The following is a 374,163-nucleotide window of genomic DNA, read 5'->3' as shown; positions in this document are numbered from 1 at the left end:
TTTATTTGGTTGGTTTCAACTTAGTGAAACCCGCACTCTGGCATATGTTCATTTCGTTAGAAATGATTACCTTACATTGTTCAGTTTTCAAAGATCTGATGTCGTTCAAGTTGTTTATCAACTTGTGACAGCTTAATTATTATAGCGCTTTCAACTTTCATTGTCAAGCACTTTTTTGTTCTTTTTTATTTTTAAAACTGATCGGCAGTTTTAAAAATAAACCGTTAAAAGTTACAACTATATATAAATGCATATATAGCCGCTGTTCAACAACGCTTTGTTGTTATGTCCTTTCAGCGGGAACGTTATATATCTTACCTTTTTTAGAGACTCACGTCAAGCCCTTTTTTAAAATATTTTGCAGTCTTTTACATCGTTATTTTTATCCTCTCACAGTGGATATAAAATAAAAGCCGAAGAAGATATTTCCTCTCCGGCTTTGTTTATTATATATAGCTGCTCCCTTTATAATATATAACTATTTAAAGTAGCCAACTATTACTGTGTATCTTCTACTGACATTATCCCGCTATAAATTCACACCCTGTTTTAATTGGGAAGTTATCATAAGTTACCCAGTCACTGGAGCTGCCTACATACAGCGCAGCATCGATGCCCACTTCATACATGGCAAGCATAGTAAGGCAGGCAGTGATACCGGAACCGCAATACGCAACAATAGGTTTCTTTGTGGTGAATAAATCCTTGAACATTTCTTTTAATTCTTCTACCAGTTTAACTCCATCTGCTGTATAGCAATTTTCCCAGAAGTAGTTAACGGCTCCCGGAATATGACCGGTCATGCCGTCAAATGTATCTATTACGCTTCCTTCGTAACGAGCACCGGCACGCGCATCAATAATAACATGATCACCCGCTTCACTGGCAGCCAATACTTCTGCACGACCCATAAACATATGAGGCTGTAAACGGTAATCCAAGAAACTTGCTTTTTCAGGTAATACAGTCGGCTCTGTTGTAATTGGATGACCTTCTTTTACCCAACGTTCAATGCCACCGTTTAACACTTGAATATTTTCCAGTCCAATATAGCGGAGCATCCACCAAAGACGGCCGGCCAAAAAAATCCAGCTGTCGCAAATAACGATGTGACTTTCTTTTGTAATGCCGAAGCTTTCCAGCTTTTTAGCAAAAACAGCCATATCCGGTAATGGATGACGACCACCGTGTTCAGCTACCGGGCCGGATAAGTCACCATCTAAGCTCATAACAAAAGCGCCTTCAATATGGCCTTTTGCATACGCTTCCGGGCCACGCACATCTAAAATAACTGTATTTTGCTGTTTCGCTGCCAATTCGTCCGGTGTAATAAAATGCTTCATAATTGTCCCTCCCTATATATTATTAATACTATAATATTATTCATATCTATAATGCTATTGTAACAGCATGTTTATACTATCTTCAATTATTTCTTTATGTTATAATTAAATCAAACAAATGTTTTATGTTATTGAAAGAAATAAAGCGCTTTTATAGGAGGTTTATATGTTTTTCTTTTTTTTGATGGATTGCATCCTCAAGGAGATGTAATTATTTATCAATCAAGTAGTTCTAACATTACTACAAACGTGCTTTTTAAAGATGATACATTTTGGATGCCTCAAAAAGATATTGCCCAATTATTTGGTGTTGATAGATCAGTGATAACAAAACACCTGAAAAATATATTCGATAGCCAAGAACTAGAAGAAAATTCAGTATGTGCAAAATTTGCACATACTGCCGAAGATGGAAAAACTTATCAAGTTTTATTCTACAACCTTGATGCCATTATTGCTGTTGGTTATCGAGTTAATAGCAAGGAAGCTACCCAATTCCGTATATGGGCTACAAATATGTTAAAAGAATATATTGTCAAAGGATTCGCACTTAACGATGAGCTATTAAAAAATAGCCGCCCATTCGGCAAAGACTATTTTGACGAACTATTAGAACGTATCAGGGAAATTCGAGCTTCTGAAAGACGCTTTTATCAAAAAATTACTGATATCTTTGCGCAATGTAGCTTTGACTATAATAAAGATAGTCAGGAGGCTCAACTATTTTATGCTTCCGTCCAAAACAAGCTTCACTGGGCCATTACCAAACATACAGCTACTGAAATTATTTATAATCGTGCTGACCACCAAAAGCCGCATATGGGACTAACTAGTTGGAGAAATGCCCCAAACGGAAAAATCCTCCAAAGCGATGTTATTACTGCAAAAAATTGTCAATAATAACGAATGGTCATATACAAATAAAAAACCCGGCAACCTTTCGGTTACCGGGAATCATTCACTTCATATAAAACTATAAAGTCTTATTCTGCTGTAAATGGTAACAATGCAATTGCACGAGCGCGTTTGATTGCTAATGTCAATTTACGCTGATGTTTTGCACAAGTACCGGAAATACGGCGTGGAAGAATTTTGCCGCGTTCAGTCGTGAAACGACGAAGTTTAGCAATATCTTTATAGTCGATTTGATCTACATGATCAACGCAGAAGTTACATACTTTTCTTCTAGGCTTTCTGCCTCTATCTCTTCTCATTGTGAATCCTCCTTTTCGAATTAGTAGGAGTCCTAAACATTAGAACGGAATGTTTTCTTCATTTCCGCCACCAAAGTTGTCAAAATTAGAAGACTCTCCGCCGAAGCTTTCAACGTTTTGAGTATCTAATGCTTGGCCAACGAAGTTGGCTACTACTTCAGTAACATATCGTTTTTGCCCGTCTGCAGTTTCGTACGAACGAGTATTTATACGACCTTCTACAAAGCAACGGCTACCTTTACGAAGGCTGCCTGCCGCTTCCCCGAGTTTACCCCAGGCTACACAGTTAACAAAAGCGGTTTGTTCTTTTGTTTCATTGGTACTTCTGTCAATATAAGTATTTGTTGCAGCTACAGTGAAAGACGCTACCGGTCTGCCTGTAGATGTATAACGAACTTCAGGGTCACGAACTAAATTACCTAAGATTTGTACTGAATTCATAGTTAAACCTCCTGGGTTTACTTGCCGTGTTTAACAATTAGGTGTTTAAGGACTTCATCGTTGATTTTCAATACACGATCGATTTCTTTGATTTCAGCAGGAGCTGCTTCAAAGTTGATCAATACGTAGAAACCGTCAGTGAATTTTTTCACTGCGTAAGCAAGACGACGCTTGCCCCAACGATCTACCTTTTCTACTGTGCCGCCTACACGTGCAATTAAAGCCTCAATTTTTTCAATTACAGCGTTAGTTGCTTCTTCTTCGGCTGGTTTCACAATCACCATGACTTCGTATTTGTTCATACAAAATCACCTCCTCTTTTGGACATATGCCCCTATCTTCCATAGGGGTAGGAAGCGCTTACCATCAATAAGCTTTACTATTATATCTTATAGTCAGGCAGATTGCAAGCAATTTTACTTCAAAAACATGTAAATTTTTGCGCATTGCATAGTCATTTCCCCGATTTTTTACCCCATTCCCTTATATTCTGCTTCCCTGGCGGTATATTACATATTCGCCCTCTTATATTATATATACTTTTTGTTTACATTTCTCTTCTATACTTCTATATAATCTCCATATCTATGTGACCTTCATATGGTCTATTCCATTTCCTTATATTTACTTTTCTAAAATTCTATAGAAAATTGTCTGTACATCATCATGAGGACGTTGTATACTTGAATAAATATTATATGAGAGAGTCTTTCAAGATAATCTTTCAAGTTAGACGTTTAATATAAAGTCTAATCTAACGTCTAATCTAACGTATTTGTAATACAAGCCCTATTAAATAGATAATATTGCACTTGTTATTTACAGGAGGATTAATTATGAGCAAAATCAGAATTGGTATCGTAGGCTACGGCAACCTTGGCCGCGGTGTGGAAGCGTCCGTTCAATTACAACCGGACATGGAACTTGTTGGTGTATTTTCCCGTCGTTCCGGCTTACAAACAGTAAGTGGTGTACCTAGTCACACAATGGATGAATTGGAAAGCTTCAAAGGTAAAATCGACGTTATGGTTCTTTGCGGCGGTTCCGCGACAGACCTTATCGAACAAACACCAATGGTGGCTAAACATTTTACAGTAATCGACAGCTTCGATACACATGCGCGCATTCCTGAACATTTTGACAATGTAAATAAAGCTGCTAAAGAAGGTGGCAATGCAGCATTGATCTCCTGCGGTTGGGATCCAGGTATGTTCTCCTTACAACGTGTATTCGCTGAAAGCATTTTACCACAAGGCAAATCCTACACATTCTGGGGTCGCGGCGTAAGCCAAGGTCACTCCGATGCAATTCGCCGTATCGATGGCGTACTTGACGCTCGTCAATACACTGTACCTCGCGAAGAATACTTAAACGAAATTCGCCAAGGCGGTACTCCTGAAGTAACTGCACAAAGCGGTCATATTCGCGAATGCTATGTTGTTGCCGCAGAAGGCGCTGACAAAGCTAAGATTGAAAACGAAATCAAAACTATGGAAAACTACTTCGTAGGTTATGAAACAATCGTAAACTTCATTTCCCAGGAAGAATTGGATAAAAACCACAAAGGCATTCCTCATGGCGGCTTCGTACTTCGCAGCGGCGAAAGCACTACCGGTACTCGCCACGTAGTGGAATACTCCTTGAAATTGGACAGCAACCCTGAATTTACCGGTTCTGTATTAACTGCCTATGCACGCGGCATTTTCCGTTTAGGCCAACATGGTGGCACCGGTGCATTCACAGTGTTCGACATTCCTCCGGCTTGGATTTCTTCCCACAGCGCTGAAGAATTGAGAGCTCATTCTCTATAAGAAGCTTATTTCTATAAGAGTCTTACTAATACCATATAATATATTAAAAGCTATGCCTTACAACGAGGCATAGCTTTTTTATTACAATTAACAATTAACTATTAAAAACTGTAACCACTTATCTTTATCCTTACTAATCACTGTCACTATATTTGTCTATCCTTATTAATTACCGTAACTATACGTATCTATCGTTAATAATCACTGCAACTATCCATTTCTTTCTTTTTGGGTACTATAGCACTTTAAAGTGCATTCTTCCTTAAAAACATCATTTAGCCTATAATGAACTCATCAGCTGATAAGAATAATTTTCAATACAACAATTCATTAATAGAATTACAAATAGAGTCACGCGATTCATCAATGTGAACATCGTTATGAGACTAAATACATATAAAGACTATGATACAATATAAGGAGATAAACTATGTTACATGAAATTAATTGGCCACACGAATATTTACCGGGTACAACCGACAATTTTGCTTCCAATGAAGTGATTATCCAAGGTGTTACAGCTGCAGAAGCTTTTGAAAATTTAATCGATACAGCCATTTGGCCTACCTATTATAAAAATGTGGCCGATGTAGAATTTGATAACACTAAAGGCACGAAGCTCGCTGAAAATACCCGTTTTCGTTTCAAAACATTCGGCTTTCCTATCGAAGCTGAAATTACCGAATTTGAAGCTCCATCCGGAGATCAACCGGGCCGCTTAGCTTGGCATGGTTGGGCTGAAGGTGACGAAGAACATCGCCTCGATGTTATCCACGCTTGGCTTATTGAAGATTTATCTGAAAACCGCGTGCGCATTCTCACACAGGAATCTCAAATCGGCAAACCGGCCGTTGCGTTACACGAAGATCCAACTGACCCGATGAATATCGGCCATCAGGATTGGCTCCGCGGCTTAGCGGCTACGTTATTAAAAGCCAAAGCCGGCAAATAAGAATTTATTATTTAGGAAGGGATTATTAATGGCTACAAAAAATTCTATGTTCCAATGCCCTGTTGAAGCGGCTCTCAGCCTGCTGGGCGGTAAATATAAATGCATTATCTTGTGGCATTTATTGGAACGCACTCATCGCTACAGTGAATTGCAACGCGTCATTCCTCAGGCTACGCCTAAAATGTTAACTCAACAATTGCGAGAATTAGAAGAAACAGGTGTGATTCAGCGAAAAGTGTATCCTGTAGTCCCTCCTAAAACAGAATATAGTTTGACTGAATTCGGCCTAACATTGGCTCCCATTATTGAAGCTATGTGCGATTGGGGAAAAACCTATATGTGGGACCGCATTTTACCAAAAGAAACGTCCTGTAATTAATACAGGAAAAAAGTAAGTAAACGATCCCCCAGCATCAATAAAAAACTATTAAAAACTTATTTCAATAATAACTCCTAAAATCCAAAGAGCAGCTTGAAGATATATTTTCTTCAAGCTGTTTTTTTTATTATTTTTAAATTAACAATTAACTATTTCATATTGTTGTAAAATACGCTTGCTTTTTATTTAAACAGTGTTTAAAATGAAGTTGTAAGTTAAACACTGTTTAAATTTTATTATTAATCTGTATAAGTACGTTGCAATACATAGGAGAATATATTATGGCCGAATCAACTAAGGATAAAATCATCAATACAACCTATCGTTTAATGCTTGATAACGACGATATTAGCAGTATAACAGTGCGCATGATTGCTGCCGAAGCCGACGTCAATGTGGCACTCGTCAATTACCATTTTAAAAACAAGGATAATCTGTTCAATGAAGTAATCAATCAGATCCTCATGCGCGCTAAAGAGTTTTTTACACTCTTAGATGACGAAAGCAAACCGACCAGACAGCGCCTATTCGACTTTTTAATTCAATACCAACAACATTTGGCAAAGCATAAAAAATTTATTTACTATCTCTTTTCATCTAAACAGACTTACCCGACGCAGATGTCCTATATTAAATTCTTACGGGCTCAAGGCGTTGTCAAAATAATGAGGCATATTATGCTGCTCATAAAAGAACAACAACCGAACGCATCGGAGGAAACGATACGCCATATGACTCGATTTACGTTCAGTCATCTAATTTCCATGTTAGTCTTTCCAACGATTTACAGCGCCTCTATCAATGAAGCCGTTAAGACAATGAACGATATCTTCATTTCACCGGAGGAAACCAAAGCATCACTACAATTCTTTTTTGATACCTATTTCCCGGAACACTAAGTAGAATCATATACCTTAAAAGGAGTCTTTTATGAAAAAGAAATACATTCCCATCGGCCTGCTCCTGATTCTTTTAATCGGCATCGCCATCTACTATTTCTATCCAAAAACGACCACCGGTAAAGTAAATACAGTCGGCACCATTGAAGTACATCAATACGATATTACACCGCGCAGCAGCGGTTATATTGAAGGACTGGACGTCGATTTAGGCAGCCGCATCACTGCCGGTGAAACACTGTTCACCTTATCGGAGCCGACCACCAACACAGCACTTGATGCCGCCAAAGCATCCCTGGCTCAAGGGGCCGCCAACTTAGCGGATTTACAGGCCGGTGCGCGCGAAGACCAAATCAAAGCCTACAAAGCCTTGGTTGACTCCGCTACTGTTTCCCGTGACCAGGCGCAAAAGGAACTGAGTCGCTACAATGCTCTATATGCGGAAGACGCTGTATCAGCTCAATTACGCGATCAAAAACAACAAGCCTATGATGTAGCGCAACAGAACCTTGCTAAAGCCACAGCCGATTATCAGGAATTACTGCAAGGCACACGCATTCAGCAAATTGCCGCCGCCCAGGCACAGGTAGATGCGTTGAATGCTAATGTGGCATCCGCCCAAAGCAAGGTGGAAGATTTAATTATGAAAAGCCCTGTTAACGGCCTCGTTTTAACAAAAAACTACAATAAAGGCGAATATGTTAAAGCCGGCGCTCCTGTGTTGACCATCGCGGATATGCAGGATGCATGGGTTCATATTTATGTATCCACCGAACAACTGGCACTTATTAAAGTAGGCGACAAAGCGCAAATTAAAGTAGACGGTTTGCCTGACCAAATCTTTGAGGGCTACATTGAACGCATTAGCCCTGAAGCGGAGTATACACCGCGTCAAAGCATCACCAAAACGGAACGCCATAACTTAGTATACAAAGTTCGCATCAAAGTAAATAACGGTCAAGAAATTCTGAAACCGGGTATGCCTGTGGATGTGGTGATTCTATGATTACCATTCAAAATCTCCACAAACATTACGGCCAGGTGCAAGCTCTGAACGGCATTAACCTGACCATTCCGGACGGCGAAATGTTCGGCCTGGTCGGTGCCGACGGTGCCGGCAAATCATCGCTCCTACGCATACTATGCGGCCTCATCACCCCTAGTGAAGGGGCTGTCTCCATTAACGGTGCCTCACCACTCGATATAAAACATACCATCGGCTACGTATCACAACTCTTTGCTTTATATCCCAATCTGAGTGTGTACGAAAACCTCGAGCTATACGGCCGTTTATACGGTCTCACCAATGAAGAGCTGTACAATAAATGTGATACGCTCGCCGAATATGTAGGACTTGGCAATTTTAAAGAGCGCATGGCCAATGATTTATCCGGCGGTATGAAACAGAAGCTCGCCTTAGCCGTAGCTCTCTTAAATACACCGAAGTTACTTATCTTGGACGAACCTTCAACCGGTGTTGACCCCTTATCACGCCGCGAGCTATGGACTTTAATAAAAAAAATCAACCAAAACGGCACCACGGTGGTAGTCGCCACTCCATTCATGGATGAAGCCGACTATTGTACGCAAATCGCCTTTTTTGAAGCCGGTCAAATATTAGCCCTCGGCACGCCGCAGGAATTACGAGATCAAACGGAGGTGAGTTCAAATCAAACATTGGACGAGGTATATATTCGCCTCGTTAATAAAAATAACGAACTTACCGCCAATTATACGGTACAGCATGAATTCGAGCGACTCGCCCATAAACCGGTCGTTATTCAAACGCAGGATTTGGTGCGCCGATTCGGCAATTTTACAGCTGTGAACAATCTAGATTTGACCATCAAAGAAGGAGAAATCTTCGGACTTCTCGGCTCCAACGGCTGCGGTAAATCGACTACGATCCGCATGCTCTGCGGCACCTTAGCACCTACAACCGGACTAATCGAAGTGCTCGATACGGATGTGACAAACCATGTGGCACTCATCAAGTCCAAGTTGGGCTATATGTCCCAAAAATTTAGTCTCTATGCCGATTTAACCGTCATGGAGAATCTCGAATTTTACGGTCGGGTTTATGGATTAAAACCGGCCGAGTTAGCCGAACGCATCAATACTGTCATCGATGAACTAGAGTTACACGACATTAAAAATCGCCTGGTTCGTGAATTGCCGACGGGCTGGCGCCAACGCGCTTCGTTAGGCGCCGCCATTTTACATAAACCGGCCATCGTGTACCTGGATGAACCGACCAGCGGTGTAGATCCGTTGACGCGCCGCCAATTTTGGGCCGTCATCAACAAATTATCCGACCGGGGAACCACAATTTTAGTAACCACCCACTTCATGGACGAAGCCGAACAATGCGACCGCATCCTATTTATGGACAAGGGCCAAAAAATTGTCGAAGGCCGTCCTAATGTATTAAAAGAAACTACACCGGGTGCCCATAATCTGGAAGATGCGTTTATTTATTATATGAAACAAGCTAGGAGTGCTGAATATGCAGAGAATTTGGGCCATACTAATTAAAGAATTTAATCAAATGAAACGGGATAAAGCCGTCCTGCTCATGTTGATTCTGATGCCGCTCATGCAGCTTATTATATTCGGCTACGCCATCAACACTGACGTAAAACACGTACCCACGGTCATTTACGACCAGTCACAAAGCGAGGAGAGTCGGGAACTTATCAACGCATTTGTCGGCACATCTTACTATGATGTGGTGGAGTATGTACACAGCAATCAGGACATGCTGGACAGTATTTATTCCGGTAAAGCTGTAGCGGCACTGGCTTTTCCGCCTACATTTAGCGAAGATATTAAGCATGGACGTACGGCGGAAATGCAGCTCATTGTCGATGCCAGTGACAATATGACCGCCAACAGCGCCATCAGTACGGCACAATTGCTGGGCCAACAACGTTCTTTGAAAATTACATCGGAGCGCATGCTCGCCACCGGTTTGGCCGTTCCGTCCGGCAATGCCATTGACGTAAAAATCAGTCCTTGGTTCAATCCGGACTTTCTTACGGCCTACAACATCGTGCCGGGCATCATCAGTATGATGATTACTATGACCTTGGTGAGTATTACCGCCATGGCCATTGTGCGTGAGCAGGAAGTGGGCACCTTGGAGCAGCTCATGGTAACGCCGCTGAAAAATTACGAAATCATCATAGGTAAAGTTATTCCCTATGTAATTATCGGTTACGTGCAAGCCGGTGTAACACTCATTGCCGGTGTGTTTCTCTTTGATGTACCATTTCAGGGAAGCTTCTTTGTACTCTTCATCACTACAACAATCTTCCTCATCGCCTCGTTGCTCCTCGGCATACTCATTTCCACGGTAGCAAAAACACAATTGCAAGCCATGCAAATGTCTATCATGATTTACATGCCAAGCATTTTACTGTCAGGCTTCATGTTCCCTCGCGTGGCCATGGATGCTATTTTCCAATACATCGGTGCCCTCGTGCCTATGACATTCTACCTCACCATTATCCGCGGTATTATGCTGAAAGGGATCGGTTTCGAGTACCTGTGGCCTCAAGTGCTGGCCCTGTGTACCTTCATAGTCATCGTAGGACTCATCAGCATGTGGTCCTTTACAAATAAACGTAAAAACGGATAGTTACGAATAACCATGTTATCACTTGAGCCACAATTGAGCTTAAAGACTGCCGGCTACGTTTGATCCAATTTGCACGTAGTCTAAAAATAGATAATTTCGTGTAATATTGCCTTTTATTCGATGCTTCTTATACAGGGTCTGTATTTCTATGTTATAATATATTGTTGAAATCAATAGATATTACAGTATAGACGCCAAATCGTCTATATCTTGCATAAAAAACTGATTAATTCATGCAGCTAATTTTGTATCCATTATATTATTGAGATTCTGTTTATAATCCAAGTATATTATTGTGATGAAGTTAACTGTGTAATCCATGTCTGTTACTATGAGGAGAATCGAATGAGTACAAATCTTGAAGTGGGCATTGTAGGCCTTCCAAATGTTGGTAAAAGTACCTTGTTTAATGCTATTACAAAAGCCGGCGCTGAAGCGGCTAACTATCCGTTCTGTACAATTGAACCGAATGTGGGCGTTGTAGATGTTCCTGATGACCGCATTTATAAATTGGCTGAAATGTTCGGCTCTAAGAAAGTAATTCCTGCAGCTATGCGCTTCGTAGACATTGCCGGTCTCGTTGCCGGTGCGTCCAAAGGCGAAGGCTTGGGTAACAAATTCCTCAGCCATATCCGCCAGGTTGACGCTATTGCACAGGTTGTACGTTGCTTCGATGACCCTAACATCACTCACGTATCCGGTTCCATCGATCCGATTCGCGACATTGAAATCATCAATACAGAATTATGTCTGGCTGACCTTGATTCCGTTGAAAAACGCAAGCAGCGCATTGAAAAAATCGCCAAAAGCGGCGACAAAGATGCACGCATCGAACTTCCTATTTTAGAAAAAGTTAGCGAAGGTCTTGGCGATGCCATCCCTGTTCGTGCACAAGGTCTGGAAGAAGAAGAATTGGAAGTACTCAAGGAATTAACCTTGCTTACAGCTAAAAAATCCTTATATGTAGCTAATATTTCCGAAGATGAAATCAGCGACTATTCCGGTAACGACTATGTAAAACGCGTTCAGGAGTATGCAGCTAAAGAAGGTTCCGGCGTTGTTGTTGTATCCGCCCGCATCGAATCTGAAATTGCTGAATTATCCGAAGAAGAAGCTACTTCCTTCTTGGAAGAATTAGGTCTTACTGAAAGCGGCTTGGATAAATTGATCAAAGCCAGCTATGCACTATTGGGCCTTATCAACTTCTTCACAGCCGGTGAAATGGAAGCTCGCGCTTGGACAATCGTAGAAGGTACAAAAGCACCTCAAGCAGCCGGTAAAATTCACTCCGACATTGAAAAAGGCTTCATTCGTGCTGAAATCGTAGCTTATGATGACCTCGTAGCTTGCGGCAGCCAAAATGCGGCGAAAGAAAAAGGCCTCGTACGTCTGGAAGGTAAAGAATACATCATGAAAGACGGCGACGTTACATACTTCCGCTTCAATGTGTAAACTTTGCAATAAATAATACAAAAGGATGTCATACCTGCATGGTTATGACATCCTTTTACTATTTAACTATTATTTAACTATCATGTAAATATATGTTAATCCTTTTCAACAATTATGTGCTATTTCTTTTTAACTGTTATGTGTTATTTCTTTTTAACAGTTCTTATCGTTTGCTCTTACCTACAGGCACGTAGATGGTACCGGAGGACATAGGCCCTACAGTGCCCTGTTGGAAGATAATGTACAATTCGTGATCTTCTGTTGCATAGAAGTCGGAAGGAACTTTATCTACCGTACGGTTTTCAGGGAAGAACTGGTCGGAAATTTCCTGGTTATCGTTAATCGCCGCATTTAATACGTCCTTGGACACGCCGCCGAAGTCACCTAAAGACAACAGACGACCGCTGGAGCTGTTAAATGTAAATGCTTTTACTGTATTTAAGCCGTTAGCCGCCTGATCGCCGATAGTGTAAGATTTTAACAATACACTGAAGATACCATCGCCATTAGCCACTACATCGTAGGTAATGTACAAGTTCTGCTTCATATCCGCTTTCAGATTATTCTTTTCCAAATTCTTCTGCAAGGTCTGTACGTACTTGGTGATTTTTTCGTTCATCATCTTAGTTACTACAGGGCTCACATGTTTCACTTCCGGATAGGTAATGTGTAAACGGTCACCGGTAATGGCGATTGGCGAAACAGCCACGGCCAAACGTTGGTAGTACGCATTGGCATCCGGCACCTGAATGAGTTCCGCATCACGAGTTAACGCATCTGTTTCGTTCCACATTTCCTTGTTACTGCTTGGCGAAATGTCCTGGGAAATGCGTTTTGTCATAATACCGGTTGTGTTGTTCTGCGCTTCAGTCGGTGTCTGAACGGCTACAATATCGCCGGATTCATTCGTCACCGCTACGGACGGTTCGGAATCTACAGGCACTACGGTCACATCGGCCGCACTGACTGCGGAAAAACCGCCAAGCACTGCGCCGCCCACAAGCACAGCCATTATATATTGCTGTAATTTACGTTTCATAACATACTCCTCCTTTAATAGGAACACATATATAGTCACATTCCTGTGCTACCATATATAGTTATTTTACTTTATAACTACATAGTCTCCTGTCTGTATATTCCCACTTGTTGTGAGAATAACATACAGAATCAGCCTATATATTGAACTATATCTATAAAATCAGTATATCATATTCCGATGAATTGTTCATGACATAAAATTATATAGGACAAAACTTAAATAAGGGCTGTAACAATTAATATATTTATATTTCTCTATGTTATAATAAAATCAGCAAACATGATTATACATCATCTAATTTTATTTTTTATACAGGAGAAAGCATTATGAATCAAATAGAATTTCTTAACGAATACAGTGTAGACCGACGTCACACAAATTCTTCCAAATGGGACGGCATGGGGAAACGTCTCGGCTTCGATGCTCCGGACTTGCTCTCTTTATGGATCGCAGACATGGACTTCAAAGTACCTCGTGAAGTCACTGACGCCTTAATTGAACGCGTTAACCACGGTGCATACGGTTATACTTTAGTTCCGGAAGATTATTTCGACGCCATCAACGGCTGGTTGCAGCGCCATCACGGCTACACGGTGGATGAGCGACACGTGCGCTTCTGCGGCGGCGTAGTTACAGGATTCTATAATACTGTAAACGCCTATACCAAACCCGGTGACAGCGTATTAGTCTTCACCCCTGTATATCCGCCATTCCAATCGGCACCGCAAGATACGAGCCGAAAACTCATCACCAGTCCTCTGATTCGCGATGAAGAAGGCCATTACACCATTGATTTTAAAGATATGGAAGCAAAGATAACAGACAACGACGTTAAGCTCATGATTTTCTGCAATCCTCACAACCCGGCAGGCCGCGTATGGACCGAAGAAGAATTGGACACCGTATTCAGCATTTGCGAGGCTCATGATGTAATTATCGTAAGCGATGAAATCCATCAAGATTTTATTTTCGAGCCATACAAATTTACTTCTGCCTTGACTGTAAAAGATGGCCACTATAAGAATCGCCTCATTGCCTTATTCAGTGCATCAAAGACGTTCAGCCTGCCATCCTTGCCGATCAGCCATGTGGTTATTCCTGACCAAACATTGCGCCGTCAATATGATGAGTACACAAAAGCCGTTGATCATACGCCATTGAACGTGCTCAGCTTGGAATCCACCAAGGCGGCCTTTGCTCATGGGGACGAATGGTTTGATGCTTTAAAAGCGGTTATTCTCGACAACTACAACTATTTCAAAGAAGAACTTTTAAAAGTGGCTCCTGAATTGGTAATTACACCGCTGGAAGGTACGTACCTGGCATGGGTTGATTTCTCCGCCTATATGGAACCGGAGAAAACTAATGACTTCCTGCTCCACACCTGCAAACTGGCTACCAACCCGGGCTCCTGGTTCTCCAAAGACTGCGCATCCTTTGCACGCTTTAACTTAGGTACTTCCCCTGACAACATTAAAGAAGCGGTGGCACGACTCAGTAAAGGTCTGGAAAGCCTAAAGGTTTAATAAAACGATATAAGTAGAAGGTCTAATTAAAGGCAAGATTAAATGGATATAAACTAAACCGAATAAACGCCTTTATAATCTTTATACCAATACAAACTAAAAAAGACCCGAATGATTGGTCTCCTCGTGAGTAGGAGCCTTTCATTCAGGTCTTTTTTTACGTATTATAAATCACCTAAATAGTGTTTAGCTTCGCAATAGTTAACCATGCCTTCTACAACGTTTTTAGCTGCATGCATAGCCAATACTACAGTGGCAGGTTTATGAACGATGTCACCGCCGGCGAATACGCCTTTGCGGCTGGTCATGCCATAAGGCATATCACGGGTAATTACATAACCGTTATCATCAACATCAATGCCATTTTCAGCGCCCACAATGGACGTATTAGGTTTCTGACCGATGGCTATAATGATTTTATCGGCCGGTAAAATTTCATATGTACCGGTACCTGTGATAGAACCGTCTTCATGACCGTCCTGTACTTCACAACGAAGGCCTGTTACGATTTGACCGTCACTTTCCACGCCTACAGGAGCACGGAAGAAGTTAAAACGAACGCCTTCTTCTTTAGCTTCCGCATATTCGGAAGGGTTAGCACTCATATTAGCTTCGCCGCGGCGATATGCCACGTTAACACTCTTAGCGCCCAGACGCACGCAAGTACGAGCCGCATCCATGGCCACGTTGCCGGCGCCGATAACGATTACACGGTCACCAGGTTTTACAGCGATCATTTCTTCGCCAATACGGCCATTTTCATGGAGCTGTACAGCAGTCAACAAAGCCATAGCCTGAAGCACGCCCGGTTTATCGTCGTTTTCCATTGGCAATGGAATTGGCACATGTGTACCAATGGCGATGAAGATAGCGTCAAAACCTTCCGCCATAAGTGTATCAATATTGCGTTCAGGACCGATTTCCACATTACATTCGAACTTAACGCCCAATGCTTTCAAGCGGTCGATTTCACGACGCACAACATCTTTACCCAAACGGAATGCAGGAATACCGTAGAGCAGAATACCGCCCGGTTCTTCCTGTTTTTCAAAAATTGTTACATCATAGCCGAGACGGGCCATGTCGCCTGCTACGGTAAGGCCGGCAGGACCGGAACCGATAACGGCAATTTTACCTTGATCTTTAATAATAGGTTTTAACTTACGAAGTCCATAATGACTTTCGAAGTCTGCAGCAAAGCGTTCCAATTTACCGATGTTGATCGGTTTTTTAGCGCGATTTAAAATGCAGTGACCTTCGCATTGTTTTTCACGAGGGCAAACACGGCCGCAAATAGCCGGTAAATTACTGCGTTCGCCGATAATATCGTTAGCTTCCCCGAAGTTACCGCGCGCGATGGCGTGAATAAAGCGAGGAATTTCATTCTGAATCGGACAACCTGTGCGGCATAAAGGCTTGGCGCAATTCAAACAGCGCTTTGCTTCTGCCAAAGCTTCTTCCAATGTATAGTCTTTATCAAATTCTACATATTTTACTGCATCTTCACTCATTATACTGCCTCCTCTAAACCGCGATGTTACCACCCGGTAACCATCTCTCTTTTATACCCTTATTAAATCCCCAAATTGTACCTTTTTTGAAATTTTCCGCATATTACATGCTAATCTATATTATACAAAACAATCTATATTTTAGCACCTGCAAAATTTTAATCACCAAAAGGGGCACATATTATTCATTCTACACGGGCATTATCGTTATATTATCTATCTGATTTTCTCATGTTAACTATATCATACAGTAAAGATAAATTATTTACGTTGGTCTCTATACTAAATCTATAGGCTTTTATAGGTCCTACTTACTCATTCCTTTTTGCTTTGCTTCTTGGAACTCATTTTGTATGCGCGTTAACATGTCCGGATTGTTCAATATGTCGATACAAGTACCTGCCAGGACAACGGTCGCATCAAGCATCGCCTCATGAGCCCGTGCCGTTTTGCCCGCTTCCACATATTCTGTGGAATGAGCGGCAATACCCTGATCCACAAAAGCTGTGCGGATACATGTGCCCGGAACCATGTACATAACATTGCCGAAGTCGGTTGAACCCGTCTTTTTACGAGGTTCCGTAATCTGTGGCATCCCCAGCTGAACAGCCTGCTCCATCACTAAATCATTCAACGTAAAGTTAGGAATTTTAGCCTTAAACGGATAGTCACGCTGCACTTCAAAGGTCGTATCAGTCATCAAGGCGGCCCCTTTTAAAATGTTCATAAAACGTTCTACTACTTCGTTTAAATAATCTGTGTCATAAGAACGCAACGTGTATTCACCAACAGCCTTATTAGGTACCACATTAGGCGCTCCGCCCGCATCACGCACCGTGTAGTGCATACGCGTATCATCCTTCACGTGTTCGCGGAGAAACTCAATGCCGTTAAAGCTGAGTAATACCGCATCAAAAGCACTGCGTCCTTCATCAGGATTCATGGCCGCATGAGACGATGTGCCGTGGAATGTAACTACGAAGTTTTCCAACGCCATACAGCGTTCGTCCACACAGGTGGAGTCCGCCCCGTGCATCATCAAGGCAATATCGATGTCTTGGAAACAGCCGTTGTCCGCCATTACAATTTTTCCGCCCAACGTTTCTTCCGCCGGCGTTCCATAAATGACGATTTTATAATTATGATGGCCTCCAAACTGACGAATCGCTTCAGCCGCTCCTAAAATAGCCGGGCCCTGCATATGATGTGCGCAACCGTGACCCAGACGCTCCAAAGCATCATATTCAGCCAACAGACCAAATGACGGGCCGGAGCCGTCCCCATTTACATATGTAGCACGAAAGGCCGTAGCCATTCCACCTACGCCGGATTCCACTTCATAACTGGCCTGTTCAAGATACGCCTTCAACAACTCGGACGATTTAAACTCTTCACCGGACAATTCCTTCAAATCGAAAATTTCATCACTTAACGCTATTAACTGATGGCCGGGACCTTCTTTTAAAAAATCCTTTACCGCTTTAATATCCTGTGCGTTCATATGCTCTCTCCTTTATAATTACTTTTTTTATAGATATTCTACTTTATAGCTATTTTCTTTGCTTTATAACTAAACGGTTTTACTTTATAGTCAATCTATTTTAAACAGACGACTTTATACTTAATGAATTTTAAATAGACAATTGTTATATAAAAAGTCCTCCTTATATTATATCGCAACAGGTGTATTTCCTGAACGAAATAACAAGGAGGACGTTTATATTTAATAACCGATTAATAGCTTACTATCTGATAATTATCTGATTACTATCTGATTAATATCCGATTAATATCCGATTAAGATAGCCCCAACCATAAATACACAGCCTGCTAAAGTCCAGAGGATAAATAGCGGCATCATGAATTTCAACCAGTTTGTATACGGAATGCGCGATACAACGAGGAAGCCCATCAAGGAGGAGGACGTAGGCAATACGGAGTTGGAGAAGCCGTCGCCCAATTGGAAGGCCAATACGGCTGTCTGACGAGTCATACCGATGATGTCGGCAAGTGGCGTCATGAGCGGCATTGTTACTACAGCCTGACCGGAACCGGATACTATGACACAGTTAATGAGGGACTGAATGAGGAACATGCCCACAGCCTGTAAATAACTTGGCATGCCGTCTACTGCATTAGACAATGTGTAAACGATAGTATCGATGATTTTTGCATCCGAAAGAACCACTTCGATACCACGAGCAAAACCAATGATCAAGGCACCAACGCAGATATTGGCACAACCGCGACCAAAGATTTTAGCAATTTTATTTACATCATAGCCTGCAATAAGACCTACCACAACGCCCAGCGTCAGGAAGAGACCAGACATTTCTTCGTAATACCAATCCCATTTTACAAGACCGTAAATCAAAACGCCCATGCCTAAAACGATGGCTAAGAGGCTCAAAATCATGCGCGTATCCATAGGAACTTCTTCTTTTTCAAGTTCAAATTCCGGCGGATTTTCTTCTCCGTAAACGATGCTCTTCCTAGGATCGTCCATAACGCGTTTCGCATACCACATAATGTATAAAGACGTAATAATAATAAGTACAATTAAGATGAAAATACGGTAACCGCTGCCGGAGAATAAAGGAAGCTGCGCAATAGACTGGGCCACCCCAACGCTAAACGGATTGAGTACGCCGGCGGTAAAGCCGATGGCCGCGCCCATAGCAATCATAGCTGTGCCCGTTACGCGGTCGAGCCCTAATGACTCAGCCAATACAATACCAATAGGTACGAAAATCATAACTTCCGTGGACATGCCCATGGTGGTACCGAAAATAGAGAATAACGTTACAAAGGCAGGAATAACCATGAAGCGACGTTTGGTAAATACTTTGGACAAACGCTGCGCCAAAGCAGAGAAAACTTTTGTATCAATAATAATTTCGAAGGCGCCGCCAATGATTAGAATGAATGTAACAATAGGGGCTGATTTTACAATGCCCTTATAAATAATCGCCGGTACTTCCCATAAACTGATTGGATTGGATTTTATAAATGCAAACGATCCGGCTTTTACTAACGTACGGCCTGTTTCCGCGTCCTTGAAGCGTTCAAATGAACCGGCCGGTACAAAATGAGTGGCAATAACCGCCAGAATAATAAGCCCCACCAACAAAACGAAGGTATGAGGAGCTTTTATGTTTTTAAACATACAGGATCTCCTTTCTCAAGCAAAACAAATACATAAAAAATCCCCTCAAGATTGTGCACCCTGTCCGGTTACCATAATTCACAGTCCCACCGGCCAAGGCAAGAATGAAAGCCTTATGCACTCCGGTGCGAATATGTGATGCAGTAATCAGGAAGTGACAATCAAAGGGGATTTAACATCTATCGATGAGCCCGCCAAAGGCGGAGCCTCACTTACACTGTTAACGGATTAACAACTTAAATTGTTCCCAAATCTAAATTGCTCTCTCTAGTTCCATTAAAATTCGTAGTAATCGTCTCTGCCAATATGCATGAAGTACACTTCACACACGTCAAAACCTTCCGCTTTCACCGCATCAGCGATGCACTTAGCCATTTGCCCTTCCATTTCTACACCGCGATCGAACTGCAGCACTTCCACCAATGGGTACATGTTATGAACTTCGCCATTTCGGAAATATTGAGTTTCAGGACATTCCAGTGTGAAATAATCCAATGGCGTATTGGATAAATCAGACAATGTTTTTGGCAAGTGAATACTTAATTTTTTTACAACATCAGGTTTTACACCTTTAAAAATCAATTGTGGCATAACTGCGCCTCCTAATACGATACATAATCAGTTAACAGCTATAGATCTAACAGTTTAATATTACACCATTCTTACATAAAAATAAATAATTTTCTATAAAAATACCAAATTAATATAAAAAACCGACTTCGTGGCTGCGATATTTCACAGCCCACTGAAGCCGGTCTATTTGGTGCGCCTAGGCGGAATCGAACCACCGACACGCAGTTTAGGAAACTGCTGCTCTATCCTACTGAGCTATAGGCGCATATGTAACTTGTATTTACAAATAAAGTAAATGAAAGAATAGTTATATTATAAACGGTTCACTCATTTACTGCAATATTACGGCTTTCAAAGCCTATTTTTACGCTTAAAAAGTCTTAACTGTGGATATATGTTCGATGAATTTTAACAGTCTATCCAATGTGGATAGATTTTGAAAAATTTTATGTGCGTAAGTGTATTTTTGCCTTTATATGGGGTTTATTAACACTAAAACGTGTATTTATCCACAGAATTATCCACTAAAATTACGACTTATACACTTTTACAATGGCTTTACACACAATAAATTCACAGTCTATCCACAAGTTATCCACTGACTTTTGTGGATAACTTTTACTATAATATCAAACATAAGCATCAATTTTACATATTTTCACCAAAATTTTTTCTTTTGTTCACAAACTAAAGACACTCACTTTGAAATCAATCTGTAATTAATATATAAAAACCCCTTACTTCACAAATAGAAGTAAGGGGTTTGTAAATTCTTTACAGTGTCTTATTCGTACAATGTCTTATTCAGGGAAGATTAACTGACCGTCTAATTCTACCGGACGGCTCCAGTCAACTTGTACGTCTGTGCGTTCCCACATCAATGTTAACGCCAGTTTTAAATTCTCCAATGATGCAAGTGGAGAAATTGTTACTTTCTCATACACATTCAAATCCGTTGCTTTTTCGATTTCCTGATCTGTATTCAAATAGGTCAGTACTTTTTCTTGCCATGCTTCATCAGGTAACACGACGGTTACGTCTTTTGTCTCCTTATTATATGCAATGTATCCTTTTTCATCCACTCCGTAATGGATTGCATAGTATGCTATATCAGTCATCCTAATAGCTCCCTTTCTTTTGTTTAGTCTTTGCATAGTAATTTGTGAGCACCTAACAAATTACATTAACAAGTTTCTTCTTCTTATTATTTAACCATATAAGGCCGCAACTAATCAATATGTATTTTATATGGCCTTATATAACCTTACATCTGCTTATTCAGCTTTATAGTACACCGCATACATAACCGGCAGCACGATAAGTGTCAATATGGTGGCTACCAGTAAACCACCGCTAAAGGCGATGGCCATAGGTGACCAGAAGGCGCTGCGCATGAGTGGTACCATACCTAAAATAGCCGCCAATGCGGTGAGCATAATCGGACGGAAACGAAGTATGGTTGAACTTACTATAGCGTCATGGATACTTTGCCCTTCCCGGCGATGCAATTCTATCTGATCAATTAAAATTATAGAGTTTCGGATGATCATTCCACTAAGTGAAATGACGCCCAGTACCACCATAAAGCCCATCGGTGTATTTGTAAGAATCATGGTAAAAACTACGCCGATAAGTCCTAGAGGCGCTGTTAAAATCGCCATAATCATGAGAGCGATTTTCTTAAGCTGGAACATGAGGATAACCATGATGAGGCAGATCATAATCGGAATAGGGCCCTTTAGATTATCCAAGGCCGTATTGCTGTCTTCAGCGGATCCACCCATTTCAATGGTGTAGCCTGCCGGCATTTGTGCTCGAATCGTGTCGAGTTTTTCATTCAATTCATTAGCCAACGTATTTTCCATAACGCCGGGCATTACATTCGCATGAACTGTAATAGTAGGCTGCATATTACGACGCCAAATAATACCGTCTTCATCACCCATGGATATAGTGGCGATTTGGCTGAGCGGTACATAAGCGCCGGATCCTGTTTGAATTGGAATGTTCTGAAGCACGCTCATATTGTGATCTTCATTGCCGCCCAATTTAAACTTCATCGGCACGGTCTGATTGCCTACATAGTATTCACCGACGGATACGCCGGAAATTTTACTTTGTAAATCCAGCGACACAGCGTAACTGTCTATGCCCATCATGCGCGCCTTGGCAGGATCAATATGGACCTGAATATTCGGCGTACTGTCCGGCCAGTCTTCCGACACATCGGTCATATCCGAATAGGTTTTAAAGAGATCTTTTACCTGACCGGAAATATCTTTTACCGTCTTCATATCCGGCCCGGACACGCGGAACATAATCGGATACTTAGCCGGCGGACCGGTCTGAATAAAGCTCATATTAATAAGCGCTGACGGAAACTCATCCTTCAGTTTCTGATTTAATTCTTTATACAAGCTGTTGCGGTCTTCCAAGGAATTCGCCACAATAACATACTGCATATAATTGTTCCGTTCCACTTCCGGATCCAAGGTCAGAACGAAGCGTGGCGCCCCTTCACCTACATAAGCGGAATAGTGTTCAATGCGCTTATCGCCGCTCAGGAGATTATCTAAAGCCTCCGCCTGTTCCTTCGTATATTCTAAGGATGAACTCTGCGGAAATTGTACGGACAGCATAATTTCCGGACGGGTGGAGTTCGGGAAAAATTCCAATTTAATAAGAGGCATTAAAAGGAGCGAGGCTACGAAAAGCACCAATGTAGTTCCTAATACAATTCGACGATGCCCCAAGGCCCAATGAAGGCCTTTTTCGAAGCGCTGTAAGAACGCCTTTTGAATCCGTACAGCCCGGCTTTCTTCGTGATTTTCCTTAATTCGTATTAATCGGCTTCCCAATACAGGACTCACCAATACGGACGCAAACCAGGATAGCAGCAATGCCAGAGCTACTACGATAAATAAGCTGTGCGTAAATTCCGCTACAGAGCCTTTTGACAGGAAGATTGGCAAGAAGCCTGAGCAGGTGATCAAAGTACCGCTAAGCATTGGGAATGCTGTTGCTTTATAGGCAAACGTGGCCGCCGAATGCGTATCCAGTCCTTCTTCCATTTTAAGCGTCATCATTTCTACAACGATGATGGCATCGTCAACGAGAAGGCCCAGCGATATGATTAAAGCCCCCAAACTTACTTTATGAAGCTCTAAGCCGTCCGCATACATACCCACGAAAGTACTGGCTACCACGACAGGAATTGTCAAAGCTACTACGATACCGCTGCGCACGCCTAGCGAAATGAAGCTTACAATGAGCACAATGACGATGGCTTCGAATAAGGATCTGGTAAACTCGCCGATTGATTCATCAACTACTTGCGGCTGATTGGAAACCTGGCTTACTTCGAGACCTAATGGAAGCTGCCCTTTATAGGCGGCCAGCTTTTCACTTAGGGCCTTACCGAACTCAATATTATTGGCACCCGGATCCATAGATACGGCAATGCCGATGGCCGGTTTGCCGTTGAAGTAGAACAGCGGACTTTGCGGTGATTCATAATCAAGCCGCACGGTGGCAATATCACCGAGACGCAGGCTTTGGCCGTTTACTTGAAGCGGCATATCGCGAATAGCATCTACATTATCGAAAAGGCCGTTTACGCGAAGATACACGTTATTGGTATCCGTATCAATCATACCGGCCGGCACCATAGCGCTCTGCTGTTTTAACGCATTTAAAATTGTATTCGCACTAATCTGGTAAGCCGCCAGCTTATCCTTGTTGATTTCCACATATACAGTCTGCTCCTGCACACCTTTTAAATCAATGCGCTTCACATTTGGTACAGATAGGAGTACACGCTTAATTTCTTCCGCGTAGGCACGTTTCTCTTCATAGGAGTAATCATCCCCTGTGAGGGCGTAAATCGTGCCGTATACGTCATCAAAACGATCGTTAATGATAGGTCCTTGAACACCGGAAGGGAGATTTGACCATTCATCATCCACCATGTGCCGTACTTCCGTCCAAGCGGCCCGCACATCATCAGCAGGTACCGTTTCTTTTAAATTGATAAAAATGACAGATTTACCGCCGTCAGTAAAGCTTCTTGTATAATCAAGCCCAGGTAAATCGCGTATTTTTTCTTCCAGTTTATCCGTCACCTGTTCCGACATTTGCTGCGGTGATGCGCCGGGCCAAGCGGCCGCTACGACCATAGTACGGATGGTAAAGTTCGGATCTTCCATGCGCCCGATTTTTAGGAAGGAGAATGTTCCTATGGCAAAAAGCATAGCCATGAAGAAGTATATGATGGACTTGTGACGCAAAGCCCAGTCTGCTAAATTAAATCGACTCATATGCGTACCTTAGCCCCTTCTTCCAGCTTGTCCGTACCGGCCGTCACGATGCGGTCTCCATTAGCCAAACCGGATACCACTACGACGCTGTTGGCGCCTAAGGTGCCCAATTTTACAGCTACTTTCTTCACAACGCCGTCACGTACAACATATACATAGCCTTCACCGGTTTTACCGCCGCTGCGGTCGCCCACCAAAGCGGTCAATGGTATGGTAATCCCTTTATTATCAAGGGCACTGAAATCTACAGCTGTAGTCATGCCAAGCTGCAAATTAGCCGGTTTTGAAAGTAAAGAAATTTTAACTGTATACGTTCGAGCCGTCGCATCCGGAACCGGTGAAATTTCACGCACTACGCCTTGTACCGGCTCATTAGGCAAAGCCCAGAACGACACATGAGCAGGTGAGCCCACTTTAACAGAAGCCAGCATCTGTTCCGGCAAGGCGATAACTGCTTCCGGTTCATCGCCTACAGCAATAGAGCCTACCGTTTGACCGGCGGCCACTACTTGGCCTACTTCTACGGATTCAGCCGTAATAATTCCATCAGCCGGTGCTACCAGTTGCGTATAATTCTGCTGATTCATGCTGGTTTGTACGCCTGCCTGGGCCTGTGCCAGCTGTGCTGCCGCTACTTTGAAGGTATTTTCCATTTGATCCAATTGTAATTGGCTGATAGCCTGCTGTGCAAATAAAGTGCGATAACGTTCCACATTTGTTGCCGCCAGGTCATACTGGGATTGAGCCGCTGCCAATGCGCCCTGAGCGTTCTGGAGCTGACTGCTCGTATCGCCCTGATCCAATACCGCCAATACCTGGCCGGCTGCTACCCGGTCGCCTACATGGAAATTCTTTTGAATAACCCGGCCGCCGATTTGGAACGACAAAGCCGTTTCATAGCGATTTTTAATCGTCCCTGCAAAGGTATTTTCATTCGCCACCGTATCTTTGCCGATAACCATCGTTTTAACAAGCGGTGCCTGACCTTCCGTTATATTATCACTGCCACAGCCGCTAAAACCCAGACTAAGCCCTGCAATAGCCCCGATAACTGCAAACATACTCAATGTTTTAATCGCCCATTTTTGCTTACTGCCTCGCCAATGAATCATATGATAACCTCCCATATGCGTTCTTTGCACTCATTTCAATCTGTAAAACCAAGTAATCATATCCACTTAATAATTTGTTGGATACTTTGATTAATCAATTATTGATATTTGATATTAAATTTTATAATTTTATACTTTGTTACTATATATACTTTCCCATATTTAATTTTATTCTACTCATCTGAAAAGTATATGTCAAAATTCGGCAAAAAAAATCCTTACATCCTGATTCCACATAAGAATACAGATGTAAGGATTTATAGTAATCTCTAGTATTTAGTTTTTAGACGAGCCTGACTCTTCAGTTTCTTCTTCTGCCGGTGGTTCGTAAATAACCATGAGCTTATCGATACGCACATTATCCATATCTACTACCTCAAAGGTATATTCGTCCCAAACGACGCGGTCAAGTTCTTTCGGAATACGTCCGAACAGATACATAAAGAAGCCCGCCACAGTTTTATACAGATCTTCGTCTTCGCCCGGTAATTCTTTATTGATGTTAAAATACTCTTTAAATTCATCGATGCTGATGAGACCGTCAACAAGCCAGGTTGTTTCGTTGCGCTGAATGATGCGGTTTTCTTCTTCCTTCAATTCATCCTCGCTGGCCGGCATCAAACCTACCAGTTTTTCCATGATGTCATGAAGAGTTACGAGACCGCTGAAACCGCCGTATTCATCAAGTACTACAGTTTCATGGACACCTTCCGTACGGAATACTTCCAACAGTTTCATAAGACTGATGGATTCCGGTACCATAACCGGTTCCTTAACATTCTTTTCCACCAAGGCTTTAATAGATTCTTTTTCGTTCTGCTTTATATAGTCTACAAATACGTCGGCTACGATAACCAGACCTTTCAGTTCATCCAACGAATCAAGGCCAACCGGCAGACGATAATGGGTGGACTCACATAAAATCTCACGCACTTCTTCTTCAGAACTGTTTAAATCAATCCATTTTAGCTGCGTACGCGGTGTCATAACATCGCCGGCACTCAAATCAGCCAGACGGAATACATTATCTACGAGACGAGGTTCATCTTTTTCAAAAGCCCCCAACTCAACACCTTGTGTGAGCATTTTATTGATTTCCAATTCCGTTACAGGCGATTCTTCTTTATCTTTTACGCCCATTAATTTTAATAAACCGGCCGTGGAAATACTCAACAGAGCTACCAGCGGTTTGGCAATCAATGAAAAGTAATGCATTGGTACCGCCATAATGATGGCAATTCGCTCCGGCGAGTTGTACGCCAGGCGCTTCGGCACCAGTTCCCCGATAACTAACGACAAATATGTCGTCAATGAAACGATAATAATAGGGCTGAAGGAATCGGCATAGCCGGCCAGACTTGGAATGTATTCCTTAATTGCCTTAGCTAACGGCTCCGACAAGGCCGCACCGGAATATAAACCGGTTACGATACCGATTAAGGTAATCCCGATTTGAATGGTCGAGAACATCTGGTTAGGATCTTCCGACAACTGTATAGCGCGCTGAGCGCCGATACTGCCTTTTTCAGCACTATCTTCTAATAAGCCTTTACGAGAATTCACAACTGCCAACTCGGTCATAGAAAAGATACCGTTGGCTACAATTAATAATAAAATTATGAGTATCTCAAGACCTACATCACCGTCCACTTATCTATCACTCTCCTCTTACTAAGTGGAATTTAAGTTTTCACTTATTGTTACATATCATCTGTTTTCTTTTATGTACTGCTGTACATATCGTTATACATACGTTTCTACTTTTTTATAGTATTTCCGTACATCTTTCTCTAAGTACTTTTTGTACTTATTTTTCATACCTGCCTTATGCCTGTACTTGCTCTATAGTATATCATATTCACATTAAAATAAAAAATGACCCGCTACACACTTCGCATATACTGCGTTAGTATATACGCCTCTGTGAGGGGTCATTTTGAATACTTGTTTTATCAATCTATATGAACAGCGAGCGACTCTGATTTTACGCTTTATGTAAACTAATCTATATAAACAGTGAGCTACGCTGTAACTAAGCTCCATATAACTCTATATTAACAGTGAGCCACGCTGGTATTAAGCTCAAAACTCATCTATATAAACAGTGAATACACTGATTTTAACGGGAGCGGACGGTTTATCTGTAATAGCTAAACCGTCCATTTTCTTTAAAATACGCCGTTCACTTACTGATTGTTAATCTTATGCCAAGATGTTTTTAATATCAGCCACGATCAATTCAGGAGACAAGTGATAACGGGCAATTAATTCATCCATTGGTACACGGTCATTTACTTCTTTAGTCATACCGATATTTAACACTTTCATATCGCTAGGACCGTAGTAACGGGATACTTTTTCACCGAAACCGCCATCAAGTACGCCGTCTTCCAAGGTTACTACTAATTTATGATTTTTACGCAATGCTTCCAAAGTATCTACATCTATTTCAGAGGACAAGCGAGGATTAATCAAGGTTGCATCAATACCTAATTCAGCTTTTAATGCCGCTTTAGTTTCACGGCCTAATTCATAGAAGGCACCAAGACCTAAAATAGCCACAGTATCGCCTTTTTCAATTACCTGATTATCTAATTTACCGTTAAATGCCACGCCGGTTTCATAAGTCTGTACTTTACCGCCAGGCACGCGAATCATTACAGGACCGTCTGTCTGTTCCAAGGACCAGTCAAGCATAGCCAATAATTCTTGTTTCGTTACCGGAGATAATACAGTTAAATTAGGAATTGTATTCATCATCGCCATATCGAAGGCGCTGGAATGTGTAGCATCCATAGATGAAATACCGCTGCCCAATGGGAAGGATAAAATCGTTACCGCATTATTATTTAATGCCATATCCTGAGTCAATTGGTCATACGTACGTTGTAAGAATGTAGCAGCATCAAGGATAACCGGTTTACCGCCATTTTTAGCAATACCGGCAGCCATAGCCACCATATGTTCTTCCGCAATACCTACGTCAACGAACTGTTTACCCGCCTGTTTACGACGTTCAGGATTGAAGCCGCCAATACTTGGTACGCCTGCAGTTAAACCTACAATTGTAGGATCCTGTTTCATTTTTTCAAGTAAATGAGTGGCAATGATTTCATCATAGTGTTCTTCACTCATGTAAGCGTCCACATCAAAATGACGACCCATGATGTAGTGGTAAGTTTCAGGATCAGCTTCCGCTTCAGCAAGACCTTTACCTTTTACTGTCACCATATGAATCACAACAGGAGTTTGGCTGTCTTTCACTTTATTAAATGCTTCAATCAAAGATTCCACATTGTTACCGTCTTCAACGAAGATATAATCAAGGCCCATAGCTTTGAAATAGTTATTGGCAGATTGACCTTTGGAATCGCGAAGCTCTTTTAAATGTTTGTAAATACCGCCTTCATTTGGCGCAATGGACATATCATTATCATTGAAGAGTACAATGAAGTTACTGCCCAAAGTAGCTGCTACGTTGAGGCCTTCCATAGCTTCACCACCGGATAAGGAACCGTCACCTAAGATGGCGATTACATTGCCGGATTCACCTTTTAAATCACGACCTTTAGCAAGACCGGATGCCAAGCTTACAGCCGTAGATGTATGACCTACTGTAAAGAAGTCATGTTCGCTTTCACCAGGGTTTGTATAGCCTGTGTATTTACTGAATAAAGCAGGATCAATAAAACCTTCCTTACGGCCGGTTAAGATTTTATGTACATACGATTGATGGGACACATCAAATACAAATTTATCAACCGGGGAGTTAAATACATAATGTAAAGCCAAGGTTGCTTCAACCATGCCAAGATTTGGCGCCATGTGACCGCCGGTTTCATTTACACGGTTAATTAAAACCTCTCTAATTTCAGAAGCTAATGTGTTGAGCTCTTCTACGCTCATACCTTTAATATCTTTTGGGGAGTTAACGTTGTTTAATAAATTCATTGTCATTTCCTTTCATCTATCACTATTTAAGCTTGAAACTTCTCAGAACTTCATAGGTAATCTACTGTAAAAAGTTACGAAGCATATTGCTTATAAATACTAATTTTTAATACATGCAGATACATACATGTATTTGGTTATTTGTCATCAACTAAATTCACTACATTGATTTCATATCAGCTAAACTCATTGCGCTGATTTCCAATCACCAAAACTGTTTATGTTGAATTTTCCAACCAACGAAACTGATTATAGACCTTGGAGCCCACTTCAAGTCAAGCAAAAATATTTAAAATTTTAGATTTATTTTAAAAAAACTTATAAAACCCCATTTTTACGCAACAAAAAAGCGACTCCCCTGTATGTGATTCATACAATGGAGTCGCTTATATATTATGTTTACATGAGAATCTTATTTAGTATATGTTCCCATACACCCTATTAATAGGATTCGTAGTCACGTTCCAAATTAACTTCTTCCAATGGAATTGTTTTGGTTTTATTTTTAAATTTGTAACCGAAGTAAATTAAAAGGAACGCAGGAATACCGATATAGGCTACGCTTACGCCGTACCAGTCAATCTGATCACCCATAAAGGCTGTGTAGTTCTGGCCCGCCATAATGATAATACATAAAACAGCAGCCAAGATTGGACCGAATGGGAATAATAAAGCGCGGTACGGAATCGTTTTAATATCTTTTCCTTGTGCAACAAAGGCGCGACGGAAACGATAGTGTGCAATCGCAATACCTAACCAGGCAATAAATCCGCTCATACCGCTAATGTTGATTAGCCAAGTATAGGCTGTACCTTCACCGATCAAAGACGTAGCAAAGGCGAATACACCAAACGCTGCTGTAGCGAACAAAGCAGGTACAGGTACGCCGCGGCTGTTACAGCTGGTGAAAATCTTAGGTGCCAAGCCGTCTTTTGCCATTGCGTAAAGCATACGGGTGGACGCATATAAACCGGAGTTACCGGCGGATAATACGGCCGTTAAAATGATGGCATTGATAAAGCTGGCCGCAAAGGCAAAACCAAAACGGTCAAGTACCAATGTAAATGGGCTGATAGCTACGTTTTCTACACTGGAATTCAATAAGTTCGGATCATTATAAGGGATTAAAAAGCCGATAACAACAAAGGAGCCAATGTAGAATACTAAAATACGCCAGAAAATCGAGTGAATCGCTTTTGGAATATTTGTTTCCGGTTCTTCCGATTCACCGGCAGCAACGCCGATCAATTCGGTCCCCTGGAAGGAGAAACCCGCTACCATGAAGATAGCTAAGATAGAACTAAATCCGCCTACAAACGGAGCTTCACCGACAGTCCAGTTAGTGAATCCCGGAGAATCGCCGCCTACGCCGATAATAAGCATAGAGCCAACAAATAAGAACACAAACACGGTAATAACCTTCATACTGGCAAAGATGTATTCACTTTCACCGAAGGAACGTGTCGATAAATAGTTCATCAAAAACAATGCTACTAAGAACAAGGCTGACCATACAATGGCCGGTATATCCGGAAACCAGTACTTCATAATCAAAGAACCGGCTACCAACTCAGCCGCTAACGTAATGGCCCAGTTAAACCAATAGTTCCAACCAAGGGCAAAACCGAAGGCCGGATCCACATAACGGGACGCGTAAGTTCCAAAAGAGCCCGGTACAGGCAAATACGTTGCCATTTCACCAAGACTGGTCATCAAAAAATAAACCATGATACCGATTACGCCATAAGCAACCAAAGCACCGCCAGGGCCGGCAGTACTAATTACTTCGCCGCCGGCTACAAATAAGCCGGTGCCAATGGAACCCCCCAGGGCAATCATATTCATATGACGCGATTTCAGGCTTCGGCGTAATTTGTTTTTAGCAGATAGTCCTTGCACGTAAACATCATCCCTTTCTCAATTTACAAATCAAGGTTTCGAACCAAGTTTGCATTATCTTCAATAAATTTACGACGAGGTTCTACCTTGTCGCCCATGAGTACACTAAATATTTTATCCGCCTCAATAGAGTCTTCCAAACTTACCTGCAAAATAGTTCTGTTCTCAGGATTCATTGTAGTTTCCCAAAGTTGTTCAGGATTCATTTCCCCTAAGCCTTTGTAACGTTGGATCGTAATATTTTCACGACCTACTTCGTCAAGCTTAGCCCCCATTTCAGCGTCACTGTAAACGTACCAATGACTCTTGCCCTTCTTAATCTGATACAAAGGCGGTTGTGCAATGTAAACGCGTCCTTCTTCGATTAAAGGCTTCATATAACGATAGAAGAAAGTCAGTAAGAGCGTACGAATATGAGCTCCGTCCACGTCCGCATCTGTCATGATAATAATCTTGTGGTAACGGCTCTTGTTAAGATCGAATTCTTCACCGATACCTGTACCGAATGCAGTGATCATGGAGCGAATTTCGTTATTCGCCAAAATCTTATCTAAACGTGCTTTCTCTACATTTAAAATCTTACCGCGCAATGGCAAAATAGCTTGGTAACGGCGATCACGGCCTTGTTTGGCACTACCGCCGGCGGAGTCCCCTTCGACTAAATAAATTTCGGTCATAAGCGGATCTTTTTCAGAACAGTCTGCCAATTTACCCGGTAAGGAACTGATTTCAAGAGCATTTTTACGACGAGTCAATTCACGAGCCTTGCGTGCCGCTTCACGTGCACGGTTGGCCGTTGTAGCCTTGTCGATGATACGTTTAGCTTCAGAAGGATGTTCTTCCAAGAAGACCTTCAATCCTTCTGATACTACCGTATCAGTAATTCCCTTCACCTCACTATTGCCAAGCTTTGCTTTCGTTTGGCCTTCAAACTGAGGATTTAACACCTTAACGCTTATAATAGCAGTTAACCCTTCGCGCACGTCTTCACCGGACAAGTTGGCTTCACTTTCTTTAATCAGCCCGGCTTTACGACCATAGTCGTTCAAAGTACGTGTTAAGGCACTGCGGAAGCCGCTCAAGTGAGTACCGCCGTCAATCGTATTAATATTGTTTACGAAAGACAGAATATTTTCACTGTAGCCGTCATTATACTGTAAGGCCACATCCACCACTACATCGTCACGAGTATTTTCCATGTCGATAATGGTAGGATGTACCGCATCTTTTGTTTCGTTTAAGAACTGTACGAAGGATGTAATGCCCCCTTCATACATAAAGCTTTCTTCTTTTTGTTCTTCGCCGCGCTTATCGGTTAAGGTAATGCGAAGTCCTTTATTCAAGAACGCCAATTCCTGTAAACGAGTGCGCAATACGTTGAAATCAAAAATCGTTGTTTCGAAAATTTCCGCATCCGGCTTAAAGGTAACTGTTGTACCGGTGTCAGTTGCTTTACCGATCACAGTTAACGGATTCTTCAAATGACCGCGTTCAAAGGAAATTTCATAAAGTTTGCCACCTTGGCGAACCTGTACGATAGTCCATTCGCTCAAAGCGTTAACTACGGAAATACCTACACCGTGAAGACCGCCGGACACTTTATATCCGCCGCCACCGAACTTCCCTCCTGCGTGAAGTTTAGTCAATACCAATTCAACAGCCGGAATACCTGTTTCATGCATACCTACAGGAATACCGCGGCCATTGTCGACTACAGTAACGCTGTTGTCTTCATTGATACTTACTTCAATATGTGTACAGTAGCCTGCTAAGGCTTCGTCCACACTATTATCTACAACTTCATATACTAAATGGTGCAGCCCTTTGGCAGAGGTACTGCCGATATACATGCCCGGACGGGTACGAACTGCTTCGAGACCTTCCAGTACTTGTATATCCTGCGCTCCATAATGTTGTTCTGCCATACTTGCTCCTCCCTAAAAAATCTATAAAAAATACAGTTTATTATACAATGTTTTTATTTTTTTGTGTATAAGGACACGGGAATTAAATTGGACGATTTTGCCAATCGTTTTCCCACCCCGGTAATCGACATGCTGAGACCGTAAATCGTGTCTTTAGTTACCAAGTAACTTTCAATGGGCTCATCAGGAAATACATGGATTACCTTAGCATTGTTCCACTGCTTATTGCGACGGCGTTTCCCTTTGATCAAAGGAATTGTCTGAACTACCGCAATAATTTCATCCATGGAAATACTATATGTATCAGATAAATGAACAAACATAGACTATATCACTTTCCGTAAAAACAATAACAAATCATAAATTACAACAATAAAACTACAAAATCAAGCATTAAAAAGCGATTCTTCATATTGAAAAAATTTCAATCTTCAAAATACGGCAAAACTTTTAAAATTCCATGAATTTCTAAATGCCGTAACTGTACTATTATACATCATTTTTCCCTGTATTATTAGCATTTTATTACGACTTATGGGAATAATTAAAAAATTTTGACCTTTTTTATTTATAAATATATAAAAATACTTCTATTTTTATACTATTTTATCAAAGTTTTCATGATTTTTATATAGTTTTCTTTGTATTTATGTTCTTTTAGGCTGATAAGTATGATTCTTGTCATCCTTTTTTCTATATTTATTCGTTAAATTCACTACAAATTCCGGCGACAGCTGCTCAGCAGTCTTACATGTGATGAGCATGGTAGCCATATATAAGTCATAATTGTCTGTTGAACCGGCACGGATCTGGCTCAAAAAGTAGTAAATCATATTGCGCTTCGCTTCATTGAACTGCTCCATCGTGCAGCGTGGATAAACGTTGAGCATCTCATCATATTTCCAATAGGGATACTGAAAGAGTACATCTTGAATCGAACTCACCAATATACGTTCCTTCTGATGAGTACAGGAAATACAAAGTGACTCCCCCGCTTCAATGAGCAGCCCGCAGGACGGACATGGGTGATACCCCTTCGCCGTCAGCACGTAGCGCTTCTTATACTGTTTAATCTGTGCCTCCCGAAAGGCTTTACGCATACTTTCACTGCTGATCTGCGCACAGTTTGCATCAATCTCCGCAATATCTTCGTCGGTTAAATGAATTTTTGCAAAATCAATGCGCTCCCGATTACGAAAATCCTCCCACACACCGACGAGCTTTTCTTCCACGCGGTAAATGGTGCTGCGCTTGTTCATTTCAAGCTTAATATCCGTAATTACAGGCTCGCTATAATCTGCACTGTAAAATTCGTTAATTTTTTTAATCAGCTGCGGCTTGCTCATCTGCAATTGCTGGAGCCACGCCGATGTATTGGCGCCGATAACAATGACTGGCGGCTTAATGGCGATAAGATTGCAATACTGACTGATTCGTTTACCTACAACCTCGGACCAGTAGTAGTACAATTTCATAACAGGAATTTTCGGATAAAAAACGTAACCGTCATAGGAGCGGGATTTCATAATGAAATCCATAGTTTGATTAAAATCTTCCAGCTTATGATTTCGCATCAGCGTCACGCTCCCCACAACGAATTACCATTACATCGGACAAGGTTTTAACATCTTCCAGGTCCGTAGTCGTTATAAATGTCTGAATTTTACGATGAATAAAATGCAGTAAATTTTGACGGCGTTCCCCATCCAGTTCGCTAAGCACATCATCCAACAGTAAAATCGGATACTCGCCCACTTCCGATTTAATGTACTCCAACTCGCTGAGCTTCAACGATAAAATCGCCGTCCGCTGCTGTCCTTGAGAACCAAATCGCTTCAAGTCCATAGTGCCCGATAAAAATCGCAAATCATCGCGATGCGGTCCGATTGACGTAGTCATGCGGCGACGATCTTCCGGCAACGCCTTTTGAAGGGCTTCATAAAAATCGGCAGCCTCCACGATACGCTTATCCGGACTATAAGACTGTTCATACTTTATGGTCAAATTTTCTTTTCCATTTGTAAGACGACGGTTCATCAAATCCAGAAGCAAATTAATCTTACGCAAACTGTCCAGCCTCTTTTTCACAAGAAATGACGCAGTCTGCGCCAGCTGGCGATCCCATTCTTCAAAGGAAACATTCGGGCGTCCATAAGAATCTTTCAATAACTTATTCCGTTGCTGCAAAATCTTATTATACATATGCAGCTGTTGGTAGTACGTAGCACTGGTTTGAGAGATTTCCACATCAATAAAGCGACGTCGCAAGGACGGAGAGCCTTTAATAAGCTGCAAATCTTCAGGACTGAAGATAACCGTATTCAAGGTACCCATCAATTCCTTCTGAGAAATGCGATTGCTGTTAAGGCGGATTTCTTTTTTCTCCCGTCCGCTCAACTTCAACGTCACCTTCTGGGTCGTATCTTTCTTTTCAAATTCAATGACAATACCGGCCGCCTCTTTACCGAACTGAATGAGATCACTGCTCTCATTGGTTCGGTAACTTCGGCCAATCGTACTCACATAGAGGGATTCCAAAATATTACTCTTCCCCACGCCATTAGGGCCATAGAGCACAATAATAGCGGGGGAAAAGTTCCATTCCGAATGATCGTAGTTGCGAAAGTTAATCAGTTCTAAGGAGTGAATATTCACTCTTCGGCCTCCTCTGCCACAACTTGCCAGCTGCCTACGCCTTCGATGCTGACTACATCGCCGGGATAGATTTTTTTACGCTTTTGCGTACATTCTTCCCCATTTACGAGCACTACATAGTCGTCGAGGATAAATTTAATCTGGCCGCCTGTTTCAATGATACTTTCCAATTTTAATAATTGATCCAATTTATTATAAGGGGTATGTATAAATACCGGTGTTGCTTGCATAATAAGCCTCCTTATTTGCGAATCGGTGTTACTACATAAGTATAATTACTGTTATTGTCCTGACGAATAACAACCGGTCCATTTTGCTTTAAGTACAAGTGAATCAGATCACCTGTGCTGTGACGTAAAATATCACTAATATATTTACTGTTAAAAGAAATTGTAAACGGTGTACCTTTAAATTCGCACAATACTTCCTCTTTGGCTGCGCCAATATCGGAGTTTTGAGCTGTTAATGTTACTTCTGTTTCATTCCAATCATAGCGAATTACATTGTATTCCGCATCTTTAGCCAACAAAGACACACGGTCTACGGCACCGGCAAAATCACGACGATTTAATACGGCGCTGGAGTCGAATGTAGAAGGAATTACTTTATTGTAATCCGGGAAGTTAGCTTCGATTAGACGGGAAATCAAGTATACAGTGTCAAAGATAAAAGCTACTTGGGAACGGTTCCAAATAATGCGTACCATAGTCGGATTGTCCACCGGTAATAAACGGGACACTTCAGCCAATGTTTTGGTAGGAATGATCATACGCATTTGATTAGGTACTGCTTCCTCTAAGGCTACTTTTTTAATGGCCATGCGATATGTATTGGTAGCTACCATAGTTAATTCTTTGTCGGAACTTTCCAATAAAGCGCCGGTATACATAAACGCGTTTTGGTCTGTTGAAGCGGCATAGTTTGTTAAATCAATCATTTCTTTCAGTTTTTCACCATCAATATCGATATGATACTGGTCATGAATTTGATCAACTAACATAAAATCGTCTAAATCCATCGTTACTAAGTTGAATTGAGATGATTCTGTGCTGATTAACAATTGGTTGCTCTGTTCGTTGGTTTCTAAAGTAATAATTTCGCTTGGTGTTTTACGGATCCAGTCTTGGAAGTAACGCATACCCAATACGATAGTACCTTCTTCAATAATAGTAGCATCTACAGTAATCTTAATACCAATCTGGTAATCGTTGGCCTGCATTTCAACTTTGTTGTCTTTAGTTGTTATATAAATAGAGCCCGGTAAATTTGAACTGGTTTTGTTTTGGCTAACTTTTGAGAGGGCATTGATAGCTTTTAATAAATTATCTTTCGAAAATTGGATTTTCATCGGTTCAAGTGCTCCTTTATTAATAATATTTTTTTAAATTGAAGTTCAATTAAATAATAATAATAGTAATAAGCCCTGTGCACAAGTGGAAAAGTGTGAAAAACTCAGTCAGAGACTGAATGTACACATGTTAATAATGATGTGAACGGAAAATTTCACTTATTCACATATACACAGTTTGGCTAATATGCTGTGAATAACGTTGATTTTGGTCACACTATACACACAGTGTGTACACACCCTATCCACATACTTATACACAGGTGGAAAACCATTGATTCTATAGAATAATCACCTCGAAATGCTTTAACTGCAAGGTGTTTTCCCTATGGTAATCTACACATATTCATGATGTATTAGTATCTATTTTAGATTAAATAAACTATTATTAATACATATTAAGTGTTTTCACGAATCTTATTCGTTATTTCTTCAATTAATCGTCTGGTTTCTTCGTCTTTTGTTATATCTTTAGCAATCTTAGTATACGCATGCAATGCAGTCGTATGATCTTTCTTGCCAAAGGATAATGAAATTTGAGGATAACTTTCATCCAATAATTCGCGACATAAGTACATAGCGATTTGACGAGGGTGTGCATATTGTTTGTTGCGTTTCTGCCCTACGAGCAAATCTTTCTTAATGTGGAAGAATGAGGCGATGAAATCCTGAATATAGGTAATGGATAAGGCCGGTTTTTCTGTGGCCGGTAAAATATTATCTAATACTTTAAGCGCATATTCCACTGTAATATTGTGGCTCTGATTCTGAATTTCCGCTACCGTAATGAGCTGATTGAAAGCCCCTTCCAATTTACGAATACTGCCGCGGCTGAATGTTTGAGACAATAAGCGAATAACGCCGTTGTCTACGTGTAAGTCAGGGTTCTTTTCACGTTCATTGTCCAAGTTGGACAAGAGAATGGCTTCCAGTACTTCCGGACTTGGCGGATCGATAGTTACGACCAGGCCGGCGGCGAAACGTGTTTTTAAACGCACTTCTGTATGCTGCAAATCTTCCGGCAACACATCACTGGTTAAAATGATCTGCTTATTCATTTGAATTAAATCATTAAATGTATGGAAGAAGTCCTGACGAGTACCGTCTTTTGTTTCGAAGGCCTGTACGTCGTCCAGTAGGAGTACGTCAATATTATGGAAAATATCTTTTGGCACATCGCGGTTTTTATTTAAGGAATCTAAATAGTATTCAATATACTTCTGCGCCGGTACACACATAATGCGGGCAGCCGGGTTATTTTTTAAAATCTGATGGCCAATAGCGTGCATCAAATGTGTCTTACCCATACCGCTTTGTCCGTAAATGTAGAACGGATTGTGTTCGCCCGGTGATTTAGCTACTTCCTGAGCCAGTGCTTTCGGAAGCACATTGGTGCCCGTCGTAATGAAATTATCAAATGTATATTTAGGATCCAAAATGGACGCTGCCAATATGGTCTCTTCCTGTTTCGTATACGTCTTCTTAGGCGCAGTTACGGACGAATCATTATACTTAGGTGCCGGTGTATCCTGCGCTTGAACTTGAGGACGGGTTTGGTTTTGAGGTTGTGCATCATTGGTAAATAAGCTGTCCTGCGGAATCCCCTGAACGCGGTCGCGTCGTCTGTTTGCACGGTTGTTGTCGATTACAACCGGCTCTTCATAAACAGGTTTAATAGGGCGCATCGAATGTCTGGCCGATTTTGGTGCATCATAGCCCAGTTTTTGTCGTGCTTCTTCAAAGGAGCCCACATAGCCGGTATCTGTCGGAAAATCATCGTCCAACATAGGAGATACTTGAGAGGCGTTTGTATAAGGCGGTTCCATTGGAGGCACTGTAGGAGATACGGCGGACACATCTTCGTAGCCGTCAGTTACCGGTGATACTGCAGGTGCTTGCTCATAGGCAGCGGGAGCTGTAGGGGCCGCTTCTTGTGGCTCAATCGGTTGCGCTGCTTGCACGGTTTGAGCAGTTTGAACAGGCGGTGCCGTTTGTACCGGTTCGTCTGCCGGGGAGCTCGACTCCTGAACGCTTTTTATAGTAAACGTAAGGGTGTGGTCGCTTTCCGGTTTTACCTGTTTCCAAATTCTATTTAAGGATTTATTTAAGTTAGTACTTATGGAAGAATCAGCTTGAATGATTTCACGAATATAATTTTGCATGGTCATGAGGACCAGATTATTTTTAGATTCATCAAGTTCCACCGGCAGCAGCCAATAAATGGTGGTCTTCCAGAGCGTCGGATCCATACGCGTACGGCTATCTTCGCGGACTTGGCTCCAAAACTCATTGAGATTAATGCTGGGCATAGACATTCCTTTCCAAGAGTTAGATATATGTGAATATCTTTAATTATAAATTATAAAAAACTGTGTATAACTTTTTAAAATCTACAAAAAAAGACAAAGAAAAAGGTTATTACAAGCGTTAAACACGGGCTTCTTACACATCTTGACCGTACTGTGGATAACAAGTGCATAAGTTGTGTATATCTTGTTTATAACCTATTAATATACTCACATATATGTAAATTCTTACTCATATAGTTTCTTTTCTTTTCCCTTATATTCTAACAGAAAAGCCCGGCCTTGTCATGGCGTATTACATATGCACACCTTCTTGACTGTGCATAAATCGGAGCTCTTTGTGCTATTTTGTATATGAAGAGTTAGATTTAACAAATTTTATACTATATAGAGCATGAAAAAAATACATGTGAATATGAGATTTTATAATTGCTTTTTCAAAATGAATGACAATGGCCTTTGACCGGGTTGTGGTAAATTATAATATAATAGTATATATAAGGAGAATAGGCGGGAAAAAGTGGCGGAAAGTATTGACAGAACAGGCCTTTATACTTATACTTATACTGTTATGGTATAAGTAATTACTAGACCAATCTCAAGGAGGTGTTTTATACATGAAACGTACTTACCAACCAAATACGCTTTGGAGAAAACGTACTCATGGTTTCCGTGAACGTATGAAGACTATTGGCGGTCGTCTTGTATTGAAAAGACGTCGTGCTAAAGGCAGAAAGAAATTATCTGCATAATATAATAGCTTTTAGGCAGGAGAAAAAACTTGGCGCTGCTGCCAAGTTTTTCTATTCATAATGGCATAGGATGTAAGAATGAACGAAGTAACATATGGCTTAGATAAAGCACGAAGAATTCGTAAAAATAATGAATATCGTCTTGTCTATAGACATGGTACCTATGAAGTAGGTCGTTTGTGCGTAGTCTATCGTATGCCCGTAGCGAAGCAGTCCACCCGGATCGGTTTCGTAACAGGTAAAAAGGTAGGCGGCGCCGTGGAGCGCAATCGTGCGCGGCGACTGATGAAGGAAGTATATCGCCTGAATCAGCATAAACTGAAAGAAGGGTATGCCATTGTCGTAGTGGGTCGGGCTAAACTGAGCAAAGCAACCTATGAAGAGGCCTGTAAAGAGCTGATGTATCTTTTTAGAAAGTGCAAATTGCTGAAGAGCACTAAGGCGTAAGCGCTTATAAAGAGGTAGTTCTATGAGGTATATAACATATGCAATCAATCTGATATTGATTGGCCTGGTCCAATTGTATCGATATTGTATTTCGCCATTAAAACTGCAATCCTGTCGTTTTTATCCCACCTGTTCGACGTATACTTTAGATGCATTACGCAAATATGGTCCTTTTAAAGGCAGCTATTTAGGAATTAAACGGATTTTAAAATGTCACCCTTGGCATAAGGGAGGCTACGATCCATTACCTTAATAGCACAGTTTTGGAAATGCCGAAGTGTCTGTATGGATGAAATATAGACCATACCATAACGAGATATGGACATGTAAAGGATAGGATACGTCACATTAGACTCAATATAGGAGAAGACAATTGGGAATCTTTGACGCATTAGTTGAATTTATGCAATCCCTGGTTATGTACAGTTTCGACTTTACAAAAGCTATCGGGATTCCAAGCTACGGCATTGCGATTATTTTGCTTACGATTGTAATTAAAGCAATCTTATCGCCTCTTACAGTAAAACAAATTAAATCTATGCGCGGTATGCAAGCCTTACAGCCGAAGATTAAAGAACTTCAAAACAAGTACAAGAATGATCCTAAGAAATTACAGGAAGAAATGGGTCGTCTTTACAAAGAGCTTGGTATCAATCCGTTATCCGGTTGTTTACCATTGATTGTACAGATGCCGTTCCTTATTGCAATTTTCTATGCCCTTCGCGATTTCCCATATGAAGCAGGTTACGAAAACTTCTTATGGTTGCCAAGCCTCAGTGTGCCGGATCATCTGTATATTTTACCAATACTCAGTGCCTTGTCTACTTATATTATGAGTAAACAAAGTGGCAGTTCCGCAACCGGTGCTGCTGCAGGGCAACAACGAATCATGCAGATTTTCATGCCGTTGTTTATTGGTTATATCAGTTTGAACTTCGCTAGTGGTTTGGTTATATACTGGGTTGTGTCCAATATATTCCAAATGATTCAGCAATTCTTTATCTATCGTAACGATAATAAGGAGAATTAATTATGGATTTTATTGAGATTTCAGCAAAAACGGTTGAAGATGCAATTGCTAAAGGAAAAGCTCAACTGGCCAGTGAAGGTAAAGTAGTTGTAGACACGAAAGTGTTGGAAGAGCCGGCAGGCGGATTCCTCGGTTTCGGTCGCCGCGATGCATTAATCCGTATTTATTTTGAAGAAGCTGCTGAATCCGAATCTGAAACTGTAGTTGAATCTGCAGTGAAAGAAGATGTGATTCCGGCTGCTAAATCTGAAGAGCCTGTTGTTTCCTCTGAAGTAGCTGATGAAGTGGAAACAGCTCCAAAGAAAGATGCTAAACCAAGCCTTTCCAAGGAAGAGCAAATTCAGATTGCCGATAAAGGAAAACAATTTTTGAATGATATGTTTGCCAAAATGGGCTTAACCGTTCAAATTGAAAAAATGATGACCGCTGATAAGATCACCTATCAGATTCACGGTGAAGAACTGGGAATTTTGATCGGTAAACATGGTCAAACCTTAGATGCTATCCAGTACTTAACAAACTTGGTAGCTAACAAAGAATCAGCCGGTCGTTGCTACATCGTAGTGGATGTGGAAAACTATCGAGCTCGTCGGGAAGAGACGCTCGTAAACTTAGCCAAGCGATTGGCTTCCAAGGTTAAACGCAACCGTCAAAAAATTGCGTTGGAACCTATGAGCGCTTTTGAGCGTAAAGTGATTCACTTAACCCTACAAAATGATCCTCACATTGTAACAGACAGTGAAGGGGAAGAACCATATCGTCATATCGTAATTGCGTATAAGCGATAAAGTTAAAACCCGATCTTTGATCGGGTTTTATTTTTAAATAGTATGTTTATATAGGAGTTATACTATGTACACAGAAGATACCATTGCCGCGATTGCAACGCCTCCCGGAACCGGAGGGGTGGGTATTATTCGCGTAAGCGGCCAAAAAAGCTTTGATATAGTGAATTCTATATATAAAGACAGTCAAACCGATTTACTTGTAAATCGTCAAAATAGAACCATTCAATATGGTAAGATATACAATCCTCACGAAAACGACCAGGTATTGGATGAAGTGCTCCTTTTGTTGATGAAGGGACCTCATTCGTTCACGGCGGAGGATGTAGTGGAAATACAGTGCCACGGCGGTATTGTAGTAGTACGTGAAATTTTGAAATTACTGCTTCGACAGGGTGCCCGCTTGGCGGAACCCGGTGAGTTTACGAAACGTGCCTTCTTAAATGGCCGTATCGATTTGACTCAGGCGGAAGCTATTATAGATATTATAGAGGCAAAATCTGAAAAATCCTTATCTGTAGCGGTGAATCAGTTAGATGGGACATTGGCAAGACTGATCCGCAATTTGCGGGAAGAGCTATTGAACTTGGTGGCACAACTGGAAGTAACAATCGACTATCCGGAAGAAGACATCGAAGAATTGACCTTGGAAGAAACAGGTCAGAAATTGAAACCTATTTATGAACAGATGCAACAGCTATTGGCGACAGCCAATCGGGGCCGTCTGCTTCGTGACGGTATTTTAACGGCCATTGTAGGCTCGCCGAATGCGGGCAAATCCAGCCTGATGAATGCGTTGCTCCGCGAAAATCGCGCCATTGTAACGGATATTCCGGGCACAACGCGAGACAGTATTGAAGAGTCCATCACTATTGAAGGGATTCCTGTGCGTCTTGTAGATACGGCAGGGATTCGCGATACAGAAGACGTAGTAGAAAAACTCGGCGTAGACCGGGCGAAAGAATACCTGGAAACGGCACAGATTATTGTGTGTGTTGTGGATGCGTCCAAGGGCCTTACAGAAGAGGAACGAGAGATTTTAGTGGAAGCATCCGGCGACCATACAATCGTATTCCTAAATAAGTCCGATAAGGGTTCCGTTATTACCATCGCTGACATTGCACAGTTAGGCGAGTTTTCCATGATTGCTCCTATCAGTGCGGCACAGGGCGAAGGGATGGATATTTTGGCGCAAGTGGTGAAAGACCTTGTCTTTGGCGGTACTGTAAGTCAGAGCAATGAGGCACTTCTCAGCAATGTGCGTCATATTACCTTGATGGAAGAGGCGAAAGCACAGTTGGAGCAGGCATTGTCCAATATTGAAATGGGCATGGCCGTAGACTTCGTTGTGACAGACATTCGCAGCGCTTGGGAACGCTTGGGTGACATCAACGGGGACAGCTTGCGAGAATCCTTGGTGGATGAACTGTTTTCCCGTTTCTGTTTAGGTAAATAATCTGTTTTTCTTTTTGGAAACATAAACTGATACGAATGATATAATTAGGATAGGTTGAGGTAATAGCTAAGTTCTAATTGTTAGGGAATTTTATGTAAGATTCCATATGAGAGTAAAGTAGGAGAAACTATGTATACAGTGGACACATATGATGTGATTGTCATCGGTGGCGGTCATGCCGGTTGTGAAGCCGCTCTGGCGGCAGCACGCATGGGTCATCGTACATTGATGGCCACACTTAATTTAGATAATATTGCATTAATGCCTTGTAATCCGGCCGTAGGCGGTCCGGGCAAAAGCCATTTAGTGTATGAACTGGATGCGCTGGGCGGTCAAATGGCGATTAATGCGGATGCTACAGCGATTCAGATGCGCATGCTTAACACAGGGAAAGGTCCTGCCGTTCATTCTTTGCGCGCTCAGTCCGACAAGGTGGCATATCAGCGCCTGATGAAGGAAACCCTTGAAAATACGGATAATCTGAATGTGAAGCAGATTATGGTAAACGAAGTCCTCATCGAAGATGGCGAAGTTAAAGGGATTTTAGGCGAATTAGGTGAAGTGTACGAAGCGAAAGCTATCATTTTATGTACCGGTACCTATTTGAAAGGTAAAATTATTACCGGCGAATTAACGTATACCGGCGGCCCTAACGGTCAGCGTACGGCGGAACTTTTATCTGATTCCTTGCGTAAACACGGCATTGAATTGATGCGTTTTAAAACCGGTACACCGGCTCGCGTCGATAAGAGAACATTAACATTGGACCACATGACGGAACAGCCCGGCGACTCCATGTACCGTGCTTTCTCCTTCATGTCCGATTGGACCGACCGCAATGAACAAATTTGCTGGTTAACGTATACAAATGACGAAACGCATGAAATTATTCGCTCCAATTTGGACCGTGCGCCTATGTACACCGGCATTATCGAAGGTACAGGCCCTCGTTATTGCCCATCCATTGAAGATAAGGTAGTACGTTTCAGCGATAAGAGCCGTCATCAGCTCTTCGTGGAACCGGAAGGAAATCATACGAATGAAATGTATGTACAGGGCATGAGTACCAGCCTTCCAATCGATGTGCAGTACAAATTCCTCCGCACCATTCCTGGCTTGGAAAATGTAGAAATTATGCGTCCGGCCTATGCAATCGAATATGACTGCTTAGATCCGTTACAGCTTTCTCCGGCCTTACAGGTTATGTCTGTAAAAGGCTTATACTCCGCCGGTCAGGCTAACGGTACATCCGGCTATGAAGAAGCGGCTGCACAGGGCCTTATTGCAGGTATTAACGCGGCCTTGTATTTAGAAGGTAAAGAGCCATTTATTTTATCCCGTTCCGAAGCGTATATCGGTGTACTTATCGATGACTTGGTAACGAAGGGGACCCATGAACCATACCGCATGATGACCAGCCGCAGCGAATATCGTCTGCTTCTTCGTCAGGATAATGCGGACATGCGCTTGACCCAAAAGGGCTATGATATCGGCTTAGTAACAGAAGAACGTTACCAACGTTTCTTGAATAAAAAAGCACGCATTGAAGAAGGTTTGGCCGGCTTGAATGAAAAGTCTATCAATCCGTCTGCAGAAGTGCAGGAATTATTGGAAAAAATGGGAACGGCCCCTATTAAGACCGGTATTAAGGCGTATGACCTGGTAAAACGTAATGAATTATCCTATGGCGACGTGGCGGAAGCCTTTGGCTTACAACGTTTCAGTCCTGATGTGGAAGAAGAAATCGACATTATGATTACCTACGAAGGATATATTAAGAAACAGATGGAACAAGTGGCTAAAGTTCGTAAATTGGAAGAAAAAATCATCCCTATGGATTGGGATTATGATTCCATGAAGGGGATTTCCTTAGAAGCTAAACAGAAATTGAATAAGATTAAACCTCATTCAATTGGCCAGGCCAGCCGCATTTCCGGTGTTTCTCCGGCAGATATTTCCGTATTGTTGATTCAATTGGAACAATATCGCCGTGACCAGGAATAATCAAGATAATTAACAAGAATCTTGAAAAACGATGTAATTTGTGATAAGAAAGGAGTTATCAACGATGACAAGTGAAGCATTGAATCAAGAGCTTAACTTCACCGATAATTTACAGGTACAGCTGAAGGCGGCCGGATTTGAAGCGACAGAGCGGCAGCTGGAGCAGTTTACTGATTATTACGAATTACTCATTGAAACGAATAAACACTTGAATTTGACGGCTATTACAGATCCTCACGAAGTGGCGGTTAAGCATATGGTAGACTCGCTCACAGCACTGAGTCCGGTATTTACAGAAGGCGCGTCACTTCTCGATTTGGGAACAGGCGCCGGATTTCCGGGCATACCATTGGCAATTTGGCGTCCCGACTTGAAAATCACGTTGTTTGATTCATTACAGAAGCGACTGACTTTTCTGCAGGGCGTTATTGAAACATTGGGCTTGAAAAATGTAGCAACATTGCATGGACGAGCTGAAGATATGGCTCATACAGAAGCTCATAGAGAAGCCTATGATATCGTAACCAGTCGTGCGGTGGCACGCTTGCCGATTCTGTTGGAATGGTCTTTGCCATATGTAAAAGTGGGCGGTTACTTGGTGGCATTAAAAGGTGCAATTTACGACGAAGAAGTGAAGAGCTCCGACTTTGCCCTACAAACTTTAGGTGGCAAAATCGAAGATATAAAAATGGCAACCTTACCTACGTTAGATGATAAGCGAGCCATTATTTACGTAAAGAAAGTAAAACCTTGCACTAAGAAATATCCTCGCAAACCGAAGGACATTAAAACAAAGCCCCTAGAGAAATAATTGGCGTTTGTTCTAGATATAATCTATACCTAAATATATAATTTCCATATATGCCGGTCTCCCTCTGAGACCGGCTTTTTTATTGACATAAAAGGCTATACAGAGTATGCTTATTTTATTGAAATTCGATTGAATTAGTTTATTAATAGAGCTATAATCGACAAATCATTAGAATTAGATGGAACCAAAGAATTTTACATACTATCGTCGATTTTAAATAATATCATAATTGACCTTATCAAGAGCGACTGAGGGATTTGGCCCTGTGACGTCCGGCAACCGGCCTTGCGCGGTGCTACATCCAACAGGTAACTGACAGATAAGGAGAGGTCCTCTGTCTTGTAGAAGATGGAGGTTTTTTCGTATAAGTTGTTATATTGTATAAGTTGTTATGTTGTGTAAGTTGTTATGTTATAAAAGTTATTAAGTTGTATAAGTTATTATGAAAAGGAGGTCTTAACATGGCAGTGTATAATGGGCGTTTACCACGAATCAACGCAGCAGAGGTTCGACGTTATGCAGGGTTGAAACATGCTGATGACTTCCCTGATTCTTATGTTAACGATGCCTGTTTGGAAGTACAGTTGGCAGCGGTGCCACAGGGAACTTATGAGGCATATCCGTATGATCCGGAGACGGGGATTGTAAGCAGCAATCCGCCATTACAGATTGAAGGCAGTGTGATTCGCAAACATCTGGAAAAATCGGAACGTGTCTATGTGATGGCCGTCACCATTGGAGAAGGTGTGGAAATTCGCAGCGAAGAGCTCTTTAAAGAAGGCAATTATACCTTAGGACTACTCCTTGATGCGGCAGCCACAACGGCAGTAGAGCAAGTAGCAGATCAAGTGAATGAATTGATAAAAAAAGAGGCGGCCAAGGCGGGATATACTACAACATGGCGTTTTAGCCCTGGTTATGGTAATTGGGATTTAACCGTTCAAAAAGAATTGGCTCACATTATTGGTACTCAAACTATCGGTTTGTCTGTAACTGATGCGTTTTTATTATTTCCAAGAAAGTCCGTTACCGCCATTATCGGTTGCATGCCTAAGGGAGAAACGATTCAGACAAAACGAGGATGCTCCTCCTGTAGCCAGCGAGATTGCATGTCCAGAAATGTGTAGCTTTGGGAAAGATGAGAGGGATTATATGTATATATTTGATGGTGCCATGGGCACAATGTTACAACAATCAGGGTTGAAAGAGGGGGACTGCCCTGAATTATTTAATGTGGATCATCCGGAGATTATAAAAGGAATCCACAGTGCGTACTTGAAAAACGGCAGTCAAATTATTACGACTAATACATTTGGCGGCTGTGGTTTGAAGTTAGCTGACTATGGTTTGGAACACCGGGTGGCTGAAATCAATAAGGCAGCGGTAAAGGCAGCTAAACAGGCCATTGCAGAAGTTAAGCCTGATGCACGCGTAGCAGGCTCTATGGGGCCTACGGGACTTTTTATAGAGCCGTTGGGAAATGTATCCTTTGATGAAATATACGATACATATAAAGAGCAGGCCTTAGCTTTGATTGAAGCCGGTGTGGACTTTGTTCTTATTGAAACGATTATAGATATCCAGGAGATGAGAGCCGCTTTGCTGGCAGCACTGGATGCACGAAACGAATTGGGAAAAACGGCAGATGATGTTAAGGTTATTTGTCAGTTTTCTTTCAGTGACGATGGACGTACCATTACAGGTACGCCACCGGAAGCGGCAGCTATTTTAATGGAAGCTATGGGCGCTGATGTAGTTGGTATTAACTGCTCCTTAGGGCCGGAGCAGCTTATTCCCTTAGTAAAGAGATTGGCATCGGTGACAACCTTGCCGATTAGTGCTCAACCTAATGCGGGCATGCCTGTTTTAGTGGGAATGGAAACTGTATTCCCTTTGACTCCGGAAGAAATGGGAACCTATGTAGGGGACTTAGTTGATGCGGGTGCCTCTTATATTGGGGCGTGCTGCGGCAGTACACCGGCTCATATTCGTGAAATTGCTAAAGCGTTAGAAATTCATACGCCGAAGGAACGCGTATTTCCGGAACCTTTCACAGCACTTACCAGTCGCAGCGGCATTGTCCGTTTGGGGCACAAAGAGCGACCTGCTATAATTGGTGAACGTATTAATCCTACAGGCCGAAAAGTGTTGGCTAAAGAGATTCGCGAAGGTAACTTCACCATGGTAAAACGGGATGCGTTGGCACAGGTAAATGCGGGAGCACATATTTTAGATGTAAACATGGGCCTACCGGACATTGATGGTCCGGCCATGATGAAACGAGCTGTCATGGAATTAACCATGCTGGTAGATGTACCCTTATCAATTGATACATTAGAGGCGGATGTAATGGAGGCAGGACTAAAAGCCTATCCGGGCCGACCTTTGATCAACTCGGTAAATGCGGAACCGGAACAACTTGAAAAAGTGTTGCCGTTGGCTAAGCGATATGGGGCGGCATTACTTTGTCTGCCATTGGGAAAAGGAGATCTGCCTGTTACAGCGGAAGATCGCGTTGCTTTAGTAAAAGAAATCGTTTTGGCTGCGTATCGTGAAGGACTTCGCAGTGAAGATTTACTATTAGACCCGTTAGTACTTACTTTAGCCAGTGGCGAAAATAGTGCAAAAGAAACCTTACGGACTTTGGCACTTTATAAAGAAACGTTTGGTTTTCCTACCGTAATGGGGTTGTCCAATGTATCATTCGGCTTACCTCAACGGCCGTATTTAAACAGCCAATTTTTAACAATGGCCTTATCCCACGGATTGACTACACCAATATTGAATCCGTTAAATAACCCGGTGAAGAAAGCATTCGTTGCGGCCTGCTCACTACTTGGCCATGATCCCGGGGCAGCTGATTTTATAGCACAATACGGTAATGAAGAAGAGACCGTTATTACAACGAATAAAGCGAAAGAAGCAGCCGTTCAATTTAACAGTGATGATCCGCTTGAGAATATTCAACATGCTGTAGAACAAGGGGAAAAAGAGCGTGTTGTAGAATTGGTCGAAAAGGCATTAAATGACGGTATCGATCCTTTGAAAATTACGAAACAGGCTTTGTCGGAAGCCATGAATGTAGTAGGTGATAAATTCGGCAGTGGGAAGGCGTTCTTGCCACAAGTAATGCTGGCGGCGGAAGCGATGCAACAGGCGTTCCAGACGATTAAAAGAATGTTGCCTGAAAATAACGATATAGTTAAAGATACTGTTATTGTGGCTACGGTGAAAGGTGATATTCACGACTTGGGGAAAAATATAGTCGCTGCGCTGTTGGAAAATAATGGATACCGCGTTATTGATTTGGGGAAAGATGTGGCACCGGAAACAATAGTGGAAGTGGCGGAACGTGAAAAAGCTTCCGTCGTTGGTATATGTTCCTTAATGACTACAACTATGCCGATGATTGATGTAACTATCAAGGCTATTCGTGAAGCAGGTCTGTCTTCTAAAATCATGGTAGGCGGTGCTGTGCTGACTCAGGAGTACGCTGATAAAGCCGGAGCTGATTGCTATGCAAAGGACGGTATAACGGCAGTTAATATCGTAAAGCGACTCTTGGGTGATGACTAAGAGAAGTTTAAGAGAAAACTAAGAGAAAACTAGAGAATACTAAAAAAACTAAAAAATTAATAAAAGAATAATAAAAGAATACCAAGAGATAATTAGAGAGAGTAAAGAAACTTTAAGAGAATATTTGAGGTTTTATTTGGGGGGAGTTTATTTGGAACAATTACGAGAGAAGCATAAGCAAGGGAAATTTACTATAACTGTGGAATTGGATCCGCCTAAAAGTGCTTCGGCGGAGAAAACATTCCAAGAGGCTCGCTTATTGGCCGGTAAGGTAGATGCTATAAATATTGCGGACTGCCCAATGGCAAAAATGCGTATGAGCCCTATTGCATTGGCACATTTGATAAAGAGCCACGAAGGAATCGATACGATATTTCACTTAACTTGTCGTGACAGAAATGTGATCGGATTACAATCTGAATTGTTAGGAGCAGCAGCTCTAGGTGTCGATAATATACTTACACTGACTGGCGATAAACCTTCCACTGGAGATCATCCGGATGCGAAACCTATATTTGAAGTTGACTCTATGGGATTGTTAAAAATCGCTAACGACTTAAATAATGGTGAAGATTTAACCGGCAATCCATTAGATGTTAAAACTAACTTCTATATTGGTACTACAGGAAATCCGGGTGCAGATGATTTAGCACTGGAGAAAGAAAAGATTATCCGTAAGATTGAAGCCGGAGCTCATTTCATACAAACCCAACCTATATATGATTTGGAGAAGGCAAAACGATTCATTGATGTAGTTGCACCTTTGGGACTTCCTGTTATGCTGGGACTTATCCCTTTAAAAAGCTACAAAATGGCGAACTACTTACATACAAAAGTTCCGGGGATTTCGTTGACTGATGAAATACTGAAACGAATGGAAGTAGGAGGTAAAGAAGCCGGGCTGGAAATAGCCGTGGAAACATTACGAGAAATTAAAAAGATAGCCCATGGCGTACACATCATGCCACTGAATGACATACAGACTGTCCTTTATTTAATAGATCATGTGTAGGTATTAAATAGTAGCTGATGAAATAATAGAAACTCCCAACTTAAGTTACATTAAACTTTTATATAACTTAAGTTGGGAGTTTTTTGTTTCACGTGAAACAATTATAATAGAAGTATAGAGTTTATAAGCTTTGAGTTTTATTAAACAATTCAAAGTTTATAAGACAATCGTTAAAAAATAAACTTAACTATGAGGAATATTTGATAGAAATATAAAGACACATTGCCCACTTACAGTTTGAGAGTGATGTAATACTAGAGTGGTCTAAAATTGATGAAGATGATGTGTTAGACGATATAATGTTTGAGAGTAGTCCAATACTAGTGTGCTCTAAAACACCATATCTTGACTGCATCATTGCCTCCCAGTTTGAGAGTAGTTCAATACTAGTGTAGTTTAAAATGCGTAAAATTGGGCAAGCGTTAACCGGTAGTTTGAGAGTGTGTAATACTTGTGTAGTCTAAAACTGCCATAATATCGGAGGGGAGTCAAGAGAGGTTGAGAATAATGCAATACAAGTGTGGACTAAAAATGTATAGGGATTGAATATGTATAATCATCTCGTTTGAGCGTAGTAATATATTGTGGTCTAAGCTACTTTAATACATTATTGCCCACTTACAGTTTGAGAGTTAGTGTAATAAAGAAACGGTGAATATAAGTAAGAACTCTTGGGGGTCACTACATTTGAGGATAGTGTAATAACATAATGATGGAATAATTTGCATGATTACAAAAATGCTGAGCAGTTGTTTGAGAGTAGTTTAATGTTATTATTTTGTTTCACGTGAAACAATTTTTATGACGATTCTGACTCAGATGGTCTAATGTTTCACATGAAACATTTTTACGATAAGTTTAAATTAAAATTTAGCCTTCAAATTTATTGTTTCACGTGAAACAAAATGTGTAAAAAAACTAAGTTAAGAATATTAAGGTAATAAATGTTAATTCAATAATGCCTTACAAAAGATGGAAAGAAGTGTTTCACGTGAAACATTTCTTTTTTACTCAAATGGATAATAAGGGATTTATTGAATGAAAATTTACTTTATTATTATGAGTTTGATGGAAATTCCCGTTTTTTACGGTGTGAGTATGATATAATATTTTATGTATTTATTGTTCAGAATGAGGTGAGCTTGTGGGAAAAGTAATAGCCATTACCAATCAAAAGGGCGGAGTAGGGAAAACAACAACATCGGTAAATCTTAGTGCTTGTATTGCATCAACCGGCAAAAAAGTGTTGCTGATTGATATGGATCCACAAGGTAACGCAACCAGTGGTTTCGGCATTGATAAGGATAGTTTAGAGGCAAGTATTTATGATGTGCTAATTAATAATATGGCTATTAGTGACATAACTACTTCCACAGCTATAAAGAAGTTAAAAGTGGCACCGGCAGCTATTGATTTGGCAGGTGCAGAAGTTGAGCTGGTAAATTTAGAAAAAAGGGAATTTATACTTAGAAAGGCGTTAAAGGAAGTTAGGAAAGAGTATGATTTTATTTTTATCGACTGTCCTCCATCTTTAGGCCTATTAACACTAAATGCCATGATAGCAGCAGATAGTGTATTGATTCCGATTCAAAGTGAATTCTATGCGCTAGAAGGGGTTAGCCAATTAATTAAAACGATTGATTTAATTAAAGGCGCGTTAAATAAAAACTTGGAAATAGAAGGTGTACTATTAACGATGTTTGATGGTCGTACAAATCTTTCTATTCAAGTGGCCGATGAGGTGAAGAAGTACTTTACGACTAAAGTATATAAAACGATGATCCCTCGCAATGTAAGATTAAGTGAAGCTCCAAGTTTTGGTGAGCCAATTATTATTTACGATCCAAAATCTAAAGGGGCGGACGTATATATGAAGTTAGCTAAGGAGGTCATTAAGAGTGCCGCAAAATAGAAGAAAATCAGGTTTGGGTATTGGTCTTAAGGCCTTGATTCGAAAATCAGAAGGTGTAGCGGAAGAGTTAGAACCGAATGCTATGTCTGAAGAAGAGGAGCTTAGCAAAGAAAACACCGGCTCTAAAAAGACGCAATCGAACAGAACAGCTAAATCCGGAGCAGGTGATACAAAATCAACTCGTAGCGGAGCACGCACTAAAAGTGGCAAGCAGGTCGCAAAGAAGACTGATGATGAAGCAATAGAAAATCGTGTAGAAGATGCTGAAGAAACTGCAGATGCACAAGGTTCAGATAAAGAGTTTAATAATAGTGCTGAAAATCAAGAAGCAAAAAGCACACAGACAGAGATGACAGCTTTATATGGAGAGCCTCGTTTGGAAGGATCTGTTCTAATTGAGGTGTCTAAAGTTATACCAAATCCAAATCAGCCTCGTAAGAATTTTGCAGAAGATGATATGGATAGCTTGGTAGAGTCAATTCGTCGTATTGGCGTGCTCCAGCCTATTATTGTTTGCAAACAGGGTGATACCTATCAGCTGGTTGCCGGTGAACGTCGTTTACGAGCATCTCAAAAAGTCGGCCTGGAATTGATTCCTGCATTAATCAAAGATTACAGCAGTGAAGAAGTGACTGAAATTGCGTTGGTGGAAAATTTACAACGTCAAAATTTAGACCCTATTGAAGAAGCTTTTGCTTATCAGCGACTTATGGATACGTTCAAGCAAACACAGGATACGATTGCCGGACGTTTAGGCCGCAGCCGTTCTTATATCGCTAACATTGTACGTTTACTTAATTTACCGGAATTTGTACGCAATGATCTTTCCGCCGGAGAAATTACTGTAGGTCAGGCAAGACCGTTATTGGCATTGTCCGATGAAAGTGCTCAGCGCGAAGTGTGGACACTTATTAAGGAAAAAGAATTAAATGCCCGTCAAATTGAAGCGTTAGTAAAACGAGTAAAAGAAGGCAAGGGCCTTGAAAATAAAAAGCCTGCCGGTTCGATTCACGAAACTGCAGAACTTAGAGCCATGGTGGATCGTTTGAAGTTAAGTATTGGCGTGAAAGCGGCAATTAAGTTAAAACCGGGTAAACAGGTACAAGGACGTATTGAGTTACCGTTTAAAAACGAAGATGAGTTAAACTACTTGATTCAATACATGGAAGCACAGCAATCGACTGAATTAACAGATGAATCTGCTCCAATGAATGAAGTATCGGTAGCAGGTCATGCGGCTTCAACAGGAAGTGTTGCAGGCGAAGCAGGCAGACAAGCCGAGGGTCATGATGACTTTATTGAAGAATTAGAACATAGACCTTTTAAAGTATAAAAGATATAAGAAAGTATAAAAGATATAAGTGTGTAATTTGCTATAGGTGGCAAGTAGTAAGGCAGGTAATAAATGACAAATATAGCACAAACACCTTCAGCTAATAGAATTCATATCGGATTTTTTGGACGCTGTAATGCAGGGAAGTCTACGTTAATTAATATGTTAACGGGGCAGCCGCTCGCATTGGTGTCCGAAGTGGCAGGTACGACAACTGACCCTGTAAGTAAGGCGATGGAAGTATTGCCATTAGGTCCGGTTATGTTAATTGATACAGCCGGTGTAGATGATACGTCGGAACTTGGAGCATTACGCATTGAAAAGACAAAGGCATTGCTCCCTAAAATTAACTTGGCACTGTATGTGCTGAAAACTGATGCGGAACCAAGTAAAGAAGATGTGGCATGGTTAAATCAGTTAAAATCACTAAATGTTCAAACGCTGCTTATTTTGAATGAAGTAGGAGCAGTAAGTGGAGAAGCCTATGTAGCTAAGTATGAAGATGTATTAAAACAATTCTCCTTTACTTACATTAGTGCAAACTTATTGACCAATGAAAAGCAATCCGCCATTTTAGAAGCTTTAGGAAAAATGAAGCCAAAAGATGGGGAGGCGGAACAAACATTACTTAGCGGATTGGTGGAACCGAATGACTTAATGGTTCTCGTATGTCCAATTGACTCGGCAGCACCAAAAGGACGCTTAATTTTGCCACAGGTGCAAATGATTCGCGAAGTATTAGATGGTCGTGGCATGAGCTTGGTAGTGCAAACCGAAGAGGTGGCACCACTGCTGGCAACATTAAATAAAAAGCCGAAATTGGTCATTACAGACTCTCAGGCATTTAAAGAGGTGGCAGAACAAGTGCCACAGGATATTCCATTAACATCGTTTTCGATTTTAATGGCCCGCTTTAAAGGAGATTTAAAAATTCTCTCGGAAGGTGTAAAAGTGATTAAAAACCTGAAACCGGGTTCCAAAGTATTAATTAGTGAAGGTTGTACTCATCATCGTCAATGTGATGACATTGGCAGTGTAAAAATTCCTCGCTGGTTAAAACAGGCAGGCTATACTGATTTAGATTTACAGTGGACTAGCGGTGGTGCATTCCCGGATGATGTAAGTTCATATGATCTTATTATTCATTGCGGAGCATGCATGCTTACCCGTCGCGAAGTGCTGCGTCGTTTGGAAGTATCTTCGGAGCAGGGTGTGCCTATAGTTAACTATGGTGTACTCATTGCTTCATTACATGGTATTTTAGAACGAGCTCTTATGCCGTTCCACGATGAGTTGGTATAAAACAGAATAAAAATTCACATAAAAAAATACACTCAGAGTCTTTGACTCTGAGTGATTTATTTTTCTCTGGGGGTATAAGTAAACAGAATAGCTTTATTAATCAAAAATAGATATTAAATATGAAATTCATAGACGTTTTAACAGATATTTTTCGAATTACAGTAGAATAAATTACCGGGTTGTAATATAATAAAAGATACGGCGGTTAGTTATTTTTTCAGTAATTTACCACTGTTTCAAAAGCAATTTATAGGGTATAATATATAAATTGTGTTTTATCTTTTTGCAAATTATACAATAAAAACGCAAAAGTGTGCAAAAATTTCATCGAATTTGATGAAATTTCCTATATATTATCAACATTCAAACTCATTTAGAACATAAAGTTGATAAATAAGATTTAAAATTAACATTTAACAAATATATATGATTATGTATATCCCCTCGATTATTACTTCAATTATTTGGGTGAATTTTAAGGGGATAGAATAAGGTGTACAATTGTTATTAACTGTATAAAAGAAATATTATTACACGTAATGTAAAATATTATAAAACAGGACATACATAATCATCATTACTGATTTAATAATTGAGAATACTAAGTGCTCCACATCATTGGGTAAGACAATGTTTGTGCAGGACTTTACTATAGAAAGGCTAATATATGTTTGAGAACTTTCAAACCTGGATCGTACTAGGTGAAGGTTTAGTTATTATTGTTTTGTTTTTGTACTGCGTATTGTTACAAAGCAAAATCAGTTCCCTTCACAAAAAGTACAATTATTTCATGCGCGGTGAAAACGGCATCAGCTTAGAACGCAAATTATCTGTAGAAGTTAAAGAATTGCGCGAAGCGGCCGAATCAATTGAAACCCTGTTCCAACAGCAACAGGCGATTACAAACACACAACAGAGTACATTCCAAAAAATTGGTTTTGTAAAATATAATGCATTTGAAAATATTGGCAATGATTTGTCATTTTCTGTTACTTTGCTGGATGGTAACAACAACGGTATTTGTATTTCCAGCGTGTATGGACGAAGCGAGTCCAGAATTTTCAGCAAACCTATTGTAAAAGGTAAGAGCTTAGCCAGTCTGTCTCAGGAAGAGATGGAAAGCCTGCAGGAAGCTTTAGGATCTAAGACTAATGAAGAAGCCTTGGTTACCGGCTCTGTAGCTAAATAGGTTACATGTTAATAGGAAAAGGAAATACCAAATTAGTATTTTCCTGACCAAACTGATGCTGCACAGGACCAATCTGATGCTGTACAGGAGTAATATGATGGTGCGCCAAATCAAGTTGGCGCTGCTATCGATAAAATTTTCTGTAAAATTCAGCAAAATTTCAGATAATCTTTATAATAGGGAGCTATAATTGTAATTTATTAAGGTGGGCAATAAATTTATAACTTGCCTGCATGGCTTTTTGCGGCCTTTTTTAGGGTCCTTAGAGTGTTACATCAAACAGTTTGTTTATATTTTAAATAAGTATTTAAACAGATATGCAATTTAGAAAAAGGGGGAGACAGAATGAAGGTGCCTGGCTTTTTAGAGAATCTCATAGAGTGCCGGGATAATTCGTATACGCTTCGTTTTAATAAAACACAGATGCGTATATTTGTCGCTGTACTTCTTGCTCTAATAATCGGTGCCATAATATTGGGCATATGGGGAATTGCTCGCCAAGCTGAACTGATGGAGTTGCGCCAGAAAACGCAGTTACAGACGGAACAGCTGAAATTATTACAGCAGAAGACAGAAATTTTAGATAAGAAAATTCAAACATTAGATCAATTGGATCAGGAAATTCGTCAGATGGTTAAGGGCTCCGAGTCGGGCGCTGTTCCACAGGGCGGCGGCGAAGCAACAACGCCAACTAAAGCAGATAGTGAGGACCCTGGGGCGGCACCGCAGTCCATTACGGTAACTGAGTTGTCTGCGAAGCTCTCCCATTTAGACCGTATGGCTCAACAGCGCATGGCGTCATTTTACATGTTGCGCAACGTTTTAAAAGATGGAGCCGGTCAAAATATCAGAGATTTACAGTCTATTGCATTTAACACGAATAATCCTGCCGGTGCAAGTACGACGATGCCGTCTATTTGGCCGGTAAAAGGTGTAATTACATCTACCTTTGGCGGCCGTATTGACCCGGTTTATGGGGTTAGCGGTAACCATGAAGGCCTGGATATTGCCAACGATTATGGAACTCCGATTGTGGCTACGGCTGCAGGTACGGTCACTTTTGCGGGCCCTACGAGCGGCGGTTATGGTAACCTGGTTGAAATCGACCACGGCAACGGCTTTGTAACTCGTTACGGTCATACGTCGGTTATTTTAGTAAGCGCCGGTACGGTGGTAAAACAGGGCGATACGATTGCCTTGATGGGCAGCACCGGTAAGAGTACGGGCAGTCACTTGCATTACGAAGTAAACATTAACGGCAGTCCGGTAGATCCGATGTTGTTCTTGCCTATTCAATAAAATAAGGCGATTCAAAAAACCTAATACATAATTTTTGATTAGTAAAAGTCATGTCTGATTGAAGCAGCATAGCGGCATAATACGCCGTCTATGTATGAAACGCTTCCTTCGGTCATGACTTTTATTGATTTATGATGAATTTATATAGATGATGTACAATGTTGTATATTTTCTAATGTATAAATGTGATAAAATAATAGTATACGCAGTGAAATAGAATAAGTATTGCAACATTTCGGGAAAAAGAGGAAATTTTCCCCGAGGTGGCGAATATGTAAGGGAAATGCTTAGTTGAGAAACTGCAAGGCACAAAGGAAATAGAATAGTTAGAGTATGGAGGGTAGGTGTTGCCTGTGACCGGATTAGCCATAGTGCTGCTGGTTATTATTATTCTAATCGGAATTGTTCTTTTTAGACCCATCAGGTATTCATTCGAAGTTGTAGCACGGAAGCCTTATAAGGCCGAAATCTATATTGAATGGTGGGGCAAGATGTTTTTAGTTCATTTTAAATATGAACAAGGAACACCATTTTTCCAGGAAGTTTATATTTTACGCAAAGCCAAGCTGGGTAAAGTCCGTAACTATGAGGACTGGCTTGCACGGCGCGTAGAAGAAGAAACGACAGACGCTGATGAAGCTGAAACGGCAGATTTCAAACAATCTGAAGAAGAGGTAAAACAAACCGAATCGGCCAAACAAACGGCAGCTGATAATAGACCTGCCGATGTGGCGGATGAACCGTTAGGCAAACTTCGCTTCAACGCTGACGGCACCATGTATGAAGAGGATGCCAAACGAGTGGAAGCGTGGAAGGCGGCGCAAGCGGCCAAGAAGGAAAAAGAAGCTGCTGAAGCAGCAGGTACATCAGATGCGACTACCGATGACGGTAAAGAGGCGGATAAGGATTCCAAGAAGGATAAAACCTCCGATCCTCATAAATGGTGGTGGGTTAAGCATGTTACGAATGGTGCATTGTATGAAAAACTGTTGCTTTTGATGAAGCGCAGTTACAATCATTCAAAGCCTCGTGAAGCCAATATTGAAGGAATATACGGCAATGGAGATCCTTATAAAATGGGGATTACCGCTGCTGCTTTATACTCCATTTGGCCTGAACAGATGGCAAATGTACAATTAAAGTATACGGAACGTGCTTTTGAAGGCAGCGTATTTTTGAAAGGCCGTATATTACCGGGCGTTATGGCTTGGTACGGCACTTTATTCGTTTTCTCAAAACCAATGCGTGACTTAATCGTAGATGTAATTAAGTTTGTATTGCGTGAAAGGAAAAAGAAAAAAGCCCTTCAAAAAGAAGAAAGTAAACAAAAAGAACAGTTGGCATAAATAATAATCAGTCATGACGAAACAGTGTAAAGTACACAGACTGTGAGGAGGATATGTATGGAAAATAAAATCACCTTTATTAAAGATAACTTAGAACCAATTTTTGAGAAATTCAAAGAAATGATTAAAGTAGAAACTGTTGTAGGCGAAGCTGTTCAAATCGGCGATGCTACATTGGTTCCTTTCGTTGACGTAACTATCGGTTTCGGTAGCGGCGGAGCTGCGAAAGCTGAATGTGGTGGCACCGGTGGCGGCGCTAAAATGGAACCAACAGCTGTACTTGTTATTAAAGGTGAACGCGTTGAGCTTTTCAATATTAAAGGCTCCGCAAAATACAGTGGTTTCGACCGCTTGATCGGTATGGTTCCGGAAATTATTTCCAAACTTAAAAAAGACAAATACATTTACATCAATGAAAATGATGCTAAATAATTAGAACCCATTTAAACATAGTAAGCATATTGAGCAGTAAACGTTTTAAAGAGGCAAAACAAGCATAACCACAGGTCTTTTCACCGCATTTCATGAAAGACTCACCATGAATCGATAAGATAGTGGGCATAGCGAAAGAGTTTTAACATTTGCTTCTTATGATAGTTATCAGTTACGTTTGAATGATGATTATCAATTATTTTACTAATATGAAAAAACGCCGCATTTAAAAATAATCGGCCCTATCTTGTAGTTTATCAGAATTTCTGTTACTATAAGAAAATAGAGCATATGTTGTGCTCTTAATTGTAAGGAGGTCTTTGTGACATGAATTTTAAGAAAAAAATTGCAACATTAGCAGTATTAGGTACTATTGGTTTGAGCGCAGTTGCCGGTGCAGCAACAATTGGTGTTGTTAATATGAGTCAGGTTATGCAGGCTTATCCTGGATTCGGTGCTCTTCAGATGCAAGCTCAGAAAGTTGATGCTGAATACGGTCCTAAACTTCAGAAAACCGCTAATGAAATCAATGCATTAAAAGATGATGCGGCTAAACAAGATGCTTACACTAAGAAATACGAACCTGTATTGAAAAAATACGACGAAGAAATGAACAAAATCTACGCTCCTGTAGATCAGATCATTAAAGACAATCTTGAAAAAGTGCGTGCAGAAAAGAACATTCAGATCATCGTTGCTGATCCTCGTGTAGTTGTAAGTGCAGAACCTAACACTACTATCGAAGACGTAACTCCTGATTTGGTAAATGCAGTACGCGCTGCGAAATAATTAGCAAGCATTGAGCATATGTGATAAGCACCATCTTGGATGAGACTTACACATACTGTATTGCGATTATTCATTGCAAATCATAAAGAGGCGACCTAGGTCGCCTCTTTTTTTTATAAATTACTGTGAACCTCCGTACTCTAATTCACTTTATATTACTATAACCTCTTTTGCCTATAAATCTATTTTTTTACTTTTAAGTTTTGATACTTTAATTTAACGTAAAAAAATATATTCTATAAATTAAGAGGAATCGTATTTTCATAAAGGAAAAAGATTGCACTCTGTGGAATGTATATAAGAGTGATTACTCAATATATTATTGAGACCGTATAAGGATACGATTCTTTGAGGAGGGGTATTATGATTCATACTACATCACAGGAGTTTTTAGAGAGCTTGAAAGAACTGGTTAATATTGACAGCTACAGTAAAGATCCGCAAGGGGTAGCGGCGGTAGCATCTGTGATGAAGAAGAAGTTTGAAGAATTAGGGTGGCATATTACGGAGCATCATCCATCTGAGGAAGCAGGTCCTTTGTTGGTGATTACCAATAAGGTGACTGCAGAAGAACAAGACGTTTCCGGTGCCACACAGGGAGCTCCTATTTACGATGTATTGCTGTTGGGTCATATGGACACAGTATTTAAAACAGGTACAGTGGCGGAACGGCCGTTCTCCATAGATGAAACACATGCATATGGGCCGGGCGTGGCAGATATGAAAGATGGCTTGCTGGCGGCTTATTATGTTTGTAAGAGCTTGCAGAAAAATAAAGAGTTGGATAACTTGTCCATCTGTGTTTGCTTCAACCCTGATGAAGAAATCAGCTCCCGTTATTCCCGTCCTTACATTGAAGCATTGGGCAAACAGTCCGGATACTGCATCGTTCTTGAATCGGCACGTATTAACGGCAACTTTGTAAACGAACGTAAAGGCATTGGCAAATATATGATTGAGTTTTTCGGGAAAGCGGCACACGCCGGTGTAAGCCCTGAAAAAGGTGCCAATGCGATTAATCAATTCCTTCATACCGGTCAGGAAATTAATTCCTGGGCAAAACCTGAGCTTGGTACAACAATCAATATCGGTACCATTCAAGGGGGGAGCACGCCAAATACAGTACCTGATTACGTGAAAATTGTAATCGACGTACGTTTGAAACAGCTTTCCGAAGGCGAACGCATTCATGCATTGATGACAGATTTACCTAATCACATGACAGTATCCGGTGTAACGGCTAAAGTAACCGGTAATATTGCGCGGCCTCCAATGGTTAAAACTGAAAAGACAATGGCATTCTGTGCTGCCGTTGATGAAATTTGTAAAAAATTAGGTATTAAGGCCGACTGGGAATCTACCGGTGGCGGATCGGACGGCAACTTTGTGGCCGCTCTTGATGTGCCAACGATAGATGGTTTCGGACCGGTTGGCGGCAATGGTCACAGCGTTGATGAATGCTTGGAAATTAAACCAATTATGGAACGCTTGAATTTACTGTATGAAACTGTAAAATGGTGTGGCAAACGCTAATATAATCTTTTGCGTTTAACTCTCCGAGATTTGTTGAACAAGCTTCTTATAAATGGCTATAAAGAAAGGCACTGCTTTTATGAAAGCAGTGCCTTTTTGATTGTATTTTGCTAAAGCGTGCACAGTTGGCTACATCTTTTAGCTGTATATTTACATGCATGTGTTTTATGATTAACGATTTTTACCTAAGTCTTTTACTTAAGGTTTTGTAACTAAATTTACAATGAATTCGCTGTCTTCTAATAATTCAGCTTGGATGTAGTTGTCACCATTGAATTCGAGCACGGTGCCGGGGGTTAGAATGTGATCTTCTGATTGGTTCAACTGTACATGTACTTTGCCTTTTACCACTGTGAAAATTACATTGGCTTCCGGGTGATTGTGGTTTTCTACTTTTTCACCGGCTTTGCCGCCTTTTTTTACAACTATATAATTAGGACCTTTGAATAATAAACCTAATTCGTTTTTTTCTGTACCGACCATGATGAACAACTCCTCTCGAGTGTTAATTATAAAAGGTGAAGTGAATAAATTTAAAGAAAATAAAAGCTGTAATAGTACTGCAATAGCAGTGAAATAATATTGAAATAATATTGAAATAATACTGCAATAACAGTGCTATTGAATATGTTAAAAATAAATGCCGACAGGGTAATGAGATATAGTTCTAAGGGAAAGGGTAATAACTGTAAATCATAACTTGCACCTGCCGGCATATGTATCTTTGTGTGCCGGCGTTGAGCCGGTTTATGAGCCTATAGTCTTATGTTGATTAATTTTATAAGCTCCTGTTGCTCTATTTATTTTTTCACGATTTTGTAAAGAGGGAATGCCCCATCTTTTGGTTCTACTACGAATTCATAATCGCTGTCCGCAGCGTTTACGAATGCTTTAAACCAAGCCTGGTAAGCGGTTGCCATGAAGCGTTGATCCACACCGGATTTTACCCAGTTAGGCTGCTGATTTTTATGATTCCCTTCCCAAATGAACGCATCTTCCGATTCGGAGATAATATCGTCTCCGCCGTCGCAAGGCATGCCGTTCAAATAATAATCCTGCATAGCCTGGTAAATGTCCTGAGGACCGCCAACTTGAGTGAGCTGTTCTTTGGCGAGTGTGCCACAAGCTGCCCCTTGTGTAGTGAAGGCGGTTAGAATTGCTTCTTCCGCATCGGAACCGCCGCAATCAAGAAGGTCCTTAATGAAGGTACCTTCGCGTACGCTGGCTGTGTCGATTTGACTTTGAAGCCAGCCGTGAATATTGCTGTGGTCGATGATGGTATCGAGCGGTTGATCTGCCGGAATCGGTGCTCCGTAAATATCAACGGCCGTGCTGTGAAGCTCCGTAGCCAAATCGTCCAAGCGTTTTTCACTTTCGTCTAAAATTAACTGTTCTCTCTCAATAACAAGACGGATTTTTTTATATAACCAAAAATGGATATGACCTAAAAATGCTGACATGTAAGACTCCTTTTTATAGTGTAATTAAATATTAAGCGCTTTTACGAGTTGTTTCCAAACGTTCAACCAATTCATCCACGTCGAAACCGTGAATGGATGCAGCCTGCCAAAGTGGTTCAGCTGTTGCGGAAGGACAACCGAGGCAGCCCATACCGATGGATTGTAATACAGGAATTGTGTTTGGATACACTTCGATGATTTCGCGAATGATGGAGTCTGCAGTGATTGGTTCACCGGATTGAAGGCCGGATGCTTCCGCTAATGTAGCACTGCCCGGTAATTTAACAGCCGGTTCAATGGAAGTTGCGGTGGCACTGCTGATAATAGGTGCAGTTGGCTCTGCACCTGCCAAGTCGCCAAGCACAGCTTCTTTGAATACATCGAGGCCGATGCGGTCGATGAAGGCGCCGATACGTTCGATGTGAGCATTTTCTTTGTAATAGTTAACCATGCGTTCTACAAGGCCTAATACTTCAGCTTCAGTTTTTACTTCGGCGATTAAGTCTGCAAAACGAGGATGTGCGCCGGCGCTGCCGCCTGCGTATACTTGCCAGCCGTCAGCTGTACCTATAACACCGATATCTTTGGTGATAGATTCAGTACAGGAGTTAGGGCAACCGGAAATACCGAACTTCATTTTAGATGGCATTTCTTTGGAAATGTACAATTTTTCCAATTGCATGCCCAGCTTTACGCTGTCCTGTTTAGCACGTTTACAGAATGTTGTGCCAGGGCAGATTTTTACGCTGCGCACGCGGTTGGATGTGGAGTAAGCCGGTTCCATGCCGAGCATTGCCCATGCCTGATCTACATCTTCCGCCTTTAAATTAGTAATCATGATGCGTTGTGCACCGGTGATTTTTAACGTTGCTTTGAATGTGTTAGCCACGTCGATAAACTTTTGAAGTAAAGCGGGCTGTACGAAGCCGCCCGGAATACGAGGAGTAATTGCGTAACGGCGTTGACCGTTGCGAATGCGTTGTAAGTTACCTGCTACTTGAGCCATATATATCGTCCTTTCCCTTGACGCTCCCGTCTTTACGGGAGTTTATAAACTACGTATAATGAATTATATAATCAATATTAATCTAATGTTATGAGCCTTGTTGTAGAGGGCCAATCAGTTTGGAAATAAAACCAACTGATTTGTTGACTATGATTACATTATAGGCGAAGTACATCGTATTGTATGTAGCAGAGGCTACATTTTTAAAAAATTAGATATACTTTCTCCTGAATTTTATAATAATTATCATTAAATAGCAAATAAGGGTATAGGAAATGACACCATTATATACAACTATTTTAAAGGGGCGATTTGTTGATCGTCCCAATCGTTTTGTAGTAAACATAGAAATTCTTGATCATGATGACAGCACAAATCAGGCCGTTAATTCGGAGACCAATACGGTGGCGGCACATTTACCAAATCCGGGGCGCATGTGGGAGCTGCTGTTTTCGGGCGTGATTATGTATGTGGCACCTCATGAAAAAGCAGGGGCAAAGACGAAATTCCGCGTTATCGGCATTGAGCGCGATGGTGTGCCGATTATGTTGGACACGAACTATAGTAATGATGTGGCGGCTCATCTGATTGAGGCAAAACAAATCGCAGGTTGGGAAGAGTGGCATGTGGTGCGCCGTGAATATACGGTGGGCCATAGCCGTTTTGATCTTCTGCTAGGAAATGAGCAAGGGGATAAATTTCTATTGGAAGTAAAATCCTGCACCTTGTTCAGTCATAAGGGGGCCATGTTCCCCGATGCCATTACGGAGCGGGGGCGTAAGCATTTGCTCCATCTGCGCGACCTTCAAGCGGAGGGATATAGGACCGGCATTTTATTCCTTGTACAATGGGACAGAGCTCATTGGTTCCTGCCGGACTATCATACGGATTTAGCTTTCGCAGAGACATTTAAGGAGGTGGCGCCGGTACTCGACTGGAAAGCGGTAGCGGTAAAATGGACCGATAGATTCACTATGCCTGAAGTGATACGCCAATGTACATATAATGGCGATGTGGTGGCTCAGGAGGGCCAGGATCGCGGCGATTACTTTGTCGTGCTGCAATTGCCGGAAGACATGGATCTGGAAATAGGCAGCAAGGGTATGATGCATTTTAAAGCGGGCTATTATACATACGTAGGCTCGGCGAAGGCTAATTTGGCGAAGCGCCTAGAACGGCACAAGAGAAAACGTAAAAAGCTTCATTGGCATTTAGATTATTTCCGCTCTCATTGTGAAGTGGTGGCGGCCCTGCCAATTCGCAGCAGTTCCGATTTGGAATGTGAATTGAGCCGCGCCATGAAAGGCATTGCACAGTGGAGTGTAGCCGGATTCGGCAGTAGCGACTGCGACTGTGACAGCCATTTATATGGTACCGATTATAACCCGATTCACAATGAACAGTTCATGCAGGTGGTGGAAGACTTCCGCATGAATCGATTGGACGGGCTGATGCTGGAAAAGGAGATATAAAATGGACATTGTAAAATCACTGATCTTTTTCCTCGTAGCCGGCCTCTGTGAAATTGGCGGCGGTTATTTAGTGTGGCTTGCCCTGAAAGAGAATAAAGGCATATGGTACTTTATTTGCGGTGCCATCATTCTGATTTTATACGGTATTATTCCAACACTGCAGACAGCTAACTTCGGACGTGTTTATGCGGCCTATGGCGGTATTTTCATTGTTCTCTCCATTCTGTGGGGCTGGCAGGTAGATAAAGTGGTGCCCGATATGGCGGATATTGTGGGCGGTCTTATTGCCCTGATAGGGGTTCTCGTCATAATGTATTATCCGCGTTAACATATAGCGTTGAACGCTACAATTGAGGAATGATAGGAACGAATAGAAAATAGGCAATAGGCAATTAAATAATAGAACTAAAAAATGGTTCTATCTTTGCCCAACAAAAAACGTTATAATTAAAACCTGTTTGTACTCATTTTGAAGAGATTTTCACAGGGGCACGAATGTGTACAATTCCCTGAAAACTGCGGTCTCTTTGGGCTTTTGAGTAGCCAGAAAGTCTGAAAAATGGTATAATATACGTTGCGAATAAAATAAATTATAATAGCAAAATTAGGATTAGTTATTTTTAAATGAGGTGAGACTGTGGAGGAAACGACCTGGAGTCATGGGAAAATAGAGCCCATCCAGATTGATAAAGAAATGAAGAGCTCCTATATCGATTATGCCATGAGCGTAATCGTTATGCGTGCCTTGCCGGATGTAAGAGACGGTCTGAAACCTGTACATCGTCGTATTTTATATGCGATGCAGGAAACAGGTATGACCCCTAACAAACCATATAAGAAATCTGCCCGTATCGTCGGGGATGTACTTGGTAAATACCATCCGCACGGTGATAGCTCCGTATATGGCGCAACCGTTCGTTTGGCGCAGGATTTCAATACCCGTTACCTGTTGGTTGATGGTCATGGTAACTTCGGCTCCATCGACGGCGACTCCGCTGCGGCGATGCGTTATACAGAAGTTCGTATGACTCGCATCACTACGGAAATGTTAGCCGATATCGACAAGGATACGGTAGATTTCATGCCGAACTACGACGAATCTTTACAGGAACCGACAGTGCTTCCTGCCAAGATTCCAAACTTGTTGATTAACGGTTCGTCCGGTATTGCCGTAGGGATGGCTACAAACATTCCACCGCACAACTTGAACGAAGTAGCGGATGGCTTGATTATGTTAATCGATAATCCGGATGTAACAGTGGATCAGTTGATGACTGCTGTAAAAGGTCCGGACTTCCCGACAGGTGCGTTGATCTTGGGCCGCGAAGGCATTAAGAAAGCGTACAGCACCGGTCGCGGCAGTATTAAAATGCGTGCCCGCGCTACAATCGAAGAAATGAACAAGGGCAAACATCGCATTGTTGTGACGGAAATCCCTTATCAGGTAAATAAGGCGCGCGTTATTGAAACGATTGCCGAATTGAGCCGCGATAAAGTGATTGACGGCATTACTGCCTTGCGCGATGAATCTGACCGCCGCGGTATGCGTATCGTTGTTGAATTACGCGCCGACGTGCAGCCGGATATTGTGCTCAACAAATTATACAAACACACACAACTTCAAGAGTCTTTCGGCGTAATTATGCTGGCTTTGGTGGATGGTCATCCAAAAGTATTGACTCTAAAAGAAGTGTTGACTCACTACTTAAACCATCGTTTGGGCGTTATTGTTCGCCGCACACAGTTCGAACTGGCCAAAGCGGAAGCTCGTGCGCACATTTTAGAAGGTTTATTAATTGCTCTTGATCATATCGACGAAGTTATCGCTACAATTCGCGCGTCTGAAACTGATGAAATTGCGAAGAACAGCTTGATGAGCAAGTTCGGCCTCACTGAAAAACAGGCCGTGGCGATTCTCGATATGCGTTTACGTCGTTTGACCGGTTTGGAACGCGAAAAAATCGAAGAAGAATACAAGCAGTTAGAATTGTTAATTGCTGATTTGAAAGCGATTCTTGCCAGCGAAGACCGTCAACGCGGTATCATCAAAGATGAATTGACCGACATGAAACATAAATACGGTGACGAACGTCGCAGTGAAATTACGATTGATACATCCGAGCTTGATGTGGAAGATTTAATTGCTGACGAAGAAATGGTAATTACCTTAACTCGTCAGGGTTATATTAAACGCATGAACGCCAATGTATATCGCAACCAGCACAAAGGCGGCGTAGGCGTTGTAGGTATGAAGACGAAGGAAGATGACTATGTAGTTCAAATCCTTCACGTTCGTACGCACAACACCTTGTTGTTCTTCACAACGGCGGGCCGTGCATATCGCCTGAAAGGTTACGAAGTACCAGAAGCATCGAGCCGCAATTCACGCGGTACGGCAATTATTAACGTATTGCCTCTCAATGTAGGTGAAGCGGTAACGACTATGATTGACCTGGAAACAGTAAATCATGACTTGAACCTCTTCCTCGTAACGAAACATGGCGTGGTGAAACGTACGTCCATTGAAGAATACCGCAATATTCGTCGCAGCGGTCTCAATGCGATTTCCCTCGGTGAAGAAGACCGACTCATTTCTGTATGTATTACAGAAGGTGGTCAGGATGTACTCATCGGCACTCGCAAAGGTATGGCAATCCGCTTCAGCGAAGAAGACGCGCGCTTGATGAAACGCTCCGCACAAGGCGTTCGCGGCATTAAACTTAATGCCGGCGACGAAGTTGTTGGTGCAGGCATCATCAACGGCACCGGCGAAGTATGCCAGGTATTCACAATCAGTGAAGAAGGCTTTGGAAAACGAAACAGCGAAGATGCGTACACACTTCAAAAACGCGGCGGCAAAGGAACGAAAAACTTCCGTATTACCGACAAAACAGGTGATGTAGTGGCCGTGGAAATTGTGACTGACGACGATGAAGTAATGCTGATTTCTGAACAGGGCAAGATTATTCGCTTCGACATGAGCGACATTGCCATTAAGAAAGGCAAAGCTATCTCCGGCGTTAAGACGCAGAACCTGGATCCGGGCGATAAAGTGGCATCCGTAGCTATCATTGCCAAATCCGAGTTGGAAGATGAAACAGTTTAAGTGAAACTGATGGTTTTAAAATACCACTTATAAAATTGATGCGGAACAGTAAGTCCGACTCTAACGGCGAAAATCATATGACCCGTTTTTGTAAGTCATCTATAAAAATTTTACAGAAGAATGCTCTAAATAGGGCATTCTTCTTTTGTATTTTGTACAATTTTATGGTAAAATACATATATATAAAAAATTCGATATATAGATATAGCACTTATAACAAGAGTCGTTTCTATAATCGAGTTCAATATATATGATGATTAATCAATTTAAAATTTAAACATAGTGTAGTATAATTAAAGAGTTCGCCCGTTATGGGCTAACTTTTACTAATATAGTTTCAGGGGGCGATTCAGATTTTAGATTTTAGACGTTTTGAATTAAAAGATAAACCATTAATCGATGCTTACTTTGCTGAGCATCACTATGAAGCATCCGACTGTTGTTTTACCACTTTATTTATGTGGCAGGATTCCTATGGTATTGAATGGGCCGAAGAAGACGGCGTACTTTTCATTAAGGGCGGCGGTAAACGCGATCCGTTCATGTTACCTCCGTTTGCAGGTAAAGATGCGAAATTCGTGGATGGTCTTGAAATGGCTAAGGAATGGTTCAAAGCCAATAATTTACCATTCAGCTTAAAAGGTATTAACCCAATTATGGTGGAACGGATGAAGACACTTTGTCCTGATTGCTATGAATTCACAGCAGACCGCGATAATTTCGAATATATTTATTTAACACAGGATATGATTACGTTGGCAGGCAAGAAATTGCGCCAGAAGAAAAATCATTTGAATCAGTTCCGCATGCAGTACACGAACTACGAGTACATGCCGCTGACTGATGATATTTTCGCTGACTGTATTGCTACGGCGGAATCCTGGGTGGAAACGCATCACGAAGAAGGTATCGAAGATGAGTTGGAAGCTATCAAATTGCTTTTCGCTCATTGGGACGAATTAGGCCTTGTAGGCGGCGCTATCAAATTGTTTGGCCGCATTGAAGCATTTACAATTGGTCAAATGTTGAACGACCGCATGGCGTTGATTCACATTGAAAAGGCAAATCCTACAATTCGTGGTTTATATCAGGCGATCAACAATGAGTTCTTACGTCATGAATTTGCTGATGTAGAATTCGTTAACCGCGAAGAAGATATGGGCTTACCTGGCTTGCGTAAAGCAAAAGAATCATATAATCCACATCATTTTGCGGAAAAATATGATGCCGTGTGCGTAAAAGAAAAAGCAGAAGCAGGTGTTTGCTAATTTATTGCTTAACTATAGGCTAAGGGCAAACCGTGCATATAATTCGGCTAATAGATGACTGTTACGTTGAAATGTTAGCTGACGCATATACTAAAGGGAGTCCGGTTGGACTCCCTTTTTTACAAAGACTCATTGAGTCTAACGAGTGAAATTACATTGAGTTAATAGAATACACATAGAAAGGTGGAGAGTTATGGAATTTAGAATTGCCACAGAGAAAGATACAGCGGCGGTTAAAGGCTTATGGGACTACTGTTTTGAAACAGAGGACACACCGTTTTTCAAATATTATTTTGAAAAAGCGTATGAACCGGAACATACATTGGTGGGCTATGAAGGAGACTTATTGGCCGGCATGGTGCACTTGCGTCAGTACAATCTGAATATTCGCGGTGCCGTGCGTCCTGTGAGTTACATGGTAGGCGTTGCTACTGATCCGGTAGCCCGTCGTGGCGGTATTGGCGGCCGTTTGTTGAAAAGTTCTCTGGAAGAATTGAAAGAGCGCAAGCAGGGAATTACCATTCTTATGCCTTCCAAAGCGGCGTTCTACCAACAGTACGGCTGGGATCTCTATGCTCATCAATGGGTACAGACTTTGCCATTGGAAGAGTTGCGTGCGTTAACTGACAAGACGATGGAATTCGGCCTCATTAAGGAGGCAAGCGAATGGCCGTTGTTGGCACCGGTGTACGAACAGTACACGAAGAATTTGACCGGTTATGCCGTGCGCGGTGAAAAAGAGTGGACCCGCTTGTTGGAAAGCCTTTTTGCAGAAGGCGTACGCGTTGCTTATGTGCGCGGCCCGGTGACCGATGAAGACGGCACTGCAGCACCTCATGGTGCACAGGGCAAGGCATTACCTCCGATTGAAGGCTATGCTATGTATCGATTAGGTGCTGAAGAAATACCTGTGACCGAATTTGTGTATACGACCCGTCGCGCACAGCGCGGTCTGTTAAACTTCTTCTATAACCATCGCTCTCAGGGTAGCTCCATTCGCTGGAACGAAGGCATGAGCGATGAATCCTATATCTTCCATCCGGACGGAAAATCCGGCCATACGACCATGCCTTACATGATGAGCCGCATTGTGGATGTGCCGTTGGCCATTTCCCAGGTTCCTGCCTCTACTGACGGAGCGAAAGAATTCCTCAGCAAGGGCTTGGCTGCGTTTGCTGTACGCGTTACGGACCCATTGGTAGATTGGAATGACGATGTGTTCGTATTGACTATTACAAAGGACTACAAAGTGCAGGCAAGCCGCGTGGAAGACACTACTGCATTGACCAGTCCGATTCCGACCATCAGCGTAGGGGCGTTGAGCCTCATCCTCATGGGCCGCATGACCGCCAGCGAACTCGTTTTCGAAGGCAAATTGGACATTCCGGCAGGCTGCGAAATCTTCGTGGAAGCCTTGGATAAACTTTATCCGAAACAAAAAACATTCATCAATGAATGGTGGTAATATAAAATAAAAACAAGACACTTTGCGTTAATTATTTGCAAAGTGTCTTGTTTCATATTACTATGGTATTAAATTGAGGTGTTTATCAGGTTGTATATAGTAAGAGCTTTAGATATTTCGTCCGGATTAGTTAGGGATATAAAAGGCTATATATGAATCTGAAGTCAACAAAGGAGTGATGACAATGAGTCGAAACGTATTGATTACAGGCGCAACATCAGGGAATGGCCGTGCAACGGCAGAAGCATTTGCCAAGAATGGGGATAATTTATTGCTTTGTGCCCGTCGCCAACAAGTATTGGACGAATTGAAGAAAGAGCTCGAAGCGGCTCATGGCGTAAAAGTTACTGTATTCACTTTGGACGTATCCGATCGCGCAGCAGTAACGTCCGTACTCCCTAAAGTAGTGGAAGAAGCAGGCGGCATCGATATTCTTGTAAATAACGCCGGGCTTGCGCAAGGTCTTGATTCTTTCGAAGAAAGCTCGCTCGACGACATTGAAACGATGATTCACACTAACGTATTGGGCCTTTTATACGTAACTCGTACGATTTTACCTTACATGAAAGAAAAAAATGCAGGCCACATTATTAACTTGGGTTCCACAGCAGGCATTTATGCGTACGCAAAAGGCGCCGTATACTGCGCTACTAAAGCGGCTGTTAAAACATTGAGCGACGGTATCCGCATCGATACAATCGAAACTGACATTAAGACAACAACGATTCAGCCCGGTATCGTAGAAACACCTTTTAGCGAAGTGCGTTTCCATGGCGATAAAGACAAAGCAGCCAATGTATATGCCGGCGTAGAAGCTTTGCAGGCGGAAGACATTGCTGATATTATTCTATTCGCAGCCAACCAGCCACGTCGCGTTCAGATCTCCGACATCGTTATCATGGCGAACCAACAGGCAACAGGCTTTATGGTTGCTAAAAAACAAAAATAAGAAGATCCTATAAATACTCTTTGTGGTGATTAAAAGCCCTCCGAAAGGCAGATGTAATATCTACTTTCCGGAGGGCTTATTTTATGGTAAATACAATTCAGTTTATGGAATAACCTTATTTCATATAGCGTTGTTCAAAGAGCAAATAAAGATTTAGCAAAGGCACATCTAAATAAGATAAGGCAGTCTGTCTCACTTCTTCTGAAATGCCGTAGTATGCGCCGGCGATAGCGCCTGTAATGGCTGCCAAGGTATCGCTGTCACCGCCGATGGAGATAACATTGCGAATGGCATCTTCAAAGTCCCTAGACTCCAGGAAGGCTACAATGGCCTGAGGCACTGTACGTAAACAGCCTCCTTCAAATTCATAAGTAGGACGAATTTCATCAATGGTAAAGTCTAGATCGTAATAATTTTCAGAAATATACTGACGAATCTCCTCTTTGCTTGCACCGGTACGGGCCATATAAATGGCAGCGGCCGTAGCGAGTGCGCCGTCGATACCTTCCGGATGATTGTGAGTAACATCGGTTACAGCTCTGGCCAGATCTAATACTTCGGGCAAAGACCGGCCTACATAGGCACAGGCACTAACGCGCATGGCCGAGCCGTTGCCAAAACTGTTGTAAGGGGCCGGATCAGCACTGAACAGCCATTCGCGGAACATGCTGCCGTAATCCATTTCAACATAACAGCGGCCCATAATCTGCAAATTGGCCACCACGGTATCACGAATGTCATCTAAATCAGGACCGGCCTTCATCAACGCATCGCCGATAGCAATGGTTAACACTGTATCATCGGTAAACCAGCATTTTTCAGAAAAAAACGTAAACTCTTTGGTCTTAATATTATCCCATTCAAAACGAGATCCTACAATGTCACCAATAATCGCTCCCAGCATACTAACTCCTCCTTAGAATGTCGAAATTGAATTTATAAATATGGCATTTCCGATCATGGAGTCTAAACAAAAAAACGAAGTTCAGACTGTCCCTAAATCCCGCCACTACGGCGTTTATAAAAATTTGTTTTGTCTGAGTTTTTTTATAATCGGCTTATTTTATATAACGTTCTTTAAAGAGGGAGTAAATACTGATTAACGGCCGATCCAAGTGAGACAGGCCCGCTTCTTGAATATCTTCCGGTATACCATAGTAGGCTTCTGCAATGGCTCCGGTAATGGCGCCTAAGGTGTCGCTGTCGCCGCCGATGGAGATGGCGTTGCGAATGGCATCCTCAAAGTCGGTGGACTCAAGAAAAGCGACTACTGCTTGCGGCACAGTTTCTGCACAACTACTTTTGAATGAATAGGTAGGACGAATTTCATCAAGGGTGAAATCTAACGCGTAATAGTTTTCAGAAACGTATTGGCGAATTTCGTCTTTGCTTGCACCGGTGCGAGCCATGTAAGTAGCCCCTGCTGTAGCCAAAGCACCGGCGATGCCGTCCGGGTGATTGTGTGTCACATCGGTTACTGTGGTGGCCAGAGCCAACACTTCTTCCAGGGAATTGCCAACATAGGCACAGGCACTGACGCGCATGGCGGAACCGTTGCCGAAACTATTGTAAGGTTTCGGGGACTTGCTTCGCAGCCACTTGCGGAACAGACCACCATAACCGGCTCGGCTATAGGCGCGACCAAAAACTTGCATACTGCTCACGGCTGTATCATGAAGGAGATCTAAATCAGTACCGGCCTTTAATAATGCATCTGCAAGAGCAACGGTCATAACTGTGTCGTCAGTAAAACGACTTTGTTTTCCAAAAAACTTAAAGCGTTTGGACTTAATATTAGCCCATTCAAAACGAGATCCTACAATGTCACCAATAATCGCACCTAGCATAAAAATTCCTCCTTACAATGTTAAAATAAAACTTCTAACTATAAAAACACTCCCGTTGAGGTGTGAGTGAATCTTAGGAATTTATTATAGCCCAAATAAAAATGGGTAAGCTGAGACTGCCGATAAACCGCGCTATTATCGTATGTTTCAGAAATTTGTGTTGTCTGAATATTTTAAAAGCGACTATAACAACATCAGATTTTGTACAGAAAAAAAGAAAATCCATACAGACAAAATTGAAATTCTATACATATAAAATGGAGAAAGGTCGACTTTTCATACGCCTAAAAAAGTCGTTAGGTTTTTATTATACCATACAATTGAATTGAAAAAAGGGTGTGTTAGATCCGGGAAATTTGTTACCAAGCAGAGCTTATATAGTTACATATGCTCCTTATATTTTTACATAGGTCTTACCAATTTATTACATGTTATTGATTTTGGGCTGATATAATAAATTACACTGTGCAGGAGGTGCATAAATAATATGAAAAAACAATGGAAATGCTTGCTTGCCCTTGGTCTGACCCTTACAGCTTTGGGAAGCACCGGCTTTGTTGCCAATGCGGCTGATACTACAGCCTACATCGTAAATGCTGACAAATATCAGCTGCCTTATAAGGGAAATGAAACAGCTTTTAACCACAAAATCAACCCTGGTTACGGCTCCGCTTTGGCCCTGAAATCTATCAATAAGGACGGCACAATTGAATTCTATGCCATCACTGACCGCGGCCCTAACGGCGACATCCCTACGTATGTTAAAAACGGTAAAAAAATGTCCGGTAAATTCTTCCCAACACCTAACTTCACACCAAGTATCGGTGTTATCAAAGTTGATCCGGCTAAACATCGTGCGGACATCATTGAATCCATTCCATTAAAAGTTGATGGCAAAGCTATCAGCGGTAAACCGGTTCCATCCGGTCTTACAGGTTCCACTAACGAAGTTGCATTAGACTTCAAAATGAACGACTTAGGCACTGACAAAAACGGTCTTGATACAGAAGGTATTGCTCTCGACAAAGACGGCAACTTCTGGATCAGTGACGAATACGGTCCATTCGTTGCAAAAGTGGACAAAAAAGGCAATATCATCGAAAAATACGGTCCTGGTATGGGCTTGCCTACAATCTTGGCTGATCGTGTTCCAAATCGCGGCAGTGAAGGTGTTACAGTTGATGAAAACGGCCATGTATTCGCCCTCATCCAAAGTCCTCTTGATGTAGACGGCAAAACAGCTAAAACAGCTAAATACACTCGTATCGTTGAATTAGACCCTGTAACAAAACAAACAACTATGTATGCGTACCCTGTTGATACAGGTTATAAGAATACAGGCGCTGCTAAATTAGGTGATATTACATCTATCGGCAATGGCCAGTTCCTTATGATCGAACAAGGCAAACAGAATGGCGCTATGCAGAACTTGATTTACAAAGTAGATCTTAACGGCGCTACTCCAATTGCCAACGACGGCGATCTTGAAAAAGGCCTGTTAGACGGCAAATTCCAACCGGCTAAAAAAGAACTCGTACTCGACTTACGTGCTCAAGGCTGGAACATTGAAAAAGCAGAAGGTTTAGTTCTTATGCCTGACCGCAGAACTATCGTTGTTGTAAACGACAATGACTTCGGCATGGACATCAATATTGATGACAAAGCTGTTGCAGATCCTGAAGTATCTGACTACACCTATGACAGCGACAAAAAAGCGATGATTTATGACAAAGACAAAACAGCTCATAATGTAAACATCAGCTTGAAGAAGAACGCTCCGGCTGAACAAGAAAGCCAAATCTGGTTCTTCACATTACCAAACGCTTTATAAGATGTTGGTAATTTAAACCCGGCTATATCTACCCCCACCTGAATAACCAAAAGTGCAACAACTTCGCGTTGTTGCACTTTTTTTGTGGTGTAAGTGTTCTTGTTTTAGTAGATTTTTGTTTTAGTAGGCTTTGACTTATTGAACAAAACGTATTGTTAAAAACTTTAAAAATTCTCTTGACAAGGTATAAGTGTGTGTGCGAAAATAACAACAATCCAATACGAGATGCGATGAACAGGTATAAAGAGCTATTTAGTTGCTTACAGAGAGTTGCCGGTCGGTGCGAGGTAATAGAACAGATAGTATCGAAACTCCCCTGCGAGCTTTGTGGCTGAACCGCAGTAAGCCATGACGGTAGTTCCGTTATAACTACAAGAGAACCAACTAGGGTGGTACCGTGTTATAGTTTATGATGCCCCTGGAACACAGCAATGTGATTCCAGGGGCTTTTTTGATAGACAACGTATTTGAGATGAAATTCAGAATAAGAACGTGCAGCAATGTACATGAGTTGTATTATGCTTCAACGTATAGCAAAGCTAAATCGTTGCACTAACTTGTTAACATGTAGTTAATAATCAAGAGACTAAGCGAATTCTGAAATCGTCGTCAATCAAAATGACAATCATAGCTGTTAATATGAGCCGAAACATATTAAATCATAACGCCCCTGGACGCGTAAGAACATTGCGCATCCGGGAGGCGTTTTTTTATTACCCTTTAGGAAAATTGACTATTGGACTTTGAGAAAAAAGAGAGAGAGACACGGTTTGGAGAGACGGTGAAACTTAAGAGGGATTTGAGAGAGAAGAGAGCGGCGCAGTTTAGAGAGAGGCTGCGCACCTCGAAATGGTTTGAGAGAGACGAGCAAGCTGTAGTTTGGAGAGGCTGCAGGCTTGTAACTGATTTGAGAAAAAGGGGCGATTTATATGAGAGAGAATACGAATAGAGTGACAGATGCGAACCGAGTCTACTTCTTTGACACTACATTACGTGACGGCGAGCAAAGTCCGGGCGTAAGTTTACAAACACCGGAAAAGGTGGAGATTGCACAGAATTTGGTTCGCCTAGGTGTCGATGTAATTGAAGCCGGTTTTCCGGCCGCCTCGCCGGGGGATTTTGAAGCGGTAAATACGATCGCTAAAGAAGTGAAAGGCGCTACGATTTGTGCCTTGGCCCGCGCCAATAAGGGCGATATTGAAAAGGCCGCACAAGCTTTGGAACCGGCGAATGACAATCGCCTTCATATGTTTATCGCCACTAGTGATATTCACTTGGAGTACAAGTTGAAGAAGACGCGCGAAGAAGTAATTCAGATTATTAAAGACTGTTTTGCTTTTGCAGCCGGCAAATTTCATGAAATCGAGTTTTCCGCCGAAGATGCGTCTCGTACAGATTTAGATTATCTTTGCGAAGTATTCTCCGTAGCCATCGAAGGAGGCGCCACGATTTTAAATGTGCCTGACACGGTTGGCTATATGACGCCTGATGAATTCGGTACGAAAATCCGTTACATCAAGGAGCATGTGCGTGGTATCGAGAAGGCGGTGATCAGTGTTCACTGTCATGATGATTTGGGCTTGGCCAATGCGAACACTTTGGCAGCGATTCAAAATGGTGCCCGCCAGGTAGAATGTACGGTGAACGGCTTGGGCGAACGGGCCGGTAATGTAGGTATTGAAGAAGTGGTGATGGCACTTCACACACGGCGTGATGTTTACGGATTGACCACCGGTATTGATACAAAGCAGTTTACCCGAGTGAGCAAATTAATCAGTCGTCTTACAGGTATGGCGGTGCCTCCGAACAAGGCGATTGTAGGTGCCAATGCATTTGCCCATGAATCGGGTATTCATCAGCACGGCATGTTAAACAATCCTACCACCTATGAAATTATGACACCTGAAAGTGTGGGTGCTGAAAAAACCAACATCGTGTTGGGGAAACATTCAGGCCGTCATGCATTTGAGAGTCATTTAGAAACTATGGGTTTTACCTTTAACGAAGCAAAGATAAATGATCTATTCGCTAAGTTCAAAGCGCTGGCTGATCGAAAGAAAGAAATTTTCGACGAAGATATTTTGGCCTTAGTGATTGATACGATTGACCATAAAAAAGCAGTGGAATTGGTTCATCATCATTACCACTCCAATGAACGCGGTTATGCCTATGCCGATGTTCGTTTAGCAACACCGCAGGGCGTTCGTGAAGATGCGGCCGTCGGCGATGGTGCGGTTGATGCATCCTTGAAAGCCTGTGAACGTGTTATCGGTTTACCGATTACGCTTAAAGATTATGAAGTTCGAGCTGTTACGGAAGGGCAAGATGCGTTGGGCGCTGTTCGTGTGACCATTGAATATAAAGGTAAGAAATACAATGGTCGCGGCGTAAGTACTGACGTTATTTTATCCAGTGTCATGGCGTATATTAACGCAGTAAACTACATTTACCTGAAAGAAGAATTGGATATGGAACGAATCGAAGGGTAAGTTGAGTTACAGCAAAAGAGATACATTAGAGAGATGATTTCCGAGGGGGATTTTATATGGGAATGACAATTACGGAGAAGAATATGGCCCGCCACGCCGGGGTTTCGGAAGTGAAGGCCGGGCAAATTATAGAATGTCAGTTAGACGCGATTTTGATGAATGATATTACATTCCCGCCGGCTCTCAAGGAGTTTAGAAAAATCGGGAAGCCTGTGTTTGACCGGGATCGCATTTACTTAGTGCCGGATCATTTCACACCGAACAAAGATATTAAATCGGCGGAGCAGGCGAAGGTAATGCGCGACTTTGTTAGACAGGAAGGCATTACTCATTATTTTGAAGTGGGCCGTATGGGTATTGAGCATGTACTGCTTCCTGAACAAGGCTTGGTTGCACCGGGAGATATGATTATCGGTGCCGACTCCCACACTTGTACATATGGTGCGGTAGGGGCTTTCGCTACCGGCGTCGGTTCCACAGATGCAGGCGTAGCTATGGCCGTGGGTAAAACCTGGTTCAAAGTGCCGGAAACAATCAAGGTAATATTGACCGGTAAGCCGAATCGATGGGTAACCGGCAAGGACGTTGTGTTGGAATTGATCGGCCGCATCGGTGTTGATGGAGCGCGTTACAAAGCCTTGGAATTCGCCGGTGACGGCGTGGCTCACATGACGATGGCGGATCGTTTGACTATTTGTAATATGGCCATCGAAGCAGGCGGCAAATGCGGTGTATTCCCTTATGATGAAGTTACCGAAGCATATGTAAAAGGTCGTGTAAAACGTGAATTTTCACCGATTGCAGCGGATGATGATGCGGTGTACAGCGAAACGATTATCATTGATTTAAGCACATTACAGCCGGTGGTGGCATTTCCACATTTACCGTCCAACACGCATTATGTAGGGGATATTGCAAAAGATATTACTATCGACCAGGTTATCATCGGTTCCTGTACAAATGGGCGCTATGAAGACTTGGCGGCAGCGGCGGAAATTTTTAAAGGCCGAAAAGTGGCCGACTTTGTACGTTGCATCGTAATTCCGGGGAGCCAAACAGTGTATGATGAAGCTGTTAAAAATGGCTTGGTAGATATCTTTATTGCTGCAGGTTGTGCCGTAAGCACACCTACATGCGGACCTTGCTTGGGCGGTTACATGGGAATTATGGCGGCCGGCGAGCGCACAGTTTCCACTACGAATCGTAACTTCCGCGGACGTATGGGTCACGTAGACAGCGAAGTGTACTTGGCCAGTCCTTATGTGGCGGCGGCCAGTGCCGTAACAGGACGTATTGCGGGACCTGATGAAATTGAGTAGGTCAATTTAAAGAGTAAAAAGAGTAATAAGAGTAATAAGAGTTTAATTGAAAGATTAAATGCGTACATTATTTGGAGAGAAATTTGAGAGAATAGACCGTTTGAGAGGGAGAAACCTATGGATTTTCAAGGAAAGATTTGGCGCTACGGCGATAATGTAGATACAGATGTAATAATACCGGCCCGCTACTTGGCCATTGCAGACATGAACGAACTGGCTACTCATGCCATGGAAGATATCGATCCTACTTTTGCAGGAAAGGTACAGGCCGGAGATATTATGGTGGCAGGAAAAAACTTCGGTTGCGGCTCCTCTCGTGAGCATGCGCCGGCGGTGATTAAGGCCAATGGCGTGCCATGTATCATTGCACATAGCTTTGCCCGTATTTTCTTTAGAAATGCTATTAACATCGGCTTGCCGGTCATAGAAATTGGCGATGCCGTAGATCGCATAAAACCCGATCATGAGATTGGTGTTGAGTTGGGCGTCGGCCGGGTACATAACTTGACAACCGGTGAAGTTTATGAAGGCACGGCGTTGCCACCATTTATTCAAAGTATTGCGAAGGCCGGGGGGCTCGTGAACTTTGCAAAAGAACGAGAGTAACTTATAACAGATCTGTAAGGTTGAACATTGAGGAGAGAGAACATTGAGTATATATAAGACGGTGGTGGCCATCGACGGAGACGGTATTGGCAGCGAGATTGTCAGTGCGGCGCGACAGGTGATGGACAAGGCCTTAGAGAAAGAAGATATAAAGATCAACTGGGTGGAAAAGAAAGCCGGTGGGGCCGCTATTGATGAATTTGGCGAGCCGTTACCGGCAGATACGATTGAAGCTTGTAAAGAAGCGGATGCCGTACTACTTGGTGCTGTAGGCGGCCCTAAATGGGATAACGTGGCACCGCATTTAAGACCGGAGCAGGCGATTCTTGGTCTTCGAAAAGCGTTGGGCCTGTTCTGTAATTTACGGCCTGTAAAAATATTCCCTGCTTTGCGAGAATACTCGCCGTTGAAGCCGGAACTGGTTGAACATGTAGACTTCGTAATTGTTCGTGAATTAACCGGCGGCATTTATTTCGGCGAGCGTGAGGAAGCGTCCGGCGAAGGCAAAGATGAAATGGCCTGGGATAAGGAAACGTATCATCGCTACGAAGTGGAACGCATTATGGATGTAGCTGTTAAGACAGCGCAGAAACGCCGCGGCAAGGTGACCAGCGTTGACAAGGCGAATGTATTGGCTTCATCCCGTTTGTGGCGCCGCATTGCACAGGAAACGGCGGCTAACAATCCGGATATCCAAATGGATTATTTATATGTAGATAATACGGCTATGCAGTTGGTGACGAATCCCGGTCAGTTTGACGTAATCGTAACCACCAACTTATTCGGTGATATTTTAAGCGACGAAGGAGCAGTTGTGTCAGGTTCCTTAGGTGTACTGCCGTCAGCTTCTATGGGTGAAGGCACGGCACTTTACGAACCGATTCACGGCTCGGCGCCTGACATTGCTGGTCGCGGCATAGCCAATCCGTTGGGGACAATCTTGTCGGCGGCACTTTTGTGCCGTTACTCATTAGATGCACCGAAAGCGGCGGATGCGATTGAACAGGCTGTGGAAAAAGCCTTGGCCGAAGGCTATCGCACCGGCGATATTTATAAAGAGGGGATGATAAAAGTTAACACCGCAGGCATGACCAACGTTGTGTTGAGCTACGTGTAAGAGGATTTTATTTTTATTTTTGTTTTTTATTTTTGTTTTTTATTTTAGTTCAATTTTATTTTGTTATCTGATTTTGAAAATCTAATTCATAAGTTATAATTTACTATTCACAAGTTAAAATTCATAAGTCATAATAAGTCAAAGGTTATAATTTATAAAACATAAGTCATAAGTCAAAAAATAATTCAAAAAATAATTCAAAAAATAATTCAAAAATCGTAACATAATACAAGGGGAAATCCCGGGTGCTGTGAATTCAGAAGCATGGCGTCCGGGATTTCTTTTTTTATATGAACAAATCGTGACCGGGGGAATTCAAAAGTGAGTAAAATGTACGTAAAAGTTAAGTAAATATGCACATGATTTTGCGTTGGAAATTAACGGATAAGCAGGGATTCAGGCCTTGCAAATAGAAGATTATATAGATAAGAACATTGCAGATATTTGTCATAATAATATGCGCTTTAATCATATAAGGGATAGAGATTTTTATCGTCTTTTTCGGTATAATAAAAAGTATAAAATGAAGAACTTTTTCATGAAGAAAGAATATAGAAAAAAATCAATATCCAATGGAGTGAATAGGATATATAAAATGTAAAAATACGATATACATACAAGGAGCGGTATAGTAATTGGTGCTGCTATGAACTTGTATGTATTGCTATAAGATAGGAATAGGGGGGAGTCTTATGAAATGTCATAACTGCGGCAGTAAGGATGAAAATGAACGGTTTTGCACACAATGTGGTCAGGTGCTCCGTGAAGAATCTGATATACCGGTATCATTAAACGCACAGGATCCGGATGCTGCATGGAGTATAAATAACTCAGCCAATCAACAGAGACTCTCTGAAACGGAGGACCCGTTACATTTAGTAAGTCAAGGTAATGCAGGAAATTCCGCTAACTCAGTTAATTCAGGAAATCCATCGAATCCGGTAGATTCGGTGAACTTGCAAGACCAATCCGGTTTCGATACAAACAATCTGCCACCGGATTATGTATATAATCGTAACGATAAGGTGTGGATTGTTATTTTATCTATTTTTGTAGTTGCCGTTATGGTTTTAGCCGTTGCAGGCGAACTTTTAGATATATAAGGGGGGACGACCTATGTTTTGTATACATTGTGGGCAGAAAATGCCTGACTATGGGCAGTTTTGTCCGCGTTGCGGTCGCCCTGCCATAAAGCCGGATGAAGAGAATAGGTCTACTGAAACGACAGAATTAACAAATACTGATCAGCAGACTATCAGTAATCAAGCACATGAATCGGGGACACAGGCTCAGCAGGCTTCAGAACAAGTTAACAATCAGGCGGGGGCATATAATCAGCCACGGTCATATAATCAACCAAATGCGTATGGCAATGGAGCATCGTATCATCAAGGACAGGGAGCGTATGGACCGCAGTCAACACAGCAGGTATATCCTCAACAGGGCTATCCTCAGCAAGGATATAATCAACAGGGGTATCCGCAACGTCCAAACGCTCAAACGCCATACTCTCAGTATCCAAATCCGCAACAGTCATATCCTCAGTACCCAAATCAGCAACAGCCATACGCTCAACCCACAAATTTTCAACAGGCATATTCTCAATACACGAATCCTCAACCGCCATACCCACAGCAACAGCCGCCCGTATTTGAATGGCAAATGGGGCCATGGGTCGGATCTAAGGATATCTGGTCTGTGTTTAAAGACTGCATGACAGTACAGTACAAAGACTTTTCAGGGAGAGCCACACGGGCGGAATTTTTCCGATTTATTCTTGTCATAGCCTCTGTGGAAATGGTGATTATGCTCTTGGTTGTATTTTTAGAGTGGACCGCTTTGGAAAATATTGCCTATTATGTGCCGTTCTTTGTGTTCTTGGTACCTACATATGCTGTTACTGTACGTCGTTTACACGACTCAGGCTTAAGTGCCTGGTGGGTGCTTCTAGATGTTCCTACCGAGATTTTTAATCTTCTGTTAGGACTTGAAGAGCCTGGCCGAATATTGGAACCATTTGTAGATATAGCATCGTTCATGTCCGTAGTTCTTTTTATACTGTGCATGCGCAGAAGCCAAATTTTTACAAATAAGTACGGTCCGTTGCCGGATTTTACAAAATATGTGAAACCGTGAGGTCTAAGGAATTAAATTGTTCGCAAAATAAATAATCAAGATAAAATCAACTGACAAAAGGGAGGTTATGCAGGATAAATAATACATGGATTACGGTTTTAGTATTTTGAGAGGAGTTTTTGTATGAAGTGTGAAAAATGTGGCCATGAGCAGCCACAGGGAAAATTTTGTAAAAAATGTGGCGGTAAACTGGTAGAATCCGTTGCACCGGTTGCAGATCTGCAATCAACTGCTACAACAGCTGTGCCATCTTCGGCTGCTGCAGCATCTAACGCCACTCCGGTGCCACCTGTAGCACCTGCCCCACAACAAGCGATGGGTACTCAGGGCAAGATTTATCAGCGTCGTGACGGCTGGCAGATTTTTTTAGGCATCGTTTTAATCATTATTTTAAGTGGTACATCTTGGTTCCTCACATTCCGCAACATGATGGAAATGGGATCCACTCATGGCATGATGTCGGAATATGGACTTGATTTAGATGAATCGAAATCCAAAGATAAGAAAGATGTGGTAAAAGAAGAACCTAAAGAGCAAACTAAGACACAGGCTCAGACAACACAGGCTCCGGATCCACGCAAAGTTGATGCGGAAAATGCACAAAAGGCGTTCAATCAATATCATCAATACATTACAGCTCGCAATTATAATGCTGCCTACGCCTTATTTACAGATAACTTGAAAAATCAGTCCGGAGAATTGAATGCTTGGGCTCAAGGCTTTGCCACTACTAAAGAAAGCGCCGTTGCCAATATGACAGTTGTTTCTCAAACAGACAATCAAGTCGTACTTAACTATCGTTTGGACGCTACCGATTTTGAAGGCAGCGGTACAGTAAAACGCAGTTTCCGCGGTACAGCGACTATGGTTAAGGTTAATAACCAGTGGTTTATTGATTCCATGCAGGCCAGCCAGATGTAAGGGCAAGTTTGTGTGAGTTTTGGAAATGCCGTTAGTAGGAGGCAATGATAGTTTCATGATACAGAAAAAATGGTGGCGCCGTGTGATTCCTATGGTATTAGGGATTTCTTTGGTAGCCGCGTTAGCAGGTTGCGGACAGAGTGCATCTGACGCACCGAAGGAAGAAATTTGGCAGAAAAAAGATATAACTGCTGAAGAAAAAGTGGATGCTCTAATGAACTCTATGAGTGATGCGGATAAGGTGGGGCAGCTGATTCTATTCGGCATGAATGGCACAAAGGTAAACGACAATGTGGCCTACATGTTGAGCGAATATAAAATGGGCGGCATTATCTTGTTTGACCGCAACATGGAAAACAAGGAGCAGGTCAGCACACTGATAAAAGACTTGCAGAGCACGGCTCGTAAGAGCGAAAAAGTACCTCTCTTTGTGGCAGTGGACCAGGAAGGCGGTCTCGTTGAACGCATGAGCGATCACCTGATTAATGTACCGTCTGCTGAAAAATTGGGCCAAGGCGATGTAAACGAAGCCGCTAAATTGGCATTGGCCAGTGGCAAGGAATTGAAAGAGCTTGGTTTTAACGTGAACTTTGCACCGGTAGCGGATATCGGCTTGGGCGATCATCGTTCCTATGGCATAACAGCTGCTGAAGTAACGCCGTTTGTGAAAGCCGTAGGTCAGTCCTATCACGATGCAGGTTTAATTTATTCGTTGAAACACTTCCCGGGCATCGGCCGTACAGTGACCGATTTGCATAAAGAAGGCAATATGATTACTGCCAGTCGTGAAGAGCTTGATGCAACGGACTTGAAGCCATATGAAGAGTTGATTCCGACCGTGGATAACAATGATTACATGGTCATGGTATCTCATGCTACTTATAGCGGTTTAGATCCTGACATGCCGGCCAGCTTGTCGAAGGTCATCATGCAAGACTTGCTTCGCAAACAGTTGGGCTACAAAGGCGTAATTATTACGGACGATATGGAAATGGGCGCTGTAGCTAATCATTACAGTTTTGGCGAAATGAGCGTTAAGAGTATTCAGGCAGGCGCAGACATTGTGCTCATCGGTCAGGAATATGACCATGCCATCGAAGGGTACAACGCGATTTTAAAAGCTGTTCGCAGTGGTGAAATTTCCAAAGAGCGTCTTGACGATGCAGTACGCCACGTGCTCACGATGAAACTTAAGAATAATCTAACCTGGTAATAGAGGAGTGATATACATGTTTTGTAAAAAATGTGGGGAACAATTAAAAGAGGGCGCTAAGTTCTGTGCTGTTTGCGGCACTCCGGTGCAACAGACTAACGGTGCAAACTTTGCGCAACAAAACGGCAGTGTCAATACTGGGACACCTTCACAGGCCGCTTATGCCGCACAGCCGGCACAACAGGTAACACCCAATCAGCCTGTACAACAGGCACAACCGGTACAACAGCAACCTGTACAGCGCGTGCAGCAACAACCGGTTCAGCAGCCACAGCGGGTGCAACAACCTGTGGATCAGGGTACACAAGCACAGGGTGCTGCAGTGCAGCAACCGCATTATGTGACGTATCCGCCAAACTGGGTAGGCTCATTGGCAATGCTCCCTAATTTTAAAATGTGCATGACTAAGAAATATGCGAAATTCAGTGGCCGAGCTACACGGGCGGAATATTTCCGTTATGTGATTGCATCCAGTGTTATCGGTTTGCTTATTAACAATATTATTAGTTTAGTAACGTCTGACTTCGTGGTTAGTTATATTGGTATGATGGTAGTGAGCTTGATTTTCTTATTGCCGGGACTTGGTGTTACCGTTCGCCGTCTTCATGACAGCGGCCGATCCGGTTTCTGGGTATTGGGAATGTTTATACCTCTTTTAAATATTGTGGTATTTATATTTACCTTATTATCAAGCGTACCGGGACCAAATCAATATGGGCCATTACCTGATTATACATATTACGAAGGATAATATAATTTACAGCCGGTAAAGAGATAACGGCACTATTAGAATTCTACGTCGAGGCCATGCACTATGGCCTCTTCGTAACAGATATGTGAAAGGAGTGACGCGATGTTTTGTCCGTCATGTGGAAATGAAGTTAGAGAGGGTGCAGCGTTTTGTCCTTCCTGTGGTGCTAATTTGACGGCGCAATCTGAGCAGTCAGGCGCTAATCAAGCTGTTAACCCAAACTATAATCAACCTATGTATCAGCCTGAACAGTATGGAGCACCTCAGGATGCGGGTTTCCAACCGCCGGCACCTATGGGGGTTCAACCGCAAGGGGCGCAAATCATACGCTACCCATATGCACCGGAAGGATATCCGGTTGATGTTAATGGGCGATATATCCAACCACCGGGATTTGAATATAACAATTATCCGCCGGGATGGGTAAGTGCCCCGGAAATGGTGGAAAACTTTAAGTGGTGCTTCTTAGATAATTTTGCAAACTTTGAAGGCCGTGCGAGTCGTAAAGAGTATTGGTATTTTGCGTTGGCTACGTTTGTAATTACCTTAGTAACAGGAATTTTAACGTTTGGCATAGCACTCTATATTGCGCCACTCGTATTCTTTATCCCGAATCTTGCCCTTACTGCGCGCCGACTTCATGATACCGGTCGCAGCGCATTGTGGTTATTGGCAGGGTTAACAGGGATTGGCAGTATTGTTTTACTTGTCTTTATGTGTATGGAAAGCGATCCGGGCCAAAATGAGTTCGGTCCGTTGCCGGACTTCCGATATTATGTACCTCGCGCACAGCGGCGTATATAATTAGGCAAACTAAATCGCACGGCGGTAAGCTTGCCAATGGGAAGCAATATACCGGACACAATGTACCGGGAGCCATATAAAGGCATTATGCAGGGAAATAGTTGGAGGAATCGTATGTTTTGTGCAAAATGTGGAACTGAAGTAAGAGACGGCGCTGTTTTTTGCCCGGGTTGCGGTAATCGACTCGATCAGGAGGGCGCTTTGACTCGTGGGGGTTCTCAAGTTCAGTCCAATGAATATAATCAACAGCAGCCAAATGGCTATCAGCAGAATAATAACTACCCACAGAATAATAGCTATTCACAAAATAATAGCTATCCACAGAATGCTAATTTTCAACAACAGGGGGTGCAACCATATGAGCAGCAACCTTATGGACAACAGCCCTATGGACAGCCGGGTATAGGCTATAATACCTCTGATCCTAATTGGGTGAGTGCCCCTCCATTTATTGAAAATGTTAAGATGATATTTACGAAAAAATATGTGGACTTTAATGGCCGTGCCACCCGTAAAGAGTATTGGACATACGTACTGGCATATGTAGTGATGGCCTTTTTAATCGGCTTTATTGGAGGCGTATTGTTTGGCGATGACGGAGATATTTTAATCGACATCTTTTTAATTGCTTCGTTCTTGCCAAACTTGGCCTTAACCGCTCGCCGTTTGCATGATAGCGGACGCTCCGGCCTCTGGGTTATCGGGACGTTCATTCCGGTTTTAAATATTGTGGTATTCATATTTACATTGTTGGGAAGTAATCCCGGTCCAAATCAGTACGGACCGTTGCCGGTATTTGATGCGGCTCGAAACATTCACATATATAAATAAGAATCGGACTATTAAATGGGGTTATGTGTTTTAACATAGAGTATAGTCAAGATTCGAGACCTTATAAAATGAAGTAAATTCGTAAAGGTGGGGGGAAGTTATGTTTTGTCCTCAATGTGGAAAAGATGTAATAGACGGAGCGGTCTTTTGCCCTAAGTGCGGTTATCGACTGGATCAACTGGACGCTTACGAAGAAGCGAAGGCGCAAGATTCAATGGCTGATCAGGACAATCAGGGAGCGGCCAATGGATACCAAGAACAACCGGTTGATGACTATTCGTTTCAACAGTCGCCAACCGGCTATTCGGAGCAACAACCGACTAACGGCTATCCGTCGCAGCAGCCGACAGATGGTTACCTGCCGCAGCAACCAATGCCCGGCTATGGACAGCCCAATGATTATCAGCAACAGGGGACGGATTCGTATGGAATGCCCTATGGGCAACAGGGCGCGGGTTATAATACATCGGACCCTAACTGGGTAAGTGCACCGCCATTTGTAGATAATTTCATACGAATGTACACTCAGAAATATGTGGAATTCAATGGCCGTGCTACGCGTAAGGAATACTGGACGTATGCCATAGCATACTTTATCCTCATGATATTCTTTGCCTTCCTCAGTGAGTTCTTGTTTGATGATGCGGAAATATTGGTAAATGTGTTTGCAGTGGCTTCCTTCTTGCCAAACATGGGGTTGACGGCTCGTCGCCTGCATGACAGCGGCCGCCCCGGACTTTGGGCTGTGGGAGTTTACATTCCATTTGTAAATATTGCCGTATTCATATTTATGTTCCTCGAAAGTAATCCGGGGCCTAACCAATATGGTCCGCTACCAGTATTTGACGCTGCTACTAATACGCATATATATCGCTAATTTTGGTATATACTATGCGTATAAAAAGCGTGTAACTGTTTGGAAAATATATTATAATTAAATTATCAGCAATCATTTTATTTAAAGTAGTAAAGAATGTAGGAGGAGAGTTATGTTTTGTCCGCAATGTGGTAAAGAAGTAAAAGAAGGCGCAGCGTTTTGTTCAAATTGTGGTAATAAGATGGAACAGGGAGGGGCCGCTGCCAATACTGCACCGCAGGCTCCGGCACCAAATTATCAACAGCCACAACAACCGGTAGCGCAAGATTTCAATCAGGCGCCTGTACAAGGTGGTTATAACCAACCACAGGCCGGTGCGTATAACGGCTATCAGCAGAATGGATATGTACCGGAAGGTAATCCATTTGATCCGAACTGGATTGGGGAGCCGCCATTTATGGATTCCATTAAAATGTGTATGACTCAGAAATATGTAGAGTTTAAAGGCCGTGCCACAGCTAAGGAATACTGGTATTTTGTAGCACTGAACTTTGTGGCTGTGTTCCTTTCCTATTTTATTGGTGAAATCATTGGTGATGAAATTGGTGCCAGCGTTTTAAGCTGGATTGTAATTTTAGGTCTTGCATTGCCGGGGTTAGGCGTATCCGTGCGTCGACTTCATGATGCGGGACATTCCGGTTGGTGGGTATTAATTGCGGGCAATATGATCGGTATGATTGTTCTTGGCGTTTTAAAAACTCAGCCTGGTCCAAACCAATATGGTCCTGTGCCTGTATATGATCCAAATACAAAACAACATTTCTTTAAATTTTAAGATTTGGACGTAAAACGTACAGACTCATTAGCGTGATTATATTGACGGCCACTGTCTTTCGGGATGGTGGCCGTTATTTTATTTATATTTTACAAACTGCGTATTGACTTCTACTTTTTATTGTGTGTATAATTGAACAAAACATAAAGTTATCGTCAGCGAACAGGAAGAGTACTTACAAGGAGTTCAGCTACAGCGAGTTGGGAATGGTGTGAGCCCGACGCCGGAAACTGTAAGGAATGGCCCTGGGAGATGTGGCCCGAACAGAGAGTAGGAACCACCGGTCGTCTCTGACCGTTATCAAAAGAGCGCGTATCGCCTTCGATAGGAGTACAGGATAGATTGCCGATTTGGCAGGTCTGACTTGGAACTTTTGAGCAAGGGCCGTACGTAGTGAGCCGGGTCTTTTTAAAAGGCCAATTGGGGTGGCACCGCGGAGTAACCTTCGTCCCTAGTACAGTGAAATTGTATTAGAGATTGAAAGGTTTTTTTTATACCCTTTTTTAGGAAGAAGGAGAGATTATGGAACGAGTTACGGATGTTTCGAAATTAGTTTATACCCATATGCAGGGCGGCCAATTCCGCTGGGTAACAGTAAGTACCCTCATGTTGGCACTGGGCACGATTTTACACTTGGTAAGCCCTAGTGTAGCGGGGATTACGCCAAACTGGATGATTGCTACCTACTGCGTAGCCATTCACCTGACTCGTCCAAGTTATAAACAGGCTCTTGGTATCGGCTTGGTAGCAGCACTTATCAATGTAATGACGTCCAAGTCCGCATTCCCTTATGCGAACCTGTTGAGTGAACCGGCCGGTGCATTAACTTGTGCCTTCGTAGTACATATGTTAAGCCGCATTAAAGTGGGAAAATTCATCATTCCTCCGGTAGTATCCGGTTTCTTGAGTACCCTCGTTTCCGGCGGCATTTTCATCACCATCTTGTTTGAACTGTTAGCCTTGCCAATCGATGTGTACATGAAAGGGATGTGGCCGTTAGTGCTCGTTGTGGCACTTTGTAACGCAGTGGTAACACCGCTCCTCTACATTCCGGCACAGCGTTTGTTTGCAAGACGCGGTTACTTGCCAAGTGCAGACGAAGTCATTACCAGCGATCACAGCCAGTACGAATTGGTTCCTGCTGTGAATGGCAAAATCAGCATTGAACATTTTACCTATCATTATGGTCGTCAGGAAAAAGCGGCTATCAAGGATGTAAACTTAGTTGTAAATGACGGCGACTTCCTCGTTATTACCGGCCCTGCCGGCTGTGGTAAATCCACTCTCTGCATGGCTATGATCGGTGCGGTACCTAAATTCTACGGCGGCCGCATGGAAGGTATGGTTTTCGTAAATGGCAAAGCCACTACACAGCTTGAGATTGCTGAATTGGCTACGGAAATCGGCGTTGTGTTGGCAGACTATGATACACAGCTCGTAACAATGACCGTAGGCGAAGAAGTGGCGTTCGCTATGGAAAATCGCGGTTATACACCGGAAGAAATTAAAGAGCGCAGCGCCGCTGTATTTAAACAGGTTGGCTTGGAAGGCATGGAAAACCGTAAGATTACAAGCTTGTCAGGCGGACAACGTCAACGTTTGGCTATCGCCTCCGTATTGGCTACGAACCCTTCCATCTTAGTGTTGGACGAACCTACCAGCTCCCTTGATCCGGAAGGTACAGACGAACTGTATCGTTTAGTTGGCCGTTTGAATAAAGAATACGGTATCACCGTAGTTGTTATCGATCACGATTTACACGCTGTATTGCCATATGCAAACCGCATGGCGCTCATGGTGGACGGTGAAATTCGCTGCGATGATACACCGGAAACGACACTTCGTTACATGTATGATAACAATATTTACGTAGATGCGTTGCCATCGATTTTCGTAACTTATATGCGCCTCGAAAAAGGGGGCTACCGATTTGCACAGCCATGGTTGAGTGTAAACGCGGCAAAAGACGGCTTGTTAGATTCGGTTAAGAGCATGTGAACGCTCGGGAGGAATAAATGTTAGAAGTTAGAGGCTTACGATTCGGCTATGTGGCCGGTCGCGATATAATTGACGATGTAGACTTTAACATCGGTAAGGGCGAGTTCATCGCTTTGGGCGGTCGTAACGGCTCCGGTAAAACGACGGTAACACGTTTGTTGATGGGCTTGGAAAAACCGCGTGGCGGCACTATCGTGTATGACGGCCGCGACATTACTAAATTGGAACCGGCAGAACGAGGCCGTTTCATCGGCTATGTATTTCAACAGCCGGACCGCCAAATGTTCCGCCCTACTGTAGGCGAAGAAGTGGCGTTCGGTCCTGAACAGCTGGGGTATACGAAAGCGGAAGTAGCGGACATTACGGCTAAGGCTTTGGAGTCGACAGGTATCAGTCATTTGAAAGATGCTTATCCGCCAACTCTACGCCGTGGTGAAAAGCAGCGCGTAGCCATCGCCTCCGCGTTGGCAATGAACTCCAAGATCCTTATTCTTGACGAACCGACCAGCGGTCAGGACGGTAAAGAAACAAGAGAACTGTTGGAACTTTTGGAAACCTTGCGAGCTACCGGTTTGACGATTATCTTGGTTACTCATGACATGGAAATTATGGCCGGTCATTGCACCCGCGCCATTATTATCGGATATGGTACCAAAGCATTTGACGGCACACCGGAAGAACTATTTACGAAACGAAACGATTTATTTGACTTAGGTTTAACTAAACCGCCTTGTGTGGAATTATCTGAAGCGGTACCGGGCATCGGCTACTGCAAATCTATGAAAGAATTTGAACGGCGTATGTTGGCATTAGGCCGGGCCGAGTAGGAGGTAAAGATGAAACAATTAGTACCATTTACTAAAATATTGATGACCATTGCCTTCTCCGTTTGGGCGATTTTGCTGACCACGTCCCTTGACCTGCTTATGCTGTTAGCGTTAGAACTCTTAATCTTATTGGCGACCGGCTTATTGGTAAAACAGTATAAAGCAGTTGTGACTTTAACTATCTTTGCAGTATTCCTTGCCTTGGTTCAATACTTGGGCGGCGGCACTTTGGAATCTGCGTATGTAACAGGCCTTCGCATGCTTTGCATGACCATGGTATTCATCATGCTCTTGGCTACTACAAAATTGCAGGACTTAACGGCAGCTCTTGTAACACAGTGTAAAATTCCTTACGAATACGCATTTATGTTTACAGCGGCTCTTCGCTTCGTACCGGACTTCATCGCGGAAAGCAAAGCCGTACAGGAAGCACAGGCATGCCGTGGCTTAGCCTTGAACAGCAACTTCTTCAAACGCTGCAAATCCTATGGCTCAATCGTACAGCCTTTATTGTTAAAATCCCTTGGCCGTTCGGAAACCATGGCCTTGTCTTTGGAACTTCGCGGCTTCGGCAATGAAGATCACAGCTTCGTAGCTAAAGTTGGTATGAAAGGCTTGGATTATGTAGTAGTCCTCATCTTAGTGGCCATCACCGTGGCACTCATTATGTACGGACGCGGCATGATGTAATAAATGTTGTTGAATTACAATAACATTAAATCAAATGCAGTTCATCATGAACAGGCAAGTTAACTAATTATTAGCTAGTTTACTTTGTAGTTAGTAAAATCAATAATTAGCAAAATTAGTAATTCGTAGCTGGTAGTTAGTAGAGCTACCGGTTAGTAAAACGACCTCTCTTGTAAGACATCGCAACTTACAGAGTGGTCGTTTTTCTTTGCCTCTATCTGATGACACTGTGGTATTATATAAATGTATAGACATGTCTACACATTTATATACATTGCTAGACATTGCAACACATGTCTACACATTTGTATATATTGCTGGACATTGCAACGCATGCATCACAATATATTCAACGTAGATTGTATCTATATGTTGAAACTGAATTATATGTACACAGTTAAACGAAATTATATATAAAGGAGTAAATCATGAAAGCAGTTGTATTATCCAGTGGCGGTGTTGACTCCACCACTTGTCTGGCTTTAGCCATTGATAAATTAGGGAAGGAAAATGTGGTGGCCGTGTCGATTTTCTACGGTCAGAAGCATGATAAGGAATTAGCATGTGCCCGTAACATTGCGGCATACTACGAAGTGCCTCATTACGAATTGAACTTGGCTAATATTTTAAAATACTCAAATTCATCATTGATGGAAGGTTCTACAGAGAAAATTGTTCATAAAAGCTACGCGGAACAGATTGATGAGCAACCGGGGCAAATTGTAAGCACTTATGTGCCATTTAGAAACGGCCTCATGATGTCCTCTGTGGCCGCCTTGGGAATGAGCCTGTTCCCTGATGAAGAGGTGGAAATTTATTTGGGCGCTCATGCGGATGATGCGGCAGGTAATGCCTATGCCGATTGCAGTGAAGCGTTCATTGAAGCGATGGGCAAAGCTATCTCTTTGGGTACTTACGAAAAAGTAAATGTGGTGGCTCCGTTTGCAGCGATGAACAAAGCGCAGCTTGTTGGCGTAGGTTTGAAATTGAACGTGCCTTATGAGTTAACTTGGAGTTGCTATGAAGGTGGTGATACACCTTGCGGCACCTGCGGTACGTGTATTGACAGAATCAAAGCCTTCGAATTGAACGGTACAGTGGATCCTTTGATGAAAAAATAGACTTGATGTTAAAGGTTTGTGCGTACTTATGAGGGAGTATGGAAAGTATAGGAAGTATAGGAAATATAGGTAGCATAGGGAGGTCAGGATGAACATTTTATTTATTGGCGACAGTTTAACGCGCGGTTATGATGTGCCATACGGATTGGGATGGGTAGAACTGACTGCTAAAGACTTGGAGGCACATAAGAAGCCGGGGACTACTTTGGCGGTTACCAATGCCGGCGTGGATGGAGCCAGTTTGCAGGCGATTTATAATAATCTGGAGCGCTGTTATAGCGGATCATTTGAGGGCACAATATATGGCCAAAGTCGCTCATGCGGTATTGGTGAACTTACGAAAGAGCTTTCGTTTGATATTGTCTTTATCATGGGTGGCACGAATGATATTTTACAGGGCCGTGATGCGGAGTATTGTTTAAAAACGTTATTGAAGAGCATCCAGTATATTCGCGCCCGCGGTGCACAGATTATTATGGGGATTCCCCCTCATATTGACTGGGATCCGGATGGCGATAATGCGATTATTCAGGCGTATCGTGACAAGCTGCTGGAATATTGCCGCGCTCATCACATGCTGTTTATAGACTTTTATAAGACATTGAGAGCGGCGGATGACCGAAAGGAAATCATTTATGACGGCGATGTGCACCCGAATGAATTGGGGTATCGCTATATGTATGAGATCGCTGCGGAGGTTATTAGGCCTTTAGTCTGAGACCGTGAGTATTAGACCATGGTAGTAGACCGTGAATATTAGACTTTTAGTTTGAGCCGGAGATGATTAGCTCTTTAATTGAATAATCTTCTTAAGCGAAACTATTAGACAGAGCGAAGCTTAATTGGGGCGAATATTTTATATCATATTAATTTTTGATTTTAAAAATTAATAAACAGAATGAATTATGATTGTCCATATCACAATAAAAAGGGCGTATTTGATTCGTTGGATGTTTAATTTTGGTAAAATTATGGTAAGAATTTCTTAAAAACGCCATGAAAATCAAATAAATTTCAAAATATAAAAGGCTATAAACAGGCTCTATGACTGGGTTTATAGCCTTTTTTAGATTTTTAGAAAAATAAATCGAAAAAAATAGATTTTACATATTGAAATTATTAGATTTACATGTTATAATGTGTACATAACAAGAGAACAGTAATTACTCTCCCTAGTGATTACGACTTAATATAATTCTTTATCCCGGAATTATAGGAAGTGATTCTACTTGTTAAAACCTCTAAATACCTATACCTAATCGTGAGTACAAACATGTACGAACACCTTGCCTCAGCCTCCTCCCTAAGGGCTGGGGCACTTTTCTTTGTAAATATAAGCTGTCAATCTTATGATTGGCAGCTTTTTTTGTTGAGCGGGTGGTCATCCATTAATTATCATGAATAAATAGTGAAGTATATGAGAATAAAAATTCAATTGAATGCGATTGTATAAAATGATGATTCCATTAGAGAAAATACAAAGGTATTTCTACAGAACTCATCAAACTCTCACTTAACGTTCACACTGAACTCATAAAATATGCGTATATTATAGGTATTCCCTCAGAAAAACAGTTGTTTGTAACACGAGGGTATAGATAAGAAATTGACGTATACATGTAAGTAGATTAAATGGAATACGCTAATAAAATGTGTTCCAAGAATGTAAAATCTGTATAATTATGAAACTCAGGGAGGATTTAATTATGGAACGTAAGTATGTATTGATGGTGCCTGTGGCGGCCGTAACTTTATGGGCTAACTCTATCGGATTTGTTGTAAACGCTGCATCTGTAATGCCTTATGACAGCCAATCCAATATTCAATGGAATGCACAAAATGATAACAAGGACGCTAAAGATGCTAATAAAGCACCACAAGCTCCAAATATGAACAAGGATCAGAAGGGTGCAAATGACAAGAACGTAAAAGCACCTGCCAATAACAAAGAGCAGAAAGCTATTGATAAACAGAAAAATAAACCGGCTGTAAGTCAGGATGACAAAGAAAAACGCCGCGTAGCATTGGCTAACGATTATGAAAATCGCAAAAAAGTAGAAAAACCGGAAGTAAAGAAAGACGCTCCAAAGCCACCAAAGAAAGATATTAAGGACAAAGAACCTGCTCCACAAAAAGATAGCAATTTAACATTGGTTATTAACGCTTAATAATTAAGTGCTTAGTAATTAAGTGCTTAGTAATTAACACTGAGTAATCAACACATAGTAACTAACTGTTCCTAAAAAATCAGAAGCCGGCCCTATTATGGGGTCGGCTTTTTATCTTCTTTTATCCTCTTATGATACATAAATGTATTTTTTCATACATGTAACTGATTGAAAAATTTTGATAAGGGTATTGAAATATATTGGTAAAATCGGGAAATTACGCATATTGATGCTTTTAAAAATTAATTAAATGTGTTAAACTTGTAAAAAAGAAGTTGACATGGCTAATTCATAGTGTTATAGTAGGTTTATGATTTGAATAGAGCTTAAACGATGAAAAGAAGAGTACATATATGAAGTATGTGCAGAGAGCCCGGACGGTGAGAGCGGGTCGTAGGACATATATGGAAGTGCATCTTGGAGTTAGGAAGGCAAAGCAAAGATAACAGATTAATGCTTCAGAGGAAGTATTGGTCAGCGTTATCGATGGGGAGTCTTTTTCGGGAGTCGCCCGTTACAGCGAATCTGTATACAGTCTTTGGAATAATTAAAGGCCTGTACAGTATGAGATATTTGATGAACGCTTCGGCGCATGCGTCAAATAAAACAAGGTGGAACCGCGATATATCGCCCTTGGTCACGATGTGATCAAGGGCTTTTTTTATTGCAACATCGAGGCACATCGCATACATCTTCGGATTTATAGATTTGCTAATTTTACATGACATATACGGCTGACTACTGCAGGGTTGCCCATGTATGAATTAACAAATGTATGGATTCGTAGATATGTGATATCATTTGTTCAAATCGTATGGCGAGATAACATCGAGCCGTGTAAGTGGAAGTAAAAGTAAACAAAATATAATAATTTCAGAAATACGAAATGTAATTGATGAAAGGAAGAGAGAGACAATGAGTATGAAACCTGTAAATGATACTTTGCAATTAATCGGTAATACACCTGTTTATCAAATTAAAGATACTAACGTATATGTAAAATTGGAAAAATACAATGCCGGCGGCAGCGTTAAAGACCGTGCCGTATACGGTATGTTGCGTGATGCACAGGAAAAAGGCCTGATTAAAAAGGACACAATTTTAGTAGAAGCTACCAGCGGCAACACCGGTATCGCCCTTGCTATGCTTGGTGCAGTTCTCGGTATCAAAGTTGTTATCTTAATGCCTGAAAGTATGAGTAAAGAACGCCGCGAATTAGTAAAAGCGTATGGTGCTCAATTAGTATTAACACCAAAAGAAACCGGTATGAAGGGTGCTCTTGCTAAGGCACAGGAAATTCTTGATAACAATCCAAGTGCTGTAACATTAGGCCAATTCGTGAACCCTGCAAATCCTGCAATTCACTACGAAACAACCGGTGCTGAAATTTTCGAACAAGTTCCTAATGTAGGCATCGTAGTAGCCGGTATCGGCACAGGTGGTACTTTCACAGGGGTTGCCCGTAAGTTGAAAGAACTTAAAAAAGATGTAAAAGCAGTCGCAGTTGAACCGGCAGGTTCTCCTATGATTTCTGAAGGTAAAGGTGGCGCACATAAGATTCAAGGTATCGGCGCCGGCTTTATTCCTGACAACTTCGACCGCAGCTTGATGGACGAAGTTCGCACAGTAACTGACAGCGATGCTATTGACCAAGTACAAACATTTATGCGCGAAACCGGTATCAGCATCGGTATTTCCGCAGGCGCAGCTATTAAAGCCGCAAAAGACTTGGCAGCTCAGAATCCTGGCGTTGCAGTTGTGGCTATCGCTCCGGACGGAGTTGAAAAATACTTATCTATGCTTGAATTCGGCGATGTAGAATACGTAAAAGCATAAGCTATCAAGGTGCTTACGTTTCAGTGGAATGCCGATGGAATTAAGGTTAGGACGATATAAACGGGAGGCCCTATGAAGAAGTTATGGAGATCTATTCGGTACAATATTAAACGAGTGATGGACTCAGATCCGGCAGCCACTTCGGTGCTCATGGTTCTGTGGACCTATCCGCACATTAAAGCGTTGTTTTGGCACTTTTTCGCCCATCGTTTATATAAACACGGGTTTAAACTGCTGGCGCGCCGTGTGGCACTCCATGGACGGAATTCTACCGGTATAGAAATCCATCCGGGCGCCCAAATTGGAGCCGGTTTATTCATCGATCACGGTATGGGTGTGGTTATAGGTGAAACGGCGATTGTAGGCGACAATGTAACCTTGTTCCACGGCGTTACGCTGGGCGGCATGAGCTCCCGACGGGTGAAACGCCATCCGACCGTAGGCAATGATGTACTTATCGGCGCCGGCACAAAGGTGCTGGGCGATATAACCATTGGCGACGGCAGCCGCATCGGCTGTAACTTAGTTATTAAACGCGATGTACCGGCTAACGTAGTAATTTACGAAACAGAACCGGAAAATATCGTCGTGCGCAAACCGAAACGTGCCATCCACATCGTGGAAAGCAGTAAGCGCAAACCTCGGCATAAAGTGGCTTTTTTACCTAAAGACATGACAGATGAAATGGCTTGGTTTATTTAGAAGAAGACAAAAACTTTTTTATCGTAGACGTGGATGTGACAATCAAATGTCTGAAATAAACCGGTTCGATTCATTTGCCAGTCAAGGCAAAATAAAAGCCAAGGCCGACAATGGACTAATCCTTAAGCATTAAAACAAAACCAAAAGAGAGAAAAGATACACTTCCCCCTGAAAACAGGGACTTATATTGAGAGAGACACTGATTATCATAAATTTGTCAAAAGGAATCGGATAAAATACCTATAGTAAGTAGGGGTATATAACACTTTTGCAATAGAAACTGCTATTTCTGTGCGTACTGGATAAGCGCACGGGGATAGCAGTTTTAATTTTAGGGGTATACCCCCGTATTGAGCCTTCCGGCCTATCGTGCTATGATAATTGTGAACTGGTTGTACTTCGAAAAAATTAAATATGTTGTTATGTGAAAGCAAAGAAATCAAATATGTTGTTATGTAACAACATAGAACGGAAATGTGCTGTTGTGTAACAGTAAACCGGTTTTACTGATAACCTAAGTTGTGTTTTAGATACACATTGTTGTGTGAGAAAGGATTGATACAACGATGAAAATAAATCAAATGAAATTGGCGAAACTTGCCTTAGCTGTGACTTTGATGACCGGCAGCGGCTATGTGGTAAACGCGCAAATGATGAACGGCATGATGAATCAAAGTATGATGAGTCAGGATGTAATGGATCAAGACTCCATGAACAGCATGATGAATACTATGATGGGTCAGAGCAGCTCGAACCAAAACTACGGCAATGGCATGATGAACGGTTCAATGATGAATGGCATGATGAACCAAAATTCCATGCATAATACGATGATGAACAATATGATGTCCGGTCAGGGCATGATGGGCATGCACGATGAAGCAATGACACTTCATCAGTCTACTCAGGCACCACGTCCTTTGGCGATTCCTCCATTGGTTAAAGGTACCCCTGACGGAAATGGCCGTATGGTATACAACGTGACTGCGCAGACCGGTGAAAGCGATATTAAAGACGGTCAAAAAACGGCTACATATGGTTACAACGGCAATGTGTTGGGCCCTGCGTTACTTATGAAACGCGGTGAAAAAGTAACCATTAATTTAACTAACAATTTACCGGAAGCAACAACATTCCACTGGCATGGTTTGGTCGTTCGTTCCGATGTGGACGGTGGTCCTCATTATCCAATCGCTGCTAACGGCGGCACCGGTAAAATTGAATTCACTGTAAATCAACCGGCAGGCACAGCTTGGTTCCATCCACATGCTATGGGCTCTACAGCAAGCCAGGTATATAAAGGATTGGCAGGGCTGATTGTCATCGATGACAATGAAATCGGTAAATTGAACTTGCCTCATGAATACGGTGTAGATGATATTCCGGTAGCCATTCAAGACCGTTTATTTACAAAAGACAACCAATGGGATTATAAATCCGCTTACTCCGATGACGGCGTTTATGGTGATACATTAGTAGTGAACGGCACAATTAATCCATACTTTGAAGTGCCTAAGAAATTAGTTCGTGTTCGCTTGTTGGACGGTTCGAATGCACGTAACATGACACTTCGTTTAAGCGATGGTTCTACTATGTATCAAATCGCCAGTGACGGCGGATTATTGGAAGCACCGGTAGCAACGCAAGAAATCACCTTAGTACCGGGCGAACGCGCTGAAGTATTGATTGATTTCTCCCGTTATGCAAATGCCGACAAACTTCCAAGCTTGGTAACACAGAACGGAACTATCAATGTATTGGAATTCAGAAAAGCGGCATCCTGGAATACAGATAGTGCGGCAAGTGTTAATAACACAATTCCTACATGGAACTTTGAAACAAAGAAACATGACGAAGAACTTCAAAAAGCGGCTACAACTGATAAAATTGCGCAGCATATCGTTATGTCCGGCATGGCAAAAGATGTAACCATTAACGGTAAAAAATTCTCCATGGACCGCATTGATTTGACTGCAAAATTAGGGAGCACTGAAGTTTGGGAAATCTCCAACTCTGACGGCATGATGGGTATGATCCATCCATTCCATATTCACGGCGTACAATTTGAAGTAGTGTCCCGTAACGGCGTGCCTACAACACCTGACGAAAGAGGCTTGAAAGATACAATCTCTGTAGCACCTGGTGAAAACGTTCGCATTAGAATCCACTTCACACAGCCTGGTATCTTCATGGTTCACTGCCATATCCTTGAACACGAAGAAAACGGCATGATGTTGCAGTTGCAAGTAAAATAAACTCTTATTCGGACGTGATAAAGCCTTTGGCTTGTAGTTAACTATTTCTATTCTTCGCTGAAATGGCGGAGGATTAGGGATCCGATAGCAAAAAATATATAAAATAAAACCTCTATTGATGGCGAGATCCGATGGAATCGTTGTTCAATAGAGGTTTTTATTTTCCGGTCTATAGCCGTTTATTCCTGTTTATCATAGTTTATTAGTTTAATTTACCATATTCGGACAAAATTTTTATACAGTATTGACAATATTCGAATGAAAATGATATACTTATTCAGTAGTTATGACTACTGGAGGATTACTCAAGAGGCTGAAGAGGACGGTTTGCTAAATCGTTAGGGCGGGTTACCGTCGCTAGGGTTCGAATCCCTAATCCTCCGCCATTTTTTTTGCCCTAAATTCGATAAAAATTATATGTAATTCAAAAACTCCTGTAAAGCGATGTATCATCGTCTTACAGGAGCTTTTTTACGTTTTCAAAGGAAGGATTCTAACTTAGTTTTACATTACATTTTTTCAAATTTTTCTTTTGGCACGCCACAAGTTGGGCATTCCCAATCATCAGGTAAATCAGCGAAAGCTACGCCTTCAGCTGCTTCATCATACACATAACCACAAACGGAGCAAACATATTTGTCTTTCATAGTTCATTCCTCCTTAGGAATCACAACACGCCTCTTGGCTAATATATGTCTTGTCGTTTTACAATTCGCCCATCAATTCTTTGGCAATCACGTATCCTTGGGTATAGTTATGGCCTAAGTTTAAGCCAAATACGTCCAATGGATAGTCGGTACTGCCATAGAAATGACCTGCTAAATTGCCTGCGGCATAAAGACCTTCAATTGGTTTGTCTTCTGCGTCCACGACTTGGAGTCGTTCATTAACAACCATGCCGGAGCAGGAGACTGTGAAACGAATATGGCGATGGATGCCATAGAACGGTGGTTTCAGAACCGGGCAGAGGTTTTCAGGCTCTACGCCGAATTCCACATCGCGACCGGCTTCCGCCATTTCATTGTATCGTTTTACTGTAGCTACAAATGTAGGTACGTCTGTAATTTTCAGCTTAGCAGCCAATTCTTCCAATGTGTCCGCTTTAAATGTAGCGATGAGGCCCGGTACAACGCCGGTGTGTTCCACTTCAGTTTCTTCCGGCATCCAATGCTTAATGGATTCGAAATCTTCGAAACCGAGGCCCAATCGTTTGGCTTGATCAATATATGTACTGTCGAAAACCTGACAATAGTGACCTTGGTCTTCCTTGCTTGTTAAGTAGCAGTTCATTAAATCCATGCCCAGTGCTTCATCGCAGAAGCGTTTGCCGTTCATTTTTACGCGTAAATATGGAGAGTCCATCATAGAGGCAGGGCCTGCGTCCATATCATGGGCCATTTTCGTATGGCCTACATGTTCCATGCGGCCGCCCACCCAGGCAATCATTTTATGACCGTCGCCGTCATAACCGAAACGCTTACGGCCTAAATTATCCATATCAGGTAAATAATAATGCATCATTTCATCATTATTGGCATAGTCGCCGGTGGCGAGAACAACGCCCTTAGTGCCGTTTAACTGGATGTATCCGTCCGGAGACTTGGCGATAACGCCGGTAACTCGGCCGGTTTCGTCCTGCACAAGCTGTTGGCCCGGAGTACCGTAGTAAATGTCGATGCCCCGTTCTTCCGCCATCTTACAAAGTGCTTTCATACCTTGACCTGTATTGTATGGTTTTGGGCCGAAAACACAAGTGGTAAACTCAATTTTGAAGCCATGTTTTTTTAGAAGGGCTGTATGAACCGGTGTGCCCATATCTTTAACCTGAGCACCTGCCAGCTTGGCCTGTTCAATAACCCAACTTACCGCTTCGCCGGAGTGGTTCGCCCACATTTCAATGAGGCCTCGCTTAGCGCGATGGTCTGCCGATGCTTCCAGTAAAGTAACCAAACGAGCTACGTCGTAAGGATCGCTCTTGTCCAGTAACACGCCCGCACCGAAATTGCCGCCGGCCATGGCGGATTTCAGTTTCTGAACAATGGCAACTTTGGCACCTAATTCTGCAGCTTTCAGCGCACATGGTACCCCCGGCGAACCGGCGCCAACAACGACAATGTCATAGGTTTTGACATCTTTGATGTCCGTAATCGGTTCCGGCTTCCTAAAGAAAGCTAATTGTTCGTTCATAGTCATTACCTCTTTTCAGTGTGAAAATCATGCAATATTAAAAACAAACATTAATCAGTCTATTATGTTTACTTCTATTGTACGCCTGAAATCAACAAATATCAAATTGAAAAATACATTTATGTAAAAAATATGAAGCATAAAGATGTGGAAGCAAAAAAATAGTGAACAATTTCAGTAAACTTTGAAAAATATTAATCAATAATTATTTTGAATATTGAAAATAGTGGTGCAACAATCTTGCGTTCAAGTCTATATAAAATATAATTCTGTGGTATAATTTAGCCATTAACAGAAGTTATTGAGAGAGAACGAATCATTGAAGAGACATTGGGAGTGATAGTATGCCCGGAACAGGTACGCTGATTAACATGGCGCTCATTGTGGTAGGCGGGATTATCGGCCTCACGGCACGGCGCTTTTTGAAAGAACGATTGTTGGAAACACTTATGGCCGCCATGAGTGTTTGTATTTTATTTATCGGCTTTGGCGGCGCCATGAAAGAATCGCTGGTTATTGAAAATGGCCACTTGACTATGACGAATATTATGATGGTGGTTGTTACCTTTGTGGTGGGAACCATCATTGGCGAAATGCTCGACTTGGATGGCAAATTGGAAACATTTGGCAACTGGCTGAAGGTAAAGAGTAAAAATGACGGCGAAGGCGGTTTTATCAGCGGCTTTTTAACAGCGTCTTTTACGGTCTGCATCGGAGCCATGGCCATTATCGGGTCCATTCAGGATGCGTCGGGCGATCCATCCATTTTGATTGCGAAGTCCATGATGGACTGTATTATTGTCATGATTATGACCAGCACTATGGGGAAAGGTTGCATCTATTCGGCGGTTCCTGTAGGGTTTTTACAAGGGGCGGTTACGGCTTTGGCTGTGTTCATTGCACCATGGCTTACGGCGCAGGCCTTAAGTAATATCGCACTTACGGGCTCGCTCATGATATTCCTTGTAGGGGTTAACCTTTTATGGGACAAACACATCCGCATTGCCAACATGCTGCCAACCTTAATCGTGGCGGCTTTATGGGCTTGGCTGTAGATGTAATCTAGATAAATTAAAGCTGTAGATGTAATCCCGATAAATTAAAAAGGAGACTTATGTTACATAAGTCTCCTTTTCTATTTGTGCAGCTTAATGCCAATAGGACAATACAATTAATACCAACAGGACAATACTATTAATACCAACTAATACTAACAGGACAATATAATTAGTACCAACGAGTTAATGGTAATTCATTATTAATGCCTTTAGTTGCCAGAATTTGATGCAAGTCCATCATGCCGTTGTAGAAGGCGGCGGCGCAGCCGTTCAGGTACAAGTCCCACATGCGAATGAATCGCTCGTCGAATTGTTTACGAATGGTTGGAAGTTGGGCGTGGAAGTTTTTGGCCCATTCCAACAGGGTCAAATTGTAGTGAAGGCGAAGATTTTCCACGTCCAGTACATGGAAGTTATCTTCCGTCATGTCAGAAATCATTTCGCGAAGGCTTGGCACCATGCCGCCCGGGAAGATGTATTTGCTCATCCATGCGTCGCCCGGCTTTTCATTCATGCCGCTGATGAAATGAAGTAAGAAGAGCCCGCCTTTTACGAGGACGGAATCAACGGCATCATTGAAGAGCTGGTAATTTTGACGGCCTACGTGTTCCACCATGCCCACGCTCACAACGCGGTCAAAGGTGAGTCCCGATTTTGGTAAGTCGCGGTAATCCATGAGTCGCACTTCCAGATAATCTTCCAAGTGATTTTCCTTAATCCGTTCCTGGAATTTTTCATACTGTTCGTGGCTCAAAGTAATGCCGGTGCCTTTAATTTTATATTTCTTGGCCGCTTCGATGAGCAGGAAGCCCCAGCCGCAACCGATGTCTAAGAGGCGCATGCCTTCTTTTAAATATAACTTATCTAAAATATGGTCAATTTTATGCATTTGCGCTTCGTATAATGTGTCGTCTGGATTTTTAAAATACGCACAGGAATATTGCATCGTTTCATCCAGCCAAAGAGAATAGAAATCATTGCCAATGTCGTAATGGCTCTGCACTTCTTCGGCCTGATGTTTCTTTGTGAGCGGATTGTGCATCAATTTATTGAGCACATCACCGGTTGTTGTAAATTGATCCATTTGCCCCAGAAAATGGTTCAGCGCATAGTATAAGTCGCCCTCAATATCGAGGGTGCCGTCCATGTAAGCTTCGCCGAGAGCGATGGAGGTACTGCTTATTAATTTACTTACAGGAATTGGTTCCTTCATAGTTACGGTAAATAAGGGAGCACCTTCACCGATTATAAATTCATTGTCTTTAAATTTTACTTTAAAGGGATTGGCGTTAAACCGTTGGAGAAAATTAATCATAGCTTTTTCTTCTAGTTTTTCACCTATAATATCAAGCATAATCGGGCATCCTCCTTATTAAAATTTTATATGTCTGACTAATATATACTAAAACTGTGCACTTAAAATGTCAATTGATTTTAAATTGCAATTATAAATAGTACATATATAAAAAAACGATAAACAGGTAGCACGTGTAAGTGCATTTTGTGTATCACTATAATTTTATGACTGCTTCATTAAAGGCAGGTTAAATTTTATTAACCATGGGAGCACGAGGATATTTTGAGGGGGATGCCTTGAAAATGATATAATAGATGCATGTAAGAATCAGGTCGAGTTAACGTATATAGTAGATAATATATTATTAACGAATTGATAATTGTATCAGTGAGTGCGTTATTAAGTGAGTCAGTATAGGAGTTAAGATGGGAATTTCATTGTATCTGGGAAGGGCCGGTACAGGTAAAACGGAAGCGTGTTTCGAGTACATCAAGGACACGATGAAGCGCTTTCCGGGTGAGCCGATTATTATGCTTGTACTGGATCCGGCTACGTATGTAACGGAGCGCCGGCTGGCGGAATTTATGGATGAAGGCGGCTTCACAACGGTTCGTGTAGTGGGCTTCAGTCGACTGGCCTATCAGGTGTTTCAATCGCTGGGCAAGGTGCGCAGCACCGGCTTGTCGGACATCGGTAAAAAATTATTGCTTCGCCTTGTTATGAAGCGTCAGGGCGGTTCGCTGGAGTTATTGGGACAAGTGGCGAAACAGCCTCATTTTGCGGATATTGTGCAGCAACTGTTGACAGAATGTCATAATTTTAAGGTCAATGGGGACAGTCTGCGCCAAGGCGCGCAACAGGTGGAATCCATCGTGTTGCAGCGCAAGTTGAATGAGTTGGCACATTTAATGGACTCCTATGAGGCTTTAGCCGGTGAAGTGGGCGTGGACGGTCAGGATCAACTGAGTGAACTCATCGAAGATTTACCGCTTAGCCCCCTATTAAAAAATAGCCATGTCATCATTGACGGTTTCCATTGGTTTACGCCATTACAGATGGAGTTGGTGCATACCCTCATTTCACTGGCGAAGGACAGTATCGTAACACTTACCCTTCCTCCTGAGCTAGCGCAAGTGAATGTGGAGCCTTCGAAGTTGCGCCTCTTTGGCCGTACACATGAGGTGTTTACCGAGTTATTTACACACTATGGTAAAAACATGGAGATTCGTAAATTTACGGAGACCCGCCGTTTCAAAAATCCGGCTGTGAAAGAACTGGCTACGCGCTATTTCGATACACCTGCTAAAGGAAATACAGTGTCGGATACATTGCCGTTCACATTGGCATACAATCGGGAGCGCGAAGCGGATGCGGTGTGCCGTAAAATTTTACAAGAAATGGAAACGCAGGGACGCCGTTGGCGGCATATGGCGATTATGTTGCGCGAATCGGAAACTTACGGAGACGTATTGGAGAAGGCGTTAAAACGCTACAATATTCCGTATTTTTCGGATCGAACCCGTCCAATCGTGAGTCATCCGCTAGGTGATTTTTTGTTGGGTCTTTTGGAAGTGGTTCATCGCCAATTCAATCATGATGCGATTTTCAGACTTTTGAAAACAGACTTCTGGAACTTAACGCGCACCCAGGTAGACGAACTGGAAAACTATTGCCTGGAATTCGGCATTCGTGACCTCATGTGGCTCAAAGATAAATGGGAGTATATGCGTTATAACCGCTTTGTTGCGGAAGAAACTCGCGATGAAAGTGAAAACACTGATGGGGAAGAAACAATGCAGAGTGGCGCCGATCAAGCTGTGGATGTGACATCGGTTCAGAATCGCGATGAACAAGCAGGGGAAGCTTCTTTTGCACAGAATCGCATTCCGCTGCCCGGTGAAGAAGATCGCTGTGCGCGCGTAAATGAAAGTCGTACCCTAATTATGGAGCAGTTGCTGCCGTTGTGGAAATTTGCTAAAACGGCTCATAAAGGCAGTGAATGGTGTGAGTTTCTATATAAAACGATGCTTTCTGTAGGTGTGCCGCAACGCTTGCATGAATGGACTGAAGCGGCTCGTGAAGCGGGTGAAACAGAAGAAGCATCCGCTCATGAACAAATGTATAAGCAAGTTATCGGCCTGTTTGACGAGATTATGAAGCTGGAACTGGACGATGATTTAACGATCGCCGAATTGGAACTTTTGCTGGAAGAAGGCATTGAGAATGTGACGTATTCCCTGGTGCCACCAAGTTTGGATCACGTCATTGTTACGACGATTGAACGTGGCTATACGCGGGAGCATCCGGTCGTATTCCTTATGGGGCTTAATGACGGTGTATTTCCTCAACATATGGGCGATGAAGGATTGTTAAATGACGGCGAGCGTGTAGCGTTGAAGGAAGCGGGAGTTACTCTGGCGGAAGGCGCATTGGTGCGCGCATTTAACGAAAACTTCCTCTTGTATTTGGCTTGTACCCGTTGTACGGAGCAGCTCTATATTTCCTGCGCTAAATCGTCGGAAGGCGATACGGATGACGGTGGCGCATTGGAAATGGCTTTGCCGCTCAAGCGGTGGCAGCAGCTTGGTTATGTAGGACCCGCGGAAGATGTGCCACTTACCATACCAGAGGATCAGCTTGCGGATTATTTGTGGCGCCCTGAACAGAGTTTACATCTTTTAGCGGGGCAAATGAGCAGTTTGGCTCACGGGGATGAATTATCGCCTATTTGGCGAAGCGTTTACGAATGGACCCGCGTAAATGAATATAAAGATAGCTTGCGTTTAGCTACGCGAGGGGCGTTGGACTCCAATGAAGTGCCGCCGGTGCAGCGAGATATTGTACAGGCATTACTCTTCAGAAATGATGCTCTCAGCGGCTCGGTGACGCGAATTGAACGATATCAGAAGTGTCCGTTCGCATTTTATGCGCAATACGGTCTTAAGTTGGATGACCGTCCGGTAAAACAGTTCGGCGCACCGGAAATCGGTACGTTTTTACATGAAAGCTTGCGCTTGCTGGGACAGCAACTTTTGCGTGAGCAGAAGCAATGGCGCGATATTGAGGGTGTAAATACGGACGAGTTGTGTAAAGCAGTAATTGACGAAATCGCGGAAGAAGTGCATTTAGGTGAAGACGAGAATGTGTATGAAATCGTGTTGCGCCAGCGTTTGGAAGATACGCTGCGACGCACGGTGGCACGCCTAAGCGACTGGTCGCGAAAGAGTGTTTTTGATACGAAGTATTTGGAACAGAATTTCGGCAGCGGCCGACAGAGTTGGCCTCCGGTTATGATCCCCTTAGGAGGAGCCAACCACATTCGACTGCAGGGGCAATTGGACCGCGTAGATGAATGGAACGACGGTTCACGTACCTATGGACTCGTAGTAGACTACAAAACCGGCAATATTAAGGTGACAGCGTCTGAAATCTATTACGGTTTAAAATTGCAGTTAGTCACGTATTTACTGGCCCTTGAAAAAGCACAGCGCGCAGCGGGTTTGGTGCCGGCCGCGTTGGTATATAGCTTTGTGCAAAATCCGCGCATTAGTATATCCTCTATGGTGACAGAGATTACGGCCCCTCAAATTGTTGAGAAAAAGGGCGAAATTAGGAATACGGGCTATTTCACAGATAATGTGGATGTGCTCATCAAGATTGATGAATCCTTGGAAGAAGCAAAAACCTCGAAGGCTACCTATGTGCCGCTTCGTATTACCAGCAAGGGCGGGATTCACAGCGGCGACAAGGATTTAGTGAAATCGGCGGAACAGTTTAATGTACTCACGAGCTATGCGGAGCAGGTGATGGGCCGTGCCGGCGAACATATGCTGGAAGGACATTTCCCTATCAGCCCGTATAATTACGGCGATGAAATTCCTTGCGGCTTCTGCCAGTTTAAGGCCTTGTGCCGCTTCGAAAATAGCCGCAACGCGTACCGCTATATAGATAAATTGAGTGAAGATGAAGCACTGGATAAGATGGAGAAAGGAGGTGAGGTGTATGAAGTGGACAACAGAACAGCAGATGGCAATTGATGCGCCTCGCCCGGGAAGTCGCGATTCGCAGACTCTATTGGTGGCGGCTGCAGCCGGATCCGGCAAGACTGCCGTATTGGTAGAGCGCATTATACAGCGCTTACAGGATACGGAGCGTCCCTTATCCATTCAGGAACTGTTGGTCGTAACCTTTACGAAGGCGGCCGCTGCAGAAATGCGGGCTCGCATTGGAGCGAAACTGTCTTCCGTTTTCAGTGAGACGAATAATCCCTATTTGGAAGAACAGATCAGTTTGCTGCCGTCCGCTCACATTTCTACACTTCACTCCTTTTGCCAGTGGGTAATCAGTCATTATTTCTACCGTCTGGATATTGATCCTACGTTCCGCATCGGCAATGAATCGGAGCTCCTTCTGATAAAATCGGAAGTGTTGGACGAGCTCCTGATTCAGGCGTATAGTGATAACTCATATAATATTTATAAGCTGGCGGACATGTTCGGAAGCACGCGTTCCGATGACGGCATTAAGGAGCAGATTCTCAATCTGCATACGTTCGTTATGGCACAGGACGATCCAATGGGTTGGCTGGAAAGGGCGGAAGCACTTTATACGGACAGTAAAAATTTGCCAATTCAAGAGACCTTGTGGGGTGCATACTTCTGGGAGCGTCAGCAGGAATTGATTCAAGAAATTGAAGGACGCTACGAGGAAATGAGGCAACTCATTGCCTTGCCGGAAGGGCCATTTGCCTGGGACGAACATGTAAGCTCCGTAGAGTACATCATGGATGCGCTCAAATCGGCTGAAACCTGGGACGAAATGGTAACCGCCGCAGCAATGGTAGGCGGTCATAAATTCAAGGCTTTCCGCACGGACAAGTATAAAACGGGCTTGCAAACCGGCGCTATCAATGCGGGCGTTGTTTCGAAAACATCCACTTTAGGTAAATTGAATCAAGATCAGCTGAAGGGCATGAGTCAGGGGCCGTTCGGCGTGACGGAAGAACAGTTCCGCGCGCAAATTGAGCAGCAACTGCCATATATACATGGACTTGTGTCGTTGACGAAAGCCTTTATTGACCATTTCCAGGCCCGTAAAAAAGAAGAGGGCATGGTGGACTTTTCTGATTTGGAACATCTTTGCCTGGCTTTGCTTCGCGATAAGCAGGACGATGGCTCCTGGGCACCATCCGAGGTGGCGTTGGAACTGCGGAAACAGTTTAAGGAAGTCATGGTCGATGAATATCAGGATACGAGCGGTGTGCAGGAAGCGATTGTAAACGCCGTGTCGCGTAAAGATAACCGTTTCTATGTAGGTGACGTAAAGCAGAGTATTTACCGCTTCCGTATGGCCAATCCGGGGTTGTTTTTGGAGAAATATAATGACTTCGGCAAAGAACTGGACGATGTGGAACGGCGCATCGATTTGGCGAAAAACTTCCGTTCTGAAGCGAACATTTTGACATTTACGAACTTCCTGTTCCGACAGATTATGACCAAGTCCGGGGCGGAGCTGGATTATGGCGACGAAGAAGCGTTAAACCCGGGGCGCTATGTAGAAGACGCGCCGGAAGACTGGGTCGGCGGCCCTGTGGAAATGCATCTTATTGATGTGAAGACGGAGGAGAGCCCTGCACCGAGCTATGGCGGTTCTGAAGAGGATGATCGTGATGAATTGGACAATCAGGACAAGGAAATTGCCTTTATTGTAGAAAAAATTCAGGAATTGATGGCTCAAAAGAAGAAGGTGCAGGAGCCGGACGGATCATTCCGCGAAATTATGTGGCGCGATATTGTTATTTTGCTACGCTCTACGGCCGGTAAGGGCAGCCGTATTGTCGAAGCGTTGCGCGCCGTTAATATTCCGGCCTATGCGGAAGAAAAGACAGGCTACTTCAGTGCCATTGAAATTAAATTGCTCATTTCACTGCTTCAAATCATTGATAATCCGGAGCAGGATTTGCCGATGGCTGTGGTATTGGCATCTTCCTTTGTGGGCATGGATGCGAATGAACTGGGACGTTTGCGCCTGTGCGGCGACGGCTCTCTTTGGTCGGCATTGCCTGTGTATGCGGAAACATATGACAATAACTTGTTGCGTCAGTTTATTGCCCGTTTGGAAAACTGGCGCACCTACTCTCGACGTCACAGTGTAAGTGATTTGCTTTGGACGATTTACGAAGAAATGAATTATTTGGAATACGTCAGCGCCATGCCGAACGGATTGGTGCGCCGTGCCAATGTAATGGCTCTTTACACTCGCGCTAAACAGTACGAGTCGGGCAGTTTCCGCGGTCTGTTCCGTTTCCTTCGCTTCTTGGAAAGTTTGCAGGAAGCGGGTAAGGATTTGGGACCGGGCACAACGGTGAGCGAAGCGGACAATGTGGTGCGAGTTATGACCATTCACAAGAGTAAGGGGCTCGAGTTCCCGGTTGTATTCCTGGCATCAGTGAACAAAGGCTTCAATACGCAGGACTTAAAAAAGGCCATGATTTTAGACAGTACCAGCGGTATCGGCCTGAAAGGATATTTTGAAGAATACCGTCTCTTGTACGGCTCGTTCTCCTGGCTTTACGCGAAAGCGCAGGCGGAACATGCCATGAAGTCCGAAGAAGAGCGTATTTTATACGTAGCCCTGACACGTGCACGCGATAAACTGTACATTACGGGATATATTCGAGGCTTGGAATCGGAGTGCAAATCCTGGGTAGCACCGGGGCTCGTAGTGAGTACGCCAAGCTTCCCGGCCACCTTGATACAGTCGGGGAAATCATACTTATCCTGGCTCTTAATGGCTTTGGGACGACATATTAGCGGCAATATTTTGCGCGTTAATAGCGGTGTGGAAGAGCCGGGCCTTATGGACTTGCCGGATAAGAAATGTAATGTGACGATTGAAATTCACGACGGAAATGACTATCGCGGTCGTTTATTTACGAAGGACCATGAAAATAAAATGCTCGACGTAGTGCGCGAATTGGCACCGATTAAGGCGGATCCGTTGCCGCAGAACATTGCAGAACGATTCGATTTTACCTATCCCCATGAAGGAGCCACTACCAAGGCGGCTAAAATATCTGTGAGTGAGTTAAAACGGCGCTTTGCTGAATTGGAGGATATTGCGGAGCCGATCAGCACTACGGCAGCTGAAGTTTCTGAACGTTCTTCTGCAGAACCGGAGCCAACCGTTACGGCACATCCATCTTCTAATGTGGGCAATGACGCTGATGCGGTTGTGACCGGAGGAATTGAAAGTGCTGAAGATCTGGGTATTTTCGGTATGGAACCTACTGCATTGACGGAAACGCCTGTCAGTCAGAGCGGCGCTCAATGGGGTACGTTGATGCATGAGGCGATGCAATGGTTGCCACTTGTGCCATATACAAAAGAAAGTCTCAGCCAGGCATTGGATGAGTTAACCTTGAATGGATATTTTACGGAGGCCGAACGAAATGTGTTGGGCCTTGGCAGTTTATACCGTTTCTTTATTTCCGATTTGGGCAAACGCCTGCTGGCATCGCCGCGGATTGAACGGGAATGGCCGTTCAGCTTGCTCTTCGATGCAAAAAAGGTGTACCCGGATGTAACGGGCGAAGACAGCCTTTTCTTACAAGGTATAATTGATACGGTGTTCCTGGAAGATGAGGAATGGGTGTTGGTGGATTATAAGACGGACCGCGTTACCTCCGGTGACGAGCTGCGTCGCCGGTATAGCTTGCAACTCAAACTGTACAAAGAGGCGTTGGAACGTTTGACTAATCGCCGTGTGAAGGAAGTTTATATCTACTCCTTCGCGCTCCATGATGCGGTATCGATGAACCTGTAAAATGACAAAAACATATAAGCATACACGTATATTTGCATCAAGGCATGAATGTATAAACACATAAAAGCATGAAAGTCTAAAAGAATGAAAGTATAAATGCTTAAAAGCAAAAAATATAGAAGCCTAAAAGCTTTATAGTTATATAGGCAAATGAAAAAGGAGCTCCGGGAGAGCTCCTTTTATTTATACTATTGAATACGTAGTTACCGGGTAGGTCGCGGTAACTCATGCAACGGTATAGGCGTTGTGTGCATGTTCACGTAAACGCAAGTACCGATTGTTTGTTGGCACTGAATTGTACCAATTCGTTGCCGTTACCGAAAGAAACCAAGTATCGGCCAGTACTGAATTGCACTAATTATTTGTTAGCACCGAACCATTTGTCGTAAATTTTCTGGTATGTGCCGTCAGCTTTTAACTCTTGTAAAGCTTTGTTAGCTTTTTCGCGAAGTTCGTTGTCCCCTTTGCGGAATGCCCATACAACTGGTTCGCCTTTAGTAGGTTCGCCGGTAAGTTTAAGGTCTTTGTCAGCGCCTTGTTTTAAGTAGTACATAGCAACAGCGTTGTCGAGGATCATAGCGTCAACTGTATTAGCTTGAAGTTCGTTGAATGCTTGAGAGTTGCTGTCCACTTCTTTTAACTGTACGCCAGGGATTTTACGAGCCATTTCGGAAGGAATAGTACCGATCTGAGTTACGATACGTTTGCCTTCAAGGTCTTTCCAGTCGTTGATGTTAGTGTTGTCTTTACGAACTACGATAGCGAAGCCGCCTTCAGTGAAGTAAGGGTCACTGAAATCAACTGCTTTGGCACGTTCCGGAGTGGAGTTGATGCCGGCAGCGATCATGTCGATATCGTTACTTTGAAGAGCAGGAATCAAAGCGTCAAAGCCCATGCTCTTGAATTCCATTTTGTAGCCCATTTTTTTAGCTAAAGCGTCAGCCAAGTCGATATCGAAACCAACGTATTTGTCGCCTTCAGCGAATTCAAATGGAGGGAAGGTTGTTTCAGAACCTACACGAAGAACTTTTTCTTTTTGAGCAGTGTCACTGCCACAGCCGGCCAAAAGACCTACGGCTAATAAAGCGGCGGTTACGCCGAGAACCACTTTCTTGGATGCGAATTTCTTAAGACTGTTAAACATATATGCCTCCTTAATCACAACAGACGGGCAACGGATTGTATGTCACAATCTTCGACTACTGACTGCCGTTTTACCACTATGACTTTGTGCTGCCACGCCACAACCGGCGACTAAGACTTTTCGAATCATAAGCGATGTGCCCTTAAAACGTCAACTCACAACGTACTTGTGTCTTTTCTTAAATGCATACGCACATTATACCGTGTTTCTGTATAAATATCAATACATAAATAATGAAAATTATGCATAATTTTAGTAATAAAAACACATGCTTGAATTGTAGCACAACTTTGAATATGGCTTTAAATATAGTAAAAGCTATAAGTGACAAGGTGGGTGTGGTGAATTTTAATTCTCGCGGATACAACATAGATGTATGTATAAACTTGCGTAAGCAAGAAATATTGAGTATAATTTTCCATGATGAAAGGATTTTGCAATATATATAGTTATAGTCAGATAGAAATAAAGGAGTTTACTATGAAATACTGGGAAGCGGCACAGTCGCATATGGATAAAAACAAGGAACATGCTTTTGCCATCAACTTTGAATTGGCGGCGCATCCGGAAGTATCCGGGAAGGAAGTAAAATCGTCAGCGTTCATTCGCCAAACATTGGAGGAGGCGGGCATTACTGTAGAAGCGGAACTTTGCGGCGTAGCCAATGCATTTAAAGGGACTGTGGTAAAAGGTGAAGGCGCAAATCGTCCTCGCCTTGCGATTCTGGCAGAATACGACGCACTCCCGGATATCGGTCATGCGTGCGGTCACTGTGCAAGCGGTTCCATCAGTGTCTTGTCGGCACTTACGCTGAAATCCCTTCACGAGTCATTATTGGCTGAAGGTAAGGGCGGATTGCCGATGGACGTGGATATTATCGGTACACCGGACGAAGAAGCGACCGGCGGCAAAGTTGACCTGGTAAATGCGGGCGCCTTCAACGGCTATGATTTTGCTATTATGGTTCACATGGATGGTGTGGAATCCCGTCCTAACTCCGCATTCCTCGCGTTGGACTGCTACCGCGTATCTTTCAAAGGAGTACCGGCTCATGCGGCAGGCGAACCTTGGAACGGCGTTAATGCATTGAACAGCATGAACTTGGCGTTCCAGGCCATCGACATGATGCGTCAGCAGACTCGTCCGGAAACGCGTATCGGTTACTATGTAATTAACGGCGGTAACGCATCCAATGTAATTCCTGAATATACGGAATTTGAAATCTGCGTGCGCCATACAGAACGAGATTACTTGAATACCTTGGTGGAAAAAGTGCGCAATTGCGTAAAAGGTGCGGCCATTGCAACCGGTACTACCTACGAAATGAATATGTATGGCAACAGCTTTGACGACATGAAGTGGAATGAAGCAGGGACGGCACTTATCAGCGAAGTGTATGACGAATTGGGATTACCTCATAAAGACGGAAAACCGACCGACTTGGGTAGCTCCGACATCGGCAATGTAAGTAAGGTGTGTCCTGCATTCCATCCGACCTTGCGTCTTAAAGGAGACGACAAAGTGGCGCACACGATTGGATTTGCGAAGGCTATGAGCGAACCGACCATTAAAACCTCCATTACTGAAGGGGCGTCCATTATCGTGAAAACATTGTTGCATCTAATGGAAGATCCGGCTAAGTTGGAAGCCATTAAAAAGGAATTTAACCAGGCTTAGAAAAATATGGCCAGCATAGAAAAGCATAACCAAGTTTAGAGCAGTACAACCAAGCTTAGAAAAGTATAACCAAATTTAGAAAAGTATAAGCAAGCTTAGAAAAGTATAAGCAAGATTAGACAAGTATAGCTGGCTTAATAAGACTGGCGTAATAAAAAATACATCCCCTACAAGTGAAGGCATCGTTGAACGACCTTCTTTGCAGAGGATGTATTTTTATTTTGTCTTAGTTTTATAAGTTTTTATTCTGCATAGAGCACTTAATACAAACTATTTCACCATGTTATGTAGTGAATTTTATTTGTGCATTTTTTGTGCCATGCTGTCTAAATCTTTCGCGGATACACCGGATGGATCATGGAAATCGTTGGACGGCTGATCCGGATGTTTCGCGCCTTCGTGCCACCAAACGATGCCGTCAGTGTTAGGCAAGGTGCTGCGATGGAACACAGGTTCCAATACGCCTGCTTTTTTCTGTTTAAAGTAATCGTTCATGGCAATGATTGCCTGTTTACCTAAGAGAATAATAGAGGTTACGTTGGTAAGAACCATGAAGGCCATAAATAAGTCGGCCAGATTCCATACGAGATCCAAGGAAGCGATGGAGCCGAAGTATACCATGAATACAACAAGTACGCGGAAAATGTTGAGGTAAAGTGGATTTTTAGTTAAATGAGCGATGTTGATTTCACCATAGTAGTAGTTGCCCACGATGGAAGAGAAGGCGAACATGAAGATGAAAATGGCCATTACGCTAGGAGCCCAGCTGCCTAATTGGAAGGACAAGTCGTGTTGTACCAATTCGATACCCGTCATACCTGCTGTTTCATAGTTACCGGAAACCAATACGATAAATGCGGACGCACTACATACGAGGAAGGTGTCCACGAAAACGCCGAAGCTCTGAATGAGACCTTGTTTTACAGGATGGCTTACATCAGCGGTAGCAGCCGCATTCGGTACAGAACCTTCACCGGCTTCGTTGGAGAAGAGACCGCGCTTGATACCGTTCATCATTGCGGCGCCGAAGAAACCGCCTGTAGCGGCATCAAAGCTGAATGCTTCTGTAAAGATACGGTAGAAAATGCCAGGTAATGCATCAATGTGAATGAGGGTGATAATAACCGCTGTTAAGATGTAAATGCCGGCCATGATTGGCACAAGCCATTCACTTACTTTGGCAATACGGGCTACACCGCCGAAGATAACGACAGCAGTTAAGAGCGCGACGATAATACCGATCCATTGATTACTTAAGCTAAATACCTGCATGGACATGGCCAACGTGTTAGCCTGTACGGAGTTGTAAATTAAGCCGTATGTTACGCTGATAAGCACGGCAAAGAGGAACGCGAATACAGGGCTTTTTAAACCGGCTTTAATGTAGTAAGCAGGACCGCCGTGGAAGCCGCCTTTTTTAGAAGGCTCCTTGTAAATCTGAGCCAATGTACTTTCGATGAAGCCTGTAGCAGCACCGAGGAAGGCGATGAACCACATCCAGAAGACTGCACCGGGACCGCCGAGTACGACCGCAATGGCGATACCGGCAATGTTGCCTACGCCTACGCGGGATGCGGAACTTACACAGAATGCCTGGAAGGAGGAAATGCGATTCCCTTCCGTTTTCTTGCCCACACCTTCACCGAGGAGACGTACCATTTCCTTAAGCTCACGAATTTGGATGAACTTCGTGCTGAAGGAGAACCAAATACCGGCACCAATTAATAGAATAATGATGATGTAGTCCCAAAGGAAACCGGTAAATGAGCTAATGTAACTGTTAAGTAATTCCATAAAAATCCTTTCTTTACAAAAAAACAAGAAACTAATCGCAAATATATGATTTTTAAATAAAATTGGGTTAAAAAAACACAAAATCTATTATACTACATAAAAACTAAATTCGTATATCCTATAGAAAAACTTTTTGTACACATATTGTGAATATTCATAGTTTATTAGTAGAATAAGAGCAAGATTGGAACGAATTATAGATGGGCGGGATCGAATTAAAGATAGACTGAGGTTGAACTAGAAATAGACCGGAATGTATTAATGGGCGATTATGTCCCTTACATGTCCTTACGGTATGCCGATGGTCCTTGCTTGTCATTTCACAATATTTAGTATATAATATTAGAGCTAGCCGTAATGCAGGACTGGATTATGGCAGTCTTGTGGGGCTCGTGCAATGAGAGCCTGTGAATCGTGTCAGGATCGAGAGATAGCAGCACTAAGCGGTTACTTTCATGTGCCACGAGGGAACCTATGAGGCTGTCATAATCGAGTGCTGCTGCGGCAGAAGAAAAGCAGCGGTTACCGCTGCTTTTTTGCATATTAGCTTATTTTCGAAAATAAGAATTATTTCATACAAGGCGGAACAGGCCTTGTCAGTTAAAATACAGAGCACATGTTGCTTAGGGAGGAGGGCCTTATGAGCTATTTAGCTTTATACAGAAAATGGCGTCCGCAAACATTTACCGATGTAGTAGGGCAGAAGCAGGTCAGCGAGACCTTGATGCGGGCTATCCGGGAAGATAAAGTGGCTCATGCCTACTTATTCTCAGGACCGCGCGGTACAGGGAAAACCAGTGTGGCCAAGATTTTTGCTCGCGCCATTAATTGTGAAAAAGGGCCGACCGACCATCCTTGCAACGAATGTGCCAGCTGTAAACAGATTTTAAACGGGCAGTCCATGGACGTGGTGGAAATCGATGCGGCGTCCAACCGCGGTATTGATGAAATTCGCGCGCTCCGTGAAAGTGTTAAATTCATGCCCGCCGAAGGTCGCAAGAAGATCTTCATCATCGACGAAGCGCACATGCTCACGAATGAAGCGTGGAATGCGCTGTTGAAAACCATTGAAGAACCACCGGACCATGTGCTGTTTATCTTCGCTACAACGGAAATCGACAAATTGCCGGTCACTATTTTATCCCGTTGTCAGCGCTATACCTTCCGACGTATTACAGCGGAAGACATTAGCGAGCACTTGATGAAAGTGGCCAACGCATCGAATATTTCCTTGGATCCGCAGGCGGCGCAACTTATCGCCATTCATGCGGACGGAGGCCTTCGCGATGCGCTCAGTATTTTAGACCAGTGTTCCGGTATGACATCGGATACCATAACGGCTGCTACGGTTGAGGATATGATCGGTCTGGTCAGCAAGGAATGGATTATTCAGTTCTTCACGTACCTTAGAACCGGTGACGGCGCACAGTTATTGTTGGCGGCTAAAACGGCGCTCATGGAAGGGCGCGACAGCCGTCAGATTTTAGAGGCGCTCATCGAGCATTTGCGTGCATTGGTAATTCAGAAAGTTATGCCTGAAGCGGAAGAACTGAGCTTATATAAACCGTTCAAAGAAGCTTTTCAGGCGCAAGCTGATTCGTGCAGCGTGGACGAACTGAATTACTATGTAAAAGAGTTGCAGCAGGTTTTAAATGATGCAAAACGGGTGGATAATCCGCGCATTGTAATAGAAATGGGCCTTCTCGGCATTTGTGCTCGCGTTAAAGTGGAACCGGAAGACATTGTGGAACGGGTAGATGCTATTGAGCGACGCCTGAACAGTGACGGCGATTCATTGGCAATACGCGTAACTGAACTTGAACAGGGCTTGGCAGATGGACGTTTCAGTACCGGCTCTGTAAGTCCTGATATGGCAGGCGCATACGGGGCTCCGAGTGTGGCCCCTTCCGGTCAAGGGGCTATGGATCCCGGGGTAGCTGGAGCCAGTCAAGTTCCTCCCGGCGTAATGCCTCCTGTAAACGGTGCTGTACCCGGTGTCAAGCCTATGACTGCACCTTCAGGTATTTCCGTGCAGACCGGTGCAAGTCCTGCAGGATTAGCCGGCTCAGTAGGTATGAGACCACCCGCAGGGGGACGGCCTTCGACAGGCAATATAAAGCCGCCACAGCAAAGCGGTACATCGGCTAATACCGGTGCAACCGGTGGGGGCAAAGGAAACGGCGGTAAACGAAAGATCCTTTCTATGCCTGGCAATATGTCGGTCATGTTAGGCGAGCGTCTGGTAAATCCTAAACAATATAAATCCATACAAAAAGCAATGTTGGAATATTTAGACAAAAAAAACTTCAACATGACGAAGAGCTTTTATCAGATGGCGGGCCTCGTGTATATTGATGAAAAACATGCTGTATTCGTATTTAAAGTTAGAAACTTGCTGAGCATAGCAGGCACGGAAGACCGTCTGTTTGAAGTGGAACAGGCCATGGCTTATGCATTAGGCTATGAAGTGTCGATTCAAATCGTCAGCCTCAATAGTCCGACGGAACAGGCTTACCGAAATGCGGCCAAACTTGTTGATGACGGTTCCGGTCAAAGCCAATCAGGAAATGCTAATCAGGCGAAACCGGTGCATCAAGAACAGGGTGCATCGCAAGAATCCCGTCAGGGGGCTGGTAGCAGTCAAGGTCATAGGACACAGCCGGTACAACCGGTTCGTCAGGCACCAACTCAGGCCGGACCACAGGGGTCGGCACATATGGGCCCTCAAGGTGCTGCTCAGCCTATGTCCGGAAACGGAGCCGCCGGCAGTGAGCTGCTAACTCCTCATGAAATCGCCAAACAGGCGGCCTTGGCCAGTCTGGCTAAGCGTCAGGGTTTAAATGGTGGTGCCCAGCCGGGACAGGCTCAAAATGGGGCGCAGATGCGAGGCGCAGCTCCATCACAAGGTGCTCCACAAGCTCAAAGAGCTCCGCAGGCACCTGTGCCGACGCCTCAGGCGGCTGTTGCTAATAAAGGGCCGGCCGGTAATGGTGCCGGCAGTGGCGGTCCACAGCCGGTGAGCACTGTATCATCGGGCGACACGAATAAACCTTACGGTGATGTGCCGGAAGCGGAAAGTGCGCAGATAATTGATGACTTTGGCAGCTCCCTCATTGAACAAGGTATTGATCCGAGTACGGCATCGAGTGCGATACCTATGGCGGACGATGAATTTCAAGACGGCGAAATGATGGATGTGGCACCGTTCAGTTTGGATGATGTGTATGGCGATATAGAAACCGTCAGTGCCGCACCTTCTGTAGCACCATCTCCTACAGCAGCACCTGTTGCATCATTTGCTATATCGCCTGCTGTATCGCCTCAAGGATCACATGAAGCAGATGCTGCGGACGATGAAGGCCTTTCGATTGAAGAACTGCAGGAATTACCTCGCTGGACCCCGGACACGAGTACGGAAGAAGAACGTAATAATCCTCTTTTGCTAGGCGCCTTAACAACGGCTGCAGCGGAAGGTAATGATATTTACGTGGAAATCGTTCCTGATGATGAAGAAAGTGCTTCGGACGGCGAATAATTTTAAGGCCCTTTCTATTTGATGCGGACAAATCAGGTGGATTTAGGGTATAATAGATACGAAATAAATGAGTCCCCCCTAATGTCGGGACATGTAATATTAAGGAGGATAACAATGTTTAATAAAGGTATGGGCAACATGCAAGGCATGCTTAAGAAAGTTCAGAAAATGCAGGCAGATATGCAGAAAATGCAGGAAGAATTAAAACAACGCACTGTAGAAGCTTCTGCAGGCGGCGGTTCTGTTACTGTTGTTATGAACGGTGAAAAGGTTGTAGAATCTATCACTATTGATCCTGCAGCTGTAGACCCTGAAGATGTAGAAATGTTAGAAGATATTATTGTTTCCGCTGTAAATGAAGCAGGCCGTAAAGTGGACGACATGATGGCTCAGGAAATGGGTAAAGTTACAGGCGGTATGAACATTCCGGGATTATTCTAAGATGACAAACGCGTTAGAAAAGCTGGTAGAGTCCTTACGACGTTTACCGGGCATTGGAGCCAAATCGGCGCGCCGACTGGCTTATCATTTAGTGGAGTTGCCGGCTGAAGAGGTGGACGAGTTGGTGGATACGATTAAATCCGCCAAGGAAGCGACGAAGCGTTGTTCCATCTGCTTCAACTTGTCAGCCCAGGACCCTTGTCAATTTTGTGCTAACGACAATCGCGATCACAGCACGATTTGCGTGGTGGAAACATCGCGCGACGTAATGGCGATTGAACGAAGCGGCGACTACAAGGGTGTATATCATGTATTGGAAGGCGCCTTATCCCCTATTGAAGGGATTGGTGCGGAAGATATACGCATCAAGGAGTTAATTGCAAGACTCCGCGATACAACCGTGCAGGAAGTGATTTTGGCCACGGACCCTGATGTGGAAGGGGAAGCGACCGCTTTATACATTGCACGATTATTGCAACCTACGGGAATTAAAGTGACGCGTATCGCACGCGGCGTGCCTGTAGGCGGCGATATTGAATACGCCGATGAACTGACACTCGGAGGAGCTGTAGTGAATCGTCGAGAAATGTGAGGATTTGTATGAATTTCGATTTTTTAATACAAGTGGCCGTAGGATTAGTAGCAGTATACTTTATTTTTAAAGTAGCGTATTTTACAATTAAACGCGTAGCTATTCATTTGATTACCGGCTATGCGGCCTATTATATTGCGGTTAATTATTTTCATATTCCCCTCGATATGGGCGTAGGAATGTGGGCGTTAAGTGCTTTATTCGGCCCTCTTCCTGTTATTGCCATGTCTTTATGGCATCATGGTATGTAAATATGGATATTTAGTTGGTAGCTGCTTCGGCGGCTACCAATTTTAGCATGTATAAAAGCGTAGGAGGTATAAAAGGTGGTACAGGAAACAGCAACACAACATCCTACGGGGTATCAACAATTGAATAAACCGCAGCAACAGGTAGTAACGAACTTGGAATCCAATATTCTGCTGCTCGCATCGGCCGGCACCGGCAAGACGAACACCTTGGCTCATCGCATTGCGCATATTTTGAAAACCGGCGCGGCCCGGTCTGAAGATATTCTCTGCCTGACCTTTACCAATAAGGCTTGCCGGGAAATGAAAGAACGCATTATGAGCATGGCCGGATCGGATGCAAAGAATGTAGAAATACGGACATTTCACAGCTTCTGTTATAAGATTTTGCAACAGGAGAGCAAGGCGAACGAAGAGCTTTATGTGGACATGGCTATCTATGATGAGGTGGATTGCCAGGAACTCCTGGAGCCTCTCCGTCCGCGTGCGATGAAAATAGCCACTTTTGCGGCGCTTATCGCTTTTGTAAAAGAGCAGCGTTCGTTGTGGCATTATTACACGGATGATGCGGTAGGGGACTACAAGAAAACGATTGAGCGCATCAGCAGAGAACGGCAGGGCGATTTGCGGCGATTCTTCGGAGACGGCAGCTATGTGTTACGGGAAGATTATGAGCGATTTTTACTGAGCGGACAGGATACTGTGGCGTCGTATGATATGAGCCTTCATCAGCTGCACGGCGTGGATTTTACTGATTTGATTACGGATGTGCATCGCCTGTTCCAAGACCCGGTAGTGCGGGAACGCTGGCGCAGTCGCTACAGCTTTATCAATGTTGATGAAATGCAGGACACCAGCGATTTGGAAGCGGAGGTCATGAAAATGCTTTGGCCCGGCAATCGCGTGTTGTTGTGCGGCGATTATTTCCAAACCATTTACGAATGGCGCGGTTCCAATCCGGAGGCGTTTTTACAGGTTTATAAAGAGGAATTTAATCCGGAAGTGATTGTATTTTACGAAAACTACCGGGCGAATAAATACTTGTTTGAAGCGTCATTTTCCGTTCTGAAAAATATGTTCCCTCAGCTCATTGGGGAATACTATGAGCAGGAACCGTATGCAGCCAGCAATGATGCGGGTCATCCGATTGTCCTCCATCAGGCAGCTATGCCTTGGAAAGAAGGGGCCTACATCTTTGATACGATTCGCAGTTTGCCGAAAGATGCGTCTATTGGCGTACTCGTGCGTGGCAATCGACAGGCGCAGGACTTTAGTCGTCTTTTTGAAAATCTGAACATGAAATTGCCTGTGGAAGAACGGCGTGATTTCATGATTATTGATGAGTTTAAATTCTTCCGACGCCAGGAAATTAAAGACGTAATGGCGTTCTTCAAATTGTTGCTCAATCCGAATGACGCACTCAGCGTGAAACGCATTGTAAAGCGCTATGTGCCGGGGATTGGTGAGCGTCGTCTGGAAGAACTGGACAGCGAACCTGTACGGACCTTGGGGCTTCGTCTTACAGACTTTATGGATATGCAGATTTTCGAACGGGAACCGTACGATATTTTGCTGAAAGGGCTGGAAGCGGGCCAGGTCATCGTATATGACGTGGAAAGTACAGGGACGGACACGACGCGGGATGAAATCATTCAGATTGCGGCGTATCGCATTAACCCGGACGGCTCAGAAGGGGAAGTATTTGAACGTTTCATCCGTCCAACCAAATCGGTAGGTGCTTCGGCGGACGTGCATCATTTTACAGATGAATACTTGGCGGAACATGGCGAACCGGCCGAAGTGGTGTTGAACGACTTTTTAAAATTTACAGAAGGGGCCATTATCGTTGGGCATAATGTAAACTATGACGTAAATATCTTCACCAGTGAACTGCATCGCCATAATTTAGGGCGTCCGGCCTTCAGAGCCGTATATGACACGCTGGATATGTTCCGACGCTTTTATCCGCGCCTATTAAATCATAAATTGGAATATTTGAGCAATTACTTCCCGATTGAGCATAAGCCTTCGCACAACGCGCTGGATGATATTCGGGCTACGGCGGCTTTATTGCTGTATGTGGTCAAAGAAAAGATTGAACCTGCCGTGGATCAGCGGCGTGCTTTAATCGGCCGTTATAAAAATGCCTTTGCAGGAATTGCGTCTCAAATGACGACTTTGCGGCGGAAGAGTTTGACCGATAAACCGACCGAATTGCTCGCTTATATTATGAAAGATATGGGCGTTGTGGACTATTATAATAGTCACAAAGAAGCTTCTCGTGTAGAAAATATTCGCGACCTGTATCGCATTTTGCTTGAGTTGGAAGCCACTAATAGCGACTTGGGCGGTCGAGACTGTTTGCAGCGCATTTTAGAAGAGGCGGCGCTTACGGTGGGCGAACCGGACCGGCGCATTAAAAATAGCAAGCGCATCCCGATTATTACGGTTCACCAGGCAAAGGGCAGTGAGTTTGACTATGTCTTCCTGGCAGGGCTTACGCAGGGAAATTTCCCGAACGGATACGCGGAGCGGGAAGGGCGTTTGGATGAAGAAAAACGACTGTTCTATGTGGCGATTACGAGAGCCAAGAAACAGTTGTACATTTCTTACAGCGTCGTCAGTGATCGGAATCAACAGAATCGGCCAAGTATATTTTTGAGTTATTTGCCGGACACGATTATCAAAGACTAATCGCATAGTAATTATCCATAGTATATTAAGCAAAGAGTAGCATATAAGCGTTTGATACTATAAGAAGTCTTTATTTGATAGTATCTTGAAACGTTAGCTGTTATTGATAGTAAAGTTTTTAGGTCTTGGTTGTTTTTATTTTATAAGCGGCGCAGTGCCGCTGAATGCTCAGCATTTAGTTAGATTTTTAAAAGGAGGTGGTCACATGGCTCGCAAGACATATCGCGCAGATGATCTCTGCTTTTTATTAACCGCAACTGATGTGGAAATGGGCATATCGACGGTGGGACAGTGGCTCGATGGAAAGCATATGGCGCGCGGTGCTATGAAGAAGTTGTTTGAGGAAAAACTGGTGCTGCTGAATGGCCGTAAAACAACGCCGAAGGAGGAAGTCTCCGTCGGTGATGAACTGCGACTGCAAATGCCGAAAGAGCGACTGGATTATGAACCGATTGAAATGGAACTGACCGTTTTATATGAAGACGAGGACTTATTAGTTCTTCATAAACCGGTGGGAATCACGGTGAACTCCCAAGGACAGGTGTCGCTGGCAAATGGCGTGGCACAGTATTTCAAAGATAATGGTATTCGTCGAAAAGTGCGTTTTTTAAACCGCCTGGACCGTGATACATCGGGCTGTGTGGTTATTGCTAAAAGTGCGGTGGCACAGGGATTTTATCAGGAGCAAATGGAAAATCACACTTTCGAAAAATGGTACACCACCAAGGTGGAAGGCGTGTTGGAAGGAAGTCAGATTATCGATTTGCCAATGCGGCGCAGTGAGGATGGCATCCATCAGGAAGTTCATCCGGACGGTAAAATGACGAAAACAGCGTTTAAGGCGCTGGGCATATATCGTTTGGAAGAAGACATGGTCGACGAAACATCGAGTCAGGCCGATGGTTCCTTAGTGGTACCGAAACATCGCCAGGTGGATGGATTCTCTTATACGGAAATGCGTTTAACGGAACATCCGGTGAATCCGGAGGAATTGAATTCTTTGACGGACGAAGAAAAATCGCAGCTCATAACGCATGTGGACATTCGCCTCTATACCGGTAAAACCCATCAAATCCGCGTAGCTATGGCGCATTTAGGCCATCCTCTTGTAGGTGATTCACTTTATGGTAATGCCATTCAGGGGCGCACCTATTCATTAGTGGCAAAACGCATTGTGTTCGTGTCCCTCCGAACCGGTGAGCTTGTTACTGTGGAAATTCAATAGGAATAAACCCTCCTCTATGGATGCGTGCTTCCCGGCGGCCCAGGCTGTCGGAAAAGCTCGTTTACTCATAGAAGAGGGTTTTATTTATTAGAAGATAGTTTTGTTTATTAGGCTAAATATATGGCGCTAGTTGGAAGTTCCCCATTTAAGCTTCATAAGTGCAGGATACCATTTATTTATATCTTGAATAGCATTGGCGATGATTTCGAAGAGTTTGTCCGGGTCGAACGTGTCCGGATGGGTGTTGTACACAAAGTTCAACACTACCGCATGCTCTTCCATATCCATTTCAAACTTGCTGAAGAAACAATTGTAGTTCATTTCGTTTAGCAGTTCGTAAATCTTGAAGAGTTTGTTCGTGTTATTTACATCGTATTTTACAATGTTGACGAAAACTACATGAATAACGTCTTCGTCGCGGCTGAATCGCATGTAAATAGTATGATGAATGTCGTTATAAGTGAGGGGTACCAGAAGCTCCTGATAGAATAGCTGGTCCGGATTTTCAGACATTTCAGAAGTTAAATCAAGAGTCAGCAAATAGTCGCGCATGATTTGGCAGTTGGTCATAATCGGACCTCACTTTCTTCTCATTCATTTTCAGTCACAATATAAGTATATTTTTATTGTATCATAGAATTGCATTTTTGATGTGCATTTTTCAGCCGGCTTTGGCGTTCTTTTGTTGAATTATGTGCCAATTCCTGTTAGTATGTAAGAAATATAATTTTATAAAGAGGGAGTGAAAGTATGAATGCATTAAATTTTTCACGGCGTCAGACCTTACTCTTGGCGACATTATGGCTATCATTTTTGCTTAGCTTTGTCGTAAGATTGTCCTGGTCTACATTGATGCCAATCGTAAATGAAGCTATGAATTTCACGCCGGTGCAAGGCACCAGCTACGTAACCGCCTTTTATATCGGGTATGCCATTATGGTGTTGCCCGGCGGCATTATTGCGGACCGAATCGGCTATCGTAAAACGATTCTGTTCAGCTTATTGGCCATGGCGATTATTACGGGACTTATGAGCACGATCACGAGCTATACCATGGGGTGGGTATTGCGTCTCATCTTGGGGCTGGTTTCAGGACCGATACAGTCATCCTGTATGAGTGCTATCGGCGATCATTTCAGTAATACGCAGCGCGGCACGGCAGTTGGTATTTTTATGTCCTGTACATCTTTTGGTATCTTCACCATTAACCTGTACGCACCGACAGTGGCCACTCATTACGGATGGCGCATGGCCTTCCTGGTAACGGCTGTTTTACCGTTAATCGTGCTGGCCATGTCTTATTTTACTCTGGTAAAAGCACAAAAATCGGATGACGAAGTGGGCAAGCTCATCAGTGAACATCCGGCCGGACGTACGGTACAAAGTGCAGACCGGGAAGCTACGGTTAAACGCAGAGAAGATATTGTAGGAACGTCAGAATCTACCTTGTGGAATAATTTGTCTTATTTATTGACGAATCGCAATATTATGCTTCTCGCTATTACGGGCTTCTTCGCCACTGGTACTACTTGGGGTGTAACGAACTGGACGAATTTGTACATGGTAAAAAGCTTGGGTGTAACATCCATCTTTGCCGGTTCCGTTATGACTGTGTACGGCTTGGCTGCATTGCTCGTAAAACCGACTATCGGTATTTTGTCAGATATTTTGCCGATTAAAAAGAATCATCTTGCATCGATTTGTCTGTTCTGCTTCGGTCCGGCACTAATTTCCTTCGCCATGACCATGCAGCCGAATATGCTCTACGTGACGGGCGCTATCTTGGGGGTAGGCGCATTCATGTACAGCCCGCTTACAAATGCGTTGGTTGTACAATCTGCACCGAGTCATCTTCGCGGCACCACAGCAGGCTTCGTTAATCTGTTTAACCAGATGGGTTCCATTACGGCACCAATCATCTTGGGGGGCATTTTAACACATACAGGGCATTATCAGACGGCGCTGTATGCTATCTCTGTATTCCCGATTATCGGATCCATCATCCTCTTATTCGTAAGAGTGAAGAAATAAAATAGTCGAAAGAAGTAAAAGCTACAGTAAAATAAAATTTCAAAAGCAGTAGAAAATTATAAACAGTAGTAAAACATAATATTAAAAGAATACTGGAGCGCTAAAGTTCTGTAATATTCTAATTAAACAAACGCCGCTATGACCGGATGAGCCAAGCTCCCGATTATAGCGGCTTTTTTGTTTGCAGTTGATTGGTTCTATATATGTTGCCTTTTTAGAGGGAATCGTTTTATTATTAATGTAGATATATTTTTCATAATAGGGAGCAGCGCAATGCGCTGAAGAATACACATGGACACATTAGAAGAACTAACCACATTAATAAAAACATTCTGCGAAGCTCGCGACTGGGATCAGTTTCATACACCGAAGGACTTGGCTATTGGCCTGTCTACAGAATCGAATGAACTTTTGGACCTATTTCGGTTTAAGACGGCAGAGCAAATGAAAGAAATGCTGGCAGATGTACATAAACGGGACGAAATCGGGAGCGAACTGGCAGATGTATTTTTCTTTTTACTTCGCTTTGCCCAAATGAACGGCTTTGATTTAAAAGACTGCTTAGAACGGAAAATGGCGTATAATGATAAACGCTATGCGGTGGAAAAGATAAAAGGGAAGAACTTGAAATATACGGAACTAGAGGATAATTGAAGGTAATTAGATGAAAATTAAAAAATGACCTCTTGCTATTAGACTTAAATGTCCGGTAGCAGGAGGTCGTTTTTTATATTTAGTTATCTTAAGACATCAACAAATTATAGTCCTTCAATAATTCACCGGCCCATTTAGCATCGATGATTGGTTTATCTAAATCCTCTTCCGGAACCAGCGACAAGGCGCTCTTCAGGTCGTTGTATAATTTCTCCGCAATTGGAATAGCGAAGTCTTCTTCCGGAGTTCCTGTAGCAAAGTAGAGGGAAGGGCCCTGCTCCGGATGATTGATAAAGAAAATTTCTTTAAAGTTTTGGTCCGGATAGCGTTCTTGATGGAGGATGGCGTATACGATTTTGGCTAATTCGATAATGCGATCGTCCAGGTCTGCATCGAAGATAGCCGCTTTTTCGCGCAAGTCTTCCTGGGAGGTTACGAAGCGAACCTGGTACCCTTTCGTTTTCATGTAATCACCGATAACTTCCGGGCCTTCAAAGAAGTCTTCGTACGCTTTTTCCACGTCTTTTTCGTCCACAATATATTGAACCATGGCATGATGATCCATGTCATGATATAAAATTGGATAATTCACCGTGCCGTCCGCATGGCAATGAGGACAGGTAAATTGAAATAAACGTCCCGCTAACAAATCTTCTTTGCCTTTAGGATCGAGGTTTGCGTTCAAGCTTTGCCATATGGAAACTTCAAAATCCTGATGGCAGGATGGACAATTGACGTTTGCTGCTTCACGAATTGACATAACACATCTCCTTATTAACACGTAGTATATAATTTAACTTCATTATAACATGACTAAGTTGAAATATATTGACCAAAGATGTGCAATTTTTATCAAAAAATATTCATATGATAAGCGATTTACTCAGAGGATATCTTTACAGGGAGATGTTGTTAAGGCCGATTTTATTATACGAAGATTTCGTAAAAAAGAGCGATGACCGCACGAATCAGTGCAGCCATCGCTCTTGTTGGATATGAGGTTGTTATTTATGGTATAGGATGTATGGTTAGTACCATACTAGGAGATGTTGTTAAGGCTTAGAAAGTTTTTGTCTGGTTGTCGTTGATTAAACGTTCTTCAGCCGCTTTTTTGTTTTCATCTTGAGGCACTGGAGTTGTTGCATCAGTGTTTTCGATGATTGCGTCAGTCTGTTTTAATTCAGCATTGCTCTGCTGTTTAGCGTTCTGCCAAGTGTTAGCAATTTTAGCGTCTTCTACTTTTTTAGCCTGTTGTTGTGCAGGTGTTAGTACAGTATCAGGTTTTTCTTTTAAGCGTTGGTTGCGGTCAACAAGGTTGGCAACTACGTTTTTCAAAGCAGCGTCCATGCTGTTTGGCTGAATTACACGAGATGTTCTACCTTCTAAGTTCTGAACACTTACAGGATCATTACTGTTGTTTGGATATACATCATGTTGGTATAGATATAAAGTGTTATTTGTGAAATTCAATTTGTAGTAGTTGATTTCAGTAAGACCTGTGTTAGGGTTTACTGCAGATGTTTCAACGTCAGCTACGTCAGTATTTACGTCGTATTTAACGGAATCTAATAATACACGGCCTGTTTGATCAGCATCGGAATAGTACCAGTACCATTGGTCAGTAGGTAGGTCCTTAGCGGATGCAACAGCGGTTAAAGAAGATACAGCAACACCTAAAACTAATAATTTTTTGAAATTCATAATAGCAACTCCCTTTTATTAATCTATAATTTTCAAATCGAATTATTTGAATCTATGTCTACATAATACCATATCTCAGGTAGGAATTACAAGTATTAAATAAAATTTAGTTGTTCGTAATTTAATTAAAGACTCTGTATATTGATGCGATTAATCAAAAAAAGTGCTGTCTATATGGGATTCTTAAAGAATCTATACTGACAACACTTTTCAAAATGTTAAAATATTTTTTTATTTGTACTGTTGTAACTGTTCGTATTGTTTCAAAAGTACGTTATTGCCTTTGGATAGTTCCATGAGGAAGTGTTCTAAAATGGCTTTTAATGTTTGCTCCGAGTAAGTTTGTAATTCACCGCGCATGTATGTTTCTACGGAGGTTACGGTTTTGCTGTCCTCTTTGGCGAGGAGTGGGCGATGACCGTGGAATAATTGCGGATGCGATGTTTCCAGAGCCAGTTCCCACTGTAGATAGATGACCATAATGGCTTCTACGTATTTCACTTTTTGTGGTGAAATTGGTGGTAATAATGGCTGGATTGTTTTGAAATATTCCGGATCGGTGTAGGCCATCATGTAGGCGTACTTTTGGGCCACAATGTTGAGTCGTGCATTTTTAGCGTGTACTAAATCAAGTGAATAATATTGTAATACATCTTCCGGATACATGGACCAGTAGGCTGTACGAGACGCATAGAAGTTGCCTTTTTGCGATTGGCAACCGGCAGGTGCACCAATATTTTGTGTACTGGAAAAGCATTCCCATTCCTGAGTGATGATGTTTTGAATTAATGTATTCATAAAAAGCTCCTTTGACGATATGTAGCCGATAGTCTCAATGTAAGACTGTTTCTATAAGATGGCTTAAAGTGTCTTTATTGTGCGTATACTGTGCTTTTAAGATATGTGGCAGCGTATAGAATTTCTATTCAGTCCAACTGTCCTCCCGGCGCAGCGATTCGTCGCTGATATGGGTGACAACTTCCTGGGCCTGATAGGTTAAGAAGTCTACATCGGAACGGCTGAGGCCAAGTTTGTGTAATTCCTTGATAACGTCGGCGCAAATCGCTTCAATGAGTGGCTGGCGTTCTGCGGTGAGCGGAGCTTGCACAAGCTTCAATAAAAGGTTGGCCGTTGTTTCGTGTAAAATCGGTAACTCCATAGCACTGCGATAAGCCCATTTATAGAATGGCATATATCGTCGATTGAGGTGATGGACGAGTTGCAGATAATAGTTGACGAACTCGCTGCATGCCAGTGTGGCCGCTACATAGTCTAGGCGATTTAACGTACGACTGAAGTTGTATTGCCCCGATTGTGCCATTTTGTTCAGGCAGAAGGTAATCTTTTTCAAACGTAAATCTTCCGGGAAGTAATTGAGTAGTCGTTCGCGAATGGCGGTGAACTGTCCCGGTGTGTCGGCGAAGACAATTCCGTTCGTAGCGCAGCGCAGACAGTCTGACGGCACTTTACGGAACTCACGCAATGTTTTTGGCCCGTCCGGGAAGAAGCTGTAGAACGAATAAAACTCGTCAATACTCTTTACTTCTAAGTCGCCGCTCAAGTCGCGTTTACATTGCGCTACCAGTGCAGCAATTGTGGAGCTTTGTGATTCAAGTACTGATTTCGGCAAGATAAGTTGGCAACGTTTTTTAAAGTCGTGATCTTGCGATTGCAGGTCATCGTAGCCTAAACATTCAGAGCCGGTGCCGGCCAACACAAGACAAATGTGAGGCAATAAGCTCCGGTAAGAGGTATTAATAATAGAGCAAACACCTAAGGCCATCTCTTCTGCTAAGCGAAGACCTTCACCTTTGGGCGTGGCAATAACCGGCGCCTTGTCCGGTTCAGTGGCTGCAACAGGTGTTGTAGGCGCATCGTTATGAATGGAAGACCACATGGCGGACGCGTTATATTCTTCGCGCTTTCCCGGCGTATGCTGTTGCATGACAGCTTGAGTGGTACCCACGTCATTACCATTTAAAGTTTTCGTAATATCCGCCAAGGCCACCAGGTTCTGCATGATGGCGTCATAGGCGATGCTGGTTTCACCGTAGTGTTTTTTTATAATAGCCAGGGCTTCTGTATACCAATGAAGTGCCTGGTTATATTTTTTTTGACGCAGTGCATAGTCCGCTTTTGTGTTGAGGACGGCCGCGTAGAGCGGGTGATCTGTACCTACTTCTTTGAGTAAGATGGCTTCCGCTTTTTCTAAAAATGGCAAACCGGATTCAGGATTTTGCGGTGCCGTATGTTTTTTTATTTCACAAAGGTTTTGATAGCTGATAGCGAGGGGCACCTTCAGAGACGGATCAGTCTCCAACAAAGCGATGGTTTCTTCCTGCATAGTGTGTGCCTTTGTATATTCTTTTACATCTTGGTAGAGGAGGGAAAAGTTATTCAGAAGGCCCACGTAGGCGTAGGATTTGTCGCCTTCGTTTTTGAAAATAGTCTGTGCCTGTTGAAAACACTGTTCCGCCTCGTAGAATGATTTATGCTCTCTGTAAATATTCCCCAAATTTACAAGCATGGTGGCATAGGCGATAGGCTGTTTCGGCATATGCGCATCATAAAGAGCCAGTGCCTCTTTGAGTACGGCAATGGCTTTTTCGAACTGCCCCGTATTGCGGTAACAACCGCCCAGTTCATTTTGAATCTCGATCGTTTTTTTGTAGTCTCGTATTTCTTTGGACAAGCGGATGGCCTCCTCCAGGAGAGGAATCATGGCCAGCTCATTCCCTTCGCGCCACAGCCGGTGCGCCTCTTTCACGAGCGATTCAACTGTTGTCATAATATTACCTCGTAATGTACCTTCCCTTACAATGTACACTCTCTCATCTATTTATAATTAAGTCCATTATATCTGCCTCCTATATATAAAACTATACTATTTAATTCATACGTTTGTATCTGCACATAAGAGTGTTGAATTAGAACACATAATTGAAATGCGAAAAAAGCATAGGAGGTATATAGATGATTTCCGATGTACTTATGTCTTAAAAGTGCCTCTATAGGATTTGATTCCATTAACTGCATTTTCCATGTTGTAGCTAAAATAGATGTATAGGTAACAAATGACACGGCCATAGCCGTCTGTGATAGGGGATGTCGAATCAAGGAAAAAAGATAGCAGACAAATCACAGGATTCTATTATTTCTATTAAGGAGGTTTGTTACATGATTGAAAGAGGATTTAGTAAACCCACAGAACGTATTGAAAAGTTACGTCAGGTAATTATCGATGCAATGCCACAAGTGGAATCAGAACGTGCCGTATTGGTAACCGAATCATTTAAAGAAACTGAAGGACTTCCTGTCATCCTTCGCCGTGCGAAAGCCGTAGAAAAAATCTTTAATGAGTTGCCTATTACAATTCGCGACAACGAATTAATCGTTGGTTCTATTACAATCAACCCTCGTTCCACTGAAATCTGTCCTGAATTTTCTTACGATTGGGTAGAAAAAGAATTCAAAACCATGCATAACCGTATGGCGGACCCATTTGAAATTTCTGAAAAAGTGCAAGGCGAATTGCATGAAGCGTTCAAATACTGGGAAGGCAAAACAACAAGTGCATTAGCTGACTCCTACATGAGCCCTGAAACTAAAGCTTGTATCGCTAACGGTATCTTCACAGTTGGTAACTATTTCTACGGTGGCGTAGGTCACGTAAACGTTGACTACGGCAAAATCCTTAAAAAAGGTTTCCGCGGTGTAATCGAAGAAACAATTGCTGCTAAAGCTGCTCTTGATGAAAACGATCCTGAATCCATCCGCAAACATCAATTCTACAATGCAGTTATTATTTCCTATAATGCAGCTATCCGCTTTGCTCATCGCTATGCTGAAAAAGCTCGTCAAATGGCAGCTTCCGAATACGATTCCAAACGTAAAGCTGAATTATTAAAAATCGCTGAAAACTGTGAACGCGTTCCTGAATACGGCGCTCGCAACTTCTACGAAGCTTGTCAGTCCTTCTGGTTCGTTCAAATCATGGTTCAGATCGAATCCAATGGTCACTCCATTTCTCCGGGCCGCTTCGACCAATACATGTACCCATACTTGAAAAACGATCCAATCGATCGCGCAGCAGCTCAAGAATTAGTTGACTGTATCTGGGTAAAATTAAACGACGTTAACAAAACTCGTGACGAAATTTCCGCTCAGGCGTTCGCCGGCTACTCCGTATTCCAAAACCTTTGTGTAGGCGGTCAAGATGAAGAAGGTCAAGACGCAACAAACGAAGTTTCCTACATGTGTATGGAAGCCGTTGCTCATGTTCGCTTACCGGCTCCTTCCTTCTCCGTACGTGTTCATCAGAACTCCCCTATGGAATTCTTATATCGCGCTTGCGAAGTATCCCGCTTAGGCTACGGTGTTCCTGCGTTCTACAATGACGAAGTTATCATCCTTGCATTAGTAGCTCGTGGCGTAGCGTTAAAAGATGCTCGCGACTACAGCATCATCGGTTGCGTTGAGCCACAAGCAGGCCATCGTACAGAAGGCTGGCATGACGCTGCATTCTTCAACATCGCAAAAGTTCTTGAAATCACTCTTAACAACGGTCGTTGTAAAGGCGAACAGTTGGGACCAAAAACTGGCGAGTTAGAAGAATTAGACACTATGGAAAAAATCTTCGATGCTTACCAGAAACAAATGGAATACTTCGTATCCCACTTGGCTAAAGCTGACAATGCAGTTGACTTTGCTCATATGGAACGTTGTCCATTACCATTCATGTCCGCTATGGTTGATGATTGTATTAAACGCGGTAAATCCTGTCAGGAAGGCGGCGCGATTTACAACTTCACAGGCCCTCAGGCATTCGGCGTAGCTGACTCCGGCGACTCCTTATATGCAATTAAGAAAAACGTATTCGACGACAAGAAGATCACATTACGCGAATTACGTGAAGCATTAGAAGCTAACTTCGGTTACAGTGATCAGGCTCAACCTGAATGCTGCAAATCCAAGATTCCTAATGCTCAGTTGACAGAAGCAGAAGTATACGAAGCTGTTAAGAAAATCCTCAGCAGCACCGGCTCCATCGATCTTGCTACATTACAAAATAAATTGGAATCCGGCTCTTCCTGCAGCAGTGCAGCTCCTTCCGGCGATGTAAGCAAATACGCTACAATCCGTAAGATTTTACAAAATACTGAAAGCTTCGGTAATGACTGTGAAGAAGTTGACGAATTCGCAAGACGTTGCGGTAAGATCTACTGTAACGAAGTTGACAAATACGTTAACCCACGTGGCGGTCAATTCCAGGCAGGTATCTACCCTGTATCCGCTAACGTATTGTTCGGTAAAGACGTAGCAGCATTACCTGATGGTCGTCTTGCTTACGAACCACTTGCTGACGGCGTATCTCCTCGTCAGGGCGTGGATACAAATGGTCCTACAGCAGCATCCAACTCCGTTGCTAAACTTGACCATGCGCAAGCATCCAACGGTACTTTATACAACCAGAAATTTACACCGGCAGCTGTTGGTGGCGAACAAGGTCTCAAGAACTTCGTTTCCATTATCCGCAGCTTCTTCGATCACAAAGGTAGCCATGTTCAGTTCAACGTAGTTGACAAACAACGCTTGATCGACGCTCAGGAAAAACCTGAAGATAACCAGGACTTAATCGTTCGTGTAGCCGGCTACAGTGCTCACTTCGTAACATTGGCTAAAGAAGTACAGGACGATATCATCAACCGTACAGAACATAATATGTAATATATTATTAAAAACAGCGTTTGCTGATTAGCTCGATTATATGGCGTGTGGCCGGCCACCGCGTCGGCCATACAGCCGTAATCGATATAGCGTAAGTACGACTGGAGTTAATTAGACGCTTTCTTGAGAAGGCGGGATGAGGATACGTTATGAATTCTGTTGATTATAGTGCTAAGGGTACCGTGTTTGATATCCAGCGATATTCCATTCACGACGGCCCGGGAATTCGTACCATCGTATTTTTAAAAGGCTGTCCTTTACGCTGTAAATGGTGCTCAAACCCTGAGTCTCAATCATATGCTCCCGACCTTATGTATCGTAAGGTCATGTGTATAGGATGTAAACGTTGTATTGCTGTTTGTAAGCAGCACGCCATTGCGGAAACAAATCCGCATTGGGTTGATCGGGAAAAATGTAATCTTTGTGGTGAATGTGCCTTAGTATGTCCTTCCAGTGCGCTTCAGATGAAAGGCGAGGAAATGACAGTACAGGATGTAATCAGAGAAGTTCGCAAAGATGAAACACAGTACTATCGATCCGGTGGCGGCATCACCTTGTCAGGCGGGGAAACCTTAACACAACCGGTATTTGCCCGGGAAATTTTTAAGGCCTGTCATGCACAGGGATGGCATACAGCCATAGAGACTGAAGGCTATGTTGGGGAAGATATTATCCGCGATGTAGTACCACATATTGATTTAGTCTTATTAGATATAAAAAGCTTGAATCCGGAACAACACAAAAAATTTACCGGCGTAGACAATGCTATCATTTTAAAGGCAGCCCGTCTCATTCAAACACTGACAGATGTAATTGTACGTGTTCCGGTGGTGCCGGGATTCAATGCCACAGAAGAAGATATTGATAAGATTGCTACATTCGTGAAAAACGAAATGCCCCGCGTGAAGGAAATACATTTACTGGGTTACCATAATTATGGTCAAGGTAAATATGAGCTGTTAGGGCGTAAATACGAATTGGAAGGCACACCAAAAAATTCGGAAGAAACTATGAACAAGTTTAAATCCATTGTTGAAAGCAAAGGACTTACTTGTGTCATAGGTGGTTAAGATAAACAGGTAGGAGGTTAGTATGGATAAAGAATTACTGGAGAAAGTCATGGGACAAGTATCTCAGGAATTAGGCTTAACAAAAGAACAACCAAAACGTACATGCCAGGGTATCGGCGTAACTGAGTTCGTAGGTACATCTGTAGGCGATACAATCGGTCTTGTTATTGCCAGCGTAGATTCCAGTCTTTCCGAGACTATGAATTTAGGCAAATTCAAATCAATCGGTATCATCGGCGGCCGTATCGGCGCAGGCCCTCAAATCATGGCAGTTGATGATGCAGTAAAAGCAACAAACACAGAAATTATTTCTGTAGAATTACCACGCGACACTAAAGGCGGAGCCGGTCATGGTTCCTTGATCTACATCGGTGCTGATGACGTTTCCGACGCTCGTCGCGCTGTAGAAATCGCACTTGAAACATTACCTAAATACTTCGGTGATGTATATGCCAACGAAGCAGGTCATCTGGAATTCCAATACACAGCCAGAGCCAGCTACTGCTTGAACAAAACGTTCAACACTCCATTGGGCAAATCATTCGGTTTAGTTTGCGCCGGCCCTGCAGCTATCGGTACAGTATTAGCCGATACAGCAGTTAAAGCAGCCAATGTTGATGTAGTATCTTACTCTTCACCATCCCAAGGCACAAGCTTCTCCAACGAAGTAATTTTAACATTCTCCGGCGATTCCGGTGCGGTACGCCAGGCTGTACGCGCCGCTCGTGAAGTAGGCTTAAAATTACTCGGAACATTAGGTGATACACCTAAGAACGACAGCCCATCCTACATTTAATAGTAAGCGGGCAAAATACAAAATTAATTTTAGTAAATTAGGCAAAGGTCCACATAGATAGTAAGGAGGCCAACTATGAATTCTGATGCATTAGGAATGGTAGAAACTAGAGGTTTAGTAGGCGCTATTGAAGCAGCCGACGCAATGTCCAAAGCGGCTAACGTTCGCTTGGTAGGTTACGAAAAAATCGGTTCCGGTTTAGTAACTGTTATGGTTCGCGGTGACGTAGGTGCTGTTAAAGCAGCCGTTGACGCAGGTGCAGCAGCAGCCGGTCATGTGGGTGAAGTTGTTTCCATCCATGTAATTCCAAGACCACATGCTGATACAGAAAACATTATCCCTGGCTTTGATAAATAAGCAGATACAGGCAGTGTAAACTAACCTCACGCAATGTATCTCCACTTCGGTGGAGGTACATTTTGCGTACCTGTTAACGAAGCCGTTTACGTAAGCATTTAACATATTGATTGTGGGCTATACAAAGCACTATATCTTTAGATTAAATGAGTGAGGGTATATATGAATGTACAAAAAGGTGTATTTTCAACAGTCAATGATGTAGTGCATTCCGCGAAAGCGGCGGCAGCTTTGTACGGTCGGCTCAGTTTGCGCAATCGCGAAGAAATAATTAAGGCGCTTCGCCAAGGATTGCGACCTTTTATTGATGAGCTGGCTATGCGTTCTTTTATTGAAACAGGCATGGGCAAAGTTGCCGATAAAAAGTTGAAAATACAATTAGCAATTAATGAAACTCCGGGCACAGAAATATTGGAAAGTCGTGTTAAGCATGGTGACGGCGGGCTCACATTGTTTGAATACTTACCTTACGGTGTGGCATGTGCGATTCAGCCAAGTACGAATCCTTGCGAAACGATGATCAACAATACGATCGGCCTCTTAGCGGCAGGCAATACAGTTATCAATTGCCCGCATCCACGCGCTATGGAAGTTTCAAAACACTTAACACATCTGATGAACCAGATCATTGTACAAACCTGCGGGATTGACAATATGGTGGTGACTATGGATTCGTGCATGCTTTCCTATATTCGTGAAATCATGACACATCCGGACGTAGACTTAATCGTATCGACCGGCGGATCCGAAAGTGCCCGTTGTGCAATCTCCAGTGGCAAGAAAACAATTTCCGCCGGACCGGGCAACCCGACGTTTATCGTTGATGAAACTGCAGATATCGAACGGGCCGTTCACTGCATCGTGAAAGGGGCCACCTTCGATAATAACATCACCTGCGTATCGGAAAAGAATATTGTACTGGTTGACGAAGTGGCACCACAGTTCGTGGAGGCTCTCGAAAAACACGATGTGTACTATATTAACAGCATTGAGGAAATGCTGAAGATTTCAAAGCTGTTGTTGACGGAAGATATGGCGCCGAACAAACTGTACGGCGGTCGTTGTGCCGATGACATTCTGCGCGACGCCGGGATTCCTACAGATAAGCACTATGAATTAATCGCCGTAGATACGGTGAAAATTCATCCGATGGTAACGCACGAGCTCTTGATGCCACTCATTACCATTGTACGAGTAGCGGATTTCGAAGAAGCCTTGGATGTGGCAGTATGCGTCGAACGCCAATACCACCATACGGCCGGGATTCACTCAAATCGCGTGGACCGTATGAGACGGGCAGCTTCCTTGTTGAAAACCGCTGTGTTTATTAAAAACGGCTGCTCCCTTGACGGCATCGGCATTTGCGGTGTTGGTGGCACAGGCTTCACTATCGCCAATATTACCGGTGAAGGGGTAGTTACAGCGGAAGATTTTTCGAAGAAACGACGTTGTGTATTGGTGGACTCACCGTCTATGGACTGAGGGAGTAGACAAAAATACATCTGACAGCTGTTATTTCATGCATAAACCCTATGAATTAGTGTATAATTAAATCATTAGTATATACACGAAATGTTGAGATGATATAGGCATACATAGGTAATGGCTAGGAGGTTTCGCAGATGGGTGAGCAAAGAAGGGATGTAAGTAAGGCTGCAGTAATGGCGAATAATGGCATGGATATTTTGTCCGTCATGAGTTTGGATGAGCTCAATGAGATTCAAAATACCATAGCCAATGTAACAGGCTTGGCGTTTGTAACAGTAGATTATAAAGGCGACGTAGTTTCTGAAACTACCGGCTTTACAGGCTTCTGCCGCACAGTCAGGGAGGACTTAAGCGGTAATCTGTTGTGTCGCCTGTCTGACGCATCGGGGGCAATTCTGGCGGCGGCCAATGAAACGGTCAGCATTTACCAGTGCCCTTGCGGCCTTATTGATCTGGCGATTCCTATCATCATAGAAGGGAAATATTTAGGCGGCTTTATTGGCGGGCAAATCATGTGTATTGATCCACCGGAAGATCTGGTGCGTTTCAGTAAAAACATGGTGGGCGGCGCTATGCAGTCTAAATGGGATATAAATAATACGGACGTGCCGTTGGACGATGTACGGCGCTATACGTACGATGAAATTGTGTGCATTGCCAATTTGGTTGAGCTCATCGTCACCAAAATTCTGTCCCAGCGAATTGTAGGTCTGGAAGAGCAGGAAAAAGGGAGAGAGCACATTCAAGAGCTGGAAAAACAGCTGCGCGGTTTAAAGCTGGAGAATCGTCTGGTCAAAGATAAATACTATGATCTGAAGCGAACTATGGGCGTGTTGTTTGACCGTCAAATTTTCAACATTATGGCCAACATGGCGATTGTAGAAGGGGCGGTTAAAACCAATAACACCGTACTTACCTATCTGGATATGATGGGAAATAATCCCGGCGGCGGCAAAAATACGGTGGATGACGAACTTCGCCGTATGGAGCTGTTTATTAAACTGAATAAAATTTCCTACGGAGACCGCTTGCAATACGAGTGTATCAGTGATCCGGCCACATTAAATCACAGCATGCCGTTCATGCTGGTTATGCCGTTTATCTGTGCCGCCGTACACTACTTCTTCAATGTGGAAGTAGGTACGCTGGAATTGGTGGTTACGACCGCTATTGAGCAAGATAAAACGGTGCTGCGTGTTAAAGGAAATAATTTACGTTTATCTTCATCGGAGTATGAATACATTCACGCAACACCGGCAGACAGCATTAATGAAGATATGCGTGAAAATGACTGGGTAAATGAAACTGAACGCCAACGTGTTGTATATGCACTGATTGCATTGAAGCGGACTTTGGCGGCGCGCTTCGGCGAAGCGGGCACAATGGAAGTGAAACGAGTTTCGGAAAACGGCCTGGATCTGCAAATCAGTTATCCTGTTCGTTATGGCGAGGTGCGTTAATATGACTAAAATAGTGATTGCTGATAATGACAGTCTGATGCGCCAAGCCATGAGGGCACTGGTTGAATCTGTAGACGGATTTGAAGTGGCGTATGAAGCAACTAATGGGCAGGAAGTAATCGATTTATGTATGCAGGATGACATTGCCATATTATTTACAGACATTCGTATGCCTGTGAAAAATGGGGTTATGGCGATTGAAGAGCTGCGAAAATCAAAGCCAAATATGGAGATTTATATCATTACCGGCTGCGATTCGTTTGAAATGGCAAAGTTTGCTGTGGAAAACGGTGTTAAAAATTATATTGTAAAACCTGTGATACCACAGGAAATATATGATATATTGACGACCTATAAAGAAAAAGCACAGACCACTCCGGCGGTGGCAATGCCGATTTGGCAGGATGATGCCTTACAGGCAGCCGTAAGCGATCAGGATTTTGAACGGGTCTACTTTTTACTGGATAAGGTAGTAGCTTCACTTTTCGAGTTGGGAACTATCGAGTACCGTAAGAAGGCCGGGGAAGCCTTAATTGACAGCTTACTCAAACATGTTTTCCCGAAATCGGAAGGGATTGATATACCGGTGCTTACAGAATTCCCTGTAAGCCTGGCTGTTGTAGGCGATGAACGGCGCTGTAAAATTTGGCTGTTTAACTGCGTGGACTACATTTTTAAAACCATGAGTGTGCGCAACTCCTACATTTTAGATCACGTGTTCGCCTTTATAGAGGAACACATTGAAGAAGATATATCACTGAGCACTATTGTGAAAGAATGTAATCTCAGCCAAGGCTATTTAAGCCGCATTATTAAAAGTAATTTTAATATGACCCTGATGAACTACATTCACTTAAAAAAATTAAATCTCGCTAAACAGTATCTGTGTGACAATCAGGTCAACGGCAGCGAAGTGGGATACAAATTAGGATATAGCAACTTTAGTTATTTTTGTAAGGTGTTCAAGAAGTACGAAAATATCACTATTTCCGAATTCCGGAGTCGCGCCAACGTATAAACGTACCGGGCGTATAAGCAAGATGTGCGGACGACGTAATGTGCTGTAAACATAACGTACGATGCAAAGGTAAGGGTATAGAAGTAATATGGGGCCGCTCAATCGGGGCTTGGAAACGGCGATGGACACCGCATTAAGAACTAATACGGGAGTCTGAATATGACATACGAAACACTTATTGAAGAAGTATACAGCAGAGTGTTAGAAAAATTAAATGAAATAGAAAATTACAGAATTCCGGTAGGTGTATCTAATCGTCATGTGCATGTATCCGAGGAAGATTTTATTACTTTATTCGGACCGGATGCAGTATTGCATAAAAAAGCGGACTTGAAGCAACCGGGGCAGTTTGCAGCCGAAGAAGTTGTGACAATTCGCGGTCCAAAGGGCGATTTTGAACGAGTGCGTATTTTAGGGCCTTTACGTCCTCAAACGCAAGTGGAAATTTCCCTGTCCGACTCTTTCCGCCTAGGGGTTAAAGGCATTGTTAAAGAGTCCGGAAAATTGACTGATACACCGGGTCTGGAGTTAATCGGGCCGAAAGGCAAGGTGCAATTATCAGAAGGAACCATTGTGGCATTACGACACATTCACATGTCGCCGGATGATGCGCGACGCATGAATGTGAAAGATGGGGACTTCGTAAATGTACAGATTTTTGGGTTGCGCAAATTGATGCTATCCAATGTATTGATTCGAGTATCTCCCAAATATCAACTGGAAATGCATTTGGACATGGATGAGGCCAATGCAGGGGGCATTAAAAACGGGGATACCGCAATATTAAGCAAATAAATGGGGAGGTAGCATATGCAAGCCGATTTAATTCAAGATATAGTAAAACAAGTTCTGGCTGACATGCAGCTCGAAAAAAGCGTAGCTGTAGAACCGGCCAACACATATGGCGTATTCGATTGCATGGATGAGGCCATCGAAGCCGCTGAAAAAGGGCAAAAACAATTGATGCAGTTCTCTTTACAGGAACGCGACGCTTTTGTTAACGCCATCCGCGCAGCTGTTTTGAAACAGGATGTATTGGAAATGATTTCCTATGATGCGGTTGAAGAAACCGGCATCGGCCGTGTGGCTGACAAACTGATCAAAAACAGAGTGGCTGCGGAAAAAACACCGGGCAAAGAAGATTTAGCCACATTGGCTATGACCGGTAAAGACGGATTGACCTTGGAAGAGTTGGGACCTTTCGGTGTTATCGGTTCCATCACACCGACAACCAATCCGACTGAAACATTAATCAACAACTCCATCTCTATGATTGTTGGTGGCAATGCAGTTGTATTCAGTCCGCATCCTCGCGCGAAACGCGTATCGGCCACATTGGTAAAAATTATGAACCAGGCCCTTGAGGAAGCAGGCGCACCGGCTAACTTGATTACCATGGTAAGAGAGCCTAGCCTGGACAGCACAAATGCTATGATGGCGCATCCAAAAGTTCGCTTGTTAGTAGCTACCGGTGGTCCCGGCATTGTTAAAACCGTTCTTTCTTCCGGTAAAAAAGCAATCGGTGCCGGTGCAGGTAACCCACCTGTAGTTGTAGATGAAACAGCAGACATTGAAAAAGCGGCTAAGGATATTATTTCCGGTGCAAGCTTTGACAATAATGTGCCATGTATCGCTGAAAAAGAAGTATTCGCCGTGGAAGCAATTTGCGATCAGCTCGTATACTTCATGAAGAAAAATGGCGCTTATGAATTGATGGACGATGCTAAAATCGACGAATTAGTAAAAGCTGTTACTAAAGAGTCCGGTAAACCGGATCCTCAATGCGTAGGTAAATCCGCTCAATTTTTATTACAGAAAATCGGTATTACTGTAGATGATTCTGTAAAATTGATCATCTGCCGCGTAGGCCGTCATCACCATCTGGTAGACGAAGAAATGATGATGCCGATTTTACCAATCGTGAGTGTACCTGATGTGGATACAGCGATTGAATATGCATATGTTGCGGAACATGGCAACCGCCACACCGCGATTATGCACTCCAAAAATGTTGACAAATTATCTAAGATGGCACGCTTATTGGAAACTACCATTTTCGTAAAGAACGCTCCTTCCTATGCCGGTATCGGTGTACAAGGTGAAGGTCATACGACGTTTACAATCGCCGGTCCTACCGGTGAAGGTATTACGTCAGCAAAATCGTTCTGTCGTCGCCGTCGCTGCGTATTAAGCGAAGCCTTCAGCATTCGATAAGATGTAAACACTTAGCAAATGTGGTGGAACAGGCAGTGAGGAGGACATGCGTATGGGAGCGTCCCTGGGAATTATAGAAGTTCGAGGGCTGGCCAGTGCAATTACTGTAGCCGATACAATGGTGAAAGCTGCAGATGTAAAGGTATTTGATATAGAAAAAGCAAAGGGATCCGGATGGATGACGGTGAAGGTAACCGGTCGTGTTGGCGCCGTGGAGGCCGCAATTGCGGCAGGTCGCATGGTGGCAATGCAGGCGGATGCGTTCGTTACTTCAAAAGTAATTCCCCGCCCAAACGAAAACATTGAGGCGCTTTTTCTAAAAACAAAACCGAAAGCAGAACCTGTTGTGAAAGCGGAAGCAACACCGGAAACAAAGGCGGAGCCGACTGTGAAAGAGGCACAGGCGGACACCGCTGCAGTGTCCGAGACGGTTGAGGTATTAGAGGATACTCAGCCGGTAGCGGATACTGCGGAAGCATCCGGAGAAGCAGATGTGGATACAGTAGTTGTAGAGGTCGAAGCAACTGGAGTTGCAGAAGAAGCTGAAGCGGTTCCTGCTACAGCGACATCGGATACAGCGGTGGCAGTCACTGAAGTCGAAACAGTAAAAGAGGCTGTTAAAGCGGCGGATGATGCGGTTGAATCAACAGCGTTATCAGCAGCTGATAGCGACACGGTGGCGTCACTGGTTGAGATGGCGCAAGCAGCGGTGGACGCTAAGCCGCGTACGGCCACGAAACGTACACGGCGGACAACGCGGACTCGCAAGAAACCCGCTACGGCAACAGAAGACTCGACTTCGAATTAATTGAATAGCAGATGCGGTTCACGACTGTGGACCGCATGACATGCAAACGATTACCTGTATATGCTACCTTAACTTGTAAACGGCATATACTCATTAGCAGTAACTTAACTTGTATAGTAATACTTAACTTGTGCATCACACTTAACTTGCGAAGTAAAATTTAAAACTTAAATTGAGCAGCAAAACAAAATCCTGTGAAGTAAAATTTTAACTTGTATATGCCAACCTTAACTTGTAAACGGCATATAATATTAGCAGTAAATTAACTTGTGTAGTAAAAGATGTTCGTATATGTTTGTGATTATGATTTGATGTATTGAAATGATACGTCCGTTTTAGGAGGCTTTATTATGAGTGAAGTAGGTAGAGAAGTAGCGCAGATTATCGAGCGTTTTCAAGGGAAACACGTACATCACAAAGCTAAAGAGCAAAACTGTATAAAGTCTTCCGCCAATGATGTGCTGCGTGCGCTGTTGCCGGAAATTTTCCGCAGAGCGTTGGAGCGAGCCGAGGCAATAGAGGTGCCTATGGTTATTGCTGTAGCCAATCGGGATGGGCGTATTATATTTCAATACGAAATGGATGATGCCTTATTAATAGCATCCGAGGTGGCACCGTCCAAGGCCTATACAGCAGTGGCTATGCGTTGTAAGACGGGGGACTTAACAGCGCGGATTCAACCGGGCCAACCATTATTTCAATTGGAGTCCATGGTAAAACGCCCTATCGTTACATTGGGTGGCGGATTTCCGATTTATTATAATGATGAACTGATTGGAGGGTTAGGGATAAGCGGCGGTACAGGTTCTGAAGATGTGGAAGTAGGAACCTATGCGCTGCAAGAGTTAGTGCACCTTCAGCTGAAATAAGGGGGATACAGCGAGGTGGAATATGGATCCAGTGAAGGTATATTTAGGTGAATTTATAGGGACAGCGATCTTATTATTTATGGGTAATAGTACGAATGCATCGGTATTATTAAATAAAACCATTGCTAAAGCATTTAGTCCTAATTGGTGCGTAATTGTATTCGGTTGGTGTTTTGCCGTAACGTTCGGCGTATATGCAGGCTGGTTCTTTGGTGCTCCCGCACATTTGAATCCGGCGCTTACCATTGCGTTGGCCAGCGGCGGCGCATTCCCATGGGAGTTAGTACCTGGCACTATCGTTGCACAGTGCTTGGGCGGTTTCCTGGGCGCTACAATGACTATTATTCATTATTATCCACATTTTAAAGTAACAGGCCCTGATGAAGGGAACTGTGTTGGTATTTTTGCTACAGGTCCGGCTATTGAACACAAGTTCTTTAACGTGTTATCTGAAATTGTAGCAACATTTATGTTTTTATTCTGTGTACTTCTTTTAGGCGATATGGTACAAGGGCTTAAACCATTGATGTTCGGTTTATTAATCGCCGGTATCGGGTTCTCCTTCGGTAGTACAACCGGTTACGCCATGAACCCGGCTCGTGATTTCCCGACTCGTTTGGCATATGCAATCTTGCCGGTACCTAATAAAGGTACAGCGAATTGGAAATACGCATGGGTACCTGTTGTTGGCCCGATCATCGGTGCCACCATTGCAATGCATGTGTGGCTTGTATTGCAATAAGACGGAACGCATAAAAGATACATAGCAAACACAATCATTCTATTACATAGAAAAGCAATAATGTAGTAAGAGCAAAATAAAAAGGGTAACTATAGCGTGTATAGTTACCCTAACTCTTAGGAGTTCAGATACATCCTTTCCCTAAAAGGATTGTGGACTTTTTAATAATATGTGTATGAAGCGGCTATAGTCTGACTATAGCCGCTTTATATTTGGATACTATTGAATTATAGAACAAAACAAAGTTATAGGACAAAATGTGTTGGTAAAAGAGGCGATAAACCTAGATGGTTACCAGGCTTACCGCCTCTTTAAAATTTTGCCTGAAGCTTAAAGGATGCACTATTTTAAAGGATCACTATTTAATAGGTGAATCCTCGGGAGTGCATGAGCTTTTCGATAATATTCCCGTAGGTACTGAGGTTGTTTTTGATTACCTTCACATGTTCCGGTGAGGAGTTGAATACCAGGAAACTGACGCTCAAGGCTGCGACGATGCGGCCGTTTAGGCGCAAAGGTCGCGCAATACAACGGGCATGCTTCGTAATTTCTTCTCGTTCGTAGGTAAAGTTGTTGATGCCGTCGCGATGAATGTCTTTGTATAGCTCATCGATATTGGTAATTGTATTTTCCGTTAAAGGAATGAAGGTTTTACCAAGAACCGACTCAAGCTCCGTTTTGTTGTGATCGAAAAAAATAGCCTTACCCAATGCTGTGGCGTAAGCCGGTAATTTTTTCCCGATAGAGGAAAAAAATTGGATCGGCTGCGTACCGGTCACTTTTTGCAAGTACATGACGCGATTGCCGGACAGTACGCCCAAGTGGCATGTTTCATTGCATGCGTCCACAATATGAAGCATCTGCTCTTTTATAAGCTCTAAAACTGTGCTGGTTTCGTTGTATGTGTTGCCTAAGATGAAGAGCTGGCGGTTGATATTATAAATAAGACTGTCTTCGTCACAGGACAAATAATCGCGATTTGTAAGGGTTTTTAAAATCGGGGTCAACGTGCTGCGCGGATAGCCCAGTTTTTCTGCAATCTGCGACAACGTTAAGCCCTTTGGAGCGCTGGCGATAGACTCCAATATATCTAATACTCTGACGGTCGGCATATGATCGTACTTCGTTTTCAATACTGCCATGGAAACACCTGATTTCTTATATACGTAATAAAATGATAAAAAATAAAGAAAAAATTAGGGTTGCTTTGATTACAATATAAACTTTGTGTTTCGTAATGTCAACATATACCTATAAAAACTTGAAAAGTTAACAGATTGAATAGCGATGTAATGCGGTATGTTAGCAATAAAATAAGATTACGTATATACGTAAATTATTGAACATATACAGGTTAAATGCTATTATCAAGATACGGATATTCGTTATACAGGTGTATTTAAGTAATGCAAATTACTAGAGTAGGAGCAAAAAATGAAAGCGATTCATGTAGGTTCGAGAGACAATGTGGCAACCGCGATTGAAGCTTTAAAAGTAGGCGACGAAGCTTTAGGCACTACAATTCGTGAAGCTATTCCGGCAGGTCACAAATTTGCAACAGAAGACATTCCGAAAGGAAAACCTGTTATCAAATATGATGCACATATCGGCGTAGCAACAGAAGATATTAAAGCCGGCAGCTGGGTTCATGTGCATAATATTGAAGGCGAACGTGGTCGCGGTGACACAGACAGCGCAGTGCGTGACATCGACCAGGACGTTCATCGCGATAACAAAGTAGCTACCAGTGATACACAGTTTAAGTTAAAAGGTTACCGTCGTTCCAACGGCACCTTCGGTTTCAGAAACCACGTAATTATCATTCCAAGTGTACACTGTGCTAACAAAGTCGTTGAACGCATTGCACAGACAGTACTTCGTGATGAAGAATTATACCGTGATGACACTAAACCGGTATATGTTACTCATCAGCATGGCTGTAGTGAATTGAGCTACGACGCAGAACAAACTGAACGTGTATTGGTAGGTACAGGTGCCAACCCTAACGTATACGGCGTGTTGGTTGTAGGTCTTGGCTGTGAAGTAGTTCAAGCCGATCACGTAGCTGAATCTATTAAAGCATTATCTCCTTATAAAGATGTTGAATACTTCAAGATTCAAGATCAAGGCGGTACTGCAAACAGCGTTAAAAAAGGCGTTGAAATTGTAAAACGCATGTTGAAAGATGCATTGAAGGAAACTAAGAGCGAAGGTACATTAGCCGATGTAGTACTTGGTACTGAATGTGGCGGTAGCGACAGCTTCTCCGGCCTTACAGGCAATCCTTCCTTAGGCGTTGTATCGGACATCGTAGTACAACAGAACGGGGCGGTTATTTTAGCAGAAACAACCGAACTTATCGGTGCGGAACACATCTTAGCAGAACGTGGTCAAACACCGGTAGTTAAACAACAAATCTTGGATACGATCAAAGGGTTTGAACAGACAGTTATCGACTCCAATGCGGATATTCGCGGTTCTAACCCAAGCCCTGGTAACATTGAAGGCGGTTTGAGCAGTATCGAAGAAAAATCCCTAGGTTGTATTTACAAAGCCGGCAACACACCTGTAGTAGCAGTTAAAGAATACGCAGAACAGATTACCGACAAAGGTATGACACTGATGAACACACCTGGCAACGATATTGAACAATTGAGCGGCATGGTAGCCGGCGGTTGTAATATCGCAGTATTTACAACAGGTCGCGGTACTCCTACAGGCAGCCCGATTACACCGACTATCAAAGTAGCCACTAATACACCATTGGCTCAGAAAATGGCCGGCGACATCGATATCAATGCAGGCACAATCATTGATGGCGGCAAAACTAAATACGATATTGGTATAGAAATTCTAGAATTAATCGTCAAAGTTAGTGAAGGGGAACTGACTAAGGCGGAAATGAACGAACAAAACGATTTTTCCATTTGGCGATTAGCTACGACAGTTTAACTGTCAGGTATGAGGGGACACCCGTAATTTCTGATACTATCACAGCAATGCCAACGGTTTGACCGTTGGCATTTGTGATACATAGGCTATATGAATAAAATTTATATAACTTAACAGAAGGATTTATAGGGATACATTCAGATTGAGGGACGTCTCCGGATTAATAGTATAGGTACTATTTATAGGGGTAAGGAGAATAATATGGCAACTGAAAACAAAGCGGCGCAAGAGCAAGAAAAAAATGCATTTAGAAGAGGCGTCGACCAAGTAATTGATTTACTTTCTTCCGTGTTTTTACCATTCATCGCGTTGATGGTATCTGCGGGGATATTAAAAGGGATATTCATTTTATTAACGATTAACAATGTTGTACCTGCTGATTCCAGCACGTATCACATTTTGAACGCTATGAGTGATGCGTTCTTCTACTTCATTCCGGTATTCTTAGCCTACACGGCAGCTAAACGATTTGGCGTGGAACCATTTACGTCTATTCTTATTGCGTGCATCATTTTACATCCGGACATTTCCAGTATCATGCAGTCGGGCGCACCGTTAGACTTCTTCGGAGTTCCGGTAACACCTGTTGTGTACTCCGCATCGGTAATTCCAATCTTATTAACCATTTACTGCATGAAATTCATTCAACAGGCATGCTACAAAATCATTCCTGAAACATTCAAAGGCTTATTTACACCACCAATTTGCGTACTCATTATTGTTCCACTTACATTATTAGTGTTTGGCCCATTGGGTAAAATCGTAGGCGGCTGGTTGGCCGATGGCTACGAATTTATCTATGGCCTCAGTCCTTTATTGGCCGGTGCCTTTATCGGTGCATTCCAACCATTTATGGTTATCTTCGGCCTACATTGGGGCTTATTCCCAATCGCTTTGAACAACGTAGCTGTTTATGGCTATGACACTATTATGGCGTTATTCGGCGGCGCCATCTTCGGTCAAGGCGGTGCAGCTTTAGCAGTAGCTTTCAAAACTAACAACAAACGTTTCCGCTCTGAAGCGATTTCCGCTTCTTTGACTACATTGCTCGGAATTACAGAACCTGCCATGTTTGGCGTTAACTTGCGTCTAAGAACACCGATGTTCTGTGCGTGTGTAGCGGGCGGTATCGGCAGTGCTATTGCAGGTCATTTCGGATCCAGAGCTATTTCCTTCGCTCTTCCTGCATTGACTACATTGCCTGTATTCATGACGCATGCATTCATTCCATTCGTACTTTCCTTGGCTGTAGCCTTCGTATTAGCCTTCGTATTCACCTTGTTCGTAAAATTCGAAGACGTAACTGATGAAGATTTGGATGCTGCTGCGGCAGAAGGTGCGAAGGAATAATTGACAGACTTATAGCTGTTTCACATAGCTGTGCCGCAGGGGGCGGTGCTGTCAAAACCATGTAAGGGTTTTATTTATAAAAGCTTCTAGAAAGCTTCAATGGGCTTCAATTTTTTAACATATATTTTTAGTTGTTCGTGTTTGTTTTTTAGGTATTTTTTCAAGGTATTAGGTATTTATTGTTTTAACAGGGAACTGTTGGAAGCGAGGAATTGTTATGAAAAAGATCGATTCACATGCACACATTTTTGAAAGAATTGCAAGTTTTGGTAAAGCTGGCGAATTCCGTCCTATCGGTAATGGCGTATGCCGTTGGGCCAATGGTGATGAAATGGCTATCATCCCTGAAGGTTATGGCGACAAAGAATTCATGGCTGAAACTTTGTTGAAACTTATGGAAGAAAATGATATTGAAAAAGCAATCTTGTTACAAGGCAGCTTGTACGGCTTCCAAAACGAATATGCTACTGAAGTGGCTGCAAAATATCCTGACAAATTCAAAGCGGCTGTTACATTAGATCCACATTGTAAAGAAGTAGACAGCATTTTAGATCGTTTTATCAATGAATTCAAAGCTAAAATTTTCAAATTTGAAATCAGTATCGGCGGCGGTATGATGGGTTACCACAATGATTTCTTCGTTGACAGCCCAATGTTGACTAAGATTTACGACCGCATCTCCCAAGAAGAAAACGTTACTTTAGTTCTTGATATCGGCAGCCCTCATATGGCCAGCTGCCAACCTGAAGCTGTATATCGCATTGCTAAAAAATATCCAAATCTTAACATCGTTATTTGCCACTTGTTGGCTCCATCCACTAAAGATGGCGAAGCATTACGTTGTGCATTGCCTTACTTGGCACATGACAATGTATGGGTAGACTTATCTGCCTTACCTTGGAACGTGGCTCCTGAAGAATATCCTTACCCAACTGCCTTAGAATATATTGCTATGGCTAAGGAAATCTTGGGTACTGACAAAAACTTGTGGGGTACTGACGCACCTGCAGTACTTACCAAGTTCAAATTCCCTGATTTATATAACTTCATTATTGAATCAGGTATCTTCGACGAAAAAGAATTAGAAGATGTATTCTATAACAATGCTTGCAAAGCATACTATTTAAAATAAGACTTGAATAGAGTTTTAAAAACAAAATAATGTAAGACTATGATGCCCAATGATGAACGATGTAAGAATCACATTTACTTCAGTTGAGAATCATTGGGCATTGTCTTTCATGTGATATTTTCACGAGAACAGATGCACAGGACTGTGCAGTAAAAGAAGAGACAGACTATGTAGTAAAAGTAGAAAACGAGGACACAACTATGTTTAAAGGCGTATATTCACCGGTCATTACAATTATGACAGAAAGCGGAGCTATCGATTACCCGAACTTTGGAAAACACATTGATTATTTAGCTGATTCAGGTTTGAATGGTTTATTATTCTTAGGAAGCATTGGCGAATTCTATGCGTTGACTTTGGAAGAAAGAAAAGAACTGATTCGTTTTGCTGTAAAAAGAGTTAACAAGCGTTGTACTGTCATTGTGGGCATTGGTGGTAATAATTTTGAAGAAGTAAAAGAATTGGCAGCTTACTGTGAAAATGAAGGGGTGGATGCACTTAACATCGTGTCTCCGTTCTACTTCGGCATTACTGAAGTGGCTGCAGAATCGTACTTCGGCCGTGTGGCAGACAGCACTAAATTACCAATCATGCTTTATAATTTCCCTGATCGTGTAGGTCGTGACTTAAGTCCGGAGTTAGTAAAAACCTTGGCTGAAAAACACAGCAACATTGTGGCGATTAAAGACACTGTAGATACATTGAGCCATACACGTAAAATGATCAACACGGTAAAACCAGCTGTACCTTCGTTTAACGTATTGTCCGGTTATGATGAATACTATGTAGGTAACCGTATTTCCGGCGGCGACGGCGTATTGTGTGGTTTGACCAATATCGTTCCTGAATGGTTCGTAGCCCTTCACAGTGCTTACGAATCCGGCGATTTTGAAGCCGTGAAAACATATGGCGAAAAGATTTCTAAACTTATGGCTGTATACGATACAACTGACCTCTTCATCGTGGCTATCAAAACAGCCGTAAAAGCTAAAGGCTTGGATATTTCCACATTTACGAGAATTCCTGGTACACCTGTTACAGCTGAACAGGAAGTTGTAATCAAACAAATGTTGAAAGACATGGGTGTAACCAAATAAGCAGCGTGATGAGTGCAACTCCCATAAACGTAGGGTTATGAATGTAGCTAGCATAAAAATAGGACTATGAATATAGTGCCTATAAAAGTGGGGGCATGAATACAACCTCTATAACAGTAGAGACATGAATACAAGTCACTAAAAATAGGTGTATCCTATTTTTAGTGGCTTGTTATGTTGAGTAGCTCTTTTTTATTCGGTATCTATTTGAATATGGGCGTTATAGGTATCGCTTATGCCATGTGCCTTGAATGGGGCGTTCGCGGCATTATCTTCTGGTGGCGATTTAAACAGGGCAAGTGGCGACAATTTAAAGTAATCTAATTTTAGTTTAAAGTAATCTGATTCTAATTTAAAACGGTTTAATCTTAATGAATTTCAAGATGCATGTTAACCGGTAGGGCTGTCTTGTTGTCTGCTTCGTACAAGGTTATAATATAAAGGTAATGTGAAAAAACACATCAAATACATTGATAATTTGTTATCTTTATTTATAATATTAACAATCGTACTATACGTTGGTTATGCTATTTTGAAAGGAGCTTCTCATGAGTCAGGCAGCCTCTCTCGGATGGTTTAAGCGATCCGTGAATGCTACTATGGATCTTTTATCTTCTTTGTTTTTGCCAATTATTGCCCTGCTGGTTTCTACTGGTATTCTAAAAGGTATATTTATTCTTCTTACCGTTAATCAGCTGGTGGATGCAAACTCCAGTACATATACTATTTTGCATGCCATGAGCGATGGCTTCTTCTACTTTTTACCTGTCTTCTTGGCGTATACGGCGGCGAAGCGCTTCGGTGTAGATCCGTTCACGGCCATATTACTGGCCTGCGTTATTCTGTATCCGGACTTAACGAATCTGTTAAAAAATGGAGAAAACGCCGATTTCTTCGGTCTTCCTGTATTGCCTGTTATGTATCCGGCGTCAGTGATTCCAATTTTATTGGCTGTATATGGCATGAAATTCGTTGAAATATTGTGTAAACGAATTATCCCGGCATCCGTACAAGGTTTGTTCACGCCGCCTGTGTGCATCGCCATCATGGCTCCGGTAACACTTATGCTTTTGGGGCCTTTAGGGAAATTGGTGGGTGACTGGCTCGGTATAGCTTATGAAGTAATGTATAATGTAAGTCCTCTAATTGCAGGCATTGTTATTGGTGTTGTGCAGCCATTTATTGGTATTCTTGGCTTACAATGGGGCTTCTTCCCGATTGCCATCAACAACGTGGCCGTGTACGGTTTCGATACATTAATGCCACTATTCGGCAGCGCCATGTTTGCTCAGGCCGGTGCCAGTTTAGCCGTGGCGGTGCGCAGTAAAAATAAATTGTTCCGTTCCGAAGCCTTATCGGCATCCATTACGGCATTGCTGGGCGTTACAGAACCGGCCGTATTCGGGGTCACACTTCGTTTGAAACGACCTATGGTTTGTGCCTGTATTGCCGGTGGCATCGGTGGTGCCGTAGCGGGCTTCTTCAAAGTTAGTGCCGCAGCATTCGCCATCCCGGCCGTAACAACCTTGCCCGTCTTTGTAGGGCCGTCCTTCGTGTGGTACCTTACCGCTTTGGGTTTAGCCTTTACAATCAGCTTTATACTCACATTGGTGACCGGCTTTGAAGATGTGAAAGATGAACCTGTGGGGGAGTAAATAAGTAATGTTAAGTTGTATAGAATAATATAGCGAGAAAGTAGCTATAAATCAGTCGCAAATCAAATAATAGAACTATTAAAAGGTACTGCTCTTTAGAGCAGTACCTTTTTGATTGAGTGTAAAAAAATATTTTAAAAAGTAGGTGGAGTTATAGCAAAAATAACTTTAACAATATTATTGCTGTTATTAACCCATTTGTGTACAGTGCTGGCGGGGATATGTACGCTGTCTCCAGTGTTTAAACTGATTGTTTCAGAACCCAATGTGAGATCTACGGTTCCTTCTAATACATAAGCAATTTCTTCGCCTACATGACTCATAGCTTTATCAATAGATTGAGAAATAGGGTAGATTTCCATGAGTGCTAACTCTATTTCTGTGTTCTTTTGAGGTGAAAGAATTGTATATTCAACCTGTTTCGCGGGAAGGAACGTTACTTTTTTATGTTCATTTTTTCTAATTACATGGCTTGTAGGCACTATATTGTCTTGTGCAAAAAAAGCAAATAAAGGGACCTCTAATGCACTGGCTACTTTTCTCAATGTCTCAACGGACGGATTTGCTTTGCCGCGCTCAAGTTGGCTGAGCATGGAGGACGTAATATTTGCTTTATCCGCGACCTCTTTTAGTGTTAAATTTTGTTTTTGACGGATTGATTGAATGCGTAAACCGAGATTATAATTATCCACAATAAGACCTTTCACAAGAAAAACTAGACTTTATTATCTTAATAATTCATTATAACATAGAAAAGCACCTATTGAATGTTATCAATAGGTGCTTCTTAAATTGACTCTAATACATTGTGATGAGTTGAAATATTAGAGTTTAAAATTTAAACAAGTATGTGAAGTTTATTTTATTCTTGAGATAGTCTTAAATAAACATACTTAATAGGTAAATACCAGTTAAAGAAATTAACGAAGCTAATAGACAAGCCGAGCTAAATCCTTTAAACATATTTTGTAACGATACACCTAAGAACTCCTTAACTAGCCAGAAAAGAGAGTCGTTAACATGTGTTAATCCGATAGCACCGGAGCCGATAGCTAATACTACGATTTCCGGCTGGAGGCCCGGATAATAAGCGAGTAGTGGAGATACCATGCCGGCTGCCCCAATCATGGCAACTGTTGCAGAACCGATAGCGCCATGGAGTACAAATGCTACGAACCAGGCTAAGAGGATAGGGCTCATATTTAATGAACTTAACCATAGACTGAGACTGGCACCTAAATGGCTGTCAATCAACATTTGGTTGAATGCACCGCCTGCACCGATAATTAATAGAATACCTGCAATTGGTTTGAAGCATTCATCGGTAATGGCCAAGAGGTTATCCATCGTTTTCCCTTTAGATAATCCTAATGCATAGTATGCGAATAATACAGAGATAAATAAGGCAGTTAAAGGATTACCGATTAATTCAACAGCAGGAACAAGGGATGATCCTTTGTCTAAAGTCATTAATAAGATGGTTCTTGCTACCATGATAAGCAATGGCAAAATAATCGTAAAGAGAGTGATACCAAATCCAGGTGCATTTTCAGGCAAAGTAGTAGCATCTTTTAATGGATTTGCTTGATCATCTAAATTTTTAGAAGTATTAGACTCAGATTCACCTTTTAAGTGTTTAGTAATCCATTTTGACCATACTGGACCAGCTAAAATTGCGGTTGGAGTACTAATTAATAAAGAATACAAAATAACTTTACCAACATCAGCACCCAAAGAGATTGTAATTGCAAAAGCTGCAGGATGAGGTGGTACCATACAGTGAACGATCATTAGTGCTACAGCCAGAGGAATGCCAAGATAAAAAAGTGGTAATTTAGCTTTTTTTGCTACGAAGAAAACGATCGGAAACAGTAGTACAAAGCCAACTTCAACGAAAACTGAGATACCGGCTAATACGCCTACAATAGTCATAACTAAAGCAGCACGTTTTTCGCCCATCTTTTTCAGCATCGTGGTGGCTAAAACTTCAGCACCGCCGGAATACTCAAGAAGTTTACCCAAGATTGTACCTAAACCGATAACACAGGCGAGGAAACCTAGTATATCGGCTACGCCGGCTTGAATTGAAGCGGCGATTTTAGGTAAAGGCATTCCCGTTATAAAGCCTAAATAAAAACAAGTAGTAAGTAAAGCAATAAAAGCGTGTAGTTTAGCTTTTAGAATTAATAGTATTAAAAGAATGATTGATGATAGCAGTGCTGTTAATGCAAATGTACTTCCATCCATAATAGTCCTCCATTACTGCATCTTTTTGCCAATTTCAACAAACTCGTCCATGATTTGTTGAGGAACCATACCGCCACCGGTAGCCCAACTGATATGAATAGAGTTTTTCATATAAGGTAACAAGTTAAAGTTCTTTAAATATTCTTGAGCTTCATGGCTAGTGGATAAATCGATATAGCCTTTAAGACCTGCTAAAGCGGATGGCTCAAGATAAATATTTTCTGTTTCTGCTAAATGATAGAGTAGTTTGTATAAGAAATCATCTTCTACAGTCATTACGCCACTAATATCTTTTTCTAAAGTTTTACCTACGAATCCGGATGGTCGGCCAACAGCGAGTCCGTCTGCTGCAGTTAAATTATCAATGCCGAAGTCCTGGGCACTTACTTTTTCATGTAATTTGGTTAATAGGCCAAGCATCATAGCCGGGGAATGTGTAGGTTCTACCATGAAGCAATGAGCGTTAGGTCCAAATACAGTGCGCATACCGAATGTGATGCCACCTGGAGCCCCACCAACGCCACATGGTAAGTACAGGAATAAAGGATGTTCTGCATCTACAGAAATATTCAATGCTTCCAGTTGTTTGCGTAAACGTAAAGCGGATACTGCATAACCTAAGAATAATGTCTTAGAATTTTCATCGTCTACGAAGTAAGCTTTTGGATTGCCTTCACATTGTTTACGGCCTTCGGCAACAGCTTTACTGTAGTCATCTTTGTACTCAACTACGATAGCGCCTTTTTCACGAAGCATATCTTTCTTCCATTGTTTAGCATCAGCTGACATATGAACTGTAACATTAAATCCTAGTTTAGCACTGATGATACCGATACTAAGGCCTAAGTTGCCGGTGGAACCAACAGCTACAGAGTAAGTTTTAAATAGATCCTTAAATTTTGGACTATCAATAATTTCATAATTGTCAGTGTATGATAAGAGACCTTCGTTAATAGCTATTTCTTCCGCTAATTTTAAGATTTCATAAATACCGCCGCGAGCTTTTACGGAGCCGGATATAGGTAAGTGGCTATCTTTTTTCAAATATAATTGGCCAAATAATTCAGAATGAGTCAGATCGTTTAAATAGGCCTGCATATGGTCTATTTTCACTAAAGGAGATTCAATAATCCCGTTGGAAGGCGCTGTTTCCGGAAAAGCCTTTTTTAAATATGGGGCAAAACGTTCTAGACGCTGGCTTGCATCTTCGATATCTGCAAGGCTAAGTTCACTCGTAATAGTATGGTTAGGAGTGTTGTCAATCGTTTCATTGATATATACCGCCTCTTTTAGATTTGTAACTTTTTCCAACAGTGGAAATTCTTGAATCCAAGCTTCTTTTGATTTTCCTAGAATACTCATCATAATCCTCCTTAAAAATAAAAGTAAAAATAACGATATATTTAACTATGACTTAATAATATACTTACGATTATAAAAAATCAATAATAAAATTTTATTTTTTAGATAAATTTTTATTTATCTTGAAAAAAGAGAATAGAAATACAAGATATATATAAGGGGAGGTTCTGAATGACCAATAAAAATGAAAGCCATTTAATAAATAAAATTAAGAAAGGTTAAAAATAACATTATTTTGAATAAAAAAATTGTTAATGAATTAAAAATAACAAATTTAGTTAAATGGAAAAGAGCTAGAATATAGATATAAAAAGGAAAGGAATATACAAAAAGCCCGCAATCAGATGGTGTATAGGGTCCATCTGCTGCGGGCTTTTTACATAAGATTCATTGTGTATGGAGTTTTTCGGAGGAATGAAGCAATCTGTTGAGGTCGGGCAGATAGGCTCATCTCCGGAACAAGATAATGACTGATTGTTTAGTAAACCGATTATACGCCACGGTTTGCCATGATGATTTCGATTTCGTCTTCGTTGATGCCGACCATGGCTTCGCCTAAGTCTTCAGATACTTTTGCGATGATTTCGGCGTTTTTATAATTTTCAACGGCGGCTACAACGGCTTTCGCACGTTTTTCAGGGTTGCCGGATTTAAAAATACCACTGCCTACGAATACGCCGTCAGCACCCAAGCGTCTCATGAGGGCTGCGTCTGCAGGTGTTGCCACACCGCCGGCGGAGAAGTTTGGCACAGGTAATTTACCATTGTCGTGTACGTATTTTACAAGATCGTATGGTACTTGTAAGTCTTTAGCCATTACGTAGAGTTCGTCATCACGTAATGCTTTTACAATGTTCATTTCTTTAATAATCTGGCGCATATGGGATACGGCCTGTACAACGTCGCCGGTGCCGGCTTCACCCTTGGTGCGAATCATCTTAGCACCTTCGTTGATGCGGCGAAGAGCTTCGCCCAAATTGCGAGCGCCACATACGAATGGAGTTTTAAAATCTCTTTTATTTACATGATATACAGAGTCGGCCGGAGACAGCACTTCTGATTCGTCGATAAAGTCTATGCCGATAGCTTCCAGAATTTCCGCTTCTACGAAATGACCGATACGAACTTTGGCCATAACCGGAATCTTAACAGCCTTCATAATCTCACGAATCATTTTAGGGTCGCTCATGCGAGAAACACCACCGGCAGCGCGAATATCGGCAGGCACGCGTTCCAATGCCATAACAGCCACAGCACCGGCCGCTTCGGCAATTTTAGCCTGTTCCACATTCGTTACGTCCATGATTACTCCACCCATAAATTGTTTTGTATCCATAATAAAGCCTCCTAAATACCTTTTTGTTAATTGACTTGATAACAGTATAACCTATATACTGTTATTATAGAAAGAGTCAGAAATGATAAAAATAATGGGGTCAGATAAATTGCGATTTATCAAATATCAGTTTGATTCATTTAAGTTCGGGTATATGTATAGGATGAGTGTTATGGAGTTAATTGTATTACGTAATGAATCGCAGGAGCCTTTATATTTACAGCTATATGAAGGGATTAAACGACAGATTTTACAGGGAAAGTTGGCGCCACAGGAGAAGCTGCCGTCCAAGCGCTGGTGGATGGATGAGTATAATTTAAGCCAGAATACCGTTGAAAATACATTATTCTTATTGCAGGAAGAAGGTTATATCGTTTCGGTTCCCCGCAAAGGCTATTACGTGGCGGAGTTGGAGAACTTGCAGGGACTTTATATCTCCTATGTGGAGTCTAATGCGGCTCCTCAAGGGGAAACAGGGCGGCTACGTGCAGTGTTAGGGAGTGAAACAGTAAATCTGAATGCAGATGCTGACCCCATTGCTACTGAGTCAGAAATCCTCTACGACTTTACCTATTCCGGCATCGACACGGCCCACATGCCGACGGAGCTATTCAAGCGCATTACGAAGGACGTATACGACGAACTGGGTGATGATCTGGCCTTTCAAGGGGAGGTGCAAGGGTATGAGCCGTTGCGCCGCAGTATTTGCAATTATTTGCGACAATCGCGAGGCTTTACGGCACGGCCGGAGCAGGTAGTCATCAGTGCCGGCACAGAGTATTTGTTCCATATCATATTTAAGCTCCTGCCTCAAAAGGTGTTTGGCCTAGAAAATCCGGGTTATCATTTACTGCACCAGTTGTTCGAGTCGAATGAGGTGGCCTATAAAGCGGTCAGCTTAGATGCGTCGGGGATTCAGGTGGAATCGCTCAATCAGAATAAAGTGGATGTGGCCTGTATTACGCCGTCCCATCAATTTCCGACCGGTGTGATTATGTCATTAAATCGGCGCAGTCAGCTCCTCCGCTGGGCGGAGGAAGAGGATGGAAGATTCATCATTGAAGACGACTATGACAGTGAGTTTAAATACCAGGGCCGCCCAATTCCTGCGCTAAAGGCGCTGGATCGAACGGGTAAAATCATCTACCTGGGGAGTTTTTCCAAGTCCATCAGTCCGGCTATTCGCGTAAGCTACATGGTATTGCCTGATGCGTTGGTTTCACAGTATCGTGAGCGTTTACCGTATTTCGGCTGTCCGGTTGGAACTGTGAGTCAAAAGGTATTACATCGATTTATTGGACAGGCGCATTTTGAAAAGCACTTAAATCGTATGCGGACGCTTTATAAGAAAAAGCGGGGGCTCTTGGTGCAGACATTACACAAGGCGTCGTTGAAGGCATTGAAACAACCGGTTGTCGTACAGGGCGCCGAGGCAGGCCTTCACTTGGTGATTACCTTCCCGGAAGGTCTGGATGAAGCGAGATTTAAAGCGGAATGCACAAAGGCACGTATTAATATAGACTCGTTGCAGCATTATTATATGAATACGGCGAATAGCGAAACGCCTCATAGTGATACGTTTTATAACGAAACGATTAATAATAAAATGATTAATAATGAAGCGATTAACAACGAAACGTCTAATATGGAAAATTGCGCTGTACATTCGAAGACGAAAGACTATACGAAACGAAGTTATTTACTGGGCTATGGCAGTTTGACCATGGAAGAATTGGAAACGGGTGTTCAGCGATTGATGGAATGTGCCCGAATTGCGTATAAGTAGAATAGAATTGTATATAAGTAGAAAAGTCTTAAAAAGTATGCGCACGTTAAGTATAGATATAATGCGAGTCCCCATACGCTTAGCATACATATAATGCGAGTCCCCATACGCTTAACTGAATATAGATAAAGGGGCAAATAAAAAAGGTTGAGAGATAAATCTCTCAACCTTTTGTTTTTATTAATCCGGTTAGTATAAACACGGTCAATTTTCAGATCGTTTATGCTAACGAGTGTACCATTAGTACCAAATGTAACGAACCAATACGATGATAGCCAGAGGATACATGATCCAGTGAACTTCTTTTGTACGGCCCGCAATGATTTTCAACAATGGGTACATGATAAGACCTGCAGCTACGCCGTTAGCGATGCTGTAAGTGAAAGGCATAAGTGCAATTACGATGAAGGAAGGGAATGCTTCGGTCCAATCGGAGAAATCGATGTCGCGAATTGGTTCCATCATCAATGCTCCTACAAGAATTAGGATAGGAGCAGTTGCACAGTTAGGCACCAAAGTAATGAGCGGTGCAAAGAATAAGGACAGAATAAAGAGAATACCGCAAGTTACCGCAGTAAGACCGGTACGTCCGCCTGCACCAACGCCGGCAGCACTTTCAACGAAAGCGGTAATTGTGCTGGCACCGAGAACGGCACCGAAGCTTACGCCGATAGCGTCGACGGTCATGGCTTTGCCAAGACCAGGGAACTTACCTTCCTTCGGATTGGCGATACCGGCTTTTGTTGCCGTACCGATCAAAGTCCCCATGGAGTCGAATAATTCCACGAAGGTGAAGGAGAAGATAATTGTTACAAGGCCCATGTGCATAGCACTGGAAATGTCGAGCTGGAAGAAGGCGGCTTTACTGAAGTCAGGAATTGACATAATGGAGAAGTTTTCAGGTAAGGTCGCATTGCCTGTTGCGTAGGCCAATACGCTGGTGGCGATAGCGCCGATCAAGAAGGAACCTTGAATGTTGCGCGCCATTAAAATAGCGGTGAACAAGAGGCCGAATAAAGCCAATAGAACTTGTGGATCCGCTAAGTTACCCATGGTTAAAATCGTTTCGGACGGGCCGGGAATGCCGTGACCGTTGCCGGCTACGATTTTAGCTAAGCTGTCCGGTTGCAAGGACAGGGAAATCGTCATAAGGCCGGATAATTTTAAACCGATAATGGTAATGAAAAGTCCGATACCGACGGTGATGGCGATTTTCATGGAAGCCGGAATCCCTTCAACAATGTGCTGACGGATCGTGGTCAACGTGAGGATGAGGAAGACGATACCGGAAATGAAAACAGCGCCCAAGGCTACTTGCCAAGGAATTCCCATACCGAGTACAACGGTGAAGGCGTAGAAGGCCAGGAGACCAACGCCCGGGGCCAAACAAATCGGGTAGTTTACGTAAAGCCCCATGAAGATAGTGACAATACCACCACCAAGGGCTGTAGCGATTAATACAGCATCGCGATCCATACCGGCGATACCTAATAAATTTGGTGCCAAGAACAGGATGTAAGCCATGGTGATGAAGGTAGTAAGACCGGCGATAATTTCAGTCGTTACGGTCGTGTTTCGCTCTTTAAGTGCGAACAGTTTTTCTAACATACGTACCTCCTTAACATATAGATAAAATTAGTACTACCTCATTTTACCATGGACATTTGCAATTGTAGAGTGATAATCTTATTAATATAAATGAATTTTAAGCAATTTATAATTGAAGATTCAGAAATAATAATATGAAATATGCTATAAATGCCCTCTATGATGTACTTGCTACCTATGATATAATGAATTAAGGTAATTCCTACTGTGAAAGAGGTATATGAAAATGAAAATCTCAACTAAGGGCCGTTATGCTTTGCGCGTATTAGTTGACTTGGCAGAAAACGGTAAAGATAAAAATGTGTCAATCCGCGAAATTGCGGAGCGGCAACGCATTTCAGATAAATATTTAGAAGGTATTGTTGCGCGTTTAAGTGCAGCAGGCTATGTAAAGAGTGTACGCGGTAAGTACGGCGGATATCGTTTGGTTAAAGACCCTAAAGAATATACAGTATATGATATTCTGCGGGCTGCAGAGGACTCCATCGCGCTCGTTGCGTGCCTGGAAGACGAAGTAAACCAGTGTCCAAGAAGTAAAACCTGCGCCACATTACCATTGTGGGAACATATGCAGGCACAGTTCAAAGAATATATGAAAGGTGTTACTTTGCAAGATGTTCTGGACAAAAAATTCGACATGTAATGCTTGCTTAGAAAAAAGACGCATTGTTTGGCCATGAGCTGATGATGCGTTTTTATTTACTTAATTATATTGTAAACAAATTAATAGCATATATTAGTTTGTTTATTCCTATATTTTGATTAGTTTTATTTGTGTAAAGTATTGTTTATCTATGAAAGGAGTTGCACAGTGGCCGATATTATTAACAACATGACCAATGCAGATATAAATGATAAAACAAATAACATTGATGAATTGGCATTAAAAAATCAATTATGTTTTCCTTTATATGCATGTGCAAAAGAAATTGTGCGGGCTTACCAAACTTTATTGGAGCCGGCAAACTTAACATATACGCAGTATATTGTTATGATGGTAATGTGGGAACACAAAGAGATGAATGTAAAATCTCTGGGCGAGTTCTTGTATCTTGATTCCGGTACGCTAACTCCATTGTTGCGTAAAATGGAAGCGAAGGGATTTTTGTCCCGTACTCGCTCCAAAGAAGACGAACGTACTGTTCTTATTGCGCTGACTCCGGAAGGTGAAGCCCTTAAGCAAACAGTGGCGCATGTACCGGGTCAAATGGCAAATATCATTTCCATTACGGAAGAAGAATTTGCTACCATGTACAAGCTTCTCTACAAAATTCTGGCTCGTTTAACAGGACACGAACAGAAAGTATAAGCTTAGATAGGTATTTTAGAGTGTATTAATATGTGATTATGTTGCGGAGGTGCGAAAGTATCTCCGCACTATAGTCTCTTCAAGGATAGAAAGAAGGAATATCGTGACAGAAGCAAATCAAAACGGCGGTATGAGAAATGTGTGGATTTTAACTGCATGTATGACTTCGCTTTCAATTTGCTATACCATGTTAGTGCCCTTTTTACCCCTGTACTTATTAGATTTAGGGGTCGAGGTGGCAGATGTACCGATGTGGTCAGGCATCGTTTTCTCCATTACCTTTTTGGTAGCCGGCATTATGGCTCCTATTTGGGGACGAATGGCTGATACGAAGGGGAAAAAGCTGATGGCTATTCGGGCCGGTATTTTTATCGGGATTGCCTATGCCTTAACCGGCTTTGTACAGACTCCGTGGGAATTATTCGGTACTCGTGCCTTAATGGGTTTTGCCAACGGCTTTATGCCGGCGGCCATGACCATGGTGTCTCTGAGCGTACCTAAAGAAAAAACCGGTACAGCCTTGGGGATTTTCCAGACCGGCCTTATTATCGGTAACGTTATCGGACCGTCGTTGGGCGGTATGATTGAAGCGGTTGTCGGTATGCGCCCGGTATTTATTATTGCCGGCGTTGTATTGTTCATCGCCAGCGCAGTGGTGTATTTTTTCGTAAAGGAACCTGTTATCGAAGAAGCACCGACAGTGCAGACTACATCATTTAAAGAAGATTGGGCTTTTGTAAAAGAACGCCCTGTATTGATTGATCTTTTATGGCTTTATTTCATTATGCAGGCAGCCATCCTTATGTTACAGCCGATTTTGGCATTGTACGTAGGCCATATGCAAGGCACAATGGAAGGGGCTGCTTTATTAGCCGGTATGATCTTAAGTATCGGTGGTGTGGCCGGTGCCATTACGACTAATATTTGGTCTTATTTCGGCCAGAAAAAAGGCTATTTCAGAGCCGTGTGTTACGCTTTGACCGGTACAGGAATATTCTTATTGTTGCAAAGTGTTCCGCTCGGCATCTACTGGTTCGGCAGCTTGCAGATTCTCGTAGGTTGCTTCATTGTAGGGGTTAATCCGCTTCTTAGTGCGGCGGTGGCACATTATACAGAACCGTCCTTCCGAGGCCGTGTATTCGGTATGTCGACCACAGCCAACCAGTTCGGCTGTATGGTGGGACCGCTCTTTGCCAGTGGTGTAACCACTTTGTTTGGCATTCGCTATGTGTTCTTAACCACAGGTTTTTTACTTGTGATTGTGGCTTGGATGGTATATAAACGTCGCGTGCGCGCGGTGGCTGAGGCCGCTGCTTAATCGCGGTAATAATTGAGAGAGAGGATGTGACAGTCTATGCAGATTGCATCAGTAATTCAAAGTCCGCATACAATTTATGTGGCCGGTGGTTGTTTTTGGGGGGTAGAAGCGTATTTTAAACGAGTGCCCGGTATTATGGAGACGGAAGTTGGTTATGCCAACGGAAAGACCGCGAATCCGACGTATGAGCAGGTATGTTATGAAAATACAGGCCATGCGGAGACGGTAAAGCTCGTTTTCGATAAACATCAAATCTCACTGGAAGAAGTAATCCTTCATCTGTTGCGCATTATCGATCCACGTTCGTTAAATAAGCAAGGCGGCGATGTGGGCACACAATATCGTACCGGTGTTTACTATGTTGATCCGGCGGATAAAGCGCGTGTAGAACGATTATTCAAAGCGGTGGATCCGAACGGTACCTTCGTGGTTGAGCTCCTTCCATTGGAACAGTTCTTTGATGCGGAAACGTATCATCAGGACTATTTGGATAAAAATCCGACCGGTTATTGTCATGTAAAATTGACTAAGGCCGATGAACCGCTCTTCAACGTGCCGCCTTATGTGCGCGAAGAAGCGGATGCGTTGCGCGACCGTATCGGTGATGATGCCTATGAAATCACGCAGAACGAGGCAACGGAAGCTCCGTTTACCGGCGAATATGACGATCATTTTGAACGAGGTATTTACGTGGACATCGTGTCCGGCGAGCCTTTGTTCTTGTCGGCCCATAAATATAACTCTGGTTGCGGTTGGCCTGCGTTCTCCCGTCCGATTACAGCCAATGCGGTTACCTATGAAGTAGATCATAAGCTGGCTCGTGAGCGCGTCGAAGTACGCAGTGCTCACGGCGATTCCCACTTGGGTCATGTGTTCCCGGATGGCAAAGCCGACATGGGCGGCTTGCGTTATTGCATCAACAGTAAGGCTCTTCGCTTCGTAAAAGAAGAAGATATGGAAAAAGAAGGCTATGGCGCACTGATTCCATTATTGGATGAAGAAGCGTAAGACTTTCATTGGACATAATCGTCCCGGCGGGTACGTTTTTTGGGATTTATGACTTAAACTCAAACCTCCGGGATAGTAAATGACCCAAAATAAAAGAGAGAATATAATCAATTTATGTTGTCTGTAACAATGATGTTATACAAGGTACAGTCCGCGTACTAATGGAAAAGACAAAAACAAAAGAAAGCACTATTAACAGTAGATACACGCTCTGTTAATGGTGCTTTTTTGATTTTAGACTATACCGATTTGGCATACATATAGAAAATTTTCGATAAATGTATTGATAAAGTTTAACGAAAAGCGTATACTCAAACCATAGGATATAGAAAAACTTCGAACCGATTGTGAAAAAGGTGGGATGGAAACTGTACCTACTAATATTTGATTTCCTATTTGCATAAGGACGTATATCTGAATAAAACGATAATTCATATAAACTCACATTGTAACGAGTAGATATACACCTGATTCTTTTTAGAGGAGGAATGAAATATGGATTTACAATTAAAAGAAACTTATGGCTTGTTGATTAACAACGAATGGCGCCCAGCCAGCGATAACGGTTTGTATAAAGCGTACAACCCTTCCAACGGTGAAGTACTTGCACAATGTGCGGAAGCTACGAAGGAAGATGTTGACGCAGCAGTAGCAGCTGCTACTGAAGCATTCAAAACTTGGAAGAAAACGACTGTTCAGGAACGTTCTTCCTATTTATTAAAAATTGCTGATGCGTTGGAAGCTAAATTGGAACATTTCGCACAAGTTGAAACATACGATAATGGTAAACCAATTCGCGAAACACGTAACATTGACGTGCCATATGCTATTGATCATTTCCGTTATTTCGCAGGTGTAATTCGTGCCGAAGAAGGCAGTGCTACTCAGCTCGACAACAACACATTGTCCTTGATTTTAAACGAACCAATCGGCGTTGTAGGTCAGATCGTACCTTGGAACTTCCCATTCCTTATGGCAGCGTGGAAATTGGCTCCGGCTTTGGCTGCAGGCTGTACAGTTGTTATTAAACCTTCCAGCCATACGTCCTTAAGCTTGCTCGAATTAGGCGACATTCTTAAAGACATTTTACCTGCCGGCGTTGTAAACATTGTTACCGGTAAAGGTTCCAAATCCGGTCAATACATCCTTGACCATCCGGGCTTCAACAAATTGGCATTCACCGGTTCTACCGATGTAGGCCTTAGCGTATATAAAGCGGCCGCTGAAAAATTGATTCCTGCTACATTGGAATTAGGCGGTAAATCGGCTAACATCTTCTTCGAAGACGCTAAATGGGACATGGCTATGGACGGTGCCTTATTAGGTATTCTGTTCAACCAAGGCCAGGTATGCTGTGCCGGTTCCCGTATCTTCGTACAAGATACTATTTACGATAAATTCATCAGCAGCTTAGCTGAACATTTCAATCAAGTAAAAGTGGGTCTTCCTTGGGAAGAAGATACACAGTTGGGCGCTCAGATTTATGAAGGTCAGACTAAGAAAGTGCTTCAATATGTGGACATCGCTAAATCGGAAGGTGCTCGCATCTTAGCCGGTGGCGAACGTCTTACTGAAGGCAACTTGGGTAAAGGTTGCTTCGTTCGTCCTACATTGATCGTTGACGTTAAAAACGAAATGCGTGTTGCTCAGGAAGAAATCTTCGGACCTGTTGCCGTTGTTATTCCTTTCCATACGGAAGAAGAAGTTATCGCTATGGCTAACGACAGTGAATACGGTCTTGGCGGCGGTGTATGGACTCGCGACATCAACCGTGCCCTTCGCGTTGCTGAAGGCGTTGAAACCGGTCGTATGTGGGTTAACTGCTATAACCAGATCCCTGCAGGCGCTCCATTCGGCGGCGTAAAACAGTCCGGTATCGGCCGTGAAACTCACAAGGTAATTCTTGATCACTACAGCCAGAAGAAAAATATCATCATCAACCTTAGTGAAAAACCTAGCGGTTTCTATAATGTAGACGAAAAATAATTTCTACACCGTAGAGGAAAATGTAAGGTGAACATACACTAATTAAGTTGTAGCGCAATTTGTAAGCGTCTAACGTTTCAAAGTCATGTCGTTTGCAGATTACACTAAAATTAAGGTGTAGTATAATAAGAGACAACAAGGCGTTGCAATGTTGAACGCCATTGTTGTCTCTTTTTGTGTTATTGAACTGTGTTTTAATAAACCGTGTTTAATAGTTGTGTTAAAAGGAGCTGGTCGTATGAATTATAAACGATTAAAAGTAGCGGTGTTAGGCGCCGGTTTGTTTTTGAGTGCTGCCGTAGTAGGATCCGCATCGGCTGCAGAACATATGACACCGTCGGAGGCAAATTTTGCCAATATTAATGAACGTACTTTCAGTTTGCAGGGCGTGCCGAATATGATGGCGGAAACACCGGAACGTGGCGCTATGGAACGGACGATTAAAGCCTATGAGTTGCCTGTGAACCATGTGGATGTCAATTTAACATATCCTCGCTCGTCTCAATATAAAGAAGTTACGTTGAAAATATTATTCCCTATGAATAATCCGAAAGACTACGGGAAGATGCCGCATTACGACGGATTCCCTAAGGAAATTCCAAGCTTTGCCAAAGACGCTCAAATCTACTACGTACCGCAATTTCTAAAAGCCGGTGCAGTGGGCCAGGTCAGCTTCAGCGGCACTAAGGAAGAAATGGCACCGTATTTAGCGGAAGCGAAACGCTTGGCCATTGATACAATGACCATCAAAGACAGCCGCAATGTTTATGTGCAACTGGAAAGCGATTCCAACATGGACTATGCGCTCAGCGCTCGCCAGCTACTTCTGGACTACGATATCAGACGCACTGATACACTTAAAAATTTAGGCACAGTACCTGAATTTGTACCGGGCTTAATGAACGACTCTAAAGCCATGGCTGCACAGGCTGCGGGTAAACCAATGCTCCTGTCCGACAGGGAAAACAAGAAATTGCAGAGACAATTATTGGGCTACTATTCCTATGAATTCAACTCCGTACAAATCCCTGACGATTACACCCTTTACGTATTTAACGTAGGCGGCGTACCTGACCATCAAGTCATGACCGGCGTACTCGTTAGCCCGGATCAGACAAAGATGATTTACTTCTACAATCAAAGATAATATAAACAATATCCATAATTAGAGATAATGTAAGCAATAAAGACTGCAATAACTGCGGAATATTCCGTAATTATTGCAGTCTTTTTACGTTGTTAAGCCATTAAATGGCAATGAGCATATTGTAGAGGCGATAAAGTTTTATGTCATCGCGGGAAATTTTCAATTGGTTGATGAGGTCTTCGTTCTCGTCTAGGCGTTTACGAGCCAGTAATATTTTGGTGGCAATAGGCATCATAGGCCGTGTGGAGAAGCCGTTAAACAGCCCAAGTTTTGTATCCGCTTCTAATTGAGAGGCCAGTACTTGGGCGCTAGCTTTTTCCATCGGCATATGGCGGTTGGTCAGGGCAATATGTGTGAGGGCGTCAAAGTGCTCAATATCGCCATCGTAAATGTTTTCGGCCGCTTGGTAATGGTCAAAGCTTTTAAAATTCATATACATAATTAATTTAAACTTATTCGGCTCCAGCTGTTCAATAATATCAAATACGCAGCGGATAATGGCGTTCACACGGCCATCGTAAATATAGCCATAAAAATGAGACAGACCGGAAAAGAATGTAGGAATTTTAGCGTCAGCCATGTTTATGGTTCGTTGTTGAGGCACTAATAAATGCTCGATGTTTATATGTAATGCATTGGCAATGTCATATAAGGTGGCAATATCTATGGTGATTTCCCCTTTTTCGTATTTTGCCAAGGTGGACGTGCTCTTGTTAATTTGTTTGGACAGTGACTCTAATGTTAGAGACCGTTTCTTGCGCTCTAAACGGATGATTTTTCCAATTTCGCTTCCAATGTTCATAGCTTTTTTCCTATAAATATAAAAACCATATGTAAATAATAAAATTTTAACTCTTCTTAATTATAACATGATTTAGACCTACTTTTTCTATTATGGAGATAAAAATTTGTATAAAATTTTATTTACATGACAAAATAGGCTTTTTGACATTCATTTGAGTAATACTTAAAATACAGTTAAGTAATGAATGATGTATCAAAGAAAGGGTGAAAGTCATGTATAATTTTGACGAAATTATTGATCGTACGCATACAAATGCAATGAATACGGATGGGTTTAGGGAGTACATTTTCCATGATGATGGAACCATGGTATTTCCGTATAAAGACGAAGAATTTATCCGCATGTGGGTGGCTGATATGGAGTTTGCTACACCGGACGTAGTTATTGATGGAATTAAACGAAGACTGGATAAACGCATCTTCGGTTATACTCGTGTTTTTGAAAACAGCTATTATGAAGCGCTGCTTTCCTGGTGTAAACGCAGATATGACTGGGAATTCGAGAAGAAAGATCTGGTTATGTCAAATGGCATTATTCCGGCCTTGTATGAATTGGTAAATTACATTTGCGAAGAAGACGAAAAGGTATTATTCCTCACACCTTCTTATGCATACTTTAAATATGCAGCTGATTTTAACTCACGCGAATCAGTATATTCCAACTTAAAGAATGATGACGGTTATTACAGCATCGACTTTGAAGATTTAGAACGTAAGGCGGCAGATCCAAAAACAACTTTATTTATCCTCTGCAATCCTCATAATCCAAGCGGTCGTGTATGGAAACAGGACGAATTGGAAAAGATGGCGGCCATAATTGAAAAGCATAATTTATGGGTCATTTCTGATGAAATCCACTGTGACTTATTGCGCTCCGGATTAAAACATATTCCGCTGGGAAAAGTAATGCCGACCTATGAACGTCTTGTTACAGCCATGGCGCCAAGTAAGACATTCAATATGGCGGGGTTAATGATCTCTAATGTGATTATTCGCAATGAAGAGCTTCGCAATATCTGGTTGAGTCGTCACTACAACTTTGATAATCCGTTGAGCATTGCCGCAGCACAATCCGCTTATGAAGAAGGGGAACCATGGCTTACAGAATTGCAGGCATATTTGGATGAAAACTTCAAGCTCGTAGGTGAATATTTGAAAGAACATTTACCAAAAGCAAAATATAGAGTCTCGGAAGCTACTTACTTGGCTTGGGTTGATCTGAGTGCTTACTTCGAACCGGATGAACATTTGCCATTATTCTTCGCTAATAAAGCAGGCGTTCTTTTGGAAGGCGGTAACATGTTTGTTCAGAATTCCGACGGCTTTATTCGATTGAACTTGGCTTGTCCTAAGAAGCTTGTGGAAGAAGGGCTCTATCGTATCTGTGATGCGGTAAATAATAAGCATACTGAAAAATATACAGGCTAAGAAACGTCATATAGGTTAATGCGTTATATCATTCGGGCAAATAATTGCAAAGTGAAGAAATAAAAATATGCCATTAAGCTGTTAATCAAGGATATGTATAGGGGATTAGCAAATAGAGTGGCACAACATAAGCTAGTTAAGGGAATACATTTTTATGATGTTATATGAGGTGGACTATGGGAACAAATCCTAACGTAAAGGACTATAAAGGCAAGGCATTACTACCGTTACTTATATTTTTACTGGTTTACATTGGAAGCGGTGTATTTTTTACGATTCAAGGCGTGGCGCAATCGTTTGAACAAATACCTCGCTACGTGGCTATTATGTTAGCCATTGCCATTGCGTTACTCTGTTATGCACGAAATATTACATTGAGTGAAAAGGTGGCTGAATACTCTCGCGGTGCCGGTCGTCAAGGGATTATGATGCTCAGCTTGGTTGTACTGTTAGCCGGTGGTTTCCAGGCGGCGGCTACTGCTATGGGCGCGCAGAGCTCTATTGTAAATATGGGGATTGATCTGATTCCTACACAGTTTTTAGTACCCGGCGTATTTTTAATCGCTTGCTTGATTTCCACTTGTACAGGCACTTCCTTGGGCACACAGGTAGCCATTATTCCGGTAGCTATTGCCATGGCTGAAGGGGCAGGGCTGAACTTGGCCATGACCGGTGCGGCTGCAATTGCAGGGGCGTATTTCGGTGATGCGGTAGCTTTTATTTCCAGTACATTGATTTGTGCCGTAGAAGGCGTCGGCGGTACGATTCGTGAAGTAGCAAAGCGAAATATGTTGATTTGCCTGCCGGCCATCATTATTACTATCGTACTATATGCTTTGGAAAGTAGTGGCGCACAAGTAGCGGCAGCTCCTACAGCCGGTGAGTACAGCTTGCTACATATCATTCCTTATTTAATCGTAATCGTTATTGCCATGTTCGGTGTTAGTGTAATTATTACATTGCTGCTAGGTATTTTATCTACCGGTCTTATCGGATTTGCTACGGGCAGTATTGGGTTCTTCGAATGGACGAAAGCTATCGGCCAAGGCATGGAATTCATGTTCTTCCTCGTTGTATTTGCCAGCCTTGTATCGGGTTTAATTCAATTAATCGAGTATTATGGAGGTATCAATTGGCTTCTAAATGTGTTGACCAAGAAAATTTCCGGAGCCAAGAGTTGCGAATACTTGATCTCCTTGGTTTCCACAATGATTGCAGGTTCTACATTGAATAATACAGTAGCTGTTATTATTACGGCACCGATTGTAAAAGAATTGGCTAAAAAATATGAATCCATTTCGCCTAAGAAAATTGCAGGCTATATGAGCTTATTCTCCAGCTCCATTTTGCCGGTAATTCCATACGACAGCAGCATTTTGCTGGTGCAACAATATGGTGGTGTTAATTACTTGGACATATTACGATATTCCTACTATCCATTCATCATTATTGCTATCGGTATTTTAGTAATTCAATTTTGCGGCAGCAAACAAAAAGATGAACCTGTAGTTGTTGAACATGAACAGGCATAGTAAATCGTGGAATAAAATGAAAAACTAAAAATCATATTAGTTTAGGGATTAAAGGTTGGTATAGAAAGGTTGATAATATGAAAACGACAGAATTTTTAAATCGATATTTAGTGGATCGTCACAACTCAAGATGCATGAAATGGGATTCTTTAAAAAGCAAATATGGCCGTGAAGATTTAGTTTCCATGTGGATTGCGGATATGGAATTTAAAACACCGGAACCTGTTATTGACGCCATTGTGAAACGCGCGCAAGCCGGCGTATTCGGTTACTCCAATGATTGGCCTGAATATTATGATGCATTGTCCAATTGGATGGAAACACGCTATAATTTCCCTGTAAAAAAAGAGTGGGTTCGCTTCTGTACCGGTTGTGTGACTGCCATTGCCTGGTCTATCTGGGCATTTACTAAACCTCAGGATGCGTGCCTAATCCTTACACCGGTATATTATCCATTCCATAACGTAGTAACGTATAATGACCGAAAACTAGTAAAAGTTGACTTGGATTACAACGATCAAAATGGTCACTTTACTATGAACTACGAAGCGATTGAAAAGGCTATCGTAGAAAACGATGTGAAATTGTTTATTCAGTGTTCCCCACATAATCCGGCCGGTCGTGTTTGGACGGAAGAGGAATTGGACACCGTCTTAGGCATCTGCAAAAAACACGGGGTTATCGTAGTGAGCGATGAAATTCATCAAGACTTCGTTATTGATGAAACTCGTAAATTCATTCCTGCAGCTGTAGTTAAAGACGGCAAATATCGTGATATAGTAGTGACGTTGAATGCTGCATCCAAAACATTTAACTTGGCGGCCTTGATTCACTCTCATATTATTATTACTGATGAAAAACTACGCGCTCAGTATGATTTGTTCGCTCGTGGTATGAACCGCACTGAATTAAACGTGCTTGCCATGGAAGCTGTGCAGGCTGCCTATACACATGGTGATGAATGGTTGGATGCTTTACTGCATGTTATTCGTGAAAATTTGCATTATCTAAAAGAACGTCTTCAAAAAGAAGTGTCAAATGTTATTGTTACTGATTTGGACGGCACATATTTAGTTATGTTAGACTTACGCCCATATATCGGTACCGAAAACGTGAGTGATTTCGTAGTTAACCAGTGCCGGTTAGCTGTTGACTATGGTGAACAATTCGGCGATAAGTATAAAGGCTTTATCCGACTTAATTTAGCTACAGATCCTGCGTTAGTAAAACAGGCGGTGGATAACCTGGTAGCCGCGCTCCAAAGCAAATTATAGGAGAAATAATTGAAGAGTTTTCTAACAACTCACAGAAATAGTTATTTAAAACCGCCTAAACTTTTCAGACGGAGTTATCAAAAACCATTTAACGAAATGCTCTGATTTTAATTTCGGGTAATTCAATAAAGCGCTCTATAAGTAAGTTATAGAGCGTTTTTCTTATGCGTAAGTTCGTATGCGTAAGTAATCATCAGTAAGCAGGAGGCATATTGAGATATGCATAAAGGGCTATAACGGCAAGAGGGGGCTCCTGCGGTTATAGCCCTTTTGGTACGCATGGTATGAAGAAATATGTACCAAGCAATATAACACGGGTTGAATGTTATATTACGCTATGTATATGACAGTGTATGATGTAGCTGTTACAAAATAGACGTTACATCATATTCTGTTATATATAATAGAATTTACATTGAACCGTTCTTATGCTACGGCGTAGATTTTTACGTCAGGATCAGCGCTCCAAAGTGGTTTTAAACCTGTAAACACGTCGTTTTGGAATAAAGCGCTCTGTAAATAAGCTTGTGCATGTTCAACGCTGTCAAAACCATGTAAAACTTGTACGTCTTCGTCACGGATTAAAAGGTCTTTTGTTAAAGCCCCTTCAATTGTGTCGAGGAATGGTTTACGATAGTCCGTATACACTTTGGCAGCAGCCGGACGATTGGATTCATCAATAGTCATGGTAATTTCTAAATACGCTTTTACACTCATTATGATAGCCTCCTACGGTTATTTTTTTATTACGATTAAAAGATTGTATATGATTGGTATGTAATAAAATGTGGAATGAAATGATCAATAAATATGTAATTGACCCTTAGTGAAACATCTGAGCTTGCAAGCATATATGTGATGTTTATACGCTCAATCGGGATGTATAGTTTGATGTTTCTCGATTTGAGCTTGGTTTCATTATAGTAGGTGGACTTCTCTTTGAAAAGATATAAGCAAATTAATGAGTAACTAATAAATTTCATAGTAACTTGAGCGCCGGCAGGGGATTCATTATAATAAAATGCATAGAAAGGATTGATTCAGATGTACAAGCCAAAATTGGAAAAAGATATTCGGTGCCCTTTGGAATACGGACTCACGGTGTTTGGCGGTAAATGGAAGTCTCGCGTTATTTGCGTTCTCAATGAAAAAGGAACTCTACGCTATAGCTCGATTCGCAAAGAAATGAGTAATATAACTGATGCGGTGTTAGCCACAACCTTAAAAGAGCTTATCGCGGACGATATGATACAGCGTGTGCAGTTTGATGAAATTCCGCCGCGCGTTGAGTATTCGCTTACTGAAAAAGGCCAATCGGTCATTCCCATTTTGCAAAATATTTGCCGGTGGTCCGGAGCCTATCATAAGGAGAATAATGAAAACACCTTATCGCAGTGTCAAACATGTGACTACAGCGTAAAATAAAACGGCATAGCCCTTAGGCTACGCCGTTTTTTCGTTAAACCCCTTTAGTATCAGGATCCCATATGAACTTGTGGATTTGCAACTGGATGCGAATGTTTTGCAGGTCATTGTCTAGCAAGTAGTTTACGATGTCTTTCGGATCGATTTTGCCGAATACAGGAGACACGAAGATGTGTCCTTTTGGCTGCTTGGAAAGTACCAGATCGCGCATTTTATCCAAGTCGCGGTGTGATGAAACGACGAATTTCAGTACGTCACGTTTCTTAAGGTTCTCCAATAGTTTAGGATGCATATCTTCTTCCGCCAATGAATCAGGGCATTTGTAGTCGAATGTGTAGAACACATTGTCGTAGCGGAATGGTGCCAAAATGGATCCGTTCGTTTCAATGTTGAATTCGTAAGGCCCCCAAGGCGTCGTTTCGCGGCTCATTGTCTTAATGAGCGCTTTCACTTCGTCGGCTTGCAATAGGGGCTCGCCGCCGGTGATAGTGATATAACGGTTTTTAAAACCTTCTAATGTGCGGATAATTTGCGGAATGCTCATAATCTTGTAATCTACGTCTTTACCATAGCTGTACGTGGTGTCGCAATAGACACAGCGCAGATTGCAGTCATATAAGCGCAGGAACGAGCAGGGGAAACCCTGGCGGGTGCCTTCACCTTCGATGGAGCTGAACAGCTCAATCACGTTCATAAATAGCTACATTCCCTTCTGACTCTTGTACAACAACTTTAAAACATTTTTCGCCTAATTCATCAGCGATCCATTTCGCCATGTTTTCCGCTGTCGGATTAATTGGCCCCATAATATCGTTGATATGCTGATGGTCTAAACGGCCGTGGATGCGCTCCTTGATGTGGCCGAAGTCGATGACCATGCCGTTTTCGTCGAGCTCCGCGGCGCGTGCGTAAATGTGCACAATCCAGTTGTGGCCGTGAAGACGTTGGCACTTGCTCTCATATGTAAGCTTCAACTGGTGAGATGCACTGATTTCTAATTTCTTTATTACTGTATACATACTTACCTCGTTTAATTCCCAGTATTTATATATCGATTTATTTAGAACAATACTAAAATCATATCATGATAAGCCCGTACATAACAAGGCTTTCCAGGTAAATAAAATAATTTTATGGCGGTTTTTTATGTGAAATAAGTAGGTATATTCTGCAAGTAGAAAAACGTGTCCTCCAGGGGTAAAATCTACTTCTTACAGATAAAAAAGAGCTTGAAGAATTAATCTTCAAGCTCTTTTTAGTGTAAGGATTTTACAGGAGTTATGAAATTTAAGTGTTATATGTACAAAACACAGACTTGAAAAAGAAAACTGAAATTCTAAAATTTTAAATAGCTGTAATTTTTAAATAACTGGAATTTTTAAATGACTAGAATTTTTAAATTATTAGAATTTCAAAGACTTAATGCGTTCGATAGCGCGCAGTGTATTTTCGCGGCTGCCGAAGGAGGTGAGTCGCAAGTAACCTTCGCCGCAAGGGCCGAAGCCGGAGCCCGGTGTACTTACGATGTTTACCTTTTTGAGCAGTAAGTCGAAGAATTCCCAACTGGTCATACCGGCCGGTACTTTAAGCCAAATATAAGGTGCATCAACGCCGCCGAATACAGTCAGACCGATTGAGCTTAAGCCTTCGCGAATGAGGCGGGCGTTTTCTTTGTAATAGGCAATGGATTCTTTAATCTGCTTCTGCCCTTCCGGCGTGTAGACGGCTTCTGCCGCACGCTGAATAATGTAAGGAACACCGTTGAATTTAGTGCACTGACGGCGGTTCCACATGGCATTGATGGACACATCTTCGCCGGCCGCATTTTTCAATGTTAAATCCTTCGGAATAACCGTATAGGCACAACGAGTGCCGGTAAAGCCGGCGGTTTTCGAGAAGGAACGGAACTCGATGGCTACCTGGCGTGCCCCTTCAATTTCGAAAATAGAATGAACCGTGTCTTCGCTGCTGATGAAGGCTTCGTACGCCGAGTCAAAGAGTAGAATCGCATCATTATCGCGGCACCAGTCAACCCATTCTTTTAGGCGGGCGCGGCTGATCACGGTACCGGTCGGATTGTTTGGACAACAAATATAGACCATATCGACAGGCTGTGTAGGGAAGTCAGGGGAGAAGTTGTTTTCCGCATGAGTAGGCAAGTAGACTACATTTTCGAAAACACCATCCACCGATTTGCCGGAACGGCCGGCCATAACATTACTGTCCAAATACACGGGATACACAGGATCTGTAATGGCAATTACGTTATCGGTGCCGAATAGTTCCTGAATGTTACCGCAGTCGGATTTGGCGCCGTCGGAGATGAAGACTTCATCTAAGGCCAAATCGATGCCCCGTGCTTTATAGTCGTGCTCTACCACAGCTTTACGCAAGAAATCATACCCTTGTTCCGGACCGTAGCCGCGGAATGTCTCAAGTTGTCCCATTTCGTCAACTGCTTTGTGCATTGCTTCGATAACAGCCGGTGCCAGCGGCAATGTTACGTCGCCGATGCCGAGGCGGATAATATCGGCCTCCGGATGTTCCGCTTGATAGTCCGCAACTTTACGGGCGATGTTGGCGAATAAATAGGAATTTTGCAAGTTAGAGTAGTTTTCGTTAATCGTGGCCATGGCAAAGACCTCCTTTTTAATAATCAATTTAACTCATTGTACTACACGGATTCTATAGAATGCAAACAAAAGGGACGAATTAAGGATATTACTTTTACATACGTCGTATTAGTTTGATGCATAATTCTATAGAATATATAAAACCTCATTAAAATTTGAATTAACTTAAACTTTTAACAAATTCAATAAAAACTAATCTTTTGAGAAAAACATAAATTGATTTAAAGAAGAACTTTTTATTTGTAAGTTAAGCCTCTATATAAGCTCTAACTATTTGTATAAAAAGAAAAACAGGAATCCGGGGATGGATTCCTGTCTTTCTTGTAAGGGGAGTGTTAGTGTTAATCAAATGAAAAAATTGACTACCCATATCAGCCGAACAGGGAGAGCTCGGGGATTGATATGGTTCCCTGTAATCAATAATAAGAGGCATACCGAATGGGGTTTCGGTATAACCATTCATCTGATGGTACAATAATACGGCATCAAGATGAAATGAAAATGAAAATAGAAAATAATTTAAACTATTTTTTTACAACGGAAAATCGCTATAAATATAGTAAATAAAAGGCTTTATAAAATGCCCTATATAATCAATATACATTAGACTTTATAATATGTCTATTAACACCATCGATAACTAACTCGTAAGTAAGCCCTGCACTTTTAGCAAAAAAATGATACAGAGGATGCTTCCGCAACTCTTGTGGCGGTGTACGGCTGAAATCGCTTTCCGGAATAGGTGGTCGTCCATTGGTCGGCAATGGCGTACGCGACACATCACCCGATGAATTGCCATCGTTAGAAGGCTCTGAAGCGCCACCTTCGCTACCGGTTTGGTTAGTAGCACCATTTTCGTTATTAGCACTACCTATATTTTTACCGCTACCATTGGAGGCACTATTTTGACGAGTGTCATTCCTCATTTCCGGAGGCATCTGGATCGGTGGCAGTGATGAATCGCTGTTTTTATCTGAAGGAATTTGACGATTTAACGGTCCGTTAGGCCCTTGGCCCGGATTATTAGTATCACCCGGGTGCGATGACATAGGCATAGGCGGAGCCGGTAAGTTATCGAATGTAATAAGTCCAATTTCCTTAAATTTGAGGTCCTTCAAAGGAACGCCCGTATTTAAGGCCACAATTTCCTTAATCTTATCTTCGCTGATAATCGTTAAGTTGTTGGCTTTCGCCTGTGCTTTCACCATGTCCGTGCGAGCGGCCACAACGCGCAGATGCTCCTGAGTTGTGTAATAGTCGTACACGCTATAGGCGGCGGCACATGTCAAAATAATAATCAGCCCGGCCAACAGTAAGCGATATAATCGCTTTTTTAGAAACTCAATATTCTCTTTATACGACGCGTTAAAGGGATTAAAACGGAAAAACATTAGGTCCTACCTTTCTGTTGAGGCGCGAGTCGAACCTGTCAGTCCGACTGATTATCGGTTAAAGGAAATTCAAGAATAAAGCTTGTAGATTTCCCTTGCTCACTGATTGCATAGGCGTTACCGCCATGTAATTTAATTACATTCTGTACAAAGTAGAGGCCCAACCCAAGACCTTGTTCGGAACTCTTGGTTCGCGACGGATCCACTTGATACAGGCGGTTCCAAATTTTATCCAAATCGTCTTGGCTGATACCGGCACCGTTGTCGGTAACCGATATTTTAATAGAAGCCTCATCCCGCGTAAGGGACAAACTGATTGTGTCCTTCGTGAATTTAATGGCATTGTCCACCAGGTTGCCCACGGCACGTTTTAAGAACGGCAGATTGCCCACCAGGGAGATATCCGATTGGATGTCTGTAGTAAGAGTGATATTTCGCTCCTGACAGATGCGAACGTAACTCTTGGCCACTTCTTCCACGAGTTGGGAAAAGTTCAATGATTCTTTTTTAATACTTTCCATATTGTCCAAACGAGCGATATCCAGCAGCTGAGTGACCATAGCAGTCATAAAGCGGCTTTGCTGGAAAATGTGCTCGAAGCTTTCTTTCGCCTCGTCTACGGAACTGATGTAGGAACGGCCGTAATCACTTTCCGCCTGAATAACGGCAATCGGTGTGCGCAGCTCATGAGATACGTCGGAACTGAACTGCTTTTCGCGTATGGATGAATTTTCCAAACTGTCCAACATACTGTTGAACGTACGAGCCAACGAGGAGATTTCATCATACGTTTCAATCGGTGGCTTCAAACGTTGTGACAAGTCACGTTTCTCCCCGATATCGGAAGCGGTGCGCGTCAATTGTCGAATCGGGCTAAGCCCGCGTTTGATGAGCCAGTACCCGCCAACGGCCCCGATAATGAGGAAGGTCATGCCCCCTAAGAGTAGAGAAATGAGCATCACGTTAGTTGTGCGGCTTACGGAACTGGCCGGCAATACGCCACGAACCCACCCATGGAAGGACGGGTCGCCAATCGGCGAATCGTAATAATAGAAGGTAGCGTTACGTACTGTAATCTCCGTAATGTGATGAGGAGACAGCATACTTTCCGGCGGGAACCCGTCCGGAATGGCCCCTTTTACGGCCACGCCGTTTTCCGTATAAATTACGGAGAACACGCCGTCCTGGAACGGACGAAAGCGAGATAAATTATCGGCTGTGTTGATGACGCGGGATTGCAGCGTACTGCGCATCTCCGAATCTTCCCAAAGCTGTGTAAATTGCAATATGAACACGCTCAACAAGAGGAGCATGAGTAATAGAAATACAGAGTACCAACCGGTAATTTTAATGGATAAAGGCAGACGTTTGAACGGATTGGAGTAATTGCCGTTCTCGTCTTTGCTGAAAAATGCTTTTAATAAAATGGAGGGCGTCTTGAGCCTTCCACCATCAGGTGCGGATGAATTATTCTTCGACTTTGAAAACATAGCCCACGCCTCGTACGGTCTGGATCAGTTTTGATTCATTGGCTACGTCAAGCTTCTTACGCAAATCTTTGATGTATACATCGATTAGATTGGAGTAACTTTCGTAGTCATATTCCCAAACATGGTCTAAGATTTGTTGTCTGGAAAGTACGATGTTTGCATTACTTGCCAAGTAGTAAAGCAATGCGAACTCTTTGGCAGTCAATGTCAATTCATGACCCTGCAACGTGGCTGTGTGGCTTCGGCTGTTAATTGTCAAAGGACCAACAACGAGGTCATTGTGCGCATGGTTGTTGCTGCGACGGGACAATGCGTAAATGCGGGCTACCAATTCTTCGAATTCGAACGGTTTAACCAGGTAGTCGTCGCCGCCAAGGTTGAAGCCTTTCAATTTGTCTTGAAGCGCGTCTTTAGCAGTTAAGAATAATACAGGTGTTTTGTTGCCTTCATTGCGAAGATGTTTTACAACGGTAAAGCCGTCCATCTTCGGCATCATTACGTCCATAACTACAACGTCATAGCTGGATGTGTTTAAATAGTCCAAAACCTGTTCGCCGTTGTAGCAGCAGTCCACTGTCATGGACTCTACACGCAAACGTTTTGCAATAATGTTATTTAGCATTTCTTCGTCTTCTACAAGTAAAACCTTCATATGTTCCTCCTTAAAATAAAATATATACTATATTGTTGTACTCTTTAGTGGTGTATTTGCATTACAAGCATATTGATTAACGTTATATGTGTTTTTATTATATCACTAAAATTGTGAAGAAAGTATAACTGAGAGGAATGAACTGTATGTGAAATGATAACTAAAGGGTATAAAAATTTGATAACAAAGTAACTTTCATTCATAATAAGCAAAGTAATACGAAAAAAATGAATATAATAAAGACTTTTTCGGAAAATCATTAAAAATTATTTTTTGCTTCATGAGAAAACTCTCATTATCAATAATTTGATAAAATGAAAGAAATCAAGACTGCATATCTTGAATAAAACAAATAGTTAAGCCGAATAATTAAGTTTTGTTATAAAGTACATTTTTCCTTCTCTTAAAAACTTAAATAGTCGAAAAGAGAAGGATTATCAATTAAGAAGAAGAGTGCTTATTATGCAAAATATATTTTGGACAAAAACCTTGTAAAAACGCTATAATTTAGGTAATAACTATGGACTTGGTACGTGTAGGTATGCGTATCAATAATAAGACTATAGAAGTAGGTACAAATTTAGGAGGTAAGTATGGAACAATTTGATGTTCTGGTAATAGGCAGTGGCGGAGCCGGCCAACGTGCAGCTCTGTACGCAGCACACCAAGAAGGTTTACGCGTCGCTCTTATTACAAAGATTTTCCCAAGTCGTTCAGCGACAGCTATGGCCCAAGGCGGGATTAACGGTGCACTTAAAAACGTAGCCAAAGAAGACACTGTAGAAGATCATATCTTTGATACCATCAAAGGTAGTGATTACTTGGCAGACCAGGATGCTGTTGAATTCTTCATCAGCCGTTGCCCTGAATGTATTCGTGAATTGGACTACTTCGGCGTGCCATTCTCTCGTACAGAAGAAGGCAAGATTGCGCAACGTAACTTCGGCGGCCAGGCATATCCTCGTACATGCTACAGTGCGGATAAAACCGGCCATGTAATTTTGCATACTCTTTACGAACAATGCTTGAAAGAAAATGTACATTTCCTTCAAGACTGGTACTTATTAGACATCGTTAAAGCTGATGACGGCTCCGTAGGCGGTGTTGTTGCGTGGAACATGAAAGAAGGCCGCGTAGAACAAATCGCCGCTACTGCAGTAGTTATCGCTACAGGCGGTGCAGGCCGTATGTATTGGACTCGTACGTCCAACCCTTATCTTTCCACAGGTGACGGCATGGCAGCCAGCTTCCGTGCAGGTTGTGCATTGAAAGACCCTGAAATGGTTCAGTTCCACCCAACAGGCCTCGGCAAGAGCGGTATTCTTATGTCCGAAGCGGTTCGTGGTGAAGGCGGTTACTTGTTGAATAACAAGGGCGAACGCTTTATGAAAGACTATGCACCAAGCAAAATGGAATTGGCACCTCGCGACGTTGTAGCGAAAGCCATTGAAACTGAAATTGCGGAAGGCCGCGGTTTCGGTACCGGTCTTGATGCGTATGTAGTAGCTGACGTTCGTCACTTACCAAAAGAAGTTATCCTTGAAAAACTTCATGGTATCCGTGACTTGGCAATCACATTCGAACATGCGGATCCATTGAAACAACCTATTCCAATTCGTCCAACTTGTCACTACTCCATGGGCGGTATTGATGTAACTGACTATAAAACTTGCGGTACTGTAATCCCAGGTTTATTCGCAGCCGGTGAAGCTGCCTGCGTATCTGTACACGGCGCTAACCGTCTTGGCGGTAACTCCTTGGCTGACGCGGTAGTATTCGGTAAAATCGCCGGTGAAGGTGCAGTTGACTACGTACAGAACCATGAAGCGAAAGACGCTAAGGACGCTCTTGCAAAAGCAGCTGCTAACTGGGAAGCTCGCTTCACAGAAGTTACCAACCGCAAATCCGGTCGTCCAATCGCTGAAATCCGCGATGAAATGGCTCTTTCCATGTGGAACAATGTAGGTATTTTCCGCGAAGAAAAGAAAATGGAAGTGGCATTGGAAACATTGAACCGCTTAATTGAAGAATACAAAACGTGCTATGTCGGTGACTCCAACCGTACGTTCAATATGGCTTTCGTAAATTACCTTGAAGTAGGCAGCTTGTTAACCGTTGCCAAAGCGGTAGCATTAGGCGCTATTCGTCGTAAGGAAAGCCGTGGCAGTCATCTTCGTGAAGACTATACAAAACGTGATGATGCAAACTTCTTGAATCATACACTTGTAACGTTGAAAGAGGACGGCGAGTATGAAGTGGGTCAGAGCAAAGTTGTGATTACCCGCTACGAACCAAAAGAAAGGACGTACTAAGATGAGACAGATTACCTATAAAATTCATCGCTTCAATGAAGGCCGCGCCTATGTACAGACCTATTCCTTTGATTACGAACCGGACCGTACAATTCTTTGGGGCCTTCAGAAAATTAAAGATACAATCGATCCAACTTTGACTTTCATCGCTGCTTGCCGTAGTGCGGTTTGTGGTGCCTGCTCCATTAAAGTTAACGGTCAGGCTATGCTCGGCTGCGAAAGCAAAATCGATGAAATCACTGAACGTTTCGGCAGCGACACTATCGAAATTGCACCTATCGGCAACTTCGACGTAATTCGCGACTTGGCTGTGGATTGGGAATCTAAAGTTAATCGCCTCAAAACTGTGGCACCTTGGATTTTCATGAAACCTGAATTCAATCGCGACAACGGTGCTCGCCAGACTCCTGCAGATTTCAAAAAATTCGTTATGAACACAGAATGTATCCTTTGCGGTTGCTGTGCGTCTGAATGTAATAAATTGTCTGCTAAACGGGAAGACTTCCTCGACCCATATGTATATACAAAAGCGAACCGCTTTGTACAGGACTCCCGTGACGTGGCTCCTCGCGCTCACATCAATCCTGCATTTGAAAACGGCTTGTGGAAATGCGTTCATTGTATGAACTGTATCTCCCGTTGTCCAAAACACTTAAAACCTGCAAAAGATATTTCTGAACTTCGTGCTGCAGCAACTCGTGCAGGCCTTGTTAACAAAGGTACTCGCCACGCGATTGCTTTCAAGCAGGACTTGGAAAAAACAGGCCGCTTGAACGAAGTAACTATGAGCTTGAAGACAGACGGCTTAGTGGATTCTGCAAAACAGGGTCTCTATGCAATGCGTTTATGGGCTCATGGTAAGATTAATCCTATGGATCTTCTTGTGCCTCACAAACCTGTAGACGGCATCGAGGATGTTCGCACCATTATTAAAGCAGCAGAGGAGGCAGAACAATAATGAAATACGCATTTTTCCCTGGTTGCGTACTTGAAGGAGCAGCCAAAGAAGATTTTATAGCCACTGTTGCGGTTGCTAAAAAGTTAGGCATTGAAATTGAAGAATTGGAAGGCTGGACTTGCTGCGGTGCATCACATGTACAAGATATCGATCCATTAGTAACATTATCCACGAATGCCCGCAATATTGCCTTGGCTGAAAAGCAGGGCGTTGAGCTTATGACTGTATGTAACACTTGTACATTAATGCTTCGAGAAGCCAAAAATGAATTGGACCGCGATGAAGTGCAAAAAGCTCGTGTTAACAATATTTTAGGCCAGGCCGGCTTACGCTATAAAGGCACTAGCGATGTAACTCACTTCCTTTGGGTATTAATTCGCGAATACGGCTTAGATAACTTGAAGGCAAAAGTAGTAAAACCATTACGTGGTCTTCGCGTTGCCGAATACTACGGTTGTCACTTACTTCGTCCGCAAGAAGAATTGGGCTTTGAAGATTATCAAATTCCTACCAGCCTTGCTGACGTAATCAAAGCGATCGGTGCTACACCAATCGACTTCTCTCGTAAACTTGACTGCTGCGGTTTCCATGCCGTTTATCCGGCTCACGATTCCGTAATGCATATGACCGGTACTATCAATGCTGACGCTGCCAAAGAAGGGGCTGACTGTGTAGTAACACCTTGTCCTCTTTGCCAGATGCAGTTAGATATGTTCCAGAAAGAAGCTAAGCAATATGTGCCTAGCGACAAAGATATGCCAATCATTCATATGAGCCAATTAATTGGTCTTGCATTGGGCATCAGCCCTGAAGAATTGGGCCTTAACAAGCGCCATATGACCAGTACTGCAGAATTAACACGTTTTATCGGGGCTTAATCTTACATTTCGCTTACCTAATACGCCACGAAAATGTAGTAATTCAACAGAGTGCATGCTCATAATTGAATAGGTAGATTTAGAAAAGGGTTCCTTCGGGCCGCTTTCAAATACGATTATTTGAAAACGGCGCGGGGAATCCTTTTTTTATGCATTCCAATGGCAATTGTGACGGCGTAAAATCAAGTTGGACTTTATCAGTTAATTTCATAATGCGCGTACAGAGGATGATATAGGCAATTTTGATTATGAAGTGGTAGATAGAAACGAATTGAAAAATACATCTCCGGTGTACATGATTTTATATAACAACACCGTATTGGTGGCGTATATAAGAATTTATGCACACATGAAAATAAGATGAGTATATGATGAAATGAAGAGGAGAGGCGCTAACATCACATGTTTTAAGGGATGGAGTGATATTCGGGGGTACTTTATTAAAAAAATTACAAGAAAAAGCGAAAAACGTATTGACAATTTATTGATTTCCGTTTATAGTTAATACAACCTTAATGTACAAAGCTACATAGAGGGCGCACAGAGAGAGCGCTTAAAATGTACGTGGGGAATTGACAAAAAAGAGAGACCTGTTTGATAAAGAAGAGAGATTTTTGACAAAGAAGAGAGTCTTAGAGAGACAATTTTGACAAAGAAGAGAATCTGCTTGATTAAAAAGAGACGGGATGAACAATTTTATATATGACCTTTAAACCGTTGAGACGGAGATAAAAATAGGACGTGCACTTACAGAGAGCGAAGAAGGCTGAGATTTCGCAGAACGCAGCTTATTAAATGGACCGTTGAGGGCGCTGTGAAAGGCATAGATATTTCTATGCTTAGTATTCGGCGACGCGACATTGGCGTTAACAGTGAGGGGTATGTTAGTACCCTGCGAAGTGGGATGAAAATCCAATCAAGGTGGTACCGCGAGTACAGACAGCACGTTTTGTTTTCAATCGCCGGTAACGATGTATGGGGAATACATAAAGAATCGATGTGATCCACAGAGGTTCAGCGTTACAGGTAGTAAAGACAGGCGTTAATAAAGTCTAACCCGCCCTTGGCAACAGTTTGTTGCTGAGGGCGTTTTTTTATACCTATGAGGAGGCTATGATGGCACAGTTGAAGTTAGAAGACCTACAGGCATATGTGGGGGCATATCCGAAAGTTCCGGTGTACAAGGAAATCTTTTCCGACATTCGGACGACAATCAGTATTTTAAAAGTGCTAAAGCGTGTCAGTAAGACAGCGTTTCTGTTAGAAAGTGCAGACAATAAAGAACAATGGGGACGCTACTCCTTCTTAGGGTTTGATCCGGTGCTGGAGGTGGCTTGTAAAGATGGACGAGTTACTGTAAAAGGGGCCATAACTCAAGTGTACGAGCAGGCGGATCCGAACGAAGTGATTCGCCGCATTATGAGCGAATATAAAAGCCCGATTATCCCGGGGCTGCCACCATTTACAGGCGGCCTTGTAGGATACTTCGGATACGAATACATCAAGTACAGCGAACCGAGCTTGCGAGCCGGCTTTGAGGCACAACAAAAACGAATTGAGTCGGAACAAAACGGCATTCAATCAGAGGGGACGCAAGACAACCTTCAATCAGAAGAAAATCATGATGCACAAGTAAATGGCAACAATCCGTCATTAATACCTCAACTCAACGACGTAGACATGTTGTTGTTCGATAAAGTGGTTGCCATCGATCACTATAAAAAGAAAATTATCCTCATCGCCAATATTGGTACGGATGAGTTGGAAACGAATTACTATAAGGCGCAGACAGAGCTGGACAGTTTAGCACGCTTGCTGGCTACCGGTGAAGAAGCTGACGTGCCAGGTGGCGAATTGCTCGGTGACTTTGAAGACGAATATAACGAAGATCAGTTTATAAAAGCCGTAGGCACGGTGAAACAGCATATTCAGGAAGGGGATATCTTCCAAGGCGTCTTATCCAATGCACGACGTGCTCCGTTTAAGGGCAGCCTCTTAAATGCCTATCGCGTGTTGCGCACCATGAATCCTTCGCCGTACATGTTCTACCTAAGCAGTCCATCGTTGGAGTTGACCGGCGCATCTCCGGAAACACTTGTAAAAGTAACCGGTCGCCGCATCGATACATTCCCGATAGCAGGAACTATGCCGCGTGGTGCCACTCCGGAAGAAGATGAACGCTACGAAGAGATTTTAAAGAATGACGAAAAAGAATTGGCGGAACATAACATGTTGGTTGACCTGGGACGCAACGATTTGGGCCGTGTCAGTGAGTTTGGCTCAGTAAAGGTAACGACCTTGCGTGAAGTGCAGCGATTCTCTCATGTAATGCATATTTGCTCCGCTGTAACAGGTACGTTGCAAGCACAATATGATGCATTGGATGCGCTAAAAGCGACGTTGCCGGCCGGTACTTTATCGGGGGCACCTAAAATTAGAGCGGTGCAAATTTTACAGGAATTAGAACCATCGAAGCGCGGTGTTTATGCAGGTGCTATCGGATACCTGAGTATGACCGGTAATATGGACACTTGCATCGGCATCCGCATGGCGGTGGCCAAAGATGGCGTGGTGGAAGTGAGAGACGGCGCAGGCATTGTACGAGACAGCGTGCCACGGAAAGAATATGAAGAAACGCGCAATAAGGCGCGATCCATGATTGAGGCCATTCGACGGGGCCGGGAGGTGACAACCTATGATATTGTTGATTGATAATTATGACAGCTTTTCTTTTAATCTGTTCCAACTAATGGGAACGATTAACAGTGATATAAAAGTAATTCGCAGTGATGAACTTACGGTAGATGAAATCATGGAACTGGAGCCTGACCATATCGTGTTGTCGCCGGGACCGGGACGGCCGGATAAAGCGGGGGTGTATGAAGACTTGCTCCAATATATGGTGAAAGAGAAAGTAACCACACCGCTCTTAGGCGTTTGTCTGGGGCATCAGGCACTGGGTGAAGCGCTGGGTGCAACAGTAAGTTATGCGAAAACAGTCATGCATGGTAAATCCAGTATGATACGGCAAGTTGAAGAATCGCCGTTATTTACAAACATAGCCCCAATTTTCCAGGGGGCCCGTTATCACTCCTTGGCAATCGATCCTGACACCGTTCCGGATGACTTGGTGGTAACGGCGCAAACCGACGATGGCGAAATTATGGCCATGGAACATAAAGAACTTCCTATATATGGCCTTCAATTCCATCCGGAATCCATTTTGACACCGGAAGGGGAGCAGATGATGCGAAACTTCCTCGCACTGTAGTAGAGCGTTCCATATAGGTTGAACATAAATCAAACATATAGAGCGTTAATACCAAGCTCCACATAGACTGAATACATAGAACGTTAAAAGCAAAAAAGGAAATAAAGCTAAGAGTAATTTGAGAAAATACAAAAACTAGAGAAATAAGAGAAGCAAGAAAAATAATTTCTACTTGAGACGATAAAAAGAAAGAGAGTGTGGGTCCCCATGATAAAGCAAGCCATTGAAACGATTGTAGATAAACAGGATTTAAGTAAGGCAGTGGCCTTTGATGTAATGAGCTCCATAATGAGCGGCGAAGTAAATGATGTACAGTTAGGCGGATTTTTAACGGCCCTGCGCGTGAAGGGGGAAACGGTGGAAGAAATCACCGGATTTGCGGAAGCAATGCGCGCGAAGGCCTTACGCCTCACTCATGATGATGAAGTATTTGAAATTGTAGGCACCGGTGGCGATAAGGCAAATACGTTCAATATTTCCACTACGGCAGGCTTGGTTATCGCCGCCGGCGGTGTGAAGGTGGCAAAGCATGGCAATCGCAGCGTATCGAGCAAATGCGGCGCCGCTGACTGCCTGGAAGCACTGGGTGTTAAGCTGGAAGTGCAGCCTGATGCTAATGAAGATGTGCTCAATCAAGTGGGCATGTGCTTTATGTTTGCCCCTGTATACCATCGGTCTATGAAATATGCAGGCCCGGTTCGTAAAGCCTTGGGCATCCGCACAGTGTTTAATGTGTTAGGGCCTTTAACCAATCCGGCCGGTGCGACCAAGCAGCTTATGGGCGTGTATGACGAAGCTTTGGTAGAGCCGTTGGCAAAGGTACTGGTGAACTTGGGGGTTGAACGCGGTGCCGTTGTATACGGTATGGACGGCCTTGATGAAATTACGGCCTGTGCACCGACGAAGGTTTGCGAAATCGACCATGGCACGTTGAAAACGTATTTGTTGGATCCGAAAGATTATAACTTTGACTATGCACAGCGCGCCGAATTAGTAGGTGGCGATGCAGCGGTAAATGCGGACATTACCCGCTCCGTGCTAAGTGGTGAGAAAGGGCCGCGCCGTCAGGCCGTAGTGCTGAATGCCGGTATGGGCTTCCATTTAACCTTGCCGAATGTATCCATTGAGGATGGCATCCGCATGGCGGAACGTTTAATCGATGACGGTTCGGCCATGAATGTGTTGAACCGCTTTATTGCAGCGACGAATCAATAAAATTTTGAGGTTATACGGATTAGACAATTAATTCATACTGACCCGATTTCTAACACATATAGAGTAGAGTTTGATTCACATAGATTAGTTATTTATTCAAGTGACTGTTAATTTCAATTCCTAAAGAATAGATTTTTAGTGTTAATAATGAGGTGTTCCATGATTTTAGATGATATAGTTTCCCGCACGCGCGTTCGTGTGGCCGCCTTAAAAGCAGAATCATTCGAATCCGATAAACGCGCGGCGGAAGAGTTGGTGAAACAAGAACTGAGCGCAGGTCCGTTCACCTTTCCTTTTGAAAGAGCCTTGGGCGCAGCTCAAATGAATTTTATTTGCGAAGTGAAAAAAGCATCTCCATCAAAGGGCGTTATTGCTGAAGATTTCCCGTATTTGGAGATTGGGCAGACTTATGAAAAAGCAGGCGCCGCCGCGATTTCCGTGTTGACGGAGCCGGAGTTCTTCCAAGGGGATGAAGTATATTTGCAGCAGATAGCGGAAGCCGTAGATATTCCGGTTCTTCAAAAAGACTTTATCGTTGATGAATGCCAGATTTATCGAAGCAAACTGCTCGGTGCATCGGCTATTTTATTACTCTGCAATGTACTGACTGATGAAGAACTGAAACATTTCTATGATTTGGCTCGCAGTTTGGGATTGTCTTGTTTGGTGGAAACGCACAATGAAGAGGAAATTGAACGGGCACTCAAGTTAAACCCGGCAATTATCGGCATTAATAATCGGGACTTGCGAGATTTTACCGTTGATATTAATAACAGTATCCGCCTCCGTCAATTGATTCCGGGACATATTATTTGCGTATCCGAAAGTGGCATTAATACACGAGACGATGTGAAGGCCTTGGAAGAAAACGGAATACATGCCGCACTGATCGGTGAACGATTCATGCGAGCAGATGACAAAATTGCGGCCTTGGCAGAACTATATGGGCCAATGCGAGGGGTACAGGCGAAGATTTGCGGACTGTTCCGAAATGAAGATATCGCCACGGTAAACAATCCAACCGCACGGCCCGCTTACGCAGGCTTTGTGTTTGCCGAAAGTCCTCGGCAGGTAACGCCGCAGGATGCACGAAACTTGGTATCCCGATTGGCACCACAGATTCAGTCGGTGGGGGTATTCGTGAACGAGTCTATTGAACGAATGGCTCACTTGGCGGAAACGATTCCACTCAAGATTATTCAGCTCAGCGGTGATGAGACGGAAGAAGATATTAAGGCCCTTCGTAAACTGACGACGGCCCGCATTTGGAAAGCTGTGCGGGTCCGCGATGTAAACGATGTGGTGGCATGGAATCATTCCGTAGCGGATTTAATCCTGTTTGACTCCTATGTGGCAGGTCAGCATGGCGGCACGGGGCAGCATTTTGACTGGTCCCTTTTACAGGAATGTACGAAACCGTTTATTCTGGCCGGCGGATTGACCGTAAAAAATGTGGCGCGAGCTATACGCACGGTTCGGCCATACGCGGTGGACGTGAGCAGCGGTGTGGAAACGGACGGCAAGAAAGACCGTCATAAAATTAACGAATATTTGCGCGTGCTTCGAAAAGTTCGCGGCGCATAAGATAGAGGAGCGCATGTGAATTGCGTGCTAGATAAAGAGAGAGGCGATTATTGTGGCAGATGTTAAACATAAAGGGCGCTATGGGAATCATGGCGGCCAATTTATACCGGAAACCCTAATCAATGCAGTGCTTGAAGTTGAAGAGGGGTATAAAAAGTATCGTAATGATCCGGACTTTGTAAAAGAGCTGGAAACATTACAGGTTCAATATACAGGCCGTCCGTCATTGCTATATTTTGCAAAGAAAATGACGGAACAGCTTGGGGGCGCCAAGGTGTATTTAAAACGAGAAGATTTAAACCACACCGGTTCTCATAAAATCAATAATGTGTTGGGCCAGGTTTTGTTGGCGAAACGGATGGGGAAAAAGCGAATCATCGCTGAAACCGGTGCAGGCCAACATGGTGTGGCGGCAGCGACAGCGGCAGCTTTGCTTGATATGGAATGCGAAGTGTTCATGGGCAAGGAAGATACGGAGCGCCAAGCGCTTAATGTGTATCGCATGGAGCTTTTGGGCGCGAAGGTGCATCCGGTAACGACGGGAACTATGACATTGAAAGATGCAGTTAATGAGGCGCTTCGTGAATGGACGCGCCGCGTTGATGATACGTATTATGCTATGGGCTCTGCTGTGGGTCCTCATCCATTCCCGCTAATCGTACGCGATTTTCAAAGCATTATTAGCCGCGAAGCGCGTGCTCAGATTTTAGAAGCGGAAGGCAAGTTGCCGAAGATGGTAATTGCCTGTGTAGGCGGCGGCAGTAATGCGATCGGTATGTTTCATCATTTTATTGACGATAAAGATGTGGCGCTCGTAGGTTGTGAAGCGGCGGGCCGAGGCATTGAAAGCGGCGAACATGCGGCGACGATTGCGAAAGGGACTCCGGGCATTTTTCACGGCATGCGTTCTTATTTCGTACAGGACGAATACGGTCAAATCGCACCGGTATACTCCATTTCCGCCGGTCTCGACTATCCCGGTGTAGGGCCTGAACATGCGTACCTGCATGACATTCATCGTGCATCCTATGTACCGGTTACTGATGATGAGGCGGTAGACGCTTTCGAATATTTATCTCGCACAGAAGGTATTATTCCGGCCATCGAAAGTGCTCACGCCGTGGCATATGCTATGAAGGTGGCACCTGCCATGAGCAAAGACGATTCCATCATTATTTGCCTGTCCGGTCGCGGTGATAAAGACGTGGCGGCTATGGCTCGTTACAGGGGGATGAACATGTATGAATAAGATCGAGGAAATAAAAGTACAACAGGGCGGCGACTCGTATGATATTGCCTGTGCCTTTGAAAATAAAAAGAGCTTCATTGCGTTCTTGACTGCAGGCGATCCGAACCTGGATGCAACGGCACGCTACATTGAAGTGATGGCTGATGCGGGTGCTGACTTAATTGAAGTGGGCATTCCATTCTCTGATCCTGCAGCAGAAGGCCCGGTAATTCAGGCCGCGTCGGAGCGGGCTCTCAAAGCGGGTACGACTATGGATAAAATCTTTGATATGGTGGAAAAAGTACGACGTACCGTGACGATTCCATTAGTATTTATGACTTACTTAAATCCTGTGTTCGTTTATGGAGCGGAGCGTTTCTTCAAACGCTGTAAAGAGCTGAATGTGCGCGGATTAATCGTGCCGGATATGCCATTTGAAGAAAAAGATACCTTATCTGCTCAAGCCGATGAATTCGGTGTGGCACTCATCTCTCTGATTGCACCAACATCGGCGCAGCGCATTGAAATGATCGCCAAAGAGGCGCAGGGCTTTATCTACTGCGTATCGTCCTTGGGGGTTACAGGGATGCGCAAAGAAATAACGACGGATATACACGAGTTGGTGGGGCAAATAAAACGCTACACCGATGTGCCGGTAGCTATCGGTTTCGGTATTGCGGAGCCCGCTCAGGCGGAAACGATGGCGCGACTCAGCGATGGGGTTATCGTAGGCTCGGCAATCGTAAATATCATTGCGCAACATGGGGACAATGCAGACGAAGCTTTGCATGAGTACGTGGGCGCCATGAAAGCGGCCGCTATGAAGGGCATGGAGTAGTATTCATGAGTGCCAATCTTATAAAGTAAGAAATATTTATATAAGTCTTATAATGTAAGGGTATTTATATAAAAGGTAAGGGTATTTATATAAAAGAAAACTATGGTTCTTAATTTGGTTTTTATACTTTTGTGGTTTAATAAAGTATATATGCCTAAAAGAACCATAGTTTTTTTATTTGGAGGTATGTTAAATACGTCATTGTCGGTTGATAATCAATTTCAATTAATTATAGAAAAATGCAAATATACATGTTATAATGTTGTTGTTAAAATACATATGAATGTATTTTAGAGGAGGATTACTATGAAATTATCACGCCTATTAATTGCTGCTGCGTTTTGTGCCGGTTCTTTTATGAATGTGAGTGCATCCGCTGATATTTGGGCTGATGTAACGCCTGAAGATTGGTCGTATCAGGCCATTCAAACTCTAATTCGTCATGGCGCTATTACGGATACGAAAGGTCTCTCTTTGGAAGGCCAAACATATACACGTTATGAGTTGACTCCGTTAGTGGCGGAAGTAGTAGAAAAACGTGAACAAATGAATGAATCAGATAAAAATATTGCGATTCGTCTGTATAGTGAATTTAGAGATGAATTGATGGCTTACAACCGTGAGCAGGAAATTCGTGCTAAAGGCCATCAGGATGACGTTGATGTAGAGCATAAGGCTTTGACAAAAGAAGATTTAGATAAAAAAGTAGACGATCTTGAGGTAGAAAATCGCCATGTAGCTGTAGGTGGCGACGTGCGTTTCCGCACATCCAACCGAGACAAGTCTGACTATCGTGCCCGCGTGGGATTTGTTATTTCCACAAACGGCGTAGCGGCGCCTGATATGTTATATGACAAAGTAGGTAAGATGGAGATTGCCAAAGCTGATAAAGAAGCAAAAGAATCTCGTAAACGCCTGGAAAAAATGGTAGCAGAACAGCAGAAGAAAGAAGCTGAGGAAAAGGCAAAAGCTGACAAGAAAGCCGCCAAAGAACAGGCTAAAGCTGACAAGCAGGCTGCTAAAGAGCAGACTAAAGCCGATAAGGGCAGCGATGCTCAAGCCGGTGCAGCCCCAAATGGTAGCGATGCTCAAGCCGGTGCAGCACCAAATAGTAGCGAAGCTCAAGCCGGTACAGCAACAAATGGTAGTGAAGTGCAGGCTAATGTAGCTCCAACCGGTGGCGAAACTCAATCGAATTAAAACAGTTAAAAGAACTTAAAAGAAGTTAAGAAACGATGACGCATATTAAGTTATGTGCAGTAAGGTTTATATGCAAAGGCATATAGTGTGTTAGTTAATTGTGAAGGAGCGTGGCTCCTTTGGGATGGAATGGAGAAGGGAATGTGGCTTTCACGTATAAAAGATAAGTTGAATACAGTGCATCAGAGCGGTCGGCATGTATCCGAGGTGTTCCGTTATATCGGACCGGGGATTATCGTAACCGTGGGATTTATTGATCCGGGCAACTGGGCTGCCAATTTAGCGGCCGGTGCCATGTTCGGTTATGATTTGCTTTGGGTTGTAACATTGTCGACGATTATGCTCATTTTATTGCAACACAATGTGGCCCACTTGGGAATTGTAACCGGACGATGCTTGTCGGAATGCGCCTATGATGCATTACCGCGCTGGTTGTCCAGAACACTGCTCAGCACCGCCGGATTGGCGGCTGCGGCTACGGCCTTAGCTGAATTTATAGGGGCCGCCATCGCCTTAAAAATGCTCTTCGGCATACCGTTATTTATCGGCTCCGTATTGACGGCCATCGTATGTACGGTCATGCTGTTAACTAACTCCTACAGCAAATTGGAGAAGGTAATTGCCGGTTTCGTTTCCTTGATTGCTTTGGCCTATTTGGCGGAGCTTTCAATGGTTGATATTAACTGGGCGGAAGCGGGGCTCGGCTGGGTGAATCCTGTATTGCCGAACGAATCCATGTTGGTAGTGCTCAGTATTTTGGGTGCCGTTATTATGCCGCACAATTTATTCCTTCACTCTGAAATTATTCAGAGCCGGGAATTTAATAAAAAAGATCCGGAAGTTATGAAAAAACGCCTTCGTTACGAATTCTTGGACACTATTTTTTCCATGGGGATTGGTTGGGCTATTAACTCCGCTATGATCATTTTAGCGGCGGCCACCTTCTTCCAGGAAGGCATCATGGTTGAAGAGCTGGAACAGGCAAAAGAATTGCTCGTACCGCTTATCGGACCATCGGCAGGGACTATTTTTGCGTTGGCATTATTATTTGCAGGCTTGGCATCGTCTGCTACGGCAGGCATGGCGGGAGCCAGCATATTTGCAGGTATGTTCGGTGAATCCTATGACATGAAAGATATGCACAGCCGCATCGGCTTGGCATTGACGTACGTACCGGCTCTCGGTCTGATTCTGTTTATTGAAGACTCCTTTAAAGCATTGCTCATCTCGCAAATGTTCTTAAGTCTTCAGTTGCCACTTACGATTTTCTTGCAGCTCTACTTAACCGGCTCGGAACGAATCATGGGCGAATATAAAAACAGACCGTCTACGGCCATAATGCTTTGGATTATCGGCATCATTGTAACAGGGATGAACTTCTATCTGTTGGCTGTGGCATAATGGAATTTGCTAAAAGACAGGCTGTTAGGAAAGAGAGTTGTGTATGAAAATATTATTGTCTCCCAGCAAAACGAAGACTTTGACGGGTACACCGAAGCAAGGTGTCTTCAATGAGGCGTTGACCAAGGAAATTGTAACGCATATACAACAAATGGACAGCGCCGCCTTCGCGAAGGCCTTGAAGTTAAAAGGCGATAAAGGGGCCGATTGGTTTGCGTTTTACCAACAGTTTGCGGACGCACCGGTAGGAACGGCGGCGGAGTCGTACTCGGGATTGGCCTTTAAAAACTTTGACTGGAAAGGGCTCAGCGACGAAGGTAAAGCGTTCGGAGCTGACCATGTGTATATTCTATCCGCCTTGTACGGTTTGGTGGCACCGTTGAGTGCCATCACGGATTATCGTCTCGACTTTATAGATAACATTTACAAAGGGATGGGGACGAATCTGGCTGCGAAATGGTCGGAATTGGTCAACACGGAATTGGCAAAGGAAGATTGGTTGCTTAATGTGGCATCTAAGGAATACAGTTCTATTGTGGATCATCCGCATATGGTAACGGTAGAATTTCTGGAAGAAAAAGATGGTACTTGGCGTCAGTTGAGTACATCGTCCAAGCAGATGCGAGGCCGAATTGCGCACTACATGGTGGAAAATCGGTGCACTTCCTGGCTTGACTTGCCGGATGAAATCTCCGATTTCGTGCGAGAGGGCGACTTGCCAAACGAACTGACAGAACCGTTGACTGTAACCTATAAACGTCATAAATGAGTTATATAAGAGAAAAATCCGGGCTAAAATAGCCCGGATTTCTTTATGTATATGGTGAGAATTTTAAAGTTTTATACCATCATTTTATACGAAACTTATAGCTTCATTGATTATTGTATTTTTGATGATCATTGCATTGAAACGACTTATAAGATCTCTTTTACAAGTTCATCAACGCTCAATTTTGGCACATAGTAGTCGCGATTGTCGTCAATGTAGTATTTGAATTCGCCGTTTTTCATTGGCACAACGGTAGATTTGTGTGTTGGATAGCCGAAGCCGATCATGCTGTGCAATTCTACATCTTCGCCTAAACCGAGTACTTCTTTAATTTCGTTGTAGTTCAAATTTTTAAGGATACAGCTGCCAACGCCATGATTCCAGGCAGCCATCGTGCTGTTTGCCATGGCAATACCTGCGTCAATGTCCGTGTTGGCGGATTTTAATGCTTTAGGCAGGGTAATGAAAACCAGTAATGTCGGTTTTTCGCCTTCTTTTGGTTGGCCTAATTCAGGAGGTAATGCACCGGCCCAATGAGTGTAGTCGAAAAGCTGACTGATAACGTCTTGAGAGCGAACGAAAATGTAGCGCAATGCTTGACGATTGACAGCGCAGGAAGAGAGGCGCAAGGCATTTTTGATATCATCGATAACCGCTTGAGGAATTAATTTTGTCTGATCGAAACGACGGTAAGTACGGCGTGTTTCAAATAATTCTTGTAAGTTCATAAGTACCCTCTTTTCTATATCCCTAACAGAAACTCGGCACGGTCTGTGCCATCTAATCATAACTCTATCATCCATAGGAAAGAATGGCAAATATTTTATAGTCATGGATTTATCAAATTCATGATGATTGTTGACCTAGTAGACTCACTGTGCTATCATTATTAGATATAAACAGATGTTTTTATACGATGTACACTTTTGCAATTCATGTTCGATAAAGTGGGGTTATCGAAATTTGTAGTCATTTAATTAAGTTGATTATGGGGAAGCAATTGTAAAGATGTCATGAGATGAAAGCCGGTACTTATTGAGAGCCCGGGAATACATGTTAATTGTATTTACACTGTTTATATTTTGAGAAAGATGGGTAGAGTAGAGAGAAAAGGGGTAACGCTATGGAGTTATTTATTTCATCGCAAATGGGATTATTGTCAATCCTCATACTAATGTTATTTATAGGCGAAGTTATTTCAATTAAAACGAAGGCCTGGATTCCGTCTGTATTCATTACAGCAGTATTGTTTTTGCTGGCATATTGGACGTTTTTGCCTAAAGATGCTGTTGCAAAGGCAGGGGTTCCTGCAGTAACAGCTACAATGATGATGGCGTTGTTGATTACTAATATGGGAACGTTATTATCTATAAAAGAATTAATGAAACAGTGGAAGATTATAGTAATTGCCTTGGCAGGGATTGCTGGTATCTCAGTATTTTTGCTTTTTATTGCTGTTCATTTCTTAGATTGGAATACGGTCGTTGTTGCGACTCCACCACTAGTAGGCGGCATCGTATCGTCATTGATTATGAGTAACGGAGCTAAGGAATTAGGATTGACCAGCTTGGCAGTATTGGCTGTATTAATTTATGTAATTCAAGGTTTTGCGGGCTATCCGCTTACATCAATCATGTTAAAAAAAGAGGGCCTTCGACTAATTAAACAATATCGTAATGGCGAGCTTACAAATGAGTCTGATACAGATGATCCTACTAAATCATCAGATGATAAGCCTGCTAAACTATTCAGACGTGCACCGCATATTTGTAATACTGCCTATTTTAAATTTTTCCGTTTGGCTTTCTGTGCAGCTTTAGCCTTTTTAGCATCTGCAGGTTTTGCCGCATTAGGATTGAAGGTAAATGCGTTTGTATTGTGTTTGCTCTTTGGGATTATTGGCAAGTCAATTGGCTTTTTGGAAACAAATTGTCTGCAGTCTGCCGGGGGATTCGGTTTCTGTTTGTTAAGCTTAATGCTGTTCATTTTTGATACTTTAAAACAGGCTACACCTAGTATGATTTTAGAACTCATGTACCCATTACTTGTTATTATAGTCATTGGTGTCGTTGGTATGTACGTATTCTCGATTATTGTTGGTCGTCTGGTCGGTGTATCAAAAGAACTTGCTTTTGCTACATCGTTAACTGCATTGTATGGATTCCCCGCCGATTACGTAATTACAATGGAAGTTATTACATCATTAACAGATGATCCTAAGGAACGCGCCATTTTAACGCATCACATGCTGCCACCTATGCTGGTAGCCGGTTTTATTACCGTAACTATCGTGTCTGTTGTATTGGCCGGGTTGATGGTAAATTGGTTGCACGGGTAAGTCGAGAGTGTTGTAGTGTTGACTATATCAGATTAAAAAAGTATGAATTAAGCAATTTACAATTCTCCGTCAAGTGATACAATAAAGAACATAAAGAGAATTTAAGAGAGTTTTATATGTCCTGCGGAGCTAACTAAGGCATCGTGTGGACAAAAGGAGTAGTACTATGAAACACAGCGAAGTAAAAGATTTGATTTTAGCTAAGGAAGAAGAATTAATAAATCACCGTCGTCATTTCCACGAGCATCCAGAATTATCTTTGGAAGAGTTTGAAACGACGAAAACATTAGCGGCTGAGTTAGATACATTGGGTATACCATATCGCTTGACTAAACCGACAGGTCTCATTGCGGATATTGTTGGTAAAGGTCCGGGAAAAACTGTGGCTCTTCGAGCTGATATCGATGCACTTCCTGTAGAAGAAATTAATAAAGATTTGCCTTATAAATCTAAGGCGGATGGCAAGATGCACGCATGTGGCCACGATAGCCATATGGCTATGTTGTTAACTGCTGTTAAAGTGCTTCATGCAGTACGTGATCGTTTTAATGGTACAGTACGTATTATTTTCCAACCAGCTGAAGAAGCTGCGGCCGGTGCAAAACTTATGATTGAACAAGGCGCTTTGGAAGGTGTAGATGGAATTTTCGGTGAACATATTTGGTCCCCATTAAAAGCCGGCCTGGTATCTTGCATTGACGGTCCATGTATGGCTGCTTGCGATGTGTTCCGTGTTACTTTTACAGGTAAGGGCGGTCATGGTGCTGTCCCTGAAACAGCTATAGATGCAACCGTTATGGCAGCGGCCTTCGTATCTAATGTACAGACTATTGTGTCCCGTAATATTAATCCACTTGACACTGCTGTTGTTACCGTAGGTAAACTTGTATCAGGTACGCGCTTTAACGTTATTTCCGGAGAAGCTTATTTAGAAGGTACTGTACGTACATTCTCCGAACATGATCGCACGTTAGTAGAAGAAAGATTGCGTACTTTTGCTAATGATACAGCTCACATGTATGGCGGTACAGCTGCGTTCTCATATGAATATGGCACAGATGTAGTAGATAATAATCCTACAGAGGCAAGCCGTGTTCGTAAATTGGCAGCTAAAGCATTTGGGGACGATCAAGTATTCAATGAGCCAAAACGTTGTATTGGTGAAGATTTTGCGGCATATATGAAGGTAGTACCAGGAGCATTTGCCTATGTAGGGGCCGAAAATGAAGCAAAAGGTGCTTGTTGGCCACATCATAATGGTCACTTCAATATCGATGAAGATGCATTAAAAGTAGGGGCTGAATTATACGCTCTGTATGCATTAGATTTCCTCGGTGCATTGGAAGACTAATTGTACAAAATAATTAATAGTTATTATGCGTGACGTGTAAATAATATGTGCCGTAAATTTGCATGATTAGTTATGCGTTCCGTTAAAAGTTAATTATGGCATAGGTACTAGACAATATAGGTATACTAAAAAATGCATGATACTGGAAAAAACATGCGTTTATGTAATATAATATAGGGTGTATTATATCGTAAATTTTAGATTAACCAATAGAGTAAAGGCACAAGGGTAGCTATGACAGTACAAGACATTTTAAAAAAAGATTTAGTCGGCAATGAATGGCTTACGGTGGATGAGCTTCATGCGCTCATGCAGGTCACCGATGAGGAAACATTGCAGGCTATTTATAAAAAAGCCTATGAAGTAAAGGCGAAATATGTAGATAAAGTAGCGTATTACCGCGGGCTTATCGAGTTCTCCAACCGCTGCATCAAGAACTGCGAATATTGCGGGATTCGTCGCGACAACGACAAGACGGAACGTTTTGACATGAGCCGCGAAGATATTTTAATGATGGCAAAATGGGCGTACGATCATGAGTACGGTTCCATTACTTTGCAGTCCGGTGAACGCAATGATCCGGCCTTTGTAGACTATGTGGTGGATTTAATTCGCGACATTAAGGCTATCGGTGATGGTTCCTTGGGTATCACAATGTGTGTGGGCGAACAGACGAAAGAGTCTTATCGCCGCATGGTGGAAGCAGGTGCAAGCCGTTATTTGTTGCGTATTGAAACGACTAATAAGGAGCTTTACGAAAAGATCCATCCGAAAGATGAACTTCACTCCTTTGAAACGCGTGTAAATTGCCTGAAAGCATTGCGTCGTGTAGGTTTCCAAGTAGGTACGGGCGTTATGATCGGCTTGCCGGGACAGACCGAAGAAGACTTGGTGAACGACATTTTATTCTACCGCGACATGGATATCGATATGATCGGTATGGGACCGTATGTAGTGCATCATGACACGCCGCTTGGACAGGAAGCATTGGCACAGGGGCTTGATAGCGAAGAAGGCAAAAATCGCCGCATTCAGTTAGGCCTTAAAATGATTGCGCTAACGCGTTTATTCTTAAAAGACGTTAACATTGCAGCAACAACGGCGTTACAGGCGTTGGACAAATTGGGTCGTGAAAAAGGTCTGGCTGCAGGGGCTAACATTTTAATGCCGATTATTACGGTTCCTGAACATCGCGCGAAATACTTGTTATACGATAACAAACCTTGCGTTGATGACAATGCGGATAAATGTAAGGACTGCCTCACTCGCCGCGTTATGTCTATCGGAGACATGGTGGGCTGGAAACAAAACGGTGACTCCAAGCACTATGGCAAACGTACAGGCTTGTTCTAAGTTGCCGGATGGATAAGCATAGGCATAAGCAATAAAAACATAAGTATATAAAAAACGCTGTATTCCTTATGGAATACAGCGTTTTTGTGTGTCATAATTATTTGGTTTGTAAGATTAGTTGAATATCCTAAAAGCTTAGTTTGCTTTTGCAACGGCTTCCAATTCGGAAGTACAGTGTGGACAACGAGTAGCGTCGTCAGCAACTTCTTGTTTGCAGTAAGGGCAAACGCGAGCGATAACTTTAGGTTTTTCATCTTTAGGCATAACGCGATTTACCTGTTGGATAACAACGTAAATAGCGAAAGCAACGATAAGGAATTGGATAAGTGCATTTAAAAAGCTACCGTATGCAATTACAGGAATGCCTAATTGTTTAGCTTGAGCCAATGTGTCAGCATGTTGGCCGTTCAAGCTGATAAAGAAATCGGAGAAGTCGATGCCGCCCAAAATCATACCAAGTGGAGGCATAATAATGTCACTAACTAATGAGGAAACGATTTTCCCGAAAGCAGCCCCGATAACAACGCCGACTGCCAAGTCAATTACATTGCCGCGGATGGCAAAGTCTCTAAAGCCTTTAATAAAATCATTCATTGATAAGTCCTCCCGGAAATTTAACACTCTTTTTAATACCCCTCAGGGTTCTTAAATTCATAGATAGTATAGCATAAGAACAAACGATTGTATATAATTTGTTTTACATTTTTCGATATAGTGTAAATTTGCTTATTAATAAAATTGTAAAAGTGTAGAGTGAGTCGGCGGTAAGGAATAGAACAGTGTTAATATGACTTAAAAGCTAACGTGTAAGAAAAAGCTCGCCCTATGCAGTCTTTGAGAACTACACAAGAGCGAGCTATTTATATGTGATTTTACTTAACGTATCGTCAAAGTATTTTATTGCCGGAAGATTTGTAAAACTATTTTGCTTAGATTACAAATGATTCAAAGGCAATTCTTCTTTTTCGTGAATGTCCTGTTTCGCGTAGCGCGTATTACGTTTGCCTGTAATGCGGCCTACGATGTAGGTTAGGAGGGCGATAGTAATCATAACCGGGAAGGTAGTGCCTAATGGCGTTTCAAAGGTCAATACGCTGCGATATAAGACGAAGCCGATAATCCAGAGGATGATACTCTGCATATTGAAGGCGGATCCTGTCGCGTCATTTTTCAGAAGGAAATATTGACTGAAGAGAATGGCAATCATCGGCGTGAAGATGGAGCCGATAAGGAACAGGAACTCTTCATATTCAGTCATCGGTACGATGATGGCGAGGCACACACTTAGAATTGTCACGATGATAGACGTGATTTTTTCAGGTGCTTTCGGGAATAGGCTGGCCACACTCACACCGGATGAGTAGGAGTCCAGGTAGGTCGTAGCAACCGTGGAGAATACGATGATGAGTAATGGGAACACGCCAATGCCTGTATTCGCCATAACGGCAACGATATCGTTTTCGCCTGTATAAATCGCACAGCTCAAGCCGATAACGTACATCCAGGCACTGATAACGCAATATGTAACGGTACTTACGCCTGCAGCGGCTACCGGACGCTTCGCATTACGGGTGTAATCGGAAATGAGCGGCAAGTAGGAAATCGGCATGGCAGCAGCCAATTCTACAGCGGCGCCAAAGCTGAGGTCATCATTGAAGAAGTTGGTCGTTATAGGGCCTGACAGGTTGATGGCCGGAGTAATAATGACGGAACTGAGCCATAAGGCTAACAGGAACAGCAGCGACATGGCGACCGTGTTCATTTTAGTTAATGTTTGCGGACTTACAAAGAGCCAAAGAATAATGATGGCACCGATGATAGCGGCCCAAATGCCGGTACCCAGCGGATGAATGCTCTGTGCCGCGGCGGAGCCCGTAATAATCATAACCGTTGCCCAACCGATTAACTGTAAAATGTTCGCAATGGCGAAGAAAGACGCACCGCGCTGACCAAAGGCGATACGCACGGACTCCATCGCGCTGTGACGAGTTTGACCGCCAATAACACCGGCTAAGAACAGCAGGGAGCCGCCGATAATATGACCAAGGATGATGGCAGCCAACGCCTTGGTGAAGCCCAAAGGAGCCAAGATGGTGCCTGTAAAAATTTCGGCCATGGATAAGGCGGCACCGAACCAAAGAAATCCATAAGAAAATAGGCCGGTTCGTTTTGTACGCATGAGAAGTCCTTTCTATAGGAAAATGTCTTTTATAATACGTAGCATCAATTATTAAGTATACGTCATAGGCTGAAAAAAGTGAAATACGCAGACAGCAAGAATGCGGCTTGAAGATATGGAAATATCCTCAAACCGCATGCATGGTGTAGGTTCTTCTCTTATGTTTTAAATGTATGATTAAAACTATATATAAAGTAACAAGTCGTTTGCTTTTATATAAATAGGTAACACACGTTTGTTTAGCCTTTAAGCCAGTTTTGCCGTTATGCCCGTTTCGTAAAACGTCCGATAATATATGTGAGCAAGGCCACACAGATCATAACGGGAGCGGTAGAGCCGATTGGCGTTTCCAAGGCTAAGAAGTTGCGATATAAGATAAAACCGATGATCCAGAGGACCAGGTTCGTGTAGTTAAAGTTACGCCCAGATGCATCCTGCTTAAGGAGAAAGTATTGGGTAAATAGAATCGCAATCATGGGCGCGAAAATCGAACCGATAATGTAGAGGAACTCTTCATACTCAGTCATAGGAACGGTGAGGGAAAGAATAACCCCGAGAACAGTAATGCCTACAGCGGTAGATTTTTCAGGCAGTTTTTCGAAAATGCTGTGTGCGCTGACACCGGCTGAGAAGGCATCTAAATATGTTGTGGTAACGGTTGAGAAGATAACAATTAGAATTGGTAACAACCCCAAACCGGCTTTAAGCATAACGGCGGTAATATCGCTTTCACCGGCGTAGATGGCAGTGCCGAGGCCGATGAGATACATCCAAATACTTACGACTGAGTAAGTTAATGTACTTACTACAGTGGCTGCGGCAGGGCGTTTCGCCGTGCGTGTGTAATCAGATACGAGCGGTAACCAGGATAATGGCATAGCGGCGGCCAATTCTACGGCGGCGCCGAAGGAAAGACTGTCGTCACCAAGACTTGGCAGTTCGGTTAAACTTACGGATGGACCGAAAATGAGGTAGCTGAGCCAGATAGTTAATAAGAATAATAAGATCATTGCTACCATGTTCAGTTTGGTTAATTGACTTGGCCCCATTAAAAGCCAAAGAATGATTAATGCGCCGATGATGACGGACCAGATGTCCGAGCCTAACGGCATTACGGCTTGAGCCGCTGCAGCACCGGTGATAATCATAACTGTTGTCCAACCGATGAGTTGAAGTACGTTGGCTAAGGCAAAGAAGGAAGCCCCTTGGCGACCGAAGCCGATACGTACAGTTTCCATGGCACTACGACGGGTTTTACCGCCAATAAGACCGGCCAGGAAGAATAAGAAACCGCCAATAATATGGCCTAAAATAATCGCAGTCAGACCTTGTTCAAAGCCTAACGGAGCAAAGAGTGTACCTGTAAAGATTTCTGCAATGGATACGGCCGCACCGAACCAAAGCAGACCATGGGATAACAGATTTGTTTCGTTCGTTTTCATAGAGTCTCCTCTGTCATTGAAATCAAGCAGGAAACTCCTTGTAGTGGAGTGTACTCCTATTGATTCAATGAGTGCTTAATTTGCGCTAAAGCTCCTGAAGTGCGTAATGTGTATAATAACATACCCGCCAATAGGGAGCCACCTATGGTGGAGATTAAGAAAGGAATAACGTACACATAGAAAGCCGCTTTGCCTGCTGTTTGCCCCAACACGAGGATGCTGATAGGATAGGCAGTTAATCCGCCTAAAATGCCGGTGCCGAATACTTCACCTAAGAGGGCGTAGTGAATCTTTTGCGTTTTTTTATAAAGGTAGCTGCTTAAGAACGCACCCCATAAACTGCCGGGAAATGCAAGCACGCTGCCCAAGCCTAATAAGAGACGCAATACACTGGCTGAAAAGGCGGCACCTACACTGTAGTAGGATCCTAAAATCACCACGCAGAGCACATTGACCATATGCTGTACCGGTGCCATTTTACTGGGACCTACAGGGAATGATATAGTACTGCCTACAACGGCTACGGCCACGAGTAAGCTTGTGATAGTTAATTTTCTTACATTACTTAAATTTGAGTTCATTACAAATACCTGTACGGTCGAGACTTATTGGTCTCCTCTCACGCCGGAACACGGCTTCCCATCGCTGTAATGACGAATGTCGGGCGCTCCCCCGCCATTCGGTCTGTATTGACAGACTGCATAAAAAAACAGAGGCACCGATACGGTACCTCTGAAAGGTGTTAAGTCAGTATAACATCTTCCTACGACGGCATTATCCGTATCAGGTATAAGGGTCGAAGCAAGAATACTTCCTCTCAGCCATAACAGCTCCCCTGAAATTTTCTAACGTGATTATAGCACAGTAGCGGTGGTGATGCAACGCTTTTGTTGTAACAACACAGCAGGGGCGCGGTGTTTTGCCCCTTGCAGAGGGGCGTTATTTAACTTATAATACCTTTGCATATAAAATTGAGAAATTATAGACGAATGAAGCAAGAGAGGGTTTTATTTATGAATACAATTGAGATTAAACCGATTACTGTTGATGATGTGCCGGTGTTGAAAGAATTATGCGAAACCACGTTTCGTGAAACGTTCGCCCATGATAATACGGAAGAACAACTGCAACAATTTTTCGACGAAGCCTATGCACCTGATGTGTTAAAAGCGGAACTTGAAGATCCGGAAGTAAGCGAATATTTCGTAATGGTAGACGGTAAACCGGCCGGCTACTTGAAGTTAAACGTAGGGGCTGCACAGACCGAACATGAGTTAGAAAACGCCTTCGAAGTGCAACGAATTTATATTTTAAAAGAATACCAGGGCTTGGGCCTTGGCAAGAAAATCTTTGAATTCGCCCTTAAAGAAGCATGCCGTACAACCTGTGACTGGGTGTGGCTCGGCGTGTGGGAACGCAATTACAAAGCACAGAATTTTTATAGTAAATATGGCTTTGTTAAATTCGGAGAACATAGTTTTCCGGTAGGCGATAAAGTGGACGTGGATTGGTTGTTGAAATCGGACCTTAAGGCTCTTCGCGAGCGCTTTGCAGACGCAGAATAATCATGTTCAAGACTAATTGTATGTAAGCATAAATACATGTTAGGCAAATGCACACCAGATAAATATATATAAGATAAACACAAATAATATAACTATCTATGAGAGTTAAGAATAAAAAGACGGTAAAGAGAATTTTCTTTACCGTCTTTTGTATAATATTCGTTTGCCTGTCGATTTCAATAACTTTGCTATCTACAGGGGCAAATATATTTGATTGTTACACACGATGTGTAACATCTTTAGCCTTACTGTTTAATCGGCTTTTTCAATACTGCCAATAAGAGGCAAGTTACGATGGAACCGATGATGATGGAGGCTAAGTACATGAGCGGGTTGCCGATAGTTGGTACTACGAAGATACCGCCATGTGGCGCACGCAATGTGCAATCAAAGATCATGCTTAATGCACCGGCTGTTGCTGCACCGACTACGCAAGATGGGATTACGCGGATTGGGTCGGCTGCGGCAAATGGAATGGCACCTTCTGTGATGAAGGAGAAGCCCATTACATAGTTGGTAATACCGGATTTACGTTCGTCAGGAGTAAAGCGATTTCCAAAGAATGTAGTACATAAAGCGATAGCCAATGGAGGAACCATACCGCCGGCCATAACAGCGGCCATAACGCCATATTCACCGCTGGCCAATAAAGCTGTACCGGTTACATATGCTGCTTTGTTTACAGGACCGCCCATATCAACAGCCATCATGCCTGCGAAGATAATACCGATGAGTACACGGCTGCTGGTATCCATATGTTGTAAGGACGAAGTAAGAGCCGAGTTAATAGCGCCTACAGGAGGGTTAATTGCATAGGTAATGAGTACGCCCATGAGTAAAACGCCTAATACAGGGTAAAGCAATACCGGTTTGATACCTTCCAGAGAATCAGGAAGTACAGAGAAGAGGCGTTTTAAGAGGAGCATCATGTAACCGGCTACGAAGCCTGCAATCAATGCACCAAGGAAGCCGGAGCCGCCTGTGTTAGCTAAATAACCGCCGACGAAACCTACGGCAAGGCCCGGTCTGTCAGCAATACTCATAGCGATAAAGCCGGCTAATACAGGTAACATGAAGCTGAAGGAAGCGCCACCGATTTGCATGAAGAAAGCGGCTAATGGAGTGCTGGAACCGAACTTGCTAGGGTTTGCCGGATCATACACGTCCACTAAGAAGGCGATGGCGATTAAGATACCGCCGCCAATAACGAACGGTAACATATGAGATACGCCGTTCATCAAGTGTTTATAAATTTGACGGCCGATGCTGTCCTGTGCGGAACCGGCTGCTTCAGTAATTTCGCTGTCGCCGCCCTGGTAAATCGGCACATTGCCGGACAGAGCCTGTGTTAATAATTCATTCGCTTTGTTAATACCTGCGGATACTTTTACCTGAATAACAGGTTTGCCGTTAAAACGAGCCATAGGAACGTTCTTGTCTGCGGCTACGATGATACAGTCAGCTGCGGCGATTTCTTCAGACGTTAAAGCGTCTTTAATACCGCTTTGGCCATTCTTTTCAACTTTAATGGAAATGCCCATATTTTTGGCGGTACGTTCAAGGCTTTCTGCCGCCATATAGGTGTGAGCGATACCGGTTGGACAAGCAGTAACAGCCAATACCTGGTATGGTTGGTTGCTATTGCCGGATGCAGCAGTTGTAGCTGCTGCAGGAGCTGCTTTAGAAACAGCAGCATCGGCTGTAGTAGTGGCACTGTCTTGTGCACCGGCAGTAGTAGCACCTGTTTGTAAGGCTACGGCTTCCGCTTCGGTCATGCCCGGGGTAAATTGATCAGCGTCTTTCGCATCGATTAGAGCAAGGAATCCTTCGACGGTTTGTGCCTTAATGAGGGCTTCTTTGAAATCAGGATCGATTACGAAGGTAGCCAAGCGGCTTAAGAGTTCAATGTGAGTGTTAGCTTCTCCTTCAGGAGCGGCAATCATAAAGAATAAACGAGCCGGTTCGCCGTCTAAACTTTCGAAATCCACACCGTTAGGAACTACCATAGCGGATAAGCCGGCGGATTTTACGCCTGTACTCTTCGCATGTGGTGTTGCAATGCCTTGACCAAGGCCGGTGGAACCTGATTCTTCGCGAATCAATACATCGTGGATGTACTGGTCTTTGTCGTTTAAATGTCCGCCCGCAGCCATTAAATCACCAAGAAGGAGAATGGCGTCTTTTTTGTTGGCCGGTGAAGCTTGTAAGAGGATTGATTGTGATTTTAATAAGTCTGTAATCTTCATGGAATTACTCCTTTACTAATAATGATTCAACTTGCTCGCGCGTAGCCAGCCATTCGTTAAAGGCTGAAGCGGAACCGGCGGCAATGCCCATAGATAAGGCTTTTTGGTAGTCGCCATTCGTTTCCAGATAGCCGGCCAGGAAACCTGCCACCATGGAATCGCCGGCACCGACGGAGTTGACTACGGTACCTTTCGGTACGCCCCGTTTGTGAACCATTCCTGTTTCGTCAAGTAGAATAGCGCCGTCACCGGCAAGAGAGACGAGTACATTTTGAGCACCGCGCGCCTGTAATTCACGAGCGCCGGCTACAATGTCTTCCGTCGTTTGGAATGTAGTATTCAACATAGCCGCCAATTCATGATTGTTCGGCTTAATCAAAAATGGTTTGTGCACCAGCACATTGAGTAGTAAATCCTGTGTAGCATCAACTATGATGCGGATTTGACGACCGGCCAGCCGAGCTATGATGTCCTTATACATAGTGTTTGGTAATGTATTTGGAATGCTGCCGGATAAAATCAGCGTATCACCCGGTGACAGTGTGTCTAGTTGTGTGTACAATTTTGCCAGATCCGCTTCACTGATGTGAGGTCCCTGTGCGTTGATCTCTGTTTCTGTGGTGCTCTTTAACTTTACATTAATGCGCGAATTGCCTGACGCCAGTTTAATAAAATCTTCGGCGCAACCCTCTTCGCGAAGTTGGCGAATGATTTCTTGACCGGTAAAGCCGGCTACGAAGCCGAGCGCGGTGTTGGAATGTCCCAGATGCTGGAGCATAATTGATACATTTATGCCCTTACCGCCGGCCATAATGGCATCCTCATAGGTGCGGTTAACTGCGTCCGGATTAAATTCTTTAAGGCGCATAATATAGTCTAAGGATGGATTTACCGTTACCGTGTAAATCATGGCATGACCTCCTTTTAATGAAACTGTTTCTGAGAGTCTCTTTTTTGAAACTGTATTAATAGATATGTCTTAAAATATAGATTCCTCTTACAATGAAGTCGTATCCACACTCACTTCTGTGATGGCTGTTTCTGAATAATACCCTTCGTTTGGAGCTTTCGTAGTGATGATAGCCGCTGCGCCAAGTTTAGCGAATGTGATTGGTGTAATCACGTCAAACTTTGACGGGTCTGAAACAACATATGGATAATGACACTGTTTTAAAGCTTTTTCTTTGATGGCCGCCTCCGCAGGATCCGGTGTGGTGAAGCCGCTCTTTAAGCTGATACCGTTGGTTCCGAAAAAGCCTTTCGTAAAATTGAAGGAATCCAGCTGTGTGAGCGCTGTATGGCCGATGACAGCACCGGTGACTGCTTTTACCTGGCCCCCCAGTAGAATGACACTGCAGGAGTGGCTGGCGAGCCATGCCGCATGGGCTGTACCGTTCGTCACGTAGGTTACTTGCCGCGCCGTAACAAAGGGAAGCATAGCCTCTGTGGTAGTGCCGGCGTCAATAAAAACGAAATCGTGATCTTCAATCAATGCGGCCGCCGCCTTGGCGATAGCCGTTTTTTCATCGCGGAACAAAGTGGATTTTGTATTGAAATCCGGCTCTGTTGTGGCGTAGCTTGATTCATTGCTTACGGCACCGCCGTGCACTTTTTGCAGTAATCCCTGCTTATGCAAGGTGGTTAAGTCGCGTCGAATTGTGGCCGGTGAGGAATCTAACGCGTCGGTTAATTCCTGAACCGTAATGGTGCGATGTTTGTTGACCAGCTCCAATATGCGGGCCTGACGTTCTTCCGATAACATGAGGGCCTCCTTTCCGTAGCTGAGGCTTTATGTAGAATGAATTATTATTATTTGATTAAAAAGTATATATATTATTCTTTATATGTATAATATACCCCTATAACGAATAATAGTCAATCAAAAACAATCAAAATCGATTACAAATAATCATTTATGAGCGCTATGTGAGCACAAATATAATTATTGTTGATATATAAATAAAATAAATTTGCCTTTATGGTAAAAGAGGCGTATTCTGTATATAGAAATTATTAAATATGATATAAATTCTCAAATACTAATTGGTGACTCGCATATCAGAAGGAGATACTATGAATCATACAAAGATTACAGCATTGTCTGATGGAACCGGTACCTGGAACGAAGAGCGTCAAGCATGGAATCAGCGGTCGGAGTTTTTTGTGGAACTACATGACCGTGCCGATCGAAAAGCGCAGGTAACACACTTTTTGAAGTACCTTAAGGAACATGATTTATTGCCAAAACATCCGGCAAAGACCTTGGATATCGGATGCGGTGTAGGTGATTACTCGTTAGGATTGGCGTTAGAAGGTTTTGAAGCGACCGGTATCGATTTGTCGGACGGCATGATTGAAGGGGCTCGCAAATTATCTGAAATGGAACATGTGGATCTTGATTTATATGTAGGGCCATGGAGTGAAGTTACGCGTATGAGCTTGGGATGGGACAGAGATTTTGACTTAACCTACAGCTTCTTCTGCCCGGTTATGTTCGATCCTGATAATGTGAGAGCCATGTCTCGTACGTCCAAGGGTAAATGCCTGTTGGTTGCCTTTGCAGGCCGTCAGGACACGATTGTAGATCATTTAACTAAAGAACTCTATGGTGAAGACGGTTTTGACTGGCAGGGCAATATTGACGGCATTCTCGCAGTGGTGGGCGAATTATCTGATGCTCATCATGTAGACTATATTACGACGCCGGAAGTGGAGTATTTCACAGAAGAAGAGGCGCTTCGTTATTTTGGCATGCGACTTCATAGTGATGCGAAAGGTACTATGGAAGATACAAAAGCAGCCATAAAACCATTGTTGGAGCCATTTAAAGAGGCGGATGGACGCATTAAAAATACCACCGAAGATAAAGTGGCGTGGATTTCTTGGACGCCGAACATGTAAACTAAATTCAAAATACGCACTAAATAGAAAATGTGCACTAAGTAGAAGATGCAAGCTAATAGAAGATGGATACTAAAGAGAGAATGTAATCGGAATACGATTTTGTCATATAGGCTCTTTTCTTTTTGCCTATAATCCTGTAAGATGAGTAAGATAATTTTTACATTATAGCTGTTTGTCAGGTCGGATTATTAATACAGAGAGAAGGGTCGCTATATGATTTGGCATATATTTCTGACAACGATTATGCCTATTTTGTTGATGGTTATGCTCGGATATGGAATGGATCGCAAATTTCATATGGATTTAGATACACTTAGTAAGTTGAACTTTTATATTGTGGCACCGGCGTTTTTATTCTTGAACATGTATAAATACCACTTCAACGCTGAGAGTTCGCAAATTATTTGGCTTACCATAGTGAGTTTTATTGCGTTGTGGCTCGGCAGCCTTATCATGGAACGGGCGTTGGGCTTTATTCCCAGTATGCGCGGGATTTTTCGAAACGCCTTGCTCTTCAATAACTGCGGTAACATCGGGGTACCGCTGATCGTATTTATCTACTCTAACGAACCGTTTTTAGAGCAGGGCAACGCCATTTGGCTGGAAGCGGCCATTGCCATTCAGATTGTGGTATTTATTTTCCAAAGCATGGTAACGAATAGTTTGGGCTTTTATTTTGCCGGTGCCGGTAAAATGAGTCATCGCGATGCAGTGATGCTCGTCTTGAAAATGCCGATTATCTATGCGGTGCTAGGTGCCGTAGTGTTCAATGCGGCCAATATTCCCTTAGAAGGAACCTTCTTCTGGCCTGTATTGACGAATATAAGCAATTCATTGGTGCTTGTAGCACTCTTTACCTTAGGCGTGCAATTAGCGCGCACACCGTTTAATTTCTTCAATGGTCCCGTTATGTGGGCTACCGTCGGGCGATTGCTGCTCGGGCCTTTGCTCACGTGGGCTTGTATCATTGTCTATGAACTCCTGATAGAACCGGTTTCGCCGTTGGTAACACAGGTTCTCATCATTTCCGCGGCCGTACCGAGTGGCGTAACTACGGCACTTATTGCGGCGGCTCTGAAGTCGCACTCCGACTACGCGACGCAGATTGTTGTAGCCACTACTGTTTTTTCCGCCATCACATTACCGTTGGTAATTATGGGCGTAAAACTGTTGGGGTAATAAAAAAGGACATCTTCTCAAGGAAGATGTCCTTTTTGCTTATCCTGTTCATTGGTTGATAGCGCTTTGTTTTATTATTGTAAATCCGCTTACCAGGTGGCCATCCAGGTAATCAGAATCGCATTGACGAAGTCAATGAGGAACGCGCCTACTAGGGATACGATGAGCCATGATTTTGGAGATGGACCGTATTTTTCAGCTAAGGATTGCATGTTTGCAAGACCGTTGGCTGTAGCACCCATGGCGAAACCGATACCGCCTACGCCGAGCATTACGCCGTCATAGTTTTTACCGAATAATAAGAAGTAACCGAACCAAGCGAAGATTATCATCAATACAGTTTGTGCCAATAAGATAACTACTAATGGCAATGCTAAGTTAACTAATTCGTACAATTTCAAGCTGTTGATCGCCATTGTAACGTATACGGTTAAGCCTACTTCAGCAACTACGTTGAGGCCGCCGCCCTGTACGCGATACATTTTAGTGAAGTCACCAAAGTTACGTACAACAGCTGCTACGAGCATGGAGCCGATATAAGCAGGTAGTGTAATGAACTGATTTAAGTAATCGCTGACAATGGAGCCGATACCGATAGCTACGAATACGAAGCCGGCCGCTTTTAAAACGCCGTCAACGTCTGTATGTTCTTCTTCTTCAAGAATGGACATATCGTATACGTGAGGTTCCATCTGTGCGTTTGCATTCCCGCCATGACCAGGTGTAGGAATGTTATAACGTTTAATAAGGAACTCGCCGAACGGACCACCGAGAACCAAGGCGATAACCATACCGAAGGTGGCAGCTGTAATAGCTACTGTTTTGGCACCAACGATAGCGTATTGCGTTTCAAACTGTGGACCGAACGCGGCTGATGTACCGAGACCGCCCATGAGTGAAACGGCGCCGGCCAAGATACCGTAGTGTCCGTCAATACCCATCGCTGTAGCAATGGACATGCCCAATAAGTTTTGAAGGAAGCCCAAAATAGTGGAGACTATGAGATACATAATAAGTGCCATACCACCGTATCGAACGAGCTTCAGACTGGCCATCATACCGATTGTGGTAAAGAATACCAGAAGGGCTACCTTTGATAAGGTGTCGTCAAAAACAACGTGGACGATACCCTGGTCGTACAGACCGGAAACAATAAATGCAAATGGCAACCCGCCGATTACTGCCGCCGGAAGACTGAGTTTTCGTAAAATGGATACATGGTTTTTAATCCATAAACCGATGTAATACGTTACGAATGCCAGTGCAACTGACTGGACAGCATTGACTTTTATGGTTAGAATTTCACCACCCATAAATAACACGCTCCTTTAAATAAAATAGTGCTTTAAAGTCTCTCTAGACATTTAATATTATACTATGGCGGTGGTTAATAATACAATATACAGTTTTAAATTTCATAAATGTATACATAATTCTTGATTGATAGAGTTTACATAAACGCCACTATATAGGCGATTGAGCGCACAAAGCGGATTAAAGAAATATGAATACCATATTCTATACATTGTAAGAATGTTACATTTTATAGAATAAAATATTAAATCTATAGAAAAGAGAATCATGACTGTTTTTGACATAAAATAATTTTTGAGGTGCTCTAAAAATATTATTATATGAACTTATATTTAAAAGAAGGAAAAGGGCGATATATGTAGAAATAGTAGTATTAACAGGAATGTGACTGAGAGGAGCGGATATTTTTTAAAGCCTTTAATTATCATAGGAGTTATAATTATCAAGAAAGAAATATGATATTCAAGATATGTATTAAATGTTTGAAAAAAAAGTTGAATTTTGAGTGAATTTCAAGTAATTCAAGATTTAATTATTATCTCTAATGTGATATTAAAGTGCTTTTGAGTATATGTTAGTGCGTATAGAAAAGTATGGCGTAGAGGAGGGGGATTATGAAATCGGACATGTTGGCGTTTATTGACGAACTAAGTCCACAATTGAAACGTATGAGTGACTTTATTTTTGATAATCCTGAAATCGGATATGAGGAATATAAGGCTCATAAATTATTGTGCGATTATTTGGAAGAACAGGGATTTACAGTAACGCGCAGTGTAAGTGGATTGGATACGGCGTTTAAAGCAGAGTTTAAGGTGCAGGGCGGCGGTCCTAAGATAGGCCTTCTCTGTGAATATGATGCCCTGGCCGGCTTAGGTCATGGCTGTGGTCATCATATGCAGGGCCCATCCATTGTTGGCGCTGCAGTGGCATTGAAGAAGTTTTTAACGAAACCGGCAACGCTTCTTGTATATGGTACGCCGGCGGAAGAAACTAACAGCGGCAAACTGGTCATGGCGAAAGATGGCGTGTTTGACGATTTGGACGTAGCCTTTATGATGCATGGCAGCGATTCGACTACAGTAGACTGCAAATCATTGGCGCTGACGATGTTCGAGTTCAACTTCCATGGCAAGGCGGCACATGCGGCCATTGCACCGGATCAGGGAATCAGCGCCTTGGAAGGTGTAATTCAGTTTTACAATGGCATGGCGTATATGCGGGAACATGTAACCGATGATGTGCGCTTACACGGTATTATTACGAATGGCGGTAAGGCACCTAACATTGTGCCTGAACTGGCTTCCACGCAATGGTATGTGCGAGCCAATACACGTGGTAAATTAGATAAGTTAATCGAGCGCGTACATAATGTGGCAAGAGGTGCCGCTCTGCAAACGGGGACTACTGTAGACTGGCGTGTTATGAAAAGTTATGACAATAAGGTAAATACACCGTCACTCAACGAAGTGCTGCTTGCCTATGCCCATGAAGTGGGTGCTGACGACATCTCCGCCCCTCGTGAAAAAACAGGCTCCACTGACTTCTCCAGTGTTACTTATCGTGTGCCGGGCGCCTGCATCCGCGTAAAATATGTGGACCGCGGTGTTTCCAGTCACTCACAGCGTTGGATTGATCTTGGCAAGAGTGAACGGGCGTTTAATGCAATCGTATGGGGCAGTAAAATCCTTGCATTAACGGTTATGAAACTGGTAAATGAACCGGAAGAGCTTGCTAAGATACAGGCTGAATTTAAACAAATTAAAGAAGACCTGGAAAAGTAAAACTGGAACTAAAGAAGTAGAATGCTAAGGCCATACACCATTAAGGCTATGCACCATACAATAAGAGAAGAAGTAAAACTACAATTAGGGAAGCAAAACTACAATTGAATAAGAAACGAATAAGGAAACGTTAGAAGTAAAACTGCAATTCATATTATAAGAATAATATAAGGGAGGAAACGTTATGTTAGGTACAATTATAGCGTTGATCGTTACAGTTATTACAGGGTATTTCATCTTAAAGAAATACAAAGCGCAGGCTGTGTTAATCTGCGCCGGGTTTATTATGATTGCTATTGCACTTATGCTGGGGTATGGACAACCATTAGTAAGTGCTAAGGAATCTACGGGGAACGTGTGGTTTGATATGTTCCGCTTCGTGGATATACTCACCAATAGCCGTACAGGCGGATTAGGTCTGATGATCATGGTTTGCGCCGGTTTCGCGAAATACATGAACATGATTGGTGCCAGTGAAGCTATGGTACGCGTAGCTGCCAAGCCGTTGCATTTAGTTAAGTCTCCGTACATTGTGTTATGTATGGGGTTCTTGATTGGCCAATGCTTGCATCCATTCATTCCAAGTGCGTCCGGTTTCGGTCTTTTACTCATGGTTACCATGTATCCTCTATACATCTCGTTAGGTATCAGCCGCACAACAGCCACTGCCGTTATTGCTACCAATGGCTGTCTGGATTTGGGACCATCTTCAGGGAATACAATTTTGGCAGCTAAATACTCCGGACTTACACCGGTGGAATATTTTATTAGCTATCAGTTGCCGGTTGCGATTGCCATCAGCTTGGTAATGGTTGTGGCACACTACTTCGTGGCACAGTATTTTGACAGAAAACGAAAATTGGAAGGTATTGTAGAAACGGTAATTGAAGAAGAACCGGTAGAAAAAGAAGTTAAATCAGTGCCTAAATTCTATGCATTGTTACCGACTGTACCGGTAATCCTTGTGTTGCTGTTCGGTTTCTTTAAAGTAGGCGGCATTAAAATGGGTATTAACGTAGCATTGTATATTGGCTTTGCATTTGCTATGCTTTGCGAATTTATCAGAACCTGGAACTTAAAAGAAGTATTCAAGAGCATGCAAGGTTTCTTTGACGGCATGGGCGTTCAATTCGCTACCGTAGTAACACTGATTATCGCCGGTGAAACATTTGCCAAAGGCTTGCAACAGTTAGGTGCTATTGACTACCTTATCGGCCAGGCTGAAAATGCGGGCTTCGGAACAACAGCTATGATTCTCGTAATGTGCGCCATCATTGGCGGTGCCACCATTATCATGGGCTCCGGGAATGCGCCATTCTTCGCCTTCTCCGCATTTGCTCCAAACGTAGCGCAAAAAGTGGGTGTAGAAGCGGTTAACATCTTGTTGCCAATGCAATTAACAGCCAGTATTTTCCGTGCCACATCGCCAATCGCGGCCGTTGTAGTAGCCGTATCCGGCGTGGCTAACGTATCGCCGTTCCAAGTGGTAAAACAGACAATGATCCCATTAGTGTTAGGGGCGTTGACAATTCAAGTTATGACATTCTTTATGTTCTAATCGATGGATTTATAAAGTTATAAACTGTAATTTTTAGATTTTAATGCTCCTTACGTTCAATCGATAAAGGAGATAAACTACGAATAGAATCGAATGACCTGCTGAATGGTATAGTGGTTTAAACTTTCCCCTCTTTGCCGAACAACCGGTAAAGAGGGGAATTTTATTTTATATTTTTTACAAATATATGCTTTAAATATATATGTTTTATATAAACTTTAAGTAGCTGAGTTTTACTTTATAGAAAGAGTAGGTTCGGAATATAAAGGCTATATAAAATGAGTGATTTTATGAAGTTGTGTCATGATAAATTCTTGACATATATTAGTCAGATAAAAACTAGAAGATTGCAGTTGAAACATAAAACGTATATAATTAAGACATAATTAAAATCGTAATTAAAGATAAAATTCAAAATCTAATTAATGTTAGGGTAATACCGGCAATTTTAAATTACATCGAAAGTAGTTAAGCGATAGAAGTATAAGGGTCAGAATTATGAAAATTCTTTGTTGGGATATAGATGGAACGATAATTGACACCGGGCCGGCAGGTTGTGCTGCGCTTGATGCTATATTTGAAAAGCGCTTACATATGAAACGCCCGCCGCTGACGATGACGATAGGTGGCAAAACTGATAGCTATGTGGCATGGCAATACTACATTGCAGCATATAAAGGCAGTCCGGACGCTAAGGCACTGGACTTATTTTTGGATTGGTATGAAGATGAACTTTGTAATGCTCTACAGGCTCAAAAGCGAGCACTGTTACCTTCTGTAGAGTCTATTATAAAAGGAATTGCCGAAGAGGCAGATTGGGAGAATCGTTTTTTTACGGGCAATCGAGAGCGTTGTGCTCAAAATAAAATGGCTCTATATGGTTTGGGCAGTTATTTTAATTGGAAAGACAGTATTCTTGCCGATCAATTTACAACAAAATTGGAGGTGGCAAAAGAATTAAAACGTAAAATTTCGGGGACCTATGCGGAGCATATCGAAAAATGTATTTTTATTGGGGATACACCTGCTGATATTAAAGCAGCACATCATATAGGCGTGAAATCTATAGGGGTTGCTACCGGGTGTTACTCTATGGAAGACTTGAAAATAGTGGCTCCTACGATATTGCTACCACAGTTGCCTCCGGTAAAAGAATTTATAAATTTGATAAATTCTTTGTAATAATCGTTTTAAATATGGTATTAAATAAGACTATTTGGTATGTGTAACCAAAAAATATATGATTTGCAATAGGGTTTTTGTTGGTGACTATATCAATTTTGTATAGCTATTTTGCTTCTAAAAGGTTAAATGGTACTTACGAATGTGTTATAGTTAATATGTTAAATACGTATATATAAAAACTATGAAGAGATAAATAAAGTAATGTAAGCCCGCATAATAGCTGGATAGTAAAGTGTTTTTTAAACACTTTGGTTATATGGCAGACTTAAAATGAGAGATTAATGAACAACAAGTGTTGTTGATTAATAAAATAATTAATGAGTAAAATTTGTGTAAAAATTTTACAAATGTTGCATATAACAGTTATCCGACTACTGTGTAAAACGGGCAAATTTTTTTATAAGAAAATATCTGCATAGTATATATGAGTTTTTTTGCATACATTTACTATCTGTTTACAAAAAGGTTTGAAATAGACATATAAAAGGTATTTGAGGAGGGATATGAGTGGAGAAGTTTAAGTTTACAGGTCAAGTGTTCAGCGGCGATGACAGTTTATCCGTGCTGGATACTATTGATTGTAAAAGAGCCTTAATCGTAACAGACCACTTCATGGTGGAATTTGGTTACTTGAAAAAGGTTAACGAACTGTTGGCAGCCAAAGGGGTTCAGGTAGCTTGCTTTGACGGTGTTAAGCCAGATCCAAGTACAGAAGTCATCGCTGAAGGTGTTAAGGTTTATGCAGAGGCTAAGCCTGAACTAGTTGTTGCTGTAGGTGGTGGCTCCGTAATTGATGCGGCTAAAGGGATTATGTACTTTGAGCGTCAGGTAGAAAACAGTGCCACATGGAAAAAACCTACATTTGTGGCAATTCCTACAACGAGTGGTACTGGCTCTGAATGTACATCTTTTGCAGTAATTACAGCAGAAAAAGGTAAGATTTGTATTATTGAAGACTGGTTGGTACCTGACATTGCGATTTTAGATGCCAATTATACTATGGGCGTACCGGAAAAAATCACCTATGATACCGGTCTTGATGTATTGACACATGCTCTTGAAGCCTATGTATCAACAGACAGCACTTCATTTACAGATGCGTTAGCTGAAAAAGCCACTCGCATGGTATTTGAAAACTTACCTAAGTTAAAGGCAAACTTAAAAGATAAAGCGGCTCGTAGTGAAATGCATAAAGCCTCTTGTATTGCAGGGATTTCTTTCTCGCAAGCAGGCTTGGGTTTGAATCATAGTCTGGCACATGCGTTAGGTGGCAAGTTCCACATTCCACATGGCCGTGCGAATACTGTATTACTTGAAACCATTATGGACTACAATGTTGGCGCTTGCCAATTAGAACGCAGCTGCGTGGCACAGAAATACGCTGAGATGGCAAAGGCAGTAGGTTTATCAGCTCGCACAGTTCGCGAAGGATATATGAATCTCCGTGCTGCTGTAGTTGACTTGAAACGTACTTTAGGCGTAGCCAAAAATATTCAAGCACTAGGAATTGACGAAGGCGAGTTCCTTGCAGCGATTCCGGATATGGCGAAGAATGCCTTGGAAGATCGTTGTACACCAACTGCACCACGCCAACCAAAGCTGGATGATATTGTAGAGTTGTATAAAAAAGCTTATAGCCAACGCTTTTAAGTCACGCTTTATTAACTCGTAGACTGTATCAGCAATAGAATGGAAGTGCTTTGATGAAAAATTTATTTTTGGGGAATGGAAATGATAAAGCGCGCATCATACAAGAAATGGTGCCGGGGAAACAAATCAGTTTGGCCCATATCATCGCCTCGCCAAGCCCGGATTTATATGAGCGGCTAGGGATTGATCCCTGTGGGGCTATCGGTATCTTTACCGTAACTCCGAAAGAGGCGGCCATTATATCTGCGGATATTGCGACGAAGGCGGCCAGCGTGGAAATTGGATTCTTAGATCGTTTTACCGGATCTTTAGTAATTTATGGAGATGTATCCAGTGTAGAAGCAGCTTCTGTAGCTATCCTGGATGTTCTGGAAAAAATGCTCGGATTCCCACCTGCTGAGATTACCCGAGCTTAGACTCTATGATAAAGAAACGGATTATGATTGTGGGCCCCGGACGATGCGGTAAATCTACTTTGGCAAATATATTCAACGAAGTAGAGCGGCCGGCGCGACGAACACAAGATATTATTTATGGCAAGTACACCATTGACACACCTAGTGTGTATTTGGAGATGCCACACAATTATAAATATCTCGTAGCCACATCTCAGGAAGCAAATGTCCTGGTTTGTGTCATAGACCCTCTGACAGAAACAACTACATATCCTCCTTTGTTTGCTACTTCATTCAATTGCAGACCTGTAGGGGTTATTGCAAAGGCAGACTTAGCGGATGAACGTCAGATAGCAACTGCGAAGAAATACTTAATGCAGTTGGGGATAGAAGAAACGAATATTTTTGCACTTGATCTTTTGAGCGCACTCAAAGGTGAAAAGTCAGCTGAATTGGAAGCACTATTGGAGTATCGAAAGTACTGCCGAATTTAGCGTATTAGGAGGACACTTTGGAAGAGAACACAAAAGATTTTCAGTATTGTGATGAATTGGTGGAAACGTTTGAAAAGGTAGTAAAAAAGCCGATTAAAAAAGCATCCTCCACATATTATTGCGGGGTAGACTTAGGGACTGCCTTCGTAGTAATTGCAGTACTTAATGAAAATAAAGAACCTGTTGCCGGAGCTTATCAGTTTGCCAATGTGGTTAAAGACGGTATGGTTGTTGACTATGTAGGCGCTGTACAGCTGGTACGACAGATGAAAGCTAAGTTGGAAGAACAGCTCGGTACTGAATTAATTTACGCGGCCGCTGCAATTCCACCAGGAACTGAAGGTGTGGATGGCGGTGCAGTAAAGCATGTTGTACAGGGCGCAGGTTTTGAAATTACTAATTTATTGGATGAACCTACCGCAGCTAATGCGGTACTTAAGATTGATAACGGCGCTATCGTCGATATCGGTGGTGGTACAACGGGGATTTCCATTTTTAAAAATGGAAAACGCGTATATGTAGCCGATGAACCTACAGGAGGTACTCATTTCTCTTTGGTTATTTCAGGGGCTTATCAAATGGCTTTCGACCAAGCGGAAAAGTTTAAGAGAGATCCAAAAAATCATCGTGAACTGTTACCGATTTTAACACCGGTTATTGATAAAGTGGGGTCGATTATAGAACAGCATATTGAGGGCTATGATATTGATACCATTTATCTGGTAGGCGGCACATGTTGCTTGACCGGCATTGAGCAGGCCTTGGAACGAAAATTGGGTCTTACAGTGGTAAAACCATTGAATCCAATGTTTGTTACTCCTTTGGGAATTGCTTTGGAATGTACAGATGAAATAATGCCTTAATCATTTTTTATAAAGAGCGTTGATTATCTTGCTAAAAGCAAGGTTAAAAATGTGCTTTATAAAAACGCTAGGTAAGCTCGATTTCGAGTAAAAGGAGTATAGCATGATTGCAGCAAAAGTTATTGACAACATTTGGTCCACTCGTAAAGCCGAGTCTTTGCGTGGACTGAAGCTCATGATAGTAGAAGTAATTGACGAAAAGGCGAGTATATCGCGACTCATTGCGGCCGATGTTATCGGCGCCGGCATTGGGGAACGTGTACTTGTAACTACAGGTTCGTCGGCGCGCCGTATGATTGGCGATGATAACATACCTGTAGATGCAGTTATCGTAGGTATTATCGACGAAGACTGCAAATTCTAACGGTTTTTCACAAAACATATAGAATCTAATAAGAAAGGAGAGACATGATGGATGCATTAGGTATGATTGAGACTAAGGGCTTAATCGCTGCTATTGAAGCTTGTGACGTTATGTTGAAAACGGCGAATGTTTCGCTCGTAGGTAAACGAAAATCAACAGCTACATTGGTGACGATTTTGATTACCGGCGATGTGGGTGCTGTTAAAGCTTCTGTAGAAGCAGGTGCAGCGGCTGCTGAAAAGGTAACACCCGGCTCACTCTTGTCTGCCCATGTTATTCCAAGGCCGATTGGCGACATTGAAAAAGCTTTTGGCCCGGGAGATACGCCTAAGAAGCCTTCCGGTTCAGGGGAAAAAACAGTGGATGAAGTGGCCTTCGACAGTGAAAACGTTGCAGAAACTGCTCCGACTGCCGATGCCGGTTCCGAAGACTTGCACAGTGCTGAATCAATCGAAGTGATTGAAGACGTAGCTGTAGTAGAAGAACCAGTAAAGGTGGAAACAGCAGCCATTGCGACAGATGTAGTTCAACTGTCAGCGGAAAACTTGCAGAGAATGTCGGTTTCGGAGTTACGCAAATTAGCGCGACGCCAGCCAAATCTAGGTATTTCAGGTCGTAAGATTTCTTCGGCCAACAAACAGGTGTTAATTAATTACTTAGAAGCTTCTTACAAACATTAATAAGAAAATGGAGGAACATGTTATGAAAAACGAAGCATTAGGTTTAGTGGAAACAAAAGGTTTAGTAGGTTCTATCGAAGCAGCTGACGCAATGGTAAAAGCAGCTAATGTGTATTTGATCGGTAAAGAAACTATCGGTGGTGGTTATGTAACAGTTATGGTTCGTGGTGACGTAGGCGCAGTTAAAGCCGCTACTGACGCAGGCGCAGCAGCAGCTCAACGCGTTGGCGAATTAGTATCTGTTCATGTAATTCCTCGCCCTCATACCGACGTTGAATTAATCATTCCTCATGCTAACGAAGCGTAATAGGGATTAGTCGATATGAATATAATGGAGCAAATCAAGGCCGAAGCAAAGCCGTGGCGCAAAAATATTGCAATGCTTATTGATGCTGATGCACGTATGCTTCAAGGAGCAGTACAAATTATGCAAGCCGGATTTGCTACGGTTACCTTGTTAGGTAAGAAGAGTAGTATTAAAGAGTTGGCTTCTGAACATCACATCAACTTAGGCCTTATGCCTATAGTTGATGTGACTACAGATTATCGTCTGCGCACAATGGTGAATCACTTATTAAGCGATAAAAAATGTGGCGGAGTCGATAACTTTGAACGGGCTATGCATTTGTTAACATCAAATCCAGCCGTGTTCGCAATGATGTTCGTAGAAGCCGGCTATGCCGACGGATTAATTTTAGGGAATACCTGCACGTGTGCAAGTATCGCCGAATTGGCAGGACACATTGTAGGCTTTAAAAAAGGCCATACAAGAATTTCCTCCACGACGATTATGCATACGAACACACCGGAGTATGGCAAACAAGGAACTTTATTCTTCAGTGACTGTGAGGTTGTTAAAAATCCTACTTCTGAAGAGTTAGCTCAAATAGCTATCGGCACCGCTGATTTGGCGGAAAAGGTATTTGGAATTGGAGTACCACGGGTCTCCTTACTGTCTTTCTCCAGTAAAGGCAGTGCATCAGATCCGCTTGTAGACAAAGTGGTAGCGGCCTGTGAAGTAGTTAAAAACTCGCATGTGGCTCACAAAATTGACGGTGAATTACAATTGGATGCATCCATTGTACCGTCAGTAGCAAAAAGTAAGGCACCACAATCTGACGTAGCAGGGAAAGCAAATGTATTGATTTTCCCAGATCTAAATGCAGCCAATATCGGATGCAACCTGGTGAAATTGTTCGGACGTGCCGAAGCATTCGGACCGTTGCTCATTGGAGCAGCTAAGCCGGTGCAGCGTGTACCGGATGAGTATTCCGTAGATGATCTTGTAAATTTAGCAGCGTTTACCGCTGTTGAAAGTACATTATAGTATGTATTTGCAGGAGGAACAATTATGAAATACCAGGGTGATGCTCTTGGTTTAGTGGAAACTCGCGGAATGGTTCCGGCAATCGCCGCAGCCGATGTTATGTGTAAAGCCGCTGATGTAGAGTTGATTTCCTATGAAAACGTAGGTTCCGGTTTAGTAACAGTGCTTGTGTGCGGTGATGTAGCAGCTGTAACAACAGCTGTAGAAGCAGGCGCCAAAGCGGCAGCCGCTTGTGGCGAAATGACTGCTAAAAACGTAATGCCGAGACCAATCGGTAAGATTAAACATATTGTAGACGCACATGAACTGGATGCGGAAGAGTAGGAGGTAACTATGCAGCACAATGCATTAGGTTTTATCGAAACATTTGGCCTCGTATCGGTTCTGGAAGCTGCCGACGCGATGTGTAAAGCCGCAGATGTGGAATTGATCGGTTACGAAAACGTAGCCTCCGGTCTTATCTCCGTAATTATCAGCGGTGACGTAGGCGCGGTACAATCCGCCGTAGAAGCGGGCGTAGCGCGAGCTCAGGAAGTGGGCGATGTGTACTGTCATCTAGTACTGCCTAACCCGCATCCTGATATTGTAAAAATTGCGAGAAAATATTCTTTTACACTGTAGAACTCGGTGAATAAAAGGGGAAGGGAGGTGCGCTGTGATACGGATTGATACAGATTTGATGTCTACACAGGAAGCGCGTATTCTAATTGAAAACGCTCGTGAAGGACAGAAAATCTTCAGTACTTATACACAAGAACGAATTGACAAAATTGTGGAAGGCATGGCAAAAGATATTGCATCACATGCGGAAGAACTTGCAGAATTAGCTGTTGAAGAAACAGGATTTGGTATAGTTCATGACAAATGCGTAAAGAATCGTTTCGCGTCTGAGTTCTTATATTCATATATCAAAGACATGAAAACTGTCGGTATCATTAATGAAGACCATGAAGCGAAAACCATGGATATTGGTGTTCCGGTAGGCGTTATTGTGGCCCTACTGCCATCGACAAATCCAACATCGACTGCTATTTGTACGACTTTAATTGCTATTAAGTCGGGCAATGCGATCGTATTCTCGCCACATCCTAAAGCAAAACGTTCAATTATGCGCACACTTGATATTTTAATCGAATCAGCTAAGCGTAATGGTGCGCCGGAAGATATTATTTCGTACTTAACAGTATTATCTCCAGAAGGCTCCAAGGCGCTTATGTCGCACAAAGATACATCACTTATTATTTCCAATACCGCTAGACAAATGGCGGATGTAGCTCACTTTGCAGGGAAACCTACAATTAACGGTGGTCCGAGCAATGGTCCGGCCTTTATCGAACACACAGCGGATGTGAAAAAGGCAGTTTGTGAAATAGTAAGTAGTAAAACATTTGACAATGGCTTGCTTTGCTCCTCGGAACAATCGATTGTAGCCGAAGAATGTATTGCAGACCAGGTTAAACAGGAATTACTTAAACATAAAGCATACTTTATGACGCAGGCAGAATCGGACATGCTTTGTCCGCTGTTCTATACGGTAGATGGACGCCACAATCCGGATATTGTAGGACGCTCTGCGTATGAGATTGCTAAAAAAGCAGGATTTACAGTACCTGAGGATACTACCGTATTAATCTCCGAACAACAGTATGTATCTGCTACGAACCCATATTGCAGAGAAAAATTATGTCCTGTATTGGCGTTCTTCGTAGAAAAGAACTGGATGTTTGCCTGTGAAAAATGTATTGAATTGCTCATTACCGAAGGTAAGGGCCATACATTGGTAATTCACTCGCAGGATGAAGCGGTTATCAGAGAATTCGCATTGAAGAAACCGGTATCGCGTATGCTTGTTAATACTTCCGGTGCTTTAGGGGGCATTGGTTTAACAACTCACTTACCGCCTGCTCTAATTTTGAGTACAGGTAGTGTTGGTGGCGGTTTCACATCGGACAATATTTCTCCGATGAACTTAATCAACATCAGAAAAGTTGGTTATGGTGTACGGCACATAGATGAAGCATTAGCTCATCCTGGCGTTTGTCATACTGTTCCGGCTCAGGGCACAGTGACACACGACGATGTACCGGCTCATGCGACAGGTTTTAATGGTATGGAAACGGTAAAAGCTGCATCGACAGGCGTATCCAATCCATCGAATCCGGCTAAACGTTGTAAGATGGGACATTCGCTCCTCGAAGGCGAAGATTTCGATCTTGAAAACGCATTAAACGTATTATTAAAAAATTTACAATCCTAACGATTAGTAAGGTTTGTTAGGGATTCATATATTGAATTGGCAAAGGAGGATTTATTCATGAACATTCAGGAATTTACTGATAAATTTTCTGAGGCAACGAAGAATCTATCTAAAGAAGAGTCTATTGCATTACTAAAATTATTCCAAAATTTGTCACAAGATATTAAAAGCAATGGTGCCGGCGGTAGCTACAAAGACTACAAAGCACCTGCATTTGATGGGGAAATTAACGAGTTGACACCTCGTATGAAACGCCTTCGTGAAGCGTATTTAAAAGTTAAACCAAGTGTTAGTATTCATCGTGCATTAGCTTTCACTGAAGTGACTAAAGCTCATGCAGGTCTTCCTAAGAAGGTTCTTCGTGCTAAATGTTTCCGTCGCGCTTGTGAAACAGCACCATTATTGATTCAGCCAGATGAACTTATTGTAGGGCATCCAGGCGGTAAACCTCGTGCAGGTTCCGTATCTCCTGATATCGCATGGCGCTGGGTTCGCGATGAATTGGATACAATGGCAACTCGCCCTCAAGATCCATTCATTATCAGTGAAGAAGATAAACGCATTCTTCGTGAACAAGTATTCCCATTCTGGGAAAACCGCAGCTTGGACGAAATTTGTGAAGAACAATATCGTGAAGCAGGTGTATGGAGCATCTCCGGTGAAAGCGGTGTAAGTGATTTGTCTTACCACCAAATCAACGGCGGTGGCGATACTTGCCCTGGCTATGACGTAGTATTGGTTAAAAAAGGTATCAACGGCGTGAAGAAAGAAGCTGAAGAACATTTAGCAAAACTTTCCATGGAACGTCCTGAAGATATTGAAAAAATCTACTTCTACAAAGCATGTATCGAAACGTGTGAAGGCGTTTTAACTTATGCACGTCGTTTATCCGACTACGCTCGTGAGTTAGCAATGACTGAATCCGATGCACAACGCAAACAAGAATTGATGAAAATTTCTGAAATTCTTACTCGTGTACCAGCTAACCCACCTGAAACTTTCCATGAAGCGTTACAATCCATCTGGACTGTAGAATCCTTGTTCATGGTAGAAGAAAACCAAACAGGTATTTCCTTAGGTCGTCTTGACCAATATATTTACCCAATGTTCAAAGCTGATATGGATGCAGGTCGTATGAACAAATTGGAAGCATTTGAATTATTGAGCTGCTTCATTATCAAATGTTCCGAATTTATGTGGCTTTCCTCCGAAGGTGGCTCTACTTACTTCGCAGGTTACCAACCATTCATCAACTGTACAATCGGCGGTCAGTTACGTAAGGGCGGCGACGCTACTAATGATTTAACATACTTAATCATGGATGCTGTTCGTTTGACTCGTATGTACCAACCATCCTTGGCTGCACGTATTCATAACCGTTCACCACAAAAATACATGCAGAAAATCGTAGAAGTAGTTAAAGCAGGCCTTGGTTTCCCTGCTTGTCACTTCGATGATTGCCATATTAAGATGATGCTTGCTAAAGGCTTCAGCTTAGAAGATTCCCGCGACTATTGTTTAATGGGTTGCGTTGAACCTCAAAAATCCGGCCGTATCTACCAGTGGACATCCACTTCTTATACACAATGGCCAATCGCTATCGAATTCGTATTGAACCGCGGCGTTATGCAGCTTAACCAACGCAAAGAAGGCGTTGACACAGGCGATATTGAAGCATTCAAGACTTATGAAGAATTCGAAGCAGCTGTTAAAAAACAAATTGCTCATATCATTCGCTTATCCGCAATTGGTACTGTAGTAAGTCAGCGTGTACATCGCGATGTAGCTCCAAAACCATTGATGTCCATTATGGTTGAAGGTTGTATGGACTCCGGTAAAGACGTTATGGAAGGCGGCGCATTGGTTAACAGTGGCCCTGGTATCGTATTCTCCGGCCTTGCTACATATGCTGACTCCATGGCAGCTATTAAAAAATTAGTATTCGATGATCATAAATACACATTAACTCAACTCCGCGATGCTCTTAATGCTAACTTTGAAGGCTATCAGAACATCCATACAGACTGTGTAAATGCTCCTAAATATGGTAATGACAATCCATACGCTGACGAAATCTGCCGCGATATCGTTAACTGGACTGAAGATGAATGCCAGAAATACGACATGTTATATGCTAAATTCAGTCATGGTACATTATCTATCTCCAACAATACGCCAATCGGTGCATTAACTGCTGCATCTGCTAACGGCCGTAAAGCTTGGACTCCATTGTCTGACGGCATCAGCCCAACACAAGGGGATGACAAATTAGGACCTACAGCTATTATCAAGTCTGTAAGTAAGATGGGTAACGAAGATATGACTATCGGTATGGTTCATAACTTCAAATTATTAAAAGGTATTCTTGAAACTCCGGAAGGCGAAAACGGCCTGATTACATTGCTTCGCACAGCCTCGATTTTAGGGAACGGGGAAATGCAGTTCAGCTATGTAGATAACGAAGTATTGAAAAAAGCCCAGGTTGAACCTGACAAATATCGTGATTTAATTATCCGCGTTGCTGGCTATAGTGCTTACTTCGTAGAACTTTGTAAGGAAGTACAGGACGAAATTATTAGCCGTACTATGTTAGATCACTTCTAAGATAGTATCGGGGATAAGGTGACACGATAGGGGTGGATTTTTTGGAACAAGCAATACAGCAACAAGCGCTGGCTCTGAAGGCCAAACAGGATTCGCAATTTAATCGCGTAGGGATACTGATTGGTATCGGTAGCGGCTTTTTATGGGGGGTAAATAACTTACTCTTCTCCTTGGGATATGGGTTTATACCTGAAGATGTTATCACGACAATGATGGGCGCAAGTGCTGCACTATATGCAATACCTCTTGCCTGTGCAGCTATCAACGACGTGTGTGCAGCAATCGCATTGTTAATCTTTAATGCGATTAACGGCATGGGTAAAGAAGTTTGGCGTACGTTTAAAACGAAGCCGGGCTTAATCGTATGTATAGCCGCATTATTAGGTGGTCCAATCGGACAATCTACATATTTTATGGGGTCTGCAATGGCCGGACCGGCTTATGCGCTGACAATTACAGCGCTTTACCCAATCATTGGTTGTCTGTTATCTCGTATATTCTTAAAACAACCGATTAATGCCCGTATGTGGGTCGGCATATTTATGTCTGTAATCGGGGCCATTATTGTAAGTTATGCGCCACCGGATGGAGATGCACCTAACTTCACATTAGGTCTTATCTTTGCCGGTATTGCAGCATTGTGCTGGGGCACTGAAATCGTATTGGCCGTGTTTGGTATGTCCATGGTGGATCCTAATATTGCCATTAACTTACGTGAAATTACATCCGGTGTTGTTCTGTCGATTATCGTATTGCCGATAGTAGGTGGTTGGACAGCAGTAAATGTAATTGCCGGAACGCCGATGGCAATTGGTTCATTGGCAGCAGCCGGTGCTGTAGCAGGCTTCTCTTATTTGATGTGGTATACAGCAAATAATAAAGTAGGCTGTGCTAAGGGTATGGCTATGAACTCTACATTCGTTATCTGGGGTGTATTATTAAATATCGCCTTCGGTAATATCACTGAAATTACAACTAATATGGTAGTTGGTTGTTTAGCAGTACTTATCGGGGTAACGATGGTATCTATGAATCCATTGGATTTATTTAGAAAAAAATAGGAGGCGACTGATTTATGAGTCAATTATTACCGTTGCGCTTTCGCTTACTCCACTTTTTTTCTACAGTAGAGAAAGCCAATGTTGATCAAATGATGGACGGCTTACGTGCTGAGTATGGCACAGAAAGCCAGTTTACTAGAAATAAGTTTAAAAATCACGCTTTATCCATGGTGGCTAACGGCGTTATTGATGAAGCGGAACTCGGTCTTACTAAAGACGGAGAATTGGATGTTTATTATTGTATTAATGATGAAGGTCGTAAGTTACTCAAAAGCTACTTGCCAAAATCCTTCCGTTAATATGAGGTGTTTTTAAGCACAGTAGGGAGGACGTTATGTCTGAACAGCTTTGTATAGAGCGTAAGGCACGAATCTTTAACGTCCAGAAGTACTCAATTTATGACGGCCCCGGCATTAGAACGTTGATATTCTTTAAAGGATGCCCGCTCAGATGCCGGTGGTGTGCTAATCCGGAAGGACTGGAACGTAAATATCAAGTGATGTACCAGGATAACTTATGTATTCGCTGTGGTAGCTGCGTTCCGGTTTGTCCGATGGGCATACATTCGTTGGTAAAAAATGGTGATGAAGTTGTTCACATCGTCGACCGTGAAACTAACTGCGTAGGCTGTCGTAAATGCGAAAGCGTTTGTCCAAGGAAGGCAATCCACATTGTAGGTCAGGATAAAACAATTACCGAATTGGTAGATGTGGTTCAGGAAGACTCAATGTTCTATCTTAGTTCCGGAGGCGGTGTAACGCTAGGTGGCGGGGAAGTATCCACGCAGCCGGAGGCGGCTACCGATATTCTTCGTGAATGTCAGGCATTGGGAATTCACACAGCCATTGAAACTTGTGGTTATGCGAAACTGGAAAACTTGTTAATGATGGCAAAACACATTGACTTGTTCTTGTTTGATATCAAACAAATAGATTCTGATGTGCATGCTGAATTAACCGGGGTTCGCAATGAACGTATTCTGGAAAACCTGCAAGAGATTTTGAAGCAAGGCTACAATGTGAAGGTGCGTATGCCATTAATTCGCGGACTTAACAGCCATGATGAAACAATTCGTAAGACAATGGAATTCTTAATGCCGTATAAAGATTTGCCGAACTTCAAAGGCATCGACATTCTACCATATCATAAATTGGGCGTTAATAAATATGCTCAATTGGATAAGGAATATACCATTAAAGAAGACTTGTCTTTCAAACAAGAAGAATTGGAGCACATTGAGTCAATCGTAAAAGAATATGATATGGATGTAAAAGTCGTTAAACACTAACGGCTGAAGAAAGAGGTTTTCCAATGGATAGATTAAATGAAATACTAACACAAATAGATAACCTCGGCAGACAGGGACGCGATATTGAAATGCTTCCTCTGTTTGAAGACGCCATTCATGAAACGCGGTTGCGTAATGATCGTGGACTGTTAGCACGTATTCTTAATGATTACGGCGGAGTTTTGCGAAACACAGGGCAATATGATAAAGCTCGCGTTGTGTTGGACGAAGCGAAAACAATCGTAGCGAGTACCGCAGGGGTTAAAAGCCAAGCGTATGTAACTACTTTACTGAATGCAGGAACCAATGAATTGGATTCCAAACATTTTGACGAAGCGGAGAAAGAATTTACAACCGCTTTGGATATTGCTAAACAGTTAAATATCCGAAATATAGTGTATGTGTCTTTATGTAATAATTTGGGTAACCTATATTTACAACGTAAAGACTATGATAAGGCCTATAAAAACCAAAAAGAAGCATTAAGCTTGCTACGTACACAGGAAAACAGCCGAGTTAAATTGGCCATCTCCTGTAGCAACTTTGCTGAAACTTGTCGGCTTATGGGCAAAACTGACGAATACGAGAGCCTCATGAATGAGGCAACCGAACTTTTGTCAAATGCAGTGGGCGAAAATCATCCGCTCTACGCTACTGTTGTCAATAATATAGCGACTATGCTTTATAATCAGGGCAATTATCAAAAAGCATGTAGCTTGATGGAAGAAGCGTTACCGATTATGGAACGCACCTATGGCACACATAGTAAAGGCTATCGTTTATTGACGCAAAATTTGAACATTGTTAAGGAAAAACTTGGGCAGCCAGGTCAATCTGTTAGCTCAAGCAATAACAATACTTCGAAATATGGAAATAGTGTAGAAAATGTGGGAAGTAATAATAAAACTGTCACACATACAGGCAGCAACTCGATTGATATTCACGATGTACACAGTTATGGTGCAGCGGATTCGTTGGAAGCTATGTTGGAACAGGCTAGTGCCGCTCTTATGGGCGCGCAATCAACATCATCGTATGATGATAGTCAGATGACTCAATCCAATAGTAGTTCATCGGCGGGTCAATCGCAGTATACTTCAAACAGTATGGTCCATACAGGTAGTACTGTTACCGGCACCTTGGATGAAGCCTTTTTAAGCAAAAGTTTTTGGCCCGGATCAGGACTCGAATTATCTCACAGCCTATTAAAACAGGAAGTATATCCAATTTTAAAACAGCAATTTCCTGAACTGTTAGGACGCATGGCGGCCGGACTGGTAGGGAAAGGTTCTGAATGTTTAGGCTATGATGATGAATTTTCCAAAGATCATGATTTTGAAGCGAAAGTGTTACTCTTCTTAAATACACCGGACTATTTGGCACAACATACCGAATTAGAACGGGCTTTGCAGACCGTAAGTAAGGGGCATGCTTATGTGATTCCTACACAGGACTTCTATCAGAAGTATACGAAGACTTCACAGGGGCCTAAATCATTAAGCGAATGGCGAGCCATTCCGGAAGATTTCCTGGCTACGGCTACAACGGGTGAAATTTACTTTGACAATCTCGGTGAGTTTACTCACATCAGAGAGCAATTGCTGAAATATTACCCGGAAGATTTATGGAAGAAGTATTTAGCCTTTGAGTGCATAAAGTTGGCGCAGTCAGGGCAATACAACTTTCCACGCTGCTTGAAACGAAATGAGTTAGTAGCGGCGTCGTTGGCACTTCACGAAGCTATGAATCATGCGATGGCCATAGTATTTATTTTAAATAAAACGTACATGCCGTTCTATAAATGGCGCCATAGAAAACTGCAGTCTTTGCCTATCTTAGGGGCAGAGATTGGACAGATTATCGAGTCAATGGTAAAAACCGCTACGGTTGATGAAGAAAACACCAATCGTATAGAACGAGTTTGTGAGTATATTATTGATCGACTTCACGAAGTCGGTTTAACTAAGACAAAGGAAACGTTCTTATTAGCACATGGATATGAAATCTTCGAATCCATTTCAGATCCGGTGCTGAAGCAAGACAGTCCTTGGTCAAGATAAGTGTGAATCAGAGTGTGAGGGTGGGGTAATTATGAAGGTTATTGATAAAATTGCAGCCTATGAATGGGATATGCTTTTGAAAACACGCAGTAATCAGAAGTACCTGGAATGCAAAAACAATAAATACATGTTTCTCCTCATGCGACGGAGTCAATGGAATGTGTATCCTCTAGATATTCAGGCAGCCTATTTGCGAGATATCCATACGGCACTGAAGGAAGGCCGTAACCTCATGATTGAGAAATACGGTTATATGATGGAAGATACACAGCCAGAGGCTTATGCGAGGATACAACATGAGTTACCTCCCAAAACACCTGCTAAAGTCGCATTGGTAACAGAGCTTATATCATATCATAAAATTTGGTATGAACAGGCTAAAGAACTGCTGCCTACAACGATTATGTTTGGGCGATCAGTTAGTGCCGATGGCACAAATGACACATCGATTGATACATATTTAAAAGGTGAGTTTTTTACTTATAGTGTGGACACATTGGAACGTTTATCCGAGTTTGCCAGACGTATGCGACAGGAAAGCGTAAATCTCATTGTAGAAACCTATAAGCAATATATAGAGTTAAAATAGTGAGGGCTACTATGGATGTACTAGACAACAGTAAACAGAGAATTATTCAGGAGCTGGTTCCGGGTAAACAAGTTACTATGGCTCATATTATTGCCTCACCGGATGAAGAAGTGTATCAACGTATCGGCGTAGATCCTGTAGGCGCCATCGGGGTACTGACAATCTCACCGGCTGAAGCGGCCATAATTGCCGGGGATATAGCGCGCAAAGCCGCGAATGTCCACCTGGGCTTCCTGGATCGTTTTACCGGATCGGTAGTTATAACGGGTGATGTATCAAGCGTCGAAACTTCAGTAAATGCAATCAATGATACGCTTCATAAGTTATTAGGGTTTACACCGGCAACGGTAACCAGAGCGTAAGTATGAAGTTAAAGATTATGATTATCGGACCTCGGCAGTCGGGGAAAACTACACTGGCTAACATGATTGAAGGGAAACCCAATGTACTAAAAGGGACGCCGGATATTCGCTATGGTGAATATACCATTGATATGCCAAGTGGTTACTTGGAAAGTCCTTGGATGTATGATTGTATAATCGCATCGAATCAGGATGCAAGTGTTGTGTTTTTTCTGATTGATCCGTTGCAACAAAAGCAGGAATATCCGCCATCTTTCTCGAAATCATTCTATGGGAAGATTTGTGGTATTATTACTAAATGTGATTTAGCAAGTGAAGCTCAGATTCAAAAAGCCTATGAATCTTTGCGACAAATCGGTATAACAGATGACATTATTGAATGGTCTGCTAAGACTGAAGAGGGCAAAGAACGCATATTAGCGTATAAAGAGTTTTGTAAGCTTCTATATTAGTAAATGGGAGCCAATGTATGAAATTTATTACAGAAGAAACGTTGAGAACTCAATATCGGCAATCACCGTTTGAGTCCTACCTCGTAGAAAAGGATACCCGCCTTACTCCAGGAGCCTATCAATTCCTCGTAGACCGCCGTGTCGTAGTTCACTATGAGGATGAGAAGTTCCAACGGATGCAAGGTAAAAAACAAATACAGACTACGGATGTTTCTTCCTTACAACGTCCGACAGATACGGTAGCACCTGTGTCGGTGGCACTGGAGTGGGCGCAAGCTCATCTCTTCATGACCCGAAGCATGACGGCTGCAATGTGTAATCGCACATTGAGTCAGTCGTTGGTGACGATAGGTGATCGTTTGACTGCGTTACAGGGGGCGATTAAGACACAGTCGCCGATAGGGCTGGATTTATTGGCCGGTGGAGCGGAAGGTTCAGGTGCTGATGCATTTGCGATTCAGCAATTCCCTGTGAATACACCTTGCGCTATGGCACAAGGACAGCTCAACATGTTACGGGTAGCTTGTCTTGACGTAGCGGAAAAGCTGAAAGGCTTATCTGGTGAAGACAGTGTACGGCAAGGATATATACAAGTAATTACTACTTGTGTTCATGAAGTGGAAACAGTGATTCGAGCGTTGGCGGAGGTACATGATGGACTACAGAATAATTAAAGCACCCACAGCAGGGGTCAGCTCGATTCTTCAGCGTAGAATTGATGCAACAGCGAAGCTGGATGTGAAATCATTCGAAGCAATCGGACTTATGCAAGGTAAACTTTGTGACATGGTTTTTGCCGCAGACATTGCGGAAAAGGCATCGGGAGTTACCGTAGTGGATGTACGAGGGAACTGTCCGCAAAACTTGGTAATGATTGCCGTATTTGGCGATACATCCAGTGTTGAGACAGCCATGATAAAAATAAGCGAAGAAATTGAACGACAAAAAGTACTTTTTAGAGCGACTCCAAAGTAAAAGGTGGTGAGATGTGTTGAAGAAATTGATTACAGCGTCTGATGTGGAAAGCGCATTGTCAAATAAGCAGTTTACCATTGCTGTTGATGATAATACACTAATCACACCAGCTGCCAGAGATGTAGCAAAAGAGAATGGCATTACTTTTACGGAAGATATTTCCTTGAACGCCGTGCCGGCCTGTACAAAGACTGTTGGATCAACTGCTCAGGCAGCACCAAGCGCACCGGTAGCTCCGGTTGCCGGCGGTGCACCATTAGGGGCCGTGCCTACAGGGAATCAGTTAATCGACTTATTACAATCCATTTTGGTGAATAAAATTGGAGGCACCGTCGCCTCTGATGGTTTGGTTCGGGATAAAGATGCATCGGGCCTTCAAATCGTTCGTGCTCAAGACGTGGACTTTGAAGTGTTTGATACAGGTGTACCAGGTGCCAATGTACAATATAAAGAGTTAATTGGTTATAGCGATTCTCCTAATATTAGTGCAGGCTTGCTGAAAATTGTAGGCTCCGAGTTCCCATGGACGCTTTTATATGATGAAATCGATATGGTATTGGAAGGGGAGCTTTCCATTACGATTAACGGGGTTAAGCGGACCGCAAAGGCCGGCGATGTACTCTATGTACCTAAAAACTCCGAAGTTATTTGGGGCGCAGATGAATACGCCAAGGTATTTTATGTAACATATCCGGCCAACTGGGCAGAAACGATGGCATAATTAGGTTAGGGAAAGGAGGATGTAGAACATTGGAAACTACTTTCGATAAAGATCTACAATCCATACAAGAAGCTCGTTGTTGTGCAAGACGAGCAAAAAAAGCACAAGCACAATTTGCTAATTTTTCAGACGAACAGGTGGACCGTATTTTGCAGAATATGGTTCGCGTAGCGGAAGAAAATGCTGAGCGTTTAGCTCGCATGGCGGTAGAAGAAACCGGGTTCGGTAAAGTAGTCGATAAGATTACGAAGAATAAATTAGCATCTACCATTTTATATCGCGACATTAAAGACATGAAAGTTAGCGGTATCATTAACAACGATACAGCTAAACGGGTTATTGAAATTGGTGTACCGGTAGGCTTGCTGTTCGGTATCATCCCTTCTACAAACCCTACTTCCACTGTTATCTATAAAGCTATGATTGCTTTGAAAGCACGTAATGGTATTGTATTCTCACCACATCCATCTGCTAAAAAAGCAACTTGTGAAGCAGCTCGCTTAATGGCTGAAGCAGCTGAAATGGCAGGCGCTCCAAAAGATATTATTACTTGTGTAACTATGCCATCCATGGCAGCTACTAAAGAATTACTTCATGCACCGGAAGTTAATATGATTATTGCTACCGGCGGTGAAGCTATGGTACGCTCCGCTTACAGTTCCGGTAAACCGGCTCTTGGCGTAGGCCCTGGTAATGGTCCTTGCTTCATTGAACGCACTGCTGATATTCCAAATGCAGTACGTCGTATTATTGCAAGTAAAACATTTGACTATGGTACTGTATGTGCTTCTGAACAGAGTATCGTTGTTGAAGAATGCATTAAAGACCAAGTTGAAGCTGAATTTACTCGCCAAGGCTGCTACTTCATGACTGACGAAGAAACTAAGAAAATCTGCAAGATTCTCTTCAAAAACGGCTTCGCTATGAACGCTAAATTCGTAGGTCGCCCACCTCAAGTATTGGCTGATGCGGCAGGTATTACAATTCCTGCAGGTACTAAGATCCTTATCGGTAAACAAACCGGTGTAGGCAAAGATAGCCCACTGTCTTATGAAAAATTAACTACTGTATTGGGCTACTATGTAGTACAAAACTGGCATGAAGCTTGTGAACTTTGTATCGAAATCTTGAACAACTGTGGTACAGGTCATACAATGACTCTTCATACAGCTGATCCTGAAATCGCTATGGCATTCTCCATTAAACCAGTTAACCGTATTTTAGTTAACACATCCGGTTCTCAAGGTGGTACAGGTGCTTGCACAGGCTTGTTACCTGCATTCACACTTGGTTGCGGTACTCAAGGCGGCAGTGCTACTTCCGATAACGTATCCCCACTTAACTTGATTAACATTAAACGTGTGGCTTACGGTCTTGAAGAATGTTACCCAACTGATGAAATTGCTGGTTGTGGTTGCCCAAGTGGTTCTGCAGCAAGCAGCACTAAGAGCGATACTGCAATTACTGATGAAAGCTTACGTAACGCCGTAGCTGAAGTACTTGCTTTATTACAGAAACAACAATAATACAAACAACATCACATTAGATTATTAAATCACGCAGCAGGTCTAATAATTGTGTTAATTCACTTTGTGAGTTTATAAATTTGTTTTAAAGAAATTAACTATAGTTCTATGTAGTCATTTTATAGGAGGTATTTATTATGAAGAACGAAGCATTAGGTTTAGTGGAAACTAAAGGTTTAGTAGGCTCTATCGAAGCAGCTGACGCAATGGTAAAAGCAGCTAACGTTTATTTAATCGGTAAAGAAACTATCGGTGGTGGTTTCGTGACTGTTATGGTTCGTGGTGACGTAGGCGCTGTTAAAGCAGCTACTGATGCCGGTGCCGCTGCAGCTCAACGCGTAGGCGAATTAGTTTCTGTACACGTAATTCCTCGTCCACACACTGACGTTGAATTAATTCTTCCTCAAGTTGAAGGCTAATACGTTTAATAATCTATACGAATGAACTGCTGCAAGCTTATTTGAGTAAGTAGTCTAAAAGCGGTATCGCCAAGGCGATACCGCTTTTTGTTATATAGATTATGAAGTTTTTTCGAATAGAGCATTAAGTTCTTTTAGAATAGAGTCTAAGTTCTTTGCGAATGGAGTTTAAGCTCCTTTAGAACAGAAATATGCAAGCTCAGTGGTTTGTGGATAAGAGCCTCTTGTTCATCATCAAAAAAGAGGAATTTCACACTCAAAAATCGAATGTGTATTATATGGTATTTGCTTTTTGGTATAAGGAGTGTTTGTATGAACAAGAAAAAGTTGTTGTTAGGGATGTTGTTGGTAGGTAGTGTGATTCTGTTTACCGGTTGTAAGTCGAATGTAACTGACAAACCGTTGACGATGCATTTTGGGGATACTGTGAGAGAGGTTACTTACACAGGTGAATTCGAAAATGATGCACCTAACGGCAAAGGGACGATTAAAGGCACAAACTCCGCCGGCACTAATTGGGTTTACGAAGGGGAAGTCAAAGACGGTAAAATGGATGGTAAGGGGAAAACGACTTGGGCCACCGGACTTGCTCAGGAAGGTACCTATAAGGATAATTATATTGTAGAAGGTAAAATTACTAGTAATGGGAAGGTTTTATATGAAGGAAAGATTGATCATGGCATTCCAGATAAGCCAATGACTCCAATCGGACAATTCACTTCCTATGCGGATTGGGACTATAAGGTAGATAGTAAGACGAATGTTAACACCATTGGAAATGATGCGGCACAGCAATCATTCCTTATTTTGCGCATGTCTATAAAAAATAACGGCAGCACGCCACGACAATTTGCTGATGCGCAAGGTAAATTTGTTTTATTCGATAATAAAGGTCGTCAGTTTGCCCAAGATGATGAGGCTATGTTGGCAGCACGACTCATAGGCAGTTATTCATCTAACTGGTATTTAGATAAATTTAATCCCGGTGCCACAGGCGATGTCGTGTTAATCTTTGATGTACCGAAAGACGCTGCGGGCTTGAAGTTATTACCTGTAAAAGGTGTATATAAAGCTGATGCCATTGATATCGGAACGGCACAATAATAGGTTATAATAGGACACAAAAACTCCCCAGAGCAAATGCTATGGGGAGTTTTTAGTTGAATTTTGTTCAGTTTTACGGTCAGCCTTTTTGCTCAATTACCCGATTTTTACCAGGTAAGGAGATGGCAGATTGGCTGCGCTTCTTTTCTTTTTCCTTGGCTATGTCTTCGTTCAGTGTGTTTTTGAACCTCAAGGTGAAGGTACTGCCTTCGCCCGGTTCGCTTGTCACTGATACGGAGCCCTGATGGATTTCCATGATGTGTTTGATAAGGGCTAAGCCGAGGCCGCTGCCTTCGCGTTTGCTGTTGCGACTTGGATCGGCCTGATAGAAGCGTTCAAAGATACGGGAATGCTTGTCTTTGGCAATGCCGATACCTTCGTCAGTTACAGTCACCGTAGTCGTTAAATCATTGGTCGAAATATTCACCGTAATGTGATTATCGATACCACGACTGAATTTAATCGCATTGTCGAAGAGATTAATAAATACTTCTTCCACCAGCTTTGTTGATAACGGCAGGCTCACATCTTTGCCTGTTAAGGAGAACGTAATGTTCTTTCCTTGACGCTTTGTTTCCAGAAGCTGCCATGCCACATGAATGATATGGCGTATGGATGCGTTTTCAAAGGTAATTTCAGAGTCTTCATCTTCAATGCGGGACAGCTTTAAAATCGTATTGATTAAATCCTGCATATGAAGGGCTGCGCGATGAATGTAACCGCCCAGCTCGGTGGCGTCATCTTTCGAAGAGTACATGCCGTTAGCTAAGATTTCTGAATAGCCGCTAATGGTTGTAAGCGGTGTTTTCAATTCATGGGAAACATTGGATGTAAATTCGTGACGGCGTTGCTGCTCCAAGTAGGATTGTGTAATATCGGAGATGATAATCAACAAGCGACCCTTGTAGCGGTCATCTTCCGTAATGTGGAAGAACACGTGGAAATATTGACCGTCCCGTTGGAAAATATAGTCGCCGCCCACATGTTTGTTGAGGGCATTGATTACATGTTCACGCCATTCTTTATCGTCCGATAAGAGAAGTAATGGTTCGCCATGTAAGGATGTTTTCGTATTTAAAAACTCTTTCACATGTTCGTTATAAACGATAATGGTGCCGTCCAGTTCTGCCAGGAGCAAACCGTCGTTCATTTCTTCCATAATGGACCGGAGCGTGTTCTTTTCGCCGCGCAGGCGCAAGATCATGGTTTCCAGTTCTTCTTTCTGGAATGACAGACGAGACAGAAGCGGTGTAATTTCGTTGTACGCTTCATCAATAACCGGCTGCGTATCACTGTTGGATGTCCAGGCTTTTACGATTTCCTCAATCGGATAAATGGCCTCAGAGGTCCATCTTCGAGCGATAAGGTAACAACCGGCGGAGAAGATGAGGAACAGGGCTATAAAGCCCGGAGCGGCATCGAAAATAACCTTATATACGGTAGACCCGTTACGGGAAATTCGCAAAATGGAATTGTCCGGTAAGCGCAAGGCCTCGTAATAGCTGATGGTATTTAATGTGGAGGAGTCGCGAATATCGCTACCTTCGCCGTGAAGGATGGCCTCCTTAATTTCAGGTCGGTCCAAATGGTTTCCCATTTCTTCCGGATCCGACACATTGTCATAGAGCACGCGACCGTCGAACGAAATCCAGGTAATGCGCAATGTGTTGCCGGTGGACTTAGTGATTGTCTCCAAGTGCTCTTTGTCGATAGTGCCTGTGGCGGCAATGATTTTACTTTCTGTGTAGAGTACGTTTTTAAAGTCTTCCTTCCAGCTGTTGTAGAACAGATAGCTCAGAATAACAGTACTGAACACGAGACTCATCATGCCAAGACCGAACAGGGCTCGGAAAAATTTTTGTCTCATACTTTTGTCTCCCAACGATAACCGACGCCGCGGACAGTTTTCAAATGCTTACCGGAAGAGCCCAGTTGTTGGCGCAATGTTACGATATGCATATCCACTGTACGAGATTCGCCCTCATAGGAGAAGCCCCATACGACTTCCATGATGCGTTCACGGGAAAGGGCGATGCCAGGATTTTCCATGAAAAACAGGAGAAGTTCGTATTCTTTTAAGGTGAGGGGAATCACATTGCCGTCGATGGTAACGAGGCGACTGCTTTGGTCCAGCACAAGATTGTCACAACGTAACGTTTTACTTTGGGAGACGGAATGAACATGAGAACGGCGCAATACGGCTCTGATACGCGATACCAGTTCCACAACGCCGAAAGGTTTAGAAATGTAGTCATCAGCACCGTTATCAAGGCCTTGTACAATGTCAATCTCCGAGGTCTTAGCGGTGAGCATGATAATAGGCAGGTCTTTCATTGCCGGATTTTGACGAAGTTTCTTGAGGATGGCCAGGCCATCTTCGCCTTCGAGCATGATGTCCAGTAATATAAGTTGAGGCCGGCGCGCTTCGATGGCTTCCCAGAAGGGCTCGCTCGATTCGAAGGTGCCGACCTCAAATCCCTGCCCTTTCAGTACGTACGAGATGAGGCCGCGAATGCTCTCCTCATCTTCAACACAGTAGATTAAGGGTGGGGTGGATTTCATTTTTAGCTCCTTTGTTTAATGGCAGATCAACCAAAACGACCGTTAATATAGTCAGCTGTTTTTGGTTGGTTTGGATCGCTGAAAATAATCTTTGTCTTATTATATTCTATCAAATCTCCCATTAAGAAGAAAGCTGTTTTATCAGAAATACGTGCTGCTTGTTGCATGTTGTGTGTAACGATTACGATTGTGTATTTTTCCTTTAATTCCAATGCTAATTCTTCGATTTTTGCAGTGGAGATAGGGTCAAGAGCACTTGTAGGTTCGTCCATGAGGATAACTTCAGGTTTAGTAGCTAATGTACGAGCGATACATAAACGCTGTTGTTGACCACCGGACAAGCTTACAGCACTTTTCTTCAAGCGGTCTTTTACTTCACCCCATAAGGATGCACGAATAAGACTTTCTTCAACAATTTGATCAAGTTCCGATTTGTTAGTGATGCCTTGTAAACGTGGGCCGAAGGCTACGTTGTCATAAAGGCTTTGAGGGAACGGATTTGGCTGTTGGAATACCATGCCTACACGGTGACGAAGAACGATTGGTTCGATGTCTTTGTAGATGTCTTCGCCTTCAAGAGCGATGCGACCTTTTACAGTGATGTCGCCTTCCAAGTCATTCATACGGTTTAAAATACGTAAGAATGTGGATTTACCGCAACCGGATGGACCGATAAGAGCGGTGATTTCATTCTTTTTAATTTCCATGTTGATGTTTTTCAACGCATGGAATGTACCGTAGAAGAAGTCAAGATTTTCTACAGTAAATGCATTTGCTAAGCTTTCCTGAGCAACAGCCATAGGTTGCGCTACACTGACAGATTGCGGATTTGCAAGTGCAGGATTAGTTGCATTAGTGATTTCCATTATTTAGTATCTCCTAGATTTTTACTATTTAGATAACGACTCAAAGCACGTGCTCCAATACTGAAGGATAAAACAAGTATTAAGAGTAACAAGGCACTCAAGTTTGCCATGGCACTCGCATGAGGATCAAGAGACTCACTGCGGGATGCCCAGATTTGTAAGGATAAAGTTTCACCGGAACGGAATGGGTTCAACGCATTTGTTGGAGATGTGATGTCCATGTTGTTCCAGTTGATGTCGGTACTCATACCGGCGGTAAACATAAGAGCAGCGGCTTCACCGAATACACGGCCGGCGGCCAAGATGATACCGGTGATGATTGCAGGGAATGCTGCAGGGATTAAAACGCGGCTGATTGTTTGCCATTTTGTAGCACCTAAGCCATAAGCACCTTTAGAATAAGAAGCAGGCAGTGCACGGAGCGCATCTTCGGTGATAGTTGCGATTAACGGTAATGTAAGAATGGATACAGTTAATGCACCGGCGAAGAGGTTCCATTGGGAGTTGGTCATGATGATGAACACCAAGTAACCGAACAAACCAACTACGATGGATGGTAAAGAAGAAAGTGTTTCGATAGCGATACGAAGAACTTTTTGGCTCTTACCGTTGGTAGCGTATTCGGCCATGTAGATGCCGGCGCCGATACCGAGAGGTACAGAGATAAGTAAGGCTAAGAACACAAGATACACAGTGTTGAATAACTGGTTGCCAATCCCTGTAGGAGAGAACTCCAACATGTTAGGATGGAAATCGCTGAGGGCTGACCAAGCGATATAACCGATGAAGGAAACCAGAAGAAGTAGGGTTGCGCCTGCTAATAAGTGAAGTGAAAGTGTTACTAAACGATCACTTGAAAGAGCCCGACGGCGCGGTGCTGGAATTGCTTTACTTGCTTGCAAGAGATGCCCCTCCTCTGTGTGAAATGTAACGAATTAATAAGATGAAGAATAAGGAGATGATGAATAGCAAGAGTGCCATTGACCAAAGAGCGAAGTTGTATTCGCTGCCTTCCATTGTACCGCCCATGTCCGCTGCGATAGCGCCGGTTAAGTTAACCGTTGGATCTAAGAGGGAAGTAGGTAAGGCTTTCATCTTACCGATAACCATGGCAACCGCCAAGGCTTCGCCGAACGCACGAGCCAGGCCTAATACGATGCCTGCCAAGATACCGTTCTTAGCGATAGGAAGTACGATTTTGTGAATTACTTCCCAGCGAGTAGCACCTAAGCCATAAGCGCCTTGACGATATGTTTTAGGTACTGCATTAAGTGCGTTCATTGTAACCGACGTAATAGTCGGGAAAATCATGATTGCAAGTACGATCGATGCGGCTAATACAGAGAAACCGCTATCGGACGCTGTGTGACGTTGAATGAATGGTACTAAGATCGTAAGACCTAACCAACCGTAGATGATGGAAGGAATACCTACGAAGATTTCAATAACCGGCTGCCAGAAACGACGACCTAAGGAAGGTGTAATTTCCGCCATGTAAACGGCAAGGCCGATACTAACCGGAGTGGCCATAAGAAGTGCAAGGCCGCAAGTGATAAGAGAACCAACGATGAAGATTGCAGAACCTACTTGGCCGCCGCCTTCCAATGTATCGTTAGGTTTGAAGTTTGTGCTGAATAAGAATTCAGAGATGCTGTGACCGTAAGTGGTGAATGTGCCTGTACCGCGATAGATTAGGAAAACACCTATTGCTACGGTAAGAAGGAGCAGACAAAAGCCTGCTCCTTGAATCACATAGCGCCAAATTCGATCATTTCGAAGTGTGCTTTGTATGTTCATTCTTATTTCCCCGTTTTAATCTTAGAAGCTATACCGTAGCCTTTTTGTTCGAGGATTTTACCGAATTCGTCGGACATGATGAAGTCAAGGTATGCTTTTTGAACTGCGTCTGGTTGACCTTTAGTGTACATGTGTTCGTAACCCCAAACTTTGTAAGTACCGTTGTAGGTATTTTCAAGGGATGGTGCAACGCCATCGATGGACATAGGAGCAACGCTTGTGTTATTTAACAAGTATGGAAGAGCTACATAACCAATAGCACCTGGTGTGTTGGAGATACTTTGGATAAGAGCACCGGAATCGTCAGTTTCAAGAGATTTGTTGGAAACTTCCTGGTTGTTGTTCAAAGCGAACTCAGTGAAGAGAGCGCGAGTACCGGATGTGCTAGGACGAGTTACAAGAACTACGTTAGTGTCAGCACCGCCAACTTCTTTCCAGTTAGTTATTTTACCAGTGAAAATGTCGATTAACTGTTGTTGAGTTAAGTTAGTAACGCCAACGTTTTTGTTAGCTACAGCTGCTACAGTTACAACAGCTACTTTGTGGTCAACAAGTTCTGCAGCTTTTTCTTTAGGTAATTTTGTTTCAGCTGCTACGTCGGAGTTACCGATGTTTACAGTGCCGTCAGAAACTTGTTTTAAGCCTGTACCGGAACCACCGCCGTTAAGTACGATCGATACATCAGGATGCTTCTTCTTAAATTCAGCAGCGGCTTCTTTAGCCAATGGAAGTAAGGCAGAAGAACCAGAGGAAGTGATTGTTCCTTTTAATGCTTGTGCGGCTTGTTGATCAGAACTACCGCTGTTGCCACAACCCATTAAACCTAAGGTTAACATACCTGCCATGGCGAGAACTGTCAGTGCTTTCAAGTTAAATTTCATTTGTGTAATGCCTCCTGTTAAATTGTGTGAAGTAAAATCCTTAACTTGTGCACTTAGTATACACAATCTTTGTAAAGTTTCTACTGAGTACATTGTAAAAATTTTGTAAAATAACCTTGTAGAGCCTTATGGCATAAGACATTTTCACATATCGCATAGATGGGCGATGGCAATAATTAATTAAATTTAAAATAAATCAAGAAAAAATAGGCGAAACTGTCAAAAAATGCTTTAAAATGCTTATTTTAGGGGTGGGCGAATAGATGTACCGATAGGGTCGGGGAAAATCCCTTGTGCGTTTGAGGTGGACGTTCGAAAATTTTAATAGAGTCACAAAATCAAGTAAACATGCCCTTAAGAGGGTATATAGGGTACTTATCATGTTGTGTAAAATGAGAAATCAATGATACATATAACAGATTAATAAAAATAGATATGGCTCTTTATTAAGGTTATATATATTAGGGTAATTGCTAATAAGCAAATTTTGCCAGAAATTCGATTAACTTGCTCATCTATGATTTGAATGAAATTTTATTCATGTGGATCCCTACATAAATTTCCCTATATAATACTATTAAAGGAGAGAAGAAAATATTTAATCTTAATCCTCACAGGAAAAGGATTTGTGCTATAATATGAAAAGAATTTAAGGTCGCATTAGAAATGTAAAGAAAGAAGCAGTTTAGCACTACAAAAGTAAAGAGTACGTGGAACTGCTTTTAACGGATATTTCAAAATGCGCTTACAACGAACTTAAAAGCGAACCGCACCCCGGTCAGGGCGTAGCCGACTATGGGGCCGTTTAGGAGGACGTTAGATCATGAGACCTACACATTTACAAATAGATACGGCAATTTTGCGCGAAAACTTGCGCCGCATTAAGGACAGTTTACCGGAATGGAGTACGGCGACAGCTGTCATTAAAGCGAACGGATATGGACATGGCAGTGTTATGGTGGGACGTATCGCCATGGAAGAAGGCTATGAATCATTGGCGGTGGCTTTCCCGGAAGAAGCGTTGCCTCTTCGCCGTGCCGGTATTAGCTTGCCGATTTATTTGTTGGGGATTACCTTGCCACAGTCATTCGACTTAATAGTGGAGGGACATTCTATTCCCGCCGTTTGTGAATCTACCGATTTAGAAGCGCTTGAAGCTTGCGCCGCACGCCATGATGTGACGATTGATTGCGCTATCGCAGTTGATACGGGGATGCATCGCATCGGGATTCATCCGGACCAGGCTCTGGACTTCATGGCAAAAGTGGAAAGTCATCCACATCTTCGTGTGGACGGATTCTTTTCGCATATGGCCAGTGCGGACTCCGCCGATAAAACCAGCGCCCATAAGCAAACAGAAGCATTTCGCCATATGGTGGAAATGGTGCGGGCTCATCGCTCGGAACCGTTCCGTTTCTCCATGGCTAACAGTGCAGGCCTTTTAGCAGTTAAAGACAGCCTTTTCACCGATGCTCGTCCGGGGATTATTCAATACGGCATTATGCCGTCGCTGGATGTGCCGAATCGCTTGGGGCTTCGCCCTGCCTTAAGTCTTCATAGTAAAGTCGTTCATGTGCAGCATTTAAAATCGGGCGAACGAATCGGTTACGGTGGAACGTATATGACAAATCGCGTTACTACCATTGCAACAATCCCGGTCGGCTACGCTGACGGATATCCGCGCAGCCTTTCAAACCGTGGAGCCGTTTTAATTCACGGCAAGCGCTGTCAAATTGTAGGTCGTGTTTGTATGGATCAGCTCATGGTAGCCATGCCGGAAGGTGTGCCGGTGCATCCCGGTGATGAAGTGGTACTCCTTGGCACGCAAGGTGAAGAAAGCATTACGGCCCTTGAAATCGCCACATTAGTAGGTACGATTCCTTATGAAATCTTCTGCGGATTCTCCGAACGTGTACCACGCATCTATGTCTAATACCTTCGTAATATAATGTTTAATATAAAAAGGTATTGGCGCATAACTTGGGAATATAATACCCGCATGTGAATTGAAAAAAATAAAATAGTAATATGACGTAAGAATATGTCATTGTTACAGAAAATAAAAAGCACTCATTGTTACGTATATGCGTAATAAGGAGTGCTTTATTTTGTTATAAAGTTTGCTATTTCACTTAATTAATTTTTTAAGTAACGCTTTTATAGCTAGATTATAGCTTTATAGAGTTTGTATATGGTACGCGTAATAAATTCAAAAATACGTTTACGCATATACGTAAGTCGTTGACTTATGCGAATGTTAAGTATGAGATTAAGGCATAAAGAATTACGGAAAACAATAAAAGATTCACATATACGAAATAAAGCGTCATATCTACAAAATAAGGCTTCACATCCACAATACGACAATCACATGATGTCAATAATGGGGATTTTAATTAAGTAAGGCATATATTTATTTTTTGGGAGGTAGGTATCATGGATTTACAGTTAAAAGGCAAAGTTGTTATCGTAACAGGTGGTAGCAGAGGTATTGGTGGCGGGATCACATTATCCTTAGCAAGAGAAGGTGCAATTCCTGTAATCTTAACTCGTTCCGAATTGACTGACGATTTCAAACAAGAGTTGGAAGCAATCACTACAGATTATGACTTCTATCAAATCGATTTGAATGAAGCAGACAAAATCCAGGGCATTGTTGATGAAGTAGCTGAACGTCGCGGCGGCATTTACGGCATCGTAAACAACGCAGGTGCTAACGATAACAAAGATTTGGACAACACATCCTGGCGTGAATTCGAAGAAAGTATTCATGGCAACTTGACTCATTATTATGAATTAGTACATGCGTCCATTAAATACCTTCGTGCATCCAAAGGTTCTATCTTGAACATTTCTTCTAAAACTGCATTAACAGGCCAAGGCAAAACTAGTGCATACGCAGCAGCTAAAGGCGCAATCTTAGGTCTTACTCGTGAATGGGCCGCAGCACTTCTAGAAGACGGCGTTCGCAGTAATGCCATCGTAGTCAGCGAATGCTGGACTCCACTATACGCTAACTGGATTAAAACATTTGATGATCCTGAAGCTCGTAAAGCAGTTATTACAGACAAAATTCCATTTGAACGTCGTTTCACTACCATTGAGGAAATTGCTGATACATCTGTATTCGTTTTATCGCCAAAATCCTCTCACACAACTGGTCAATGGGTATTCGTAGATGGCGGCTATGTACATCTTGATCGTGCATTAAGCTAAGCTATAGGAGGAATTGTTTATGAAAAATGCAGGTGCGGCAAATAGTCTTGTTACAAGCAGAAATATTAAAATCGCTTTCTGGCTGGTAACATCCTTGTTCTTCCTCTGGGGTTTCAGTTATGGTCTGTTAGACGTAATGAATAAAAACTTCCAGAACCATTTAGGTATTACAAAAGCAGTATCCGGTTTATTACAGGCCGCTTATTTCGGCGGATATTTCGTAATCGCTATTCCGGCTTCCATGGTAGCAACTAAGTTCGGCTACAAAGGCGGTATCATGATGGGCCTTGCAATGTATGCTATCGGTGCCTTGCTTATTATTCCGGCAAGTAATGCGCAAAGTTTCCAACTTTTCTTATTGGCATTCTTTATTATTGCTTGTGGCCTCGGCAGTTTGGAAACAAACGCGAACCCGTACATCACGAAACTGGGGCGCGATGAAGATGCGGCCTTCCGTATCAATATGGCGCAAAGTTTCAACGGTGTAGGCCAGTTCTTAGGGCCAATGGTAGGCGGCGCGCTCTTCTTATCCTTGTCTCACGGCGATGTGGAAAAAAACATGGCCAACGTACAAATGGTTTACGTAGGTATCGCAGTTGTTGTATTAGCCGTATTAGTAGCGTTCTTCGTAGCTCGTATGCCTGAAGGCGCTGAAGTTACCGGTAACACAGAACAAACATTGGACGGCGAGTCCGGTTCTTACTCCGAATTATTCCATTATCGTCATTTCCGTCTTGGCGTACTTGCTCAGTTCTTATACATTGCAGCGCAAGTAGGTGCAGGCGCATTCTTCATCAACTACTCTGTAGAACACTGGAAAGGTCTTGACGACAGCAAGGCAGCTTACTTCTTCAGTATCGCATTAGTAGCTTTCCTTCTTGGCCGTGTAGTAACTACACCAATCATGAAGAAAGTTAAAAGTAATGTAATCTTGGCTGTATACTCCTTGATTAACGCAGGTTTAATGGTAGCTTTACAGTTTGTTCACAACTTACCGGCAGTTATTGTATTATGGATTTCCTTCTTCTTCATGTCCATCAGCTTCCCAACAATCTTCGCGTTGTCTGTTGTGAAGATTCCGGACGGATTGGTTAAAAAAGCAGCCAGCTTGTTAATCATGAGTATCGTAGGTGGTGCGATCATGCCATTCTTCATGGGTTATGTAGCTGACCACTGGGGTACAGGTGCCAGCTATCTCTTGTTATTACCTTGCTTCTTATATGTAGCTTGGTATGGTTTACAAGGTGCTCTAGCCGACGAAAAATAATAAAAGGAGACGATAGACATGTTAGAAATAGTAGATTCCCACTTTCATATTTGGGACTTGGATGTACTTCGTTTACCTTGGTTAAATTCTTGTAAGGGTGTAATAAAACGGAGCTTTTCAGCGGATGATCTTGTAAAGGAATATGCAAAAGTAGGCGTCGACTTTAAAGGCGGCGTCTACGTAGAAGTAGACTGTGACGATGCGATTAAAGAAGACGAATATATCTTTACGCTCAACAGTCCGCAGATTCTGGCAAAGGTTATGCGTGCTCGTCACTTAAGTGGTCATATGCGCTTGCCTACGGGGATTGTGGGCGTGCGCGAACCACTTCATATTGAAACGTCCCCACGCGGACGCTGCTTAGAACGCAGCTTCATCGAAGGCATGGGCGTATTGGCCGAACGTGGCCTGATTTTCGAAAGTTGTAACCGCGTTGATGAATTAATGGACATTTACCAGGCGGCTGCACAGGTTCCTGAATTGAAGTTGGTTATTAATCACTGCGGTAACGTAAGTGAATTGACTGATGACTATAAAGCAGCTATGACAAAATTGGCAAGCTTGCCGAATGTATACTGTAAAGTATCCGGTTTTGCTACAGAGGACAAAACCTTCGTGAAAAACTTGCTCGATTTTATCAGCGGTACATTTGACCACGGTAAATTGCTTTATGCATCAAACTTCCCGGTAGTGGAATTGTACTCATCTTTCGCCGAGCATTTAAACGCTGTGCGTGAATACTTTGGTGACGATCAGGACATTTTCTCGAAAAACACTAAAAAATTATACAAAATTAATAAACCGCAAGTGTTTGCCAGCGTAATCAAATTACGTCCGGAAAAAGCGGAATATTATAAACAATTACATGCCGATCCATTCTCAAGCGTAAATAAAATGATTCGCGAATGCGGCATTACGCATTACCAAATCTTTAATCGTGATGACTTATTGTTCTCCGTAATGGTTTATGAAGGGGACGACTTCGATTATGATATGGCTAAAATGGCACAAGATCCGGAAACACAACGCTGGTGGCGTGAAACCGATCCTTGCCAAACCCGTATCGAAGGGGCACACAAGGATGAATGGTGGGCATCCATGGATATGGTATATGATTTGAATAAGAAATAAGTCAGGGGAGAGTATTAGTGAAAGCAAAATATATATGTCCGATTCTGACTTCGCTTAACAAAGATGAATCGGTAAACTACGATCAAATGCATGCTTTCTATGACCGTTTAATTGAAGCGGGTATGGATGGTGTGTTAGCGGGCGGCAGCGCCGGTGAATTCTACGCGTTCTCTTACGATGAAGTAAAAGAGTTGATTTTAGATGCTATTGCTTATAGCAAGGGACGTTGGGAAGTCATTGCAGGCACAGGACGTATGGTGAAAGCGGAAACTATACAGCTGCCCAATGAAATGTTAGATGCCGGTGCTGATGCGGTTATCATTGTAGGACCGTACTACAGCGCTTGCAATAGTGAAGATGTATTCGCGTATTATGATGAGGTGCTGGAGGCTGTTAAGGGGCCGGTGTACTTATACAACTATGGCGACCGTACGGGCTATGATGTAAGTGCTGAAACACTGCTCCGCCTTCGCGAGAAACATGCTAACTTGGTGGGTGTAAAAGACACGCATCCGGTTCTTCGTCATACACAACGATATATTCAAATTGTTAAGTCGAAATATCCTGATTTTAAAGTATATACAGGATATGACAACAACTGTATTCCTTCCGTTATATCCGGCGGGGACGGCTGCATCGGCGCTCTTTCCAATGTGGATGCGCCTATGTGTGCACAGGTAGTTAAGGCGTTGGGCGAAGAAAACCTGAGTGAACTGAAAGAATTACAGCGCAAAATTGACGCTTACTTTGCCTTCTACGAAGTGCATGTACCATTCAATCCGGTAATGAAATGGGCGCTCAAGGAATTGGGCATGCCTATGGAAGAATACTGCCGCGTTCCAATTCAGCCGCTTACAGCGGAGGAAAAGGCTGCGCTTGAACCGGTGGCCAATGCATTATGGCGTAATAAAAAATAAAATAACCGGTTAAGAAGGAAATACGCGGAAACAAATAGAATACTATAATTAATTCAATTTTTCGGGTTACCTAACTAGGAGGTATCGCATTATGGTTAATCGTATGGTTCTTAATGAAACGTCTTACTTTGGTTTTGGCGCCATTCAGAAGATTGTTGACGAATTGAAGGCGAAAAATCTTAAGAAAGTGTTAGTAACAACTGACAAAGATTTAATTAAATTCGAAGTAGCAACAAAAGTTACCGCTTTACTCGATAAAGCCGGCGTTGCTTATGAAATCTTTGATGAACTCAAAGCCAATCCGACAATTAAGAACGTTCAAGACGGCGTAGCAGCTTGTAAAAAAGCCGGTGCGGACTGCATCGTTGCTATCGGCGGCGGCAGTACTATCGACACTAGTAAAGCTATCGCTATTATCATGACAAACCCTGAATTCAGCGATGTTCGCAGCTTGGAAGGCGTTGCTGATACTAAAAACAAATGCTTACCAATTATTGCTGTATCCACTACTTCCGGTACAGCAGCAGAAGTTACTATTAACTATGTAATTACTGATGAAGAAAAACATCGCAAATTCGTATGCGTAGACCCTAACGATATCCCTATCGTAGCCATCGTTGACCCTGACATGTCCATGGGCATGCCTAAAGGCTTATGTGCTGCTACCGGTATGGACGCATTAGTTCATGCTGTTGAAGGCTTCATCACTAAAGGCGCTTGGGAAATGACTGACATGTTACATCTTAAAGCTATCGAAATCATTGCTCGCTCCTTACGTGATTCCGTTGCAGGCGATCCTAAAGCTCGTGAAAACATGGCATACGGTCAATACATCGCCGGCATGGGCTTCTCCAACGTAGGTCTTGGTATCGTTCACTCCATGGCACATCCATTGAGCGCTCTTTATGACGTTCCACATGGCAAAGCTTGTGCTATGATGTTAACAGCTGTATTGAAATTCAATGCACCTGCTACCGGTGAAAAATATCGCGATCTTGCAAGAGCAATGGGCGTTAAAGGCGTTGACGACATGAGCAAAGAAGAATACCAGGAAGCTGCTATCGCTGCTATTCAAAAATTAGCTGACGATGTAGAAATTCCTAGAAGCTTGTTGTCCGTAGGCGTTAAAGAAGAAGATATCGACTTCTTGGCAGAATCCGCTAAGAACGATGCTTGTACTCCTGGTAACCCACGCGACGTATCCAAAGAAGAAATTATCGGAATTTACAAATCCATTCTTTAATTCATACGATGTAATTCGGTTGATTGAAACGTCAACTGACATATCAATTAATTGAAGGCGATTCTGAGTGTTATCTATTGGAATCGATTGCCAGACAATTAATTGAAACTTAATGCAAGTTAAGTAGATGCGGCATCCCCCTTCATATATCCGAAGTGTTCTGCACTATCCTCTAAACGGATATATAAAGAAGCTACATCACCTAACTATACAAGTTAAGCAGTACCTGAGACTGGGATACCTAACCCTAACTCAAAAAAGACGATACACAATTTGCGAAAGCGAAGCGTGTATCGTCTTTTTTTTGAATAAAGAACCTGTTAATGAAGGACAGTGCATTAGCGGATCCTTTGTTCATCAATTAATCCGTCCGACTCAGAGTAAATGGAAGTCGGAGTTCCGAAAAATACATTCATTAATCATGCGCAATTTTCATAGTGAAGATTAATAGAATGAATAGATACTTCATATTGTACTCCTTTTCTTTTTATAAAAATGCGTAATCAAGAACTAAAATTTTGAAATAAATACAAACTTATATGTTACTTGTAATATATATAAGGCTTTTCAGTATATATATAATTTATTACATAAAGGTACAACATGAATGACTAAATGTAATTAGAATCTGCAAGTTATTATGATTGTAGTACGGCAATAATTGGGATGCGCCGGGGATCGACACGCGTTGCATAAGGTGATTCACGTTGACAGAGGTTTAATTTCATAGGTACTTAGGGAAGGAGTATTACAATGAGTAAAGTCGCTACGGGAAACAAAAGTGTCTCCATCAACGCAGCAGAAGCAATAGCGCAACCGGCCTCTATAGGGAAAAAGATGACACAATACAGATGGGTTGTAATGGTTGTGTTAGCGCTCGTATGGATTATTGCAAACGCGGACCGCGCAAACTTAGGTGTGGCATTGCCTTACATGAAAAAGGAATTTGCCTTGAGCAATACGGAAGCAGGTTTAATTGTTAGTTTGTTCTCATTTTCTTATGCATGTATTCAGATTCCTACAGGCTTATTTTTCCGTAAATTAAGCACAAAGGTTACTAACAAATTGTTACCTGTATTCTTATTCTTAATCTCTCTGTTTACCGGCTTAATGGGGACTACATCTTCAGTATTCTTACTTAAAATGTGGCGTGTAGGCCTCGGTTTATCGGAAGGGCCTCTAGGGATAGGATGTACGAATGCGATTAACCGCTGGTTCCCTGCAAAAGAAAAAGGTACTGTAACAGGGGTATTCATTGCAGGTTCTAAGATGGGGCCTGTGTTGGTGCCATTAATCAGTGTTGTTATTTTGGAAATGTTTGACTGGGAACACATCTTCTACTTCTTTGCAATTCCAGGTTTGATTTTAGCTATTTTGTGGAAAGTCCTCGTTACGGCAACACCGGCTGAAAGTCGCTTTGTAAACGAAGAAGAAGTTAAGTATATTGAACAATGCGAATCAGTTGAAACTAAAGAAGAAGCTAAGGAAGATGCCAAATATGCTCTTAACTTCGGTTGGTTAGATAAAATTATCAGAGCTAAACATATGGCTCCATTGAGTTCCGTTAAAGAAGTATGTACATCCTGGAGCGTATTGGCCTGTGCAATCAGTTATGGCTGCATGATCGGTATCAGCAACACATTTATGGCATGGATTCCATCCTACTTGATGGCAGTAAAAGGCTTCACATTCTTGAAAATGGGTTTCTTAGCCTCCGCCCCATTTATCGGTTCTGTAATCGGTAACTTCATTGGCGGTTTCTTATCAGACAAAGTGTTGGATAAACGTAGAAAACCAATGATGATGCTAGGTGCTATTTGTACAATCTTTACTACATTTGCATTAGTATATGCACCTAATAATACATTCTACTTAGGCCTCATGCTTACAGTGGCAGGTATTCTTATCGGTATCGGCTATGCCGGTTACACTGTATATCCAATGGGCTTAGTAAGTAAAGAAAGTTATCCATTGGCATTCGGTATTGTAAACACAGGCGGCCAATTGGGTGGTGCGCTTACACCTCTAATCGTTGGTATTATTTTGGATAAATACAGCTGGGACAGCGTATTTATTTTCTTAGCTGTAAGTTCCTTGCTTTGCTTCTTGTTACTATCTACTATTGTTGAACCACTAGTAGCAAAAAATAAAGCTTGCTAATCGATGCTTAGAATTAACAGTGGTCTTTATTTGAAGAAAGCTAAGACTCACTATAGTATAAAAGCTGCATATCCTCTGATTAATTAATGAGAGTGCAGTAAGAATAGTTGTTGAATGTGAAAGAGGTTTAGTATGACAAAGCCTAATGTATTGGTGACTTGGCCAATACCTGATGAAGCGTTGGCTTTATTGCGCACCCGTTGCGATGTAGAAGTCAATCATGAAAAATGGACAAAAGAACGTTTATTGAAAGCCGTAGAAGGCAGAGATGCCTTAGTTGTAGTGTCCGGCACTAAAATTGATGCGGATGTATGTGATGTACTGGCAAAAAAATGTAAAATCATTGCCGGTCATGGTGTAGGCTATAACAATATTGATGTGGCGGCAGCAACAAAGGTTGGTGTGTGGGCCAGCAATACACCGGATGTAGTAACTGACTCCACAGCGGATCTGGCGTTTACATTATTGTGTGCTGTGGCTCGCCGGGTTGTGGAAGCCGATCAATTTATTCGCGAAGGCAATACAGTATGGGGGCCAACTAATATGTTAGGCACTCAAATCAGCGGCAAGGTTCTTGGCGTTATCGGCGCAGGCCGTATTGGTCAGGCATTCATTGAACGGGCTAAAGGATTTAATATGGAGATCCTTTATGTAGACCATAATGACCGTGAAGAATTAAATAAAATTGGTGCTCGCCGTGTAGAAAAAGAAGAACTCCTTCAAAAAGCAGACTTTATCAGCTTGCATGTGCCATTAAATGACGGTACTAGACATTATATCGGTGCTGAAGAATTGAAGATGATGAAGAAAACGGCTATTTTAGTTAACTGTAGCCGTGGTCCTGTTGTGGATGAACAGGCTTTATATACTGCCTTAAAAGAAAAAACTATCGGTGGCGCAGGTCTTGATGTATTTGAAAAAGAACCGGAAGTTTATAAACCGCTGTTTGAGCTTAAAAACGTTATTATGACACCACATATTGGTACAAGTACAATTGAAACTCGTATTAATATGGGTGAAATGTGTGCACGGAACGTATTCGCAGCTTTAGATGGTCAAACACCTCCACAGGCTTTGAATAAAATTAAATAAGTAAAATCCTTAAGCACTTAAGAAAAATACCATGATGCAATTATGCATCATGGTATTTTTGCTTTAAGCCCGTACTACGCCCATGAGTTCATGCGGTACGTAAGGTTCCTCCAAGTAGGCAATGTCTTCGGCGGAGAGTTTTACGTTCAAAGAACCAACCGCATCGTCCAAGTATTTCGGTTTAGTTGCACCGATTAAAACGGAGGTAACGCCTTTGGCGAAGTGCCAAGCCAAGGCGATTTGTGTCATGGTAACACCGTACTTTTCAGATAATTCGTGAACGCGTTTTACGATTTCCATGTCGGAATCTTTCGTTGCGTTATATTTTCTCGCCATAATATAGTCTGTTTGGCTGCGCAGGGAATCGCTATCCCAGTCCGGACGGCACAGATGACCGGAAGCGAGTGGACTATAAGGGGTTCTGGCTACGCCCATTTGATCACAAAGGGGATTCATTTCACGTTCTTCTTCTCGGTTTAGTAAGTTGTAGTGGTTCTGCATGGAAACGAATGGTGTCCAGCCGTTGTCGCGAGCGGCCAACTGCATATCGTAGAATTGGTACGCGAACATGGCGGAGGCGCCGAGGGCTCGCACTTTACCGGCTTTCACCAAGTTGTGCAGGGCTTCCATGGTTTCTTCGATAGGCGTGGAGTAGTCGAAGCGATGAATAATATATAAATCCAAGTAGTCTGTACCTAAGCGCTTTAACGTACCTTCGATTTCGCGGTTAATGGCTTCGCGAGATAACTTGCCGTCGTTAAAATATACCTTTGAAGCGAGAATCACCTTGTCACGGGTGGTGTATTTTTTGATGGCTTTGCCTAAATACTCCTCGCTCGTTCCGGCGGAATAGGTATTGGCTGTGTCGAAGAAATTGATGCCCAGATCCAAAGCATGTTTTACCATGGCGGCGCTGTCTTCTTCTTGCAGTGTCCATTTAAACATTTCGCTGGCCGGATCGCCGAAGCTCATACAGCCCATACAAATAGGGGATACCATTAAATCACTTTTGCCGAGTTTTACATAATTCATAGAGTTGCTCCTTTTATGCAGGTTAAAATAAAAAATAAACCTGAAAGAAATGAATAGATGGCTGATTTGTATGACGGAAAAATATCATAAAAAATTTCTGTCCATCCTTTTTGTAAGTACATGTATCCTGTTGATTTCAGTGTACTATGTTTCGTTCGTCTTTGCCACAGACAGTTTTATCTGCCATATATAATTTCAGGCATGAGTAGTGAACGAATCTATCGTGACGGGACGTAAATCGTAACCTGCTTTTGAAACATAACGTTTGGCGTTATAAACTGTTCTTGATAGTGTGATTTATTTTGATTATATTTAAAAATTAATTAGATTCTATTTTGTTGAATGCAATTCTATGGCCTTTAGGAATACCCCCGTATAGCTTTTCTTTATAAATCACGCAAATCAAGGTCGACTTACTAATATCAATAAAATTAATAACTAAGTTCATCTTTTGCTGTTTTACAAGAGCAGTTTGGGTATATATAATTAGCCTCTGTAACAAGGTTTTATTAATTTATATGAGGAGATGTAATTAGCTATGGAGGCTAAGAAAGAAAAGCTTTGGACATTGCCGTTTATGTTGGATACGGTAATTAATTTGTTGGTATTTTTGATTTATTATTTATTAATTGTAATCATCGCGGTTGTAGCAAAAGATACATTACACGCTACTTCAAGCCAGGCCGGTCTCGCTGTTGGCATTTATATTATCGGCACCGTCGTGGCCCGTATTTTTGCCGGTCGCATGGTAACGACATTAGGCAGTCGTAAAGTGTTATTTGCAGGACTTTTTATTTATCTTATATCCACTGCACTTTATTTTTACATGCCAAATCTTATCGTCCTTGATACAGTTCGTTTTATCAATGGTTTCGCCTATGGTATTACATCCACGGCAACGAGTACCATCGTCGCCAGTGTTATTCCTAAATCCCGTCGCGGTGAAGGTATCAATTATTATGGATTGAGCACCAGCTTGGCTGCGGCGATCGGACCATTCTTAGGAATTTTCCTCTTATCTGAAACAAGCTTTAACTTCATTATCGGTCTTTGCGTTGTGTTGGTTGCCCTCTGCGTAGTTGGCGCCTTCATGATGAAATACGAAGAACCTGTGTTCAGTGAAGCAGTTCGCAAGGAAGAATCGGGCCGTAAAATTTCCGATTACCTGGAACCTCGCGTAAATTCCATTACATTAGTATCCATCTTAGTCGGTTTTGCGTATTCCGGTATTCTTGGTTTCATGGCGTCCTACACTCGTGAAATCAACATGGTACAAGCCGGCACCTGGTTCTTCGTAGTATATGCAGTTATTATTACCTTGACTCGTCCGTCCTTGGGGTTGTTATTTGACCGCAAAGGCGAAAACTATGTATTGTACCCTTGCTTTATTTCCCTAGCCATCGGTATTTTATTATTAGCCTATGCAACATCCGGCTGGATGATCTTGGTATCCGCCTTATTCGTAGGTCTTGGCTATGGTACTTACATGTCGAACGGCCAAGCCGTTGTTGTTAAAATGGTGCCATTCCATCGCATCGGCATTGCCACTTCTACATACTTTATTGCCCTTGATTTGGGCTTAGGTTTTGGTCCTTATGCGTTGGGCGGCATTAAAGAATTAATCGGCTTCACCAATATGTTCTTATTAACTGCAGTTGTTGCCATCGTGGCCTTCATTTGCTACCATTTCTTATATGGTCGTTTGTTGGGCACATCGGCCGATCCTGCGTTGAAAGCACAAAAAGAAGAATTGGAAATCCGCAACCAGAACGGTGAATTTGTTCCGGAACCGAGCGAAGCCTCTTTAAGCTGATAGACAGTTTGCTATAAAGTTGTTTAGCGTATTAGACATAGTATTAAATACGGTTTTTTATATGGAACAGAAAATACTAAGAAATACAGAATAAGATGTAGAAATAATACAGTATAATATACAGCAAAATACCATATAGATTTAAACATAAACTCTGATAAAAAGACCGCAGTACATGCATTTGTACTGCGGTTTTTTGCGTGCAAAATAAAAAATTTCAAATGCGGTGTAAAAGATTGCTCTTCTTTTAGTGGACACATTTGTTTATGATAAAGACAATGATACGAGAAGTGACATATAAAGATTACTAAAACTCATCGTTAAAGATGAGCAGTGACGATTAACTAAGCAGTAGCTTATTAATAAATAACAGCATTTAAAACTGGTGGTATTAAAAGTAATAGTATTAAAAATAGATTTAAAAATCATTACATAGACCGATTAAATATGAGGCTCATAGAGCTATACTTGAATTACATTAAAACAATATTTGATTCAATTAGATGCTATGATGCCCCACGTATTTAGAAAAGGGTAAAAGGAGGAGCCATGAATCACAGACAAGTACAGATTTTGCAGCGGATTTTAGTGGATCCACAATTTTACACAACGAAGAAACTGGCCGCTCTAATGGGCCGGACGGAACGAACTGTGTATAACGATTTGTTGGAAATCAATGATTTCTTAAATTCCTACCAACTGAGTCCTTTGGAACTCAGTGAAGATAAAAATATTTCGCCGGAACAGCGCGATGTACTGAGCAATTTCTTGAAGAACCAACTGGCCTATAAAGATTATGAATTGACCGGAGAGGAACGAATTGTACTGTTGCTCCTGGTACTGCTCATAACGAAAGACATTACCATTGACCATTTGGCTGAAATCCTCATGGTATCCCGCTCCACATTGTTAAAAGATTTAAAACAATTGCGACAGACCTTAGAACCTTTTAACGTGACGGTTATATCAAAGTCGGGACGGGGGATTGCACTGGAAGGTGAAGAGCTGGCGTTACGAGATGCGTTCTTGCAACTCTACAAAGGCCACCTGTTTATTCTCCGCCTGTTCGTACGGGACAGCTTAACGCAGCTGAGACCGGAAATTGCAAGTTTAAGTCATGAAGTTCACCTACACATTGTGAATATCATGATGGCTCATAAATTCTTCTTTACCGAAGAGTCCTTAGAGGCGTTGAGGCAATACATACTGTTGGTAGCGTTTCGACCAACCATTGAAGCGTTGCCGAAAGAGCGGACGATGCAAGAAGGAAGCACGCAGGAACGATGCGACATGGCGAAGGCCATCTTGCCACTGGCTCACAAGGAAAACTCGATTGCAGAAGTTCATCTGTTGGCACACTTTATGAACAGCCTCTACGCGGTGCGAGACCGCTCCGCAGAAGGGCGGGACCGGAACGGTGAATTCTCTTACATATCCATCCAGTTCCTGGTAACCCTGTTTTTAGAAAAAGTCTCCGATGTGTTGGGGTATAACCTCATCAAAGATCGAGACTTAATCGCTAATCTGACTAACCATATGACAGATATTGCGGAACATGGTGTACCGGCCAGCTTGGAAAACTCGTCCATACGAATCTACATGGAAAAGAATATGGACATTGTTGAAAAAATCGGTTCTGCCGTTGGAATTTTTGAATCTTATCTGGGACGCACACTGAGTGATTTGGAAATCGCGTACATTGCACTGCATGTGTCGGCGGCCATTGAAAAGCTGACCACGTTGAGCGCCGATGTGCGAGTACTTCTAGTTTGCAATAGCGGTATCGGTACGGTACAGCTATTAAAAGCCAAGTTGCTCCGTCAATATAAGATGAAAATTGTAGATACGATTCAAGTGTTTGAACTGTATGAATACGATTTGAATACCATAGATTGTGTGATTGCCACCGTGCCGTTGCCGGATTGGTTGGAAAAGGCACACATTACGGTAAGCGTAAACTTGCCGAAAAGTGATTTCGATAAAATTTCCGATCTGCTTCGCCAAGTTGCTTCGCGAGATACGGCGTTCCAAGATATTTCGGGGAACGAGAAACTGAAGAAGCTCTTACGGGATTTAAGTGAAATGACGAAAGAGTATCCCGGCTTGTACGAAGCCTTGGAAGTGCCGGCTCTTACTTATTGGGAGCACGTGGAAGGCAAAAAGAAACGACTCCTTTCCGATTTTATGGATGTGCATTGTATCGCATTGGATGAAACCGCTAAAGATTGGCAGGAAGCGATTCAGAAAACATCGGACCTTCTGTTGAAGGAAGGCTATGTAGACACTGTATTTGCTCATAACGCCATCAAGTCGGTTAACTTATACGGTCCATACATCGTCATCGGTCCGGGCGTAGCATTTCCGCACGGCGGCTTTGAACAGGGTGCCTTGAAAACAGGATTTTCCCTATTGAGACTGAAAGAACCGGTTGTGGTGGACGACGGCGGTGCGTGTGACATTTTTATCGGACTTAGCGCTGCAGACAATACGAGTCATCTGAACTCCCTCTATTCCTTGATGGAATTGGTTGGAAACACCGTATATCTGGAAGAATTGCGCAAGGCGAACAGTGCGGAAGACGTGCTGCGGCTTATCCGATTTTTTGAAGAACACAAAGAAGTGAAAGATGCTGCCAAGTGATTGGCGCTGTAAAGCGTAAGATGCGATTCAATGATTAGCGCAGTAAAGCGTAAAAAGAAATACATTGTAGGAGGTACATACAAATGAAGCTTGAACAGTTAAGTCCTGTAACAGTTATACTGCGAGGACACGGCTATGATGTGGTAAAAGAAGTGTGCGAAGTGATTTTAGAAACAAAATACATTCGCAACGTGGAAATTACCATGAATACGCCGGGTGCTATCGATTGTATAGCCAAGATTGCAGCCGAATACGGCAATCGTTTAAATGTAGGTGCCGGCACGGTAACTACCTTGGACGAAGCGAAGGAAGCCATTGAGGCAGGTGCACAATTTTTGTTGGCACCGGTTGTGTTGGGGAAAGAAATCATCGATTATGCAAAATCGATGGATGTGCTTACCGTAAGCGGTGCTTACTCGCCAACTGAAATCTGGCAAGCCTTGCAGAACGGATCCGATGTAATCAAAGTATTCCCAATCAGCAATGTGTGCGCAACTTATTTTAAAGATGTAAAAGCGCCACTCGGTGATTTCCCGCTTATGGCGGTGGGCGGTGTTCGTCTCAGCAATGCGAAAGAGTTGTTGGAACGAGGCGCCGGATATCTTGGTGTAGGCGGTGTGTTCTCTAAAGCCGCACTGGCTGCGAAGGACGTAGAGACTATGAAGGCGGAAGCGGCCGCATTTGACCAGGCAGTTGCTGAGGCCTTGCAATAACGGAGGTGCAACAAATGAGTGAAGGGGTTATGACAAGTATGAACGACAGTGAACAAGTGGCAGTGCAGGCTGCCAAAGAAGTAATTTACGATAAAAATTGTGTGTTTCTTGACGTAGATGTTCACAGCGATGTGGAAGCAATTCGCTATCTGGCGGACCAATTGTACAAACAGGGCCGCGTAAAAGAACAGTACTTAACGCGTATTGTGGAACGGGAAGCGGAATATCCGACCGGCCTGTTGTGCGGTGCCATTAACGTAGCCGTACCTCATACGGAAGTGGAATTGGTAAATCAGAAAACACTGGGCATCGCCGTGTTGAAGAATCCTGTGAAATTTCACCGCATGGATGCGCCTGATGAATTGGTAGATGTGTCCGTATTGTTCATGTTTGCCCTTACTGAAGCTCATGCCCATGTGGAAATGTTGCAGAAAGTGTTTGAATTCATCCAGGGAGACGGCAACTTGGCCGCTCTTACCGGAGCCCGTACACTTGATGAAGTGCTGGCTGTGTTGGATGAACGTTTATAATGGCTTTACTTATAGAGTTTATATAAAAGCAATGTAGCCCGAGGAAACGAGAGGGCGAAAGTCAACGTGTTAGATTCATTATTCAAGGAGGAATTTATTATGAAACGTGTATTGATCGCTTGTGGTAACGGTATTGCAACTTCTACTATGGTAGCTATGAAAGTTAAAGAAGCTTTAAAAGATAAAGGTATTGAAGTTAAAGTAGAACAATGTAAATTGTTGGAAGTGCCTGCAAAAGGCGGCGACTATGACGTAGTTGTAACAACCGGTCGTTATGACAACACAACTAACTTAACAACTCCAATCATCTCCGGCATGGCCTTCTTAACAGGCATTAACAAAGCAGCTGTAGTTGATGAAATCGTAGCAGCACTTAATAAATAATAAAGTACTTTGCATTAAAATAACCGCTGGTGTAAATGGCGTAATGATAAACCATATAATCGTCAAAACAGCAGCTGGCAGGTAACGTGTTGTATAGTATAGAACGGTTTTCGGATCGATGGTCGGTGCTAATGCATCGACCTCATCCCGAACTGTGTGTTATAGGGAGGTCATGTTATGCAATTTTTATATGATGCATTCCAGGCACTGTTGAAAGCGGGCGCTTTCGTAATGTTGCCTGTAATTATTACAGTTGTAGGCTTGTGCTTAGGCATGAAAATCACCCGTGCGTTCCGCTCCGGTTTGACCGTAGGTATCGGCTTCGTAGGGATCAAACTTGTCATCGATATGTTGGCAGCCAATATCGGACCTGCCTCGAAAGCGATGGTAGAAAACTTCGGTTTACAGTTAGACATTATCGACGTAGGTTGGGGCGCTATCGCTTCCGTAACCTGGGCGTCACCAATCATTCCTTTACTTATTCTAACGATTTTCCTTATGAACGTATTGCTCTTGTCCCTGCGTGCCACTGATACACTTGACGTAGATATTTGGAATTATCATCACATGGCTATCGTAGGTGTATTGGTTTACTTCGTAACTGACAATATTTTCGTAGCTGTTGCATCCGCTGCAGTTATGGCGTTCATTACATTCAAATTATCTGACTGGACATCTCCATTGGTAGAACGCTTCTTCGGTATTCCTAACGTATCCTTACCAACCATGTCCTTCCTGTCTTCCGTAATTATTGCCTATCCGATGAACTGGGTGCTTGACCGCATTCCGGGCGTCAATAAAATCAGCATGGACTTGAACAAAGCCCAGAAATACTTAGGTATCTTCGGTGAATCCACAATGCTTGGTTTCATCCTTGGTTGTATCATCGGCGGTCTTGCTAAATACAGCGTAGGCGCTGCATTCAACTTAGGTGTTCACATGGCAGCCGTTATGGTGTTGATTCCTAAAATGACATCTCTATTCGTAGAAGGCTTGATGCCAATTTCCGAAGCAGCGACCGAATTTACTTCCAAACGCTTCAAAAACCGCAAGTTCTTAATCGGTCTTGATGCGGCCGTAGTTGTTGGTGACAGCCGCGTTATTACTACAGCCTTAGTATTGATTCCGTTAACAATCTTAATGGCAGCCATTTTACCTGGCAACCGCGTAATGCCGTTCGCCGATTTGGCCGTTATTACCTTCCGTATTGCCCTCGTAGTAGCAATCGCTCGCGGTAACGTATTCCGCAGTATCTTGATGGGGTTAGTTGTTATGGCCGCTATCCTTTACGCCGGCACATTAACATCTCCTGTACTTACTGCCGTGGCTACACAGACCGGCTTGGACTTCAAAGGACAGATGATTTCTTCCTTCGCATCCGTAAGTATGACCATCAGCTTCTTGGTATACCAGGTATTTATTAACAACTTAATGATTACTGTACCAATCTTGCTTATCGCATTGGGCGTTATCTACTACTTCGCACAACGAGCTTACAAACGCGCTATCGCTACCAGTGATCAAGCTGAAATGTAAGATTCATACGAGATCCTTTACTAAATATAGAAATAAGTGCACAGAGATGTATAGTAACATATACATCGCAATGTAACAGCTGCCGCAGGGTGGCTGTTACATTCTGTAAGATTTCAACGGAACATTGATTCCGCAAGTTATATACGTTAATGGAGGCGGACATAATGAAAATTTCAAAAATTGAGTTATTTCAGGTAAAGCCAAGATGGATATTTGTAAAAGTATCTACTGACGAAGGTATTTCCGGCTGGGGCGAAATGATCTCCGGTACTAAAACAGAAACTGTTATTGCCGGCGCTTACGAATGGGGCAACCGCATTTTATTGGGACAAGATCCATTTGATATTGAACGCTTGTGGCAGAAACTTCATCGCTCCTTCTTCCGTGGCGGCCCTGTAAGCGGCACCATCGTATCGGGCTTTGAAATGGCTCTTTGGGATATTAAAGGGAAGGCTTTGGGCGTACCTGTATGGCAGTTGCTAGGCGGCAAAGCGCGCGATCGCATTAAAGTGTACTCCTGGATCGGCGGCGACCGTCCGGCTGACGTAGTGGCACAGGCGCAGGACCGTGTAGACAAAGGCTTCGATTCCATTAAAATGAACGCAACCGAAGAACTTCACTACATCGACAGCTTGGAAAAAGTGAATGCCGTTGTAGAACGTGTAGCGTCCTTGCGTGAAGAATTTGGTGACAAATTAAACATTGGCGTGGATTTCCATGGCCGTGTTCACAAAGCAATGGCTAAAATTTTGGCGCATGCGTTGGAACCATATCGTCCAATGTTCCTCGAAGAAGTAGTACTTCCTGAAAACGAAGAATCCTTCAAAGAAATCGCTCGTCACACATCCACGCCATTGGCAACCGGCGAACGTCTCTACACTCGTTGGGCTTATAAAAACATTTTCCGCGACAATGTAATCGACATCATCCAACCGGACGTTGCTATGGTAGGCGGCATTTTGGAAACTCGTAAAATCGCAGCTATGGCGGAAGCCTATGATATCGCGGTGGCACCACATGCACCATATGGCCCAATCGCATTGGCAGCCACATTACAAGTTGATGTGTGCACACCAAACGTGTTCATTCAGGAACAATCCTTGGGCATCCACTACAATAAAGGCTTCGACCTCCTCGACTTCGTAGACAACAAAGAAATCTTCTACTACAAAGACGGTTACGTTGCTATCCCTGAAGGCCCGGGCCTCGGCATCAAGCTGAACGAAGACTTCATTGAAGAACATGGCAAAGCATCCATCAACTGGACAAACCCACAATGGGAAAACTATGATGGCACTGTGGCTGAATGGTAAAATTAATTTATAATTAAAAGTTATAAACGAGTAATACCTCTCAACTAATCATACAGTTGAGGGGTATTTTTGTTTAAGTAGATATAACTTTAAAAAACACAACATAAAAATTATTGATAATTGCTTTTCTATTTAGTATGTAGAACATATTTCTGAATAATTTTGAAGTGTATAATTATAACATAAAGTAATGTATCTGATGATTAAAACACATTTAGAGGCGCAATGGATAGGGAGATTCATGTAAGAATTTAAGGGAAAATTCACATGAATATAAATAGGGAGCTTAAGACAGAACGTTAGATCTTATTGTTTACTAAATACAGTAAAGCGTGTTTATAAGGACGCTCACTTTGAGCAATTCGTATGATGTGTTTGCAGAGTCAGATTGGAAAGCATCCCTGTGCGTAGTAGAGACGACACAGATGGAAAGGATGATTGAAGATGGATGCAACACGCATAGTAATTAAAAATGCGAAAGTGGTAGATCCGAAGACGGAAACCATTGAGCAAAGAAACATTTATATCAATGGGAAATATCTAGTTAAACCCTTTGATATTGACGAAAAAGTGCATGAAATTGATGCAAGCGGGTGTTACGTATTTCCCGGATTAGTGGATCATCATACCCATGTATTCTACGGAGGCAGTCATATTGGTGTAAAACCTGACTGGTTAATTCCCTATGGAGTAACTTCCATGGCTGATGCGGGAACTTCAGGATGTGCAAACTATAAGAACTTTTATCTTTTGAATGTTTTATCGTCCGCCGTAACAGTAAAGACGTATTTGAACATTTTTTCCGGTGGTCAGCTGGCAGTAACATTAGACGAAAACTTTGATCCTAAGCTATATGACATAGAGCATATAAAGGAAGTTGTAGAAACTTATAAAGATAATATTATAGGCTTTAAAATTAGATTCTCACGGGGATTATTCCCTGATGGAGCCGAAGGGTTGGCATGGTTAGATAAAGTATATGAATTAATCGATCAAGTAAATCCTAACCTGTCGTTGTGTATCCATATGACTGATATGCCATCAACGGTGGATCAACTATTACAGAGAATGCGTAAGGGTGATATATTCTGCCATTGTTATCATGGAAAAGGGAATACCATTCTTACTGAAGACAGCAAAGTGGCAAAGGCTGTATGGGAAGCTAAAAAACGCGGTGTAATTTTCGATGTGGCGAATGGTCGCACAGGATTCGCCTTTGCAGTTGCAGAGCAAGCCATGAAGGATGGATTGTACCCGGATATTATCAGCACTGATACAACACAGGCTAACTTTAATACACCGGGCTACACTAGCAATTTGTTATTCTTAGTTAGCAAATTTGTTAACATGGGCATGTCATTACCGGCAGTCGTTAAGGCGGTTACATATACACCGGCACAAGCTATTCATGAGCCATTGCGGGGCGGTCTTGATGAAGGTATGTATGCTGATATTGCCATTGTCAAAGAGGTTAACGAACCGATTGAATATTTGGATGTTCGAGGGGAAGTTCGTACAGGAAATTCCTATTTTACATGCAAAGCAACTCTGCTAAATGGCTCAGTTGTATATCGTGAAAATGGATTTTAAGGGGAAAATGAGCAAGCTTGATAGTTATTTGGAGGGATTATTATGAGTCAATATATAAGTAATTATAGATGGCGTGTGTTGGCGATAATGTTTTTAGGGGCATTTATTAACTATATCGATCGTACAGCATTACCTATCGCAGCACCATTTGTTATGAAAGAGTTTGGTCTTGATGCGGGCCAGATGGGGATTGTATTTAGTAGCTTCTTTATCACATATCCTCTTTTCTGTTTTATCGGTGGTTACTTCTCAGATATTTGGGGGCCTAAGAAAACATTGGGGTATGCCATGATTATCTGGTCTCTATTCGCCGGTGCTCCTGCCATTGCATTAGGCTATGTTTCATTAATTATTTTCCGTATCGGCTTTGGTGCCGGTGAAGGGCCTGTAGGTTCCGTTACAAACAAAATGGTAAGTAACTGGTTTCCATCTTCAGAACGTGCTAAGGCAAAAGGGATTTCCGACTCCGGTATGTCTTTAGGTGCTGCTATCTCCGGTCCTATCATTGGTTTCACCGCTTATCACTATGGTTGGAAAAGTTCCTTCATTGCATTGACCATCTTAGGTCTTGTTTGGGCTTTCTTATGGTGGCATTATGTAGAAGATACACCACGTCAACATAAAAAAGTATCTCCTGAAGAAGTGGCACTCATTGAAGGTGGTCAACAAGCTGTTAAAGCGAGCGATGAAGTAAAAATTCCTTTCAAATACTATATGAAACAGCCATTAGTATTAGCAGTAGCCATTTCCTTCTTCGCAGCAAACTATATTACATACTTCTTTATGAACTGGTTCCCAAGTTACTTAGTTATTGAACATAATTTAAGTATTCGTGAAATGAGTATTGTCAGTGTAATCCCTTGGGCACTCGCTGCACTAGGCTTTATCGTTGGCGGTACTGTATCGGATAGCCTGGTTAAAAAATTCAAATCTGCGATCTCAGCCCGTAAATGGGTTATCGCTGTAGGTCTTGTGGTAATTGCAGTATCTATCAGCTTGTGCGGTTATGTATCCTCCGCTGTGGCAGCTGTAACATTAATGTCTATCGGAGTATTCTTTGTTAACTTTATTACTCCTTGCTTCTGGGCTATTATTCAAGACTCCATTCAAAGCTCCAGCGTAGGGCGTGTAGGTGGCTTCGTACATTTCATTTCCAATATTGCCGGTGTGTTTGCACCAAGTATTACCGGCTTTATCGTAAACGGTACCGGCCATTTCACCAGTGCATTCTTAGTAGCCGGCGGCTTATCTGTCGTAGGTGCTGTATTGGTATCGATTTTGGCTAAACCAATTCATTATGAAGCAGATACATCTGTGAAACATACTGTTAACGTTTAATCAATATTAGTTGACAGTTTATAGATGTTATCACACATTACAAACTGTTTGGATGCGCTTGCATTTTACAGATTGTGTGATGTTCTGTCCTATATATTAAAAACCGATCTCTTTTGATGAGGTCGGTTTTTAATTTTAGGGACTTGTTTTTATTTGTAAGATGGTATACACTAGATGTACTAAAATAACTGAAAAGTCCTCTTGAAAAGAACGAATATAGATATTGGAGGATAAATAACTTACATGTTGGTATAGCTTTATAGCTCAGGCTGTGAAATAATAAAGTTATACGGCTTTTTTATTTTAGGCAAGAATTTATTGCAGTTTGAAATTAATTTATTTTGAATATATTGTGGTAAAAATTGGTAAGGAATAGAGGAGTTTATCATGTCGATTAAGCAGGCAGAATGGATGATGCTGTTTGTTACATTTTCGTGGAGTTCGTCGTATTTACTAATGAAGATCGCTTTGGAAGGCGTAGATCCGTTTAACTTAATGGCGTTACGATTTGCTATTGCCTTTGTATGTGTAGTGGCTATCTTCTATAAATCATTTAAAATCTGTACAAAGCGTACCCTTTTCAAAGCTTTTATTATGGGCTTTTCCATATATGCGGCCATATTCGGTACGATTACAGGCTTAAAGCATACTACTGCATCTACTGCGGCGTTTCTGGGAACGACAACAGTGGTGCTTGTGCCGATTTTGGAAAGTATATGGCTTCGCAAATTACCACAGAAGTTGACTATACTCAGTGTGGGATTGGCCTTTGTGGGGCTCGTACTTTTTACTGTAAAAGATGGCTTATCTCTTGATATCGGGGCATTATACTGCTTGTGGGGCGCATTTTTATATGCCGTAAACATTATCATTGTAGGGAAGTTTGCCAAGGAAAAGGACACGTTTGTATCAAGCCTCCTCCAATTTGCTGTAGTTGCCGTATTGAGTACAATCAGCTCATTTATCTTTGAAACACCGCGGTTACCACAAACCAGCGCACAGTGGTGGGCGGTTATCGCGTTGGCACTCGTATGCAGCGCGTTCTGTTTCGTAATGCAGAGTGTGGTGCAACGCTATTTGGAACCGGCGAAAATCGGCTTAATTTTTTCCACAGAACCTGTATTCGCAGCGATTCTGGCCTACTTCTTCCTCGGTGAAACCATGGATCTACAGGGGATTCTAGGTGCTACATTGATCATGGTTGCCGTTGTGCTGAAAAACATTATAAACAAAGCACGCTACTTTCAAATAAAATATAAAAAGCGAGATTGGGTTAAACAGTAAAAGTAAAGCACAGGTCTTCTTACGAAGAGCTGTGCTTTTTGTTTGCCTTGATTGTTCGTATCTTAAGCGTTGGAGACAATGATTAAACTTCTGAGGAACCAAATTTTGTTGATGGTTATTTAATACTCTCTGTTGTAGCGGCGAACCGCTTCGTTATACTCTTCGATAGCTTTGTCCTGCGCTTCTTGAATACGCATGATGTCATTGTTGGCATTGTCTAAATATTCCAACAGTGCTTCATGATAGCGGTCTAATTCATACTCGGATGGAACACTGTATGAGCTTGGTTTGTCAAAATCAGACATCTCAGGGTACTCGTTGAACGTCAGATTAGAACCGCCGAACACATGGGCTTGTGAAGAGGATACGGAGAACAGAAGCAGTAGGGCGGATGCGAGTAGTAATTTTTTCATAGCAGGACCTCTTTCGTTAAATATATAATAGCTGAAATTAGAGATAATATGATGGCAACGCTTACTTAGTTGTATGAGTGATGTGTTTACGTATTTAAACTGTCTGCATTATTAATACTGTTACATTATTAAAACATCTGTTGCCGCATCGGAGGATTGAAGTATATATCAAAAGCCTCATAAAAGACGTACATGCCGGCCATATATGCGGGTGACATAGGAGCTGCCGGTTCCAGGCTTGTCGGCATAGGAGCTAACGAGGCGGCAGATGTATACGGAATAATTGTGGATCCGTCGAAGCCAAACACGGCGATGCCACGAGGTTCCCATTTAATTCCGGAATCCTGTTTCCATTCGGCTACGCCACTGGCACTATCATCGCCATATAATGGAATTAGACGATTTAAACTGCGGCTATAATCTAAATGGTATGCATTACTATACTGAGAAATCGTATTTGTATCGTAGTAGACGGCATAGGCGTCCGCATTGATTACATAATAAGGCGGCGTGTTGCTTACCACATTGATTGAGGTGTTATCAATGTATTCATCGGATAATGGGCCTGTGTGTACATGTTTATAACGGTACGTATTGCTGCACAATTCGTCTAGCGATATGGCCGATGCCATTGAAAATAAGGATATAAAGGCTAAGGTAAGGATAAGAATTCGCTTCATAGTTAATACCTCGTTTCCATGTAAATTGGAATTTGCTATAATCTTCCTATAAGAGACGATATTACTTATATTTTAACACATAATGTATAAAAATAATCAAATTTCGAATAAATGACACCATGTTTTCAAGATAGTCGTGGGCAATATTGTAGTAGTAGGTGAAGAGGAAACGATGAACGACAAAGCAATCAGAAATGCAACGAATGCTCCAATACATACAAAGGATATACAATTAAATACGAATATAAATCCGTCGGAGTTGACTCGAATTAGTAAATTTATCAGCATGGTGCTGCGTCATAAGCCACATGTTATCGGATTGAATTTAGATGAACATGGTTGGGCCGATGTAGTAGAGTTGTTGGAAAAAATGAAGCACAAGCATCTGATTACTATGGATATTCTTGAGAAAATTGTGCGTACAGATAATAAGCAGCGCTATTCATTTAATGAGGATCATACGAAAATCCGCGCAAACCAAGGGCACTCGATTAACGTTGATGTAGAACTAATTGAAACGGTGCCTCCGGAAATTCTTTATCATGGGACCGGAGAAAAATCAGTGGTACATATTGATCGGGAAGGGCTAAAACCGATGAATCGCTTGTATGTGCATTTGTCGGGCGATTTGGAAACAGCGGAGCGCGTAGGGAAGCGTCATGGTAATGTGGTAATCTATAAAGTCAGAACCGGTGCCATGCATCAAGATGGTTTTGTATTTTATAAATCCGTGAATGGAGTGTGGCTGACGAAGAATGTGCCGGTGCAGTATTTGGAGAAGTTGGATACATTAGATAGGCCATATAATGTATAAGTAGTCTGATAATTACAACCATATGATGAAATTAATATCAATGCATGAAAACACAAAAACAGCCTTGCCGTACATTGGCAAGGCTGTTTATTTATTTTCTAAAATCAAATTTCGGCAATATATCAGCCAATCGTTCAATGGCCTTATAATCATCTTCGGTTAAATAATCAAGAAAATATTTTTTTATGGCATCCGCCATAATTGGTTGGGCGTTTGTAATTTGCGTCTTACCTTCTTCGGTTAGAACTATCATTATGCCCCCTAAAATAGGCTCTCGTGTAATGAGATTGCGTTTCTCCATACGTGTTAAATGATGGGATAGTCTGCTTTTACTCCAGCCCATGGAATCGGATAATTCGATTTGTCTCATCTTATGACTCTTTTCCTTAATGAGTCGATCTAATACGCCAAAATCACCGGCTGATAATCCGGTTAAAGGCAAGGTTTCATTAATGACAAGGGCAAATACGTCATCACAAGTACGCTTCCATTCCGTCCATATATTAAATTCTTTTTCGGTTAGTTTAGTATTTTTCATGCCTATAGTATATCACAGTTGACATATCAACCTCAAGATGTTATGCTGTGTTTAAAATAAAGGTTGATATATCAACTGTTAGAAATATCAACCGATTGAAACATCAATTTTGAATTTTGGAGCGGAGGGAGCCGTTATGAATGGGTTTAAAAAGTGGCTATTTACTGGTGAAGTAAATCACTTAGCCGGAATTCCATGGACAACAGTAGTAAAGTGGTTTTTAGCAGTATCAGTGGTTTATGCATTAGGGAGTGTGTTTGTTTCAATTCCATTTAGACCTCAGATAGATCATGAAGTAGATTACCGTAATATCTTTTATCTGCACGGGCTTTTAGTTGGTTTAGCCAGCTTTACGGTACTTATATCGGCGGAAGTTTATTCTATGGCAGGATGGGTAAGACGAAGTGCACTGGGTGGGATGGTGTTAGCAGTTTTCTTTGTTATGTTAGGTGGTATTTTCAATACAGGGATTGAACATTATTGGTGGCTTCGTGTACAAGTTTTGGGTTTCTTTAGCTTGGATTACGTGCTGATTTGCTTAATACTTGGATTCATTAAAACGAAGAATCAAGAGCTGCGAAACTCTCTAACGTATTGGGTCGGCTTGCTATCCGCTTGTTCTGCATTAATTGCCGTGTTAATAGGTGATTTAGTAGGTTATGCTTTAGAGTTTGGCGATTTGCCGTTTGACATTCTGCACCGTTGGGCTAATTTCTTGAATGAACCTTATGAAACGTTATTCTCTGATTTAGTAACATCTCATTCACATCAAATGGTGGTAGCCGTCCTCGCCATGGTTATTGCTATGGTAAGTTGGAAGTATGGAAGACAACTGACCGGTGTGTCCGCTAAAATTAAAAAATTAGGTGAATACTTTGTTCTTTGTGGGACAATCATCATGACGTTTATGTATGAAATAGAAGGATTTGGCGGTCCGACAATGCAGTCCCCGGTTTACTTTCTGGATCCTAAGAGTGCTGTAGCCGGCCCGGGACCGAGTGGGTTGGTACTTGTCGATGCAGTCACCGGTATTGGTGTAATGATAGGTGGTCTAATTATTATTGGTGCTATCTACCTTGGCAAGAATGCTGGCGTTAAAACATCTCAAGATGTTGAAAAAACAATTAGAACTGTCTTTTATATCTGGCTGTTCCTGGTGGCAATGATGCCGGGGATGGGCTATTTTATCGAATTAAACTCGCTGGCATATAAACAAGCACTTGAAATTGCAGGGATCTCATATGGATTTGTTCATCAAGATATAGGATTTTTCCTGTACCCCGCATTGGTGGTTTTGGTAGTCTTTATCCAACACTTGTTGCCTGAAAAACCTTTATTCCAGGTCAATCGATTAATCTTAATTGGAACAGCCTTAACGTTTGCAGGTATGATGCTATACGTTATGCTGAAGCCGGATTATTATGGTCCGGGGTTTTACGTAATCGGCGGTGGTTTTGCATTTATTTTAATTGGAATATTAATATTCTTTAAAAAGGGAAACTTTTCGGAGAATCCCCATCCACAGTTAGATATAAATAATAAATTATAGGAAAACAGAAATTACGGAATATAGGACAAATCGTGTTTGTGGTTTTTCATGAGTATAAAAAGAAAAAGCGCTCTCAAAATTAGAGAGCGCTTTTGTTTTGCTATAAAAGCAATGATAAAAAAGTTTTTGGGATTCAAGCCCAATTTGTACTTTTATTTTATACTTTTCTCCTGATAATTGTCAATGTTGGTCAGTATGAACAGCTGCATGAGCTTTACGCGAATGCGGTTTAAATCTTCTGTTGCGATTTTAATGTTATACAAAGGGTGGGATGCTTTTTTCGGCGCCAGAATTCTGGCCTTACTAATCGTTCGAATTTGGTTACACTCCACAATACTGCCTCGGTTCATCTTTTCGCGTAAGTTCATAATGGCAGGATTATTTTCAGCAATTGCCTGAACGCCTTGCTGTATTAAATCGTTATATTTTTGAGTAAACTCTTCGTTACATAACTCTTGCTGCGTAAGATTGATAGCGTCCTTGCGCAACTCTGCATACTCCGGCCGGTTTAAATCAAAGCTATTAATGGTCTTAATCATTAATAAATCTGAAATTGGAATGGCCAATTCATACTCAAAAGGCCGTAACCTATCGTGAAACTCCTTCTTAGACGTTAACGGCAGAACAGTAAGTAATGAATTTTTTTTCCGATCCTGACCATTTAAGACTATCGCGTAATGTGGGTAGCTGAATTCATGACTAATACCACAACCAAAGTCGATAAATATAATTTGCCCTTCATCGTATTTTGGAAGAAACGTCGGTTTAAATGTATGCTCGGATGTTTTGTAGTGAATGTATTTCACTAGCCAATCAAGAAACCGACTGAAATTCTTAGGACTTCTACTTTTAAGCTTAGAAATATAATAAGCGTATTTATTCTTTAGACGTTTATAATTCAATTAATGCCCTCCTTTTTACGGGAAAGAGTCATATTCTTAAAATTAAATTGCATCTTGATTATATTTTAGCATCTATTGGTGTTTGAATGAAGTGGCATTAAATAAAAAATACAGCGCTATGGTTTTAAAACCTGCGCTGTATCTGTATGTTTCGCTGGAGCGGCCGATGGGAATCGAACCCACCTCTACGGCTTGGGAAGCCGTCGTTCTACCGATGAACTACGGCCGCAAATGTCTTTTTATATTTTAGCAAGTTTGAATATGTTTGTAAATAGTTTGTACATTGGTGCAATTAGTATGTTAAAACTATTTACTGGGACAACCCCTTGTCTACTTGTTTTGGTAAGGTAATAGTAGAAATGGTGATGCTCACCGAAGTACAGGTTTAATGTAAGGAGGAGATTAATATGGATTTAATCCGGTGTTTTGTTTTTATTGATGAACTTGAGACGATGCCAAGTAAACGAACGATCGTTAATAGCGCTGTGGGCATACTGCTGCTGTTTATGATGATTTTCGGCACGATTTCGATAACGGCATCGAGAATAATCTGGCTTAATTGGGGGAGTGTGCAGCCCATTGAGGAGATTGTTGGTTTTACCATTGGGGGCTGGCTCTTGGCGACCACTTGGTTCCTGGTGTCTAATTGGAAAGAATCTATAAGCACAGAACTGGCTGTATATGGATTATTAAGTGTAATTGGTACTTATTTGGTAGCGCCTTTGATAGGAACCATATTTACATACTATACTCCGATTGTATTAGGGGCCATTGCGTGGTTCGTTTTTCTAGCCTTATTGAGTGGTACTGTAAATAAGCACCGAACTACATTTGTAAAATTACGTTGGATGTTCCTCGGATTAATGGCTTTATACTATGGTGGCATGCTCCTGTTTGACTTATATGACGGACGCTATGGTATCGAGCCTTATGTTCCAATAAAAGCAATACTGTTTACTGTGGAGCTAAGCATTGTCAGTTACTTTATTTTGTTGGAGTTCGTTGATTTTAGACAGTATATGGAAGTTAGCTATGATGGTCAAATGAGCTCTAATAGCAATACCCTAGTTAATGAAACTAAAACCGGTTCAGACGAATTGAATTATACTATGAAGTCCATGTTTGTCCTTTACACAGGATTCCTTATGCTCTTCATACTGTGCTTCCGCATAGGAGGACTCGTGCTGGCCATACTTTAATATTACTCATGCAGCAGATGAGCAGGTTTAAGACAGAAAATGTTTTGGCCTGCTCTATTTATATATGGAGACGTAGGAGAAATATGTGGGGACGAGATGATATGGGGCAGTTTACATCTATGAATATGAATTTAATGCTAAAGGCAGGACTATAATTCAACGAAAGTAGTCTATTCATGCGCATTATGAAAAGTAGCTTTATGGCATACTAAATATAAGAAAAAGATGAAGAAATCATTTCGCGGACAGACTTATGTCGTTCTCGTTTGATACAGTATTAGTGTAGAGGTGCATAGTACGTGATGGCATGGGGAAATAGTAGGTAAAATAATAAAAATACTGTTAATAAATGATTTAGGGGAAGAAAACTGTAAAGAAATTTTAATTGCGTAGTTTTGACTGTATTTTTACAATCTTGAATTTTAATATCTGAAGGAAAAATGAAATATGCTGTAGAAGTAGTATAAAATAGGCATTGCTTGATTCATGAAGATAATAATGTGTATAAGGGGGGGATTGTAGAATGATTAATTCAATAATTAGTTCTCTAATAAGAAAAGACTATAACCTTAATAATATATTTAAGCTATTTGAGATAGAATCTAGAATTAGAGAGTTAGGACGAAAAGATACTTTAAGTCTTTCAGAAAAGGATGAATTGGCTAAGCTGATTAGAGAAAGAGAAACATTGAGGATGAGACGCTGGATGTAGCCAATTATCAAGGGAAGAAAAGATTAAATATAAATTTGAGGATAGGAAGAATAAGTTAGATGAGTGGGACGTGATGGACTAGAGTATGGACTTTAAAAGGAGACTGCAGGTAGTTTATAAGTTTTGGTAGAAGTAAGGAGGAACAATAATGGGAAATGAAGTTAGATTTCCAAAGTGAGTAAACTTTGATATAAAGTCGATTAAATCGACCTCAAAAGTAGGAGCGGTTTCATCTGCTGTCGCTGGAGGTGCCATGGCAAGTAGTGTTGCTGGATCAACTGCTGGGGGAATTGGAGGAGTGTTAGGGTCTATATTTCTAGGTGTTGGTACTGCGGTTGGTTTAGTAGCAGGAGCAATGATTGGAAGTATGCTTGCAAAATCAGGTAAAACTTATAAATGCTCAAAATGTGGGACTGAATTCTAACTATAGTTATTATTAGCAGATACTGACTCGGATGGAGGTAGGGAAATAAGGTGTTTTCAATATGGATTAGATAGAGTGACTTTGTTCACGTTGTAATGTTTTGAAATTAAGTTTAGATATATATTAAAAGGGGATAAAAATGACAAAAACAATTAAATTTAACCTTAAATGTAATAATCAGCAAATCCGAACTATTGAAAATTTACAACATAACTTTGTAATAGAAGATATATTAACTTATTATGAAAAAGGAATATTAGATAGATGGTTAACTGTTCATGGCTACGAAGATGAATTGAAGTTACTTAGGAATATTAAATCGGAGGACTCAGTAGAAATTATTAGAGAATTATTAAAAATATTTAATATTGAAACTAATGATGAAGAATTTGAAAAAAGTGTTTATCTTTTAGGGTTTCAAGCCGATAAAAAGAAACAGCTATTAGAAACCGAGAAAAGAAATTATAATGTAAAACAAATTATTGAAGACTATAAAATAAATTATGAGAAGATAATTAAAGCAATAGTTGATCATCCTACGGACATGCCGTTAATTAAAACGTGCATAAATCAATTAATGAACGATTATAAATGGATCTTTGAATTAAATTACAAGGAATTATTTTGGCTATTCACGAAAAAATCTCAACATGCAATAATGGCATTACTGATGAATAGTGACTCAAGAGATTACTTTTTGCCTATAAAAGTAGGGGAAAAGCCGAACACAAAACTTGGAGCTTTATTAAATGAAAAAAAAGAAAAAGCAAGAGAATTAGGTAGAGGTATTAGCGATGATGAGGCATTTATAATTTGTCAGAGACTTAAAAGAATAAATGCAGAATTAGATCGTGGGGATGAATTTGAACCATTATTAGATATTGAAAATAACCGTGATAAAGCAGAAATGTTTTATGAAATAGAAAATATCATTAAAAGTGAGGATTTTATAACTCGACTAGGAAATGATATAAAAAGGCATGTGGGAACGACCAAGGGGCGTTGGAATAACATTGAACCGAGAAGTAGTAAATGTATGATTATCAAGCTTGAGGGAGCGGCAGATATACGTCCAAAAGATAAAGAAGATGTTATTTTATCAAATGAAGATGTAAAAAATAAATTTTTAATAATTGATGGAATTGATTATAAAAGTAAGTTAGATATAGGAAGCTTGTTATATATGGAAATTTAGATATGATTCCATGTATAACAGAAATTAGATCAGATAGCAAATTAAAGGTAGAGGATATGGTTAGGGCAATTAAATTTAATCTTAAATGTGATGATAAAGATATACGTACAATTGAAGACTTAAGAAATAACTTTGTAATAGAAGATATATTGGCTTACTATGGAAATAAAACGTTACAACGATGGCTAGAAGTTCGTGGATATTCTGATGAATTGAGTGAAGTAAATCAAATAAAATCAACAGATCCAATTGATATTATCAAAGATCTAGTTAGAATTTTTAACGTAAGCTCCGATGATGAAGAGATCGAAAAGAATATGTATGTTTTGAATTTTCAAACTGAGAAAAAGAGGAAATTAAAAGAAACTGAAAAAAGAAATTATAATGTCAAGGGTATAATAGATGATTATAAAAAGAAGTATGAGGATTTAGTTAATGGGATACTGGAGCATCCTAATGAGATGCCAATAATAAAAGCTCATATTAATGAACTGGTGACTGAGTATAAATGGATTTTAGAATTGGCTTATAAAGACTTATTTTGGCTATTTGCGAGTAAATCTATTCATTCGATAATGGCAATGTTGATGAATGAGACGTTGAGGCCTTATTTTTTGCCAGTAAAAATCGGAGAAAGAGAGAATCCGCAGTATAAAGAATGGCAGAATGCACTGTTAAAAGTGCAAGAAAATATGGAAAAGTCTCAATCAATACTAGATGTTGCTACGAATGTTCTTGGTTGGGCAGTGACTGTTGATTATGGCCTTCAAATACCAAGATATATTGTAATATGGGACATAGACAGTAACCCTGATAAAGCTGCAATGTACAAAGAAATCAAGAATATTATACATAGTGATGAATTTGAAAATAAGTTAGCTCATAATTTAAAAAAGGTTGTGGGAACAACTGAAGGTCATTGGAAAACAGTTGAACCTAAAGGGAATCAGTACATGGTAATCAGTTTAGGTGATACAGGGGTTGTTCGACCTGCTGATAATGATAATTATATTCTGAATGATTCTGATATAAAAGATCAATTCTTAATAGTAAATGGAATAGAGTTCAAAAGCGATTCACAGGATTGTAGCTTAATATATATGGAGGTATAAACATGAAGAAAAATACTATTGATATTTTACAATCTTATGTTGATACATCAAATCCAATTATTTATATTAATCATTTTGACTTTACTGTTATCGATAAAATAATACGAGACATGTCAAATGGTATTAGCTGTGTTGAGTTTAATAATGCTTTGGGAATGGTAAATTTTAAAACAAGAAGTCCTATGGTTGAGTGTGATTTAGAAAAATTTTTGGAGTTGACGCTGGATGATGGCTTTGAGAAAGAAACTTTTATTATACTTAAGGATATTCATGAGGAAATAAAAAGCCCCAAGATCATTGCATTTTTAAAACGTATTGCAGAAAACCAACTAAATCTTGATAATTATAATGCTACAATATTTATCCTTTCTGATAAAATAGTAATTCCAAAAGAATTAGAGCACTTTATAACTATTGTTGATATTCCAATACCAACGCCTTCTGAGACTTTAGAAATCATTAAGAAGTTTGTAGATGAACTGCCAATAGATGTTGAAGAAGGTGTCATTAATGATCTTGCGCTATCATTTAAAGGATTAACTGAGTTTCAAATAAATCGAATTTTAAGGTTGGCTTATAATGACGGTGGCAGTATCGATCAAGAAGACAAGGCACTAATATTAAAAGAAAAAGAGCAGTTTTTAAAAAAATCAAATATGCTTGAAATGATAAATTTTAATGAGACAGTTGATGATATTGGTGGGCTTGAAAACTTAAAAAAATGGTTGGCTAGAAAATCTAAAGTATTTAGCAATTTAGATAAAGCAATTAAGTTTGGTGTGGACATTCCCAAAGGAATTATGATTGTTGGGATGCCCGGATGTGGAAAAAGTTTAACAGCTAAGGCAACTGCAAGTTTGTTTGAAATTCCATTGGTACGATTAGATGTTGGCAGATTGCTTGGGAAATATGTTGGTGAATCAGAAGAAAATATGCGTAAAGCATTAAAGCTTGCGGAAGCAATTAGCCCTTGTGTGCTTTGGATTGATGAAATTGAAAAAGCTTTTGCTGGTGTAGGGAGTGAAAGTGGTGGCAGTGATGTTACGACACGTTTATTTGGACAATTCCTCACATGGATGCAAGAAAAAGAAAATACGGTTTTCATAATTGCTACTGCCAATGATCTTTCGAGAATGCCTCCGGAATTTTTAAGAAAAGGTAGATTTGATGAGTTATTTTTTGTTAATTTACCTAATGCAGATGAGCGAACAAAAATTCTGGAGATTCATTTGAGAAAACGCAAAAAATGGAATAAGAATATTGATACTCTACGACTTGTTAAAGAAACAAAAGGCTTTAATGGAGCTGATTTAGAAGCTGTTATTAAGGAAACGATAGAAAAAGCTTTTGTAGATGGAAAAGACTCGATAACAACAGATAATTTACTTGAAACAATACAAGAGACTAAGTCAATCACAGATACTATGAAAGATAGATTAAAAAGCATTGAAAATACAATTAAGAAAATGAATATAAAAAATGCAAGTAAAAGTGAGAGTAAAGGAGATTAATAATGAGTAAAATACTAGAGAGTCAATTATTGATAGATATGGATTTTGCTCCTATCTTACACGAAAATGAATGTTTAGCGTTAAAACCTGTTATGAAATCTTTTATTTCTGCATATGTGGCAAATAAGGATAAACCTATCCAAACATGGTTAAGTGCAGAATTGAAGAATAACTTGCCAGAGAAAAATAATGAAGAAATAAATGATATTACTAATGAAATTATTGATAGTATTGAGTTTAACACAAAATATAAACAATCATTAGATACGGCAATTGCTAGTGGGAGAAGTAAAGAGAGTTGGTTTGCTTCGGAAGTAAAGAAATCTACATCAGAAATGAGTACACAAAGGACTGTAGAGTATTTGAAAGGTGCAGAGGTAGCTATCTCTGAAGCGAATGAGTCATTATATCGAACAATTACTACTCAATCAGGTGCTATAAATCGAAATCCTAGTTTAGATGGCTTTATTGCAGAGCAGTATCATGCACAAACTTTTAATATGAATGCAAAATCGATTGGTAGTAAATATAGAGCAGAAGTGTTACAACCAAACGGAAGTGGATACACGAAAAACTCTGTAGACATAGTGATTAAAGATAGTAATGGGACAATTGTAAGCCGCTATCAATCAAAATATTGTAAAGATGCACAGGCAACTTTAGATGCTTTTGAAAAGGGAGATTATCGAGGACAGCAAAAACTAATTCCTTTGGAACAAAAGGATGGATTTTCAAAAAAATCTACTACTTACCTTGAAGCTCCTGATGGAACTAAGAGTAATCCACTAACCAAAAGAAGAGCCGAGCAAATGCGTGATGAGGCACAAAATGGGACATGGAATGAGCTGAATTGGAACGAATATAAAACAAAAGATTTAGCTATGGGGATTGGCAGAAAAGCGGCTGAAGGAGCACTCTTATCCGCTGGTATTAGTACTGGTTTTGATGTGGCTCAGAGAGTATGGAATAACATTTTGTACGATGAAGAGATAAATGGTCAAGAAATAATAGAGAATGCCCTTAATACTGGAGTGGATACGGGGATTAAAGCTGCAATGGGAGGAGCTTTAAAAGTAGGTGTAGAAAAGGGAATTATTACAGTAATACCTAAAGGAACTCCTGTAGCAACTATAGCTAATATAGCAGTTGTTGGTGTTGATGTTGCAAAACAGATGTATAAAATTGCGACAGGCAAAATTTCAGTTAAAGAAGGAATCGAGAAAATTGAAGAAACTGTTGTTACGACATCGGCCGCGTTGATTGGAATGGGGGAAGGCGCTGCGATTGGCGGTGCTTTGGGTATGGTATTGGGCCCTGTAGGTGTAGCGGTAGGTTCTTTTGTAGGCGGATCTATTGGTTATATGGCGGGGTCTAAAGTTGGACAGGCTGTGTATAAAACTGCTAAGACAATTAGAGATGTTGCAGGAAAAGTTGTTACAACGCTTGCAGAAGGAGCCAAAACTGTTGGCAAGGCACTTGTTAATACTGTTAGCGCCGGTTGTAGTAAAATTGCGAAGGCTTTTGGCTTTTAATGAAAATATTAAGGGATTTGATTGTGATCATCATATAGAGTGTATCGGGAGCAATTAAAATGGATTTTACTTTAAAAGACATAATTAAAATAATTAAATTCATTATAGAGATTATGTTAGTAAAAGGAGTTAATTTAACATCTGCTATTAGTTTGGCTTCAAAAAAATTTGATGTACCGGAAGATGTAATAAGGGAAGCTTGGGAAAAACATGGAAAATAAGTTGAGGGCTATTTATATAAGTCGCTTGTCTTGTTATATGTTTTACTTTTTATAGGGAGCTAAAGAATGGCAAACTTCTGTCCCAATTGCGGAAACAAACTAAATAAAGGAGCTAAGTTTTGCTCTGCATGTGGCAAGAGTTTAAATGAAAGCGCCGGGGAAATATTAGTCGATAATGTTGTTGAGAAGGTCAGTAAACTCAATGAAACGATTACGAATAAACTGAATGAGTCTAAAACTTTTCAGAAAGACAACCGTCTTAAAGATCAAAGTTTCTTCGATTACTTTTTTAGGAAAGATGGGCGATTAAATCGACAACCATTTAATATTCGCCTTATTGCCATATATATAAGCCGATATATCTTAGTGTCAGTGATGTGGTTAATTTTATCTGACAGTTATGGCGAATTGACTACTATGGGTTCTATTGTACTGTTTTTATTTGCCTGTGTGTTTATCTACTCCAATTACTGCATTAACATTCGGCGAGAACAAGATTTAGCGAATAAAACAGAGTCTGTAGATGGTGAAAAGAATGACAGGACGACGCTTTCAGAAATAATAGCAGTTTTTGACATAATTTTCATGGTAATGGAATTTTGGCCTGATCCACATCCTAAAGGAAAAGTCGCTTTCTTTGTGGAATATCGGCATTATATAGCGTTAGCTGTAATGATGGGGCAGGTTTATTTTATGGCTAGAAAAGGTGTGAACGGACCTAACCGATACGGCCCGGATCCGCTACAGTAATAAATAATAGTAGTAGCATCAACCGGTGTATGTACTCCCTTATCCGATATGAGATTTAATTTCTTATTAGGTAAGGGAGTTTTTATATATGTTTAAATTTTTTAATACGCACATCGAAAAAATATGATATAGTTATATTGTTAGTAGTTTTCCACAAAGGAGGTGCCTATCATGTCATTTTTAGACGACGTATTAAAGGCTAACGAGGCATATGTACAGGGGATTTTAGATGAGCACGGCGAGGATGGCTCTCATGCGGCTAAGACGCCTCAGAAGCATATTGCGATTTTAACTTGTATGGACACACGTCTTGTTGATTTATTGGAAAAAACAATGGGCGTGGATCGCGGCGATGCCAATGTTATCCGCGTAGCCGGCAACTGCATTACTGACGTATTCAGTGACGTAGTGCGCAGCTTGATTGTAAGTATTTTCGAATTGGGCGCCAAAGAAATATTCATCGTCGGTCATGAAGACTGCGGTATGGAAAAGACTTGTCCTGAAGAATTGTCGAAGCGCATGATTGATCGCGGTATTCAACCGGAAGCGATTGCCATGATTCGTTGTGAAATGGATCGTTGGGCCAATAACTTCTGCCATTCGGAACAGAATGTTATTAAGGCGGTGGCACAGCTTCGCCAGAACCCTCTTATTCCTAATGATGTAAAAATTCACGGTCTTATGTTAAATCCTTATACCAGCAAATTGACCTTGTTGGTTGACGGCAACCAGCCAAATGAAGAGTTGGATAACATGAACGTTTGCAGCTGCAGCAGTTGCTAATAACGGGCATACGTCTACAAGAAAATGTTAATAAAGCCCTACAGCGTTTTGTCTGTAGGGCTTTTTCTTTGCAATTTGATAGTATGCCTATAATGCGCTGATTCACTTTTTACGATTCCCTGACTTGCCTTATTCGTCCAATCCTGTAAAATAAAATTGGAATCAGTGCGAAATGGCATGCGTGTTGCACTGACTGAGGAGGTTGTTTTATTGACTATATCACGCGAAAATAAAATATTGGTGGCCGTCATGATCGGTTCGTTTTTGACGCCATTTACAGGTAGTTCTATCAACTTGTCGCTGCCGGACATTGGCCGGGAGTTTATGGTCGGTACGTCGGCGCTAAGCTGGATTATTGAAGCATTCTTGATGGTGTGCGCCATCTTTGTATTGCCTATGGGGCAGTTGTCGAATCGCTGGGGTAAGCGAGCTATCTATTTGCTCGGCACCGGTGGCTTTGCTATTGTGTCGTTCATGATTCATTTTACATCATCCATTGAAATGCTCATGATATTGCGCATTTTGCAGGGGATTTGTTCCGCCATGATTTTTGCTACAGGCACGGCCATTGTGGCGCAGGCGTATCCCATAGAGAAACGCGGTAAAGCCATGGGTTTGGTAGTGTCGGTTGTGTATATCGGCCTGGCCGTGGGGCCGGTTGTAGGGGGCTTTTTAAATTACAACTTCGGCTGGCGCAGTATTTTCTACTTTACAGCTACCCTCGGCACATTGGCATTCCTTATGACGCTGTTCTGGATGAAGGAAAACTGGAAAACGCCGGGGCAAGATCATCTTAATGCCATGAGTATTGTATTATATAGCACCACACTTGTGCTCATCATGTATGGCTTGTCTGAATTTGTAAATCAGCCAATCGCTAAATATCTGCTATTGGCAGGCTTGGTGTTGGCCGTTATTTATGTCATCCATGAAGCCCGTACGGAGAAACCGTTGATTCCGGTACAGATTTTTATGGAAAACAAAATGTTTGCCTTCTCCAATTTGGCAGCGATGCTGAATTACAGCGCCACCTTCGCTATCGGCTTTCTATTATCGCTTTATTTACAGATGATTATGGGATTTAACTCTGCTACAGCAGGATTAATTCTTCTAGTACAATCTATCATCATGTCTGTGTTATCGCCGGTGACGGGAGCCATGTCGGATCGTTACGGCTCCGCCGTGATGGCTTCGTCGGGCATGGGGATTATTGCGTGCGGCCTCGTGGTAATTCTGTACGCAATTCACATCTCCGCGTTAACCATCATTATCGCAGGGCTTGTGGTAGTTGGCTTCGGCTTTGCCATGTTCTCCGCACCGAATAATAACGCCATCATGAGTTCCGTGCCGCCTAAATATTTCAGCTTTGCCAGCTCCGTCATCGGCACAGTTCGTTTGTTAGGGCAAGTTCTTAGTATGGCCATCGTAGCGTCTATTTTGTCGCGTACCAGCAGTGCCGGTGAAGTAGGCAGCTCGGCCGCCTTATTGGAAAATATTCAAATCGCTTTCGTAGTTTTTGCCGTATTCTGTGCAATCGGTATTGTACCGTCCATGATTCGTAATCGCTAATTTGTTAATAGACGTATCATAGGCGCCGCAAAGCGGGGGCGCGTAATTAAAAATTTATAGACAGTAAAAAAGAGACTGTAACTAATGCATTGTTTGCAATAGTTCAGTCTCTTTGTTTTTTCGTATATAGTTACGTATATGTTTTTGCATATAGTTTCATATATAGCTTTGTATTAAATTATTGTATTTAATTTTTGTATTTAGTTTCGTCTTCCGATTAAATGTATCGATGGTGGCCCCGATTCGGTACATAGACTTGCAGGAATCCCGGCAATACTTCAAGGTCGACCGGCATGAGAGGGCCTTTGTTGCCGTCCATGTTGGTTGGCAGCTCAATGTCCTCCAGCAAGGTGATTTTCGCTTTGCGCACTTTTAAAATGGTTACATATTTGGAGTTGTAAATGGATCCGCGTAAGATTAACGGTACGATGCGGAGGATGTCCATAAGGAAATACTCTTTAAATATAATGATGCGCATGTAGCCGTCATCCACCTCGGCCGGAGGCATGAATTTTTCAAAGCTGGACACCACATTGGTAAGTAGGGCCAAAACGAGTGGGGACGTGACGGTGAAGTCGTGTCCTTCCGCCTGGATGTGGAAGGTATAGTCCCGGGAGTTGAAAAGGGCCTGACCGCCCTTCACGAAGTAGGCCAGAGGGCCGAGAAGCTGTTTTTCCTTCGGAGTTACTTCTTCCACTACCTTCGGAATAACGCCGGCCGCAATATTATTACAGAAGTATTGATCGTTGCAGCGACCAATATCGACGCGTTTTATTTTACTGTGTTTTAAAGCGCGGATAGCCGCCAGTGGTTCCAGCGGAATACCAAGTGCACGGGACATATCGTTAACGGTGCCAACCGGAATGAATCCGAATTTGGATGTACCGCCTCCCTGGGCGATACCGTTTACTGTCTCGTTAATCGTACCGTCACCACCCATACAGAAGACCGCATCATAGCCATTTTCAGTGGCTTCGCGGGCAAAATGGGTAGCATCGCCGGCTTTGGTGGTGAACTTAACTTCCATGTGGTCGAAAAGTGTACTGAGCTGCCATTCAAGTTCCATGGCATACTGACAGGCCCGTCCCCCACCGGAAACGGGATTTATAATAATTAAACAACGACTCATATATACTCTCCTACATCATATCAGTTGACGTGCCCCTAATCTTGTAGATATAATGGTACATAATACTATTGATACTATAAAATATAGACTGTAGAATAGTGGCGAGCACGTCGAATACTTTTTGATGGTTATTTTTTAACATTATCTATAATTATATTATAAGATAAAATTGCTGTCATTTAAAAGAAGTAAGTTTTATTCTTTTAGGTGCCAATCAGATAGTACGAGAGGACCAATCCGCATTGGAGGGGAACCGGGTATTTAGCAAGTGCAGGCTGCAACATGCATGAAGGATGGGGAACCAAATGGGTAAACACGAAGAATATCATTTGAATACAATCGATTCCATAGGACGCTTGCCGTTAAGTGAGCAGGTATATGTTACTTTGAAGCAGGCTATCTTAACCGGTGCTTTGAAGCCGCAGGTCAAGCTGAATGAAGTAAAGATTGCGGAGCAGTTGAATGTAAGTGCTACACCGGTTCGCGAAGCGTTCCGCAAGTTGGCAAAAGACAACTTGGTAGTGATTAAGCCTTGGAAAGGTGTTACTGTAAAAGGATATACACCGGAAGAGATTATTTCCATGTACCAGTGCCGTGAAGTGATGGAAGGCTTGGGCGCACGTTTATGTGCAGAAGTTTGTACAGATGAGCAGATTGAAGAATTGCAGGCCGTTTGCGACGCTTGCCTGGCTGCTACTGATGCGGAAGAACGCGTGCAGATTAACAGTCGTTTCCACACGTTGATTTCTTTCTTCTCCGGTAACGACCGCGTAATGGATTATTTAGGCGAGTTCCGTGAAATGGTAAATCGCGATATGTACATCAGCACCATGGATCAGGATCGTACTGATTTATGTAATCATGAGCATGAAAATATTATGCGCGCCATTCGTGAACGTCGTCCGGAAGAAGCGGAACATGCTATGCGCGAACACATTCGCAACGCCTTTGTATTTAAAAAGGCTCATGCGGACTTGCGTGCTAAAAAATTCGGACAGGCGAACGTATAAGCTAATTTGACAGTATAAAACGTTTTCAAATAGACTTTACAGCTCACAGGTTGTAAAGTCTATTTATAATTTACAAAGGTTCATTTATAATCTACACTTAGAAAAAAATAGTTTTTTGGAATGCTGTTAGACAAGTCATTATGCATAACTGTTTTTAGATGCATCTCATTCAAAAAGACAGATTGCTAACAATTGTGTCTGCATTGGAAACTTTTGTACATTCTAAAAGAAATAGTTTGTGAGTGAAAGACAAATTTTGAAAAAATAGAATAAAAAAATGCAAAAAATGCATAAATGCTGTTTACATTTTGTAACTAGTTTGTTATAATGACTTCAAGATGTGATGAACATTACATCTTGGGGCAACCCCCAAAGCCCCTTAACATTTGAATGTGATTCAAATGTTCTCTCTCTCTTTTTTCTCAAGCACAAAAGCCTCGGTTAACGCCGAGGCTTTTGTGCGTTTAAAAACAAATACAAATCAGTAGGCTAAGTACAACGGAATGTCATATAATAAAGTTGTATGAAAGCCCATAGGTTTATATAGAAATATAAAACAAAGATGTAAAACAAAGATATAAGACAAAGATTCAAGATAAACATATTAATATCTGTTTTTAAGGCAGCTGTAATAGAAAGGACGCACTGTGAAGAAGATTCATGTAACTGAGGCCGTAGGCCGTGTATTATGTCATGATATTGCCCGCATTGTAATCGGGAAGGTAAAGGATACACCATTTCGACGAGGGCATCGCATTGAGGCGGAGGATATCCCTTTATTGCTCGACTTAGGTAAGGAACATATTTACGTTATGGAAGCGGCTGATGAAGATAAAATCCACGAGGAAGATGTAGCCGCTCATTTATATTCTCTCTGTAAAAATGACAGTTTGCGCCCTACACCGGTTCGTGAAGGGAAAATCGAAGCCATTGCTCAATGGGACGGCATGCTGGTTATCGATGTGCCGGAGCTTCGCCGCATTAACAGCATTGGTGAACTTACTATTGTTACGAAGTGGCATGGGCAGGCTGTGAAGGCCGGGGATAAAGTGGCCGGTATGCGCTGCATTCCGCTGCTTTTGGAACGGGCTCAATGGGACGAAGCAAAAGCAGGCTGGTCCGGTGAACCGATTGTAAAGGTGCTGCCGTATAAGCGCTCTCGTGTAGGCGTGGTTACGACCGGTGCCGAAGTGGCGTCCGGCCGTATTGCCGATGCATTTACACCGATTATTAAAGAGCGAATCGCCGAGTATGGCATGTCGGTGGTAGCTCATAAAATCGTGACAGATGACAAGGCGGCCATTGAAGCTGATATCGATGCGGTTAAAGCGGAAGGTGCCGATATCATTTTCTGTACCGGCGGCATGAGTGTAGATCCGGATGATTTAACGCCGGGTGCTATTTACGAGAAAGCGAAAGAAGTTGTCACCTATGGACTACCGGTATTACCGGGTTCCATGGTGTGCATTGCGTACATGGCGGACGGCACGCCGCTGGTGGGCCTGCCGGGCGGTGTTTTGTTCAGCAAACCGACCGCCTTTGATGTGATTCTTCCACGTTTGGCTTCGGATTATAAGATTACTAAAGAACAGTGCATTGAGCTGGGCCACGGCGGATTGCAGTAAGGTGTAATTGATCATGACGAACTGCCGTGAAGCGTAATCGGCCATATGGGGCTGCCATAGAGTGTCATTGGTCATGACGGGCTGCAGCAATACATGGCCGGTAATAGCAAATAGACTATAGTAAATAATTGACACTGCACACTGTGTGGTTTACAATAAAATTTAGATTATTTGTAATAAGAGAGGTGAAATCAACTATGTTTGCCACATCATTACGGGTGCGTTTTTACGAGACGGATATGATGGAAGTAGCGCATCACACCAATCATTTGCGTTGGTTTGAGATGGGCCGTGTGGAATTTTTCCGTGCTTGTGGTATTACCTTATGGGACATGATGAATGAAGGTATTGTGTTTCCGATTACGAAGGTAAGTTGTGAGTATAAAGAGCCGGCCCGCTTTGATGATGTCTTAGAAGTACAGGTTACTGTTACTAAGATTACGCGAGCACAATGTGCCTTTTCCTATCGCATTATACGCGAATCGGACGGCGCACTGATTGCTACGGGGGAAACACAAAATGTATTCACTCAAAAAGATACGGGGAAAATTATTCGTTTACCTGATGCCTTCTACTTACCAATGGTAGCGAAAGCAAAGGAGGATCAGCCATGATGACAGAGAGAGCGACACAGTCCGCAGAGCGTGCGAATCACAATCAACTGCCTATCGGGGTATTTGATTCCGGTATTGGCGGCCTTACGGTGCTGTCCGTACTGCGTCAGATGTTTCCTCATGAAGACTTTGTGTATGTAGGGGACAATGCGAACAATCCGGTCGGCAATCGTCCGCCTGAAGAAATCAGCGAGATTGCCCTTAATATTGGGCACTTTTTAGATAGAGTGCCTGTAAAAATGGCTGTTGTAGCATGCAACACGTTTTCGGTAGTATCGTTGGATGCGTTGCAAAAGACCTTTGATTTTCCGGTGGTAGGTGTGTGCAAAGGCGTACATACTGCTATTGATATCAGTCCGCAGAAGTCCATTGCCGTTATGGCAACCGCAGCGACCATTCACAGCCATAAGCATAAGGAAGAAGCCCTTCGCTACAATGAAAACGTGAAGGTCTTTGAACAGGCTTGTCCGGAGCTGGCGCATCTTATCGAAGAAGGCCATCTGAGCGATGAGCTGATTACAGGGCTGTTGCGCGATTATTTGGCACAGAGTACCTCTGCAGGTTCCGATACAATCATATTGGGCTGCACGCATTTTCCATTTTTAAAATCAGTAATGGAGCAGATTACAGGGCCTGAAGTTGTTTATGTAGACCCTTCATATGAAACGGCGAATGAAGTAAAACGCATTTTAGAGGCGAAGGACTTGGTAAACCCTAAGCGCACTGCCGGTACATTAGATATTTGTTTTACCAAGAATATAGCACTGGCTAAGCGAATGACTGAACGACTGATTCCGGCCGATGCATTTACAATCCGAGAAATTACGCTGTAAGGGAGTGGCACCAGAACATGTACATTTACACCCTATTCAATGTAATAGTCGCCATTTTGGTAATTATTGCAGTTTTCTATTTAGCATTCCGAATCTACGCATGGCGTCAGGGCGACGAAGCTATTACGATGCTCACCAAACGACGCACACCATTTGTTTTGGAAGATGAAAATTTCCATCAGGTTGTGCTTGTATCAGATATTCCGTTCGTAAATAAAGGCCGTCAGAACGGCACGATTATGGACTTGTATCCACGTCATTTGATGCCGCAGGAACAGTTTGACAATGTGCTGATTCAGTCCTGGACGACCGATGCGAATGCAGAACGTCATGACGGATACTGGAAAGCGCAGATTATTGAAACCCGTAAGGGCGGCACTGTGCGTTTACGCTTGATTTTCACTGCGAAAAACGGCAATATTCACAAAGACTTAAATGGTTTCCCTGATATGAATATCGACATTGTGTACCAGGTAGTGGGCCGTTCCGATTGGCACATTTCCAAGAACCGTATTACATTAACTGCTGAAGAATTACAGCAGGCGTTGCGATAGGAGGCGAGACATATGGCAGAATTAGAATTAATCCCCGTTCGCACTCGCATTCTTACGGAGCGCGATGATATTGCGGATGCGATTTCCGAATATGCAGGTCATGTTATCGGACCTGAAGATATTGTGTGCGTGGCCGAATCTGTTGTTGCGATTACGCAGGGCATGATCACACGTCCGGAAGAATTGAAACCTACATGGCAGGCTCGTCTGATTAACCGCTTCGTGCCGGCTGAAGGTTCTATGGCGTCGATTTATGGTGTACAGGCTGCCATGGAATTGGATGGCAAATGGAAAGTGTTCGGCGCATTTATTCTTGGCGCTATTGCGAAAGTATTCGGCAAAGCCGGTGTATTTTACCAAATCGCCCGCCAAGCGTCGTTAACCGACGATGTAACAGGTACAATGCCGCCATTTGACAAGCATATTGTATATGGTCCGAAGGATCCTGATAAGGTAGCGGAACATATTGTACAGCGCACCGGCAGTTATGGTGCTGTTGTGGCGGACGTTAATGACTTAAAACGCGCTGCCGTTCTGGGCAAAAGCCGCGGCATGGATCCTAAGCGCATTGCGCGCATTTTGATTGACAATCCGTTCGGTAACGACGACCAGATGACACCGATTGTAATTATTAAGAACTTTGCGTCTGTATCAAGACAATCATAATAAAAGAGGCCTAGGGCCTCTTTTTGTTTTTGCAGGGGTGCAGCGGTATGAGTAAGCGTATGCATATATCGTTAAGTAAGAATGTGCGTATATCGTTAGGCAAGAATATACATATATTGACAGGTAAGAATATGCATCGCTAGCTAAGAATTTGCATATAGCGTTAGGTAAAGGAGGTACGTATGTTAATCGGTTTGGATGTGGGCGGTACATTTACTGATGCGGTAGTCCTTGAAAAAGGGCGGCTGCTGGGCAGTCATAAATGTAGAACCACCTATGATAATTTATTAAACGGGATTACAGAAGCGTTGGCAGGTATTAAAGAATTCGTTGTGCCGGAAGAGGTGGAACGAATTACCTTGTCTACTACGATTATTACGAATACATTAATTAATCATAAGGAAGAACCGGTGGATTTGTTCATCATTCCCGGACCGGGGATGGATGTGCGGCCCATGTTACCGGCAAAGCCGATTATCCTGGCCGGTTACACCGACCATCGTGGTGCTTTGGTGCGTACTATCAGTGAACGGGCTGTACAGCAGGCTATGGAAGAGGCTTTAAAAAAGGACGACAATCAAGCTGATGCGACAGGGGCGAATCACAATGTTTCTGCGCAGCCCGGCAACCGCAAAGCGGCTGTATCCGGCAAGTTCAGCGTGCGCAATCCGGACCTGGAACAGTTTGTAGGGCGTTCGCTTCGTGATGCCGGTTATGAAGTGGTGTCGGAAGGGGCGCGCCTTAGCGGTACATTAAATTTCCCACGCCGCACCGTGAGTGCCTATTTCAACAGTGCTGTAAGCTCCGTATTTAAAGAGTTTGCCAAGGCTGTGTCAGACGCGGTAGCCGGGTATCACCGTGGCGCTCCTATTTATATTTTGAAGGCTGATGGCGGCGCTTTACCGTTGGAAGCTATGATTCATCGGCCGGTAGAAACGGTCTTTACCGGGCCGGCTGCCAGTGTGCTTGGCATTGCAGCGCTTCACGATATGCCGGAGGAAATGACCGTAGCCCTTGATATGGGCGGTACAACGACAGATATTTCTCTGTGGCGTGGTAAGGAACCGCTCATGGCGCGCGGGGGTGCCACCATTCGCGAATATCCGAGTGCGGTGCGTTCCTTTGCCGTGAAGTCTGTAGGCGTAGGCGGTGAAACCCGCGTATATATTGAAAACGGTTCGTTACATGTAGGTCCTATGCGCATTGGTCCGTCCTTAGCATTGGGCGGAGCGAAACCGACGTTAGGCGATGCGTTAATTGTGCTTGGCAAGGCATCCTATGGGGATACGGCGAAATCGCTGGCCGGCTTTGAACAGTTGGGTCATGAGCTTGGTCTGACCGCGGAAGCGGTGGCTAAGTCTGCGGTGGCATTGGCCGTTAAGGCTGTTGAAGCGGGCATTGAAAAGGCCATAGAAGAGGAAAATCGATTGCCGATTTATGTGGTGGCGGACATTGTAAATCCTCATAAGTTTACGGTACAACACATTGTGGGCGTAGGCGGTACGGCCGGTGCATTGACGCCATTCGTAGCTGACGCAATGGGCTTGCCGTATACAATTCCGGAAGATGGTGCTGTGGCCAATGCGATTGGTGCAGCGGTGGCTAAAGAAACATTGGAAATTACGGTTCATGTGGATACGGCTAAAAACACATTAGTTGTACCGGAACTGGGCATTCACGATAAAGCAAAAGGGCTCCACAGCTTGGCACAGGCGGAAGCATTTGCGAAGGCGTGCATAAAAAAAGCAGCAACAGATCTTAAGCTGGATGAACCGGAACGGTGTGAAATCATTCAAAGTGAAGACGTGCCGATTATTGAAGGCTGGCAGTCCATGCATCATTTAATTACAGTAAGAGCACAGCGTCCGGCGGGGGTGAAATGGTATGTTAAATAAATTAGGACTCGTATTTTTTCCCGCATTTGACTGGAAAATCTCCAGTACACATCCGGAACGTCAGGAACGTTTGTTATATACGCGGGATCAATTATTAGAAGAAGGCTTGCTGGAACATCCGGCCATTCGTGAATACAATCCGCGGTTAGCTTCGTGGACAGATATTGAACGCGTCCATGTAGGGGCGCCATCATTGGAAGCGTGGGTTACAGAAGCCCATCGCGTGTCTGTAGGCGGTGCGCTCGTAGCGGCCGATGCGGTTATGAAAGGTGAGGTAAATCGCGCCTTTTCCTTGGTGCGCCCACCGGGACATCACGCCATGACCATGGTTCACGGCATTCGCGGCTTCTGTACAGTAAACGTGGAAGCCATCATGATTGCCTATTTGCGTCGCCACTACGGCTTGAAAAAGATTGCCGTTGTAGATACGGACGTGCATCACGGCGACGGTTCGCAAGATATTTTCTATCACGATCCGGACACACTCTACATTTCCTTCCATCAAGATGGACGCACTTTATATCCGGGCACCGGCTTTATGTATGAGTTCGGCGGCCCTCAAGCGGTGGGCAGTACGGTAAACATTCCATTGCCTCCGGGGACCGGTGATGCGGGCATTCAAAAGGTGCTGGATGAAGTAGTATTGCCTATGTTGGCCGATTTTGAACCGGAAATTATTATAAATTCCGCCGGCCAGGATAATCATTTTACTGATCCGCTGGCCAATATGGAAGTGACGGCCAAAGGGTATGCGAAAATTACCGACATGTTGCAGTCGAAGATTGCCGTGTTGGAAGGGGGCTACTCCGTTCAAGATGCGCTTCCTTATGTAAATACGGCTATTGTATTGGCCATGGCGGGTCTTGATTACAGCCAGGTGATTGAACCTGCGTTTGATGAAGCAAGATATCGTCAAAGTGACAAGGTAACCCGTGAAATCGACGAGATAATTAAGCGTTGGCACACCCAGTGGCGCCGCCGCAATGAAATAAAGGCTGAGGCTCTATTAGGTCTTGGTGATTATTGGACTGACCGCCATCAGATTTACTATGATGAAACGGGTATTTCCGAACAACGCAGCGAACGCATCAGATTGTATGCGGATAAAGTGGGCTGGCACAGCATTGACTCGTCCAGCTATCACGGCCCTTACGGTGCGCAACATGTGTTTGCCATGTTTATTCCTTGGCAGGCCGATGAAGAATGTCGCCGCGACGCGTATGATGAAGCATGGCGCGCCAAGAAAATCGGCGGGGCGGACCGCTACGTCGTTGTAGATCCTATGAAGGACGTGCAAGAGGAACTGTAAAAGCGCCGTGAGTTATGATTTGCTACGAAGATGTGCAGTAAGGACTGTAAAAAGTGCCGGAAGTTATGATTCGCTACAAAGATGTGCAGTAAAAACTGTAAAAAGCATCGCAAGTTATAATCCCCTACAAAGGTGTACAGGAATTGCTCCGGTATGATGTATAATATAATAGAGTAGAAATATACTAGATAAAGAAATTAGAAGTAACAGGAGTGACATGAATGAGAATTGACGGCAGACAAGATAATATGATTCGGCCAATAAAAATTACGCGCCACTTTACTGCATATGCGGAAGGGTCCGTGCTGATTGAGAGCGGTAATACGAAGGTAATTTGTACCGCCTCGGTGGAAGCCAAGGTACCTCGCTTTATGAAGGGTGAAGGTCGCGGTTGGGTAACGGCGGAATATTCCCTGTTGCCTCGTGCCACTCAGACACGCAACAGCCGTGAAGCGGCCAAGGGCAAACAATCGGGACGCACTGTGGAAATTCAGCGCTTAATCGGCCGTGCCTTGCGCGCCGTAGTCGATTTGGAAGCCTTGGGCGAATACACTATCACATTGGACTGCGACGTAATTCAGGCTGACGGCGGTACACGTACGGCCGCCATTACCGGTGCTTTCGTAGCCTTGGTTGATGCGGTGAACACCATTTACAATGGTGAGGGCGTGTTCCCTGTGCGCGATTATTGCGCCGCCATTTCCGTAGGTATCGGCGAAGAAGGACCGATTACCGACTTATGTTATGAAGAAGACAGTCGGGCCGTAGTGGACATGAACGTAGTTCGTACAGGTGCAGGCAACTTAATTGAAGTTCAGGGGACCGGTGAACATGGAACGTTCAGCCGTGCGGAACTGAATACATTGTTGGACTTTGCCGAACAGGCGACAGATGATTTGATGAAGGCCCAAAAAGCCGCTTTGGGCGATGTGGCCGATTTAATAGGAGCGGTGAATGAAACTAGTAGTAGCAACGCATAACCAAGGGAAAATACGAGAATTTAAAGCGGTGTTTCATGCACTGGGCATTGAAGTTGTGGGCGTAGGCGAATTAGTGCACGTACCGGAACCGGAAGAGACGGGCACTACATTCCTTGAAAATGCCCGCATCAAGGCGCAGTATTATATGAATGCCACACAGTTGCCTTGTTTGGCTGATGACAGCGGACTTGCGGTGGACGCATTGAACGGTGCACCGGGCGTATATTCCGCGCGCTACGCAGGGGATGATTGTGATGACGACGCGAACAATAAGAAACTGATTCAGGAATTACAGAGTGTGCCATTTGAAGAACGGGTGGCTCATTATGTGTGCGAGTTGGTGTTGGCGTATCCGGACGGTCGCGAGCTTACGGCACGCGGCACCTGCTCCGGATTGATTCAGGATACGCCGGAAGGAGACGGCGGTTTCGGTTACGATCCGTATTTTTACGTCCCTTCGCTGAAACAGACAATGGCACAAATTTCCATGGAAGAGAAAAATAAAATAAGCCACCGCGGTCGTGCCTTAGAGGCACTGGTGGCACAGTTGTCGGACGGTGAGTTCCATGAGTAAGGAACAATTCGGCCGTATAGGCATTATTAGTGATACACATGGCTATTTAGACGTAGTTGATGAAATTGTAGAACGCACAGCGTTACTTGATATAGATTTGTGGCTCCATGCCGGTGATTACGGTGATGATGCACGCTATATGGCGGAGCAGGTTGATGTGCCGGTTATTGCGGTGCGCGGCAATAATGACCGACAGCAGCCGTTGGAGCCGAAAGAACAGCTTATACCGTATAAAGATACGTATATTTATATGATCCACGGGCATCAGTTTTATCCCTATAACCGCATTCAGGAAATCATCAGCTTAGGGCGCAGTATGGGCGCGCGCCTTTGCATTGCAGGGCATTCGCACCATCACGGCTTGTATGATGCGGGGGACTGTTTATTTATCAACCCGGGAAGCCCGGCGCTGCCGCGAGATAAGTCCGGCGGCACAATTGCCATTGCCACTTATGAGAACGGTTATTTTAAAGGAGAGTTTTTATATTTGAAGGACTCTCAGTGGTAATGCCTGGTTGTAATACCTAGATACAATACCTGACCGTATTACCTGGAGGCAATATATAGCCGTAATATTTGGAAGCAATATCTAGAAGTAATATATAGCTGTATTACCTAGCCGGGATGATTTATATCCCATATAGATGGGGATGCTTGAAGCAAATGAAAAGTTTCGATATAATGATAATGAATTCAATTGAGGAAGGTGTAAGAACTTTATGGAAACATCCGTTAAGCCAATTAAGAAAATGAAGTTATATGGCTTTAATAATTTAACTAAAACGCTAAGCTTTAACATCTATGATATATGTTATACCAGCTCTGAAGAAGAGAAAAAAGAATACATTAAATATATCGACGAAGTGTATAATGCACAGCGATTGACGGATATTTTAACTGAAGTGTCCCACATCATCGGCGCCAACATTTTAAATGTGGCCAAGCAGGATTACGATCCTCAAGGTGCGAGTGTTACGATTTTAATATCCGAAGAGGAAGTGCATAAGGAAGATGTAGTGTGCCATTTGGACAAGAGCCATTTGACGGTTCACACCTATCCTGAAAGCCATCCGTATCGCGGTATCAGCACATTCCGTGCCGATATTGACGTCTCCACCTGCGGTGAAATTTCTCCATTGAAGGCGTTAAATTATCTGATCAGCAGTTTCGATTCCGACATCATCAGCTTGGACTACCGCGTACGCGGATTTACCCGTGATGTACAGGGCAAGAAGATTTACATTGATCATCGTATTAACTCCATTCAAAATTACATTGAATCGAAAACTAAAAACTTATACAACATGATCGACGTAAACGTATATCAGGAAAATATTTTCCACACGAAAATGATGCTCAAGGAATACGACATTAACAACTACTTGTTTGGTATTACTGAAGATGACTTAACTCCAAAAGAGAAGAAACATATCAATCAATTGTTAAGACAAGAAATGGCTGAAATTTTTTATGGCCGCAATTTACCAAGCTTAAAAGTTTAGGAGGCAAAACATGGACGTACGTGAAGAAGCAGTTCAAAAGAAGTTGGAATTAGGCGGATTTTTGACAACCGGTACGAAGTATCCTTTGAAAGATGCACATGATTTATCTGTCGCTTACACTCCGGGTGTAGCAGAGCCTTGTTTGCGTATTAAAGAAAAGGAAGAACTTTCCTTTGACCTCACATGCCGCAGCAACATGGTAGCCGTTGTATCCGACGGTACTCGCGTGCTGGGCCTCGGCGATATTGGCGCCGCAGCGGCACTTCCTGTAATGGAAGGGAAATCGTTATTGTTTAAGCGTTTCGGCAACGTGGACTGCGTACCGTTAGTATTGGATACAAAAGATCCCGAAGAAATTATCCGCACTGTAAAATTAGTGCAGAAAAACTTTGCCGGCATTAACTTGGAAGACATTTCCTCTCCTAAATGTTATGAAATTGAAAACCGACTCAAAGAAGAACTGGAAATTCCTGTATTTCATGACGATCAACATGGTACAGCTATCGCCTGCCTGGCAGGGGTAGAAGCAGCACTTCGCTTTGTAAAAAAAGATTTGAGCAAAGTTAAAATCGTAGTTAACGGTGCCGGTGCAGCCGGTGCTAACATTGCCCGTCTTTTATACTTGGCCGGTGCCCGCGACATTACCTTGATGGTAAGTTCCGGTGTATTGAATAAAAATTACAAACGTCTTGATTCCTTGCAGGCTGAAATGATTAAATTATTAGACCAGGAAGAAAAGACCGGTACATTGGCAGAAGTGGCTAAGGGCGCTGACGTATTGTTGGGCGTTTCCGCTGCCGGTGTATTCACTGAAGATATTCTTAAAAACTTGGCAGAAGATTCCATCGTATTTGCCATGGCAAATCCTACGCCGGAAGTTATGTATGATGTGGCTAAGAAATGTGGCGTTCGCGTAGCCGGTACAGGCCGCAGTGACGCACCTAACCAGATCAACAACGTTAACGTATTCCCTGGCATTTTCCGCGGTGCTATCGACGTTCATGCATCCAAGATTAATGATGAAATGAAGTTGGCTGCTGCTGAAGCATTGGCTAATTTAGTGGCTGACGAAGAACTTCGCGAAGACTACGTAGTAGCCAGCGCATTCGACGAACGCGTTCCACTCGTAGTAGCGAAAGCCGTTTCCGAAATGGCTATCAAAACAGGCGTGGCTCGTCGCGTTGAAAAATAAGTTGCTTATAAACAGTTAGTAAGACCAAGGTTGAAGTTAATATGTTTTGGAACTATTAGGTGCTTTTGTACCTATTAAGTACTTAAGTAACTGTGCAACTAAATAAAAGCCCTCTCCCGTTAGAGCATTCTAATGGGAGAGGGCTTTTTTATTGCGTACAGATTGTAAGACCGATACGATTCAAGTCTAATCTAATATATTCTATTATCTTTGGCCTTATTTACTTTCCGGCAAGGTGAATACGACTTTTTCACCGTATTGTTTATTCAATGATTTTTGGCTGTCAGCGCTCAAAGAGTCAACTGTAACGATAATGCCGTTCACATTGTTGTTTGGTGTAACTGCTAAAATCGTGCCGGTCCGTTCCAATTGGTTGTATGCGTAAGCCGCATCAATTTGCAATTTATTCAAATCAATTTCATTCAAGCTGCCTTTGCGAACTTCCACGTTTTGAACGAAGTCCTTATCTTTGGAGAAGGCCAAGGCGGCACCGAAGGCTTTCGCGTCACTGCTGCTTTGGAAGGCCACAATCAGTTTGTCGTTTTGCCAGAACATGGCACCGTGAAGACGGAATACATAGTCTTTGCCGAAGGTGCGTTCAATGAGCTGCAAGGTTTTATCCTGCACTTGCTGATGCAAGATTGTTTCGCGCAACTGGAGTGCCTGTTTACTGTTCGTAATGCGATAGGTGATTTCCGTAGCTTCCGCACGGGTAATATATTTTTCCGGATTGAACAGGTTGTGCGGCTCGTAACTGATAAAGCCGAGGCGCGCCAATTCTTTTACAGCATCCTGTGCCCAGGAGGCAATGAACTTTTGATCGCTGAAATGAATATCATCGTCGTTCGCATAATTTACTGACTCATAGCCTAAGTAGTGGATGTAGTTGTCCGCTACCACGGCAAATTCCTGACGAGACATCAATTTTTCAGGGCGATACGTGTTGTCTCCATAGCCGCTGATGATGTTGAGTCGTGCCACCCGTTCGATGGCCATAGCGGACCAACGGTCGGATGTAATATCGTTGAAGCTGCTGGACAACATAACAGTCGGTTCGTCGGAAACGAGATTGCTGAACAGAGCGGCCACTTCTTCGCGGGTAATCGGTTTATCCGGACGGAAGGTGCCGTCGCTGTAGCCGGAGATCATTTTCTGATTTGTCATTACCGAGATGGATGTGGCAGCCCAAAAGTCGGACGGCACATCTTTGAATACATATTTTCGCGCCGTTTCATATACATTTGTATTACGGTTATCGGAGAAGTTGGTGCTGAACGGATTGTTGGAATCTTGCCCCTTTTGCTCCTGCGCTTCGCGCTGTGCCTTGTTCACCGCCTGGTTTGTATTTACATTGGTGTAGTAATTGGAAAGTAGCGGACTGAGGACCGTTTTTTCTTTTTCCTTAGTTACGGACACCGCTTCGGAATCGGCCAAAGAGGCATCGTCATCGGCGGTTGTATCTGCGGCGACGTTCACTGCGGAGTTACTTTGCGTAGCAGCATTGGCATACGCGGTGTTAGTAGCTGCTCGAGCTACAGACGTTGCGCCGGTCGCTGCATTGGCAGTAGTTGCAGTTATGGTAGAAATATTCGCTGCATCGGTATCGGCCGCAAAGACCGGACCGGCCAAGGTCCAGGAGAGGACCATGGAAAGAATAGCGATATGTTTTAGGTGATTACTTGGTAAAGACATATTTTGGAATCTCCTTATTTGGGCATAAAGATAACTACATTGCCGACGCGGCCCCATTCGAAGGAGGCACCGGCAAGCCCGGAATTCATAAAGTCAGTTTTATATTTTTGTGGTACTAAGATAAGAAAATCACGTTCTTTGGAAATGGCTGTTACTGCATCAGGGACTGTTAAGGTAGGCATAACATTTTTACCTTCGCTCCACAAATTATCCGCTTCTTTAGGGAGGATTATCTGTGTTACTTTGTGACCGCTGTAATACACTAAGGACGTGCGATAGTCGCGGTAATAATACACATTGGTAGACGCTTCCATAGGGAGTACTTTGGCCAAATCCTTTGTAGAGGCCGGACCGACGAGCGGCGGTAAAATGCAGAGGAGAATGATGTAGAACAGGCTGATGCTGATGGCTACACCGGCAAACGTGGCACGCACATTCTGCTTTTTATAGGCCACAACTAATGGAAGAACAATCAAAGTGACGCTCAATATGAGAAGGGTTAACACCTGCGGCCCCTGCGTATCTAGAAAATGTTCGTTGCCCGGCAGTTTGGCGATACCATAGACAACGCCGAAGACACCGCTAATTGTAATAATCAGTAAGGGTACGAAGAGCAGCCATTTATCCAGTGTAAAATGATGACGCTGAATTTGGCTGTGCAGGCGTCGATATAAGGTTTCGCCCCCTTGGGCCGTAATAATAATGAACGGGATTAAACATAAAAATGTATAGGTCAGATATTTCGTGGCCATCAGGTTGTAGAAGATGAAAACACCCAGGCCCCAGGTCAATGCATAAGCCAACCAATGAGGCGGTGCCGATTCATCAACGTCCCGGCGATGGCGGAAACGATAGACGAGTTCGTATATGGTGAGGCCGGTCCATGGGAACAGGGACACAGGCCAAAGAACGAAGTACATAAACCACCAGTTTTGTTGCGGATGCTCCGGCACGGTGGCTCGTACATAGTTGTGAAGGCCTAAAAAGGCGTCAATAAAGCTCATGCCGTGAATGGCATACATGGCGATATACCAAGGTAGTGCAACTACGCAGAATGCAATGAGTCCTAAAGGATGAAAGAGCAGTTGCAGGTTTGTTTTTGATCGCTGAAAGGCTAATACATAGATGAGTATAATAATTCCCGGTAATATGAGCCCCACAGGTCCCTTCGTCAATACGGCTAAAGCGGCACAAATATACGCATATACCATGTGCTTTGTGGATTTATGACGAAGCCCTTCATAGGCAAAAAAGAAAATGCCCTGAGAGAAGAGGAATAAGAAACCGTCTGTTAAAATGCCATGACTTATGTACCAGAATTCCAAGGCGGTGCCGAGAATAATGGCGCTCCATAAAGCGAGGCGCACCCGCTTGAAGAGGGTGCGCACGCCGTAATACATGGCCAGTCCGTTTAAGGTTGCACAAATGGCGAAAGGGAAACGGGCCGCAAAGTCAGACACGCCGAACAGCTTATAGGATGCGATGAGCATCCAGTAGGTCAGAATCGGTTTATCATACCAATATACATCGTAGATCATCGGCGATATATAGTTGTTATGCTGAATCATCGTGAGGGCTGTAAGCGCATAATTGGACTCCACTGTGTCAGTGATTGGAAAATTCCACGTGAACAGCAGATATGAAAGTAGGAGCCATATACCGAGGAAGCCTATATAGCGATACTCCCGAGGATATAGGTTTGATCGTTTCATTATGGCAATCTCCCTGTCGATTAGCTTTCCAATACGAATACGTGAACTTTATCGCCGAAGGCGTTTTTGATGGAATCGTTCATGTAGTCGAAGGTCTTGTTAACCGTCACAATCAACTGATTGTGAGTTACGGACGGATATGCACTGAGTACAGTACCTTGCGGCTGTTTCTGCGCATAGAATTTACGGAAGTTTGCTTCGATGCGGTCGTATTCAACCTGGCTGTATTGAGTGGATTCCAAGACTACCGAGTCTTTCAGTGTTTTACCTGTCGTTTTATCTACCGTAGTATCTTCATCAATTTTTTCTGTTAATGTATCTAAGTCTTCGGAGTTTTTAAGTGCTACATGGAGCTGGTTATCCTGCCAGTACATTACACCGTAGTTCTGGAAGTTGGCCGGTGTTTTGTACAAGGTGTTTAATTTTTTGAACACGCGGTTTTCAAGGCTTACATGAGCAGATTCAGCAGCGTCCGCCTTAGTTGCTTTTGTATCTTTGGCAGTGGCGGCACTGTTTGTTTTGCTGTCAGTTGCTTTTGTTGTATCGGAAGCTGTTTTGCCGGTATTTACAGTCGTTACCGCATCAGTATCTTGAGCGGCTGTAGCTGTTACTACAGGAGCTGTTTCGTTGTGTTTAATGCGATATAACATGGCTACCGCTTCAGCACGGGTAATGAAGTCGGCCGGTCTGAATTCTACGGCGCTGCCGGAAGCAATGTAGCCTTTATGTGCCAAGTATGCTACGTCTTTTTGATAGTCTGCGGAAATATCGGCACTGTCTTCAAAGGTGAGAGCCGCATTTGCCGCTTCTGCTTTAGCTTCTTTCGCTCTCGCTTTGTCGTGTTGCTTTTGTGTCATGCCCTTAGCCGCATCTTCCAGGTCTTGCTGGTAGCGTGCATAGGACGCGGCGGCGCTGGCAAATTCCTGACGGGACAGATTTGTATCCCCTTTGAAATCAGCCATCAAAATGCTGCCGTTTTTATCGAGTGGAACGAATGCCGGGTTTTTGTCAGAATTCTTGGTGTTTGTAGCTTTTTTGGCCGTTTTGTTATTGGCGATATCAGTTTTAGTTGTTATAATTAACTTATCAAAGAGTGACGTTGCATCCTTAACAGTAAGGGGCGCATCGGGACTGAATTCGCCCTGGCCGTTGCCGGACAGGATACCGGATTTAACAAAATCGTTAATATATGGTTTTGCCCAGTGATTTTTTACATCACTGAAGGTAATTTTATTTTCTTCCTCCAACGCTTGTGCGCGGGCCACTTTTTCAGCCGCAATTGTTTGTTCGTTGCGGGCAGCTGCGATTTGAGCCGCTTCCTGATCAGCTGCAGTCGGTGTTTTAGTTACTACCTGACGGGAACCGTCAGTATTGACTAAGGAACTTACGGCCGTTACGTTCTGATCGGCGGCACTTGTTGTAGCTGCGGTGGCATCAGTGGCACCGAACGCTACGGAGCTGTAAAGCCCGGACGTAAAAAAGGTAGCCGCTAAAACGGCTAAGCGTAAAGTTTTTGGAGACATAAAAAAAACTCCTTTCATGGCGAGTTAATTACACGTAATCCTAATTTATAAATAGAAGCCTGTATCAAGAAGGCGGTGGTCATTTAATGATTATAATGCCTTGCATACAGGGAGAATTGTGTGGTGATTATAAAAATAAAAAATGGCATCACCGATTAGTTTGATTATATCATGAAGTGCGCCTGCTTTAAAGGCGAACATAGGGGAAGTGAGGGGATAGATGGAGAATTAGGAACGGAGCACTGTGATAATAATTATCGCTTTTACTAATACCTTATAATCGATATTACTTTTACGCATATGGAATAACCTGATTGCTAATATCGCAATTCTTTGGACTTTGAATTCGATATTCTATATAATATTAGTAGTGATTTCTATACAACTGGTTAAAAATATGTTTTCTAAATCGAGAGTATTAGAAATGTATGCGCAAGTGTGGAGAATCAATCGTTGTAAGTACGTAGGAAAGATGAGGATGTGAGGAAATGAAAATTCATTTATTTTCACAATGTTTGATTGACATGTTTTATCCCCATGTGGGAATGGCCGGCGTACAGGTTTTAGAACGCCTGGGCTGTGACATTACTGTTCCTAAGAAACAGGTTTGTTGCGGACAGATGTTTATGAACTCCGGTTATGACCAGGGGGCCAAGGCAGCCATCAAGAATACTATCGAAGTATTCGAAAATGCAGACTATGTAGTAAGTTTATCCGGTTCCTGTGCACTGGCAATTCGCGATGAATATCGCCATGTATTAAAGGACGAACCTGAATGGTTGGCCCGCGCCGCCAAATTAAGTGAACGTATTTATGAGTTCACTGAATTTATCGTTGACGTATTAGGTGTTACCGATGTTGGTGCCACTTTCAACGACAAAGTAACCTATCATAAATCATGCCATGTAACTCGTCTAATGGGTATTAAAGAACAACCTATGAAACTTCTTGAAGGCATCAAAGGGTTGGAATACCTTCCAATGCATCGCGCTGACAGATGCTGTGGCTTCGGTGGTACATTCACAGTAAAAGAGCCAGAAATCTCTGCGGTTATGACACGCGAAAAAGCAATGACAATTTACGAATCCGGCGCTAATGTAGTAGCCGGCAGCGACCAAGCCTGCCTTATGAACATTGAAGGTATGTTGGAACGCTTATATAAAGATGGCGAAATCGATCGTCACATCCGCGTAATGCACATTGCTGAATTGTTGAACTGTCGCTAGTCGTTAGGAGGAACTGAAAATGGCTATTTTATATGATCAACGCCCGTTTAAAGAACGCGTTAAGGATGTTCTTGCCAATGACTTTAAGGTAAAAGCCATTCAAAAAGCGCAAGATGTATTCTATCAAAAACGTAAAACTTTAGTTGACCAGGTACCTGAATGGGAAGAATTCCGCGATGAAGCGGCTGAACTTCGTGACCATGTACTCAGCAACTTGGACTATTATTTGAATCAATTCGCAGAAAATGCCAGCAAGGCAGGCGCTCACGTTCACTTCGCTGCTGATGCGGAAGAAGCTAACGCATATGTAATGGAAGTTGTACGTGCTAAGAACGCTAAAATGGTCGTAAAAGGTAAAACAATGGTTTCCGAAGAAATCAGCCTTAACGAACACTTGATGGCAGCCGGCGTAGAAGTAAACGAAACTGACTTGGCGGAATTTATCCTTCAGACTGCTGACTGGAATCCACCATCTCACATCGTAGTACCGGCTCTTCACTTCTCCCGTGACCGCATCCGCAAAACCTTCCATGAAAAATTAGGTTACGAAGGTACGGAAGATCCTGAAGAAATGACACGTTTCGTACGTAAACGTATTCGCGATCGTTTCCTTCATGCAGATATCGGCTTCACCGGCTGTAACTTCGCCGTTGCTGAAACCGGTTCCATTACTATCGTGTCCAACGAAGGTAACGGCCGTATGAGTAGCTCCATGCCTAAGACTATGATTTGTCTTATGGGTATGGAACGTCTGGTTCCGGACTTTGCCGGTCTTGACGTTATGATGGAAATGTTGATCCGCTCCTCTGTAGGTGCTAAGATCTCCAACTATTTCTCCGTAATTACAGGCCCTGCTAAACCTGGTGAAGCAGACGGCCCTGAAGAACTTCACATTATCATCGTAGATAATGGTCGTTCCAATATTTTAGGCGGCGAATTCAACTCCATGCTTCGTTGTATCCGCTGCGGCGCCTGCATGAACATCTGCCCTGTATATCGTCACATTACAGGCCATGCGTACGGCTCCATCTATCCGGGACCTATGGGTGCCGTATTGACACCTCTTCTTGTAGGTTATGAAAAAGCCGGCGACTTACCTTACGCGTCCACATTGTGCGGCGAATGTTGGGAACATTGTCCGGTTAAGATTCCACTCCACGAATTACTTCGCAAGCATCGTGTAAACATTGCTGAAAAAGCTAACTTACGCCCTGCTGCAGAAAAAGCAATCTTCAATACAGTGGCCACTGTGTTCAGTAACTCCTTCCTGTTCGACTACGGTACTAAGCTTGGTGCTATCGGCATGAAACTTATGAGTAAGAACGGTGTTATGGCCGATTGGACTAAACTCTTACCGGTTGTAGGCGGTTGGGTGAAGGCCAAAGATATGAATACTCTTAAGATGAAGAAATTCCGTGATGTATATGCTGCCTATGAAGCTGCTAAGAAGAGCAAGTAAGGAGAGAAATGACAATGGATGAAGCAAAACGTAACGCATTTTTTGGCCGTATTTCTCATGCATTAGGACGTAAAGAGATCCCTACTTATGTAGCTCCATATCCTTATGTAAAAGGGCCTCAAAACAACATGTATTCCGACCTTACACATGAACAAGTTGTAGATATGTTCAAAGTGGAATGTGAAAAAGTAGGTACTAAATATGTAACTACTGATGAAGCACATGTAGCGGAAGCTATTATTAATGAAATTAAAGAACGTGGCGGCGGAAAGGTTATTTATCCTTCCACCGAAGAAGTGGCTAAATATAAATTGGAAGAAGCTTTTAAAGCAGTAGATCCTAGCGAAGCTACTTTCTTCCAATGGGTTGGCGCTAATGGCCGTGAAGCGAATGTAAATGAAGCAAGAACTGCTGAAATCGGGATTACATTCCCATTGGCAGGTATTGCTGAAACAGCTACAGTTATTCAGCCAAGCTTTGAAGCAAGCGGTCGTTCCGTTGGCTTGTTGCCACTTTGTCACATTGCCGTTATCCGCACTGAAACTATCATGCCTCGCATGACGCAGACAATGGCAAAACTTAAAGAAATTTATCAGGCCGATCCTGAAAACTTCCCAACAAACGTAGTTCATATTTCCGGTCCATCCAATACGGCGGATATCGAACTTGTACGTGTAGTTGGTGTTCACGGCCCGATTAATGTAACCTTTATCTTGGTAGATTAAGAGAGCGAAAAATCAAATTTTAAACATGCCCATGGGGGAGCATTTTGTTATCGTTATATCTTCTTCCGGACTGAACAGTTCGGCGGCGGTTGCGGAAATCTTCCCGATGGCTGTTTAAGCAAAGCCTATAATGACTAACGAAATGGAACCGATGGCGGTACGAATGTATTGCCATCGGTTTTGTCATATTTGGGAACCTATATTAAAAACGTAGGATTTAAGATGTAGGAAATCAAAATGGCGGCATGTGTAAAATGTTATTCCGGTCAATTATAGGCTTGATGATTTTGTAGCGATTATTCTGCGACGATTATTTTGCAACGCAACACTATAGCGCACAATTTTATAGCTAATAATTTTATAGCAATGACGTTGGGCGTATAGCTTTGCTGTAAATGCCTTGTTTGTGGCGACAAACATAGCGTTAAACTAGATAAAAAATATCTATATCAAAATAGTAGGAATTTAAAAGGTTCTGTGTTATAATTAACCAGTCACATTCACAATTGAATAAAGTTAGGAGGAGCGGAATTGAATATTCCATTTTTTCAACAGTTTTTAATGATTAGTACACCAACCAGTATTTTCATTATTGCAGTTTTTGCAGCATTACTGGGCTTTATGTACTACTTGCAACGTCAAAAAGTAGCATTTGGTACATTGGTTATTATTGGTACTCTTATCGGTGCGGCCCTTGGCTTCTTCGTACAGGCTCTGGCAGGATTCCCTACAGATCCTACGAAAGTATTATTCATCAAGGAAAGTACAAAATGGTTCTCCTTAATCGGTGGCGGCTTCATTGATTTAATCTTGATGCTCGTTATTCCATTGGTATTTGTATCGATTATCCATGTTATTTTAAACATGAACAGCAGTACAGACTTGAAAAAGTTGGTAACCTCCACGGCAGCTGTGGCGTTAATCATGGTGGCTATTGCCGCTGCGGTAGGCTTGGCATTAGGTTCTTTGGCACACCTTGGTGAAGGTATGTCCATGGCATCTACAGGCCCTGCTAAAATGAAAGACGTAACACCTGTAGTAGATACAATCCGTGCGTTAATTCCTAAGAACCCTGTAGCTTCTATGGCTAACACCAGCGTAATCGCTGTTGTAGTATTCGGCGTTATCATCGGCGGTATTGCCCGTTTGATCAAACAGACCGGTACCAGTGACTTGGAATTAGTTACTAAATTCTTCAACGAATTACATTTAATCATTTCCTGGGTGGCTGACTTTGTTATCGGCTTAATGCCTTACGGCGTTTTAGCTTTGTTAGCAAGCACAATTGCCACTAAAGGTTTCCAGGCGATTGCCGACATGGGCCTCTTCGTTCTATTGATTTACGTGGGCGTTGTTATTATGTTGGTGGTACAGTCCGTATTACTCATGATGTTCGGTGTAAATCCGGTTATGTACTTCCGCAAAGCAAGAGCTCCATTGTTCTTGGCTTTCACATCCCGTTCCAGTATGGGTGTATTGCCATTGACAGTAGATACATTGACTAAACGTCTAGGTGTAAATGCGGCGACAGCTAATACAGTTGGCAGCTTCGGTACAACTGCAGGTATGCAGGGGTGTGCGGGTATCTTCCCGGCTCTTTGTATCGTTTACATTGCTAATGTAGCCGGTGTTGAACTGGATATCACTATGTATGTAATGAGCGTTATCGTTATTGCCCTCGGTTCCTTGGGTATTGCCGGTATTCCGGGTACAGCGACTATGGCTGCATCCGTATCCTTGTCCGGTACAGGCCTTGGCGCATTCTACGGTTTGATTTCTCCGGTATTGGCTATTGACCCAATCATTGATATGGGCCGTACAATGCTTAACGTAAGCGGTTCCATGACCAATGCGATCGTAGTAGATAAACTCATGGGCACATTTGACCAAAATGCCTTCAATGACGAAACTACAGTAGATCGTCCGGTAAGCAACAAACAAGAAGTCGTTGACGCATAACTTTGTAAATCATGCTAAACAGTAATTTCGATTATCACTGTATCAGCAATTTCAACTCAAGCAGAATCCCATCAGTTGCTGATGAGGCTATGCAAATCATCTTCCTATAATATAAAAAAACTATCGAATCAGTCCTTAGACCGGTTCGATAGTTTTTTGTTTTATAAACGTAATGTTTTATAGGCGTAATACTTTATGGGCATAATATTTTATAGGCGTAATTTTTTAGTTTTCAATACCCAACCGCTCTGCAGTAGCTTTAACTGAGATTGCTTATTTCACCTTTTCCAAAGTAATAGGCATGATTTGTAACTGTTTGTTCCATAAGGTGCGGGCGCCGAAGTAGAGGAGTCCGAATGAAGCGAGACATACGCAGCTGCAGTTGGCAATCATGATGGTACTTTGGTAGAGCACCGCTTCGTTTGGCAAGGCGCCGGCTAAAATCTGACCGGTCATCATGCCCGGCAAGGCGGTGATGCCCATACCTACCATGGAGTTCATTGTAGGTAGAAATGCCGTTTCCAAGGATTGGTTAATAAATGGATGGAGTATTTTGGCCGGATCGGCACCTACGTTTAAGAGCACTTCAATTTGCTGGCGGTGGCCGGTGAGCACTTCTTTGAATGTTTTTAGTGCCAAGGTGGCACCGTTCATGGTGGCGCTTACGAGCATGCCGCTGATTGGAATGACAAATTGAGGGTTTAAAATATCTTTACGAATTACCGCAAGGAGCATAAACAGGGTAATACATGTGCAAGTTAAGAAGATGGAAATGGCTACAATCCAGCGGAAGCGCTGATTGAGCCATTTATTTTTGTTCAGTGTGCGATAAATGGCGAAGCCCACCATCAATGCCAGGTAGAGAAAGATAAAAAATGGCGACGGTGATTGGAATATGTAAAGTAGTACATAACCGGCAATGATGAGTTGGACGCTCATTTGAATGGAACCGAAGATTAAATATTTTGTCTGATCGATGCCGCAGTATTTAAACACGGCACCAACGATGAGAAGGAGTATATAGGTAGAAAGAAAACCGGTCAACTCCATACTTATGGATTCTGTCATGATTAGGCCTCCCGGGATTTAAGAACTACAGTGGGTGATGTTTTACGAGGTGCGCTGAGCACAATCGTCTGATCGCTGAACACAGGATATAAATTCTTGTCATGAGAAATGATGACTGACGTTTTATGGTTCGTTTTCATATACTCTTTCAGGTTAGTGAAAAATTCTGTAGCGGTAGCGGAGTCGAGCGCGGAACTCGGTTCGTCCCATAAGTAAACGTCCGCCTCCAAGGAAAGCATGATGGCGTTGAACACACGTTGCCGTTCACCGCCGGATAAATAAGTAATTTCTTTATCTACTGTAAACGGTGCAATGGCCAGATTTAGGAAAAAATCCATGCACTCCTGCGTAGGCACCGGCGTTTCCCGATAGGCGTAGAACTGTTCAAAGTTATCTTTAATGGTACCGTCGAAGAGGAAGGCCTGTTGATTCACCAGTAAAATGCGCTTTCTCAGCTCCAGTGCGTTCATGTCCCGTGTATCCTTGCCGTCTAAATAAATTGTACCCGTTGAAGGGGACAAGGTGTTGTTGAACAACTTGAACAGCGTCGTTTTCCCGCAACCGCTGGGCCCTTGAATAAAGGTCATGGCTTCTTTGGGAATGCGTATATCAGGATACTGTATGGTATTTTGAAAGGATAAATTATCAGTGGTGAGAATATCCATAATGACCTCGATTCTTATATAGTCTCAGTTCTTATATAATGCAGTGCTTTATTCTTACATAATGTAGTGCTTTGTAATCATCTATAGCATATTAATATGTTACTGTTATAACATATTAATACTTTATTGTGTGAGCTGTCAAAAGGTTGATATGTCTTATGTTGACAGTTTGTTGCATAGGTTTAGTTTAATACAGAAGAATCAACAAAGTATAAAAAAGTGTTAAACAAAAATTAAACGGAATGAAGAGGCTCTATGTGGTACTAAAGGGCTTGTATGAGTGTACAAATTTCCTTTTTTGCGGTATAATCATGAGCGAACTATTTATAAGGAGGCTGTTAAATGAGCTTTTCAGTGAATACAGAAGTCTGTATACGGTGTAATATGTGTGTGGCCGAATGCCCGACAGGGCTCTTGAAGATGAGCGACAATGGTCCGGTGGCCGGACGGGGCAGTTGCATAGTATGCGGTCATTGTGTAGCTATTTGTCCAACGGAGGCGATTGACTACGATGTGACGCCGCGTGCAGAGCAGACAAAAATCGGTGACTATACATTGCCTACGCCTGAAGAGGCTGAGCAGTTCATGCGCTATCGGCGTTCCATCCGCATTTTCAAAGACAAGGAAGTATCTAAAGAATCAATTATGCGTCTTTTGAAAATTGCCAGCATGGCACCAACGGGCACGAACAGTCAGGGCGTTTCCTATCGCGTTATTCAAGATAAAGAGCAGTTACAGGCTATTAGCGGCGTAGTTATGAACTGGATGCATGAAATGGGCAAGTCCAATGGACGTATGCGTCTCTACGCCATGAATGCGGAACGTTACAACAAGACAGGCCGTGATTTTATTCTTCATAAAGCACCGGCATTAGTGTTGGCCTTAAGTAAGGATTCCGGTGAAATAGCAGAACGCGGTCGCGATAACGGGCATTTCTGTTTAACCTATGCGGAGTTGTTCGCACCTACGTTGGGGCTGGGCAGCTGCTGGTCGGGTTTTGTGGAATTTTGCGCACAGGCCGGCTATGAACCGCTGTTAGAAAAGTTAGGGCTTCCGGACGGGTACAAGGTCGCTGGGGCGATCATGGTGGGGTATCCGCAATATAAATACCGTTACATGCCAGAGAGAGAGCCTTTACAAGTCTTTTTTGATGAGGAGGTTTAATATGGCACACGCTATGGTTACTTTGGACATGATTAAAGAGGCGAGAAATCGATTAAAAGGGGTGGCTCAGGAGACGGCGATTATGCAGTCCACATCACTGAGTCAACGCTGTGGTTGTGAAGTATATTTGAAAATGGAAAATTTCCAACGCACCGGTTCTTTCAAATTGCGTGGCGCTTACAATAAGGTGGCATCGCTTACAGACGAAGAACGAGCGCTGGGAATTGTAGCCTCGTCAGCAGGGAATCATGCACAAGGCGTAGCGTTAGCGGCTAAGGAATATGGCTGCAAAGCCACAATTTGTATGCCTTCCAACGCGCCTCTCTCTAAGGTGGAAGCTACATTGAGCTACGGTGCCGATGTAGTGTTGTCCGGTGATTTCTACGCAGATGCATATAATGAAGCATGCTGTTTGCAGGAAAAAAAGGGTTACACATTCTGTCACCCCTTTGATGATCCTGTGGTTATGGCCGGTCAGGGGACCATCGGTCTTGAAATTTTGGAAGAAGTGCCTGATGCGGACGTAATCATTGTCCCTGTCGGTGGTGGCGGACTCATTGCCGGCGTAGCCGCAGCAGCCAAGGCAGTTAAGCCAAGTATCCGCATTATCGGCGTACAGACTGCCAATATGCCATCCATGCAGCAGTCCTTGAAAGAAGGCCACATAGTAACCGTACCGGCCAATAAGAGCTTGGCTGACGGGATTGCCGTTGGTACGCCGGGTACATTGACCTTTGAAATGGTGCAACAGTACGTGGATGAAGTGGTAACGGTAACGGAATCGGAAATTGCGGAAACCATCTTATTCTTGTTAGAACGTGTTAAAACAGCTGTTGAAGGTGCGGGTGCGTGTCCGGTGGCAGCGATGATTAACGATAAAATTGACGGCCTGGCAGGTAAAAAGGTCGTAGCCCTCGTAAGTGGCGGTAACATCGATGTGAACATGATTGACCGTATTATCAACAACGGTCTCGTAAAATCATGGCGCCGTATTTATCTGGATGTTATTGTACAGGACCGTCCACACGTATTATCTACATTGACCGGTCTCATTTCCGACACGAATGCTAATATTTTGAGTATTTGGCATGATCGCAGTCAGCGCGATATTGAAGTGGGCTACGTACACGTGTCATTGGAAATTGAAACGATGGGCGAAAAACATGTGAAAAATCTGCATCAAACATTAATTGACCACGGATTCCCGGCAGTCATTAAATAGCAGATGCATTTAGCGTATTAGAAGTTAACAATAAGGCCGTGTTGCCAAACATGGCCTTATTTTATGTAGTAAAGCCTGTGTGCAGGCAGAAGGAAAGAGATAGAGTTTTTGAGCTAGAAGGAGATATTGTTTTATGAAATCGGAACAATTGGGACGTCATTTGAAACCGCGTCATGTGGAGATGATCGCCCTGGGAGGAACGATTGGGGTAGGCCTGTTTATGGGCTCAGCAAGTACGATTCAGACCGCCGGTCCGGCCGTACTGCTGTGTTATGCCTTAGCAGGCGTTGTAATGTTTTTAATTATGCGGATTATGGGGGAAATGTTGTATCTGGAGCCTGTGCCCGGTTCTTTTGCCGCTTACGGCTATCGGTACATTTCACCATATGTGGGCTTCTTAACCGCCTGGTGCTACTGGTTCATGTGGATTACGGTAGGCATGGCGGAAGTGACCGCCGTGGGCATCTATATGAGTTACTGGTTCCCGGAATTTCCACATTGGATATCGGCATTGGTCGGGATGGGTATCGTTGTGGCGGCTAACTTGGTGTCCGTTAAATATTACGGCGAGTTTGAATTCTGGTTCGCGTTGATTAAAGTATCCACCATTGTATTCATGCTCATTGCCGGGGCGGCGTTAATTATTTTCGGCTTCGGTAATAATGGTGTGCCGATCGGTATTTCCAACTTGTGGGAGCATGGCGGATTTTTCCCACACGGCATGGAAGGTATGCTCATCGCCATGTGCGTGGTGGCGGCTGCATTCCAAGGGGTGGAACTGGTAGGCATTACTGCCGGTGAGGCGCAAAATCCTCGTCATACCTTGGTAAAGGCTGTAAAAAGTATTGTGTGGCGTATTTTGATCTTCTACGTAGGCGCCATTTTCGTCATTCTTTGTATTTATCCGTGGAACGAACTGAGCTTCATTGGCAGTCCTTTTGTGCAGACATTCTCTCGCATCGGTATTACCAGTGCAGCGGGGATCATTAACTTCGTTGTTCTCACGGCCGCTTTGTCCGGCTGTAACAGCGGTGTGTATAGCTGTGGCCGTATGCTGTACACCTTGGCGCAAAACGGTCAGGCCCCTAAAATGTTCGGCAAGTTGTCGAAGGCGGGCGTGCCGCGTAACGGTATTTACGTATCCATTGCGGCGTTGGGACTGGGCGTATTTTTGAATTACATATTCCCGAATACGCAGCTCTTCTTATATATTTACAGCGCCAGCGTATTTCCGGCGATGGTATCCTGGTTTGTATTGGCCGGGGCACAGCTGAAATTCCGTAAGCGTTGGGGCGAAGAAATTATGGCGAAACATCCGTTTAAATCGCCATTGTATCCATATTCCAATTATTTCTGCCTCTTGTTTTTAGTACTGGTTACTATCGGCATGTGGTGGAATGAATCAACACGATTGTCCTTGATTATCGGGTGGATTTTTATCGCCATCGTTACGGCAGGGTACTACTTGGGCGGCATTTACAAACGCCCTATTGTACACGAAGAATATACAGAAGATGACGGTGTGGATATATTTGCTGAGCAGGAACAGTAAGCATAAACAGTAAGCATAAACAGTAAGCATAGGCAGGGACCTCTGCGGTATATGAAGTACTGATAGCACCTTATAGATTATTGCTATAGGGAACAGGCTTCTATGCCCGGGGGCCCCTCTTTTCGAAGTTGATTTTATATGGTAGTATATTAGTAATGGACTTTTGAGACGTCCAAGGGGGAATATGTCCGTGAGAAGACATATAATATTGAGAGAAAGAGGTAATTTATATGAAGTTAAAGAAGATAGTACTTCCATTATTGGCGGCCGTATTGGCGCTGGGCATTGCCGGATGTGGATCCGGAGGTTCGTCGAGTCAGACCGGTTCTAAAGAAATTAAAATTGGTGCCACCGCAGGCCCTCATGCTGAGGTTGTTGAAGCGGTAGCAAAAGAAGCGGCTAAAGAAGGCATTAACATCAAAGTCGTTGAGTTCTCCGATTACATTACGCCGGATAAAGCATTGGCGGAAGGTGATTTGGACTTGAACAGCTATCAGCACAAGCCGTTCTTAGACAATTTTAACAAACAAAACAATACGAACTTAGTGCCTATCGGCAAAACGATTTTAATGCGCATGGGTCTTTACAGCAACTCCGTTAAAGATGTAAAAGATTTACCTGACGGTGCCACTGTAGCGGTACCTAATGATCCGACTAATGGCGGTCGTGGCTATGCCTTGTTGGCGAAAGCGGGCCTGATTACGTTGAAAGACGGCGTAGGCTATAAGGCGACAAAGGCTGACATTACAAGCAATCCTAAGAACTTGAAGTTCGAAGAATTGGAAGCGGCACAATTACCGCGCAGTCTTGATGATGTGGCATTGGCGGCGATTCCGATGAACTATGTAATGAGCGCAGGCCTTGATGTGCAGAAACAGGGCGTGTTCCTCGAACCTAAGGATGAACCGTTGGCTGTCATGGTATTGGCGGCGCGCGATGCTGATAAAGACAATCCGACTTACAAACGCATTGCCGAATTATTTCATTCGGAAGGCGTGAAGAAGTTTATGGAAGAAAAATTCCATGGTACGATTGTACCGGCTGAATAAGCAGGTCTTTTTACAACTTCATGTGGTGAAATGTAACCGCACAAACTAAAAGGCTTATATAGGGGGCTAAGAGAGAATTCGTGTGATTTCTTTTCGGAGCCCTCTTTTTTATTGACAGGGAGGTAATATATTTAATTTTTTATGATTAAATTGTTACGAATTTTATTTCAGTTTAGTGATTTTTGTTATCTATAAGTAGGAAAAAACATGTATAATAGTTATAGATACTTATAGGAACATGTAATTTTCGAAAGGGGGGATTTATGTGATCAGTACAAAAGATGTGGAACAACGATTGTTGTGGCAATCGGCATGGCTTATGTTTCTGGTTGCCGTCAGCGGTACTGTGATGGGTGTTGTAACCGGTTCGTCCGCCGTTCTGTTGGATGGTATCGTATCCTTTATGGCGGTTATTATTAAAATAATGATGATTATGACATCGAAGCTTATCTCCCGGGAAACTAGTAAGCGTTTCCAGTATGGGTATTGGCAATTCGAACCATTAGTATTAATGGTGGAAGGGTTCTTTACCTTGCTGTTTGTGTTATATGCCTTCATGACCGGGATTACGGACCTGTTAGGTTCGGGCCATACGGTTGAAGCGGGCCCGATCGTAGTTTACGCCGCATTCTTTACTGTAGTGGATTCGGCCTATTATTTCTATGTGCGGCAATTGAATAAACGCTTAAAGTCAAACCTGGTTAAGTTTGATAATATCAGCTGGTCCATTGACGCCGTATTGGCAGCGGGGATTTTAATCAGTTTCGCCTTTGCCTGGGCATTGGAACAGACCGAATGGGCTTCTTACGCACGTTACGTGGATAGTATCGTTCTTATCGCATTGTCCGTACAGATGATGCCGAGTGCCATTAAAATCCTGGTGCCTTCGACAAAGCAGATTATCGGGTTGGCACCGACAGCACTTCACGAACAGATTCAGGCCATTATGGACGACTTCATGGAACGCTACCATTTCAAAGACTATGTAACAAGTATTCAGGAATATGGTAAAACGCGGTTTATTGAAATTGACATTTTGTTGCCGAAGAACTATGAAGCGCAGCGCGTGGAAGATATGGATAAGATTCGTAATGAAATCGACGCGGCCATCGGCGGGCGTGCTGATGAAAAATGGGTGACAATTACCTTTACAACGACAAAACGTTGGATGGCGAAAGACTATGAACTGGATGAGCAGGACGACGATTAATTGTGGTGAGCTTCATTGTAGCCCACTATGATTTCTTTGTTCGTGTTGAACTTGCTTTAGACTGAAGTTTCAGTGGTTCATATGGAATTCTTAAGTGTTATATAATGATATAGGTTTAATCTCTGCGGCTGCATACCTTAACGGGTATGCAGTGCGTTGATTAAGATAGAAAATCTCTAGTTATTAAGGGAGGCTTTAGTATGACAACGCATGTTATTAGTCAAACTGATTTGAAACAGGCCGTACACACGGCGGTAACGGAATTGCTCCAAGTGGCAAAATTGGAACGAGGCGACTTACTGGTAGTAGGCTGCTCCACGAGTGAAATTAGAGGATCAAAGATTGGTACAGATTCTGCGGAAGAAATGGGCACGACCATTGTAGCCGCTTTACAGGAAGTATTGGTACCGGCAGGTATTAACCTGGGCGTACAATGCTGCGAACATTTAAACCGTGCGGTTATCGTGGAAAAAGCGGTAGCTAAAGCACATAACTGGCCTATCGGCAACGTAATTCCTCAATTGCATGCAGGCGGTGCCGCATCTATGGCGGCCTATGCATCTTTTAAGGAACCGGTAGCGGTTGAAAAAGTGGAAGCGGAAGCAGGCCTTGATATTGGTGACACTTTCATCGGTATGCATTTAAAACCTGTAGTAGTACCGGTTCGCTTGAGCATTAAATCAATTGGGGAAGCGCATTTAACAGCGGCCCGTATCCGTCCTAAATATATTGGCGGTCCGCGCGCAGTATATGATGAATCATTAATGTAGGAGTGATACAGTTTGGACTTTTATACCTACGGATATATTGCGCAGCAGGGCCAATTAAATGCCGTTGTGCAATACGGTATTTCCTTTCTCTTGCTTCTGGCGCTTCTGGGGGCGAGCGTTCAATTTATCCGCCATCGACTGAACAGTAAATACAGAGACTTAACTATATTATTAGCCTTAGTCATTCTGTTTTTCCTCGGTCTTCGTTGGAACGAATACAACTCTTCGCTAAAAAGCTCGGAAGGCCTTGGCCGAATGGCCGCTTTTCTCACGAGTGTGTCGGAGCGACTGGCTGTGCCGAAAGAGGATTTGCGGGTTAATGCCCTACAGCTCAGTGACAGCATTATCATCAGTGTGAGGGACCGTTTTTATCAGGTCCGTTTTACGAAAAACTTTGAAGCCTATACCCTGATCCAGGTGCATATGGTAAATAATAAAATCAATGTAATTGATGTTTCGAAGGAGTAAGACATGATGATAACGGGTTACACACTAATCATGATTAAACTTATCCTGGGGATTCTGTGCCTGGTGCTTCAGATTAATCTCATGGGTAAGGGTAATTTGGCGCCGAATTCGGCGGTGGATCAGGTGCAGAACTATGTACTTGGCGGTATCATCGGCGGCGTTATTTATACGGAAGCCATCGGCGTTTTACAATTTTTACTCGTTCTAATCGGCTGGACTATCGTAGTTATGGGCTTGCGCTTTTTAACGGCCTACAGCCGTGTAGTGAAAAAGATTGTAGACGGCGATCCGGTTATAGTTGTTGACTATGGTGTCATACAGGTAGAAGAATGTATGAAACATGGTATTAATGCAGGCAATCTTCATTTGAAACTTCGCGCTGCAGGCGTAACGCGTGTAGGTGAAGTGAAACGGGCTGTGTTAGAACAGAACGGTCAGCTTACTGTTGTAAAATATGGTGAAGATACCGTACATTATCCTCTTATTGCTGACGGTTTGGCCGATGAAAATGTGCTGTCCTTAGTGGATAAGGATTTGACATGGCTTGAAGAAACCGTGGCGGCGCAAGGGTACACTATTTCTCAGATTTACTTGGCGGAGCTGGTGCGTGGCGAGCTGATTGTTACGCCGTATGCGTCAGATACAGGTAAGTAATAGAGATACCATTTTATACACATAGCTGCTTGAGAATTTAGAATCGCTTGGAGGTTGTTAGAATGCAAGGCATTCAAAGAGTACTTACAATAATCGCCTTGGCATATATTATTTATCATATATATAGCCATGGTTTTACAACGGTCAATATTATTGCCGCGTTGCTTTTGGTGTTTGCAGCGTTTATGGAACTTACGAAGAAGCAACGGAAAGCTAAAATTGATGCGTATATAAAACGTAAAGAAGAGGAAGCACTTCAGAAAGAAGCGCAACAGGCCGCAGCTGAAGCGGCAGCTCACGGAACTGCCACTGAAGGTGCAACGGCTGCACCGGCAGGAACTGAAACGGTGACTGCTGATGCGGAGGGCGCGAAAAAGTCCAACAACGGACAATAAATGAATTATAGATAGAGAAAAAGGAGTATACATGAAGTTAATATCTTGGAATGTAAACGGCTTGCGAGCCGCTGTAACGAAGGGATTTATGGATAGCTTTGAAGCGCTGGATGCGGATATGTTCTGCTTGCAGGAAACGAAGTTGCAACCGGAACAAATTCAGCTGGAATTACCGGGCTACGAACAGTATTGGAACAGTGCGGTGAAGAAAGGATACAGCGGTACGGCTATTTTCACTCGCGTAAAACCATTGTCTGTTACTTATGGCATCGGTATTGAAGAGCACGATCAGGAAGGTCGCGTTATTACGGCAGAGTTCGAAAACTTCTATCTCGTTACATGCTATACACCGAACAGCCAGCGCGAATTGGCACGCCTCGAATACCGTATGACCTGGGAAGACGCATTCAGAGAGTTCTTATTGGAACTGGATGCAAAGAAACCGGTTATCCTCTGTGGCGACTTAAATGTGGCACACGAAGAAATCGACTTGAAAAATCCTAAAACAAACCGCAAAAATGCAGGTTTTACTGATGAAGAACGTGCTAAAATGACAGAATTGTTAGCTGCCGGCTTCACCGATACTTTCAGAAAGCTATATCCGGATACAACCGACGCTTACAGCTGGTGGTCATACATGGGCAAAGCGCGCGACCGGAACGTAGGATGGAGAATTGACTACTTCATTACTTCCAAATCGTTGGATGATAAAATCGTTGATGCGAAGATTCACCCACAAATTATGGGGAGCGATCACTGCCCTGTAGAATTGGAAATTTCACTTTAAAATACGTAGAAAAAATGCGTATTTATATGGGACGGAGCACGCCCTTAGGGTACTAAAACTAAAAGTATTCTATAGATTGTGCAATTTAACTAAAAAATCTTATATTGAATAGTCATATATGATGTAAAAAATTAGAATCCAGGACTCATAATGTCCTGGATTCTTTTAATTTAAGCACTTTATAAATCATGACTTTAAGTTCTAAGTATTATGTTATAAATAAAACAATCATAGGAATTCGCCAGGGCTTGTGATATAGTTGAATTAAAGATTAATTAAGTCTTTTATTTACTAATGCCGTTAGTGCGCCGTAGAGAAATCAAACATCGCCTTTATTAAGGCCAACAACTCTGTAACAACCACTAAAGGAATTGGGTAATATGTTATTTGTTGATATGTGAGGAGATAAGTTATGGCAAAGTACAATCCTTATGAAAACATGCTTAACACATTGGATGAAGCGGCTCAGAAGTTAGGTTTAAGTCGTAATGATTACGAAGTAATTCGTCATCCTGAACGCGAAATGACAGTAGCTATTCCGGTTCATATGGACGATGGGCATGTGGAAGTATTTAGTGGTTATCGCACTCAACATAGTACGATTATGGGCGCTGCTAAAGGCGGCCTCCGTTTCCATCCTGAAGCTGACGAAAACGAAGTTCGTGCATTGGCAGCTTGGATGACAATTAAGAACTCTATCGCACACCTTCCTTATGGCGGCGGTAAAGGCGGCATTAAAGTTGATCCTAAGAAATTAAGCAAACGCGAATTGGAACGCTTGACTCGCGGTTTCGTTCGTAAAATTGCTCCAATTATCGGCGTAGATACTGACGTTCCGGCTCCGGACGTAAATACTAACCCTCAGATCATGGCTTGGATCGTGGACGAATACTCCACATTAAAAGGCGTATGGTCCCCAGGTGTTGTTACCGGTAAACCATTAGAAGTAGGCGGTTCCTTAGGCCGTAACGAAGCAACCGGCCGCGGCTGTATGTTTACATTGAAGAGCTACTTAGAGAAAAAAGGTAAGAAAATCTCCGATGTAACTATCGCTGTTCAAGGTTTCGGTAACGTAGGTAGCGTTGGTGCTTTATTGATGCATCGTGAAGGCGCTAAGATCGTAGCTATCGGCGACGTTCATGGTTCCATTTACAATGAAAAAGGTATCGATGTAGAAAGCGCTTACAAATATGCTAACGCTCATGGTCGTTCTTTGGAAGGCTATGAAGAAGAAGGCATGACTCGCATCGACAATCGCGAATTGTTACTACTCGACGTAGACGTATTATATTTAGCAGCTTTGGAAAACCAAATTAACGGTTCCAACATGAAAGAAGTTCGCGCTAAATTGTTATTGGAAGGTGCTAACGGCCCTACAACTAACGAAGCTGACTTATACTTCTTCGAAAAAGGCGTAGATATTTTACCTGACGTACTTACTAATGGCGGCGGTGTTGTAACATCCTACTATGAATGGGTACAGAATAAAGAAGGCTTATACTGGTCTGAAGACGAAGTTAACGAACGTCTTGAAAAGAACATGAAGATGAGCTTTGAAGAAGTGTGGGCAATGCAACAGGAATACAAAGTATATCCTCGTTTAGCAGCTTACATGGTAGCTTTAAAACGCTTAGTGGCAGCTAGCCAGCTTCGCGGCTTTAACGGCTAATAAATTTGCCTTGCATGTACGTAACGTACATCATATATAACGCAATGTATGACTGTCTAAGAGAAACACAGAATAGCTTATATTAAATAATGCATATAACTGTAATAAATGATATGGAATTTAGAAGGATGCGGAGCGTTGAAACGACCGGGTGTATGCCCGGTCGTTTTTTTATGTTCTTTATAGCCTTATGTAGTACTCTATGATTTATGTAATATTACCTACTGAAAGGACATAGGGAAGGGATGTCTTTCAAAGTAGTCTATGCAAAATATATGTATAAACTGCTGTTGATAACGAGGCCCTGTGGAAAATCAGATTTTAAGAGACTCTGTAGGAATAGCAAGTCTTGCTGTAACATCTAAGGAGAATCGCTTGTGTAAAGTATGTATAAAAGCTAATACAGAATTTTGAAAAAATTGTAAAAAATAAATAAAAAAAGTGCTTGCATTAAAACCTGATTTAGTATAAAATATCTCTTGTACCATTCCTCGATAGCTCAGTCGGTAGAGCAATCGGCTGTTAACCGATCGGTCGTAGGTTCGAGTCCTACTCGAGGAGCCAGTGGCCCGTTGGTCAAGCGGTTAAGACACCGCCCTTTCACGGCGGTATCGGGGGTTCGATTCCCCCACGGGTCACCAATATGGACGATTAGCTCAGCTGGGAGAGCGCCTGCCTTACAAGCAGGATGTCGGCAGTTCGATCCTGTCATCGTCCACCAGACCATAATAAAAACGAACTTTTCATTTGAAAAGTTCGTTTTTTTTTTGAGCAAATTATATTTGCTGCAAATGATAAGCTAGGGAACTAGGATAAGTAGAGTTATCTTTAGAAATTAAAAAATAAAACCGCTTACGTAAGTAAGCGGTTTTTTATAATTACACATTATAGTATGCAATCAACTTTGTTATATTAAAGTATTTTTAACTTATATTATTATCCCATTATTGGTTGAGGGATATTATGTATTTCTTTTAGTTTTAGTGATTCGCGATACTGTGTTGCTTCAGGGATTTTTGTGAACTCTACAGTTCCGTCAAAGTTTTCTTTTACAACTCTAATTATTTCTTCTAGTTTAACATGGAAGAACTCTCTACGTGGGTTTACCATATTAATCTTTTCATTGTCAAAAGCCTGGTGTAATGCTGTTTCTAATGATGGAGCATCATTACTAAAGATTAAGGCGTGTACGTCAAATTTGAATGGCACAGAAGCATCTCCAAGCTCATTAATTCGATCCATAGGTTCGAGTCTCCTTGTCATGCCGATTTTATAGACATCGGGCCCAAATGCTCCAATGTTAGAGATGATATAAACATATCCAGCTCGTTCGTTTGCTTCTCGATAATCGAGATCTATTATACTCTTATCGATTTCTTCCATTTCAGATTGTAATTCTTGTAACTTTTCTTCTAAGTTAGAACGTTGAAGTTCATCGGTACACATTGCCAATTGTTCTTTTGTTGCCACTATAGCGGTAGCATAGTGAATTTTTTCTTTGTTATGTTTCTTTCTTTCTTCTGCAATCTCTCTTTGAAGTTTAGCTTGTTCACGTTGTTCAGCACGAATTTCTTGAAGGCGCTCTTTCTCGCGTTGTTTCATTTCCTCGTATTCAAATGCCAAATGTAACTCTTGAATTTTTAAATCATAATATTCGGGTGTTATAGAGATTGACATGACTCTGCCAAGTTTTGAAATAGTAGAATATGCTGTCGCAATTCTTTTTTTAGAAGCTTCAAAATTTCTATAGTTTACTTTGTTAATTGCGAAGTCACACTCATTATTAAATGCTCTTAAAAGTAATTTTTTAGTATCATTTACCATCTTTCGACCTTCAGATTTACTATTATTTACAGTCCAATCTGTGGCCCCTAAAGCAGCTCTATTGGTTTTAATTAAAGATTTCTGTTGCTCTCTGATGAGATCTAATTGAACTTTGTAGTCCTCTACGTTTTGGAATGTATATTGGGGTTCATATAAGGCAAAGCTTTGATATAAAGCTTCATCGTTTAACTTAATTAACGAGTTATTGAGATTATTTATCTCGTATAGTATATTTGCTCGTTGATTCATTAACCCTTGAATTTCTTGGTTTAAACCAACTAGCTGTGAGTTTGCATCAGCATGAGCTTGATTGATGACGTTTTGATACTCGAAGTTTCTATTAGCTAGTTTATATTCTAATTGTGATAACTCATATTCATGGCTTCTTTTGATATTTTCGATTGTATTTTGGGCTTCAGCAATCATGCTTTGTGCAGTGACGCCACCCTGTTGCAATTCAACTAAAGGATAGAGCTGTTCACTGATAGTTTTCTTTTTAGCATATAGCAGAGGGATAACTAATATACTGGCAAAAGGTATTACAGAGAAGATTATTAGTAAAATATTAATAAACCACTGCTCAAAATACCATTTCATTGACAAGTTTAGGCGCTGAACATTTTCCATAATAAATATCTCCAATCTTTCCTTTACTCGGTATTAGTAAAAGTTTTTTGCAAGGTATTTCTGGTCACTTTCAGAATTATATAATGTTATCCCGATGATTTTTCTTGATTTTTGTTTAATGGACTCATAAATTCCCTAGAGAGTCCTAGATATACCTATAGCGATTAAATAAGATTTTAGCTAAAAATGCAATTGGTGTTAAGAACACTACTTTTACTTGATATGAACAATTATACTTTCATCTTAGAATGAAAATAAAATTAAATCAACAACTTCTTGTATTAGAATGACAAAGTGATTAGAAAAAGTGTGAAGAATGTGATGAGTTGTAAATATATTGAAACCTCATTCCGCACCATACCACATTTCTTTGCTTTTTTCATTGGCTAAGCCTGCAAGATGTGATACCATACAAGAGAGTAATTAATCGTATAGTAGGAGGAAAATTGATGTCTGCCTATATTCCATATTTAGTAGTATTAGGAGTTATAGTTCTATTTTTCATTATTTGTTATTTTATGTTCCGCGAGAGTCCTGAAAAGGCGCGTGAGAAGGTAGCTGCCGCTCGTGAGGCAGCGGTGGCCGATTCAGATTATTATAATCGACGTCGTCGCGTAGATTATGGTGCTGAATTCTATCGTGAAGAAGCACAAAAGCACGAAGAAGAGCAGCACGGAGCGCGAGCCGGTCATTCGACTTCGGCAGGTACTGCTGCAGCAACTGTTGACACAGCGTCCGCGAGAACATCTTACCCAAGTACAGATTCTGTAAGTACAGCATCTGATGTTACAAGATTCCAACCCGGTCGAGCTTCAACCGGAACTTCGAATGTTTCAAATGTTAACAGCAGTGCCACTTCATCAGCAGCAAGTATAGAAATGACACAGCCGATGGTAAAAGGTTGGGGCCATGATAAAGGTGCTGCGCCTAAAAACGCAAGTGCGGGCAATACAGCGGCAGCAGGTGCAACTGCAACAGCAAATGCAGGTACCGGTATTGGTGTAGCGGCGTTTACATCCGCTACTGCAACGAATGAAACTGTATCTGACAATGAATTGACTCGTCGAATTCAGCCTGTGAAGGTGCAGGATTCTGAAACGGCTACAGATGCAACGATCATTATGCCGCGCATCAGTCATGCTATGGCTGATACGGCCGGTACAAGTGAAAGCACCATCAATGGAGGTTCCGTAAGCGGAACGACTGCAGCAGCGACGGTGGCAACTACTGAAAAAACGCAGTCCGGCGGTATGGACGAGTTAGTGGATTTCGGTACGAAACACTTCATTGCGTCCTTCGGTATTTTAAATGATGAAACGAAAGAGTTGGTTCGCCAAATCACAGCGGAAGCCTTACTTCGTTTAGGCATTACCGCTCGTGATGAACTGCGTGCTCTTTTAGAAAATATTGTGGTGCAAGAAGCATTATTCGGCATGCAGAAGGCGTACGTTACGTCCCCATTGCCTTGGATGAAAGAAACGGCCATTATGGCGTTTATGGATGTTGTGCAGGAACCTAAGTCCAGCACACCATACTTATTGGCCTTTGATGCGCTTCGCATTTTGCCTCATCTCCACTTGGGCCATTTCCAAATTATGGCGTTGGCCTTGCTCTTGCAATATTCCCGCAATTCCAATAATTACAACTTAGAACATTTTAAACATTACGTAGGTAAATACATCGAACCGTTCTTGTCTGAATTGCCTCGCGAAGAGTTCATGTATAACCAGCTGGATTACTTGCGTTGCTGTGCTTTGGAACCGGAACGCACGACACTGGGCGAAATTTTCTGCAACTCCTATCCATATGTATTTAACTATGACGGATTCACTCGTGAAGAATTGGAACGGGCGTTACAAGGTCAAATGTTGGAAGGCCGCTTCGTTGTGAAAAGCCTCATGTCCAACCGCTTAAAATTGGCCGTTGCCGACGAAGGTTTGATGCCTCGCTACTTCCGCAGCGCCAACATTCAGGATCATGATGTACAGACTCGTTTGTTACAGTTGGCACAAAGTCGTCCAATCAGTTACAAGAAAAACGAATTTTACGGTGTATTGGAAAAAATTTCTCCATTGCTTCCTAAATTGGCGGAAGTGTATGACAGCATGCCAATCAGCACTATGAGCTTGACCTTGCTTGGTCTTTACTTAGGTAAAGCCCATGTGAAAATCACCATTGGTGAAGATTTCGATTTAACACCTTGGTATTAATACAAACAAAAAAACAGTCCGAGAATATGCTAAAAAGCATACTCCCGGACTGTTTCTATTTGTAGGATATGAACTTGTTTGCCCGACAGTTCAATAATGTGTTCGTCTTGTAAACGACCCAATTCGCGGCTCAGTGCTGTACGCGATACATTGAGTACATCCGCCATTTCTTGCCGATTGTGTGGTAAGGTGAGCGGATTTTTCTTTTGCCGTTGGTACATGTCATTTAAGTAGGCGAAGATACGTTCCCGCATGCCCTTTAATGACAGATAGTGTACTTTGCGCGTTAAGGCCAACGCTTTTTCAGACATGTCATGTAACAAGTTGGTTAAGATCTGCACTTGGTACGCTTCGTTGTGATTGAAGGACGACGTAAAGGCTGTTTTAGGTACGAACAGGACTTCGCTATCTTTCGTTGTTTCCAAGGTGGCCGGCCAGTTCGGCATATCTGTAAAGAGAATGGCTTCCCCAAACATGGAGGATGGTGTGAGTTCCGTCATGATACTTCGCTGTCCCAAAATGTTTTCACGTGTTAAGTGCACATGACCGGTGAGGAGAATGCCGATTCCTTCCATCGGTTCCCCTGCAATAGCTACGAAGCTGTTTTTCTTATAGGACTCAATATATAAATTGGGTTCGCTCAGAAAATGACGTAATTGATCTTCCGATAAATTATTAAACAAAGGGCTGGCCAATAAGGTAGCCAGATGTTGAGTAATTAACGCATCGGTTATAGGAAAACTCATAGTAGACTCCTTTGAATGACAGACAGTAAGTAAATTACAATATTAGATGAAACGCGATAATAAATGCTTTTCGCAAAAATTATTGTAATTGAGAAAAAATGGATTGATTAATTTCGAAGTATAGGGCACAATTAAGTTGGTAGAACTATTGCCATATAGTTTGTTTGCCCTTGCAAGCGTTAGCATTTTATATATCAAAGATTAAAAGCGCCGTATATTAAGCGCTAACAGTGATATTTCAAAGCATTACATATAATCGTATATACATAAATGGTATATCGAAATGGTAAGCTTTCATTAAAAACTATGTAAAATATCAAAAAATGTTGCTCCAGCTACATCATTTCTTTTTTTAGTATACTATAATTTAACCATAGTCACAAACAAAGAACATTCAAATGGTGATGTTAATAGTTTAGTTAATATTTTTTTTTTTTTATAGTTTTCTCTTACTGCTGAGTGGTAGGAATGAACAGTTTCGGGTGGTCCCGAAGAAGGAGGCTAATATGAGTATGTTTTGTTTCCAATGCGAACAGTCTGCAAATCCTGGTGGTTGTACAGTTCAGGGCGTGTGCGGTAAAACAGCACCGGTAGCGAATAAGCAGGATGAATTGACTTCCGCACTCGTTGGTCTTGCACGTGCTTGCGACGCAAAAGGAGCAGGTCCTAAAGAGTACCAATTATTAAAACAAGGTTTATTCATGTGCGTAACTAACGTAAACTTTGACGAAGAACGTGTACAGGAATTCATTGACCGCGTGGAAGCTGCTCGTGAAGCAATCGATCCAAGTGCAGTAGATTTCGACTGGACTGCTCTTTGGGTAGGTCAGGAAGATATCATTTCCTTACGCTCCACATTATTACTCGGCATGCGCGGTATGGCTGCATACGCTTGGCATGCATCCGTATTAGGCTACGACGATCCTGAAGTAGATGCTTGGTTTGTAAAAGGCCTTGTAGAATTCGCTAAAGATCACAGTGCAGAAGACTGGTTGGCTCTTCTCATGGAATTCGGCCATGTAAACTTAAAATGTATGGCTCTTCTTGACGCAGCTAACACTGAAAGCTACGGCACTCCGGTTCCTACAAAAGTACCTTTGACTGTAGAACCAGGTCCTTTCATCGTAGTAACAGGTCACGATTTACACGATCTTAAAATGTTACTTGAACAATCCGAAGGCAAAGGCGTTAACATTTATACTCATGGTGAAATGTTACCTTGCCACGCATATCCTGAACTTAAAAAATATGCACACTTAAAAGGCAACTTCGGTACTGCATGGCAGAACCAACAGAACGAATTCGACGGCGTTCCTGGTGCATTCCTCTTCACAACTAACTGCTTAATGCCACCTCGTAAAACTTATGAAGACAACATCTTCACAACTGATATGGTAGGTTTCCCTGGCTTGAAACACGTAGAAGCTAACGAAGACGGCACTAAAGATTTCAGCGCAGTTATTGAAAAAGCGCTTGAACTTGGCGGTTACTCTGAACCTCAAGAATTCACAGGCATCAACGGCGGTCACGAAGTAACTACCGGTTTCGGTCATGGCACAGTGCTCAGCATTGCTGACAAAGTAATCGACGCAGTTAAAGCCGGCGCTATTAAACACTTCTTCTTAGTTGGCGGTTGTGACGGTGCTAAAGTAGGCCGTAACTACTACACTGAATTCGTAAAACAAACTCCTAAAGATACAGTTGTACTTACATTAGCTTGCGGTAAATATCGTTTCAACGACCTTGAAATCGGTGAAATCGGCGGTATTCCTCGTATGCTCGACATGGGTCAATGTAACGATGCGTACTCCGCTATTCAGGTAGCTATCGCATTGGCAGGCGCATTCGAATGCGACGTAAACGACTTGCCATTAACATTGGTTCTTTCCTGGTACGAACAAAAAGCGGTATGTATCCTCTTGACTCTATTAGCATTAGGTATCCGCAATATCTACATTGGACCAACTTTACCAAAATTCTTGTCCAGCAATGTATTGAACATCTTGGTAGAAAAATTCCAGTTACATCCAATTACAACTCCTGAAGCCGATATGCGCGCTATCTTAGGTGACAAACAGTAATTAATATAAAACGAGCCCCATCCGAAATTGGATGGGGCTTTTTTGCTGTTGATGTTTATGGTGGCGTCTTCTTTATTGTCTTTTACTGTTTTTTATTGTTTTTATTATTTTTTAATTATTTTTAATTGTTTTTAGAAGCGGTTTTCTTTTCATTGATTCGTTGTAATTCTTCCGTATAGTCCGGAATAGGGCCATATTCATTGGGGTATGGCTGTGTTTCTAAGACACCGCATACAATCATAACCGCGAAGGGACCAACGTAAGGAATGAAGCCGAGCAGAACCCACCAGGCACTATAGCCGGCATCGTGAAATCGGCGAACTTCAAGGGCCAATGAAGGGATAAACAGAAAAAAACCGTAAATAGAAAAGACGATAGTACCCATAAGGATAAATGACATAAAGGCGTCCGGCCGCTCGCGTTGATCTAACGACGCGAGCACTAGAAGCGCTATTATACAACCAATTACAAATAGAGCCAAAGCAATTACGAAACCTACTGCCTGAAACTTCCAATATTCACCGCGGGACGCGCGCCCAGAAAAGGTAAAATATTTTTTTGTAATACAAAGCATAAAATTATCCCAAAAAGGCAGTGACGTGACTGGCATGTTCATAGGAGGAGGGGGACTGTACAGTAGCTGTGTACCGCATTCGCCGCAAAAATTTTGATGTGGTTGTAAGGGTGATCCGCAGTTTGGACAATACATGGTGTAAACTCCTTGTCATATGGGACGTTATGAATAAAATCATGCACGATAAATTATTGATTCTATTATATCACAGAGATTCACAAAATAACGCATGACTAAGTATTTCTAAAACTCATAGATGTGTCTACCGCACAAAAACAAATTGTGCTATAATTAAAAGTAAGTTATATCGGAAAATACTAGATTGTTGATGGCTATCGAAGGCACATTGACAATAGGTAAATGTTTCTTGTAGGAGGACATCATGAGCAGTATTTTTGACATTATCGGTCCTGTCATGATAGGACCGTCCAGTTCTCATACGGCCGGCGCTGCCAGACTTGGAAAAATGGCACGCTACATTTTCAAGGCGGAACCTAAGAAGGTAAGTCTTACTCTATATGGTTCGTTTGCTAAGACCTATAAAGGTCATGGCACGGACCGTGCATTAATTGGCGGACTTCTCGGCTTTGATGCGGAAGATGAACGCATTCGTGACGCTTTTAAAGAGGCGAAGAATGCAGGCTTAAAGTATGAGTTCGTTGAGTCTCCTGTTGATGGGGGACATCCAAATGAAGTGCGCTTCGATTTGTTTGGCGATAACCGTCATCATATGCAAATTGTAGGGCGTTCATTGGGTGGCGGCCGCATTATGATTACGTCCATCAATTCATTGGAAGTGGAAATTACCGGTGATGATTATACCATTCTTACATTTCACAATGACCGCCCCGGCGTTATTGCCGGCGTAACGGCAGCATTAGGTGATGTGGGAATTAACATTTCGTCCATGCGTGTATTTAGAAAACGTAGAAATTGTGATGCTGTTATGTTGATCAATGTGGATTCACCTGTAAGTGAAGATGTATTGGAAACAATTCAACAAAGCCGCGACGTAGAGTCCGTTATGTATTTTGAGCCTTTAGAGAAAGCGGTGAAATAATGAGTTATTTATATGAAACCATTGCTGATCTGGCTCATTTGAGTGAAAGCCATCAGCTGCCCATGTGGGAAATTGTATTGCGCGCCGAAATGGAAACTACCGGTGAAAGTCGCGAAGTGATTGAACGGGAAGCATTGCGCCGCATTAACATTTTTAAAGATTCCGTTCGCAACGGGATTGTAGACCGCACACGTACGGTGAGCGGCATGTCCGGCGGTCAGGCACCTGTTCTTATGGAGCATACGCCAAAGTTGATGAGCGAAGTAACGTACAAAGCTATGACCTATGCCATCGCCGTAAATGAAGCGAATGCTAAAATGTTCCGCGTAGTGGCTTGTCCTACAGCCGGTTCCTGTGGTGTTATGCCGGGCTGCATGTGCGCCTTGGGTGATGTACACGAAATGGACGATGCCGCTTATTTGCGAGGTTTCTTCGTAGGTGCCGGCATCGGTAATGTAATTACCAACCAGGCCTGTGTGGCCGGTGCTGTAGGCGGTTGTCAGGCGGAAGTCGGTTCCGCAGCAGCTATGGCGGCCGGTGCTGTTGTAGCTATGTTGGAAGGAACTACACCTGAAATCGTCAACGCTGTAGCACTTTGCCTGAAAAACGTGTTGGGCCTTGTGTGCGATCCGGTGGCTGGTTTGGTGGAGGTGCCTTGCGTAAAACGTAACGGTATTTATGCCGTACATGCTATGACAGCGGCGGAAATGGCCATGGCCGGACTTATCAGTCAGATTCCGGTAGATGAAGTTATTGAAGCGATGAACCGCATCGGTCGTGCATTGCCAAGCAGCTTGCGCGAAACCAGTGAAGGCGGCTTAGCCGTAACAGAGACAGCGAAACGCATTGCTGAACAATTGAAGAATATGTAAGCGTAGAGCCTGCATATTCAACATATGAAATACTAAATGATATATCGTCAAAGTGATTGTTTGTATAGGAGTCAAGTATTCCTATAACGCTTTGATGATATATCATTTTTTCTTTTTATAAGTGCACGGGCATATGCTATAATGATATATTGAAATAAGACTATTTAGTCAGGTCAGTATATCCGATTTAATTAGGAACTTTTACCCGATTTAATTGGGAGCGTTTACTCGATTTTATTAAGATCGCTTACCTGTTATATAGCTGATACGAAGGCATGAACCATGAGGGGGTGGCATTATGAAGTGGTTTAGCAATACGACTTCGGTAACAGTACCGAATGATAGTTTGTGGCGCGGAGCGCACCGAATTTTGACGACCTTGGAACAGGCCGGCTTTGAAGGACATGTTATCGGCGGCGCCGTACGCGATTTATTGCTTAACACAACACCGCATGATTACGATATTGTAACGAATGCGCATCCTGATGAAATTATTGAAGTGATGAAGAAGGCCGGTTACGAAACGACGGACCTGGTGGGAAAATCTTTCGGCGTAGTGGTAGTGACGGTGCCGGAAGGTTCCTATGAAATGGCTACGTACCGCATGGAACGATATGGTGCTGACAGTCATCGCCCGGAAGAAGTAACGTATGCAAAGACCTTGGAAGAAGATGTACAGCGCCGGGATTTTACGGTGAACGGCCTGGCCATGACAGCGGGCGGCGAAATCGTGGATCTCGTAGGTGGTCGCAAGGATATAAAGAATAAAGTGTTGCGCACTATCGGCGATGCGCAGGAACGCTTTTCTGAAGATGCGTTGCGTTTGTTCCGAGCTTGCCGCTTTGTGGGTAAGCTAGGATTTTTGCCTCATAAATCACTGCTGGAAGGGATGGAACCGAGCTTCCATCGCGTGCCCGGACTCTCATTGGAACGAGTGCGCCAGGAGTTGAATGGCCTCTTAGTAACGCCCTACGTGGCGAAAGGCCTTGATGTATTAGTAAAATCCCATTTAAACGAATGCCGTTGCTCCGTGCTGGAAAAGGGCGTTCGACGGGAAATCGATATTTTACCGGAGCTCAGCCATCTGGTAGACTTGCCGCAGCAAAAAGAATTCCACGCCTATGACGGCTGGGTTCACACCTTGGCTGTAGTTGATGCAATCCGACCGGACTTAACGCTCCGTTGGGCCGCCTTACTTCATGACGTAGCCAAGGGGCTTCCGAACATACGGGGATTTAACAAAGGCCGTATTACTGATTACGGTCACGATAAAGAAGGCGCCCAATTAGCAGCCATTATGCTCGAACGCCTTCAATACCCGAAACAGATGGTGGAACGGGTGAGCTGGCTTGTGGAAAACCATATGCGCTTCCATTATTTTGCAAATAATCAGGAATCGGATCCATGGAAGTGGATGCGTAAAGAAGCGCGCAGTGGCACGTTTAGAAAGAGCGAGCAGATGAAAGAGGCGGTTCGGCAGATGGCCGAAGTGTGTGCCGCCGATGTAATCGGTTGCGGTATACCGAACAGCTCCACTGAGGGCACATTGGCCTTTGGAGAATGCTTGGCTGAAATTACGAAAAGCATGCCGGTTCATACGCGCGATTTAAACTATCCCCGCGAATTGCCGCAAAAATTAGGCGCTCAAACAGCAGATATATTAAAAAGTTTATTGCAACGCGTTCAGAACGGACAACTGGCTAATGAGCCGGATGTACTCATGGAGGCGGCGCTTCACCGCATAGAGCGCATTAAAGAACGCAGTGCGCATAAACAACAAGAAACGGATACAGTGAATGCGAATGTTTCCCATGATTCGCATGAGAAGTTACAAGGAGTCGACAGAATAGATGAGACAGAGGAAGGTTAAGTCTTCAAGACCGGAATCAACAAACATAAAAAAGCATATAAAAATTCTGATGGCCATCCTTATGCTGTCCGTATTGGTTTTGGCGGGGCGCATGGTGTATCTCCAAATTTTCAACCAAAGTTGGCTGGCCGAACGAAATTTAAGTCAAATGGAACAGAAGCGCAAGCTCCAATCACCGCGCGGTACTATTTATGACCGCAACGGCAATCCGTTGGCGATGAGTATTGTTACGCAGTCTCTTTACGGAGATCCGAAGATGATCAAGAAGAGTCCGGAAGAAATTGCGGACCTCATTTCACCATATACACGTATTCCGAAAGAAGAAATTATAAAACGCCTGCAGGAAGATACAGCGTTCGTGTGGCTTGACCGCATGATGGATCCTGAAAAATCCAGAGCTGTGCAGGAGATTATTAATAAAAATGAAATTGAAGGGCTGGCATTCCAGGAAGAAAGCCGCCGTTTCTATCCGAACGGGCCGCTGTTGTCACAAGTACTCGGCTTTGTCGGCACTGATGATGAAGGCCTTGACGGCATCGAAAAACAATTCGATAAGACTATCAAGGGCGGCGTGACCCAGGAAATGATTTCCGTTGACCAAAACGGTAAGGCTATTTTCGGTTCCGTGTTGACCCAATTCTTGCCGGATAAAGAAAAGAGTATCACCCTTACTATTGATACAACGGTTCAGTTTATTGCGGAACGGGCCCTGGATAAGGCTATGGCGGAAACGAAGGCCAGCGGGGCCAGCATTATCATCATGGATCCGAAAACCGGCGAAATTTTGGCTATGGCTAACCGTCCAACCTATAATCCGAACAACTTTAGCAATGCCAATGAAAATGATTTCAAAAACCGTGCCGTTGTAGATATGTATGAACCGGGCTCCACATTTAAACCGGTTATCGCATCCGCTGCATTGGCGGCGGGCACATGGAGCGTCGATACGGTGTACTACGATAAAGGTTACATCATGCTCGATGACCGACGCATTCAGAACTGGGACGGCGAAGGGAACGGCAATGTTACTTTGCTGGACATCATCAAAAACTCGCTGAATACAGGGATGGTTAAAATCGGTCTTACTACCGGTAAAGATATTTTACAGAAATATGTGCGCGACTTCGGCTTCGGCCAACCTACAGGCATCGAATTGCCGGGCGAAAGTTCGGGGATTCTTTTCGAAGATGAAACCATGACGCAGCACGACGTGGCATCCATGTCCATCGGTCAAGGGATTGCCGTAACGCCGCTTCAAATGGTGCGTGCGTTCGGGGCAATCGCCAACGAAGGCAAGATGATGACGCCGCATGTTATTAAGTCTATTAACAATGCGGACGGCACACCATATCAGGTAACGGAACCGCAGCAGGTAGGCCAGCCAATTCCGGCTGACATTGCCAATACAATCTTCGGCATGATGGAAAAAGAAGTGTCCGAAGGGGGCGGTAATAAAGCCGCTGTGGAAGGGTATCATTTTGCCGGTAAAACCGGTACGGCGGAAAAACTGAACCCGAAAGGCGGTTACATGGATGGCCGCTATATTGCGTCCTTCATCGGCATGGGGCCTGTTGAAGATCCGCGATTCGTGGCTCTCGTTGTCATCGACGATCCGTCCGGTGTATATTACGGCGGTCAGATTGCGGCGCCGGTGTTCAAGGATATGATGAGTCAACTGGTTCGCTACTATCAATTGTCACCATCCGTAACGAAGGAAAATAAATTAAAAGATACTGTAGATACGCGTCCGGCCAAACCGCCGGTTACGAAGAGTGATACGGGTGAAATTATCATACCAAGCTTTACCGGTTGGACTACCGGTGAAGTGCGCGACTGGCTCCATCAGGCTGAATTGCAATTTATCCCTGACGGAACAGGCTATGCTATTTCACAGGATGAACCGGCAGGCAGCACCGTACCGCCGGGCGGTACTATTACCGTTCACTTTGTAAGGTAATTATGCGATTTCAGAACAGCTTATTTTTGATAAATAATAGTATAATATAAGTATGTGTTACCGATTACGATACGTGTTTGCCGTTTAAGGAGGACCTTATGTTGGAATTAAGAGGGAAAGCTGTTGCAGATGCTCATAAACTTGCGTTGAATGAGAAACTGCAGGCGTTAAAAGAAGCCGGCGTTGTGCTCACGTTGGGCATTTTGCTGGTAGGGGATGATAAAGCGGCTCATATGTATGCGCATTTCATGGAGAAGACCGCGAAAGCGGCCGGTTTCAATGTGGATTTGGCACAATTGCCGCAAACGGCTACGTTTGAAGATGTGGCTGCTGTAATTAAACGTTGGAATGAAGCAACTGATGTATACGGCGTGTTGCCGCTCATGCCGATGCCGGAACAAATCGACAAAGACGCGATTTTGGATTTATTGGCACCGGAAAAAGATATTGACGGACTTACTTGGCGAAATATCGGCTTAGTAATGAGCGGTAAAGGCGGTTTCTGGCCTTGTACACCGCGTGCTTGTATGGCCATTTTGGACCACTACGAAATTCCGATTCATGGCAAAGACGTTGTGGTTGTAGGGCGCAGCCAGGTTATTGGCAAACCGATTGCCTTGATGTTGTTGGAACGACAGGCTACCGTAACAATCTGTCATTCCCGCACCACTGACTTGGCCGACAAATTACGCCGTGCCGATATTGTTATCGCCGCAGCCGGTCGTGCTCATATGATCGACGGCTCCATGTTGAAAAAGGATGCGGTTGTTATCGATGTGGGCATTAATGATCTGGACGGTAAAACCGTTGGTGATGTGGATTACGAATCCGCCACTGCAGTGGTGCAGGCGATTACGCCGGTACCGGGCGGTGTAGGATCCGTAACTACCACTATGTTGTTAGAAAATATTTACGAGGCGTATCATGCACGAAATGTCAATCGCTGAGGGAATTGTAGATATTGCCTTGGACACCATGAAAGCAAATGGAGGGAAAGTGATTCATGCCATTCAGCTTCGCCTGGGCGTTATGTCCGGCGTTGAACCGGCGGCGTTGCACTTCTGCTTTGATGCGGTTACCCAAGGTACGGCGGCGGAAGGTGCCAAGTTGGAACTGGAAATGGTTCCGCTCACAGGCCGTTGCCTCGATTGTGCCACCCATTTTGAAGTGGAGAACTACACGTTCAAATGCCCGAATTGCGGCAGTGTAGCTATACATACCGAATCAGGCCGTGAACTCCAGGTGGCATCCATTGATATGGATTGATAGGGGCATATAAGTTGCTATCAGCAGGTTACTATTAACACGTTTAAACTATATAAGGGCGCTTTTCGTTGGAAGAGCGCCTTTGTGTCATACAGTCTTGTACGATTCACAGATAATCGGGAAGGGAGCTTTTTATGGAAGTAAAAGTAATGACCAATGTGCTGGCAAAAAATGATGCGTTGGCTGAAAATTTGCAGCATGTGTTTCAGGAGAAGAAAATATTTGTATTTAACCTATTAGGCTCACCGGGAGCCGGTAAAACTTCTCTGTTGGAAGCGACCTTACAGGACTTGGCTAAGGATTATAAAATTGCCGTTATTGAAGGCGATTTATATACAGATAAAGATGCGGACCGCATCCACAAGCTTGGCATTCCCGTATTGCAGATTAATACAGTAGGCGGCTGCCACCTAGATGCATCCATGATTGAACAGGCTTTGCAAAAACTGGACCTGGATAATTTAGATATGATTGTCATCGAAAATGTAGGCAATTTGGTTTGCCCGGCGGAATTTGCCATCGGTGAATCGATGAAGGTCACTGTATTGTCTGTAACTGAAGGGGAAGATAAACCGCTTAAATATCCGCTCATTTTTAAAGAGTCAAAGGCCGTTTTGTTAAATAAAATTGACTTATTGCCATATATACCTTTTAATAAAGATAAGGCAGTAGAAGATATTAAAAATCTAAATCCTACAGTGGCGCTTTTTGAAGTGAGCTGTACAAAGCAAGAAGGATTACAGACTTGGACAGATTGGTTACGGCAACAAATTGATGCCGTAAAGAAGGGAGCCATATGAGTCGAAAAAATATACGGCTGGCAGTAGCGGCCCTCATGGGGACTTTGTTGTGGACCGGGGCGGTATTTAACGGACCTGTATTCGCAGCAGACGCCGGCACGAATGTAAATACCGCAAAACCAGCGGTGGACGAAACCAATAAAACAAATAGCGAAACAAATAAAAAAGACGCCGAAGCAGCAGCGGCGAAAAAATCGGATAAGGTTGATGTGACCTTGAAAAATGTACCTGCGAAAGGCACCGATGCGCAGCAAAGCGACGCAGTTAAAGACGGCAATGAAGGACCGACTCCGACAGAAGCGATTGATTGGCGCGCTGAAAAGGCCGCAGTAGGCAAGATGGAAACATTAATCGAAGTGGCTCTGGAAACGCGGGAACAAAATAAGGATAAAGATAAGATTGACTTGAATTCGGTGGGGCGCAGTTATACGGCCAATGAATTGAATGCGTTGGAAGCTGCTGATTTCGTAGTGGGCCCGTTCCAATTGGGCAAACCGCTTAATGTTGATGCCATCAGTTCTGATATGATGCCGCTTTACAAAGCAATCGGCGGAGGTACAACCGGTACAAATAACGGCACCTTTATTACGTATACAGGTGAAAATGGATCGTATACTGTGTATGCCGGTCCTGTTCAGGATCAACAGCGCGTATTGCGTACGGAAGGGTTGGATTATAACTTGCCGGTAGGGGCTGTGACGAACATTCATATTACCGGCGGCGACTTCGAAACAAACCGCAATATCGGCATTGGAAAGACCCGTGGCACCGTGCTTTTCGCCTATGGCGCACCACAGGCGATGTGGCGTGACGCAACTCATAAATCCATGGTTTTAGTTTATGCACAAAGTGCTGAAAAAAATCGAAATAATAAGAAGGAATTTACGAGTACCGTAGCGAATTTAAGTAACAAGACGATATTAAGTGAACGATTACGAGAAGAAGATCAAAGTGACGGTTATATTTTATTCACGTTAGTGGATAATAAGGTAACGGCGATTGATTTCTTGGATGGCCAAGTGCGATCCAAACTGGATTTACCGAGCACGGAACTAAACTACTTTAAGGCGAATGAGTTGACGAGTCGGGACTTTGTCCTCATGGGCTATGAAGTAAACCGTCCGTTTGTAACGAACCAGGATGACGAATGGCAACAGCGCGGCACCTTGTATGATGAAGATTTCTTGAGCTACGATAATATTTTAATCGGCTATGACAAGGACCATTATATTGCACGCGCTATGATTACGAAGAGTACGGCGCTTACACGCCGCGGTATTTCAATCGGCGACAGTAAATATTTACTATTATATTTATATGGGTTGCCAACAACGATTGAAAGCGACAAGGCGAATAACGGGGATGCAGTGGAAGTATATTCCTATAAGAACCCGTTCTCCACTCACAGCTACTTAATCTTTGTGATTGGTGAAAAAGATAATTTCATAAAAAATGTTATGCTGTCAGACAGACCCCATAACGAATTGGAACGTTAATTAAAGATATACAATGAGTAGTTAAAACAGACTATATATAGATATGGTTTAGTTTATAGATGTATATATAGAGTTTATAGACAAAATATAGACTTATGTTAGTAATTTATAGCTTGAATTTACTATTTTTAAAATTAATGGTGTCCATATAGAGTTATTTGAGGTATACTATTACCCGTGTCCTTGAAAAGGATGGAGATAATATCATATAAGGTGTACATAGTGTTGCAGTAGAGGAGGTCAACCAATGGTAACAGCAGAAGAGATTAAAGCCCGCTGGGAAGAACTGGCTAACGATGAGGAACGTATTCTATTTGTTGTCGGCGGTCCCGGATCGGGGAAAAGTAAGTTAATTCGTGAGTTGGCAGAACAAGATGGTTGGAAGTACATTGAAGCAAAGGACTTGATTGAAGAGGAATTTTTGGAAATTGCTCGCGATTTAAGACCACAGATGGCCAAAGACGTTATGTGTAAGGCATTGAAGGCGTGCGGCTCTGAAGTAATTTTGCTGGACAATGTAAATGTTCTCTTCGCACCTATTCTAAACTTAGAACCTATTGAACTACTTAAGGCAATTAGCCGTATGTATCCGTTAGTAGTAGGCTGGCGCGGTAAATATGATGGTACAGACCTGCACTTGGAGCATAATAATAATCCTAAGTATTTCTCCGTTACTGTAGAAAATCCAAAACGCATTATTTCACTTGACTAAAAAAGAAAACCGGCGGGTGTAAGTGGAGGTTACACTCGCCGCGTTTTTATGTATATGGAATTTCTCTTATTTCATCGATAGTGAATAAAAATGGCTGAAAATAAATAAAAATTCCTTAAAATAAGTGTAGACAAAAGAATACAATGTTGCTATAATAAGTTGTCAGGTAAAAACCTGGCTTTTTTAAGTTGCCTGAAACTTGACAGGTATAGCCTGCTGTGATAGGCTATATAAGCATATTGTGTTTTTAGGCAAGTAGATTATGAAGTGAGGTGTATCCGGATGCGTAATGCAGTAACTATGGCATGTACTGATTGCAAACAGCGTAACTATCAGACAAATAAGAACAAGAAAAACAATCCTGATCGTATTGAAATGATGAAATACTGCAAATTCTGCGGTAAACATACGCTACATCGTGAAACAAAATAATTGTTTCTTTCTTAGTACCCTATGATTTAAGGATGTGAAATGATGGCAGGATCCAATTCTACAGTACAGCAGCGCAAAGGCGGCATCGGTCGCTTAGGGCGCGAAATGAAAGCTGAACTCAAAAAAGTAGTCTGGCCGACAAGAAAAGAGCTCATCAATTACACCATTGTGGTGTTCGTTACCGTAGTATTCATGGCTGCCTTAATCGGCGTCGTAGATGCTATCTTCGGCGAACTCATTCAATTATTGATGCATATTGTCGGATAGGAGGCCTTTCCGTGGAAGCAGATAAGAAATGGTATGTTATTCATACTTACTCAGGCTACGAAAACAAAGTAAAAACTAATCTGGAACTGAAGGTTCAATCCATGGGTCTCGAGGAAACGATTGGTCGTATCCTTGTACCGGTAGAGGATGAAGTGGATGAGAAAGATGGCGTAAAGAAAGTAGTTAAGCGCAAAATCTTCCCTGGCTACGTGTTAGTCGAAATGGAAGTAAATGACCGCTCCTGGTACGTAGTGCGTAACACACCGGGTGTAACAGGCTTTGTAGGCTCTGCTACCAAACCGGTGCCGTTGTCTGATTCCGAGGTTGAATATATCCTCAAGTCACAGGGCGTCGATAAAGAGCCGAAACAAACAGTTGATGTGGTTGTAGGCGAAACAGTGCGCATTACTTCCGGTGCCTTTGAAGATAGATTAGGTACAATTACTGAAATTAATCACGAAAAACAGACATTGAAGCTTGACGTGGAAATGTTCAATCGTGAAACATCGGTAGAGGTAGATTTCTCTCAAATCGAGAAAGATCTTTAATATATACAATATAACTCTAAACTTTTTAGGCGGCTTGGTGGTCGCCAGTGGGAGGAAAACACGTTTTCGTTTTCCGTTACCACCACATTTTGATCGCAAGGAGGTGTAATCACCATGGCTAAAAAGGTTACAAAAATTGTAAAACTTCAATGTGAAGCAGGAAAGGCAAGTCCAGCGCCACCTATCGGTCCGGCTCTTGGTCAGGCAGGTGTTAACATTATGGCATTCGTTAAAGAATTTAACGAACGCACTGCACAACAGGCTGGTTTAACTATTCCAGTTGTTATTACTGTATTTGAAGACAGAAGCTTCACTTTCATCACTAAAACTCCACCGGCAGCAGTTCTTTTATTGAAAGCTGCAGGCATCCCTAAAGGATCCGGAGTTCCAAACCGTGACAAAGTAGCAAAAGTTAGTCGCGATAAAGTTCGTGAGATCGCTGAACTTAAAATGCCTGACTTGAATGCAAATACTGTAGAACAAGGCATGCGTATGGTAGAAGGTACTGCACGCAGCATGGGTATTGTTATCGTTGATTAATTAGCGTACGACATGTGCTGTTAGAGCGCATATCGGTGGGAGGGTATTCCCGTTATACCACATAAGGAGGATTTTAAGATGGCAAAAGTAGGTAAGAAATACGCTGAAGCAGCTAAACTTATCGAAGCCGGCAAATTCTACGAACCAGTAGAAGCTATCGAGCTCGTTAAGAAAACTGCAACTGCTAAATTCGACGAAACTGTTGAAATCTCTTTCAACTTGAACGTCGATCCTAAATACGCTGATCAACAAGTTCGTGGTGCCGTTGTTTTACCTCATGGTACTGGTAAAACTCAACGCGTACTCGTATTTGCGAAAGGCGACAAAATTAAAGAAGCTGAGGATGCCGGCGCAGATTATGTTGGCTCCGAAGAATTAGTAGCAAAAATTCAAGGTGGCTGGAGCGACTTCGACGTTGCTGTAGCAACTCCTGATATGATGGGCCAGGTTGGTCGTTTGGGTAAAATTTTGGGTCCTAAAGGTTTAATGCCTAACCCTAAAGTTGGTACCGTTACGATGGACGTAGCTCGTGCTGTTAATGAAATTAAAGCCGGTAAGATTGAATACCGTACTGATAAAGCAGGTATCATTGCTTGCGCAATCGGTAAAGCATCTTTCGATGAAGCGAAATTGCTTGACAATTACCGCGTAATCGTAGATACTATTCTCAAGGCTAAACCAGCAGCTGCTAAAGGTCAGTACATTAAGACTGTTACTTTGAGCGCTACTATGGGCCCTGGCGTTCCACTTAACGTTTTCAAATTGACAAGCGTTACTAAGGAACAACAATAATATATGTTCTCTTAGCTGTAGACCGCAGGTATGTATAATGGATAATTTATCCGCCCGCAGAGGCTGACACCGAATTCTATTATGAAACGGTACGACCTCATCGCGGCCTTGTGATGAGGTCGTTTTTTACGCTAAGATAGTACATAGAGCATCACCAAAAATCTATAAGGAGGTATTCTAATGGCTGTCACTACACAGAAACAGGCAATCGTTGCAGAAATGAAAGCAAAGCTTTCCGAAGCAAAGGGGGCCGTACTCGTAGGTTACCATGGCTTAACTGTTGAACAGGTAACTGATCTTCGTCGTAAATTCTTGGCTGAAGGTGTAGAGTACAAAGTAATCAAAAACACATTGACTCGCATTGCAGTTAATGAATTAGGTTTAGAAGGTTTCGCTGAACATCTTGAAGGTCCTACTGCTCTTGCAGTATCCTCTGAAGATGCTGTTGCACCTGCACGTATCATCGAAAACTTCATCAAAGATACTAAAACTGAAGCTGTTGAAGTTAAAGTTGGTATCGTTGAAGGTAAAGTTGTTACTGCTGACGAAGTTAAAGCCGTTGCCAAGTTGCCAAACCACGAAGGTATGCTTTCCATGCTCCTTTCCGTGCTTCAGGCTCCAATCCGCAACGTGGCTTACGCAGTAAAAGCTGTTGCCGAAGCAAAAGACGAAACTGTTGCTTAATAAGTAACAAAACATTATTACAAAATAGAATTAGTGGAGGAACTATATCATGGCACTTAACATTGAAAACATCGTTGCTGAATTGGAACAAGCAACTATCCTTGAATTAAATGATCTTGTAAAAGCTATCGAAGAAAAATTTAACGTAACTGCAGCTGCTCCAGTAGCTGTTGCTGCTGCTGGCGGTGCTGCTGGCGCAGGCGAAGAAAAATCTGAATTCGACGTAATTCTTAAAGACGCTGGCGCTGGTAAAATCGGCGTTATCAAAGTTGTTCGTGAAGCAACTGGCCTTGGCTTGAAAGAAGCTAAAGCTGTTGTTGACGGCGCTCCTGCACCAGTTAAAGAAGGTCTTCCTAAAGCTGACGCTGAAGCTCTTAAAGCTAAATTGGAAGAAGCTGGCGCAACTGTTGAACTTAAATAATTTAAGTTTAGCGAATTAGCTTAACAAGTAAAGCACCCTGTGGCTCAAGCCATGGGGTGCTTTTTTTATGCAAGTAACTTTAGAGTACTAGTAATTAATTTAAGTATTCAAGTAATCAATTTTAATATTCAAGTAATCAATTTTAATATACAAATAATCGATTTTAGTGTACAATTAATCGATTTTAATGTACAAGTAATCATTTTTTCTTTATAATGAAAGAAGAGATGAACACAATATGAAACTTTAAACATGATAAATACCGGCTTAGAGGATATTTTGAGTTGTTTTATTGACCGATAAGATTAGTATTTACCTAGTCTTATCGGTCTTTTTTTAAAAAATTTTATTCGAAAGGAGAACAGTATGAAAAAGTTAGCAACAGCAGCACTATGTGCCTTTTGCGCCATTACCGCAACGGTAGGCTTTAATATGGCGGTTGAGGCAGCTCATGGAGACAAGGTAAATATTGCAGAGCCTTTCAAGGCCACTGTCCTTGTAGATGGTTTGGGATCTCCATGGGAAGTCCTTTGGGGTCCGGACAATTCGTTGTGGGTAACAGAACGTCAGGACAAATCGATTTCTAAGGTAGATCCAAAAACAGGTAAACATACGGTACTGTATACCTTTACTAATGCTTTTGCAGCACCGCCTCATCAAGGGGTTCTGGGGCTCGCACTGGATCCACAGTTCCTTAAGGGGAATAACTATATTTACACGGCCTATACCTATGAAGTAAACGGTGAAAAACATGCCCGTATTGTCCGCATGACCTATGATCCTAAGACAGAGACACTTCGTGATGAGACTGTTATCCTCGATAATCTACCTGCAAGCGTTGACCATAACTCCGGTCGTCTCCGCTTCGGACCGGATGGCAAGCTTTACTATACTATCGGCGACCAAGGACATAATCAGGGGACTCACGTAGCAGATGAAATTCAGTCGCAGATGTTACCGACGGTAGAGCAGGTAGCAAATAATGACTATAGTCTTTATCCGGGCAAAAATTTTGCGCCTCAATGTAGATGGTTCCATTCCTGATGATAATCCTGTATTGAATGGTGTCCAAAGTCATGTATATGCCTATGGATTCCGCAACTCCCAGGGGCTCACGTTTGTTGGCGATAAGCTCTTTGCGACAGAACATGGTCCGTCTACGGATGATGTGCTGAATCTAATTGAAAAAGGCGGCAACTATGGCTGGCCATATGTGGCAGGCTTTAGAGATAATGAATCCTATGTGTATGCAAACTATTCCAAGGCTCCAAAAGAGTTACAGGAAAAATTCGATCCGAACTACATTCCGGCAGGCGTTCCAACTCAGCAGGAAACCGACTTTAATGCGCCGAACCTTAAAGATCCGCTCAAATCCTTTAATGTTGTCCGCAATGGATATAACTTCGCAGATGAAACCTATGCACCGCTTTACTATGTAGGCTGGCCGACTATTGCGCCTTCCAGCGTTACTTACTATCCGGACAATGGGAAAATTAAAGAATGGCAAAATTCGCTACTCATTACGACACTTAAGAGTGGCGCCATCTATCGAGTGAAACTTGATGGCAAGAAGGAACAGGTTCAGGGCGATGTAGAAAAACTGTTCAAAACAAATAACCGTTACCGCAATGTTATCGTAAGCCCGGATACTACAAAACTCTATGTGGCTACAGATAACGGAGGCAATGCTCTCGGTAAAGATGGCAAGCCAATTACAGAAATGGAAAATAAGGGCGCCATCATCGTAATCGAATATACGGGCGATAAGAGCGGTAAGTAAGGTGAGTATAATAAAAATCATCATACCGCATTGAACGCTGACCAGCAGAAGCTGGCGGATAAAATGGTACAGCTTTGGGCGAATGCCGGTGAAATCAATAAACAGACTGAGTGGACAGCATATAATCCGAACCGCGAAAACTATATGATATTTACCTTACCTGATGCACATATGAACGAAGGTCAATTTGGACGCGATCACCATGTGGCATTTTGGGATAAAATCGATAGAGAATTTGTGGAGAAATAAATAGAACAAGCGAAAGAGCGATGATACAGGTCATCGCTCTTTTTATATTTAGCTTGTAATTTTACCGGGCAGGCATACAGAAATAACTCGAATGTAACATGATTTTTGCAGGTTTAAATTCTACTTAAGTCGATTTATGTGATATATTATCTTGATTTTGGGATAATATAGTAAATTATGGCGACTATTAATGTGTTTCATGATTAAACGTTTTATGACATACTAAATATAAGAAAATAATGAAGGTTGACTTTACTCGGACAGGCTTCTGTCGCGTCTTTTTGTTATGGTATTAGTAAGCAAACAATGTAGAGTCAATTATCCGTTAGTGTAGTTTGAGGTGTGTGAATAATGTCTTATACGTTGAAACAATTATTGAAGTTAATCGGTGCCAAAGTTGCGTTTTACAGAACTTTGCGTGGTTTAAAACAGCAGGAGCTGGCTGATAGAGTGAGCATGAGCCGCAGCACGATTAATAAAGTAGAACGTGGCAGCTATAATGATAATCTCTCTATTGATATGCTTTATACTTTGGCCAACGGCCTGGGAATTAATATACGAATGCTGCTCGAACTGTCGGCAGAGGAAGAAGAATTACTGAAGCAAATGGATCTGTGGGAAGAGCCGTTTGACGAATTTGTTTAACGATGGCTATTGGGGCGATTGAAGGATAAGTTAAAGTTTATGTTGAATACATACTATAGGAATTAGTGTTTATAACAGGGGATATTATGAATCGACAAAATTTTGACAAAAACAATCGCGTGCTTGCTATCTTATATCGGGCCATGAAGGGGGAACTCCTCAATGTACAGGCTTTAGCCAATGAATACGAGGTAACGACGAAGACTATTTCCCGCTATTTGGCTACGATTAAAAACTTTTTGGCGGAAAATCGGGAGCTCGTAGGGCATACAGAGCTTCAATATAACGGCCAAATGAAAGGGTATCAGTTACAATTCGACTCGATGCTCCAAAACGAAGAGCTTATGGTGCTGATTAAGATTTTAATCGGTACCCGCGCATTACGTCGCAACGATTTGTTGCGCCTTGTGGGCAAGCTGAAAATGCTGACGACCTGTCGCGACAGAGTGTTGGTGGAACAGCTGATTAAGAAAGAACTGCACCGCTATGTACCGGTGGAGCATATCGGCCAAGATGTAATCGATATGGTGTGGCGCCTTACACGCTGCATCCAGAGCCATACGGAAATAACGATTACCTATTATAAGGCTAATATGGAGAAGGTAAATCGCACCATCCAACCGGTGGCATTGTTATTTTCCGAATATTATTTTTACCTGGTCGGCTATTGGTTGAACAACGAAGGTACAACTGATTATGTGCCGATTTTGTATCGTGTAGATCGCATTGTAGGCGTGAAAGAACATCGTCGCAATTTCGAACTGACGAAAGATGTAGATTTTGACGAAGGCAATTTGCGGAATAAAGTTCAGTTTATGCACGCAGGGAAACCGCAAAAGGTTAAGTTTACTTATACCGGTGACTCGCTGCAATCCGTGCTGGATCGAATTCCTACAGCCACAGTGTTGTCCCTGGAAGAAAAAACAGCCCTCATCGAGGCGGAAGTATTCGGCATGGGGATTAAACATTACCTATTGGGACAGGGCCGACGCGTTAAGGTACTGGAACCGCCGGAATTTGTGGAAGATATGAAGACAGAATTACAGGCCATGTTGAAGAATTACTAGTATAGACTCAAGAGACTATCGGTATTAATTGAATAGAATTACCGGCAGTACCCTAATTTGTCAGTAATAACTTAATAGACTTATCAGCATTAACTTAATAGAGTTATCGGCATTAACTTGATATATTTTTATCCTCCTTTACTTATCACCCGGAAGGCTTGTCATTATGGCACAGCCTCCGGGTGATGAGTTTTTAGGCCGTCAATTGGAGCGAGCACAAACCATCGCAGAATCGTAGATTAGTTGCATATAGTTTACGGGAAAAGTTGATGGGCAACAGTTATATACCCGGATATTGCTTGCGAATAAACCGTCATATATAATGAAAGTAATAATGGCATTAATGGTATTAATAGCAATAACTATAACTATAGTACCAGTAATAGTAATAGTACCAGTAATTGTAACAGACATAATAATGGCAACAGTAAGAAGTGTTACAGGAGGTTAATATGCAAGACGTATATGTAATTTTGTACAAAAACTTCACAGCTCTTGATGCATTCGGCCCTATTGAAGCATTAGCACGTATTGAAGACTTCCAAATCCGCTATGTGTCTCTTGAAGGTGGCATTGTTACCAATCATCAATCCATTCGCATTGAAACAGAACCGATGTCGGTTATTGAAGACAATGGCATTATATTGGTGCCGGGCGGTTGGGGCAGCCGTGATGAAGTGAATAACACGGCATTTCTTAACGCATTAGGCGACGCTGCCACTCGCTCCGAATTTGTACTTTGTGTTTGCACAGGTTCCGCATTAGTGGCGAAGACCGGCGTTTTAGATGGCAAACGGGCCACTACGAATAAGCGGGCCTTTGATTGGGTGAAGAGCCAACGTGATGAGGTGCAGTGGGAACGACAGGCGCGCTGGGTTCACGACGGAAAGTTTTATACATCGGCCGGCGTTTCCGCCGGGATTGATATGGCACTAGGCTTCATTCGCGACCAATATGGACTGGATAAAGCTGTGGAAATTTATAGCGGCATGGAATACCATTGGAACGATGATGCGGATCATGATTCGTTTTAAAGGTCATAATTAAAAGTACGGTTACAAAGTGGTTTGAAGGAACTTATAGGAGATAAGGGCTTCAAACCGCTTTTTTTATTTATGGGAGTCAATGGACTGCCGATTATCACGCAAATAATTTCATGGCATTTTATTTGAGATAATTAATAGGGAGTTTTATATAAATTTTAATTAAAGTAATAGAAAAACTTTAACTATTCCTGGAAGTCATTTTTAATATACGCCGTAAGTACAGATGTTTAATGTATTCTCTATAGAAAAAAACGAAAAAATAGGACGAGTCAGCGTCAACCTTACTTAATTGATATAGCTCTGAGAGTGGTTTTACTTACATTGTATTATGTATACATGATATAATGTAATAAAGTTAGTCAAACTAAACATGTTATAGGACGAATTAACTTGTACATGAAACAACGCAAGTTAAGCTGAGTGCATGTTTATATAAAGGGATCTTAGTAGATTAACAACAGGAATGAGGTATAGTATGCGTACAGAACGAGATTTTTTAGGGGAATTAGAAGTTGCAGATGAATTGTACTACGGAGTTCAAACTTTGCGGGCAATGGAAAATTTCAACATTACCGGTAAGCACCTCGACCATGATTTTATTCGCTCCATGGCCATGGTAAAGAAAGCCTGTGCTTTGGCGAATATGAAAACCGGCCGTATGGAAGAGCGCATTGGTAATGCAATTGTTCGCGCAGCTGACGAAATTATTGCCGGCGGTTTTGTAGATCAATTTCCGGTTGATCCGATCCAAGGCGGTGCAGGTACTTCATTTAACATGAACATGAACGAAGTGTTGGCTAATCGCGGTTTGGAAATTTTAGGCGAAGCCAAAGGTCGTTATGACATCATTTCGCCAAACAATCATTGCAACATGGCACAGTCCACCAATGATACATTCCCAACAGCTATTAAAGTATGTGCGATTTTAAAGAGCAAGCCTTTAATTGCAGCCCTTCAACGCTTAGTTGATGAGCTTGAAAAGAAAGCTGAAGAATATAAAGAAGTGTTGAAAATGGGCCGTACTCATTTACAAGACGCGGTGCCAATCACATTAGGCCAGGAAATGGGCGCTTATGCGTCCGGCGTTCGCCGCGGTATTCGCCGTATTGAATCGGCTATCGTAGCAGCTCACACAGTAAACATGGGTGCTACTGCCGTAGGTACAGGTCTCAATGCGGAACCTAAATACATTCACGATGTAGTAGGTGAATTGTCCTCCGTTGTTGGTGAAGAATTCCTTACAGCCGACAACCTAATCGATGCTACTAACAATACAGATATTTTTGCTGACATTTCCAGCGGTCTTAAAGTAACAGCCCTTGTATTGATCAAGATGGCTAACGACTTCCGTTTAATGGCTTCCGGCCCTCGTTGCGGTATTGGCGAATTGAAGTTGCCTGCACGTCAACCGGGCTCCAGCATTATGCCGGGGAAAGTAAACCCTGTTATCGCAGAAGTGTTGAATCAGGTTTGCTACCAGGTTGTGTCCAACGACTTGGCTGTAACCTTGGGCGTTGAAAACGGTCAGTTCGAATTGAACGTAATGGAACCTGTTATCGCCTATAACTTGTTCAACTCCATGTGCTATCTGAAAAATGGCGTAAACACGTTCGTTGATAAATTACTTATCGATCTTGAAGTGGATCGCGAACGTTGTCAGTACTGGTTGGACCGCAGTGTGGGTATCGTTACAGCCTTATTGCCACATATCGGTTATGAAAATACATCCGCATTGGCAAAAGAAGCGTACACAACAGGCCGTGCTATTAAGGATATTATCCTTGAAAAAGGCTTATTGTCCAAAGAAGATATGGAACATATCTTATCACCTGCTGAAATGACTAAACCGGGCATCGCCGGAGCGGACATTTTAAAGGTAAAAGGGAACTAATATTACTTGCTCATGGCAAATATATAAATTGTAAGGGTTAAAAAAACACCTTAATCAATGGTACATATGGAAAGTTTCACAGTTGACCAGGAATAGCTCTGATGGCCGCTAGTTGTATCTTACCAAACCGACGATTAAGGTGTTTTTGTTGTCTAAAGAGTAAAAGTTATATCCCTTGAGATTGTTGAAAAGTACAAGTTAGATTCTTTGAGAGTCCTGAAAAAGTAAAACCTCTATACATTGAGATCCTTTAAAGGTAAAAACGCTATACGCTAAGTCTTTTAAAAGTAATTTTGAACAAAAAGAAACTGCTCGCAAAGGTGTTAAGGTTGCGAGCAGTTTTTATTCATCACCGTGATTAAGGTATCCCGCAAGTGGTGTTAGGGCTTGCCGGGAGGTGTTATATGGCCGGTGATGACTAAGGCTGCCTGCAAATGGTGTTAGGGTTTGCAGGCACGGTGTTTGATTAAGTGTGCTAAACACTGCCGCCAATGGGCGGTGTACTCATCTATATGCAATTGCTCCATCGTTTCAGTCATTACATAGATTCCCGCGAAGGCTTCGTCAACCTTCGCATAGGTGCTAAAGTTGATGCCACCTATGGCATGTACGGGAATGTTATGTTTTTGCGCTAACGCTAATATGGAGCTGCACTCTTCCGCCGACCGCGGTGTGAGGCCGGGCTTGCATCGGGATGGGAATATATGCCCCAATACGAGCCAATGTGCACCGGCGGCAATGGCCGTTTCCGCTTCCCCTAAGGAGTGAACGGATACGCCGAAGTTTGAGGCCTTGCTGTTCAATATAGCTTCACATTCTGCCACCCCGATTTGCACAGGTAAGTTGTATGTACTTGCCAAATGCATGTGGTGGCTTACGATAAGTTCCACGCCGGCGGCGCGGGTGTAGGGAAGCAGTTGCAACAGCAATGCTTCGTAGGAACTGACTGATAATTCTTTCGCGCGCAACAGAAGCCGGTCCGGACGGGACTGAATGAGTGCTTTTAAATAGGATGTGACCGTCATGGACGGTGCAGTTTCCACTAAAAACTCCCTCAATGTGGGCAAATCTGTTACATAGGTAAGGAGTGTTTGCGGCGGCTTACAGTCGGATGTGATCATGGTATACCACCTGTAGGCCCATCTTTTGAATGTCTTCGTGCATCTGTGCCACGCTGCGTGTGTCGTTAATGTCGAATTGATCGCTGCTGCGGTGTTTATTTGAATCACTGTGACCGCCTACATCTACCTGAACGCCGGCGGAAATTTTAGTGGCGCAAATATTCATAACCGCATTGCGGAAGTCCTTGCTTTCGCGACTGGATACAGTAATCTGTGCCTGAGGCACGAATAAACGATAGGCGCACATGATTTGTAATAAATCACGGTCGCTGACTAAGTGGTTGAAATGACCGAGTTCGCCATTTACCGGACGTAGACGTGGCACGGAGAAACTCAATTCCGATGCAGGGAATGATTTCTGTGTGGACCACAGATGGAGGCCGGTGGCTAAGGCGTCGTAACGGAAATTGCTAAGGCCCAACAGAGCGGCGAAACCGGCACCGCGGAAACCGCTGTTCAAGGCGCGTTCCTGTGCATAGAAACGATATGGGAAAGACCGTTTATTTCCGTACGGATGATAGTATTCGTAGGCGGTTAAGTCGTAGGTTTCCTGGAACACCGTAATGAAATCGGCTCCGGCTTCATGGAGAATTTTATAGTCCGCCTGGTTGGCCGGATAGATCTCAATGCCAATATTGGCGAAGTACGGTTTTGCCAATTCCAAAGCGGAAGCGATGTATTCCACCGATGAGCGCGATTCCGATTCGCCGGTTAAGAATAAAATCTCTTGAAGTCCTGTTTGGGCAATGGCTTCCAACTCACGTTTAATATCGTCGGCTGTCAGTTGCGCACGTTTTATAGTTTGCTTACTGTTAAATCCGCAGTAGCGGCAGCCGTTGTGACAGTAGTTGGCAATATAGAGCGGCGTGAACAGCTGAATGTTGCTGCCGAAGCGGGCGCGTGTTAAGGCTTTCGCTTTTTGCGCCATGTCTTCTAAAAACGGTGCAGCAGCAGAGCTGAGGAGCGCCATAAAATCTTCCGGTTCCAACTCGTCTTTTTGAAGCGCCTGTTTTACATGGTCTGCTGTAAAGGCTTCGTCTACAAAGCTGTTTTTCGTGTCCAATACATAATGTAAACGACTCATATCCAACTTATCCATGGAGGATGTGAAGGTCATTATATCTTTTTCAAGCAATTCGTTATCTGCGGGGGTGGCTGTGGCGATGTGGCCGTGAAGCTCCGGTGCCGTTTTTCTTTGCGTAGCTTGTAGCATAGGTGGCACCTCCTACTCGCCCAGAAATCCGGTGAGCGGACTGGATGCGGCAGCCTGATCAATGATAACGCGACCGGTTTTGCCTAAGTGGGCGAGACGGCCCGCTTCAATTGCCAACTTGAAGGCGCGGCACATTTGTTCCACATTGCCTGCGGTGGCGATGGCTGTGTTACACATAATAGCGGTAACGCCCATCTCCATGGCTTCGCAAGCTTCGGACGGCTTGCCGATACCGGCATCCACGATGACAGGCAGGTCGGTGCTCTTCAATACGATTTCAATAAATGCTTTTGTACAGAGTCCGCGGTTACTGCCGATTGGTGCAGCCAGTGGCATGATGGCGGATGCGCCGGCATCTTCCAATGCTTTGGTGGCGTAGTAGTCCGGATACATGTATGGGAGCACTACGAAGCCACGGTCAGCTAACATTTTAGTGGCGCGAATCGTTTCCTGATTATCCGGTAAGAGCCAGCGTGCATCGCTGATGATTTCTACTTTTACAAAGTCGCCGCAGCCCATGGCACGGGACAGTTCGGCGATGCGCACTGCTTCTTCCGCTGTACGGGCACCTGATGTATTTGGCAGTAATGTAACATCTTTCGGCATGTAGTCGAGGATGTTTTCCTTGCCGTCCGGTGTGGCACGACGAAGAGCGAGCGTAATAATTTGAGCTTCGCCCTGTTCAGCGACGGCTTTTACGAGAGGCAAGGAGAACTTGCCGGAACCGAGAATGAGGCGGGAAGAAAATGTCTTGCCGCCCAATGTATATGTATCGGCTGCAGCTGTAAGCGGTGCGGTCGTTGTTGATGCAGATGTAGTTGTCATAATTAAACTCCTTTGGAGAATTAACTTGTATATTATAAAAACTTAACTTGCGGGTGGATTTCCGTGGGATCGAATCCCACCTCCATCGAGAGTAGGGTTCGAATTCCACCTCCACCGAAAGTAGGGGTCGAATCCCACCTCCGCCGGGATTAGGGTTCGAATCCCTATTAGTCTTCAGTCAACAGGAGATGAAGAAGCATAGTCGCTTCGTGGGCGGCGCAGAGCATTACGCGCGGTGCCAGGAGGCCCAATGAGCTTTCGCTGTGGCCGTCGCCCGTTTGATAGTACTTCGACAGAAGTGTTTTGGTTTGGACCGTATTTGGATGGTCGTAACCGCTCACACCGCTGGCACCGATCAACGTGGTTTCCGGATAGTGGGTGAGTACATAGGACGTGAGGTTCGCCTTGTTTTCCGCTGAGTCGAAGGCTTCAATTACATAGGGATATCCTTTCAGATACTCATCATAGTTGCTTTCGTTGATAGTGGTGTGAACCGCTGTAACGTTGATAAACGGATTGATGCGGTGCAAGATATTCTTCAACGCTTCTACTTTCGGCTTTCCCAAGTCGGTCATTTCATAGGCCTGGCGTCCCAAGTTCGTAATGTCCACCACGTCCTTGTCGATAATGGTGAGTCCGCCGATGCCGAGACGTGCCAAGCTGATGGCGATGTGGGAACCGAGACCGCCGGCGCCGCAAACAGGAATGTGACTCTCTTTTAGTCGGTTATAAATACGTTCGCCGTAGCGAGCCGTCCAAATGGCGTCATAGGTAATGCGGTCCGGTGCCTTTGTGCGTGAAACACAAAGCAGATTATCTCCGTCTGCAAGTACCGGATCATTGGAGAAGGCGAATCCGTTCAAGAGCCACAGGGCATCTGAGCCCAACGAGTCGAATTCAGCCATAATTTGTGAGGCCTTTGTACCGGAGGCTACGTCCAGTTGCCGGCCGTTAACTGTAATACTCATCAGCCGCCTCCTACAAAATGAACAATTTCTAGTGTATCGCTGTCGGATAATTGCGTGGTTTCAAACTCGCTTTGGGGGATAATGGCATAGTTGCGTTCAACGACGACGCGCTTCGGATTGTAGCCGGCTGCTTCCAGAAAGGACAATACAGTCACAGATTCCGTTAACGTCTGCTCTTTACCATTGACTACCATGAGGACCTCCTTTTTACACATATAATATATATACCTAATTACTAATATATAAACTCGAAGAATTTCCCTGTATAAATAATTGCTGCCCCTTGGCAACAAAAAAAGACATGAAGGAAGAGCACCCTTTCGGTGGTGCTCCCCATCATGTCTTATATGAATTTATATATCGCATTGCATTTAGTATAGCAAAGTTTTAAAATTGAGGAAAGGTATAATTCGAGATTATAAAAAATAAGAATTTTGAAAAAATAATATTTGACAATGTAATTTTACAATGATATAATTACAAATTGCAAATGTACTCTCTGAAATTTGATTATATATTATAAAAAAATAAAATATAGTCAATTAATTTATAGAGCGCCGGCTGTTATAAATACGGCAAAACGGTGCATAAAGATAAGGGTACTGATTAATATAACTATAACACTGTTAGTGATGAAGGTAGATCTTCCAAGGTTGTGCTACAAATGGCGAAGCAAGGTTCAAAAAATAAAAAGAGAGCCTTGCTTATTTTGTCATTGTGTGAGCAGGAAAACTGAGACCTGGTTGGTTGTCTGTAGTCATACCGTTATAGAATAGAAGGTAAGCCAATTGAAATGAGGGGTGAAAGCTGGTATGTTCAAACCTGAACAGGTAGGAAAGAGAACGCGTTATACCTATGCTAAAATTAACGAAGTTCTGGAAATGCCACATTTATTGGACGTGCAACGCAAGTCTTATGAGTGGTTTTTGGAGAGCGGTTTACAAAATATTTTTGACGATATTTCTCCGATTAAAGACAATTCAGGTAATTTAGTGCTTTCTTTTGAAGGGTTCAGCCTTGGAGAGCCAAAATATGATATTAACGAATGTAAAAACCGTGACGCTACATATGCAGCGCCATTGCGTGTTAATATCCGCCTAGTTAACAACGATCCGGAAAACCAAGATATTAAAGAACAGGAAGTTTTCATGGGCGATTTCCCATTGATGACTGAAACCGGTACATTTATTATCAACGGTGCGGAACGTGTTATCGTATCTCAGCTTGTTCGCTCCCCGGGTGTTTACTACACTCGTGAAATCGATACTATGGGTAACCGTTTGTATGGTTCTACGGTTATTCCTAACCGCGGTGCGTGGATTGAGCTTGAAACTGATGCCAATGAAATGGTAGCCGTACGTATTGACCGTAACCGTAAGTTACCGGCCACTGTATTAGTACGTGCTCTTGGTTGGAGCTCCAACGAATCCATTTTAGAATTATTCTGGAATGGCGAAGTAGACGAAAACGGCAACCGTGTTTACGACGAACGCTTAGTGCGTACGCTCGAAAAAGACACAACCCAGTCTTCCGATGAAGCACTTGTGGAAATTTACAAAAAATTGCGTCCGGGCGAACCGCCAACTGTAGAAAGTGCGCGCAATTTATTCGACAATTTATTCTTCGACCCACGCCGTTACGATTTAGCTTGTGTAGGTCGTTATAAATTGAATAAAAAATTAGGCTGGCGTCAACGCATGTTGGGTCAAACATTGGCTCAACCAATCATCGACCATGAAACCGGTGAAGTGATCGTTGATGCGGGCACACTCATGACTGAAGATCAGTTAGATGTAGTGGCTAACAGCGGTGTATTTAGCGGCGAAGGTTTTGCAGAGTTCTATGTAAGTAACGGCGAAGGCTCTTCCTTCAAAGTAATTTGCAACAACTGCAATCTTCCATTCGAACATCGCACTGTAACTCGCGAAGACATGATCGCCAACATCAGCTACTTGTTGAACTTGATGGATGGTGCCGGCCATGTGGACGATATCGACCACTTGGGCAACCGTCGTCTTCGTTGCGTAGGCGAATTGTTACAGAATCAGTTCCGTATCGGTTTAACTCGTATGGAACGTGTGGTTAAAGAACGTATGACAATTCAAGACAATACGCAGATTACACCACAAGCATTAATTAATATCCGTCCGGTTGTGGCAGCTATTAAGGAATTCTTCGGTTCCTCCCAGTTGTCCCAGTTCATGGACCAAACAAACCCACTTGGCGAATTGACTCACAAACGTCGTTTATCCGCCTTGGGCCCTGGCGGTTTGTCTCGTGAACGTGCAGGCTTCGAAGTTCGTGACGTGCATCACTCTCACTACGGCCGCATGTGTCCGATTGAAACCCCTGAAGGTCCTAACATCGGTTTGATTTCTTCCTTGTCCAACTATGCGAAAGTAAACGAATTCGGTTTCATCGAAGCTCCTTACCGTCGTGTAGAAAAAATCTACGGCACAGGCGAAGATGCTAATAAAGTAGTAAAAGTACAAGTTAGTGATCAGGTAGTATACATGACCGCTGATGAAGAAGAAGGTATGACCATCGCGCAGGCCAACTCCATCCTTGATGAAAACGGTTACTTCGTAGATTCTCATATCGCTTGTCGTCGCGGCTCTGAAGTCCTTGAAGTTGGCCCTGAAAAAGTTGACTACATGGACGTTAGCCCTAAAGAAGTTGTATCCATCGGTACAGCTATGATTCCATTCCTCGAAAATGATGACGCGAACCGTGCCTTGATGGGTGCGAACATGCAGCGTCAGGCCGTGCCGCTTCTTCGTGCACAGGCTCCGCTCGTTGGTACCGGTATGGAATACAAAGCGGCTACTGACTCCGGCGTTTGCGTATTGGCAAAAGAAGCCGGTATCGTAACTCGTTGTTGGGGTAATGAAATTCACGTTACTCGCGATAACGGCCGCATCGATATTTACAAATTAAACAAATTCCTTCGTTCCAACCAATCTACATGTTTCAACCAGAAACCAATCGTATTCCGCGGCGACCGCGTCGTAAAAGGCCAGGTATTGGCTGACGGCCCGGCTACTGACGGCGGCGAATTGGCCTTGGGCTTCAACGTTCTTGTAGCGTTCATGCCTTGGGAAGGTTACAACTATGAAGATGCGATTCTTCTGAGCGAAGAACTTTGCAAAGAAGATATTTATACATCCATTCACATTGAAGAATACGAATGTGATGCGCGCGACACTAAATTAGGCGCTGAAGAAATTACACGTGAACTTCCTAACACAGGCGATGACAACCTTCGCAATCTTGACGAAGACGGTATCATCTGCATCGGTGCGGAAGTACATCCTGGCGACATTTTGGTGGGTAAAGTAACTCCTAAGGGAGAAACTGAACTGACTCCGGAAGAACGCTTGTTACGTGCTATTTTCGGTGATAAAGAACGTGAAGTACGCGACACATCCTTGCGCGTTCCTCATGGTGAATCCGGTAAAATCGTAGACGTTAAAGTCTTCACTCGTGAAAACGGCGACGAATTACAACCGGGCGTAAACAAATTAGTTCGTGTATATATTGCACAGAAACGTAAGATTCACGAAGGCGATAAAATGGCCGGTCGTCATGGTAACAAGGGTGTCGTTTCCCGCGTTATGCGTCAGGAAGACATGCCATTCTTGCCGGACGGCACTCCTGTACAGATCGTACTTAACCCATTGGGCGTACCATCCCGTATGAACATCGGTCAGGTACTTGAAACTCACTTGGGTTGGGCTGTTCAAGGGTTAGGCATGCAGATTAAAGCAACTGACCTCAAGATTCAGAACGTATTGAATCAGGCTAAAACTGACAGCCGTTACTGGGATAACATTGACCGCATTAAAGAATTGTTCGGCGAAATCGACGAATTGAAATCTCAAATTGCGGAAAATGTGACTGTATCCCACTTGGATGTTGATTCTGAAATCAACACCCGTCGTGAAGAAGCTCTCGATTTAATCTTGGGCGAAGCACAACGCCAGCTCGATACATTAGGCGGCCGTGCCCGTTACGATGAATTGAAAGCCATTGAAAAATCCTATAGCGATAAAGAAATCGAGTTCTTCGACACTGAAGAAGAAGCTCCTGAAATGGAACAGGCTCTTCAAGACGAACTCAAATCCGTATCCGCTGTAGTTGACATTATTGATGCCATCAAATCGGCACGTGTTAAACGCGAAGAAATCCGCAAAGACTTGGAATCCTACGGTTACGATTTCGAATCTTACGGTATGCCTAAGCCTGACGTGGCAGGTATCCACATTGCAACACCTGTATTCGACGGTGCTCACGAAAGCGATGTGTTCAATACCTTGCGCATTGCCGGTAAAGAAGATGAAGGTAAAACCGTTCTTTATGACGGTCGTACCGGTGAACCGATGGATAACAAAGTTACAGTCGGTTATGTATATATGCTTAAACTCCATCATTTGGTTGATGATAAAATCCATGCTCGTTCCACAGGTCCGTACTCCTTGGTTACACAACAGCCATTGGGCGGTAAAGCTCAGTTCGGCGGTCAGCGTTTCGGGGAAATGGAAGTTTGGGCTCTTGAAGCGTATGGCGCAGCCTACACCTTACAAGAGTTGTTAACTGTTAAGTCTGACGATGTAGTTGGTCGTGTAAAAGCATATGAAAAAATCGTTAAGGGCGAAAATATTCCTGAACCGGGCGTTCCGGAATCCTTTAAAGTATTGCTGAAAGAACTTCAGAGTATCGGCCTTGATGTGAAGATTTTAAATGAAGATCAAGAAGAAGTTGTCATTAAGGAACTTGATGACGATGATGATACAAGCGATATCAAAGAAGTAATGGAAGGTAATGAAACTGTCAACGAAGAAGCTCCGGTTGATGCAGTTGTTGAGGATGTATCCGAACCTGTAACCAGCGGCGAAGATGACAGCATTTTCAGCACTATGGCAGTTTATGACGGTGCTGCTTCCGATTTAGATTCCGATACCGATGAAGACTAATTTAAGTATCCATAAAGAAGGGAGCGATACTTGTGCTAGACGTTAATGAATTCGATTCTATGCGAATCGGCTTGGCTTCGCCTGAACAGATCTTAGAATGGTCTTACGGGGAAGTTAAAAAGCCGGAAACTATTAACTATCGTACGCTGAAACCGGAACGAGACGGCTTGTTCTGTGAGCGTATTTTTGGGCCAACCAAAGACTGGGAATGTCATTGTGGTAAATACAAGCGCATTCGCCATAAAGGGGTTGTGTGTGATAAATGCGGCGTTGAAGTAACTCGTGCTAAAGTACGTCGCGAACGTATGGGTCACATTGTATTAGCTACACCTGTGTCTCATATTTGGTACTTCAAGGGGATCCCATCTCGTATGGGATTGATCCTTGACGTATCCCCTCGTTCTCTTGAACGAGTACTCTACTTTGCAGCTTACATTGTAGTTGACCCGGGCAACACGCCTCTTATGAAGCGTCAACTCTTATCTGAAACTGAATTCAGAGAATATGAAGCGCAATTTAACGACGAAGAATATAAAATCAACGGCAAGAACATTGTTATCGAAACAGTGGCTCAGCGCCGTGAACGTTTGGCTATCGTAGAAGAAGCTAAACGCAAAACAGCAGCTAACGAACGTTTGGCAGCTGATACTGAAACACCGGAAGACGAAAAAGTATACGAAGAATTAACTCGTGAAGAACGCTTTGAACTTGGCGCTGTTGACGAAGTGGAATTCGTATGTATCGACATGGGCGCCGAAGCTATCAAGGCTCTTCTTAGCGAACTTGACCTTGATGCATTGAATGCTGAACTTCGCAACGAATTGGAAACTGTATCCGGTCAGCGTAAAGTGCGTGCCGTTCGTCGTCTTGAAGTTGTAGAAGCATTCCGTCAGTCCGGCAACAAACCGGAATGGATGATCATGGATGTAGTCCCTGTAATTCCACCTGAACTTCGTCCTATGGTTCAGCTCGACGGCGGTCGTTTCGCCACTTCCGACTTGAACGACTTATATCGTCGTGTAATTAACCGTAATAACCGTTTGAAACGCCTTCTTGACTTAGGCGCTCCTGATATCATCGTTCGCAACGAAAAACGTATGCTTCAGGAAGCAGTGGATGCTCTTATCGACAATGGTCGTCGCGGCCGTCCTGTAACAGGTCCGGGCAACCGTCCATTGAAATCCCTGTCCGACATGCTTAAAGGTAAACAAGGTCGTTTCCGTCAGAACCTCTTGGGTAAACGTGTTGACTATTCCGGTCGTTCCGTTATCGTAGTTGGTCCTGAACTTAAAATGCACCAATGCGGCTTGCCTAAAGAAATGGCCCTCGAACTCTTCAAGCCTTTCGTTATGAAACGCCTTGTAGAACGCGGCCAGGCAAGCAACATTAAAGCGGCTAAACGCCAAGTTGAACGCATCGGCGCCGGCGTATGGGAAGCTTTGGAAGAAGTTATCAAAGAACATCCTGTACTCTTGAACCGCGCACCGACATTGCACCGTTTAGGTATTCAGGCGTTCGAACCAATCCTTTGGGAAGGCCGTGCCATTAAACTTCATCCGTTAGTATGTACAGCGTTCAACGCCGACTTCGACGGTGACCAGATGGCCTGTCACTTGCCACTTTCCGTAGAAGCACAATCTGAAGCGCGTACGCTCATGTTGTCTTCTCACAACATCTTATCCACTAAAGACGGTAAACCGGTTGCGGTTCCATCTCAGGATATGATCTTGGGTACATACTACTTAACCGTAGTACGTCAACATACAAAAGAACATGCAAAATACTTCGCAAACTATGATGAAGTTATGCTTGCTTATGATTCCGGTGTTATTGGACTTCAGGACGTATTGTACATCCGTGAAGAAGGTCATGGCCGCGTAGAAACAACAGCAGGCCGCCTCATTTTCAATAACGCGTTATATCCTGAACTTCGTCAGTACGAAAAACAGGAAGACGGCCACTACACATTGGGCCGCGTTATGGACAAGAAAATGGTTGGTAAATTGGTTGACCAATGTTTCCAATTGTTCGGCAACGAAAAAACAGCTGAACTTCTTGACCGCGTAAAATCCCTCGGTTACTCCTATGCTCGTCGTGCCGGTATGACTATCGCCATTGCGGACATTAAAGTACCTGTTGAAAAAGCCGGTATTTTACAGAAGGCCGATGAAGACGTAGAAAAAGTATCTCGTCTATATCGTCGTGGTCACATGTCCGAAGACGAACGTTATCGTAAAACTATCCAATTGTGGACTCAGGCTACAGAAGATGTAACCGATGCCATGATGGATACAATGATGCGCGACCAGGAAGGTTTCAACCCGGTATACATGATGGCGATCTCCGGTGCCCGTGGTAATAAGCAACAGATTCGTCAGCTTGCCGGTATGCGTGGTTTGATGGCCGACCCATCCGGTCGAATCATCGACTTACCAATCAAAGCAAACTTCAAAGAAGGTCTTACTGTATTGGATTACTTTACATCCAGCCATGGTGCTCGTAAAGGTTTGGCCGATACGGCGCTCCGTACAGCTGACTCCGGTTACTTGACCCGTCGTCTCGTAGACGTTTCTCAGGACGTTATCGTTCGTGAAGAAGACTGCGACGTAGTGGGCATTGACTTGGTGCGTGAACGTGCTCGTTTGGCAAGTTCTCCTCGTCAGGCATTAATCCTTCTTAAAGATAAATTGATCGGCCGCGTTCTCGACAAAGACGTAGTGGATCCTGCAACAGGCGAATTATTGCTTGAAGGTGAAACTATCCTTTCCGAAGCAGACCTTATGGTATTAGCTGATCACAAAGTGAGCGATATTGCTCTTCGCGGTGCACATCTTGGCAGCGACAGCGATATTAACCACTCCAACCTTGTACAAAAAATCAGTTTAGGTGAATCCGATGAAGAAATTCGTCAGACTTTACGCGAAACTATGATTCATAACATGCTTGGCAAAGATACGGTAAACGCTGTTGTAGACAGCGAAGGCCGTGAAATCTTCCCTGCACACAGCGCATTGACCGAAGAAGGCATCGAAGCTATTCTCGACAGCGACGTGAAGGAAGTACAAGTTCGCAACAACGATATTCACGGTATCGAAGTAGAAGCTATCGTGGAAGGTTCCGGTATTATCGAACCTCTTAAAGATTGTATTGTGGGCCGTACAGCAGCGGAAGAATTAATCAATAAGGAAACCGGTGAAGTCATCGTTCCACTTAACGGTGAAATCACTGAAGAATTGGCTGATGAAGTAGTTAAACACTACGAAACAGTTAAGATTCGTTCCGTATTGACTTGTCGTTCCCCTTATGGCGTATGTATGAAGTGTTACGGCCGTGACCTCGGTACAGGCAACCAGGTTCAGGTAGGTGAAGCTGTAGGTATTATTGCGGCTCAGTCTATCGGTGAACCGGGTACACAGCTTACAATGCGTACGTTCCATACCGGCGGGGTTGCCGGTGATGACATCACTCAGGGTCTTCCACGTGTCGAAGAATTGTTCGAAGCACGTCGTCCTAAACGTCATGCCATCATCAGTGAAGTAGAAGGTTCTGTGCGCGTAGTACCTAACGACTCCAAGAAAGGTACTAACACAGTATTGGTAACTGACAGTGAAGGGGTAGAACACGATTACCTCATTCCTTACGGTGCCCGTATTATTGTACGCGACGGCGACGTTGTAAAACTTGGCGCCCGTTTGACAGAAGGTTCCATCAACCCACACGACATTATGCGCGTAATGGGTACAGAAGCAACGCAGCGCTACCTTGTATATGAAGTACAGAAAGTATATAAATCTCAAGGTGTAGAAATCAACGATAAACACATTGAAGTTATTGTTCGTCAAATGCTTCATAAAGTTAAAGTTGAAGAAGCGGGCGATGCTGACTTGTTACCTGGCGATCCTATCGACGTTAATACCTTTGACGAAGAAAACCGCCGCTTAGTACTTAACGGTAAAAAACCGGCTACAGGCAAACGTATTCTTCTCGGTATTACGAAAGCGGCTCTTGCTACAGACAGCTTCTTGTCTGCCGCATCCTTCCAGGAAACAACTCGCGTGTTAACTGACGCTGCTATTAAAGGTAAGATCGATCCATTGTTAGGTCTTAAAGAAAACGTTATCATCGGTAAATTGATTCCTGCCGGTACCGGTATGAGTCGCTACCGTAAGATTAAGGTTGTAAAAAAAGAACCTAACATTGAAAATATGATTGAAACAGTAGAAGCAGGGGAATAATTATTACACTGCGTTTACATAAGTGAGCGGTGACTTTTCGAAGTCGCTGCCTCCTTATAGTGTTTCTGTCGTACTATATAATTAATACTATATATAGTGCTCTGTAATAGTTTTCTGTTTTAAGTGTATCCGTATAATAGTAAATATGTAATGAGAGGCTGTTTTGTAAAATAAAAACAGCCTCTTTTTATATAAAATTGACAAATTATTTATGCTAATTTTGCAATTGAAAGTTGACGATGTATAAAAAGTCGAAAAATACGGCTATATCTGTATAAAAATTTGAGAAATATGCAAAATGAAAACGTTTTTGTACACACGGATACGTGTACATATAAAACGCCGATATTTCAAGCGTTTTTTGCTATAAAAAGTGTTGACACCCCTTTGGAGAAATGATAAACTGATATAGCGCTCAGGGAGCAGTATGCTTTTGAGTGCGAAAAAATATTGAGGAGTACAAAGATGGAAATTGAGCGTTTAACAACTGCCAACAAGACAATCGGAGCCAAACAGACAGCGAAAGCAATCGCTCGTGGCGAAGTAGATATGGTATTTGTTGCCAATAACAGCGATGATCGAGTGATTTTACCGATTATAGAACTTTGTGAAGCCAACGGCGTGCCAATCAACCAGGAGTATTCCATGGAAGAGCTCGGTAAAGCCGGCAAGATTAAAGTGAAAGCCGCTGCTGTTGGAGTACTTCGATAAACTTGGTAATATCTGACGCCGCACTTTGCGGTGACAGATCAATTATAAATCTAAATGTTTGGAAAGGAGGTGCCCATATGCCAACAATTAACCAGTTAGTACGCAAAGGCCGTCAAACTTTGACTAGAAAATCCGACGCTCCTGCACTTAAAGAAAGTCCGCAGAAACGTGGTGTATGTACTCGTGTATATACAGCTACTCCAAAGAAACCGAACTCCGCGCTTCGTAAAGTTGCCCGTGTTCGTTTGACAAACGCTATTGAAGTAACTGCATATATCCCAGGCATTGGTCACAATTTACAGGAACACAGTGTAGTACTTATCAGAGGTGGTCGTGTTAAAGACTTACCAGGTGTGCGTTATCACATTGTTCGCGGTGCATTGGATACAGCTGGCGTACAAAACCGTATGCAGAGTCGTTCCAAGTATGGCGCTAAAAAAGCTAAGAAATAATTATAGCTAAAAACATTGTAATCACACATCGTAGAGGAGGAAACTAACATGCCAAGAAAAGGCCCTGTGTTGAAGCGTGATGTACTTCCAGATCCGGTGTACAACAGCAAATTAGTTACACGCTTCATTAACAAAGTTATGTACGATGGCAAAAAAGGCGTAGCCGAAACTATCGTATATGATGCATTTGAAATTATTCGTTCTAAAATGGGTCAAGACCCAATGGAAGTTTTTGATCAGGCTTTAAAAAATGTAATGCCTGTATTGGAAGTTCGCGCTCGCCGTATCGGTGGTGCTAACTACCAAGTACCAGTTGAAGTTCGTGCCGATCGTCGTCAGACTTTAGGTATTCGTTGGATGGTAAACTATGCTCGTCTTCGCGGCGAACGTACCATGAAAGAACGCTTAGCTGGTGAATTAATGGATGCGTTCAATAACACTGGCGCAGCTATTAAGAAAAAAGATGATACTCATAAAATGGCAGAAGCCAATAAGGCATTTGCTCATTATCGTTGGTAATTAGTTAAGAGGAGTGACATTCGTGGCAAGAGAATTTTCTTTAGAGAAAACTCGTAATATCGGTATCATGGCTCACATCGATGCTGGTAAGACGACCACAACGGAACGTATTCTTTACTACACAGGCCGAGTTCACAAGATTGGTGAAGTACATGAAGGCGCTGCGACAATGGACTGGATGGAACAAGAGCAGGAACGTGGTATCACTATCACATCCGCTGCTACAACTTGTCACTGGAAAGACCATCGCATCAATATCATCGATACTCCTGGTCACGTTGACTTCACTGTAGAAGTAGAACGTTCGTTGCGTGTACTTGATGGTTCCGTAGCTGTTTTCAGTGCTAAAGGTGGCGTTGAACCACAGTCTGAAACTGTATGGCGTCAGGCTTCTACTTACGGCGTACCTCGTATCGCTTATGTAAATAAGATGGATACTGTAGGTGCTGATTTCTTCCGTGTGGTAGACATGATGAAAGAACGCCTTGGTGCAAACAGCGTAGCTCTTCAAGTGCCAATCGGCGCCGAAGATACTTTCAAAGGTATCATCGACTTGATGACTATGAAAGCGGAAATCTACATCAGTGATGACGGTAAAGAGTACGAAATTACTGATATTCCTGCTGAGTATGAAGAAGTTGCTAATGCTCGTCGTGAAATGTTAGTTGATGCTATCGCAGAAGCTGATGACGACATTATGATGAAATACTTGGAAGGTGAAGAACTTTCCTTGGAAGAACTTAAAGCAGGTCTTCGTAAAGCAGTTTGTGAAAACAAATTGTTCCCTGTACTTTGCGGTTCTTCTTACAAAAACAAAGGTGTACAGATGTTGTTGGATGCAGTTATTGACTACATGCCATCTCCACTTGATATTCCGGCCATCAAAGGTGTTAACCCAGATACAGGCGCTGAAGAAACTCGCCCTGCATCCGATACTGAACCATTCTCCGCATTGGCTTTCAAAATCATGGCTGACCCTTATGTTGGTAAATTAGCGTTCTTCCGCGTATACTCCGGTTCCTTAGAATCCGGTTCTTACGTGTTCAACTCCACAAAAGGTAAGAAAGAACGTATTGGTCGTATCCTTCAGATGCACGCCAATGACCGTAAGGAAATTGACCGTGTTTACTCCGGTGACATCGCTGCTGCCGTAGGTTTGAAAGATACTACTACAGGCGACACACTCTGTGATGACAAGGCTCCAGTAATTCTTGAATCCATGGAATTCCCTGAACCGGTTATCTCCGTAGCTGTTGAACCTAAAACAAAAGCGGACCAAGAAAAAATGGGTATCGCTTTAGCCCGTTTGGCTGAAGAAGATCCAACTTTCAAAGTCCGTACAGATGAAGAAACCGGTCAAACAATCATCTCCGGTATGGGTGAGCTTCACCTTGACATCATCGTTGACCGTATGAACCGTGAGTTCAAAGTAGAATGTAACGTAGGTAAACCTCAAGTTGCTTACCGCGAAACTATTCGTAAATCTGTTAAAGCTCAAGGTAAATTCGTACGTCAGTCCGGTGGTCGCGGTCAATACGGTGATTGCTGGTTGGAATTAATTCCTCAAGAACCAGGCGCAGGTTTCGAATTCGAAAACAAAATCGTTGGTGGTGCAATTCCTCGCGAATACATCGGTCCTGTTGAGAACGGTGTTAAAGAAGCGATGGAAGCAGGCGTAGTTGCAGGTTATCCAATGGTTGACATCAAAGTAATCGTATTTGACGGTTCCTACCATGATGTTGACTCCTCTGAAATGGCCTTCAAAATTGCCGGCTCCATGGGCTTCAAAGAAGGTGCTCGTAAAGCTGATCCGGTTCTCTTAGAACCATACATGGCAGTTGAAGTAGACGTGCCTGAAGAATACATGGGCGACGTAATCGGTGACTTGAACTCCCGTCGTGGCCGCATGGAAGGTATGGAAGCTCGCAACGGCAGCCAGCATATCAAAGCATTCGTTCCATTGAGCGAAATGTTCGGTTATGCAACTGATCTTCGTTCCAAGACTCAAGGTCGCGGTAACTACTCCATGACAGTTGATCATTACGAAGAAGTACCTAAGAAAATAGCTGAAGAAATTCAAGCTAAGAAAAATGGCTAATCCCTAAGGGTTAACAGAATAAATTAGAATTTTAATTATCCGGGAGGACAATTCAAAATGGCAAAAGCAAAATTTGAACGTACTAAACCGCATGTTAACATCGGTACTATCGGTCACGTTGACCATGGTAAAACTACTCTTACAGCTGCAATCACTAAAGTTCTTGCAGAACAGGGCAAAGCTCAGTTCCAAGACTACAGCATGATTGACAAAGCTCCAGAAGAACGTGAACGCGGTATCACAATCAACACTGCACACGTAGAATATGAAACTGACAAACGTCACTACGCACACGTTGACTGCCCAGGCCATGCTGACTATGTTAAAAACATGATCACCGGTGCTGCTCAGATGGACGGCGCTATCTTGGTTATCGCTGCAACTGACGGCCCTATGGCTCAGACT

At 42.8% G+C, this 374,163-nt stretch carries 320 protein-coding genes, 6 tRNA genes, 1 other RNA gene, 2 pseudogenes, 2 riboswitches and 2 other annotated features; of the genes and pseudogenes, 241 read left to right on the top strand and 88 right to left on the bottom strand.

Annotation, left to right across the window (positions count from 1 at the left end):
- Positions 1–521 precede the first annotated feature (521 nt).
- Positions 522–1,343 carry a sulfurtransferase gene (locus KHZ77_RS03525; protein WP_295195768.1) on the bottom strand — a complete coding sequence of 274 codons (822 nt, stop codon included), beginning with the start codon at positions 1,341–1,343 and terminating at the stop codon, positions 522–524.
- A 189-nt stretch (positions 1,344–1,532) separates the two neighbouring features.
- Between KHZ77_RS03525 and rhuM the strand changes: the two genes are divergently transcribed.
- A complete protein-coding gene (gene rhuM, locus KHZ77_RS03520) occupies positions 1,533–2,243 on the top strand; it encodes a RhuM family protein (protein WP_295195766.1) in 711 nt (236 codons plus the stop codon).
- A gap of 83 nt (positions 2,244–2,326) precedes the next feature.
- Here rhuM and rpsR read toward each other — a convergent pair whose 3' ends face one another.
- Genes rpsR through rpsF form a run of 3 tightly spaced genes read right to left on the bottom strand, consistent with a single transcriptional unit; the run spans position 2,327 to position 3,300 of the window.
- Positions 2,327–2,557, bottom strand: coding sequence for a 30S ribosomal protein S18 (gene rpsR, locus KHZ77_RS03515; RefSeq protein WP_115310530.1), 231 nt, complete (start codon positions 2,555–2,557; stop codon positions 2,327–2,329).
- 39 nt (positions 2,558–2,596) lie between these two features.
- Entirely contained in the window at positions 2,597–2,998 is a 402-nt protein-coding gene (locus KHZ77_RS03510) for a single-stranded DNA-binding protein (RefSeq protein ID WP_295195764.1), read from the bottom strand.
- A 17-nt stretch (positions 2,999–3,015) separates the two neighbouring features.
- Entirely contained in the window at positions 3,016–3,300 is a 285-nt protein-coding gene (gene rpsF, locus KHZ77_RS03505) for a 30S ribosomal protein S6 (protein ID WP_295195763.1), read from the bottom strand.
- Positions 3,301–3,834: 534 nt separating this feature from the next.
- Here rpsF and KHZ77_RS03500 point away from each other — a divergent pair.
- The 8 genes from KHZ77_RS03500 to ychF all read left to right on the top strand — a co-directional run bounded on the left by KHZ77_RS03500 (position 3,835) and on the right by ychF (position 12,131).
- Positions 3,835–4,809, top strand: coding sequence for a diaminopimelate dehydrogenase (locus tag KHZ77_RS03500; protein ID WP_295195761.1), 975 nt, complete (start codon positions 3,835–3,837; stop codon positions 4,807–4,809).
- Positions 4,810–5,239: 430 nt separating this feature from the next.
- Complete coding sequence (locus KHZ77_RS03495; RefSeq protein WP_295195759.1) at positions 5,240–5,761, top strand: SRPBCC domain-containing protein; 522 nt, start codon at positions 5,240–5,242, stop codon at positions 5,759–5,761.
- A 28-nt stretch (positions 5,762–5,789) separates the two neighbouring features.
- Positions 5,790–6,140, top strand: coding sequence for a helix-turn-helix domain-containing protein (locus tag KHZ77_RS03490; RefSeq protein ID WP_295195757.1), 351 nt, complete (start codon positions 5,790–5,792; stop codon positions 6,138–6,140).
- Between the two features lie 281 nt (positions 6,141–6,421).
- The gene (locus KHZ77_RS03485) at positions 6,422–7,039 is read left to right on the top strand and encodes a TetR/AcrR family transcriptional regulator (RefSeq protein ID WP_295195755.1); all 618 of its coding nucleotides are present in this window, start codon (positions 6,422–6,424) and stop codon (positions 7,037–7,039) included.
- Positions 7,040–7,070: 31 nt separating this feature from the next.
- A complete protein-coding gene (locus KHZ77_RS03480; RefSeq protein WP_295195753.1) occupies positions 7,071–8,045 on the top strand; it encodes an efflux RND transporter periplasmic adaptor subunit in 975 nt (324 codons plus the stop codon).
- Positions 8,042–9,574 (top strand): ATP-binding cassette domain-containing protein, encoded by a 1,533-nt coding sequence (locus KHZ77_RS03475; protein ID WP_295195751.1) that lies wholly within the window; start codon positions 8,042–8,044, stop codon positions 9,572–9,574. The genes KHZ77_RS03480 and KHZ77_RS03475 overlap by 4 nt, the downstream gene beginning before the upstream one ends.
- Positions 9,546–10,679, top strand: coding sequence for an ABC transporter permease (locus tag KHZ77_RS03470; protein WP_295195748.1), 1,134 nt, complete (start codon positions 9,546–9,548; stop codon positions 10,677–10,679). Before KHZ77_RS03475 ends, KHZ77_RS03470 begins: the two co-directional genes overlap by 29 nt.
- 345 nt (positions 10,680–11,024) lie before the next feature.
- The gene (gene ychF, locus KHZ77_RS03465; protein ID WP_295195746.1) at positions 11,025–12,131 is read left to right on the top strand and encodes a redox-regulated ATPase YchF; all 1,107 of its coding nucleotides are present in this window, start codon (positions 11,025–11,027) and stop codon (positions 12,129–12,131) included.
- Between the two features lie 163 nt (positions 12,132–12,294).
- On the opposite strand, the gene KHZ77_RS03460 is transcribed toward ychF, so the two are convergent.
- Positions 12,295–13,170 (bottom strand): hypothetical protein, encoded by an 876-nt coding sequence (locus KHZ77_RS03460; RefSeq protein WP_295195744.1) that lies wholly within the window; start codon positions 13,168–13,170, stop codon positions 12,295–12,297.
- Positions 13,171–13,499: 329 nt separating this feature from the next.
- Here KHZ77_RS03460 and KHZ77_RS03455 point away from each other — a divergent pair, with 329 nt between their 5' ends.
- Positions 13,500–14,699, top strand: coding sequence for a MalY/PatB family protein (locus tag KHZ77_RS03455; protein ID WP_295195742.1), 1,200 nt, complete (start codon positions 13,500–13,502; stop codon positions 14,697–14,699).
- Positions 14,700–14,863: 164 nt separating this feature from the next.
- Here KHZ77_RS03455 and KHZ77_RS03450 read toward each other — a convergent pair whose 3' ends face one another.
- From KHZ77_RS03450 to dnaA, 18 genes are all read right to left on the bottom strand, one after another.
- Positions 14,864–16,210 carry an NAD(P)-dependent oxidoreductase gene (locus KHZ77_RS03450; RefSeq protein ID WP_295195741.1) on the bottom strand — a complete coding sequence of 449 codons (1,347 nt, stop codon included), beginning with the start codon at positions 16,208–16,210 and terminating at the stop codon, positions 14,864–14,866.
- 307 nt (positions 16,211–16,517) lie between these two features.
- Positions 16,518–17,711, bottom strand: coding sequence for a M20 family metallopeptidase (locus KHZ77_RS03445; protein ID WP_295195739.1), 1,194 nt, complete (start codon positions 17,709–17,711; stop codon positions 16,518–16,520).
- Between the two features lie 285 nt (positions 17,712–17,996).
- The gene (locus KHZ77_RS03440; RefSeq protein WP_295195737.1) at positions 17,997–19,376 is read right to left on the bottom strand and encodes a YfcC family protein; all 1,380 of its coding nucleotides are present in this window, start codon (positions 19,374–19,376) and stop codon (positions 17,997–17,999) included.
- A gap of 276 nt (positions 19,377–19,652) precedes the next feature.
- Positions 19,653–19,967: a DUF1904 family protein gene (locus tag KHZ77_RS03435; protein ID WP_295195736.1), complete on the bottom strand. Its 315-nt coding sequence runs from the start codon at positions 19,965–19,967 to the stop codon at positions 19,653–19,655.
- Positions 19,968–20,137: 170 nt separating this feature from the next.
- Positions 20,138–20,214: transfer RNA gene (locus tag KHZ77_RS03430), tRNA-Arg, on the bottom strand.
- A gap of 535 nt (positions 20,215–20,749) precedes the next feature.
- On the bottom strand, positions 20,750–21,067 hold the full coding sequence (locus tag KHZ77_RS03425) for a hypothetical protein (RefSeq protein ID WP_295195734.1): 318 nt from the start codon (positions 21,065–21,067) through the stop codon (positions 20,750–20,752).
- A gap of 156 nt (positions 21,068–21,223) precedes the next feature.
- Positions 21,224–24,265, bottom strand: a complete 3,042-nt coding sequence (locus KHZ77_RS03420; protein ID WP_295195733.1) for an efflux RND transporter permease subunit — start codon at positions 24,263–24,265, stop codon at positions 21,224–21,226.
- Positions 24,262–25,377, bottom strand: a complete 1,116-nt coding sequence (locus tag KHZ77_RS03415) for an efflux RND transporter periplasmic adaptor subunit (RefSeq protein WP_295195731.1) — start codon at positions 25,375–25,377, stop codon at positions 24,262–24,264. Before KHZ77_RS03415 ends, KHZ77_RS03420 begins: the two co-directional genes overlap by 4 nt.
- 276 nt (positions 25,378–25,653) lie before the next feature.
- A complete protein-coding gene (locus KHZ77_RS03410) occupies positions 25,654–27,027 on the bottom strand; it encodes a hemolysin family protein (protein WP_295195729.1) in 1,374 nt (457 codons plus the stop codon).
- A gap of 552 nt (positions 27,028–27,579) precedes the next feature.
- Positions 27,580–29,328 carry a 1-deoxy-D-xylulose-5-phosphate synthase gene (locus tag KHZ77_RS03405; protein ID WP_295195727.1) on the bottom strand — a complete coding sequence of 583 codons (1,749 nt, stop codon included), beginning with the start codon at positions 29,326–29,328 and terminating at the stop codon, positions 27,580–27,582.
- Positions 29,329–29,769: 441 nt separating this feature from the next.
- Positions 29,770–31,173, bottom strand: coding sequence for an amino acid permease (locus tag KHZ77_RS03400; RefSeq protein WP_295195725.1), 1,404 nt, complete (start codon positions 31,171–31,173; stop codon positions 29,770–29,772).
- A 77-nt stretch (positions 31,174–31,250) separates the two neighbouring features.
- Positions 31,251–33,152, bottom strand: a complete 1,902-nt coding sequence (gene gyrB / locus KHZ77_RS03395) for a DNA topoisomerase (ATP-hydrolyzing) subunit B (RefSeq protein ID WP_295195724.1) — start codon at positions 33,150–33,152, stop codon at positions 31,251–31,253.
- Between the two features lie 53 nt (positions 33,153–33,205).
- The gene (locus KHZ77_RS03390; RefSeq protein ID WP_295195722.1) at positions 33,206–33,475 is read right to left on the bottom strand and encodes a hypothetical protein; all 270 of its coding nucleotides are present in this window, start codon (positions 33,473–33,475) and stop codon (positions 33,206–33,208) included.
- A gap of 324 nt (positions 33,476–33,799) precedes the next feature.
- Positions 33,800–34,726 carry a DUF721 domain-containing protein gene (locus KHZ77_RS03385; RefSeq protein ID WP_295195720.1) on the bottom strand — a complete coding sequence of 309 codons (927 nt, stop codon included), beginning with the start codon at positions 34,724–34,726 and terminating at the stop codon, positions 33,800–33,802.
- Positions 34,713–35,807, bottom strand: coding sequence for a DNA replication/repair protein RecF (gene recF, locus KHZ77_RS03380; RefSeq protein WP_295195718.1), 1,095 nt, complete (start codon positions 35,805–35,807; stop codon positions 34,713–34,715). The genes KHZ77_RS03385 and recF overlap by 14 nt, the downstream gene beginning before the upstream one ends.
- Positions 35,804–36,037, bottom strand: coding sequence for an RNA-binding S4 domain-containing protein (locus KHZ77_RS03375; RefSeq protein WP_295195717.1), 234 nt, complete (start codon positions 36,035–36,037; stop codon positions 35,804–35,806). The genes recF and KHZ77_RS03375 overlap by 4 nt, the downstream gene beginning before the upstream one ends.
- Before the next feature lie 11 nt (positions 36,038–36,048).
- A complete protein-coding gene (dnaN, locus tag KHZ77_RS03370; RefSeq protein ID WP_295195715.1) occupies positions 36,049–37,155 on the bottom strand; it encodes a DNA polymerase III subunit beta in 1,107 nt (368 codons plus the stop codon).
- Between the two features lie 398 nt (positions 37,156–37,553).
- A complete protein-coding gene (gene dnaA / locus KHZ77_RS03365; protein WP_295195713.1) occupies positions 37,554–39,464 on the bottom strand; it encodes a chromosomal replication initiator protein DnaA in 1,911 nt (636 codons plus the stop codon).
- Between the two features lie 614 nt (positions 39,465–40,078).
- Between dnaA and rpmH the strand changes: the two genes are divergently transcribed.
- The 20 genes from rpmH to KHZ77_RS03265 all read left to right on the top strand — a co-directional run bounded on the left by rpmH (position 40,079) and on the right by KHZ77_RS03265 (position 62,469).
- A complete protein-coding gene (rpmH, locus tag KHZ77_RS03360) occupies positions 40,079–40,213 on the top strand; it encodes a 50S ribosomal protein L34 (RefSeq protein WP_006555255.1) in 135 nt (44 codons plus the stop codon).
- 78 nt (positions 40,214–40,291) lie between these two features.
- Positions 40,292–40,660, top strand: coding sequence for a ribonuclease P protein component (rnpA, locus tag KHZ77_RS03355; RefSeq protein WP_295195711.1), 369 nt, complete (start codon positions 40,292–40,294; stop codon positions 40,658–40,660).
- 22 nt (positions 40,661–40,682) lie between these two features.
- Complete coding sequence (yidD, locus tag KHZ77_RS03350; RefSeq protein WP_295195709.1) at positions 40,683–40,913, top strand: membrane protein insertion efficiency factor YidD; 231 nt, start codon at positions 40,683–40,685, stop codon at positions 40,911–40,913.
- Between the two features lie 150 nt (positions 40,914–41,063).
- Positions 41,064–41,690 (top strand): YidC/Oxa1 family membrane protein insertase, encoded by a 627-nt coding sequence (locus tag KHZ77_RS03345; protein ID WP_295195784.1) that lies wholly within the window; start codon positions 41,064–41,066, stop codon positions 41,688–41,690.
- A gap of 2 nt (positions 41,691–41,692) precedes the next feature.
- Positions 41,693–42,478, top strand: a complete 786-nt coding sequence (jag, locus tag KHZ77_RS03340; RefSeq protein ID WP_295195708.1) for an RNA-binding cell elongation regulator Jag/EloR — start codon at positions 41,693–41,695, stop codon at positions 42,476–42,478.
- Positions 42,479–42,542: 64 nt separating this feature from the next.
- Positions 42,543–43,931: a tRNA uridine-5-carboxymethylaminomethyl(34) synthesis GTPase MnmE gene (gene mnmE / locus KHZ77_RS03335; RefSeq protein WP_295195706.1), complete on the top strand. Its 1,389-nt coding sequence runs from the start codon at positions 42,543–42,545 to the stop codon at positions 43,929–43,931.
- 129 nt (positions 43,932–44,060) lie between these two features.
- Positions 44,061–45,935 (top strand): tRNA uridine-5-carboxymethylaminomethyl(34) synthesis enzyme MnmG, encoded by a 1,875-nt coding sequence (gene mnmG, locus KHZ77_RS03330; protein WP_295195704.1) that lies wholly within the window; start codon positions 44,061–44,063, stop codon positions 45,933–45,935.
- A gap of 64 nt (positions 45,936–45,999) precedes the next feature.
- Positions 46,000–46,746: a 16S rRNA (guanine(527)-N(7))-methyltransferase RsmG gene (rsmG, locus tag KHZ77_RS03325; RefSeq protein WP_295195702.1), complete on the top strand. Its 747-nt coding sequence runs from the start codon at positions 46,000–46,002 to the stop codon at positions 46,744–46,746.
- A 232-nt stretch (positions 46,747–46,978) separates the two neighbouring features.
- A riboswitch (SAM riboswitch) is annotated at positions 46,979–47,072 on the top strand.
- Between the two features lie 135 nt (positions 47,073–47,207).
- Positions 47,208–47,873, top strand: coding sequence for a vitamin B12 dependent-methionine synthase activation domain-containing protein (locus KHZ77_RS03320; RefSeq protein ID WP_295195700.1), 666 nt, complete (start codon positions 47,208–47,210; stop codon positions 47,871–47,873).
- A 25-nt stretch (positions 47,874–47,898) separates the two neighbouring features.
- On the top strand, positions 47,899–50,322 hold the full coding sequence (locus tag KHZ77_RS03315; RefSeq protein ID WP_295195698.1) for a homocysteine S-methyltransferase family protein: 2,424 nt from the start codon (positions 47,899–47,901) through the stop codon (positions 50,320–50,322).
- A 151-nt stretch (positions 50,323–50,473) separates the two neighbouring features.
- The gene (locus tag KHZ77_RS03310) at positions 50,474–51,334 is read left to right on the top strand and encodes a methylenetetrahydrofolate reductase (protein ID WP_295195696.1); all 861 of its coding nucleotides are present in this window, start codon (positions 50,474–50,476) and stop codon (positions 51,332–51,334) included.
- A gap of 1,144 nt (positions 51,335–52,478) precedes the next feature.
- The gene (locus tag KHZ77_RS03305) at positions 52,479–53,246 is read left to right on the top strand and encodes an AAA family ATPase (protein ID WP_295195694.1); all 768 of its coding nucleotides are present in this window, start codon (positions 52,479–52,481) and stop codon (positions 53,244–53,246) included.
- Positions 53,233–54,579 (top strand): ParB/RepB/Spo0J family partition protein, encoded by a 1,347-nt coding sequence (locus KHZ77_RS03300; RefSeq protein ID WP_295195692.1) that lies wholly within the window; start codon positions 53,233–53,235, stop codon positions 54,577–54,579. The genes KHZ77_RS03305 and KHZ77_RS03300 overlap by 14 nt, the downstream gene beginning before the upstream one ends.
- 81 nt (positions 54,580–54,660) lie before the next feature.
- Positions 54,661–55,881 (top strand): [FeFe] hydrogenase H-cluster maturation GTPase HydF, encoded by a 1,221-nt coding sequence (hydF, locus tag KHZ77_RS03295; protein WP_295195782.1) that lies wholly within the window; start codon positions 54,661–54,663, stop codon positions 55,879–55,881.
- Between the two features lie 667 nt (positions 55,882–56,548).
- A complete protein-coding gene (locus KHZ77_RS03290) occupies positions 56,549–57,070 on the top strand; it encodes a DUF4446 family protein (protein WP_295195690.1) in 522 nt (173 codons plus the stop codon).
- Between the two features lie 423 nt (positions 57,071–57,493).
- The gene (locus KHZ77_RS03285; RefSeq protein WP_295195781.1) at positions 57,494–58,369 is read left to right on the top strand and encodes a M23 family metallopeptidase; all 876 of its coding nucleotides are present in this window, start codon (positions 57,494–57,496) and stop codon (positions 58,367–58,369) included.
- A 491-nt stretch (positions 58,370–58,860) separates the two neighbouring features.
- Complete coding sequence (locus KHZ77_RS03280) at positions 58,861–59,715, top strand: hypothetical protein (protein WP_295195688.1); 855 nt, start codon at positions 58,861–58,863, stop codon at positions 59,713–59,715.
- Between the two features lie 57 nt (positions 59,716–59,772).
- Positions 59,773–60,147 (top strand): spore germination protein GerW family protein, encoded by a 375-nt coding sequence (locus tag KHZ77_RS03275; RefSeq protein ID WP_295195686.1) that lies wholly within the window; start codon positions 59,773–59,775, stop codon positions 60,145–60,147.
- A 327-nt stretch (positions 60,148–60,474) separates the two neighbouring features.
- Positions 60,475–60,936, top strand: coding sequence for an OmpH family outer membrane protein (locus KHZ77_RS03270; protein WP_295195684.1), 462 nt, complete (start codon positions 60,475–60,477; stop codon positions 60,934–60,936).
- A 363-nt stretch (positions 60,937–61,299) separates the two neighbouring features.
- Positions 61,300–62,469 carry a M20 family metallopeptidase gene (locus KHZ77_RS03265; protein ID WP_295195682.1) on the top strand — a complete coding sequence of 390 codons (1,170 nt, stop codon included), beginning with the start codon at positions 61,300–61,302 and terminating at the stop codon, positions 62,467–62,469.
- A gap of 198 nt (positions 62,470–62,667) precedes the next feature.
- Here the strand turns inward: KHZ77_RS03265 and KHZ77_RS03260 are convergent, their stop codons facing one another.
- The 3 genes from KHZ77_RS03260 to KHZ77_RS03250 all read right to left on the bottom strand — a co-directional run bounded on the left by KHZ77_RS03260 (position 62,668) and on the right by KHZ77_RS03250 (position 64,935).
- On the bottom strand, positions 62,668–62,952 hold the full coding sequence (locus KHZ77_RS03260) for a cupin domain-containing protein (protein ID WP_295195680.1): 285 nt from the start codon (positions 62,950–62,952) through the stop codon (positions 62,668–62,670).
- 317 nt (positions 62,953–63,269) lie between these two features.
- A complete protein-coding gene (locus KHZ77_RS03255; RefSeq protein ID WP_295195678.1) occupies positions 63,270–63,929 on the bottom strand; it encodes a hypothetical protein in 660 nt (219 codons plus the stop codon).
- Positions 63,930–63,960: 31 nt separating this feature from the next.
- Positions 63,961–64,935 carry a DUF1858 domain-containing protein gene (locus KHZ77_RS03250; RefSeq protein WP_295195676.1) on the bottom strand — a complete coding sequence of 325 codons (975 nt, stop codon included), beginning with the start codon at positions 64,933–64,935 and terminating at the stop codon, positions 63,961–63,963.
- A 275-nt stretch (positions 64,936–65,210) separates the two neighbouring features.
- On the opposite strand from KHZ77_RS03250, the gene sfsA reads away from it, so the two are divergent.
- The 6 genes from sfsA (at position 65,211) to KHZ77_RS03220 (ending at position 73,195) form a co-directional block, all read left to right on the top strand.
- A complete protein-coding gene (gene sfsA, locus KHZ77_RS03245) occupies positions 65,211–66,407 on the top strand; it encodes a DNA/RNA nuclease SfsA (protein WP_295195674.1) in 1,197 nt (398 codons plus the stop codon).
- A 7-nt stretch (positions 66,408–66,414) separates the two neighbouring features.
- Positions 66,415–66,735: a YnfA family protein gene (locus KHZ77_RS03240; RefSeq protein WP_366664910.1), complete on the top strand. Its 321-nt coding sequence runs from the start codon at positions 66,415–66,417 to the stop codon at positions 66,733–66,735.
- 309 nt (positions 66,736–67,044) lie between these two features.
- Positions 67,045–69,513 carry a DNA gyrase subunit A gene (gyrA, locus tag KHZ77_RS03235; RefSeq protein ID WP_295195670.1) on the top strand — a complete coding sequence of 823 codons (2,469 nt, stop codon included), beginning with the start codon at positions 67,045–67,047 and terminating at the stop codon, positions 69,511–69,513.
- A gap of 353 nt (positions 69,514–69,866) precedes the next feature.
- A complete protein-coding gene (locus KHZ77_RS03230; protein WP_295195779.1) occupies positions 69,867–70,781 on the top strand; it encodes a phosphatidylglycerol lysyltransferase domain-containing protein in 915 nt (304 codons plus the stop codon).
- A 193-nt stretch (positions 70,782–70,974) separates the two neighbouring features.
- The gene (locus tag KHZ77_RS03225) at positions 70,975–72,246 is read left to right on the top strand and encodes a GNAT family N-acetyltransferase (RefSeq protein WP_295195668.1); all 1,272 of its coding nucleotides are present in this window, start codon (positions 70,975–70,977) and stop codon (positions 72,244–72,246) included.
- A gap of 184 nt (positions 72,247–72,430) precedes the next feature.
- Entirely contained in the window at positions 72,431–73,195 is a 765-nt protein-coding gene (locus KHZ77_RS03220) for an SDR family NAD(P)-dependent oxidoreductase (RefSeq protein ID WP_295195666.1), read from the top strand.
- A gap of 115 nt (positions 73,196–73,310) precedes the next feature.
- On the opposite strand, the gene KHZ77_RS03215 is transcribed toward KHZ77_RS03220, so the two are convergent.
- On the bottom strand, positions 73,311–74,099 hold the full coding sequence (locus KHZ77_RS03215; protein WP_295195664.1) for an ADP-ribosylglycohydrolase family protein: 789 nt from the start codon (positions 74,097–74,099) through the stop codon (positions 73,311–73,313).
- A 154-nt stretch (positions 74,100–74,253) separates the two neighbouring features.
- Positions 74,254–75,042: an ADP-ribosylglycohydrolase family protein gene (locus KHZ77_RS03210; protein ID WP_295195662.1), complete on the bottom strand. Its 789-nt coding sequence runs from the start codon at positions 75,040–75,042 to the stop codon at positions 74,254–74,256.
- A 487-nt stretch (positions 75,043–75,529) separates the two neighbouring features.
- On the opposite strand from KHZ77_RS03210, the gene KHZ77_RS03205 reads away from it, so the two are divergent.
- From KHZ77_RS03205 to KHZ77_RS03090, 24 genes are all read left to right on the top strand, one after another.
- A complete protein-coding gene (locus KHZ77_RS03205; protein ID WP_295195661.1) occupies positions 75,530–76,873 on the top strand; it encodes an esterase-like activity of phytase family protein in 1,344 nt (447 codons plus the stop codon).
- A gap of 221 nt (positions 76,874–77,094) precedes the next feature.
- Positions 77,095–77,296: a binding site (T-box leader), on the top strand.
- A 506-nt stretch (positions 77,297–77,802) separates the two neighbouring features.
- Complete coding sequence (locus KHZ77_RS03200; RefSeq protein ID WP_295195659.1) at positions 77,803–79,362, top strand: 2-isopropylmalate synthase; 1,560 nt, start codon at positions 77,803–77,805, stop codon at positions 79,360–79,362.
- A 56-nt stretch (positions 79,363–79,418) separates the two neighbouring features.
- A complete protein-coding gene (gene leuC, locus KHZ77_RS03195) occupies positions 79,419–80,681 on the top strand; it encodes a 3-isopropylmalate dehydratase large subunit (protein ID WP_295195657.1) in 1,263 nt (420 codons plus the stop codon).
- Between the two features lie 117 nt (positions 80,682–80,798).
- Positions 80,799–81,287 (top strand): 3-isopropylmalate dehydratase small subunit, encoded by a 489-nt coding sequence (locus tag KHZ77_RS03190; RefSeq protein WP_295195655.1) that lies wholly within the window; start codon positions 80,799–80,801, stop codon positions 81,285–81,287.
- Positions 81,288–81,336: 49 nt separating this feature from the next.
- Positions 81,337–82,404 carry a 3-isopropylmalate dehydrogenase gene (leuB, locus tag KHZ77_RS03185; RefSeq protein ID WP_295195777.1) on the top strand — a complete coding sequence of 356 codons (1,068 nt, stop codon included), beginning with the start codon at positions 81,337–81,339 and terminating at the stop codon, positions 82,402–82,404.
- Between the two features lie 692 nt (positions 82,405–83,096).
- Positions 83,097–83,507 carry a zinc ribbon domain-containing protein gene (locus tag KHZ77_RS03180; RefSeq protein WP_295195654.1) on the top strand — a complete coding sequence of 137 codons (411 nt, stop codon included), beginning with the start codon at positions 83,097–83,099 and terminating at the stop codon, positions 83,505–83,507.
- Between the two features lie 13 nt (positions 83,508–83,520).
- Complete coding sequence (locus KHZ77_RS03175; RefSeq protein ID WP_295195653.1) at positions 83,521–84,540, top strand: DUF805 domain-containing protein; 1,020 nt, start codon at positions 83,521–83,523, stop codon at positions 84,538–84,540.
- 123 nt (positions 84,541–84,663) lie between these two features.
- Entirely contained in the window at positions 84,664–85,461 is a 798-nt protein-coding gene (locus tag KHZ77_RS03170) for a hypothetical protein (protein WP_295195651.1), read from the top strand.
- Between the two features lie 55 nt (positions 85,462–85,516).
- Entirely contained in the window at positions 85,517–86,674 is a 1,158-nt protein-coding gene (locus KHZ77_RS03165; protein ID WP_295195649.1) for a glycoside hydrolase family 3 N-terminal domain-containing protein, read from the top strand.
- 16 nt (positions 86,675–86,690) lie between these two features.
- Positions 86,691–87,425 (top strand): DUF805 domain-containing protein, encoded by a 735-nt coding sequence (locus KHZ77_RS03160; protein WP_295195647.1) that lies wholly within the window; start codon positions 86,691–86,693, stop codon positions 87,423–87,425.
- A 102-nt stretch (positions 87,426–87,527) separates the two neighbouring features.
- Positions 87,528–88,229 (top strand): DUF805 domain-containing protein, encoded by a 702-nt coding sequence (locus tag KHZ77_RS03155; protein WP_295195645.1) that lies wholly within the window; start codon positions 87,528–87,530, stop codon positions 88,227–88,229.
- Positions 88,230–88,343: 114 nt separating this feature from the next.
- Positions 88,344–89,060 carry a DUF805 domain-containing protein gene (locus tag KHZ77_RS03150; protein WP_295195643.1) on the top strand — a complete coding sequence of 239 codons (717 nt, stop codon included), beginning with the start codon at positions 88,344–88,346 and terminating at the stop codon, positions 89,058–89,060.
- A 100-nt stretch (positions 89,061–89,160) separates the two neighbouring features.
- Complete coding sequence (locus KHZ77_RS03145; RefSeq protein WP_295195641.1) at positions 89,161–89,937, top strand: DUF805 domain-containing protein; 777 nt, start codon at positions 89,161–89,163, stop codon at positions 89,935–89,937.
- Between the two features lie 112 nt (positions 89,938–90,049).
- The gene (locus KHZ77_RS03140) at positions 90,050–90,712 is read left to right on the top strand and encodes a DUF805 domain-containing protein (protein WP_295195639.1); all 663 of its coding nucleotides are present in this window, start codon (positions 90,050–90,052) and stop codon (positions 90,710–90,712) included.
- Between the two features lie 149 nt (positions 90,713–90,861).
- Positions 90,862–91,168 (top strand) — a binding site (T-box leader).
- A 66-nt stretch (positions 91,169–91,234) separates the two neighbouring features.
- On the top strand, positions 91,235–92,710 hold the full coding sequence (locus KHZ77_RS03135; RefSeq protein ID WP_295195638.1) for an ABC transporter ATP-binding protein: 1,476 nt from the start codon (positions 91,235–91,237) through the stop codon (positions 92,708–92,710).
- Positions 92,711–92,727: 17 nt separating this feature from the next.
- Positions 92,728–93,537: an ABC transporter ATP-binding protein gene (locus KHZ77_RS03130; protein WP_295195636.1), complete on the top strand. Its 810-nt coding sequence runs from the start codon at positions 92,728–92,730 to the stop codon at positions 93,535–93,537.
- Positions 93,538–93,546: 9 nt separating this feature from the next.
- Positions 93,547–94,227: an energy-coupling factor transporter transmembrane protein EcfT gene (locus tag KHZ77_RS03125; RefSeq protein WP_295195634.1), complete on the top strand. Its 681-nt coding sequence runs from the start codon at positions 93,547–93,549 to the stop codon at positions 94,225–94,227.
- A 428-nt stretch (positions 94,228–94,655) separates the two neighbouring features.
- Positions 94,656–95,348, top strand: a complete 693-nt coding sequence (queC, locus tag KHZ77_RS03120; RefSeq protein ID WP_295195632.1) for a 7-cyano-7-deazaguanine synthase QueC — start codon at positions 94,656–94,658, stop codon at positions 95,346–95,348.
- 88 nt (positions 95,349–95,436) lie between these two features.
- Positions 95,437–96,066, top strand: coding sequence for an SGNH/GDSL hydrolase family protein (locus tag KHZ77_RS03115; protein WP_295195630.1), 630 nt, complete (start codon positions 95,437–95,439; stop codon positions 96,064–96,066).
- 988 nt (positions 96,067–97,054) lie between these two features.
- Positions 97,055–97,516 carry a hypothetical protein gene (locus KHZ77_RS03110; protein WP_295195629.1) on the top strand — a complete coding sequence of 154 codons (462 nt, stop codon included), beginning with the start codon at positions 97,055–97,057 and terminating at the stop codon, positions 97,514–97,516.
- Positions 97,517–98,431: 915 nt separating this feature from the next.
- Entirely contained in the window at positions 98,432–99,352 is a 921-nt protein-coding gene (gene cysK / locus KHZ77_RS03105) for a cysteine synthase A (RefSeq protein WP_295195627.1), read from the top strand.
- Between the two features lie 72 nt (positions 99,353–99,424).
- Positions 99,425–100,054, top strand: a complete 630-nt coding sequence (gene epsC, locus KHZ77_RS03100; protein ID WP_295195625.1) for a serine O-acetyltransferase EpsC — start codon at positions 99,425–99,427, stop codon at positions 100,052–100,054.
- A 566-nt stretch (positions 100,055–100,620) separates the two neighbouring features.
- Complete coding sequence (locus KHZ77_RS03095; RefSeq protein WP_295195623.1) at positions 100,621–102,309, top strand: multicopper oxidase domain-containing protein; 1,689 nt, start codon at positions 100,621–100,623, stop codon at positions 102,307–102,309.
- Between the two features lie 295 nt (positions 102,310–102,604).
- Positions 102,605–102,695, top strand: a tRNA-Ser gene (locus KHZ77_RS03090).
- A gap of 123 nt (positions 102,696–102,818) precedes the next feature.
- On the opposite strand, the gene KHZ77_RS03085 is transcribed toward KHZ77_RS03090, so the two are convergent.
- Positions 102,819–102,956: a rubredoxin gene (locus tag KHZ77_RS03085; RefSeq protein WP_295195621.1), complete on the bottom strand. Its 138-nt coding sequence runs from the start codon at positions 102,954–102,956 to the stop codon at positions 102,819–102,821.
- 58 nt (positions 102,957–103,014) lie between these two features.
- Positions 103,015–104,496 (bottom strand): FAD-dependent oxidoreductase, encoded by a 1,482-nt coding sequence (locus KHZ77_RS03080; protein WP_295195619.1) that lies wholly within the window; start codon positions 104,494–104,496, stop codon positions 103,015–103,017.
- A gap of 344 nt (positions 104,497–104,840) precedes the next feature.
- Here KHZ77_RS03080 and KHZ77_RS03075 point away from each other — a divergent pair, with 344 nt between their 5' ends.
- Complete coding sequence (locus KHZ77_RS03075) at positions 104,841–105,551, top strand: DUF554 domain-containing protein (RefSeq protein ID WP_295195617.1); 711 nt, start codon at positions 104,841–104,843, stop codon at positions 105,549–105,551.
- 172 nt (positions 105,552–105,723) lie between these two features.
- Here KHZ77_RS03075 and KHZ77_RS03070 read toward each other — a convergent pair whose 3' ends face one another.
- Positions 105,724–106,908 carry a cyclopropane-fatty-acyl-phospholipid synthase family protein gene (locus tag KHZ77_RS03070; RefSeq protein WP_295195615.1) on the bottom strand — a complete coding sequence of 395 codons (1,185 nt, stop codon included), beginning with the start codon at positions 106,906–106,908 and terminating at the stop codon, positions 105,724–105,726.
- Positions 106,909–107,276: 368 nt separating this feature from the next.
- On the opposite strand from KHZ77_RS03070, the gene KHZ77_RS03065 reads away from it, so the two are divergent.
- Positions 107,277–110,888 (top strand): PD-(D/E)XK nuclease family protein, encoded by a 3,612-nt coding sequence (locus KHZ77_RS03065; protein WP_295195614.1) that lies wholly within the window; start codon positions 107,277–107,279, stop codon positions 110,886–110,888.
- Positions 110,854–114,675, top strand: coding sequence for a helicase-exonuclease AddAB subunit AddA (gene addA / locus KHZ77_RS03060; protein ID WP_295195612.1), 3,822 nt, complete (start codon positions 110,854–110,856; stop codon positions 114,673–114,675). The genes KHZ77_RS03065 and addA overlap by 35 nt, the downstream gene beginning before the upstream one ends.
- Positions 114,676–115,033: 358 nt before the next feature.
- Here the strand turns inward: addA and KHZ77_RS03055 are convergent, their stop codons facing one another.
- Positions 115,034–115,819, bottom strand: a complete 786-nt coding sequence (locus KHZ77_RS03055; protein ID WP_295195610.1) for a basic amino acid ABC transporter substrate-binding protein — start codon at positions 115,817–115,819, stop codon at positions 115,034–115,036.
- 480 nt (positions 115,820–116,299) lie between these two features.
- Here KHZ77_RS03055 and KHZ77_RS03050 point away from each other — a divergent pair, with 480 nt between their 5' ends.
- Entirely contained in the window at positions 116,300–117,496 is a 1,197-nt protein-coding gene (locus tag KHZ77_RS03050) for a M20 family metallopeptidase (protein WP_295195608.1), read from the top strand.
- A 297-nt stretch (positions 117,497–117,793) separates the two neighbouring features.
- On the opposite strand, the gene KHZ77_RS03045 is transcribed toward KHZ77_RS03050, so the two are convergent.
- A complete protein-coding gene (locus KHZ77_RS03045; RefSeq protein WP_295195606.1) occupies positions 117,794–119,290 on the bottom strand; it encodes an alanine/glycine:cation symporter family protein in 1,497 nt (498 codons plus the stop codon).
- Between the two features lie 381 nt (positions 119,291–119,671).
- Here KHZ77_RS03045 and ffs point away from each other — a divergent pair.
- The 7 genes from ffs to KHZ77_RS03010 all read left to right on the top strand — a co-directional run bounded on the left by ffs (position 119,672) and on the right by KHZ77_RS03010 (position 128,025).
- Positions 119,672–119,771: signal recognition particle sRNA small type (gene ffs, locus KHZ77_RS03040), an RNA gene on the top strand.
- Between the two features lie 159 nt (positions 119,772–119,930).
- Positions 119,931–122,825 (top strand): DNA polymerase III subunit gamma/tau, encoded by a 2,895-nt coding sequence (gene dnaX, locus KHZ77_RS03035; RefSeq protein ID WP_295195604.1) that lies wholly within the window; start codon positions 119,931–119,933, stop codon positions 122,823–122,825.
- Between the two features lie 114 nt (positions 122,826–122,939).
- Positions 122,940–123,266 carry a YbaB/EbfC family nucleoid-associated protein gene (locus KHZ77_RS03030; protein WP_295195602.1) on the top strand — a complete coding sequence of 109 codons (327 nt, stop codon included), beginning with the start codon at positions 122,940–122,942 and terminating at the stop codon, positions 123,264–123,266.
- Position 123,267: 1 nt separating this feature from the next.
- Entirely contained in the window at positions 123,268–123,858 is a 591-nt protein-coding gene (gene recR, locus KHZ77_RS03025; RefSeq protein WP_295195600.1) for a recombination mediator RecR, read from the top strand.
- A gap of 8 nt (positions 123,859–123,866) precedes the next feature.
- On the top strand, positions 123,867–124,109 hold the full coding sequence (locus KHZ77_RS03020) for a hypothetical protein (protein WP_295195598.1): 243 nt from the start codon (positions 123,867–123,869) through the stop codon (positions 124,107–124,109).
- A gap of 75 nt (positions 124,110–124,184) precedes the next feature.
- Positions 124,185–126,800: a 3'-5' exonuclease gene (locus tag KHZ77_RS03015; RefSeq protein ID WP_295195596.1), complete on the top strand. Its 2,616-nt coding sequence runs from the start codon at positions 124,185–124,187 to the stop codon at positions 126,798–126,800.
- Between the two features lie 205 nt (positions 126,801–127,005).
- The gene (locus KHZ77_RS03010; protein WP_295195594.1) at positions 127,006–128,025 is read left to right on the top strand and encodes an RluA family pseudouridine synthase; all 1,020 of its coding nucleotides are present in this window, start codon (positions 127,006–127,008) and stop codon (positions 128,023–128,025) included.
- A 126-nt stretch (positions 128,026–128,151) separates the two neighbouring features.
- On the opposite strand, the gene KHZ77_RS03005 is transcribed toward KHZ77_RS03010, so the two are convergent.
- Positions 128,152–128,595 carry a YbjN domain-containing protein gene (locus tag KHZ77_RS03005; protein WP_295195592.1) on the bottom strand — a complete coding sequence of 148 codons (444 nt, stop codon included), beginning with the start codon at positions 128,593–128,595 and terminating at the stop codon, positions 128,152–128,154.
- 180 nt (positions 128,596–128,775) lie between these two features.
- On the opposite strand from KHZ77_RS03005, the gene KHZ77_RS03000 reads away from it, so the two are divergent.
- On the top strand, positions 128,776–130,056 hold the full coding sequence (locus KHZ77_RS03000; protein WP_295195590.1) for an MFS transporter: 1,281 nt from the start codon (positions 128,776–128,778) through the stop codon (positions 130,054–130,056).
- 291 nt (positions 130,057–130,347) lie between these two features.
- Positions 130,348–130,710 carry a nucleotide pyrophosphohydrolase gene (locus KHZ77_RS02995; RefSeq protein ID WP_295195588.1) on the top strand — a complete coding sequence of 121 codons (363 nt, stop codon included), beginning with the start codon at positions 130,348–130,350 and terminating at the stop codon, positions 130,708–130,710.
- 88 nt (positions 130,711–130,798) lie between these two features.
- Here the strand turns inward: KHZ77_RS02995 and KHZ77_RS02990 are convergent, their stop codons facing one another.
- From KHZ77_RS02990 to KHZ77_RS02975, 4 genes are all read right to left on the bottom strand, one after another.
- On the bottom strand, positions 130,799–131,470 hold the full coding sequence (locus KHZ77_RS02990) for a CpXC domain-containing protein (protein WP_295195586.1): 672 nt from the start codon (positions 131,468–131,470) through the stop codon (positions 130,799–130,801).
- Between the two features lie 299 nt (positions 131,471–131,769).
- A complete protein-coding gene (locus tag KHZ77_RS02985) occupies positions 131,770–132,411 on the bottom strand; it encodes a hypothetical protein (protein WP_295195585.1) in 642 nt (213 codons plus the stop codon).
- 231 nt (positions 132,412–132,642) lie between these two features.
- Complete coding sequence (locus tag KHZ77_RS02980) at positions 132,643–133,209, bottom strand: DUF4125 family protein (protein WP_295195583.1); 567 nt, start codon at positions 133,207–133,209, stop codon at positions 132,643–132,645.
- 124 nt (positions 133,210–133,333) lie between these two features.
- On the bottom strand, positions 133,334–135,199 hold the full coding sequence (locus KHZ77_RS02975; protein WP_295195581.1) for a DUF4037 domain-containing protein: 1,866 nt from the start codon (positions 135,197–135,199) through the stop codon (positions 133,334–133,336).
- 389 nt (positions 135,200–135,588) lie between these two features.
- On the opposite strand from KHZ77_RS02975, the gene KHZ77_RS02970 reads away from it, so the two are divergent.
- The 12 genes from KHZ77_RS02970 (at position 135,589) to KHZ77_RS02915 (ending at position 148,960) form a co-directional block, all read left to right on the top strand.
- Positions 135,589–138,138: a glycyl radical protein gene (locus KHZ77_RS02970; protein ID WP_295195579.1), complete on the top strand. Its 2,550-nt coding sequence runs from the start codon at positions 135,589–135,591 to the stop codon at positions 138,136–138,138.
- A 149-nt stretch (positions 138,139–138,287) separates the two neighbouring features.
- A complete protein-coding gene (locus KHZ77_RS02965) occupies positions 138,288–139,208 on the top strand; it encodes a glycyl-radical enzyme activating protein (RefSeq protein WP_295195577.1) in 921 nt (306 codons plus the stop codon).
- 22 nt (positions 139,209–139,230) lie between these two features.
- Positions 139,231–140,004 (top strand): propanediol utilization microcompartment protein PduB, encoded by a 774-nt coding sequence (pduB, locus tag KHZ77_RS02960; protein ID WP_295195575.1) that lies wholly within the window; start codon positions 139,231–139,233, stop codon positions 140,002–140,004.
- Between the two features lie 75 nt (positions 140,005–140,079).
- Entirely contained in the window at positions 140,080–140,361 is a 282-nt protein-coding gene (locus KHZ77_RS02955) for a BMC domain-containing protein (protein ID WP_295195573.1), read from the top strand.
- Positions 140,362–140,523: 162 nt separating this feature from the next.
- The gene (locus KHZ77_RS02950; protein ID WP_295195571.1) at positions 140,524–141,843 is read left to right on the top strand and encodes an aldehyde dehydrogenase; all 1,320 of its coding nucleotides are present in this window, start codon (positions 140,524–140,526) and stop codon (positions 141,841–141,843) included.
- A 140-nt stretch (positions 141,844–141,983) separates the two neighbouring features.
- A complete protein-coding gene (locus KHZ77_RS02945) occupies positions 141,984–143,309 on the top strand; it encodes a PocR ligand-binding domain-containing protein (protein ID WP_295195570.1) in 1,326 nt (441 codons plus the stop codon).
- Between the two features lies 1 nt (position 143,310).
- Positions 143,311–144,327 (top strand): response regulator, encoded by a 1,017-nt coding sequence (locus KHZ77_RS02940; RefSeq protein WP_295195569.1) that lies wholly within the window; start codon positions 143,311–143,313, stop codon positions 144,325–144,327.
- 159 nt (positions 144,328–144,486) lie between these two features.
- Positions 144,487–145,122: a phosphate propanoyltransferase gene (locus KHZ77_RS02935; RefSeq protein WP_295195568.1), complete on the top strand. Its 636-nt coding sequence runs from the start codon at positions 144,487–144,489 to the stop codon at positions 145,120–145,122.
- Positions 145,123–145,137: 15 nt separating this feature from the next.
- Positions 145,138–146,541, top strand: a complete 1,404-nt coding sequence (locus KHZ77_RS02930) for an aldehyde dehydrogenase family protein (RefSeq protein WP_295195567.1) — start codon at positions 145,138–145,140, stop codon at positions 146,539–146,541.
- Positions 146,542–146,593: 52 nt separating this feature from the next.
- On the top strand, positions 146,594–147,349 hold the full coding sequence (locus KHZ77_RS02925; RefSeq protein WP_295195565.1) for a BMC domain-containing protein: 756 nt from the start codon (positions 146,594–146,596) through the stop codon (positions 147,347–147,349).
- Positions 147,350–147,699: 350 nt separating this feature from the next.
- Complete coding sequence (locus tag KHZ77_RS02920; RefSeq protein ID WP_295195563.1) at positions 147,700–148,218, top strand: heme-binding protein; 519 nt, start codon at positions 147,700–147,702, stop codon at positions 148,216–148,218.
- Positions 148,219–148,240: 22 nt separating this feature from the next.
- Positions 148,241–148,960, top strand: a complete 720-nt coding sequence (locus tag KHZ77_RS02915; protein WP_295195561.1) for an MIP/aquaporin family protein — start codon at positions 148,241–148,243, stop codon at positions 148,958–148,960.
- A gap of 362 nt (positions 148,961–149,322) precedes the next feature.
- Here the strand turns inward: KHZ77_RS02915 and KHZ77_RS02910 are convergent, their stop codons facing one another.
- Positions 149,323–150,102, bottom strand: coding sequence for an IclR family transcriptional regulator (locus tag KHZ77_RS02910; RefSeq protein WP_295195559.1), 780 nt, complete (start codon positions 150,100–150,102; stop codon positions 149,323–149,325).
- Positions 150,103–150,394: 292 nt separating this feature from the next.
- Here KHZ77_RS02910 and KHZ77_RS02905 point away from each other — a divergent pair, with 292 nt between their 5' ends.
- The 5 genes from KHZ77_RS02905 to KHZ77_RS02885 all read left to right on the top strand — a co-directional run bounded on the left by KHZ77_RS02905 (position 150,395) and on the right by KHZ77_RS02885 (position 157,146).
- Positions 150,395–151,912, top strand: coding sequence for a UxaA family hydrolase (locus tag KHZ77_RS02905; protein ID WP_295195558.1), 1,518 nt, complete (start codon positions 150,395–150,397; stop codon positions 151,910–151,912).
- 201 nt (positions 151,913–152,113) lie between these two features.
- The gene (locus tag KHZ77_RS02900) at positions 152,114–153,262 is read left to right on the top strand and encodes a PTS transporter subunit EIIC (RefSeq protein WP_295195556.1); all 1,149 of its coding nucleotides are present in this window, start codon (positions 152,114–152,116) and stop codon (positions 153,260–153,262) included.
- Between the two features lie 217 nt (positions 153,263–153,479).
- A complete protein-coding gene (locus KHZ77_RS02895) occupies positions 153,480–154,394 on the top strand; it encodes an amidohydrolase family protein (RefSeq protein ID WP_295195554.1) in 915 nt (304 codons plus the stop codon).
- Positions 154,395–154,594: 200 nt separating this feature from the next.
- Positions 154,595–155,491, top strand: coding sequence for a dihydrodipicolinate synthase family protein (locus tag KHZ77_RS02890; RefSeq protein ID WP_295195552.1), 897 nt, complete (start codon positions 154,595–154,597; stop codon positions 155,489–155,491).
- A gap of 548 nt (positions 155,492–156,039) precedes the next feature.
- Positions 156,040–157,146, top strand: a complete 1,107-nt coding sequence (locus KHZ77_RS02885) for a PTS transporter subunit EIIC (RefSeq protein ID WP_295195551.1) — start codon at positions 156,040–156,042, stop codon at positions 157,144–157,146.
- Between the two features lie 134 nt (positions 157,147–157,280).
- On the opposite strand, the gene KHZ77_RS02880 is transcribed toward KHZ77_RS02885, so the two are convergent.
- From KHZ77_RS02880 to pdxS, 4 genes are all read right to left on the bottom strand, one after another.
- Positions 157,281–157,853: a helix-turn-helix domain-containing protein gene (locus tag KHZ77_RS02880; protein WP_295195549.1), complete on the bottom strand. Its 573-nt coding sequence runs from the start codon at positions 157,851–157,853 to the stop codon at positions 157,281–157,283.
- A 172-nt stretch (positions 157,854–158,025) separates the two neighbouring features.
- Complete coding sequence (locus tag KHZ77_RS02875) at positions 158,026–159,393, bottom strand: gluconate:H+ symporter (protein ID WP_295195547.1); 1,368 nt, start codon at positions 159,391–159,393, stop codon at positions 158,026–158,028.
- A 12-nt stretch (positions 159,394–159,405) separates the two neighbouring features.
- Positions 159,406–160,755, bottom strand: coding sequence for a D-serine ammonia-lyase (locus KHZ77_RS02870; protein WP_295195544.1), 1,350 nt, complete (start codon positions 160,753–160,755; stop codon positions 159,406–159,408).
- Positions 160,756–161,245: 490 nt separating this feature from the next.
- Positions 161,246–162,091, bottom strand: a complete 846-nt coding sequence (gene pdxS / locus KHZ77_RS02865) for a pyridoxal 5'-phosphate synthase lyase subunit PdxS (RefSeq protein WP_295195541.1) — start codon at positions 162,089–162,091, stop codon at positions 161,246–161,248.
- A 172-nt stretch (positions 162,092–162,263) separates the two neighbouring features.
- On the opposite strand from pdxS, the gene KHZ77_RS02860 reads away from it, so the two are divergent.
- Positions 162,264–163,877, top strand: coding sequence for a PLP-dependent aminotransferase family protein (locus KHZ77_RS02860; RefSeq protein ID WP_295195539.1), 1,614 nt, complete (start codon positions 162,264–162,266; stop codon positions 163,875–163,877).
- 240 nt (positions 163,878–164,117) lie between these two features.
- Here KHZ77_RS02860 and KHZ77_RS02855 read toward each other — a convergent pair whose 3' ends face one another.
- Entirely contained in the window at positions 164,118–165,485 is a 1,368-nt protein-coding gene (locus KHZ77_RS02855; RefSeq protein WP_295195538.1) for an NCS2 family permease, read from the bottom strand.
- A 226-nt stretch (positions 165,486–165,711) separates the two neighbouring features.
- Here KHZ77_RS02855 and KHZ77_RS02850 point away from each other — a divergent pair, with 226 nt between their 5' ends.
- The 6 genes from KHZ77_RS02850 (at position 165,712) to KHZ77_RS02825 (ending at position 172,253) form a co-directional block, all read left to right on the top strand.
- Positions 165,712–166,128: an Rrf2 family transcriptional regulator gene (locus tag KHZ77_RS02850; protein WP_295195536.1), complete on the top strand. Its 417-nt coding sequence runs from the start codon at positions 165,712–165,714 to the stop codon at positions 166,126–166,128.
- Between the two features lie 168 nt (positions 166,129–166,296).
- Positions 166,297–166,794, top strand: a complete 498-nt coding sequence (locus KHZ77_RS02845) for a MarR family transcriptional regulator (protein ID WP_295195532.1) — start codon at positions 166,297–166,299, stop codon at positions 166,792–166,794.
- Between the two features lie 130 nt (positions 166,795–166,924).
- Positions 166,925–168,112 (top strand): MFS transporter, encoded by a 1,188-nt coding sequence (locus KHZ77_RS02840; RefSeq protein ID WP_295195775.1) that lies wholly within the window; start codon positions 166,925–166,927, stop codon positions 168,110–168,112.
- A gap of 36 nt (positions 168,113–168,148) precedes the next feature.
- A complete protein-coding gene (gene msrA / locus KHZ77_RS02835; RefSeq protein WP_295195527.1) occupies positions 168,149–169,120 on the top strand; it encodes a peptide-methionine (S)-S-oxide reductase MsrA in 972 nt (323 codons plus the stop codon).
- 495 nt (positions 169,121–169,615) lie between these two features.
- A complete protein-coding gene (locus tag KHZ77_RS02830) occupies positions 169,616–171,106 on the top strand; it encodes an aldehyde dehydrogenase family protein (protein ID WP_295195525.1) in 1,491 nt (496 codons plus the stop codon).
- A gap of 238 nt (positions 171,107–171,344) precedes the next feature.
- The gene (locus KHZ77_RS02825; protein ID WP_295195524.1) at positions 171,345–172,253 is read left to right on the top strand and encodes a hypothetical protein; all 909 of its coding nucleotides are present in this window, start codon (positions 171,345–171,347) and stop codon (positions 172,251–172,253) included.
- Between the two features lie 100 nt (positions 172,254–172,353).
- On the opposite strand, the gene KHZ77_RS02820 is transcribed toward KHZ77_RS02825, so the two are convergent.
- Positions 172,354–173,055, bottom strand: a complete 702-nt coding sequence (locus tag KHZ77_RS02820; RefSeq protein WP_295195522.1) for a helix-turn-helix transcriptional regulator — start codon at positions 173,053–173,055, stop codon at positions 172,354–172,356.
- 215 nt (positions 173,056–173,270) lie between these two features.
- Between KHZ77_RS02820 and KHZ77_RS02815 the strand changes: the two genes are divergently transcribed.
- The 3 genes from KHZ77_RS02815 (at position 173,271) to KHZ77_RS02805 (ending at position 177,291) form a co-directional block, all read left to right on the top strand.
- The gene (locus KHZ77_RS02815) at positions 173,271–174,485 is read left to right on the top strand and encodes a PatB family C-S lyase (RefSeq protein ID WP_295195520.1); all 1,215 of its coding nucleotides are present in this window, start codon (positions 173,271–173,273) and stop codon (positions 174,483–174,485) included.
- 176 nt (positions 174,486–174,661) lie between these two features.
- Complete coding sequence (locus KHZ77_RS02810) at positions 174,662–176,017, top strand: Na+/H+ antiporter NhaC family protein (RefSeq protein ID WP_295195518.1); 1,356 nt, start codon at positions 174,662–174,664, stop codon at positions 176,015–176,017.
- A 77-nt stretch (positions 176,018–176,094) separates the two neighbouring features.
- Positions 176,095–177,291 (top strand): MalY/PatB family protein, encoded by a 1,197-nt coding sequence (locus KHZ77_RS02805; protein ID WP_295195516.1) that lies wholly within the window; start codon positions 176,095–176,097, stop codon positions 177,289–177,291.
- A 426-nt stretch (positions 177,292–177,717) separates the two neighbouring features.
- On the opposite strand, the gene KHZ77_RS02800 is transcribed toward KHZ77_RS02805, so the two are convergent.
- Positions 177,718–178,008: a hypothetical protein gene (locus KHZ77_RS02800; RefSeq protein ID WP_295195515.1), complete on the bottom strand. Its 291-nt coding sequence runs from the start codon at positions 178,006–178,008 to the stop codon at positions 177,718–177,720.
- A gap of 327 nt (positions 178,009–178,335) precedes the next feature.
- Between KHZ77_RS02800 and KHZ77_RS02795 the strand changes: the two genes are divergently transcribed.
- Entirely contained in the window at positions 178,336–178,716 is a 381-nt protein-coding gene (locus tag KHZ77_RS02795; RefSeq protein WP_295195513.1) for a helix-turn-helix domain-containing protein, read from the top strand.
- Between the two features lie 34 nt (positions 178,717–178,750).
- Here KHZ77_RS02795 and KHZ77_RS02790 read toward each other — a convergent pair whose 3' ends face one another.
- The 6 genes from KHZ77_RS02790 to KHZ77_RS02765 all read right to left on the bottom strand — a co-directional run bounded on the left by KHZ77_RS02790 (position 178,751) and on the right by KHZ77_RS02765 (position 184,882).
- On the bottom strand, positions 178,751–179,410 hold the full coding sequence (locus KHZ77_RS02790) for a radical SAM protein (protein ID WP_295195510.1): 660 nt from the start codon (positions 179,408–179,410) through the stop codon (positions 178,751–178,753).
- Positions 179,397–179,735 carry a 6-carboxytetrahydropterin synthase QueD gene (gene queD, locus KHZ77_RS02785; RefSeq protein ID WP_295195509.1) on the bottom strand — a complete coding sequence of 113 codons (339 nt, stop codon included), beginning with the start codon at positions 179,733–179,735 and terminating at the stop codon, positions 179,397–179,399. Before queD ends, KHZ77_RS02790 begins: the two co-directional genes overlap by 14 nt.
- 384 nt (positions 179,736–180,119) lie before the next feature.
- Positions 180,120–181,349, bottom strand: a complete 1,230-nt coding sequence (locus KHZ77_RS02780; protein WP_295195507.1) for an LL-diaminopimelate aminotransferase — start codon at positions 181,347–181,349, stop codon at positions 180,120–180,122.
- Between the two features lie 593 nt (positions 181,350–181,942).
- On the bottom strand, positions 181,943–182,740 hold the full coding sequence (locus KHZ77_RS02775) for a hypothetical protein (RefSeq protein ID WP_295195505.1): 798 nt from the start codon (positions 182,738–182,740) through the stop codon (positions 181,943–181,945).
- A 38-nt stretch (positions 182,741–182,778) separates the two neighbouring features.
- Entirely contained in the window at positions 182,779–184,230 is a 1,452-nt protein-coding gene (locus tag KHZ77_RS02770) for a HAMP domain-containing sensor histidine kinase (RefSeq protein WP_295195503.1), read from the bottom strand.
- Complete coding sequence (locus KHZ77_RS02765; RefSeq protein WP_295195501.1) at positions 184,208–184,882, bottom strand: response regulator transcription factor; 675 nt, start codon at positions 184,880–184,882, stop codon at positions 184,208–184,210. Before KHZ77_RS02765 ends, KHZ77_RS02770 begins: the two co-directional genes overlap by 23 nt.
- Positions 184,883–185,475: 593 nt before the next feature.
- On the opposite strand from KHZ77_RS02765, the gene KHZ77_RS02760 reads away from it, so the two are divergent.
- From KHZ77_RS02760 to KHZ77_RS02705, 12 genes are all read left to right on the top strand, one after another.
- On the top strand, positions 185,476–187,194 hold the full coding sequence (locus KHZ77_RS02760) for an FAD-binding protein (RefSeq protein WP_295195498.1): 1,719 nt from the start codon (positions 185,476–185,478) through the stop codon (positions 187,192–187,194).
- Between the two features lies 1 nt (position 187,195).
- Positions 187,196–188,152, top strand: a complete 957-nt coding sequence (locus KHZ77_RS02755) for a succinate dehydrogenase/fumarate reductase iron-sulfur subunit (RefSeq protein ID WP_295195496.1) — start codon at positions 187,196–187,198, stop codon at positions 188,150–188,152.
- Positions 188,152–189,030, top strand: a complete 879-nt coding sequence (locus KHZ77_RS02750; protein WP_295195494.1) for a CoB--CoM heterodisulfide reductase iron-sulfur subunit B family protein — start codon at positions 188,152–188,154, stop codon at positions 189,028–189,030. The genes KHZ77_RS02755 and KHZ77_RS02750 overlap by 1 nt, the downstream gene beginning before the upstream one ends.
- A 1,116-nt stretch (positions 189,031–190,146) precedes the next feature.
- Positions 190,147–191,742, top strand: a complete 1,596-nt coding sequence (locus KHZ77_RS02745) for a chorismate-binding protein (RefSeq protein WP_295195491.1) — start codon at positions 190,147–190,149, stop codon at positions 191,740–191,742.
- Entirely contained in the window at positions 191,726–192,301 is a 576-nt protein-coding gene (locus KHZ77_RS02740; RefSeq protein ID WP_295195490.1) for an aminodeoxychorismate/anthranilate synthase component II, read from the top strand. The genes KHZ77_RS02745 and KHZ77_RS02740 overlap by 17 nt, the downstream gene beginning before the upstream one ends.
- 207 nt (positions 192,302–192,508) lie before the next feature.
- Positions 192,509–193,516: an anthranilate phosphoribosyltransferase gene (gene trpD / locus KHZ77_RS02735; RefSeq protein ID WP_295195488.1), complete on the top strand. Its 1,008-nt coding sequence runs from the start codon at positions 192,509–192,511 to the stop codon at positions 193,514–193,516.
- A 159-nt stretch (positions 193,517–193,675) separates the two neighbouring features.
- Positions 193,676–195,100 carry a bifunctional indole-3-glycerol-phosphate synthase TrpC/phosphoribosylanthranilate isomerase TrpF gene (gene trpCF / locus KHZ77_RS02730; RefSeq protein ID WP_295195487.1) on the top strand — a complete coding sequence of 475 codons (1,425 nt, stop codon included), beginning with the start codon at positions 193,676–193,678 and terminating at the stop codon, positions 195,098–195,100.
- A gap of 52 nt (positions 195,101–195,152) precedes the next feature.
- Entirely contained in the window at positions 195,153–196,349 is a 1,197-nt protein-coding gene (trpB, locus tag KHZ77_RS02725; protein WP_295195485.1) for a tryptophan synthase subunit beta, read from the top strand.
- Positions 196,342–197,166 (top strand): tryptophan synthase subunit alpha, encoded by an 825-nt coding sequence (gene trpA / locus KHZ77_RS02720; RefSeq protein ID WP_295195483.1) that lies wholly within the window; start codon positions 196,342–196,344, stop codon positions 197,164–197,166. The genes trpB and trpA overlap by 8 nt, the downstream gene beginning before the upstream one ends.
- Positions 197,167–197,472: 306 nt before the next feature.
- The gene (locus tag KHZ77_RS02715) at positions 197,473–198,366 is read left to right on the top strand and encodes a hypothetical protein (protein WP_295195481.1); all 894 of its coding nucleotides are present in this window, start codon (positions 197,473–197,475) and stop codon (positions 198,364–198,366) included.
- Between the two features lie 141 nt (positions 198,367–198,507).
- Positions 198,508–199,767 carry an Nramp family divalent metal transporter gene (locus KHZ77_RS02710; RefSeq protein ID WP_295195480.1) on the top strand — a complete coding sequence of 420 codons (1,260 nt, stop codon included), beginning with the start codon at positions 198,508–198,510 and terminating at the stop codon, positions 199,765–199,767.
- Positions 199,768–199,810: 43 nt separating this feature from the next.
- On the top strand, positions 199,811–200,536 hold the full coding sequence (locus KHZ77_RS02705) for a YaaA family protein (RefSeq protein WP_295195479.1): 726 nt from the start codon (positions 199,811–199,813) through the stop codon (positions 200,534–200,536).
- Between the two features lie 146 nt (positions 200,537–200,682).
- On the opposite strand, the gene KHZ77_RS02700 is transcribed toward KHZ77_RS02705, so the two are convergent.
- The gene (locus tag KHZ77_RS02700) at positions 200,683–201,264 is read right to left on the bottom strand and encodes a nitroreductase family protein (protein ID WP_295195477.1); all 582 of its coding nucleotides are present in this window, start codon (positions 201,262–201,264) and stop codon (positions 200,683–200,685) included.
- 395 nt (positions 201,265–201,659) lie between these two features.
- Here KHZ77_RS02700 and KHZ77_RS02695 point away from each other — a divergent pair, with 395 nt between their 5' ends.
- The 3 genes from KHZ77_RS02695 (at position 201,660) to hydE (ending at position 205,578) form a co-directional block, all read left to right on the top strand.
- Positions 201,660–202,874, top strand: a complete 1,215-nt coding sequence (locus KHZ77_RS02695) for a hypothetical protein (protein ID WP_295195475.1) — start codon at positions 201,660–201,662, stop codon at positions 202,872–202,874.
- A 166-nt stretch (positions 202,875–203,040) separates the two neighbouring features.
- Positions 203,041–204,225 (top strand): amidohydrolase, encoded by a 1,185-nt coding sequence (locus KHZ77_RS02690; RefSeq protein ID WP_295195473.1) that lies wholly within the window; start codon positions 203,041–203,043, stop codon positions 204,223–204,225.
- A 234-nt stretch (positions 204,226–204,459) separates the two neighbouring features.
- Positions 204,460–205,578, top strand: coding sequence for a [FeFe] hydrogenase H-cluster radical SAM maturase HydE (gene hydE / locus KHZ77_RS02685; RefSeq protein WP_295195471.1), 1,119 nt, complete (start codon positions 204,460–204,462; stop codon positions 205,576–205,578).
- Positions 205,579–205,713: 135 nt separating this feature from the next.
- Here the strand turns inward: hydE and mscL are convergent, their stop codons facing one another.
- From mscL to thiW, 4 genes are all read right to left on the bottom strand, one after another.
- A complete protein-coding gene (gene mscL, locus KHZ77_RS02680) occupies positions 205,714–206,172 on the bottom strand; it encodes a large conductance mechanosensitive channel protein MscL (RefSeq protein WP_295195469.1) in 459 nt (152 codons plus the stop codon).
- A 340-nt stretch (positions 206,173–206,512) separates the two neighbouring features.
- Positions 206,513–207,757, bottom strand: coding sequence for a putative hydroxymethylpyrimidine transporter CytX (gene cytX, locus KHZ77_RS02675; RefSeq protein ID WP_295195466.1), 1,245 nt, complete (start codon positions 207,755–207,757; stop codon positions 206,513–206,515).
- Between the two features lie 263 nt (positions 207,758–208,020).
- A complete protein-coding gene (gene cytX, locus KHZ77_RS02670) occupies positions 208,021–209,199 on the bottom strand; it encodes a putative hydroxymethylpyrimidine transporter CytX (protein WP_295195464.1) in 1,179 nt (392 codons plus the stop codon).
- 56 nt (positions 209,200–209,255) lie between these two features.
- A complete protein-coding gene (gene thiW / locus KHZ77_RS02665) occupies positions 209,256–209,780 on the bottom strand; it encodes an energy coupling factor transporter S component ThiW (protein ID WP_295195462.1) in 525 nt (174 codons plus the stop codon).
- Between the two features lie 162 nt (positions 209,781–209,942).
- A riboswitch (TPP riboswitch) is annotated at positions 209,943–210,046 on the bottom strand.
- A gap of 166 nt (positions 210,047–210,212) precedes the next feature.
- Here thiW and KHZ77_RS02660 point away from each other — a divergent pair.
- Positions 210,213–210,764 carry a GNAT family N-acetyltransferase gene (locus tag KHZ77_RS02660; RefSeq protein WP_295195460.1) on the top strand — a complete coding sequence of 184 codons (552 nt, stop codon included), beginning with the start codon at positions 210,213–210,215 and terminating at the stop codon, positions 210,762–210,764.
- A gap of 245 nt (positions 210,765–211,009) precedes the next feature.
- On the opposite strand, the gene KHZ77_RS02655 is transcribed toward KHZ77_RS02660, so the two are convergent.
- The 3 genes from KHZ77_RS02655 to KHZ77_RS02645 all read right to left on the bottom strand — a co-directional run bounded on the left by KHZ77_RS02655 (position 211,010) and on the right by KHZ77_RS02645 (position 214,772).
- Positions 211,010–213,010, bottom strand: a complete 2,001-nt coding sequence (locus tag KHZ77_RS02655; RefSeq protein ID WP_295195459.1) for a fructose-specific PTS transporter subunit EIIC — start codon at positions 213,008–213,010, stop codon at positions 211,010–211,012.
- Between the two features lie 4 nt (positions 213,011–213,014).
- Positions 213,015–213,920 carry a 1-phosphofructokinase gene (pfkB, locus tag KHZ77_RS02650; RefSeq protein WP_295195456.1) on the bottom strand — a complete coding sequence of 302 codons (906 nt, stop codon included), beginning with the start codon at positions 213,918–213,920 and terminating at the stop codon, positions 213,015–213,017.
- An 87-nt stretch (positions 213,921–214,007) separates the two neighbouring features.
- Complete coding sequence (locus KHZ77_RS02645; RefSeq protein ID WP_295195454.1) at positions 214,008–214,772, bottom strand: DeoR/GlpR family DNA-binding transcription regulator; 765 nt, start codon at positions 214,770–214,772, stop codon at positions 214,008–214,010.
- 311 nt (positions 214,773–215,083) lie between these two features.
- On the opposite strand from KHZ77_RS02645, the gene KHZ77_RS02640 reads away from it, so the two are divergent.
- Positions 215,084–215,911, top strand: a complete 828-nt coding sequence (locus KHZ77_RS02640) for a class I SAM-dependent methyltransferase (RefSeq protein WP_295195451.1) — start codon at positions 215,084–215,086, stop codon at positions 215,909–215,911.
- A gap of 216 nt (positions 215,912–216,127) precedes the next feature.
- Positions 216,128–217,093 (top strand): AEC family transporter, encoded by a 966-nt coding sequence (locus tag KHZ77_RS02635; RefSeq protein WP_295195449.1) that lies wholly within the window; start codon positions 216,128–216,130, stop codon positions 217,091–217,093.
- Between the two features lie 89 nt (positions 217,094–217,182).
- On the opposite strand, the gene KHZ77_RS02630 is transcribed toward KHZ77_RS02635, so the two are convergent.
- Positions 217,183–218,406, bottom strand: a complete 1,224-nt coding sequence (locus tag KHZ77_RS02630) for a sodium/glutamate symporter (RefSeq protein WP_295195447.1) — start codon at positions 218,404–218,406, stop codon at positions 217,183–217,185.
- Positions 218,407–219,021: 615 nt separating this feature from the next.
- Between KHZ77_RS02630 and KHZ77_RS02625 the strand changes: the two genes are divergently transcribed.
- From KHZ77_RS02625 to KHZ77_RS02490, 28 genes and pseudogenes are all read left to right on the top strand, one after another.
- On the top strand, positions 219,022–220,191 hold the full coding sequence (locus KHZ77_RS02625) for a M20 family metallopeptidase (protein WP_295195445.1): 1,170 nt from the start codon (positions 219,022–219,024) through the stop codon (positions 220,189–220,191).
- Between the two features lie 184 nt (positions 220,192–220,375).
- On the top strand, positions 220,376–221,749 hold the full coding sequence (gene dcuC / locus KHZ77_RS02620; protein WP_295195443.1) for a C4-dicarboxylate transporter DcuC: 1,374 nt from the start codon (positions 220,376–220,378) through the stop codon (positions 221,747–221,749).
- Positions 221,750–222,247: 498 nt separating this feature from the next.
- Positions 222,248–222,931 carry an HAD hydrolase-like protein gene (locus KHZ77_RS02615; RefSeq protein WP_295195442.1) on the top strand — a complete coding sequence of 228 codons (684 nt, stop codon included), beginning with the start codon at positions 222,248–222,250 and terminating at the stop codon, positions 222,929–222,931.
- 510 nt (positions 222,932–223,441) lie between these two features.
- On the top strand, positions 223,442–224,584 hold the full coding sequence (locus tag KHZ77_RS02610) for a 1-propanol dehydrogenase PduQ (protein ID WP_295195440.1): 1,143 nt from the start codon (positions 223,442–223,444) through the stop codon (positions 224,582–224,584).
- 53 nt (positions 224,585–224,637) lie between these two features.
- Entirely contained in the window at positions 224,638–225,000 is a 363-nt protein-coding gene (locus tag KHZ77_RS02605; protein ID WP_295195438.1) for a BMC domain-containing protein, read from the top strand.
- A 5-nt stretch (positions 225,001–225,005) separates the two neighbouring features.
- Positions 225,006–225,473, top strand: coding sequence for a EutP/PduV family microcompartment system protein (locus KHZ77_RS02600; protein ID WP_366664906.1), 468 nt, complete (start codon positions 225,006–225,008; stop codon positions 225,471–225,473).
- A 17-nt stretch (positions 225,474–225,490) separates the two neighbouring features.
- Complete coding sequence (gene eutJ / locus KHZ77_RS02595) at positions 225,491–226,336, top strand: ethanolamine utilization protein EutJ (protein ID WP_295195436.1); 846 nt, start codon at positions 225,491–225,493, stop codon at positions 226,334–226,336.
- Between the two features lie 103 nt (positions 226,337–226,439).
- On the top strand, positions 226,440–226,700 hold the full coding sequence (locus KHZ77_RS02590; protein WP_295195434.1) for a EutN/CcmL family microcompartment protein: 261 nt from the start codon (positions 226,440–226,442) through the stop codon (positions 226,698–226,700).
- 44 nt (positions 226,701–226,744) lie between these two features.
- Positions 226,745–227,002: pseudogene (locus KHZ77_RS02585) on the top strand (BMC domain-containing protein); the annotation flags it as partial.
- A gap of 400 nt (positions 227,003–227,402) precedes the next feature.
- Entirely contained in the window at positions 227,403–227,687 is a 285-nt protein-coding gene (eutM, locus tag KHZ77_RS02580) for an ethanolamine utilization microcompartment protein EutM (RefSeq protein ID WP_295195432.1), read from the top strand.
- A 24-nt stretch (positions 227,688–227,711) separates the two neighbouring features.
- Positions 227,712–228,707 (top strand): phosphate acyltransferase, encoded by a 996-nt coding sequence (locus KHZ77_RS02575; RefSeq protein WP_295195430.1) that lies wholly within the window; start codon positions 227,712–227,714, stop codon positions 228,705–228,707.
- 24 nt (positions 228,708–228,731) lie between these two features.
- Positions 228,732–229,031 carry a BMC domain-containing protein gene (locus KHZ77_RS02570; protein ID WP_295195428.1) on the top strand — a complete coding sequence of 100 codons (300 nt, stop codon included), beginning with the start codon at positions 228,732–228,734 and terminating at the stop codon, positions 229,029–229,031.
- 9 nt (positions 229,032–229,040) lie between these two features.
- Entirely contained in the window at positions 229,041–229,328 is a 288-nt protein-coding gene (locus tag KHZ77_RS02565; protein WP_295195426.1) for a BMC domain-containing protein, read from the top strand.
- Positions 229,329–229,362: 34 nt separating this feature from the next.
- Positions 229,363–230,964 carry an aldehyde dehydrogenase family protein gene (locus tag KHZ77_RS02560; RefSeq protein WP_295195424.1) on the top strand — a complete coding sequence of 534 codons (1,602 nt, stop codon included), beginning with the start codon at positions 229,363–229,365 and terminating at the stop codon, positions 230,962–230,964.
- Positions 230,965–231,021: 57 nt separating this feature from the next.
- Positions 231,022–233,568 (top strand): choline trimethylamine-lyase, encoded by a 2,547-nt coding sequence (gene cutC, locus KHZ77_RS02555; protein ID WP_295195422.1) that lies wholly within the window; start codon positions 231,022–231,024, stop codon positions 233,566–233,568.
- Positions 233,569–233,609: 41 nt separating this feature from the next.
- Entirely contained in the window at positions 233,610–234,629 is a 1,020-nt protein-coding gene (locus KHZ77_RS02550) for a DMT family transporter (protein ID WP_295195420.1), read from the top strand.
- A gap of 14 nt (positions 234,630–234,643) precedes the next feature.
- Complete coding sequence (locus KHZ77_RS02545) at positions 234,644–234,928, top strand: hypothetical protein (RefSeq protein ID WP_295195418.1); 285 nt, start codon at positions 234,644–234,646, stop codon at positions 234,926–234,928.
- Between the two features lie 35 nt (positions 234,929–234,963).
- On the top strand, positions 234,964–235,917 hold the full coding sequence (gene cutD / locus KHZ77_RS02540; protein ID WP_295195416.1) for a choline TMA-lyase-activating enzyme: 954 nt from the start codon (positions 234,964–234,966) through the stop codon (positions 235,915–235,917).
- A gap of 23 nt (positions 235,918–235,940) precedes the next feature.
- Entirely contained in the window at positions 235,941–237,977 is a 2,037-nt protein-coding gene (locus KHZ77_RS02535; protein WP_295195414.1) for a DUF4037 domain-containing protein, read from the top strand.
- Positions 237,978–238,008: 31 nt separating this feature from the next.
- Positions 238,009–238,566 carry a DUF4125 family protein gene (locus KHZ77_RS02530; RefSeq protein ID WP_295195413.1) on the top strand — a complete coding sequence of 186 codons (558 nt, stop codon included), beginning with the start codon at positions 238,009–238,011 and terminating at the stop codon, positions 238,564–238,566.
- An 11-nt stretch (positions 238,567–238,577) separates the two neighbouring features.
- Entirely contained in the window at positions 238,578–238,928 is a 351-nt protein-coding gene (locus tag KHZ77_RS02525) for a BMC domain-containing protein (RefSeq protein WP_295195411.1), read from the top strand.
- A gap of 2 nt (positions 238,929–238,930) precedes the next feature.
- Positions 238,931–239,380, top strand: coding sequence for a EutP/PduV family microcompartment system protein (locus tag KHZ77_RS02520; protein WP_295195409.1), 450 nt, complete (start codon positions 238,931–238,933; stop codon positions 239,378–239,380).
- 17 nt (positions 239,381–239,397) lie between these two features.
- A complete protein-coding gene (locus KHZ77_RS02515) occupies positions 239,398–240,054 on the top strand; it encodes a hypothetical protein (protein ID WP_295195407.1) in 657 nt (218 codons plus the stop codon).
- Complete coding sequence (locus tag KHZ77_RS02510) at positions 240,035–240,355, top strand: BMC domain-containing protein (protein ID WP_295195405.1); 321 nt, start codon at positions 240,035–240,037, stop codon at positions 240,353–240,355. The genes KHZ77_RS02515 and KHZ77_RS02510 overlap by 20 nt, the downstream gene beginning before the upstream one ends.
- 13 nt (positions 240,356–240,368) lie before the next feature.
- Entirely contained in the window at positions 240,369–241,076 is a 708-nt protein-coding gene (locus KHZ77_RS02505) for a cupin domain-containing protein (RefSeq protein WP_295195401.1), read from the top strand.
- A gap of 29 nt (positions 241,077–241,105) precedes the next feature.
- On the top strand, positions 241,106–242,602 hold the full coding sequence (locus KHZ77_RS02500; protein WP_295195398.1) for an acetaldehyde dehydrogenase (acetylating): 1,497 nt from the start codon (positions 241,106–241,108) through the stop codon (positions 242,600–242,602).
- A gap of 137 nt (positions 242,603–242,739) precedes the next feature.
- Positions 242,740–243,021: an ethanolamine utilization microcompartment protein EutM gene (gene eutM / locus KHZ77_RS02495; protein ID WP_295195392.1), complete on the top strand. Its 282-nt coding sequence runs from the start codon at positions 242,740–242,742 to the stop codon at positions 243,019–243,021.
- Between the two features lie 312 nt (positions 243,022–243,333).
- Positions 243,334–244,125 carry a DUF4352 domain-containing protein gene (locus tag KHZ77_RS02490; RefSeq protein ID WP_295195389.1) on the top strand — a complete coding sequence of 264 codons (792 nt, stop codon included), beginning with the start codon at positions 243,334–243,336 and terminating at the stop codon, positions 244,123–244,125.
- 79 nt (positions 244,126–244,204) lie between these two features.
- Here KHZ77_RS02490 and KHZ77_RS02485 read toward each other — a convergent pair whose 3' ends face one another.
- The 6 genes from KHZ77_RS02485 to KHZ77_RS02460 all read right to left on the bottom strand — a co-directional run bounded on the left by KHZ77_RS02485 (position 244,205) and on the right by KHZ77_RS02460 (position 250,231).
- Positions 244,205–245,992 carry an ATP-binding protein gene (locus tag KHZ77_RS02485; protein WP_295195387.1) on the bottom strand — a complete coding sequence of 596 codons (1,788 nt, stop codon included), beginning with the start codon at positions 245,990–245,992 and terminating at the stop codon, positions 244,205–244,207.
- The gene (locus KHZ77_RS02480; RefSeq protein ID WP_295195385.1) at positions 245,989–246,687 is read right to left on the bottom strand and encodes a response regulator transcription factor; all 699 of its coding nucleotides are present in this window, start codon (positions 246,685–246,687) and stop codon (positions 245,989–245,991) included. Before KHZ77_RS02480 ends, KHZ77_RS02485 begins: the two co-directional genes overlap by 4 nt.
- A 26-nt stretch (positions 246,688–246,713) precedes the next feature.
- A complete protein-coding gene (gene pstB / locus KHZ77_RS02475; protein WP_295195772.1) occupies positions 246,714–247,487 on the bottom strand; it encodes a phosphate ABC transporter ATP-binding protein PstB in 774 nt (257 codons plus the stop codon).
- A 65-nt stretch (positions 247,488–247,552) separates the two neighbouring features.
- Positions 247,553–248,455, bottom strand: a complete 903-nt coding sequence (pstA, locus tag KHZ77_RS02470; protein ID WP_295195383.1) for a phosphate ABC transporter permease PstA — start codon at positions 248,453–248,455, stop codon at positions 247,553–247,555.
- Positions 248,442–249,350: a phosphate ABC transporter permease subunit PstC gene (gene pstC / locus KHZ77_RS02465; protein WP_295195378.1), complete on the bottom strand. Its 909-nt coding sequence runs from the start codon at positions 249,348–249,350 to the stop codon at positions 248,442–248,444. Before pstC ends, pstA begins: the two co-directional genes overlap by 14 nt.
- Before the next feature lie 2 nt (positions 249,351–249,352).
- Complete coding sequence (locus tag KHZ77_RS02460; protein ID WP_295195376.1) at positions 249,353–250,231, bottom strand: phosphate ABC transporter substrate-binding protein; 879 nt, start codon at positions 250,229–250,231, stop codon at positions 249,353–249,355.
- A gap of 823 nt (positions 250,232–251,054) precedes the next feature.
- Between KHZ77_RS02460 and alr the strand changes: the two genes are divergently transcribed.
- The 8 genes from alr (at position 251,055) to KHZ77_RS02420 (ending at position 261,257) form a co-directional block, all read left to right on the top strand.
- On the top strand, positions 251,055–252,164 hold the full coding sequence (gene alr / locus KHZ77_RS02455; protein WP_295195371.1) for an alanine racemase: 1,110 nt from the start codon (positions 251,055–251,057) through the stop codon (positions 252,162–252,164).
- Between the two features lie 503 nt (positions 252,165–252,667).
- Positions 252,668–253,447, top strand: a complete 780-nt coding sequence (locus KHZ77_RS02450; RefSeq protein WP_295195369.1) for an SDR family oxidoreductase — start codon at positions 252,668–252,670, stop codon at positions 253,445–253,447.
- A gap of 19 nt (positions 253,448–253,466) precedes the next feature.
- Positions 253,467–254,714 carry an L-fucose:H+ symporter permease gene (gene fucP / locus KHZ77_RS02445; protein WP_295195367.1) on the top strand — a complete coding sequence of 416 codons (1,248 nt, stop codon included), beginning with the start codon at positions 253,467–253,469 and terminating at the stop codon, positions 254,712–254,714.
- 18 nt (positions 254,715–254,732) lie between these two features.
- Positions 254,733–255,845 carry an L-rhamnose mutarotase gene (locus KHZ77_RS02440; protein ID WP_295195361.1) on the top strand — a complete coding sequence of 371 codons (1,113 nt, stop codon included), beginning with the start codon at positions 254,733–254,735 and terminating at the stop codon, positions 255,843–255,845.
- A gap of 17 nt (positions 255,846–255,862) precedes the next feature.
- A complete protein-coding gene (locus KHZ77_RS02435; protein WP_295195358.1) occupies positions 255,863–256,762 on the top strand; it encodes a dihydrodipicolinate synthase family protein in 900 nt (299 codons plus the stop codon).
- Between the two features lie 91 nt (positions 256,763–256,853).
- Positions 256,854–258,005, top strand: coding sequence for a lactaldehyde reductase (fucO, locus tag KHZ77_RS02430; RefSeq protein ID WP_295195354.1), 1,152 nt, complete (start codon positions 256,854–256,856; stop codon positions 258,003–258,005).
- 753 nt (positions 258,006–258,758) lie between these two features.
- Positions 258,759–260,165, top strand: coding sequence for an MFS transporter (locus tag KHZ77_RS02425; protein ID WP_295195351.1), 1,407 nt, complete (start codon positions 258,759–258,761; stop codon positions 260,163–260,165).
- Between the two features lie 132 nt (positions 260,166–260,297).
- Positions 260,298–261,257: a D-glycerate dehydrogenase gene (locus KHZ77_RS02420; RefSeq protein WP_295195348.1), complete on the top strand. Its 960-nt coding sequence runs from the start codon at positions 260,298–260,300 to the stop codon at positions 261,255–261,257.
- A gap of 63 nt (positions 261,258–261,320) precedes the next feature.
- On the opposite strand, the gene KHZ77_RS02415 is transcribed toward KHZ77_RS02420, so the two are convergent.
- A complete protein-coding gene (locus KHZ77_RS02415; RefSeq protein WP_295195346.1) occupies positions 261,321–262,289 on the bottom strand; it encodes an aldo/keto reductase in 969 nt (322 codons plus the stop codon).
- Positions 262,290–262,827: 538 nt separating this feature from the next.
- Between KHZ77_RS02415 and KHZ77_RS02410 the strand changes: the two genes are divergently transcribed.
- From KHZ77_RS02410 to KHZ77_RS02365, 10 genes are all read left to right on the top strand, one after another.
- A complete protein-coding gene (locus KHZ77_RS02410; RefSeq protein ID WP_295195343.1) occupies positions 262,828–264,102 on the top strand; it encodes an MFS transporter in 1,275 nt (424 codons plus the stop codon).
- A gap of 549 nt (positions 264,103–264,651) precedes the next feature.
- Positions 264,652–266,742, top strand: coding sequence for a PTS sugar transporter subunit IIA (locus tag KHZ77_RS02405; protein WP_295195340.1), 2,091 nt, complete (start codon positions 264,652–264,654; stop codon positions 266,740–266,742).
- A gap of 83 nt (positions 266,743–266,825) precedes the next feature.
- Positions 266,826–267,455, top strand: coding sequence for a bifunctional 4-hydroxy-2-oxoglutarate aldolase/2-dehydro-3-deoxy-phosphogluconate aldolase (locus tag KHZ77_RS02400; RefSeq protein WP_295195337.1), 630 nt, complete (start codon positions 266,826–266,828; stop codon positions 267,453–267,455).
- 14 nt (positions 267,456–267,469) lie between these two features.
- Positions 267,470–267,985 carry a PTS sugar transporter subunit IIA gene (locus KHZ77_RS02395; RefSeq protein WP_295195335.1) on the top strand — a complete coding sequence of 172 codons (516 nt, stop codon included), beginning with the start codon at positions 267,470–267,472 and terminating at the stop codon, positions 267,983–267,985.
- Between the two features lie 99 nt (positions 267,986–268,084).
- Positions 268,085–268,369 carry a PTS sugar transporter subunit IIB gene (locus KHZ77_RS02390; protein ID WP_295195331.1) on the top strand — a complete coding sequence of 95 codons (285 nt, stop codon included), beginning with the start codon at positions 268,085–268,087 and terminating at the stop codon, positions 268,367–268,369.
- Between the two features lie 177 nt (positions 268,370–268,546).
- Positions 268,547–269,905: a PTS transporter subunit IIC gene (locus KHZ77_RS02385; RefSeq protein WP_295195329.1), complete on the top strand. Its 1,359-nt coding sequence runs from the start codon at positions 268,547–268,549 to the stop codon at positions 269,903–269,905.
- Between the two features lie 164 nt (positions 269,906–270,069).
- Entirely contained in the window at positions 270,070–271,218 is a 1,149-nt protein-coding gene (dgoD, locus tag KHZ77_RS02380) for a galactonate dehydratase (RefSeq protein ID WP_295195327.1), read from the top strand.
- A gap of 444 nt (positions 271,219–271,662) precedes the next feature.
- Complete coding sequence (locus KHZ77_RS02375) at positions 271,663–272,808, top strand: amidohydrolase family protein (RefSeq protein WP_295195324.1); 1,146 nt, start codon at positions 271,663–271,665, stop codon at positions 272,806–272,808.
- Between the two features lie 42 nt (positions 272,809–272,850).
- Positions 272,851–274,146, top strand: a complete 1,296-nt coding sequence (locus KHZ77_RS02370) for an MFS transporter (RefSeq protein WP_295195322.1) — start codon at positions 272,851–272,853, stop codon at positions 274,144–274,146.
- Positions 274,147–274,533: 387 nt separating this feature from the next.
- Positions 274,534–275,430: a DMT family transporter gene (locus KHZ77_RS02365; protein ID WP_295195317.1), complete on the top strand. Its 897-nt coding sequence runs from the start codon at positions 274,534–274,536 to the stop codon at positions 275,428–275,430.
- A gap of 119 nt (positions 275,431–275,549) precedes the next feature.
- Here the strand turns inward: KHZ77_RS02365 and KHZ77_RS02360 are convergent, their stop codons facing one another.
- On the bottom strand, positions 275,550–275,843 hold the full coding sequence (locus KHZ77_RS02360) for a hypothetical protein (RefSeq protein ID WP_295195314.1): 294 nt from the start codon (positions 275,841–275,843) through the stop codon (positions 275,550–275,552).
- A gap of 128 nt (positions 275,844–275,971) precedes the next feature.
- Positions 275,972–276,523 carry a hypothetical protein gene (locus tag KHZ77_RS02355; RefSeq protein ID WP_295195312.1) on the bottom strand — a complete coding sequence of 184 codons (552 nt, stop codon included), beginning with the start codon at positions 276,521–276,523 and terminating at the stop codon, positions 275,972–275,974.
- 136 nt (positions 276,524–276,659) lie between these two features.
- Here KHZ77_RS02355 and KHZ77_RS02350 point away from each other — a divergent pair, with 136 nt between their 5' ends.
- Positions 276,660–277,337 (top strand): RNA 2'-phosphotransferase, encoded by a 678-nt coding sequence (locus KHZ77_RS02350; protein ID WP_295195310.1) that lies wholly within the window; start codon positions 276,660–276,662, stop codon positions 277,335–277,337.
- 91 nt (positions 277,338–277,428) lie between these two features.
- Here KHZ77_RS02350 and KHZ77_RS02345 read toward each other — a convergent pair whose 3' ends face one another.
- Complete coding sequence (locus KHZ77_RS02345) at positions 277,429–277,875, bottom strand: MarR family transcriptional regulator (protein ID WP_295195308.1); 447 nt, start codon at positions 277,873–277,875, stop codon at positions 277,429–277,431.
- Positions 277,876–278,011: 136 nt separating this feature from the next.
- On the opposite strand from KHZ77_RS02345, the gene KHZ77_RS02340 reads away from it, so the two are divergent.
- Entirely contained in the window at positions 278,012–279,424 is a 1,413-nt protein-coding gene (locus KHZ77_RS02340) for a hypothetical protein (protein ID WP_295195305.1), read from the top strand.
- A gap of 152 nt (positions 279,425–279,576) precedes the next feature.
- On the opposite strand, the gene KHZ77_RS02335 is transcribed toward KHZ77_RS02340, so the two are convergent.
- Positions 279,577–280,326 carry a type II toxin-antitoxin system PemK/MazF family toxin gene (locus KHZ77_RS02335; RefSeq protein ID WP_295195303.1) on the bottom strand — a complete coding sequence of 250 codons (750 nt, stop codon included), beginning with the start codon at positions 280,324–280,326 and terminating at the stop codon, positions 279,577–279,579.
- 155 nt (positions 280,327–280,481) lie between these two features.
- Positions 280,482–280,555, bottom strand: a tRNA-Gly gene (locus KHZ77_RS02330).
- A gap of 340 nt (positions 280,556–280,895) precedes the next feature.
- Here KHZ77_RS02330 and KHZ77_RS02325 point away from each other — a divergent pair.
- The 11 genes from KHZ77_RS02325 to KHZ77_RS02275 all read left to right on the top strand — a co-directional run bounded on the left by KHZ77_RS02325 (position 280,896) and on the right by KHZ77_RS02275 (position 291,334).
- On the top strand, positions 280,896–281,525 hold the full coding sequence (locus tag KHZ77_RS02325) for a hypothetical protein (protein ID WP_295195301.1): 630 nt from the start codon (positions 280,896–280,898) through the stop codon (positions 281,523–281,525).
- A gap of 523 nt (positions 281,526–282,048) precedes the next feature.
- Positions 282,049–282,237, top strand: coding sequence for a hypothetical protein (locus tag KHZ77_RS02320; RefSeq protein WP_295195299.1), 189 nt, complete (start codon positions 282,049–282,051; stop codon positions 282,235–282,237).
- Between the two features lie 253 nt (positions 282,238–282,490).
- Positions 282,491–282,661, top strand: a complete 171-nt coding sequence (locus tag KHZ77_RS02315) for a hypothetical protein (RefSeq protein ID WP_295195297.1) — start codon at positions 282,491–282,493, stop codon at positions 282,659–282,661.
- A 139-nt stretch (positions 282,662–282,800) separates the two neighbouring features.
- Complete coding sequence (locus KHZ77_RS02310) at positions 282,801–283,856, top strand: hypothetical protein (RefSeq protein ID WP_295195295.1); 1,056 nt, start codon at positions 282,801–282,803, stop codon at positions 283,854–283,856.
- 2 nt (positions 283,857–283,858) lie between these two features.
- Positions 283,859–284,968, top strand: coding sequence for a hypothetical protein (locus tag KHZ77_RS02305; RefSeq protein WP_295195293.1), 1,110 nt, complete (start codon positions 283,859–283,861; stop codon positions 284,966–284,968).
- 2 nt (positions 284,969–284,970) lie between these two features.
- Complete coding sequence (locus KHZ77_RS02300; protein WP_295195289.1) at positions 284,971–286,479, top strand: AAA family ATPase; 1,509 nt, start codon at positions 284,971–284,973, stop codon at positions 286,477–286,479.
- Positions 286,480–286,481: 2 nt separating this feature from the next.
- Positions 286,482–288,011 (top strand): hypothetical protein, encoded by a 1,530-nt coding sequence (locus tag KHZ77_RS02295; RefSeq protein WP_295195287.1) that lies wholly within the window; start codon positions 286,482–286,484, stop codon positions 288,009–288,011.
- A gap of 59 nt (positions 288,012–288,070) precedes the next feature.
- Positions 288,071–288,232 carry a hypothetical protein gene (locus KHZ77_RS02290; protein WP_295195285.1) on the top strand — a complete coding sequence of 54 codons (162 nt, stop codon included), beginning with the start codon at positions 288,071–288,073 and terminating at the stop codon, positions 288,230–288,232.
- A gap of 66 nt (positions 288,233–288,298) precedes the next feature.
- Complete coding sequence (locus tag KHZ77_RS02285; RefSeq protein WP_295195282.1) at positions 288,299–288,982, top strand: DUF805 domain-containing protein; 684 nt, start codon at positions 288,299–288,301, stop codon at positions 288,980–288,982.
- Positions 288,983–289,153: 171 nt separating this feature from the next.
- Entirely contained in the window at positions 289,154–289,765 is a 612-nt protein-coding gene (locus KHZ77_RS02280; protein ID WP_295195279.1) for a carbonic anhydrase, read from the top strand.
- A 210-nt stretch (positions 289,766–289,975) separates the two neighbouring features.
- Positions 289,976–291,334, top strand: coding sequence for an MFS transporter (locus KHZ77_RS02275; protein WP_295195276.1), 1,359 nt, complete (start codon positions 289,976–289,978; stop codon positions 291,332–291,334).
- Positions 291,335–291,551: 217 nt separating this feature from the next.
- On the opposite strand, the gene KHZ77_RS02270 is transcribed toward KHZ77_RS02275, so the two are convergent.
- On the bottom strand, positions 291,552–292,463 hold the full coding sequence (locus KHZ77_RS02270; protein WP_295195274.1) for a diacylglycerol kinase family protein: 912 nt from the start codon (positions 292,461–292,463) through the stop codon (positions 291,552–291,554).
- Positions 292,464–292,756: 293 nt separating this feature from the next.
- Here KHZ77_RS02270 and KHZ77_RS02265 point away from each other — a divergent pair, with 293 nt between their 5' ends.
- The 13 genes from KHZ77_RS02265 to KHZ77_RS02205 all read left to right on the top strand — a co-directional run bounded on the left by KHZ77_RS02265 (position 292,757) and on the right by KHZ77_RS02205 (position 305,217).
- Positions 292,757–293,473, top strand: a complete 717-nt coding sequence (locus tag KHZ77_RS02265; protein ID WP_295195270.1) for a GntR family transcriptional regulator — start codon at positions 292,757–292,759, stop codon at positions 293,471–293,473.
- A 647-nt stretch (positions 293,474–294,120) separates the two neighbouring features.
- A complete protein-coding gene (locus KHZ77_RS02260) occupies positions 294,121–295,098 on the top strand; it encodes a molybdopterin-binding protein (protein WP_295195268.1) in 978 nt (325 codons plus the stop codon).
- 197 nt (positions 295,099–295,295) lie between these two features.
- Positions 295,296–295,712 (top strand): thioesterase family protein, encoded by a 417-nt coding sequence (locus KHZ77_RS02255; protein WP_295195266.1) that lies wholly within the window; start codon positions 295,296–295,298, stop codon positions 295,710–295,712.
- Positions 295,709–296,545 carry a glutamate racemase gene (gene murI, locus KHZ77_RS02250; RefSeq protein WP_295195263.1) on the top strand — a complete coding sequence of 279 codons (837 nt, stop codon included), beginning with the start codon at positions 295,709–295,711 and terminating at the stop codon, positions 296,543–296,545. Before KHZ77_RS02255 ends, murI begins: the two co-directional genes overlap by 4 nt.
- A gap of 17 nt (positions 296,546–296,562) precedes the next feature.
- Positions 296,563–297,099 carry a hypothetical protein gene (locus KHZ77_RS02245; protein WP_295195262.1) on the top strand — a complete coding sequence of 179 codons (537 nt, stop codon included), beginning with the start codon at positions 296,563–296,565 and terminating at the stop codon, positions 297,097–297,099.
- A gap of 12 nt (positions 297,100–297,111) precedes the next feature.
- Positions 297,112–297,765: a coenzyme F420-0:L-glutamate ligase gene (locus KHZ77_RS02240; RefSeq protein WP_295195258.1), complete on the top strand. Its 654-nt coding sequence runs from the start codon at positions 297,112–297,114 to the stop codon at positions 297,763–297,765.
- A gap of 182 nt (positions 297,766–297,947) precedes the next feature.
- Entirely contained in the window at positions 297,948–299,660 is a 1,713-nt protein-coding gene (locus KHZ77_RS02235; protein ID WP_295195256.1) for a hydantoinase/oxoprolinase family protein, read from the top strand.
- The gene (locus KHZ77_RS02230) at positions 299,650–300,969 is read left to right on the top strand and encodes a histone deacetylase (RefSeq protein WP_295195254.1); all 1,320 of its coding nucleotides are present in this window, start codon (positions 299,650–299,652) and stop codon (positions 300,967–300,969) included. The genes KHZ77_RS02235 and KHZ77_RS02230 overlap by 11 nt, the downstream gene beginning before the upstream one ends.
- 221 nt (positions 300,970–301,190) lie before the next feature.
- Entirely contained in the window at positions 301,191–301,949 is a 759-nt protein-coding gene (gene rph, locus KHZ77_RS02225) for a ribonuclease PH (protein ID WP_295195251.1), read from the top strand.
- Positions 301,924–302,523, top strand: a complete 600-nt coding sequence (locus KHZ77_RS02220; protein WP_295195249.1) for an XTP/dITP diphosphatase — start codon at positions 301,924–301,926, stop codon at positions 302,521–302,523. Before rph ends, KHZ77_RS02220 begins: the two co-directional genes overlap by 26 nt.
- Positions 302,516–303,031 carry a metallophosphoesterase gene (locus KHZ77_RS02215; protein ID WP_295195246.1) on the top strand — a complete coding sequence of 172 codons (516 nt, stop codon included), beginning with the start codon at positions 302,516–302,518 and terminating at the stop codon, positions 303,029–303,031. The genes KHZ77_RS02220 and KHZ77_RS02215 overlap by 8 nt, the downstream gene beginning before the upstream one ends.
- A gap of 211 nt (positions 303,032–303,242) precedes the next feature.
- Positions 303,243–304,025, top strand: coding sequence for an adenosylmethionine decarboxylase (gene speD / locus KHZ77_RS02210; protein WP_295195244.1), 783 nt, complete (start codon positions 303,243–303,245; stop codon positions 304,023–304,025).
- A 10-nt stretch (positions 304,026–304,035) separates the two neighbouring features.
- A complete protein-coding gene (locus KHZ77_RS02205; RefSeq protein ID WP_295195242.1) occupies positions 304,036–305,217 on the top strand; it encodes an NADP-dependent malic enzyme in 1,182 nt (393 codons plus the stop codon).
- Positions 305,218–305,433: 216 nt separating this feature from the next.
- Here KHZ77_RS02205 and KHZ77_RS02200 read toward each other — a convergent pair whose 3' ends face one another.
- From KHZ77_RS02200 to KHZ77_RS02190, 3 genes are read right to left on the bottom strand one after another with little or no spacing between them, the layout of a single operon-like run.
- Complete coding sequence (locus KHZ77_RS02200; protein ID WP_295195239.1) at positions 305,434–306,909, bottom strand: S-layer homology domain-containing protein; 1,476 nt, start codon at positions 306,907–306,909, stop codon at positions 305,434–305,436.
- Positions 306,910–306,923: 14 nt separating this feature from the next.
- Positions 306,924–308,621 (bottom strand): glycosyltransferase family 39 protein, encoded by a 1,698-nt coding sequence (locus tag KHZ77_RS02195; RefSeq protein WP_295195236.1) that lies wholly within the window; start codon positions 308,619–308,621, stop codon positions 306,924–306,926.
- A gap of 20 nt (positions 308,622–308,641) precedes the next feature.
- Positions 308,642–310,144, bottom strand: a complete 1,503-nt coding sequence (locus tag KHZ77_RS02190) for an S-layer homology domain-containing protein (RefSeq protein WP_295195233.1) — start codon at positions 310,142–310,144, stop codon at positions 308,642–308,644.
- A gap of 488 nt (positions 310,145–310,632) precedes the next feature.
- Here KHZ77_RS02190 and KHZ77_RS02185 point away from each other — a divergent pair, with 488 nt between their 5' ends.
- The 4 genes from KHZ77_RS02185 (at position 310,633) to KHZ77_RS02170 (ending at position 315,513) form a co-directional block, all read left to right on the top strand.
- Entirely contained in the window at positions 310,633–311,370 is a 738-nt protein-coding gene (locus KHZ77_RS02185; RefSeq protein WP_295195232.1) for a (Fe-S)-binding protein, read from the top strand.
- A 19-nt stretch (positions 311,371–311,389) separates the two neighbouring features.
- Positions 311,390–312,829 carry a LutB/LldF family L-lactate oxidation iron-sulfur protein gene (locus tag KHZ77_RS02180; RefSeq protein WP_295195230.1) on the top strand — a complete coding sequence of 480 codons (1,440 nt, stop codon included), beginning with the start codon at positions 311,390–311,392 and terminating at the stop codon, positions 312,827–312,829.
- Positions 312,830–312,843: 14 nt separating this feature from the next.
- The gene (locus tag KHZ77_RS02175) at positions 312,844–313,554 is read left to right on the top strand and encodes a lactate utilization protein C (protein ID WP_295195228.1); all 711 of its coding nucleotides are present in this window, start codon (positions 312,844–312,846) and stop codon (positions 313,552–313,554) included.
- 531 nt (positions 313,555–314,085) lie between these two features.
- A complete protein-coding gene (locus KHZ77_RS02170) occupies positions 314,086–315,513 on the top strand; it encodes a cation:dicarboxylase symporter family transporter (protein ID WP_295195226.1) in 1,428 nt (475 codons plus the stop codon).
- Between the two features lie 273 nt (positions 315,514–315,786).
- On the opposite strand, the gene KHZ77_RS02165 is transcribed toward KHZ77_RS02170, so the two are convergent.
- Together KHZ77_RS02165 and KHZ77_RS02160 are read right to left on the bottom strand one after the other, a co-directional pair.
- Positions 315,787–316,581, bottom strand: a complete 795-nt coding sequence (locus KHZ77_RS02165; RefSeq protein ID WP_295195224.1) for an ABC transporter permease — start codon at positions 316,579–316,581, stop codon at positions 315,787–315,789.
- A gap of 2 nt (positions 316,582–316,583) precedes the next feature.
- Positions 316,584–317,246: an ABC transporter ATP-binding protein gene (locus tag KHZ77_RS02160; protein ID WP_295195222.1), complete on the bottom strand. Its 663-nt coding sequence runs from the start codon at positions 317,244–317,246 to the stop codon at positions 316,584–316,586.
- Positions 317,247–317,588: 342 nt separating this feature from the next.
- Here KHZ77_RS02160 and KHZ77_RS02155 point away from each other — a divergent pair, with 342 nt between their 5' ends.
- From KHZ77_RS02155 to KHZ77_RS02090, 14 genes are all read left to right on the top strand, one after another.
- The gene (locus KHZ77_RS02155; protein WP_295195220.1) at positions 317,589–318,410 is read left to right on the top strand and encodes a nitroreductase family protein; all 822 of its coding nucleotides are present in this window, start codon (positions 317,589–317,591) and stop codon (positions 318,408–318,410) included.
- 1 nt (position 318,411) lies between these two features.
- Complete coding sequence (gene ilvA / locus KHZ77_RS02150; protein WP_295195218.1) at positions 318,412–319,632, top strand: threonine ammonia-lyase; 1,221 nt, start codon at positions 318,412–318,414, stop codon at positions 319,630–319,632.
- Between the two features lie 133 nt (positions 319,633–319,765).
- Positions 319,766–321,184: an amino acid permease gene (locus tag KHZ77_RS02145; RefSeq protein WP_295195216.1), complete on the top strand. Its 1,419-nt coding sequence runs from the start codon at positions 319,766–319,768 to the stop codon at positions 321,182–321,184.
- A 230-nt stretch (positions 321,185–321,414) separates the two neighbouring features.
- Positions 321,415–322,233, top strand: coding sequence for a MetQ/NlpA family ABC transporter substrate-binding protein (locus KHZ77_RS02140; RefSeq protein ID WP_295195214.1), 819 nt, complete (start codon positions 321,415–321,417; stop codon positions 322,231–322,233).
- 259 nt (positions 322,234–322,492) lie between these two features.
- Positions 322,493–323,443 (top strand): cation transporter, encoded by a 951-nt coding sequence (locus KHZ77_RS02135; RefSeq protein ID WP_295195770.1) that lies wholly within the window; start codon positions 322,493–322,495, stop codon positions 323,441–323,443.
- A 200-nt stretch (positions 323,444–323,643) separates the two neighbouring features.
- On the top strand, positions 323,644–324,213 hold the full coding sequence (locus tag KHZ77_RS02130) for a TIGR01440 family protein (protein ID WP_295195212.1): 570 nt from the start codon (positions 323,644–323,646) through the stop codon (positions 324,211–324,213).
- Positions 324,214–324,225: 12 nt separating this feature from the next.
- On the top strand, positions 324,226–324,681 hold the full coding sequence (locus KHZ77_RS02125) for a DUF3290 domain-containing protein (RefSeq protein WP_295195211.1): 456 nt from the start codon (positions 324,226–324,228) through the stop codon (positions 324,679–324,681).
- A gap of 3 nt (positions 324,682–324,684) precedes the next feature.
- Positions 324,685–325,335 carry a DUF421 domain-containing protein gene (locus tag KHZ77_RS02120; protein ID WP_295195209.1) on the top strand — a complete coding sequence of 217 codons (651 nt, stop codon included), beginning with the start codon at positions 324,685–324,687 and terminating at the stop codon, positions 325,333–325,335.
- Positions 325,336–325,397: 62 nt separating this feature from the next.
- Entirely contained in the window at positions 325,398–325,730 is a 333-nt protein-coding gene (locus KHZ77_RS02115) for a hypothetical protein (protein ID WP_295195207.1), read from the top strand.
- A gap of 31 nt (positions 325,731–325,761) precedes the next feature.
- Complete coding sequence (locus KHZ77_RS02110; RefSeq protein WP_295195205.1) at positions 325,762–326,517, top strand: exodeoxyribonuclease III; 756 nt, start codon at positions 325,762–325,764, stop codon at positions 326,515–326,517.
- A gap of 412 nt (positions 326,518–326,929) precedes the next feature.
- On the top strand, positions 326,930–328,186 hold the full coding sequence (locus KHZ77_RS02105; RefSeq protein ID WP_295195203.1) for a Glu/Leu/Phe/Val dehydrogenase: 1,257 nt from the start codon (positions 326,930–326,932) through the stop codon (positions 328,184–328,186).
- A gap of 488 nt (positions 328,187–328,674) precedes the next feature.
- Positions 328,675–328,750: transfer RNA gene (locus KHZ77_RS02100), tRNA-Asn, on the top strand.
- Between the two features lie 2 nt (positions 328,751–328,752).
- Positions 328,753–328,827, top strand: a tRNA-Glu gene (locus tag KHZ77_RS02095).
- A gap of 4 nt (positions 328,828–328,831) precedes the next feature.
- A tRNA-Val gene (locus tag KHZ77_RS02090) sits at positions 328,832–328,907 on the top strand.
- A 215-nt stretch (positions 328,908–329,122) separates the two neighbouring features.
- Here KHZ77_RS02090 and KHZ77_RS02085 read toward each other — a convergent pair.
- Positions 329,123–330,637, bottom strand: coding sequence for a DUF4041 domain-containing protein (locus KHZ77_RS02085; protein ID WP_295195201.1), 1,515 nt, complete (start codon positions 330,635–330,637; stop codon positions 329,123–329,125).
- A 518-nt stretch (positions 330,638–331,155) separates the two neighbouring features.
- On the opposite strand from KHZ77_RS02085, the gene KHZ77_RS02080 reads away from it, so the two are divergent.
- Complete coding sequence (locus tag KHZ77_RS02080) at positions 331,156–332,847, top strand: LPO_1073/Vpar_1526 family protein (RefSeq protein ID WP_295195199.1); 1,692 nt, start codon at positions 331,156–331,158, stop codon at positions 332,845–332,847.
- Positions 332,848–332,876: 29 nt separating this feature from the next.
- On the opposite strand, the gene KHZ77_RS02075 is transcribed toward KHZ77_RS02080, so the two are convergent.
- Positions 332,877–333,593 carry a Crp/Fnr family transcriptional regulator gene (locus KHZ77_RS02075; RefSeq protein ID WP_295195197.1) on the bottom strand — a complete coding sequence of 239 codons (717 nt, stop codon included), beginning with the start codon at positions 333,591–333,593 and terminating at the stop codon, positions 332,877–332,879.
- 506 nt (positions 333,594–334,099) lie between these two features.
- On the opposite strand from KHZ77_RS02075, the gene hcp reads away from it, so the two are divergent.
- On the top strand, positions 334,100–335,674 hold the full coding sequence (gene hcp / locus KHZ77_RS02070) for a hydroxylamine reductase (protein WP_295195195.1): 1,575 nt from the start codon (positions 334,100–334,102) through the stop codon (positions 335,672–335,674).
- 121 nt (positions 335,675–335,795) lie between these two features.
- Here the strand turns inward: hcp and KHZ77_RS02065 are convergent, their stop codons facing one another.
- A complete protein-coding gene (locus KHZ77_RS02065) occupies positions 335,796–336,248 on the bottom strand; it encodes a DUF805 domain-containing protein (protein ID WP_295195193.1) in 453 nt (150 codons plus the stop codon).
- 69 nt (positions 336,249–336,317) lie between these two features.
- Positions 336,318–336,383 (bottom strand): annotated as a pseudogene (locus KHZ77_RS09525) (zinc-ribbon domain-containing protein); the annotation flags it as partial.
- Positions 336,384–336,630: 247 nt separating this feature from the next.
- On the opposite strand from KHZ77_RS09525, the gene sdaAB reads away from it, so the two are divergent.
- From sdaAB to KHZ77_RS01950, 23 genes are all read left to right on the top strand, one after another.
- Positions 336,631–337,308, top strand: a complete 678-nt coding sequence (sdaAB, locus tag KHZ77_RS02060) for an L-serine ammonia-lyase, iron-sulfur-dependent subunit beta (RefSeq protein ID WP_295195190.1) — start codon at positions 336,631–336,633, stop codon at positions 337,306–337,308.
- Positions 337,308–338,180, top strand: coding sequence for an L-serine ammonia-lyase, iron-sulfur-dependent, subunit alpha (sdaAA, locus tag KHZ77_RS02055; RefSeq protein WP_295195187.1), 873 nt, complete (start codon positions 337,308–337,310; stop codon positions 338,178–338,180). The genes sdaAB and sdaAA overlap by 1 nt, the downstream gene beginning before the upstream one ends.
- A gap of 298 nt (positions 338,181–338,478) precedes the next feature.
- The gene (locus KHZ77_RS02050) at positions 338,479–340,050 is read left to right on the top strand and encodes an HD domain-containing protein (protein ID WP_295195185.1); all 1,572 of its coding nucleotides are present in this window, start codon (positions 338,479–338,481) and stop codon (positions 340,048–340,050) included.
- A 49-nt stretch (positions 340,051–340,099) separates the two neighbouring features.
- Positions 340,100–342,007, top strand: a complete 1,908-nt coding sequence (locus tag KHZ77_RS02045) for a penicillin-binding transpeptidase domain-containing protein (protein ID WP_295195183.1) — start codon at positions 340,100–340,102, stop codon at positions 342,005–342,007.
- A gap of 98 nt (positions 342,008–342,105) precedes the next feature.
- Positions 342,106–342,954 (top strand): bifunctional 5,10-methylenetetrahydrofolate dehydrogenase/5,10-methenyltetrahydrofolate cyclohydrolase, encoded by an 849-nt coding sequence (locus tag KHZ77_RS02040; RefSeq protein WP_295195181.1) that lies wholly within the window; start codon positions 342,106–342,108, stop codon positions 342,952–342,954.
- Positions 342,932–343,273, top strand: a complete 342-nt coding sequence (gene hypA, locus KHZ77_RS02035) for a hydrogenase maturation nickel metallochaperone HypA (protein WP_295195179.1) — start codon at positions 342,932–342,934, stop codon at positions 343,271–343,273. Before KHZ77_RS02040 ends, hypA begins: the two co-directional genes overlap by 23 nt.
- Positions 343,274–343,407: 134 nt before the next feature.
- Positions 343,408–344,073: a hydrogenase nickel incorporation protein HypB gene (gene hypB, locus KHZ77_RS02030; protein ID WP_295195177.1), complete on the top strand. Its 666-nt coding sequence runs from the start codon at positions 343,408–343,410 to the stop codon at positions 344,071–344,073.
- Positions 344,070–345,569: a hypothetical protein gene (locus tag KHZ77_RS02025; RefSeq protein ID WP_295195175.1), complete on the top strand. Its 1,500-nt coding sequence runs from the start codon at positions 344,070–344,072 to the stop codon at positions 345,567–345,569. Before hypB ends, KHZ77_RS02025 begins: the two co-directional genes overlap by 4 nt.
- Positions 345,570–345,816: 247 nt before the next feature.
- A complete protein-coding gene (gene brxF, locus KHZ77_RS02020) occupies positions 345,817–346,281 on the top strand; it encodes a BREX-3 system P-loop-containing protein BrxF (protein WP_295195173.1) in 465 nt (154 codons plus the stop codon).
- A gap of 282 nt (positions 346,282–346,563) precedes the next feature.
- Positions 346,564–346,713 carry a 50S ribosomal protein L33 gene (rpmG, locus tag KHZ77_RS02015; protein WP_115310793.1) on the top strand — a complete coding sequence of 50 codons (150 nt, stop codon included), beginning with the start codon at positions 346,564–346,566 and terminating at the stop codon, positions 346,711–346,713.
- A 42-nt stretch (positions 346,714–346,755) separates the two neighbouring features.
- Positions 346,756–346,980, top strand: a complete 225-nt coding sequence (gene secE, locus KHZ77_RS02010; protein WP_295195171.1) for a preprotein translocase subunit SecE — start codon at positions 346,756–346,758, stop codon at positions 346,978–346,980.
- An 11-nt stretch (positions 346,981–346,991) separates the two neighbouring features.
- Positions 346,992–347,528, top strand: coding sequence for a transcription termination/antitermination protein NusG (nusG, locus tag KHZ77_RS02005; RefSeq protein WP_295195169.1), 537 nt, complete (start codon positions 346,992–346,994; stop codon positions 347,526–347,528).
- Positions 347,529–347,642: 114 nt separating this feature from the next.
- A complete protein-coding gene (gene rplK / locus KHZ77_RS02000) occupies positions 347,643–348,068 on the top strand; it encodes a 50S ribosomal protein L11 (RefSeq protein WP_295195167.1) in 426 nt (141 codons plus the stop codon).
- 78 nt (positions 348,069–348,146) lie between these two features.
- Positions 348,147–348,860, top strand: coding sequence for a 50S ribosomal protein L1 (rplA, locus tag KHZ77_RS01995; protein WP_295195165.1), 714 nt, complete (start codon positions 348,147–348,149; stop codon positions 348,858–348,860).
- 180 nt (positions 348,861–349,040) lie between these two features.
- Positions 349,041–349,544, top strand: a complete 504-nt coding sequence (gene rplJ, locus KHZ77_RS01990; protein WP_295195163.1) for a 50S ribosomal protein L10 — start codon at positions 349,041–349,043, stop codon at positions 349,542–349,544.
- Positions 349,545–349,593: 49 nt separating this feature from the next.
- Positions 349,594–349,965, top strand: a complete 372-nt coding sequence (gene rplL / locus KHZ77_RS01985; protein ID WP_295195162.1) for a 50S ribosomal protein L7/L12 — start codon at positions 349,594–349,596, stop codon at positions 349,963–349,965.
- Positions 349,966–350,331: 366 nt separating this feature from the next.
- Complete coding sequence (locus KHZ77_RS01980; protein ID WP_295195160.1) at positions 350,332–351,009, top strand: PQQ-dependent sugar dehydrogenase; 678 nt, start codon at positions 350,332–350,334, stop codon at positions 351,007–351,009.
- On the top strand, positions 350,948–351,745 hold the full coding sequence (locus tag KHZ77_RS01975; protein ID WP_295195158.1) for a PQQ-dependent sugar dehydrogenase: 798 nt from the start codon (positions 350,948–350,950) through the stop codon (positions 351,743–351,745). Before KHZ77_RS01980 ends, KHZ77_RS01975 begins: the two co-directional genes overlap by 62 nt.
- Positions 351,746–351,775: 30 nt before the next feature.
- Positions 351,776–351,994, top strand: coding sequence for a hypothetical protein (locus KHZ77_RS01970; protein WP_295195156.1), 219 nt, complete (start codon positions 351,776–351,778; stop codon positions 351,992–351,994).
- A 351-nt stretch (positions 351,995–352,345) separates the two neighbouring features.
- Complete coding sequence (locus KHZ77_RS01965) at positions 352,346–352,639, top strand: helix-turn-helix transcriptional regulator (RefSeq protein WP_295195153.1); 294 nt, start codon at positions 352,346–352,348, stop codon at positions 352,637–352,639.
- Positions 352,640–352,725: 86 nt separating this feature from the next.
- Positions 352,726–353,706, top strand: coding sequence for a WYL domain-containing protein (locus KHZ77_RS01960; RefSeq protein ID WP_295195151.1), 981 nt, complete (start codon positions 352,726–352,728; stop codon positions 353,704–353,706).
- Between the two features lie 452 nt (positions 353,707–354,158).
- Positions 354,159–354,740 carry a DJ-1/PfpI family protein gene (locus tag KHZ77_RS01955; protein WP_295195149.1) on the top strand — a complete coding sequence of 194 codons (582 nt, stop codon included), beginning with the start codon at positions 354,159–354,161 and terminating at the stop codon, positions 354,738–354,740.
- A 487-nt stretch (positions 354,741–355,227) separates the two neighbouring features.
- Complete coding sequence (locus tag KHZ77_RS01950; RefSeq protein WP_295195147.1) at positions 355,228–356,643, top strand: aspartate ammonia-lyase; 1,416 nt, start codon at positions 355,228–355,230, stop codon at positions 356,641–356,643.
- A 440-nt stretch (positions 356,644–357,083) separates the two neighbouring features.
- On the opposite strand, the gene KHZ77_RS01945 is transcribed toward KHZ77_RS01950, so the two are convergent.
- From KHZ77_RS01945 to thiS, 5 genes are all read right to left on the bottom strand, one after another.
- Positions 357,084–357,764 carry a thiamine phosphate synthase gene (locus KHZ77_RS01945; protein ID WP_295195145.1) on the bottom strand — a complete coding sequence of 227 codons (681 nt, stop codon included), beginning with the start codon at positions 357,762–357,764 and terminating at the stop codon, positions 357,084–357,086.
- Complete coding sequence (thiH, locus tag KHZ77_RS01940; RefSeq protein ID WP_295195143.1) at positions 357,745–358,977, bottom strand: 2-iminoacetate synthase ThiH; 1,233 nt, start codon at positions 358,975–358,977, stop codon at positions 357,745–357,747. Before thiH ends, KHZ77_RS01945 begins: the two co-directional genes overlap by 20 nt.
- Positions 358,978–358,989: 12 nt before the next feature.
- Positions 358,990–359,802: a thiazole synthase gene (locus KHZ77_RS01935; RefSeq protein ID WP_295195141.1), complete on the bottom strand. Its 813-nt coding sequence runs from the start codon at positions 359,800–359,802 to the stop codon at positions 358,990–358,992.
- Positions 359,803–359,969: 167 nt separating this feature from the next.
- Positions 359,970–360,770 (bottom strand): sulfur carrier protein ThiS adenylyltransferase ThiF, encoded by an 801-nt coding sequence (gene thiF / locus KHZ77_RS01930; protein ID WP_295195140.1) that lies wholly within the window; start codon positions 360,768–360,770, stop codon positions 359,970–359,972.
- Positions 360,770–360,985, bottom strand: a complete 216-nt coding sequence (gene thiS, locus KHZ77_RS01925; protein WP_295195138.1) for a sulfur carrier protein ThiS — start codon at positions 360,983–360,985, stop codon at positions 360,770–360,772. The genes thiF and thiS overlap by 1 nt, the downstream gene beginning before the upstream one ends.
- A 597-nt stretch (positions 360,986–361,582) precedes the next feature.
- Here thiS and rpoB point away from each other — a divergent pair.
- From rpoB to KHZ77_RS01890, 7 genes are all read left to right on the top strand, one after another.
- Positions 361,583–365,743, top strand: a complete 4,161-nt coding sequence (rpoB, locus tag KHZ77_RS01920; RefSeq protein WP_295195136.1) for a DNA-directed RNA polymerase subunit beta — start codon at positions 361,583–361,585, stop codon at positions 365,741–365,743.
- A gap of 32 nt (positions 365,744–365,775) precedes the next feature.
- On the top strand, positions 365,776–369,978 hold the full coding sequence (rpoC, locus tag KHZ77_RS01915) for a DNA-directed RNA polymerase subunit beta' (protein ID WP_295195134.1): 4,203 nt from the start codon (positions 365,776–365,778) through the stop codon (positions 369,976–369,978).
- Between the two features lie 465 nt (positions 369,979–370,443).
- Entirely contained in the window at positions 370,444–370,689 is a 246-nt protein-coding gene (locus tag KHZ77_RS01910) for a ribosomal L7Ae/L30e/S12e/Gadd45 family protein (protein ID WP_295195132.1), read from the top strand.
- A gap of 77 nt (positions 370,690–370,766) precedes the next feature.
- Positions 370,767–371,141 carry a 30S ribosomal protein S12 gene (gene rpsL, locus KHZ77_RS01905; protein ID WP_295195130.1) on the top strand — a complete coding sequence of 125 codons (375 nt, stop codon included), beginning with the start codon at positions 370,767–370,769 and terminating at the stop codon, positions 371,139–371,141.
- 48 nt (positions 371,142–371,189) lie between these two features.
- Entirely contained in the window at positions 371,190–371,660 is a 471-nt protein-coding gene (gene rpsG / locus KHZ77_RS01900) for a 30S ribosomal protein S7 (protein WP_295195128.1), read from the top strand.
- A 22-nt stretch (positions 371,661–371,682) separates the two neighbouring features.
- Positions 371,683–373,758 (top strand): elongation factor G, encoded by a 2,076-nt coding sequence (fusA, locus tag KHZ77_RS01895; RefSeq protein WP_295195126.1) that lies wholly within the window; start codon positions 371,683–371,685, stop codon positions 373,756–373,758.
- 57 nt (positions 373,759–373,815) lie between these two features.
- Positions 373,816–374,163: GTP-binding protein (locus KHZ77_RS01890; RefSeq protein ID WP_295195124.1), on the top strand; the 348-nt coding region annotated here is incomplete at its 3' end.

The organism is Veillonella sp., from assembly GCF_018364065.1.
In the GTDB taxonomy this organism is placed as follows: Bacteria; Bacillota; Negativicutes; order Veillonellales; family Veillonellaceae; genus Veillonella_A.
This window is presented reverse-complemented; position numbering and strand designations above follow the sequence as displayed.

What these genes read in the sequence shown, in the direction of transcription:
- KHZ77_RS03140 (WP_295195639.1), top strand. Translation starts at nt 90,050, where the DNA reads ATGTTTTGTCCGCAATGTGGTAAAGAAGTAAAAGAAGGCGCAGCGTTT.
- pstC (WP_295195378.1), bottom strand. Translation starts at nt 249,350, where the DNA reads ATGAACATACAAAGCACACTTCGAAATGATCGAATTTGGCGCTATGTG.
- rpsG (WP_295195128.1), top strand. Translation starts at nt 371,190, where the DNA reads ATGCCAAGAAAAGGCCCTGTGTTGAAGCGTGATGTACTTCCAGATCCG.
- rpsF (WP_295195763.1), bottom strand. Translation starts at nt 3,300, where the DNA reads ATGAACAAATACGAAGTCATGGTGATTGTGAAACCAGCCGAAGAAGAA.
- KHZ77_RS02195 (WP_295195236.1), bottom strand. Translation starts at nt 308,621, where the DNA reads ATGAAACGATCAAACCTATATCCTCGGGAGTATCGCTATATAGGCTTC.
- KHZ77_RS03080 (WP_295195619.1), bottom strand. Translation starts at nt 104,496, where the DNA reads ATGAACGAACAATTAGCTTTCTTTAGGAAGCCGGAACCGATTACGGAC.
- trpD (WP_295195488.1), top strand. Translation starts at nt 192,509, where the DNA reads ATGATAAAGCAAGCCATTGAAACGATTGTAGATAAACAGGATTTAAGT.
- KHZ77_RS03055 (WP_295195610.1), bottom strand. Translation starts at nt 115,819, where the DNA reads ATGTTTAACAGTCTTAAGAAATTCGCATCCAAGAAAGTGGTTCTCGGC.
- KHZ77_RS03150 (WP_295195643.1), top strand. Translation starts at nt 88,344, where the DNA reads ATGTTTTGTGCAAAATGTGGAACTGAAGTAAGAGACGGCGCTGTTTTT.
- KHZ77_RS02075 (WP_295195197.1), bottom strand. Translation starts at nt 333,593, where the DNA reads ATGAGTTTTCCTATAACCGATGCGTTAATTACTCAACATCTGGCTACC.
- KHZ77_RS03420 (WP_295195733.1), bottom strand. Translation starts at nt 24,265, where the DNA reads ATGAGTCGATTTAATTTAGCAGACTGGGCTTTGCGTCACAAGTCCATC.
- KHZ77_RS02570 (WP_295195428.1), top strand. Translation starts at nt 228,732, where the DNA reads ATGAAATACCAGGGTGATGCTCTTGGTTTAGTGGAAACTCGCGGAATG.
- KHZ77_RS02830 (WP_295195525.1), top strand. Translation starts at nt 169,616, where the DNA reads ATGGATTTACAATTAAAAGAAACTTATGGCTTGTTGATTAACAACGAA.
- thiS (WP_295195138.1), bottom strand. Translation starts at nt 360,985, where the DNA reads ATGTGTAAAAAGGAGGTCCTCATGGTAGTCAATGGTAAAGAGCAGACG.
- KHZ77_RS02295 (WP_295195287.1), top strand. Translation starts at nt 286,482, where the DNA reads ATGAGTAAAATACTAGAGAGTCAATTATTGATAGATATGGATTTTGCT.
- KHZ77_RS03260 (WP_295195680.1), bottom strand. Translation starts at nt 62,952, where the DNA reads ATGGTCGGTACAGAAAAAAACGAATTAGGTTTATTATTCAAAGGTCCT.
- KHZ77_RS01910 (WP_295195132.1), top strand. Translation starts at nt 370,444, where the DNA reads ATGGAAATTGAGCGTTTAACAACTGCCAACAAGACAATCGGAGCCAAA.
- KHZ77_RS02760 (WP_295195498.1), top strand. Translation starts at nt 185,476, where the DNA reads ATGGAACAATTTGATGTTCTGGTAATAGGCAGTGGCGGAGCCGGCCAA.
- KHZ77_RS02590 (WP_295195434.1), top strand. Translation starts at nt 226,440, where the DNA reads ATGATTGCAGCAAAAGTTATTGACAACATTTGGTCCACTCGTAAAGCC.
- secE (WP_295195171.1), top strand. Translation starts at nt 346,756, where the DNA reads ATGGCAGGATCCAATTCTACAGTACAGCAGCGCAAAGGCGGCATCGGT.
- rplJ (WP_295195163.1), top strand. Translation starts at nt 349,041, where the DNA reads ATGGCTGTCACTACACAGAAACAGGCAATCGTTGCAGAAATGAAAGCA.
- KHZ77_RS02995 (WP_295195588.1), top strand. Translation starts at nt 130,348, where the DNA reads ATGGACACATTAGAAGAACTAACCACATTAATAAAAACATTCTGCGAA.
- KHZ77_RS02235 (WP_295195256.1), top strand. Translation starts at nt 297,948, where the DNA reads ATGTTAATCGGTTTGGATGTGGGCGGTACATTTACTGATGCGGTAGTC.
- KHZ77_RS02645 (WP_295195454.1), bottom strand. Translation starts at nt 214,772, where the DNA reads ATGTTATCGGAAGAACGTCAGGCCCGCATATTGGAGCTGGTCAACAAA.
- KHZ77_RS03375 (WP_295195717.1), bottom strand. Translation starts at nt 36,037, where the DNA reads ATGCAAGCAACACCGGTATTTATACATACCCCTTATAATAAATTGGAT.
- KHZ77_RS03020 (WP_295195598.1), top strand. Translation starts at nt 123,867, where the DNA reads ATGAATTTCGATTTTTTAATACAAGTGGCCGTAGGATTAGTAGCAGTA.
- KHZ77_RS02600 (WP_366664906.1), top strand. Translation starts at nt 225,006, where the DNA reads ATGATAAAGAAACGGATTATGATTGTGGGCCCCGGACGATGCGGTAAA.
- KHZ77_RS02115 (WP_295195207.1), top strand. Translation starts at nt 325,398, where the DNA reads ATGCAAGGCATTCAAAGAGTACTTACAATAATCGCCTTGGCATATATT.
- KHZ77_RS02510 (WP_295195405.1), top strand. Translation starts at nt 240,035, where the DNA reads ATGGACTACAGAATAATTAAAGCACCCACAGCAGGGGTCAGCTCGATT.
- KHZ77_RS03205 (WP_295195661.1), top strand. Translation starts at nt 75,530, where the DNA reads ATGAAAAAACAATGGAAATGCTTGCTTGCCCTTGGTCTGACCCTTACA.
- KHZ77_RS02490 (WP_295195389.1), top strand. Translation starts at nt 243,334, where the DNA reads ATGAACAAGAAAAAGTTGTTGTTAGGGATGTTGTTGGTAGGTAGTGTG.
- KHZ77_RS03475 (WP_295195751.1), top strand. Translation starts at nt 8,042, where the DNA reads ATGATTACCATTCAAAATCTCCACAAACATTACGGCCAGGTGCAAGCT.
- KHZ77_RS02930 (WP_295195567.1), top strand. Translation starts at nt 145,138, where the DNA reads ATGCAAGCCGATTTAATTCAAGATATAGTAAAACAAGTTCTGGCTGAC.
- KHZ77_RS02360 (WP_295195314.1), bottom strand. Translation starts at nt 275,843, where the DNA reads ATGAAAAAATTACTACTCGCATCCGCCCTACTGCTTCTGTTCTCCGTA.
- KHZ77_RS03155 (WP_295195645.1), top strand. Translation starts at nt 87,528, where the DNA reads ATGTTTTGTCCGTCATGTGGAAATGAAGTTAGAGAGGGTGCAGCGTTT.
- rpsL (WP_295195130.1), top strand. Translation starts at nt 370,767, where the DNA reads ATGCCAACAATTAACCAGTTAGTACGCAAAGGCCGTCAAACTTTGACT.
- KHZ77_RS02905 (WP_295195558.1), top strand. Translation starts at nt 150,395, where the DNA reads ATGAAAGCGATTCATGTAGGTTCGAGAGACAATGTGGCAACCGCGATT.
- KHZ77_RS02215 (WP_295195246.1), top strand. Translation starts at nt 302,516, where the DNA reads ATGAGTAAGGAACAATTCGGCCGTATAGGCATTATTAGTGATACACAT.
- KHZ77_RS02950 (WP_295195571.1), top strand. Translation starts at nt 140,524, where the DNA reads ATGAATGTACAAAAAGGTGTATTTTCAACAGTCAATGATGTAGTGCAT.
- KHZ77_RS02660 (WP_295195460.1), top strand. Translation starts at nt 210,213, where the DNA reads ATGAATACAATTGAGATTAAACCGATTACTGTTGATGATGTGCCGGTG.
- KHZ77_RS02970 (WP_295195579.1), top strand. Translation starts at nt 135,589, where the DNA reads ATGATTGAAAGAGGATTTAGTAAACCCACAGAACGTATTGAAAAGTTA.
- KHZ77_RS02850 (WP_295195536.1), top strand. Translation starts at nt 165,712, where the DNA reads ATGAAAATCTCAACTAAGGGCCGTTATGCTTTGCGCGTATTAGTTGAC.
- trpCF (WP_295195487.1), top strand. Translation starts at nt 193,676, where the DNA reads ATGATTTTAGATGATATAGTTTCCCGCACGCGCGTTCGTGTGGCCGCC.
- rnpA (WP_295195711.1), top strand. Translation starts at nt 40,292, where the DNA reads ATGAACGAAGTAACATATGGCTTAGATAAAGCACGAAGAATTCGTAAA.
- KHZ77_RS02885 (WP_295195551.1), top strand. Translation starts at nt 156,040, where the DNA reads ATGAGTCAGGCAGCCTCTCTCGGATGGTTTAAGCGATCCGTGAATGCT.
- KHZ77_RS03220 (WP_295195666.1), top strand. Translation starts at nt 72,431, where the DNA reads ATGAGTCGAAACGTATTGATTACAGGCGCAACATCAGGGAATGGCCGT.
- KHZ77_RS02820 (WP_295195522.1), bottom strand. Translation starts at nt 173,055, where the DNA reads ATGAACATTGGAAGCGAAATTGGAAAAATCATCCGTTTAGAGCGCAAG.
- KHZ77_RS02180 (WP_295195230.1), top strand. Translation starts at nt 311,390, where the DNA reads ATGGCTATTTTATATGATCAACGCCCGTTTAAAGAACGCGTTAAGGAT.
- KHZ77_RS03390 (WP_295195722.1), bottom strand. Translation starts at nt 33,475, where the DNA reads ATGTTTGTTCATTTATCTGATACATATAGTATTTCCATGGATGAAATT.
- KHZ77_RS02450 (WP_295195369.1), top strand. Translation starts at nt 252,668, where the DNA reads ATGGATTTACAGTTAAAAGGCAAAGTTGTTATCGTAACAGGTGGTAGC.
- rsmG (WP_295195702.1), top strand. Translation starts at nt 46,000, where the DNA reads ATGACAAGTGAAGCATTGAATCAAGAGCTTAACTTCACCGATAATTTA.
- KHZ77_RS02085 (WP_295195201.1), bottom strand. Translation starts at nt 330,637, where the DNA reads ATGGAAAATGTTCAGCGCCTAAACTTGTCAATGAAATGGTATTTTGAG.
- KHZ77_RS02320 (WP_295195299.1), top strand. Translation starts at nt 282,049, where the DNA reads ATGATTAATTCAATAATTAGTTCTCTAATAAGAAAAGACTATAACCTT.
- hydE (WP_295195471.1), top strand. Translation starts at nt 204,460, where the DNA reads ATGACAGTACAAGACATTTTAAAAAAAGATTTAGTCGGCAATGAATGG.
- thiF (WP_295195140.1), bottom strand. Translation starts at nt 360,770, where the DNA reads ATGAGTATTACAGTTAACGGCCGGCAACTGGACGTAGCCTCCGGTACA.
- KHZ77_RS03480 (WP_295195753.1), top strand. Translation starts at nt 7,071, where the DNA reads ATGAAAAAGAAATACATTCCCATCGGCCTGCTCCTGATTCTTTTAATC.
- KHZ77_RS02890 (WP_295195552.1), top strand. Translation starts at nt 154,595, where the DNA reads ATGTTTAAAGGCGTATATTCACCGGTCATTACAATTATGACAGAAAGC.
- KHZ77_RS02145 (WP_295195216.1), top strand. Translation starts at nt 319,766, where the DNA reads ATGAAATCGGAACAATTGGGACGTCATTTGAAACCGCGTCATGTGGAG.
- queD (WP_295195509.1), bottom strand. Translation starts at nt 179,735, where the DNA reads ATGTATACAGTAATAAAGAAATTAGAAATCAGTGCATCTCACCAGTTG.
- KHZ77_RS02940 (WP_295195569.1), top strand. Translation starts at nt 143,311, where the DNA reads ATGACTAAAATAGTGATTGCTGATAATGACAGTCTGATGCGCCAAGCC.
- KHZ77_RS02860 (WP_295195539.1), top strand. Translation starts at nt 162,264, where the DNA reads ATGGAGTTAATTGTATTACGTAATGAATCGCAGGAGCCTTTATATTTA.
- KHZ77_RS02155 (WP_295195220.1), top strand. Translation starts at nt 317,589, where the DNA reads ATGAGCTTTTCAGTGAATACAGAAGTCTGTATACGGTGTAATATGTGT.
- KHZ77_RS02385 (WP_295195329.1), top strand. Translation starts at nt 268,547, where the DNA reads ATGCAATTTTTATATGATGCATTCCAGGCACTGTTGAAAGCGGGCGCT.
- KHZ77_RS03125 (WP_295195634.1), top strand. Translation starts at nt 93,547, where the DNA reads ATGAAACAATTAGTACCATTTACTAAAATATTGATGACCATTGCCTTC.
- KHZ77_RS02205 (WP_295195242.1), top strand. Translation starts at nt 304,036, where the DNA reads ATGGACGTACGTGAAGAAGCAGTTCAAAAGAAGTTGGAATTAGGCGGA.
- leuC (WP_295195657.1), top strand. Translation starts at nt 79,419, where the DNA reads ATGGGAATGACAATTACGGAGAAGAATATGGCCCGCCACGCCGGGGTT.
- mnmE (WP_295195706.1), top strand. Translation starts at nt 42,543, where the DNA reads ATGTACACAGAAGATACCATTGCCGCGATTGCAACGCCTCCCGGAACC.
- rpoB (WP_295195136.1), top strand. Translation starts at nt 361,583, where the DNA reads ATGTTCAAACCTGAACAGGTAGGAAAGAGAACGCGTTATACCTATGCT.
- KHZ77_RS02175 (WP_295195228.1), top strand. Translation starts at nt 312,844, where the DNA reads ATGGATGAAGCAAAACGTAACGCATTTTTTGGCCGTATTTCTCATGCA.
- KHZ77_RS02310 (WP_295195295.1), top strand. Translation starts at nt 282,801, where the DNA reads ATGACAAAAACAATTAAATTTAACCTTAAATGTAATAATCAGCAAATC.
- KHZ77_RS02315 (WP_295195297.1), top strand. Translation starts at nt 282,491, where the DNA reads ATGGCAAGTAGTGTTGCTGGATCAACTGCTGGGGGAATTGGAGGAGTG.
- KHZ77_RS02410 (WP_295195343.1), top strand. Translation starts at nt 262,828, where the DNA reads ATGGAGGCTAAGAAAGAAAAGCTTTGGACATTGCCGTTTATGTTGGAT.
- KHZ77_RS03070 (WP_295195615.1), bottom strand. Translation starts at nt 106,908, where the DNA reads ATGCTTGATATTATAGGTGAAAAACTAGAAGAAAAAGCTATGATTAAT.
- KHZ77_RS02935 (WP_295195568.1), top strand. Translation starts at nt 144,487, where the DNA reads ATGACATACGAAACACTTATTGAAGAAGTATACAGCAGAGTGTTAGAA.
- fucO (WP_295195354.1), top strand. Translation starts at nt 256,854, where the DNA reads ATGGTTAATCGTATGGTTCTTAATGAAACGTCTTACTTTGGTTTTGGC.
- KHZ77_RS01945 (WP_295195145.1), bottom strand. Translation starts at nt 357,764, where the DNA reads ATGATCACATCCGACTGTAAGCCGCCGCAAACACTCCTTACCTATGTA.
- KHZ77_RS03180 (WP_295195654.1), top strand. Translation starts at nt 83,097, where the DNA reads ATGAAATGTCATAACTGCGGCAGTAAGGATGAAAATGAACGGTTTTGC.
- KHZ77_RS02355 (WP_295195312.1), bottom strand. Translation starts at nt 276,523, where the DNA reads ATGAAGCGAATTCTTATCCTTACCTTAGCCTTTATATCCTTATTTTCA.
- KHZ77_RS03000 (WP_295195590.1), top strand. Translation starts at nt 128,776, where the DNA reads ATGAATGCATTAAATTTTTCACGGCGTCAGACCTTACTCTTGGCGACA.
- KHZ77_RS02220 (WP_295195249.1), top strand. Translation starts at nt 301,924, where the DNA reads ATGAAACTAGTAGTAGCAACGCATAACCAAGGGAAAATACGAGAATTT.
- KHZ77_RS02245 (WP_295195262.1), top strand. Translation starts at nt 296,563, where the DNA reads ATGTACATTTACACCCTATTCAATGTAATAGTCGCCATTTTGGTAATT.
- KHZ77_RS03010 (WP_295195594.1), top strand. Translation starts at nt 127,006, where the DNA reads ATGGCTCGCAAGACATATCGCGCAGATGATCTCTGCTTTTTATTAACC.
- KHZ77_RS02955 (WP_295195573.1), top strand. Translation starts at nt 140,080, where the DNA reads ATGAATTCTGATGCATTAGGAATGGTAGAAACTAGAGGTTTAGTAGGC.
- KHZ77_RS02480 (WP_295195385.1), bottom strand. Translation starts at nt 246,687, where the DNA reads ATGAAATCCACCCCACCCTTAATCTACTGTGTTGAAGATGAGGAGAGC.
- KHZ77_RS02605 (WP_295195438.1), top strand. Translation starts at nt 224,638, where the DNA reads ATGAAAAATTTATTTTTGGGGAATGGAAATGATAAAGCGCGCATCATA.
- KHZ77_RS02635 (WP_295195449.1), top strand. Translation starts at nt 216,128, where the DNA reads ATGATTTGGCATATATTTCTGACAACGATTATGCCTATTTTGTTGATG.
- recR (WP_295195600.1), top strand. Translation starts at nt 123,268, where the DNA reads ATGACAAACGCGTTAGAAAAGCTGGTAGAGTCCTTACGACGTTTACCG.
- KHZ77_RS02525 (WP_295195411.1), top strand. Translation starts at nt 238,578, where the DNA reads ATGGATGTACTAGACAACAGTAAACAGAGAATTATTCAGGAGCTGGTT.
- KHZ77_RS03210 (WP_295195662.1), bottom strand. Translation starts at nt 75,042, where the DNA reads ATGCTAGGTGCGATTATTGGTGACATTGTAGGATCTCGTTTTGAATGG.
- KHZ77_RS02440 (WP_295195361.1), top strand. Translation starts at nt 254,733, where the DNA reads ATGTTAGAAATAGTAGATTCCCACTTTCATATTTGGGACTTGGATGTA.
- KHZ77_RS03250 (WP_295195676.1), bottom strand. Translation starts at nt 64,935, where the DNA reads ATGGCTCAAGTAGCAGGTAACTTACAACGCATTCGCAACGGTCAACGC.
- sfsA (WP_295195674.1), top strand. Translation starts at nt 65,211, where the DNA reads ATGACACCATTATATACAACTATTTTAAAGGGGCGATTTGTTGATCGT.
- KHZ77_RS03190 (WP_295195655.1), top strand. Translation starts at nt 80,799, where the DNA reads ATGGATTTTCAAGGAAAGATTTGGCGCTACGGCGATAATGTAGATACA.
- KHZ77_RS02370 (WP_295195322.1), top strand. Translation starts at nt 272,851, where the DNA reads ATGAGTCAATATATAAGTAATTATAGATGGCGTGTGTTGGCGATAATG.
- KHZ77_RS02750 (WP_295195494.1), top strand. Translation starts at nt 188,152, where the DNA reads ATGAAATACGCATTTTTCCCTGGTTGCGTACTTGAAGGAGCAGCCAAA.
- KHZ77_RS02365 (WP_295195317.1), top strand. Translation starts at nt 274,534, where the DNA reads ATGTCGATTAAGCAGGCAGAATGGATGATGCTGTTTGTTACATTTTCG.
- KHZ77_RS02400 (WP_295195337.1), top strand. Translation starts at nt 266,826, where the DNA reads ATGAAGCTTGAACAGTTAAGTCCTGTAACAGTTATACTGCGAGGACAC.
- KHZ77_RS03160 (WP_295195647.1), top strand. Translation starts at nt 86,691, where the DNA reads ATGTTTTGTAAAAAATGTGGGGAACAATTAAAAGAGGGCGCTAAGTTC.
- KHZ77_RS02575 (WP_295195430.1), top strand. Translation starts at nt 227,712, where the DNA reads ATGGAGCAAATCAAGGCCGAAGCAAAGCCGTGGCGCAAAAATATTGCA.
- rpmG (WP_115310793.1), top strand. Translation starts at nt 346,564, where the DNA reads ATGCGTAATGCAGTAACTATGGCATGTACTGATTGCAAACAGCGTAAC.
- KHZ77_RS02870 (WP_295195544.1), bottom strand. Translation starts at nt 160,755, where the DNA reads ATGAGTATTCTAGGAAAATCAAAAGAAGCTTGGATTCAAGAATTTCCA.
- KHZ77_RS02200 (WP_295195239.1), bottom strand. Translation starts at nt 306,909, where the DNA reads ATGTCTTTACCAAGTAATCACCTAAAACATATCGCTATTCTTTCCATG.
- mnmG (WP_295195704.1), top strand. Translation starts at nt 44,061, where the DNA reads ATGTATACAGTGGACACATATGATGTGATTGTCATCGGTGGCGGTCAT.
- sdaAA (WP_295195187.1), top strand. Translation starts at nt 337,308, where the DNA reads ATGAGTTATTTATATGAAACCATTGCTGATCTGGCTCATTTGAGTGAA.
- KHZ77_RS03115 (WP_295195630.1), top strand. Translation starts at nt 95,437, where the DNA reads ATGAACATTTTATTTATTGGCGACAGTTTAACGCGCGGTTATGATGTG.
- KHZ77_RS02895 (WP_295195554.1), top strand. Translation starts at nt 153,480, where the DNA reads ATGAAAAAGATCGATTCACATGCACACATTTTTGAAAGAATTGCAAGT.
- KHZ77_RS02390 (WP_295195331.1), top strand. Translation starts at nt 268,085, where the DNA reads ATGAAACGTGTATTGATCGCTTGTGGTAACGGTATTGCAACTTCTACT.
- KHZ77_RS03085 (WP_295195621.1), bottom strand. Translation starts at nt 102,956, where the DNA reads ATGAAAGACAAATATGTTTGCTCCGTTTGTGGTTATGTGTATGATGAA.
- KHZ77_RS02160 (WP_295195222.1), bottom strand. Translation starts at nt 317,246, where the DNA reads ATGGATATTCTCACCACTGATAATTTATCCTTTCAAAATACCATACAG.
- KHZ77_RS02900 (WP_295195556.1), top strand. Translation starts at nt 152,114, where the DNA reads ATGGCAACTGAAAACAAAGCGGCGCAAGAGCAAGAAAAAAATGCATTT.
- dnaX (WP_295195604.1), top strand. Translation starts at nt 119,931, where the DNA reads ATGAGCTATTTAGCTTTATACAGAAAATGGCGTCCGCAAACATTTACC.
- pfkB (WP_295195456.1), bottom strand. Translation starts at nt 213,920, where the DNA reads ATGATTTACACGGTAACGGTAAATCCATCCTTAGACTATATTATGCGC.
- KHZ77_RS03320 (WP_295195700.1), top strand. Translation starts at nt 47,208, where the DNA reads ATGGCAGTGTATAATGGGCGTTTACCACGAATCAACGCAGCAGAGGTT.
- KHZ77_RS03130 (WP_295195636.1), top strand. Translation starts at nt 92,728, where the DNA reads ATGTTAGAAGTTAGAGGCTTACGATTCGGCTATGTGGCCGGTCGCGAT.
- KHZ77_RS02405 (WP_295195340.1), top strand. Translation starts at nt 264,652, where the DNA reads ATGAATCACAGACAAGTACAGATTTTGCAGCGGATTTTAGTGGATCCA.
- KHZ77_RS02815 (WP_295195520.1), top strand. Translation starts at nt 173,271, where the DNA reads ATGTATAATTTTGACGAAATTATTGATCGTACGCATACAAATGCAATG.
- KHZ77_RS02110 (WP_295195205.1), top strand. Translation starts at nt 325,762, where the DNA reads ATGAAGTTAATATCTTGGAATGTAAACGGCTTGCGAGCCGCTGTAACG.
- rpsR (WP_115310530.1), bottom strand. Translation starts at nt 2,557, where the DNA reads ATGAGAAGAGATAGAGGCAGAAAGCCTAGAAGAAAAGTATGTAACTTC.
- KHZ77_RS03135 (WP_295195638.1), top strand. Translation starts at nt 91,235, where the DNA reads ATGGAACGAGTTACGGATGTTTCGAAATTAGTTTATACCCATATGCAG.
- KHZ77_RS03045 (WP_295195606.1), bottom strand. Translation starts at nt 119,290, where the DNA reads ATGGAATTACTTAACAGTTACATTAGCTCATTTACCGGTTTCCTTTGG.
- KHZ77_RS02640 (WP_295195451.1), top strand. Translation starts at nt 215,084, where the DNA reads ATGAATCATACAAAGATTACAGCATTGTCTGATGGAACCGGTACCTGG.
- pdxS (WP_295195541.1), bottom strand. Translation starts at nt 162,091, where the DNA reads ATGGATACAAAACAATTTATGGGTGGAGTAATCATGGACGTAACGAAT.
- KHZ77_RS02120 (WP_295195209.1), top strand. Translation starts at nt 324,685, where the DNA reads ATGATGATAACGGGTTACACACTAATCATGATTAAACTTATCCTGGGG.
- KHZ77_RS02285 (WP_295195282.1), top strand. Translation starts at nt 288,299, where the DNA reads ATGGCAAACTTCTGTCCCAATTGCGGAAACAAACTAAATAAAGGAGCT.
- mscL (WP_295195469.1), bottom strand. Translation starts at nt 206,172, where the DNA reads ATGAATGATTTTATTAAAGGCTTTAGAGACTTTGCCATCCGCGGCAAT.
- KHZ77_RS02270 (WP_295195274.1), bottom strand. Translation starts at nt 292,463, where the DNA reads ATGAGTCGTTGTTTAATTATTATAAATCCCGTTTCCGGTGGGGGACGG.
- KHZ77_RS02375 (WP_295195324.1), top strand. Translation starts at nt 271,663, where the DNA reads ATGGATGCAACACGCATAGTAATTAAAAATGCGAAAGTGGTAGATCCG.
- thiH (WP_295195143.1), bottom strand. Translation starts at nt 358,977, where the DNA reads ATGCTACAAGCTACGCAAAGAAAAACGGCACCGGAGCTTCACGGCCAC.
- KHZ77_RS02255 (WP_295195266.1), top strand. Translation starts at nt 295,296, where the DNA reads ATGTTTGCCACATCATTACGGGTGCGTTTTTACGAGACGGATATGATG.
- KHZ77_RS02080 (WP_295195199.1), top strand. Translation starts at nt 331,156, where the DNA reads ATGTTCCGCGAGAGTCCTGAAAAGGCGCGTGAGAAGGTAGCTGCCGCT.
- KHZ77_RS02300 (WP_295195289.1), top strand. Translation starts at nt 284,971, where the DNA reads ATGAAGAAAAATACTATTGATATTTTACAATCTTATGTTGATACATCA.
- KHZ77_RS02265 (WP_295195270.1), top strand. Translation starts at nt 292,757, where the DNA reads ATGGGGAACCAAATGGGTAAACACGAAGAATATCATTTGAATACAATC.
- KHZ77_RS03440 (WP_295195737.1), bottom strand. Translation starts at nt 19,376, where the DNA reads ATGTTTAAAAACATAAAAGCTCCTCATACCTTCGTTTTGTTGGTGGGG.
- KHZ77_RS02340 (WP_295195305.1), top strand. Translation starts at nt 278,012, where the DNA reads ATGAATGGGTTTAAAAAGTGGCTATTTACTGGTGAAGTAAATCACTTA.
- fucP (WP_295195367.1), top strand. Translation starts at nt 253,467, where the DNA reads ATGAAAAATGCAGGTGCGGCAAATAGTCTTGTTACAAGCAGAAATATT.
- KHZ77_RS02615 (WP_295195442.1), top strand. Translation starts at nt 222,248, where the DNA reads ATGAAAATTCTTTGTTGGGATATAGATGGAACGATAATTGACACCGGG.
- KHZ77_RS02715 (WP_295195481.1), top strand. Translation starts at nt 197,473, where the DNA reads ATGAAATTATCACGCCTATTAATTGCTGCTGCGTTTTGTGCCGGTTCT.
- KHZ77_RS03285 (WP_295195781.1), top strand. Translation starts at nt 57,494, where the DNA reads ATGCGTATATTTGTCGCTGTACTTCTTGCTCTAATAATCGGTGCCATA.
- KHZ77_RS02710 (WP_295195480.1), top strand. Translation starts at nt 198,508, where the DNA reads ATGTGGCTTTCACGTATAAAAGATAAGTTGAATACAGTGCATCAGAGC.
- KHZ77_RS01980 (WP_295195160.1), top strand. Translation starts at nt 350,332, where the DNA reads ATGAAAAAGTTAGCAACAGCAGCACTATGTGCCTTTTGCGCCATTACC.
- KHZ77_RS03345 (WP_295195784.1), top strand. Translation starts at nt 41,064, where the DNA reads ATGCAATCCCTGGTTATGTACAGTTTCGACTTTACAAAAGCTATCGGG.
- brxF (WP_295195173.1), top strand. Translation starts at nt 345,817, where the DNA reads ATGGTAACAGCAGAAGAGATTAAAGCCCGCTGGGAAGAACTGGCTAAC.
- KHZ77_RS02765 (WP_295195501.1), bottom strand. Translation starts at nt 184,882, where the DNA reads ATGAAGGTTTTACTTGTAGAAGACGAAGAAATGCTAAATAACATTATT.
- KHZ77_RS03290 (WP_295195690.1), top strand. Translation starts at nt 56,549, where the DNA reads ATGTTTGAGAACTTTCAAACCTGGATCGTACTAGGTGAAGGTTTAGTT.
- KHZ77_RS02790 (WP_295195510.1), bottom strand. Translation starts at nt 179,410, where the DNA reads ATGAACGTGATTGAGCTGTTCAGCTCCATCGAAGGTGAAGGCACCCGC.
- KHZ77_RS02800 (WP_295195515.1), bottom strand. Translation starts at nt 178,008, where the DNA reads ATGAGTGTAAAAGCGTATTTAGAAATTACCATGACTATTGATGAATCC.
- KHZ77_RS02980 (WP_295195583.1), bottom strand. Translation starts at nt 133,209, where the DNA reads ATGAATACATTAATTCAAAACATCATCACTCAGGAATGGGAATGCTTT.
- cutD (WP_295195416.1), top strand. Translation starts at nt 234,964, where the DNA reads ATGTCTGAACAGCTTTGTATAGAGCGTAAGGCACGAATCTTTAACGTC.
- cysK (WP_295195627.1), top strand. Translation starts at nt 98,432, where the DNA reads ATGAGTATGAAACCTGTAAATGATACTTTGCAATTAATCGGTAATACA.
- KHZ77_RS02515 (WP_295195407.1), top strand. Translation starts at nt 239,398, where the DNA reads ATGAAATTTATTACAGAAGAAACGTTGAGAACTCAATATCGGCAATCA.
- hypB (WP_295195177.1), top strand. Translation starts at nt 343,408, where the DNA reads ATGGAAGTAAAAGTAATGACCAATGTGCTGGCAAAAAATGATGCGTTG.
- epsC (WP_295195625.1), top strand. Translation starts at nt 99,425, where the DNA reads ATGAAGAAGTTATGGAGATCTATTCGGTACAATATTAAACGAGTGATG.
- hypA (WP_295195179.1), top strand. Translation starts at nt 342,932, where the DNA reads ATGCACGAAATGTCAATCGCTGAGGGAATTGTAGATATTGCCTTGGAC.
- msrA (WP_295195527.1), top strand. Translation starts at nt 168,149, where the DNA reads ATGCAGATTGCATCAGTAATTCAAAGTCCGCATACAATTTATGTGGCC.
- rpmH (WP_006555255.1), top strand. Translation starts at nt 40,079, where the DNA reads ATGAAACGTACTTACCAACCAAATACGCTTTGGAGAAAACGTACTCAT.
- KHZ77_RS03065 (WP_295195614.1), top strand. Translation starts at nt 107,277, where the DNA reads ATGGGAATTTCATTGTATCTGGGAAGGGCCGGTACAGGTAAAACGGAA.
- KHZ77_RS03415 (WP_295195731.1), bottom strand. Translation starts at nt 25,377, where the DNA reads ATGATTCATTGGCGAGGCAGTAAGCAAAAATGGGCGATTAAAACATTG.
- KHZ77_RS03315 (WP_295195698.1), top strand. Translation starts at nt 47,899, where the DNA reads ATGTATATATTTGATGGTGCCATGGGCACAATGTTACAACAATCAGGG.
- KHZ77_RS02690 (WP_295195473.1), top strand. Translation starts at nt 203,041, where the DNA reads ATGAAACACAGCGAAGTAAAAGATTTGATTTTAGCTAAGGAAGAAGAA.
- KHZ77_RS02745 (WP_295195491.1), top strand. Translation starts at nt 190,147, where the DNA reads ATGGCACAGTTGAAGTTAGAAGACCTACAGGCATATGTGGGGGCATAT.
- KHZ77_RS03425 (WP_295195734.1), bottom strand. Translation starts at nt 21,067, where the DNA reads ATGACTGATATAGCATACTATGCAATCCATTACGGAGTGGATGAAAAA.
- KHZ77_RS02740 (WP_295195490.1), top strand. Translation starts at nt 191,726, where the DNA reads ATGATATTGTTGATTGATAATTATGACAGCTTTTCTTTTAATCTGTTC.
- KHZ77_RS02700 (WP_295195477.1), bottom strand. Translation starts at nt 201,264, where the DNA reads ATGAACTTACAAGAATTATTTGAAACACGCCGTACTTACCGTCGTTTC.
- KHZ77_RS01975 (WP_295195158.1), top strand. Translation starts at nt 350,948, where the DNA reads ATGACTATAGTCTTTATCCGGGCAAAAATTTTGCGCCTCAATGTAGAT.
- KHZ77_RS02305 (WP_295195293.1), top strand. Translation starts at nt 283,859, where the DNA reads ATGATTCCATGTATAACAGAAATTAGATCAGATAGCAAATTAAAGGTA.
- KHZ77_RS02485 (WP_295195387.1), bottom strand. Translation starts at nt 245,992, where the DNA reads ATGAGACAAAAATTTTTCCGAGCCCTGTTCGGTCTTGGCATGATGAGT.
- KHZ77_RS02910 (WP_295195559.1), bottom strand. Translation starts at nt 150,102, where the DNA reads ATGGCAGTATTGAAAACGAAGTACGATCATATGCCGACCGTCAGAGTA.
- queC (WP_295195632.1), top strand. Translation starts at nt 94,656, where the DNA reads ATGAAAGCAGTTGTATTATCCAGTGGCGGTGTTGACTCCACCACTTGT.
- sdaAB (WP_295195190.1), top strand. Translation starts at nt 336,631, where the DNA reads ATGAGCAGTATTTTTGACATTATCGGTCCTGTCATGATAGGACCGTCC.
- KHZ77_RS03525 (WP_295195768.1), bottom strand. Translation starts at nt 1,343, where the DNA reads ATGAAGCATTTTATTACACCGGACGAATTGGCAGCGAAACAGCAAAAT.
- KHZ77_RS03075 (WP_295195617.1), top strand. Translation starts at nt 104,841, where the DNA reads ATGCCCGGAACAGGTACGCTGATTAACATGGCGCTCATTGTGGTAGGC.
- KHZ77_RS02695 (WP_295195475.1), top strand. Translation starts at nt 201,660, where the DNA reads ATGGAGTTATTTATTTCATCGCAAATGGGATTATTGTCAATCCTCATA.
- KHZ77_RS03470 (WP_295195748.1), top strand. Translation starts at nt 9,546, where the DNA reads ATGCAGAGAATTTGGGCCATACTAATTAAAGAATTTAATCAAATGAAA.
- hcp (WP_295195195.1), top strand. Translation starts at nt 334,100, where the DNA reads ATGAGTATGTTTTGTTTCCAATGCGAACAGTCTGCAAATCCTGGTGGT.
- KHZ77_RS02840 (WP_295195775.1), top strand. Translation starts at nt 166,925, where the DNA reads ATGAGAAATGTGTGGATTTTAACTGCATGTATGACTTCGCTTTCAATT.
- KHZ77_RS02825 (WP_295195524.1), top strand. Translation starts at nt 171,345, where the DNA reads ATGAATTATAAACGATTAAAAGTAGCGGTGTTAGGCGCCGGTTTGTTT.
- KHZ77_RS02025 (WP_295195175.1), top strand. Translation starts at nt 344,070, where the DNA reads ATGAGTCGAAAAAATATACGGCTGGCAGTAGCGGCCCTCATGGGGACT.
- KHZ77_RS03095 (WP_295195623.1), top strand. Translation starts at nt 100,621, where the DNA reads ATGAAAATAAATCAAATGAAATTGGCGAAACTTGCCTTAGCTGTGACT.
- rplA (WP_295195165.1), top strand. Translation starts at nt 348,147, where the DNA reads ATGGCAAAAGTAGGTAAGAAATACGCTGAAGCAGCTAAACTTATCGAA.
- KHZ77_RS02875 (WP_295195547.1), bottom strand. Translation starts at nt 159,393, where the DNA reads ATGGATGGAAGTACATTTGCATTAACAGCACTGCTATCATCAATCATT.
- KHZ77_RS03110 (WP_295195629.1), top strand. Translation starts at nt 97,055, where the DNA reads ATGGAACGTAAGTATGTATTGATGGTGCCTGTGGCGGCCGTAACTTTA.
- KHZ77_RS03255 (WP_295195678.1), bottom strand. Translation starts at nt 63,929, where the DNA reads ATGTCAGCATTTTTAGGTCATATCCATTTTTGGTTATATAAAAAAATC.
- KHZ77_RS02630 (WP_295195447.1), bottom strand. Translation starts at nt 218,406, where the DNA reads ATGGGTGGTGAAATTCTAACCATAAAAGTCAATGCTGTCCAGTCAGTT.
- KHZ77_RS02290 (WP_295195285.1), top strand. Translation starts at nt 288,071, where the DNA reads ATGGATTTTACTTTAAAAGACATAATTAAAATAATTAAATTCATTATA.
- pduB (WP_295195575.1), top strand. Translation starts at nt 139,231, where the DNA reads ATGGATAAAGAATTACTGGAGAAAGTCATGGGACAAGTATCTCAGGAA.
- KHZ77_RS03405 (WP_295195727.1), bottom strand. Translation starts at nt 29,328, where the DNA reads ATGAATTTATTAAACAACGTTAACTCCCCAAAAGATATTAAAGGTATG.
- KHZ77_RS02420 (WP_295195348.1), top strand. Translation starts at nt 260,298, where the DNA reads ATGACAAAGCCTAATGTATTGGTGACTTGGCCAATACCTGATGAAGCG.
- cytX (WP_295195466.1), bottom strand. Translation starts at nt 207,757, where the DNA reads ATGCGTACAAAACGAACCGGCCTATTTTCTTATGGATTTCTTTGGTTC.
- KHZ77_RS02945 (WP_295195570.1), top strand. Translation starts at nt 141,984, where the DNA reads ATGGGTGAGCAAAGAAGGGATGTAAGTAAGGCTGCAGTAATGGCGAAT.
- KHZ77_RS02395 (WP_295195335.1), top strand. Translation starts at nt 267,470, where the DNA reads ATGAGTGAAGGGGTTATGACAAGTATGAACGACAGTGAACAAGTGGCA.
- KHZ77_RS03265 (WP_295195682.1), top strand. Translation starts at nt 61,300, where the DNA reads ATGATTCATACTACATCACAGGAGTTTTTAGAGAGCTTGAAAGAACTG.
- KHZ77_RS02050 (WP_295195185.1), top strand. Translation starts at nt 338,479, where the DNA reads ATGAAGTGGTTTAGCAATACGACTTCGGTAACAGTACCGAATGATAGT.
- KHZ77_RS03215 (WP_295195664.1), bottom strand. Translation starts at nt 74,099, where the DNA reads ATGCTGGGAGCGATTATTGGTGACATTGTAGGATCTCGTTTTGAATGG.
- KHZ77_RS02965 (WP_295195577.1), top strand. Translation starts at nt 138,288, where the DNA reads ATGAATTCTGTTGATTATAGTGCTAAGGGTACCGTGTTTGATATCCAG.
- eutM (WP_295195432.1), top strand. Translation starts at nt 227,403, where the DNA reads ATGAAAAACGAAGCATTAGGTTTAGTGGAAACAAAAGGTTTAGTAGGT.
- KHZ77_RS02780 (WP_295195507.1), bottom strand. Translation starts at nt 181,349, where the DNA reads ATGGCCACGATTAACGAAAACTACTCTAACTTGCAAAATTCCTATTTA.
- KHZ77_RS02185 (WP_295195232.1), top strand. Translation starts at nt 310,633, where the DNA reads ATGAAAATTCATTTATTTTCACAATGTTTGATTGACATGTTTTATCCC.
- KHZ77_RS02810 (WP_295195518.1), top strand. Translation starts at nt 174,662, where the DNA reads ATGGGAACAAATCCTAACGTAAAGGACTATAAAGGCAAGGCATTACTA.
- KHZ77_RS02855 (WP_295195538.1), bottom strand. Translation starts at nt 165,485, where the DNA reads ATGTTAGAAAAACTGTTCGCACTTAAAGAGCGAAACACGACCGTAACG.
- KHZ77_RS02040 (WP_295195181.1), top strand. Translation starts at nt 342,106, where the DNA reads ATGTTGGAATTAAGAGGGAAAGCTGTTGCAGATGCTCATAAACTTGCG.
- jag (WP_295195708.1), top strand. Translation starts at nt 41,693, where the DNA reads ATGGATTTTATTGAGATTTCAGCAAAAACGGTTGAAGATGCAATTGCT.
- dnaA (WP_295195713.1), bottom strand. Translation starts at nt 39,464, where the DNA reads ATGCCCAGCATTAATCTCAATGAGTTTTGGAGCCAAGTCCGCGAAGAT.
- KHZ77_RS03050 (WP_295195608.1), top strand. Translation starts at nt 116,300, where the DNA reads ATGAAATACTGGGAAGCGGCACAGTCGCATATGGATAAAAACAAGGAA.
- dnaN (WP_295195715.1), bottom strand. Translation starts at nt 37,155, where the DNA reads ATGAAAATCCAATTTTCGAAAGATAATTTATTAAAAGCTATCAATGCC.
- KHZ77_RS03445 (WP_295195739.1), bottom strand. Translation starts at nt 17,711, where the DNA reads ATGAACGCACAGGATATTAAAGCGGTAAAGGATTTTTTAAAAGAAGGT.
- KHZ77_RS03455 (WP_295195742.1), top strand. Translation starts at nt 13,500, where the DNA reads ATGAATCAAATAGAATTTCTTAACGAATACAGTGTAGACCGACGTCAC.
- KHZ77_RS03225 (WP_295195668.1), top strand. Translation starts at nt 70,975, where the DNA reads ATGGAATTTAGAATTGCCACAGAGAAAGATACAGCGGCGGTTAAAGGC.
- KHZ77_RS03165 (WP_295195649.1), top strand. Translation starts at nt 85,517, where the DNA reads ATGATACAGAAAAAATGGTGGCGCCGTGTGATTCCTATGGTATTAGGG.
- KHZ77_RS01935 (WP_295195141.1), bottom strand. Translation starts at nt 359,802, where the DNA reads ATGACAACTACATCTGCATCAACAACGACCGCACCGCTTACAGCTGCA.
- KHZ77_RS02545 (WP_295195418.1), top strand. Translation starts at nt 234,644, where the DNA reads ATGAGTCAATTATTACCGTTGCGCTTTCGCTTACTCCACTTTTTTTCT.
- KHZ77_RS02105 (WP_295195203.1), top strand. Translation starts at nt 326,930, where the DNA reads ATGGCAAAGTACAATCCTTATGAAAACATGCTTAACACATTGGATGAA.
- KHZ77_RS02915 (WP_295195561.1), top strand. Translation starts at nt 148,241, where the DNA reads ATGGATCCAGTGAAGGTATATTTAGGTGAATTTATAGGGACAGCGATC.
- dgoD (WP_295195327.1), top strand. Translation starts at nt 270,070, where the DNA reads ATGAAAATTTCAAAAATTGAGTTATTTCAGGTAAAGCCAAGATGGATA.
- KHZ77_RS03175 (WP_295195653.1), top strand. Translation starts at nt 83,521, where the DNA reads ATGTTTTGTATACATTGTGGGCAGAAAATGCCTGACTATGGGCAGTTT.
- KHZ77_RS01960 (WP_295195151.1), top strand. Translation starts at nt 352,726, where the DNA reads ATGAATCGACAAAATTTTGACAAAAACAATCGCGTGCTTGCTATCTTA.
- rplK (WP_295195167.1), top strand. Translation starts at nt 347,643, where the DNA reads ATGGCTAAAAAGGTTACAAAAATTGTAAAACTTCAATGTGAAGCAGGA.
- ilvA (WP_295195218.1), top strand. Translation starts at nt 318,412, where the DNA reads ATGGCACACGCTATGGTTACTTTGGACATGATTAAAGAGGCGAGAAAT.
- speD (WP_295195244.1), top strand. Translation starts at nt 303,243, where the DNA reads ATGGAAACATCCGTTAAGCCAATTAAGAAAATGAAGTTATATGGCTTT.
- rph (WP_295195251.1), top strand. Translation starts at nt 301,191, where the DNA reads ATGAGAATTGACGGCAGACAAGATAATATGATTCGGCCAATAAAAATT.
- yidD (WP_295195709.1), top strand. Translation starts at nt 40,683, where the DNA reads ATGAGGTATATAACATATGCAATCAATCTGATATTGATTGGCCTGGTC.
- KHZ77_RS02345 (WP_295195308.1), bottom strand. Translation starts at nt 277,875, where the DNA reads ATGAAAAATACTAAACTAACCGAAAAAGAATTTAATATATGGACGGAA.
- KHZ77_RS02795 (WP_295195513.1), top strand. Translation starts at nt 178,336, where the DNA reads ATGTACAAGCCAAAATTGGAAAAAGATATTCGGTGCCCTTTGGAATAC.
- KHZ77_RS02775 (WP_295195505.1), bottom strand. Translation starts at nt 182,740, where the DNA reads ATGTTTTTCCGTTTTAATCCCTTTAACGCGTCGTATAAAGAGAATATT.
- KHZ77_RS02925 (WP_295195565.1), top strand. Translation starts at nt 146,594, where the DNA reads ATGGGAGCGTCCCTGGGAATTATAGAAGTTCGAGGGCTGGCCAGTGCA.
- alr (WP_295195371.1), top strand. Translation starts at nt 251,055, where the DNA reads ATGAGACCTACACATTTACAAATAGATACGGCAATTTTGCGCGAAAAC.
- KHZ77_RS02415 (WP_295195346.1), bottom strand. Translation starts at nt 262,289, where the DNA reads ATGAATTATGTAAAACTCGGCAAAAGTGATTTAATGGTATCCCCTATT.
- KHZ77_RS01955 (WP_295195149.1), top strand. Translation starts at nt 354,159, where the DNA reads ATGCAAGACGTATATGTAATTTTGTACAAAAACTTCACAGCTCTTGAT.
- KHZ77_RS02130 (WP_295195212.1), top strand. Translation starts at nt 323,644, where the DNA reads ATGACAACGCATGTTATTAGTCAAACTGATTTGAAACAGGCCGTACAC.
- KHZ77_RS03200 (WP_295195659.1), top strand. Translation starts at nt 77,803, where the DNA reads ATGAGAGAGAATACGAATAGAGTGACAGATGCGAACCGAGTCTACTTC.
- KHZ77_RS02140 (WP_295195214.1), top strand. Translation starts at nt 321,415, where the DNA reads ATGAAGTTAAAGAAGATAGTACTTCCATTATTGGCGGCCGTATTGGCG.
- murI (WP_295195263.1), top strand. Translation starts at nt 295,709, where the DNA reads ATGATGACAGAGAGAGCGACACAGTCCGCAGAGCGTGCGAATCACAAT.
- KHZ77_RS03275 (WP_295195686.1), top strand. Translation starts at nt 59,773, where the DNA reads ATGGAAAATAAAATCACCTTTATTAAAGATAACTTAGAACCAATTTTT.
- KHZ77_RS02770 (WP_295195503.1), bottom strand. Translation starts at nt 184,230, where the DNA reads ATGTTTTCAAAGTCGAAGAATAATTCATCCGCACCTGATGGTGGAAGG.
- KHZ77_RS02805 (WP_295195516.1), top strand. Translation starts at nt 176,095, where the DNA reads ATGAAAACGACAGAATTTTTAAATCGATATTTAGTGGATCGTCACAAC.
- thiW (WP_295195462.1), bottom strand. Translation starts at nt 209,780, where the DNA reads ATGAACTCAAATTTAAGTAATGTAAGAAAATTAACTATCACAAGCTTA.
- KHZ77_RS03495 (WP_295195759.1), top strand. Translation starts at nt 5,240, where the DNA reads ATGTTACATGAAATTAATTGGCCACACGAATATTTACCGGGTACAACC.
- KHZ77_RS01965 (WP_295195153.1), top strand. Translation starts at nt 352,346, where the DNA reads ATGTCTTATACGTTGAAACAATTATTGAAGTTAATCGGTGCCAAAGTT.
- KHZ77_RS03510 (WP_295195764.1), bottom strand. Translation starts at nt 2,998, where the DNA reads ATGAATTCAGTACAAATCTTAGGTAATTTAGTTCGTGACCCTGAAGTT.
- KHZ77_RS03400 (WP_295195725.1), bottom strand. Translation starts at nt 31,173, where the DNA reads ATGAATATGATTGCCCTGGGGGGTTCCATTGGCACCGGCTTATTTGTA.
- KHZ77_RS02655 (WP_295195459.1), bottom strand. Translation starts at nt 213,010, where the DNA reads ATGAAGATTACAGACTTATTAAAATCACAATCAATCCTCTTACAAGCT.
- KHZ77_RS02975 (WP_295195581.1), bottom strand. Translation starts at nt 135,199, where the DNA reads ATGACAACAGTTGAATCGCTCGTGAAAGAGGCGCACCGGCTGTGGCGC.
- KHZ77_RS02530 (WP_295195413.1), top strand. Translation starts at nt 238,009, where the DNA reads ATGAAGGTTATTGATAAAATTGCAGCCTATGAATGGGATATGCTTTTG.
- KHZ77_RS01950 (WP_295195147.1), top strand. Translation starts at nt 355,228, where the DNA reads ATGCGTACAGAACGAGATTTTTTAGGGGAATTAGAAGTTGCAGATGAA.
- rplL (WP_295195162.1), top strand. Translation starts at nt 349,594, where the DNA reads ATGGCACTTAACATTGAAAACATCGTTGCTGAATTGGAACAAGCAACT.
- KHZ77_RS02920 (WP_295195563.1), top strand. Translation starts at nt 147,700, where the DNA reads ATGAGTGAAGTAGGTAGAGAAGTAGCGCAGATTATCGAGCGTTTTCAA.
- trpA (WP_295195483.1), top strand. Translation starts at nt 196,342, where the DNA reads ATGAATAAGATCGAGGAAATAAAAGTACAACAGGGCGGCGACTCGTAT.
- KHZ77_RS02985 (WP_295195585.1), bottom strand. Translation starts at nt 132,411, where the DNA reads ATGAATTTCAAAAAATTATTAGTTTTAGGTGTTGCTGTATCTTCTTTA.
- dcuC (WP_295195443.1), top strand. Translation starts at nt 220,376, where the DNA reads ATGTTAGGTACAATTATAGCGTTGATCGTTACAGTTATTACAGGGTAT.
- KHZ77_RS02520 (WP_295195409.1), top strand. Translation starts at nt 238,931, where the DNA reads ATGAAGTTAAAGATTATGATTATCGGACCTCGGCAGTCGGGGAAAACT.
- KHZ77_RS02045 (WP_295195183.1), top strand. Translation starts at nt 340,100, where the DNA reads ATGGCCATCCTTATGCTGTCCGTATTGGTTTTGGCGGGGCGCATGGTG.
- KHZ77_RS02705 (WP_295195479.1), top strand. Translation starts at nt 199,811, where the DNA reads ATGAAAATATTATTGTCTCCCAGCAAAACGAAGACTTTGACGGGTACA.
- KHZ77_RS02755 (WP_295195496.1), top strand. Translation starts at nt 187,196, where the DNA reads ATGAGACAGATTACCTATAAAATTCATCGCTTCAATGAAGGCCGCGCC.
- KHZ77_RS02535 (WP_295195414.1), top strand. Translation starts at nt 235,941, where the DNA reads ATGGATAGATTAAATGAAATACTAACACAAATAGATAACCTCGGCAGA.
- KHZ77_RS03030 (WP_295195602.1), top strand. Translation starts at nt 122,940, where the DNA reads ATGTTTAATAAAGGTATGGGCAACATGCAAGGCATGCTTAAGAAAGTT.
- KHZ77_RS03490 (WP_295195757.1), top strand. Translation starts at nt 5,790, where the DNA reads ATGGCTACAAAAAATTCTATGTTCCAATGCCCTGTTGAAGCGGCTCTC.
- addA (WP_295195612.1), top strand. Translation starts at nt 110,854, where the DNA reads ATGAAGTGGACAACAGAACAGCAGATGGCAATTGATGCGCCTCGCCCG.
- KHZ77_RS03170 (WP_295195651.1), top strand. Translation starts at nt 84,664, where the DNA reads ATGAAGTGTGAAAAATGTGGCCATGAGCAGCCACAGGGAAAATTTTGT.
- KHZ77_RS02240 (WP_295195258.1), top strand. Translation starts at nt 297,112, where the DNA reads ATGGCAGAATTAGAATTAATCCCCGTTCGCACTCGCATTCTTACGGAG.
- KHZ77_RS02230 (WP_295195254.1), top strand. Translation starts at nt 299,650, where the DNA reads ATGTTAAATAAATTAGGACTCGTATTTTTTCCCGCATTTGACTGGAAA.
- KHZ77_RS02165 (WP_295195224.1), bottom strand. Translation starts at nt 316,581, where the DNA reads ATGACAGAATCCATAAGTATGGAGTTGACCGGTTTTCTTTCTACCTAT.
- KHZ77_RS03270 (WP_295195684.1), top strand. Translation starts at nt 60,475, where the DNA reads ATGAATTTTAAGAAAAAAATTGCAACATTAGCAGTATTAGGTACTATT.
- KHZ77_RS03385 (WP_295195720.1), bottom strand. Translation starts at nt 34,726, where the DNA reads ATGCGAAATCATAAGCTGGAAGATTTTAATCAAACTATGGATTTCATT.
- KHZ77_RS02425 (WP_295195351.1), top strand. Translation starts at nt 258,759, where the DNA reads ATGAGTAAAGTCGCTACGGGAAACAAAAGTGTCTCCATCAACGCAGCA.
- KHZ77_RS02565 (WP_295195426.1), top strand. Translation starts at nt 229,041, where the DNA reads ATGCAGCACAATGCATTAGGTTTTATCGAAACATTTGGCCTCGTATCG.
- KHZ77_RS03485 (WP_295195755.1), top strand. Translation starts at nt 6,422, where the DNA reads ATGGCCGAATCAACTAAGGATAAAATCATCAATACAACCTATCGTTTA.
- KHZ77_RS02280 (WP_295195279.1), top strand. Translation starts at nt 289,154, where the DNA reads ATGTCATTTTTAGACGACGTATTAAAGGCTAACGAGGCATATGTACAG.
- eutM (WP_295195392.1), top strand. Translation starts at nt 242,740, where the DNA reads ATGAAGAACGAAGCATTAGGTTTAGTGGAAACTAAAGGTTTAGTAGGC.
- KHZ77_RS03460 (WP_295195744.1), bottom strand. Translation starts at nt 13,170, where the DNA reads ATGAAACGTAAATTACAGCAATATATAATGGCTGTGCTTGTGGGCGGC.
- KHZ77_RS02990 (WP_295195586.1), bottom strand. Translation starts at nt 131,470, where the DNA reads ATGTCAATTCGTGAAGCAGCAAACGTCAATTGTCCATCCTGCCATCAG.
- gyrB (WP_295195724.1), bottom strand. Translation starts at nt 33,152, where the DNA reads ATGGCAGAACAACATTATGGAGCGCAGGATATACAAGTACTGGAAGGT.
- KHZ77_RS03435 (WP_295195736.1), bottom strand. Translation starts at nt 19,967, where the DNA reads ATGCCACAATTGATTTTTAAAGGTGTAAAACCTGATGTTGTAAAAAAA.
- KHZ77_RS03500 (WP_295195761.1), top strand. Translation starts at nt 3,835, where the DNA reads ATGAGCAAAATCAGAATTGGTATCGTAGGCTACGGCAACCTTGGCCGC.
- KHZ77_RS03145 (WP_295195641.1), top strand. Translation starts at nt 89,161, where the DNA reads ATGTTTTGTCCTCAATGTGGAAAAGATGTAATAGACGGAGCGGTCTTT.
- KHZ77_RS02625 (WP_295195445.1), top strand. Translation starts at nt 219,022, where the DNA reads ATGAAATCGGACATGTTGGCGTTTATTGACGAACTAAGTCCACAATTG.
- KHZ77_RS03450 (WP_295195741.1), bottom strand. Translation starts at nt 16,210, where the DNA reads ATGAGTGAAGATGCAGTAAAATATGTAGAATTTGATAAAGACTATACA.
- pstB (WP_295195772.1), bottom strand. Translation starts at nt 247,487, where the DNA reads ATGGCTGTTGCTCAGGAAAGCTTAGCAAATGCATTTACTGTAGAAAAT.
- KHZ77_RS03280 (WP_295195688.1), top strand. Translation starts at nt 58,861, where the DNA reads ATGTTTTTAGTTCATTTTAAATATGAACAAGGAACACCATTTTTCCAG.
- KHZ77_RS02065 (WP_295195193.1), bottom strand. Translation starts at nt 336,248, where the DNA reads ATGCTTTGTATTACAAAAAAATATTTTACCTTTTCTGGGCGCGCGTCC.
- KHZ77_RS03005 (WP_295195592.1), bottom strand. Translation starts at nt 128,595, where the DNA reads ATGACCAACTGCCAAATCATGCGCGACTATTTGCTGACTCTTGATTTA.
- cutC (WP_295195422.1), top strand. Translation starts at nt 231,022, where the DNA reads ATGAACATTCAGGAATTTACTGATAAATTTTCTGAGGCAACGAAGAAT.
- ychF (WP_295195746.1), top strand. Translation starts at nt 11,025, where the DNA reads ATGAGTACAAATCTTGAAGTGGGCATTGTAGGCCTTCCAAATGTTGGT.
- KHZ77_RS02190 (WP_295195233.1), bottom strand. Translation starts at nt 310,144, where the DNA reads ATGTCTCCAAAAACTTTACGCTTAGCCGTTTTAGCGGCTACCTTTTTT.
- cytX (WP_295195464.1), bottom strand. Translation starts at nt 209,199, where the DNA reads ATGAAAACGAACGAAACAAATCTGTTATCCCATGGTCTGCTTTGGTTC.
- KHZ77_RS02460 (WP_295195376.1), bottom strand. Translation starts at nt 250,231, where the DNA reads ATGAAATTTAACTTGAAAGCACTGACAGTTCTCGCCATGGCAGGTATG.